At 64.0% G+C, this 446,936-nt stretch carries 438 protein-coding genes, 4 tRNA genes and 1 riboswitch (1 of these 443 cut by a window edge); of the genes, 248 read left to right on the top strand and 194 right to left on the bottom strand.

Going from position 1 to position 446,936, the window contains the following annotated elements:
* The 5 genes from XI06_RS37100 to XI06_RS37080 all read left to right on the top strand — a co-directional run.
* Window positions 1-89: the 3' end of an AMP-binding protein gene (locus XI06_RS37100; RefSeq protein ID WP_271607568.1), read on the top strand. 1,783 nt of this gene lie to the left of the window's left edge; 89 of the gene's 1,872 nt are visible here — the last part of the coding sequence; its start codon lies beyond the left edge, outside the window; its stop codon occupies window positions 87-89.
* Window positions 90-243: 154 nt separating this feature from the next.
* Window positions 244-1,371, top strand: coding sequence for an acyl-CoA dehydrogenase family protein (locus XI06_RS37095; protein ID WP_271607567.1), 1,128 nt, complete (start codon window positions 244-246; stop codon window positions 1,369-1,371).
* Window positions 1,372-1,386: 15 nt separating this feature from the next.
* Window positions 1,387-2,631 carry an acyl-CoA dehydrogenase gene (locus XI06_RS37090; protein WP_237866599.1) on the top strand — a complete coding sequence of 415 codons (1,245 nt, stop codon included), beginning with the start codon at window positions 1,387-1,389 and terminating at the stop codon, window positions 2,629-2,631.
* 9 nt (window positions 2,632-2,640) lie between these two features.
* The gene (locus XI06_RS37085; protein ID WP_237866601.1) at window positions 2,641-3,885 is read left to right on the top strand and encodes an acyl-CoA dehydrogenase; all 1,245 of its coding nucleotides are present in this window, start codon (window positions 2,641-2,643) and stop codon (window positions 3,883-3,885) included.
* Window positions 3,886-4,048: 163 nt separating this feature from the next.
* The gene (locus XI06_RS37080) at window positions 4,049-4,747 is read left to right on the top strand and encodes a nitroreductase (RefSeq protein WP_237866602.1); all 699 of its coding nucleotides are present in this window, start codon (window positions 4,049-4,051) and stop codon (window positions 4,745-4,747) included.
* An 86-nt stretch (window positions 4,748-4,833) separates the two neighbouring features.
* On the opposite strand, the gene XI06_RS37075 is transcribed toward XI06_RS37080, so the two are convergent.
* Both XI06_RS37075 and XI06_RS37070 read right to left on the bottom strand, forming a co-directional pair.
* Window positions 4,834-5,382 carry a sigma-70 family RNA polymerase sigma factor gene (locus XI06_RS37075; protein WP_128954138.1) on the bottom strand — a complete coding sequence of 183 codons (549 nt, stop codon included), beginning with the start codon at window positions 5,380-5,382 and terminating at the stop codon, window positions 4,834-4,836.
* Window positions 5,382-5,615 (bottom strand): NepR family anti-sigma factor, encoded by a 234-nt coding sequence (locus XI06_RS37070; protein WP_194478017.1) that lies wholly within the window; start codon window positions 5,613-5,615, stop codon window positions 5,382-5,384. The genes XI06_RS37075 and XI06_RS37070 overlap by 1 nt, the downstream gene beginning before the upstream one ends.
* A gap of 222 nt (window positions 5,616-5,837) precedes the next feature.
* Between XI06_RS37070 and XI06_RS37065 the strand changes: the two genes are divergently transcribed.
* From XI06_RS37065 to htpG, 4 genes are all read left to right on the top strand, one after another.
* Entirely contained in the window at window positions 5,838-6,644 is an 807-nt protein-coding gene (locus XI06_RS37065) for a response regulator (RefSeq protein ID WP_177243503.1), read from the top strand.
* A 131-nt stretch (window positions 6,645-6,775) separates the two neighbouring features.
* On the top strand, window positions 6,776-7,375 hold the full coding sequence (locus tag XI06_RS37060; protein WP_271607566.1) for a nuclear transport factor 2 family protein: 600 nt from the start codon (window positions 6,776-6,778) through the stop codon (window positions 7,373-7,375).
* Between the two features lie 278 nt (window positions 7,376-7,653).
* Entirely contained in the window at window positions 7,654-8,085 is a 432-nt protein-coding gene (locus XI06_RS37055; protein ID WP_237866604.1) for a hypothetical protein, read from the top strand.
* Between the two features lie 125 nt (window positions 8,086-8,210).
* Window positions 8,211-10,085: a molecular chaperone HtpG gene (gene htpG / locus XI06_RS37050; protein WP_271607565.1), complete on the top strand. Its 1,875-nt coding sequence runs from the start codon at window positions 8,211-8,213 to the stop codon at window positions 10,083-10,085.
* A 150-nt stretch (window positions 10,086-10,235) separates the two neighbouring features.
* On the opposite strand, the gene XI06_RS37045 is transcribed toward htpG, so the two are convergent.
* Window positions 10,236-13,370 carry an efflux RND transporter permease subunit gene (locus tag XI06_RS37045; protein ID WP_237866606.1) on the bottom strand — a complete coding sequence of 1,045 codons (3,135 nt, stop codon included), beginning with the start codon at window positions 13,368-13,370 and terminating at the stop codon, window positions 10,236-10,238.
* 389 nt (window positions 13,371-13,759) lie between these two features.
* On the opposite strand from XI06_RS37045, the gene XI06_RS37040 reads away from it, so the two are divergent.
* The gene (locus XI06_RS37040; protein WP_237866660.1) at window positions 13,760-14,032 is read left to right on the top strand and encodes a DUF3551 domain-containing protein; all 273 of its coding nucleotides are present in this window, start codon (window positions 13,760-13,762) and stop codon (window positions 14,030-14,032) included.
* Between the two features lie 53 nt (window positions 14,033-14,085).
* Here the strand turns inward: XI06_RS37040 and XI06_RS37035 are convergent, their stop codons facing one another.
* Window positions 14,086-15,066 carry a Bug family tripartite tricarboxylate transporter substrate binding protein gene (locus XI06_RS37035; protein WP_237866608.1) on the bottom strand — a complete coding sequence of 327 codons (981 nt, stop codon included), beginning with the start codon at window positions 15,064-15,066 and terminating at the stop codon, window positions 14,086-14,088.
* Window positions 15,067-15,275: 209 nt separating this feature from the next.
* On the opposite strand from XI06_RS37035, the gene XI06_RS37030 reads away from it, so the two are divergent.
* From XI06_RS37030 to XI06_RS37010, 5 genes are all read left to right on the top strand, one after another.
* The gene (locus tag XI06_RS37030; RefSeq protein WP_271607564.1) at window positions 15,276-17,090 is read left to right on the top strand and encodes a long-chain-acyl-CoA synthetase; all 1,815 of its coding nucleotides are present in this window, start codon (window positions 15,276-15,278) and stop codon (window positions 17,088-17,090) included.
* A 151-nt stretch (window positions 17,091-17,241) separates the two neighbouring features.
* Window positions 17,242-17,487 (top strand): acyl carrier protein, encoded by a 246-nt coding sequence (locus tag XI06_RS37025; RefSeq protein ID WP_237866610.1) that lies wholly within the window; start codon window positions 17,242-17,244, stop codon window positions 17,485-17,487.
* Complete coding sequence (locus XI06_RS37020) at window positions 17,474-18,856, top strand: class I adenylate-forming enzyme family protein (RefSeq protein WP_237866611.1); 1,383 nt, start codon at window positions 17,474-17,476, stop codon at window positions 18,854-18,856. The genes XI06_RS37025 and XI06_RS37020 overlap by 14 nt, the downstream gene beginning before the upstream one ends.
* Complete coding sequence (locus tag XI06_RS37015) at window positions 18,849-19,571, top strand: SDR family NAD(P)-dependent oxidoreductase (RefSeq protein ID WP_237866613.1); 723 nt, start codon at window positions 18,849-18,851, stop codon at window positions 19,569-19,571. The genes XI06_RS37020 and XI06_RS37015 overlap by 8 nt, the downstream gene beginning before the upstream one ends.
* A 127-nt stretch (window positions 19,572-19,698) precedes the next feature.
* Complete coding sequence (locus XI06_RS37010; protein ID WP_271607563.1) at window positions 19,699-19,914, top strand: hypothetical protein; 216 nt, start codon at window positions 19,699-19,701, stop codon at window positions 19,912-19,914.
* Between the two features lie 13 nt (window positions 19,915-19,927).
* On the opposite strand, the gene XI06_RS37005 is transcribed toward XI06_RS37010, so the two are convergent.
* Window positions 19,928-20,332, bottom strand: a complete 405-nt coding sequence (locus XI06_RS37005) for a hypothetical protein (protein WP_271607601.1) — start codon at window positions 20,330-20,332, stop codon at window positions 19,928-19,930.
* Window positions 20,333-20,522: 190 nt separating this feature from the next.
* Between XI06_RS37005 and XI06_RS37000 the strand changes: the two genes are divergently transcribed.
* The gene (locus XI06_RS37000) at window positions 20,523-21,677 is read left to right on the top strand and encodes a DUF3095 domain-containing protein (protein ID WP_271607562.1); all 1,155 of its coding nucleotides are present in this window, start codon (window positions 20,523-20,525) and stop codon (window positions 21,675-21,677) included.
* Here the strand turns inward: XI06_RS37000 and XI06_RS36995 are convergent.
* Together XI06_RS36995 and XI06_RS36990 are read right to left on the bottom strand one after the other, a co-directional pair.
* Entirely contained in the window at window positions 21,674-22,108 is a 435-nt protein-coding gene (locus tag XI06_RS36995; protein WP_271607561.1) for a DUF2147 domain-containing protein, read from the bottom strand. The two genes, XI06_RS37000 and XI06_RS36995, sit on opposite strands and share 4 nt — an antisense overlap.
* A gap of 103 nt (window positions 22,109-22,211) precedes the next feature.
* Window positions 22,212-22,739 carry a GNAT family N-acetyltransferase gene (locus XI06_RS36990; RefSeq protein WP_271607560.1) on the bottom strand — a complete coding sequence of 176 codons (528 nt, stop codon included), beginning with the start codon at window positions 22,737-22,739 and terminating at the stop codon, window positions 22,212-22,214.
* Window positions 22,740-22,856: 117 nt separating this feature from the next.
* On the opposite strand from XI06_RS36990, the gene XI06_RS36985 reads away from it, so the two are divergent.
* Window positions 22,857-24,305, top strand: a complete 1,449-nt coding sequence (locus tag XI06_RS36985; RefSeq protein ID WP_271607559.1) for a caspase family protein — start codon at window positions 22,857-22,859, stop codon at window positions 24,303-24,305.
* A gap of 7 nt (window positions 24,306-24,312) precedes the next feature.
* Here XI06_RS36985 and XI06_RS36980 read toward each other — a convergent pair whose 3' ends face one another.
* The gene (locus XI06_RS36980) at window positions 24,313-24,819 is read right to left on the bottom strand and encodes a hypothetical protein (RefSeq protein ID WP_271607558.1); all 507 of its coding nucleotides are present in this window, start codon (window positions 24,817-24,819) and stop codon (window positions 24,313-24,315) included.
* Between the two features lie 194 nt (window positions 24,820-25,013).
* Between XI06_RS36980 and XI06_RS36975 the strand changes: the two genes are divergently transcribed.
* The 10 genes from XI06_RS36975 to XI06_RS36930 all read left to right on the top strand — a co-directional run bounded on the left by XI06_RS36975 (window position 25,014) and on the right by XI06_RS36930 (window position 32,856).
* Window positions 25,014-25,610, top strand: coding sequence for a superoxide dismutase (locus XI06_RS36975; protein WP_084808431.1), 597 nt, complete (start codon window positions 25,014-25,016; stop codon window positions 25,608-25,610).
* A 224-nt stretch (window positions 25,611-25,834) separates the two neighbouring features.
* Window positions 25,835-26,092, top strand: a complete 258-nt coding sequence (locus XI06_RS36970; RefSeq protein WP_237866622.1) for a hypothetical protein — start codon at window positions 25,835-25,837, stop codon at window positions 26,090-26,092.
* 2 nt (window positions 26,093-26,094) lie between these two features.
* Entirely contained in the window at window positions 26,095-26,850 is a 756-nt protein-coding gene (locus XI06_RS36965) for a metal ABC transporter ATP-binding protein (protein WP_237866623.1), read from the top strand.
* Window positions 26,851-26,856: 6 nt separating this feature from the next.
* The gene (locus XI06_RS36960; protein WP_271607557.1) at window positions 26,857-27,726 is read left to right on the top strand and encodes a metal ABC transporter permease; all 870 of its coding nucleotides are present in this window, start codon (window positions 26,857-26,859) and stop codon (window positions 27,724-27,726) included.
* 2 nt (window positions 27,727-27,728) lie between these two features.
* Window positions 27,729-28,592, top strand: a complete 864-nt coding sequence (locus XI06_RS36955) for a metal ABC transporter substrate-binding protein (RefSeq protein ID WP_271607556.1) — start codon at window positions 27,729-27,731, stop codon at window positions 28,590-28,592.
* A gap of 57 nt (window positions 28,593-28,649) precedes the next feature.
* Window positions 28,650-29,702, top strand: coding sequence for a CobW family GTP-binding protein (locus tag XI06_RS36950; protein ID WP_271607555.1), 1,053 nt, complete (start codon window positions 28,650-28,652; stop codon window positions 29,700-29,702).
* Window positions 29,702-30,721, top strand: a complete 1,020-nt coding sequence (locus XI06_RS36945) for a WD40 repeat domain-containing protein (protein WP_237866663.1) — start codon at window positions 29,702-29,704, stop codon at window positions 30,719-30,721. Before XI06_RS36950 ends, XI06_RS36945 begins: the two co-directional genes overlap by 1 nt.
* A gap of 122 nt (window positions 30,722-30,843) precedes the next feature.
* Complete coding sequence (locus XI06_RS36940; RefSeq protein WP_237866630.1) at window positions 30,844-31,563, top strand: MgtC/SapB family protein; 720 nt, start codon at window positions 30,844-30,846, stop codon at window positions 31,561-31,563.
* Window positions 31,564-31,662: 99 nt separating this feature from the next.
* Window positions 31,663-32,001, top strand: coding sequence for a hypothetical protein (locus XI06_RS36935; protein ID WP_237866665.1), 339 nt, complete (start codon window positions 31,663-31,665; stop codon window positions 31,999-32,001).
* Between the two features lie 114 nt (window positions 32,002-32,115).
* Window positions 32,116-32,856, top strand: coding sequence for an acetoacetate decarboxylase (locus tag XI06_RS36930; RefSeq protein ID WP_237866632.1), 741 nt, complete (start codon window positions 32,116-32,118; stop codon window positions 32,854-32,856).
* 58 nt (window positions 32,857-32,914) lie between these two features.
* Here XI06_RS36930 and XI06_RS36925 read toward each other — a convergent pair whose 3' ends face one another.
* The 5 genes from XI06_RS36925 to XI06_RS36905 all read right to left on the bottom strand — a co-directional run bounded on the left by XI06_RS36925 (window position 32,915) and on the right by XI06_RS36905 (window position 38,715).
* A complete protein-coding gene (locus XI06_RS36925; protein ID WP_271607554.1) occupies window positions 32,915-34,522 on the bottom strand; it encodes a lyase family protein in 1,608 nt (535 codons plus the stop codon).
* Window positions 34,523-34,812: 290 nt separating this feature from the next.
* A complete protein-coding gene (locus tag XI06_RS36920; RefSeq protein ID WP_237866634.1) occupies window positions 34,813-36,255 on the bottom strand; it encodes a homospermidine synthase in 1,443 nt (480 codons plus the stop codon).
* 64 nt (window positions 36,256-36,319) lie between these two features.
* Window positions 36,320-36,709 (bottom strand): RidA family protein, encoded by a 390-nt coding sequence (locus XI06_RS36915; RefSeq protein ID WP_237866635.1) that lies wholly within the window; start codon window positions 36,707-36,709, stop codon window positions 36,320-36,322.
* Window positions 36,710-36,855: 146 nt separating this feature from the next.
* The gene (locus tag XI06_RS36910; protein WP_271607553.1) at window positions 36,856-37,443 is read right to left on the bottom strand and encodes a GNAT family N-acetyltransferase; all 588 of its coding nucleotides are present in this window, start codon (window positions 37,441-37,443) and stop codon (window positions 36,856-36,858) included.
* 129 nt (window positions 37,444-37,572) lie between these two features.
* Entirely contained in the window at window positions 37,573-38,715 is a 1,143-nt protein-coding gene (locus XI06_RS36905; protein ID WP_074117099.1) for a type III PLP-dependent enzyme, read from the bottom strand.
* On the opposite strand from XI06_RS36905, the gene XI06_RS36900 reads away from it, so the two are divergent.
* Window positions 38,702-38,902, top strand: a complete 201-nt coding sequence (locus XI06_RS36900) for a hypothetical protein (protein ID WP_237866637.1) — start codon at window positions 38,702-38,704, stop codon at window positions 38,900-38,902. The genes XI06_RS36905 and XI06_RS36900 overlap by 14 nt on opposite strands.
* Before the next feature lie 471 nt (window positions 38,903-39,373).
* On the opposite strand, the gene XI06_RS36895 is transcribed toward XI06_RS36900, so the two are convergent.
* Window positions 39,374-39,628, bottom strand: coding sequence for a hypothetical protein (locus tag XI06_RS36895; RefSeq protein WP_237866640.1), 255 nt, complete (start codon window positions 39,626-39,628; stop codon window positions 39,374-39,376).
* A 137-nt stretch (window positions 39,629-39,765) separates the two neighbouring features.
* Here XI06_RS36895 and XI06_RS36890 point away from each other — a divergent pair, with 137 nt between their 5' ends.
* The 3 genes from XI06_RS36890 to XI06_RS36880 are packed head-to-tail and all read left to right on the top strand — an operon-like array spanning window position 39,766 to window position 43,570.
* Complete coding sequence (locus tag XI06_RS36890) at window positions 39,766-41,844, top strand: M3 family metallopeptidase (protein WP_271607552.1); 2,079 nt, start codon at window positions 39,766-39,768, stop codon at window positions 41,842-41,844.
* Entirely contained in the window at window positions 41,844-42,482 is a 639-nt protein-coding gene (locus tag XI06_RS36885) for a DUF1007 family protein (RefSeq protein WP_271607600.1), read from the top strand. Before XI06_RS36890 ends, XI06_RS36885 begins: the two co-directional genes overlap by 1 nt.
* Window positions 42,479-43,570 (top strand): nickel/cobalt transporter, encoded by a 1,092-nt coding sequence (locus tag XI06_RS36880; RefSeq protein ID WP_237866642.1) that lies wholly within the window; start codon window positions 42,479-42,481, stop codon window positions 43,568-43,570. The genes XI06_RS36885 and XI06_RS36880 overlap by 4 nt, the downstream gene beginning before the upstream one ends.
* Before the next feature lie 42 nt (window positions 43,571-43,612).
* Here the strand turns inward: XI06_RS36880 and XI06_RS36875 are convergent, their stop codons facing one another.
* Window positions 43,613-44,011, bottom strand: a complete 399-nt coding sequence (locus XI06_RS36875; protein ID WP_271607551.1) for an MAPEG family protein — start codon at window positions 44,009-44,011, stop codon at window positions 43,613-43,615.
* An 82-nt stretch (window positions 44,012-44,093) separates the two neighbouring features.
* Here XI06_RS36875 and hemH point away from each other — a divergent pair, with 82 nt between their 5' ends.
* The 4 genes from hemH (at window position 44,094) to XI06_RS36855 (ending at window position 47,843) form a co-directional block, all read left to right on the top strand.
* Window positions 44,094-45,131, top strand: coding sequence for a ferrochelatase (hemH, locus tag XI06_RS36870; RefSeq protein WP_271607550.1), 1,038 nt, complete (start codon window positions 44,094-44,096; stop codon window positions 45,129-45,131).
* Window positions 45,132-45,156: 25 nt separating this feature from the next.
* A complete protein-coding gene (locus XI06_RS36865) occupies window positions 45,157-46,122 on the top strand; it encodes an ABC transporter substrate-binding protein (protein WP_271607549.1) in 966 nt (321 codons plus the stop codon).
* A 222-nt stretch (window positions 46,123-46,344) separates the two neighbouring features.
* Complete coding sequence (locus XI06_RS36860; protein WP_237866648.1) at window positions 46,345-47,349, top strand: SPFH domain-containing protein; 1,005 nt, start codon at window positions 46,345-46,347, stop codon at window positions 47,347-47,349.
* 50 nt (window positions 47,350-47,399) lie between these two features.
* Entirely contained in the window at window positions 47,400-47,843 is a 444-nt protein-coding gene (locus XI06_RS36855) for an NfeD family protein (RefSeq protein WP_237866649.1), read from the top strand.
* Window positions 47,844-47,957: 114 nt separating this feature from the next.
* On the opposite strand, the gene XI06_RS36850 is transcribed toward XI06_RS36855, so the two are convergent.
* Complete coding sequence (locus tag XI06_RS36850) at window positions 47,958-48,296, bottom strand: winged helix-turn-helix transcriptional regulator (RefSeq protein WP_237866650.1); 339 nt, start codon at window positions 48,294-48,296, stop codon at window positions 47,958-47,960.
* Between the two features lie 70 nt (window positions 48,297-48,366).
* Between XI06_RS36850 and XI06_RS36845 the strand changes: the two genes are divergently transcribed.
* Window positions 48,367-48,921, top strand: a complete 555-nt coding sequence (locus tag XI06_RS36845; RefSeq protein ID WP_271607548.1) for a carboxymuconolactone decarboxylase family protein — start codon at window positions 48,367-48,369, stop codon at window positions 48,919-48,921.
* Window positions 48,922-49,060: 139 nt separating this feature from the next.
* Here the strand turns inward: XI06_RS36845 and XI06_RS36840 are convergent, their stop codons facing one another.
* Window positions 49,061-50,068 carry a KpsF/GutQ family sugar-phosphate isomerase gene (locus tag XI06_RS36840; RefSeq protein WP_237866656.1) on the bottom strand — a complete coding sequence of 336 codons (1,008 nt, stop codon included), beginning with the start codon at window positions 50,066-50,068 and terminating at the stop codon, window positions 49,061-49,063.
* Between the two features lie 193 nt (window positions 50,069-50,261).
* Here XI06_RS36840 and XI06_RS36835 point away from each other — a divergent pair, with 193 nt between their 5' ends.
* Window positions 50,262-52,016: an outer membrane beta-barrel protein gene (locus XI06_RS36835; RefSeq protein ID WP_271607547.1), complete on the top strand. Its 1,755-nt coding sequence runs from the start codon at window positions 50,262-50,264 to the stop codon at window positions 52,014-52,016.
* A 194-nt stretch (window positions 52,017-52,210) separates the two neighbouring features.
* Here XI06_RS36835 and XI06_RS36830 read toward each other — a convergent pair whose 3' ends face one another.
* Complete coding sequence (locus XI06_RS36830; RefSeq protein ID WP_237866659.1) at window positions 52,211-53,662, bottom strand: glutamate synthase subunit beta; 1,452 nt, start codon at window positions 53,660-53,662, stop codon at window positions 52,211-52,213.
* A 142-nt stretch (window positions 53,663-53,804) separates the two neighbouring features.
* Entirely contained in the window at window positions 53,805-58,538 is a 4,734-nt protein-coding gene (gene gltB / locus XI06_RS36825) for a glutamate synthase large subunit (protein ID WP_271607546.1), read from the bottom strand.
* 490 nt (window positions 58,539-59,028) lie between these two features.
* On the opposite strand from gltB, the gene XI06_RS36820 reads away from it, so the two are divergent.
* Window positions 59,029-59,766 carry a hypothetical protein gene (locus XI06_RS36820; RefSeq protein WP_237864652.1) on the top strand — a complete coding sequence of 246 codons (738 nt, stop codon included), beginning with the start codon at window positions 59,029-59,031 and terminating at the stop codon, window positions 59,764-59,766.
* Between the two features lie 137 nt (window positions 59,767-59,903).
* On the opposite strand, the gene XI06_RS36815 is transcribed toward XI06_RS36820, so the two are convergent.
* Window positions 59,904-60,674, bottom strand: coding sequence for an alpha/beta fold hydrolase (locus tag XI06_RS36815; RefSeq protein ID WP_271607545.1), 771 nt, complete (start codon window positions 60,672-60,674; stop codon window positions 59,904-59,906).
* Between the two features lie 233 nt (window positions 60,675-60,907).
* A complete protein-coding gene (locus XI06_RS36810; protein ID WP_237864650.1) occupies window positions 60,908-61,369 on the bottom strand; it encodes an Hsp20 family protein in 462 nt (153 codons plus the stop codon).
* Window positions 61,370-61,588: 219 nt separating this feature from the next.
* On the opposite strand from XI06_RS36810, the gene XI06_RS36805 reads away from it, so the two are divergent.
* The gene (locus tag XI06_RS36805) at window positions 61,589-62,536 is read left to right on the top strand and encodes an alpha/beta fold hydrolase (protein WP_237864649.1); all 948 of its coding nucleotides are present in this window, start codon (window positions 61,589-61,591) and stop codon (window positions 62,534-62,536) included.
* Between the two features lie 51 nt (window positions 62,537-62,587).
* Here the strand turns inward: XI06_RS36805 and XI06_RS36800 are convergent, their stop codons facing one another.
* Window positions 62,588-65,392, bottom strand: a complete 2,805-nt coding sequence (locus XI06_RS36800; RefSeq protein ID WP_271607544.1) for a di-heme-cytochrome C peroxidase — start codon at window positions 65,390-65,392, stop codon at window positions 62,588-62,590.
* A 213-nt stretch (window positions 65,393-65,605) separates the two neighbouring features.
* Complete coding sequence (locus XI06_RS36795) at window positions 65,606-67,402, bottom strand: adenylate/guanylate cyclase domain-containing protein (RefSeq protein ID WP_237864647.1); 1,797 nt, start codon at window positions 67,400-67,402, stop codon at window positions 65,606-65,608.
* A 224-nt stretch (window positions 67,403-67,626) separates the two neighbouring features.
* Between XI06_RS36795 and XI06_RS36790 the strand changes: the two genes are divergently transcribed.
* The gene (locus tag XI06_RS36790; RefSeq protein WP_271607543.1) at window positions 67,627-68,259 is read left to right on the top strand and encodes a LysE family translocator; all 633 of its coding nucleotides are present in this window, start codon (window positions 67,627-67,629) and stop codon (window positions 68,257-68,259) included.
* Between the two features lie 6 nt (window positions 68,260-68,265).
* On the opposite strand, the gene XI06_RS36785 is transcribed toward XI06_RS36790, so the two are convergent.
* Window positions 68,266-69,018, bottom strand: coding sequence for a sulfite exporter TauE/SafE family protein (locus tag XI06_RS36785; protein ID WP_237864645.1), 753 nt, complete (start codon window positions 69,016-69,018; stop codon window positions 68,266-68,268).
* A 94-nt stretch (window positions 69,019-69,112) separates the two neighbouring features.
* On the opposite strand from XI06_RS36785, the gene XI06_RS36780 reads away from it, so the two are divergent.
* The gene (locus tag XI06_RS36780; protein ID WP_271607542.1) at window positions 69,113-70,003 is read left to right on the top strand and encodes a LysR substrate-binding domain-containing protein; all 891 of its coding nucleotides are present in this window, start codon (window positions 69,113-69,115) and stop codon (window positions 70,001-70,003) included.
* A 12-nt stretch (window positions 70,004-70,015) separates the two neighbouring features.
* On the opposite strand, the gene XI06_RS36775 is transcribed toward XI06_RS36780, so the two are convergent.
* From XI06_RS36775 to XI06_RS36765, 3 genes are all read right to left on the bottom strand, one after another.
* Window positions 70,016-70,981 (bottom strand): Bug family tripartite tricarboxylate transporter substrate binding protein, encoded by a 966-nt coding sequence (locus tag XI06_RS36775; protein WP_271607541.1) that lies wholly within the window; start codon window positions 70,979-70,981, stop codon window positions 70,016-70,018.
* A 17-nt stretch (window positions 70,982-70,998) separates the two neighbouring features.
* Complete coding sequence (gene hisN / locus XI06_RS36770; protein ID WP_237864642.1) at window positions 70,999-71,781, bottom strand: histidinol-phosphatase; 783 nt, start codon at window positions 71,779-71,781, stop codon at window positions 70,999-71,001.
* Between the two features lie 528 nt (window positions 71,782-72,309).
* On the bottom strand, window positions 72,310-73,200 hold the full coding sequence (locus XI06_RS36765; protein WP_271607540.1) for an N-formylglutamate amidohydrolase: 891 nt from the start codon (window positions 73,198-73,200) through the stop codon (window positions 72,310-72,312).
* A 328-nt stretch (window positions 73,201-73,528) separates the two neighbouring features.
* Here XI06_RS36765 and cpdR point away from each other — a divergent pair, with 328 nt between their 5' ends.
* From cpdR to XI06_RS36745, 4 genes are all read left to right on the top strand, one after another.
* The gene (gene cpdR / locus XI06_RS36760) at window positions 73,529-73,888 is read left to right on the top strand and encodes a cell cycle two-component system response regulator CpdR (protein WP_007597092.1); all 360 of its coding nucleotides are present in this window, start codon (window positions 73,529-73,531) and stop codon (window positions 73,886-73,888) included.
* 76 nt (window positions 73,889-73,964) lie between these two features.
* Window positions 73,965-74,039, top strand: a tRNA-Val gene (locus XI06_RS36755).
* A 200-nt stretch (window positions 74,040-74,239) separates the two neighbouring features.
* Window positions 74,240-74,455 (top strand): DUF2945 domain-containing protein, encoded by a 216-nt coding sequence (locus tag XI06_RS36750; RefSeq protein WP_237864640.1) that lies wholly within the window; start codon window positions 74,240-74,242, stop codon window positions 74,453-74,455.
* A 28-nt stretch (window positions 74,456-74,483) separates the two neighbouring features.
* Window positions 74,484-75,035, top strand: coding sequence for a DUF488 domain-containing protein (locus XI06_RS36745; RefSeq protein ID WP_237864639.1), 552 nt, complete (start codon window positions 74,484-74,486; stop codon window positions 75,033-75,035).
* A 139-nt stretch (window positions 75,036-75,174) separates the two neighbouring features.
* On the opposite strand, the gene XI06_RS36740 is transcribed toward XI06_RS36745, so the two are convergent.
* On the bottom strand, window positions 75,175-75,750 hold the full coding sequence (locus tag XI06_RS36740; protein ID WP_271607539.1) for a TetR/AcrR family transcriptional regulator: 576 nt from the start codon (window positions 75,748-75,750) through the stop codon (window positions 75,175-75,177).
* A gap of 132 nt (window positions 75,751-75,882) precedes the next feature.
* Between XI06_RS36740 and XI06_RS36735 the strand changes: the two genes are divergently transcribed.
* The 3 genes from XI06_RS36735 to XI06_RS36725 all read left to right on the top strand — a co-directional run bounded on the left by XI06_RS36735 (window position 75,883) and on the right by XI06_RS36725 (window position 77,834).
* Window positions 75,883-76,866: a zinc-dependent alcohol dehydrogenase family protein gene (locus XI06_RS36735; RefSeq protein ID WP_271607538.1), complete on the top strand. Its 984-nt coding sequence runs from the start codon at window positions 75,883-75,885 to the stop codon at window positions 76,864-76,866.
* 240 nt (window positions 76,867-77,106) lie between these two features.
* Window positions 77,107-77,595, top strand: coding sequence for an L-2-amino-thiazoline-4-carboxylic acid hydrolase (locus XI06_RS36730; RefSeq protein ID WP_237864635.1), 489 nt, complete (start codon window positions 77,107-77,109; stop codon window positions 77,593-77,595).
* Entirely contained in the window at window positions 77,592-77,834 is a 243-nt protein-coding gene (locus tag XI06_RS36725; protein ID WP_442869488.1) for a hypothetical protein, read from the top strand. Before XI06_RS36730 ends, XI06_RS36725 begins: the two co-directional genes overlap by 4 nt.
* Before the next feature lie 9 nt (window positions 77,835-77,843).
* On the opposite strand, the gene XI06_RS36720 is transcribed toward XI06_RS36725, so the two are convergent.
* A complete protein-coding gene (locus XI06_RS36720) occupies window positions 77,844-78,311 on the bottom strand; it encodes an NUDIX hydrolase (RefSeq protein WP_271607537.1) in 468 nt (155 codons plus the stop codon).
* A 257-nt stretch (window positions 78,312-78,568) separates the two neighbouring features.
* On the opposite strand from XI06_RS36720, the gene XI06_RS36715 reads away from it, so the two are divergent.
* Window positions 78,569-79,843, top strand: coding sequence for a lipase family protein (locus XI06_RS36715; RefSeq protein ID WP_271607536.1), 1,275 nt, complete (start codon window positions 78,569-78,571; stop codon window positions 79,841-79,843).
* On the opposite strand, the gene XI06_RS36710 is transcribed toward XI06_RS36715, so the two are convergent.
* Complete coding sequence (locus tag XI06_RS36710; protein ID WP_271607535.1) at window positions 79,840-80,931, bottom strand: enolase C-terminal domain-like protein; 1,092 nt, start codon at window positions 80,929-80,931, stop codon at window positions 79,840-79,842. The genes XI06_RS36715 and XI06_RS36710 overlap by 4 nt on opposite strands.
* Window positions 80,932-81,126: 195 nt before the next feature.
* Between XI06_RS36710 and XI06_RS36705 the strand changes: the two genes are divergently transcribed.
* Window positions 81,127-82,689, top strand: a complete 1,563-nt coding sequence (locus tag XI06_RS36705) for an adenylate/guanylate cyclase domain-containing protein (protein ID WP_237864631.1) — start codon at window positions 81,127-81,129, stop codon at window positions 82,687-82,689.
* Between the two features lie 41 nt (window positions 82,690-82,730).
* Here the strand turns inward: XI06_RS36705 and XI06_RS36700 are convergent, their stop codons facing one another.
* Together XI06_RS36700 and XI06_RS36695 are read right to left on the bottom strand one after the other, a co-directional pair.
* Window positions 82,731-83,966: an ABC transporter substrate-binding protein gene (locus XI06_RS36700; RefSeq protein ID WP_271607598.1), complete on the bottom strand. Its 1,236-nt coding sequence runs from the start codon at window positions 83,964-83,966 to the stop codon at window positions 82,731-82,733.
* 343 nt (window positions 83,967-84,309) lie between these two features.
* Window positions 84,310-85,242, bottom strand: a complete 933-nt coding sequence (locus XI06_RS36695) for an alpha/beta hydrolase (RefSeq protein WP_271607534.1) — start codon at window positions 85,240-85,242, stop codon at window positions 84,310-84,312.
* Between the two features lie 353 nt (window positions 85,243-85,595).
* Here XI06_RS36695 and XI06_RS36690 point away from each other — a divergent pair, with 353 nt between their 5' ends.
* Window positions 85,596-85,871: a hypothetical protein gene (locus XI06_RS36690; RefSeq protein ID WP_271607533.1), complete on the top strand. Its 276-nt coding sequence runs from the start codon at window positions 85,596-85,598 to the stop codon at window positions 85,869-85,871.
* 53 nt (window positions 85,872-85,924) lie between these two features.
* Window positions 85,925-88,075, top strand: coding sequence for a methyl-accepting chemotaxis protein (locus tag XI06_RS36685; RefSeq protein ID WP_271607532.1), 2,151 nt, complete (start codon window positions 85,925-85,927; stop codon window positions 88,073-88,075).
* Window positions 88,076-88,123: 48 nt separating this feature from the next.
* Here the strand turns inward: XI06_RS36685 and XI06_RS36680 are convergent, their stop codons facing one another.
* Both XI06_RS36680 and XI06_RS36675 read right to left on the bottom strand, forming a co-directional pair.
* Window positions 88,124-89,104 carry a helix-turn-helix domain-containing protein gene (locus XI06_RS36680; RefSeq protein WP_271607531.1) on the bottom strand — a complete coding sequence of 327 codons (981 nt, stop codon included), beginning with the start codon at window positions 89,102-89,104 and terminating at the stop codon, window positions 88,124-88,126.
* Between the two features lie 364 nt (window positions 89,105-89,468).
* Entirely contained in the window at window positions 89,469-89,951 is a 483-nt protein-coding gene (locus XI06_RS36675) for a hypothetical protein (RefSeq protein WP_442869490.1), read from the bottom strand.
* Window positions 89,952-90,362: 411 nt separating this feature from the next.
* Between XI06_RS36675 and XI06_RS36670 the strand changes: the two genes are divergently transcribed.
* Window positions 90,363-91,562, top strand: a complete 1,200-nt coding sequence (locus XI06_RS36670) for a sensor histidine kinase (protein ID WP_271607529.1) — start codon at window positions 90,363-90,365, stop codon at window positions 91,560-91,562.
* 101 nt (window positions 91,563-91,663) lie between these two features.
* Here XI06_RS36670 and XI06_RS36665 read toward each other — a convergent pair whose 3' ends face one another.
* Window positions 91,664-93,238 (bottom strand): S53 family peptidase, encoded by a 1,575-nt coding sequence (locus XI06_RS36665; RefSeq protein WP_271607528.1) that lies wholly within the window; start codon window positions 93,236-93,238, stop codon window positions 91,664-91,666.
* Window positions 93,239-93,671: 433 nt separating this feature from the next.
* Window positions 93,672-94,082 carry a DUF3606 domain-containing protein gene (locus XI06_RS36660; protein ID WP_237864621.1) on the bottom strand — a complete coding sequence of 137 codons (411 nt, stop codon included), beginning with the start codon at window positions 94,080-94,082 and terminating at the stop codon, window positions 93,672-93,674.
* A 276-nt stretch (window positions 94,083-94,358) separates the two neighbouring features.
* Between XI06_RS36660 and XI06_RS36655 the strand changes: the two genes are divergently transcribed.
* Window positions 94,359-94,499: a hypothetical protein gene (locus tag XI06_RS36655; RefSeq protein WP_237864620.1), complete on the top strand. Its 141-nt coding sequence runs from the start codon at window positions 94,359-94,361 to the stop codon at window positions 94,497-94,499.
* On the opposite strand, the gene XI06_RS36650 is transcribed toward XI06_RS36655, so the two are convergent.
* From XI06_RS36650 to XI06_RS36640, 3 genes are read right to left on the bottom strand one after another with little or no spacing between them, the layout of a single operon-like run.
* Complete coding sequence (locus XI06_RS36650) at window positions 94,496-96,082, bottom strand: ATP-binding protein (RefSeq protein WP_271607527.1); 1,587 nt, start codon at window positions 96,080-96,082, stop codon at window positions 94,496-94,498. The two genes, XI06_RS36655 and XI06_RS36650, sit on opposite strands and share 4 nt — an antisense overlap.
* Window positions 96,079-96,783 carry a response regulator transcription factor gene (locus XI06_RS36645; RefSeq protein ID WP_271607526.1) on the bottom strand — a complete coding sequence of 235 codons (705 nt, stop codon included), beginning with the start codon at window positions 96,781-96,783 and terminating at the stop codon, window positions 96,079-96,081. The genes XI06_RS36650 and XI06_RS36645 overlap by 4 nt, the downstream gene beginning before the upstream one ends.
* A gap of 13 nt (window positions 96,784-96,796) precedes the next feature.
* The gene (locus tag XI06_RS36640; protein ID WP_271607525.1) at window positions 96,797-98,305 is read right to left on the bottom strand and encodes a DUF4153 domain-containing protein; all 1,509 of its coding nucleotides are present in this window, start codon (window positions 98,303-98,305) and stop codon (window positions 96,797-96,799) included.
* Between the two features lie 189 nt (window positions 98,306-98,494).
* Between XI06_RS36640 and XI06_RS36635 the strand changes: the two genes are divergently transcribed.
* Window positions 98,495-99,793 (top strand): glycoside hydrolase family 3 N-terminal domain-containing protein, encoded by a 1,299-nt coding sequence (locus XI06_RS36635; protein WP_271607524.1) that lies wholly within the window; start codon window positions 98,495-98,497, stop codon window positions 99,791-99,793.
* 25 nt (window positions 99,794-99,818) lie between these two features.
* Here XI06_RS36635 and XI06_RS36630 read toward each other — a convergent pair whose 3' ends face one another.
* On the bottom strand, window positions 99,819-100,601 hold the full coding sequence (locus XI06_RS36630) for a LysR family transcriptional regulator (RefSeq protein WP_271607523.1): 783 nt from the start codon (window positions 100,599-100,601) through the stop codon (window positions 99,819-99,821).
* A 197-nt stretch (window positions 100,602-100,798) separates the two neighbouring features.
* Between XI06_RS36630 and XI06_RS36625 the strand changes: the two genes are divergently transcribed.
* Window positions 100,799-101,476, top strand: a complete 678-nt coding sequence (locus XI06_RS36625) for a peroxiredoxin-like family protein (RefSeq protein WP_271607522.1) — start codon at window positions 100,799-100,801, stop codon at window positions 101,474-101,476.
* 4 nt (window positions 101,477-101,480) lie between these two features.
* On the opposite strand, the gene hydA is transcribed toward XI06_RS36625, so the two are convergent.
* Together hydA and XI06_RS36615 are read right to left on the bottom strand one after the other, a co-directional pair.
* Window positions 101,481-102,935: a dihydropyrimidinase gene (hydA, locus tag XI06_RS36620; protein ID WP_271607521.1), complete on the bottom strand. Its 1,455-nt coding sequence runs from the start codon at window positions 102,933-102,935 to the stop codon at window positions 101,481-101,483.
* A 133-nt stretch (window positions 102,936-103,068) separates the two neighbouring features.
* Entirely contained in the window at window positions 103,069-103,677 is a 609-nt protein-coding gene (locus tag XI06_RS36615) for a TetR/AcrR family transcriptional regulator (protein WP_271607520.1), read from the bottom strand.
* Window positions 103,678-103,779: 102 nt separating this feature from the next.
* Between XI06_RS36615 and XI06_RS36610 the strand changes: the two genes are divergently transcribed.
* The 7 genes from XI06_RS36610 to XI06_RS36585 all read left to right on the top strand — a co-directional run bounded on the left by XI06_RS36610 (window position 103,780) and on the right by XI06_RS36585 (window position 108,119).
* Window positions 103,780-104,475 carry a PspA/IM30 family protein gene (locus tag XI06_RS36610; protein WP_271607519.1) on the top strand — a complete coding sequence of 232 codons (696 nt, stop codon included), beginning with the start codon at window positions 103,780-103,782 and terminating at the stop codon, window positions 104,473-104,475.
* A gap of 40 nt (window positions 104,476-104,515) precedes the next feature.
* Entirely contained in the window at window positions 104,516-104,791 is a 276-nt protein-coding gene (locus XI06_RS36605) for a YiaA/YiaB family inner membrane protein (RefSeq protein WP_237864612.1), read from the top strand.
* A gap of 261 nt (window positions 104,792-105,052) precedes the next feature.
* Complete coding sequence (locus XI06_RS44025; protein ID WP_442869487.1) at window positions 105,053-105,151, top strand: hypothetical protein; 99 nt, start codon at window positions 105,053-105,055, stop codon at window positions 105,149-105,151.
* A gap of 21 nt (window positions 105,152-105,172) precedes the next feature.
* Window positions 105,173-106,234, top strand: a complete 1,062-nt coding sequence (locus XI06_RS36600; protein ID WP_271607518.1) for an amidohydrolase family protein — start codon at window positions 105,173-105,175, stop codon at window positions 106,232-106,234.
* A 71-nt stretch (window positions 106,235-106,305) separates the two neighbouring features.
* Complete coding sequence (locus XI06_RS36595; protein ID WP_237864610.1) at window positions 106,306-107,418, top strand: amidohydrolase family protein; 1,113 nt, start codon at window positions 106,306-106,308, stop codon at window positions 107,416-107,418.
* Window positions 107,419-107,425: 7 nt separating this feature from the next.
* Window positions 107,426-107,839, top strand: coding sequence for a Rieske (2Fe-2S) protein (locus XI06_RS36590; protein WP_220002405.1), 414 nt, complete (start codon window positions 107,426-107,428; stop codon window positions 107,837-107,839).
* Window positions 107,840-107,912: 73 nt separating this feature from the next.
* The gene (locus XI06_RS36585; protein WP_271607517.1) at window positions 107,913-108,119 is read left to right on the top strand and encodes a hypothetical protein; all 207 of its coding nucleotides are present in this window, start codon (window positions 107,913-107,915) and stop codon (window positions 108,117-108,119) included.
* Window positions 108,120-108,128: 9 nt separating this feature from the next.
* Here XI06_RS36585 and XI06_RS36580 read toward each other — a convergent pair whose 3' ends face one another.
* Window positions 108,129-108,974, bottom strand: a complete 846-nt coding sequence (locus XI06_RS36580; protein WP_271607516.1) for an SDR family NAD(P)-dependent oxidoreductase — start codon at window positions 108,972-108,974, stop codon at window positions 108,129-108,131.
* Between the two features lie 185 nt (window positions 108,975-109,159).
* On the opposite strand from XI06_RS36580, the gene XI06_RS36575 reads away from it, so the two are divergent.
* From XI06_RS36575 to XI06_RS36565, 3 genes are all read left to right on the top strand, one after another.
* On the top strand, window positions 109,160-110,656 hold the full coding sequence (locus XI06_RS36575; protein WP_237871973.1) for an aldehyde dehydrogenase family protein: 1,497 nt from the start codon (window positions 109,160-109,162) through the stop codon (window positions 110,654-110,656).
* 119 nt (window positions 110,657-110,775) lie between these two features.
* Complete coding sequence (locus XI06_RS36570; protein ID WP_271607515.1) at window positions 110,776-111,903, top strand: alkene reductase; 1,128 nt, start codon at window positions 110,776-110,778, stop codon at window positions 111,901-111,903.
* A gap of 250 nt (window positions 111,904-112,153) precedes the next feature.
* Complete coding sequence (locus XI06_RS36565) at window positions 112,154-112,660, top strand: GFA family protein (RefSeq protein ID WP_271607514.1); 507 nt, start codon at window positions 112,154-112,156, stop codon at window positions 112,658-112,660.
* Here XI06_RS36565 and XI06_RS36560 read toward each other — a convergent pair.
* Complete coding sequence (locus XI06_RS36560; protein ID WP_271607513.1) at window positions 112,614-113,039, bottom strand: TfoX/Sxy family protein; 426 nt, start codon at window positions 113,037-113,039, stop codon at window positions 112,614-112,616. The two genes, XI06_RS36565 and XI06_RS36560, sit on opposite strands and share 47 nt — an antisense overlap.
* A gap of 142 nt (window positions 113,040-113,181) precedes the next feature.
* Between XI06_RS36560 and XI06_RS36555 the strand changes: the two genes are divergently transcribed.
* Window positions 113,182-114,843: a thiamine pyrophosphate-binding protein gene (locus tag XI06_RS36555; RefSeq protein WP_271607512.1), complete on the top strand. Its 1,662-nt coding sequence runs from the start codon at window positions 113,182-113,184 to the stop codon at window positions 114,841-114,843.
* A gap of 53 nt (window positions 114,844-114,896) precedes the next feature.
* Here the strand turns inward: XI06_RS36555 and XI06_RS36550 are convergent, their stop codons facing one another.
* The gene (locus tag XI06_RS36550; protein ID WP_271607511.1) at window positions 114,897-116,276 is read right to left on the bottom strand and encodes an LLM class flavin-dependent oxidoreductase; all 1,380 of its coding nucleotides are present in this window, start codon (window positions 116,274-116,276) and stop codon (window positions 114,897-114,899) included.
* A 263-nt stretch (window positions 116,277-116,539) separates the two neighbouring features.
* Here XI06_RS36550 and XI06_RS36545 point away from each other — a divergent pair, with 263 nt between their 5' ends.
* From XI06_RS36545 to XI06_RS36520, 6 genes are all read left to right on the top strand, one after another.
* Entirely contained in the window at window positions 116,540-117,934 is a 1,395-nt protein-coding gene (locus XI06_RS36545; RefSeq protein WP_271607510.1) for a M20 family metallopeptidase, read from the top strand.
* Between the two features lie 84 nt (window positions 117,935-118,018).
* Window positions 118,019-118,930 carry an amino acid ABC transporter substrate-binding protein gene (locus XI06_RS36540; RefSeq protein WP_237864600.1) on the top strand — a complete coding sequence of 304 codons (912 nt, stop codon included), beginning with the start codon at window positions 118,019-118,021 and terminating at the stop codon, window positions 118,928-118,930.
* A 131-nt stretch (window positions 118,931-119,061) separates the two neighbouring features.
* Complete coding sequence (locus XI06_RS36535; RefSeq protein WP_237864599.1) at window positions 119,062-119,793, top strand: amino acid ABC transporter permease; 732 nt, start codon at window positions 119,062-119,064, stop codon at window positions 119,791-119,793.
* 4 nt (window positions 119,794-119,797) lie between these two features.
* Window positions 119,798-120,490, top strand: coding sequence for an amino acid ABC transporter permease (locus XI06_RS36530; RefSeq protein WP_237864598.1), 693 nt, complete (start codon window positions 119,798-119,800; stop codon window positions 120,488-120,490).
* A 12-nt stretch (window positions 120,491-120,502) separates the two neighbouring features.
* Window positions 120,503-121,234 (top strand): amino acid ABC transporter ATP-binding protein, encoded by a 732-nt coding sequence (locus tag XI06_RS36525; RefSeq protein WP_271607509.1) that lies wholly within the window; start codon window positions 120,503-120,505, stop codon window positions 121,232-121,234.
* A 92-nt stretch (window positions 121,235-121,326) separates the two neighbouring features.
* The gene (locus XI06_RS36520; protein ID WP_271607508.1) at window positions 121,327-122,187 is read left to right on the top strand and encodes a D-amino-acid transaminase; all 861 of its coding nucleotides are present in this window, start codon (window positions 121,327-121,329) and stop codon (window positions 122,185-122,187) included.
* Window positions 122,188-122,322: 135 nt separating this feature from the next.
* Here XI06_RS36520 and XI06_RS36515 read toward each other — a convergent pair whose 3' ends face one another.
* From XI06_RS36515 to XI06_RS36505, 3 genes are all read right to left on the bottom strand, one after another.
* Complete coding sequence (locus XI06_RS36515) at window positions 122,323-122,784, bottom strand: carboxymuconolactone decarboxylase family protein (RefSeq protein ID WP_237864595.1); 462 nt, start codon at window positions 122,782-122,784, stop codon at window positions 122,323-122,325.
* 28 nt (window positions 122,785-122,812) lie between these two features.
* Window positions 122,813-124,432, bottom strand: coding sequence for an MDR family MFS transporter (locus XI06_RS36510; RefSeq protein WP_271607507.1), 1,620 nt, complete (start codon window positions 124,430-124,432; stop codon window positions 122,813-122,815).
* 119 nt (window positions 124,433-124,551) lie between these two features.
* Window positions 124,552-125,703 (bottom strand): HlyD family secretion protein, encoded by a 1,152-nt coding sequence (locus tag XI06_RS36505; protein WP_271607506.1) that lies wholly within the window; start codon window positions 125,701-125,703, stop codon window positions 124,552-124,554.
* Between the two features lie 140 nt (window positions 125,704-125,843).
* Between XI06_RS36505 and XI06_RS36500 the strand changes: the two genes are divergently transcribed.
* Window positions 125,844-126,755 carry a LysR family transcriptional regulator gene (locus XI06_RS36500; RefSeq protein ID WP_271607505.1) on the top strand — a complete coding sequence of 304 codons (912 nt, stop codon included), beginning with the start codon at window positions 125,844-125,846 and terminating at the stop codon, window positions 126,753-126,755.
* Window positions 126,756-126,770: 15 nt separating this feature from the next.
* Here the strand turns inward: XI06_RS36500 and XI06_RS36495 are convergent, their stop codons facing one another.
* On the bottom strand, window positions 126,771-130,220 hold the full coding sequence (locus XI06_RS36495) for an indolepyruvate ferredoxin oxidoreductase family protein (protein ID WP_271607504.1): 3,450 nt from the start codon (window positions 130,218-130,220) through the stop codon (window positions 126,771-126,773).
* A 151-nt stretch (window positions 130,221-130,371) separates the two neighbouring features.
* Here XI06_RS36495 and XI06_RS36490 point away from each other — a divergent pair, with 151 nt between their 5' ends.
* Window positions 130,372-130,827 (top strand): Lrp/AsnC family transcriptional regulator, encoded by a 456-nt coding sequence (locus XI06_RS36490; protein WP_271607503.1) that lies wholly within the window; start codon window positions 130,372-130,374, stop codon window positions 130,825-130,827.
* Window positions 130,828-130,943: 116 nt separating this feature from the next.
* Here XI06_RS36490 and XI06_RS36485 read toward each other — a convergent pair whose 3' ends face one another.
* Genes XI06_RS36485 through XI06_RS36475 form a run of 3 tightly spaced genes read right to left on the bottom strand, consistent with a single transcriptional unit; the run spans window position 130,944 to window position 134,186 of the window.
* On the bottom strand, window positions 130,944-131,729 hold the full coding sequence (locus XI06_RS36485) for a fumarylacetoacetate hydrolase family protein (RefSeq protein ID WP_271607502.1): 786 nt from the start codon (window positions 131,727-131,729) through the stop codon (window positions 130,944-130,946).
* A 15-nt stretch (window positions 131,730-131,744) separates the two neighbouring features.
* Window positions 131,745-133,112: an LLM class flavin-dependent oxidoreductase gene (locus tag XI06_RS36480; RefSeq protein WP_271607501.1), complete on the bottom strand. Its 1,368-nt coding sequence runs from the start codon at window positions 133,110-133,112 to the stop codon at window positions 131,745-131,747.
* A 21-nt stretch (window positions 133,113-133,133) separates the two neighbouring features.
* Window positions 133,134-134,186, bottom strand: a complete 1,053-nt coding sequence (locus tag XI06_RS36475) for an Ldh family oxidoreductase (RefSeq protein ID WP_237864587.1) — start codon at window positions 134,184-134,186, stop codon at window positions 133,134-133,136.
* Window positions 134,187-134,482: 296 nt separating this feature from the next.
* On the opposite strand from XI06_RS36475, the gene XI06_RS36470 reads away from it, so the two are divergent.
* Window positions 134,483-138,046, top strand: coding sequence for a bifunctional diguanylate cyclase/phosphodiesterase (locus tag XI06_RS36470; protein WP_237864586.1), 3,564 nt, complete (start codon window positions 134,483-134,485; stop codon window positions 138,044-138,046).
* 39 nt (window positions 138,047-138,085) lie between these two features.
* On the opposite strand, the gene XI06_RS36465 is transcribed toward XI06_RS36470, so the two are convergent.
* The 3 genes from XI06_RS36465 to XI06_RS36455 form a co-directional block, all read right to left on the bottom strand.
* Entirely contained in the window at window positions 138,086-138,892 is an 807-nt protein-coding gene (locus XI06_RS36465; protein WP_271607500.1) for a WecB/TagA/CpsF family glycosyltransferase, read from the bottom strand.
* Entirely contained in the window at window positions 138,885-141,176 is a 2,292-nt protein-coding gene (locus tag XI06_RS36460; protein ID WP_271607499.1) for an exopolysaccharide transport family protein, read from the bottom strand. Before XI06_RS36460 ends, XI06_RS36465 begins: the two co-directional genes overlap by 8 nt.
* A 295-nt stretch (window positions 141,177-141,471) precedes the next feature.
* Window positions 141,472-141,606 carry a hypothetical protein gene (locus tag XI06_RS36455; protein WP_271607498.1) on the bottom strand — a complete coding sequence of 45 codons (135 nt, stop codon included), beginning with the start codon at window positions 141,604-141,606 and terminating at the stop codon, window positions 141,472-141,474.
* A 392-nt stretch (window positions 141,607-141,998) separates the two neighbouring features.
* Here XI06_RS36455 and XI06_RS36450 point away from each other — a divergent pair, with 392 nt between their 5' ends.
* The gene (locus XI06_RS36450) at window positions 141,999-143,027 is read left to right on the top strand and encodes a glycosyltransferase family 2 protein (protein ID WP_271607497.1); all 1,029 of its coding nucleotides are present in this window, start codon (window positions 141,999-142,001) and stop codon (window positions 143,025-143,027) included.
* Window positions 143,028-143,045: 18 nt separating this feature from the next.
* Here XI06_RS36450 and XI06_RS36445 read toward each other — a convergent pair whose 3' ends face one another.
* Window positions 143,046-144,017, bottom strand: a complete 972-nt coding sequence (locus tag XI06_RS36445) for a glycosyltransferase (protein ID WP_442869486.1) — start codon at window positions 144,015-144,017, stop codon at window positions 143,046-143,048.
* A gap of 232 nt (window positions 144,018-144,249) precedes the next feature.
* Here XI06_RS36445 and XI06_RS36440 point away from each other — a divergent pair, with 232 nt between their 5' ends.
* The 4 genes from XI06_RS36440 to XI06_RS36425 all read left to right on the top strand — a co-directional run bounded on the left by XI06_RS36440 (window position 144,250) and on the right by XI06_RS36425 (window position 148,958).
* Window positions 144,250-145,317 (top strand): glycosyltransferase family 1 protein, encoded by a 1,068-nt coding sequence (locus tag XI06_RS36440; RefSeq protein WP_271607496.1) that lies wholly within the window; start codon window positions 144,250-144,252, stop codon window positions 145,315-145,317.
* 51 nt (window positions 145,318-145,368) lie between these two features.
* Window positions 145,369-146,721 (top strand): O-antigen ligase family protein, encoded by a 1,353-nt coding sequence (locus tag XI06_RS36435; RefSeq protein ID WP_237864581.1) that lies wholly within the window; start codon window positions 145,369-145,371, stop codon window positions 146,719-146,721.
* A 134-nt stretch (window positions 146,722-146,855) separates the two neighbouring features.
* Window positions 146,856-147,998, top strand: a complete 1,143-nt coding sequence (locus XI06_RS36430; protein WP_237864580.1) for a GNAT family N-acetyltransferase — start codon at window positions 146,856-146,858, stop codon at window positions 147,996-147,998.
* Between the two features lie 75 nt (window positions 147,999-148,073).
* Complete coding sequence (locus tag XI06_RS36425; RefSeq protein WP_271607495.1) at window positions 148,074-148,958, top strand: protein-L-isoaspartate O-methyltransferase family protein; 885 nt, start codon at window positions 148,074-148,076, stop codon at window positions 148,956-148,958.
* A gap of 262 nt (window positions 148,959-149,220) precedes the next feature.
* On the opposite strand, the gene wrbA is transcribed toward XI06_RS36425, so the two are convergent.
* From wrbA to XI06_RS36410, 3 genes are read right to left on the bottom strand one after another with little or no spacing between them, the layout of a single operon-like run.
* Window positions 149,221-149,820: an NAD(P)H:quinone oxidoreductase gene (gene wrbA / locus XI06_RS36420; RefSeq protein WP_237864578.1), complete on the bottom strand. Its 600-nt coding sequence runs from the start codon at window positions 149,818-149,820 to the stop codon at window positions 149,221-149,223.
* 44 nt (window positions 149,821-149,864) lie between these two features.
* On the bottom strand, window positions 149,865-150,563 hold the full coding sequence (locus XI06_RS36415; protein WP_237864577.1) for a pirin family protein: 699 nt from the start codon (window positions 150,561-150,563) through the stop codon (window positions 149,865-149,867).
* Window positions 150,564-150,599: 36 nt separating this feature from the next.
* Window positions 150,600-151,352 (bottom strand): SDR family NAD(P)-dependent oxidoreductase, encoded by a 753-nt coding sequence (locus XI06_RS36410; protein WP_237864576.1) that lies wholly within the window; start codon window positions 151,350-151,352, stop codon window positions 150,600-150,602.
* 116 nt (window positions 151,353-151,468) lie between these two features.
* On the opposite strand from XI06_RS36410, the gene XI06_RS36405 reads away from it, so the two are divergent.
* The gene (locus XI06_RS36405) at window positions 151,469-152,404 is read left to right on the top strand and encodes a LysR family transcriptional regulator (RefSeq protein WP_237864575.1); all 936 of its coding nucleotides are present in this window, start codon (window positions 151,469-151,471) and stop codon (window positions 152,402-152,404) included.
* Between the two features lie 79 nt (window positions 152,405-152,483).
* Window positions 152,484-153,005 (top strand): REP-associated tyrosine transposase, encoded by a 522-nt coding sequence (locus XI06_RS36400; protein ID WP_271607494.1) that lies wholly within the window; start codon window positions 152,484-152,486, stop codon window positions 153,003-153,005.
* A gap of 68 nt (window positions 153,006-153,073) precedes the next feature.
* On the opposite strand, the gene XI06_RS36395 is transcribed toward XI06_RS36400, so the two are convergent.
* The gene (locus XI06_RS36395; RefSeq protein ID WP_237864573.1) at window positions 153,074-153,331 is read right to left on the bottom strand and encodes a hypothetical protein; all 258 of its coding nucleotides are present in this window, start codon (window positions 153,329-153,331) and stop codon (window positions 153,074-153,076) included.
* Window positions 153,332-153,500: 169 nt separating this feature from the next.
* Here XI06_RS36395 and XI06_RS36390 point away from each other — a divergent pair, with 169 nt between their 5' ends.
* Together XI06_RS36390 and XI06_RS36385 are read left to right on the top strand one after the other, a co-directional pair.
* Window positions 153,501-154,487 (top strand): tripartite tricarboxylate transporter substrate binding protein, encoded by a 987-nt coding sequence (locus XI06_RS36390; RefSeq protein WP_271607596.1) that lies wholly within the window; start codon window positions 153,501-153,503, stop codon window positions 154,485-154,487.
* A 95-nt stretch (window positions 154,488-154,582) separates the two neighbouring features.
* Window positions 154,583-154,936 (top strand): hypothetical protein, encoded by a 354-nt coding sequence (locus tag XI06_RS36385; protein ID WP_237864572.1) that lies wholly within the window; start codon window positions 154,583-154,585, stop codon window positions 154,934-154,936.
* Window positions 154,937-154,942: 6 nt separating this feature from the next.
* Here the strand turns inward: XI06_RS36385 and XI06_RS36380 are convergent, their stop codons facing one another.
* A complete protein-coding gene (locus XI06_RS36380; RefSeq protein WP_271607493.1) occupies window positions 154,943-155,767 on the bottom strand; it encodes an adenylate/guanylate cyclase domain-containing protein in 825 nt (274 codons plus the stop codon).
* Window positions 155,768-155,931: 164 nt separating this feature from the next.
* Here XI06_RS36380 and XI06_RS36375 point away from each other — a divergent pair, with 164 nt between their 5' ends.
* Window positions 155,932-156,174 carry a hypothetical protein gene (locus XI06_RS36375; protein WP_271607492.1) on the top strand — a complete coding sequence of 81 codons (243 nt, stop codon included), beginning with the start codon at window positions 155,932-155,934 and terminating at the stop codon, window positions 156,172-156,174.
* Window positions 156,175-156,270: 96 nt separating this feature from the next.
* Here XI06_RS36375 and XI06_RS36370 read toward each other — a convergent pair whose 3' ends face one another.
* From XI06_RS36370 to XI06_RS36360, 3 genes are all read right to left on the bottom strand, one after another.
* Window positions 156,271-156,738 carry a YbaK/EbsC family protein gene (locus XI06_RS36370; RefSeq protein ID WP_237864569.1) on the bottom strand — a complete coding sequence of 156 codons (468 nt, stop codon included), beginning with the start codon at window positions 156,736-156,738 and terminating at the stop codon, window positions 156,271-156,273.
* 21 nt (window positions 156,739-156,759) lie between these two features.
* Window positions 156,760-157,500, bottom strand: a complete 741-nt coding sequence (locus XI06_RS36365) for a haloacid dehalogenase type II (protein WP_237864568.1) — start codon at window positions 157,498-157,500, stop codon at window positions 156,760-156,762.
* Window positions 157,501-157,709: 209 nt separating this feature from the next.
* Window positions 157,710-159,560, bottom strand: a complete 1,851-nt coding sequence (locus XI06_RS36360; RefSeq protein ID WP_271607491.1) for a caspase family protein — start codon at window positions 159,558-159,560, stop codon at window positions 157,710-157,712.
* 250 nt (window positions 159,561-159,810) lie between these two features.
* On the opposite strand from XI06_RS36360, the gene XI06_RS36355 reads away from it, so the two are divergent.
* Window positions 159,811-160,149 carry a hypothetical protein gene (locus tag XI06_RS36355; RefSeq protein WP_271607490.1) on the top strand — a complete coding sequence of 113 codons (339 nt, stop codon included), beginning with the start codon at window positions 159,811-159,813 and terminating at the stop codon, window positions 160,147-160,149.
* 46 nt (window positions 160,150-160,195) lie between these two features.
* Here the strand turns inward: XI06_RS36355 and XI06_RS36350 are convergent, their stop codons facing one another.
* On the bottom strand, window positions 160,196-161,206 hold the full coding sequence (locus XI06_RS36350; RefSeq protein ID WP_237864662.1) for a zinc-dependent alcohol dehydrogenase family protein: 1,011 nt from the start codon (window positions 161,204-161,206) through the stop codon (window positions 160,196-160,198).
* A gap of 85 nt (window positions 161,207-161,291) precedes the next feature.
* Here XI06_RS36350 and XI06_RS36345 point away from each other — a divergent pair, with 85 nt between their 5' ends.
* Complete coding sequence (locus tag XI06_RS36345) at window positions 161,292-161,639, top strand: MerR family transcriptional regulator (RefSeq protein ID WP_271607489.1); 348 nt, start codon at window positions 161,292-161,294, stop codon at window positions 161,637-161,639.
* 59 nt (window positions 161,640-161,698) lie between these two features.
* On the opposite strand, the gene XI06_RS36340 is transcribed toward XI06_RS36345, so the two are convergent.
* Window positions 161,699-162,583 carry an amidohydrolase family protein gene (locus tag XI06_RS36340; RefSeq protein ID WP_237864564.1) on the bottom strand — a complete coding sequence of 295 codons (885 nt, stop codon included), beginning with the start codon at window positions 162,581-162,583 and terminating at the stop codon, window positions 161,699-161,701.
* Between the two features lie 340 nt (window positions 162,584-162,923).
* Here XI06_RS36340 and ykgO point away from each other — a divergent pair, with 340 nt between their 5' ends.
* The 3 genes from ykgO to XI06_RS36325 all read left to right on the top strand — a co-directional run bounded on the left by ykgO (window position 162,924) and on the right by XI06_RS36325 (window position 164,181).
* On the top strand, window positions 162,924-163,049 hold the full coding sequence (gene ykgO / locus XI06_RS36335) for a type B 50S ribosomal protein L36 (RefSeq protein ID WP_006611362.1): 126 nt from the start codon (window positions 162,924-162,926) through the stop codon (window positions 163,047-163,049).
* Window positions 163,050-163,156: 107 nt separating this feature from the next.
* Window positions 163,157-163,795 (top strand): tetratricopeptide repeat protein, encoded by a 639-nt coding sequence (locus XI06_RS36330; RefSeq protein WP_237864563.1) that lies wholly within the window; start codon window positions 163,157-163,159, stop codon window positions 163,793-163,795.
* A 125-nt stretch (window positions 163,796-163,920) separates the two neighbouring features.
* Window positions 163,921-164,181 carry a hypothetical protein gene (locus XI06_RS36325; RefSeq protein ID WP_237864562.1) on the top strand — a complete coding sequence of 87 codons (261 nt, stop codon included), beginning with the start codon at window positions 163,921-163,923 and terminating at the stop codon, window positions 164,179-164,181.
* A 6-nt stretch (window positions 164,182-164,187) separates the two neighbouring features.
* Here XI06_RS36325 and XI06_RS36320 read toward each other — a convergent pair whose 3' ends face one another.
* Window positions 164,188-164,370, bottom strand: a complete 183-nt coding sequence (locus XI06_RS36320; RefSeq protein WP_237864561.1) for a hypothetical protein — start codon at window positions 164,368-164,370, stop codon at window positions 164,188-164,190.
* Window positions 164,371-164,700: 330 nt separating this feature from the next.
* Here XI06_RS36320 and XI06_RS36315 point away from each other — a divergent pair, with 330 nt between their 5' ends.
* On the top strand, window positions 164,701-165,657 hold the full coding sequence (locus XI06_RS36315) for an alpha/beta fold hydrolase (protein WP_271607488.1): 957 nt from the start codon (window positions 164,701-164,703) through the stop codon (window positions 165,655-165,657).
* Window positions 165,658-165,675: 18 nt separating this feature from the next.
* Here the strand turns inward: XI06_RS36315 and cycA are convergent, their stop codons facing one another.
* A complete protein-coding gene (gene cycA, locus XI06_RS36310; RefSeq protein WP_237864559.1) occupies window positions 165,676-166,086 on the bottom strand; it encodes a cytochrome c-550 CycA in 411 nt (136 codons plus the stop codon).
* A gap of 226 nt (window positions 166,087-166,312) precedes the next feature.
* On the opposite strand from cycA, the gene XI06_RS36305 reads away from it, so the two are divergent.
* Window positions 166,313-167,806: an FAD-linked oxidase C-terminal domain-containing protein gene (locus tag XI06_RS36305; RefSeq protein ID WP_237864558.1), complete on the top strand. Its 1,494-nt coding sequence runs from the start codon at window positions 166,313-166,315 to the stop codon at window positions 167,804-167,806.
* A gap of 49 nt (window positions 167,807-167,855) precedes the next feature.
* On the opposite strand, the gene XI06_RS36300 is transcribed toward XI06_RS36305, so the two are convergent.
* Window positions 167,856-168,191, bottom strand: coding sequence for a putative quinol monooxygenase (locus XI06_RS36300; RefSeq protein ID WP_237864557.1), 336 nt, complete (start codon window positions 168,189-168,191; stop codon window positions 167,856-167,858).
* Between the two features lie 235 nt (window positions 168,192-168,426).
* Between XI06_RS36300 and XI06_RS36295 the strand changes: the two genes are divergently transcribed.
* From XI06_RS36295 to XI06_RS36280, 4 genes are all read left to right on the top strand, one after another.
* Window positions 168,427-169,662 carry an FAD-binding protein gene (locus tag XI06_RS36295; RefSeq protein ID WP_237864556.1) on the top strand — a complete coding sequence of 412 codons (1,236 nt, stop codon included), beginning with the start codon at window positions 168,427-168,429 and terminating at the stop codon, window positions 169,660-169,662.
* A complete protein-coding gene (gene glcF / locus XI06_RS36290; protein WP_237864555.1) occupies window positions 169,659-170,981 on the top strand; it encodes a glycolate oxidase subunit GlcF in 1,323 nt (440 codons plus the stop codon). Before XI06_RS36295 ends, glcF begins: the two co-directional genes overlap by 4 nt.
* A gap of 69 nt (window positions 170,982-171,050) precedes the next feature.
* Window positions 171,051-171,407, top strand: a complete 357-nt coding sequence (locus tag XI06_RS36285; RefSeq protein ID WP_237864554.1) for a histone — start codon at window positions 171,051-171,053, stop codon at window positions 171,405-171,407.
* Between the two features lie 429 nt (window positions 171,408-171,836).
* The gene (locus XI06_RS36280) at window positions 171,837-172,841 is read left to right on the top strand and encodes a TorF family putative porin (protein WP_237864553.1); all 1,005 of its coding nucleotides are present in this window, start codon (window positions 171,837-171,839) and stop codon (window positions 172,839-172,841) included.
* Window positions 172,842-173,179: 338 nt separating this feature from the next.
* Here XI06_RS36280 and XI06_RS36275 read toward each other — a convergent pair whose 3' ends face one another.
* Entirely contained in the window at window positions 173,180-174,943 is a 1,764-nt protein-coding gene (locus XI06_RS36275) for an ABC transporter ATP-binding protein/permease (protein ID WP_237864552.1), read from the bottom strand.
* Window positions 174,944-175,256: 313 nt separating this feature from the next.
* Here XI06_RS36275 and XI06_RS36270 point away from each other — a divergent pair, with 313 nt between their 5' ends.
* On the top strand, window positions 175,257-176,921 hold the full coding sequence (locus tag XI06_RS36270; protein ID WP_271607487.1) for an L-lactate permease: 1,665 nt from the start codon (window positions 175,257-175,259) through the stop codon (window positions 176,919-176,921).
* Window positions 176,922-177,058: 137 nt separating this feature from the next.
* On the top strand, window positions 177,059-177,457 hold the full coding sequence (locus tag XI06_RS36265; RefSeq protein WP_237871978.1) for an META domain-containing protein: 399 nt from the start codon (window positions 177,059-177,061) through the stop codon (window positions 177,455-177,457).
* 54 nt (window positions 177,458-177,511) lie between these two features.
* Here XI06_RS36265 and XI06_RS36260 read toward each other — a convergent pair whose 3' ends face one another.
* The gene (locus tag XI06_RS36260; RefSeq protein WP_271607486.1) at window positions 177,512-178,723 is read right to left on the bottom strand and encodes a hypothetical protein; all 1,212 of its coding nucleotides are present in this window, start codon (window positions 178,721-178,723) and stop codon (window positions 177,512-177,514) included.
* A gap of 230 nt (window positions 178,724-178,953) precedes the next feature.
* Here XI06_RS36260 and XI06_RS36255 point away from each other — a divergent pair, with 230 nt between their 5' ends.
* The gene (locus XI06_RS36255; RefSeq protein ID WP_271607485.1) at window positions 178,954-180,699 is read left to right on the top strand and encodes a hypothetical protein; all 1,746 of its coding nucleotides are present in this window, start codon (window positions 178,954-178,956) and stop codon (window positions 180,697-180,699) included.
* A gap of 93 nt (window positions 180,700-180,792) precedes the next feature.
* On the opposite strand, the gene groL is transcribed toward XI06_RS36255, so the two are convergent.
* Together groL and XI06_RS36245 are read right to left on the bottom strand one after the other, a co-directional pair.
* The gene (groL, locus tag XI06_RS36250) at window positions 180,793-182,424 is read right to left on the bottom strand and encodes a chaperonin GroEL (protein ID WP_237864548.1); all 1,632 of its coding nucleotides are present in this window, start codon (window positions 182,422-182,424) and stop codon (window positions 180,793-180,795) included.
* Window positions 182,425-182,541: 117 nt separating this feature from the next.
* Window positions 182,542-182,838, bottom strand: coding sequence for a co-chaperone GroES (locus XI06_RS36245; protein ID WP_014491914.1), 297 nt, complete (start codon window positions 182,836-182,838; stop codon window positions 182,542-182,544).
* Between the two features lie 316 nt (window positions 182,839-183,154).
* On the opposite strand from XI06_RS36245, the gene XI06_RS36240 reads away from it, so the two are divergent.
* On the top strand, window positions 183,155-183,676 hold the full coding sequence (locus XI06_RS36240; RefSeq protein WP_237864547.1) for a hypothetical protein: 522 nt from the start codon (window positions 183,155-183,157) through the stop codon (window positions 183,674-183,676).
* Between the two features lie 192 nt (window positions 183,677-183,868).
* On the opposite strand, the gene XI06_RS36235 is transcribed toward XI06_RS36240, so the two are convergent.
* Window positions 183,869-184,633, bottom strand: a complete 765-nt coding sequence (locus XI06_RS36235; RefSeq protein ID WP_237864546.1) for a protein phosphatase CheZ — start codon at window positions 184,631-184,633, stop codon at window positions 183,869-183,871.
* A gap of 316 nt (window positions 184,634-184,949) precedes the next feature.
* Between XI06_RS36235 and XI06_RS36230 the strand changes: the two genes are divergently transcribed.
* Window positions 184,950-185,765 (top strand): L,D-transpeptidase, encoded by an 816-nt coding sequence (locus XI06_RS36230; protein ID WP_237864545.1) that lies wholly within the window; start codon window positions 184,950-184,952, stop codon window positions 185,763-185,765.
* 69 nt (window positions 185,766-185,834) lie between these two features.
* Here the strand turns inward: XI06_RS36230 and XI06_RS36225 are convergent, their stop codons facing one another.
* The 6 genes from XI06_RS36225 to XI06_RS36200 all read right to left on the bottom strand — a co-directional run bounded on the left by XI06_RS36225 (window position 185,835) and on the right by XI06_RS36200 (window position 191,468).
* The gene (locus XI06_RS36225; protein ID WP_237864544.1) at window positions 185,835-186,674 is read right to left on the bottom strand and encodes a DUF2076 domain-containing protein; all 840 of its coding nucleotides are present in this window, start codon (window positions 186,672-186,674) and stop codon (window positions 185,835-185,837) included.
* Window positions 186,675-186,813: 139 nt separating this feature from the next.
* Entirely contained in the window at window positions 186,814-187,659 is an 846-nt protein-coding gene (locus XI06_RS36220; RefSeq protein ID WP_271607484.1) for a ChbG/HpnK family deacetylase, read from the bottom strand.
* The gene (locus XI06_RS36215) at window positions 187,656-188,762 is read right to left on the bottom strand and encodes a glycosyltransferase family 2 protein (protein WP_271607483.1); all 1,107 of its coding nucleotides are present in this window, start codon (window positions 188,760-188,762) and stop codon (window positions 187,656-187,658) included. Before XI06_RS36215 ends, XI06_RS36220 begins: the two co-directional genes overlap by 4 nt.
* A 104-nt stretch (window positions 188,763-188,866) precedes the next feature.
* Window positions 188,867-189,841, bottom strand: coding sequence for an ATP phosphoribosyltransferase (hisG, locus tag XI06_RS36210; protein ID WP_237864541.1), 975 nt, complete (start codon window positions 189,839-189,841; stop codon window positions 188,867-188,869).
* A 3-nt stretch (window positions 189,842-189,844) separates the two neighbouring features.
* Window positions 189,845-190,996, bottom strand: a complete 1,152-nt coding sequence (locus XI06_RS36205) for an ATP phosphoribosyltransferase regulatory subunit (RefSeq protein ID WP_271607482.1) — start codon at window positions 190,994-190,996, stop codon at window positions 189,845-189,847.
* Between the two features lie 274 nt (window positions 190,997-191,270).
* Window positions 191,271-191,468 (bottom strand): hypothetical protein, encoded by a 198-nt coding sequence (locus tag XI06_RS36200; RefSeq protein ID WP_271607481.1) that lies wholly within the window; start codon window positions 191,466-191,468, stop codon window positions 191,271-191,273.
* Window positions 191,469-191,696: 228 nt separating this feature from the next.
* Here XI06_RS36200 and XI06_RS36195 point away from each other — a divergent pair, with 228 nt between their 5' ends.
* Together XI06_RS36195 and XI06_RS36190 are read left to right on the top strand one after the other, a co-directional pair.
* Complete coding sequence (locus tag XI06_RS36195; RefSeq protein WP_271607480.1) at window positions 191,697-192,263, top strand: hypothetical protein; 567 nt, start codon at window positions 191,697-191,699, stop codon at window positions 192,261-192,263.
* 10 nt (window positions 192,264-192,273) lie between these two features.
* On the top strand, window positions 192,274-193,281 hold the full coding sequence (locus tag XI06_RS36190; protein ID WP_271607479.1) for a helix-turn-helix domain-containing protein: 1,008 nt from the start codon (window positions 192,274-192,276) through the stop codon (window positions 193,279-193,281).
* A gap of 29 nt (window positions 193,282-193,310) precedes the next feature.
* On the opposite strand, the gene XI06_RS36185 is transcribed toward XI06_RS36190, so the two are convergent.
* Window positions 193,311-194,057, bottom strand: a complete 747-nt coding sequence (locus tag XI06_RS36185; protein ID WP_237890400.1) for a 16S rRNA (uracil(1498)-N(3))-methyltransferase — start codon at window positions 194,055-194,057, stop codon at window positions 193,311-193,313.
* 210 nt (window positions 194,058-194,267) lie between these two features.
* Between XI06_RS36185 and XI06_RS36180 the strand changes: the two genes are divergently transcribed.
* The gene (locus XI06_RS36180) at window positions 194,268-194,927 is read left to right on the top strand and encodes a hypothetical protein (RefSeq protein WP_237864535.1); all 660 of its coding nucleotides are present in this window, start codon (window positions 194,268-194,270) and stop codon (window positions 194,925-194,927) included.
* Complete coding sequence (gene ubiA / locus XI06_RS36175; protein WP_271607478.1) at window positions 194,924-195,856, top strand: 4-hydroxybenzoate octaprenyltransferase; 933 nt, start codon at window positions 194,924-194,926, stop codon at window positions 195,854-195,856. The genes XI06_RS36180 and ubiA overlap by 4 nt, the downstream gene beginning before the upstream one ends.
* Window positions 195,857-195,975: 119 nt before the next feature.
* Here ubiA and XI06_RS36170 read toward each other — a convergent pair whose 3' ends face one another.
* On the bottom strand, window positions 195,976-196,494 hold the full coding sequence (locus tag XI06_RS36170) for a DUF6101 family protein (protein WP_237890398.1): 519 nt from the start codon (window positions 196,492-196,494) through the stop codon (window positions 195,976-195,978).
* 279 nt (window positions 196,495-196,773) lie between these two features.
* Here XI06_RS36170 and XI06_RS36165 point away from each other — a divergent pair, with 279 nt between their 5' ends.
* From XI06_RS36165 to XI06_RS36135, 7 genes are all read left to right on the top strand, one after another.
* The gene (locus tag XI06_RS36165; RefSeq protein ID WP_237864532.1) at window positions 196,774-198,171 is read left to right on the top strand and encodes a TldD/PmbA family protein; all 1,398 of its coding nucleotides are present in this window, start codon (window positions 196,774-196,776) and stop codon (window positions 198,169-198,171) included.
* A complete protein-coding gene (locus XI06_RS36160) occupies window positions 198,158-198,970 on the top strand; it encodes a 3'(2'),5'-bisphosphate nucleotidase CysQ (protein WP_237864531.1) in 813 nt (270 codons plus the stop codon). The genes XI06_RS36165 and XI06_RS36160 overlap by 14 nt, the downstream gene beginning before the upstream one ends.
* 62 nt (window positions 198,971-199,032) lie before the next feature.
* Entirely contained in the window at window positions 199,033-199,278 is a 246-nt protein-coding gene (locus tag XI06_RS36155; protein WP_237864530.1) for a DUF4170 domain-containing protein, read from the top strand.
* Complete coding sequence (locus XI06_RS36150; protein WP_237890395.1) at window positions 199,275-199,988, top strand: lysophospholipid acyltransferase family protein; 714 nt, start codon at window positions 199,275-199,277, stop codon at window positions 199,986-199,988. The genes XI06_RS36155 and XI06_RS36150 overlap by 4 nt, the downstream gene beginning before the upstream one ends.
* Window positions 199,951-201,315, top strand: coding sequence for a 3-deoxy-D-manno-octulosonic acid transferase (locus XI06_RS36145; protein WP_271607477.1), 1,365 nt, complete (start codon window positions 199,951-199,953; stop codon window positions 201,313-201,315). Before XI06_RS36150 ends, XI06_RS36145 begins: the two co-directional genes overlap by 38 nt.
* Entirely contained in the window at window positions 201,308-202,324 is a 1,017-nt protein-coding gene (gene lpxK / locus XI06_RS36140; protein WP_271607476.1) for a tetraacyldisaccharide 4'-kinase, read from the top strand. Before XI06_RS36145 ends, lpxK begins: the two co-directional genes overlap by 8 nt.
* 137 nt (window positions 202,325-202,461) lie before the next feature.
* Entirely contained in the window at window positions 202,462-202,770 is a 309-nt protein-coding gene (locus XI06_RS36135) for a hypothetical protein (protein ID WP_271607475.1), read from the top strand.
* A 16-nt stretch (window positions 202,771-202,786) separates the two neighbouring features.
* Here XI06_RS36135 and XI06_RS36130 read toward each other — a convergent pair whose 3' ends face one another.
* Window positions 202,787-203,014, bottom strand: a complete 228-nt coding sequence (locus XI06_RS36130) for a DUF2093 domain-containing protein (RefSeq protein WP_237864525.1) — start codon at window positions 203,012-203,014, stop codon at window positions 202,787-202,789.
* Window positions 203,015-203,172: 158 nt separating this feature from the next.
* Between XI06_RS36130 and XI06_RS36125 the strand changes: the two genes are divergently transcribed.
* Together XI06_RS36125 and XI06_RS36120 are read left to right on the top strand one after the other, a co-directional pair.
* A complete protein-coding gene (locus XI06_RS36125; RefSeq protein ID WP_271607474.1) occupies window positions 203,173-204,003 on the top strand; it encodes a dienelactone hydrolase family protein in 831 nt (276 codons plus the stop codon).
* A gap of 143 nt (window positions 204,004-204,146) precedes the next feature.
* Window positions 204,147-204,296 carry a hypothetical protein gene (locus XI06_RS36120; RefSeq protein WP_271607473.1) on the top strand — a complete coding sequence of 50 codons (150 nt, stop codon included), beginning with the start codon at window positions 204,147-204,149 and terminating at the stop codon, window positions 204,294-204,296.
* Between the two features lie 144 nt (window positions 204,297-204,440).
* Here the strand turns inward: XI06_RS36120 and xseA are convergent, their stop codons facing one another.
* The gene (gene xseA / locus XI06_RS36115) at window positions 204,441-206,081 is read right to left on the bottom strand and encodes an exodeoxyribonuclease VII large subunit (protein ID WP_271607472.1); all 1,641 of its coding nucleotides are present in this window, start codon (window positions 206,079-206,081) and stop codon (window positions 204,441-204,443) included.
* A 350-nt stretch (window positions 206,082-206,431) separates the two neighbouring features.
* Here xseA and XI06_RS36110 point away from each other — a divergent pair, with 350 nt between their 5' ends.
* From XI06_RS36110 to XI06_RS36080, 7 genes are all read left to right on the top strand, one after another.
* On the top strand, window positions 206,432-207,442 hold the full coding sequence (locus tag XI06_RS36110) for an alpha/beta hydrolase (protein ID WP_271607471.1): 1,011 nt from the start codon (window positions 206,432-206,434) through the stop codon (window positions 207,440-207,442).
* The gene (locus XI06_RS36105; protein ID WP_271607470.1) at window positions 207,439-207,996 is read left to right on the top strand and encodes a hypothetical protein; all 558 of its coding nucleotides are present in this window, start codon (window positions 207,439-207,441) and stop codon (window positions 207,994-207,996) included. Before XI06_RS36110 ends, XI06_RS36105 begins: the two co-directional genes overlap by 4 nt.
* Window positions 207,996-208,295, top strand: coding sequence for a winged helix-turn-helix domain-containing protein (locus XI06_RS36100; RefSeq protein WP_254148179.1), 300 nt, complete (start codon window positions 207,996-207,998; stop codon window positions 208,293-208,295). The genes XI06_RS36105 and XI06_RS36100 overlap by 1 nt, the downstream gene beginning before the upstream one ends.
* Before the next feature lie 299 nt (window positions 208,296-208,594).
* Complete coding sequence (locus XI06_RS36095; protein WP_271607469.1) at window positions 208,595-208,969, top strand: hypothetical protein; 375 nt, start codon at window positions 208,595-208,597, stop codon at window positions 208,967-208,969.
* Window positions 208,970-209,195: 226 nt separating this feature from the next.
* Window positions 209,196-209,690, top strand: a complete 495-nt coding sequence (locus XI06_RS36090) for a hypothetical protein (protein WP_271607468.1) — start codon at window positions 209,196-209,198, stop codon at window positions 209,688-209,690.
* Between the two features lie 48 nt (window positions 209,691-209,738).
* Window positions 209,739-210,980, top strand: a complete 1,242-nt coding sequence (locus XI06_RS36085) for a hypothetical protein (RefSeq protein WP_271607467.1) — start codon at window positions 209,739-209,741, stop codon at window positions 210,978-210,980.
* Window positions 210,981-211,108: 128 nt separating this feature from the next.
* On the top strand, window positions 211,109-212,401 hold the full coding sequence (locus tag XI06_RS36080) for a hypothetical protein (protein ID WP_271607466.1): 1,293 nt from the start codon (window positions 211,109-211,111) through the stop codon (window positions 212,399-212,401).
* Here XI06_RS36080 and XI06_RS36075 read toward each other — a convergent pair.
* Window positions 212,398-213,144 carry a hypothetical protein gene (locus tag XI06_RS36075; RefSeq protein WP_271607465.1) on the bottom strand — a complete coding sequence of 249 codons (747 nt, stop codon included), beginning with the start codon at window positions 213,142-213,144 and terminating at the stop codon, window positions 212,398-212,400. The two genes, XI06_RS36080 and XI06_RS36075, sit on opposite strands and share 4 nt — an antisense overlap.
* Window positions 213,145-213,756: 612 nt before the next feature.
* Here XI06_RS36075 and purD point away from each other — a divergent pair.
* The gene (gene purD / locus XI06_RS36070; RefSeq protein WP_271607464.1) at window positions 213,757-215,040 is read left to right on the top strand and encodes a phosphoribosylamine--glycine ligase; all 1,284 of its coding nucleotides are present in this window, start codon (window positions 213,757-213,759) and stop codon (window positions 215,038-215,040) included.
* Between the two features lie 154 nt (window positions 215,041-215,194).
* On the top strand, window positions 215,195-216,100 hold the full coding sequence (locus XI06_RS36065; RefSeq protein ID WP_271607463.1) for an alpha/beta fold hydrolase: 906 nt from the start codon (window positions 215,195-215,197) through the stop codon (window positions 216,098-216,100).
* Here XI06_RS36065 and XI06_RS36060 read toward each other — a convergent pair.
* Window positions 216,097-216,555 (bottom strand): nucleoside deaminase, encoded by a 459-nt coding sequence (locus XI06_RS36060; RefSeq protein ID WP_092230031.1) that lies wholly within the window; start codon window positions 216,553-216,555, stop codon window positions 216,097-216,099. The genes XI06_RS36065 and XI06_RS36060 overlap by 4 nt on opposite strands.
* 119 nt (window positions 216,556-216,674) lie before the next feature.
* On the opposite strand from XI06_RS36060, the gene XI06_RS36055 reads away from it, so the two are divergent.
* The gene (locus XI06_RS36055; protein ID WP_271607462.1) at window positions 216,675-218,729 is read left to right on the top strand and encodes a pseudouridine synthase; all 2,055 of its coding nucleotides are present in this window, start codon (window positions 216,675-216,677) and stop codon (window positions 218,727-218,729) included.
* Between the two features lies 1 nt (window position 218,730).
* The gene (gene rsmD / locus XI06_RS36050; RefSeq protein ID WP_271607461.1) at window positions 218,731-219,288 is read left to right on the top strand and encodes a 16S rRNA (guanine(966)-N(2))-methyltransferase RsmD; all 558 of its coding nucleotides are present in this window, start codon (window positions 218,731-218,733) and stop codon (window positions 219,286-219,288) included.
* Window position 219,289: 1 nt separating this feature from the next.
* Here rsmD and mutL read toward each other — a convergent pair whose 3' ends face one another.
* Window positions 219,290-221,104 (bottom strand): DNA mismatch repair endonuclease MutL, encoded by a 1,815-nt coding sequence (gene mutL / locus XI06_RS36045; RefSeq protein WP_271607460.1) that lies wholly within the window; start codon window positions 221,102-221,104, stop codon window positions 219,290-219,292.
* Window positions 221,105-221,354: 250 nt separating this feature from the next.
* On the opposite strand from mutL, the gene XI06_RS36040 reads away from it, so the two are divergent.
* Window positions 221,355-221,705 carry a hypothetical protein gene (locus XI06_RS36040; RefSeq protein WP_271607459.1) on the top strand — a complete coding sequence of 117 codons (351 nt, stop codon included), beginning with the start codon at window positions 221,355-221,357 and terminating at the stop codon, window positions 221,703-221,705.
* A gap of 57 nt (window positions 221,706-221,762) precedes the next feature.
* On the opposite strand, the gene arfB is transcribed toward XI06_RS36040, so the two are convergent.
* The 7 genes from arfB to XI06_RS36005 form a co-directional block, all read right to left on the bottom strand.
* Window positions 221,763-222,179: an alternative ribosome rescue aminoacyl-tRNA hydrolase ArfB gene (gene arfB, locus XI06_RS36035; protein WP_237864506.1), complete on the bottom strand. Its 417-nt coding sequence runs from the start codon at window positions 222,177-222,179 to the stop codon at window positions 221,763-221,765.
* Between the two features lie 117 nt (window positions 222,180-222,296).
* Entirely contained in the window at window positions 222,297-223,670 is a 1,374-nt protein-coding gene (locus tag XI06_RS36030; protein WP_271607458.1) for a M16 family metallopeptidase, read from the bottom strand.
* Window positions 223,667-225,061, bottom strand: a complete 1,395-nt coding sequence (locus XI06_RS36025; RefSeq protein ID WP_271607457.1) for a M16 family metallopeptidase — start codon at window positions 225,059-225,061, stop codon at window positions 223,667-223,669. Before XI06_RS36025 ends, XI06_RS36030 begins: the two co-directional genes overlap by 4 nt.
* Window positions 225,062-225,254: 193 nt before the next feature.
* Window positions 225,255-225,980, bottom strand: coding sequence for a hypothetical protein (locus tag XI06_RS36020; RefSeq protein WP_271607456.1), 726 nt, complete (start codon window positions 225,978-225,980; stop codon window positions 225,255-225,257).
* A gap of 101 nt (window positions 225,981-226,081) precedes the next feature.
* The gene (gene lspA / locus XI06_RS36015; RefSeq protein ID WP_237864502.1) at window positions 226,082-226,576 is read right to left on the bottom strand and encodes a signal peptidase II; all 495 of its coding nucleotides are present in this window, start codon (window positions 226,574-226,576) and stop codon (window positions 226,082-226,084) included.
* A gap of 10 nt (window positions 226,577-226,586) precedes the next feature.
* Window positions 226,587-229,595, bottom strand: coding sequence for an isoleucine--tRNA ligase (gene ileS / locus XI06_RS36010; RefSeq protein ID WP_271607455.1), 3,009 nt, complete (start codon window positions 229,593-229,595; stop codon window positions 226,587-226,589).
* A gap of 205 nt (window positions 229,596-229,800) precedes the next feature.
* Window positions 229,801-230,772 carry a bifunctional riboflavin kinase/FAD synthetase gene (locus XI06_RS36005; protein WP_237864500.1) on the bottom strand — a complete coding sequence of 324 codons (972 nt, stop codon included), beginning with the start codon at window positions 230,770-230,772 and terminating at the stop codon, window positions 229,801-229,803.
* A 229-nt stretch (window positions 230,773-231,001) separates the two neighbouring features.
* Between XI06_RS36005 and XI06_RS36000 the strand changes: the two genes are divergently transcribed.
* Window positions 231,002-231,397 (top strand): response regulator, encoded by a 396-nt coding sequence (locus tag XI06_RS36000; RefSeq protein ID WP_027551917.1) that lies wholly within the window; start codon window positions 231,002-231,004, stop codon window positions 231,395-231,397.
* Window positions 231,398-231,465: 68 nt separating this feature from the next.
* On the opposite strand, the gene XI06_RS35995 is transcribed toward XI06_RS36000, so the two are convergent.
* The 9 genes from XI06_RS35995 to uvrC form a co-directional block, all read right to left on the bottom strand.
* On the bottom strand, window positions 231,466-232,320 hold the full coding sequence (locus tag XI06_RS35995) for a TIGR01459 family HAD-type hydrolase (protein WP_237890378.1): 855 nt from the start codon (window positions 232,318-232,320) through the stop codon (window positions 231,466-231,468).
* A 15-nt stretch (window positions 232,321-232,335) separates the two neighbouring features.
* Entirely contained in the window at window positions 232,336-233,823 is a 1,488-nt protein-coding gene (locus XI06_RS35990; protein WP_271607454.1) for an EAL domain-containing protein, read from the bottom strand.
* 154 nt (window positions 233,824-233,977) lie between these two features.
* Entirely contained in the window at window positions 233,978-235,108 is a 1,131-nt protein-coding gene (locus XI06_RS35985) for a YihY/virulence factor BrkB family protein (protein WP_271607595.1), read from the bottom strand.
* On the bottom strand, window positions 235,108-235,695 hold the full coding sequence (locus XI06_RS35980) for a phage holin family protein (RefSeq protein WP_237864496.1): 588 nt from the start codon (window positions 235,693-235,695) through the stop codon (window positions 235,108-235,110). Before XI06_RS35980 ends, XI06_RS35985 begins: the two co-directional genes overlap by 1 nt.
* A 78-nt stretch (window positions 235,696-235,773) precedes the next feature.
* Window positions 235,774-236,733 carry a 50S ribosomal protein L3 N(5)-glutamine methyltransferase gene (gene prmB, locus XI06_RS35975; RefSeq protein WP_271607453.1) on the bottom strand — a complete coding sequence of 320 codons (960 nt, stop codon included), beginning with the start codon at window positions 236,731-236,733 and terminating at the stop codon, window positions 235,774-235,776.
* The gene (locus XI06_RS35970; RefSeq protein ID WP_237864494.1) at window positions 236,733-237,215 is read right to left on the bottom strand and encodes a molybdenum cofactor biosynthesis protein MoaE; all 483 of its coding nucleotides are present in this window, start codon (window positions 237,213-237,215) and stop codon (window positions 236,733-236,735) included. Before XI06_RS35970 ends, prmB begins: the two co-directional genes overlap by 1 nt.
* Window positions 237,216-237,218: 3 nt before the next feature.
* Window positions 237,219-237,470 carry a molybdopterin converting factor subunit 1 gene (gene moaD, locus XI06_RS35965; protein WP_237864493.1) on the bottom strand — a complete coding sequence of 84 codons (252 nt, stop codon included), beginning with the start codon at window positions 237,468-237,470 and terminating at the stop codon, window positions 237,219-237,221.
* Complete coding sequence (gene pgsA, locus XI06_RS35960) at window positions 237,467-238,084, bottom strand: CDP-diacylglycerol--glycerol-3-phosphate 3-phosphatidyltransferase (RefSeq protein WP_212236107.1); 618 nt, start codon at window positions 238,082-238,084, stop codon at window positions 237,467-237,469. Before pgsA ends, moaD begins: the two co-directional genes overlap by 4 nt.
* Before the next feature lie 93 nt (window positions 238,085-238,177).
* Window positions 238,178-240,250, bottom strand: coding sequence for an excinuclease ABC subunit UvrC (gene uvrC / locus XI06_RS35955; protein WP_237864492.1), 2,073 nt, complete (start codon window positions 240,248-240,250; stop codon window positions 238,178-238,180).
* A gap of 251 nt (window positions 240,251-240,501) precedes the next feature.
* Between uvrC and XI06_RS35950 the strand changes: the two genes are divergently transcribed.
* Window positions 240,502-241,125 (top strand): outer membrane protein, encoded by a 624-nt coding sequence (locus tag XI06_RS35950; protein ID WP_237864491.1) that lies wholly within the window; start codon window positions 240,502-240,504, stop codon window positions 241,123-241,125.
* 87 nt (window positions 241,126-241,212) lie between these two features.
* Here the strand turns inward: XI06_RS35950 and XI06_RS35945 are convergent, their stop codons facing one another.
* From XI06_RS35945 to XI06_RS35930, 4 genes are all read right to left on the bottom strand, one after another.
* Window positions 241,213-241,428: a cold-shock protein gene (locus XI06_RS35945; protein ID WP_027534220.1), complete on the bottom strand. Its 216-nt coding sequence runs from the start codon at window positions 241,426-241,428 to the stop codon at window positions 241,213-241,215.
* 253 nt (window positions 241,429-241,681) lie between these two features.
* Window positions 241,682-242,542, bottom strand: a complete 861-nt coding sequence (locus XI06_RS35940) for a 23S rRNA (adenine(2030)-N(6))-methyltransferase RlmJ (protein WP_237864490.1) — start codon at window positions 242,540-242,542, stop codon at window positions 241,682-241,684.
* Between the two features lie 159 nt (window positions 242,543-242,701).
* A complete protein-coding gene (locus XI06_RS35935) occupies window positions 242,702-243,400 on the bottom strand; it encodes a ribonuclease T2 (protein ID WP_237864489.1) in 699 nt (232 codons plus the stop codon).
* Window positions 243,401-243,519: 119 nt separating this feature from the next.
* The gene (locus XI06_RS35930) at window positions 243,520-243,981 is read right to left on the bottom strand and encodes a hypothetical protein (protein WP_237890369.1); all 462 of its coding nucleotides are present in this window, start codon (window positions 243,979-243,981) and stop codon (window positions 243,520-243,522) included.
* Between the two features lie 182 nt (window positions 243,982-244,163).
* Between XI06_RS35930 and XI06_RS35925 the strand changes: the two genes are divergently transcribed.
* Both XI06_RS35925 and XI06_RS35920 read left to right on the top strand, forming a co-directional pair.
* Complete coding sequence (locus XI06_RS35925) at window positions 244,164-244,472, top strand: hypothetical protein (RefSeq protein WP_237864487.1); 309 nt, start codon at window positions 244,164-244,166, stop codon at window positions 244,470-244,472.
* A gap of 70 nt (window positions 244,473-244,542) precedes the next feature.
* Window positions 244,543-245,073 carry a DUF3617 domain-containing protein gene (locus XI06_RS35920; protein ID WP_237864486.1) on the top strand — a complete coding sequence of 177 codons (531 nt, stop codon included), beginning with the start codon at window positions 244,543-244,545 and terminating at the stop codon, window positions 245,071-245,073.
* Between the two features lie 45 nt (window positions 245,074-245,118).
* On the opposite strand, the gene XI06_RS35915 is transcribed toward XI06_RS35920, so the two are convergent.
* The 3 genes from XI06_RS35915 to XI06_RS35905 are packed head-to-tail and all read right to left on the bottom strand — an operon-like array spanning window position 245,119 to window position 247,790.
* Window positions 245,119-246,504, bottom strand: a complete 1,386-nt coding sequence (locus XI06_RS35915; RefSeq protein WP_271607452.1) for an ATP-binding protein — start codon at window positions 246,502-246,504, stop codon at window positions 245,119-245,121.
* An 18-nt stretch (window positions 246,505-246,522) separates the two neighbouring features.
* On the bottom strand, window positions 246,523-247,254 hold the full coding sequence (locus tag XI06_RS35910) for a response regulator transcription factor (RefSeq protein ID WP_237864484.1): 732 nt from the start codon (window positions 247,252-247,254) through the stop codon (window positions 246,523-246,525).
* Window positions 247,251-247,790, bottom strand: a complete 540-nt coding sequence (locus tag XI06_RS35905) for a MarR family winged helix-turn-helix transcriptional regulator (protein ID WP_237864483.1) — start codon at window positions 247,788-247,790, stop codon at window positions 247,251-247,253. The genes XI06_RS35910 and XI06_RS35905 overlap by 4 nt, the downstream gene beginning before the upstream one ends.
* Before the next feature lie 339 nt (window positions 247,791-248,129).
* Between XI06_RS35905 and XI06_RS35900 the strand changes: the two genes are divergently transcribed.
* From XI06_RS35900 to XI06_RS35885, 4 genes are all read left to right on the top strand, one after another.
* Complete coding sequence (locus tag XI06_RS35900; RefSeq protein WP_237864482.1) at window positions 248,130-249,212, top strand: branched-chain amino acid aminotransferase; 1,083 nt, start codon at window positions 248,130-248,132, stop codon at window positions 249,210-249,212.
* A gap of 198 nt (window positions 249,213-249,410) precedes the next feature.
* A complete protein-coding gene (hisS, locus tag XI06_RS35895) occupies window positions 249,411-250,931 on the top strand; it encodes a histidine--tRNA ligase (protein WP_237864481.1) in 1,521 nt (506 codons plus the stop codon).
* Between the two features lie 114 nt (window positions 250,932-251,045).
* Window positions 251,046-251,249 (top strand): tautomerase family protein, encoded by a 204-nt coding sequence (locus XI06_RS35890; protein ID WP_008144861.1) that lies wholly within the window; start codon window positions 251,046-251,048, stop codon window positions 251,247-251,249.
* Between the two features lie 172 nt (window positions 251,250-251,421).
* Window positions 251,422-251,814 carry a thioesterase family protein gene (locus XI06_RS35885; RefSeq protein ID WP_271607451.1) on the top strand — a complete coding sequence of 131 codons (393 nt, stop codon included), beginning with the start codon at window positions 251,422-251,424 and terminating at the stop codon, window positions 251,812-251,814.
* Window positions 251,815-251,936: 122 nt separating this feature from the next.
* Here the strand turns inward: XI06_RS35885 and proC are convergent, their stop codons facing one another.
* The gene (gene proC / locus XI06_RS35880; protein ID WP_271607450.1) at window positions 251,937-252,761 is read right to left on the bottom strand and encodes a pyrroline-5-carboxylate reductase; all 825 of its coding nucleotides are present in this window, start codon (window positions 252,759-252,761) and stop codon (window positions 251,937-251,939) included.
* Between the two features lie 199 nt (window positions 252,762-252,960).
* Entirely contained in the window at window positions 252,961-253,461 is a 501-nt protein-coding gene (locus XI06_RS35875) for a YbjN domain-containing protein (protein WP_220006469.1), read from the bottom strand.
* Window positions 253,462-253,854: 393 nt separating this feature from the next.
* Window positions 253,855-254,014, top strand: a riboswitch (FMN riboswitch).
* Between the two features lie 74 nt (window positions 254,015-254,088).
* On the opposite strand from XI06_RS35875, the gene XI06_RS35870 reads away from it, so the two are divergent.
* The 9 genes from XI06_RS35870 to XI06_RS35830 all read left to right on the top strand — a co-directional run bounded on the left by XI06_RS35870 (window position 254,089) and on the right by XI06_RS35830 (window position 263,384).
* Window positions 254,089-254,643: a 6,7-dimethyl-8-ribityllumazine synthase gene (locus XI06_RS35870; RefSeq protein WP_237864478.1), complete on the top strand. Its 555-nt coding sequence runs from the start codon at window positions 254,089-254,091 to the stop codon at window positions 254,641-254,643.
* Between the two features lie 100 nt (window positions 254,644-254,743).
* Window positions 254,744-255,931, top strand: coding sequence for an MHYT domain-containing protein (locus XI06_RS35865; protein WP_271607593.1), 1,188 nt, complete (start codon window positions 254,744-254,746; stop codon window positions 255,929-255,931).
* Window positions 255,932-256,096: 165 nt separating this feature from the next.
* Window positions 256,097-256,960, top strand: a complete 864-nt coding sequence (locus tag XI06_RS35860; RefSeq protein ID WP_271607592.1) for an FAD binding domain-containing protein — start codon at window positions 256,097-256,099, stop codon at window positions 256,958-256,960.
* Between the two features lie 12 nt (window positions 256,961-256,972).
* On the top strand, window positions 256,973-257,473 hold the full coding sequence (locus tag XI06_RS35855; RefSeq protein WP_237864476.1) for a (2Fe-2S)-binding protein: 501 nt from the start codon (window positions 256,973-256,975) through the stop codon (window positions 257,471-257,473).
* Entirely contained in the window at window positions 257,470-259,890 is a 2,421-nt protein-coding gene (locus XI06_RS35850) for an aerobic carbon-monoxide dehydrogenase large subunit (protein WP_271607449.1), read from the top strand. Before XI06_RS35855 ends, XI06_RS35850 begins: the two co-directional genes overlap by 4 nt.
* 102 nt (window positions 259,891-259,992) lie before the next feature.
* Window positions 259,993-260,859 (top strand): AAA family ATPase, encoded by an 867-nt coding sequence (locus XI06_RS35845; RefSeq protein ID WP_237864474.1) that lies wholly within the window; start codon window positions 259,993-259,995, stop codon window positions 260,857-260,859.
* The gene (locus XI06_RS35840; RefSeq protein WP_271607448.1) at window positions 260,856-262,064 is read left to right on the top strand and encodes a vWA domain-containing protein; all 1,209 of its coding nucleotides are present in this window, start codon (window positions 260,856-260,858) and stop codon (window positions 262,062-262,064) included. Before XI06_RS35845 ends, XI06_RS35840 begins: the two co-directional genes overlap by 4 nt.
* 11 nt (window positions 262,065-262,075) lie before the next feature.
* Window positions 262,076-262,915 carry an XdhC family protein gene (locus XI06_RS35835; protein WP_271607447.1) on the top strand — a complete coding sequence of 280 codons (840 nt, stop codon included), beginning with the start codon at window positions 262,076-262,078 and terminating at the stop codon, window positions 262,913-262,915.
* 10 nt (window positions 262,916-262,925) lie between these two features.
* Window positions 262,926-263,384: an SRPBCC family protein gene (locus tag XI06_RS35830; RefSeq protein ID WP_237864471.1), complete on the top strand. Its 459-nt coding sequence runs from the start codon at window positions 262,926-262,928 to the stop codon at window positions 263,382-263,384.
* A 119-nt stretch (window positions 263,385-263,503) separates the two neighbouring features.
* On the opposite strand, the gene XI06_RS35825 is transcribed toward XI06_RS35830, so the two are convergent.
* The 8 genes from XI06_RS35825 to XI06_RS35790 all read right to left on the bottom strand — a co-directional run bounded on the left by XI06_RS35825 (window position 263,504) and on the right by XI06_RS35790 (window position 271,213).
* Window positions 263,504-264,538 (bottom strand): D-alanine--D-alanine ligase family protein, encoded by a 1,035-nt coding sequence (locus XI06_RS35825; RefSeq protein ID WP_237864470.1) that lies wholly within the window; start codon window positions 264,536-264,538, stop codon window positions 263,504-263,506.
* A complete protein-coding gene (locus XI06_RS35820) occupies window positions 264,535-265,563 on the bottom strand; it encodes a putative zinc-binding metallopeptidase (protein WP_237864469.1) in 1,029 nt (342 codons plus the stop codon). Before XI06_RS35820 ends, XI06_RS35825 begins: the two co-directional genes overlap by 4 nt.
* 246 nt (window positions 265,564-265,809) lie before the next feature.
* On the bottom strand, window positions 265,810-266,763 hold the full coding sequence (locus XI06_RS35815; protein WP_164933654.1) for a ribose-phosphate pyrophosphokinase: 954 nt from the start codon (window positions 266,761-266,763) through the stop codon (window positions 265,810-265,812).
* Between the two features lie 216 nt (window positions 266,764-266,979).
* A complete protein-coding gene (locus XI06_RS35810; protein ID WP_271607446.1) occupies window positions 266,980-267,597 on the bottom strand; it encodes a hypothetical protein in 618 nt (205 codons plus the stop codon).
* Window positions 267,598-267,717: 120 nt separating this feature from the next.
* A complete protein-coding gene (gene pgeF / locus XI06_RS35805; protein WP_271607445.1) occupies window positions 267,718-268,485 on the bottom strand; it encodes a peptidoglycan editing factor PgeF in 768 nt (255 codons plus the stop codon).
* On the bottom strand, window positions 268,485-269,603 hold the full coding sequence (locus XI06_RS35800; RefSeq protein ID WP_237864466.1) for a class I SAM-dependent methyltransferase: 1,119 nt from the start codon (window positions 269,601-269,603) through the stop codon (window positions 268,485-268,487). Before XI06_RS35800 ends, pgeF begins: the two co-directional genes overlap by 1 nt.
* 21 nt (window positions 269,604-269,624) lie before the next feature.
* Entirely contained in the window at window positions 269,625-270,467 is an 843-nt protein-coding gene (gene lgt, locus XI06_RS35795) for a prolipoprotein diacylglyceryl transferase (protein WP_237864465.1), read from the bottom strand.
* Window positions 270,468-270,481: 14 nt separating this feature from the next.
* Window positions 270,482-271,213 carry a dienelactone hydrolase family protein gene (locus tag XI06_RS35790; RefSeq protein WP_237864464.1) on the bottom strand — a complete coding sequence of 244 codons (732 nt, stop codon included), beginning with the start codon at window positions 271,211-271,213 and terminating at the stop codon, window positions 270,482-270,484.
* 206 nt (window positions 271,214-271,419) lie between these two features.
* Here XI06_RS35790 and XI06_RS35785 point away from each other — a divergent pair, with 206 nt between their 5' ends.
* The 4 genes from XI06_RS35785 (at window position 271,420) to ychF (ending at window position 274,456) form a co-directional block, all read left to right on the top strand.
* The gene (locus XI06_RS35785; RefSeq protein ID WP_271607444.1) at window positions 271,420-271,671 is read left to right on the top strand and encodes an accessory factor UbiK family protein; all 252 of its coding nucleotides are present in this window, start codon (window positions 271,420-271,422) and stop codon (window positions 271,669-271,671) included.
* A gap of 289 nt (window positions 271,672-271,960) precedes the next feature.
* Window positions 271,961-272,686 (top strand): 50S ribosomal protein L25/general stress protein Ctc, encoded by a 726-nt coding sequence (locus XI06_RS35780; protein ID WP_237864463.1) that lies wholly within the window; start codon window positions 271,961-271,963, stop codon window positions 272,684-272,686.
* A gap of 61 nt (window positions 272,687-272,747) precedes the next feature.
* On the top strand, window positions 272,748-273,353 hold the full coding sequence (pth, locus tag XI06_RS35775) for an aminoacyl-tRNA hydrolase (RefSeq protein ID WP_271607443.1): 606 nt from the start codon (window positions 272,748-272,750) through the stop codon (window positions 273,351-273,353).
* A 5-nt stretch (window positions 273,354-273,358) separates the two neighbouring features.
* On the top strand, window positions 273,359-274,456 hold the full coding sequence (gene ychF, locus XI06_RS35770) for a redox-regulated ATPase YchF (protein ID WP_271607442.1): 1,098 nt from the start codon (window positions 273,359-273,361) through the stop codon (window positions 274,454-274,456).
* Window positions 274,457-274,479: 23 nt separating this feature from the next.
* Here ychF and XI06_RS35765 read toward each other — a convergent pair whose 3' ends face one another.
* Together XI06_RS35765 and XI06_RS35760 are read right to left on the bottom strand one after the other, a co-directional pair.
* Window positions 274,480-275,040: an acyltransferase gene (locus tag XI06_RS35765; protein ID WP_271607441.1), complete on the bottom strand. Its 561-nt coding sequence runs from the start codon at window positions 275,038-275,040 to the stop codon at window positions 274,480-274,482.
* A 190-nt stretch (window positions 275,041-275,230) separates the two neighbouring features.
* Window positions 275,231-275,527, bottom strand: a complete 297-nt coding sequence (locus XI06_RS35760) for a DUF4282 domain-containing protein (protein ID WP_027534247.1) — start codon at window positions 275,525-275,527, stop codon at window positions 275,231-275,233.
* A 153-nt stretch (window positions 275,528-275,680) separates the two neighbouring features.
* Between XI06_RS35760 and XI06_RS35755 the strand changes: the two genes are divergently transcribed.
* The 3 genes from XI06_RS35755 to XI06_RS35745 all read left to right on the top strand — a co-directional run bounded on the left by XI06_RS35755 (window position 275,681) and on the right by XI06_RS35745 (window position 276,959).
* Window positions 275,681-276,133 carry a MaoC family dehydratase gene (locus tag XI06_RS35755; RefSeq protein WP_271607440.1) on the top strand — a complete coding sequence of 151 codons (453 nt, stop codon included), beginning with the start codon at window positions 275,681-275,683 and terminating at the stop codon, window positions 276,131-276,133.
* Window positions 276,133-276,612, top strand: coding sequence for a MaoC family dehydratase (locus XI06_RS35750; protein ID WP_237864459.1), 480 nt, complete (start codon window positions 276,133-276,135; stop codon window positions 276,610-276,612). The genes XI06_RS35755 and XI06_RS35750 overlap by 1 nt, the downstream gene beginning before the upstream one ends.
* Before the next feature lie 200 nt (window positions 276,613-276,812).
* Window positions 276,813-276,959 carry a hypothetical protein gene (locus tag XI06_RS35745; protein WP_237864458.1) on the top strand — a complete coding sequence of 49 codons (147 nt, stop codon included), beginning with the start codon at window positions 276,813-276,815 and terminating at the stop codon, window positions 276,957-276,959.
* A gap of 42 nt (window positions 276,960-277,001) precedes the next feature.
* Here the strand turns inward: XI06_RS35745 and XI06_RS35740 are convergent, their stop codons facing one another.
* From XI06_RS35740 to XI06_RS35720, 5 genes are all read right to left on the bottom strand, one after another.
* Entirely contained in the window at window positions 277,002-277,139 is a 138-nt protein-coding gene (locus tag XI06_RS35740) for a hypothetical protein (protein ID WP_237864457.1), read from the bottom strand.
* Window positions 277,140-277,290: 151 nt separating this feature from the next.
* Window positions 277,291-277,716, bottom strand: coding sequence for a hypothetical protein (locus tag XI06_RS35735; RefSeq protein WP_271607439.1), 426 nt, complete (start codon window positions 277,714-277,716; stop codon window positions 277,291-277,293).
* 173 nt (window positions 277,717-277,889) lie between these two features.
* On the bottom strand, window positions 277,890-278,810 hold the full coding sequence (locus XI06_RS35730) for a hypothetical protein (protein WP_271607438.1): 921 nt from the start codon (window positions 278,808-278,810) through the stop codon (window positions 277,890-277,892).
* Between the two features lie 224 nt (window positions 278,811-279,034).
* Complete coding sequence (locus XI06_RS35725) at window positions 279,035-279,475, bottom strand: nuclear transport factor 2 family protein (protein ID WP_271607437.1); 441 nt, start codon at window positions 279,473-279,475, stop codon at window positions 279,035-279,037.
* Window positions 279,476-279,751: 276 nt separating this feature from the next.
* Window positions 279,752-280,201: a nuclear transport factor 2 family protein gene (locus XI06_RS35720; RefSeq protein WP_237864453.1), complete on the bottom strand. Its 450-nt coding sequence runs from the start codon at window positions 280,199-280,201 to the stop codon at window positions 279,752-279,754.
* Between the two features lie 277 nt (window positions 280,202-280,478).
* Here XI06_RS35720 and XI06_RS35715 point away from each other — a divergent pair, with 277 nt between their 5' ends.
* Together XI06_RS35715 and XI06_RS35710 are read left to right on the top strand one after the other, a co-directional pair.
* Window positions 280,479-280,712, top strand: a complete 234-nt coding sequence (locus XI06_RS35715; RefSeq protein WP_237864452.1) for a hypothetical protein — start codon at window positions 280,479-280,481, stop codon at window positions 280,710-280,712.
* Window positions 280,713-280,859: 147 nt separating this feature from the next.
* Window positions 280,860-281,246: a hypothetical protein gene (locus tag XI06_RS35710; RefSeq protein ID WP_271607436.1), complete on the top strand. Its 387-nt coding sequence runs from the start codon at window positions 280,860-280,862 to the stop codon at window positions 281,244-281,246.
* Window positions 281,247-281,280: 34 nt separating this feature from the next.
* Here XI06_RS35710 and uvrB read toward each other — a convergent pair whose 3' ends face one another.
* From uvrB to XI06_RS35690, 4 genes are all read right to left on the bottom strand, one after another.
* Window positions 281,281-284,238: an excinuclease ABC subunit UvrB gene (uvrB, locus tag XI06_RS35705; RefSeq protein ID WP_271607435.1), complete on the bottom strand. Its 2,958-nt coding sequence runs from the start codon at window positions 284,236-284,238 to the stop codon at window positions 281,281-281,283.
* A gap of 92 nt (window positions 284,239-284,330) precedes the next feature.
* Window positions 284,331-284,561 carry a hypothetical protein gene (locus XI06_RS35700; RefSeq protein WP_271607434.1) on the bottom strand — a complete coding sequence of 77 codons (231 nt, stop codon included), beginning with the start codon at window positions 284,559-284,561 and terminating at the stop codon, window positions 284,331-284,333.
* A 59-nt stretch (window positions 284,562-284,620) separates the two neighbouring features.
* On the bottom strand, window positions 284,621-284,848 hold the full coding sequence (locus XI06_RS35695; protein ID WP_194464357.1) for a hypothetical protein: 228 nt from the start codon (window positions 284,846-284,848) through the stop codon (window positions 284,621-284,623).
* A 174-nt stretch (window positions 284,849-285,022) separates the two neighbouring features.
* Complete coding sequence (locus XI06_RS35690) at window positions 285,023-285,934, bottom strand: LysR substrate-binding domain-containing protein (protein ID WP_237864445.1); 912 nt, start codon at window positions 285,932-285,934, stop codon at window positions 285,023-285,025.
* Window positions 285,935-286,116: 182 nt separating this feature from the next.
* On the opposite strand from XI06_RS35690, the gene XI06_RS35685 reads away from it, so the two are divergent.
* From XI06_RS35685 to XI06_RS35675, 3 genes are all read left to right on the top strand, one after another.
* A complete protein-coding gene (locus XI06_RS35685; protein ID WP_271607433.1) occupies window positions 286,117-286,896 on the top strand; it encodes a sulfite exporter TauE/SafE family protein in 780 nt (259 codons plus the stop codon).
* Window positions 286,893-287,123, top strand: coding sequence for a hypothetical protein (locus tag XI06_RS35680; protein WP_237890363.1), 231 nt, complete (start codon window positions 286,893-286,895; stop codon window positions 287,121-287,123). The genes XI06_RS35685 and XI06_RS35680 overlap by 4 nt, the downstream gene beginning before the upstream one ends.
* A gap of 137 nt (window positions 287,124-287,260) precedes the next feature.
* Window positions 287,261-287,959 (top strand): glutathione S-transferase family protein, encoded by a 699-nt coding sequence (locus XI06_RS35675; RefSeq protein WP_271607432.1) that lies wholly within the window; start codon window positions 287,261-287,263, stop codon window positions 287,957-287,959.
* A 78-nt stretch (window positions 287,960-288,037) separates the two neighbouring features.
* On the opposite strand, the gene XI06_RS35670 is transcribed toward XI06_RS35675, so the two are convergent.
* Window positions 288,038-288,238 (bottom strand): cysteine-rich CWC family protein, encoded by a 201-nt coding sequence (locus XI06_RS35670; RefSeq protein WP_237864441.1) that lies wholly within the window; start codon window positions 288,236-288,238, stop codon window positions 288,038-288,040.
* Window positions 288,239-288,352: 114 nt separating this feature from the next.
* On the opposite strand from XI06_RS35670, the gene XI06_RS35665 reads away from it, so the two are divergent.
* The 3 genes from XI06_RS35665 (at window position 288,353) to XI06_RS35655 (ending at window position 291,557) form a co-directional block, all read left to right on the top strand.
* Window positions 288,353-289,933: a DUF1800 domain-containing protein gene (locus tag XI06_RS35665; protein ID WP_237890360.1), complete on the top strand. Its 1,581-nt coding sequence runs from the start codon at window positions 288,353-288,355 to the stop codon at window positions 289,931-289,933.
* 2 nt (window positions 289,934-289,935) lie between these two features.
* Window positions 289,936-291,153, top strand: a complete 1,218-nt coding sequence (locus XI06_RS35660) for a DUF1501 domain-containing protein (RefSeq protein ID WP_271607591.1) — start codon at window positions 289,936-289,938, stop codon at window positions 291,151-291,153.
* Window positions 291,154-291,233: 80 nt separating this feature from the next.
* On the top strand, window positions 291,234-291,557 hold the full coding sequence (locus XI06_RS35655) for an antibiotic biosynthesis monooxygenase family protein (RefSeq protein ID WP_237864438.1): 324 nt from the start codon (window positions 291,234-291,236) through the stop codon (window positions 291,555-291,557).
* 18 nt (window positions 291,558-291,575) lie between these two features.
* Here XI06_RS35655 and XI06_RS35650 read toward each other — a convergent pair whose 3' ends face one another.
* From XI06_RS35650 to XI06_RS35625, 6 genes are all read right to left on the bottom strand, one after another.
* On the bottom strand, window positions 291,576-292,517 hold the full coding sequence (locus XI06_RS35650) for an aldo/keto reductase (RefSeq protein WP_271607431.1): 942 nt from the start codon (window positions 292,515-292,517) through the stop codon (window positions 291,576-291,578).
* Window positions 292,518-292,767: 250 nt separating this feature from the next.
* Window positions 292,768-293,223, bottom strand: coding sequence for a GNAT family N-acetyltransferase (locus XI06_RS35645; protein WP_237864436.1), 456 nt, complete (start codon window positions 293,221-293,223; stop codon window positions 292,768-292,770).
* A gap of 84 nt (window positions 293,224-293,307) precedes the next feature.
* Complete coding sequence (locus tag XI06_RS35640) at window positions 293,308-294,120, bottom strand: PAS domain-containing protein (RefSeq protein ID WP_237864435.1); 813 nt, start codon at window positions 294,118-294,120, stop codon at window positions 293,308-293,310.
* 130 nt (window positions 294,121-294,250) lie between these two features.
* A complete protein-coding gene (locus XI06_RS35635) occupies window positions 294,251-294,409 on the bottom strand; it encodes a hypothetical protein (RefSeq protein WP_237864434.1) in 159 nt (52 codons plus the stop codon).
* Between the two features lie 73 nt (window positions 294,410-294,482).
* The gene (locus XI06_RS35630) at window positions 294,483-294,659 is read right to left on the bottom strand and encodes a hypothetical protein (protein WP_164933646.1); all 177 of its coding nucleotides are present in this window, start codon (window positions 294,657-294,659) and stop codon (window positions 294,483-294,485) included.
* A gap of 156 nt (window positions 294,660-294,815) precedes the next feature.
* Window positions 294,816-295,466, bottom strand: a complete 651-nt coding sequence (locus XI06_RS35625; protein WP_237864433.1) for a glutathione S-transferase family protein — start codon at window positions 295,464-295,466, stop codon at window positions 294,816-294,818.
* Between the two features lie 545 nt (window positions 295,467-296,011).
* Here XI06_RS35625 and XI06_RS35620 point away from each other — a divergent pair.
* From XI06_RS35620 to XI06_RS35585, 8 genes are all read left to right on the top strand, one after another.
* Window positions 296,012-297,214, top strand: coding sequence for a pyridoxal phosphate-dependent aminotransferase (locus XI06_RS35620; protein ID WP_209960265.1), 1,203 nt, complete (start codon window positions 296,012-296,014; stop codon window positions 297,212-297,214).
* Between the two features lie 163 nt (window positions 297,215-297,377).
* Window positions 297,378-297,860, top strand: a complete 483-nt coding sequence (locus XI06_RS35615; RefSeq protein ID WP_237864432.1) for a DUF992 domain-containing protein — start codon at window positions 297,378-297,380, stop codon at window positions 297,858-297,860.
* A 188-nt stretch (window positions 297,861-298,048) separates the two neighbouring features.
* Entirely contained in the window at window positions 298,049-300,097 is a 2,049-nt protein-coding gene (locus XI06_RS35610) for an elongation factor G (RefSeq protein WP_271607430.1), read from the top strand.
* Between the two features lie 155 nt (window positions 300,098-300,252).
* Window positions 300,253-300,525: a helix-turn-helix domain-containing protein gene (locus tag XI06_RS35605; protein WP_237864430.1), complete on the top strand. Its 273-nt coding sequence runs from the start codon at window positions 300,253-300,255 to the stop codon at window positions 300,523-300,525.
* Between the two features lie 80 nt (window positions 300,526-300,605).
* Window positions 300,606-302,363, top strand: coding sequence for a SulP family inorganic anion transporter (locus tag XI06_RS35600; RefSeq protein WP_237864429.1), 1,758 nt, complete (start codon window positions 300,606-300,608; stop codon window positions 302,361-302,363).
* Between the two features lie 88 nt (window positions 302,364-302,451).
* Complete coding sequence (locus XI06_RS35595) at window positions 302,452-303,291, top strand: shikimate dehydrogenase (RefSeq protein WP_271607429.1); 840 nt, start codon at window positions 302,452-302,454, stop codon at window positions 303,289-303,291.
* A gap of 55 nt (window positions 303,292-303,346) precedes the next feature.
* Window positions 303,347-303,973, top strand: a complete 627-nt coding sequence (locus XI06_RS35590; RefSeq protein WP_271607428.1) for a hypothetical protein — start codon at window positions 303,347-303,349, stop codon at window positions 303,971-303,973.
* 160 nt (window positions 303,974-304,133) lie between these two features.
* Entirely contained in the window at window positions 304,134-304,754 is a 621-nt protein-coding gene (locus XI06_RS35585) for a hypothetical protein (protein ID WP_442869489.1), read from the top strand.
* A 121-nt stretch (window positions 304,755-304,875) separates the two neighbouring features.
* Here XI06_RS35585 and XI06_RS35580 read toward each other — a convergent pair whose 3' ends face one another.
* Window positions 304,876-306,012, bottom strand: a complete 1,137-nt coding sequence (locus XI06_RS35580; RefSeq protein ID WP_237864426.1) for an alpha-hydroxy acid oxidase — start codon at window positions 306,010-306,012, stop codon at window positions 304,876-304,878.
* A 104-nt stretch (window positions 306,013-306,116) separates the two neighbouring features.
* Here XI06_RS35580 and XI06_RS35575 point away from each other — a divergent pair, with 104 nt between their 5' ends.
* The 13 genes from XI06_RS35575 (at window position 306,117) to XI06_RS35515 (ending at window position 321,165) form a co-directional block, all read left to right on the top strand.
* On the top strand, window positions 306,117-306,284 hold the full coding sequence (locus tag XI06_RS35575) for a hypothetical protein (RefSeq protein ID WP_237864425.1): 168 nt from the start codon (window positions 306,117-306,119) through the stop codon (window positions 306,282-306,284).
* Window positions 306,285-306,506: 222 nt separating this feature from the next.
* A complete protein-coding gene (gene glmM, locus XI06_RS35570) occupies window positions 306,507-307,850 on the top strand; it encodes a phosphoglucosamine mutase (RefSeq protein WP_237864424.1) in 1,344 nt (447 codons plus the stop codon).
* Between the two features lie 164 nt (window positions 307,851-308,014).
* Window positions 308,015-309,265 carry an MFS transporter gene (locus tag XI06_RS35565; RefSeq protein ID WP_271607427.1) on the top strand — a complete coding sequence of 417 codons (1,251 nt, stop codon included), beginning with the start codon at window positions 308,015-308,017 and terminating at the stop codon, window positions 309,263-309,265.
* A gap of 227 nt (window positions 309,266-309,492) precedes the next feature.
* Window positions 309,493-310,335 (top strand): outer membrane protein, encoded by an 843-nt coding sequence (locus XI06_RS35560; protein WP_237864422.1) that lies wholly within the window; start codon window positions 309,493-309,495, stop codon window positions 310,333-310,335.
* A gap of 169 nt (window positions 310,336-310,504) precedes the next feature.
* A complete protein-coding gene (locus XI06_RS35555) occupies window positions 310,505-311,401 on the top strand; it encodes an outer membrane protein (RefSeq protein ID WP_271607426.1) in 897 nt (298 codons plus the stop codon).
* Window positions 311,402-311,475: 74 nt separating this feature from the next.
* Complete coding sequence (locus XI06_RS35550) at window positions 311,476-312,066, top strand: glutathione S-transferase family protein (RefSeq protein WP_271607425.1); 591 nt, start codon at window positions 311,476-311,478, stop codon at window positions 312,064-312,066.
* Window positions 312,067-312,083: 17 nt separating this feature from the next.
* Complete coding sequence (locus tag XI06_RS35545) at window positions 312,084-312,548, top strand: GNAT family N-acetyltransferase (protein WP_237864419.1); 465 nt, start codon at window positions 312,084-312,086, stop codon at window positions 312,546-312,548.
* Window positions 312,549-312,706: 158 nt separating this feature from the next.
* Complete coding sequence (locus XI06_RS35540; RefSeq protein ID WP_237864418.1) at window positions 312,707-312,913, top strand: hypothetical protein; 207 nt, start codon at window positions 312,707-312,709, stop codon at window positions 312,911-312,913.
* A 79-nt stretch (window positions 312,914-312,992) separates the two neighbouring features.
* Window positions 312,993-314,165: a phosphoserine transaminase gene (locus tag XI06_RS35535; protein ID WP_237864417.1), complete on the top strand. Its 1,173-nt coding sequence runs from the start codon at window positions 312,993-312,995 to the stop codon at window positions 314,163-314,165.
* Window positions 314,166-314,282: 117 nt separating this feature from the next.
* Window positions 314,283-315,872: a phosphoglycerate dehydrogenase gene (serA, locus tag XI06_RS35530; protein ID WP_237864416.1), complete on the top strand. Its 1,590-nt coding sequence runs from the start codon at window positions 314,283-314,285 to the stop codon at window positions 315,870-315,872.
* 194 nt (window positions 315,873-316,066) lie between these two features.
* Window positions 316,067-317,239 carry a thiolase family protein gene (locus tag XI06_RS35525; protein WP_237864415.1) on the top strand — a complete coding sequence of 391 codons (1,173 nt, stop codon included), beginning with the start codon at window positions 316,067-316,069 and terminating at the stop codon, window positions 317,237-317,239.
* Window positions 317,240-317,514: 275 nt separating this feature from the next.
* Window positions 317,515-319,065 carry an FAD-dependent monooxygenase gene (locus XI06_RS35520; RefSeq protein ID WP_271607424.1) on the top strand — a complete coding sequence of 517 codons (1,551 nt, stop codon included), beginning with the start codon at window positions 317,515-317,517 and terminating at the stop codon, window positions 319,063-319,065.
* Window positions 319,066-319,191: 126 nt separating this feature from the next.
* Entirely contained in the window at window positions 319,192-321,165 is a 1,974-nt protein-coding gene (locus tag XI06_RS35515) for a methyl-accepting chemotaxis protein (protein WP_271607423.1), read from the top strand.
* On the opposite strand, the gene XI06_RS35510 is transcribed toward XI06_RS35515, so the two are convergent.
* Window positions 321,162-324,689: a PAS domain-containing sensor histidine kinase gene (locus XI06_RS35510; RefSeq protein WP_271607422.1), complete on the bottom strand. Its 3,528-nt coding sequence runs from the start codon at window positions 324,687-324,689 to the stop codon at window positions 321,162-321,164. The two genes, XI06_RS35515 and XI06_RS35510, sit on opposite strands and share 4 nt — an antisense overlap.
* Before the next feature lie 304 nt (window positions 324,690-324,993).
* Here XI06_RS35510 and XI06_RS35505 point away from each other — a divergent pair, with 304 nt between their 5' ends.
* The 3 genes from XI06_RS35505 (at window position 324,994) to XI06_RS35495 (ending at window position 326,840) form a co-directional block, all read left to right on the top strand.
* Window positions 324,994-325,374, top strand: a complete 381-nt coding sequence (locus XI06_RS35505) for a phasin family protein (protein ID WP_271607421.1) — start codon at window positions 324,994-324,996, stop codon at window positions 325,372-325,374.
* A 580-nt stretch (window positions 325,375-325,954) separates the two neighbouring features.
* Entirely contained in the window at window positions 325,955-326,386 is a 432-nt protein-coding gene (locus tag XI06_RS35500; RefSeq protein WP_128953856.1) for a phasin, read from the top strand.
* 377 nt (window positions 326,387-326,763) lie between these two features.
* Window positions 326,764-326,840: transfer RNA gene (locus XI06_RS35495), tRNA-His, on the top strand.
* Window positions 326,841-326,927: 87 nt separating this feature from the next.
* Here the strand turns inward: XI06_RS35495 and XI06_RS35490 are convergent.
* From XI06_RS35490 to XI06_RS35470, 5 genes are all read right to left on the bottom strand, one after another.
* Complete coding sequence (locus XI06_RS35490) at window positions 326,928-327,311, bottom strand: helix-turn-helix domain-containing protein (RefSeq protein ID WP_237864409.1); 384 nt, start codon at window positions 327,309-327,311, stop codon at window positions 326,928-326,930.
* On the bottom strand, window positions 327,311-327,607 hold the full coding sequence (locus tag XI06_RS35485) for a type II toxin-antitoxin system HigB family toxin (RefSeq protein ID WP_271607589.1): 297 nt from the start codon (window positions 327,605-327,607) through the stop codon (window positions 327,311-327,313). The genes XI06_RS35490 and XI06_RS35485 overlap by 1 nt, the downstream gene beginning before the upstream one ends.
* Before the next feature lie 431 nt (window positions 327,608-328,038).
* Window positions 328,039-328,881, bottom strand: a complete 843-nt coding sequence (locus XI06_RS35480; protein ID WP_271607420.1) for a hypothetical protein — start codon at window positions 328,879-328,881, stop codon at window positions 328,039-328,041.
* Window positions 328,882-329,352: 471 nt separating this feature from the next.
* Window positions 329,353-330,258, bottom strand: a complete 906-nt coding sequence (locus tag XI06_RS35475) for a hypothetical protein (RefSeq protein WP_271607419.1) — start codon at window positions 330,256-330,258, stop codon at window positions 329,353-329,355.
* Window positions 330,259-330,441: 183 nt separating this feature from the next.
* Complete coding sequence (locus tag XI06_RS35470; RefSeq protein WP_271607418.1) at window positions 330,442-330,789, bottom strand: hypothetical protein; 348 nt, start codon at window positions 330,787-330,789, stop codon at window positions 330,442-330,444.
* A gap of 248 nt (window positions 330,790-331,037) precedes the next feature.
* Here XI06_RS35470 and tenA point away from each other — a divergent pair, with 248 nt between their 5' ends.
* Complete coding sequence (gene tenA / locus XI06_RS35465; protein ID WP_271607417.1) at window positions 331,038-331,712, top strand: thiaminase II; 675 nt, start codon at window positions 331,038-331,040, stop codon at window positions 331,710-331,712.
* 29 nt (window positions 331,713-331,741) lie between these two features.
* Here the strand turns inward: tenA and XI06_RS35460 are convergent, their stop codons facing one another.
* Window positions 331,742-332,695 (bottom strand): AEC family transporter, encoded by a 954-nt coding sequence (locus XI06_RS35460; RefSeq protein ID WP_271607416.1) that lies wholly within the window; start codon window positions 332,693-332,695, stop codon window positions 331,742-331,744.
* A gap of 454 nt (window positions 332,696-333,149) precedes the next feature.
* Between XI06_RS35460 and XI06_RS35455 the strand changes: the two genes are divergently transcribed.
* Window positions 333,150-333,506, top strand: coding sequence for a hypothetical protein (locus XI06_RS35455; protein ID WP_271607415.1), 357 nt, complete (start codon window positions 333,150-333,152; stop codon window positions 333,504-333,506).
* A 402-nt stretch (window positions 333,507-333,908) separates the two neighbouring features.
* Complete coding sequence (locus XI06_RS35450; protein WP_148751612.1) at window positions 333,909-334,586, top strand: ParA family protein; 678 nt, start codon at window positions 333,909-333,911, stop codon at window positions 334,584-334,586.
* 75 nt (window positions 334,587-334,661) lie between these two features.
* On the opposite strand, the gene XI06_RS35445 is transcribed toward XI06_RS35450, so the two are convergent.
* The 5 genes from XI06_RS35445 to trxB all read right to left on the bottom strand — a co-directional run bounded on the left by XI06_RS35445 (window position 334,662) and on the right by trxB (window position 338,512).
* A complete protein-coding gene (locus tag XI06_RS35445) occupies window positions 334,662-334,829 on the bottom strand; it encodes a hypothetical protein (protein ID WP_237864402.1) in 168 nt (55 codons plus the stop codon).
* A 132-nt stretch (window positions 334,830-334,961) separates the two neighbouring features.
* Window positions 334,962-335,108 carry a hypothetical protein gene (locus XI06_RS35440; RefSeq protein ID WP_237864401.1) on the bottom strand — a complete coding sequence of 49 codons (147 nt, stop codon included), beginning with the start codon at window positions 335,106-335,108 and terminating at the stop codon, window positions 334,962-334,964.
* Between the two features lie 154 nt (window positions 335,109-335,262).
* Complete coding sequence (locus XI06_RS35435) at window positions 335,263-336,171, bottom strand: 4-hydroxy-tetrahydrodipicolinate synthase family protein (protein WP_237872015.1); 909 nt, start codon at window positions 336,169-336,171, stop codon at window positions 335,263-335,265.
* A 446-nt stretch (window positions 336,172-336,617) separates the two neighbouring features.
* The gene (locus tag XI06_RS35430) at window positions 336,618-337,541 is read right to left on the bottom strand and encodes a LysR family transcriptional regulator (protein ID WP_177234815.1); all 924 of its coding nucleotides are present in this window, start codon (window positions 337,539-337,541) and stop codon (window positions 336,618-336,620) included.
* Window positions 337,542-337,546: 5 nt separating this feature from the next.
* The gene (trxB, locus tag XI06_RS35425) at window positions 337,547-338,512 is read right to left on the bottom strand and encodes a thioredoxin-disulfide reductase (protein WP_237864399.1); all 966 of its coding nucleotides are present in this window, start codon (window positions 338,510-338,512) and stop codon (window positions 337,547-337,549) included.
* Window positions 338,513-338,779: 267 nt separating this feature from the next.
* On the opposite strand from trxB, the gene XI06_RS35420 reads away from it, so the two are divergent.
* Window positions 338,780-339,259 carry an Lrp/AsnC family transcriptional regulator gene (locus tag XI06_RS35420; RefSeq protein ID WP_057741909.1) on the top strand — a complete coding sequence of 160 codons (480 nt, stop codon included), beginning with the start codon at window positions 338,780-338,782 and terminating at the stop codon, window positions 339,257-339,259.
* A 10-nt stretch (window positions 339,260-339,269) separates the two neighbouring features.
* On the opposite strand, the gene XI06_RS35415 is transcribed toward XI06_RS35420, so the two are convergent.
* From XI06_RS35415 to XI06_RS35400, 4 genes are all read right to left on the bottom strand, one after another.
* Complete coding sequence (locus tag XI06_RS35415) at window positions 339,270-339,665, bottom strand: DoxX family protein (RefSeq protein ID WP_249798351.1); 396 nt, start codon at window positions 339,663-339,665, stop codon at window positions 339,270-339,272.
* Between the two features lie 136 nt (window positions 339,666-339,801).
* Window positions 339,802-340,275, bottom strand: coding sequence for a transcription elongation factor GreA (gene greA / locus XI06_RS35410; RefSeq protein ID WP_018318257.1), 474 nt, complete (start codon window positions 340,273-340,275; stop codon window positions 339,802-339,804).
* Between the two features lie 224 nt (window positions 340,276-340,499).
* Complete coding sequence (carB, locus tag XI06_RS35405; RefSeq protein WP_271607414.1) at window positions 340,500-343,964, bottom strand: carbamoyl-phosphate synthase large subunit; 3,465 nt, start codon at window positions 343,962-343,964, stop codon at window positions 340,500-340,502.
* Window positions 343,965-344,106: 142 nt separating this feature from the next.
* On the bottom strand, window positions 344,107-345,276 hold the full coding sequence (locus XI06_RS35400; RefSeq protein ID WP_271607413.1) for an MFS transporter: 1,170 nt from the start codon (window positions 345,274-345,276) through the stop codon (window positions 344,107-344,109).
* Between the two features lie 114 nt (window positions 345,277-345,390).
* Between XI06_RS35400 and XI06_RS35395 the strand changes: the two genes are divergently transcribed.
* The gene (locus XI06_RS35395; RefSeq protein WP_237864396.1) at window positions 345,391-345,762 is read left to right on the top strand and encodes an ArsR/SmtB family transcription factor; all 372 of its coding nucleotides are present in this window, start codon (window positions 345,391-345,393) and stop codon (window positions 345,760-345,762) included.
* 98 nt (window positions 345,763-345,860) lie between these two features.
* Here the strand turns inward: XI06_RS35395 and XI06_RS35390 are convergent.
* Window positions 345,861-345,936, bottom strand: a tRNA-His gene (locus tag XI06_RS35390).
* A 54-nt stretch (window positions 345,937-345,990) separates the two neighbouring features.
* Window positions 345,991-346,692 carry a class I SAM-dependent methyltransferase gene (locus tag XI06_RS35385; RefSeq protein ID WP_271607412.1) on the bottom strand — a complete coding sequence of 234 codons (702 nt, stop codon included), beginning with the start codon at window positions 346,690-346,692 and terminating at the stop codon, window positions 345,991-345,993.
* 104 nt (window positions 346,693-346,796) lie between these two features.
* Here XI06_RS35385 and XI06_RS35380 point away from each other — a divergent pair, with 104 nt between their 5' ends.
* Complete coding sequence (locus XI06_RS35380; protein WP_237864394.1) at window positions 346,797-347,321, top strand: Dps family protein; 525 nt, start codon at window positions 346,797-346,799, stop codon at window positions 347,319-347,321.
* Window positions 347,322-347,437: 116 nt separating this feature from the next.
* Here the strand turns inward: XI06_RS35380 and XI06_RS35375 are convergent, their stop codons facing one another.
* Complete coding sequence (locus XI06_RS35375) at window positions 347,438-347,959, bottom strand: cupin domain-containing protein (RefSeq protein WP_237872019.1); 522 nt, start codon at window positions 347,957-347,959, stop codon at window positions 347,438-347,440.
* Window positions 347,960-348,109: 150 nt separating this feature from the next.
* On the opposite strand from XI06_RS35375, the gene XI06_RS35370 reads away from it, so the two are divergent.
* On the top strand, window positions 348,110-348,325 hold the full coding sequence (locus tag XI06_RS35370) for a hypothetical protein (protein WP_237864392.1): 216 nt from the start codon (window positions 348,110-348,112) through the stop codon (window positions 348,323-348,325).
* A 44-nt stretch (window positions 348,326-348,369) separates the two neighbouring features.
* On the opposite strand, the gene carA is transcribed toward XI06_RS35370, so the two are convergent.
* A complete protein-coding gene (gene carA / locus XI06_RS35365; protein WP_237872021.1) occupies window positions 348,370-349,560 on the bottom strand; it encodes a glutamine-hydrolyzing carbamoyl-phosphate synthase small subunit in 1,191 nt (396 codons plus the stop codon).
* A gap of 229 nt (window positions 349,561-349,789) precedes the next feature.
* On the opposite strand from carA, the gene XI06_RS35360 reads away from it, so the two are divergent.
* The 5 genes from XI06_RS35360 to XI06_RS35340 all read left to right on the top strand — a co-directional run bounded on the left by XI06_RS35360 (window position 349,790) and on the right by XI06_RS35340 (window position 354,091).
* Window positions 349,790-350,245: a GatB/YqeY domain-containing protein gene (locus tag XI06_RS35360; RefSeq protein WP_271607411.1), complete on the top strand. Its 456-nt coding sequence runs from the start codon at window positions 349,790-349,792 to the stop codon at window positions 350,243-350,245.
* A gap of 89 nt (window positions 350,246-350,334) precedes the next feature.
* A complete protein-coding gene (locus XI06_RS35355; protein WP_271607410.1) occupies window positions 350,335-351,471 on the top strand; it encodes an epoxide hydrolase family protein in 1,137 nt (378 codons plus the stop codon).
* 3 nt (window positions 351,472-351,474) lie between these two features.
* On the top strand, window positions 351,475-353,085 hold the full coding sequence (locus XI06_RS35350; RefSeq protein ID WP_271607409.1) for an acyl-CoA synthetase: 1,611 nt from the start codon (window positions 351,475-351,477) through the stop codon (window positions 353,083-353,085).
* Between the two features lie 9 nt (window positions 353,086-353,094).
* Window positions 353,095-353,562 carry a MarR family winged helix-turn-helix transcriptional regulator gene (locus XI06_RS35345; protein WP_271607408.1) on the top strand — a complete coding sequence of 156 codons (468 nt, stop codon included), beginning with the start codon at window positions 353,095-353,097 and terminating at the stop codon, window positions 353,560-353,562.
* A gap of 88 nt (window positions 353,563-353,650) precedes the next feature.
* The gene (locus tag XI06_RS35340; protein WP_237864386.1) at window positions 353,651-354,091 is read left to right on the top strand and encodes a hypothetical protein; all 441 of its coding nucleotides are present in this window, start codon (window positions 353,651-353,653) and stop codon (window positions 354,089-354,091) included.
* On the opposite strand, the gene XI06_RS35335 is transcribed toward XI06_RS35340, so the two are convergent.
* The gene (locus XI06_RS35335; RefSeq protein WP_271607407.1) at window positions 354,088-356,316 is read right to left on the bottom strand and encodes an ATP-binding protein; all 2,229 of its coding nucleotides are present in this window, start codon (window positions 356,314-356,316) and stop codon (window positions 354,088-354,090) included. The genes XI06_RS35340 and XI06_RS35335 overlap by 4 nt on opposite strands.
* 228 nt (window positions 356,317-356,544) lie before the next feature.
* Between XI06_RS35335 and XI06_RS35330 the strand changes: the two genes are divergently transcribed.
* Window positions 356,545-357,318 carry a DUF2189 domain-containing protein gene (locus XI06_RS35330; protein ID WP_271607406.1) on the top strand — a complete coding sequence of 258 codons (774 nt, stop codon included), beginning with the start codon at window positions 356,545-356,547 and terminating at the stop codon, window positions 357,316-357,318.
* Window positions 357,319-357,625: 307 nt separating this feature from the next.
* On the top strand, window positions 357,626-357,805 hold the full coding sequence (locus XI06_RS35325) for a hypothetical protein (RefSeq protein ID WP_237864383.1): 180 nt from the start codon (window positions 357,626-357,628) through the stop codon (window positions 357,803-357,805).
* Window positions 357,806-357,823: 18 nt separating this feature from the next.
* Here XI06_RS35325 and XI06_RS35320 read toward each other — a convergent pair whose 3' ends face one another.
* The 3 genes from XI06_RS35320 to XI06_RS35310 are packed head-to-tail and all read right to left on the bottom strand — an operon-like array spanning window position 357,824 to window position 359,110.
* Window positions 357,824-358,336 (bottom strand): SRPBCC family protein, encoded by a 513-nt coding sequence (locus XI06_RS35320; RefSeq protein WP_237864382.1) that lies wholly within the window; start codon window positions 358,334-358,336, stop codon window positions 357,824-357,826.
* The gene (locus XI06_RS35315; protein ID WP_271607405.1) at window positions 358,333-358,803 is read right to left on the bottom strand and encodes an SRPBCC family protein; all 471 of its coding nucleotides are present in this window, start codon (window positions 358,801-358,803) and stop codon (window positions 358,333-358,335) included. The genes XI06_RS35320 and XI06_RS35315 overlap by 4 nt, the downstream gene beginning before the upstream one ends.
* On the bottom strand, window positions 358,796-359,110 hold the full coding sequence (locus XI06_RS35310) for an ArsR/SmtB family transcription factor (RefSeq protein ID WP_237864380.1): 315 nt from the start codon (window positions 359,108-359,110) through the stop codon (window positions 358,796-358,798). Before XI06_RS35310 ends, XI06_RS35315 begins: the two co-directional genes overlap by 8 nt.
* Before the next feature lie 117 nt (window positions 359,111-359,227).
* On the opposite strand from XI06_RS35310, the gene XI06_RS35305 reads away from it, so the two are divergent.
* From XI06_RS35305 to XI06_RS35295, 3 genes are read left to right on the top strand one after another with little or no spacing between them, the layout of a single operon-like run.
* Window positions 359,228-360,673: an LVIVD repeat-containing protein gene (locus XI06_RS35305; protein ID WP_237864379.1), complete on the top strand. Its 1,446-nt coding sequence runs from the start codon at window positions 359,228-359,230 to the stop codon at window positions 360,671-360,673.
* Window positions 360,674-360,675: 2 nt separating this feature from the next.
* The gene (locus XI06_RS35300) at window positions 360,676-361,221 is read left to right on the top strand and encodes a hypothetical protein (protein ID WP_271607404.1); all 546 of its coding nucleotides are present in this window, start codon (window positions 360,676-360,678) and stop codon (window positions 361,219-361,221) included.
* A gap of 52 nt (window positions 361,222-361,273) precedes the next feature.
* A complete protein-coding gene (locus XI06_RS35295) occupies window positions 361,274-361,891 on the top strand; it encodes a LysE family translocator (RefSeq protein ID WP_237864655.1) in 618 nt (205 codons plus the stop codon).
* 47 nt (window positions 361,892-361,938) lie between these two features.
* Here the strand turns inward: XI06_RS35295 and XI06_RS35290 are convergent, their stop codons facing one another.
* Window positions 361,939-362,745: an N-formylglutamate amidohydrolase gene (locus tag XI06_RS35290; RefSeq protein ID WP_271607403.1), complete on the bottom strand. Its 807-nt coding sequence runs from the start codon at window positions 362,743-362,745 to the stop codon at window positions 361,939-361,941.
* Between the two features lie 91 nt (window positions 362,746-362,836).
* On the opposite strand from XI06_RS35290, the gene XI06_RS35285 reads away from it, so the two are divergent.
* Window positions 362,837-363,745, top strand: coding sequence for a transglutaminase family protein (locus tag XI06_RS35285; protein WP_237864376.1), 909 nt, complete (start codon window positions 362,837-362,839; stop codon window positions 363,743-363,745).
* A 76-nt stretch (window positions 363,746-363,821) separates the two neighbouring features.
* Window positions 363,822-364,220, top strand: coding sequence for a gamma-glutamylcyclotransferase family protein (locus XI06_RS35280; RefSeq protein ID WP_237864375.1), 399 nt, complete (start codon window positions 363,822-363,824; stop codon window positions 364,218-364,220).
* Here XI06_RS35280 and XI06_RS35275 read toward each other — a convergent pair.
* The gene (locus XI06_RS35275; protein ID WP_237864374.1) at window positions 364,217-364,780 is read right to left on the bottom strand and encodes a chlorite dismutase family protein; all 564 of its coding nucleotides are present in this window, start codon (window positions 364,778-364,780) and stop codon (window positions 364,217-364,219) included. The two genes, XI06_RS35280 and XI06_RS35275, sit on opposite strands and share 4 nt — an antisense overlap.
* A gap of 264 nt (window positions 364,781-365,044) precedes the next feature.
* Here XI06_RS35275 and dnaG point away from each other — a divergent pair, with 264 nt between their 5' ends.
* From dnaG to XI06_RS35260, 3 genes are all read left to right on the top strand, one after another.
* Window positions 365,045-367,066: a DNA primase gene (dnaG, locus tag XI06_RS35270; RefSeq protein WP_271607588.1), complete on the top strand. Its 2,022-nt coding sequence runs from the start codon at window positions 365,045-365,047 to the stop codon at window positions 367,064-367,066.
* Between the two features lie 370 nt (window positions 367,067-367,436).
* Window positions 367,437-369,578, top strand: a complete 2,142-nt coding sequence (gene rpoD / locus XI06_RS35265) for an RNA polymerase sigma factor RpoD (protein WP_271607402.1) — start codon at window positions 367,437-367,439, stop codon at window positions 369,576-369,578.
* A 383-nt stretch (window positions 369,579-369,961) separates the two neighbouring features.
* The gene (locus XI06_RS35260) at window positions 369,962-370,348 is read left to right on the top strand and encodes a hypothetical protein (RefSeq protein ID WP_237862590.1); all 387 of its coding nucleotides are present in this window, start codon (window positions 369,962-369,964) and stop codon (window positions 370,346-370,348) included.
* Window positions 370,349-370,512: 164 nt separating this feature from the next.
* Here the strand turns inward: XI06_RS35260 and XI06_RS35255 are convergent, their stop codons facing one another.
* Complete coding sequence (locus XI06_RS35255) at window positions 370,513-371,589, bottom strand: GGDEF domain-containing protein (protein ID WP_237862589.1); 1,077 nt, start codon at window positions 371,587-371,589, stop codon at window positions 370,513-370,515.
* A gap of 75 nt (window positions 371,590-371,664) precedes the next feature.
* Between XI06_RS35255 and XI06_RS35250 the strand changes: the two genes are divergently transcribed.
* From XI06_RS35250 to XI06_RS35240, 3 genes are all read left to right on the top strand, one after another.
* Entirely contained in the window at window positions 371,665-371,928 is a 264-nt protein-coding gene (locus tag XI06_RS35250; RefSeq protein ID WP_271607401.1) for a hypothetical protein, read from the top strand.
* A 43-nt stretch (window positions 371,929-371,971) separates the two neighbouring features.
* Entirely contained in the window at window positions 371,972-372,994 is a 1,023-nt protein-coding gene (locus XI06_RS35245) for a hypothetical protein (RefSeq protein ID WP_237865798.1), read from the top strand.
* Window positions 372,995-373,275: 281 nt separating this feature from the next.
* Window positions 373,276-373,653: a thiol-disulfide oxidoreductase DCC family protein gene (locus tag XI06_RS35240; protein WP_271607400.1), complete on the top strand. Its 378-nt coding sequence runs from the start codon at window positions 373,276-373,278 to the stop codon at window positions 373,651-373,653.
* A 276-nt stretch (window positions 373,654-373,929) separates the two neighbouring features.
* On the opposite strand, the gene XI06_RS35235 is transcribed toward XI06_RS35240, so the two are convergent.
* The 4 genes from XI06_RS35235 to XI06_RS35220 form a co-directional block, all read right to left on the bottom strand.
* A complete protein-coding gene (locus tag XI06_RS35235) occupies window positions 373,930-374,166 on the bottom strand; it encodes a hypothetical protein (RefSeq protein ID WP_237865945.1) in 237 nt (78 codons plus the stop codon).
* Between the two features lie 446 nt (window positions 374,167-374,612).
* Window positions 374,613-374,990 carry a hypothetical protein gene (locus XI06_RS35230; protein ID WP_271607399.1) on the bottom strand — a complete coding sequence of 126 codons (378 nt, stop codon included), beginning with the start codon at window positions 374,988-374,990 and terminating at the stop codon, window positions 374,613-374,615.
* A gap of 149 nt (window positions 374,991-375,139) precedes the next feature.
* Window positions 375,140-376,078: an OmpA family protein gene (locus XI06_RS35225; protein WP_271607398.1), complete on the bottom strand. Its 939-nt coding sequence runs from the start codon at window positions 376,076-376,078 to the stop codon at window positions 375,140-375,142.
* 110 nt (window positions 376,079-376,188) lie between these two features.
* Entirely contained in the window at window positions 376,189-376,728 is a 540-nt protein-coding gene (locus tag XI06_RS35220) for a hypothetical protein (protein ID WP_271607397.1), read from the bottom strand.
* A 384-nt stretch (window positions 376,729-377,112) separates the two neighbouring features.
* Between XI06_RS35220 and XI06_RS35215 the strand changes: the two genes are divergently transcribed.
* Window positions 377,113-377,919: a lytic murein transglycosylase gene (locus XI06_RS35215; RefSeq protein WP_237865949.1), complete on the top strand. Its 807-nt coding sequence runs from the start codon at window positions 377,113-377,115 to the stop codon at window positions 377,917-377,919.
* A 130-nt stretch (window positions 377,920-378,049) separates the two neighbouring features.
* On the opposite strand, the gene XI06_RS35210 is transcribed toward XI06_RS35215, so the two are convergent.
* Window positions 378,050-378,901, bottom strand: a complete 852-nt coding sequence (locus tag XI06_RS35210) for an SDR family NAD(P)-dependent oxidoreductase (RefSeq protein WP_237865950.1) — start codon at window positions 378,899-378,901, stop codon at window positions 378,050-378,052.
* Between the two features lie 125 nt (window positions 378,902-379,026).
* Between XI06_RS35210 and XI06_RS35205 the strand changes: the two genes are divergently transcribed.
* From XI06_RS35205 to XI06_RS35190, 4 genes are all read left to right on the top strand, one after another.
* A complete protein-coding gene (locus XI06_RS35205; protein WP_237865951.1) occupies window positions 379,027-379,401 on the top strand; it encodes a response regulator in 375 nt (124 codons plus the stop codon).
* A 57-nt stretch (window positions 379,402-379,458) separates the two neighbouring features.
* Window positions 379,459-380,070: a LysE family translocator gene (locus XI06_RS35200; RefSeq protein ID WP_237865952.1), complete on the top strand. Its 612-nt coding sequence runs from the start codon at window positions 379,459-379,461 to the stop codon at window positions 380,068-380,070.
* Between the two features lie 589 nt (window positions 380,071-380,659).
* Window positions 380,660-381,862, top strand: coding sequence for a GGDEF domain-containing protein (locus XI06_RS35195; protein ID WP_237865953.1), 1,203 nt, complete (start codon window positions 380,660-380,662; stop codon window positions 381,860-381,862).
* 36 nt (window positions 381,863-381,898) lie between these two features.
* On the top strand, window positions 381,899-382,519 hold the full coding sequence (locus tag XI06_RS35190) for a peptidoglycan recognition protein family protein (protein ID WP_271607396.1): 621 nt from the start codon (window positions 381,899-381,901) through the stop codon (window positions 382,517-382,519).
* 10 nt (window positions 382,520-382,529) lie between these two features.
* Here the strand turns inward: XI06_RS35190 and XI06_RS35185 are convergent, their stop codons facing one another.
* From XI06_RS35185 to XI06_RS35175, 3 genes are all read right to left on the bottom strand, one after another.
* On the bottom strand, window positions 382,530-382,871 hold the full coding sequence (locus XI06_RS35185) for a hypothetical protein (RefSeq protein WP_237865955.1): 342 nt from the start codon (window positions 382,869-382,871) through the stop codon (window positions 382,530-382,532).
* Between the two features lie 183 nt (window positions 382,872-383,054).
* Entirely contained in the window at window positions 383,055-383,954 is a 900-nt protein-coding gene (gene rpoH, locus XI06_RS35180) for an RNA polymerase sigma factor RpoH (RefSeq protein WP_100178250.1), read from the bottom strand.
* Between the two features lie 219 nt (window positions 383,955-384,173).
* On the bottom strand, window positions 384,174-385,181 hold the full coding sequence (locus XI06_RS35175; RefSeq protein ID WP_271607395.1) for an RluA family pseudouridine synthase: 1,008 nt from the start codon (window positions 385,179-385,181) through the stop codon (window positions 384,174-384,176).
* Between XI06_RS35175 and XI06_RS35170 the strand changes: the two genes are divergently transcribed.
* From XI06_RS35170 to XI06_RS35130, 9 genes are all read left to right on the top strand, one after another.
* On the top strand, window positions 385,180-385,524 hold the full coding sequence (locus tag XI06_RS35170) for a hypothetical protein (RefSeq protein ID WP_271607394.1): 345 nt from the start codon (window positions 385,180-385,182) through the stop codon (window positions 385,522-385,524). The two genes, XI06_RS35175 and XI06_RS35170, sit on opposite strands and share 2 nt — an antisense overlap.
* A gap of 208 nt (window positions 385,525-385,732) precedes the next feature.
* Window positions 385,733-385,807 (top strand) — tRNA-Glu (locus XI06_RS35165).
* A 159-nt stretch (window positions 385,808-385,966) separates the two neighbouring features.
* Window positions 385,967-388,360: an ATP-binding protein gene (locus XI06_RS35160; RefSeq protein ID WP_271607393.1), complete on the top strand. Its 2,394-nt coding sequence runs from the start codon at window positions 385,967-385,969 to the stop codon at window positions 388,358-388,360.
* A 69-nt stretch (window positions 388,361-388,429) separates the two neighbouring features.
* Window positions 388,430-389,215, top strand: coding sequence for a substrate-binding periplasmic protein (locus XI06_RS35155; protein ID WP_271607392.1), 786 nt, complete (start codon window positions 388,430-388,432; stop codon window positions 389,213-389,215).
* 160 nt (window positions 389,216-389,375) lie between these two features.
* On the top strand, window positions 389,376-390,377 hold the full coding sequence (locus XI06_RS35150; protein WP_271607391.1) for a 3-oxoacyl-ACP synthase III family protein: 1,002 nt from the start codon (window positions 389,376-389,378) through the stop codon (window positions 390,375-390,377).
* The gene (locus XI06_RS35145; protein ID WP_271607390.1) at window positions 390,378-391,352 is read left to right on the top strand and encodes an NAD-dependent epimerase/dehydratase family protein; all 975 of its coding nucleotides are present in this window, start codon (window positions 390,378-390,380) and stop codon (window positions 391,350-391,352) included.
* A 5-nt stretch (window positions 391,353-391,357) separates the two neighbouring features.
* A complete protein-coding gene (locus XI06_RS35140) occupies window positions 391,358-392,152 on the top strand; it encodes an MBL fold metallo-hydrolase (protein ID WP_271607389.1) in 795 nt (264 codons plus the stop codon).
* Window positions 392,152-393,432 carry a F390 synthetase-related protein gene (locus XI06_RS35135; protein WP_271607388.1) on the top strand — a complete coding sequence of 427 codons (1,281 nt, stop codon included), beginning with the start codon at window positions 392,152-392,154 and terminating at the stop codon, window positions 393,430-393,432. The genes XI06_RS35140 and XI06_RS35135 overlap by 1 nt, the downstream gene beginning before the upstream one ends.
* Complete coding sequence (locus tag XI06_RS35130; RefSeq protein ID WP_271607387.1) at window positions 393,429-394,577, top strand: hypothetical protein; 1,149 nt, start codon at window positions 393,429-393,431, stop codon at window positions 394,575-394,577. Before XI06_RS35135 ends, XI06_RS35130 begins: the two co-directional genes overlap by 4 nt.
* 3 nt (window positions 394,578-394,580) lie before the next feature.
* Here XI06_RS35130 and XI06_RS35125 read toward each other — a convergent pair whose 3' ends face one another.
* From XI06_RS35125 to XI06_RS35115, 3 genes are all read right to left on the bottom strand, one after another.
* Window positions 394,581-395,564, bottom strand: coding sequence for a Rieske 2Fe-2S domain-containing protein (locus tag XI06_RS35125; RefSeq protein ID WP_237865965.1), 984 nt, complete (start codon window positions 395,562-395,564; stop codon window positions 394,581-394,583).
* Complete coding sequence (locus XI06_RS35120; protein WP_271607386.1) at window positions 395,561-396,661, bottom strand: GNAT family N-acetyltransferase; 1,101 nt, start codon at window positions 396,659-396,661, stop codon at window positions 395,561-395,563. Before XI06_RS35120 ends, XI06_RS35125 begins: the two co-directional genes overlap by 4 nt.
* A gap of 98 nt (window positions 396,662-396,759) precedes the next feature.
* Window positions 396,760-397,671 carry a hypothetical protein gene (locus XI06_RS35115; protein ID WP_271607385.1) on the bottom strand — a complete coding sequence of 304 codons (912 nt, stop codon included), beginning with the start codon at window positions 397,669-397,671 and terminating at the stop codon, window positions 396,760-396,762.
* 622 nt (window positions 397,672-398,293) lie between these two features.
* Between XI06_RS35115 and XI06_RS35110 the strand changes: the two genes are divergently transcribed.
* The 3 genes from XI06_RS35110 (at window position 398,294) to XI06_RS35100 (ending at window position 401,655) form a co-directional block, all read left to right on the top strand.
* The gene (locus XI06_RS35110; RefSeq protein WP_237865968.1) at window positions 398,294-399,784 is read left to right on the top strand and encodes an amidohydrolase family protein; all 1,491 of its coding nucleotides are present in this window, start codon (window positions 398,294-398,296) and stop codon (window positions 399,782-399,784) included.
* A gap of 3 nt (window positions 399,785-399,787) precedes the next feature.
* On the top strand, window positions 399,788-400,714 hold the full coding sequence (locus XI06_RS35105; RefSeq protein ID WP_237865969.1) for a CobW family GTP-binding protein: 927 nt from the start codon (window positions 399,788-399,790) through the stop codon (window positions 400,712-400,714).
* Window positions 400,715-400,785: 71 nt separating this feature from the next.
* Window positions 400,786-401,655, top strand: coding sequence for an urea carboxylase-associated family protein (locus XI06_RS35100; RefSeq protein WP_237872035.1), 870 nt, complete (start codon window positions 400,786-400,788; stop codon window positions 401,653-401,655).
* Window positions 401,656-401,658: 3 nt separating this feature from the next.
* Here the strand turns inward: XI06_RS35100 and XI06_RS35095 are convergent, their stop codons facing one another.
* Both XI06_RS35095 and XI06_RS35090 read right to left on the bottom strand, forming a co-directional pair.
* Entirely contained in the window at window positions 401,659-402,054 is a 396-nt protein-coding gene (locus XI06_RS35095) for a GFA family protein (protein ID WP_271607384.1), read from the bottom strand.
* Between the two features lie 48 nt (window positions 402,055-402,102).
* Window positions 402,103-402,480 carry a tautomerase family protein gene (locus tag XI06_RS35090; RefSeq protein WP_237872039.1) on the bottom strand — a complete coding sequence of 126 codons (378 nt, stop codon included), beginning with the start codon at window positions 402,478-402,480 and terminating at the stop codon, window positions 402,103-402,105.
* 159 nt (window positions 402,481-402,639) lie between these two features.
* Between XI06_RS35090 and XI06_RS35085 the strand changes: the two genes are divergently transcribed.
* The 7 genes from XI06_RS35085 (at window position 402,640) to XI06_RS35055 (ending at window position 414,875) form a co-directional block, all read left to right on the top strand.
* A complete protein-coding gene (locus XI06_RS35085) occupies window positions 402,640-403,239 on the top strand; it encodes a TetR/AcrR family transcriptional regulator (RefSeq protein WP_271607383.1) in 600 nt (199 codons plus the stop codon).
* A 243-nt stretch (window positions 403,240-403,482) separates the two neighbouring features.
* Window positions 403,483-405,165 (top strand): methyl-accepting chemotaxis protein, encoded by a 1,683-nt coding sequence (locus tag XI06_RS35080; protein ID WP_237865974.1) that lies wholly within the window; start codon window positions 403,483-403,485, stop codon window positions 405,163-405,165.
* A 12-nt stretch (window positions 405,166-405,177) separates the two neighbouring features.
* The gene (locus XI06_RS35075; protein ID WP_237865975.1) at window positions 405,178-405,840 is read left to right on the top strand and encodes an aspartate/glutamate racemase family protein; all 663 of its coding nucleotides are present in this window, start codon (window positions 405,178-405,180) and stop codon (window positions 405,838-405,840) included.
* Window positions 405,841-405,979: 139 nt separating this feature from the next.
* Window positions 405,980-407,701: an AMP-binding protein gene (locus XI06_RS35070; RefSeq protein ID WP_271607382.1), complete on the top strand. Its 1,722-nt coding sequence runs from the start codon at window positions 405,980-405,982 to the stop codon at window positions 407,699-407,701.
* A 12-nt stretch (window positions 407,702-407,713) separates the two neighbouring features.
* On the top strand, window positions 407,714-411,019 hold the full coding sequence (locus tag XI06_RS35065) for an acetyl-CoA carboxylase family protein (protein WP_237865976.1): 3,306 nt from the start codon (window positions 407,714-407,716) through the stop codon (window positions 411,017-411,019).
* Window positions 411,020-411,115: 96 nt separating this feature from the next.
* Window positions 411,116-412,966: a sigma-54-dependent Fis family transcriptional regulator gene (locus XI06_RS35060; RefSeq protein WP_237865977.1), complete on the top strand. Its 1,851-nt coding sequence runs from the start codon at window positions 411,116-411,118 to the stop codon at window positions 412,964-412,966.
* Between the two features lie 457 nt (window positions 412,967-413,423).
* Entirely contained in the window at window positions 413,424-414,875 is a 1,452-nt protein-coding gene (locus XI06_RS35055) for a hypothetical protein (protein ID WP_271607381.1), read from the top strand.
* Between the two features lie 63 nt (window positions 414,876-414,938).
* Here the strand turns inward: XI06_RS35055 and XI06_RS35050 are convergent, their stop codons facing one another.
* On the bottom strand, window positions 414,939-415,508 hold the full coding sequence (locus tag XI06_RS35050) for a flavin reductase family protein (RefSeq protein WP_237865979.1): 570 nt from the start codon (window positions 415,506-415,508) through the stop codon (window positions 414,939-414,941).
* Between the two features lie 57 nt (window positions 415,509-415,565).
* Window positions 415,566-416,663: an LLM class flavin-dependent oxidoreductase gene (locus XI06_RS35045; RefSeq protein WP_237865980.1), complete on the bottom strand. Its 1,098-nt coding sequence runs from the start codon at window positions 416,661-416,663 to the stop codon at window positions 415,566-415,568.
* 218 nt (window positions 416,664-416,881) lie between these two features.
* Between XI06_RS35045 and XI06_RS35040 the strand changes: the two genes are divergently transcribed.
* The 3 genes from XI06_RS35040 to poxB all read left to right on the top strand — a co-directional run bounded on the left by XI06_RS35040 (window position 416,882) and on the right by poxB (window position 420,259).
* Window positions 416,882-417,796: a 2-dehydro-3-deoxygalactonokinase gene (locus tag XI06_RS35040; protein ID WP_237865981.1), complete on the top strand. Its 915-nt coding sequence runs from the start codon at window positions 416,882-416,884 to the stop codon at window positions 417,794-417,796.
* 13 nt (window positions 417,797-417,809) lie between these two features.
* Window positions 417,810-418,442 carry a 2-dehydro-3-deoxy-6-phosphogalactonate aldolase gene (locus XI06_RS35035; protein ID WP_237865982.1) on the top strand — a complete coding sequence of 211 codons (633 nt, stop codon included), beginning with the start codon at window positions 417,810-417,812 and terminating at the stop codon, window positions 418,440-418,442.
* Window positions 418,443-418,522: 80 nt separating this feature from the next.
* A complete protein-coding gene (poxB, locus tag XI06_RS35030; protein WP_237865983.1) occupies window positions 418,523-420,259 on the top strand; it encodes a ubiquinone-dependent pyruvate dehydrogenase in 1,737 nt (578 codons plus the stop codon).
* Here the strand turns inward: poxB and XI06_RS35025 are convergent.
* Together XI06_RS35025 and XI06_RS35020 are read right to left on the bottom strand one after the other, a co-directional pair.
* Entirely contained in the window at window positions 420,256-420,621 is a 366-nt protein-coding gene (locus tag XI06_RS35025; RefSeq protein WP_237865984.1) for a hypothetical protein, read from the bottom strand. The genes poxB and XI06_RS35025 overlap by 4 nt on opposite strands.
* Before the next feature lie 79 nt (window positions 420,622-420,700).
* Window positions 420,701-421,609, bottom strand: a complete 909-nt coding sequence (locus tag XI06_RS35020; protein WP_271607380.1) for a PaaI family thioesterase — start codon at window positions 421,607-421,609, stop codon at window positions 420,701-420,703.
* A 130-nt stretch (window positions 421,610-421,739) separates the two neighbouring features.
* Between XI06_RS35020 and XI06_RS35015 the strand changes: the two genes are divergently transcribed.
* Both XI06_RS35015 and XI06_RS35010 read left to right on the top strand, forming a co-directional pair.
* The gene (locus XI06_RS35015; protein ID WP_237865986.1) at window positions 421,740-422,057 is read left to right on the top strand and encodes a hypothetical protein; all 318 of its coding nucleotides are present in this window, start codon (window positions 421,740-421,742) and stop codon (window positions 422,055-422,057) included.
* Between the two features lie 187 nt (window positions 422,058-422,244).
* On the top strand, window positions 422,245-423,471 hold the full coding sequence (locus XI06_RS35010; protein ID WP_271607379.1) for an LON peptidase substrate-binding domain-containing protein: 1,227 nt from the start codon (window positions 422,245-422,247) through the stop codon (window positions 423,469-423,471).
* A 16-nt stretch (window positions 423,472-423,487) separates the two neighbouring features.
* Here XI06_RS35010 and XI06_RS35005 read toward each other — a convergent pair whose 3' ends face one another.
* Together XI06_RS35005 and XI06_RS35000 are read right to left on the bottom strand one after the other, a co-directional pair.
* Complete coding sequence (locus tag XI06_RS35005; RefSeq protein ID WP_237865987.1) at window positions 423,488-424,963, bottom strand: amidase; 1,476 nt, start codon at window positions 424,961-424,963, stop codon at window positions 423,488-423,490.
* A 108-nt stretch (window positions 424,964-425,071) separates the two neighbouring features.
* Window positions 425,072-426,187: a ring-opening amidohydrolase gene (locus XI06_RS35000; RefSeq protein ID WP_271607378.1), complete on the bottom strand. Its 1,116-nt coding sequence runs from the start codon at window positions 426,185-426,187 to the stop codon at window positions 425,072-425,074.
* Window positions 426,188-426,583: 396 nt separating this feature from the next.
* Between XI06_RS35000 and XI06_RS34995 the strand changes: the two genes are divergently transcribed.
* From XI06_RS34995 to XI06_RS34975, 5 genes are all read left to right on the top strand, one after another.
* Window positions 426,584-428,920, top strand: coding sequence for a Tex family protein (locus XI06_RS34995; protein ID WP_271607377.1), 2,337 nt, complete (start codon window positions 426,584-426,586; stop codon window positions 428,918-428,920).
* 159 nt (window positions 428,921-429,079) lie between these two features.
* Complete coding sequence (locus XI06_RS34990; protein ID WP_237891610.1) at window positions 429,080-429,583, top strand: hypothetical protein; 504 nt, start codon at window positions 429,080-429,082, stop codon at window positions 429,581-429,583.
* A 97-nt stretch (window positions 429,584-429,680) separates the two neighbouring features.
* Window positions 429,681-430,373, top strand: a complete 693-nt coding sequence (locus tag XI06_RS34985; protein ID WP_237865991.1) for a response regulator transcription factor — start codon at window positions 429,681-429,683, stop codon at window positions 430,371-430,373.
* Complete coding sequence (locus tag XI06_RS34980; RefSeq protein WP_237865992.1) at window positions 430,360-431,448, top strand: sensor histidine kinase; 1,089 nt, start codon at window positions 430,360-430,362, stop codon at window positions 431,446-431,448. Before XI06_RS34985 ends, XI06_RS34980 begins: the two co-directional genes overlap by 14 nt.
* Before the next feature lie 29 nt (window positions 431,449-431,477).
* Window positions 431,478-432,719, top strand: coding sequence for an amidohydrolase family protein (locus XI06_RS34975; RefSeq protein WP_237865993.1), 1,242 nt, complete (start codon window positions 431,478-431,480; stop codon window positions 432,717-432,719).
* A 10-nt stretch (window positions 432,720-432,729) separates the two neighbouring features.
* On the opposite strand, the gene XI06_RS34970 is transcribed toward XI06_RS34975, so the two are convergent.
* A complete protein-coding gene (locus XI06_RS34970; RefSeq protein WP_237865994.1) occupies window positions 432,730-433,101 on the bottom strand; it encodes a response regulator transcription factor in 372 nt (123 codons plus the stop codon).
* Window positions 433,098-433,964 carry a S1C family serine protease gene (locus XI06_RS34965; RefSeq protein ID WP_237865995.1) on the bottom strand — a complete coding sequence of 289 codons (867 nt, stop codon included), beginning with the start codon at window positions 433,962-433,964 and terminating at the stop codon, window positions 433,098-433,100. Before XI06_RS34965 ends, XI06_RS34970 begins: the two co-directional genes overlap by 4 nt.
* A gap of 181 nt (window positions 433,965-434,145) precedes the next feature.
* Here XI06_RS34965 and XI06_RS34960 point away from each other — a divergent pair, with 181 nt between their 5' ends.
* Window positions 434,146-435,111 carry a VOC family protein gene (locus XI06_RS34960; protein WP_237865996.1) on the top strand — a complete coding sequence of 322 codons (966 nt, stop codon included), beginning with the start codon at window positions 434,146-434,148 and terminating at the stop codon, window positions 435,109-435,111.
* 143 nt (window positions 435,112-435,254) lie between these two features.
* On the opposite strand, the gene XI06_RS34955 is transcribed toward XI06_RS34960, so the two are convergent.
* Window positions 435,255-435,530, bottom strand: coding sequence for a hypothetical protein (locus XI06_RS34955; protein WP_237865997.1), 276 nt, complete (start codon window positions 435,528-435,530; stop codon window positions 435,255-435,257).
* A 185-nt stretch (window positions 435,531-435,715) separates the two neighbouring features.
* Window positions 435,716-436,462, bottom strand: coding sequence for a transporter (locus XI06_RS34950; protein ID WP_271607376.1), 747 nt, complete (start codon window positions 436,460-436,462; stop codon window positions 435,716-435,718).
* 193 nt (window positions 436,463-436,655) lie between these two features.
* Between XI06_RS34950 and XI06_RS34945 the strand changes: the two genes are divergently transcribed.
* Both XI06_RS34945 and XI06_RS34940 read left to right on the top strand, forming a co-directional pair.
* Window positions 436,656-437,531, top strand: coding sequence for a dihydrodipicolinate synthase family protein (locus tag XI06_RS34945; protein WP_237865999.1), 876 nt, complete (start codon window positions 436,656-436,658; stop codon window positions 437,529-437,531).
* Window positions 437,532-437,646: 115 nt separating this feature from the next.
* Complete coding sequence (locus XI06_RS34940; protein WP_237866000.1) at window positions 437,647-439,968, top strand: xanthine dehydrogenase family protein molybdopterin-binding subunit; 2,322 nt, start codon at window positions 437,647-437,649, stop codon at window positions 439,966-439,968.
* 66 nt (window positions 439,969-440,034) lie between these two features.
* Here the strand turns inward: XI06_RS34940 and XI06_RS34935 are convergent, their stop codons facing one another.
* Genes XI06_RS34935 through XI06_RS34925 form a run of 3 tightly spaced genes read right to left on the bottom strand, consistent with a single transcriptional unit; the run spans window position 440,035 to window position 443,249 of the window.
* Window positions 440,035-441,231: an acyl-CoA dehydrogenase family protein gene (locus XI06_RS34935; RefSeq protein ID WP_237866001.1), complete on the bottom strand. Its 1,197-nt coding sequence runs from the start codon at window positions 441,229-441,231 to the stop codon at window positions 440,035-440,037.
* A gap of 12 nt (window positions 441,232-441,243) precedes the next feature.
* On the bottom strand, window positions 441,244-442,392 hold the full coding sequence (locus XI06_RS34930; RefSeq protein ID WP_271607375.1) for an acyl-CoA dehydrogenase family protein: 1,149 nt from the start codon (window positions 442,390-442,392) through the stop codon (window positions 441,244-441,246).
* A 5-nt stretch (window positions 442,393-442,397) separates the two neighbouring features.
* Window positions 442,398-443,249: an enoyl-CoA hydratase gene (locus XI06_RS34925; RefSeq protein WP_237872085.1), complete on the bottom strand. Its 852-nt coding sequence runs from the start codon at window positions 443,247-443,249 to the stop codon at window positions 442,398-442,400.
* A gap of 188 nt (window positions 443,250-443,437) precedes the next feature.
* Here XI06_RS34925 and XI06_RS34920 point away from each other — a divergent pair, with 188 nt between their 5' ends.
* From XI06_RS34920 to XI06_RS34910, 3 genes are all read left to right on the top strand, one after another.
* A complete protein-coding gene (locus XI06_RS34920) occupies window positions 443,438-444,043 on the top strand; it encodes a LemA family protein (RefSeq protein WP_271607374.1) in 606 nt (201 codons plus the stop codon).
* A gap of 132 nt (window positions 444,044-444,175) precedes the next feature.
* Window positions 444,176-445,063 (top strand): TPM domain-containing protein, encoded by an 888-nt coding sequence (locus XI06_RS34915; RefSeq protein ID WP_271607373.1) that lies wholly within the window; start codon window positions 444,176-444,178, stop codon window positions 445,061-445,063.
* A 2-nt stretch (window positions 445,064-445,065) separates the two neighbouring features.
* Window positions 445,066-445,563 (top strand): TPM domain-containing protein, encoded by a 498-nt coding sequence (locus XI06_RS34910; RefSeq protein ID WP_271607372.1) that lies wholly within the window; start codon window positions 445,066-445,068, stop codon window positions 445,561-445,563.
* 41 nt (window positions 445,564-445,604) lie between these two features.
* Here XI06_RS34910 and XI06_RS34905 read toward each other — a convergent pair whose 3' ends face one another.
* A complete protein-coding gene (locus XI06_RS34905) occupies window positions 445,605-446,417 on the bottom strand; it encodes an MBL fold metallo-hydrolase (RefSeq protein WP_237866007.1) in 813 nt (270 codons plus the stop codon).
* Window positions 446,414-446,785, bottom strand: a complete 372-nt coding sequence (locus tag XI06_RS34900) for a Crp/Fnr family transcriptional regulator (RefSeq protein WP_237866008.1) — start codon at window positions 446,783-446,785, stop codon at window positions 446,414-446,416. Before XI06_RS34900 ends, XI06_RS34905 begins: the two co-directional genes overlap by 4 nt.
* Window positions 446,786-446,936: the final 151 nt, after the last annotated feature.

Below are 446,936 nucleotides of genomic sequence, written 5' to 3'. Positions count from 1 at the left end.
ACCAGCGCGCCGGCCTCGAGCGCCGCGCGGCGCTGGTCGAGCGGCTCTATGCGGACAAACCGGATCAGGATGTGATCGTGCTGCGATGAAGCACTTCTCTCTCCACTCGTCATTCCGGGGCGCGCGCAGCACGAACCCGGAATCCATCGGGCCGCATAAAGGCGGTGAAATGGATTCCGGGCTCGCCGCTACGCGACGCCCCGGAATGACGGTCTCTAACAACAAATAAGAGGGCAGGCCGCCATGAACTTCGATTTCTCTGACGACCAGAAACAGCTCCGTGACCAGGCGCGCAAATTCCTCACAGAAAAATGCTCACCCAAAGCCGTGCGCGTCGTGCTCGACGGCAAGGCGCCTTACGACAAGGAACTCTGGAAGGGCCTTGCCGAGATGGGCTTCCTCGGCGTTGCAATCCCCGAGGAGCTCGGCGGTGCCGGCGCCGGCCATCTCGAGCTCTGCGTGATCGCGGAGGAGATGGGCCGCGCCAATGCACCGGTGCCGTTCTCCTCGACCGTTTATCTTGCCGCCGAAGCGTTGCTGATCGCCGGCAGTGACGTGCAAAAGAAGAAGTGGCTGCCAGCGATCGCTTCGGGCGAAGCGATCGGCACGCTGGCGCTGTTCGAGGGCAAGGGCAGTCCGGCGCCGAAGAACGTCAAGCTCACGGCTGCGAACGGCGTGCTCAACGGCGTCAAGAAGCCAGTGCCCGATGGCGCGATTGCTGACTTTGCTGTGGTTGCAGCGCGCACGGGATCGAGCGGGCGCGACGGTGACATCTCGCTGTTCCTCGTTGACCTCAAGGCAGGCGGCGTCGAGGTGAAAAGCCTCACCAATCTCGACCCGACCCGTGGTCAGGCCGAGATCACCTTCAAAGATGCCAAGGCTGAGCCGCTCGGTGTGGCCGGCGAGGGTTGGAGCATTTTAACCGAGGTGCTCGACCGCGCCGCGGTGCTGTGCGCCTTCGAGCAGGTCGGCGGCGCTGACCGCGCGTTGGAGATGGGCCGCGACTACGCGCTCGACCGTATCGCCTTCGGCCGCCAGATCGGCTCGTTCCAGGCGATCAAGCACATGCTCGCGGACATGTATGTCTCGGCGACGCTGGCGCGCTCCAACAGCTATTACGGCGCCTGGGCGCTCTCGACCAACGCGGCCGAACTGCCGGAAGCCGCTGCCGCCGCGCGCATCAGCGCGACGCAGGCGTTCCAGCACTGCGCCAAGAACAACATCCAGGTTCACGGCGGCATGGGTTTCACCTGGGAGTTCGACTGCCACATGTACTACCGTCGCGCCAACGCGATGGCACTCGGGCTCGGCAGCCTCACCTATTGGGAAGATCAACTGATCGATCGCATGCGCAAGAAGAACGCGGCTTAGGCGAAGGACACTGTCATGAACTTCGACGACACTCCGCAGGAAGCCGAATTCCGCGCCACCGCGCGGGCGTGGATCGGCGCCAACGCGCCGAAGCAATATGAGGAGGATCTGCGCAAATCCTCGCTCGGTCGTACCGTGCTCAGGAACGCTGACATTCTCGAGGTTGCAAAGGCCTGGCAGAAGAGGAAGGCCGATGCCGGCTGGGCCTGCCTGCACTGGCCAAAGGAATATGGCGGCCGCGGCTCATCGCCGATCGAGCGCGTGATCTGGCAGCAGGAGGAGGGGCCGTTCGGCCAGCTGTCCCGCATGTTCATCATCGGCCACGGCATGTGCGGGCCGACCATGATGGCGTTCGCACGCGAGGAGCATAAGCGCACCTACCTCCCGCCGCTCGCATCAGGCGAGAAGGTCTGGTGCCAGCTGTTCTCCGAACCGGCCGGCGGCTCCGATGTCGCTGGCCTGCGCACGCGCGCAGAGAAGGATGGCGACGACTGGGTCATCAACGGCCAGAAGATCTGGACGTCGGGCGCGCATTATTCCGACTACGGCATCTTGCTCACCCGCACCGATCCCACCGTGCCCAAGCACAAGGGTCTCACCATGTTCTTCCTGGACATGAAGAGCCCGGGCGTCGAAGTGCGGCCGATCAAGCAGGCGAGCGGTGCGTCCGACTTCAACGAAGTTTATTTCACCAATGTCCGCATCCCCGACCATCAGCGCCTCGGCGAGGTCGGTGACGGCTGGAACGTTTCGCTGACCACTCTGATGAACGAACGCAGTGCGATCGGTGCGGCCGTCTCGACCGGTTTCCCCGAACTGTTCGAATATTGCTCCAGCCTGATGCTCGATGACGGTCCGGCGATCGAGGATCGCGCGGTGCGCTCGAAGCTCGCCAACTGGGCGGTGAAGGCGAGCGGGCTGAAATACACCAGCATGCGCGCGATCTCCGCGCTGTCGAAGGGCGAGCGGCCTGGTCCGGAGAACTCGATCGGCAAGCTCGTGGCGGGCTCCATGATTCAGGACGTCGCGACCTACGCACTCGATCTGCAAGGTGCCGCCGGCGTCGTCAGCGGCGAGGATGCCGAGCTCGCCGGCCGCTTCCAGGCGATGCTGCTGCGTGCGCCGGGCACCCGCGTCGAAGGCGGCACCGACGAGATCATGCGGAACATCATCGCCGAGCGGGTGCTGGGCCTGCCCGGCGACATCAGGGTCGACAAGGACGTGCCGTTCAACAAGATCCCGACCAGGGGAAGAGGGTAGAGGTTCGCCATGAATTTCGACGATACCCCGCAGGAAGCCGCATTCCGCGAGACCGCGCGCAAATGGATCACCGCCAACGCGCCGAAGGAGTTCGAGCAGGAGCTGTCAAAATCCTCGCTCGGCCGCATCAGGCTTGCCAAGCACGACATGGTCGAGGTCGGCAAGGCCTGGCAGAAGAAGAAGGCCGAAGGCGGCTGGGCCTGCCTGCACTGGCCGAAGGAATATGGTGGTCGTGGCGCCACGCCGATCGAGCGCGTGATCTGGCAGCAGGAAGAGGGCGTCTACGGCAAGCTGACGCAGCCATTCCAGATCGGCGAGGGCATGTGCGGCCCGACCGTGATGGCTTGGGGCACCGAGGACGCCAAGCGCCGCTATTTGCCGAAGCTCGCCTCGGGCGAGGAGATCTGGTGTCAGCTGTTCTCCGAGCCGTCCGCCGGCTCTGATGTCGCGGGCCTGCGCACGCGCGCGGAGAAGAAGGGCGACGTCTGGGTTGTGGACGGCCAGAAGATCTGGACTTCCGGCGCGCATTACTCCGACTACGGTCTGTTGATCGCGCGCACCGATCCAAATGTGCCCAAGCACAAGGGCCTCACCATGTTCTTCCTGGACATGAAGAGCCCTGGTGTCGAGGTGCGGCCGATCAAGCAGGCCAACGGCATGCAGGAGTTCAACGAGGTCTATTTCACTGATGTCGTCATCCCGGACAGCCAGCGTCTCGGCGCGGTCGGCGAAGGCTGGAGCGTCTCGCTGACCACGCTGATGAACGAACGCATGTCGATCGGCGCGCGGCTCGCGACCGGCGTCCCTGAGATGTTCGAGTTTTGCTCGAACCTGACGCTGGAGGATGGTCTCGCCATCGACGATCCCGCTGTGCGCTCAAAGCTTGCGAGCTGGGCGGTGAAGTCGAGCGGGCTGAAATACACCAGCTACCGCGCGATCTCGGCGCTGTCGAAAGGCGAGCGGCCGGGACCGGAGAACTCCATCGGCAAACTGGTCTCGGGCATGATGCTCCAGGACATCGCGACCTACGCCATGGACCTCCAGGGCGCGGCCGGAGTGCTCACCGGCAGCGACGAGGAGACGGTGCACGGCCAGTTTCAGCAGATGCTGCTGTCCTCGCCCTCGATGCGGATTGCCGGCGGCACCGACGAGATCTTGCGCAACATCATCGCCGAGCGGGTACTGGGATTGCCGGGGGATATCCGCGTCGACAAGGATGTGCCTTACAACAAGATCCCGACCAAGGGGCGGTGACAACTTCAATCACGGAATCGTAGGGTGGGTTAGTTAGCGCAGCGTAACCCACCTCTTAGCTTCCGCAGAGGAGACAGAAGTGGTGGGTTACGCCGCGCGGTTTGCGCTTCGCGCAATCCGCGGGGTTAACCCACCCTACGAAGAAAGCGACGCGAGCTAGATCATGGACGCTAAAGTCAACCAAAACGACCGCATCGGCGTGCTCGAAGAGCTCCTCAACGAGCGTTACTCCGTGCGCGCCTTCCTGCCCAAGGAGGTCGATCGCGCCACTATCGAGCATGTGCTGACCACGGCGCAGCGGACCGCGTCCTGGTGCAACAGCCAGCCCTGGCAGGTCATCATCGCCAGCGGCGAGGCGAAAGAGCGCTTCCGCCAACTGATCTACAAGGAGGCCTCAGGCGGCCTTGGCGACGATTATGATTTCACGCCGCCGCGCGAATATGTCGGCGTCTATCTCGAGCGCCGCCGCGAGAGCGGCTTTCAGCTCTACAACACGCTCGGCATCCCGCGCGGCGACAAGATGGGTTACGCCAAGCAGGCGCTGGAGAATTACAATTTCTTTGGCGCGCCGCATGTCGCGATCATTCACACCAATGAGCCACTCGGCATCTATGGCGCGATCGACTGCGGTGCCTATGTTTCAAATTTCATGCTCGCCGCGCAAGCGCTCGGGCTCGGCACGATTCCGCAGGCCGCGCTGGCGCGCCATTCCGGCCTGATCCGCCGCCACTTCAACTTGCCCGACGACCGCCGTGTCGTCTGCGGCATCTCGTTCGGCTATGCCGATCATGCGCACAAGGTCAACAGTTACCGCACCTCGCGCGCATCAGTCGCTGACACAGTGACGTTCGTCGAGACATGACTCGAGCCGAGTTGGCTTGTTCACACGCGCGCAAAGACGGCCGCACAAACGGCCGCCTTCGCGAGCTGCCTTGATCAAATGACGCGCTATCCGCCGCTGCCGCCGATCACGGCGCGCACGGTCTCGTCGGGCCCGAAGTCCTCGGCGCCGTCGACATAGAGCAGCGCGGCGAGCTTCGAGCGCGCGCGGTTGACGCGGCTCTTGATGGTGCCGACGGCACAGCCGCAGATCGAGGCCGCATCCTCATAGGAGAAGCCAGAGGCTCCGACCAGGATCAGCGCCTCACGCTGATCTTGGGGAAGCTTCTCGAGCGCGGTGCGAAACTCTTCGAACTCGAGATGAGCGTTCTGCGAAGGCTGCGTCTTCAGCGTCTTGGCATAGTTGCCCTCGGCGTCCTCGACCTCACGCCGCCGCTTGCGATAGTCGGAGCGAAACAGATTGCGCAGGATCGTGAACAGCCACGCCGGCAGATTGGAGCCGGGCTGGAACGAGTCGATGTTGGCGAGCGCGCGGAGCAGCGTCTCCTGCACCAGATCGTCGGCGCGGTCGGCATTGCCGCTAAGCGATATGGCGAACGCGCGCAGGCTTGGCACGGCCGCCAGAATGTCGTCACGCAGGGAGTTTGTGAGAGGCATTAGTCCCTCCCATTGTTGTCGTTGGAGCCCCCAGCCCCATTCTCGTTTGGAGACCCACCTCCCGGCGCATCAAGCTTTTTGATGAGCTCCGCGAACCGGTCCGGAACCCCCTGCCGCACGACATCATCATACATCGCGCGCAGTTGATGCCCTATCCGGGATTGGATCTCCGGAGTGAGGCCTCCCTTGCCGGGGGTCGTGCTTTTGCTGGCTTGAGACTTGAGATCTTTCATGACCTGTTCCACGTTTCCCCGGGTTAAGTGACTGCAAAATAGAGAAGTTTTCTCAACCGGGAGCCGTTCCCTGGACGAGTTCAATTCAGGGTTCGACAAAAAGTTCCCAGCCAAAGGGAACTTTTCTTATCCTGAGGCGTAATCAGCCCCAGCAGGGGAACCCGGGCCTCCCCTCATGTTGCCTGGTTCCTCAAGGTTGGCCCGATGATGAATGGAGTGGGGATGTCCCGTTCACAGCTCGTTGCTGAACACTTGCCGTTGTTGCGCCGGTATGCGCGCGCCCTGACAGGCAGCCAGGCCTCCGGCGACGCCTATGTCGCAGCCATGTTGGAAGCCATGCTGGGAGATCCGTCGGTGCTCGACGAAAGCCATGGGCCGCGGGCCGGCCTGTTCCGGCTGTTTACCCAGATCTGGAATTCGGTTTCGGTCAATGACGATTCCGAGGTGGCGACACTGCCGATGCCGCCGGAACGCCGGCTGTCCAATATCACGCCGCTGCCGCGCCAAGCCTTCCTGCTACTCTCGCTCGAGGGCTTTTCGGAAGAGGAAGTCGCTTTCGTCCTCGGCACCGACGTTGCCGAGACGCGCCGGCTGGCTGACGCCGCCGGCCGCGAGATGGCGGCGGAGATCGCAACCGACGTGCTGATCATCGAGGACGAGACCTTCATCGCCATGGACCTCGAGAGCCTGGTGAAGAATCTCGGCCACAATGTCGTCGGCGTCGCGCGCACCCATGCCGATGCCGTGGCGCTGGCCAAGAACAAGCGGCCGGGCCTCATCCTCGCCGATATCCAGCTCGCCGACGGCTCCTCGGGCCTCGATGCGGTAAACGAGCTGCTGCGCACCTTCGAGGTGCCTGTCGTGTTCATCACCGCCTATCCCGAGCGCTTCCTCACCGGCGAACGCCCCGAGCCGGCCTTCCTGATCTCAAAACCGTTCCAGCCCGCGATGGTGTCGGCGGTGGCGAGCCAGGCGCTGTTCTTCCAGCGCAACTCGCGCAACCGGGCGCCGAAGGCCCCGGCGGCGTAGCGCGACCAGCCATCTGGCGATGACGATTCGATCCGGCGTGCCGCGAGGCACGCCGGATTTTTCGTGCCCGCTTGACTGGTATTGAATTCGCCGCCCATACCTCGTGCATCTCGACAATCGGAGACGTATCCATGGACCAGCAACTGCTCGACCGCCTCGCCATCCGCGACCTCGTCGAGAACTGGGCGGTGTGGCGCGATGCCGGCGACTGGGAGCGCTTTGCCACCGTCTGGCACGAGGAAGGCTGGATGTCCGCCACCTGGTTTCAGGGGCCGGCGCGGGAGTTCATGCGGGTCAGCCAGGAAGGCTTTGCCAAGGGCGTGCGCATTCTGCATTTCCTTGGCGGCAGCAGCATCGACCTTTCGCGCGAGCGTGCCATTGCGCAAACCAAGATGACGATTTCGCAGCGGGCCCTGGTGCACGACGTGCTCTGCGACGTCGTCTGCACCGGCCGCTTCTACGATTTCCTGGAGAAGCGAAAGGATCAGTGGGGCATCGTCCGCCGCCAGCCGATCTACGAGAAGGACCGGATCGATCCGGTCGATCCGGCAGCAGAGCTTCGCCTCGACCAGCAAGCGCTCGCCGCGCTGCCCGAAGGCTACCGCCACCTCGCCTACATGCAGGAGCTGATCGGCTACAAGGTCAAGCGCGACATGCCGGGCCTGATCGGCCCCGAGGTCGAGAAGCTCTATGGCGAGGGACGGGACTGGCTGGCGGGGAAGGCCAAATAGTCTGCAAGCAAGGTGAGCCCCAGACAAAAGTAAGGCGCGACTGGCATCACCACAGTCGCGCCCTACGTCGCCGGCTTATGGGGCAGGGGGGAATAGCCGGCTGTTGAGACGACTCCCAGCCAAGAGAGTCGTTCCCAGTGGTCGCAAAATTTTTTAAGCGGCTTTTGTGCGCTCTGGCGTGAATTTGGCACACGGTTAAGTGATCTTAACTTCTGGGAAACTCCGGTCCTCCCCTCGCGTTGTTCCCGCGATCGCCATGGGGCGAGGGACCGATAGTCATGCCACAGATTCAAAAGGTAATTTTTGGTGCCGTCGCGCTTATAGCGACGCTGGGCGCCGTTCAGGTCGGCGCCGTGCAACTGGCTTCCGGCCAGGATCTGGCCGAGCGCTGGGAAGCGCTGGCCGACCAGCCGGGCCAAACCTCAGGTCGCAACCTCGCAACTCATAACGTCAACCGCGCCGGTAAGTCCGACCGCCTCGCCGACCTGAAGCCGGCGGCGGTTCCGACTCGTACCGTCTCGATGCGGTTGAACGACCTTGCCGATACGTCCGTGCTGCTGCGGGTCCCCGCGGTCACCGAGACCGGCAACGCCAAGCCGGCGTCGTTGCTTCTGACGCCGGGCCGCAAGCCCACGATCGCCTGCGAGCCGATGGTCAGCTCCCTGACCGAGGTCGCCAAGCTGCTGCAGCCTGGCCGCTGCGTGACCTGATCCGCATCGGCCCTCCGCGCAAAAACGTCCTCCCGTCGGGAGGGCGGCTTTGCACGCGCACTTGATCCGCCGTCCCATCGCGTTATATCCCGGCTTTCTCCATTTCTGATTGACCGGGTAAACGCATGACGACGTCCGATACGGCCACGCATACGCAGCCTTTCCAGGCTGAGGTTTCCGAGCTCCTGCACCTGATGGTGCATTCCGTCTATTCGGAGACCGACATTTTCCTGCGCGAGCTGGTCTCCAACGCCTCGGATGCCTGCGACAAGCTGCGCTATGAGGCGATTGCTAGTCCCGCCCTGCTGGGCGAGGGCGACGCGCTCAAGATCCGCATTATCCCGAGCAAGGCGTCCGCAACGCTGACCATTGCCGATAACGGCATCGGCATGGAGCGGCAGGAGCTGATCGACCATCTCGGCACCATCGCCCGCTCCGGCACCAAGGCCTTCGTGTCGAAGCTGAAGGAGGCCAAGGACGGGCTTGGCCTGATCGGCCAGTTCGGCGTCGGCTTCTATTCCGCCTTCATGGTCGCCGAGAAGATCGTGGTGATAAGCCGCCGCGCCGGCGAAAGCGACGTCTGGAGCTGGACATCGTCAGGCGGCTCCGGCTTCGAGATCGCGCGCGCCAGTGACGAGGAGGCGGCCCGCGTGGCGCGCGGCACCGAGATCGTCCTGCACCTGAAGGATGACGCCAAGAAATATCTCGAAACATACGAGATCGAGCGCATCGTCAGCGCCTACTCCGACAATATCCTGTTCCCGATCGAGCTCGTGCCGGAAGAGGGCGAGCCGCGCCAGATCAATTCGGCAAGCGCGCTGTGGCAGCGCTCGAAATCCGAGCTTTCGCCTGAGGACTACAAGAAGGCCTATCAGCAGATCGCGTCCGCCTTTGACGACCCCGCGATGACGCTGCACTACCGTGCGGAGGGGCGATACTCCTACGCCGTGCTGCTGTTTGCGCCCTCGACCAAGCCGTTCGACCTGTTCGAGCCGAACCGCAAAGGCCGCGTCAAGCTCTATGTCCGGCGCGTCTTCATCACCGATGATGCCGACCTGTTGCCCGGCTATCTCCGCTTCATCCGCGGCGTCGTCGACAGCGAGGATCTTCCGCTCAACATCTCGCGCGAGATGCTGCAGAACAATCCGCAGCTGGCGCAGATCCGCAAAGCGGTGGCGACCCGCGTCGTCAATGAGCTCGAAAGCCTCGCCGAAAAGGACGCGGAGAATTTCGCAAAGATCTGGGATGCCTTCGGCGCGGTGCTGAAAGAGGGCGTCTACGAGGATTTCGAGCGCCGCGAGAAGCTGCTGGCGCTGTCGCGCTTCACCACCACGACCGGTGAGAAGCGCGCGCTCAAGGACGTCGTGGCCGATTTCAAGCCGAACCAGACCGAGATCTATTATCTCGTCGGCGACAGCATCGAGCGGCTGAAGTCCAGCCCGCGGCTGGAAGCCGCGACCGCGCGCGGCATCGAGGTGCTGCTGTTGTCTGATCCGGTCGACGCCTTCTGGACCTCGATGCCGACGGAGTTCGAGGGCAAGCCGCTGAAGTCGCTGAGCCAGGGCGAGCTCAATCTCGACCTGATCCCGCGCGTCGACGACAAGGACGAGGCAAAGAAGGAGGAGCCTGCCGCGGACGAGGCCGCCACCATCGCAGTGATCAAGGCGGCGCTCGGCGAGCGCGTCAGCGACGTCAAGGCCTCGACCCGCCTCACCAGCTCCGCCTCCTGCCTCGTCGCCGACAGCCAGGGTCCGAGCCGCGAGCTCGAGCGCATCCTGGCGCAGCAGAACCGCGGCATGCGGACCAAGCCGATCCTGGAGATCAATCTGCGTCACCCCATGGTGACGGCGATCACCAGGGCCCAGGCCGGCTCGACGACGGTCGACGATCTCAGCCTGCTCCTGCTCGAACAAGCGCAGATCCTGGATGGCGAACTGCCGGAAGATCCGGCCGCGTTTGCTGCAAGGCTGAACCGGCTGGTGTTGCAGGGGCTGGGCTGAGGCCCATCTCCCCCCGCCGTCATTGCGAGGAGCTTGCGACAAATTGCGTGGCAAGTTTGCGTTGATGCGACGAAGCCATCCAGAGATGTTTCCACGGAGGCAGTCCTGGATCCCTTCGCTCGCAATCACGGGGGCCGAGGGGTGCGTTAGTTACTCTGCCGCGTCCTCCTGCTCTTCCAGCTCGACCTCCGCCTCCGGTTTCTTCTCCATCCAGCGTGACAGGGTGTTGGAGAAGCGGTCGAGGTAGAGATAGACGACGGGCGTCGTGAACAAGGTCAGTGCCTGGCTGACGATGAGGCCCCCGACCATGGCGTAGCCGAGCGGCTGGCGGATTTCCGCGCCCGTCCCGGTGCCGAGCATCAGGGGCACGCCGCCGAGCAAGGCCGCCATCGTGGTCATCATGATCGGCCGGAAGCGCAGCAGCGCGGCCTGGCGGATCGATTGCTCCGGCGTCAGGTGCTGCTCGCGCTCGGCAGCGATGGCGAAGTCAACCATCATGATGCCGTTCTTCTTGACGATGCCGATCAGGAGGATGACGCCTATCAAGGCGATCAGGCTGAAGTCGAAGCCTGCGATCATCAGAATCGCGATTGCGCCGACGCCGGCCGACGGGAGTGTGGACAGGATGGTCAGCGGATGGATGTAGCTCTCGTAGAGGACGCCGAGCACCAGGTAGACGACGACGAGCGCGGCGAGGATCAGCATCGGTACGGTGCCGAGCGACTGCTGGAACGCCTGCGCAGTCCCCTGGAAGCTCATTGACAGCGTTGGCGGCGCGCCCATCTCGCTGACCGCGCGCATCACGGCCGCGGTCGCCTGTCCGAGCGCAACGTCCTCGGCCAGGTTGAAGCTGATCGTCACTGCCGGAAACTGGCTCTGATGCGCGATCGCGAGCGGACGCACCGGGTCGTTGTTCCAGCGGCAGATGACCGAGAGCGGGACTTCGTCGCCTGTCAACGGCGACTTGATGTAGAGCTTGTCGAGCGTGTCGAGCTTGCCTTGCAGCGCGGGGGTGATCTCGAGCACCACGTGATAGCTATTGGTCTGCGTGAAATATTGGGCCACCTGGCGTTGGCCGAACGCGTCGTAGAGCGTGTCGTCGATCAGCTGCGGCTGGATGCCATAGCGTGCGGCGGTGTCCCGGTTGATCGTCAGCTGCAGCGTCGTGCCTTCGGTCTGCTGGTCAGTGGCGACGTCACGAAGTTCCGGCAGGCTTCTCATCTCCCCTAGGATTTTTGGCGCCCACGTATTCAGCTCGGTAAGATTGGCGTCCTGGAGCGTGAATTCGAACTGGGTGCGGGTGGCGCGGCCGCCGAGCCGGACGTCCTGCGAGGCCTGCATATAGAGGCGGGCGCCCTCGACCTTGGCGAGCTTTGGCCGCAGCCGCGCAATGATTTGCTGCGCATTGGCGTCGCGCTCCCCGATCGGCTTCAGCGTGACGTACATGCGTCCCGAATTCAGCGCCGTGCCGCCTCCGCCGATGAACATCGCGATGGAATCGACGGCTGGGTCTGCCTGCACGATGGCATTGAGTTCCTCCTGACGCCGCTTCATCTCGGTGAAGGAGACATCCTGGGACATTTCCGACACCGCAGTGAGGAAGCCATTGTCCTGCTGCGGGAAGAAGCCCTTCGGGATCAGGATGAACAGCAGGGCCGACAGCGCGACGGTGCCGAAGAAAACACAGAGCGTGATGAGGCTGTGCCGCAGCGCGAGGTCGAGCCCGCGCTCATAGGCGCCGAGCAGGCGCTCGAACAGCCGCTCGCTCCATTGGTAGAAGCGGCCGGCGCGGGCCTCGTGATCGGAGCGCAGAAAGCGCGAAGCCATCATTGGTGTCAGCGTCAACGAAACCATGAGCGAGACGAAGATCGCCATCGACAGCGTCACCGCAAATTCGCGGAACAGCCGGCCGATGATGCCGCCCATCAGCAGCAGGGGGATCAGTACGGCGACCAGCGAGATGCTGATGGAGACGATGGTGAAGCCGATCTCGGCCGCGCCCTTGTAAGCGGCGGTCACCGGGTTCTCGCCCCGCTCGACATAGCGCGTGATGTTCTCCAGCATCACGATGGCGTCGTCGACCACGAAGCCGACCGCGATGGTCAGCGCCATCAGCGACAGATTGTCCAGCGAGTAGCCGAACACCCAAATCAAGGAGCAGGCACCGAGCAGGGCCAATGGCACGGTGATGCTCGGGATGATCGTAGCCCAGAAGCTTCGCAGGAACACGAAGATCACCATCACCACCAGCATGATGGTGATCATCAGCGTGATCTGTACGTCGTCGACCGCGGCGCGGATGGTGATGGTGCGGTCGCTGATGATTTTGATCTTGATCGCCGGCGGGATCGCCGCGATCAGCCGCGGCAACTTCTCCTTGATGCGGTTCACCGTGTCGATGACGTTGGCCCCCGGCTGCTTGAAGATCACCAGGAAGACGCCGCGCTTGCCGTCGGCCCAGGCCGCGGTCTTCATGTCCTCGGGCCCCGATACCGCTTCGCCGATATCGCGAATCCGCAAAGGCGCGCCGTTGCGATAGGCGACGATGACGTCCTGCCACTGGCTGGCTTCGAGCAGTTGGTCGTTGGCATAGACGGTATAGGCGCGCCGCGTGCCGTCGATGTTGCCCTTCGGGCTGTCCGTGGTGGCGATCGCGATCTGGTTGCGCACGTCCTCCAGCGACAGTCCCTTGGCGACCAGCTTGGCCGGATCGACCTGGATGCGCACGGAAGGCTTCTGCTGCCCGCCGACGAACACCTGGGCGACGCCGGGAATCTGGCTGATCTGCTGTGCGAGCTGAGCGTCAGTGCGATCGCTGACGGTGGTGAGCGGAAGTGTCTCTGATGTCGCCGACAGGATCATGATCGGCGAGTCCGCCGGATTGACCTTGCGATAGGTCGGAGGTGAGGGCAGGTTCTTCGGCAATTGGCCGCTCGCCGCGTTGATCGCAGCCTGCACGTCGTTGGCCGCGGCATCGATCAGGCGATTGAGATCGAACTGGATGGTGATCGATGCCGAGCCGAGCGAACTCGTCGAGGTCATCTGCGTGATGCCGGGGATTTGCGCGAGCTGCCGCTCAAGCGGCTGCGCCACGGACGAGGCCATGGTTTCGGGACTGCCGCCGGGAAGCGAGGCGGAGACCTGAATGGTCGGAAAGTCGACCTGCGGCAGTGGTGCAACCGGCAGCAGAGGGTAGGCCACGAGGCCCACGAACAGGATGCCCGCCATCAGTAGCGAGGTGCCGATCGGATAGCGGATGAACGGAGACGAGAAGCTCTCTTGCATGCCCTGACACCATCGACTGGTCAGCGCATCTTCTCGCGCAAAGCGGAGCCGCGCCCGAGAGAGCTCATGCGCGAATGTGCGTTTCCTTCAGCCCATATGTTTGTTGATTGCCCTGGAACATCATCGGTCCGGGGCCGGCGTTGTCAGGCACGAGACTAGTCCCTTCGAGGGAGCTTGCGAACGGAATCCTGCGCAGGGCGCTTGCGACCTTTGTCGAACAGGCTCCCTTAGATATGCACTTTCTGCAGGCCAATGGGTAACTTGCCTGCCCTTTCGCAATTGCGTCAAAAGCGGAAGAGGTATGTTGCGAAACGGTCGCTACCGTCGTCGGATTGTGGGATATGAACCGGCACGACGCCCGCCGTTGCCGCCGATTCGAGGAATTTCCGATGCGCACCCTGCTCCTCACCATCATCGCGATCGCCACGTTGCAAGTTGCGACGCCTGCCAGCGCCCAGCGCTACGACCCCCGCTATCCGGTATGTATGCACGTTTACACTGGAGGCCCTACCGGCGGCGGCTCTGACTGGTTCGATTGCTCTTTCACATCGCTGGAGCAGTGCCGCGCCACGGCGTCCGGTCTTGCCGCATCCTGCGACGTCAATCCGTATTATACGACGATCACGCCGCCATCGCGCCCGTACCACAGGCGGCACGGTTAGAATCGAGCGGTCACCCGTCCGGGTGATCGATCCGCCTTGCGCGCGGAGCCGCGCTATTCCTTCTTGATCCCCGACAGCGACACCACCTTGCGCCATCGCTCGGTCTCGGCGACGAGCATGCCGCCGAACTCGCCGGCATTGCCATGCAGCGGGATCGCGCCGAGTTCGGCGATGCGGCCCTTGATTCCGGTGTCCGATAACGCCGTGTCGATCTCGCGATTGAGCAGATCGACGATCTCGCGGGGCGTGTCATAGGGCGCGCCGACGCCGTAGAACGAGGATGTCTCATAGCCGGGCAGCGTGTCCGCGATCGGCGCCACGTCGGGCAGGATGTCCGAACGCTCGCGCGTGGTGACGCCGAGCGCGCGCAGCTTGCCCGCACGTACCAGCTCGAAGGACGAGGTGACGTTGTCGAACATGCCCTGGATCTGGCCACTCATCACATCGGTCAGGCCCGGCGCGGAGCCACGGTACGGAACGTGCGCGAACTGCACGCCGGCGATCGACTTGAACAGCTCGCCGGAGAGATGCAGCGAGGTGCCGATGCCGGAGGATGCAATCGACATCTTGCCGGGATTGGCCTTGGCGTAGGCGATGAAGTCGGCGACGCTCTTCACCGGCAAGTCATTGTTGACGACCAGCACCAGCGGAATGCGCGCGACGCCGGCAACCGGTGCGATGCCCTTGGCGAAGTCATAGGGCAGGGTCGGGTCGAACGAGGCGTTGATCGCGTTCGCCGTCGAGGTCAGCAGCAGCGTGTATCCGTCCGGTGCGGAGGTGATCACGGCCTGCGTTCCGATATTGCTGCCGGCGCCGGGCTTGTTCTCGACGATGAATGTCTGGCCGAGCCGGTCGGACAGCCGCTGACAGATCAGCCGGGAGAGCATGTCGGTGGCCCCGCCGGGTGCGTAAGGCACCACCCATTTCACGCTGCGTGAAGGATAGGAGGGGTTGCCGACGGCAAAGGCGCGCGGCGCCGCGAGCGCAGCTGCGGCGCAGGTCGTGCCCTGTAGCAAATGTCGCCTGGTGATCATCGTGGCCTCCAGCTCATCGCGCGCGCAGCGCGTCCGAATGACTGGACTTGCTATCGCAAGAATTGCGCCAGGCCGCACGCCGATCCCGTCGGCTTGGTAAAGGATGATCGCAGTTAATCGAGAGCTAACCGAGTTTTACCTTGTCTCTTAACACCTGCGCAGGGCGTGCGGGCTAAGCTTGAGGGAACAAGCGGATACCGCCCGAAAGAATGAACAGCATGACCACTGGCGTCATCGAACAAGCCAAGGCCGCACGCGCGCCTTCGGCCTCAAAGATCTGGCTGAAGGCGATCGAGCTGACCGCGCGGATCGAGACGTTGCCCGGCCGCCTGTTCGCCGATGTCGTCGACGACTGGGCGCGGCGCCAGCCTGACCACGTTGCACTGGTGACGGACGATGCCGAGCTCGACTATGACGGTCTGTCGAAACGCATCAATCGCTATGCGCGCTGGGCGCGCTCGGTTGGCGTCGTCAAGGGCGACACAATCGGCCTGATCATGCCAAATGGCATCGACTACGTCGCAGCCTGGCTCGGCATCAGCCGCGTTGGCGGCGTGGTGGCGCTGCTGAACACCAAGCTTGTCGGTCAGTCACTCGCGCATTGCATCGATGTGGCCAAGCCCTCGCATCTCATCGTCGCGCACGAACTGACGGAGACGCTGGCCAGCGCAATTCCGCATCTGAAGACCGAGGCGAAAATCTGGAGCCATGGCGATGCCCGCAGCGAGCGCGCGATCGATGTCGCGCTGGCCGCGCTCGATGACGGGGTGCTGTCGCCTGACGAGCACGGCGACGTCACCATCGATGACCGCGCGCTGCTGATCTACACGTCGGGCACGACAGGCCTGCCGAAGGCTGCCAGCATCAGCCACCGCCGCATCCTGAACTGGGGATTCTGGTTCGCCGGCCTCACGGGCGCAACGCCGCAGGATCGGCTGTATGACTGCCTGCCGCTGTTCCATTCGGTCGGTGGCATCGTCGCGCCGTGCAGCATGCTGGCCGCCGGCGGCTCGGTGGCGATCGCGGAGAAGTTTTCGGCATCGAATTTCTGGCCCGACATCGCCAGGCACGATTGCACGCTGTTTCAATATATCGGCGAACTCTGCCGCTATCTGCTCAAGGCGCCCCCGTCGGAATACGAGAACCGCCATCGGCTGCGGCTGATCTGCGGCAACGGCCTGCGCGGCGATATCTGGGAGGATTTCCAGAGCCGCTTCGCGATTCCGCGAATCCTCGAATTTTATGCCGCGACCGAAGGCAATTTCTCGCTGTTCAACGTCGAGGGACAGCCGGGCGCAATCGGCCGCATCCCGCCGCTGCTTGCGCATCGCTTTCCGGCAAGTCTCGTCAAGCTCGACCCCGACAGCGGCGTGCCGTTGCGCAACAACGAGGGATTCTGCGTCGCCTGCGCCCGCGGCGAGGCCGGCGAGGCGATTGGCCGCATTGGCAAGGCCGAGGAGGGGGGCGGCCGTTTCGAGGGCTACACTGACGCGGGCGAAACCGAGAAGAAGATTTTGCGCGACGTCTTCACCAAGGGCGATGCCTGGTTCCGCACCGGCGATCTGATGCGGCTCGACGACAAGGGCTTTTTCCATTTCGTCGATCGAATCGGCGACACCTTCCGCTGGAAGGGCGAGAACGTCGCGACCTCGGAGGTCAATGACGCCGTGCGCGATTTCACCGGCGTGATCGATGCCATGACCTATGGCGTCAATATTCCCGGCGCCGATGGTCGTGCCGGCATGAGCGCGATCGTGGTTAACGAGGGTTTTGACATCGAAGCGCTGCCGGCTTATCTCGCCCGGCGCCTGCCGGCCTATGCCCGCCCGGTCTTTATCCGCATCTCGCGCGAGCTCGATGCGACCGAGACCTTCAAGCAGAAGAAGGGCGACCTCGCGCGCGAGGGGTTTGACCCAGCCGCGATCGCCGAACCGCTGTTCATGCTGGAGCCGAAATCCGGCGCATATATCGCGCTCGATTCATGTGCTTTTGCGCAGATCGTGGACGGGACGATCAGGCTCTAGCCGCAGCAAAATCGGCAGATAGGTCCAATTTTATCTGAATTGTCCAAGAGGCCATTTACTTCTGTCGGGTAAACAGACGGCCATGGGAGGCGGTCATCAAGAGCCGCCGCAAGACATACTATCGATTAACGAAGGAAGAGGCGAGCCAGCCATGTCGGTAAGGTCCAAGGTCATCGAGGCGATCCAGCAGATCGCAAAGGAACAGCAGGTCAAGCTTCCCGCGCTCACGGATGATCTGTCCCTGCACGAGACGGGCTTCGACTCGCTCGCCTTCGCGATCCTGGTCGCTCGTCTCGAGGACGAGACCGGCGTCGATCCCTTTACCATTTCCGAGGACGCTGCGTTCCCCGCCACCGTGGGTGATTTCGTGCGGGCCTACGAAAATGTCCCCGCGTGAGGTCTTTGCGCTCCGCGACCATCTCGGCGCGGAGCTGAAGGGACGTACGCTGTCGGATGCACATGATGTCGTGTCGCTGACCGACGTCCTGTCGCAGACCGTGCTGGGCGGCCGCTTGCGCGAGCTGTCCGGCCGCGCCGTCCTGCTCAAGCTGTCGGACCAGCTCCGCTCGGGCCTTGCCATGATCGAGCTCGACGGCATCGCCCGTCGCATGCTGCTGTGCCCGCCCGACCTCAATCCGGCGCATCTTGACGCGGTGATCGCGGATGCCGGGATCGATGCCGTCGTCTCCGACGAGCCCGATCGCTGGGCCGACGCCGGCGTGTCGCTGGTCGTCACGGCACAATTGCCGCTTCAAGCCACCACGCCCGCGAAGACCGAACGCGCGACCGAGTGGCTGATGCTGACCTCGGGCACCTCAGGCGTGCCGAAGATCGTCGGTCACACGCTGGAAGCGCTCACCGGCGCGATCGTTGCGGAAGGCCCTGCCAAGGGGCCCGCGCCTGTCTGGGCCACGTTCTATGACATCCGCCGCTATGGCGGCTTGCAGATCTTCCTCCGCGCCATCCTTTCCGGCGGCTCGATGGTGCTGTCGGACCCGCATGAAGCGCTCGCCGATCACGTTGCCCGGCTGAACGCGCGCGGGGTCTCCCACATTTCCGGCACGCCCTCGCACTGGCGCAAGCTCCTGATGAGCGGTTCGGCGGCGCAGTTCGCGCCAGGTTACGTTCGCCTCTCCGGCGAAATCGCCGACCAGGCGGTGCTGGACGGCCTGAAGGCGGCATTCCCCAGCTCCTCCGTCGGTCACGCCTATGCCTCGACCGAGGCCGGTGTCGGCTTCGCCGTCAATGACGGGCTCGAAGGTTTCCCGGCCGACTATCTCGGCAACCGCAACGGCGTCGAGATGAAGGTCGTCGATGGCTCCCTGCGCATTCGCTCGACGCGCACGGCGCACGCCTATATCGGCCGCAACGCCGCGGCGCTAACAGATGGCGACGGCTTCGTCGACAGCGGCGATATCGTCGAGTTGCGCGGCGACCGCTATTATTTCGTCGGCCGTCGCGGCGGCATCATCAATATCGGTGGGCTGAAGGTCCATCCGGAAGAGATCGAGGCGGCGATCAACCGGCATCCCGATGTGCGGATGTCGCGGGCCAAGTCTCGCCGCAGCCCGATCACCGGCGGTATCGTCGTCGCCGACGTGATCCTCGCTGAAGGCACCGATCCGGCACGAGCCAAAGAGATCCGAGACCAGATCCTGGATCAGTGTCGCGCGCAGCTTGCCTCGCACAAGGTGCCTGCGGTGATCCGCTTCGTCGAGGCGCTCGACGTCACCCCGGCCGGCAAACTGGCGCGCACCGATGCATAATGTTCTCGTTACCGGCGGCAGCCGCGGCATTGGGCTTGCGATCGGCCGGCGTCTCGTCGGCGCAGGCTACAACGTGATCGCGGCCGCGCGGCGCGAGAGTGACGAGCTCAGATCCGAGATCGCTGCCTCCGAGGGACGACTGCATTTTCGTGCGTGCGATCTGGCGGTGATCGATGCGATCCCGGCCTTCGCAAAGCTCGTGCGCGACGAATTCGGCCCGATCTACGGCCTCGTCAACAATGCCGGCCTTGGCACCGAGGGCCTACTCGCCACCATGCACAATTCGGAGATCGAGGCGCTGGTGCAGCTCAACGTGCTGTCCCCGATCATCCTCACCAAATATGTGGCGCGCCAGATGATGGCCGATGGCGCCGGCCGCATCATCAACATCTCCTCGATCATCGCGACGACAGGCTATAACGGCCTCTCGGTCTATGGTGCCACCAAGGCGGCGGCGACCGGCTTCACCCGCTCGCTCGCGCGTGAGGTCGGCAAGCTCGGCATCACAGTGAACGCGATTGCGCCCGGCTTCATCGATACCGAGCTCACGCACAATCTCTCCGACGAGAGTCGCAAGCGCATCGCTGGCCGCAGTGCGCTGCGCCGCCTGCCAGAAACCGACGACGTCGCGCGCATGGTTGAATATTTGCTCGGCGACGGCGGTCGCAACGTGACCGGCACCGTGTTCACGATCGACGCAGGGAATACGGCCTGAGACGGAACCCGACCGACAAAATGACGTTGATCCGGCACAATGACAACGAGCCGGATTTGGTCGTAAGATACCGCGTCATCGATTGGGTTATGTCAATCGAACTGCCCTAAACGAAAGGGAGCAGTCCATGGCAACGCCAAACGTCAACGTTGCGATTGAGGGCCGGGCATCCGCGGAGCGGTCGCCCGCGAAACTGGGCGATGCGCGCTGCCCGCCGATGTCGCATCAAAATTCCGGTAGCCACGGCTACGAGATGTATCCGCAGCAATTCGTGCGCCTGATCGGCTGTCATGACGCGCCGTCGCCGAGCTTGCGCAAGCGCCAGGATGAGAAACTGCACTAGCGCGCGTCCGCGCTTACGTCTCGGGTTTCGGAAGGTCAATCCGTGCGTGCGAGAATTCCGGCGGCCCTTCGGTCAGCCGGCGAATACGGCGTTCGCGCTCGTCCGCGGGCAAGGCGGGATCGAGCAGTCCTTCGATCTCGTGCACGGCGATCTCTTCGATCTTGGCGGCGTCGGATGCGACCGTGATGTGTGGTGACGTCGGCGCTGCCGGAGCGACCTTGAGACCCAGCTCGACCAGTTTGCAGATCGCAGCTGCGCGCGACAATTGCCGGGTCTCAGCCCAGGCGTCCACGGCCGCAGTCAGCCCCTCCGGCATCTTGACGGCACTGATGATGTCGAGGCCGGTACGCCGACGTACCGGACGGTCGGAATCCTTGTTGTCGTAGTCAGACACCCCTGATGGTCCCGTGTGACACATAGACAACCCGAGCGTAAGCATGATCTCCGGTCGGCTGTTTGATGCTGATCAATGACGGGATGCGGCATTGCGGCGCGGCGCGACCTTGTCGTCCGGCGCCATTTCGGCCAAAGATCGCCCTCGGGGTGAACCCCGATCGATCCTGCCACGTATCTCGTTCGGACGCGTCCCAACCATCCGGCTTCATCCGATGATCCCAGGCGAATCCTTTTACGGCAGCATCCCCGTCTTCCGTGGCTTCACCAGCCTGATGGATCCTGCGCTGTACCTGCCGCTGCCTGACGACTGGTGCATCGGCGTCGCCGACATCGTCGATTCCACCAAGGCCATCGCGGCGCAGCGCTACAAGGCGGTCAACATGGCCGGGGCCGCCGTCATCGCGGCGGTGACGAATGCGCTGGAGGGCCGCGAATTTCCCTTCGTGTTCGGCGGCGACGGCGCGAGTTTTGCCGTTGCGCCCGATGATCTCGAACTGGCGCGCGAAGCGCTGGCCGCGACCGCGACCTGGGTACGGGAAGACCTCGATCTGAAGATGCGCGTCGCGCTGGTGCCCGTCAGTGCCATCCGCGCCAAGGGCCTCGACGTGCGCGTTGCGCGTTTCGGCCCGTCGGCCAATTTGTCCTATGCCATGTTCTCCGGCGGCGGCCTCGCCTGGGCTGACGCGGCGATGAAGCGTGGGGAGTTCGCGGTGACCGAGGCGCCTCCCGGCACGCAGCCTGATCTCTCTGGCCTGTCCTGCCGCTTCGAGGTGATGCCCGCCTCGCGCGGGCTGATCCTGTCGGTGCTGGTGATGCCGGCTGCTGGCGCCGACCCGCTCGCGTTCCGCAAGGTGATCGAGGACATCATTCATCTCGTCGAGCGCAGCCCGGATGCAGGCCGTCCCGTGCCGCCGCAGGGGCCGCCGCTGAATTGGCCGCCGCAGGGGCTGGACTACGAGGCGCGGGCAATCCGCGGAGGGTCGTTGTTCAGACGCCGCGCCGGCCTGCTCGCCTTTACGTTTTTCGCCTATATCCTGATGCGCTTCGACATCAAGGCCGGGGGCTTCCTGCCAAAGGTCTACAAGCGCCAGGTGGTCGAGAATTCCGACTTCCGCAAATATGACGATGGCCTGCGCATGATCCTTGACTGCACGGTAGAGCTCGAGCGGGCGTTGAGCGATCGTCTCGCGGCGGCTGCACGCGACGGTGTCGTGCGCTACGGCCTCTATCAGCAGGACGCCGCAATGATGACTTGCTTCACGCCTTCGACGCTGCGCAGCGATCACGTGCACTTCATCGACGGCGCGCGCGGCGGCTACGCCTCGGCGGCGACGGCGCTGAAGGCGATGGCGGCGGCCGCAACCTAACGCCCCACGCGGCTCCAGGTCTCGCCGCCGCAGAGCGCGCCGACGCAGCCTTCGACCCGCAGACTTTCAGCTGATGTCACCGTGACGCTGCTCGCATAGGTGTTGCCGTCGTCGGCATTGTAAATCTGGCCCGACCATCTGTTCGGTCCTGCGGGCTGCATGCCGGAGAACAGCGGCAGTCCGATCATTGACCGCTTGGCAAGCGCTGGATTGGGATTCTTGCTGTCAGTCGCGGGCTGGCCGGTCGCGGTGTCCATGGGCTCGCGCAGCCAGACGATGTGGCCGCAGATGCCGCCGCCGCATTTGCTGATTTTGACGCGGGCATCGCCCGCCTGGGTGAGCCAGGTCCCATTCGCCTCGGCGCTCTGGGCGGTCGTCGCGCCCGACAGGGCAGCCAGAAGGACGGTGAGAACGGCAAATCTGCGGAACATGGGGGAGGGACCTCGGAATGGAGGCGTCTCAATAGCAGCAAACTAGGATCGTGCAACGCCTGATGGAATCACATTCCCGCGCTCATTTGCCACGGCGAATCTCTCACCAGGGCAGGCCGCACAGGTCGATGGTGCCGAGCGTCGGCGCGCGCACGATGTTGAAGACATAGGGCGCCATGTAGTCGAAGCGGATTCGCCCCTCCGGCTGCTCGCAATAGACCTCGCCCTTGAAGGGCAGCCAGCTGCGGGCCTGGTAGAACGCGACATTGTGCGGCTCGCAGAACAGCAGTGCAAAGCGAACCGCCTCGTTGGCGCGCATGGTATGCACCGCTGCGTCGATCGCCATGGTCGCATAGCCTCTGTTACGGCGATCCTCGCGCGTGCAGACGCCGCCGATCCCGCCGACATGCACCTTCTGTCCATTCCAGGTGACGGTGCGGAAGTAGATGCCGACATGACAGACGAGGCCGTCCTCGGGCGTCTCGATCAGTACGCGCAAATCGGCATTGGCCCATTTGACGTGCCCCCAGGGCTGCTTCTCGACGATATGAGGTCCCCAGACGGCTTGATGTAGCGGCTTTGCGATTGGCCACGAGGCGTCGCCGTTCAAAATGTCGATTTCGATGCTCATGACGATGTTGGATTTGTTGCAGGGCGGCAGAAGGTTGGTGATTTCTATCACAGACGGCGCTCGGTTGCCGGGATAGAGTTGAATGATATGCTCGCCCGTTGGAACGCGGGAGTTTCGATGCGCCGGCTGGTCGCCTCTCTGCTCACGGTCTTGCTGGTTGGCTGCGCTAGCGGCCCCGCAATGGCTGACAAGCGCGTGGCTTTCGTGGTCGGCAACTCCAACTACCAGAATGTCGTGGCGCTTGCCAATCCGGCCAATGATGCCAGTGCCATTGCCGACTTGTTCAGGAAGGCTGCTTTCGATGTCGTGGAGAGCCGCCGCGACCTGAAGAACACGGATATGCGGCGCGCGCTGCGCGACTTCACCGAGAAGGCGCGCGATGCCGACATCGCCGTGATTTACTATGCTGGTCATGGCATGGAGGTCGACGGGACCAACTACCTGATTCCTGTCGATGCCGTCCTGGAGCGCGACACCGACGCCTATGACGAGGCGATTGCGCTCGATCGGATCCTGCAGGCCATCGAGCCGGCCAAGCAATTGCGCCTCGTCATCCTCGATGCCTGCAGGGACAATCCCTTCGTCAAGAGCATGAAGCGGACGGTGGCGTCGCGTTCGCTTGGCCGGGGTCTTGCCGGCGTCGAGCCGTCGCGGCCGAATACCCTCGTCGCCTTCGCTGCAAAGGGCGGATCGACCGCCATGGATGGCGATACCAAAAACAGTCCCTTCACGACCGCGCTGCTGAAATATCTGGGAACGCCGGGCCTCGAGCTCGGCAAGGCGTTCAGGCTGGTTCGCGATGATGTGATGAATGCGACCGCCAACAGGCAGGAGCCGTTCGTCTATGGCTCGCTCGGCGGCAACGATGTCGTGCTGGTGCCGGCCGCGGCGCCCGCCTCGGCCGCCAACGCGGACACCCGCGCCGATTACGAGCTGGCCGAGCGCGTCGGCACGCGGGAGGCGTGGAACTCCTTCATCGCAGCGCATCCGAATGGCTTTTACGCCGATCTCGCCAAGGCCCAGCGCAACAAGCTGGAGCAGGGCAAGCCGCCGGCGCCGGTGGCGGAAGCCGAGGCAAAACCGGCGCCCCCGGCGGCAGAGCCGGTCAAGCCCGCCGAGATGGTGGTCGCCTCGCGCGCCCCGGCCGATACGAAGTCGCAGCCCTCATTGCCGCCGGACCTTCCGCGTCTGCTCCAGACTGAGCTGAAGCGGGTCGGCTGCAAGACAGGCGAGGTCGGCGGCGACTGGGACGCGGCCGCGCGGCGGGCGCTCGCCGCGTTCAACGACAATGCCGGCACCAAATTCGACATCAAGCTCGCAAGTCTCGATGCGCTGGACAGCGTCCGCGCCAGGACGGGGCGTGTGTGCCCGCTCGAATGCGACCGCGGCTTCCGCGCGGCAGGGGAGGCTTGCGTCAAGATCGTTTGCGACGACGGCTATGTGCTGGGTCCGAAGAACACCTGCGAGAAACGCCCCGAACGCAAGGCGACGTCGGCCCCGCGGCGCGCCACGGGAGGCGGCGGCCGCCACTGCTTCGTTTATGGCGGCAACTCTTTCTGCGAATAGAGGCCGCTCAATACGGCGTGCACTCGCTGCGCACGATCCGTGGTCTTGAGCAGAGCGCGGTCCCGATATTGCCCTGGAAGGCGTATTGCCGCTGGCCCGGCTTCAGCTTGTTCTCGATCTTGAGCGAGCAGGCGTTACCGATCACGGTCATGTAGACGATGATGTAGTTGTTCGGATATTCGCGCACGGCTTTGAGGGTGTGCCGGCCCGCTACGCGCAGCGAGGCGGAGCCACCGACGGCTTCCGTCGGCTTGGCGCCGAGCTTTGCCGTGTACTGCATATGGCCCTCGACATTGGATTGCATGTCGAGCGTCGCGGTGCGGTCGGTCGAGAGCGTGCCGGTGCCCTCGGCATGGACAGGAAAATCCTTCACGGAAGGCTGCTGGCAATCGGCCAGGGCGTCGAACGAGAATTTGGCGCGCACGGTGACGCCGGCGGCATCGCTTTCCGGAGAGGTCAGCAAGAAGATGGCGGCAAGCGTGCTGAAAATGCAGGCGGACTTGAGCTTGGACATTTCAACCACCCCCAAGTTAAACATTTCATTCGCAATAATAATTTGGGGATTAAATTCCATCCGCGGGCGGGACGCAAATGGGCCATGCCGTCACATCACGCCTTTTCGCAAATTGGCGGTATTTAACGGCGCAGGAACCTTCTATAAGGGGTGACCGTTAGAACACGTTCCCCACCAGTTGCGGACAAGAACCCATGACATTCACGCTGCCCCCACTCCCTTACGCCTATGACGCCCTCGGCCAGTTCATGTCGAAGGAGACGCTGGAATTCCACCACGACAAGCATCATCAGGCCTACGTCACCAACGGCAACAACGCGCTCAAGGGCACCGAATGGGAAGGCAAGTCCCTTGAGGAGATCGTCAAGGGCTCGTTCGGCAAGAACCCCGCGGTGTTCAACAATGCCGGCCAGCACTACAACCACATCCACTTCTGGAGCTGGATGAAGCCCAATGGCGGCGGCACCAAGCTGCCGGGCAAGCTCGAGAAGAAGATCAACGAGGACCTCGGCGGCTTCGAGAAGTTCAAGACCGACTTCCAGGCGGCCGGCGTCGGACAGTTCGGCTCGGGCTGGTGCTGGCTCCAGGTCAAGAACGGCAAGCTTGAAATCTCCAAGACCCCGAACGGCGAGAATCCGCTGGTGCACGGCGCCACCCCGATCCTCGGCTGCGACGTCTGGGAGCACTCCTACTACATCGACTATCGCAACCGCCGTCCGGATTATCTCAAGGCATTCGTCGAGAACCTCGTGAACTGGGAATACGTCGAGTCCCTGTTCGAGAAGGCCTGAGATCTCACCTCGTCATTCCGGGGCGGCGCGTCAGCGCCGAGCCCGGAATCCATCGGGCGCCAGTCTGCGTGGACAAATGGATTCCGGGCTCGCGCTTCGCGCGCCCCGGAATGACAAAAAGGCGGTCGTTCGCGCGGCCGCCTTTTTGCTGCGCGGAATTGCCCCGCGCGGCGCCCCTGAGTCGGTCGTGGACATCTGTAATGTTATAATATAACATCGAGCGCATGGTTCCCGCCGCGTCCCACACCCACCGCCACGATCACGCCCATGGTCATTCTGGCCGCTCCTATGGCCATTCCCACGACCATGGGCATTCGCACGGGCACGACCACACCCACGCCCATGTCCACGACGCCGCCTCGCCGCATCCGGCCCAGGATGCGCCCTGGTCGATCCTGCGCATGACCATGGCCGGCCGTCTGTCGGCCGCCATTGCCGTTTGCGCGGTGCTCTGGGGCATCGTTTGGCTGGCGATGAGGTGACCATGGCCCAGCTCGCGTTCCGCAACGTCACGCTTGGCTATGATCGCCATCCGGCCGTGCACCATCTCAATGGCGAGGTCGCATCGGGCGCGCTGGTCGCCGTGATCGGCCCCAACGGCGCCGGCAAGTCGACGCTGCTGCGCGGCATCGTCGGCATCCTCAAGCCGCTCGACGGCAGTATCCATCTCGGCGGGTTGGACGCCCGCGACATCGCCTATCTGCCGCAGAGCGCAGACATCGACCGCACCTTCCCGATCTCGGTGTTCGATTTCGTCGGCACCGGGCTGTGGCGCGGGACGGGCCTGTTCGGCGGCATCGGCAAGGCCGCACGCGAAAAGATTCTTCGCGCGATGGCGTCCGTGGGCCTCAATGGTTTCGAGAACCGTCCCATCGGCACGCTCTCCGGCGGGCAGATGCAGCGCGTGCTGTTCGCGCGCGTGCTGCTCCAGGACGCGCGCTTGATCGTGCTCGACGAGCCCTTCAATGCCATCGACAGCAAGACGACGGCCGATCTGCTTGCGCTGGTGAAGCACTGGCATCACGAGGGCCGCACCGTGCTCGCCGCCCTCCACGATATGGAGATGGTGCGCACCCATTTCAGCGAGACCCTGGTGCTGGCGCGCGGCCCCGTGGCCTGGGGGCCGACGGCGGAGGTGCTGACGCCCGAGAATTTGATGATCGCGATGCGGATGTGCGAGGCCTTCGACGATAGCGCCACGGCTTGCGCGGCTGACGATGTCAGCTCACGGGCGGCGTGATCGCAGATGGTCCATGACGCGCTGATCGGTCCGTTCACCGAATTCGAGTTCATGCGGCGGGCGCTCGCCGCCGTCATCGCCCTGTCGCTGGCGGGCGCGCCGATCGGCGTGTTCCTGATGCTGCGGCGGATGAGCCTCGTCGGCGATGCCATGGCGCATGCGATCCTGCCCGGCGCCGCGGTCGGCTTCCTGCTCTCCGGCCTCAATCTGTTCGCGATGACGGCCGGCGGCCTGATCGCGGGCTTTGCCGTCGCGATCCTTGCCGGCGTGGTGGCGCGCTCGACCGGGCTGAAGGAGGACGCTTCGCTCGCGACCTTCTATCTGGCCTCGCTGGCGCTTGGAGTCACCATCGTCTCGATCAAGGGCACCAATATCGACCTGCTTCATGTCTTGTTTGGCAACATCCTGGCGATGGACGACCAGACGCTGCTGGTGGTCGCCTTCAACGCCACGGTGACGTTGCTGGTGCTTGCTGTGATCTACCGCCCGCTGGTGATCGAGAGTGTCGATCCATTATTTTTGCGCACAGTCAGCCGGGCCGGCGGCCCCGCGCATCTCGCCTTCCTCGCGCTCGTTGTGATCAACCTCGTCAACGGCTTTCAGGCGCTCGGCACCTTGCTCGCGGTCGGCCTGATGATCCTGCCGGCCGGCATCGCACGGTTCTGGTCGCGCGATCTCACCGTCATGATCTGCATCGCGGTCGTCGCGGCCGTGGTCTCAGGCTATGCCGGCCTCGTGCTGTCATTCCAGACCCGCGTACCCTCGGGCCCTGCGATCATTCTGGTGGCAACGGTGTTCTACATCGTCTCCGTCCTGTTCGGCCGCGTCGGCGGCGTCGTCAGGCAGATGTTTCCCGGCCGGCATCTGGAGGCGTGACGATGCGCGTCCTTCTCGTCTTGGCCTCGCTGCTGATCGCCTCGCCGCTGCAAGCGGCCGAGCGGATCAATGTCGTCGCGAGCTTCTCGATCCTGGCGGATTTCGTCCACACGATCGGCGGCGACAAGGTCAATCTGACGACGCTGGTTGGCCCCGACAGCGATGTGCATGTCTACACCCCGGCGCCCGGCGATGCGAAGCGCGTGGCGGAGGCGAAGCTCGTCATCGTCAACGGGCTCGGGCTGGAAGGATGGCTGCCGCGCCTCGTGCAGTCGGCGGGAAGCAAGGCGCAGGTCGTCACCGCAAGCGCTGGCATCGCCCCCTTGAAGCTGGGCTCGGCCGCCGATCCGCATGCCTGGCAGTCCGTACCCAATGCCAAGATCTACGTGGCCGACATCACCGACGCGCTGGCCGCCGCCGACCCTGATAATGCGGATTTCTTCCGCGCCCAGGCCAAGGCCTATCTGGAAAAACTCGAAGCGCTCGACCGCGAGGTCCGCGACGCCGTGGCCAATATCCCGCCCGAGCGGCGCAAGGTGATCTCGACCCATGATGCCTTCGGCTATTTCGCCGCCGAATACGGCATCCAGTTCATTGCGCCCCTGGGGGTCTCCACCGAGACCGAGCCCAGCGCGCGGGACATCGCCGCCATCATCGGCCAGATCAAGGCCCAAAAAATCCCTGCCGTTTTCCTGGAGAATATCAGTGATGACCGCCTGATCCGGCGGATCGCGGCCGAGACCGGCGCCAAGGTTGGCGGGACCCTGATTTCGGACGGTTTGACCGGCGAAAAGGGGCTTGCACCCACTTACATTGACATGGTCAGGCACAATATAAAGGCCCTGACCAGCGCGCTTGACCATTAGGGCAGGGGGCTACCCCGCCGCCTCGCGTCGCGCGGAAAAGCCCGATCCGGAGTTGTTATGTCTGAAGCGACCGCCCAGAAAATTCCCGTGACTGTCCTGACCGGCTATCTCGGTGCCGGCAAGACCACGCTGCTCAACCGCATCCTGTCGGAGAACCACGGCAAGAAATACGCCGTCATCGTCAACGAGTTTGGCGAGATCGGCATCGACAACGACCTCATCATCGGCGCCGATGAGGAAGTGTTCGAGATGAACAATGGCTGCATCTGCTGCACCGTGCGCGGCGACCTCGTCCGCATCATGGACGGGTTGATGAAGCGCAAGGGCAAGTTCGACGCCATCATCGTCGAGACCACCGGTCTTGCCGATCCGGCGCCTGTGGCCCAGACCTTCTTCGTCGATGAGGACGTGCAGAAGAATGCCCGCCTCGATGCGGTCGTTACGGTCGCGGATGCCAAATGGCTGTCCGACCGGCTCAAGGACGCGCCCGAGGCCAAGAACCAGATCGCCTTTGCCGACGTCATCGTGCTGAACAAGACCGATCTCGTCACCAAGGCGGAGCTCGCCGAAGTCGAGGCCCGTATCCGCGCCATCAACCCCTATGCGAAGCTGCATCGCACCGAGCGCTGCTCGGTGGCGCTCGCCGACGTGCTCGACCGCGGCGCGTTCGACCTCGACCGCATCCTCGACATCGAGCCCTCCTTTTTGGAGGCCGATGATCACGACCACGACCATGATCATCACCACCATCATGGCCACGATCATGATCACCACCATGATCATGGCCACGGCCTGAAGCACTATCACGACGAGGACATGCAGTCGCTTTCGCTCAAGACCGACAAGCCGCTCGATCCGAACTTGTTCATGCCCTGGCTCCAGAACCTGGTGCAGGTCGAGGGCGGCAAGATCCTGCGCTCCAAGGGCATCCTCGCCTTCCACGACGACGACGACCGCTACGTCTTCCAGGGCGTCCACATGATGCTGGAGGGCAACCACCAGCGGAAATGGAAGGACGGCGAGAAACGCGAAAGCCGCCTCGTCTTCATCGGCCGCGAATTGCCTGAGAAGGCCATTCGCGAAGGTTTCGAGAGCTGCATCGTCTCGTGATGAAAGAGTTTACGCCGGCCCCCGATTCCGCCTCGATCGTCTCCGTCACCGACCGCGTCAAGCCTGTTGCGCTCGGCATGGGGGTGACCTCCGTGCATTTCCTCGGCCCCCGCGCCGCCTTCGTCGGCGGCGAGGAGAACGTGGCGTTCGTCGACGACAAGGGCGAGGTCACCACAGTTGCCGTACACAGCGGCGGCATTCTTTCGACCGCCTCCGACGGCAAGCGCCTCATCATGGGCGGCGACGACGGCAAGGTCGTCTCGCTCGACGCCAAGGGCGAGGTGACGCTGCTTGCCACCGATCCGAAGCGGCGCTGGATCGATGCGGTCGCGCTGCATCCCGACGGCGCCTACGCCTGGTCGGCCGGCAAGACGGCGACCGTCAAGAGCGGCAAGAGTGAAGAGAAGTCGCTCGACGTTCCCTCGACCGTCGGCGGTCTCGCCTTCGCGCCGAAGGGGCTGCGGCTCGCGATCGCGCATTACAACGGAGCGACGTTGTGGTTTCCGAACATGGAGGGCTCGGCCGAATTCCTGCCCTGGGCCGGCTCCCATCTCGGCGTCACCTTCAGCCCTGACAACAAGTTCCTGGTCACCTCGATGCACGAGGCGGCCCTGCATGGCTGGCGGCTCGCCGACAACAGGCACATGCGCATGACCGGCTATCCCGGCCGAGTCCGTTCGATGTCCTGGAGCGCCGGAGGCAAGGGCCTGGCGACCTCGGGCGCCGACACCGTGATCATCTGGCCGTTCGCCAGCAAGGACGGCCCGATGGGCAAGGAGCCCGCGATGCTCGCGCCGTTGCAGGCGCGCGTCGCGGCGGTGGCCTGCCATCCGAAGAACGACATCCTGGCCTGCGGCTACAGCGACGGCACCGTGCTGATGGTACGGATGGAGGACGGCGCCGAGATCCTGGTCCGCCGCAACGGCACGCCGCCGGTGGCCGGGCTCGCCTGGAATGCCAAGGGCACGCTGCTGGCCTTCGCCGACGAAAATGGGGATGGCGGGCTTCTCGAGCTTTAAACTGTCATCCTTCAGGCCGTAGGGTGGGGCAAAGGCGCCCTTGCGCCATGCCCACGATCTTTTTCCTTTGATGAGAGCCGCGGGCGCGCTTCGCTTTGCCCACCCTATCGCAGCTGACATTCATGCGCTTTCTGACGACCTTCCAGCTTGCCGACTTCGCCGACACGCTGATCAGCCTGTTCACGGCCTTCGTGCTCGGCACGCTGATCGGTGCCGAGCGGCAATATCGCCAGCGCACCGCCGGCCTGCGCACCAACGTGCTGGTTGCCGTTGGTGCTGCGGCCTTCGTCGATCTCGCCATGCATCTGGACGGCGCCGACGGCGCGGTGCGCGTGATCGCCTATGTCGTCTCCGGCATCGGCTTCCTGGGGGCCGGTGTCATCATGAAGCAGGGCATGGACGTGCGCGGCCTCAACACCGCGGCGACGTTGTGGGCCTCGGCCGCCGTCGGCTCCTGCGCCGGTGCCGACATGGTTGCGCAGGCCGCGGCGCTCACTGTGTTCGTCATTGCCGGCAACACGATGCTGCGCCCGCTGGTCAATGCCATCAACCGCATTCCGCTGAATGAAAAAGCGCTGGAAGCGACCTATTACTTCAAGCTCGCGGTCACGACCGACGCCTTGCCCGACATGCGCGATCGTCTCATCGACAAGCTCGAGGCCGCCAAATATCCGGTGGCCGATGTCGATGTGGTCGAGATCGGAGATGACGACCTTTTGGAGATCGTCGCCAAGCTGGTAGCGAGCGCGGTCGATCCGAACGAGCTGAACGCGGTGGCGACCGATCTCCAGCACCTGCCCGGCGTCCGCCACGCCACCTGGGAAGTCAGCACCACGGAATAAACGCGGCCTTTTGGCGCGGAACAGCGGCTCCCGATTTGCCGGGTTCGGAACCGCAGCCGTTGAAATTCGTTGATCCCGTGGACAAAGGCGGTGATCGACATGACCGGCCAGAACAACAAGCGAAACCTGAAGCTCGATCTCACCATTGCCTGCTCACTGTTCGCAGCGGGGGTCGTGGTGTCCGTGGTGTCGCTGGCCCAGATCCGCGCGGAGAGCCGGACGGAGCTGGCGCAGGCAACCCAGCCGCTTCAGGGCACACCGTCCGATGATCAAACCAAGACGCCCGCGGAGGCCAAGCCCGGCGGCGACCGGCCGACCACGCCGGCACCCGAGCCGGCGCGCCCCGACCCGCAGACGCAGGGTGCCGCGGGTGCAGCCAAGCCGGCATTGCCGCCGGCCCCGGCCGAGAAAATCGCGCCGCCGCTTGAAAAGAAATAGCTGCGGCTGCCGCGCATCCTGACGCGTATGTGACGACTATTGCCGATTTAACGATCTCGCCTCGGCGCCCGGCTCGCTCCATAATCTGTCAAACCAACGACAGATGGGGCCCCCATGAAGATCGAGGACGTTCGCCGTAACGCTTATTCGATGCCGCTCACCAACCCGTCATTCCCGCCGGGGCCATATCGCTTTTTCAACCGCGAATATTTCATCATCACCTACAGGACCGATCCCGAAGCCCTTGCCGCCATCGTGCCCGAGCCGCTCGAGGTGGCAGAGCCGGTGGTGAAATATGAATTCATCCGCATGCCCGACTCGACCGGGTTCGGCGATTACACCGAGACCGGCCAGGTGATCCCGGTCCGCTTCAAGGGCGAGCTCGGCGCCTACACCCACGCGATGTATCTCGACGACGAAGGCCCGATCGCCGGCGGCCGCGAGTTGTGGGGCTTTCCGAAGAAGCTGGCGCGGCCGAAGATCGAGGTCGAGAGCGACGTGCTGGTCGGCTCGCTGCATTATGGTTCGGTGCTCTGTGCCTCCGCGACCATGGGCTACAAGCACCGCAAGGTCGACCTTGACGCGGTGCTGCAGCCGATGAAGGCACCGAACTTCATCCTGAAGATCATCCCGCATGTCGACGGTAGCCCGCGGATCTGCGAGCTGGTGCGCTTCCATCTCGAGGACATCACGCTGAAGGAAGCCTGGACCGGCCCCGCCGCGCTCGGCCTGTTTCCTCACGCGCTCTGCGATGTCGCCCGATTGCCGGTGCGTGAGGTGGTCTCGGCGCTGCACTTCAAGGCTGACCTGACGCTCGGGCTCGGCAGCGTTGCGTTCGACTACATGGCCAAGTAATTTGGCGAAGTGATTTGAGTGGGCGGGGCGCGGCATGACGCGCCCCGGTCCGCGGTTGTTAGTGCGCCGCGTCGTTCGGCAAAAGCGCCGCAAACGCCTGATCGAGCGCGGCATCGGCCTTTGCGAGCTTGTCGCGCTGGGCGGCAAGCCAGAGCTTGTCGGCATCGAGGCGTTGCTGGGCCACCTTGAGCATGCGTGCAGTCTCCTCCGGCTGCGGCCCGCCGACGCCCTTGGTGTGCGCCACGATCCATTCCGGGGACATCACCTCCCTGAATTCGGCCTCGCTCATCGGGAAGGGCCTCGCCGGCATGTTGAATTTGGCAAGCGTCTTGTCGAAGAGGTCGGTCACTTGGCTGAAGGGTATGGTCTTGGGCGTGAGATCCAGCGGCCGCGCGTAGCTGACCATTTGTGATGCAAAGCCGTGTCCGACACGGAACGGGATCTGGTGTGCCTGCAACAGCAGCTCGGCGAGGTTCATGGTCGAGGTCCAGTCGCTCTCCAGCTCTTCCCTGGCGCGCGCCTTGTTGACCACGATCGCATCGAACACCCGGTTGGTGGCAGTGACCATGTTGACGGCACGCGGGAACAGTCCGATGTCCTCGGACTCGGACTTGTAATCGACCATGCCCGACACGACGTTGTGAGCGCGGATCGACACCGCCGCCGACAGCCCCACTACATCTGAAGCGGCGATCCTCGCCTGCATGATCAAACCCGGATTGCGCTTTTGCGGCATCGAGCTGCTGGTGTAGGTCGAGCCCTCCTGCAGCAACAGCCACGGTCGCACCTCGGCGTATTGCGTGTGCAGGTCCTGCATCATCGCGCCGATGCGGATGGCGGCCGAATTGGCGATCGCGGTGGCCTCGAGCTGGTTGTCGAATGGAATCACCTGATTGGCATCCATGGAATTCTCGACGATGCCGTCAAAACCGAGCAGCTGGGCGAGGCGCGCGCGGTTCAGCGGCCAGATCGAGTCGGACATGACGCCGACACCCATCGGGCTGAGGTTGAGCCGGCGATAGGCCTCGCTGACGCGCTGCTGGTCGCGCTCGAATGATTCCTCATAGGCCAGCAGGTAATGACCATAGGTGATCGGCACCGCCTGCACGCCGTTGGTGTAGCCGGGCATCAGCGCATCGAGATTGTCGGCCGCCTTGGCGAGCATCTTGGCGCGCAAGCCGAGCAGCGCCTCGGCGAAATCCAGCGTCTGGTTGCGCAGCTTGGCAGCGCGAAAGGTCGCGTACATGTCCTGACGGCTGCGCCCGGCGTGGATGACGGAGGCCTCCTCGCCGACCTTGTCGGTCATGATCTTTTCGATTTGAAGGACGTCGCTCGGGCGCTTGCCACCGGGCTCACGCGCCTGGCGGATCGTGTAGTCCACGCCCCCGGCGATCAGCTGGCCGGTGTCTTTCGGGAAGATTCCTTCCTCCACCAGCATCACGGTGGAGGCCTTGTTGATCTTGTTGAGCCAGTAGAACTGGTCCTCTGCGGCGTCCGATTTGCTGGTCGAGGGCTGCGCGTCCCTGGGGGCGTTGGCGCCGATCTTGGCGGCGTTCTCGTTGCATTCCTGCGTGGTCTTGCAGGGCAATTGACCGGTGTCCGCGGCTAACGCGTGGGACGCGATCAGGAAGCTGACGCCTCCCGCGATGCAGGCGATAAGTTTCATGCGGACCTCCCGGTTGCCGTGCGACCGGGCGGTTGGTTAGCACCCGGGCCGACGGAAGGCTATTAGCCTCCCGTTCATCGGAGCTCGAACCGGTGCGCCCGTCGGCGCACCAGAAGATTCCTAAACTGCCAGGGATCGCTGGTGTCGATGTCGGATTTCACACGATGCCATAATGCCACTGTTTTGCCCGACGCCGCAAGTAGGTTTCGAAAAAACAGAATAGCGTCATGCCGGCCGATGCCGGCTACTGTGCATGGGGTTGTTTTCGCTGTTTGTGTCAGCGAGCTCGCTCAGCGCACCAGGATGTTCTTGAACTGCCAGGGATCGCTGGTGTCGATGTCCTCAGGGAACAGGCCCGGACGGTCCGTCAGCGGCGTCCAATCGGTGTAGAAGCCTTTCACCGGGCCGAGATACGGCAGCTGGATTTCCAGCAGGCGATCGAAATCCATCTCGTCGGCTTCGACGATGCCTTCCCTGGGGTTCTCCAGCGCCCACACCATGCCGCCGAGGACGGCGGAGGTCACCTGCAGGGCGGTGGCGTTCTGATAGGGGGCGAGCGCGCGGGTCTCTTCGATCGAGAGCTGCGAGCCAAACCAGTAGGCATTGTTGTCGTGGCCGAACAAGAGCACGCCGAGCTCGTCGATGCCGTCGACGATTTCGTCCTCTTCGAGGATGTGGTGCTTCTCCTGCATCTTGCCGGCGCGGCCGAACAATTCATGCAGCGACAGCACTGCGTCGTCAGCCGGATGATAGGCGTAGTGGCAGGTCGGCCGGTAGATCGCCTTGCCCGATGCGTCGCGCACCGTGAAGTAATCGGAGATCGAGATCGACTCGTTGTGGGTGACGAGGAAGCCGTACTGCGCGCCGCGCGTCGGGCACCAGGTGCGCACGCGCGTGTTGGCGCCGGGCTGCATCAGATAGATGGCCGCGCCGCAGCCGGCTTCATGGGAATGCGCATTTTCTGGCATCCATTTCTCATGGGTTCCCCAGCCGAGCTCGGACGGCTGCATGCCTTCCGACAGGAAACCTTCCACCGACCAGGTATTGACGAAGACGTCGGGCTCTTTCGGCTTCTTCGCGCGCTGGGTGTCGCGCTCGGCGATATGGATGCCCTTGATGCCGGCCTGCCGCATCAGGTCGGCCCATTCGGCCTTGGTCTTCGGCTTCGGCGCATTGAGCTTCAGATCGGCGGCGACGTTGAGAAGCGCCTGCTTGACGAAGAAGGAGACCATGCCGGGATTGGCGCCGCAGCAGGAGACGGCCGTGGTTGAGCCCGCCGGGCGCGCCCGCTTGGCAGCCAGCGTCGCCTCGCGCAGCGCGTAGTTGGAGCGCGCCTCCGGCCCCTTCGAGGAATCGAAATAGAAGCCGAGCCAGGGCTCGTTGACGGTGTCGATATAGAGCGCGCCGATCTCGTTGCAGAGCTCCATGATGTCGGTCGAGCCGGTGTCGACAGAGAGATTGACGCAAAAGCCCTGGCCGCCGCCTTCGGTGAGCAGCGGGGTCAGCAATTCGCGATAATTGTCCTTGGTGACGGCCTTCTGGATGAAGCGCACATTATGCTTCTCGCAATGCGCCTTGCGGCCCTCATCCTTGGGATCGATCACGGTGACGCGCGACTTGTCGTAATCGAGGTGCCGCTCGATCATCGGCAAGGTGCCTTTGCCGATGGAGCCGAAGCCGACCATGACGATCGGACCGGTGATCTTCGCGTAGATCTGCGAGGGGGCGCTCATGGGATGCTTCTCCGGAACGTGCTGGCGGACAATTGGTGGGTGGATTTAAGCGCTGCGGCGCTTGTCAGATGCTGCGGCGCTTGGCGGTGACTTCGATCTCGACCTTCATCTCGGGCTTGGCGAGCGCGCTGACGACCAGCAAGGTCGCCGCCGGCCTGATGTCGCCGAGAACCTCGCCGCAGACGGCGAAGTGGGCGTCGATGGTGCTGGCGTCGGTGACGTAATAGGTCGCACGGACGATATCGGCCATCTCGAAACCGCCCTCCTTCAGGGCCGCTTCGATGGTCTTGAAGCAGTTGCGTGACTGGCTCGTGACATCCGAGGGCATCGTCATCGTCGTGTAGTCATAGCCGGTGGTTCCCGCGACGAAGGCGAAGTCGCCGTCGATCACGGCGCGGCTGTAGCCGACGCTCTTCTCGAGGGGGGAGCCGGTGGAAATCAGGCGACGGGGCATGGGTTCGGCCTCGATTGAAAGGGGGATTTCGTGGGGTTTAAAGGGCGTTTCCAGGGCTCACGCAACCCCAAAGGAAAGGCCTGGTGCAGGCGCGGCCGGGCGCTGCCGCTGAATGCGGCTTCGGTCGTCACCATGAAGGCTATCCCTTACGCCGCGTGCGCCTGGAGGGGACGAACCACCCTCCGTTTGGCCAAGGACGCCCCAGTCGGGACGATCATCCCCTCGGCGCCGTCAAGTGCGCCGTCGGTGAATTCGATCGCCAGCAGGCGGTCGCGCTCGAACGGGCCGGGCAGCACCAGCGCGCCGGTCTTCTCGGCCGAGAAGCCGAAGCGGGCGTAGTAGGGCGCATCGCCGAGCAGGATCACGGCGTCATGCCCGCGCGCCCGGGCGGCGGCCAGCGCTTGTTGCATCAGCGCGGCGCCGATCCCGAGTTCGCGGCAGGCAGGGTCCACTGCCAGTGGTCCGAGGACCAGAGCGGGCCTGCCTCCGGCGCTGACGTGCCACAACCGCACGGTTCCCACGAGTGTCCCCTCACGCACGGCCGACAGGGCAAGCCCTGCGGCTGGTGTACGTCCGTCGCGCAGGCGCTGGCAGGTGCGGTCATGGCGGTTCTCGCCAAAGCAGGCATCCAGCAGCGTTTCACGCATCGCGACGTCGACGGCACGCTCGTTGCGGATCGCGAACGGAGCGGCTTTCGAGGTGAGGGCGACTTGTGGCTTCCGAAAAGCAGTCATGGCGCGTCAGTCCCCGCTTGAACCGGCGTGCGTGCAGCACGCCCGTCCAAGGCGTCGTCAGATTGAAATGTCGGATGAGGAGCCGGCAAGCCGGCTCCCGGGTTCGTCAGGCCTCGGACAGAGAGGCGCTTAGATGTGGTAGGTCTTCAGCGGCGGGATGCCGTTGAACGCCACCGCCGAATAGGTCGACGTATAGGCCCCGGTGCCTTCGATCAGCAGCTTGTCGCCGATCTCGAGCGTGACGGGGAGCGGATACGGGTTCTTCTCGTACAGCACGTCGGCGCTGTCGCAGGTGGGACCTGCGAGCACGCACGGGGTCATGTCCGCGCCGTCATGCGGCGTGCGGATGGCGTAGCGGATCGACTCGTCCATGGTCTCGGCGAGACCGCCGAACTTGCCGATGTCCAGGTACACCCAGCGCACCTCGTCCTCGTCGCTCTTCTTGGAGATGAGCACGACCTCGGATTCGATGATGCCGGCGTTGCCCACCATGCCGCGGCCCGGCTCGATGATGGTCTCCGGAATCTGGTTGCCGAAGTGCTTGCGCAGGGCGCGGAAGATCGAGCGACCGTAGGTGACGACCGGCGGCACGTCCTTCAGGTACTTGGTCGGGAAGCCGCCGCCCATGTTGACCATGGTCAGGTTGATGCCGCGCTCGGCGCAGTCGCGGAACACTTGCGAGGCCATCGCCAGCGCCCGATCCCACGCCTTCACCTTGCGTTGCTGCGAGCCGACATGGAAGGAGATGCCGCACGGCTCCAGGCCCAGGCGCTTGGCGACGTCGAGCACCTCGACCGCCATTTCCGGGTCGCAGCCGAACTTGCGCGACAACGGCCATTCGGCACCGGCGCAGTCATAGAGGATGCGGCAGAACACCTTGGCGCCGGGAGCGGCGCGGGCGACCTTCTCGACTTCGGCGACGCAGTCCACCGCGAAAAGGCGGATGCCGAGCGCGAAGGCGCGCGCGATGTCGCGCTCCTTCTTGATCGTGTTGCCGAAAGAGATGCGGTCGGGGGTCGCACCGGCGGCCAGCGCCATCTCGATCTCGGCGACGGTCGCGGTGTCGAAGCAGGAGCCCATGGAGGCCAGCAAGGCCAGCACTTCCGGCGCCGGGTTCGCCTTGACGGCGTAGAACACGCGGCTGTCGGGCAGCGCCTTGGCGAAGCTCTGGTAATTGTCGCGCACGACCTCGAGGTCGACGACGAGGCACGGCTCGGTGTCGAGACCTTCCTTGCGGCGGTTGCGCAGGAATTCCTGGATGCGTTCGGTCATCGCACTCTCCAACGGTCCCAGCGACGGGATCCGCATCAACGTGACGTCGGATAAGAGTGCTTCGGCCACATCGCGCGATGGAGGCGCGCTGAAGCCAAAAGACTCAAACCAGACTGTGCTGCCGTGGATTGGTTGGGAGAGTTTCCCGCCCGCTCACCTGGCAATGAAGGACAAGCCTTTTCAGTAGCCCGCGCCGGCGGTGGAATGCCGGTAGAGACCAAAAAAGCCCGATCCGTCGTTGCTTTAAGTCGCGTCCCCCGTTGAGAGCGGGGTGCGCCGGTTCGCCTCCGGCTGCCAGTCACGGTTGCAAAGAGCGAAGTCACCTTCGACAAGGCATCTCTTTGAGAGAGATGCTGGACGCTTCGGAGTCTGCTTCAACCTTCCGGCTTCTGCACTTCCGAAGAGCCCCTCGGCTTCTTCACCCCTTGGCGGCTGTCCGGCCTCTTGTCCGGATACCTACCGACTGACACACGACCACAGGCACGTGCGAAATTGGGCAAAAACGCACATAAGGGTTTTGACTCGGCTTCGCAAGAATTTTTTTAGGCTGAGAACAGAATTGCCTAACATCTGCTTGCGCAGTGTTGCGCGAGCGACGCGGAAGATGAACGCGCGTTAAGTTTTCTGTGTCGTGCGTGACTCTGTCGCGCGAGGCGCCTCAGCGGCGCTTGAAGAACGGCTCGACGCGCTGAGCTGCGCGGACGAACGCCGTCATGACCAGCACGCCGAGTGCGAACAGCACGGCCTGAAGGATGTGCGCGCCCTGGTCACCGAGGCCAGCCAGAATCGCGAGCGCCCAGCCGCCGGCAAACGCCGCGCCGAACACCTCGGCGCCGATCAGGATGGCGGCGCTGATGACGGTGATGACGCTCGGCCAGACGATCTGACGGGAAGACGAAGAGGGCGCGTTCATGGGCGTTTACGGTCCGGTGTTTCGAGGGCCGCAATCTCCCCGAAAAGGCGGGCGGGAGCAAGGCCAAATGGCCCAAAAAAGCCCCATCGCGTGCTATAGCTGGCCCCAACAAATTGCCTCAAAAAACGAGACTTGCGATGTCAGACCCCCGCCAAACTACGGACTCCGAGACCAATCCGCTGCTGAAGGCCTGGGTGACGCCGTTTGCGACCCCGCCCTTCAACGAGATCGTGCCGGAGCATTTCCTGCCGGCCTTCGAGCAGGCCTTCGCCGATCACTCCGCCGAGATCGCGGCGATCACCAATGATCCGGCTGCGCCCGACTTCGCCAACACCATCACGGCGCTGGAGCGCTCCGGCAAGCTGCTGAACAAGGTCGCCTCCGTCTTCTACGACCTGGTCTCGGCGCATTCCAACCCGGCCATCCTCGACATCGACAAGGAGGTCTCCTTGCGGATGGCGCGGCACTGGAATCCGATCATGATGAATGCCGTGCTGTTTGGCCGCATCGCCCAGCTGCACGAGAACCGCGCCAGTCTCGGCCTCAATCCGGAGCAGCTCCGCCTGCTGGAGCGCACCTACACCCGCTTCCACCGTTCCGGCGCCGGCCTGTCCGACGAGGCCAAGACGCGGATGGCCGAGATCAACGAGAAGCTGGCTCAGCTCGCGACCGGCTTCAGCCATCACCTGCTCGGCGACGAGCAGGACTGGTTCATGGAGCTCGGTGAGGCCGACCGCCAGGGCCTGCCGGAGAGCTTTGTCGCCGGCGCCAAGGCTGCGGCAGAAGATCGCGGCATGGCAGGCAAGGCCATCGTCACGCTGTCGCGCTCGTCGGTCGAATCGTTCCTGAAGAGCTCAGGCCGCCGCGACCTGCGCGAGAAGGTCTACAAGGCCTTCATCGCGCGCGGCGACAACGGCAATTCCAACGACAACAACGCGACCATCGGCGAGATCCTGAAGCTGCGCGAGGAGACCGCCAAGCTCCTGGGCTACCCGACCTTCGCCGCCTACCGGCTCGAGGATTCCATGGCCAAGACGCCGGACGCGGTGCGCGGCCTCTTGGAGCGGGTCTGGAAGCCGGCCCGGGCGCGAGCGCTCGCCGATCGCGACGAGATGCAGGCGCTGATCACGGAAGAGGGCGGCAATTTCAAGCTCGCACCCTGGGACTGGCGTTTCTATGCCGAGAAGCTCCGCCTCCAGCGCGCCAACTTCGACGACGCCGCGATCAAGCCCTATCTGACGCTCGATCACATGATCGCGGCCGCCTTCGACTGCGCCACGCGCCTGTTCGGCGTCACCTTCGAGGAGCGCAAGGATGTGCCGGTCTGGCACCCCGACGTGCGGGTCTGGGAGGTCAAGGGCCCCGACGGCAAGCACAAGGCGCTGTTCTACGGCGACTACTTCGCCCGGCCGTCCAAGCGCTCCGGCGCCTGGATGACCTCGCTGCGCGACCAGCAGAAGCTCGATGGCGAGATCGCGCCGCTCGTCATCAATGTCTGCAATTTTGCCAAGGGCGCCGGAGCTGAGCCCTCGCTGCTGTCGCCGGACGATGCCCGCACCCTGTTCCACGAGTTCGGCCACGGCCTCCACGGCATGCTCTCCAACGTGACCTATCCATCGCTGTCGGGCACCTCTGTGTTCACCGACTTTGTCGAGCTGCCGTCGCAGCTCTACGAGCACTGGCAGGAGCGGCCCGAGGTGCTGCAGCAGTTCGCCCGCCACTACCAGACCGGTGAGCCGCTGCCGGACGACCTGCTCAAGCGCTTCCTCGCCGCGCGAAAATTCAACCAGGGCTTTGCCACGGTCGAGTTCGTTTCCTCGGCGCTGGTCGATCTCGAGTTCCACTCCCAGCCGGCCGCCGCCGCACAGGACGTCGGTGCCTTCGAGAAACGCGAGCTGGAGAAGATCGGCATGCCCGAGGAAATCTCGATGCGGCACCGGCCGACGCAGTTCGGCCACATCTTCACGGGCGACCACTACGCCGCCGGCTATTACAGCTACATGTGGTCGGAGGTGATGGACGCCGATGCCTTCGGCGCGTTCGAGGAAGCCGGCAACATCTTCGATCCCGACGTCGCCAAGCGCCTGCACGACGACATCTATTCGAGCGGTGGATCGGTCGACCCGGAAGCGGCCTATGAGGCCTTCCGCGGTCGTCCGCCCGAGCCCGACGCGCTGCTCCGCCGCCGCGGCCTGCTCGGCGACAAGGCGGCCTGATCGGCATGCGCGCCATTTTGGGATGGCTGTTCGCCGCCGGCCTGCTGCTTGTAGCGGGTCCGGCGATCGCGCATCCGCATGTCTGGATCACCGCTTCAAGCGAATTGCTCTACGCAGAGGACGGCAGCATCACCGGCGTGCGCCACGCCTGGACCTTTGACGACATGTTCTCGGCCTATGCGGTGCAGGGGCTCGAGGCCAAGAAGAAGGGCGCCTATACCCGCGAGGAGCTCGGGCCGCTGGCGCAGACCAATGTCGAGTCGCTGAAGGAATATGCCTACTTCACCTTCGCGAAGGCCGACGGCAAGAAGGAGCGTTTTGGCGAGCCGGTCGACTATTTCCTCGACTACAAGGACACGGTGCTGACCCTGCACTTTACACTGCCGCTGAAGACCCCGCTCAAGCCCAAGCAGCTGGTGTTGGAAGTGTTCGACCGCTCGTTCTTCATCGACTTCCAGATGGCCAAGGATAATCCCGTCAAGCTGGTCGGCGCGCCATCAGGCTGCCAGATGAAGCTCGATCGTCCGAGCGACGGCACCGCGACCGCGCAGAAGCTCAACGAGCAGACCTTCATGGACGGCCCGAATGCCAATTTCGGCATGATGTTCGCCAACAAGATCACGGTGGATTGCCCTTGAAGCCGCATCTCTCGCCGCTTGGGCGCGGGTTCCTCACCTGCGCCGCCATTCTCCTCGCCGCCAGCCTGGCGGATGCGGCGCTTCACCATGTCTTGGCACAAAATCCGTTCGGCGCGCCGAAGCAGGCACCAGCGGCCGAGCCGGAGGCCAGCGGCCTCATCGGCTGGCTGTTGGCAAAGCAGTCCGAATTCTATCGCCAGATGTCGTCGACCATCCGCGCTGCCAAATCCGACGGCTCGGCCGTGTGGACGCTGCTCTTCATCTCCTTTGCCTACGGGATCTTCCATGCGGCCGGCCCCGGCCACGGCAAGGCGGTGATCGCCTCCTATCTCGTCGCCAACCGCGAGACCGCGCGGCGTGGCATCACGCTGTCGTTGGCCTCGGCGCTGATGCAGTCCTTGGTGGCGATCCTGATCGTCGGCATCTCGGCCTGGATCCTGAATGCGACCGCCAGGACCATGTGCAAGGCGGAAGGGGCCATCGAGATCGCAAGCTACGCCCTGATCGCGTTGTTCGGCCTGCGCCTGACCTGGACCAAGGGCCGCACCTTCATCCGCGCGCTCCAGGTGACGCAGCCCGTGCCTGCCATAGCGGGCGTGCCGCATGACCATCATGATCACGGCCATCACCATCATGATGCGCACGATCATCATGACCACGACCACCATGATCATCACGGGCATGATCATGTCCATGACGAGCATTGCGGCCATTCCCATGGACCCACCCCGAGCGAGCTGGCCGGCCCCGGCGGCTGGCGGCGCGGCTTTGCCGCGATCCTGACCGTCGGCATCCGCCCCTGTTCGGGTGCCATCCTGGTGCTGGTATTCGCGCTCGCCCAGGGCCTGTTCTGGGCCGGCATTGCCGCAACCTTCCTGATGGGGCTGGGCACCGCGATCACGGTCGCGACCATCGCCCTGGTCGCAGTCTCGGCCAAGGACATCGCCGGCCGCCTCAGCGCGGGCCGCGACGGCGGCGGCGCGCTGTTCATGCGCGGCATCGAATTCGGCGCCGCGGCCCTGGTGCTGCTGTTCGGAGCGGGGCTGTTGTTCGGCTACATCGCGGCCGAACGGACGACGTGTTTTTGAGTGCTCTTCCCCTCTCCCACAAGGGGAGAAGGAAGAAGCAACTCACACCGGCAAAAACTTCTTCAACATCGGCATGAAGAAGATCGCCAGATTGAGCGCAAAGCCGATGCTCCAGAGGATGGAACGCAGCGTCGGGCGGTTGCCGAGATAGGTCAGCACATAGGCCACCCGCACGATCAGGAACAGCACCGCGAGCTCGTCGATCAGGCGCTGTGGTGAATCCCGGAATTCGGCGAGCAGGACGGCGAAGGCGAAGAACGGCAAGGTCTCGATGCCGTTCTGGTGCGCGCCAAGCGCGCGCTGCGAGATGGCGTCCTCATAGAAGGCGGGATCGCGCGGCCGGGAATTGTCGAAGCCGCGAAACCTGATCCATTTGATCGAGACGATCGTTACGAGATAGAGCAACAGTGCCCCGAGAACGCACCATTCCGCGAGCGTCATCTTCCCTCCCCCGCTTGGACGGGACCCTAGCGAAACCGGCCTCATCTTGACAAGTTCGGAGCAACGCGCGACCCAACTGGCCATGGAGACCCTGGCCCCCATCGTTTCAGCGAAGCCGACCGTTCAGCCCGGCCAGCCGCGCGTCGGCGTGCTGCTGGTCAATCTCGGCACGCCCGATACGGCCGACGCCGCCGGCGTGAGGGTCTATCTGAAGGAATTTCTGTCGGACGCTCGCGTCATCGAGGACCAGGGCCTGATCTGGCAGCTGGTGCTGAACGGCATCATCCTGCGCAGCCGCCCCCGCACCAAGGCGCTCGACTACCAGAAGATCTGGAACGTCGAGAAGAACGAGTCGCCGCTGAAGACCATCACGCGGTCGCAAGCCGACAAGCTCGCCGCCGCGCTGTCTGATCGCGCGCATGTCGTGGTGGATTGGGCGATGCGCTACGGCAATCCCTCGATCAAGGCGGGGATCGATGCGCTGATCGCGAAGGGATGCGAGCGCATCCTTGCGGTGCCGCTCTATCCGCAATATTCCGCCTCGACCTCGGCGACCGTCTGCGACGAGGTGTTCCGTGTGCTCGCCGGCCTGCGCAATCAGCCGACGCTGCGGGTGACGCCGCCATACTACGAGGACGAGGCCTATATCGAGGCGCTCGCCGTCTCGATCGAGTTGCATCTGGCGAATTTATCCTTCAAGCCCGAGCTGATCGTCGCGTCTTTTCACGGCATGCCGAAATCCTATGTCGACAAGGGTGATCCCTATCGGAGCCATTGCGTCGCGACGACGCAGGCGCTGCGTCGCCGGCTCGGCATGGACGACACCAAGCTGCTGCTGACCTTCCAGTCGCGCTTCGGCAATGATGAATGGCTGCAGCCCTATACCGACAAGACGATGGAACGCCTGGCGAAAGAAGGCGTGCGCCGCATCGCGGTGGTGACGCCGGGCTTTTCCGCCGACTGTCTCGAGACGCTGGAGGAGATCGCGCAGGAGAATGCCGAGATCTTCAAGCACAATGGCGGCGAGCAGTTTTCCGCGATCCCCTGCCTGAACGATAGCGATCCGGGCATGGACGTGATCCGCACGCTGGTGCTGCGGGAGCTGCAAGGCTGGATCTAATGTGCCTGGATCTAGGGAGCGTTCCATGAACCGCCGCGACTGCCTGGCGCTTCTGGGAACGATCACGGTGCTGCCGCTCTCAGCCCTGGCGCAGCAGACCGGCGAGCTGCGCCGACTGGGCGTGCTTTCGGTCACGGCCGATGACGTGATCGGGCAGGCCCGCCTGGTCGAGGCGCTGGCCACCCATGGTTGGAAGGAGCAAGACAATCTCGGGGTCGACTGGCGCAACGGAGGTGGTGATCGCGCTCCGATCGCCCGGCTCGCCGACGAGTTGATCGCGCTCAAGCCGGACGTTCTGCTCGCGATCGGCACCCCCTCGGTGGAGGAGCTGCGGCAGCGCACCGCGACGATTCCAATCGTGTTCGCGGTGGTCACCGATCCCGTCAGCCAGGGTTTTGTGCAAAATCTGGCCCATCCCGGCGGCAACATCACCGGCTTCACCGATTATGACGGCCCGCTTGCCGGCAAATGGCTGGAGATGCTGACGCAGGTCACGCCAAAGGTCTCTCGCGCCTTCGTCGTCTACAATCCCGCCACCGCGCCGTTCGCAGCCCTGATGCTGCGCACGCTCGAGGAGGCTGCGCGGACGCTGGATGTCGTGGTCGAGCCCGCGGCGGTGCATGATGCAGCCTCGATCGCCGCGCTGGCCTCGCGAAAGGATGGCGGATTCCTGGTGCTGCCCGACTTTTTCACCATGGCCAATCGCGCGCCTCTGCTGGCAGCGATCGCGGAATCGCATCTGCCGTCGGTGTTCTGGAGCCGCGCCTTCGTCGATGAAGGCGGGCTGATGTCCTACAGCACCGACAGTGCCGAGCAGCTGCGACGTGCCGCGGGCTATATCGATCGCATCCTAAAGGGCGCGCAAGCCGCCGACCTTCCGGTCCAGAATCCGACGAAGTTCGAGCTTGCGATCAACGTGAAGGCGGCCAAGGCGATCGGCGTTACGCTTCCCGCCGGGCTGCTCGCAATCGCGAACGACGTCATCGAGTAGCGTCGCAGTTTGTTAATCTTTGCCGCTAGGTCTGCCGCCGTACGCTTTCAAGAGCCCTTCGAAAAATACATAATCGTGACCGTTCCCGCTCCGTGCGCCTTGTTCAGAATCGCGCGCATGCCGACGTGAAAAGCGACCGCTGAACCGGTAGGGTGCTGATCCCGACCAATGACAGCGCGGGAAGGGCCTGTTTCCCGGCTTCTTTCCTGCCTTGGAGGAGATATGAGCGGTTTTGATATTTTCGCGATTGTTCTGGTGTTGCTCGTCATCATCACGCTGATTGCCGGCGTGAAAACGGTGCCGCAGGGCTATGACTGGACCATCGAGCGGTTCGGCAAATACACCCATACGCTAACGCCCGGCCTCAATCTCATCGTGCCCTATTTCGATCGCGTCGGGCGCAAGATCAACATGATGGAGCAGGTGATCTCGATCCCCGAGCAGGAGGTGATCACCAAGGACAACGCGACGGTGACGGTCGACGGCGTTGCCTTCTTCCAGGTGTTCGATGCAGCGAAGGCGAGCTATGAGGTCGCCAATCTCGAGCAGGCGATCATCGTGCTGACCATGACCAACATCCGTTCGGTCATGGGCGCGATGGACCTCGACCAGGTGCTGTCGCACCGCGACGAGATCAACGAGCGCCTCTTGCGCGTCGTCGATGCCGCGGTCTCGCCGTGGGGCCTGAAAGTCAACCGCATCGAGATCAAGGACATCGTGCCGCCGGCCGATCTCGTCGAGGCGATGGGGCGGCAGATGAAGGCCGAGCGCGTCAAGCGCGCCGACATCCTTCAGGCCGAAGGCGCGCGCCAGTCCGAGATCCTGCGCGCTGAGGGCGCCAAGCAGGGCCAGATCCTCCAGGCCGAAGGCCGCAAGGAAGCTGCGTTTCGCGACGCCGAGGCGCGTGAGCGGTCTGCAGAGGCCGAGGCCAAGGCGACGCAAATGGTGAGTGAGGCCATCGCCAAGGGTGACGTGGCTGCGCTGAATTATTTTATTGCCGACAAATACATCAAGGCGTTCGGCCAACTGGCCGACTCGCCGAACCAGAAGATCATCATGCTGCCGATCGAGGCCACCAGCATTCTGGGTTCGCTCGCCGGCATCGGCGAGATCGCCAAGGCAACGTTCGGCGAAAGTGCTGCGTCTGCAGCCGCCGCCGCGCGCCGCACCGGCTCAGTGCCGCCGGCTGGCGGCACGCCGCCGGCGGTTCCGCCGCGGCAGGGTTGAGGAACGGCGCATGACCTTAGGGGCGTGCGCCAACATAAAGAGGTCGTGTCATGACCGACATGTTCGTATCGCTCGGCACCTGGAACTGGCTGATCTTCGGCTTCCTCCTGATGGCGCTGGAGGTGATCGCGCCGGGCGTGTTCCTGTTCTGGCTGGGGCTCGCCGCGCTCCTGGTCGGCCTGATCTCGTTCGCCACCGTCATCTCCTGGCAGATCCAGCTCGTGATGTTCGCGGTGTTCGCAGCCGCGGCCGTGCCGGTGTGGCGTCGTCTTGCGCGACCGAAGTTCGATGCAAGCGCCAGCCCGTTCCTCAACAAGCGCACCGAGGCGTTGCTGGGCCGCGAGTTCACGCTGGAGAAGCCGATCATCGACGGCAACGGCACCATGCGCATCGGCGACACGGTGTGGCGCGTGGCGGGCCCGGACACTCCGGCAGGGACGCGTGTGAAGGTGGTGCAGGTGGATGGCGTGAATCTAACGGTGGCCGCGGCGTAGGTGCGGTCATTGCGAGCGTAGCGAAGCAACCCAGACTGTTGCCGCAGAAAGATTCTGGATTGCTTCGCTGCGCTCGCAATGACGAGCTTGTTGAGGCTGGATTGCCAGACCTAGCTAGGCGCCACTCTTGCTGCGCCACCTCTCCGCAAACCTGTGCAGTGGCATGAACGTCTCGCACAGCTCCCGGCCCACCGGTGTCAGGCCATAGCCTCCGCCGTCGCCCAGCTCCACAAACCCCGCCTCGCGCAACTCCGTCAGCCGCACTTGCAACACCGTCGGCGAAGCCTCATCGCAGGCCGTGCGCAATGCGCGCGAGGTGAGAGGCTCCGCGCGCAATTCCCACAATATCCGCAAGGCCCAGCGCCGCCCGAGCAGGTCGAGCAGCGCCATGATCGGCCGCCCGGTACGCGAGCCGCGCACGCGACGTTCCCCTGAGCCCGTCTGTTTCGCCATCACACCCTCTTGCGTCGTGCTACGGATAATGTAGCGTGTTGCTACAATAATTGTAGCAAGGAAGATGCCCATGTCATCCCCGGCTCCTCGTATCGCCGCGCTCGATCAGCCTTATCCCCCGGAGATCCAGGCGCAGTTCGACCGCATCATGCGCGGCGCGCCGCCGCTAATGCTTTTCCGGGTGATGGCCGGCCACAGCCGCGCCTGGGACAAGTTTCGTGCCGGCGGCCTGCTCGATCCCGGGCCGTTATCGTTGCGGGAGCGCGAGATCGTCATCGATCGGACCTGCGCGCTGAACAGATGCGAATATGAATGGGGCGTCCATGTCGCGATCTTCGCCGGCCCGGCGAAGCTTAGCGAGGATGAGGTTCGTGCGACGGTGGGGGGCGATGCGAATTCGGCCTGCTGGTCCGCGGCCGAGCAGGCCCTGATCGCAGCGGTGGACGCGTTGCACACCCGCGGGACGTTCACCGACGCCGAGTTCGCCGCGCTGTCCGCGCATTACGACGAGGCGCAGATCCTGGAGATCATGCTGCTGTGCGGCTTCTATCGCACGGTGTCGTATCTGGCCAACGGGCTGAGGCTGCCGCTGGAGGAGAACGCGGCGCGGTTTCCAACAGTCTAACCATGCGTCATTGCGAGGAGCTCGCGACAAAATTGCGAAGCAATTTTGCGCTGATGCGACGAAGCAATCCAGACCGTCCCGCAGAAAGATTCTGGATTGCTTCGCTACGCTCGCAATGACGTGGAGAGAGCCGTAGGACCTACGCCACACCCGCCCGCAGCAGATCGTGCAGATGCACGATGCCGACCACCTTGTCCGCCTCGGTCACAACAAGCGTTGTGATCTTGCGCGTGTTCAGCACCTCGATCATCTCGCTGGCGAGCATCGAGGGCGGCACGGTCTTGGGCTGCCTGGTCATGATCTCATCGACCGTCACAGTCAAAAGATCCGGCCGCATGTGGCGGCGCAGATCGCCGTCGGTGATGATGCCGACCGCCTCGTTCGCGTCATTGACGATGCAGACGCAGCCCAAGCCCTTGGCCGACATCTCCACCACCGCGTCCGACATCTTGGTGCCTTCAGGCTTGACCGGGATTTCCGCGCCGGTGCGCATATAGTCGCGGACGAATTTCAGCATCGCGCCCAGCTTGCCGCCGGGATGGAAGTGGGCGAATTCCAGCGCGGTGAAGCCGCGGCCTTCGAGCAGCGCGATCGCGATGGCATCGCCGATCGCGACCTGCATCATAGTCGAGGTGGTCGGCGCCAGATTGTGCGGGCAGGCCTCGCGCGCCTTCGGCAATTCGATGACGATGTCGGCGGCCTGGGCGAGCGAGGACGCCGCATTCGACGTCACCGCGATCATCGGGATCGCAAAGCGCGCCGAATAGTTCACCAGCGTCTTCATCTCCGGCTGCTCGCCGGACCAGGACAGCGCCATGATGACATCGTCGGTCGTGATCATGCCGAGGTCGCCATGGGCGGCTTCAGCCGTATGAACGAAGAAGGCCGGCGTGCCTGTCGAGGCCAGGGTCGCCGCGATCTTTCGCGCCATGTGGCCGGACTTGCCGAGCCCGGTGACGATGACGCGGCCCTTGGCGTTGCGGATCAGGTCGACCGCCCTGGCGAACGCCTCGCCCAGCGGGCCGCGCAGGGCGGCGGCGAGCGCGTTGATGCCGCCGCTCTCCGTCTCCAGCGTGCGGAGTGCGGATTCGACTGATGTGGGGGTGAGGCCGGATGAGGAGGTCATCAGCGGTTTCGAACTCGGCATGCTCAGGTCCAGGGAGGAGGGGCGTTAGCCCGTTGGCCGCCTCCTTAGCACGCCGTCGAGCGCGAGGCGACGCAGGCCCCAAAGCCTTCAACGGGTCATTAACCATAATTGTTTTAACTCCATTAACGATGGTTTCCGCGCGTTCGCGGAAGGCCATCAGTGAAGTATCTGATTTCGTTGGAGTTATTCCATCGTGGGGTCGCCTCCAGGTAGGGGCCGGAGCAGTCGCGCGTACGTCTTTCGCGCCGCTTTGCCATGCCTGCTGCTGACCGCGCTGGAAAGCTCACCAGTGGCCGCCCAGAGCCTCACGCCCGACCTGTTCAATCCCAGCCGCGGCGGCTTCGTTTCGCCTGAGACGCTGCCGACGCGCCGCACGGCGGGCGTCCTGCCGGCGCCGTCGGACGCGGTTCCGCAGCCCCCGCAGCCGCAGGATCCCAACGAGGATCCGCGCAAGAAGAGCGACGCGCCCGCGACAACGCGAATTGGCCAGGTCCCGACATATGGCCTTCCCGCCGCGAACGGTGCGAGCAGCTCGGGCTACGACTCGCTTAATCGCAAGCGCCAGCAGCCAAAACTCTATCCGGGTCAGCCGAAGCCGAAGAAGCCTGCAGGTCCGGGCTCGCCGGTGCCAACTGCAACGCCACCGGTCTCCACGCTCGGTCCTCCCCGTATTGCGCCGCCGCCGTCGGAGACCGCGAACAAGACGCCATTGCCGCCTGCGATGGCCGGCACCGTGCCCGGCCAGCCGCAGCGCCGTCGCCTCAAGGTCGACGACGATGCGTTCGGCGCGGTCGGCGACTACGCCGGCAGCTTTCTGATCAAGGGCGGGCTCGAGCTTTCCACCGGCTACGACACCAATCCTGCACGTCTCAGCAAGCCGGTCGGCTCGCCTGTCTATGTCGTCGCGCCGGATCTGCTTGTCATGTCCGACTGGGAGCGCCACGCGCTGGTCGCAGACTTGCGCGGCTCGTTCTCCGGCTACACCAACAACATGCCGGCGACGATCGACGGACTTCCCTCGCCGTCGCCTGTCGAGATCAACCGCCCCGACTTCACCGGCCATGTCGACGGCCGCTACGACGTCGACCGCGACCTCAAGCTGACCTCGCAATTCCGGTTGCGGCTCGCCACCGACAATCCCGGCAGCCCCAACGTGCAGGCCGGCCTGCAGAAATATCCTGTTTACACCACCTATGGCGGCACCTTCGGATTCGACCAGACCTTCAACCGTTTCCAGGTCGCCGCCGGCGCCACGATCGATCGCACCGCCTACACGGATTCAAAACTCACCGACGGGTCGACCTTCAGCAATGACGACCGCGACTTCAACCAGTATGGCGGCGTCGGACGCTTCTCCTACGAGCTGAAGCCGGGCTTAAAACCGTTCGTCGAGATCGAGGGCGACAACCGCGTCCACGACCAGGCTGCGGATCGCAACGGCTATTTGCGCGATTCAAACGGCGGCTATGCCAAGGTCGGCTCGTCCTTCGAGTTCTCGCGCATCCTCACCGGCGAAGTCTCGGTCGGCTATTCCGCGCGCAACTATGTCGACCCTCGCCTGAGCCAGCTCTCGGGCTTCCTCACCTCGGGATCGCTGATCTGGAACGCCAGCGGGCTGACGACGGTGAAATTCAACACCGACACCCAAATCGCGGAAACCACCATCCCCGGCTCCTCCGGCGTGCTGGTGCACACCTATGCCGCCGAAGTCGACCACGACTTCCGCCGCTGGCTGACGGCGGTCGGCAAGTTCACCTACGGCACCTACGACTATCAGGGCCAGAATCGCAACGACAAGACCTACTCGCTCGAAGGCAATCTGATCTACAAGCTCAACCGCAACATCTGGATCAAGGGCACGTTGCGCCACGACATCCTGGATTCGAACCAGCCGGGCTCGAGTTCGCAGGGCACGGTGGTGATGCTGGGCGTGCGGTTGCAGAATTAGCGGCGCGTAGGGATTTGAACTGATGCGTCTTAGTAAGCGGCAAGCTTTCAACTCACTCCGCTGTCATGCCCCGGCTTGACTGGGACATCGAGTACGCCGCGGCTTCTCGGTTCAATAAAAACGTCTCTGGAATACTGGATCGCCCGGTCAAGCCGGGCGATGACACCGTTGCCTAGTTTGGCCGCGAGTAACACTCACCGCGGCAGATCCGTCTTCCCCATCAGGAACGTGTCGATCGAGCGGGCGCACAGCCGGCCTTCGCGGATGGCCCAGACCACCAGCGACTGGCCACGGCGCATGTCGCCGGCGGAGAACACGTTCGGACGCGAGGTCTGGTAATCAAGCGTGTTGGCCTTGACGTTGCCGCGCGGGTCGAGGTCGACCGCGAGCTGCTTGAGCAGACCCTCGTGCACGGGATGCACAAAACCCATCGCGAGCAGGACGAGCTCGGCATCGAGCTCGAACTCGGTGCCTGCGATCGGCTTGAACTTGTCGTCGACGCGCACGCAGTGCAGCTTCTTGACCTTGCCGTTCTCGCCGGTGAACTTCTGCGTCAGCACGGCGAACTCGCGGATTGCGCCTTCGGCCTGGCTCGACGACGTGCGCATCTTCAGCGGCCAGTTCGGCCAGGTCAGGCCCTTGTTCTCGCGCTCGGGCGGAGCGGGCATGATCTCGAGCTGCGTCACCGACAGCGCGCCCTGGCGCAGCGAGGTGCCGATGCAGTCGGATCCGGTGTCGCCGCCGCCGATGACGACGACATGCTTGCCGCCGGCGAGGATCTCCTTGACGCCACCCAGCGGCTCCTCGGAGACGCGGCGGTTCTGCTGCGGCAGGAAGTCCATCGCATAATGGATGCCGTCGAATTCGCGGCCGGGGATCGGCAGATCGCGCGGGGCTTCGGCGCCGCCGGTCAGCGCGATCGCGTCGTACTGGTTGAGCATCTCGCGCGGATCGACATTGCCGTCCACGCCGACATGGCTGTTGTAGTGGAAGGTGACGCCTTCGCCTTCCATCTGCTTGACGCGGCGGTCGATGACGCCCTTCTCCATCTTGAAGTCCGGGATGCCATAACGGAGCAGTCCGCCGGCCTTGGCGTACTTCTCGAACAGATGCACGTCGTGCCCGGCGCGGGCCAGCTGCTGCGCGCAGGCCATGCCGGCCGGACCCGAGCCGATCACCGCGACCTTCTTGCCGGTCTTGACCGCGGCGATCTCAGGCTTCAGCCAGCCATTGTCCCAAGCGCGGTCGACGATCGCGCATTCGATGGTCTTGATGGTGACGGGGTTGTCGTCGATGTTGAGCGTGCAGGACGCCTCGCACGGCGCCGGACAGATGCGGCCGGTGAATTCAGGAAAGTTGTTGGTCGAGTGCAGATTGCGCGAGGCCTCTTCCCAATTGCCCTGATAGACGAGGTCGTTGAAGTCGGGGATCTGGTTGTTGACCGGGCAACCGGGCGTGCCCGGCGCGACCGAGCCGGTGCCGTGGCAATAGGGAATGCCGCAGTTCATGCAGCGCGCGGCCTGGTCGCGCGTTTCCTTCTCGCTCAAGGGAACGACGAACTCGTTGTAATGCTTCACGCGCTCGGCGACGGGGGTGTACTTGCGATCGTGCCGTTCGATTTCGAGAAAACCCGTGATCTTGCCCATTAAACCCGAAGTCCCTGCCGCTTAGTCGTTTTGTTGTTTCCTCACCGTCATTGCGAGGAGCGAAGCGACGAAGCAATCCAGTCTGCATCAAGGAAGAAAGTCTGGATTGCTTCGCTACGCTCGCAATGACGGGTGTGATGCCTTACGCCCCGATCGCGATCTTCGGCTCGGCGTCCGCGTTGGCGGCCATTTCGCGCAGCGCGCGCCGGTACTCGACCGGCATCACCTTGCGGAATTTGGGCAGCCATTCCTTCCAATTGGCAAGGATGTCCGCGGCGCGCTTGGAGCCGGTCGCCTTGGCATGGCGCGTGATCAGGACGTGCAGACGCTCGACGTCGGATGCGAGCAGGTTCTGGAACACGTCGACCCGGCCGTGCGCCTCGAGATCACCGGAGTGGTGATACGTGCCGGCGTTGATCAGCTCTTCCGACAGCACCGGCTCGAGCTCGACCATGCTGAGATTGCACAGCTTGTTGAAGTCGCCGGTTTCGTCGAGCACGTAGGCGATGCCGCCGGACATGCCGGCCGCGAAATTGCGTCCGGTCTTGCCGAGCACGACCACGATGCCGCCGGTCATGTATTCGCAGCAATGATCGCCGGCGCCTTCGACCACGGCGACCGCGCCCGAGTTGCGCACGGCAAAGCGTTCGCCGGCGACGCCGCGGAAGTAGCACTCGCCCTGGATGGCGCCGTACATCACGGTGTTGCCGACGATGATGCTCTCCTCCGGCACGATGCCGCTATTCGCCGGCGGCTTGACGATGATCTTGCCGCCCGAGAGGCCCTTGCCGACATAGTCGTTGGCTTCACCCTCGAGCTCGAAGGTAACGCCGTTGGCGAGCCACGCGCCGAACGCCTGGCCGGCCGTGCCCTTGAGGCTGACATGGATGGTGTCCTGCGGCAGGCCGGCATGGCCGTAGATCTTGGCGACCGCGCCCGACAGCATCGCACCCGCAGAGCGGTTGGTGCTGTTGATCGCAGCCTCGATCTTCACCGGCGCACCGCGGTCGAGCGAGGGCTTCGCCTTCTCGATCAGCGAGCGGTCGAGCACGGCCTCCAGATGATGGTTCTGGCGCTCGGAGTGATAGATCTTCTGGCCCTTGTCTTCCTTCTGCTTGACGAACAGCTTCGAGAAATCGAGGCCCTTCGCCTTCCAGTGCGCCACCAGCTTGGTCTGGTCGAGCAGCTGAACCTGGCCGACCATCTCGTTGAAGGTGCGGAAGCCGAGCGAGGCCATGATCTCGCGCACTTCCTCTGCGACGAAGAAGAAGTAGTTGATCACGTGTTCGGGCTGGCCGGTGAAGCGCTTGCGCAGGACGGGGTCCTGGGTAGCGACGCCGACCGGGCAGGTGTTGAGATGGCACTTGCGCATCATGATGCAGCCGGCCGCAATCAAGGGCGCGGTGGCGAAGCCGAACTCGTCGGCGCCCAAGAGCGCGCCGATCACGACGTCACGCCCCGTGCGGAAGCCGCCGTCGACCTGGACCACGATGCGGCTGCGCAGCCGCTCGCGCACCAGCGTCTGGTGGGTTTCGGCAAGGCCGATCTCCCACGGCGAGCCGGCGTGCTTGATCGAGGTCAGCGGCGAAGCGCCGGTGCCGCCCTCGAAGCCCGCGATGGTGACATGGTCGGCGCGCGCCTTGGCAACGCCCGCGGCCACCGTGCCGACGCCGATTTCGGAGACCAGCTTGACCGAGACGTCGCCCGTCGGGTTGACGTTCTTGAGGTCGTAGATCAGCTGCGCCAGATCCTCGATCGAGTAGATGTCGTGATGCGGCGGCGGCGAGATCAGGCCAACGCCGGGGGTCGAGTGACGCACCTTGGCGATGGTCGCGTCGACCTTGTGGCCGGGCAGCTGGCCGCCTTCGCCGGGCTTGGCGCCCTGCGCCATCTTGATCTGCATCATGTCGGAGTTGACGAGATACTCCGTGGTGACGCCGAAGCGGCCCGAGGCGACCTGCTTGATCGCCGAACGCATGGAATCGCCGTTCGGCATCGGCTTGAAGCGGTCGGCTTCCTCGCCGCCTTCACCGGTGTTCGACTTGCCGCCAATCCGGTTCATGGCGATCGCGAGTGTCGTGTGCGCCTCGCGCGAGATCGAGCCGAAGCTCATCGCGCCAGTGGCGAAACGCCTGACGATGTCCTTGGCCGGCTCGACCTGGTCGATCGGGATCGGCTTGCGCTTCTCTTCCTCCGCGTTCTTGATCCGGAACAGGCCGCGCAGCGTCAGCAGGCGCTCCGACTGCTCGTTCAGGATCTTGGCGAAGGCGCGATAGCGCTCCAGCGAATTGCCGCGGGCGGCGTGCTGAAGCAAGCCGACGGACTCGGCGGTCCAGGCATGGTCCTCGCCGCGGCTGCGATAGGCATATTCGCCGCCGACATCGAGCGCGGTCTTGTAGACCAGAGCCTCGCCGAACGCGTCGGCATGACGCCGTACAGCCTCTTCGGCGATCTCGGCAAGACCGACGCCCTCGACGCGGGTGTGCGTGCCGGCGAAGAACTTTGCGACGAAATCAGCCTTGAGGCCGACCGCGTCAAAAATCTGCGCGCCGCAATAGGACTGATAGGTCGAGATGCCCATCTTGGACATCACCTTGAGCAGGCCCTTGCCGATCGACTTGATGTAGCGCTTGACGATCTCGTAGTCGTCGAGCGAGCCGGGCAGGCGGTCCTTCATCGCGATGATGGTTTCGAACGCGAGGTAGGGATTGATCGCCTCGGCGCCGTAGCCGGCAAGGCAGGCGAAGTGGTGCACTTCGCGCGGCTCGCCGGATTCGACGACCAGGCCGACCGAGGTGCGCAGGCCGGTGCGGATCAAATGATGATGCACCGAGGCGCAGGCCAGCAGCGACGGGATCGGCACGCGGTCGGTGCCGACCATGCGGTCGGACAGGATGATGATGTTGACGCCCTCGCGCACCGCGGCTTCCGCGCGCGCGCAAAGCTCGTCCAGCACCTGGTCCATGCCCGCCGCGCCGAGACCGGCGTGGAAGGTGGTGTCCAGCGTGCGCGACTTGAAGTGGGTGTCGGCGACATCCGAGATCGAGCGGATCTTCTCGAGATCCGCGTCGGTGAGGATCGGCTGGCGCGCTTCCAGGCGCTTGGTGGTCGCAAGGCCCTGAAGGTCGAACAGGTTCGGCCGCGGTCCGATGATGGAGACGAGGCTCATCACCAGCTCCTCGCGGATCGGATCGATCGGCGGGTTGGTGACCTGGGCGAAGTTCTGCTTGAAGTAAGTGAACAGCGGCTTGGCCTTGTCCGACAGCGCCGAGATCGGCGTGTCGTTGCCCATCGAGCCCGCGGCTTCTTCACCCGTGGCCGCCATCGGCGTCATCAGGATCGTGATGTCTTCCTGGCTGTAGCCGAATGCCTGCTGGCGGTCCAAAAGCGACAGGTTCGAGCGCACGCCCGTGGTCGGCACCTTCGGCAGCTCTTCGAGCACGATCTGGGTCCGCTCCAGCCACTCCTTGTAGGGATGGCTCTTGGCGAGCTCGGCCTTGATCTCGTCGTCCGGAATCAGGCGGCCCTGTTCGAGGTCGACCAGCAGCATCTTGCCGGGCTGCAAGCGCCATTTGGTGATGATCTGGTCCTCGGGGATCGTCAGCACGCCCATTTCGGACGCCATCACGATGCGGTCGTCCTTGGTCACGAGATAGCGCGCCGGCCGCAGCCCGTTGCGGTCGAGCGTGGCGCCGATCTGGCGGCCGTCGGTGAAGGCGATCGCGGCAGGGCCGTCCCACGGCTCCATCAGCGCGGCGTGATATTCGTAGAAGGCGCGGCGCTTCTCATCCATCAGGGGATTGCCGGCCCACGCCTCCGGAATCATCATCATGACGGCATGCGGCAGCGAGTAGCCGCCCTGTACCAGGAATTCGAGCGCGTTGTCGAAGCAGGCGGTGTCCGACTGGCCCTCATAGGAGATCGGCCAGAGCCGGCTGATGTCCTTGCCGTACAGCTCGGAGCTGACCGACGCCTGGCGCGCTGCCATCCAGTTGGTGTTGCCGCGCAGCGTGTTGATCTCGCCGTTATGCGCGATCATGCGATAGGGATGCGCCAGCGACCACGCCGGGAAGGTGTTGGTCGAGAAGCGCTGGTGAACGAGCGCGAGCGCGCTCTCGAAATCCTTCTCGTGCAAATCGGGATAGTACTTGCCGAGCTGGTCGGCGAGGAACATGCCCTTGTAGATCACGGTGCGGCAGGACATCGAGCAGGGGTAATAGCCCGCGAGGCCGCGGTCGCGGCGCTGGTAGATCGCCTGCGAGATCGACTTGCGCAGGATGTAGAGCCGGCGCTCGAACTCGTCCTCGGTCTTGGCGGTGCCGTTGCGGCCGATGAACACCTGCATGCAGGCGGGCTCGGTCGGCTTCACGGTGACGCCGAGCGAGGAATTGTCGGTCGGCACGTCGCGCCAGCCGAGCAGGGTCAGGCCTTCCGCCTTGATCTGGTCGGCGATGATGCTCTTGATGACGTTGCGCCAGGCGGTATCACGCGGCATGAACAGCGCGCCGATGGCGTATTCACCCGGCGCCGGCAGCTCGAACTTGTTCTCCTTGGCCTTGCGGCTGAAGAAGGCGTGCGGGATCTGCACCAGGATGCCGGCGCCGTCACCGGCGCGCGGATCGGCGCCGACAGCGCCGCGATGCTCGAGGTTGCAGAGGATGCTCAGCGCGTCCGAGACGATCTCGTGCGACTTCTTGCCCTTGATGTTGGCGATGAAGCCGACGCCGCAGCTATCCTTCTCCAGGCTCGGGTCGTACAGGCCTTCGGCTTTGGGGCGCGAATTATGTTCCTGAATCGGGTCGGTCGTTTTCGAGGCGACCGTCGCCGACAGCTCTTCTGCCACGATGTTTCCGCTCTCGAATTGCGACCCGTTCATTGTTCCAATCCTCTCCATGCGGCAAGCTGCCTCACCGCCATCTTCGGCGCACCTTGGGCGTTCCGCGGCACCCGCCTCTGGGTCACCGCTCGTCCGCTGCGAGCCGCATTTTCTTAAATTCAGGCCAAGGCGTTCTTCGTCCCCGAGAACGGCTTTTCCTGTTGCCTTATGGTGCTCGGAAGCACCGACTTTCGTTGCAATCCGTATGCCGGAACCGCAAGCAAAATTGAGACAGTCTTCCTGTCCTAAACGTCACCTTGCCAAATTTTTGTCTATCACACAAGCGCGCGGAAGTCCCGATTCCTCATATGTCAATCGATCGCTTTCCAAAAGTTGCGCGCCCCGGTTTTGAAGCAAACGCGCCCTGATCCGGCCCAAGCGGCGCCGAAATCCCCAATAAAGCTTCGGATCGCCCCTTCGGAACGTGCGCCACGCCGTCAAAAGCGAAAGAGCGCCAGGCCATGAGGGGCCTGACAGGAGCGTGTCGACCATGAAGTTTTTCACAGGATGTGTGGCCGCCGCCGCGCTGGCGCTGGTAGCAAATGCCGCGGAGGCCCAGGTGCCGGCGAAAGGAACCGCGCGCGGGGCCTATATCGCCGTCTCGGATTTCGACGGCCCCTACGCGCCGCCGGAGGCCGCGCCTCCGCCGCCGCGCTACGGCTACCGCTATGGCTATGAGGAACGCGGCGTGGGGCCGGCGCTACTGCCGGCCATCGAGGTCTACGCGGTCCTGCGCGACAACGGCTTCTCGCCGCTCGGCATCCCGCGCCTGCGTGGCGCGGTCTACACCATTGCGGTGATCGACCGTCGTGGTGATGACGGCCGGCTTGTGATCGACGCTCGCGACGGCCGGATCATCCGTTTCATGCCGGCCGCCGACGCCTATGGCATGGCCCCCGCTTATGAGGAGCCGACGGTTGCACCTTACCGGCCGCAAAGCGCGCTGCCGCCGCCGACCATGGTTCGCGGCGGCCCGCCGCGCCCGCCTGCCTCGATCCCGCATGTCGCCAGCCGCACTGTGCCGCTGCCCAAGGCGGCTCCGCAGCGCGCCGAGACGCCGGTGGTGGCCGCCAAGCCCGCCGAGCAGGCTCCTCAGGCTCAACCCGCACAGCAGACGGCGGCCGTGCAAGCCAAGCCCGCGGAGGCTGCGCCGACCGTCGGCCAGGCCAAGCCGGCCGTCACGATCCTGCCGACGCAGGAGATGCCGGCGGCGCAAGGATTGGATTAGCGCGAGTTGGAGGCGCAGGCGCCAGCCAAACCATCGGTGTCGTCCCGGCCTTCGCCGGGACGACAATGAGGAGAGAGCTGGGCAACACAAAAGGCGCCTGAGATCTCAGGCGCCTTTTGTGTTTCCGCAATCGCGGCTCAGCTCCGCGGATACCCCGCCGCCTCCAGGATCAAATTCGCAACTTCCTTCGGATGCGACACCAGCGAGAGGTGGCCGGCGTCGAGCTCGATCGTGGTGGCGTTCATGCGTTTGGCGAGGAAGCGTTCGAAATCGGGATTGATGGTGCCGTCCTTCTTCGACACCGCGTACCAGCTCGGCTTGGAGTGCCAGGCGGCTTCCGTGGTGCGACCGGCGAATATCGAGGCGGCCGTCGGCCATTGCACGGCGTAGAGCTCCTTCGCCTGCACCGGCTTCACGCCGTTGGCGAAATATTTAAGGAACGCGTCTTCGGACAGCTTGGTGTAGCCGTCGTGCTCGACGATGCCGGCACGCGCAGGGCCCGTCGGAAACTGCTTCGACAGCGCGACAAAGTCCTCGTTGGCATCGGGGGCGCGTGCGGCGATGTAGACGAGGCCGGTAACCTTCGGGTCGGTGCCGACCTGGCTGATCACGGTGCCGCCCCAGGAATGCGCCACCAGCACGGTCGGACCATCCTGCTCGGCCAGCACACGCTTGGTCGCTTCGACCGACTCGGCGAGCGAGCCCAGCGGATTCTGCACGGCAGTGACGTTGAGGCCGGCAGCCTGGAGGATCGGGATCACCTCCGACCAACTTGAACCGTCGGCCCAGGCGCCATGCACCAGCACGACGTTCTTGGCTTTCACCGCGGTTGGGGTCTGCGCATGGGCAAGGCTGATGGGGGCCGCCAGCAGGCTCGCGGCGACGAAAAGGCTGCGCCAGAAAGTCATGATCGTTCTCCGTCTTGTTTTGGGCTCGGCATACAAAATACGGAGTGTCAGGCGGCAGCGTTACGTCGGCTCACCGGCCCGTGATGCGCTGCAACCATCCAATCGGGCAATTCAGCAAAGTGGTGTCGCCTTTGCGCAAGCCCGAACGGCGGCAGGGCGAGCGGCGATGTAAGAACGAAAAAACGCCCCGGGGGCACCGAGGCGTTTTCGTAACCTGGAAGTTGATACGCGCTTTACGCGGCGACCGAGCTCTCGATCACCTGCGCCTTGGCAGCGCCGGCGTTGATCGCGATCTGGCGCGGCTTCTTGGCTTCGGGAATCTCGCGTACAAGGTCGACATGAAGCAGGCCGTTCTCGAGCGAAGCGTCCTTCACCTGCACGAAGTCGGCAAGCTGGAAGGCGCGCTCGAAGGCGCGGGCGGCGATGCCGCGATAGAGCACTTCGGATTTCGAGTTCTCGTTGGCGACTTTCTCGCCCTTGATCGTCAGCGTGTTTTCCTTCGCGACGATGGAGAGCTCATCCTTGGCAAAGCCCGAGACCGCAACTGTGATGCGGTAGGCGTTCTCGCCGGTGCGCTCGATGTTGTAGGGGGGGTAGCCGGGGCTGCCGTCAGTGCCTGCCTGGTCGAGCAGGTTGAAGAGGCGGTCGAAGCCGACGGTGGAACGATAGAACGGGGTGAGATCGTAGGTACGCATGGTCAAGTCCTCCATTGAGCGACTGTTTTGGTAACCCGCCCGCCAATCGGGCCGGGCTTTAGTCTGTGTGCAGCCTGATGTTCCGGTTTCGAAACACTGGTAGCGGCCTGCACTGAGATGATATGGGTGGGTCCAGACGGCGTTCAAGAGGGCGGAAACAAGCGCCTTTTCGGCGCTCCCCGCCCCTTGATTTGCTGCACTTGGCGCCTACGCACTCTCATGACGCTGGTCTCGATTCCGTCCAACCCCGTTCCCGAAGACGTCGTCAGCGGCACCATCAAGACCTCGGATGGCGTCGAGCTACGCTTTGCGCGCTGGGCGCCGCCGGCAAACCGCAAGGGCACGGTCTGCGTCTTCACCGGCCGCAGCGAACAGATCGAGAAATATTTCGAGACCGTGCGCGATTTGCGCGACCGTGGCTTTGCGGTGGCAATGATCGACTGGCGCGGGCAGGGGCACTCCGCGCGGCGGCTGCGCGATCCGCGCAAGGGCTATGTGCGCAACTTCTCGGACTACGAGATCGACGTCGAGGCTTTCGTGCAGCAGGTGGTGCTGCCGGATTGTCCGCCGCCGTTCTTCGCGCTGGCCCATTCCATGGGCGGCGCGGTGCTGTTGCGGCTCGCACATGCGGGCAAGCGGTGGTTCGATCGCATGGTGCTGTCGGCGCCGATGATCGACCTGCCCGGTCGCTCCACCTCGTTTCCGGTGCGGGCACTGTTGAAGACGATGCGCATGCTGGGACGGGGCGGCGCATACATTCCTGGCGGCAGCGATGACCTCACTGGGTTGTCACCTTTCATCAACAATCCGCTGACCAGCGATCCGGTGCGCTATGCGCGCAACGCCGCGATCCTGGAGGAGGACCCGACGCTGGGCCTGGCATCCCCCACGGTGGCCTGGGCCGATACCGCCTTCCGCGCCATGCACACCTTCAAGGGCATCCATTACCCCTCCGAGATCCGCCAGCCGATCCTGATGCTGGCGGCCTCCAACGACGCCGTGGTCTCGACCGCGGCGATCGAGGAGTTCGCCTACCATTTGCGCGCGGGCTCGCATCTGGTGATCGCCGGCTCCAAGCACGAGATCCTCCAGGAGCAGGACCGCTACCGCTCCCAGTTCTGGGCGGCGTTCGACGCCTTCGTGCCGGGCACGCCATTGTTCAAGTGAAGTGGCGGTCTTCTCCCTCGCCCCGCTTGCGGGGAGAGGTGAAGAAGCAACTCACAGCGTCTTCAGATACTCGATCAGATCGTAGCGCTCTTGCTCCTTGAGCACGCGGCCGATGGTGCCGTCCTTGCCGGGGCCCGGCGTGCCATCGAACGAATGGCCGGCATTGCTGTTGCCGAACAAGTCGGTGCCATCAGCGGCTCGCGTCGAGAAGCGTGACTGACCGGTCTTGCAGCTCTCGCCGTCGGTGACCGCAAAGCCGACCTGCTTCGGATCGTAGTCGCGGCCACCGCCCATGCAGAACGATTTGGGGCGTTCGGCCGCGGGGCTCAGCATCCAGTAGAGCGAGGGCACCGATCCGTTGTGCAGATAGGGCGCGGTGGCCCAGGCGCCGTTGAGCGGTCGCGCGCGATACCAGGGCCCCGGCTCATTCTTCTCGGGCGGTTGCGGACCAGAATTCGGGCAGTTCTTGCGCTTGCCCCACCAGATATCCTGAACTTTCGGGTCGATCTTGGCATCGTCCATTGCCTTGCGACTGACGATGTCGACGAGCACCATCAGGCCAAGAGCATACGGCATGTCGGTGGACGACACCTCAGGCAGATTGCAATTCCACCAGGCATTGAGCTTCTGCGTGGGATCGAGCTTGAGAAAGCCCGGCACCTGAACAATGCGCGTTGCCAGCACACTGGCCTGAGAGGGGTCGGTCCCCATGCCTTTGGCGCTCTTCTGCACCTCGTTCAGGAATTTGTCGTCGCCGATGGTTTGCCAGCGGTCCGAGGACCAGATGCTCTTGTCAGGAAATTCGGTGTCGAAGACGGGATCGTTGACCGGACCGAGATGGCATTCGACGCAGATCTCCGCATAGAGCTTGCGGCCGCGTTTGACGCGGTCGCCATCGATCTTCCAGGCATCGTCGCCGAAGATGTCAGAGGGCCATTTCGGCGATGTCAGTCCGGAGAGCTGCTTCTTCGGATAGGGCGCCGACCCTTTCAGCAGATCCTCGATCCAGTTCAGATTTTTGATGTCCATCGAGGAGCGGAACAGCGCGTCCTTGGGCGTGGTGTCGGACAAATTGAGCAGCGCGGTTACGCCCAGTGCTTCGCCGGCGTTGCGGATCAGCGGTTGCTCGATCGAGGCGTCATACTGCGCATATTTGAGCCAGGGCACGGTCCAGATCGGCGGGAAGCTGACCGGCGCGTCCTTGGCATGCAGATTCTTCTCGAAGCCGCTGAGGCCGCTGAGCGCCATATCCTGGGAGAAGACTTGATTGCCGATGCGGTTGAGCGCGTCGAGGCGGCCATATCCTTCCTCGGTGTCCTGCTGTGGTTCGTCCCGCTTGGTCTTCTCGTTGAACCGCGTCTTGCCCTCGATGGTTTTCGCGTAGGTCTTCTCCCAGTCGACCAGGAATGTGCCAATCGCGCTGAGTTTCTGCTTCAGCGCATCGCGGTCCGCATCGCTGGCGGAAGGGCCGAGCACACGATCGGCAAAGCGCTTGAAGCGACCCGGCACATAGAGCGTGTAGGCGATCGAGAGGCCGGTCGTGACCTCGAGCTTCCTGAGGTCGGTCATCGCCGGGCCGCCGTCGAAGCGGATGTCGATGCCCTTGTAGTGGATCTGTCCGGTGTGGCAGGCGGCGCAGGTGAGGCCAATCCGGTCCTCGCCGATCTTACCGGTCGCGGGATCGGACACGCCGGTCATGCGCGCAAAGCCGACGGGCAGGCCGTCGACGTTTTCGGCCTGCTTGCCCCAGTTGACCGGCGGATCCCACAGCCGCGCCGGCACCGGCTTGGTCTTGTCATAGACGTTGGCGTAGCCGAAGCGGCGGAGCGTGGCCTCATCGGTGTTGATCGTCTGCGGGCTCGGGATGAAACCGAAGCGCTGCAGATGGTCGCTGTCGTGCAGCATCCCGGGCTTTGCGAAGAAATGCAGCCGCGGCTGCTCCAGCGCCATGAACCAGCTATAGGGCACCGGGAAGGTCGCGGTGCCCTGGCTGGCGTGATGAAACCAGTGCCGGTCCTCCAGCGCCCAGTTCTGCTCGAGCCAGTACGCGGCGCGGGGTTCGACGAGCTTAGGTAATGGCGGCGCCACCAGATTCCCGAGGATGCCGGGCAGTATCGGCTGGAATTGATCGGGAAAGCGCAGCGCCACGATGCCAAAAACGAGGAGCGCTGCGACGAGGCCGCCGGCTGCGCGCAAGATGAGTGAAGGCGGGCGGACCGGCTGGCTGACCATCCGCTGGGTGATCCTCTCAGGGAATTTGCGCTCGTTGAACAACGTCCTCACCTCCGCCACGCTGAGATAGCGGTCATCACCCTGACCCTTGCCCATGATCCTGAGCAGGATCGGCCATTCGAACTTCATCAGGATCGGGTAGTACCAGCGCGCCTGATTGCCGGCGCGCTTGAGATTGTCGTTCATGAAGGTCTGGATCTGCGAGGCGTTGAGCCCGACCTCGCTGCCGCCCTCGGGGTCGGCATAGGTGCTACCGAAACCGGCGAGCCGCGCGATCTGGTCCTCGTTGACCTTGCCGTCGACGCCGAGGATGCGCGAGCCCGCACCGAGCTTGTCGAGCGGTCCGCCGCGCAAGCGATTGAGCTGTGCGCCCCAGAAGATGCTCTGCAGGATATGACAGGCGCCGTTGGCGATCAGCGCGACGCCGCGGACCTGGATGCGGGCCGAGGTCTTTTTCAGCCCGGTCTCGCCGCTTGCATTTGCGATGGTCTGCGAAATCGTCCGCAGCGGGACGGTGCCGCCGTCGACAAAGCCTTCGCCGACGAGGCCGCGCAGGAAAGGGCAGGGATTATCAGGAGAGACTTCGATTGAAGGATCAAAGGGCTTCTTGCGGGAGTCATCCATCGGCAAAGTCCTGAAAACATACGAATCGTGAAAAGCGGCCGCGCCGATCAAGCGCAGAAAGTCCTAACAAACAGACAGCGGACGGGCCGTAGCTATGCTACTTCAGGGTGTGACGAAGTGTGGCTGAATTCGCTCTGCTGTCAATAACGCTGCGGTGAGACCGCAGCGCACCCGCGAGTCTGCTCGCGGGACCTCGCCCAGAGGATGCTGCCGTCAGGATTCCGCAGCGCGTCTGACGTCGCTCTGGACCAAGGTGAGCTTGCTGGCCGGTACGCCTGCCTTCAGCAGCCCGTCGCGGTAATGCGCGATATCCTCGGACCGCTTCCAGTGAAAATTCCGCAAATGGCGATCGACGTTCAGGGTTGGGTAATTGCGCATCAGCACGCCTGTCGCCTCGCTCGCATCAGTGGTCCGGCCCATCTGCGCCAGCGCCGCGGCGCTGATCGCCAGTGCCTGCATATGGTTCGGGTTGATGTAGAGCTGCTCGCGGGCCCAGGACAGGGTCGCGTCATACTGGCGGAGGAGATAGTGGCTAAAGGCGTTCAGCGCCGCCCATTGATAGCGTGGGTCGCTGTTATCGCGTTGGGCCGCCATCGAGAACAGCTCGATCGCCTGACGGTGCTCGCCGATCACGAAGTGGCAGATGCCGAGCACGCCGCGCGCGCCCATGTCGTAGGGGTTGAGGGCGACGGCACGCTTGGCGGCGTCCATCGCCGCTTCGTCATGCCCTTCCATCGCATGCGCCCAGGACAGGATCGAGAACGCAAAGGAGGAGCGCGGATCGAGCCGCACGCTGGTTTCGGCGAGGCTCATCGCCTCAGCCCACATCTCGCGCGTGCCCTTGACCCAGCCGAACTGGATGCTTTGGATCTGGATCGTGGCGAGATAGGCATGCGCGATCGACAGCTTGGGATCGAGCGCGATCGCCTCCCGGAACAGGGCGACGGCCGTGCCTAGGTCTTCCTTGGTCTGCCGGTAATAATGCGACAGGCCTTTCAGGAAGCGGTCCCAGGCCGTGACGTCGTTGGTCGGGCGCGCCGGCGCGGAGGCCTCGGCGCGGACGATCTCGGTGGCGATGGCCGCGGACAGGCTGGTCGTGATCTCGTCCTGCATGGCGAAGAGGTCGCCGATGTCCCGGTCGTAACGGCCGGTCCAGAGCTGCTCGCCGGTCTCCGGCGCGATCAGCTCGGCGGTGACGCGGATCTTGGCGCCGGCGCGCCGCACCGAGCCCTGGATCAGATAGGTGGCGTCGATCTCGCGCGCGATCACGCGGGTGCTCGCGTTCTTGCCTTTGAAGGCGAAGGTCGAGTTGCGGCTCAGCACGCGATAGAAGGATTGCAGCGACAGCGCGTGGATCAGATCCTCGGTCAGGCCGTCGGAGAAATATTCGTCCTGGGCGTCGCTGAGATTGGCAAAGGGCAGCACGCCCACGATCGCCGTGCGGTTCGGCTGCGACAGCGCCGACCCTTCTTTCACTTCGCGCGCGAGCGCGGTGGCGCCGTCGGGCGTCCAGGTCCAGACCCCGACCGGATCCTTGATGTTCTTGAAGCGGTGGTTGCCGCCATCGACCAGCGGCACGGTGAGATGCTTGCTCGCCTCGCTGTAGGCCTTGGCCGAGATCGCGAACCCGCCAGGGTTCGCCACCGATTCGAGGCGGACGGCGATGTTGACGTCGTCACCGAACACCTCGTCCTCGTCGGCGATGACGTCGCCCATGTGGATGCCGAGCCGGAACTGCATGGCGCGGTCGGCAGGCAGATGATGGTTGCGCTCCGCCATCAACACCTGCATCGCGATCGCGGCCTCTGCGGCGCCGACGATGGAGGGAAACTCCAGCAGGAAGCCATCGCCGGTGTTTTTGACGACACGGCCGCCATGGTTGAGGATGATCGGATGAATCGCGCTGCGATGGGCCTTGAAGACGGCATGGGTGCCGGCTTCGTCACTGCCCATCATCCGGGAATAGCCGGCGACATCGGCGCAGACGATGGCGGCCAGACGTCTTTCCATATCCTCGGAGCTCCAAGGGAGCGGGACGCCACCAGCGGGCCGTCGCCGCGAATCCAGCATTTCAAGAACTTGCGTCCTTATAGAGCACATCGAGCCGAACGAAAGTATGATCCGCATTGCAAATTCGACGCAAATCCTAACCATTTCCGGTGGTGGACGGCGGGGTGCGAACCAACTAAGGCCAGTCCCTTGAGGCCGCCCGGCCGGGCGGCGAGGACCTCACCATGCTGGGCATTCACGAAATCTGGCTCTTTGTCCTGTCGGGGGTGCTGCTCAACATCACGCCGGGGCCCGACACGGTCTACGTGATCGGCCGCAGCATGCAGATGGGCTGGCGCGGCGGGGCGGCCGCAGCCTTCGGCATCAGTTGCGGCTGCTTTTTCCATGTCGCGGGCGCGGCGATCGGCCTTTCGGCGCTCTTGATGGCCTCATCCACCGCGTTCGGGGTGCTGAAGCTGGTCGGCGCGGCCTATCTGGTCCTGACCGGGCTTCAGATGCTGTGGTCGCGGCCGCAGCTTCTGGCGGTCAAGGACGAGGCGGAGCGCAGCTCGCTGCGACGGGTTTTCCTCCAGGGCGTCTTCACCAACGCGCTCAATCCCAAGGTCGCGCTGTTCTTCCTGGCCTTCCTGCCTCAATTCGTCGCAGCCGATGCGCCGCACAAGCCGCTGGCCTTTCTGACGCTGGGCCTGATCTTCATCTGCACGGGGACCCTGTGGTGCCTGGTGCTGGCGGCGTTCGCGGCCAACGCCGCTCATCGCCTGCGGCGGTCCGAGGGCGTGATCGCCTGGGTCAATCGGACGCTCGGCGGCCTCTTTATCTATCTCGGCATCCGCGTCGCCATGCTGGAGGCGCGGTAACCTCGGTTACCCAAATTCCTTGAGCAGCGCGCTGCCGGCGAGATAAACGCCGAGCAGGATCATCGCGACCAGGAACCAGCGGCGGAACGCCTCCGCCGGCATCCGCTGCCGCACTGACTGGCCGAGATACATCCCGGCAAAGGCCATCGCCATGGCGACGGTGCCCGGGACGGCATTGGCCGGCGTCAGCAATCCGCCCGCGGTGAGATTGAAGGCCAGCGCCAGCGTCGCCGTAGTGAAGAACACGCCGAGCGCCTGCACCAGCTCGTCCTTCTCCATCCCGATCGCCTGCATGAACGGCATCGAGGGGATTACCTGCACGCCTGTCGAGGCCGAAATCACGCCGGTGACGACACCGACCACGCCGCCGACCCATTTCTCGTTTTGCGGCGCGACGTGGAATTTGAACTTGCTGAGGCCGATCATCGCGTAGATCACCAGCAGCACGCCGAGCACCACGGTGCCGTAGCGCGCATAGGGACCAGTCAGCGCGCCGGCATTGAGCCAGCATCCGATCACGGTGCCGATCATCAGCGGCCACAAGCGCCTGAGGATGTCGCGCAGGTGAGGGCCGACAAAGGTCTGCCAGATGTTGGTGACGATGGCGGGCACGATCACGATGGCGATGGCGCGGCTCGGCGCCATGTTCACCGCGAGCAGGCCCATGGACACGGTCGGCAGGCCGAGCCCGACGACGCCCTTGACGAAGCCGGCGACCAGGAAGACGGCGGCGATGAGGATGAGAAGCGGGTCGATCATGCAGCCACATTGACCGAAGCGGCGCGGGGGCACAATCTGGAGGTTACGGAGATAGCCTTCGTCCATCACGAAGGCTGATTATGGAGGAAAAGCTGTGCGTTTCGACCTCGTCGATCTCCAGCTCTTCATCGCGGTCGCCGACCAGCGCAGCATCACCCGCGGTGCCGAGCGATCGAATCTCGCCTTGGCTTCGGCCAGCGCACGGATCAAGGGTCTCGAGGACGCGCTTGGCGTCGCCCTGCTCAAGCGAGGGCGGCGCGGTGTCGAGCTGACCGCGGCCGGCGAGAGCCTGCTGGATCACGCGCGGGTCGTGATTCACCAGGTCGACGCCATGCGCGGCGATCTCGCCGGCTTTGCCAGCGGCGTGCGCGCCAGCGTTCATTTCCTGGCCAACACGTCGGGCCTGTCGGAGCACCTGCCGAAGGCGCTCGCCGGCTTCCTGCGCGAGCATCGCGACGTCGCCATCGACATCGAGGAGCGCGAGAGCACCGACATTGCTGCCGCGATCACGGCCGGAGCCGCCGATCTCGGCTTTGCCGCCGAGCACGCGCTGCCCGATCATATCGAGCGCTTCGTGTTCAGCGAGGACCGCCTGACGCTGGTGACGTCGAGGCGGGGCCCGTTTGCCGGCCGCCGCCAGATCGATTTCCAGGAGGCGGGCGCCTGCGAGTTCGTCGGCCTCACCAGCGCCACCGCGCTTCAGATGCACATTTCAAAGCATGCCGCGCGGCTCGGCATGCGCCCGCATTTTCGGGCGCGCCTGCGCGACTTCGATGCGATCTGCCAGCTGGTCTCGGCCGATGTCGGTGTCGCCTTGGTGCCCGAAGCCGCCGCCCGCCGCTGCGCAAAACTGATGCCGCTCGCCATCGTCCGCCTGCGCGACACCTTCGCCAACCGGAAGCTCGTGATCTGCGCGCGCAGTTTCAAGGCGCTGCCACGGCCGGCCAAGATGCTGGCGGAGCATTTGCGGGCAGAGGCGGTGTGAGGCGCAAGAGCACTACTTCGCCGTCTCGACGCCGGCGTCCTTGATCACCTTCGCCCACTTCTTGGTCTCGTCCGCGATGAAGCTGCGAAAATGCTCGGGCTCGTCGCCGACAAGCGTCGCGCCTTGTGCGGCCAGCTTCTCCTTCACCGCCGGATCCGCCATCGCCTTGGTCGCGAGGTCATGCAGCGCGGTGACGATTTCCTTGGGCGTGCCCTTGGGCGCCACCATGCCGTACCAGTTCTCGATGCGCAGGTCGGGGAAGCCGGCTTCCTTCGTGGTCGGCACGTCGGGGGCGGTTGGCGCGCGCTCCACCGAGCCGATCGCGATCGGCTTCAGGGCGCCGGCCTTGACTTGCGGCAGCAGCACCGGGAGATCGAGGAAGGTCATCTGCACTTGCTGGCCCAGCAGATCGTTCACGGCCGGAGCCGCGCCACGATAGGGCACGTGGACGATGTCGATCTTGGCCGTCAGCTTGAAGAGTTCGCCGGCGAGATGCGGCAGGCTTCCGGGGCCGGAGGAGGCGAAGTTGAGTTTTCCGGGCTGCGCCTTGGCGAGTGCGATCAACTCGCCGATGTCCTTGGCCGGCACATTGGCGGCGACAACCAGCATTTCCGGCACGGTCGCCACCAGCGTCACCGGCGTCAGGTCGTTGAGCGTGTCGTAGGCGACCTTCTCCATGCTCGGGCTGATCGCAAGCGCGCCGGCCGAGGAGATGGCGATGGTGTAGCCGTCGGGCTGGCTCTTTGCGACCGCGTCGGTGCCGAGCACGCCGCCCTGGCCGCCGCGATTGTCGATCAGCACCGGCTCCCCAGATAGTTCCGACATGCGCTGGCCGACGACACGGGCGATAATGTCATTGGGGCCGCCGGCCGGGAACGGCACGATCAGCTTGATCGGCTTTGCCGGAAAATTCTGGGCGGAGGCCAGCGTTGGAAACTGAAGCAGGATGGCGAGAAGGAGCGCGCGGCGTTTTTTCATGCAAGCTCCAGCATCGCCTATCCGTTGAGCAGCTTCAGTGCTTCTTCGTGGACACGTGGATCGCCCGCAGCGACAATGCGGCCGCCGCCCTGGGCCGGCTTGCCTTCCCAGGTGGTGACGACGCCGCCGGCGCCGGTCACGATCGGGATTAGCGCTGCGATATCGTAAGGCTTCAGCTCGGTTTCGACCACGAGATCGACATGGCCGGCCGCGAGCATGCAATAGGAATAGCAATCGCCGCCGTAGCGCGACAGCCGTGCCCCCTGCTCGATGCGGCCGAAAATGGCGCGGTCGCGCTCGTTCATCAGCAAGGGAGAGGTGGTGTAGGTCGTGGCCTCCGACAGCGAGGCGCAGCGGCGGACCTGCAGCCGGCGCTCGCCGGAGGGGCCCTTATAATTGGCCGAGCCATTGTCGCCGGAAAAGCGCTCGCCGATGAAGGGCTGGTGCATCATGCCGTAGACGGGGGAGCCCTTGTGCAGCAGCGCGATCAGCGTGCCCCAGATTGGAAAGCCGCCGATAAAGGACTTCGTGCCGTCGATGGGGTCGAGCACCCAGACATAGTCGGCATCCTCGCGCTCATTGCCAAATTCCTCGCCGACGATGCCGTGCTGGGGGAAGCTCGCCTTGATCAGCCGCCGCATCACCGCCTCCGCGGCGCGGTCGGCTTCCGTGACGGGATCGAAATCCTTGGTCTTGCTCTTGTCGTCGATCGACAGCGAGGTGCGGAAGAACGGGAGGATGGTCTCGCCGGAGGCAGTGGCAAGTCGTCCGATGAAGGCTGAGAAGTCGATCACCGTCACGGCGCATCCTCAAAAACGAAAGTTGGGTGAAGCTCGCAATCTGCCTAGCTCAATTCGCTCCTCACGTGCAGCGCTGTCTTGATTTGCACCCTGGTATTTTGGATCCGGTTACCGGCAACCCCCAGTGAGCCAAATGCCGAGCCATATGCTGGCCAAATATCGATCACCGACTTGAAAACTTAGTTCCGAGCATGCCTTGTTCGTATGCAAATGACTATCAACCCATTGAATTTCCTTATCAAAGAAACTGAATCTGGGTTTCTTTTGGAGCAACCGAGCCATGTGTTTTTGCATGGGAAACGGCTCAAAAGCCCTTGCACTTTGTGCGGCGCGGCCGCATATTGTTGCGGTGCGGTAGCGCTTCTCGCGTTATCGCTGCCCTCCTTGGGCGTTTCCTCCCTAGACTTGGGCCGCTTGCGTCATTCGCGAGCGGCCCTTTTTTCTTGTCGGTCTGTTTTCAGTTTGGTGCGCGATCCCTCGCGAAGCGAAAACGCAATCGCAGGCAAGACGATCGTCCGAGACGCGCGTCTATTCCGCGGCGGCCTGGAACGGACCGAGATCGCCGAACGGAATCGTGGTCGCCAGCACGTCGGCGAGAACGCCAAAGTCGCTTGCCACTTGCGCAAAGCGCGGGATGCGCTCACGGCGGCGCTCATCCATATAGATCGCGCGGTTGAACTCGAGCTGCACGGCATGGAGGCCGCTCGCCGGGTTGCCGTAGTGCTCGGTGATGAAACCGCCGGCATAGGGCTTGTTGCGGCCGATCGAATAGCCGAGGCCAGTCATGGTTTCCTCGACGCGGTCGGGCAGCAGCGGCGTGCAGCTCGTGCCGTAGCGGTCGCCGATCACGACGTCGGGCCGGCGCGGCTCGTCCCTGCTGACGCCGACCGAGGGCATCGAGTGGCAGTCGACCAGCACCACCGTGCCGAACATCTGGTGCACCTTGTTGATCAGCCGGCGCAGCGCGCGATGGTACGGCTTGTACAGCGTTTCGATCCGCGCCAGCGCATCATCGACCGCGATGCGGTCGCGATAGATCTCCTGGCCGTCGCCGACCACGCGCGGAATCGTGCCTAATCCGCCGGCGACCCGCATCGAGCGGGTGTTGGCAAAGCTCGGCAGGCGGCCGGTGAACATGCGGGGGTCGAGCTCATAGGGCTCTCTGTTGACGTCGACATAGGAGCGGGGAAAGTTGACCCGCACGGTCGGAAAGCCGCGTGCGCTCAGATGGCCGGTCAGCTCGTCCATGAAGGAGTCTTCGGAGCGCCGCAGCGTCGGCAGGTCGATCCGCGATGCGTTCAGGAATTCGTCCGGGTAGGTCGAGCCGGAATGGGGCGAGTTGAAGATAACAGGCGCACGCCACTCGGCGGGCTCCACGATCTCGAAGGCTGGCGACACCTCGCCGTCAAACCGGGTCATCTTCTCAGGCTTCGTCCCTTCACGCCGCACGATCCAGCATGGGTCCAGATCGGGTGATTCGGCCGGTCGAGCGGCTCTTAAGTGTCGTCATTGTCCGGAATCGCAACCATTCTGCCAAGCGAAAAAGCGTGATCCGCGCTGGAACATGTCTTAACCGTGTGGGCAGGCAGGCGGGGATGCGTGGGCGCACCGGAATTGATTCATCCCGCATTCCGGTTCACAACACCCCTCGCAGCACGAGCCCAGAGGGTTAAGATTTTCACCCCAAATTTACCCTCTGTCGGGCTTAGTGACCTCTGCATATCCTCTGGGGATCGACGTTCCGCTCATGCCAAAAATCCTGCTCGCCGAAGACGACAACGACATGCGCCGTTTCCTGGTCAAGGCGCTGGAAAACGCCGGTTTTCAGGTCTCGTCCCATGACAACGGCATGGCGGCCTATCAGCGCTTGCGGGAAGAGCCGTTCGAGATGCTGCTGACCGACATCGTGATGCCGGAGATGGACGGCATCGAGCTCGCCCGCCGGGCCTCGGAACTCGACCCCGACATCAAGATCATGTTCATCACCGGCTTTGCCGCGGTCGCCCTGAACTCGGATTCGGATGCGCCCAAGAACGCCAAGGTGCTGTCGAAGCCGGTTCACCTGCGCGAATTGGTGAGCGAAGTGAACAAGATGCTGGCGGCCTAAATTGGCCCTGTTCCGTCCTTGCGCGCGCTCCCCTGAGCCGTTATAGGGACCCCGACCCGACACAAGTGGACTATTAGGGCACGTAGCTCAGCGGGAGAGCACTACCTTGACATGGTAGGGGTCACAGGTTCGATCCCTGTCGTGCCCACCATCCTTCGCTCGCGAGCGAGAGAAGGATGCCACGCCGAAGCCCAACGGGCGCAGGCGGGCTGCCGCCGCGAGCTACGGCTAGGCAAGCCACGATCCAATCTCAATGCGAAGCGTGTCCGGCGTAGCTCGTAGAGCGAAGACGGACTGTCACCTCACCTTCCGCCCCTTGGAACGCGCCACACGCTCCGGCATTGTTCCTCCATGCCCAAATCCTTCCACCGCGGCGATCACGTCAGCTGGAATTCCGAGGCCGGCCGCGTGCGCGGCCATATCCTGCGCGTCCACACTGAGGACGTCGACTACAAGGGGCACACACACCACGCGAGCCCGGATGATCCGCAATACGAGATCAAGAGCGACAAGACCGACCACGTCGCCCTGCACAAGGGTCGTGCGTTGCGGCTGCTGCGCAGCTGAGCGGCACAAGGTGAGCTGACGGGCTGCCATGGCTCATCCCTTCTTCACCATCGGCCATGCCACTCGTTCGATCGAGGAGTTCGTCGACCTGTTGCAGGGCAGCTCGGTTGGCTTCGTCGCCGACGTTCGCACCGTGCCCCGATCCCGCACCAATCCGCAGTACAATCGCGAGACGCTGCCGCAATCGCTGGCGATCGATGCGATCGGCTACGAGCACATCGCCTCGCTCGGCGGTCTGCGCAGCCGCAAGCACGAAGTACCGCGGCAGACCAATGCCTTCTGGCAGAACGCCAGCTTTCACAATTATGCCGACCACGCCATGGGGCCGGCGTTTCACGAAGGCCTCGCGCATTTGCGCGACCTCGGGCAGGCGCGACGTTGCGCCATCATGTGCGCGGAGACATTGTGGTGGCGGTGCCATCGCCGGATCATCACAGATTATCTGCTCGCCGCCGGCGAGACGGTGTTTCACATTCTCGGGCCAGGACAGGTCAAAGAGGCCCAAATGAATCCGGCCGCGCACATCCTGCCCGACGGCCGGCTCGATTACCCCGCGCAGGAGCAATCTCGCGCGCCTTGATGTGATACCTGCCGTCCCCGGGAGGCCACCAGCCGTCCCTAGAGCATGATCCGGAAAAGTGTGAAGCGGTTTTCCGAAACGATCATGCTCAAACAAAGAGCTAAAGCGCGACGACGATTCAACCCAATTTCATCGCGCTTTAGGCCAGCAGGGTCATCACCTGGTCGATCACGGCCTGAACCTGCTTCGCATCGGACCCCTGATGCGCAAGCGACATCAATCCCGTGTGCACCACCATGATCGTGTGTGCCGTGAGATCGGGATCAAAGCCCTTCCTGAACTGCGCCCGGTCGGCGTGCAGGCGTGCGCGCAACAACTGCTCGAGGCGTCTGTTGTAGCGCTCGATGCTTTTGCGGATCTCTGCCTGATCGAGCGAGCCGTCGGTCGACGAGTTGATCGACAGGCAGCCTCGCGCGCCCTTTGTGCCCGAGCAATACGGTACGAATCCCGTGAGCCATTGCCTGATAGCGTCGCGGGCCTGGCCGGGCTGGGCCAGGACACGCTCTGCCCAGCCGAGGATACCGTCGTGGTAGCGATCGAGCACGCGCAGGAACAGCGCGCTCTTGTCGCCGAACGCCGCATAGAGGCTCGGTTTGGCGATGCCGCTCGCCGCCGTGATCTCGTCGAGCGAGGCCGCCCGGTAGCCCTTGCGCAAGAAAACCTCGCGCGCGACTTCGAGCACGTCATCAGGGTCGAAACTGCGTGGTCTTGCCATGCAACTTGTTTATGCGCTCCTGCTGCGGATGTTAAGTCCTCAAGCAGTCGTGACCGGTGCACCCGGTGCCGTCATTGACCTTCTGTTCGTTCTGTACTATCAAGTACAGAACAGAAAAACAGGAGATGACACATGAAGGCGGTTCAGGTCGTGACGTTTGGAAAGCCTGCGGACGCGGTGAGGCTGAACGATGTGCCCGATGTAGGCGCTCCTGGCCCCGGCGAAGTCGTTGTCGCCGTCGAGGCCGCTCCGATCAACGCCACCGACCTCATGATCGCCGCAGGACGCTACGGATTTCTGCCGCCGCTGCCGGCCACCCTCGGAATCGAAGGCGTGGGCCGCGTCGTCGCGGCGGGTGCAAACGTCAAGAGCCTGAAGGAAGGCGACCGAACCCTGATCCCGATCATGGTGCCGACCTGGACCGAGCGGGTGAAGTTTGCCGCGACGTGGCAGCGGCCCTTGTCGCTGCAAGCGGATGTCCAGCAACTCGCGATGGTCGGCGTCAATCCCGCGACGGCCTACCTGCTGTTGACCGACATGGTCAAGGTTCCCAGCGGTGGCTGGGTGATTCAGAATGGCGCCAATTCGGCGACGGGGCGTTCGGTCATCGCGGTGGCGAAATCGCTGGGACTCAAGCTCGTGAACGTCGTCCGACGCGAGGAATTGGTGCCTGAGTTGCGCGCGCTGGGAGCGGATGTCGTGCTCGTCGACGGTCCTGATCTGCCCAAGCGCGTCGCCAGCGAGACGGGCGGAGCGCCCATCCATCTGGCACTCGACATGGTCGGCGGTCCATCTACCATGAACCTCATGAACTGCGTTGCACCGAAAGGCGTGGTCGTCATCTACAGCGCGATGAGCGGGCAGCCCTTCTCCGGTTCGAGCCAAAGAGCGATTTTTGCCGAGGTGTCGGTACGCGGCTTCTGGCTCGTACACTGGCTCAAGACCGCCACCGCCGAGACCATGGGCAAAATGTACGATCATTTGACCCCGTTGGTCACATCAGGAGCGCTCACTGCGCCGGTCGCTGCGACCTACGGTCTGGAGCAGTTTGCCGACGCGATCGCCCAGGCTGCGAGCTTCAAGGGCAAGGTCATCTTTACGCCAAACCGCGCCTGACCGAAGATTCCCGCGCGTCCCGCGCTTTGAAATCATGTTTCTATACCGTTTGGTATAGAAACAGCGCGAGACCGCTGGGATTCCCCAGCACCGGAGAGGAAATTCACGCCGTCCGCCTTGATCGCGTCTTGGCGAAGATGCAATCTAACCGGTGCCTCAAAGTGTGCTCCGCTTCGCGCGCGATTCAGTCACAGTGGGAGCCACGTTGACACCGAGGCGCCGAAGTCGAGAACGCCGCCCATGAGCATATCCGTCATCGAACAGGCCAAAATCCAGGCGCAAGTGCTGGTGCCGCTGGTCAAGGCGCTTCAGGCCGAACTCGGCGAGGTCCGTGCGAACGCGATTGTGCGCAAGGCGCTCGGTGACCTCTACCGCGGCTTCGGGGAGGAGTTCTGGAAGGCCAAGAACGAGAGCGATCTCGGCAAAGCGGTCGGCTCCGCCTTCAGGACTTACGCGCGCGACGATGCTCTCAGCTACGAGGTGATCGAGCAGACGCGGGATGCGTTCGCCTTCGACGTGAAGCGATGTGCCTATGCCGAGTTCTACAAGGCGCTGGGCGAGCCGGAGCTCGGCTTCCTCATGGTTTGCACCGCCGACTTTGCGACCGCGGACGGCTTCGGTCCGGACATCAAGCTGGCGCGCACGCAGACCATCATGCAAGGTGCCGATCATTGCGACTTCCGCTACCGGCGCATTGCGGATGTATCAAAGGGAAGGGCGGGTGAATGATGCGGACCATTTTCCTTGCCGTGGCGGCGACGCTGACGGCATCGAGCGCGAATGCCGCCGTCATCGACTGGCAGGCCGAGCTCGAGCGCTGCCGCGAGTTGCGCGCGAGCGTGGCGCCGCTGCTTCAGGCCGGCGAGGGCATTTCTGCTGTCGGCCGCTCCAACAGATCCGTCCGTCGCTGCATCTGGATCCAGCGCATCGCGGTGCGCAAAAAGATCCCTGGCGCAGAGACGTGGTAGCCGGGATTGTCAGTCGCACCTGCTTTTCGGCGCGAGTAGCAACTCCTTCAGTCCAGTCGGATAGAGGCTCGGGCCATCAGGCACGTCGAGATCGGCGAGGTCGAACCAGCGGGCGGTGATCTCTTCTCCGTTGTCCTCGCGGAAGTCGATACGGTCCTGACGGCTGAAGGCGTCATCCGGGAACCCGACCTCGGCGATGAACATCACCTCGTGCCCGGTCGCGCCCTCGTGGACAAAAATGTTCTCCATCATCAGCGGCTCGCCGGTGATGGTGACGTCGATGCCGAGCTCCTCGTTGAATTCGCGCAAGAGGGCCGCGCGCCAGCTCTCGCCGAATTCGATCTCGCCACCGAGCGGGCGGACGCCCTTGATCCGACCGGCATCGTCGCGCACCTCAGCCGCGAGCAGACGCCCGCCCCGCCAGTGCAGGCCGATCGCGACGACGCGAATGTGGGGATGCGGGCGCCATGTGGTCATGGGGCATGGGATAGTGGGCTTTGGCCGATCTCGCAATGAGGAGCGGGCGGTAAAGACCCGTCACCCCGCGCGGATGGAGGGCCGCTGAACAAGCGGCCACCTCCAGCGACGACGGTGCCTCCAACTTCATGTGCGATCGGCATCGGTCCATGTCTGAAAAGACATGGACCTTGGCGCGACGGCGTCCATAATCGGCGCAGAAACAGGATTGCTGCGATCGCCAGCCAATCTAAAAGCGCAAGGGATGGAGAAGCCTGATGCCTGGAAGCCTGACGACAAGGTCGTTGGCGGCGCTCGCCGTTGTCGTCGGCCTTGCGGCCTCGACGGCCAGTGCGGATTCATTGTTGCCGGTCGGGCCGAAGGTGGGCGACCAGAATCTCTCGCCATTCTATCGCTGGTCCGAAACCCTGCCCGAGAGCCCCGGCATGCTGCTGCGCAAGGAGCCGATGCTCGCGCAGCCCGAAATCACCAGCGCAGCCCTCGCCGAACGCATTCTCTACACATCGAGCGATTTCCGTTGGCACGCCGGCATCGTTCCCGTCAGCGGCACGCTCTATCTGCCCAAGGGCGAGCCGCCGGCCGGAGGTTGGCCCGTGGTTGCCTGGGCGCACGGCACGCTGGGCATTTCCGATGCATGTGCGCCGTCCTGGACCGGTCACAAGCCGCGCGATGCCACCTACATCCAGCGCTGGCTCGAGAACGGTTTTGCGGTCGTGGCGACCGACTATCAAGGACTCGGCGGGCCCGGCCCGCATCCATATCTGATCTGGCAGGCGGAAGGGCGCTCCGTACTGGATGGCGTGCGCGCGGCGCTCGCCACATATCGTGACAAGCTGGCTCCAAAAGTCTTCGTCACCGGACAATCGCAAGGCTCGGGCGCCGCCCTGGGCGCGACCGTGATCGCAGAAAGCTACGCGCCCGACGTGCCGCTGATTGCCACTGTGGCGACGGGCCTGGTTTCGACCTTCCCGGATGGTCCCTACAAGCCGCCGCAGACGACTGCGATCGGTTCGCCGATCTACACGTCGCTGATGCTGCTTGGCGGCTCGTTGCCGGATGGCGCACCTTCCGCCGACGATCTCGTCTCCGACAAGGGCAAGCCGATCCTGAAGGCGGCGCGCGAGAACTGCTCCACCGAGATGCGCGAGGTCGCGGGCCGGGATGGCGTCACCGCCGAGAACGTCTATGTCGAGCCGATGGCCCAAATCATCGCGCGGTTGACGCCGATCACGGACATGAAGGCCGTGCGCCTCAAGGTGCCGCTCCTGCTCGGCACCGGCCTTGCCGATTCCACGCTGGTGCCGACGCGGCAATATGCCGAAGTCGCGGCGCTGTGCGCGGCCGGCAACGAGGTGGTCTGGAAGACCTATCCCGGCAGGACGCATAATGGCGGCCTGATTGCGGCTTTTCCCGATGCGCTCGCGTTTTTCCGCGGCATGCTCGCCGGACAGAAGCCGTCGAGCAATTGCGCGGGGATCGCCGAGCCCGGTGCTCCGGGTGAGGCCGCGAAGGGCGTCGCTTTCAACGATTAGCCCACTGCATACTTCCTCACCGCCGCCTCGTCCCATTCAATCCCATTCCCCGGCTCCTCGCCGGGCATCGCAAAGCCGTCCTTGATCTTCAGCCGCGTCGCCAGTACCGCGTCGGCCCAGTCGACATATTCCAGCCAGTGCGCCGTCGGCGTGACGCAGAGCAGGTGCGCGCTGACCTCCGAGAACAGATGCGTCGACATCTCGATGCCGGCGGCGTGCGCCAGTGAGGCGGCGCGCAGCCAGCCGGTGACGCCGCCGATGCGCTGCACGTCGGGCATCACATAGTCGCAGGCCTCGGCGGACAGCGCGCTCTGCATCGCAAACGCGCTGTCAAAATTCTCGCCGATCTGGACCGGCGTACGCAGCGCATCGGCGATGCGGGCGCAGCCCTCGTAATCGTCGTGCCGGATCGGCTCCTCGATCCAGCTCAAGCCTTCGTCGTCGAGCATCTCGCCGCGGCGAATGGCTTCGGTCACCGTCAGCGCCTGATTGTAGTCGCACATCAGCGTCACATCGTCGCCGACGGCCTTGCGTACCGCGCGCACCACGGCGAGATCGTCCCGCGCCTCGGGCCGCCCGACGCGGATCTTGGCGGCATGAAAGCCCTCGGCCAGCAGCTTGTGGGCTTCCTCCACCGCGGCGCCCGCTGGCATGATGCCGAGCCCTTTCGAATTGTAGGCCTTCACCGGTTTGGGCGCGCCGCCGAGCAGGCGGGCGAGCGGCAGGCCTCGGCTGCGCGCCAGCGCGTCCCATGCCGCCATGTCGATGCCGGATTGCGCCAGCCGTTGCAGGCCGGCGAGGCCGAGCAGCGTGAAGCGTTGGGTCAGCTTGCGCTCGATCTCGAATGGCAGCAGCTCGTCGCCTGCGAGCAGCTCCGACATCTCCGTGACCATCGCGGTCAGCGGCCTCAAGGCCGACGGCGTGATAGAGAACAGATAGGCATGCCCGACCGCGCCCTGGTCGGTCTCGCAGTCGATCAGCACCAGCGGCGCCTTCGCGACCGCGCCGGTCGAGGTCAGAAGCGGCAAGTTCATCGGCGCGATCACGGGGCGCGCAATGAAGCGCCTGATGCGGATTGTCTCGGTCATGGGCGGTGATTCCGGATTGATCGATGCAGGTTGATCCCGATCTTAAACATTCGTCATGAAACGAAAAGGTGCCTGCTGCGACCCACCATAAAATGGGGTTGCGCGGGCGCGCATTTATTGGCTCTGTGCAAGCCGGCATGTCGTGCCGCAAATCCCCCGGTCTTGCGGCAAAAACGCACATCACGGAGCCACAGAGTGAAACAAGAGATCGCCGAAGAGCAGCGCAAGAGCGGCCTCCTGATCGGGGCCGTGATTGCCTTTCTCCTGCTGGCGCTGCCGCTGGCGGTTTGGCTGGACCTGACTGAGCTGAACAAGACCGCGCTCCGCCGGCAGACCGCCGACCTCAACTCGGTCATCACAAGCGTGCGCAGCTACTATGCGTCCAACGTGGTCGGGCGCATCCTGGCCAACCCCAACGGCACGACGAAGGTGGTTCACAACTACGAATCCGTCCCCGGTGCGATCCCGATCCCGGCGACGCTGTCGCTGGAGCTCGGCCGCGTCATCGGCGCGCAGCAGGAGAACATCACCTACCGCTTCGTCTCCGATTTCCCGTTCCAGAACCGCGCCCCGCACCAGCTCGACAAGTTCGAGCGGGATGCGCTGGCCGCGCTCCGCGCCGATCCCGAGCAGAAGATCGTCGACACCGAGACATCGCTGTTCTCCGACAAGGTCCGCCTGGTCGCGCCCGTCACCATGGGCCCGGCCTGCGTCAGCTGCCACAACAGCCACCCCGAGAGCCCCAAGAAGGACTGGAAGGTCGGCGATGTCAGAGGCCTCCAGGAGGTGATCATCGCCCAGCCGATCGCCGCCAACATCTTCTCGTTCAAGTTCCTGCTGGCCTATTTCCTGATCGCCGCAGGCTGCGGGCTGTCCTTCCTCTCGCTCCAGCGCCGTCAGGCCAGCCGCATCAAGGGCATGAACAGGGAGCTCGAATCCGCCAACGATTTCCTGGCCTCGCTGTCGATGAAGATCTCTCGCTACATCCCGCCGCAGGTCTACAAGAGCATCTTCTCCGGCCAGAAGGACGTCACCATTCACACCGAGCGCAAGAAGCTTACGATCTTCTTCTCCGACATCCAGAACTTCACCGCGACCACCGAGCGGCTGCAGCCCGAATTGTTGACCCAGCTCCTCAACGAATATTTCACCGAGATGTCTGACATCGCGCACGAACATGGCGGCACCGTCGACAAGTTCATCGGCGATGCCATGCTGATCTTCTTCGGCGATCCCGAGACCAAGGGCGACCGCGCCGACGCGCAGGCCTGTCTGCAGATGGCCTGGCGCATGCAGCAGCGTCTCACCGAGCTCAATGCGAAATGGCGCGCCTCCGGCATCGAGCAGCCGTTCCGCTCGCGCATGGGCATCAATTCCGGCTACTGCAATGTCGGAAATTTCGGCAGCAGCGATCGCATGGACTACACCATCATCGGTGCCGAGGCGAACCTCGCCGCGCGCCTGCAGTCAATTGCCGAGCCCGGGGGCATCGTGCTGAGCTACGAGACCTTTGCGCTGGTCAGCGACATCGTTCGCGCCCACGCGCTGCCCGCGATCACGATGAAGGGCATCAGCCGCGAGATCATTCCCTATGCGGTCGATGCGCTGAGCGATGCGGCAGCCGAGAAGAGCGGCGTCATCACCGAACGCGCGCCGGGGCTGGAGCTGTACCTCGATCCGGCCGTGGTGAAGTCGGGCGATGCCGCAAGGGTCCGCTCGCTGCTGGAAAACGCGCTGGCGTCGCTCAAGCCGGCGTGAGGCCTCTCACCCTCCCCTGGAGGGGGAGGGGAATCGCTACCTCACTTCGCCATGCCTTCCGTAAACGCCGTCTCGATCACCGCCCCAAACGGTTGCCACGACCGTCCGTCGAATTGCACCAGCCGCATCTGCTTGATCGGCAGGTAGTTCTCCGGCGACGTATTCATCCTGATATTGGGCAGCGCAACGGAGGGATGATAGTCCCGCAGCGACGCCGCCTGGCGCATGATATTCTCGCGCGAGACATCGTCGCCGCATTGCTTCAGTACCTGCGTCAACGCCTCGGCCGCGGCATAGCCGTAGAGTGCCGCACTGTTGTTGGTGCTTTCGACCTTGTGATACCGGTCCATGAAGGTGAACCAGTCCTTCATGGCCGGATCGTCCTTCCAGGCGGGATCGCTCGGATCCTTCAGGAAGGCCGCCGAGATCACGCCGGCTGAATTCTCCAGCCCCGCCGGCGCCATCGCGTTGGCGATCGAGGCGGAGGCATCGTTGACGATGAAGACCGGATGCCAGTTCAGCGACGCCGCGAGGCCGATCACCTTGGCCGCCGTCGACGGCACGCCGAGAAACACGAAGATGTCGGCGTCGGCGCGCTTGAGAATCGCGACGTGCCCTTCGAGATGCTCGTCATTGATGTCGAAGGCGACGTCGACAAGGACATGACGGTTCAGATCGCCGAGACCTTCCTGGATGCCCTTGTAGAGCATCCGGCCGAACTGGTCGTTCTGCCACAGCACCACGATCTTCTTCCGGGGATAATAGGCCTGGATGTAGTTGGCGTAGATACGTCCCTCCGAGCGGAAGGGCGGCTGCCAGCCCATGGTCCAGGGAAACGCCCTGGCCTGGCTCAGTTCCTCGTCGCCGGAGGCGACGAACAGCTGCGGGATCTTCTTCTCGTTCAGGTACCAGCGCGTGGCAAGATTGCCCGGTGTGCCGAACGACCCGAACATCAGCTGCACCCCGTCTTTCTCGACGAGATCGCGGGTCAGCTGCAGCGCGGTCGCGGGATCGGAATTGTCGTCGCGGCTGATGAAGCGGACCTTGCGGCCGTTGATGCCGCCGCGATCGTTGATCATGTCGAAATAGGCCGCTTCCGCCTTGCCGATCGCGCCGAATTCCGAGAGCGGCCCCGAATAGGGCACGATGTTGCCGATGCGGATTTCCTTGCCGGAGCTGGGGTCGGAGGTGGGCTGATCCGCACGCTGTTGCGACATCGCCCCGAGCGAGGCGAGCGCGGCGATCAGAACGAACAGCAGTCTGCCGGTGACGCGCATGCTCGACACCTTGTCGTTGGCCCCCCAACGAACTCGGCTCAACCCGCTCCCGGGCGAGTTGATCTACATCAAGCGTTTGGCAATCGTGTGGCTGGGCTTTGAAGCCGCCCGCGGCTGTCTGACCGAAAACGACAGGCGGGCTGACGCGCCGGTTGCGCTCAAAAACGCTCCGCTAACCTCGTCATCCTGAGGTGCGAAGCCCGCGATGCACCGCATCGCGGGTAGAGCCTCGAAGGATGAACGGCCACCGCGGCAGCCGAGCGGAGAGCGCCGGGCCGTCGCCCTTCGAGGGCCGCTGAAGAAGCGGCCACCTCAGGGCGACGGTGACCGACTGATCGTCCGGCTACGGCAACCCCCGCGCCTCCAGTTGATGCACCAGCAGCAGCGTCGGCTCGGCAAGGCTGTCGCCGGAACCATCCAGCCCGAAGGCGCTGGCGATGCCGTCGTGGCTGCGCAGCAGCGTCGCGCGTGGGCAATGGCCGGCGCCGCAGAGCGTCTTCTTCAGGGTCTCGCCTTGCGCGACCAGGTTCGCGGGATCGTTGGCGGCCCAGGCCAGCACGATCGGCTCATCGACATTGAGGATGCCGGGATACACCGAGCGCCTGTCATATTGAGCGACGTCGTTGCCGAAATAGGCCTTCTCGCCGTCACTGGCGTCCTTGCCGACGCGATAGATGCCCGAGACCAGCACCACGGCGGCGACGTCGGCGCGGTCGGTTTGGAGTTCGGGATGCGCCAACAGGCTCGCGACATGGAAGGCGCCGGCGCCATAGCCGACCGCGACGATCTCGCGGGCATCGCCGTTGAACAGGTCGATATTGCCGTGGACCCAGGACAGCGCCGCCGCGACGTCGGTCGCGCCCATCGGCCAGGTTGCGGCGGGCGCGAGGCGATAGTTCACGCGCACCCCGATCATGCCGTTGCGCGCTGCAAAGCACATCGCTTCGTCCTGGATATCGCGGGACAGCTCCGGCGCTCCGCGATCGCCGGTGAACGTGTCACCGGCGACGAACAGCAGCACCGGCCGTGGCGTGTCCGCCTTGGTGGTCTCGCTGGTCGCGACGTCGAGCACATTGGCCTCGCTGTCGCCATAGCGCAGGCCGCGCGAAAAAGCGACCTGCTCGCACAGCCGCGCGACGCCGCCTGCGGTGGTGTCGTTATCGGTGAGGCCTGTCAGGACCAGATCGGAGGGAGCGGCGGGTCGCGCCGGCGTCACGCCCTGCGCCGACGCTGCCGTCGCGGCGAGAAGGAGGAACAATGCGAGGAAATTCTTCATGTCGCTGCCGGCCTTGCGTTCCCATCATGGCTCGCGTGTGGGGCCTGTCTTTTCAATTCGCCTTATTAGTTAGTGCCCTTTGGGCAATTTCACGGCACGTCCGCACCGCTGCGGTGGGTATGCGAGGAGACAGCGGGCCAGGACAGGTTCTCGACGCGCTCTCGGTTGCCGATTTTCGACAGGCATATTAGCTCCGCTTTATGAAAGCGATCCCGTTACCGTCAAACGTCATGGACGGCTTAACGCGCGTGTCAGAATCCGGCCAGAGTGTCGTAGATCGGTCAAATACCCTGATAACTCGACTTGTATATTAGCGATCTCGCCGGCCGGATCTTCCGCCGCGGGAGAATAGCATGTCGAACATCATACAGTTTCGTTCGCAGCGGCATGACGTCGATGCGTCGATCGAACGTTGCGATCGCTCCATCGGGGTCGAGCCCAGCGCGCTGCGCGTCAGCGCCCGGAATGCGCTCAGTCGGTTGGCCGGCCAGTTCGAGCTCGCGATCGAGCACGCCCATCAAATCGAACATCGGATTTGCGATCCGAAATCGCGCCGGGAGTTCTCGGCGCAGATCGAGAGGACGCGACGTCTTCTCGACATCGTCCATCTGAAGATCCTGCAGATCTAGCTGCGCCGCCCGCCAAATTCGATCCAAGCGCCAATTTTTCGGAGAGACAATCGATGCGTACCAATTTGCCTGTTACCGCCACCGAGTATCCCCTGACGGACGAGACGTTGATCGTCTCGAAGACTGACCTCAAGGGCAAGCTGACTTATTTCAACGATCAGTTTGTCGAGGCGTCCGGCTTCACCGAGCAGGAGCTGGCCGGCCAACCGCATAACGTCGTCCGGCACCCCGATATGCCGCCGGAAGCCTTCGCCAATCTCTGGGAAACGCTGAAGGCCGGCAAACCGTGGGCCGGCGCGGTCAAGAACCGCCGCAAGAACGGCGATTTCTATTGGGTGCTGGCGAGCGCGACGCCGATCTGGGAAGAAGGACACGTCGTCGGCTACATGTCGATCCGCACCAAGCTGCCCGCGGACCAGCGCGAGCAGGCCGAACGCGTTTACGCCGCCATTCGCGACAAGAAAGCGGGCGCGTTCAAGATCGAAGCCGGCATGATCCGCAAGCGCTCGCCGTTCGAGCTCTTCTCTCCATTTACGCGATCGCTGAAGGCGCGACTGGTCTCGCTGGTCGGCGTCCTGTCGCTGTTCATGGTCATCGTCGGCTCAGCCGGATTGATCGGCATGAGCCAGGTCAACCGGCACGCCCAATCGATCTACGAGGACCGGTCGGTGCCGCTTGCCCAATTGTTCGAGATCAATGACCGCATGAAGGAGAACTCGCTCGCCGTCCTGCGATCGGCGATCGAAGCGCGCACCGGCCGGGTCTCCTCGGACGCGCAGGGCGTCGTTGCGGCCAACGCCGGCCGGATCGACAAGCTGTGGTCGGATTACATGGCGACCTATCTCACGCCCGAGGAGAAGTCGGTCGCGGAGTCGTTCATGCCGAAACGGGTCGAGTATGTCGAGCGTGGCCTCAAGCCGGCGCTCGCCATGCTGGCCGAAGGCAAGCTCGATGAGCTGAACGCACATATGACCGGCAAGGCTGCCGAGCTCTTCGGCACCGCCAAGGCCGACATGGACCGGCTGGTCGCGATCCAGGTCAAGGAAGCAAAGGCGGAATACGATGCCGCCGAAGGCGCGTTCGCCTTGGCTAACGCGATCGCGATTGTTGCTCTGTGCCTGGGCCTGCTCGCCGGCACCCTGCTGTCATGGGCGGCAATTCGCGCAATCACGCGTCCCCTGGCGCATCTGAACGACATCATGTCGAAAATTGCCCAGGGTGTTTTCAACAGCCGGGTCAATGTCGAGCGTGACGACGAAGCGGGGCTGGCATTGCGCGCCCTCCAGGCGCTTCAGGCCAAGCTTGGCTTTGATCGGGAGTCGCAGCGGGATCTGGAGAAGCGGGCTGCGGACCAACGGCGGATGGACATGCACAGAATGGCCGGAGAGTTCGAGGCCGCCGTTGGCAACATCATCGAGACCGTTGCTTCAGCCGCCACCGAGCTCGAGGCCGCTGCGGGCACGCTGACCGGTACGGCGGAATCGACGCAACAGCTGTCGATCGCCGTCGCGGCAGCGTCGGAAGAGGCCTCCACCAATGTGCAGTCCGTCGCGTCGGCGACCGAGCAGATGTCCTCCTCGGTCACCGAGATCAGCCATCGCGTCCAGGATTCCGCCAGGATGGCGGCTGAGGCCGTCAATCAGGCTCGGCAAACCAACGACCGTGTCAGCGAATTGTCGCGCGCCGCGGCGCGGATCGGCGATGTCGTCGAGCTGATCAACAGCATCGCGGGACAGACTAACCTCCTGGCGCTGAACGCGACCATCGAAGCCGCGCGTGCCGGCGACGCCGGCCGGGGCTTTGCGGTCGTGGCCTCCGAAGTCAAGGCGCTGGCCGAGCAGACCGCGAAGGCCACCGGAGAGATCAGCCAGCAGATATCGGGTATTCAGGTTGCGACCCAGGAGTCCGTCGCGGCGATCGGGACGATCGGAGCGACGATCGGAAGCCTCTCGGAGATATCGGCGGCGGTCGCCGCAGCCGTGGAGGAGCAGGGCGCCGCGACCCAGGAGATCTCCCGCAATGTGCAGCAGGCTGCGAAGGGCACGCAGGACGTCTCGTCGAACATCAGCGACGTGCAGCGCGGCGCGTCGGAGACAGGATCGGCGTCGTCCCAGGTGCTGTCCTCGGCGCAGTCGCTGTCGATCGAGAGCAATCGGCTCAAGACGGAGGTCGACAAATTCCTGGCGACCATTCGCGCGGCCTGAGCGGCGTCCAGTCAGGACGGCGGGCGCGGCGGGAAATCGCCGCGGCCGCTATATTTCTGTAGCGGCGCGCCTCAGGGTTTCGGACGGCAGCTCGCCGTGGAGCCGCAGGTAATCGGCTGCAAAGCGGCCAACATTGTGAAAGCCGCAGCGGAAGGCAACGCCTGTTACCGTGGTCGTCTCCATCGGAGAGCGCAGAAATTCCGCGGCCCGTTGCAACCGCACCCGCTTGGCGAATTGGGCCGGAGAGCCCTTGCCGGCGCGCGCGAACTCGCGAAATACGGTGCGCACGCCGACATTGGCGACGCCGGCGATTTCGTCGAGATCGATCGGCCGGTTCCAATTCGCCTCGATGAAGGCCTCGATCCTGGCGACGACGCTGCGCCCCGCGCTGCGCGGTTCACGCCGGAGCAGATCCGAGAAATTATGTTCATGGCCCAGAAGAAACCTGACGATGAGGTCGCGTTCGAGCTCGGCCTTGGCAAGCGGCGAATATTGATCCGCAAACGTCTCCAGTTCCTCGGCGAGATGGAATACCTGCCGCCTGAAAAGCGACATGCTGGATGAATTCGGATCGGATTCGGACAGCTCGAGCCGTCGGTCACTTGCGTCGCCGGCGAGAGCCTTCATGGCGCGTTCAAGCGCCAGCGTGTCGATGCGCAGGACCAGCTGCCGATAGTCCTCGCCAAAATCGAGTTGCAGTCGTGAATTTCCGGAGACGAGGGGTGTCCAGGCACCGATCGAGCTGCTTCCACGCGACGTCGTGAAACTGGCGCGGCCCTGGATAGAGAACAATTGCCTGACGAAGTTCGCCTCGGGAAAACTCACCGAGACTGGAGCGTCGTAACAGCAAAAACCCAGACCGACAGCCGTCAGCCTGGCGTAGTTGGCGCGGATGCCGAAAGTTCCACTCCGCTTGTCGAAACCATCCGCGCCGTAGACGCTGAACAGGCGGTCGCGTGCAAGCTCGCTGTCGCGCGAATGCACGGCCTCATACTTGTCCAGATAAGTGACGTCCTTTGAACCCGGCAAACGAAGCACCCGAAACTGCGCGCGCAAATCTACGCATTCTCTCCGGCCGTGCTACCAATCTCGAATTGCATTGTTCGCGGGGACTCGCATCGCTCAACGCCAGAGCCTGTCGACGGTATTCCGATCGCGTTGCGCGCTTTTGGCGCATGTCGAAAATCGGCAAATCGGCGCTGTGTGGATTTGATGTGGCGGAATCCGGATGATGGTGAACGCCTGCTGATGATCTCATGGATCGCATTCAAATGAGATTCGTCTAGAAAGAGTCAGGCCGGATATTTCAGAGCCCGGCTGGAACGAACGGTGCCGCCTGGCGATCATATTATGCCAGCGCGGCACTGTTCCCGGCGGTTCGGCCGTTATGGAATCAATTCCCCGGCTGAAACGTGCAATCCGCCCCGCTGCCGTCCTTCTGCCTGATAGCGTTGGGGTCGATCGTGCAGCTCAGCTTGCTCAGGCTCTCGAAATTCGATCCCGCCGCACCATCGGGCGGAATGCCTGCCAGTGCCTCGGTCGCGAAGATCTCGTTGGCGGTGGGACCGTTTACGGTCCTGACCTTCTTGCCGAATGTCACCTCGCAATTGCGCAACGTGATGTCGACATTACCGGCGCGGCAAACGATCTTGTCTGCGGTCACGACCACAGGCTTCTTATAGGGAATGTCGGCATTGGCGGCGAACAACATCGCCACCGCCTTCTTCTCGGCGCCGGACAGCGTCGGCGACAGCGGCGCGATCACGCCCGCCAGCGCCAGCGCCGTGGAGCCGGAGATTTTGGAGGGCGTAGCGCCAGCGCCGTTGGCGACGGCGACATGGGTGGCGCCAAGGACAAGGACGGCACAGGCCGGCATCGTGATCTTCATTGGCGTTTCTCCACTTCTGTCACGGTTCTGCTGCCAGACGCGCTTAGCCTACGACAGATTTCCCATCCGGGGGAGGGCTATGGTCACAGGTTGGGGCGAGGGAGCTTAGCGAAATCAGTCGATGTGCACTCGTAAAGGGCCGCACGGAAGTCCGTTTCCGAGAGCTCAGCGAGCCAGTTGTGCCAAAGTGAATTCTTTGACTTTTGGCCCAGTGGCTGATCCTAGCCGAAGGCGCCGCGAGGTCTGCTTCCTGACGAAGGTCCGAACAAGGCATGCCTGGGTGGCCAAGGCAGCCTTTACCCAACTCCGACATTGACGGTACGTGTTGCCGGTGGCGCTGTCCGCTTCAAATACCTTGGCTAGAGCTACCTGAAAGTGTGGAAGGTACGCGGGCAATGATTGGCCGACTTCCCAAATGCCGTTCTTGCCCCAGCGGGCATTGCGCTGTGCGGAAATTTGGCTTTAGGCTTGGCGGGCAAGCGTCCGAGCGAGGTTGAGGTTATGGAGGGGGAGATCGTCAGCGGCTTCTTGGCGGGAGGCGGCGAGATGGGCGCTTTGACGAGAGAGTTTGACTGGTCAAAGACGTCGCTCGGCTCTCCGGAAACATGGCCGCAAAGTCTTCGGGTTACCGTGCGGCTCGTCCTCACTTCGCGTCACCCGATGTTCATTTGGTGGGGTCCGGAACTCATCCAGTTCTACAACGATGCTTACCGCGAGACGATGGGGCCCGAGCGGCATCCAAGCGCTTTGGGCGCGCGGGGCCGCGAGTGTTGGGATGAGATATGGGACGTCATTGGTCCTCAGATCGAGTACGTCATGGCAGGTAAGGGGGCGACCTGGCATGAGGACCAACTGGTGCCGGTAACGCGTCACGGTCGTCGTGAAGATGTCTGGTGGACTTATAGCTTCGGTCCAATCGATCTCGAAGGCAAAATCGGCGGTGTGCTTGTCGTCTGCAGGGACGTCACATCCGAGCACATGGCAAGGGAAGCGCTGAACCTCATCAACGAAGAGTTAAAGCATCGCGTCAAGAACACTCTTGCGGTACTCAGTGCCGTGGCCAGCCAGACATTTCGCGACGCGTCGAGCAAAGCCGATCTTGAAAAGTATCAAGGACGACTTGGCGCGTTCGGACGTGCGCACGACCTGCTTACAGCAGCAAATTGGGCTGCCGCGCCCCTTCAAGATGTGATCAGCGCCGCGTTGAGCCCTTATAGAACAGGCGAAGGACGGATTGCCGTTTCGGGTCCTCCGCTTGTTGTCAAATCGAGGCAGGCTCTCGCTCTGTCCTTGGCAATCCACGAGCTTGCGACCAATGCCTTGAAGTACGGCGCGCTGAGTGTGACGAGCGGCCGCGTGTCGGTCACATGGACATCAAAAGATGATTCGGGTGTGCCAAAGTTCGTTTTCGTCTGGCAGGAGTTTGGGGGCCCACCTGTGTCGGAGCCGGCCGGTGTGGGCTTCGGTTCGCGCCTCATTTCTAGGGTGTTAAAAGACGATTTCAGAGGCTCGGTTGAAGTGTCGTATGGATCAACCGGACTGATTTGCTGCCTGACCGCTCCCCTCGAAAATCTAGGAAGTTCTTCGGAAGAGCGGTGAAGGCTCTTTGCCACAGCATAGACGAACACGGCTGCGTCGGAACGACGCGGCCGTGTTCTACGCAGGCGGACTGATCATCCGCCTGCGCCAAACGCGATCGGCTAGCTGCTCGGGCCGCCCTGGAGCGCGGTCAGCAGCTTGTTGCCGTCAGGCGCGCCCCAGCCGGTGCAGGCGTCCCATCCGGGACCTGCCTTGTATTGTCCGCCGAGCAGACCGTCGGTGTCGTTGTTGCCGACGGTGATGTCGCGCAGCACGCCTGATGGCCCGAACTTGGAATAGAGCAAGGCATTGAAATTGCCGGACCGTGCGCCGAGCGCGGCGTTGATCCGGGCGATCAGGCTGGCCCAGAGCGGTGCGGACGCGCTGGTGCCGCCGACAATGCCGAGCTTGCCGCCCGACATCGTCAGATAGCCCGTGGCCGGATCGGCATTGGCCGCGACATCGGGGATTGCGCGTCCGGCAAAGTGCTTGGGATTGATCGACTTCGGCACGATGCCTTGCTGCCAGGCCGGGACCGGTGTGGTGTCACTGACGCCGCCGCCGGTGCCGCTGCCGGGTCCGTCGTTCCAGACGGTCTCGGTGATCTGCACCTGCTTCTTGGCGTTGGCGCGCGCATGCAGGGTGGTGCCGCCCACCGCCAGCACGTAGGGACTGATTGCAGGGTAGTTCACATGCGCCCGTCCGTCCTGCATCTGTGCTTCCGAGCCGTCGTCGCCGGTGGAGACGCAGAATGTGATGCCGAGATGGGCCGCCGCGAGGAAGCTGTGGTTGCAATGGTCGATCGCAGCCGGTGACCAGATCACTCCGCTGTTGTTGAAGGCCTGGTTCTCGTCCCAGCCCCAGCTGATCGACACGACGGAGGGATCGTTGACGGAATCGCTGACGACCTTCGCGAGACAATCGACCAGACCCTTCTCGTCGAAGGTGGAAAAATAGGTGGCGATCTTGGCACCGCCGCCGAGCGCGCCGGCGACGTTGACGTCCAGCATCACCTCACCGGTCGATTCCGGATCGCCGGCCGGATCGGTCGAGACGCCGTCGACCGCGATGACCGCGACCTCCGGTGCCGGAACGCCGATCTTGCTGAAATAGGCCGCGACGTCGGGCGTCTCCACGCCGCCGCCGAACTCGAGCAGGCCGATGCATTGCTTGCTCGCATCGACCTTGGGGAAGTCGTAGATGGCGCCGAGCTCGGTCGGAATGAACCAGTGCCGCACGGAGCTTGCGAAATCCGGCTTTGCGCTGCTCGCCGAATGACGTGAGCGGTGGAGCACACGATGGTTGTTGAGGCCGAATACGCCGGTGATGGCATCGCCGACTTCGGGGGGGACGTGCACCGGGCCGGTGCGGGCGTGGAAGTCGCCCAGCTTCGGATGGGAATAGTCGAACAGCGTGACGCCGAAGGCGTCGCTGACGTCGTCGACTGTTCCGGCGATGCCGAGCCGCGCGGCGGCGGGCTCGTTGCGGGTAACGACGAGCTTGTGCGCCTTGGCAAAATCCTCGATCGACTTGATGGCCTTGGGATCGGAGCCGTAGCTGCTCGCGAGCTGGTCGCGCGTCATATACTTGCGCTCCTTGGGGAGCTTTTTGTCGAGATCGGACAGATCAGGCAGATCGGCGGATCGCTTGACGCCGACCGTCAGCTCGATCCAGCGCTGGCCGTTGGTTCGGCGCATCGCTTTCGAGCCTGTCGGCAGTTGATGGACAGAGTTGGGAAGTTCGACCATGTGGGGTGTTGCACTAGGGGACATAGTATTTCCTCCTTGTACGGGGTGGTGCGCTGGAAAACTGTTGCGGACGCGGGTCCTGTTCGTTCGAAAGTGTTCAGGTGTTCGAAAATGGATCGCGGCGTGCCGGCGAAAAAGCCGGTATGAAATAGATCAAACCTAAAATAGCAAAGCGACGCGATGCATCCTAGCAGGGGGATGCTGATGCGGCAAAGCCGATCGCGCAGTGCGCGTCTCACAAATGCGTCAGTCTATCGGAAGTCACGCCTCAGCGATGAGCCAATCGATCTGACGTAGTTGGCTCATGGCAATCGTTGCGCGTGCACGGAGGCGCGATGCACGCCGGCGGATGTATCGTGCTGATGGAGAGGTGTCCGAGGTATCAGGCGGCCTTCTTCCGCGAAGCGGATGTCTTTTTCTTTGCAGTCTTCTTCGCAGTCTTCTTCTTCGCAGCCTTCTGGGCGACCAGGTACGCCTCGACCTTCCTGGACGAATGGCCGGCGGCGGCGACGGCAGCCTTCAGCCTGGCCGGCGTGATCTTGAACTTCTTCGACCAGTAGCGGACTTCGTAGGCTTCGCCGAGCGCGATCCGCGTCTTGTCGGCGGCGCGGTGCTTCTGGAGCTTGATGTATGCTTCGACCTTGCTGGCGGAGTGGCCGACCTTCTTGACGGCGTATTTGAGCTTGGCCGGGGTGACCTTGAATTTCTTCGACCAGTAGGCGACTTCGTATCTCTCGGTGAGCGCAATCAGCTTGCGGTCCGCTCCACCCCGCTTGGTCTTGTCGTCGGCCATGCTTCTCTCCTGCCCTGAATCGCGTGCGCATCCAGTCTAGCATGCCATCGGATTTTTGCGGTGCAAGATGCCGCGTGCGTGGCGGTTGTGCGAGGCGGCGGTTTTGCCGCGTCAGCTCAAATGGTTGGGAAGCGCGACGCCTGCTCATCCCGGCAGGGTCGTTCTACTTTGCATGGGGTTGTTTTCGACTTTTTTGCCATTCGCGCGTCCGTGATGGAACCTAATCGCGGCTGGCGCGACTTATCAATGACACGGGGAAACACGTGCGAGGCTGTCATGGCAGAGAAGCATACCGCCGATCGGGCAGAGATCATGCGGGCGACCGGTCATCCTGAGCTGGAATATGCCGCCGGCTGGACCATCGCTGGTCTCGTCACCATCGGCACCATCGTCGCCGCCTGGGTGTTCGCGATCTAGGCCACCGGGAATTGCAGCTCGAAGGCCACGCCGTCATCGGTCGGCTTGAGCCTGATCGAGCCGCCATGGCTCGCCATCACCGCGCGTGCGATCGCAAGGCCCATGCCGGTGCCGCCCTGGTCGCGGCGGGTCGTGAAGAAAGCGTCAAAGATCCTGTCGCGGTTTGGCGCCGAGATCGCCTCGCCATCATTGCTGACTGTCAGCCGCAACGTCGTCCGCTCGTCCACCGCCTCCAGCCTGATTGCCCCCGCCTTGTGCCGCACCGCGTTGTCGGCGAGATGCGACAGCACGATCAGTGCCTTTTCGCCGGACATGCCGACCGGCCGGTCCAGACTGCCGCTGGCCTCGATGCGGCTCGCCGGAAACCGGCTTTTCAGGTCGGCGATCACGGGCGCAAGTTCGGTGCGCTCGTTCTGCGGCAGGCTCTCGGCGCGCGCCAGCTCTCGCAGCCGCTGCGCCATCGCCTCCAGCCGCTGGGTATCGGCGAGGATGTTGGCAATGAAGGTCCGCTGCTCTGATGGCGTCAGGCCCTCGGCCTTGCCTTGATAGGAATCCTGCAACAATTCGGCCGCGCCCTTGATCGAGGTCAGCGGCGATTTCAGCTCGTGGGTGAGATGAGCCGAGAACGTTGCGATATGGTCGGAGCGCCTCGCGAGCTGCTCGGCCATCCCGAGAAAACTATGCGAGAGTTGCGCGAATTCGCGCGTGCCGTAGTGCCGCAGCGGCTGGAACGCCTCGCGATCGCCGCTTCGGATCCGTGCCGCGCGGTCGATCAATTCGCGCATCGGCAGCGTGATGGTGCGCGAGAACACGAGGCCGATCGCGATTGTGCCGAGGATCACCGCAAGCCCCGCCAGCACGAATTTTGCGCGCTCCTGGTAAAGATGGTCAAAGATGTTGCTCGGCGTCCGCGTGGTGTAGATTACCCCCGCGACGCGGTTGTTGACGATGACGGGCATCGCCGAGAACACATGCACGCCAAGCCCGCGACTGAAGGAATAGATCGGCGGCGGCGGCTTGTCGGGCACGCGGTTGCGTAACGTCGCGCGGTACTGCCCGTGCAGCGCGTCCGCCACTTCCTCGATATGCGCAAGCGACTGTCCGACCTCCTGCCGCCCCGCGATCACCACGCCTTGTGGATCGAGGATGCGAAACCCCGCCAGCGTCACCTTCTGCGTCTCGCGGATGATCGGCGTCAGCTTGGCGCCGATCTCGACGTAAGCCTGCTGCGCCGGCCGGGACGCGGGCAGTGCGTCCGGCCGTCGACGCAACAAATCATTGGCGGTGAGATCGAGCGCGGGGCGGATCGGCGTGAACTCGTCGCCGAGATCGGGCAGCACGCTCGGCGCAACCTCGGCGCCGAGCGTCAGGCCGCTGTCGAGCCGTGCCGCGACCTCCTGGGCATAGATCGTCGCCAGCACGCGGCTCTGGGCGATCAGCTCGGCCTGGGTCTGGCGGATCAGCTGGTTGTCGTAGAGGCGGAAGAAGAACAGGCCCACCAGCGGCAGCACGGCAACGGTCGCCAGCACCGCGAAGATCACGAGCGCGAGCGATGGCCGCCATTTGTCAGGCGGAGCGCTCACGCCTCTTTCTCGCAGCGGCCGAGCTTGAAGCCGACGCCGTGGATGGTCTCGATCACGTTGTCGCAAGCCAGCGCCGCGAGCTTGGCGCGGATATTGCGGATGTGGCTGTCGATGGTGCGGTCGGAGACCTGGATGTTGAGCTGGTAGGCCGCGCGCATCAGCTGCTCGCGGTTGAACACCGACGTCGGCCGGGTCAGGAATGCACGCAAGATGCCGAACTCGATCGCAGTCAGTTTCAGCGCCGTGCCGGCGAACGTCGCGACGTGCTGCTCGGGATCGATCAGCAGTCCGCCTTGCGACAGCGCGGCGGGACCGGCCTTGGCCTCGCCATTGCGCGGGCTGAGCCTGCGCAGGATCACGTTGACCCGCGCCACCAGCTCGCGCGGGCTGAATGGTTTTGTGACGTAGTCGTCGCCGCCGATCTCGAGGCCGAGGATGCGGTCGATCTCCTCGTCGCGCGCCGACAGGAACAGGATCGGCACGTCGGAGATTTTGCGGATCTCGCGGCAGACATCAAGGCCGTCGAACTCGGGCATACCGATGTCGAGCACGATCAGATCGGGCCTGTCGGAGGCAAATCGCGCCAGCGCCTCCTTGCCGTCGCGGGCCTCGATTACGTCCATGCCGGCCTTCTTCAGCGCAACGCGGATGACCTCGCGGATGTGGCCCTCGTCGTCGACGATGAGAATGCGATGCGCCAAAGAAATTCTCCGCTCACCCTGCCGGCTGGCTGCCGGACCGGCTGGTCGCCTCGGCGTCCAGCCTGCGCTGCAGCCTCCAGCTTCGAAAGCCCCAGGCCCGCCAAGCCATGTCCTGACGCTGCCTTTCTATAAGCAGATCGCGCCATCCGACAAGATTGACGAACTTTGCGTCGGAGCGAAACGGCAGCACCTTGGCGATTGCCGGCAGAGCCTGTGGCCCAAGCAGCCAAAGATAGTACTCATCGATCGATTGGCCCTTTCCTGAAACTTCCCTGCTGTGGGCGACATTATAGTCGGCGATGAAGGCGTCGAAGTTCATCAGAGCACAGCTATACAGCACGATCGTTAACGCGATCAGATTGGTGCCGACAAGCCAGCGGTTCGACCGGTTGAGCACGATACGGGCGACGATCAGGATCAGCCCCAGCGCCACCAGCCCCATCCAGACGAAGGCTGCGATGCGCCAATAGGTCAGCATGTAGATGTCCACGTAGAGATCGAGGCGGAGGATGGAAGAGGCCACCAGCAGCACGTTCTGCGCCACCCAGAGATAGACCAGCGGGCGGATCACGGCGGATTTCTCTGCTGGCCCGCCCGGACGCATCGCGACCAGCACGAAAGCGGCGGCGAGCAGCGCGGTCGCGATCAGCGGATAGGCGCCGCGATGGGCGTAGGCCGCATAAGTCATGTCGGCCGGCAATACGACATGGCTCCAGAGATAGAGCCCGTCAAGGACGGACTGCGCCGCGAACAGTAGATTGAACAGGATCAGCGAGCGCAGGATGGTGGAGGGGCCGAGGAATTCCGCCGAGACGGCGGGCGGCAGTGGAGGTGGCACGGAGGCATCGGCGACTTCCGTCATGACAAGCTTCCTGCGTCGCCAGCGCAGATGGATGAACGGCCAGACCAGCGCCACCATCATGGTCCAGAACAGTACACGGGCGATGCTGACATATTCGAAAATGACATTTGGATTGAGCAGGGAGACCCATTGCTCGATCACCGGATTGGCTGCAGCGAAGAGGGCGACAAAGACAGTGCCGAGCGCCATCGGCAGCAACCAGAGTGCGATGCCACGGGTGAATGCGGACATGTTGAACACCTGAAGCGCTTCGACGAAGACTCTGAGGGGGCCGAACAGAAAGAAGTTGCGTAGTGCACGCGCGCGCTCGGCGAGCCCGGTCGTCTCCGGATTGGTCGCAAACAGCAGCGCAATGGCGAGCGCCGTCACGAGAATCAGGAAGGACAGCGGGTTGAGCTCTTCGATCGCCGGCATCAGGCCGGCGACGAGGATGGCGGCGCCGATCATGGTGCGGCGCCGATCCAGCGCGGCGTAATTGAAAAGCATCGATAAGCAGATCGTCGCGATTGCAAACAGCGTCAGCGACAGGCCGATCCGATGGCCATAGAACAGCCAGTCGGCGAGCGCAGCCAGCGCCAGCGCGCAGCCCAGCTTGGCTGGAATGGAGGAATGCCTGATCGGCCGGAGGTCCGCCGCGATCGTCGAAGCCAGGCTCGTCATGTCCGGAACACCTTTCGTGATGGGTGGCATCACGAAATCTGCACGCCGGATGTGCAGAAGGCGGGATCAACGTCTGCATGGTTTCAGGAGTCTTCTGCAGATTTCGTGCAGACGCGTTTTTGCATCTCGCGCCGCGAAATTCGCTTTGATAGGTGCGAAGCATTCGGCACCGCTCGGATGTGACGCATCATGCAATTCCTCCGTCGTATCGGCCTCGTACTGCTCTGGTCTGCCGCGCCTCTCGTTGCATTCGCGGCCGCGAACAAGAATGATCCTTATCTGGTCCCGCTGCGCGGCGTTGGAAACATCGGGCTTGTCGCCGCAAGCCTCCTGATTGTTGTCGCCCTGCTCCGCAGGGGGCGTTGGCGCAGCCTGTCCGGCAAGCTGCTCGTCACGCTCTGGTGCCTGCCGCCGGTCCTGATGGCAGTGGCGCATTTCAGTTTCGAGCTGCGCAAGCACGACGTGCTCAGCGCTGACGCGGCCGAGGCGCGTCAGCTCGGGCCTCACTTCATGGTCGGCTATTCATCTTTTCCAGAGGTCGCGCGCCTTGCCGAGCAGGGCTTGATCGGCGGCGTCTACGTCACCCGGCACAACATCCGCGGCCGATCGATCGATGGGCTGCGTGCCGAGATCGCGGCGCTTCAGGATAAGCGCCGGGCCGCCGGCCTGCCGCCGCTGATCGTCGCCGCGGACCAGGAGGGCGGAATCGTCGGACACCTTGCGCCACCGCTGACCAAAGTGCCGGCATTGGCGACGCTCGCGGGGCTTGCTCCTGAAGACCAGCAGGCCAAAGCGGAAGAGTTCGGCCGTATCCACGGCCGCGAGCTCGCCAGCCTTGGCGTCAACCTCAATCTTGCGCCGGTGCTCGATCTCAAGCCCCCACAGCGGCGTAACCGCCTCGACTTTCATACGCTGATCGGACAGCGCGCGATTGCGACCGATCCTGCGGCCGTCAGCACCATCGCAAGTGCATATGTGCGCGGGCTCGAAGAGCAAGGCGTGGGCGCCACGCTCAAGCATTTCCCGGGCATTGGCCGCGTGCGCACGGACACACACCATTTCAGCGCCAACCTCAACACGCCGGTCAGGGAGCTGGAAGCGACCGACTGGCTGCCGTTCCGCGAAGTGTTGTCGCAGTCGCACAGCGCGCTGATGGTCGGCCATGTCACACTGACTGCAGTCGATCCCGATCACGCCGCCTCGCATTCGAAACGCGTCGTCGACGGCATTATCCGCGAGACCTGGAAGTACCAGGGCCTGGTCATGACCGACGATCTGGTGATGGGGGCGATCTATCAGCACGATGTCTGCAAGGCCGTGGTCGAGGCCATCAACGCCGGCGTCGACCTGCTGCTGGTCGCCTACGACGGCGCGCAATTCTATCGGATTTTCGGCTGCGCCCTCGACGGATCGCGGCAGGGCAAGCTTGATGCGGCCATGCTGCGCGCAAGCGCGGCGCGGCTCGTCCGTGCCTTTCCGGCGGACTGAGCCAAGTACGACCTACAAGTGCGGCCTATCTCAACTCCTCGGCGAGGAAATCGACCAGAGCACGCACCTTGGTCGAGGGACGCGGACCCGCGGGAAACACGGCATACACGTCAACCGGCGCGAGCTTGTAGCTCTTCAGCACCGGCACCAGCGCGCCCGCCTCGATCTCGGGGCCGGCCATCACCGGCGAGGTCATCGCGATGCCGAGCCCCGCAAGCACGCTTGCGAATACGCCCGGACCGGAATCGGTGGTGATGCGGCCGCGGACATCGACCGAAGTCTCTGCACCGTTGCGGGTGAACGACCAGGTGGTGCGGCCGAACAGGCCGGGACCGAAGATGCAGTCATGCGAGGCCAGATCGGCCGGCGTTTTCGGGGTGCCGCGTTCGGCAAGATAGGACGGCGCCGCGGCGAGAAAGCGCGGCAGGGATGCAAGCTTCCGTGCGCCGAATCCGGAGTCGTCGAGCGGGCCCAGGCGAATGGCGACGTCGGTGCCTTCCGCAACGAGGTTCTGCCGCTCGTCGGCGACAGACAGCTCGATGCGCAACAGGGGATGCAGCGTCAGGAATTTCGGCAGGCGCGGGATCATGTGCCTGGTGCCGTACATGATGGGCATCGTGATGCGCAGCGTTCCGCGCAAGGAGTCGACGCCGCGCGCGGCGTCCTCGGCGTCCTCGATGTCGGCCAGGACTTCGCGCGCGCGGCTGAGAAACAATGCGCCGGCATCAGTCACGGCGATGCTGCGCGTGGTGCGCAGCAGCAGCTTGACGCCAAGCCGGCTCTCCAATTCGCCGATGATACGCGACACCGAAGGTTGCGACAGGCCAAGCTCGCGCGCGGTCTTTGAAAAGGCTGCCGCTCTCCGCCGCGCGGACGAACACGGCCAATTCCTGAAGCCGGTCACTCATTTGAGATCCAGATAAATGTTGTCCGCCTGTGCCGTATACCCCTTCATTTCCAAATGATCCAGATAGAGCGGGCCAACACCAACCGACGGAGTTTCCCATGGCCCTGCAAGACAAACTCGATGCTTTCAAAGCCGATTTCGAAGGCGGCCGCTTCCCGCTCAAGCCGACCAGGGAGGCGTTGGACACGATGCACCGCGCCACCGCCGACCTGATTGCAAGCGGCCAGGCGCAACGCGCCAGAAAGGCCGGCGATGTTGCGCCGGAATTCACCCTGAAGGATCCCGATGGCAAGCCGGTCGCCTCGCGTGACCTGCTGGCGAAGGGACCGCTGGTCGTGTCGTTCTATCGCGGCGTCTGGTGCCCGTACTGTAACCTCGAGCTCCAGGCGCTCCAGGAGGCGTTGCCGGACATCGCTGCGCGCGGTGCCAGCCTCGTTGCGATCTCGCCACAGACTGCGCCGAACAGCCGCAAATCCGAGCGCGACAACAAGCTCTCGTTCCCGATCCTGAGCGACGTCAGGAGCGAGATCGCCGATGCCTTCGGCATCCGCTTCGCGCTACCCACCGATCTCGTCTCGCTCTACAAATCCTTCAAGAACGACTTGCCGACGTTCAACGACAATCCCGCGTGGGTGTTGCCGATGCCCGCGCGCTATATCATCGGCCGTGACGGGATTATTGCCTACGCGGAAGTGAACCCGGACTACACACACCGCCCCGATCCGTCCGAACTGCTACCGGTGCTCGACCGGTTGCGGGCCGGCAAGGCGGCGTGAGTTGCTACGGCGTGACCGCTCCGCGTGCGACCGCGCGCGGGGCGGTCAGCTCCTTCCAGGTGGAGTTTGCAACGTGCACCGGCGAGAAGGCGGGCCGTTCGACATAGTGTCCGTCGCCAGCTTCTGCTCGCAGGTCGCCATCCTTCCACACGATGCGACCGCGCGAGAGTGTCGCCGCTGGCCCGCCGGTGCAGGCAAAGCCTTCGAACACGTTGTAATCGATCCGGCTCATCTGCCGCTTCGCGCTGATGGTTTTCGTCGCCTTCGGATCCCACACCACGATGTCGGCATCCGAGCCGACCGCGACGGCGCCCTTGCGCGGATAGATGTTGAGGATGCGGGCGATGTTGGCCGAGGTCACCGCGACGAACTCTTCCTTGGTCAGACGGCCCGTGGTAACGCCGGCGGTCCATAGCAGTGCCAGGCGATCTTCGAGGCCACCGGTGCCGTTCGGGATCTTCCTGAAGTCGCCGAGGCCGAACCGCTTCTGCTCGGTGGTGAAGGCGCAATGGTCGGTCGCGACCACTTGCAAGGAACCGGACTGCAAGCCCGCCCACAGACTGTCCTGGTGCGACTTGTCGCGGAACGGCGGCGACATCACGCGCTGCGCGGAATGATCCCAATTTTTGTTCTGATATTCGCCTTCATCGAGCAGCAGATGCTGGATCAGCGGCTCGCCATAGACGCGCTTGCCGGCGGCCCGCGCGCGCGCGATCGCCTCATGCGCCTCGCGGCAGCTCGTATGCACGATATAGACTGGTGTGCCCGTCATGTCGGCGATCATGATGGCGCGGTTGGCGGCTTCGCCTTCGACTTCCGGCGGCCGTGAATAGGCATGGCCTTCCGGGCCCGTGACGCCGCGCGCGATCAGCGCCTCCTGCATCAAGGCGACGACATCGCCATTCTCCGCGTGGACAACAGGCATTGCGCCGAGATGGGCGCAGCGCGCGAACGAGTTGTAGAGCTCGTCGTCGTTCACCATCAGCGCGCCTTTGTAGGCCATGAAGTGCTTGAAGGTGTTGATGCCGTAGGTTTTGACCACGGTCTCCATCTCGTCATAGATCTGCTTCGACCACGACGTCACCGCCATATGGAAGCCGTAGTCGCTCGCCGCCTTCTCGGATTTGTGACGCCATTCCTGATAGGCCGCGAGCATCGACTGGCCGGGATCGGGCAGGCAGAAATCCACCACCATGGTGGTGCCGCCGGTCAGCGCCGCTTTCGTGCCGGATTCGAAGTCGTCGGCGGTGACGGTGCCCATGAACGGCATTTCGAGATGCGTGTGCGGATCGATGCCGCCCGGAATGATGTAGGCGCCGCCGGCGTCGAGGATCTCCGCGCCCGTCGGCGCCGCGATCGATGCGCCGACCGCGACGATGCTGCCGCCCTCGATCAGCACGTCCGCACGGCGCGAATGATCATGATTGACGACGGTGCCGCCGCGGATGAGGAGGGACATGGGAACTCCGAAAGGAAAGGGAGAGGACGGAACGCGGCAAAACTAAGCACACCGGCCATGATGTGACAGGCGAAATTTTAGTCAACCGTCGCCCTTGGATCTTCGCTTCTGGCCTCGCTGCGCCTCTCGGCCGCTACGCGGCCCGCGCGATCAATCCGTCGATCATCGCACGCACGAGGCCCGCGATTTCCTTACGCAGCGCCGGTAGCGGCACGGCGACCAGCTTCTGCTCGAGTCCGAGGGCCACCATGCCGTGCACCGCCGAGAACAGGCTGCGCGCGGTGATGCCGAGCTCCTCCGGACTGCGTTTGGGAAGCAGCGCGGCGAGCGGCACATAGATGTGCCTGAACAGCCGCATCTGGTCGTCAATGGACCAGTCGGGAACGATCTTGTCGGCCTCCATACGGTGCTCGAACAGCGCGCGCCAAAGCTGGAGATTTTCCGCAGCGAAATCGCAATAGGCGATCGCGATGCGGACCAGCCTCTCCTGCGGCGAGGGCTCGCCGGCAACTTCCGCGGCGCTGAGTGCGTCGTCCAGTCGATGCAGCGTGCGCGAGCCGACCCGCAGGATCAGCTCGTCCATGTCGGCGACGAGATTGTAAACCGCCCCGTTGGCACAGCCGATCTCGCTGGCAAGATCGCGGGTCTTTAGGCCCGCCAATCCCCGGCTAGCGATCATCCGCTCCGCTGCCAGGATCAGGTCGCCCCGCAATTTCTCTCGACGTTCCAACGCTTTAGTCATTCTTCAGCCAATATCGTGAGCGCTGCTCAAAATTATTCTTGAGCAATGCTCAAGTTGTGCTACAAAGCATCCGTGAGCAATGCTCATAACAGGGAGCAAGCAATGTTCAAGACCGTCGTCACACTTTTCCGCGGCAGCGTGGCCGCCGCCGGCGAGGAGCTGGAGGACCGCACGGCCCTGCTGATCCTCGATCAACAGATGCGCGATGCGGCCGCGGCCGTCGAGCGCAGCAGGCGGACGCTGGCGCTGGCGATCGCGCAGGATCAGCAGGAAGGCCGCAAGCTCGAAGCCACTGTCGCCCGGATCGCCGACCTCGAGACCCGCGCGGTCGCCGCGCTCGATGGGGGCCGCGAGGATCTCGCCAAGGAGGCGGCTGAAGCCATCGCTGGCCTCGAGGCCGATCGTGACGCGGCGCTGACCGCGCGCGCACTGTTCGCGACCGAGATCACCCGGTTGAAGCGCCATGTGGCAAGCGCCCAGGCGCGCATCACCGAGCTCGATCGCGGCCGCCGGGTCGCCCGTGCCTCGGAGGCAGTGCGTTCGCTCCGACGCAGCGGCATCGAGGCGGCGCGCCCGTACGAATCGACGCTGCCGGAAGCGGAGAGCACCTTGAAGCGCCTGCGAGACCGGCAGATCGAGGCCCAGGCTGCCGACGATGCGCTGTTCGAGCTCGATGCGGCCACCGGTCCGCTCGCCACGGCCGAGAAACTCGCCGAGCAAGGTTTTGGGCCTCGGATCAAGACCACCGCGGACGACGTGCTGGCGCGGCTGAAGTCCAAGCGCCCAGCGACTGCCTGAACTCAAGCCCAATCATCATCAGAACCAACAGGAGACGACCATGAACCAGAACGGCCAACCCCACAGCGGTGCCTGGGTGACCTTCACTTACGCATCCTTCGCAGCCTCCGCCTTCCTCGTCGCGCTCGGCGTCTTCTTCCTGCCGATCGATTTCTGGATGAAGGGCTATCTCACCATGGGCATCGTGATGCTGATCCAGACCTGCGTCACTTTGACCAAGACCGTGCGTGACAACCACGAGAGCAGCCGCCTCGTGAACCGCATCGAGGATGCCAAGGCTGAGCGGCTGCTGATGGAGGTCTCCAAGGCCGCTTGAGCGGAGAACATGGAAGCGGGGCGGCGGATGCTGAAGCATCCGCCGCTTTCGCGCATTTCCAGTCATTTGCAGGAGCGGAGGTCGCGCGCTTCTGCGCCATCGCAGCCCATCGCGTGCTGCGGCGCGCGGATGCGCCGTGGGGATATGCGCCCGACGACCCGGCGGTAGAGCGGCTTGCGTCGCCGATGGTCGCGGCCAACGCATCGCGCTAGTGCAGCGCATCTTGATCATGACGGCCTGACGCCATATCGCGCGTGCGAAATGCAACCGAGCCATGACGGATCGCGCAGGTCTGTGGCCTTGCGCCTCGGCATCGGCCGGAGCACTCTGCACCGGTGGTGCAGAGAACGCCGCCAATAAAGATTGCCCGAGGGAGCATCCATGGCGGTGACGCGGATCGACTGCGATATCCACCCGGCGGTTGGTGGCACGCGCACGACGCTGCTGCCCTATCTCAGCGATCACTGGAAAGAGCAGGTGGTGAGCCGCGCTATCGACGGCCTCGATCTCACGAGCTATCCGCCGAGCATGCCGCTCACGGGCCGCGCCGACTGGCGGCCGGCCAATGGCACCAAGCCGGGCTCCGACCTTGCCATGGTGCAGAAGGGCGCCTTCGACCAACTCGGCGCCAGCCACGCCATCCTCAACGTGCTCTATGGCGCGCAGGCCGTGTTCGATTCCTACATGGCAGCCGACTTCTGCAAGGCCATCAATGACTGGATCGCCGCCGAATGGTTGTCGCGCGACCCGCGCCTGCGTGCGTCCATCGTCGTGCCGTTGCAGGCGCCCGATCTCGCGATCGAGGAGATCGAGCGCCGCGCCGGCGATAACAGGTTTGTCTCCATTCTGGTGCTGGCGCAGGGCGAGACGCTGCTGGGCCGCCGGCATTTCTGGCCGGTCTATCAGCTCGCAGAGAAATACGAGCTGCCGCTCGCAATCCACGCCGGCACGCAATATCGCCAGGCGCCAAGCTCGGCCGGTTGGCCGTCGCATCGCTACGAATATTATTTCGTGGAGGCGCAGGCGTTTCAGGCGCAGATCCTGAGCCTGATCTATGAGGGCGTGTTCGGCAAATACCCGAACCTAAAAGTCGTGCTGATGGAATCTGGCGTGAGCTGGCTGCCGGCCTTCATGTGGCGCGCCAACAAGACATGGCGCGGCGTGCGCGTCGAGGTACCCTGGGTCGAGCGTGAGCCGGCCGCGATCATCCGCGACAATTTCCGCGTCACAATGCAACCGTTCGACGCGCCCGGCGACGCCAGAAGCGTCGAGGAGATCATCGACCAGATCGGCTCCGAAAAAATGTTCCTGTTCGCGTCCGACTATCCGCACTGGCAGTTCGACGGCGACGATCCGATCCCGCCGCATCTGCCGAAGAGCATCATCGACAAGATGTGCGTCGACAATCCGCTGGAGACGTTTCCGCGGTTGTCGTTGAACTAGCGCATGATCCGGAAAAGTGGGGCCCGGTTTTCCGATAAGATCATGCGCAAACAAAAAGCTTGGAGGATCGCATGAGTGACGTCATCGACCGCCCTTTGCGTGACGACGAGAGACCGGCCGCATCAAGGCTGCGAATCGTCGATTGCGACGTGCATCCGAGCCTGCATTCTCATGATGATCTCAACGAGTTCCTGCCAAAACGCTGGCAGCAGCATCTGAAGGAATATGGCAGCCATTTGCGTACGCCCTATCTCTTCACGACGCCCTATCCCCGCTCCTCGCCGTTGATCGCGCGGCGCGATGCCTGGCCGCCGACGGGTGGGCCGCCCGGCTCCGACTTGGCCTTCATGCAGAAGCAGCACCTCGATCCGCTCGATGTCGAGTTCGGCATCTTGCAGGTGCTCGATCTCTTCATCTTCTCGCAGCAGAATCTCGAATTCGGCGCGGCGATCCAGCGCGCCATCAACGATTGGCAGCTGGCGTTCTGGTCGCATCGCGATCCGCGCCTGAAGGCCTCGATCCTGGTCGGGCAGGACGGCGTGGACCTTGCGATCGCCGAGATCGAGCGCTGCGCCAAAACAGGCGAATACATCCAGATCAATGTCTCGCCGCGCGCCAACGAGCCGCTCGGCCGTCGCCGCTATTGGCCGATCTACGAGCGCGCGCAGGCGCTCGACCTGCCGCTCGGCATCCATGTCGGCGGCTATGGCGGTCACGCGCCGACCGGCGGCGGCTGGCCGTCTTATTATGTCGAGGAACATCAATCCAACGCCCACACCATCGCGGCGCAGCTCGCCAGCCTCGTCATCGAGGGCGTGCCGGAGCGGTTTCCAAAACTGAAGATCGTCTTCATCGAGGGCGGCTTCGGCTGGATCCCGTCGGCGGTCTGGCGCATGGATCAACACTTCGAACGCTTCCGCAGCGAGGTACCCCATCTCAAGCGCAAGCCCTCGGAATATGTCCGCGAACATTTCTGGTTCACGACTCAGCCGATCGACGAGCCAGACGAGGCGCGGCATCTGCGCGCGCTGATCGAATGGGTCGGCATCGATCGTCTCCTGTTCTCGTCGGACTATCCGCACTGGGACTTCGACGATCCGCGCTTCGCCTTCAAGACGCCGCTCACCGAGGCCGAGCGTAAGAAGATCTTCAGCACGAATGCGCGTGCGGTCTACAAGTTCTGAGACGAGCATGGCCCGTCACATCGTCGCGTCGACTTCAGAAATCCCGCCCGGCGGCAACAAGGTTGTCGACGTCGCGGGCCGCGACATCGTCGTGTTCCATGTCAACGGCGAGTTCTTTGCGCTGCTCAACCGCTGCCCGCATGAAGGCGCGCCGCTGGAGAAAGCGGCCTGCGTAGCGCGGCTGACCTCGCCAGAGCCCGGCGTCTATGAGCGCTCTCGCGTTGGCGAGATGCTGCGCTGTCCCTGGCATGGTTGGGAGTTCGACATGCGCAACGGCCAGTCCTGGTTCGACCCCAAACGGTTCAAGATCCGATCATATCCGGTTGCGGTGGAGCGGGGCGAGGAATTGCAGAAGGGACCGTATGTCGCTGAGACATTTCCGGTACATGTCGAGGACAGTTATGTGATTGTCGAGGTCTGAGCGGGCTTTGCCGATTGTGATTTGAGCGCAGGTGCGATATGGCTCTCGCGCTTTCTTAAGGCGGAGACGAGCTTTGTCGAAACAATCCCTGCGTGAAGAGGCCGAGCGCCTGATCCGCGAATCGATGGAAAAGAAGACCGTCGTCGTGAAGCAGGGCTCGACCCGCATCGAGGCGGTCTGCGGCAAGTGCGGCGCGCCAAACCGGGTTCAGGCGGAAAAAGGCCAGAGCCGCGTCAAATTTGCTTGCAAGAACTGCGGGCACAAGCAAGAGACGCTGTAGGATTCTCGCCTACTCCCCCTTCACGAACCGTGCGAACGCATCCGCGTAGTCCGGATGCCAGCGCGACAGCGGCGGGCGGTTCTCGACGATGTCGCCGGCAGCCCACAGCATGCGTTTCTCGTCGAGTGCGCGCGGCACGTCATTGTCAGGGCAGAGGATGTAGAAATCGCCGGCCTCGAGCCGCGCGATCATGAATTCCACGGTCTGCTCGGGCGTCCAGGCGCTGGCCGGCTTTTCGGTGCGGCCCTTGGCGGTGAGCCCGGTGAACACGAAGCCGGGGATCAGGAGATGCGCGGTGATGTGGCAATCCCTGGTGCTGCGCAGCTCGTGCTGGAGCGCCTCCGTAAACGCCTTCACGCCGGCCTTGGAGACATTGTAGGCGGGATCGCCGGGCGGGGTGGTGATGCCTTGCTTGGAGCCGGTGTTGATGATCAGGCCTGCCTTGCCGCGCGCCATCATGTTCGGCGCGAAGATGCGCGTGCCGTTGATGATGCCCCACATATTGACGCCGATGATCCGGTGCCAATTGTCCGGCTCGCCGAACAGCGTGCTGCCCGGCTGGATGCCGGCATTGTTCATCAGCAGGTCGGTACCGCCGAAATGCGCGCCCACGGCGCGTTCCAGTTCCGTCACGCTCTCGATCCGGCTGACGTCGGCCACTGACGCCATCACGTTCGCTGCGCCTGCGATCGATGACAGTTTTGTTGCAGCCTCCGCCAGCCCGCTCTCGTCGACATCGGCGATGCACACTTTCATCCCGGCGCGTGCGAATGCCATAGCCGCGGCGAAACCGATGCCGGATGCGCCGCCGGTGATCACGGCAACATTGCCCTTGGCGATGACAGGATGCGGCATGGCAGTTCTCCGGGAGTGACTCTTGGTCGAGCTATAACATGCGTTCGCGGGACCCTGCACAAGTCGGCATGGCAGGCCTTCGTTCCGCGCCGACTTTACGCCTTTCCGGCGCCGCTGTATTCTCTTTGACTTAACGATCCCGCCCAGATCGAACCCAATCAATCACCTATAAGGGGAGTGCAGCCATGGCTGTGTCGCAGGCGATTCCGATCACGCGCCATCCGTTCGCCAACGGGTCCTACAAGCAGATGCTGATCGACGGGAAGTGGGTTGATGCCGCCTCCGGCAAGCGCTTCGAGACCCACAACCCCGCCACCGGCGAGCTGCTCGCAACCGTTGCCGAAGGCGACAAGGAAGACATCGATCGTGCGGTCGCGGCCGCCCGCCGAGCCTTCGAAGGCCCCTGGAGCAAGGTCAAGCCGTTCGAGCGCCAGAACCTGCTGCTCAGGCTGGCCGATCTCGTCGAGAAGAATTTCGACGAATTGTCGCAGCTCGATACGCTCGACATGGGCGCGCCGCTCAGCCGCACCCGCGCCTATCGCCTGCGCGCCGTCGGCATGCTGCGCTATTACGCCGGCCAGACCACGGCGATCCATGGCGAGACCATCGAGAACTCGCTGCCCGGCGAGATCTTCTCCTACACGCTGAAGGAGCCGATCGGCGTCGTCGGCGCCATCATTCCCTGGAATGGTCCGCTCACCGCGACGATCTGGAAGATCGGCCCTGCGATCGCGACCGGCTGCACTGTGGTGCTGAAGCCGGCCGAAGAGGCGCCGCTGACCTCGCTGCGCATCGCCGAGCTCGCGATGGAAGCTGGCATTCCGCCCGGCGTCGTCAACGTCGTGCCCGGCTATGGCGAGACCGCAGGCGCCGCGCTTGCCTCGCACCATGACGTCGACAAGGTCGCCTTCACCGGCTCGCATGTCACGGGACAGTCAATCATTCGGGCGTCGGCGGGTAACCTCAAGCGCGTCTCGCTCGAGCTCGGCGGCAAGTCGCCTGATATCGTGTTTGCGGATGCCGATCTCGATGCCGCCGTTCCGGGCGCCGCGATGGCGGTGTTCGCCAATTCGGGGCAAATCTGCAGCGCCGGCACGCGCCTGTTCGTCGAGCAGGCCATCTACGAAGAGTTCGTCGGCCGCGTCGCCGAGTTCGGCAAGAAGCTGCAGGTCGGCAACGGCCTCGATCCCAACGTGCAGATCGGCCCGCTGGTCTCCGAGCAGCAGCTCGAGCGCGTCACCGGTTATCTCGACATCGGCCAAAAGGAAGGCGCGCGAGCACTCGCCGGCGGCGGCCGCGTCACCGAAGGCGCGTTGTCAAAAGGCTTCTTCGTCTCGCCGACCGTGTTCGCCGGCGTCCAGGACAACATGCGCATCGCGCAGGAGGAGATCTTCGGTCCCGTCATCTCCGCGATCGCGTTCAAGGACATGGACGAACTGGTCAAGCGCGCCAACAACACCACCTTCGGCCTCGGCTCCGGCCTGTGGACGCGCGACGTCACCAAGGCGCATGCGGTCGCAAAGCGCCTGCGTGCAGGCTCGGTGTGGGTGAATTGCTACCAGGCGATGGACCCGGCCGTGCCGTTCGGCGGCTACAAGATGAGCGGCTATGGCCGCGAGTCCGGCAAGCAGCATGTCGAGGAATATCTCAACGTGAAGGCCGTCTGGATCAAGACGGCGTAAGGCCTGTTTCTCCCGCGTTCCGCGCGAGGGAATATCCGTTTTTTGGTGGGGCGGCGCCTTTTCCGGTGGCCGCCCCTCGCTATATGATCCGCATCCTTCCATAGCCACCTGGGGCCAGCATGAAATATCCGGCGTTGTTTAGACCATTGCAGGTCGGTCCGTACAAGCTTGCGCATCGCGTCGCGATGGCGCCGCTGACACGCATGCGTGCCGAGCGCGACAGCTTTTCGCCGCGGCCTCTCAACGCCGAATATTACGGTCAGCGCGCGACGAAGGGCGGCCTGATCATCGCCGAAGCCTCGCCGGTGCTCTCGCATGGCCGCGGCAATCCCGCGACGCCGGGCATCTATACGGACGCGCAGATCGCCGGCTGGCGCAAAGTGGTCGATGCCGTGCACGCCAAGGGCGGCATCATCTTCCTCCAGCTCTGGCATGTCGGCCGCGTCTCACATTCCTCCTTCCACGGCGGTGACCTGCCGGTCTCGGCTTCGGCGATCCCGATCAGGGCCGAAGGCATGAAGGCGATGACCGCCGATGGCAAGATCGCCGATTACGAGACGCCGCGCGCGCTGGAGACCGACGAGGTCAAGGGCATCGTCGAGGCCTTCCGGCAGGGCGCGAAGAACGCGCTCGCGGCCGGCTTTGACGGCGTCGAGATCCATGGCGCCAATGGCTATCTGCTCGAGCAGTTCCTGCAATCACGCAGCAACCAGCGCACCGATCAATATGGCGGCTCGATCGAGAACCGCACGCGCCTGCTGCTTGAAGTCACCCAGGCCGCGATCGACGTCTGGGGCGCGAACCGCGTCGGCGTGCGGCTGTCCCCACATGGCATCGCCAACGATTCCGCCGAGCCCGATCCGATGCCGCTCTATACTCACGTGGTGAAGGAGCTCGACAAGCTCGGCCTTGCCTATCTGCACCTCATCGAGCCGCGCTCCAGCGGTGCCGGCCGCGCCGACGTCCATTGGGAGAACGTGCCCTCGGCCATGGTGCTGTTCCGTCCGCACTACAGCGGCGTGCTGATGACCGCCGGCGGTTTCACCGGCGAAACCGCGAACGCCGCGATCGCCGAGGGCCATGCCGACATCATCGCCTTCGGCCGCATCTTCATCTCCAACCCCGATCTGCCACGACGGTTCGAGCATGGCTATCCGATCACGCCGTACAATCGCGCGACGTTCTATGGCGGCGAGGAAAAGGGATATACGGATTACCCTGTCTATGACGAGCTGACGCTGGCGTGATCTCTTCCTTTCATTCCGGGGCGATGCGCAGCATCGAACCCGGAATCCATTTGCCGTCTTGACTTGCTGCCCAATGGATTCCGGGCTCGCGACTTCGTCGCGCCCCGGAATGACGAGCTTGATTTGTGGCCCGGCCGTCAACACAATCTCCGTCATTGCGAGCGCAGCGAAGCAATCCAGAGTCTTTCCGCAGAGGCAGTTTGGATTGCTTCGTCGCTGACGCTCCTCGCAATGACGATGAGGAAATATCATGGCCAAAGCCGCCGCTGCCGCAGGAACCGCCACCGGCCAATGCCTCTGCGGCAAGGTCACTTTCGAGATCGACGTCCCCGCGCGATGGGCCTGGCATGATCACTCCGCCGCGAGCCGCCGCGCTCATGGCGCGGCCTACGCGACTTATGTCGGCAGCTGGAAGAAGCGCTTTCGCATTACATCAGGCAAGACCGCGCTCACCCGTTACGAGGACAAGGCGACCAAGACCGTGCGCAGCTTCTGCTCGCATTGCGGCACGCCGATCGCCTATGAGCGCCCGCGCGGCCCGCACATGGTCAATATTCCCCGCGCGCTCTTCAAAGAGCGCACGGGGCGCCAGCCCCTCTATCACATTGCCATCGAGGAGCTGCAGGAATGGGCCTATACCGGCGAGCCGCTGGTGCCGCTGAAGGGCTTTCCGGGCGTGGTCTGGCAGCGCTCGAAAAAGAAGAAGCGTGCTAGCGGCGAGAATCCGTTCGAGCTCGGGCGCGAGGAGGCGCTTTAATCCTCGTCTTGGTTGCTGCCTTGCGCGGCGCAGCCCGCTTTGCCGGCGGCTTGGCCGGCATCGTCGCCACGTAATCGAGCGCGCGCTTCACCCAGGACTTGAGCCCGGCATCGGTTCGCGTGCCTTCATCCGAGACCCGCACGAATCCGGTCATGATGCGCCCGCGCATTTCCATCGGACTTGTGTGCGGTTCCTTCAGCATTCGCGCGTGCGCCTCAGGGCCGACGCGAAACAGCATGCCGCCGCGGCCGCTGATGGTGCAGCACATCACGTTGTCCACCATGAAGCAAAGCCCGCTCATCATCTTCTTTTCCGCAACGTGACGCTGGCCCGCCAGCAACTTGCGAACCCGTGATGCGGTGGCTTCGTCGTAGGCCATGACGGTCCTCCCGGCTTGGTCGATCTTTCCAGCTTCTCCTCGTGTGCGCAAGGCAGCCATGACCGCGCTTCCTTGCGCGTGCCCCGAAAGTTCGGCCATCATGTCTCCCGTCCTTGCGGCAACGTCCGCTCCTGGAGGAAACATGAAGAACAAGATCACCGGCCGCTCCGCCTTTCTCGCGCTGCTCAAGGACGAGGGTATCACGCATCTGTTCGGCAACCCCGGGACCACCGAGCTGCCGATCATGCACGCGCTGAAGGACCACCCTGACCTCACCTATGTGATGGCGATGCAGGAAAGTCTGGTGGTCGCGATCGCCGACGGCTACAGCCGCGCTTCCGGCAAGCTCGTCGCCTGCAACGTCCATGTCGCGCCCGGCCTCGGCAATGCGATGGGCTCGCTCTACAACGCCCAGTTCACGGGCACGCCGATGATCCTCACCGCCGGCCAGCAGGAGCAGGGCCACGGCCTGATGGAGCCGGTGCTCTATGGCCCGCTGGTACGCATGGCCGAGCCGTTAGTGAAATGGGCGGTCGAGGTGACGCGGCTGGAGGACCTGCCGCGCATCGTGCGCCGCGCCGCCAAGGTGGCGATGACGCCGCCGACTGGGCCGGTGTTCATCTCGCTGCCGGGCGACATCCTCAACAGCGAGGCCGGCATCGATCTCGGCCGCTCCACCCGCATCGACGCGCGGGTGAAGCCCTCGGACGACGCGCTCAGAGCATTTGCCGCGCGGCTGCTGAAAGCGGAGCGCCCTGTGATCGTCACCATGGACGAGGTGGTCAAGAGCGATGCGCTGAAGGAAGCTGCCGAACTCGCCGAGTTGCTCGGCGCCGCGGCTTACCAGTCGTCTACGCCCTATGGCGCGCACTTCCTCTCGGAGAGTCCAAGTTTCGTCGGCACGCTGGCCCGCGTGCAGAAGGTCGCACGCGACACGCTCGCGCCTTACGACCTCCTGATCGCCCTCGGCGGCGATCCCCTGCGCATGTCGGTCTATAGCGAGGTCGACGCGCTGCCTGATGGTCTCGGCATCGTGCAGATCGGTCTCGTCGACTGGGAGATCGCCAAGAACTACGGTGCCGAGATCGCACTGAAGGCGGACGTGAAGGAAACGCTGCGCGCGCTGATCCCGGTGCTGAAGGAGATGGGTGGTGCGACGCTGGCGAGCCGCGCAATACAGCGCCTCACCGAGCTTGCGCCGAAGAACTGGACCGCGCGGCGCGCCGCTTTGGTCGAGCAGATCGGCAAGAACGCCGCCCGCACGCCGATTGATCCCGATTATCTCGTGCTGCAAATGGTCGAGGCGATGCCGGAGAATGCCATCCTCGTTGACGAAGGCCTCACCTCCAGCCGTCAGGTCGCGGCGCTGCGTCCGCATCGCGACCGCTACGGGTATCACGGGCTTGCCTCCGGCGGCATCGGCTGGGGCCTGCCGGCCTCGGTCGGCGCCAGCATCGCCAATCCGGATCGCCCTGTCGTGTGTTTCTCAGGCGACGGCAGCGCGATGTACTCGATCCAGGCGCTGTGGACAGCCGCGCATCACAAGCTGCCGCTCAATGTAGTCATCGCCAACAATGGCGGCTACCGCATCATCAAGCAGCGCCTGCTTTCCTTCCATGGCGACAACAATTATGTCGGCATGGATTTTGTCGATCCGCCCGTGGATTTCGCAGGCGTTGCCATGGCGCTCGGCTGCGAAGCGATCAAGATCAGCGATCCCAGTCAGCTTAAGGCGACGCTGGCGTCGGCGTTCAATCGGCCGGGTACAAAGCTGATCGAGGTGATGGTGGACGGGAAGGTGTAGCCCCGGTGTCGTCCTGGCTTTCGCCAGGACGACACCGAAGATGAGGCGAGAGCCTATCCCCTCTTCCCCACCCGATACCCCGCCGCCGGATGCGGCGCATCCAGCCGCGCGCGGCCGTCGCCGAACAGTTTATCCCGCAGCGTACCCTTCGCATATTCCTTCTTGTACCGTCCGCGCCTGGTCAACTCCGGCACCAGCATGTCCGAGATATCCTCGAAATCGCCGGGCGAGATCGCAAACGCAACGTTGAGGCCGTCGACGTCGGTCTTCTCGAACCAATCCTCGATCTTGTCGGCGACGCTTTCGGGCGTGCCGACCACGACCGGCCCGGCGCCGCCGATGCCGACATGCTCGATGACATCACGCACGGTCCAGACCCGATCGGGGTCGCCGCGGGTGACGTTGTCGAGCGCGCTGCGGCCGGCATCGTTCTGGACATGACGGACCTGCTGATCGAGCTCGTAGCCTGAGAAGTCGATGCCGGTCCAGCCCGACATCAAAGCGAGCGCGCCTTCAGGATTGATGTGCGAGCGATAGTCGGCATATTTCGCCGCAGCTTCAGCTTCGGTGTTGCCGAGGATGATCGTCATCATGTTGAACATCAGGATCTCGGCCGGGTTGCGGCCGAGCGCGGCGGCCTCCTGCCGGATCGCGGCGACGCGCGGCGCAATGATCTTGGCCGACGGCCCCGACATGAACACGCATTCGGCGTGTTTGGCCGCGAATTGCCGCCCGCGCGGCGAGGTGCCGGCCTGGTACAGCACCGGCGTGCGCTGGGGCGACGGCTCGCTGAGATGGATCGTGTTGTTGATGCGATAGTTCGCACTCTCATGATTGATGCGATGAACTTTGCTGGGATCGGTGAAGATGCCGCGCTTGCGATCGCGCAGCACCGCGTCTTCCTCCCAACTGCCCTCCCAGAGCTTGTAGACAACCTCCATATATTCGTCGGCGATGTCGTAGCGGTCGTCGTGCCCGGTCTGCTTGTCCTTGCCGGCGCCGCGCGCGGCGCTGTCGAGATAGCCGGTGACGACATTCCAGCCGATCCGTCCCTCGGTGAGATGGTCGAGCGTCGACATCCGCCGCGCGAACGGGTAGGGCGGCTCGAACGAAAGATTGCTGGTGACGCCGAAGCCCAAATTCTTCGTTACTGCCGCCATGGCCGAAAGCAGCAGCAGCGGCTCGTTCGACGGCGTCTGTGCTGCATTGCGCAAGGCTGCGTCAGGGCTGTTGCCATAGACGTCGTAGACGCCGAGCACGTCGGCCAGGAACAACCCGTCGAAACGGCCGCGTTCCAGCGTCTTCGCAAGATCGATCCAGTAGGGCAGGCGGTTATATTCGGCGGTGCGGTCGCGCGGATGGGTCCACAGCCCTGGCGACTGATGCGCGACGCAATTCATCGCAAATGCGTTGAGCCTGATTTGCTTGGCCATGCTGGTCCCCCGGCGCCCTGTACTGAGCGCTCTTTGAATGATAGACGTGCGCCCCAATCTGGCGAAGTTCTTGCATATCATTGGCCCTTGGCAAGGGCCAAGAATAGGAAGGCTTGCGCTTGGCAAGGCCAAAATCAGCGGCACTTCCGCTCTTGGCAAGCCAAGCTCAAGAGAGCAAGAACGAAATCGCAAGGCCCCGCCACTTTCGAGCGTCCGCGTAGTCCGCTACGCTGCCTCGTTCCAGGACGTTGAAGACGATACTGATGACCAGAGCCGACGCCATCACCCGCGCCCGTGACGACTTCCAATCCGGTGCGTTTCTCTCCGAACTCGACCGCCGCGTCGCCTATAAGACCGAGAGCCAGAACGCCTCGCGCGGCCCTGAGCTGCGGGCCTATCTGGAACAGGAGATGGTGCCGGCCTTTGCCGCGCTCGATTTCACCAGCCGCATCGTCGAATCCCCGAGCGGCAAGTCGCCGTTCCTGTTTGCCGAACATCATGAGAGCGCGTCCGCGCCGACCGTGCTGGTTTACGGCCATGGTGATGTCGTCGATGGCATGGAAGGCGAGTGGCGCGACGGCCGCGATCCCTGGCGCACGACGAAGGCGGGCATTCGCCTCTATGGCCGCGGCACGGCCGACAACAAGGGCCAGCACAGCATCAACATGGCGGCGCTGCGCGCGGTGCGCGAGGCCCGCGGCGGCAAGCTCGGCTTCAATGCAAAGTTCATCGTCGAGATGGGCGAGGAGATCGGCTCGCCCGATCTCGGCAAGGTCTGCGATCTCAACCGCGATGCGCTCAAGGCCGATCTGTTCATGGCCTCGGACGGACCGCGGCTTTCGGCGGATCGGCCGACGCTGTTCCTGGGCTGCCGCGGCGGCATCCGCATCCATCTCGACGTCGTCTTGCGCGACGGCGGCCACCATTCCGGCAATTGGGGCGGCGTGCTCGCCAACCCCGCGACCATTCTGGTCAACGCGATCTCGACGCTGGTCGATGGCCATGGCCGTCTCCAGCTTGAAGCCTTGAAGCCGCCGCGCCTGACCAACCAGATCCGCAGCTATCTTGCCGACGTGCAGGTGGTGCCGACCGAGGACGAGCCACAGCTTGCGGAGAACTGGGGTGAGGAGGGGTTGTCCGCGGCGGAGCGGCTCTATGCCTGGAACACGCTGGAAGTGCTGGCGATGTCGTCGGGCAATATCGAGAAGCCGGCCAACGCCATTCCCGGCCATGCCAATGCCGTGCTGCAACTGCGTTTCGTGGTGGGCACCAAGGTCGATGGCCTGATCGACGCCGTCAGGGCGCATCTGGTGGAAAAGGGTTTTCCGATGGTCGAGGTGCGGGCGGCCCAGAGCTTTGCCGCCTCGCGCACCGATTTCGACAGCCCCTGGATCAAATGGGCGGCTGACTCAGTCCAGAACACCACCGGTAAGGCGCCGGCGGTGCTGCCGAACTTCGGCGGCTCGCTGCCGAACGACGTGTTTTCGGAAGTTCTGGGCCTGCCGACGATCTGGGTGCCGCACTCCTATCCCGGCTGCTCTCAGCATGCGCCCAATGAGCACATCCTGCTGCCATTGACCGAAGAAGCCTTGACGGTCATGGCCGGCCTGTTCTGGGATCTCGGTGAATTGCCCAAGCCGCTAAGTCCATTAACCTGAGCGGGCATCCAGCCGAAAGTCACATTCTAATCCGGGCCGAGATGTGCTTGCATCTGGCCGCATCATCCTGAAAGGGGAGAAAAAGTGAAACATTTCCGTCACATCGGCCTCGCGCTCGTCGCGACCTTTGCTGTGAGCCAGGCTGGGGCCGAGGAACTCACCGGCACGCTGAAGAACATCAAGGACACCGGCGCCATCACGCTCGGCTTCCGCGACTCCTCGATCCCGTTCTCCTATCTCGACGACAACCAGAAGCCCGTCGGATTCGCGATGGACATCTGCTACAAGATCGTCGACGCCGTGAAGAAGGAGCTCAAGCTCGACAAGCTCGAGGTGAAGCTCAACCCGGTGACCTCCGCGACGCGTATTCCGCTGATGGCGAACGGCACCATCGATCTCGAATGCGGCTCGACCACCAACAATGCCGAGCGCCAGAAGCAGGTCGCCTTCACCAACACCCACTTCCTCACCGCCAGCCGCTACGTCTTCAAGAAGTCGAGCGGCCTGAAGTCGATCGACGACCTCAAGGGCAAGACGGTGGTCTCGACCGCCGGCACCACCAACATCAAGCAGCTGACCGAAGCCAACGTCGAGAAGAAGCTTGGCGCCAACATCATCCCGGCCAAGGACCACGCCGAAGCCTTCCTGATGGTCGAGACCGACCGCGCGGTTGCCTTCGTGATGGACGACATCCTGCTTGCGAGCCTCGTCGCCGGCGCGAAGACGCCGTCCGACTATGTGATCTCCAAGGATGCGTTCTCCAAGCCCGAGCCCTACGGCATCATGCTCCGCAAGGACGACGCGCCGTTCAAGAAGGTGGTCGATGCGGCAACTGCTGCGCTTTATACCTCGGGTGAAGGCCAGAAGATCTACGACAAGTGGTTCATGTCCAAGATTCCGCCGAAGGGTCTGAACCTCAACACCCCGATCTCCGATCAGCTGAAGAACGAGTTCGCAAAGCCGTCGGACTCGCCGATCCCGGACGACTATAAGTAAGATATAACCCCGACCTTCCTGGGTCGGGATCATGTCCGGCCACTCTTGACACCAGAGTGGCCGGACATTTGCATAAGCGCCCAGACCTTCTTTCGAGCCAATCTTGATTGGCGCGTTCGCGCGGGGGACACGTGAACTATCATTGGAACTGGGGAATTTTCTTCGAGCCGAACCCGATGGGGACTGGCACCTATCTCGACATGCTGTTGTCGGGCCTGGTGCTGACTTTGAAGACGGCGGTGCTCGCCTGGATCATCGCACTGGTCTTCGGCTCCTTAGTCGGCGTGATGCGGACGCTGCCGTCGAAGGCTGCCGGCTGGTTCGGCTTTTGCTGGGTCGAGTTCTTCCGCAACATGCCGCTGCTGGTGCAGCTGTTCCTGTGGTTCTTCGTGCTGCCCGAACTGCTGCCGAAGGCCGCCGGCCTGTGGCTGAAGCAATTGCCGAACGCGCCGTTCTGGACCGCGGCGATCGGTATCGGATTTTTCATGTCGGCGCGCGTCGCGATCCAATTGCAGGCCGGCATTTCCTCGCTGCCGCGCGGGCAGAAGATGGCTGCGACCGCGCTCGGGCTGACTACGATGCAGGGCTATCGCTATATCCTGCTGCCGATGGCGTTCCGCATCATCCTGCCGCCGCTGACCTCCGAGTTTCTGAACACCATCAAGAACACGGCGGTCGCCATCACCATCGGCCTGATCGAGCTGACCGGACAGGCGCGCTCGATGCAGGAATTCTCGTTCCAGGTGTTCGAGGCCTTCACGGCGGCGACCATCCTCTACCTCCTCGTCAACGCCGTGGTCGTGACCGCGATGCGCTTCCTCGAGCGCTGGGTTGCGATCCCCGGCTACATCACGGGGAAATAGCGCCATGTTCAGCAATTTCGATTTCGGTGTCATCATCCGCGCGCTGCCCTATCTGTTCTACGAGGGCATGACGTTCACGCTGCTGCTGACGGGGCTCGCAGCCCTCGGCGGCCTCGTGTTCGGCACGGCGATCGCCTTGATGCGGCTGTCGGGCTACAAGATTCTTGGCCGCATCGCCGGTGTCTATGTCGACTTCATGCGCTCGCTGCCGCTGGTGCTGGTGATCTTCTGGTTCTACTTCCTGGTGCCCTATATTGGACAGTGGGTGACCGGAGCCTCGCGCCCGATCAGCGTCGGCGCGTTCGCGTCCTCACTCATCACCTTCATCATGTTCGAGGCGGCTTATTTCTCCGAGATCATGCGCGCCGGCATCCAGTCGATCTCGCGGGGGCAGCCGGCTGCGGCCAACGCGCTCGGCCTCACTTACGCGCAGACCATGCGCTACGTCGTGCTGCCACAGGCGTTCCGCAACATGCTGCCGGTGCTGATCACACAGACCATCGTGCTGTTCCAGGACACTTCGCTGGTCTACGTGCTGTCAATCACCGATTTCCTCGGTGCGGCCAGCAAGGTCGCACAGCGTGATGGCCGTCTGGTCGAGATGTATCTGTTTGCCGCAATCGTCTACTTCACCATTTCCTGTATCGCGTCCTTCGGCGTTCGCCGCCTGCAGGCGCGCATCGCCATCATCCGCTAGAGCAAGTCGGTCATGATCGAAATCAGCCACGTCAACAAATGGTACACCCCGACCTTCCAGGTGCTGACCGACTGCACCACCAGCGTCACCAAGGGAGAGGTCGTGGTGGTCTGCGGCCCCTCGGGCTCGGGCAAGTCGACCCTGATCAAATGCGTCAACGCGCTGGAGCCGTTCCAGAGCGGCGACATCAGCGTCGATGGCACCAAGGTCAACGATCCCAAGACCAATCTGCCGAAACTGCGCTCGCGCGTCGGCATGGTGTTCCAGCACTTCGAGCTGTTCCCGCATCTGAAAATCATCGACAATCTCTGCCTTGCGCAGGAGAAGGTGCTGGGCCGGGCCCACGACAAGGCGGTCGCCAAGGGCATGCAGCTCTTGGAGCGCGTCGGCCTGAAGGAGCAGGCGCAGAAATTTCCGGCGCAGCTCTCCGGCGGCCAGCAGCAGCGCGTCGCCATTGCGCGCGCGCTCGCGATGGATCCGATCGTGATGCTGTTCGACGAGCCGACCTCGGCGCTCGATCCTGAAATGGTCAGCGAGGTGCTAGACGTCATGGTCGATCTCGCCCGTGAAGGCATGACCATGATGGTCGTCACCCACGAAATGGGCTTTGCCCGCAAGGTCGCCAACCGCGTCATCTTCATGGACCGCGGCGAGATCGTCGAGGACGCGCCGAAGGACGACTTCTTCGGCAAGCCCCGCAGCGACCGCGCGCAGAAGTTCTTGTCGAAGATTCTCTCCCACTAACCACCGCCGCCCCGGAATGACGAAACGAGGGTGCTCGATCCCCTCAACTGGCGTATAACGCGCCAAATCCCCATCCTCCCAGGAGACCCGCCTTGGACTCGATCGCCTACGTCAACGGCTCATTCCTTCCGCTTTCGGAAGCCAAGATCTCGGTGCTCGATCGCGGCTTCCTGTTTGCCGACGGCATCTACGAGGTCTCGGCTGTGCTTGACGGCAAGCTGGTCGACAACGCCTCGCATCTGGCACGGCTGGAGCGTTCGGTCGGCGAGATCAAGCTGAAATTGCCGGAGACCGTTGAGCGCATCACCGAGATCCAGAAGGAGCTGATCGCCCGCAACAAGCTGATGAGCGGTCTCGTCTATCTCCAGGTCACGCGCGGCGCCGACAAGGGCCGCGACTTTCTGTTTCCCAAGGCCGACGTCAAATCGAGCCTGGTGATGTTCACTTCGGAGAAGGACATCATCAACGCCGCCTCGGCCAAGACCGGGATCAACGTCATCACCGTGCCCGACATCCGCTGGGAACGGCGCGACATCAAGAGCGTGGCGCTGCTGGCGCAGGTGTTGGCGAAGCAGGCCGCGGCCGAAGCCGGCGCCGGCGAGGCTTGGATGCTGCAAGACGGCTACGTCACCGAGGGCGGCTCGTCCACGGCGTTCATTCTCACCAAGGACGACGTCATCGTCACCCGACAGAATTCGAACGCGATCCTGCCCGGTTGCACCCGCAAGGCGGTGATCGCGCTTGCGGAGGAACGTCAGCTCCGCGTCGAGGAGCGCCCCTTCACGGTCGCCGAGGCGCTCGCCGCCAAGGAGGCGTTCGTCACGTCGGCCTCGGCGTTCGTGCAGCCGGTGGTCGCGCTCGACGGCAAGACGATCGGCGACGGCAAACCCGGCCCGATGGCAACGCGCCTGCGCGAGATCTACGTGGAGTTCGCGAAAGCGACGGCGGTCTAAGCCGCGCGCTCCGCTGCCGTAGGGTGGGCAAAGGCGCACTTGCGCCGTGCCCACGTCTTTTCCCTCGTTGGCTGAAGGTGGGCACGCTACGCTTTGCCCACCCCACGAGACCTGCTTCGAGGGACGCGCCGCGCCCTACGCCACCGACGCCTTCACCTTCACCGGATGTACCGCGCGGAACGCGATCGCCAGCCTGTTCCAGGCGTTGATGGCGCCGATCAGGGCGGTCAGGTTCACCGTCTCCGCGTCAGAGAACTGCGCGCGGACCTCTGCATAGACATCATCCGGCGCATGCGTCTCGGAGATCAGAGTCACCGACTCGGTCCAGGCAAGCGCGGCGCGCTCCCGGTCGGTATAGAGCGGCGACTCGCGCCAGGCATTGAGCAGATAGATGCGCTGCTCGGTCTCGCCGCGCTTGCGCGCGTCCTCGGTGTGCATGTTGATGCAGAAGGCGCAGCCGTTGATCTGCGAGGCCCGGATCTTGACGAGTTCGATCAGCGATTTCTCGAGTCCAGTCGACTGGATCTGCTCTTCCAGCGCCATCAGCGCCTTCATCGTGTCGGGGGCGGCCTGGTAGAAATTCATGCGGGGTTTCATGGTCGTTCTCCTTTTGCGAGGTGAGGGGTCAGTGGGCTCCCCCGGCCGAGACATGGCCAGGCTTCTTCAGGAAGAGGGACGCGATGAAGGCGACGATCAGCGCGAGGCCGAGCAGATAGAAGGTGTCGCTGAAGGCGAAGATGTAAGCCTGCTTCTGCACGACGTGGCCAATCGCTACATAGGCGCGATGCGCGGCATCGGCACGGTCGAGCACGCCGTGATTGATGAAATATTGCGTGAGCTGCTCCAGCCGCGTGCGGGTGGCCTGCTCGAACACCGAGACCGACTGCGTCAGCACGTTGGAGTGATACTGCTCACGCTTGGTCAGCACGGTTTGCAACAGGGCGATGCCGACGGCGCCGCCGAGGTTGCGCATCATGTTGAACAGGCCGGACGCCGAGCCCGCATTCTCCGCCTCGATGCCCGATGTAGCCACCGCCGACAGCGGCGCCATCACAAGCGCCTGGCCGATAGCGCGGACAACGTTCGGCCACAACAGCTGGTCGGCGGCGTAATCGCTGGTCATGAAGATATTCATGAAGTTCGAGGCGGCGAACAGGATGAAGCCGATTCCAATGATCATCCGTGCATCGAAGCGCTGCATCAGGCGCGGCACCAGCGGGATCAGCACCAGCTGCGGCAGACCGGTCCAAGCCAGCACCATGCCGATCTGCTCGGAATTGTAGCCCTGAATCCGCGACAGATATTGCGGCAGGATGAACACCGAACCATACAACGCGACGCCGAGCAGAAAGTTCGCGAGCATCCCGAAGCCGAAATTGCGGCGGACCAGCAGGCGCAGGTTGAGCAGCGGCTTCTTCACGGTCAGCTCGATGATCAGGAAGGCGGTCAATGCCACGGCCGCGATCACGCTGAGCTTGACGATGAAGGGTGAGCCGAACCAGTCGTCCTTGTTGCCTTCTTCCAGCACGGTCTGAAGCGCGGAGAGGCCGATCGCCATGGTGATGATGCCGGCCCAGTCGCCGTCGCGCAGGAGCGACAACTTCATCGGCTTGGGCTCGAGCGCGTACCAGAGCATGCCGACCATGATCGCGCCGGGCGCGAGGTTGACGTAGAAGATGTATTGCCAGCCCAAATTCTCGGTGAGATAGCCGCCAATGGTCGGGCCGATCGCCGGCGCAAACGTCGCCGACAGCGCGAACAGCGCAAGCCCGACCGGCTGTTTTCCACGCGGCAGCAATGTGATGATGAGAGTGAACGCCATCGGGATCAGAACGCCGCCGGTGAAACCTTGGACGGCACGCAGCACGATCATCTGCGGCAGGTCCTGCGCCAGCGCACAGGCCGCGGACAGGCCTAAGAACAGGATCGCATTGGTGAGCAAATAGATCCGGATCGAGAACACCTGCGCGAGCCAGCCGGACAGCGGGATCACCACGATCTCGGCGATCAGGTAGGAGGTCGAGATCCAGCCGCCGTCGTCGATGCCGGCGCCGATCGCGCCCTGGATGTCGGCGAGCGAGGCGTTGACGATCTGGATGTTGAGCACTGCCATGAAAGCGCCGAGCGTGGCGCCAACCACCGCGATCCAGGTCTTGGCGGAAACGGCCGGCGTGGCGGCAGCAGCTTGCGTCGCGGGGATGTCGGCGGCGGAGGCGGCGTTGACGGCAGGTTGGAGCGTGCTCATGGAAGCCTCGTCTCTGTTGCGGAGACAGGATGCGTCAAGTGGACCGTTTCGATAATCGGGGAAGTCCGGGAAGGATCGTCAGGCAGGACTTGATAATCCTGCCGCGATCCTCCGCGACATCAGCTTCCGTTCGGACGCGGCGCGTTGTCGGCGACGCGCTTGGTCGTCTCGTGCTCGGCCACCACCGTCGCCTTGGTATCGACCGTCGGCACTGCCGACATGCCGGGGCGCAGCAGGCCCGTGAGACTGTGATCGTCGAGCACGATCTTCACCGGCACGCGCTGCACGATCTTGGTGAAATTGCCTGTCGCATTGTCGGGAGGCAGCAGCGCGAATTCAAGTCCGCTGGCCGGCGAAAGGCTGTCGACATGGCCGTGCAGCGTGCGATTGCGAAAACTGTCGACGATCAGTTCGACCGGCTGCCCGGCGCGGACATGAGTGAGCTGAGTCTCCTTGAAGTTCGCGACGACATAGACCGCATCGAGCGGCACCACCGCCATCAACTGCGTGCCGGCCTGCACGTACTGGCCGACCCGCAAGGATCGGGCGCCAACGGTGCCGTCAACAGGCGCGGTGATCTCGGTATAGGACAGGTTCAGCTCGGCCTGGTCCGCGACCGCGCGGGCGCGGTCGAGCTGTGCCGTAGCCTGCGCACGCTGCGTCGTGAGCACGTCGACCTTGCGCTGTGCGGCAACCAGGCCCGACTGCGCATGCTGCAATTGCGCGTTGCTGGCGCGGAGCGCTGCGTCGGTCTGCTGCGCGCGCTGGATCGTGCCGGAGCCAGACTTCATGAGGTCGTCGTAGCGGGCGCGCTCCTCCTGCGCGAATTTCAGATTGGCGTCGGCTGCGACGACGTCGGCCGTGCTCTGCGCGATAACAGGCTGTTGCAGCTCGAGCTGGGCATCGAGGTTGCGCACTGAGGCTTCGGCGGCCGCAACGTCGGCGCGGGCTTGCCCCAGCGCGGCCTTGAAGTCGCGGTCGTCGATCCTGGCCAGCACCTGGCCGGCCTTGACCTTCTCGTTGTCGCCGACCAGCACCTTCGCGATGTAGCCGGAGACCTTGGGGGCGATGATGGTGGAATCCGCCTTCACATAGGCGTCATCGGTGGTCTCAAGGTAGCGGCCAGTAGTCAGGTAATTGTAGCCAAAGTCGCCGGCGCCGGCGACGCCGAGGATCAGTACCAGCGCAAGGGCCGCTCGCTTGATTGCCTGCCGAGATGGTTTCAGGCTGATTTTATCAGTTGTTTCAGTGGTATAAGTCGCGTTCGACATGACATCCTCCGGATTTGGCAGGCGTCCCGTTCCGAAGGGGGCGCTGTTGTCTGGGTGGAAGATGCGCTGTCCCGGCTCTTGTGATAATCCGCCAAAAAGCAAAATGATTGTCCACCCACGCTGCATAATCCGAGGCGCTCATGGACCGGCTGACCAGCCTGACCGCTTTTGTCCGGGTCGTTGATACCGGCGGCTTCTCCGCCGCCGCCCGCAAGCTCGAGATGTCCACGACCATGGTGAGCAATCACATCCAGGCGCTGGAGGAGCGGCTGGGCGCGCGGTTGCTGAACCGCACCACCCGCAAGGTCAGCGTCACCGAAATCGGCAAGGCCTATTACGACCGCTGCATCCAGATCCTCGCCGATATCGAGCAGGCCGACGACATCGCCGGCGCCCTGCAGTCGGTGCCGCGAGGGACGTTGCGGATTCATTCCGCTACTCACATGGTGCCTTTTGTCGCGAGCGTCGTTGCAAAACTGCTGTCGACCTATCCGGAGGTGAAGGTCGACCTGCGCATGGGCGAAGCCAATGTCGACCTGATCGAGGAGGGCTACGACGTTGCTCTCCGCATGACCCCGCCGCCGGACTCCAGCCTGATCGTCCGCAGTCTCGCCACCTGGCGCCACGTGCTGTGCTGCTCGCACGACTATCTCGAAAAGCACGGAAGGGTGCAGCAGCTTGCCGAGCTCACCGAGCACAATTGCGGCCGCCACCTCAACTATCCCTTCGGCGACGAATGGCGCTTCTTCGACCGCAAGGGCGCGCCTGCCTCGGTCCGCATTTCGGGCAGCCTCGTTACCAACAGCGGCGAGGCGCTGCGGCGGATGGTGATCGAGGGCGCCGGCATCGGCCTGCTCGCGGGATTTCTGGTGAGCGACGATCTCGACGCGGGGCGGCTGGTGCGCCTCTTGCCGGAATATCGGCCGGTCGAGATGTCGATGAACGCGGTCTATCCGCATCGCCATCATCTGTCGGCCAAGGTGCGCACCTTCATCGACATGCTGGTGCATCATAGCGCCGAGCAGCAGAAGCAGATCAATCCGTATTCGTGACGCTCAGGCGTCGCGTCAACCGGTGGCGCGCATCTTTGCCGGCGAAGATGCCGCGAGATTGGCGAGCAACTGCTCGACCTGGGGTTTCACCTTCGCGATGGCGATGTCCTTCACCGGCCCGTAACCGCGGATCTCCATCGGCGCTTTGGCGATGGCGACGAGGTCAGGCAGATGGGCCGCGTCGAGCTTGTCAAGCATTTGCGCGATGACGCCCTCGTACCAGACAATCAGCTCTCGCTCTGCGCGCCGCTCCGCGGCATAGCCGAACGGATCAAGCGGTGTCCCGCGCAGCACCTTGAGCCGCGCCAGCACTGCGAGCGGCATCTGGATCCACTCGCCAAAGGCGCGCTTGCGCGGGCGGCCGCGGGCGTCATGACCGGACGGCAGGAACGGCGGCGCGAGATGATACTGCACGCTGAAGCCGTCCTCGAACTCGCGCTTCAACTCGTCGAGGAAGCCGCTTCTCATGTGCAGACGCGCAACCTCATATTCGTCCTTGTAGGCCATCAGCTTGAACAGGGCGCGCGCGACGGCCTCGGTCAGCGCCTCGCTCTTGAGTCCGGCTTCGGCACGGCGGACCTTGGCGACGAGCGCCCGATAACGCGCAGCGTAGGCGTCGTTCTGGTAAGCCCTCAGGAAGTCGGATCGCCTGGTGATGAGCTGGTCGAGCGTCTCGGCTTTTGTTGCCTCATTCGCTTTCGGCAGAAAGTCGGGATCGGCGGCGGCGATCCGGCCCCACGCGAAAGCCTGCTTGTTGCGCTCGACCGCGACACCATTGAGCTCGATGGCGCGCAGCAGCGCCGATAGCGAGACCGGCACAAGTCCGCGCTGCCAGGCAAAGCCGAACATGATGATGTTGGCATAGACGGCATCGCCGAGCAGGCGCTCGGCCAGCGCATTGGCGTCGATGCTGTCGAGATTGTCGTTGCCGATGACCTGCCGGATCGCACGCAGGCGAGCAGGCGAGGCGAGATCGGCGTCGCGGAAGCGGACGACGTCGCCTGTCGGCATCTCCGCGGTATTGATCGCCGCGCGCGTGCCGTGGCGGTAGGTGCCGGATGCCTTTGGTGAGGAGCTGACCACGAGGTCGCAGCCGATCAGTGCGTCGGCAGCGCCCTGGTCGATACGGACCTGATGCAGTGCGTCGGGCGATGCGGCCAGGCGGATATAGCTCAGCACCGGCCCGAATTTCTGCGCAAAGCCGGTGAAGTCGAGCACCGAGACACCGCGACGCTCCAGATGCGCCGCCATGCCGATCAGCGCGCCGACCGTGATCACGCCGGTGCCGCCGACGCCGGTGACGAGCAGATCGTAGGGACGATCGAGCGCTGCGGGGACGGGCAGGGGGAGCGTCGCTGCGTGGCCGATCGCATCAATCTGGCTGGCGCTCTTCTTCCGTCGCGTCGCGCCTTCGACGGTGACGAAGCTCGGACAAAAACCGTTGAGGCAGGAAAAGTCCTTGTTGCAGGCGGACAGATTGATCTGCCGCTTGCGGCCGAACGGCGTCTCCTTCGGCTCGACGCTGAGACAGTTGGACTCGACCGAGCAGTCGCCGCAGCCTTCGCAGACGAGGTCGTTGATGTAGGCAAAGCGCTTGGGATCGGCCATCTGTCCGCGCTTGCGGCGACGCCGTTTCTCCGTGGCGCAGGTCTGCTGGTAGATCAGAACCGAGACGCCGGAGAGGTCACGCAGCTCGCGCTGCACGGCGTCCATCTCCTCGCGCGGATGGATGGTGACGCCACCAGGCAAATCCGCCGGCGAGAATTGTGCGGGATCGTCCGATACCAGAGCGATGCGGGCCACGCCCTCGGCGCGAACGCTGTGCGCAATGGCCTGCACGCTGACGGGCCCGTCGACCGGTTGGCCGCCCGTCATGGCGACGGCGTCGTTGAACAGGATCTTGTAGGTGATGTTGGCTTTGGCCGCGATCGCCTGACGGATCGCCATCGATCCGGAGTGGTAGTAGGTGCCCTCGCCAAGGTTCTGGAAGATGTGCTTGTGGCCGGTAAACCGCGACGAAGCCGCCCAGTTCACGCCCTCGCCGCCCATCTGGATCAGCGATGAGGTCTCGCGATCCATCCAGCTCGCCATGAAGTGGCAGCCGATTCCCGCCAGCGCCTTCGATCCCTCCGGCACTTTCGTCGAGGTGTTGTGCGGGCAGCCAGAGCAGAAGTAAGGGGTGCGCGTTGCGCCGGATACGTTGATCGTGCGCACAGCTTCCGGAAGCAAGGCGGCCGCACGGGCCGCGAGACTGAGGCCCGGAAACATCGGATCGAGCCGTCGCGCCAGCACCGACGCCAGCGCGCGCGGTGACATCTCGCCGATCCAGGAGATCAGCCGAGCGCCGGTTTCGTCATGCTTGCCGACCATGCGCTCCGGCTTGGCCCCGGGATAGTCGTAAAAATATTCCTTGAACTGGCTCTCGATGATGCCGCGCTTCTCCTCGACCACGAGGATCTCGCGCTTGCCTTTCACGAAGTCCATGGCGTCGTGCAGCGCCAGCGGCCAGACCATGCCGACCTTGTAGATGTCGATGCCGATGCTGCGGCAGGCGGCTTCATCAAGCCCCATCAACCGCAGCGCTTCCATCAGGTCCAGATGCGCCTTGCCTGTCGTGACGACGCCGTAGGTGGCATCAGGGATGTCGTAGATGTGGCGATCGATCGGATTGGCCTTGGCGAAGGCGTACACCGCGTGCTTCTTCGCCTCCAGCCGCTCCTCGATCTGCGGGCCCGGCAGGTCCGGCCAGCGATAGTGCAGTCCATCAGGCGGCGGCGTGAAATCGGGCGCGCGGAAGATGCGCGGTGGGCGCAGTGCGACGGATGCGCCCGACTCCACGATCTCCGAGATCGCCTTGAAGCCGACCCACATGCCGGAGAAGCGGCTGAGCGCATAGCCGTATTCGCCGAATTCAAGATATTCGTCGACGCTTGCGGGATGCAGCGTCGGCATGAACCAGCTCATGAAGGCGACGTCGGACTGGTGCGGCATCGAGGAGGACACGCAGCCATGATCGTCGCCGGCGACGACCAGCACGCCGCCGTGCGGCGAGGAGCCGTAGGCGTTGCCGTGCTTGAGCGCATCGCCGGAGCGATCGACGCCGGGACCCTTGCCGTACCAGAGCCCGAACACGCCATCGACTTCACGGTCGGCTTGTGTCTCGACCTGCTGGGAGCCGAGCACTGCGGTGGCCGCAAGGTCCTCGTTGACAGCGGGAAGGAATTCGATGCGGTCTTTCTTAAGCCGCTGTTGGATGCGCCAGAGCTCGAGATCGATGCCGCCGAGCGGCGAGCCGCGATAGCCGGAGATGAAGCCCGCCGTGTTGAGGCCGGCCGCCCGATCGCGTCGCACCTGGTCGAGCGCGATGCGGACAATGGCCTGTGTGCCCGTGAGGAAGACGCGGCCCTCCTCGCGCTCATAGCGGTCGGAGAGTTCGTAGGCGTCGAGTGACGGAATGGCGTCCATGGTGGACCTCGCGCGGCATCCTGCCGATAGCAAAGGTTAGGCCCGGGGCGCTGGTAGGTCTTACCTATTTATCCCGATATGGTCGCAGAATCGGTAGATTTTTGCCTATTACGCACAAATTTGGTAAAACTTATCGATTGGAGGCCTCTCGATGATCGAAGACCATGACATGCGGATTCTCGCCCACCTCCAGAAGGACGGTCGCGCCACCAACCAGCAGCTGGCCGATGAGGTCGGCATGTCGACCTCCGCCTGCTGGCGCCGGGTGCGCGCGCTCGAGGACAGCGGCGTCATCCGGGGCTATGCGGCCCTCATCGCGCGCGAGCAGGCAGGCTTTGCGATGTCGGCCATCCTCCATGTCTCATTGGAGCGGCACGACGCCAAATTCGTCGACGAGTTCGTCTCGCGCGTCACCACGCGCCGCGAGGTGCTGGAGTGCTTTGCGACCACCGGCGATGCTGACTATCATTTGCGCGTCGTTGTGCAGGACATGGCGGCCTACAACCGCTTCCTCGATGAGTTCATGTTCCGCATTCCCGGCATTCGCTACGTCCGCAGCAATGTGGTGCTGAAGGAGATCAAGACCAGCGTCGCGCTGCCGTTCTGACATACGGGAGGTACCGTAGGGTGGGCAAAGGCGCTCTTGCGCCGTGCCCACGATCTTTCCATGATCGAAAAAGGTGGTGGGCACGCTTCGCGTTGCCCACTCTACAGCACCGGCGCTTACTGCCCCTCCCGTACAAACCTGTTCCGCAAGCTGCCGACACCAATAATCTCGATCTCCACGATATCGCCGTGCTTGATGTCGGGCGAGGCGCCATCCGTGCCCATCCAGATCACGTCGCCCGGCCACAGCGTAAAATACTTCGTCAGCTCGACCAGGAACGGCACCACGCCAAAGATCATGTCGTTCGTGTGGAAGCGGTTCGTTTCCTTGCCGTGGACGCGGACGATGGTCTCCATCGTCGCAAGATCGGCCTCGGTTTCGATCCATGGGCCCATCGGCTTGAACGTGTCGGCATTCTTCGAGCGCCACAGGCTGCGATCGGCCTTCTGCCAGGTGCGCTCGCTGACGTCGTTGCCGATGGTGTAGCCGAATACGCAATCCATCGCGTTCGCTTCGGTGAGATGTTTTACCTTCTTGCCGATGACGACGACGAGCTCGCCCTCGTAGTGGATCTTCTCCGTGGCAAAGGACGGGATCACGACATCCTCGTCATGCGCGATCAGCGCGTTCTGGGCGCGGTAGCCGATCTCGGGCCTCTCAGGCACAGCCGGCACCGTGCCGGCCTTGTCGGCGGCTTCCTTCAGGTGCTTCAGATAATTCAGGCCGACGCAGTAGAAGGTGCGTGGAATCAGCGGCAACTCGATCTTCACCTGCGACAGCGGATGCGTGCGCGACGTACGCTGCCACTCACCGAAGGGATCGCCGTCGACCGCGATCACCTGATCGCCGTCCATGATTCCCCAGGAGGTCTTGCCGGAGGCGGTGAATTTCAGCCAGCGCATAGTCTGTCCTCGCTGTTATTCTGCAGCATTGCGCGGCTGCACCTTCCACGCGCCGGCGGCCGGTCGCCTCAAGCCGAGATTCTCCCGCAGCGTCTTGCCACGGTAGTCCTTCTGGAACAGGCCGCGTCGCTGCAACTCCGGCACCACATGCTGGACGAAATCGGCATAGGAGCCGGGCACGTAGGTGGCCGCGATGACAAAGCCGTCGCAGCCGCGCTCGACGAACATCTCTTCAAGCTTGTCCGCGATCTCCCTGGGGCCGCCGACCATGGCGTCGTGCACCTGGCCGCGGCCGGAGAAGGTGACGAAGTCGCGCGCGCTCGGATTGCTCTTGCCCGAGGTTTTCAGCACGCCGTCGCGGATGCCCAGGATGCCCTGCATGCTCTTGAGGTCGTCCGTCGTCAGCGGTTCGTCGAGATCCTTGGAGGCGAAGTCGTAATTGAGCGCTTCTGATAGCAGCGACAGCGCGTCGATCTCCAGCGGCAGCTTGTTGATCAGCGCCATCTTGTCCTCGGCCTCGGCCCTGGTCGCGGCGCAGACGGGCGTCGTCAGATTGCAGAGGAACATCTGGTCCGGATCGCGTCCAGCCTTGGCGGCCTCGTTGCGCACGGACGCATAACCTTCCTTCGCGGCGCCGAGATTGCGCGCGGCGGTGAAGATCACTTCGCCCCATCGTCCGGCAAAGCGCTGGCCGCGGCCGGATGCGCCGGCCTGGATGATGACGGGGTGGCCCTGCTGCGAGCGTGGCACGGTGAACGGGCCGCGTGACTTGAAGGCCGCGCCCTTGTGATCGAGCCGCTTCACTTTGGTCGGATCGGCAAAACGTCCGCTTGTCTTGTCCATGATCAACGCGCCGTCTTCCCATGTGTCCCAATGGCCGAGCACGACCTCCATGAACTCGTCGGCCTTGTCGTAACGGGAATCATGTTCGGGATGGGAGTCCCGCCCCATGTTGAGCGCCTCGCCGTCGTTGAGCGAAGTCACGACGTTCCAGCCCGCGCGCCCGCCCGACATCAGATCGAGCGTGGCAAAGCGGCGGGCGACGTCGAACGGCTCGTAATAGGTGGTCGAGCATGTTGCCCCTAAGCCGAGCTTGTCGGTCACCATGCCCATCGTGGTCAGCACGATCAGCGGATCCATCTTCACGCAGCGGATGCCGTATTCGACGGTGTGGGCGTGGTCGTTGCCATAGCGGTCCGGCATCGCGAGACGATCGTCGAAGAACGCCATCTGGAACTTGCCGGCCTCGAGAATCTTCGCGATCTCCTGATAGTAGTCCGCCGACATGGAGTCGCTGCGCGAGTCCGGATGCCGCCACGAACTCGGCAAGTTCGTGCAGTTCTGCGCCTGCAGGAAGCCGACCAGAACCATCTGCCTGTTCATGTTGCTGTTCTCCGGATTGGCTCAGGACAGATCGAGGACGGTGTCGAGACGGTAGTCACGCGCGAGCGCACGCAGCTTTTCCCACGTCGCATCCTCGACCGCGATGCCGTCCCGCAGGCGCTGCTGCTCGCGCACGCCCTCGAGCTCGCCGGGATAATAGACGCCCTTGCTGCCCTCGGACGGCGGCGTCGACTTCAAATAGCGCGCGAACTCCGCAACCTCGCGCTTGAACTCCTGCAGCGGGCGGAAGGCGGCGACGTTGAACACCGCCATGAAGCACCCGTCATTGTGCCGTCCTGTCGGCTCGACGCCGAAGCCGAGCCCCGTGAGCAGGCCGCAGAGCACCTCGACCATCGCGGCAAGCCCACTGCCCTTGTAGCCCTCGGTACCGCCGAGCGGCAGCAGCGCGCCGCCCTTGCGATATTGCGTTGGATCGGTGGTGTGCCGGCCCTCGGCATCGATGATCCACCCCGTGGGAATCTCTTCGCCGCGGGCGACCGCGAGCTGGACCTTGCCGGCGGCGACAGCCGACGTCGCCATGTCCAGGTAGAATGGCGCCTCGAGGTCGGACGGCACCGCGATCGAGATCGGGTTGGTGCCGAGCCGCGCCTCCTTGCCGCCGAACGGCGCGACATGCTTTGGCGAGCGTCCGGAATCGGCGGTGGCAATCCCGATCATGCCCTCGTGCATCGCCATCAGCGGATAGGCCGCGAGGCGGCCGACATGGCTTTGCCGGAACACGGTGCAGGCGGCGACGTTCGCCGTCTTCGCCTTCTCGATGGTAAGTGCCATCGCCTTGGCGTTGACGTGAAACCCAAAACCCCAGTGCCCGTCGATTACGGTCGTGGTCGGCGATTCCTGGACGATGGTCCAATTCGCACCGGGGACGATGTGCCCGGCTTTGATGCGGTCGATGTAGGTGGGAACCGCGATCACGCCGTGGGAGTCATGGCCGGCGAGATTGGCGTTGACGCAGCCGACGGCAACGGCGTCGGCTTCTTCCTCGGTGGCGCCGGCGGCCCGGAGCAGCGCAGCGCTGACGCGCGTGAGGCGGTCGGCCTTGACGATCGGCATGGCGTTCCCTCGGCTTTCGTGCCCTTTACGGGCTGCTCGTTGGGTGCCATCGTCTCAAAGCCGGAGTGCGATATCAATCTTCCGTAAACCAATACAGGGCTGCAAATTCGTAAACAGTGCGCGCCTTTCGTCGAAGATTCCTCCCGCGCGGCGGTATTCCCGGGAATTCTTCAGCTGTCATTCGCTGCTCGTTCACTCTGATTGGCGGTTTCCCTGCCGCAATAACGACCACTTAGGCGATCCCCATTCATAAAGCACCCGGGAAAAATCGGCAGAAATGCCCGGGAGCTGAGATCGTGTCGACGTCACTCGCGCGCACCTTTGCGGCGCTGAGCGCCATAAATGAAGCGATCCTCTACGCGAAATCGCCGGACGCGCTGTACCAGATGGTCTGCGACGCCGGGTTTTCGAGCGGAGACTTCATGGCCGTCGCCGTGTTCCTGGTGGAGCCGGAGGGCCAGCACTTGCATTTCGCTGCCGGGCGCGGCGACGACGTCGCGCGCCTGCGCTCGCTCAAGATCACCACCGAAGCTGGCGCGCCCGAGGGCTCGGGCGTCGGGGGTGAAGCGTTTCGCAGCCAAAAGCTCTGCATCAGCAACGACTATCTGAACGATCCGCGCTCGCTGGCATGGCGTGAAGGCGCGACCAAGGCGAATATCGGCGCCGCGGCGGCGCTGCCGCTTCTGTGCAACGGCAAAAGTGTCGGCGTGCTGTTCGTGACCCGCAGCGAGGCCGGCTCGTTGACCGAGCAGATGGTGTCGCTGTTCGAGCGCATGTCGGCCAACATCTCCTATGCGCTGGAGAACTTTGCGCGAGAGACCGCGCGGCAGGCCAGCGAGCGGACGACGCGGCGGCTCAACCGCATGTTCGGCGCGCTCAGCGCGACCAATGAAGCCATCCTGCGGGCAAAAAACGAGCAGGAGCTGTATCAGCTCGTGTGCGACGCTTCCGTGCACGGCGGCAAGTCGTTGGCGACCTTCATCCTGCTGAAGGAGCCGGATTCGCATTGGCTGAAGCCCGTCGCCGGCACCGGCGAGAATCTGGAGCTCGTGGCGCGGACCCATTACTCCACCGATCCCGAGAATCCCTACGGCCGCGGCATTTCCGGCGAAGTGTTTCGAACGCAGAAGCCCATCATTGAGCGCGATCTCGCACGTCGCACCAAGGGAACGCCATGGGAGCAGCCGAACGTCAACACCGGCGTTGCAGCCCTCATCGCGGCGCCCCTGGTCAAGCATGGCCAAAGCATCGGCGTCATCCTGGCCTTCCTCAGCCAGTCCTGGGCCAAGGACGACGAAGTCGTCAGCTTGATGCTGCGCATCGCCGAGAATGTCTGCTTCGCGATCGACAATTTCGACCGTGAGGCCGAGAAAGCGCAGATCGCCGAGGAGGAGGAACGCCTGGCGCGCATGTATGCGGCGCTGAGCGCGACCAACGAGGCGATCCTGCGCGCGCACTCCCGTGCCGAGCTGTTCGATCTCGTCTGCGAGGCAACCGCCAAGGGCGCAAAATTCACCTCGGCGGCCATCGCGCTGGTCGATCACGACGCCGAGCTGCTCCGCGTCGCCGCCTGCTACGGTCCGAACGCGGATTCAGTTCGCAACTTCAAGCTTTCGACCTCCGACCAGGTGCCCGAAGGCCGCGGTTTGACCGGAACGGCTTTCCGTACGCGCCAGCCCTGCATCAGCAACGACGTGCTGTCCGACGACCGGATCAAGCCCTGGGCGGCCAATGCCCGTCGCAACGGCATCGGGTCCGCCGCGGCGTTGCCGCTGTTCAACGGCGACCGTATCGAGGGCGTATTCGTTTTCAACTCGCCGGAGCGCGGCACGTTCACGCCGGAGTTTGTCGAGCTGTTGCAGCGGCTGCAGGCCAATGTCGCCTTTGCGCTCAACAATTTCGATCGGGCCGACGAACGCGCGCGGGCCGAGGCGCAGAAGGAGCGCCTGACGCGCATGTTCGCGGCGCTGAGCGCCACCAATGAAGCGATCGTGCGCGCCAAGTCCCGCACCGAGCTGTTCGAGCTCGTGTGCCGGGCCGCGTCCACCGGCGGCAAGTTTACTTCGACGACCATTGCGCTCGCCAGTGCCGACAGCGATCGGCTCGCGATCGTCGCATCCGCGGGACCTTCCGCCGAGACCACCCGCAACGTCCGTCTCTCCGTCGACGCCGACCGGCCCGAGGGGCAGGGCATGAGCGGAACGGCGTTCCGCACGCGCCAGCCTTGCATCTGCAACGACTATGTCAACGACAGCCGTGTGAGCGCCTTCCATGCCGTCGTCCGAGCCGACGGCGCGCGCTCCGGCGCGGCATTTCCGCTGATCGCGCACGACAAGGCCGTCGGCGTCATGATCTACATGTCGACGGAACAGGACACCTTCACATCCGAGTTCGTCGAGCTGCTGCATCGCCTCGCCGACAACGTCTCCTTCGCGATGGAGAATTTCGATCGCGCCGACGAGAAGAACGAGGCCGACGAGCGGATCGAATACCTCGCCTCGCATGACAGCCTGACCGATTTGCCGAACCGCGAGACCTTCAACGGGCTGCTGCGCGGAGCGATCGACGACGCTCAGCGCCACGATCACCGCTTCGCATTGCTGTTCATCGATCTCGACCGTTTCAAGGTCATCAACGATTCGCTCGGGCACGAGGCCGGCGATTTGCTCCTGCTCGAAGTGGCAAATCGTTTGCGCGGCGCGCTGCGGGCCAGCGACGTCGTGGCACGTCTCGGCGGTGACGAGTTCGTGGTGATCCTCGATCAGTGCGGCGAGATCGACGACGTCCAGCGCATCGCCACCGGGCTGCTAGCCGCGCTCGCCGAGCCGATGGAGCTCGCCGGCCACGAGTGCCACACCACGGCGTCGATCGGCATCGCGATGTATCCGGCCAACGGCGCCGATGCACAGACGTTGACCAAGAACGCCGACATGGCGATGTATCTCGCCAAGGAAGACGGCAAGAACGGCTACCGCTTCTTCTCCAACGAAGTGAAGACGCAATCGATCGAACGTTTGTCGCTCGAAAGCGCACTGCGCCGGGCGCTCGAACGAGAGCAGTTCTCGCTGAACTACCAGCCCAAGGTCGACATGGAGACGGGGCAGATCACCGGCGTGGAAGCGCTGCTCCGCTGGAATCATCCCGATCTCGGCAGCGTCTCGCCGGCGCAGTTCATCCCGCTTGCGGAAGAGACCGGCCTGATCGTGCCGATTGGCCGCTGGGTGCTGAACGAAGCCTGCGCGCAGGCGATGACCTGGCAGCGCTGCGGCCTGCTGCCGCTGTCGATGGCGGTGAACTTGTCGCCGCGCCAGTTCGCCGACGAGCATCTGTTGCAGGACGTCGACGAGGCTCTGGCGGCCTCCGGCATGTCGCCGGTGCTGCTCCAGCTCGAGGTCACCGAGAGCATGATGATGCGCAATGTCGGTCGGGCGCTGAAGGTGCTCGATGCCATTCAGAGCCGCGGCATCCGCCTGGCGATCGACGATTTCGGCACCGGCTATTCGTCGATGTCGCTGATGAAGCATTTCCCGATCGACACGATCAAGATCGACCGCTCCTTCGTGCGCGACCTGCCGCAGGATTCGGAGGACCAGGCGATCGCACAGGCCATCATTAGCATGGGCAAGGCGCTCGGCATGACCGTGGTCGCCGAGGGCGTCGAGAATGCCGAGCAGGAGGCCTTCCTGCGCACCCATGGCTGCGACGAGATGCAGGGCTTCCTGATCGCCAAGCCGTTGCCGGCGAAGCAGATGGCCGAGCTGCTGCGGCCGATGGAGTTGGCGATCGCGCCGCCGCTCCAGCCGGAGACGGATCTGCCCGTGGACGACGCGGGACCGGTGTTGAAACGCGCCGTCGTGTGACGGCTGCTCAACGCGATCTGGGTGGATGCGCTACGCGTCCTAGCGATTGAATGGCCGTCTGCGGCTGAACAGAAGATAGATCGCGCGGGGGTTGGTGGTCATATAGCGCCAGAACAGACGGCGCGGCTCGAGCCAGGTCCGCCAGGCCCATTCAAGCCCGACCCTCTGCATCCATCGCGGCGCGCGGGAGCGGCTGCCCGACAGGAAGTTGAACAGGCCGCCCGACGTCTTGATGACGCCGACATTGGTGAGCAGCGGCGTGTATTCCTCGACGAAGGCCTGCTCGTTGGGTACGCCGAGCGCGACCCACAGGAAGTCGGGCGCGAGCGCGTTGATCTCGTCGACCTTGGCCCGCAGCGCTTCGCCATCGAGATAGCCATGACTGTGTCCGACGATCTTGAGCCTCGGATACATGTTCTGGACACGCCGGACGGCCGCGGCGTTCTCCTCCTCGTTGGCGCCGAACATGTAGAAGGTGCGACCGGTCACCTCCGCCTTGCGCGCGACGACATGGAACAGGTCGGTCGTGGCCACGCGCTCGGGCAATGGAAACCAGGACTGCAGCTTCGAGGCCGCCACCAGCGGCTGCCCGTCGGCATTGATCAGATCGGCGGCGCGGAACAGACGCTCGGTCTGCGGCTCGGTCGAACAGCGCGCCAGCACCTCGCCATTGGCAGAGGTCAGATACAGCGGGCGGCTGATGCGATGACGTTGATCGGTCGCCTCGATCATGAAGTCGGCGGTTGCTTCCAGGTCGAGTGCGGCCATGCGCAGGCCGCCGATCGTGATCCGGGGCACGTCGGCGGTCGCGGCCCGACCTTCAAGATTGACGCGGCGCTCAAGCATATTGTTTGCCTCGCTGGCGCGTTTGGATCGCCGGGGGGAGCTCGTCGAGCACGACGCCGACGAGCTTGCGCTGGGCGGTGCCGAGCGCGGTCAGGATTTCTTCCATGCTGTCGTTGATGTCGAGGCTGGTCGGCAGCACCGCTACCAGCGCGTCAGTGCCATCGAGCAGCTTGCGGCCGGCAGCCGAGAGCGGCATCGCGGGGCCGTCGAGAACGACGAGGTCATAGCCGCCGGCCGCACGCGCCTGCGCGATTGCCTTGCGGATGGCGTCGGCTGCCTTGCCGGCATCGCTCTCGGTCGCCGGCAGCACCGAGATGCCGTTCACGGTCTTGATCTCGCGCGCGGCCTTGCTGCCGATCGAGAGCCAGCCCGCCTTGCCGGCTTCGGTCTTGCCTGGGCGCTTGACCTTGCTCGAGAGCGCGTGCGCTTGATGATCCGCATCGATCATCAGCACGCGGCTGCCGTCGCGCGCGGCGGCAAGCGCAAAATTCAGCGCGGACACACTGCGCCCCGTGGTCTGGCCGGCCCCCACGAGCGCGATCACCGGCATCGTCTTGCCGCCGGTGCGGCGCGCCATCGCCGCTCGCATGTCGCGCAGGGCGTTGAGGAGGGTCGTCAACGGAAATCCGGGGCGAAGCGTCGGCCAGCCGATTCGGGTTAGATCGACGCCGCTGCCGGTTGCAAGAATGGCGCCGAGCGTGCGGATCACGTCGGCCTCCTGGAGCCGGGCGATCGTTGGCTTCTCGACCAGCGCAAGCGCGGGCGGAGGCGCGGCGGCCTCGATCTGGGGCTTGGCATCGTCAGGCGCTGGGTTACGCTCGCGGCGGTTCGGCTCGGGGGCGGTCGCGCCATTGAACAGATGCTCGGCCGCGACGAACCAGAAGGCGGCGGCAAGCCCACCGAACATGAAGCCGATCATCGCGAACAGGCTCATGCCAGGCGGGAACGAGCGGCGCTGCGGTATGGTGGCCTCGCCAATGACGCGTGCCGCCGAGGTATTCAGGGTTTCCTGTTCCTCGGTCTCGCGCGAGCGCTTGAGGAAGGACTGATAGACGTCGCGGCTGGCGTCGGCCTCGCGCTCGAGCTCGCGCAGGCGCACGGCCGCCTGGCTGAGCTGCACGCTCTGCCGCTTCTGCACATCCAGCGCCCGGTTGAGCGAGGCTTCGTAGTCGCGGGCGCGGGTCAGATCGTTCTTGGCGGACAGTGCGAAGCGATCGATCTCTTCGTTGATGGTGCGCTTGAGATCCTCGACCTGCTTCTCGGTCTGCCGCAGCGCCGGGTGGCGCGGGCCGAGCTCGGCGGTCTGCTCCGCATATTTCTTGCGGGCATCGGCATATTGCGCGCGCAAATTGGCGATAGTCGGCGATTGCAGCGCTTCGGGAATCGCGCCTGCATCCGCGGCGGTCCGCTTGTTTGCCTCGATCTGGTCCAGCCGCGCTTGTGCGTCCATCGTCGCCGCTCGGGCCGCTGACAGCCGCTGGTTGCTGGAGGAGAGTTGCTGATCGGAGATCAACGAATCCTGGGTGCCGACGAAATTGTTCTGCGCCTTGTAGGTGGCAAGCGCGGTCTCGGCATTGCGCAGCCGCTCGCGCAGCTCCTTCAGCCGGCCGGACAATTCGCTGGTGGCGCGCCGCGCCGCCAGGGCCTGGGAGTTGCGGGACTCCGTGAGGTAGGTGTTGGTCAGGGTGTTGGCGAGCATCGCCGCCTTCGCCGGATCGGTCGACCAGACCTCGATGTCGACGATGAAGCTCTTTTCGGTCTTGCGGATGGTGATGTGCTTGTTCAGCGCGTCGAGTGCGGCGAGCTGCACCTCCTTGGTTTCCGCAGCGGAGGGCGCGCGGAGCTGGAAGCCGATCAGGCCGAGCAGGGACGAAGCCAGCGTCTTGCCGTCGCTGCCGCCGAATTCTGGATCCTTGTCGAGACCTGCCTGCTGGATCACCTGCAGCAACACGCTGTTGGAGGTGATGAGGCGCGCCTGGCTCTCCACCAGCATGGACATGCCGGAGACGTCCTGCGCGCGCGGCGTCAGCTCGCGATCGACCAGCTGAAGCTCGCGCGGGTCGACATAGAGCTGGGAGGTCGCGGTGTAGCGGGGTGTCAGGCTCTTGCCGGCAGCAACGGCGAGGCACGCGCCGATCAGTGCCGCGGAGGCAATCGCGATCTTGCGCCGCCACAGCAGGTTGGCGAGCTCCAGCACGTTGAAGCTGGACTCGGATCTCCGCTGCGGGACTTCCGACCCGGTCGGATTTTTGGCCCGATCAATCGGCTGGTTGTAGTCAAGCATAGTCCCCAGCTTTCATTCCAACGGTCGCGGGCTGAGGGGTTACTCTTCGCTTTACGCCTCGCACCGGGGATATAGGCGCGCAATCAACGCAACAGGGAAAATTAACCATACTCATTGAGGGACTATTCACCGAAATGGCAAACAAAGCGTTTAAGCGCAGGCCGCCATTAGCCGCGACGTTGTGCCGCCTCAGTGCCGGCAGCCCCCCAGTGATTAACGGTTCGTTACCATGCGTGCCCAGCGGCGCGCACGCGTCCGGCATCTTGACTTGGCGGCCGGTCAACGCGCTCATGGCTCAGCGCCTCCGCAGATTGACGTAATGGTCGCCGCGCCGGAGATCGGTACCACGCGTCAGCACGGCGGCGCCATCGAACGCTTCGAGCTTCGGTTGCGTCGCTGTCGCGAAATCGATCGTGGCGGACTCGTTCATTGTTTTCCAACCGCGCTTGTTCGACTCAAATTTACAGGAAAAGTGTCGCGATCTCGAAGAGCAAATCTGATGCCGCGGGACGTCACCGATCACGGTGCTTACAGGCGGGTTAATCGGCCCCCACGTTAACTACGGTATTGTCCATGTTGATCCGCTGGCGCCTGATGGACTGTGAATTGCAGTATCACACACAAGGGAATTTGCAGGGCAAAACACGCGAAAGCGGTTAAACCTATGACGAAGCGTCTCATCGTCGACAGATCTGCGTCGCGGTGTAGTCTGAGTGCTCTTGCGGTCCGCTCGTTCTGGGACGCTTCTGTCCCGCGCGGCCGTGCCGTCGCGGGACAGTGGACGCAGGGCTTTTTCAACATATCTCAGGCATTGAGAATGCAATGACGCTGATCCCGACAGATTTGTCCGCCAGCCGGATCTCGGAAACGTTGCGCGATCCCTTCAGGGAGATCGTGGCGAGTTCGCGCGTCATCGACCTCTCGGTCGGCATCGTCGTCTGCATTCCCTGTTTCCGGCGCCCCGACCATCTGCGGCTGACGCTGGACTCGCTGGTCGATCAGCGCACGCCGCGCTCCTTCGCGGTGGTGATGGTCGAGAACGATGCGGCAGGGCGCGCGAGCGCGCCGGTGGCTGCGGAATACCTCGCCGAGGGCAAACTCCAGGGCATCTGTCTGGTCGAGAAGCGGCAGGGCAATTGCCAGGCGATCAACGCGGCGTTCGAGACGGCGCAGGCGGTGTTTCCCGCCGCGACCCGCTTCCTGATGATCGACGACGACGAGATCGCTTCGCCCGATTGGCTCGAGCTGATGGTTCGCACGGCGGAGGCGACCGGCGCCGACATTGTCGGCGGACCGGTGCTGCCGGTGTTTGACGATGACAGCCGGCCCTGGCTCGCGCGTCATCCCGCTTTCTGTCCTGCCTACGATTACACCGGGGCCGTGCCGATGATCTATGGCTGCGGCAATTGCCTGATCACGCGCGGCGCGTTCGACCGGCTCGGCAGCCCCGCCTTCGACCTGCAATTCAATTTTCTCGGCGGCGGCGATTGCGACTTCTTCTATCGCGGCCGCAATGCCGGCATGATCTTCCACTGGACCGCGGAAGCCATCATCACCGAGACCGTGCCGCAAAGCCGCACCAGCTTCGGCTGGATCGCCAGGCGGGGCCTGCGCATCGGGGTGATCAACTACCGTGCGCGATCCAAGGCCGCACACGGTGCGGCGGCACGGGCGCGCCTGTTTGCGCAGACGCTCGGACGGCTGCCGCTGTCTCTGGGGCGCTCGGTCCGACTGCTGACGTCATCGAGGGCCGTCGTGGCGATGCATCCCTTGCTGGTGGCCGTCGGGTCCGCGCTTGCGGCATTCGGCTTCGATCCGAAGCCTTATGAGGCCTCGAAGATCGTCTCCTGACGCGTTCGCGCCGAGACGCTAGATCCCAAAATAGGAAAGCGCGATCTTGATCGCGGACCGCGGCATTGCCTTGAGCGATCGCTGCCCGACCATGCCGAGATAGGCAAGCGCCTCGCGATATCGTCCGAAGCGGACTGCCTGCGTCGCAGCATAGGTGACGAGATGGATCTCGGCCGCCTGCCGTAGCCGCGCGGCGGCCCCTGATGGCAGCTTGCCAAGGATGAGTTCGTCATCGAATACGCGCGCCACCGCCGGAAAGAAATCCTGCGGCGTCCGTACTGCCGCATTCATCGTATTGGCTGTGTGCAGCCGATAGTCGAGCAGTAGCTCTGGCACATAGGCGAACTCGCCTGCTGCGGCGAGCCGGCACCAGCAGTGCCAGTCCTCGCAATAGCGCAGCGAAACGTCGAAGCCGCCGGTAGCGCTGAAGGCATCAAGGCGGACGAGCATGATGCCGCCGTTGACGATGAAATTGCCGCTGGCGAGCCGCTCCAGCACGTGGCCCGAAGGCTTTTGGCGTCCTTTCAGCAGGTCGCGGTGGCCGATCGTCCGCCCGGCGCTGTCGATGGTGTTGTAGTCGCCATAGACCAGCACCGCCTGCGGCGCGGTCCTGGCCGTTGCCAGCAATGTCGTCACCGCGTCAGGCCGCAGGCGATCATCCGCATCGAGGAAGAGCAGCCAGTCCCCGCGTGCGTTGCGGGCGCCGAGGTTGCGCGCTGCCGACACGCCGCCGGCGTCGTTCCGCATCAGGCGCAGCCGCGGATCGCGGATGGCGCCGACGATTGCGTCCGTGCCGTCGGTCGAGCCATCGTCGACGACGATGATCTCGCTGACGCCGCCCTGCATGAGCGCGCTCTCGATGGCTTCGCCGATATAGGCCGCGGCATTCTTCGCGGGGATGACAACCGACACCACCGGCGACGTCGCGCGCGCATCCGCCGCCACTGGTGCTGCGGTCGGTGCATCGAGCATGGCGTCGGCGAGAGGCAAGCGAGGGCTCGTCGTGTTTAAGGATCTGTTAACCAGGCGACCTGCGGCCGCAGTCCTGGCGTGCGCAGATGATACGCGGATAAGAGCGAAATCGTTGTTGCGAAGGCGGCCCAAGTCATCGGTTTCGTAGATTAGCGTTAAGCCTGTGGCGTTAAGTCTGTCGCTGGTTTCGAGAGGTGCGATGGCCGGTCTCGTGCGAAACTACAGGCCCAGATGCCGCGGATGGATGAAAGTGCCCGCAAAGACGTTCGACTACGATCCCGACGACATGATCCTCAACCTGTTCTATGAGGACAAGGACGATCGCTGGTTTCCGGGCGACCGCCATCTGCGTCGCATGGCGCGCAAGATGCTGTTCGGTGAGCCGCGCATGAGCGGGCAGCTGCGCGTCTTCCTTAATCTCTGTGCCGGACTTGACCGGCTCGGCATCCGCTATCGTGTCAACGACTACGGCTACATCGCGCAGCACGAGGAAGAAGTCGCCTGCATCATCGGCCGCGCCTTCCTGCTCGACAAGTTTGCGTGGAAGAACCCGATCCTGCTTGGCGTTTGCGCCTATAACCATCCGTTCGACGATCCTGACCTGTTCAAGCGGCTTCCAGTCCGGAAATTTCTGGTGCCCGGTCCGTGGTATGCCGAGATGTACAGGCCCCATTGGCCTGAGACGGAAGCCTGGCCCGTCGGCGTCGACACGGATCAATGGGCGCCGTCGCGCCCGCACGACAAGACCGTCGACGTCCTGCTCTACGACAAGATCAGCTTGGATCGCGAGCGCTACGTTCCGGAGCTGGTCGAGGCAGTGCGCGCCCGGTTGACGAAGGAAGGCCGCTCCTTCACCGAGCTGCGTTACGGCAGCTACCAGGAGGAGGATTACAGGTCCGCGCTGGCACGCTCGCGCGCGATGATCTTCCTGTGCCAGAACGAGAGCCAGGGCATCGCCTATCAGCAGGCGCTGTCCTGCGGCGTGCCGGTGTTCGCCTGGGATCCCGGCGGCCCGTGGCGTGACCCCGACTATTATCCACATCGGGTCGAGTTCGGGCCCGTCTCGTCGGTGCCCTATTGGGATGATCGCTGCGGGCTCAAGTTCACTGACCGCGCCGGCTTCGAGGAGCGCTGGACCGATTTCTGGGCCGGCTGCACCGCCGGCAAATTCGATCCGCGCGGCTACATCCTGGACAATCTGACGCTGGAGCAGCGCGCGCTGCAATATTACGAGATCGCGCGAAGCGTCGCGCGGCAAAGCCGGGTTCCTGCCGCTGCCGATGTGCTGGTTGACGGATGGTTAACGGGGATGGGCTAGACCCGGGTTGACCTTTTGGGGTCCCCCATCGTCCCGTCAGGCCTTTGAGGCATGGATCGCAGCGCCGCAGACATGACTGACGTCGAGGCCCGCTCGCTGGGCCAGGCGCTGCGCGATGCGCTGGCGAAGTTCAACGTCGTGAACGCGGCACGTTGCCTTGTCGCTGTCGCGGCCCTGCTGCTGGTCCTGATCACGCTCGATCCGTTTCCCGATCTGCGCAATCCCGACGTTGCCACCGTGGTCAGCGGAAGATTGGCAACAACCTACATCTCGTTCGGATTGCTGGCCGCGATCGCGGTGCTGCTGACCTTCACGGCCGACGCGCCCTCGCTCGGAAGCCTGGTCACGCCGCTGCATCTTTGCCTGATCGGCTGGATGATGATCAATCTCGCATTCTCCGAGAGTCGCGAGATTTCGATTCAGCGCTTCGTGCTCGCGGCCAGCGCAACCACGCTTGCCGTCCTGCTGCCGCTGCTGCCGCCGACGCAGCGAAGCTTCAATCTGTGCCTCGGCGGCGCCGCGCTGGCGCTGCTGGTGGTGTGCTATCTCGGTGTCGTCCTGGCCCCGCAATATTCGATGCACACCGCGCTCGACATCACCGAGCCGCAGCTTGCCGGCGATTGGCGTGGCAGCTTTGGCCACAAGAACATCGCTTCGCCCGTGATGTCCATCCTGGTCTATGTCGGCATTTACCTGTCGGCCATGGGCTCTTTCGTGATGGGGCCGGCGATCGCGCTGCTTTCCGGCATCTTCCTGATCTTCACCGGCGGCAAGACGTCGTCGGTGCTGTGCCTTGTGATCTATGCCCTGGCATCGCTGGTCTACGCTATCAGGAGCCTGTGGCTGAAGCGGATCATCTGCTTCGCGCCGCTGATCGTGATGAACCTGCTGACGGTCGGCAGCGTCGTGAGCCCGGTGCTCGGCAGCATCACGCGGGCGCTTCCGATCGACCCCACCTTCACGGGCCGGTCCGAGATCTGGGAGTTTGCGCTCGGAGCCGTTGCGGAAAGGCCGATCACCGGTCATGGCTATGCGGCGTTCTGGGACGGCGCGGCGGAGGGGAAGACCATCCAGGGCTCGGAATGGGCGGTGACTGCGGCGCACAGCCACAACAGCTATCTCGACCTTGCCGTCACGATCGGCCTGCCGGGCCTTCTACTCGTCATCCTCATCTTCGTGCTCGCACCACTGCGCAATTTCCAGGAGGTCCAGGCCCACAATCGCAGCAATGCGCTGGGTAAGCTGTTCCTGACCATCTGGCTGTTCGGGCTCTACTTCGGAACGACCGAAACCTTCCTGGTCGAGCGCCAGAATCCGGTCTGGTTCATGTTCGCGCTTGCGGTCGCAGGGCTGCACTTCCTGGCCAGGTTCCAATGCGTCGCGCAAAGGGAACCCGATCGCTGACAATTTGTCGCAGCCGCGAGAAACACGCGCGCGCAGGCTGACGGTAACCGCTTAACGATAAGCAGCGACGTAACTTGTAGTCCGCGGCAAAACATAATCTATCTGGACGTGTTCAGTAACCGTATGCCCCGCAAATGGCGTTTCTCAGCGTCGAGCAACTAAACGGTCAGGTATCCAGCACGTCGGGAATCTCAGTCGATTTCCTGCGCGACTGGCGGCAGGCCGCATTGCGTCTGAACGCGGGACATCGCACCGCATTTCAACATGGTTACTGGCTGGGCGCGTGGTACGCCGCGTTTCACGGCGTCGCGCCGCTGATCGCTGTCATCACCGACGCGGCGACAGCTAAGGACATCGCCATCGTGCCGATGTTCAACCACACCAGGCGCGGCATCCGTATCGTTGAGTTTGCCGATCTCGGCGTCTCCGACAACAACGCTCCGATCGTTGCTGGCGATGCGAGTTTCGATGCGGCCGGCGCAGAGGCGATCAGCGCGGCGCTGGTTGACGGCCTGCGCGCCTTGCCCGATCGTTTCGACCTGCTTCGCTTCAAGAAGATGCCGGCCTATGTCGGCGGCAAGCCGAACCCGCTGGTGTCGCTCGGCCGCTCCGGCTCCTGCTCTCTCAACGGCAATCTCGTGCTGACCGGTGACGACTATGCGGACTATCAGGCCTCGATCAAGCGCATGCAGATGCCGCGCTGCTGGCGCGTGTTCAGCCGCCATGCCGGCGCCCGGTTCGAGATCGCCACCGACATTGCCCGCGCACACGAGCTTCTGGACGTGATCGACATCCAGCAGCAGGAGCGCATGCAGCAGCTCGGCTTGCGGTTCGTCCTCAACGACGCGGTCCATGGCCGCTTCTATCGCGATGTCGCCCGGCAGGGCGTTGCGGAGGGCTATGCGGTGATTTCGGCTCTGGTCTGCGACGAGGGCATCGTCGCGACCACGTTCGGTGTCAGATACGGCGCGACCTATTACTTGCTGCGGATCGGCCATGCCGGCAAGCCGTGGGCGAATTGCTCGCCGGGGCTGCTCGTGACCGAGCGCACCATGGCGGCGCTGCATGCGCAAGGCGTGCGGCGCTTCGATCTCAGCATCGGCAATCACGACTACAAGCGCCGCTTCGGCGCCGAGCCGGTGCCGCTGACCGATGTCAGCGTCGCGCTGTCATGGCGCGGGCTGCCCTTTGTCTTGCGCGACCATGCCGCGCAGGGACTGCGCCGTCATCCAAGGCTTGCAGCACTGGCCGCGCGGGCCATGGGCAAGGCGCGCTGAACCGTCGCCGGTTGCAGCGGTCACTCGAATATCGCGTTAATTGTGCTATCGTGATCGCCTCAGCCAGGAGGCGACATGCACGATCGTTCGGACAAGTATCGCGCGTTCTTTGCGCAACTGATCTGCGCCGCGGCCAGAGTCACGGACCCTCGTCTCGAACAGGCCTTTCGCAATGTGAGGCGCGAACCCTTCGCCGGACCCGGGCCATGGTCGATCACATTGGGCGGGCATCCCTATGTCGTGACGCCGGATGACGATCCCGCCTTCCTCTATCAGAATACGCTGCTGGCGCTGGATCCGGCGCGGGGCATCAACATTGGCATGCCCGGTGCGCACGCCTATTGGCTCAGCGGCTGCGGTGTCAAAGAAGGCGAGACCGTGCTCCAGATCGGCGCGGGCACGGGCTACTACACCGCGGTCCTCGCCGAGCTTGCCGGGCCCAGCGGCCGCGTCTACGCCTACGAGATCGACGCGCACCTTGCGGGGCTTGCGCGCGAGAATTTGAAGGACATCGCCAATGTCGAGCTGCGTGACCGCTCGGGCGTTGCCTCCGATCTGCCTGATGTCGACGTGATCTATGTTTGCGCAGGCGCGGCGCAGCCGGCGACCGAATGGCTGGAGGCGTTGCGGCCCGGCGGCCGGCTGGTGTTTCCGCTGGCCCCGACGGGCGTGCTCGGCGGCATGTTGATGATCACGCGCCCGCAGCAGGGCGCGGCCTGGCCGGCGAAATTCCTGAGCCGGGCCCAGTTCATCGGCTGCGCGGGACTTCAGGATGCGGAGGCAGGCCGGCGGCTCGCCGAGGCGTTTGCAAAGGGCTGGGAGAGTGTGCGGTCGCTGCGGCGAGGGGATGCGCCGGACGAGACTTGCTGGTTCGCCGGCGACGGCTGGTGGCTTTCAACGGCGCCCGCATCTGCGCCTGATATCAGCATGCCACCGCACGCGGACATCACGCGGGCGTGAGGGATTACGATTCCGTGCACTCCGCGCAGTGAAAACGTCCACGCGAGGCTCGGAACAGGCTGCGGCAATACCAGCGTCGCGCGAGAGCCTGGGCCGGCCTGCGGATCATCTGCGCAATCAAGAGAAGTTCGAAAGCCATTCGTCTAATAAGTCCTGCGTGTCGTGAGCCGTGTCGTTGCTGCTCACATAGATGGGGCGGCATTCCCGTCAGAGAATGCCGCCCGTGTCGCATCTGCCATGCGGCAGATCGTGAGGCTTAAGCTTAACCGTGCAGCTTCTTCGCGGTCTCCGCGATCTGGCGGCCCTGATAGCGCGCGCCAGCCAGCTCATTGGCGCTGGGCTGGCGGCTGCCGTCGCCGCCGGTGATCGTGGTGGCGCCATAGGGCGCACCGCCGGTGACCTCGTCGAGCTTCATCTGGCCGGCAAAGCCATAGTTCATGCCGACGATCACCATGCCGAAATGCAGGAGGTTGGTGATGATAGAGAACAGCGTCGTCTCCTGGCCGCCATGCTGGGTCGCGGTCGACGTGAAGGCACCGCCGACCTTGCCGTGCAGCGCGCCCTTGGCCCAGAGCCCGCCGGCCTGGTCCAAAAAGTTCGCCATCTGCGAGGCCATGCGGCCGAAGCGGGTGCCGGTGCCGACGATGATCGCGTCGTAATTGGCGAGGTCTTCGATCTTGGCGACAGGAGCGGCCTGGTCGACCTTGTAATACGAGGCCTTCGCGACTTCGGCCGGCACCAGCTCAGGCACGCGCTTGATGTCGACGGTGGCGCCGGTTTCGCGCGCACCTTCCGCGACGGCATTCGCCATCGCTTCGATATGGCCATAGGCGGAATAATAGAGGACGAGAACTTTGGTCATGGTGGTCTCCGTTGGGATTGGATGCGATGGCTCGTTGTTGGGTGTTACGCGGCGTCGACGAGCACGAGCTCGGAGTCTTCCAGCGCCGTGATTGTCAGCTTGCTCTCGTCGCGGATCGCGGCACCGTCGCGGGCATTGACGCGCACGCCGTTGATCTCGACCGCGCCTGCCGCCGGCACCAGATACAGGTGCCGCGCCTTCTGCGGTTCGTACTCCGCACTCTCGCCGGCTTTCAGCGTGGTGGCAAGCACCCGCGCATCGGCGCGGATCGGCAGCGCGTCGGTGTCTTCAGCGATGCCGCTCGCGATGGTGACGAGCTTGCCTGAGCGATCAGCCTTGGGGAACGGCTTTGAGCCCCAGGTCGGCTGTCCGCCGCGCGCCACAGGCTCGATCCAGATCTGGAAGATCCGCGTCCTGGTCGGCTCGAGATTGTACTCGGAATGGCGGATGCCGCTGCCGGCACTCATCACCTGCACGTCGCCCGCCTCGGTGCGGCCCTCGTTGCCGAGGCTGTCCTGATGGGTGATCGCGCCCTCACGTACATAGGTGATGATCTCCATGTTGGCGTGGGGATGGGCGGGAAAGCCGGTGTTCGGCGCGATCTCGTCGTCGTTCCACACCCGCAAGGCGCCGTGGCCCATGTTGTTCGGGTCATAGTGACTTGCGAAGGAGAAATGATGTTTTGCTTTCAGCCAGCCGTGATCGGCGCCGCCGAGTTTTGCGAAAGGTCTGAGTTCGATCATTTGCATAGTCCTTGTGTGAGTAGGTTGGCGCCTTGATCAGGCGCCGAACCCGCCGTCGACATTGAGCACGGTGCCGGTGACGAAGGAGGCTTCCGGGCTTGCGAGGAAGACGACGCCGGCGGCGACTTCCTCGGGGCGGCCGAAGCGCTGCAACGCGTGCTGCTTGCGTTGCGCTTCGGCGAAATCGCGGTCGTCATCCGGATTCATGTCGGTGTTGATCGAGCCGGGCTGCACCACGTTGACGGTGATGCCGCGCGGGCCGAGGTCGCGTGCCGCGCCCTTGGTGTAGCCGACGACGGCCGCCTTGGTGGCAACGTAGTCGGCAAGGCCCGGGAACGTGGCACGGTCGGCGAGCATGGAGCCGACGGTGACGATGCGGCCGCCTTCACCCATCAACCGCGAGGCGGCGCGGATCGCCGCGATCACGCCGTGAACGTTGACCTGGTCCTGCCGTTCCAGCGCGCCGGTATCCGCATTGGCATCGTCGGTCGCGCCGCCGGCGGCGACGCCGGCATTGTTGACGAGGATGTCGAGATGGCCGAATTCCCTGGCGACGTCGTTGACGAGCTTCGTCACGTCCTTGGCCGAGGCTTGATCGGCCTTGAAGGCGCGAGCCTTGACGCCGCGGGCCTTCAATTCGGTGACGACAGCTTCGGCCTTGTCCGGCGAAGCCAGGTAGCTGATGGCGACGTCAGCGCCTTCATCGGCGAGCGCGCGGGCCGAGGCCGCGCCGATGCCGCGCGAGCCGCCGGTGACGAGGGCAACCTTGCCTGAGAGCTTCTTGGTCATTGGATTTCTCCAGTCCGTCAATTTCTGATGGGCCTTGGATAAGCCTCCGCCTGTGGTATAGAAATAGAAACTGTTGAAACATATTGTTTCCTAATATAACCCTGCGGACCCTCGCCATGGCCAAACTCCCCGATTTCGAGGCGCTCGCGATTTTCGCAAAAGTTGTGGAGTTGCGGTCGTTTGCCGGGGCCGCGAGCGAGCTCACGATGTCCAAGGCCACGGTGTCCAAGGCGGTCACCCGCCTGGAGGAGCGGCTTGGCGCCCGTCTGTTCAACCGCACCTCGCGCCGCCTTGCGCTGACCGACGCCGGCCACAAGCTCGCCGATCGCGCCACGCGCCTGCTCGCTGATGGTGAGGCCGCAGAGAACGAGGCGCTGGCGCAATCGGTGGCGCCGCGCGGCCTAGTACGGCTTGCGGTGCCCATGACGTTCGGCATCAAGGCGGTGGCGCCGCTGTTGCCGGAGTTTTTCGAGACCTATCCGGAGGTCTCGGTCGATCTGCATTTGAGCGATGCCACCGTCGATCTGATCGGCGAAGGTTTCGACATGGCGGTGCGGATCGCGCGGCTGCCGGATTCCTCGCTGATCGCGCGGCGGCTCTTCACCATGCCGCGCTTCACGGTCGCGGCGCCGTCCTATCTGAAGAAGCACGGCCGCCCGACGCATCCGATGCATCTCGCCCAGCACAAATGCTTCAGCTACGCCTATCTCTCGACGCCCAATATCTGGCACTACACCAATTCCGCCGGCGAGCAGGCCAGCGTCCGCCCCGGCGGCCTGCTTCGCGTCAACAACGGCGAAGCGCTGATGCCGTCGCTCCTATCAGGCCTCGGCATCGCGGAGCTACCTGAGTTCATCGTCGGCGATGCCATCTCTTCCGGCGCCGTCGAAGTGATCCTGAAAGACTGGAAGCAGGCCGAAGGCGCGGTGCACCTCGTCACCCCACCCGGCGGCCCGAGGCCCGCGCGCGTCGAGGCGCTCGGCGAATTTCTTGCCGCGAAGCTGCCGGGGACGTGCAAGCGGAAGCCGAAGAAGGGTGGCAAAACCGGTTAGCTACTACTGTATCCTCAAAGCAGCTATCGTAGGGTGGGCAAAGCGAAGCGTGCCCACGTCTTTGCTCGGGGGATCGCGAGTGTCTCGATATCGGCGCGTACGAGGGAGGACGTTCTTCTTCACCGTTGTGCTCGAAGACCGGTCGAGCACGCTGCTCGTAGATCAAGCTGATCGCCTGAGACGAATGTACCGAACCGTCTTTGAGCGCCAGCCATTCGAGACGATCGCAATCTGTATTCTGCCGGACCACCTCCATGCAATCTGGACGCTGCCGGAGGGCGACGTCGACTTTTCATCGCGTTTGAATCTGATCAAGGGCGGATTCTCGCGGGGCTTACAGGCTGTCGCGCCTTCGATGAGCAAATTGAAGAAGCGCGAGAAGGGCATTTGGCAGCGCCGCTATTGGGAGCATGCAATTCGCGATGACGCGGATCTGGAACGACACGTTGATTACATTCATTTCAACCCAGTGAAGCATGGCCTCGTGACGCGGGTGCGCGATTGGTCTCTCAGCAGTTTCCATCGCTACGTCAAGCAGGGAGCACTTCCCGTGGATTGGGGCGGTGATATGCGGGATATTGCGGGGCAATTCGGCGAGTGACGTGGGCACGGCGCGCGAAGAGCGCGCCTTTGCCCACCCTACGGAATCTCGCAATGACGGTCTTCCAGCTACGACACCTTCACGCCGTCGATCGCGACGATCCGCAGGCTCGGCTTCAGCGTCTTCTCCAGCTCCGACTTCAGCTCATGCACCCGCGGGTCGGTCGAGCGCGCGGCGCACACCGCGTATTGATGCACGGATTGCGTCAGGGCGCGGCGCGCCTCCGGCGTGCGCGTCAGTTCGGGCTTCGAAAGCCGCAGGACGATCGCCGCCAAATTCACCAGCATTTCGTCCAGGGCGACGTCGATGGTCGCAAGTTTTCCCATAACACTCCCTCCGCACTCGCCCTCGCAGGGCAACGGAGGGTGGAGGGATGCGTTCCGGACGAGGCCGAACATGGCTAACACTTCGTAAACGGCTTGTTCTTGCGGACCGTGACGCTAGGCTGGGAGGGAAACAAGAAAACAAGGGGAGGGGGCTGCCATGAATCGACGTATGGATCGACGTGACGTCTTGCGCGCGGTTGCCGCGTTGCCATTGTTGCGGGCCGCGTTGCCGGCGCAGGCCTTCGCGCAAGCCTACCCCGTTCGCAACATCACCATGATCGTGCCATTCCCCGCCGGCGGCCAGGCCGATCTCGCGGCGCGCCCGGTGGCGCAGGCGCTGGAGCGGATTCTCGGCAAGTCCGTCATCGTCGACAACCGCGCCGGCGGCGCCGGCGGATCGGTCGGCAACGCTGCGGCGGCGCGCGCCGAGCCCGATGGCTACACCCTGCTGATGGCCTTGTCCTCGCTCGCGGTGCTGCCCGAGGCCGACCGGCTGTTCGACCGCCCCGTCGCCTACGAGATGTCGCAGTTCATGCCGATCGCGCGCGTGCTGGCCGATCCGACGCTGCTCGCGGTGCCGACCTCGGCACCATGGAAGACGGCGCAGGAGTTCGTAGCGGATGCGAAGAAGCGTCCCGGCCAGATCACCTATGGCTCGTCCGGTCCCTACGGCACGCTGCATGTGGCGATGGAGATGTTCGCAAACAGCGCCGATATCAAATTGCTGCACGTGCCGTTCCGCGGTGCGGGGCCAGCGCTGACCGCGCTGCTCAGCGGCACCGTGCAGGCGATCGCGGCCGCACCGGGCACGCTGAAGCCGCAGGTCGACGACGGCAAGCTGCGCGTGCTCGGCAATTGCGGCGCGCAGCGCATCGCGAGCTTCCCCCACGTGCCGACCTTCCAGGAGCTCGGCTACAAGGATGTCGAGATGTACATCTGGGCCGGGCTGTTTGCACAGAGCGCGCTTCCCGCACCGATCGCGAGCCGCTTGCGCGAAGCGATGGCGCAAGTGATGACGAGCCCGGACGTGCTCAAGACCTTCGACGCGTCGGGTAGCCTCGTCGCGTATCAGGATGCGCCCGATTTCGCCAAGTTCGTCGCGACCGACAGCGCAAGGCTGATCGCGGCGGTGAAGAAGATTGGCAGGGTGGAATAGGTTCCAGCCGCTTCCTCACATTTTGTTGTTGGTCCAGAACCTGTCCGCGCCTCATTGATTGAAGACAAGTCGAGCGAGTTGGAAGGATCGGAACCATGCGAACAGAGCGGATTGCGCTGGGTGTGGCGCTCGCGATTGGCGGCATCGTCGCGCAGAGCGCAGCATTCGCCGAGGAATATCGCGGAACCATGGAGCAGCAGATGGCCTGCACGCCTGATGTCTGGCGCCTGTGCAGCGACCAGATTCCAGACGTGAGCCGCATCACCGCTTGCTTGCGGCAGAACACGCCGCAACTCTCCAGCGGCTGCCGCGCCGTGTTCGAGTCCAACAACCAGATGCCGCCGCAACAGCAGGTCCCGCGCAATCGCGCCGCACCGCCGCCGACGCGCTACAATAATGCGCCGTCGCCGCAGGTGCAGCCACGGCCTTATGATGATGACGACGATTAGCGCTGCCTAGCGCCTGTCCTGTTCAGGTCGACGTCCGAGCACCATCCGCAAGGCGGCGCCGAACAGAATGACCGCGACTGGCCAATGGAACCAGATTTTGTGCCCGCCAGAGAACAGATTGATCATGATCAGGAAGGCGGACACCGTGAGCGCCACCGCAACCGGCCGGGGCAGCTTTCCCAGCCAATCCGAAACGGCATTGGTGGGCGATGATGGCTCGCGCCTGTCGCCCATCCGCGGAGCGCCCGCTCTCTCCGACGGTGTTCGGTTTTCCTCCATCGGGATGCTGGCATGCCCGGCCGCTTGGCCGCCCAGGGTCACCCGATAGCTGGTCAGGGGCGCGATGTTCTTCATCGGGCGCTGGCCGAGACAGTCGAAGCCAACGGACAGTTTGTTGTGCACCTGATCGTAGACGGAGCTCGAGATCACGACCCCGCCGGGGTCAGCGAGCTCCTGCAGCCGTGATGCGATATTGACGCCGTCACCATAGATGTTGGTGCCGTCCACCATCACGTCGCCGAGGTTGATGCCGATGCGAAACCGCATCGCGTTCGCTTGAGGCGCGGCCGATTCCTGATCGGATATTTCCTGCTGAATCTCGATCGCGGATTGGACGGCCTCGACCACGCTGGCGAATTCGGCGATCACGGCATCGCCCCAGGTGTTCACGATGCGGCCGTCATGGCGCTCGACCAGTCGGGCAATGGCCGCGCGGGAGCGGCGGAGCGCTTCCAGCGTTCCGGCCTCGTCCGCTTCCATGAGACGGGAATAGCCGTACACGTCAGCGCACAGCACGGTGGTCAGTCGTCGTTTCACCTTGTCATCGGGCATGGTCCTCATCCTAGCCTCCCTGACCGGCAAATGCATCAGGCATCGCATCTGGCGCCGTCGCGGTTCAGCGACCGGTCGTCCCGTCCCGAAACCGTCACGTCTGTGCAACGAATTGCCGTCGGCCAAGTTGATTGCGGTCGGAAGCTGTCGATTGGAGGAATGTCATGTCCAAGACCGAATCCAAGACCAAATCCATGACCAGAATTCCTGCTGCACTTTGCGTGTTTGGCGCGATATTGCTCGGAGCACCTGCAATGGCAGCTCCAGTCACTCCTTTGTCCGGAGCCGCCAAGCCGATGGCGCAGGAGAACGACCTGGTGCAAGCGCGATTCGGCTGGCACTGGGGCTGGGGCCATTCGCACCGCGCGAACTATCGCTGCCGGCCCTACTGCGGCTGGGGCGGCTAGAGCGAAATGCGTTTCGGTTGAATCGGTGCAATCCGCGAGCCCCGACACCTCTCCTCGCTGGGGAGAGGTGTCGCAGGCCGACCGATCGAACCCGCGTTATGGCCTGTGCTCGCAGACATCGACCCATTCCGCTGCGGTCAGCTCGGCCATCCGATCGGGCGTGATGCGCACGGCGCTGTGGGTCGAGCCCGCGGCCGGCACCACCACGTCGTACGCCTTCAGCGAAATGTCACAATAGACCGGCAGTGGCGATTTCAGGCCGAACGGGCAGACGCCGCCGACCTCGTGGCCGGTGATGTCGGCGACCTCTTCCAGTCCCAGCATCTTCGGCTTGCCGCCGAACTGCGCCTTTACCTTCTTGTTGTCCATGCGCGAGGTGCCGGCCGCGACGATCAGGATCACGCGCTCGCCGACGCGCAAGGACAGCGTCTTGGCAATCATGCCGGGCTCGACGCCATAGGCTTCGGCGGCCAGCGTCACGGTCGCCGAGCTGATCGGGGATTCCATGACTGATATGTCGGGGGCTTTCTCGGCGAAGAAGGCGCGAACGGATTCCAGGCTCATTCCAGTTGGCTCATCGAGGACTTACGGGCGGGCGGCAATCGCGGGCAGGTCCGAAAGCGAACGAACACGATAATCCGGCGCAAAGCCGAGCTCGTCCATCTGGGTGCGGATCGCCTTGAACATGGTCAGCGGTGCCACGAGTTCGGTCTCGACGCAAGCCAGCGCCATCGCCTCCGGCGTCACCCGCTCGATCCAGGCGACGTTCAGCCCGAACGCCTTGGCACCGGCGACGTCCCAGGGATTGGAGGAGACGAACAGCACCTCGCCAGGCGCGGTGCCGAGCACCTCGCCGATCAGCTCATAGGCCTGTGGGCTCGGCTTGAAGATCTTCTTGGCATCGACGCTGATGGTGGCGTCGAGCAGGCGGTCGAGCCCGGAATTGCGCACCAGCGCGTTCAGCATATCCGGGCTGCCATTGGAGAGGATGGCCAGCTTTCGCGGTCTCAAGGCCTCGAGCGCGGCGGTCGCGTCCGGATAGAGATCGAGATGCAGATATTTTTCGATGATCCGCTCGAAGGCCTCGTTCTCGTACGCCAGCCCAAGCACGCGCAGCGTATAAGCCAGCGAGTCGCGCGTGACGGCAGAAAAATCCTGGTAGCGCCGCATCAGCGAGCGCAGCCAGGTGTATTCGAGCTGCTTGATCCGCCAGACCTGCGTGATGATCTCGCCATAGCCCGGAAACGCATCCTCGGTGATCTCAGCGACCGACTGGATGTCGTAGAGCGTTCCGTAGGCGTCGAAGACGACGGCTTTGAGATTCATCGGCTGTCCTTCCGGGCGGTGTAGTCACAAGAACCCCGCTTGGGGGCGTGCGCGTATCGTCAGCTTACCAGAGCACAGCAGACGCCGGCCACCGCAAGCGTGATCGCGGCTTGTGGACCCAGTGCAGACGTTGGCTGTTTCGCTGACCGCTCTTCCGGGCTTGGTTCAAGTTCCGAAATGCGGCCGTCGCCACAGTGGAATGCGTCACGCTAGTCGCACACTTCGGTAGCGAAGTTGGTAGCAGATGTGCTGAAATATTTTCGCTGCTCGATGCGACATCCGGGCTTGACGGGCCGGCAACCGGCACTCGAGCAGATCATCTGGCCGCTCGATCTCGCCTGCGGTTTCGAAGGCGTTGACTCGACCTGCTTTCGCTCGTCGTCCGCTCCTTTCGGCGATTCACGAGTCGCCACTGGCTTCTTGTCTTGGCCCCTCTCGCATTCGTTGTCACCATTGAGGTGATAATTTGCCCGGCAGGTGATCTTGACGCAGGTGTCGCCATCAGCCCTGAAGCCGTGCTCGCAGACAAGCGGACAAACCCGACCAGGCCTGGCCTTGATCGCATCGAGCGCTTCGAAGCTCGCCAGCTTGGTGTCGAATTTTGTTCCGGCAAACTTGTTAAACAGCGTCAGGGAGCGCTGGGAGGCATTGCTCCAGTCGCCGTCAGTTGCGCCCGTCATACAACCGACACGGCGCAGCTCAGACTGCACCAGCTTGATCGTCTCTTGAGGCGAGAGGGATGGCTGCGATGGCGTGGGCGGAAGGTCCGCAACCTTCATGGCGTTGTCGTTCTTGTCCTTGGTTTCCGTCGCCGCCTGCTTCTGCGCTGCAAGTTCGGCAGCAGCCTTCTCTCGGGCAATGCTGTCGGCTAGCGCGGTCTCGGCCGCCTGCTTTTCGGCAAGTGCCTTGGCGACTGCAGCTTCCGCCTCCTTGCGCCGCTGCTCGGCCTCTGCTGCCTTCGCTTCTTCAACCCGTTTGGCCTTTTCTGCCGCAAGCCGGTTGTCCTCGGCAGCCTTCGCGGCCGCCGCGGCCTTCTCCTGTTCGACCTTGTTGGCGCGATCGGCGGCCAGACGTGCCTTCTCCTGCTCCGCCTGTCGGGCCTTGTCTACCGCCTCAGCGCGGGCTTCCTCGGCCGCGATCTTGTTGAGCTGGCCCTTGGCGAGACCGGCGTAGAATCCATCGGGATATTGGGTCAGGAACACGGTCCAGCCATCGCGGGTACCGAGTTGAAGCGCGAACTCGTAGTCGCGGCGAACGGCCTCCTGCGGATCGGCTTGCGCTCCCACTGCCGGTGCGGCCGGGACCAGAGACAGATCTTCGCCGCCGAGCGAACCGTAGACGTAAGGCTCTTGATGATAGGCCGTGCTCCTGAGAACGTCGTCGCGGACGAAGCCAAAGGCTTTGCGGAGATCGAGCCCTGGTTTTGGCAGGCGTTCGACCACGGCAATTGCAAATGGGCTGTTCTTCGAGTCTCCGTCCGACGCCGTCGAGCCCGCCTTGGCGGCAAAAGCGATCATCGTATTCGGACTCGACGGCTCGACCTTGGCAAGACCGCGACCGATAGAACGGCTGGCCACGGTGCGTTTCATCGTTCCGGCGAACGGGTTGTCCCGGCAGGCATCGAGAATGACGAGGCGAAGCTGCTTGGCTGGTTCGATCGTCGCCAGGATACGGTCGAGCGGAAGTGCCTCGTCGTAGACGTCCGTATCGACTTCCAGCGCGGCATCGGTCGGGACCAAATAGTTGATGCCATCGACCTCAATCCCGTGGCCTGCGTAATAAACAACGGCGATGTCGGCATCCCGGCTCCGGAGGCCAAATTCCCTCAGCGCTTTCCGCGTCTCGGCAATGTTGAGGTCAGTCTTGATCTCGACGAGATCGAATCCAGCGTTCCTGAACATGCCGCCAACCAAGGCGGCGTCATTCACGGGGTTCGCCAGCTTCGGCACGCTCTTGTAGGCGGAATTGCCGATCACCAGCGCGACCCGGCGTTCGGCATGGGCCGAACCGAACGTCAAGCAAAGCAAAAAGATTAAGAAAAACCAGCGAGGTGTGCGCATGGAAGCCCCGATTATGTGCACAGGGTATTTGCAGCTTGCCATAATGCAAGTGGGACTTTGTGATGTCGATCACAGTAAAGGTCGCCCGCCTTTGAAGCGCGTCACGAATCTGATTTTCGGCATTGGCACCAAGCCGACATGCGACTGGCGCCTGCTTGCGAAGGGAAAGGGCCTGTGTCCTCCCGGAACTTTGCCAACGCCTCTCCGTTCCCGTTAGCGGGCATGAATGTAGGCAGGCGTGATGAAATGGATGTTGGTCGTCTTGGTCGGCGGCGTCTCACCCGTCAACACCGATCTGGTGTTCGACAAGTTCAGTGACTGCCTCGCCGCCGAGGAGCAGATGCGGCAGCACTATGCTGACGCGTTCGAGGCGTGGGATCGCACGGCTGCGGCAAGGATCGAACGCCGCAGCGACTACAGGAAAGCCCGTGATATCGAGGCCAAACGGCTGCTCAGCAACGTAGGGACGTGCGTGCCGCACGGTGGCGGCGATGCGCAGCCGGTCACAGCACCGCAGCAGCAACCTTCTGCTCCAGCGCCGTCGCAACCTGCCGCGACACCGTCGCCGCAGCCAACGCCGCGACCTTAGTGAGTGCGCTGGTTGCGCGCGCCGGAATGATTCCGCCGCCCGCGAACTAAAGCGTCACGACGACCTTGCCGAAATGCGAGCCGCTCCGCAGGTGAGCATAGGCTTCGGGGACGTCCTCGAAATCGTAGATGCGGTCCACGATCGGGTGGATCGCATGTTCGGTCAGGAAGCGATTCATCGCAGAGAAATGTTCAACCGATCCGACGGTGACACCGATGATATCGGCATTTTCCCATTGCAGGCGAGCGAGATCTGGCTTCGGACCGAACCCCGTCAAGACGCCGATCTGAATGATCTTGCCGCCCGACGCGACGGATCGCAGCGACCGGTCATAGGTGCCAGGACCGCCGAGTTCGAGAATGTGGCTGGCACCTTCGCCACTGGTGGCCTTCATCACGGCGATATCCCAGTCCGGGGTGTTGCGATAGTTGATGAGGATCGAGCCGCCCAGTGTCCTCGCGCGGGCAAGCTTTTCATCCGAGGACGAGATCACGATCGCGCGCGCCCCGAGCGCCGCAGCGAATTGAAGTCCGAACAGTGCGACGCCACCCGTTCCCTGGACGAGCAGCGTGCCGCGCTTGCTCAACCCACCGCGTGTGACGAGGCCGTGCCAGGCCGTGACGCCAGCACAGGGCAAAGTGGCCGCTTCGACCGAGGACAAATGCGGCGGTACGGGGACGAGCGCTGACGCCGGCAGCACGACATACTCTGTCAGCATTCCGTCCGTCGCGTTGCCACCGAGGGACGACGCAACGTAGCTGGATTTGAACGGCCCGGAGATCCAATCGCGAAAGAACGACGCGGCGACGCGGTCGCCGATCTTCCATTGCGCGACCTCGGCGCCGATGGCGTCAACGATGCCCGCACCGTCGGAGAGCGGCACGCGGCCGTTGACTTCGTTCTGGCCCGCGCGGTCGAGGATCAGAAGGTCCCGGTAGTTGAGACTGACCGCTTCGACCCGGACGCGGACTTCACCATTGGCGGGTTCGGGCTTGCTGACGTCGGCTCGCACGAGGTGGCCGGCCCCCGCATGGCTGTTCAAATGATAGGCTTTCATCATTGCTCCCTTCACAAGTGGCATTCACTTGGATGAGCACCATCTGTACGGTCTGACAACACTGTCAGGGTCAAGAGGTCTTCAGATGAAAATTGGCGAGCTTTCCCGCAGGACGGGGGTCAGCGTCCGGATGCTGCGCTATTACGAAGGCGAAGGCTTGCTCGCGCCGCAGCGGACCAATGCCGGTTATCGCGACTATGGCCCGGAGGCAGAGGAGACCGTGCGGCGGATCAAAATGCTTGGTTCGGCGGGGATGAAGCTCGAGACGATCCAGCAATTGCTCCCGTGCGTCCGGAACAACGATCCGGCTTTCACGCCGTGCAATGAGCTACGAAGAATCCTCGCTCAGCAGGTCGGCCTGATCGACAAACGCATCGAGACGCTCAGCCAGAGCCGCACCATTCTGGCGGGCTATCTGGCAAGTGTGAACTGATCGCGCATTGCGCGTCGACGTCCGCCCTCGGGCCGTGAGCGGACGTCGTGAGGACGCGGCTAGATCCCCAAGATCTTCCGCGCGTTGGCCTTCAGCACCTTCGGCCGGATCTCGTCGCGGATGTCGATCTTGGCAAAGTCCGACAGCCAGCGGTCCGGCGTGATGACGGGCCAGTCCGAGCCGAACAGCATCTTGTCCTGCAGGATCGAGTTGATGTAGCGCACCAGGATCGGCGGGAAATATTTCGGCGACCAGCCGGAGAGGTCGATATAGACGTTCGGCTTGTGGGTCGCGACCGACAGCGCCTCTTCCTGCCAGGGGAAGGAGGGATGTGCGAGGATGATCTTGAGGTCGGGGAAATCGGCCGCGACGTCGTCCATGTACATCGGGTTGGAATATTTCAGCCGCATGCCCATGCCGCCGGGCATGCCCGAGCCGACGCCGGTCTGGCCGGTGTGGAACAGCGCGATCGCGCCGCCATTGTTGATCTCTTCGTAGAGCGGATAGGCCATGCGATCGTTGGCGTAGAAGCCCTGCATGGTCGGATGGAATTTGAAGCCGCGCACGCCGTATTCCTCGATCAGCCTGCGCGCCTCGCGCACCCCGAGCTTGCCCTTGTGCGGGTCGATCGAAACGAAGGGGATGAGGACGTCGAGATGGTCAGAGGCGATCTCCAGCATCTCTTCATTCTTGTAGCGGCGGAAGCCGGTCTCGCGCTCGGCATCGACGGGGAAGATCACGGCGGCGATGTTCTTGGAGCGGTAATAGGCCGCGGTCTCCGGCACGGTCGGCGGATGCTTGTGCGGCGACTTGAAATAGTCGGCCATCTGCGCCTGGAAATCGTCATAGCCGTCGTCGGGATGGGTGCCGCAAGGCTCCTCGGCATGGGTGTGGATGTCGATGGCGACGACCTTGTCGATATCAGGCAGCTTCAGCTTGGGCATTGGTGTCCTCCCGACGGGTTGCCGAATTGATTATATGATATAACGAATTTGGCAAGGCGTTGCTGGCGGAGAAACCGCAACCCGCTAAAGTCTTTGCGGGGCCTGGCCGGGGCCTGACAGAATCGGGCCGAACCGGCCGCTTCTACTGTGCATGGGGTTGTTTCGCGTTTTGCCTGCGAGGAACCAGCCAGACAACATTGACATGACCTCCCGCCATGCCTTAAGAACCGCCCCGTCCCGGGCGGTCGGTCCGCCAGCGGGAAATATCTCATTTTGCCACATTCGCGCGTGCCGAAACGGTAGTGCCGAACACGGCCTTTCGAACGTTCAGGATTCTGCCATGAAGGTCCGTAACTCGCTGAAGTCGCTGCGCGGTCGCCATCGCGCCAACCGCCTGGTCCGCCGCAAGGGCCGGGTCTATGTGATCAACAAGGTGCAGCGCCGTTTCAAGGCTCGCCAGGGCTGATATTGCCCTCGCGGTCGCCTTCGCGCGCCCCGCAAGACCACGGTCTCACACGAGTTTGACGCCGCCTTTGCTTTGCAAGGGCGGCTTTGCGCGTTTAGACTTTCACCATGACCGTGAGATTCCTTTTCCCGCGCACGCTGTGCCTGGCCCTGGTTCTTGGAACTGCCGGCCTCGCGCCGGCGCTGGCGCAGAATGATCCGGCCCCGCCGACGAAGCAGCAGAAGAAGCTGCCGGAGGCACCGGCCAAGCTGCCCAAGGCCGACCGCACCAAGAACCTCGATTTCCTGTTCGGCGCGCTAAAGGCCGCTCCCGACGACGTCAGCGCCAAACATGTCGAGGCGCGGATCTGGGCGATCTGGCTGCAGACCCCGAGCGACACCGCTGCCCTCCTGATGGCGCGAGCCAAGGCGGCGGTCGATGCGCAGAAGATCGACGTCGCGATCAAGCTGCTCGATTCCGTCATCAAGCTCCGGCCCGATTATATCGAAGCCTGGAATCGGCGCGCCACGCTCTATTACATGCAGAACGACTATGCCCGCTCGCTCGCCGACATCCGCGAGGTGCTGATCCGCGAGCCCCGTCACTTCGGCGCGCTCGCGGGGCTCGGCATGATCATGCAGGACGTCGGCGACGAGAAGCGCGCGCTCGAGGCCTATCGCAAGGCGCTCGCCGTCAATCCGCACCTCGAGAAGATCCCCGAGCAGGTGAAGGCTTTGACCGAGAAGGTCGAAGGCCGCGACATCTAGCCGATATTTCGATCATTTCTTGAGCGGTTGCGGCGCGCCGCGATTAACCACGATCGGAAGCGCAATGCGGCAAGGACTATTGCCGGTGCTGCCGCAGGTCTACCTGCATGGCAGGGAGCACAGCCATGATGCGTTTGATCTTTGCTTGTAGCTTGCTGTTGGCGTCGGGAACGATCAGCCTCGCCAATGGGCTGTTCTGGGTGGTTGGCAATCGCGCCACCGGCAAATGCAATATCGTGACCAGCAATCCGGTCATCATTGGCGACATCTGGTTCGGCGACGGTCCCTACAAATCCAAGGACGACGCCAAGCTTGCGCGCTCGACCATCCGCGCCTGTCCCGTGCTCACGCCCGACGAGCAAAAGGCCGAGGACGACGCCGGCTAATCCGGCTTAGTGCAGCACGTTGGTGCCGCGCTCGGCGAGACCATGATCGGCGGCCGCGGCATAGGCCTTGGCGAGCTCGGTCTCGAGATGTTCGTTGATCAGCAGCAGCGCCCGCACCGCACCGCGCAAATCGCCGTTGCAGCTTGCCACAATCTCGTCGATTGCGGTGTCATTCGATCTGAAGCTCATCGAAAAATCCTCCGGTTCAAACCAGGACAATCCTGCCGGTCTTTCCTGCATCCCCTGAGGTTGCGAGGAGGGATCGGCGCCCATCCGCTTCCAAATGGCGGAACCGACCGTGGCGATTATAAGGACGGCGCGATGACGACTGCATGAAGCTGGTGGGAGGCTTGTAGGTCGTCGGGTCGGATCATTGATTCCATTGAATTTTTTAGTTCGGCAATTCTGCACATATCCACAGGGCGGCATTTCCGGTGGAAGCGCTGGGCCTCCCCGCGCGAAACTGCCGTCTGCGTCATTCGTAACTGCCATGTGCCCTGGATCGTCCGGACTGTCTCCATGATCGTTTTATCAGTCGTGACCGCGCTGGCCCTGCTTGCGCTGGTCACGCAGGCCGGAATCGTCCTCGTGCAGCGTTCCTTTCCGCCGCAGGGCCGCATGATCGAGGTCGAGGGCGCAACGCTGCACGTCGTCGACATCGGCCCGCCCGACGCGGGCTTGCCGATCGTCATGCTGCATGGCGCGAGCTCCAATCTCGAAGTCATGCGGCGTCCGCTCGGCGACATGCTCGCCGGGAATCATCGCGTCATCCTGATCGACCGCCCCGGCCATGGCTGGAGCACGCGCGCGCGACGGCAGGATTCGACGCCTCAGATTCAGGCGCGGATGATCGATGAGGCGCTCGGCAAGCTCGGGATCGATCGCGCGATTTTCGTCGCGCATTCCTGGAGCGGTGCGCTGGGCGCGCGCCTGGCGCTCGATCACCCAAGCCGCGTTGCTGGCCTCGTCATGCTGGCACCGGTGACCCATCCCTGGCGCGGCGGCGTCGGTCGCTACAACGAGATCATCGCAACGCCTGTCATCGGCCCGCTGCTCGCATTCACCATCACGCTGCCGCTGGGCTTTTTCGTCACCGAATCGGGCGCACGCAACGTCTTCCTGCCCCAGACGATGCCGGATGGATTCGTGAAGGAGTCCGCGACGCCGCTCTTGCTGCGGCCGCGCGAATTCATCGCCAATGCCTACGATCTCGTGACGCTCAAGGAAGCGGTGGCCGCGCAGGCGCCGCGCTACGGCGAGATCAAGGTGCCTGTGACGATCATCGCCGGCGCGCCCGACAAGACGGTGCGGACCGACATCCACGCGCGCCCGTTCGCCGCGACGGTGCCGGATGCAAAGCTGATCGTTCTGCCCGACCTCGGCCACATGGTGCAGAATGCGGTGCCGGATCTGGTGAAGACGGAGATCGAGACGATGATCGGTCAGATCGCCCCGGCGCAGGCGGCCGCAGATTAGCGGCCGCCATCAACCGGCTTACTGCTTGATCTTGCCGTCCTTGTCGAACTGCGAGACGTAGGTCCAGAGATTGTTGATCTCGGTCTCGTTCTTGATGCCGGCGAACGCCATCTTGGTGCCGGGGATCTTGGCCTTCGGGTCCTTGATGTATTCCTTGAACTGCGCCTCATTCCAGGTGATGCCGGAATTCTTGTTCGCATCTGAATAATTGTAGTCTGGCGCGGTGCCGGAATGACGGCCGTCGAGGCCGTTCAGCTCGGGGCCGACCTTGTTCTTGGCGCCTTCGCCGATCGCGTGGCAGGCCAGGCACTTATTGAACGATGTCTTGCCGGCTGCGGCGTCCTGCGCCATCGCTTTTGACGACATCGCGGTGGAGGCTGCGGCAGTCATGGCGAGGGCAACCAACGCGCCGAAAGTCAATTTTTTCATAGCTCTTCGTCTCTTCCCGGGGTCAGAGGGTGGATCGTGGTTTTGGCAGGTCCGGTGCACGGGGACAAGCTGCCAAACCCTGACAGGTTTCCTGATAGCAGACTTGCCTCAGAGAGAACTTGCGCTGCAACAAAGCAATGCGACCTTCGGAGGACCCTACCCAAACGTGGGCAGACATGATTGATTTGCCGGAACAAATTCCAATGCCCGACGAAGGTTTTGTAACATGGCCATCATGATGCCCGCGAGCGATCAGGCGGTGCTGGCGCGCCGCAGCGAGATCGTCGCCGCCTTGCGCGCAATCGTGCCCGGCGAGGGCGTGATCGACAGCGCCGCCGAGATGCGGGCCTATGAATCCGACGGGCTGACCGCCTATCGGCAGCCGCCGATGGTCGTGGTGCTGCCCGATACGACCGAGCAGGTCTCGCTCGTCCTGAAATATTGTGCCGCCCAGGGCATCAAGGTGGTGCCGCGCGGTTCGGGCACGTCGCTGTCAGGCGGCGCGCTGCCGCTCGAGGACGGCGTGCTGCTGGGCCTCGGCAAATTCAAGCGTATCCGCGAGATCGATTTCGACAACCGCGTCGTCGTCACCGAGCCCGGCGTCACCAATCTCGCGATCAGCCAGGCGGTCGCGCATGCCGGCTTCTATTACGCGCCAGATCCGTCCTCGCAGATCGCCTGCTCGATCGGTGGCAATGTCGCGGAAAATTCCGGCGGCGTGCATTGCTTGAAATACGGCATGACCACCAACAACGTGCTCGGCTGCGAGATTGTCCTGATGAGCGGCGAGATCCTGCGCATCGGCGGCAAATCGGCGGAGAATCCGGGTTACGACCTCATGGGCGTCATCACCGGCTCGGAAGGCCTGCTCGGCGTCATCACCGAGGTCACCGTGCGCATCCTGCAAAAGCCGGAGACGGCGCGCGCACTGATGGTCGGATTCGCGCAAGTCGAGGCGGCCGGTGAATGCGTGGCGCGCATCATCGGCGCCGGCATCATCCCGGGCGGCATGGAGATGATGGACAAGCCGGCGATCCACGCCGCGGAGGCCTTCGTCCATGCCGGCTATCCGCTGGATGTGGAAGCGCTGCTGATCATCGAGCTCGACGGTCCCAAGATCGAGGTCGATGAGCTGATCACGCGCGTCGAGACCATCGCCAGAGGCTGCGGCTCGGTGACGCTGCAGATCTCCAATTCGGAGGCCGAGCGCAATCTGTTCTGGGCGGGCCGCAAGGCCGCGTTCCCCGCGGTGGGCCGCATCTCGCCCGACTATCTCTGCATGGACGGCACCATTCCGCGCGGCGCGCTGCCGAAGGCGCTGGCGCGCATCCGCGAGCTCGGCGAAAAGTACCAGCTCGGCTGCGCCAACGTGTTCCACGCCGGCGACGGCAATCTGCATCCGCTGATCCTCTACGATGCCAACAAGCCGGGCGAGATCGAGCGCGCCGAAGCCTTCGGCGCCGACATCCTGCGCGCCTGTGTCGAGTTCGGCGGCGTGCTCACCGGCGAGCACGGCGTCGGCATCGAGAAGCGCGATCTCATGCCCGACATGTTCACCGAGATCGACCTCAACCAGCAGCAACGGTTGAAATGCGCCTTCGACGCGCAGGGCCTGCTCAACCCCGGAAAGGTGTTTCCGACCCTGCACCGCTGTGCCGAGCTCGGCCGCATGCATGTCCACGCAGGCAAGCTGGCGTTCCCGGATATTCCAAGGTTCTAGACGCTCGCGAAAGGAAGGGCCCGCGGGTGCGGGCCCTTCTCCGCGAGCCTCACAGCATCCCGTACTGCGCCCGCTCGCGCTTCGCGAGTAGCGGCAACGCCTGGTCGGCGATCCAGGTCTTGAAGTGCGCGCTCTCCTGGTGTGCTTTGAAGGCGGCCTCGTCGCGGAACAGTTCGTAGAACAGGAACTGGGCCGGATTGTCCTTCGCCCGCGAGATCAGGAACAGCTTGACGCCGTCCTCGCGCTGCGCGTCCGGCAGGAAACGGTCGAGGATCCCAGCGACCTTGTCGGCCTCGCCGGGCTTTGCCTCCCATTGTGCGACGACGAGCAGGCCGCCGCCGTCGACGGCCTCGCTGAGGGATTTTTGCGTTGCATAGTGGTTCATGGTCCTTCCTCCTTGTCTGTCTTCACCGGTTGGCCTCGATCGCGATCGACGCAGATTTGTAGCGACGGCCTGCTGGCTTTGGTTCGCCGGTGATCGAAGTATCGATGTCGTGAACGCTTCGGCCACGATCGAAGCGTCGATGTGGCCCTGCGACGGGTCGCGAACGCGCCGGCGAGGGGCGCTTGCGTCACGCCGCATTTGATTTTGGCGACGAATTTCGCTACCGCCTTCTCCCGTGGATACGCTCAAGGTCAGAGACGCCAAAGACGTCGAAGAGGTGGTGCGCGCGGCGATTGCCAACGAGCAGCCGCTCGAGATCATCGGTCATGGCAGCAAGCGCAGCATCGGCCACGCGATGGCGACCAATGCCGTGCTCGATATCTCCGCTTTGAACGCCGTCACCTCCTACGAGCCGAACGAATTGATCGTCACGCTCCAGGCCGGCGCGCCTGTTGCCGACGTGCTGTCGCTGATCGACGCCAAGAACCAGCAATTCGCTTTCGAGCCCATCAACACCGCGCCGCTGCTCGGCACGCCTGCCTCGGGAACCATCGGCGGCATGATCGCGGCCGGTCTCGCCGGCCCACGCCGGATCAAGGCAGGCGGGGCGCGCGATCATCTCCTCGGGGCGCATGCCGTCTCCGGCTTCGGCGACAGTTTTAAAACCGGCGGCAAGGTGGTGAAGAACGTCACCGGCTATGATCTCTGCAAGCTGCTGGCGGGCTCCTGGGGCACGCTGTCGGTGATGACCGAAGTGACGCTGAAGGTGATGCCGAAGCCGGAAGCGGAGCGGACGCTGCTGCTGCGCGGCCTCGACGATGCCACCGCCAACAAGGCGATGACGGCGGCCCTCGGCTCCCCCTACGACGTCTCCGGCGCCGCGCATCTGCCGAAATCGGTGCTCCGAACCAGGACTGACGGGCTCGGCGATATCGCCGGCCAGGGCGAGGCGGTGACCGCGCTGCGGCTCGAGGGCATCACGGCCTCGGCCAGCCATCGCGCCGGTTCCTTGCGCGAGCTGCTGGCGCCGTTCGGCGCCGCGACCCTGATTGAGGATGCCGTGTCGTCAGTGCTATGGGCCACCATCCGTGATGTGTTGCCGTTTGCGGCCGGCAGCGCGCTCGGTGCTTGTCCGGTGTGGCGGATCGTCTGCCCGCCGGCCTCGGGGGCGGCACTCGGCACGCAATTGGCGCGCGAGACCGGTGGCGATGTGATCTATGACTGGGGCGGCGGACTGATCTGGGCGGCGCTGCCGCCGAAGGCCGATGCGCATGCCCCTTCCGTACGCCAGCGTGCCGATGCAGTCGGAGGGCACGCCATGCTGATCCGCGCAGCCGAGGACGTCAGGCGCGGCGTCGACATATTCCACCCGCAAGCGCCGGGCGTTGCCGCCCTGAGCGAACGGGTCCGCGCCAGCTTCGATCCGAAGTCGATCCTGAACCGGGGACGCCTGAGGCGGGCTACGGCATGAAGACCGAATTCTCACTCGCGCAGCTTGCTAACCCCGACATCGCGGAGGCCGACAAGATCCTGCGCGCCTGCGTCCATTGCGGCTTCTGCACGGCGACTTGCCCGACTTATGTCCTGCTCGGCGACGAGCTCGATAGCCCGCGCGGTCGCATCTATCTGATCAAGGAAATGCTGGAGAAGGACCAGGCGCCGACATCGGAGGTGGTCAAGCATGTCGATCGCTGTCTGTCGTGCCTGGCTTGCATGACCACCTGCCCCTCCGGCGTGAACTACATGCACCTCGTCGATCAGGCCCGTGTCAGGATCGAGCAGCGCTATCAGCGCCCGCTCGCCGAGCGGCTGCTGCGCCGGGTACTCGCCTTCGTCCTGCCGGACCCGCAATGGTTTCGCATCAGCATGCGGCTGGCTCAGCTGGCCCGACCCCTCGCGGTCTTCCTGCCGACACCGCGGCCCTCGGCCACGCCAGGCCTGATCCAGCGCCTCAAGGCGATGCTGGCTCTGGCTCCCGGCCGGCTGCCGGCGCCGGGCGCGCTTCCGGGCAGCGTGTTCGCGGCGCTCGGCAAGAAGCGTGGCCGGGTCGCGCTGCTGCAGGGCTGCGCCCAGCAGGTGCTGGCGCCGCGCATCAACCAGGCCGCCATCAGCCTGCTCACCCGCCACGGCATCGAGGTCGTCCTGGTCAAGGACGAGCAATGCTGCGGCGCGCTGACCCATCACCTCGGTGATGACGAGGATGCGCTGGCGCGCGCTCGCGCCAATGTCGCAGCGTGGCACAAGGAGGCCGCCGGCGAGGGGCTCGACGCCATCCTGGTGACGACGTCCGGCTGCGGCACCGTGATCAAGGACTACGGTTATCTGCTGCGCGAGGACGCCGTGTTCGCAGCCGATGCGGCAAAGGTGTCAGCGCTTGCCAAGGACATCACCGAATATGTCGCCGGTCTCGGCCTCGCACCGAGCACGCAACAGGACAACATCGTCGTCGCCTATCACTCCGCGTGTTCGTTGCAGCACGGACAGAAAATCACAGGCCTTCCGAAAGAATTGCTTTCCAAGAATGGATTCGTGGTGAAAGATGTGCCGGAGAGCCATTTGTGTTGCGGTTCGGCGGGGACCTACAACATTCTCCAGCCCGAGCTTGCGGGCAGGTTGCGTGATCGCAAGGTCGCCAACATCGCCAGCGTCAAGCCGGACATGATTGCCGCAGGCAATATCGGCTGCATGGTGCAGATTGCCAGTGGCACGTCAGTTCCGGTCGTACACACGATTGAGCTTCTCGATTGGGCTACGGGCGGGTCGCGGCCGGCATTGAATGCGTCGAGCTGAGCCCTCGTCCCGAGGTGACAGCTGAAGGCGCCCGATCGACCATTGTTCGGCGGCAACAGGAGGACCACGATGGCGAAAGCGAGCAAGAAGAAAAGCAAGAAGGCTAAAAAGGCCAAGAAGGTTGTAGCGGCGAAGAAGGCGACGAAGAAGAAGGCGGCCAAGAAGTCTGCCAAGAAGGCAGCGAAGAAATCGGCCAAGAAAGCCGCACCGAAGAAGACAGCGAAGAAGGCCGCTGCCAAGAAGGCGGCGCCGAAAAAGGCCGCCAAGAAGACTGCGAAGAAGGCGGCACCGAAGAAGGCGAAGGCAGCTCCCGCTCCGAAGCCGGCGGCCCCAGTAGCCGCACCAGCTCCCGAGCCCGCCGCCGAGACCAGCTGGGCGATGCCTTCGTCTTCTGCGGAACCGACGCCGGCCGAAGGGCAGGGTTAGGCCCAGAGTTCGGCCAAGGCCAGGTTCACCGGACCAGGCTTCCCCCTCGGGCGACCGATCGACAACAGGAAGGCCGCAGCGGCGATGCTGCGGCCTTTTTGCATCTACGTCAGGGATTACCGGAGGCTGCCCGTTTTTGAGTCAGCTGATTCGTAGCGCGCGGGCCACGGAGCAACGGGCCTCCGTAGTATCCCGGCCGCCTCTGTGCACTTCGGCGTGAAAATAATGTGATCGAGAAGCAACACCGGCTGACAACCTTTCGCGGAATCGTCAGAACGCCCAAAAAGTCGGCAAATGCTCGTGTTTTTTGCTTCTCGCTTTGCGTCTGTCCATCCAAATTGCCTCAGTTACGAAATTTGCAAACAGGTCGGGTGCTCTGGGGGGCTTCCGGAGCTCGGCCGGGGTCAGAACTTGGTGATGGGGATCGAAATGAAGAAAGTGGCTTTGTTGGCAACGGCGCTGGCAATGGTGACGGGTTCGGCTTTCGCGGCGGACATGCCCTTGAAGGCTGTGAAGGCTCCTCCCGTGCCCGCGTTCGATCCCTGGGATGTCGCCTTCGGCGGCGCGATCATGAACGACTACATCTTCCGCGGCGTGACCCAGTCGAACCACAAACCGTCGGTCGCGGCCTATTTCGAGCCGCGCTACAACGTCACCAAGGACCTCCAATTGTACGCCGGCGTGTCCGCGGAGAGCATCTCCTTCGCCAACCGCGCCGCGGCTGAAGTCGACATCTACGGCGGTATCCGCCCGACCTTCGGCGCCTGGGCCTTCGATATCGGCGTGTGGGGCTATCTGTATCCGGGCGGAAGCTGCGCCGACAACGTGCTCACCGGCGGCGTCCCCGGCGGCGGCGTCTGCCCCGTCAGCACCACGACCATCTTCCTCGCCGACGGCAACGTCATGAAGAAGGACGTCAGCTTCTTCGAAGTCTACGGCAAGGTGAACTACACCATCAACGACAGCTTCACGGTTGGCGCGACCGAGTTCTACTCGCCGAACTTCCTGAACTCCGGAGCCTGGGGCAACTACGCGTCGTTGACCGCCAAGTACACGGCGCCCAGCACGATGTTCGGTGCTTCCGGCGTTGGCATGTACGTGTCGGGTGAATTCGGCCGGCAGTGGTTCGGCACCTCGGATGCCTTCTACGGCACCGGTGCTGGCACCGTGTTCGCCAACGGCATTCCCTACAAGGATTACAACACCTGGAATATCGGCGTCGGCTTCACCTACAAGGTGTTCACGCTCGATCTGCGTTACTCCGACACCGATCTGAACAAGGGTGATTGCAACGCCTTCACCAGCGCCTTCAACGCCACCGGCACCACCAACGTCACCCCGATCAACCCGGGCGGCGCCGGCTCCAACTGGTGCGGCGCGGCGGGTATTGCCAAGCTGTCCTTCGACCTGACGGCGATGACCAATCTGAAGTAAGTTTTGTCCCGAGACGACTAACAAGGGCGGCAGAGCGATCTGCCGCCCTTTTGTTTTGGGGGACTGTGCGAGCGGGAGAACGGAGCCGGAGCGTCACACTCCGTTCATTGCGAGCGCAGCGAAGCAATCCAGAGTCTTTCCGCCGAGACAGTCTGGATTGCTTCGCTGCGCTCGCAATGACGAGGTCTGAGCTGGGACCTCGCCCTCAGCGCGCGTAGCCCGGATGGAGTGCAGCGAAATCCGGGTCTATCGGCGCAGTGAGATATTCCCCGGATTGCGGGGAGCCTGTCATCGGGCGGCGCTTCGCGCCGACCCGTTGGCTCCCTCCGGGCTACCCCTCAGCGCGCTGCGCTCGGCTCCGGTTCGACTGGGGTACTGTCCTTGCCCAGCACATGGATCGCTCCGTCCTTCATCATCGCCACCTTGCGGGTGTGGAAGGCATCGAGCGTCGAGCGATGGCCGATCGAGACGATGGTGGCCTGCGGCAGCTTCTCGGCCAGCAGCCGGTAGAGGCGGGCCTCCGATGGTTCGTCGAGCGAGGCGGTGGCCTCGTCCAGGAACAGATAGTCCGGCGCATGCAGCAGCGCGCGGGCCAGCCCCAGGCGCTGCTGCTCGCCGAGCGACAGCATCCGGTTCCAGTGCCCGTCTTCGCCGAGCCGATCGGCGAGGTCGGGCAGGCCGACCGATATCACCGCGTCCCGGATCTGGCTTGCCTGGAATGCGCCGGGCGCTGCTGGATAGATCACGGCATCACCCAGCGCGCCGACCGGGAAATAGGGACGTTGCGGCAGCATCATCAGCTTCGCCTGGGCGGGGACGACGATGGTGCCGGTACCGAACGGCCAGATGCCGGCAATTGCCCGGAACAGCGTCGACTTGCCGGAGCCCGACGGCCCGGTCACGAGCACGCGCTCCGACGTCTGGATGGCAAAGCCGTCGGCTGCCACCAGCGGCTTGCCGTTGGGCAGATACACGCAAAGCTTCTCAAGCCCGATATTGCGGCTGCCGCCGGCCGCCTTGAGCTCGATCGTCGCCTGATGCGCCGGCAGGTTTACCGCGCTGTCGACCGACATCTCGAAGCCGTCGAGACGCGCGACGATCGCACGCCATTCGGCGATCGAACGATAGGCCGTGACGAAGAAGGACAGAGCATCCTGCACGCTGCCGAAAGCCGAGCCGGTCTGCATCATGTCGCCGAGCTGGATGCTCTTGGCGAAGTAAGCTGGCGCCACCACCACATAGGGAAAGATCACCGCTGCCTGACTGTAGCTCGCTGTGAAAGCGGTCAGGCGCTTGGTGCGCCCCATGATCGCATACCAATTGCCGATCACGAAGCCGAAGCGGTCCAGCAGGCGGCTGCGCTCGGCGCCTTCGCCCTTCAGCAGCGCGATCTGCTCGGAGTTTTCGCGGACGCGAACCAGATTGAAGCGGAAATCGGCCTCAAAGCGCTGCTGCTCGAAATTGAGGTTGATGAGCGGCGCGCCGATCCAGTGCGTCAGCGCCGTACCCAGCACCGCGTAAAGCAGCGCACACCAAAACAGAAAACCGGGGATGACGATATCGGTGCCGTAAAGGTGCAGTGGTGCCTTGTTGGACAGACCCCACAGGATCACGACGAACGAGGCCAGCGTCACGATGGACGACAGCAGGCCCAACCCGATCACCAGCGTTTGCTCGACGAAATTCTTGACGTCCTCGGTGATGCGCTGATCCGGGTTGTCGGCGGCGTCACCCGTGAGCTGCATGCGATAGTGCGTGGCCTCGTCGAGCCATTCGCCGAGGTAGTGCCTGGTCAGCCATTGCCGCCAGCGGATCTGCAGCCACTGGTTCAGATAGAGTTTGTAGACGGCGAGCGCGATGAAGACGGACGCGAGGCCGAGGAATATCCAGATCTCCGTGACGAACCGGGCCAGATCGTATTCCTGGATGGCCGTGAAAAACCGGTTCTGCCACTGGCTGACGAGGACATTGATCGCGACCAGCGCCAACTCCATCGCGATCACCGCGGCGAGCAGGCCGCGACCGGCCCATCTGTCCTCCGATCGGAAATAGGGGATGGCGATTCGCCAGACGATCGCGAGCGTGGCGCGGATGTTGTTCACAGAGGGATATCTCCTGAGGGATATTCACAGCGGCCCTGACGCCAGGCGGCTGAGGCCATGGCAGAAAGCGGCGCACTTAGACTAAAGTCGCAAGTTCTGCAATTTGCGTTGGCTAGCCGCAGCTTGCAACCCTAGCATGGGCATAACGGCGTGGGGTGGGGACCTCCAGATTTTCGCGAGCTTGTGAGCAGGGGGGAACCGCTGCTTTCGCGAGGAATTCGCGTCCAACTCGGGGGTTATCGCTTGCAACGTCAAGCAGGTCTGGCCGTCCACGCGGGCCACCTGCCGCACACATGCGTGGGGGAGGAAGACCATGTGGAATCAAATCTATGATCCGTTGCACAGCCCCGTGCTGTCGACGATCGCGGCGGCGATACCTGTCGTCACGCTGCTGGTGCTGATCGCGAGCGGGCGCGTTCAGGCTCACATTGCGGCCATCGTCGCCGTGATCGTGACCAACCTGATCACGATCTTCGTGTTCACGATGCCGGTGAACATGTCGGTCCGCGCCTCGATCCTCGGCATCGTGACCGGCTTCTTCCCGATCGGCTGGATCGTTCTCAACGTCATCTTCCTCTACCAGGTGACGGTGACCACCGGTCGCTTCGAGCTGCTCAAGCGCGCGGTCGGCGGCGTCACCGAGGACCGGCGATTGCAATTGCTGCTGATCGCATTTTCGTTCGGTGCGTTCTTCGAGGGCGCCTCGGGCTTCGGTACGCCGGTGGCCATCACAGGTGCCGTGCTGATCGGTCTCGGCTTCTCGCCGCTTGCGGCCTCCGGCCTCTCGCTGATCGCCAACACCGCGCCGGTCGCCTTCGGCGCGCTGGGCACGCCGATCCAGGGCCTCGCCTCGGTCACCGGGCTTGATCCCTACATTCTCGGCGCGATGGTTGGACGGCAATTGCCGCTGTTCTCGCTGATCGTGCCGTTCTGGGTGGTGTGGGCGTTCGCGGGCTGGAGAGGCATGAAGGATGTCTGGCCGGCGATCCTCGTCACCGGCGTGTCGTTCGCGGTCCCGCAATTCGTGATCTCGAACTTCGTCAATCCCTGGATCGTCGACATCGGTGCGTCGCTGATCTCGATGGGCGCGCTGATCCTGTTCCTGAAGGTCTGGCAGCCGAAGCAACTCTGGCTGTCGCCGGCGCTGCGCGGGCACGATGAATCGGCGGCAACGATGGCGACGGCAAAACCGATCGACAAGACGCCGCTGACGCAAAGCGAGCTGTTCAGCGCGCTTCTGCCGTGGATCATCGTCTGCGTCGTGATGCTGGTCTGGGGCAATGGCGCCTTCAAGACCTGGGCGAACAACATCTTCGTCTGGAACTATCCCGTTCCCGAACTGCACCAGATGATCAACAAGATGCCGCCGGTCGCGCCGGCGCCGACCAAGGAAGCGGCGGTGTTCGGCTTCACCTACCTGTCCTTCACGGGCACCGGCATGTTGATCGCGGCGATCATCTCCGGCTTCCTGATGGGTGTCGGTCCGGGCCGGCTCTTGGTCGAATACGGCCGCACCATCCGGCTCTGCGCGATCTCGCTGATCACGATCTCGGCGATGCTCGCGATCGGTACGTTGACGCGGCTCTCCGGCGTCGACGCGACGCTGGGTCTCGCCTTTGCCGCAACCGGCGTGCTCTATCCCTTCTTCGGCACGCTGCTCGGCTGGTTGGGCGTGGCGCTGACGGGATCGGATACGTCGTCGAACATCCTGTTCGGCAACCTCCAGAAGATCACGTCGCAGCAGCTCGGCCTCTCGCCGATCCTGATGGCGGCGGCGAACTCATCCGGCGGCGTGATGGGCAAGATGATCGACGCGCAATCGATCGTCGTCGCCTCCACCGCGACCAACTGGTACGGCCACGAAGGCACCATCCTGCGCTTCGTGTTCTGGCATTCGATCGTGCTGGCCTGCCTCGTCGGTGTGTTCGTGACGTTGCAAGCCTATGTCTATCCGTTCACGGCCCTCGTCCTGAAGTAACAGGCGCCTCCGGCCCCGACACAAATCCCCGCGGGCTTGTCCCGCGGGGATTTTTGTATCTTGAACCGACGAACCTTCTCAAAGGCCTTGCCGTCTTATAGAAGACCCCCGGCAAATCGGGTCGGTTGAGAGGTCTCATGGTGTTGTTGAAGCGGATGGTGTGCACGGTCGCTGCAGTGCTTGCGATGTCCGCCGTTGCGCGTGCGCAAGAGGGCTTTCCCTTCGGCACCGAGATGACGCTGGAGGCCGTCCCTCAGCCCGGCTCGAAGCGGATTCCGAACCTCGAGATCGGCGACAATGGCGAGGTCGTGCTCGAGCTATGGTGCAAGGGCGGAAAGGGCCAGTTCTCGGTGGCCGGCAATACCGTGATCTTCGTCCCCGGCCAGATTCAGGATCGTTCCTGTCCGCCGGCCAGGGCGCAAGCCGACGACGAACTCGTCGCCGCGCTTGCCGCCGTCGAGACCTGGAAGCGCCAGGGTGAGGTGCTCACGCTGATCGGCCCCAAGACGCTGCGCTTCCGCCAGAACGGAAATTAGCCCTTTCCGTCATGTCCCGCGAAGCGGGCGATGACAGCGAGTTTGTCGTTTCGCCTACTTCCACACCGACTTGTCGGCGTCCCAGCGCTGGCCTTTCAGCTCCTTGGCGAGCGCTTCGATCGAGCCGTTGTCGTCGGGCTGGTCGCCTTCCTCATCGGCCGTCGCCTCGTCAGAGACATTGAGCTTGGCGCCGGTGCTTTCGTCGGCGGTCGTGGTCGAGGGGCTGCCGATCCAGAGGATCAGCTTGTCTGATGTCCCCGGCTTGTCGGCGGAAACGAGGCCCGCGACCTCGATCGTGTCGGTGAGCTCGAGCGCCGGGAAATCCTGGTTCGGCCGCTTGAACACCAGCTTGAGCTTGCCGGTGGCGGCGTTGAAGCTCTGCGAGACCGGCTTGGCCGCGAGCGTCCTGGTGAGCACGCCGGCGATCGCGCCTGCGAGCTTGTCGCGGTTGATCTTGTCGCCGTCGCGCCAGTCGGCAGCGCCAACGCGGATGGTGCGATCCATTTCCACCAGTCCGGCGGTCCAGCCTGCGGCCGTGACGCCTGGCATCGCCTTGAATTTTGCGAGCAGCGCGGCCGCGCGCTCCGGATCGACCGACATGTTGATGGTCTGCTCGCCGGCGCGCAGCGCGTCACAGCCGACGGTCAGGCTTGCCAGCGTCACCTCGACGTCCTGGCCCTTGAGGCCTTTCAGGAAGTCGGTCGCGGCATCGAGCTTGACCTTGACCGCGATCGCCTCCGGCGAGACTTCAGTGAAATCCTTCGGCTGGGGCGTGATGCCGTCGTCGGTGGTCTGGTTGTCCAGAAACTCCTTCTCGCTGAGATCGGCATTATCAGGCGAGGTCACTTCGGTCACGGCCTGGCCGATGCCGATCTGGCCGCGGAATTCAAAGGTGTCGCCGGTGGGCTTGCGCGTAAGCTTGACCGTGACAGGCGCCTTCGCGCCGAGGCTCGTGGTCGTGCCGGTCAAGGTCTGGCCGGAGACCTGGAGATTGACGACGAAGCGATCCTTGCGATCGGAATTCTTCGCCACGGGATAGCAAACGTCGAGCACGGCGGCGGTGACCGTCTTGCCCTGCCGCGTCTCCTTCAGGATGACGTCGGCGTTGCCGTCCATCAGCCCGTCGATCGAGGTGAAATAGCGCGTCTCGGTGCCGCCGGGCGCCGCGGCCTTAGGCGACAGCTTCATCTGGGCGGATACGAGCCCCGGAGACATGACGAGCAGGGCCATCACAAGAGCCGTCGGGCAAACCAGAAGCGCGCGCATTGACGAAATCCTCAAATCAGAATCGGCGCGCCACCGTAGTGGGTTTTGGCCGCCGGTTGAATCGGAAAGCACGGCTCATGGTCGGCAAAAAGAAGGCACCCCTGATCCGCCCGACTGCGCCGCGACGCCTCGGTCGTAGTCCGCAATGTTACCTGTCACGCTTGATTTATTTCATCCAAAAGTAGTACAGTTCATCTTTTATCGCATTAGATGTTGGGGAGGCTTATTTCATGCCATTTCGCCAGCAGGACACTGCAAACCTCGTTTTTGTGGTCGCATCGTTTGTTCTTTTTTTGGTGCTTGCCGTCAACTTGTACAGGTTTCTTCGATTTGTTTGGGCGCGCATTCCGACCAGGGCAATCTCACTTCAGGGACCCGACATAGACAAGTTGATCTCTATTACTTTCGCGCTCATCGTCGTACCCGGTGTTGCAATCTTTGCGTGGACGACGGTTGGATCGTTTTTCACTTTTCTCGCGGATCAAATCCACCGTCTTGCCAACCTCAGTATGAGTTCTAGCGCCGCTTGCGCCGGCGATTCAATTTCTTGCCTTACCGCGAGCATCAACGGCTTTTTGGCCCAGATGGCGGACAGTCTCGTAAAATCGTTGAACTTTTCAGACTTCCCCGTTGCTGATTTTGTTGTGTTCTTACTTGTTGTTGTATTGAGCTCACAAATCGTCAGTTTGCTGCGGAAGGGTCTCGAAGCTGGTCAGGCCCAGCAATGGCTAGACATTGCTGGTAGATGGTTTCCCAAGCAAACACGTGAGCGCGTTGTGTTTGCCGGATTGGTCCTTTTGGCTTTTTACCTCGGATTGTCGGCCCTACTTGCGATCCCGCTTTTTCAAGACAAGTCGCAATCTCAAAGTCTAACAGTCGATGCGCTTGATAAGGCAATGGATCCAAACACGATTAAAGTCGCCGAATTTGACAAAATTTTCAATGAGGCGCTGCCTACCCTCCGTGAGGTTGCCGAACCGAAACTCGTCGACAGTCCAGCCGCTGCTCAACTCGCTAGTCGAGTTTCAGAGCTTTTCTTGCAACAGAAGACGACATTGCAGCGCGCCGGCGGAGATTTGCAAGATAGTTGGACGTCACTTCGTCAGTCCGCCTTGAACGATCAAACAGGCCTGCGCGAGCAGGCCAAGAGCGCATTTGCCTCCGGACTTGAGGTCGGCATCGGCCGCAAGCAGACCGCGCAGCACTACTACGACCTGTTTCTCTGGCATCAATCAGTGATGCAGCGATTAAAGATCAGCCTGCGCGAGTGTCAAACGCGCGCCTCTTCGTTCAATAACATTGCTGGTCAAACATTGGAGGCGATCAGAACCGATCTTCAAACCGTGAGCAGCGATGATGACTTGACGCGAAAATCCGATGACGTTCAACAAAAGCTGAACGGCATTTATCAAACGTTCGATACCGCACAAAAGGCATGCCATTCTGCAAATGACGATGAGCGAAGCAATATACCGCGTCGGCCCTCGTTTATGGAGGATCTCGGAGCTGTCGGAACTTGGAGCAAATGGCTCCTACGTACCGGACAGATGCCTGTGGTTATCATCGTTGGATTGGTTGGTTTTAGCCTGCTAGGCGCCACGGTCTCTCGCGCTGTACGAGCGCGTCAAACAGATCCGGATGCAGCGTCGGCACGTTTGTCCCTGGACGATTTACTTACCGTGATAGCTGTGGGGACGACTTCGGCTGTTGTTGTTTTCCTTGCAGCTTATGGGGGGCTCGCAGTTATTGGCGGCAGCGCAGGAGATCCAAATCCGTACGTCCTCTTCGCGACCTGTCTTATTGGCGCAGTCTACAGTGAAGATGTTTGGACCTGGGCGCGAACAAAAGGAATATCGAGCCGAGAGGAATCGGGGGCAAAGGCGAGGCCCCGTCCCAATGATGCGTCAACCACTCAGGTTTCCCCTGCCGCAGCTGCAGTCACAGGTCCGGCTCCAAAAGTCGAACCAAAGCAGTAGCATTGGGTCCAAGCAGCAACGCGAAGCTCCCAAACGCAAGGAGCCGCCCCAAGGCGGCTCCCGATCGCGTCAGCCTGATTCAGTTCGATCGACTCAGAAGCCACCCATGCCGCCGCCGGCCGGCATGGCGGGCGGGGCATCCTTCTTCGGCGCCTCGGCGACCATGGCTTCGGTGGTCACCAGCAGGCCGGCCACGGAGGAGGCGTCCTGCAGCGCGGTGCGCACCACCTTGGCGGGATCGATGATGCCCTTCTCGATCATGTCGACATAGTCCTCGGTCTGGGCGTCGAAGCCGAAGGTCTCGGACTTGTTCTCCAGGATCTTGCCGACCACGATCGACCCCTCGACGCCGGCATTCTCCGAGATCTGGCGGATCGGAGCTTCGAGCGCCTTCAGCACGATGTTGATGCCGGCCTGCACGTCGGCGTTGGCGTTGGTGAGACGGCCGACCGCCTTCTTGGCGCGCAGCAGCGTCACGCCGCCGCCGGGGACGATGCCTTCCTGCACCGCGGCGCGGGTGGCGTTGAGCGCGTCCTCGACGCGGTCCTTCTTCTCCTTGACCTCGATCTCGGTCGCGCCGCCGACGCGGATCACCGCGACACCGCCGGCAAGCTTGGCCAGACGCTCCTGCAGCTTCTCACGGTCGTAGTCCGAGGTGGTCTCCTCGATCTGGGCCTTGATCTGCCCGACGCGGGCCTCGATCTCCGGCTTCTTGCCGGCGCCCTTGACGATCGTGGTGTTCTCCTTGTCGATCACGACCTTGCCGGCGCGGCCGAGCATCTTCACCGTGACGTTCTCGAGCTTCATGCCGAGATCGTCGGAGATCAGCTGGCCACCGGTGAGGATCGCGAGGTCTTCCAGCATGGCCTTGCGGCGATCGCCGAAGCCCGGCGCCTTGACGGCGGCGACCTTGAGGCCGCCACGCAGGCGGTTGACGACCAGGGTCGCCAGCGCCTCGCCCTCGACGTCCTCGGCGATGATGACGAGCGGCTTGCCCGACTGCACGACGGCTTCGAGCACCGGCAGCATGGCCTGCAGGCCGGAGAGCTTCTTCTCGTGCAGGAGGATGTAGGCGTCCTCGAGCTCGGCGGTCATCTTCTCGGGGTTGGTGACAAAGTACGGGCTGAGATAGCCGCGGTCGAACTTCATGCCCTCGACGATGTCGACTTCGGTGTCGAGCGACTTGTTTTCCTCGACGGTGATGACGCCTTCGTTGCCGACCTTCTGCATCGCCTGCGCGATCATCTTGCCGATGGCGGCATCGCCGTTGGCCGAGATGGTGCCGACCTGGGCGACCTCGGAAGACGACGCGACCGGCTTGGCGCGCTTCTCGATGTCCTTGACGACGGCATGGACCGCGATGTCGATGCCGCGCTTGAGGTCCATCGGGTTCATGCCGGCGGCAACCGATTTGGCGCCTTCGCGCACGATCGCCTGGGCCAGCACGGTCGCGGTGGTGGTGCCGTCGCCGGCGAGGTCGTTGGTCTTGGAGGCGACCTCACGCACCATCTGGGCACCCATGTTCTCGAACTTGTCCTCGAGCTCGATCTCCTTGGCGACGGTGACGCCGTCCTTGGTGATGCGGGGGGCGCCGAACGACTTCTCGATGACGACGTTGCGGCCCTTCGGACCGAGCGTCACCTTGACCGCGTTGGCGAGAATGTCGACGCCGCGCAGCATGCGATCGCGCGCGTCTCCGGAAAACTTGACGTCCTTGGCAGCCATTGTCTGCAATCCCTGTTGTGTCGTGATGTGTCGTGCGTGGTGATGTGCGGCGGAACGATGGATGCCCGGACCTGATGATCCGGGCATGGCATTCAGCGGCCGTTCAGGCTGATGGCCCTAGGCCATCACGCCCATGATGTCCGACTCCTTCATGATCAGGAGCTCTTCGTTGTCGATCTTGACCTCGGTGCCCGACCACTTGCCGAACAGGACGCGGTCGCCGACCTTGAGGTCGATCGGGATCAGCTTGCCAGCCTCGTCACGGCCGCCGGGGCCGACCGCGACGACTTCGCCCTGGGACGGCTTTTCCTTGGCTGTGTCGGGGATGATGATGCCGCCCTTGGTCTTTTCCTCGGCGTCGATACGTTTGACCACGACACGGTCATGCAGCGGACGAAATTTGGACTTAGCCATGACGTTTCCCTTTGGAGGCTCGCTTTTTTCGAAAGCAGCGGAAGTGGGTGGCGGCGCCGCCGTCCTTCCTCTTCCCGAGGGGCGAACGGCGCGCTTAGCAATCGGTCTTTCCGAGTGCTAATAGTGCGCAGGGGATATGGCTTGGCTGCGATCCTGTCAAGCAAAGGTGGTTAAGCGATTGGTGAGGCGGATATAGGATGGTGGCATTGGAAACTTGTTCGGGGCTCGGGCGTATCAAAGGACGTCATTGCTCCGGCAGCGGTTTTGCGCTTGGCTGCGGGAGGGATGCGGCCATGGTCTTGTTCGGGGGAATGCCATGATCAGTTCAGCTCACGCGCGCACGGTTGCCAATCTGGCGGCGGCCTCTTGCCTGGCGCTGCTGTTGGGGGCCTGCGGCGGCGGCATGAGCCTGCCGTCCTTCTCTTCGTCCCAGCCTGCGCCTGAGGCCGAGCCCGGCGTCGCGCCGGAAATGCCGGCCTCGATCCGCGCCGACGAGATCGTCGGCCGCTGGGGCCTCGCCTCGTTCCAGAACCCGGCCGACCGCGCCCGCACCGAGGCAGCGGCGAGGGCCCAGTGCAAGAATCCCTACGTGATCGGCGCCGGGTCCTCCGGCGGGGTGGTCATGCATCTGGCCGACCAGGCAACGCCCCAGGAGCTGCGGCTGAAGGGCTCGCCGAGCGGCAAGAACTATATCGGCCCGTCCGGTCCGACGCCCGGCGAGCAGGACCGCGAGATCGTCTCTTTCGACGGCCGCGTCATGATCACCCGCTTCGTCGACAAGGACGCCGCCACCCGCTACGGCAACATGGTCTATGTCCGCTGCGCGCCGCGGGCGTGACCGGGGTTTCGGCCTAACCACTCGTCATTGCGAGCGAAGCAATCCAGTCTGTCTCCGCGGAGGCAGCTTGGATTGCTTCGTCGCTTCAGCGCAAAATTGCTGCGCAATTTTGTCGCGAGCTCCTCGCAATGACGAGAAACAAAAAATGCCGGCCCGAGGGCCGGCATTTTGTTTGTCTGTTTGCGCGTCCGCTTAGTCGAACAGCGCGTCGATGTCGTCCTGCGAGGCATGGCCGACGTCGCCGGCGAGCTTCGGGCCGTTGAGGAGCTTGTCGTCCTCGCTGCGAGTGTCGACCGGCGCCGGCACGTGAGCCTTGATGGCGTCGACGCCGCCCCAGATCTCCATCATCGCGTTGATGTGCTGCTCGATGAACTTCATCGTGCTCATGACCTTGCTGATGCGCTGGCCGGTCAGGTCCTGGAAGTTGCAGGCTTCGAAGATCGAGATGACCCGCTCCTGGATGTCGTCGGCAAGCCGCTTCTGCTGGTCGGCCGATTGCACCTTGGACATCGCGCTGGCCGCCTGGTCGATCGACTCGGCGGCTTCGAGGATCTGCTGGGTCGCCTGTTCGGTGCCGCCGACCACTGCACCGAGCTCGCCATTGACCTTGGCCATCTCGCCGCCGTCGAAGCTCTTGCCGTGCAGGGTCGCGATCTCGCGCTTGGTGCGGTCGATGGCGTCGTGGATGAGGTCGAGCTCGACCTTCAGCTTCTCGCACTGTTCGATCTGGGCGCGGTAGGTTTCCAGCAGCGCGCGCGTATCGGCAACTTCCTGCGCCACGACGGCATCGCTCGGCGGCAGCGCGGCTTGGCTGCTTCGTGCCATCTGGGCGCGGATCGCGCGCAGCTCCGCCATGATTTCGCTATGCATCGGGCCGGCCTCTTCAGTCACGTCTAAAACTGGCATCTCGCCACCGGCGATATCCTCGACACGAAAACGCTTGCGGTGAACAGCCATCAGGATACTCCCCCCACCTCACTCACGCGTCTTTGTAGACAGAAGCAATTTAACACGAGGTTCACGTCAGGAACTGTTGTGCAGCCGCGCGCGACGGCGCGCAAACGCACGATTAACCATGAGGCTTTGCCTTTCATCGAAAATAAACGCTGATCGGGAAATTGCAGCGTTGCTCGCGACGTGGTGAATCGAAACGCCTGATCTGTTTACCAAACGCAACGGAGTTTGCTCTTTATTGACCACGTCGGGGACGCGAAAAATCAGCCAGCGCGTTCGGCGGCGAATGCAACTAGACGAAACAGTACAGAGTACGTCGATGTTCAAGAAAATGTCTGTTGCGCTGCTCGGCAGCGCATGCGCCTTCATTGTCGGCGCGACCAGCGCCAGCGCCTTCGACAATAGCGTGCCGAACGATCCGCCCGCGGTGCTCTACCAGCCGCGTGTAACCCCCGCGCCGGTGCGCGTCGCCTCCAATGCCAGTATGGGCGGCGGTTTCATCGAGTTCCTGTTCGGCGACGGACCCGGCCGCGGCCCGGCCTATGCGCCGGAGCAGCCGATCTATCAGCAGCAGCCCGCTTACGCCGATCCGCGTCGCATGCCGCCGATGGGCGAGCCGCAGATGCAGGGCGGCTATCAGCAAGGCGCAAGCTACCAGCAGGAAGCGATCGATCCGCGGCAGCGTCCGTTCGATCCGAAATTCGAGAAACAGCTGGTCGACTATAGCGGCAAGGAAGGCGCCGGCACCATCGTCGTCGATTCCAACAACAAGTTCCTCTACCTCGTCGAGGGCAACGGGCGGGCGCTGCGCTATGGCATCGGCGTCGGACGCGAGGGCTTCACCTGGACCGGCGTGAAGTCGATCACCGCCAAGCGCGAATGGCCCGATTGGACGCCGCCGGCGGAGATGATCGCCCGCCGCCCTGACTTGCCGAGGCACATGGAAGGCGGCCCGGAAAATCCGCTCGGCGCGCGTGCAATGTATCTCGGTTCCACGCTCTATCGCATCCACGGCTCCAACGAGCCCTGGACCATCGGCACCAACGTTTCCTCCGGTTGCATCCGCATGCGCAACGAGGACGTCATCGACCTCTATGGCCGCGTCAATGTCGGCACCAAGGTCGTGGTGATGTGAGACTCTGACGTTTGATGTGAAAACGGCCGCCTCATCGGCGGCCGTTTTTGTTTGGCGCGTCGCGCGGCTTTACGCGTAATCGCTGCCGCCATCGTCACCGCCGCCGAAATCGCTGTCGTCGGCCGTGTCCATATTGTCGTTGTTGTCGTAGTTCTGGTCGTCGTTGTCGCGATCGTTCGAGGCCTGGTCGAAGAAGCCCTGACGGGAATCCCGGTTCGACCCGATGTCATCGAGGCCTGCGTCGCGCGCGAGCGAGCCGCCGGACTGGTCGCCGCCCCAAGGACTGCCACCCGTGGAGCCGCCACCGCGCTCCTCGATGATGGTGGTGTCGCCGAAAGCCTGGTGCGATCCGCCGCCCATCATGCCGCGAATGCTGGAGAGCAGCAGCGAGCCGCCGACCACGCCGGCCGCGGCCGCCGCCGCCGTGCCGAGGAACGAGCCGCCGCCACCGCCGACCGGCGGCGCGCCATAGCCCTGTCCGTATCCTTGTCCATATCCCTGGCCTTGTCCGTAAGCCTGACCGTAAGGCGGCTGTCCGTAGCCGGGCTGGGCCTGCTGCATCGCCTGACCGCTGTTCCAGACCGGCCGCTGCTCGCGTGGCGGCACATTCGGAACCGAGCCGCGCGATTGGCTCGTGCCAAACAGCGTGTCGCGCATGGTGTCGAGAAAACCGCCGGACTGCGGCTGCTCGGGCGCATGGGCCGCTTCCAGCTCCTGGATGCGGTTATGGGCGCGCTTGAGCGCTTCGTCCTGCAACAGCGTGGTCTGCACCAGCGCATAGACCGCGCCGGGTGCCTTGCGCAAGCCGTCCGAAATCGCGGCAATCGCGTCGGGATCGCGCGGTGCATTTTCCAGTTTCGAAAGCCGGTCGAAAAGCTCGTCGACGAGTTGGCGTTCCTGCGGCGTCATGGTCAGTCTCCCTCGCGCGAAACAAGCGCAAGCGGGATGTAGGGTTCCATTGTGGCCCCAACAGTGGCGGCAGGATTAAATTTCGGTATGCGACAGACTGCCCCAAAGCTTAACCTTTCAGGGTCGGCTTTCGCCGATTTCATCCCAATGTCACATGGCTCGTCGCGAGGAGCTGTGCGAAGGCGTCGCTTGCAAGATAGGCATGCTCGCGTTCCCTGACATCGGTCATCGGGTCGAGACCGGCGAGAACCTCGTCGACAAAGCCGGGATGGCACATGACGAGGCCGCCTTCGGGCAGGCCTGCGAGGAATTGCCGCATCAGCTCGCCGAACTCGGCCGCGCGGGTGAAATCATAGGCGCCGGCAAAGGCGGGATTGAATGCAAGGCCGGCGCGGCCCGCACGGCGGCGGAACTGTGCGCTGAGCAGATCGAGCACCAGGCCTTTCGGAGAGGCCAGCCGCTGCGCCAGCGGCAAATCGCGTCCGCCCTGGCGCACCCAGGCCTTTGGCGCGATCTCGCTGACGGCCTCGACAAAGCCGTCGCGCACTTGCGGAAACAGCTGCACGTGCTGATGGCCGTCGACGAAGTCGGGCGCCCGGCCGAAGGCTTCCGCGAACGCCAGCAGCTGCGCCCTCACTTCGTTGCGAAAGAACTCGCTGTCGAGCCGCCGCAAAAATCCTGCACGCAGCAGTTTTGGAAAGGCCATGAACATGTCGCCGTCCAAGGGGCGGAAATGCATGGTGAGGGGGCGGAACGGCGCAGACAGCGTCACATGCAATCCGATCGCGCAGCGCGGGCTCGCCTTCGCGGCGGCAGAAAGCGCGTCGACCTCGCGCTGCTCGATCGCGGGGCCGACCATCATCACAGACGTCGCGTTGAGGCGGCCGCGTTCGATCAGGTCGCGAATGGCGCGGTTGACGCCGGGACTGATGCCGTAATCGTCGGCGCAGAGCCAGATCTGCCGCAAGCGCGCGGCCGTGCTCATTCGGCCGCGGTCCTGTTGGATGCGTCCTGGCTCGAAGCGTCCTGGCTCGAAGCGTCCTGGCTTGAAGCGTCCTGACTTGAAGCGTCCTGGGCCTTGTCGGCACCAAAATGCTTTTCGCTGTGCTCGGCGACGAAGTAGATCGGACGCGCCTTCAGCTCGGAGAGGATCTTGCCGATATATTCGCCGACGATGCCGATCATGATCAGCTGCACGCCGCCGATCGTCATCAGGCCGACCACGAGCGAGGGATAGCCCGGCACCTGCTTGCCCGTCGTGAACACCTCCCACAGGATCGAGAGGCCGAACAGGAAGGCGACGCCGGCAAGCGCGACTCCGAGCAGGCTGGCGAAGCGCAGCGGCGCCACCGAGAACGAGGTCAGGCCCTCGATCGACAGGCCGAGCAGGCGGGCAGCGTTGAAAGTGGTGACGCCATGGGCGCGCGCCGCAGGCTCGTAATCGACGCGAATCTGGCGGAAGCCGATCCAGCTGGCCAACCCCTTGAAGAAGCGGTTGCGCTCCGGCAGTTGCCGAAGCGCGGTGACCGCGCGCGGCGAGAGCAAGCGGAAGTCGCCGGCGTCCTCCGGAATCTTCTGGCGCGCGCCCCAATTGATCAGCGCGTAGAAGCCGTGCACGGCGAGGCGGCGCAGGAAGGTCTCGTTGTCGCGATGCGCCTTGGCGGTGTAGACGACGTCATAGCCGTCATCGATCCAGTGCCGCACCAGCTGCTCGATCAGGGCGGGCGGATGCTGACCGTCGCCGTCCATGAACATGACAGCGCCGAGCCGGGCATGGTCGAGGCCGGCCATCAAAGCCGCCTCCTTGCCGAAATTGCGCGACAGCGAGACGACCTGGACGTCGATCGCGTCGGCTGGCAGCGAGCGTGCGATCGACAACGTGCTGTCCGTGCTGCCGTCGTCGACATAGACGACCTCGCAAGAGAGGCGGTAGCGTTGCCGCAAGGTCTTGGCGAGATCGCAGATGCGCTGGTGCAGGGCGGCCAGGCCCGCCGCCTCATTATAGACGGGGACGACAATCGACAGCCCCTTCGCAGCGGCATTCGCTGCGGTGGTCGTCAGGGCGGAAACATCAGAGCCCAGCGTCATCGATCAAGGTTCCAGAGCGCGTTCAGGATCATCGGGGCAGCATATGATAGCTGCAGCTTGCTGTCGCTACGCTGAACGGAGCTGCTCAACGAGCTTTGGGCTCACTACCGCAGGAAAGTCTCAAGCTTGGCGAACAGCGGGTTTTCCCGATCGAACACGTAGTCGAGCGAGACCACCGAGACGGTCTCGGCCCCGTGTTCGCGCAGGAAGCTCGCCAGCGCATAGATCTGCCCAGGTGGGCAGTGCAGCGTGAGCATGCCCGACGAGGTCGGCCCGCCGAACGGAGCCTCGACGCCGAAGCGGCTGTGAGCTTCGCCGAGCAGGGTGGCGTCGCATTGCCGGAAGCGGGTCCGGACCTCGCGGTATTTGTTGGCGCGCGCCCGGGCCGCGATGTGGTCGAGGATGATGCGCGCGGTCTCGCGGGCTTGCGGCGACCAGTCGGCATCTTTCGAGGCGACCAGATTGGCCTGGCTGCGCAGGATCACGCCGTCGTCGAGCACCCGCAGGCCGTTGGCGGCAAGCGTCGCACCCGTCGTGGTGATGTCGACGATCAGCTCGGCGCTGCCGGCCGCCGGCGCGCCCTCGGTCGCGCCCGCGCTTTCAACGATGCGGTAATCGCTGATGCCGCGCTGCGAGAAGAACGCGCGGGTGAGATTGATGAACTTGGTCGCGACCCGCATCCGCATGTGATGCTGCTCGCGGAAGCCGGTGGCGACGTCGTCGAGATCGGCCATGGTGCGGACGTCGATCCAGGCCTGCGGCACCGCGACCACGACGTCGGCATAGCCGAACCCCAGTCCGTCGATCAGCGACACGCGCTTCTCCGCGTCCGCGATGTTGTCGCGCACCAGGTCTTCTCCGGTGACGCCGAAATGCGCGTAGCCGCGCGACAATTGCGCGGCGATCTCGCTCGCCGAGAGATAGGCGACCTCGACATTGTCGAGGCCCGCGATCGTGCCGCGATAGTCGCGGGCGCCGCCGGCCTTCGACAGCTTGAGCCCGGCGCGGGCGAAGAAGGCTTCGGTATTTTCCTGAAGACGGCCCTTGGAGGGAACGGCCAGGACGAACGGCGCGCTCATGGCTTAAGCTCCCACCTTGCGGCCGATGCTGGTCAGCGCATCCACCCAGACCGAGAAGCCGACCGCCGGTATAGGAGCGGCCGCTCCGAGCTGGGTCATCAGTCCATCATAGCGACCACCGGCAACCAGCGGCTCGGTGCCGTTACCCCTGTGATGCACTTCGAATTCAAACCCTGTGTAGTAGTCGAGGCCGCGCCCGAACGCGGTCGAGAAGCGCGTGCTCTTCACGTCGATACCGCGCGCGGCCATGAAGCCGACCCGGCTCTCGAGCTGGTCGATCGCGCCATTCAGATCGAGCCTTGCCTCAGCGGTGAGCGCGCGTAGCGCGGCGACCGCCTCGTCCGGATTGCCCGATATCGACAGAAAGCGCTTCAGCACGGCGATCGCCTCGCGCGGCAGCGCGCCACTCTTCAAGGTCGATTGCTCGAGGAAGCGGTCGGCGATCTCGGCCGTGGTGCGGCCGCCGACATTGGTGGTGCCGGCAATCGACATCAGGTCGGTGACGAAGGCCAGCGCCGCCTTGCGGTCGGAGCCGGCGAGCGCCGCCAGCACGCCCTCATATTCGCTGCGGGTCGCGGTAGTCTCGGCTGCCAGCCGCTCCAGATCCTGCTCGAGGCTGATCTTGCGATTGAAGTCCTTGACCAGGCGGCGGCGCCAGACCGGATAAAGATTGAGCGCGTCGAGCAGCGCGTTGAACAGCGCGACGTCGCCGGTGCGGACCTCGACGTCGCGCACGCCGAAAGCGGCGGTCGCCTCCAGCGCCAGCGCCAGCGTCTCGGCATCGGCGGCAGCGCGATCCTGGCGGCCGAACGATTCGATTCCGGCCTGAAGGAATTCGCTGGCCTGTCCGCTGCGGTAGCGGAACACGGGACCCAGATAGCTGAACCCGGCCGGCTGGCCGGCGCGGCTGGATGCGAGGTAGTCGCGCGCCACGGGGATCGTCAGGTCGGGGCGCAGGCAGAGCTCTTCGCCGGACAGGTCCGTCGTCAGATAGAGGCTCTTGCGGATGTCCTCGCCCGACAGGTCCAGGAATGGCTCGGCCGGCTGCAGAATGGCGGGCTCGGCCCTGACATAGCCGGCCTGCGCGAACGACAGCAGCAGCGTGTCCGCCCAGGCGGCGGAGCCGGCAGCATTTGAGGTGGCAGTCGCGGTCATAACAGGGGTCCATCATCCCGGGAGAACCGGGCAGGCAAGGGGAGGCCAAAGAGAGGCCAAGGAAAGGCAGAGGAATTGGCGCAGCCCTTAGCATGGTCGGAAAACGGTTTCGACCTCCAAAGGATCAATCGCTTAACGACTTTGAGACTGCCCAGGCGGCCTAGGCTGGATCCCCTGCTCGGCTCACGGAGCCGGAGGGCGATTCGCGGTAAAGGTATTTTTATACCTATATTGGCTTTTGCCGCCTCGTCAGAGTGGCCGGAGAAGCCTTGCTTCACTCACAGCCAGGGCAGTCTCCGCGCTCTTCCACGATCGATGCTTCGTGCACGCCAGCTTCTGGGGTGTCGGAGGTCGCGCCATCGGCGAGTTGCTCTGCCAGATCGAGAATTCTCTGCCTCTTGCGCGCGTCCGTGATGCCGCGAAAAGCTTTGATCAGACCTAGTGCCTGGCGCTCCCAAACATCGTCGTCCATGGCCATTCATTCCTGTCGGGCCGCCGGCTGAACGGAGCAGGCATCATCGAAAGAGTTGGATGCTGTCGTGCATCGAAGTCACAGCAGCCATCGACCTGACCGTCGTCTCGCAGCCGCGATGTCGATCGGAACATCGTCCGAAGCGCGTCTCATCCATCCGCAACGTTACTGCCCGTTACAATGAGAGATTGAGAATACTTGGCAAGTTGTCACATACTCAATTTGGGTATGCCTGATCGTACGTTCCCTGCTGCCTTCGTCTACAAGATGAATGATGGTTTCCGATTCATGCGCAATGCTTCTGATGTCATCCGGACGGTCTCGCGGCACACGCTGGCCTACATGCTGTTTTCGATCAGCGAGATGTTCCGGAACTACGAAGAATTCGATCCGATGGACCTTCTGATCGTTCATGCGATTCTCAATGCGAACGTCATCAGTGTGATGAACGATCCGTCGCTGGACGAGAAGTTTTCGAGCATTCACACGGTCGAGCCGGACGCGATCAAGCAGGGCGTGTCGCGAGCGGCGCTCTCCCGGTTCCTGAGCCTGCCGCTGGAGACGGTTCGCCGTCGCGTGGCGGGCCTGAAGCGGCGGAAGATTCTCGCCGAGACCAAGGCCGGACTGATCGTGACCGAGCAGAACGCATTCAAGTTCGGCAACAACCACGAACTGCAGAAGACCAATATGCTGCTGCTCACAAAATTGCTTCGCGATCTCAAACGCGCCGGCATCAACGGACCGGATGATCTGAGTGCAGCCAAATTCGCGGTCGCGGCGAAGGAAGCGAAGTAAGCGACGGGATATGGATCAAAGCCTTCTCAACATCACCCGCGACGGCGCGAACAAGAGTGCGGCGGAACGCTTGTTGTCGTTCCAGGGACTCAAGCCGTCCTCGGCGCTCGAGCTGCAGACGTACGACATCGATCATTTCGGCGACAGTGAGAAACATGCCGGCGCGTCGAGCATGCCGTTATCATCAGGCTCGACTGCGATCATGCGTGCGCGGCTCAGCCTGCCGAATCTGAGCCTGTCGCTGGTGAAGACCTTCCCGCGGATCATTCGCGGGTATCAATTGGCACACGCCGCGGCCGTGGTGGTGCCGATGGACCAGGTGACCTCGACGCGCATCAATGGGCAGTCAATCGGCAGCTCCATCGTCGTTCTGAAGGGCGCCTCCGACTGCCTGGTCCATGAGCCGGTCGGCCGTCTGATCGGTGTCATCTACTTCACGCCGCCCGCGTGCGAGCCCTGGTCTAGCCTGGATGGTTATCATTTGCTGAGCCCGGCATCGGACATGCTAGCGTCCCTGCGCGGCCAGATTTCCGCGACGCTTGAAACTGCGGCCAACGATCCGGACTTGCTGAACGAGCCGGCGTCGCGAGCGGCCGTCGAACAATCGCTGCTCAGCGTGATGAACGCTGCCATCGCAACCAGCGTGGACAGCCGTTCGGGCCACGCCACGACGTCGACCTATCTGCGGATCGTCGCCGAGATGGAAAGCTTGATCCGGCACGATCTGACGATCTGGCACAAGACCACCGAAATGGCGGAGCGGGTGGGCGTGTCGGTCCGGACTCTCCAGAGTGCGACGCAGGCCATCTGCGGCGTGAGCCCGCATCGCTATTCCAGGGTCTTGCGCCTCTGGTCGGTGCGCCGGCAGCTGCGCACCGGCCCGGCACGGCGCAGCGTGAAGGCCTGCGCCATTGCGCACGGCTTCTGGCATTTGAGCGAGTTCGCCGCGAGCTACAGGGCGGCGTTCGGAGAGTTGCCATCCGAAACTCTGCATCGATCGCTGCGCGAGCATGGCTAGGGCCATGATCGTTCGCCCGGCGTGACGACCTAGCTGCCCCAATCGCCCAGCACGGCTTGGACCAGTGCCAGCGCCGCCACTGCGGCCGTATCGGCCCGCATGATTCGCGGGCCCAGGGCCAGCCGCAGGATTTTCGGCTGCCTCAGCAGCAGGGCACGCTCTTCCTCGGCAAAGCCGCCCTCCGGGCCGATCAGCACGTCGATACCTTGGCCCGCCTCGCTTGCGCCTTGCAGGCTTTGGATAGGGCTTTGGACCTCCGCCGCCTCGTCGCAGAAGATGAGCAGGCGGTCGGCAGGGCGCTGACCGAGATACCGCTCCAGCGGCACCGGTTCGGCAACCGCGGCGATGCTCAAAATACCGCATTGCTCCGCGGCCTCGACGACGTTGGCGCGCATCCGCTCGGTGTTGACCCGGGAGGCCTGGGTGAACCGGGTCAGGACCGGTTGAAGCCTGGCGGCGCCCATTTCGATGGCCTTCTGCACCATGTAGTCGAGCCTGGCGTGCTTGAGCGGGGCGAAGACATAGGCGAGGTCGGGCAGCCGGTCCTGGGGGCGGACCTGCTGGAGGATGATGAGGCTATCGGGTCGCTTGCGGCCCTCGATCGCGGCCTGCCATTCGCCATCGCGGCCGTTGAAGGCCAAAACCTCGGCTCCAGCTGCAAGCCGCAGCACATTGCCGAGATAATTGCTCTGGTCGCGGTCGAGCGGAACCCTGGCGTCCTGGGCCAGGGCGGCGTCAACGAACAGGCGGGGGCCGCGAAAATCGTGGGAGGGCATTCGTTCAGGTCCGGTTTGTGGCCGTTCTTAACCGAAAGCCGTAGATTGGGGGGTAAATATCGCCGGATTGGTGCGTCGGCGCGCCGCGCTATTGCCCTATTCGACGGGTTGTTAAGCGCTGGCGGGAATCGTAAAAACGCCAGCACGCTGGTCGCGCTTCAATTGGGAAGACGCCTGAACCCCGTAGCTCCTGCCGGAGAGACACTCTTGATGATCCGTCGTTTGATGGTTCCGATCACTGCCGCCATGGTCGTCATGGGCGCCGCGGGCGCTTATGCCCAGGGGTTCCCGGCCCCGCTGCCCAATCAATCCGCGGCCGATCCCGCATTTCCACCCGTGAACGGCCGGGCGCCGGTCGCCTCCGTCGGCGCCGCGCCACAGGCCTCGTTCCCGGTCAATGGTGCAGCTCCTATTGGCGGCGCAGGCGCCTTCAGCGCCGCTCCGCCGACCCAGGCCGGTCCTGGCGAGGAGTGCATGAAGGCCTTCGTGCCGCTGCGCGAGGACGCCGAGAAGCGCGGCAAGATGATCAAGGCCGCGAGCGATCGCCATGCCCCGCCTGACGAGGCCTGCAAGCTGATCAGGGGCTTCGGCCAGGCCGAGCTCAAAATGATCAAATACATCGAGACTCATGCCGCCAAATGCGGAATCCCGCCGACCGTCGCCGCGCAGATGAAGGAAGGTCACAAGAACACCGAGTCCATGCAGACCAAGGTCTGCAACGTCGCGCAGCAGATGGCGAACGGGCCGCGCGGTCCGGCCGGTCCGTCGCTGAGCGAGGTGGTGGGCACGGGCGCGGCGCCGGAAGCCAATGCCAGCAAGAAGGGCGGCAGCACCTTCGACACGCTCAACGGCAACGTCCTCACCCGATGAGCGACACATCCGCCCGCGTTGCCGATTCCACCGGCAACTGGGTCGATACGCTCGCGCCACAATGGGCGCGGCCTTACTTGCGCGTCTCCCGCTTCGATCGCCCGATCGGGTCCTGGCTTTTGCTGATGCCGTGCTGGTGGTCGGTCGCGCTCGCGAGTGGCATGGCGCATGACACGAGCCGCCTGCCGCTCACCATCGTCCTGTTCTTCATCGGCGCCTTCGTGATGCGCGGGGCGGGCTGTACCTGGAACGACATCACCGACCGCGACCTGGATGCCAAGGTCGAGCGCACCCGCTCGCGGCCGCTGCCCGCGGGGCAGATCAGCGTGAAGCAAGCGCTGGCCTTCATGATCGCGCAAGCGCTGATCGGCCTCGTTGTGCTGCTCCAGTTCAACCGCTTTGCGGTGGCGACCGGCATCGCCTCGCTCGTGGTCGTCGCCATCTATCCTTTCATGAAGCGTGTCACCTGGTGGCCGCAGGTCTTCCTCGGTCTTGCCTTCTCCTGGGGCGCGTTGATGGGCTTTGCCGTCATCTTCGGACGCATCGACCTCACTGCGCTGGTGCTCTATGCAGGGTCGATCGCCTGGGTGATCGGCTATGACACCATCTATGCGCATCAAGACTCCGAGGACGACGCCCTGATCGGGGTCAAATCCACTGCGCGCCTGTTCGGCGCGCATACACACCAGGCGCTGATCCTGTTCTATGGACTTGCCGTAGTGCTGATCGGCGTTGCGCTGGCGTCAGGCGATGTGCGCTGGCCAGCCTGGCTTGGCCTTGCGGCCTTCGCCGGGCACCTGGCCTCGCAGATCATGCGTTTGAGGATCGAAGACCCGGAACTGTGCAAGCGCCTGTTCAAGTCGAACCGCGATGCAGGGCTTTTACTGTTTGCGGGATTGCTGGTCGACGCGGTGATGCGGGCGGCGTAGGTGGTGTCGTAGGGTGGGCAAACGCGCCCTTGCGCCGTGCCCATGATCTCTCAATGATTTAGATGGAAAAGGTGGGCACGCTTTCGCTTTGCCCACCCTACTGCACCTGTGATTGCCGCTCAGTTCCGCGCGATGATCTCGCGTTCCTCGCGGTGGACCGGCAGTTCGCGCGCCATGGCGGTGCGGCGGCGCATCAGGAATTTCGGACGGCGGGCGCGGATCGCGTTGGCGCGGCGGCGGCGCGGTGCCGGCTTGCGGGCGCCTTCGTCGAGCTGCGGCAGCGCGAAGATCTCGCTCCAGATCGCCCAGGCTTCTGTGAGTTCGTCGCCGTCGGCACTGACCAGCAGCGGAACGGAGAGCGAGGGATCGCGGTGCACGAGGACGAGGGTCTGTGCCTCGTCATTGCCGCGCAGTGCGAGCCCGGTGAAGTCGCTGACGCGGACGTTGATCGCCATCTGCATGCCGCGCACGGCACGGCGCAGCACGACACGCTCGCGATGAAGCTCGATCTGCCTGGTGTAGCCGTCGGCGCGCGGATCATGCGCATCGAAGCGGACCGGAAGGGAAAGAGGGTCGAGCCGCAGAGAGCGGCTCGACCCGGCGGGGTTGGCCCCGCATGTTGCTGTTTGACGCCTCACGGCTTTCGTTCTCCCCGCCAGGATTATGTTCCCGGTCGATGCGAGGACGTTAGCGCAGGCCGTTCCGAAACCGCTTAAAAAGGCTGGTTAATCCAACCTCACCGCCCGCCATGATTGACAAGACCTTGGCGCGCATGATTGACGAGACGTTGCGTAAGAGCAGCGAATCTGAGCCTTCTGCGGGCTGAAAGTGCTTGAAGTCCGCACCATTTGGGCACATCTGGTGTTCAGGGCCTAAGATCGCCCCGAAACCTCCCGCGCCCCAACAGGATTTCGTTCGTGAACTCTTCACCATCCGCAAGCTCGACGTTGTCCTCCAAAGCCAATCGCGACCTGTTTGACCAATCCGCGCTGTCGGATCTGGCGCAACGCCTGGTCGAGGCGGCGAAGCGCGCCGGCGCCGATGCGGCCGATGCGGTCGCGGTGCGCGGCATCTCGCAAGGCGTCGAGGTGCGCGACGGCCGCGTCGAGGAATCCGAGCGGTCCGAGGGCGACGATGTCGGCCTGCGCGTGCTCGTCGGCCAGCGTCAGGCCGTTGTCTCGACCAATGACGCCAGCGGCGATGCCGTCACCAAGCTTGCGGAACGCGCGGTGGCGATGGCGCGGGTCGCGCCCGACGACAAATTCGTCGGCCTCGCTGATCCGGCACTGCTGGCGCGCGACTTCCCCGATCTCGATCTGCTCGATCCCGATGTGCCCGCGACTTCAGAGCTGGAGCGCCGCGCGCTCGAAGCGGAGGCGGCTGCGCTTGCGGTGAAGGGCGTGTCGAAATCCGGCGGCGCTTCGGCGTCATCAGGTATGGGCGGCATGGTGCTGGTCACCTCGACCGGCTTCCACGGCTCTTACTTGCGTTCGAGCCAGGGCATCTCGGCGACCGCGATCGTCGGCGAAGGCACCGGCATGGAGCGCGACTACGATTTCACTTCGGCGCCGCACGCTGCCGATCTGTTGTCGCCGGAAGCCGTCGGCCGCTCCGCCGGCGAGCGCACCGTGGCACGCTACAATCCGCGCAAGGTCGAAACCTGCAAGGTGCCCGTGGTGTTCGACCCGCGCGTTGCCGGCTCGCTGGTCGGCCATGTCGTTGGAGCCATCAACGGCGCCTCGATCGCGCGCAAGACCAGCTTCCTGAAGGACAAGCTCGGCCAACAGCTGTTTTCGAACAACATCCGCATCATCGACGATCCCCTGCGCAAGCGCGGCCTCCGCTCGCAGACCTTCGATGCCGAAGGCGTCGCGGTGAAGCGGATCGCGCTGGTCGACGAAGGCGTGCTGACGACCTGGCTGCTCGATTGCGCAACCGCGCGCGAGCTCGGCCTCACCACCACAGGCCACGCCCATCGCGGCGTCTCGTCCTCGCCGTCGCCCGGGCCGTATAATCTGCATCTCGAAGCCGGCACGCCGACGCCGGCCGAGCTCATCTCCGACATCAGCCAAGGCTTTTACGTCACTGATCTGATCGGCTCCGGCGTCAACGGCGTCACCGGCGATTACAGCCGCGGCGCCTCCGGCTTCTGGATCGAGAACGGCGAGCTCACCTATCCCGTCAGCGAGGTGACGATCGCCGGCCATCTGTTCGAGATCTTCAAGTCGATGCAGCCGGCCAACAATCTCGAGTTCCGCTACGGCATCAATGCGCCGACGGTGCGCATCGAAGGACTGACGCTTGGCGGACGCTGACTTTCCCGACGCAACCATTCTGACGCGTGACGCAGCGCTGCTGCAAGACACGGTGCGCGAGGCGGGGAGCCTCGCGCGGTCGATGTTCCGCACCGAGCTGAAGAAGTGGATCAAGGGCGCATCCTCGCCGGTCTCGGAAGCCGACATCGCCGTCAACGATCTGCTCGAAGCGCGCCTGCGCGGTGCCACGCCCGACTATGGCTGGCTGTCGGAGGAGAGCGCTGATGATCAGGCGCGGCTGTCACGGCGGCTGACCTGGGTGGTCGATCCCATCGACGGCACCCGCAACTACCTCAATGGCCATGACGAATGGTGCGTCAGCGTCGCGCTGGTCGAGGTTTCAGCGCCGGTGCTGGCCGCGGTCTACGCGCCGACCACGAACGAATTCTTTTTCGCGGTTCGCGGCCAGGGCACCACGCTGAATGGCCATCAGGTCCGGGCGACGCCCGGGTCCTTGCTCGACTTCGCCCGCATGGCCGGCCCCAAGCCGATGGTCGAGCGACTCAATATGAAAGACGGCGACATCAAGCTGCACCCGCGAATCGGCTCGCTCGCGCTGCGGCTGTGCCGGGTCGCCAATGGCTCCCTGGATGCGGCTTTTGCGGGCGGCAATAGCCATGATTGGGATCTTGCGGCCGCCGATTTGATCGTGCAGGAAGCGGATGGTAGGATGAGCGACCTCTCTGGAGATCCCATCCTCTATAATCGCCGGGAAGTGACGCACGGGGTGCTGGTGGCAGCGGGACGCGATCGTCATGCGAGCATTGTCGCGCATTTTCGCAATCGTCCCTTGCCCTGAAGCGCCCGTCGGCGTGCTTGTCGACCACTGCTTTGCCGGGCAGCCTGTTAGGAACCGAACTCATGTCAGATAGTGCCCCGCAACAACTGCTTCACCTCGTCATCGGCGGCGAGCTGCTCGACCTCGAGCACAACACCTTCAAGAACCTGGACGACGTCGAGATCGTCGGCCTCTACCCGAACTATGCGTCCGCACATGTCGCCTGGCGCGCCAAGGCGCAGAGCACGGTCGACAACGCGCAGATGCGCTATTTCATCGTCCATCTGCACCGGTTGCTCGACCCGAACGAAGAAACGAAGGCGCGTTGAAAAAACTGCTTCGCAATACGCTGCGAAGCAGCTGGTTTCAGCGTGCCGTCGGGGTCCTGGCGGCCGAATATCTGCGTCTGGTCTGGCGGACCAACAGGTTCACGTTCGATCCGCCTGACGTCTATGAGCTCGTCGAGCCGCAGATGCCGGCGATCTTCGCGTTCTGGCACGGCCAGCATTTCCTCACTCCCTTCATCAAGAACAAGGACTCTTACAGGGCCAAGGTGCTGATCTCCCGCCACCGCGACGGCGAGTTCAACGCGGTTGCCGCCGAGCGGCTCGGCATCGGCACCATCAGGGGGTCCGGGGATCACGGCGGCGCGTTCCACCGCAAGGGTGGAGTCGGTGCCTTCAGGGAAATGGTGTACACGCTTCAAGACGGTTGTAATGTCGCGTTGACCGCCGATGTGCCCAAGCGTTCGCGCGTGGCCGGCCTCGGCATCATCATGCTCGCGCGGGAATCGGGGCGGCCGATCATGCCTTTTGCGATGGCGACCAGCCGCTTTATCAGGCTCAAGAACTGGGACCGCACCACCATCAACCTGCCGTTCGGCCGGGGCGCTCTGGTCGGCATCAAGGAAATCCACGTTCCCGCAGACGCCGACGCAGCGAAGATGGAAGAGCTGCGGCAGGAGCTGGAAGACACGTTGAACGAAGCCACACGCCGCGCCTATGCGCAGCTCGGGCGCAAGGGGCCTGCAGATGGCTAGCTCGCTGCCCCATCCCCATGCGGTCCCGAAGTCCCTGCCGATGACGCTGCGGATGTATCGGCGCCTGGCGACGAGCCTCGTGCCGCTCGCGCCTGCACTGATCAAGCGGCGGCTGAAGCAGGGCAAGGAGGATCCCGCGCGCGTCGGCGAGCGGCGGGGGCTCAGCCGGGATGTGCGGCCGCACGGCCCGCTGGTGTGGATCCACGGCGCCAGCGTCGGCGAGGTCCTGGCCGCGGCGGCGCTGATCGAGCGCCTGCGCGATCTCAATTTGCGCATCCTGCTCACCTCAGGCACGGTCACCTCGGCCGCGGTCGTCGCAAAACGCTTTCCGCCCGACGTCATCCATCAATACGTGCCGTATGATTCCCCGCGCTACGTCGCGCGCTTCCTCGACCATTGGAAGCCGTCGCTGGCGCTGTTCATCGAATCCGATCTGTGGCCGAACCTGATCCTGGCGGGCGCGGCGCGCCGGGTGCCGATGGTGCTGATCAACGGGCGGATGTCGCCGCGCTCCTTCCCGCGCTGGCGGCGGATGTTCGGCACCATCTCGGCGCTGCTGTCGCGCTTCGATATCTGCCTCGCGCAGTCGAGGACCGATGCCGAACGCTTCTCCGCGCTCGGCGGCCGCGACGTGGTCACCACGGGCAATCTCAAGCTCGACGTGCCGGCGCCGCCGGCCGATCCCGTCAAGCTCGAACGGCTGATGACGATGACGCGCGGCCGGCCGATCATCGTCGCGGCCTCGACCCACCCGGGCGAGGACGAGATGCTGGTCGCGGCGCATCGCAGCCTCGTCGGCATCTTCCCGCAACTGCTGACCGTGATCGTGCCGCGGCATCCGGATCGCGGCTCGTCGATCTCTGGCATGATCACGGCGTCGGGTCTGAAGCCGGCGTTGCGCTCGCGCGACGAGCAGCTGGCGGCCGCCACCGATGTCTATGTCGCCGACACCATGGGCGAGCTCGGCCTGTTCTATCGCCTCTCGCCTGTTGTTTTCATGGGCGGATCGTTGATCCGCCACGGCGGGCAGAATCCGATCGAGGCGATCAAGCTGGGGGCGGCCATCGTCCATGGCCCGCATGTGTTCAATTTCGCCGATGTCTACGCGGCGCTCGATCAAAGCGGCGGCGCGCGCCAGGCCGACACGCAGGAGGCGCTGACGAAGCAGCTCGGCCTGTTGCTGGCCGAGCCCAGCGTGCGCGACAAGATGCAGCGCGCGGGTGCTGGCGTGGTCGAGGAGCTCGGCGGCGCGCTCGATCGCACCATGACGGCACTCGAGCCGTATCTGATGCAGTTGCGGATCGAGATGGGAGCCGCCAATGCGTGAGCCGGCCTTCTGGTACCGGCCGCGTTCCCCGAAGTCGCATCTCCTCGGCCCATTGGGCGCACTCTATGGCGCCATCACCGCGCGCCGCATGGCGCGCCAGGGCTTTGACGCCGGCATCCCCGTGCTCTGCGTCGGCAATTACCATGTCGGCGGCGCCGGCAAGACGCCGACCGTGCTGGCGCTGACGAAGTTGCTGCGCGAGCTCGGCGAAACCCCTGTGGTGCTCAGCCGCGGCTATGGCGGGCGCCTGAAGGGGCCTGTCATGGTCGACCGCGAACGTCACACCGCCACTGACGTCGGCGACGAGCCCTTGATGATGGTCCGCGACGTACCCGTCGCGGTCGCACGCGATCGTCTCGAAGGCGTCGTGCTGGCGAAATCGCAAGGCGCCACCGTGATCCTGATGGACGACGGCTTCCAGAATCCGAAGCTGCTGAAGGATGCCTCGCTGATCGTGATCGACAGCGAGCGCGGCCTCGGCAACGGCAAGGTGTTTCCCGCAGGTCCGCTGCGCGCGCCGCTCAGGCCACAGCTCGCGCGCACCGATGCGCTGGTGATGATCGGCGACGGCCGCGCCGCCAACGATGTCGCGGCCGAGCTCGCCAAGCGCAACAAGCCCGAGCTGCGCGCTCGCCTGAAGCCGGATGCGGCCTCGGTCGCGCAACTCTTCGGCAAAAAGGTTCTCGCCTTCGCCGGCATCGGCGATCCCGAGCGTTTCTTCCGCACCCTGCGTGCCAGCGGCATCGAGGTCGCGCGCACGCGCCCCTTTGCCGATCATCACATGTTCTCGCAGCTCGAACTCGCCGCGCTCGCAACTGAGGCGCAGCGCGAGCAGCTCACCCTGGTGACGACGGAAAAGGATCTCGCGCGCCTGCGTGGCACCGAGGGCGTGCCCGATGGCATCGTGCCGTTCAAGGTAGCGCTCGAATTCGACGATCCGGCCAAGTTGAAGCAATTGATCAGCGACCATCTCTACAAGGCTCGCGAGCGCCGCTTCAGCCAGCGATAAGATGCTGTCTCTCGTAGAGTGGGCAAAGGCGCTCTTGCGCCGTGCCCACGATCTGTCGCGATCGGAAACAGGTGGTGCTATTCAGCCGACATTCATCGCCAACTCTCTATCGATCTCATTCGATCCTGGAGACACCGATGAAACTGCCCTTTGCCGCCGTTGCCGCCAGCCTTGTGTGCCTGTCTGTCGCGTCGGCGTCGGCGCAAACGACGACGGCTCCCGCGGCTCCAGGCGCCGCGGTGCCGGTTCCTGCGACCAAGCGCGTCGGTTGCCTCGGCTCGACGCAGAATTTGCAGGGCCAGGACAAGCGCGACCAGATGCAGCTCTGCATGGCGCAGGCGCGGCTCGATTGCCTGAAGCAGGCGATCGATCAGAAGCTGGTCGGCGAGGCGCGCAAGAGCGCGATCAAGACCTGCGTGGGCACGGATGGCGCGGAGCAGCAATAGACGCGCGCCGGAGGCCTCAATTCTGCGGCTTCGGCGCGTTCGGAAAGTGCCGCTGCAGCACGGCGGCTGGCGTGGCGTAGGCTTCCTGCAAATCCACGCTCCAGTACTTCAATTCGTCGAGCGGGATCCGCGTGTCGGTGATGGCGCAGCGCACGAACGTCCCCGGCGAGATCACGCGGAAATCGCCGTCGAGATATTGCACCTGGGCTTCGCCATGGCCCGAGGGGCCGAACTTGTTCAGCACGGTCGAAAGTCTCCGTGGAAGGGCACGATGTGTTGGACCAGATGTAGCATAGATAGGGTGGCTTGTCCGCCCGTTAAACCCACCGGTTTGTGATGTTTTGCAACCGTTTGCGCGTGATAGTGCTTGAGGCTGTGCGGCACCTCCTGCGACAGAATCCGATGCGCCCCGTAACTTCCGCCCTGTTCCTGGCACTGCTGATGTCGGCCGCGCACGCCGCGCCGGCGCCTGCGCCGCAGGCCGTCGAAATTCCGCTGTCGTCAGGCGTCCTGCATGCGCAGCTGTTCAAGCCGGAGGGGGCGGGCCCATTCCCGACCGTGATCGCGCTGCACGGCTGCGGCGGCCTCGGCAGTCATTCCGATTCCGTCCAGCCGCGCTATCGCGACTGGGCCGAGCGCCTGCTCAAGACAGGCAATGCCGTGCTGCTGCCGGATAGTTACGGTTCACGCGAGCTCGGCCCGCAATGTCGCGTCAAGGACATCCACGTCAAGGCGCGGCGCGAGCGCGTCACCGACATCGCGGCGTCGCGCGCCTGGCTGATGAAGCAGAACTGGGTGGCGCGCGATCGCGTCAGCCTGATCGGCTGGGCCAATGGCGCCAGCGCGCTGCTCTGGGCGGTGCGTCCGCAGAGCGCGGCGCGCGATGCAGGCCCGGATTTCCGCGCCGCGATCGCGTTCTATCCGGATTGCCGGATCTCCGCCGGTCTCGGCTGGAGCACGCGGGTGCCGACGCTGGTGCTGATCGGCGCCAATGACGACGTCTCCTCGCCGCCGGCCTGTCGCCAGATGGTGGACGGCGCCCACGGCCGCAGCGCGCTCGCGCGCATCGTGGTCTATCCCGGCGCCTATCACGATTTCGACCGCGCCAACACGCCGCTGCACGCAACAAGCGGCAGCTCTGACGCCGCCGTTCCCGAGCACGGCCATCTCGGCACCGATTCCGACGCGCGCAACGAGTCGCAGAAGGAAGTCGCGGCGTGGCTGTCGCGATAGCGCGAATGAGCCGGCTCGCCGCGCCTTAGCTCGGTAGAGGCGGATGGGCGGGCTTGCCACGCCGTAGCTCGACAGAGCGAAGGCGGGTTTCATTTTGCAGCGGCGCCTTAGTTCGACCACGATGTCGGCTAAACGCATCTGTCATGCGCAACCGCATCGTCATCTTCTCATCCGCACTGGCCATCTTCACCGTCGCGGTCTTCCTGTTCGAAGCCCAGGCCGGCTCGCCCCAACTCGCGCCGGATCATTGCGGCTTCTGGACCACGATGGACGCGGGACTGTCCTGCCGGTAGGGCAGGGACGACGGACTGTCTCCACACCATGGCTGTCATCGCCCGGCTTGACCGGGCGATCCAGTACTCCGAGACGTCAGTGAGTCACCGAGAAGCCGCGGCGTACTGGATTCCCCGCTTTCGCGGGGAATGACAGAAGACGCCTCAGAACAAACTGCCCTGATCCACCGGCTTGGCCACGCGCTTCGGTGCAGCCTTTGTCTCCGGCGCGGCCGGCTTCGGCTGCGCCGGCGCACGCTTGACCGTCGGCGCCGGCCGGTCGGCATCCGCCGTGGCTCCCACACGTCCATCCGCGAACTCGATCGCGATCCGCGCATTCGGTCCGACGCTGTCGGCCGAATGCAGGGGATGCCCCGCTTCATCGCGCACCAGCGCGAAGCCGCGGGCGAGCACGCCGCGATAGGAGAGGGCGGAGAGCAGCTTGCCGCTGTTCTCGACGCGGGCATCGAGCCGCTGCAGCAACGTCACCAGCGCGCGGCCCGCGCGCTCGGAAAGCCGCTGCGTGCGCTCGCGCTGGCGGAGGATCGCGTTGCGCTGCGCCTGCGCGTTGGAGAGTTTTGAGGCGCGCAGGCGCACCTCGAGCCCGGCGAAGCGGTCGCGCCGCCGTCGCAGCAGCGAGCGCGCGGACAGGCCGAGCCGCTCGCCGCACACGGTGAGCCGGTGACTGGCCTGCGCGATCTGGCCGTGCAGCACCCGCAGCGTCAGCTTCGAGCTCGCCGCCGTGAACCTGCGGAAATGCGCATGCGTATTGGCCTTCAGCCCGCGGGGCAGGGCGCTGCCTGCCGAATCCAGCCGCTGCCGCGGAATCGCCAGCAGATCGCCAGCCGACGGCAGCGCGCGTGCGGCCGCGCGCAATTCGTTGCGGCGGCTCTCATGGGCGCGCATCCAATAGGCGTGGGTCCGGCGTCCGAGATCGGCGACCTCGACGAACAATTCGCTGCGCACCGGCACCGCCATTTCGGCGGCCGCCGTCGGCGTCGGCGCGCGCTTGTCGGCAACGAAGTCGATCAGCGTGATGTCGGTCTCGTGTCCCACCGCCGAGATCAGCGGAATCATGCTCTCGGCCGCCGCGCGGACCACGATCTCCTCGTTGAACGACCAGAGATCCTCCAGCGAGCCGCCGCCGCGCGCGACGATCAGCACGTCGGGCCGCGGAATCTTGCCGCCCTCAGGCAGCGCGTTGAAGCCGCGGATCGCGGCCGCGACCTGCTCGGCCGAGCCTTCGCCCTGCACCTTCACCGGCCACACCAGCACGTGGCGGGGGAAGCGGTCCTCCAGCCGATGCAGGATGTCGCGGATCACCGCGCCGGTCGGCGAGGTCACGACGCCGATCACCTCGGGCAGCCAGGGCAAGAGCTGCTTGCGCGCCTCCTCGAACAGGCCTTCGGCGGCGAGCTTCTTCTTGCGCTCCTCCATCAGCGCCATCAGCGCGCCGATGCCGGCCGGCTCCAGCGCCTCGATCACGATCTGGTATTTCGACGAGCCCGGATAGGTCGTGAGCTTGCCTGTGGCGATCACCTCCAGCCCCTCCTGGGGCTTGAAGCGCATGCGGCCGTGCACGCCCTTCCAGATCACCGCCTCGATCTTGGCGCTCTCGTCCTTGAGCGCGAAATAGCAATGGCCGGAGGAATGGGCGCCGCGGAACCCGGAGATCTCGCCGCGGACCCGGACATGGCCATAGGTGTCCTCGACCGTCCGCTTCAGGGACTGGGACAGCTCGGAGACGGTGAATTCGGGCGCGTTGTGAAGTTGTTCCGCAGGCGGCATCGGCAAACGATTCGGCATTTTGGGATCAGTCTCGACGTTAAGGATTTTCGCCGGCTAGCGCCATCCAAAGCGCGACGAAATGAGATTCGGTCGGCTGTCCGTGGTTCACCTCTCCCCAGCGGGGAGAGGTCGGATTGCTCCTGGCGATGCGAAGCATCGTCCAGTGCAATCCGGGTGAGGGGGCGCGGCGCCCAGTGAGACCAGATCCCCTCACCCGGATCGCATCTTGCTATGCGATCCGACCTCTCCCTGCGGGAGAGGTGATCCGAGCTCTGGGTGCGCTTCGAAATCCCGATTTGGGGGGTTGTATAGAAGAGTACTCTGTATTATAGAGTTCTCTAACGATGATCTGGTCAGGGAGTTCGACCATGGCAACGCGTCTGCTGCGAGGGGTGCTGGGCTTGCTCAAATGGGGTCTGTGCGCAGTCGGCGCCGTGGCGCTGATCCTGACCGCCATGATCGCGACGCCGCTGCAGCGGCCACCGGAGATGCGCTCGGTCTCGGACTCGGTCAAAGGCATCGACTGGTCCACGCTGCCGCCGCTGGAGCGTTTCCAGGCCCGCGACGGCACCTGGCTCGGCTACCGCCACTATCAGGCGAGGGGCGCGGACACCGGTCGCGGTGCCATCTTCATCCATGGCTCGTCTGGCTCCTCCGGCACGGTCAATCACGCGCTGACCGCGGCCATGGCCGCGCACGGCGTCGAGACCTGGGCGCTGGATACGCGCGGCCATGGTGCTTCGGGCACCCGCGGCGACATCGGTTATGTCGGCCAGCTCGAGGACGACCTCGTCGATTTCGTCGCCCATGTCCGCAAAAGTGCGCCGGATCTGCCGCTGACGCTGATCGGCCATTCCGCCGGCGCCGGCTTCTCGCTGCGCATCGCCGCGACGCCGATCATCCAGGATCTGTTCGTCCGCACCGTGCTGGTCGCGCCCTATCTCGGCTATGACGCGCCGACCAATGTCGCGCATTCCGGCGGCTGGGCCAATGCCGATATCCCGCGCTTCCTCGCCCTCACCGCGCTGCGCAAGCTCGGCATCGATTGCTGCTCGCAGCTTCCGGTGCTCGCCTTCGCGGTGCCTGCGAATTCCGAGCGCATTCTCACCGCGACCTATTCCGACCGCCTGATGCGCAATTTCGCGACGCACGGTTATCGCCTCGATCTGCCCGCGGTGACGCATCCGATGACGATCTTCGGCGGCGGCGAGGACGAGATGATGATATCAGGCAAATATGCGGAAGTCGTGCAGGCGATCAGGCCTGATATCGACGTCAAGATCATCGATGGCGTCAACCACATGGGCATGGTCACGAACCCGAAGGTCGTCAATGCGATCGCCGAGGACGTGGCGACGCGTGGGATTGGCCAGTCATGATCGATAGCAAGGAGGCGTCCGCCGCGCTGGCCGAGATCGACGACATCGTCCAGCGCGTGAAGCAGTCGCAGCTCTACGAGCTGGCCAGCCTTGCGGCGCTGTGGTGGGGCGTTCTGGTCTTCGCCGGCAATCTGGTGACCTGGGCGTGGCCGTTCTACGCGCGTTACGCCTGGCCCGCCGTCGATGTCCTCGGTGTCGGCGGCCTGATCGCCATCCGATTGCTGACGCCGTCGCAAGTCCAGGGCCAAACCCAGGCCTTCGACGTCAGGATCGTGCTGGTCTTCGCGCTGTTCTTCGCCTTCGGCAATATCTGCACCGACGTGCTCGGCCATTTCGGCCCGCGCGAGCTCGGCGCCTTCTGGCCGATCTACTTCATGCTGTTCTACACCCTCGCCGGCCTCTGGTTCGGCACCGCCTTCGTCGCCATCGGTCTCGGCATCATCGCGCTGACGCTGATCGGCTTCTTCTACATCGGCGCGGCCTTCCCGCTCTGGATGGCCTTCGTCAACGGCGGCGGCCTCATCCTCGGCGGCCTCTGGATGCGGCGAATCTGATGGCCGAGCTCGACGACATCATCCATCAGCCGCTGCGGCTGAAGATCATGGCGGCCCTGAACGCACTGCCTGTGGCGTCAGGTCTGGAATTCGCACGGCTGAAAAAACTCACCGGCGCCACCGACGGCAATCTCGGCGCGCATATCGAAACGCTCGCCAAGGCCGGCTACGTCTCGGTGGAGAAGGCTTTTGTGGGCAAGAAGCCGCAGACGACGGTGACGGCCACAGCGGCGGGCCGCGGCGCGTTTGCGCGGCATGTGGCGACGTTGCAGGAGATTATTGCGGGGAAGCAGGTGTAAGCTCCACCCGTCATTCGGGGGCTCTCTCCTTCGTCATTCCGGGGCGCGCCCTCTTGGGCGCGAGCCCGGAATCCATACTCACGATGGTGGTTATGGATTCTCAGGTGCGAAATCGCGCACCGTAGCTCGCGCTACGCGCGCCCCGGAATGACGGGGGGTGAACCGATTACGGTGACAGCGCACTAAACGATGTCAGCCGGATGCCTGGGCTTTGGAATTTGGTGCACTGTAACCATTTGGTTGATGGAGGGAGCGGACCCGTGAGATTCTTGCCGAGAATTTTGCTAGTAACCGCTCTCGTGAACCTTGCTCCAGCCGCAGCCGGGGCGCCGAAGCAAGCCGTCGCGTCTCCTGCCTTGCAGAAGGAGTTCGATGGCTTCATCGAGAAGTTTCGCGCGGCGCTGAAGGCAAACGATTCCGCCGCCGTCGCCAGCATGACGCGATTGCCGTTCATGAACGACAGCGCAATTCGCGACGCCGCGCAATTTCGCGCCAAGACCTATCCGACCTCGTTCACGGCGAAAAATCGCGCGTGCATCCAGCGCGGCAAGGCCGTCTACGATCGCGATCAGGAAAACAACGACAATTACTTCGTCTTCTGCGGCGACCTCATCTTCGTCTTCACCAAGACGCCGGCGGGGTTCCTTTTCACGGATGTCGGCGCGAATGACTGATCCGGGGATTGTGGTGACAGCGCACTAAACCATGCCCAACTGATGTGTTGGCCTTGGAATTTTAGTGCACTCTGGATTGCACCGTCACCGTAATTGATTTGGGAGCCCCGCCAGTTCTGGACGTCCTTCTCGCGGTGGAGGCGCGTGCGCACAGCCACAGCCTGCTTGGCAACAGGAGCTTCAACCTTATATTGAGCCCTCAGATTCCCCGACACATGAGGCGTCTATGCAGTTCGAAAGCGCTTTCAAAAATGCTGATTTCTCAGCTCTAAAGCCCGGGGCGTTATTTTTCCATCCACTGGCTGGCGGTCATTCGCCTGCGCTAAAAGTTATCACGGCCCAGGGAAATACGATGGTCGTGGACTTGAACTTGGAGCAACAGAACAACACTCGCGCGCCGACGCTGATGGCGGCGGATGATTTTCACGGCACTTCTGTCGTTTTTGTACCTGAAGCGATAATCCGCCCGACAGGAGGACTATCCAACCTCACAAATGGTTCAGGAGGTACGTCAACTATCGATCGGGGCGCTTTGATATTGCTCCCGTCTTCCAGTCTGTTGAAGGTAAAGGGACCACAGATGCAGACGTTTGTGTTCGACGTCGATAGTGGGCAGCAATCAACCAACCCTGACTCTGCGAAATGTATTTGGTCTGACAAGTGGGAGGTCGTCATTCGACAAGGCGACAGGGAAGAGATCATCTTTACCAGAAAGCCCTAATCTCTATTCGTCGAGATGCAGGAAAGCTTCAATATTTCCGGATGACCTATGCCATTTTTCTCCGATCAAGATCCCGTCAGCGAGACGCTTTTCAGCGACCGATCGCTGTCAACGCTCATCGACATGCAGAATGGTCGCGCGGAGAACCTCGTCGCGGAGTACGGCAGTGATGCACTGCTGTCGACGCCGACCGAGGATATCGTCGAGTTGGCCTACGACGTTTGCCATCTCGAAGTCCCTGTTCTGCTGGAGGACAAGGCCTTTCAGGCCGACCCGCGTGAGGTGACTCGGGAGGTGCGCGATTACGGTCGCATGATTAGCGTGCAGGGCTTCCAGTATGGGATTACGATCCCATTTGAGGGCTACCTCGGGCTGTTCCGCCACTCCTCCGCGTTGTCGGTCGGCGACTCGCCGCGGGCGAAAGCCAACGAGGACGGCATCATCCTCACCGCCTCGGGGTACAACCTCACCAAGGAGGAACTGCAGACCCACTTCAAGAAGGTCATCGACGCCATCAAGCTGCGGCTCAGCGGCCAGGAGAAGGTCGTGAAGCCTTTCAACGAAGCCTTGAGGCCTATGGTCCGCAAGCTTGTGGAGGAGCGGAAGAAGGGCATTTTGGCAGCCCGGAATATCGCTGAGTCTCTAGGCTATCCGATGGTGCGCGCCGGTCACGTCCCGATGACCCATGTCCCCGCCCAGATGCGACGTCGGATCAGGCCCTCACTGCCTCCTCAGACCTCGAAAGCCTATTCCCCCGAGCCCGCCCTTGAAGAGGCGGAGTATCAGCACATCCTCAAAATCATCGACGACATGTCCGTGATGATGGAGCGTAGCCCTACGGCCTTTGAGCGCCTGGAGGAAGAGCATCTCAGAGATTTTTACCTCGTCGTCCTCAACGGCCATTACGAGGGCCGCGCAACAGGCGAGACCTTTAATGCCAGCGGCAAGACGGACATCTTGATCCGGGAAAACAACCGCAACGTATTCATCGCTGAATGCAAGTACTGGCACGGCCCACAGACGCTGACGGACGCCCTCGATCAGCTCCTCGGTTACCTGACGTGGCGCGACACCAAAGCCGCGCTGATCATGTTCAATCGCAACAAGAACTTCACCGCCATGGTCAAGAAGATGGTGGAGACCGCGAGCGAGCACCCGAACTGTAAATGCGATCCAGTGCAGGAATCGGAGACCCGATATCGCTATGTGTTCGCCAGCAAGGACGACCCGGCGCGACAGATCATCTTGACCGTCATGGCGGTGGACGTCCCGAACCCGAGCGACGAATGACCTGGTTTCCCATTTCTTGGGATTACAGTGACAGTGCACTGACCATGCCAGCTGATGCTTTGGCTGTGACACTTAGTGTACCGTCACCGTAGTTCAATGCCCGTTAAACTGAGGAAGCGAGCCCTGATGTGAATATCAACATCACCGTTGAATGCGAGACGTGCGAGGAGAAGACAAACTGCCGGATCGGCATGTCGAATCGCGAGGAGCAGCCATTCCGTTTCTGTTGCCATAGCTGCGGCTCACCTATCGATATGATCCTGCGCAACTCGACGGGCGGTGAATTTCACGGCGCAAAGCAAATCCAACCCGATCTCTATCCGTTCGACGACAAGACGAATTTCGTTGATCTCAGCCTCGATTTTCCAGTCGCTTTCGGAAAATACGTCATGGGGAAGACCCCCTTCATGGAGGCTTACCGACGCATCGGTTACGAAGCGATACGACTTCACGGATCGCGCCTCGCCTATCTGACTGAAGAATCCGCACCGAAGCATAGAGTGTTTGCGCTTCTTCTTAAGCTTTTCCGGAATGAAAAGTGGGCGCCATTCAAAACAAGCTGCAAGAGAAATTTCGATGTAGAGGTCAAATCTGACAAGCCTCAAGATCGGGCGGCCGCGCTCTATCGCATTATCGCCAACGTAATGATGCCCTTTGCATTCCCCTACCAGGACGAAGAAGCGTCCGACTACAACGCTCGAATTATGAAGGAGCTGTCCGACAACCATCCCGGCCCGCTTCGTGCCTTCATGGCAGAGATAATGGGAAACGGCTTTCTGAAAAACCTTCAGAACGCCTGCCTGGAGATCTACCCGAAGATCCTTGAGGCAGAACTCCCGCTACGCCCCGTCCTGTTCTTGGACTTCGACCAGGAATTCGCGAACAATCCGATCCCGCTGAGAATTTCGAACGAGGCATTCGAGTCTTATAAAGACCTCTACAAGGACATCTCGGAGATCGTGTCTCGGCAACTCGTGCTCGTCGCTGGCATCAATAACCTGCTCAAACGGTACGACCATAATGCCTTCAAACCTAGCATTGGCATGACCAAAGGCGGCAAGGACTACACTCCAAAGTCGTTGCACGACTTTGCCGACGTGGCCTTCGGCAAGAAGCTCGATTTTATCGACGGTTCTTGGTTCGAAATGCTCGAAGACGGCGCTGACAATCAGCTTCGCAACGCAATCGCGCACGTCAAGACCGACTATGACGAGGTCAACCAGGTCATCACTTATTATCCCCGCCTAGAGGGCATGAACCAGGCGAAGGCAGAGCAGATCACCTTTATCCAATTTATGAAGCGCTTGCTACAAACGTATCGAGAGATGCGGCGACTCAACCACCTGATCAAGGGCCTGTTCTATCTGCAATACCTTGTCATCGACCGAGACAAAGCATGCGCTGCGGCGGGTAAGCCCTAGACCGACGGTGGCCCAGCCTTCACTCGCTCGACCATTTCTGCGATGGCGTCTCGATCAAAGATCAGCCCGGCGCTTATGTCTCGCCAGCGAAACGACTCAAAGTGTGGGTTCGTGACAGGATTCTCGCGATCTAGTAGCCATTGTTGACCAAACTGGGACGTTTCCGTCGCGATCATGTCGCCTGCTTGCAGGGCTATCACCTTCGATACCGGTGCGAAGCCGACGCTAGCGATCTCCGGTCGGTCCTTGTTATTCTGCAAATAGGCATATGCGAACATCTCGACGCGGTCGCGGATACCCTCATCGAAGAAAACCCAGGTTTTCTCTCCTGGCTTACGCCACCTGACGATGTCCGATACTGAGTTAAGGCACTGATAGAGCAGAAATTCGAGAGGATGACCGAGCTCCTCGGCTGCGTCGCCGGTCACCAACTCGTCCCACGCCGCGTTATCAACTGCTGCGGCTACGGTCACCAAGCCAGTATCAAGAATAACCCGCCGAAATAGATAGGTCAGATGGTCTCGCTCGGCGAGAGTGTAGTTCTCAAATTCATCACGACCTGCCCGACACGGCGACAGATGGAACTGCTTAAGTGGCCTTTTGCCCGGCAGAGGCTCTTCCAGCAGCGCTGCCCAAGCTGCGGCAAAGACATCCCACTGAGCTTCGGTCCCTAACACGCCTCCAATGGTCATCACCGGCGACCCAGCATGCGTTCCACTATCGTCGAAAAATGCTCCCAGCATGTCACTTCCGCCATCAGCTAGAACCGAGTTTTATCGCCAACCCTTCCAAGCCAACCAAGAAGCCGCCGCAACCACTAACGGAGTCCATAGCGACATGACGAACAGGTATACGTAGCTTGGCCATTTCCCGTAGGCTTTGACCAGCATGGGGATATGGTCGAGTAGCTCGCCCAAACCCGGTCTTATGAGGGGTAGTTTCCGCATAACCTTCAATCCCACGTCCCGCTTTGAATGGGTGCAAATTCCCTTTGCCAAATGCTCAACCGCGACCGTATCGAGATTGCGCTCCATAATTTGGAGAAATCTTCCAGCGACGCTGGGGATTCTGCCAGATCCTTTTGCCGCTCCGGCATCAAACTTTGTGCCGGATTCACCAAACCCCCTCACGCATCAGACACGGTACGGCCCATGGCGAGCTGTCAACCGCAGCAGCGCTGTTGTATGTGCGGATAAAAATCCCTCGTCCGGTGCTTCGCCACCTTCTCCGACAGGGGGAAAGGAAGAAGGCTTCGCCCCGCCCCGAATGACGGGGAGTTCGGGCCATCCCCCTTGAGCCCCGCCCCGATTCGTGCGACCTCCGCCCCCAGCAAAACCCCTCATTTCGAGCCTTCGATGCACATTCTCCTGCTTGGTTCCGGCGGCCGCGAACATGCCCTGGCGTGGAAGATCGCGGCCTCTCCCCTGGTGACCAAATTCTGGTGCGCGCCCGGCAATGCCGGCATCGCGCGCGAGGCGGAATGCGTGGCGCTCGATGTCGCCGACCATGCCGCCGTGATCGACTTCTGCAAGCAGAACAAGGTCGAGCTGGTGGTGGTCGGCCCGGAGACGCCGCTGGCGGCCGGCATCGTCGATGATCTCACAGCTAGCGGCATCAAGGCGTTCGGGCCGAACAAGATCCCGGCCCAGCTCGAAAGCTCCAAGGGCTTTACCAAGGCGCTCTGCACCGAGTTCGGCATTCCGACCGGCGCCTACAAGCGCTTCACCAACGCCGATGACGCGCGCGCTTACGTGCACAGCCAGGGCGCGCCGATCGTGGTGAAGGCCGACGGCCTCGCCGCCGGCAAGGGCGTCGTCGTCGCGAAGTCAGTGCGCGAGGCCGAGGACGCCATCGCCATGATGTTCGAGGGCGCGTTTGGCGAGGCCGGCGCCGAGGTCGTGATCGAGGAATTTTTGCCGGGCCGCGAGATCAGCTTCTTCGCGCTGTGCGACGGCGAGACCGCCATTCCGCTCGCCTCCGCGCAGGACCACAAGCGCGTGTTCGACCACGACGTCGGGCCGAACACCGGCGGCATGGGCGCCTATTCGCCGACGCCTTTGGTCACGCCCGCGATCCACGACGCGATCATGGCCAAGATCATCCTGCCGACGGTCGCGGGCATGAAGCAGCGCGGCACGCCGTTTCGCGGCATTCTCTATGCCGGCATCATGCTGACGACACAGGGCCCAAAGCTGTTCGAGTTCAACGTCCGCTTCGGCGATCCTGAATGCCAGGTGCTGATGCTGCGCATGATGTCGGACATCGTGCCGGCGTTCCTCGCCGCCTGCGACGGCCAGCTGAAGAATTTTGATCTGCGCTGGTATCCGGAGTCTGCACTGACGGTGGTGATGGCAGCAAAAGGCTATCCCGGCGACTATCAGAAGGGCACGCGGATCGAGGGGCTCGATGACGCGGCCAAGGTCGACACCGTCGAGATCTTCCACGCCGGCACCGTCGCGAAGGAGGGCGCCATCCTCGCCAATGGCGGCCGCGTGCTCAATGTCTGCGCGCTGGGCGCGACCGTGGCGGAAGCGCAGGCGCGCGCCTATCAGGCCGTCGACCTGATCCGCTGGCCGGAAGGTTTTTGCCGCCGCGACATCGGCTGGCAGGCGGTGGAAGCCGAGAAGGCGAAGGGTTAGCTCCCGTCATCGCGCCGCCACATCGTCCCCTCAAGAATGCGCAATCGGCAGACGGGGTTAGCCACCCCGCTGATAATACCGCTACTGTGCATGGGGTTGTTTTCGACTTTTGGTCGAGGTGCCCCCTGGGACTGACCAGATAAGGATGCAGAAGATGTCCGATCTCGCCGACCTCTATCCCGGCTTCGCCTCCGAATGGACCGACACCTCGTTCGGCCGCATCTTCGCCCGCGTCGGCGGCAAGGGGCCGCCGCTGCTGTTGCTGCACGGCTTCTCCGAGACGCATGTGATGTGGCACCGCGTCGCGCCTGGCTTGGCCTCCCAGTTCACGCTGATCATCGCCGACCTGCCGGGCTATGGCTGGTCCGACATGCCCGAGAGCGACGCGCTGCACATGCCCTACAGCAAGCGCGCGATGGCCAAAGCGATGGTCGAGATGATGGAGCGCCTCGGCCACGTCCACTTCGCGCTCGCCGGCCACGACCGCGGCGGCCGCGTGTCGTATCGGTTGGCGCTCGACCATCCCGGCCGGCTGTCGAAGCTCGCCGTGCTCGATATCCTGCCGACCTATAATTACTGGGAGCGGATGAACCGCGCCTATGCGCTGAAGATCTATCACTGGACGTTCCTCGCCCAGCCCGCGCCGCTGCCGGAGACGCTGATCGCAGGGCAAGGCGAATTCTTCCTGCGCTTCAAGATGGCGAGCCAGACCAAGTCGAAGAATCTGGATGCGATCGACAGGCGCGCGCTCGAGCACTACATCGCCCCGTTCCGCGATCCCGCCCGGATCCATGCGATGTGCGAGGATTACCGCGCCGGCGCCTATATCGACTACGATTTGGACAAGGCCGATTTCGAGGCGGGCAAGAAGATCACCGTGCCCATGCTGGCGCTGTGGGGCAACGCCGGCATCGCCCAGGCCGCCGCGACCCCGCTCGATGTCTGGAAGCAGTGGGCGACCAACGTCGAGGGCCAGCCGGTGGACTCCGGCCACTTCCTCACCGAGGAGAACCCCGACGTCACCGCGCGGGCCCTGCGTGCGTTCTTCGCAGGGACCTAGCGCCGCTCGCGAAAGAACTCCTTGAGCAGCCGCGCCGCCTCGCTCTCGCCGACGCCGGAATAGACGTCGGGGGCGTGGTGGCAGGTTGGGGATGCAAAGAACCGCACGCCAGACTCGACCGCGCCGCCCTTGGGGTCGGCCGCGCCGTAATAGAGCCGGCGTACCCTTGCAAAGGAGATCGCGCCCGCACACATGGTGCAGGGCTCCAGCGTCACGTAGAGGTCGCAGTCGACCAGCCGCTCGCTGCCGATCTTCTTCGCCGCCTCGCGCAGCGCAATGATCTCGGCGTGGCCGGTGGGGTCGTAATCGGTCAGCGTCCGGTTGGCGGCGGTGGCGATGACCTCGTAATTCCGGACCACCACGCACCCGATCGGAACTTCGCCCGCCTTTCCGGCATTTTCGGCCGTTTTGAGCGCCAAATCCATGAAAGAGGGGGCTTTCAAGCCTCGTATCATCCGAAGAAACCTGCTAGTAGCTGCGCCTTCAGCAGAAGTGCTTATCGAATTTGCCTGAGCATGCGGCTCGCAATGAGCGCGCGCAATGCTTTCCGGCCACCCCCTGAGTGAGATTATTCATGCCTCGCGACAGCGACAAAGACAACGATTCCCGCGGCCGGCGAGGCCCCCCCAAAGGTGGCCGCAGCGGCAAGCCGCGCGGCCCCGAGAAGAAGTTCGCCAAGCGCGGCTTCGAGGGCAAGAGCGAGGGCAGGGGCGATCGCGACAGCCGCCCGCCCCGTGGTGACCGTGACAGCCGTCCGCCTCGTGAGGGTAAACCGTTCCGCCGCCGCGAGGAGGGCGATGCCCCGCGCCGCGATTTTTCCGACCGTCCCCGCTTCAAGCGCGACGATCGCAGCGGCGAGGGCCGCGGCGAGCGCAGCTTCAAGCCGCGCGGCGACCGCCCGTTCTCCGATCGCGGAGCGCGCGATGGCGAGAAGCGCTCCTTCAAGCCGCGTGGGGATCGTCCGTCCTATGGCCGCGACGACCGTCCGCCGCGCAGGGATCGCGATGACTCTCGTCCGGCGGGCCGCTCCAGTGACAGGAAGTTCGGCGACAAGAAGCCCTATGCGCCGCGCGGCGACCGTCCCGAGCGCAAGTTCGACGGCGAGCGGAAATTTTCGCGGGGCGCCGGGCCGGATCGCGAACGCGACCGTGGGGATCGCGGGCCGCGCGAGGATCGTGGCGAGCGCAGCTTCAAGCCGCGTGGCGACCGCCCGAATTTCGATCGCGGTGATCGCGCGCCCCGTGGAGAGCGCCCCGAACGCAAATTCGAGGACCGGAAGTTTTCCCGGGGCGGACCGGATCGCGGGCCGCGCAAGGATTTCGGCGGCCGCGATCGCGGCGAGGACAAGCCCTGGCAGAAGCGCGACGACCGTCGCGAAGGCGGTCGCGGCGATGACCGTCCGCGCTTCTCGCGCTCGCGCGAGGACCGTCCATCGGGCGATCGTCCGTTCCGTGACCGTCCCAAATTCGATCGTCCGCGTGAGCGGCCCGAAGGCCGCTCCGATTGGCACGAGCATCCGCGCAGCGAAGGCCGTTTCGGTGATCGTCCGCGCCGTGAAAACGAGGATGAGAGCAGGATCTTCGAGAAGCGTCCGGCCTTCGGTGGCCGCGGTGCCTATCGCCAGCGCGATCGGGATTTCGAGGGACGCCCACGTCGCGAAGAAGCACCTAAGCCGAAGAAGGAAGGCGAACGCATCGCCAAGGCGCTGGCGCGCGCCGGTCTCGCCTCGCGCAGGGATGCCGAGGAGATGGTCACGCAGGGCCGCGTCACCGTCAACGGCCGTGTCATCAACTCGCCGGCGCTCGACATCACCAAGAACGACGTCGTTCTGGTCGACGGCAAGCCGTTGCCGGAGCGCGAGCGCACGCGCCTGTTCCTCTATCACAAGCCGCGCGGGCTGATGACGACGCATGACGACCCCGAGGGCCGTCCGACCGTGTTCGACAATCTGCCCGAAGGCCTGCCGCGGTTGATCTCGATCGGCCGACTCGACTTCAACACCGAGGGCCTGTTGCTGCTCACCAATGACGGCGGCCTCGCGCGCACGCTTGAGCTGCCCGACACCGGCTGGCTGCGCCGCTACCGCGTTCGCGCCCATGGCGAGATCACCCAGGCGCAGCTCGACCAGCTCAAGGACGGCATCGAGGTTGAAGGCGTGAAGTACGGTCCGATCGAAGCGACGCTCGAACGCGACCAGGGCGCGAATGTCTGGCTGGTGTTCGCGATCCGCGAAGGCAAGAATCGCGAGGTGCGTAACGTCTGCGCCCATCTCGGGCTCGAGGTGAACCGGCTGATCCGCGTCTCCTACGGCCCGTTCCAACTCGGAGAAGTGCCCGAGGGCCAGGTCGAGGAGGTCCGCGCGCGTGTGCTGCGCGATCAGCTCGGCGACAAGATCATCGAGAAGTCTGGCGCGCAGTTCGACGTCGCGAAGAAATCCCCAGGCGAGGGCGAAAAGACCTCCACGCGCGCCGTGATCGCCGACCGCAAGGGCCGCCGCGTGCTGGTGCAGCGCACCGGCAGCGACGAGGCGCGCGAGCGCAACGAGGAAGAGGCGAGCGGCTACGGCCCGCCCCGCCGCCCCAAGCGCGGCTATCACGGCAAGCGCGACCTGACGCCGCGGGAGGACTAGCTTGCGCGTCGTCGGCGGTCGTTTGAAGGGGCGCAATCTGGCCTCACCGTCTTCGCGTGACATCCGTCCGACGGCGGATCGCCTGCGCGAGTCCGTGTTCAACATCCTCGTGCACGCCTATGACGATCCGATCCAGGACGCGCGCGTGCTCGATCTCTTCGCCGGCACCGGGGCGCTCGGCATCGAGGCGTCCTCGCGTGGCGCGAAATTCACGCTGTTCGTGGATAACGGCGCGGAGGCGCGGGCGCTGCTGCGTAACAACGTCGAGTCGCTCGGCCTTGGCGGCGTCACCAAAGTCTATCGCCGCGATGCGACCGATCTCGGCCCCGCGCATCCCGTCGAGCCGTTCTCGCTGGTATTTCTCGATCCGCCCTATGGCAAGGGATTTGCGGAGAAGGCGTTGGCGAGCTTGCGCGATGGTGGCTGGCTCACGCCTGGCGCGCTGCTGGTGGTCGAGGAGGCAAAGGCCGCGCAGTTCGTGACGCCGGAAGGTTTCGAGGAGCTGGAGCGGCGGGCGTATGACGACACGGAGTTCGTGTTTTTGAAACGCAACGCGTAATTCATCGCCGCCCGAACAGCTTCTCCACATCGGCGAGCTTCAGCTCGACATAGGTCGGCCTGCCGTGATTGCACTGGCCGGAGTTCGGCGTCTCCTCCATCTCGCGGAGCAGTGCGTTCATCTCCTCGGGCCGTAGTCTGCGGCCGGCGCGCACCGAGCCGTGGCAGGCCATGGTGGCGGCGACATGCATCAAGCGGCGTTCCAAAGGCAGCGCCTCGTCCCACTCGGCCATGTGTTCGGAGAGATCGCGGAGCAGCCCGCCTGCATTGGTCTTCCCAAGCAGCGACGGCGTCTCGCGTACCGCGACCGCGCCGGGGCCGAAGGATTCGATTGCAAGGCCAAAGGATGTGAGCTCTTCGCTGCGCTCCAACAGGCGCTCGACCGTGGCCTCGTCCATTTCGACGATCTCGGGGATCAGCAGGATCTGCCGCTGCACGCCGTTTGCGGCGAGTGACGCCTTGAGCCGCTCATAGACGATGCGCTCATGCGCGGCGTGCTGGTCGACGATGATCAGACCGTCGCGGGTCTGCGACACGATATAGGTCTCGTGCAGCTGCGTGCGCGCCGCGCCGAGCGGACGATCGACGAGATCAGTCACCGGCTGCGTCTCAAACCGCACATCCGCGCTGGGCGCGCCGACATCGAAGGCGGCCTGCGCGCGCTCGGCGAAAGCGGGCGCGGCTGGGCCCTCGAATGACGGCATCGAAGCGACCGGCGCGGACGGTGAGGCCCGCCAGTCCCAGCTTGCAGGACGCGGCGGCGTGAAGGCCGGCCGGAACGAGGACAAGGCGCTCTCGCCACTATTGGCGGCGGTGCGGCGGCCCTCGCGTGCGAGACCTTCCTTCAGCCCGTGCACGATCAGCGCGCGCACGAGGCCGGCGTTGCGGAAGCGCACCTCTGTCTTGGCCGGATGAACATTGGCGTCGACCTCGCGCGGGTCGAGCGTCACGAACAGCGCCAGCACCGGATGGCGGTCGCGCGGCAGATAGTCGGCATAGGCGCCGCGCACCGCGCCGAGGATCAGCTTGTCGCGCACCGGCCGGCCGTTGACGAAAAGATATTGCCCGAGTGCGTTGGCTTTGGTCAGCGCGGGGGCGGCGGCATAGCCGGCGACGACGACGCCGTCGCGCTCGGCATGGACCTCGAAGGCATGGCTGCGGAACTCCGCGCCCAGAATATCGCCAAGCCGGGTCAGCCGTCCGGCCGCGCCGGGTAGCGCGGCGGCCCAGGTCACCGGCGCGCGCTCTTCGCCCGCGAGCGTGAAGGCAATGTCAGGCCTTGCCATCGCAAGCCGTCGCACCACCTCGCGGATCGCTTCGGCCTCGGTGCGATCGGTCTTCAGAAATTTCAGCCGCGCGGGTGTCGCGTAGAAGAGGTCGTTGACCTCGACGCGAGTGCCGTGCGCGAGCGCGGCCGGCATGATCTCGGACTTTTCGCCACCCTCGACAGTGAGCGCCCAGGCATGCGGCTCGCTGGCATGCCGCGTGGTGATCGAGAGCCGTGCCACCGAGCCGATCGACGGCAACGCCTCGCCGCGGAAGCCGAGGGTGCGGATCTGCAGCAGATCTTCGTCATCAAGCTTGGACGTCGCGTGGCGCTCGACGGCGAGCGCAAGGTCCTTCGCGGTCATGCCGCTACCGTCGTCGGTAATGCCGATCCGCCTCCGCCCGCCGCCATCGGTGAAGACGTCGATGCGGCTCGCGCCGGCATCGATGGCATTCTCGACAAGCTCCTTGACCACGCTCGCCGGGCGCTCGACCACCTCGCCGGCGGCGATGCGGTTGACGACCTGTTCTGGAAGCTGACGGACGGGCATGGATTCGCTCAATGACGGCGCAGTTTATCTCCGTCGGAACTCAAATGCATGGGATAAGTCCTGCTACCCACATATCAGATCTGGATTTTCAGCACGCACGTGTTCCTTGCCGCCGCATATGAGGAGTACAATTCCGCGAAAGCGCCGCGAAATCCCTAAACGATGACCACACGGCCCGGCTTGCATCGCGATCGCGCCGTTCAGCTCTTTGCGCGACGGGGCGGTCCGGTCCAGACGAACGGCGTGGGGAATGGCCGAACCGCTCATCGCGAATAAAATCCAGGAGACATGGATGAAGTTGGTGAAGACCTCAGTGATCGCTTGCGCGCTTTCCGCTCTGCTTGCGGGCCCCGTTCTCGCGCAAGGAATGTCGTCCGACAGCAAGTTGCATGGCGGCGCGCAGGGCAAGACGACGCAAGGTGGCGTCGCAGGCAATAGCGAGGAGGAGTTGGAAGCACAGTCGGGCGGTGCGGGCCAAACGGGCATGAAGCCGGCCAAGAGCACGAAAGGCGCGGTCGGCACCACGGGCAGTGCCACGCATAAGAGCGCCACCGACGGGTCGGCTCCCGGCGGGGCGACCACCAACGGCAAGCGCTACTGAGCGTGAGGTCTGAGTAAACCAACCTCCGGTCGCGTGGCGGCCGGAGGTTTTTTCCAATCAATCGTCGAAGCGACCGCCGCGGCCGGCCTTGACGTCGCTGCGGCGCTTCTTGCCGTCGAGTCGGCGCTGCTTGGAGCCAAACGTCGGCTTGGTCGCGCGGCGTGGTGTCGGCCGGATCATCGCCTCGGTCAGGATCTCGACGAGTCGGTCGATAGCGTCCTGGCGGTTGCGTTCCTGGGTGCGGAAGCGCTGGGCATGGATTACGATCACGCCATCCTTGGTCATCCGCTGGCCAGCGATGCGGGCGAGCCGGATCGTCGCATCCTCCGGGATGGTCAACTTGCGTGTGTCGAAGCGCAGCTGGGCCGCGGTCGACAATTTGTTGACGTTCTGCCCGCCCGGGCCAGAGGCGCGGACAAAGCCGATCTCGATGTCGTCCTCGTCGATGACGAGATCGCGGGATATCCGCAGCATGATGGCACCATTCGTGACATCAGGACATATCTCGGAACATCCATCTTCGGCAATGGCGGGATGGCGGAAACGCAAATGGCCGGGCGAGCCCGGCCATTTCAGGTAACGTCGGAGGCGTCAGTTCGACTTCGTCGCCGGTGCCGCCGCCGGTTGCGCGGCAGCCTGCGGTGCGCGGCCGACGATGACCGTCAGGAGCCCCTGGCTCCACAGCCGCTTGGCCGCGGCCTTGGCATCGTCCAGGGTCACAGCATCGACGATGGCGTTGCGCTTCTCGATATAATCGATCGGCAGCTTGTCCTGCTGATATTGCAGCAGCGCCTGTGCGAGCTTGGAGGAGGTGTCGAGCACCAGCATCTGCGAGCCCTTGAGGTAGGACTTGGCCTCATCAAGCTCCTTCTGGGTCGGACCCTCGTCGGCGATGCGGCGGACTTCTTTCTCGATGGCATCCATGGTGTCGCCGGCACGGTCGGCGCGGGTGCCGGTGTTGCCGATGAAGATTCCCGAATGTTCCATCCAGAGCAGCGATTCGAACACCGAATAAGCGAGCCCGCGCTTCTCGCGGACTTCGCGGTAAAGCCGCGAGGACAGGCCGCCGCCACCGAGGATATGGTTGACGACATAGGCCGCCATGAAGTTCGGATCGCTGCGCATCACGCCGGGACCGCCGAAGGTGATCACGGTCTGCGGCACGTCAAGTGGCACGAAGGCACGCTGCGGCGGCTTTGCAGCCTCGACGTCGGGGACCGGTGCCAAGGTGGCTTTGGCAGGCAAGCTGCCAAACGTGTGGTCGAGCAGTTTGCCTAGGGTCGCCGGATCGACGTCGCCGACCACGGCGATCTTCAGCGTGTCCCGGGCAAGGATACGGCCGACATAATCCTTCATGTCCGCAACCGTGATGGTCGGCACGCTCTCCAGCGTGCCGGTGGTCTGCCGTCCATAGGGATGATCGCCGAAGGTCATCTCCAGGAATTTCCGGCTTGCGAGCGAGGTCGGGTTGGTGGTGTCGCGGCGCAGGCCCGAGATGACCTGCGAGCGAATGCGCTCGACATCGACCGTGTCGAAATGCGGCGAGGTCAGCGCGGACCGCAACAGATCGAAGGCCTCGTCCTTGTTGTCGCGCAGCATGCGCAGGCTGCCGCGGAAGGTATCGCGGGTAGCGCTGAAGGAGAGCTCGATGGCGCGGCGGTCGAGCCGCTCATGGAACGTCTTGGAATCGAGATCGCCCGAGCCCTCGTCGAGCAGGTCGCCGACGAGATTGGCAACGCCGGGCTTGTCCTTGGGGTCCTGCGCCGAGCCGCCGGCAAAGGAATATTCCATGGCGATCAGCGGCACGGTCGCGTCCTGGACGAACCATGCTTCGATGCCGCCCGGCGACACCAGGTGCTGGATCTTTGCTGCCGCCTGCGACGGCGAGACCGAGGCGAGCGCGAGCGCAGCGCCGGTGACGAAGGAGAGCGCAACGTGGCGCGCGCGAAGGAAAGGATAGGTCACGAACGCTTCTCCTCACGCTTGGCAGCTGTGCTGGTGTCTTTGATCAGATAGCCGGTCACTGAGCGGTTCTTCTCGAACCATTTTTGCGCAGCTTCACGGACCTGCTCGGCGGTGACGGCACGGATGCGGTCGGGCCAGCTCCTGATATCCTCGATCGACAGGCCCGTGGTCAGTGCGCCGCCGTACCAGCGTGCCAACACCGCCTGATTGTCCTGGGCGTAGATCGCCTCCGCGATGAGCTGGGTCTTGACCCGCTCGAGATCCTCGGCACGGATCGGGTTCTGCGCAACGTCGGCGATCACGCGGTCGATGGCCTGCTCGACTTCAGCAAAGCTGACACCTGATTTCGGCGAAGCCGAGATCGCGAATTGGGTCGGATCCAGCGAGATGCTGGAATAGCTGGCGCTGGCGGAGACTGCGAGCGGCTTGTCGACGACGAGCGCGCGGTAGAGATAGGAGTTGCTGCCGCTGCCTATCAACTGCGCGAGCACGTCGAGCGCAGCGCTCTCGCCAGCCGCAGCGGTCGTCGCCGAGGGCACTAGATAGTAGCGGCGCAGGCTCGGCTGCTCGACGCGCGGGTCGGACAGTGTGACGGTGCGCGGCGCTGCCGGCTCCGGCTCCTGCGGGCGGATGCGCCGCGCCGGGATCGCCGGCTGGGCCGGGATCGGGCTGAAATTGCGTTCGACCAGCGGACGCACATCGGCGGCCTCCACGTCGCCGGCGATGACGAGGATCGCATTGTTCGGTGCGTAGAACCGGCGATAGAAGGCCAGCGCGTCCTCGCGATTGAGCTTCTCGATCTCCTGGTGCCAGCCGATCACCGGCCGGCCGTAGGGATGATTGAGATAGAGCGCGGCCATGATCTGTTCGTTGAGGCGCGCGTCGGGGCTGTTGGCAACGCGCATGTTGTACTCTTCGAGCACGACATCGCGCTCGGGCAGCACGTTCTCGTCTTTGAGGACCAGGCCGGTCATGCGATCGGCCTCGAACTCCATCATGGTCGGCAGCTGCTCTTTCGGCACGCGCTGGTAGTAGTTGGTGTAATCGACCGAGGTCGAAGCGTTCTCGTTGCCGCCGACGCGGAGCACGGTCTGGGAGAATTCGCCGACGGGGTGCTTCTCGGTGCCCTTGAACATCAAATGCTCGAGGAAGTGGGCGAGGCCGGATTTGCCTGGCGTCTCGTCGGCCGAGCCGACCTTGTACCAGATCATTTCGGTGACCACGGGCGTGCGGTGATCCGGGATCACCACGACCTGGAGGCCGTTGGGAAGCGTGAAGCTCGCGGGCGGCGCCGAGGTGACCGTCGTCTGGGCGAATGCGCTGCCGACGTTGAGGGCAGATGTCGAGAGCAGCGCGACGAAGAGGCAGGCAATCGATCGGTGTGAGGACATCACGATCCTTGTGAAAGCCCGGACGCTGATGTCCAGGCGTGAAAGCACGGCATGCTACACCGCGCGGCTTTGGGCTTCGGGTCACGAAGCAGAGAACGCCGTCGAATTGTACTTAAAAATAGGTCATCTGCCGCATCCGGCCTATACCGGACGATTGCGGCGTGCGCGCGCCTACGGGCGGCGGCCGAGGAGCTTATTGCTCCTTTTCCTTACCCGACCGGACGTCGAAATAGGTCCTGCGCGTCGTGTCCTCTCCGGAGCCATAGGCGTAGCTCGGCGAGGGCGTCTGATATCCCGGCGGCGGCTCGACCAGCGATTGGCGCGGCGGCTCGCTCGTAAACTGCTTGGATTCGGGCGCGCCGCCCTTGAACAATTTCAACAGACCGCCGGTGTAACCCATCTCGGCCGGGCTCATCGTCGGGTTGTTGGGGTTGCTGCCCGGCGGGGGCGGATCATTGTTGGCCTGCTGCGGGCCCGACTTGTGGGCGTTCAACTCGGCGGGCGACAGCGGCTGGCCAATTTTCCAGAACTCGTTTGCCTTGGTGCCGGGCACCTTCTTCCGCTGGGCAATGGCCTCCTGGCGACGCTTCTCGTCGGGATCCTTCGGCCAGTTCGGCGCGTTCTTGGCTTCAGAGCTGGGCGGCGGCAGGTCGAGCTTCGGCGGGACCACCAGCGGTGACCGCTCGCGGTACTCGATGCCCTTCTTCTCCATGCTCTTGGCGCCGATGCCGGACATCAGATTGTCGATGAGCTTCTCTTCGAAGGTCATGTCGTCGTCGTCATCGTCGTCGCCGGCGCGGACCGGGCCTGCCGACATCACGAGACCGATGCCGAGTGCGACAGCTGACAATTTCAGCGCCAGCCAAAGACCCCGCCGGCCGTCTCGACCGATCGAACCGCTGGTTTCGAAGCTGCGCATACCTGTACCTGTTCCATATTGTGGCAGTAGCAATCTCGCCGCGTCTCGCGCGATCACGCCTCGCCAAGCAAGGTTCCGCCTCCGGCCCGTATCGGCCGGGATCAGGGCGCTTTTGCGGCGGGTACCCCCAGGAAGGAATCATACAATAGGGCCGCCACCCCAGCAACGATGGCCACGTCCGCGAGGTTGAAAACGTACCAATTATAGGTATTTCCGCCGATTTCGATGTGAAACAGAGCGAAATCGACCACCGCGCCATAGACGAAGCGGTCGATGCCATTGCCGATGGCGCCGCCGATGATCAGCCCCAGCGCGACGGTGGCGAGGTAGGTCTGCGACCGCGCCATCCAGATTCCCAGCGCAATCACCGCAACGACCTTCACCGCCATCAGCGCGATCTGTGCTGACTGGCTGTCGTTCTGCAGCCAGCCGAAGCTGATGCCGATATTCCAGGCCAGCACCAGGTCGAAGAACGGCGTCACCTTGACCACGCCCCGGCGGGCAAGGTCGAAGCCGTTCAGCAGCCAGAGCTTTGAGGCCTGGTCGGCCACGAGTGTCACCACGGCCGCGATGATGCCGGCACGGAGCGGGGTCATGGCAGGCCGATCAGACGCTCACCCCCAACGCCTTCCATTCGCGCAGCGCCTTGGCGTCGCGCGGGGTGACGTCGGGATATTCAGCGTCCTCGCCGACAGCAGGCGAGATCTTCCAGGAGCGGGCGCATTTGGTGCCGACGGCCTTCTCGACCACGACCGCGACGCCGGGCACCGCATCGAGGCGGAATGCAGAGGCGGGCGCTTCGCCCTCGCGCACCTCGTAATTCGAGGTGATGCAGATCTCGGCAAGATCGGTGTCGAACAATGTCGCCAGCATGCCGCGGTCGGCGACATAGATCACCGGCGAGGCCTCGAGTGAGGAGCCGATGTTCTTGGCAGCACGTTCGAGCTCGAGCGCCCCGGTGACGACACGGCGGACGTTGCGGATGGTCTCCCACTTCGCGGCGAGCTTGTCGTCGCGGAGCTTTTCGAGGCCTTCCGGGAACAGCGTCAGATGCACCGACGGTTCGGCATCCGGCCTGTACATGCGCCAGCCCTCTTCCGCGGTGAAGCTCAGGACCGGCGCCAGCCATTTCAGGATCGAATTGCACAGCAGGTCGATCGTGGTCAGCGCCGCCTTGCGCGTCAGCGAGGACGGCGGATCGCAATAGAGCGTGTCCTTGCGGATGTCGAAATAGAACGCCGAGAGCTCGCTGTTCATGAAGGCGGACAGGGTCGCGACCACGCTCTTGTAGTCGAACGTCTCATAGGCCTTGCGGACCAATTCTGCGCGGAGCGCGAGCTCGTGCAGCATCAGCCGTTCGAGCTCGGGCATCTCGGCGTCCGCGACGGCGTCGGCGGGCTTGTAATGATGCAGCGTGCCGAGCATCCAGCGCACGGTGTTGCGCAGCTTGCGGTAGGTCTCGACCGTGTTCTTCAGGATCTCGGGCCCGATGCGCTGGTCGTCGGTGTAGTCGCAGGATGCGACCCAGAGCCGCAGAATGTCGGCGCCGGATTCCTTGATGACGGCCTGCGGCTCGATGGTGTTGCCGAGCGACTTCGACATCTTGCGGCCGTCTTCGGCCTGGGTGAAGCCGTGGGTCAGCACGATGTCGTAGGGCGCGCGACCGCGCGTGCCGCAGCTCTCCAGCAGCGAGGAGTGGAACCAGCCGCGATGCTGGTCCGAGCCTTCGAGATACATCACGGTGTCGGCGCCTCCGTCGACCTTGCGCTTGATGCCGGCGAGACCGGGGAATTGCACGGGGTCTTCCAGCACGAAGGCGTGCGTCGAGCCGGAATCGAACCAGACGTCGAGAATGTCGTCGACCTTCTGCCAGCCTTCGTTCGCGCGCGATCCAAGGAAGCGCTCGCGCGCGCCCGTCGCGTACCAGGCGTCAGCGCCTTCCTTTTCGAAGGCATCGCCAATGCGGGTGTTGACGGCCTCGTCCTGGAGGATCTCGGCGGAGCCGTCGCCCTTCTCGCGCACGAACACGGCGATCGGCACGCCCCAGGCGCGCTGACGCGAGATCACCCAGTCGGGGCGTGCCTCGATCATGCCGTTGATGCGGTTCTCGCCCGACGGCGGCACCCATTGCGTCACCGAGATCGCCTGCAGCGCGCGGGCGCGCAGCGTGTCGCCGGATTTGGCCTTGCCGCCCTCCGCAATGTCCTTGTCCATCGCGATGAACCATTGCGGCGTGTTGCGGAAGATCACCGGCTTCTTCGAGCGCCAGGAATGGGGATATTGGTGCTTGAGCCGGCCGCGCGCGAGCAGCTTGCCGCCCTCGATCAGCGCCTTGATCACGGCCTCGTTGGCGTCACCCTTCTCGCCCTTGTCGTTGATGACGCGCTTGCCGGTGAAGCCCGGTGCCTGGTCGGTATAGGCACCGTTCTCGTCGACAGTGTAGGGGATCGCGCTGTTGATGCCGCGCGCGTCGAGCTCGCGGGTGTTCGCCATCCAGACGTCGAAATCCTCGCGGCCGTGGCTCGGCGCGGTGTGCACGAAGCCGGTGCCGGTGTCGTCGGTGACGTGGTCGCCGGACAAGAGCGGCACGGTGAATTCATAGCCGCCGGCGAGGCCCTTGAGCGGATGGGCGCATTCGATCGCGTCCATGGTATCGCCGGGGATGTCGCGAACCTTCTCATAAGCGGTCACGCGCGCCTGCTTGAACACTTCTTCGGCGAGCCCGTCGGCCAGGATCAGGAGATCGCCGGTCTTGGCCCAATTGTCCGCGGGCGCGTCCGTGACCTTGTAGAGGCCATAGGCGATCTTCGGCGAGAACGAGATGGCGCGGTTGCCGGGCAGCGTCCAGGGCGTGGTGGTCCAGATCACGACGCTCGCCGAGGCGAGCGCGCCATGCGCCGGCGAGGTCACCGGGAATTTCACCCAGACCATGTCGGAGGTGTAGTCCTCGTACTCGACCTCGGCCTCGGCGAGCGCGGTCTTCTCGACCACGCTCCACATCACCGGCTTGGAGCCGCGATAGAGCGTGCCGTTGGCGGCGAATTTCATCAGCTCGCGCGCGATCTGGGCTTCGGCCGGATAGTTCATGGTGGCGTAGGGATGAGCCCAGTCGCCGATCACACCAAGCCGCTTGAACTCCTCGCGCTGCACGTTGAGCCAGTGCGTGGCATAGGCGCGGCACTCTTTCCGGAAATCGATCATCGCGGCACTGTCGCGGAAATCGGGCTTCTGCTTGCCCTTCTTGCGATAGTTCTCCTCCTCGACCTTCCACTCGATCGGCAGGCCGTGGCAATCCCAGCCGGGCACGTAATTCGAATCGAAGCCGAGCATCTGCTGGCTCTTGGTGACGAGATCCTTGAGGATCTTGTTCAGCGCCGTGCCGATATGGATGTTGCCGTTGGCATAGGGCGGGCCGTCATGCAGCACGAACTTGTCGCGGCCCTTCGCGGTCTCGCGCAGCTTCTCGTAGAGGCCGATCTCGTACCAGCGCTTGAGGATCTCCGGCTCGCGCTGCGGCAGGCCGGCGCGCATCGGGAATTCGGTCTGCGGCAGGAACAGGGTCTTGGAATAGTCTTTGGCTTCAGACTTTGGGGACTTTTGCGGCTTTTCGGACATGAGGCTGACTGGCTCGGAATGGCGCGGGAACGGATGGCGATGCGGAATCGCGGGGTGAAACGACCAAATCCCGGTCTTGCGCCGAGCCTTGAGGCTCAGGCGGAAGCCGGGCTGCTAATCCCTATGATGCGCCGCGCAAACATGGGCTCTCCATAGCAGCCGGACGGGGGAAGCGCAAAGGTCCGGCGGGCGAGGCTTTGGGCCCTTAATCGACTATCCCGAGCCGCGGAAACGCGTCGGGGGCGGCCGCCAGCATGGCGCGGGCCCGGGCGGAATCCTCGTCCATCTGGTGGATCAGGGCGTCGATATCGCCAAATTTCAGCTCCTCGCGGATGAAGCCGACAAAGGCGCAGTCCAGCGCCTGCCCGTAAAGATCGCCCTTGAAGTCGAACAGGAAGATTTCCAGCAGCGGCGCGCCATTATCGAAGGTCGGGCGGCGACCGAAGCTCGCCACCCCGTTCAGCCGCTCGGTGCCGCGACCGACCCGCACGGCGTAGATTCCGTGCTTCAAGCCGCAATTCGCATCGAGCCGGATATTGGCGGTGGGATAGCCGAGGTCGCGGCCGCGCTTTTCGCCGTGGATGACCTCGCCGGTGACGAACCAGGGCGCGCCCAGCATGGTCGTGGCCTCGTCGATGAGTCCCTCCGCGAGCGCGATCCGGATGGCGCTGGAGGAGACAGGCCGCTCGTCGATATCAACATGGGGCTGCACGTCGACCTCGATGCCGAGCCGAGGGGCCTCGTTCACCAGCAGGCCTGGCGAGCCGACCCGGCCCTTGCCGAAATGAAAGTCGTAACCGACCGCAATGCCGCTGACGCCAAGGCGCCCGATCAGCTCATGGTGAATGAAATCTTGCGCTGTGGTGCCGGCTCTCGCCTTGTCGAAGGTCATGACCACGGCGCCGGCGAGCCCGGTCCCGGCCAGCAGCCGCAGCTTGGCGCGCTCGTCCGTCAGGCGGAATTGCGGGGTGTTGGGGCTGAAAAACCGGCGTGGATGCGGCTCGAAGGTCAGTGCCAGCGCAGGCCGGCCATGCGCCCGGCCCATTTCCAGGGCTGCTGCAATGACGGCCCGGTGCCCGAGATGGACCCCGTCGAAATTGCCCATGGCGACCACCGCGCCCTTCAGGATGGCAGAATCCGGCGTGGTATCGCGGATAACGGTAAATTGCGGGGCCATCAGGGGAATTCTCGAGCCGGCGGGGATCGGCCGGGACCGTGGCGTGACCCGGCGAATGAAGTCAAGCGGGAGAGCCGACGCAAGGAACCTGATTTCGGTCCGTCGCGGCCTGCCCCAGTTAACGCGCTGTTTAACGCCTTGGTGCTAGTGCTTGGGAGATGGAACTGAGGGGCCGCGGTCCGTCAGGTCCGATTTTAGATATTCCTGGGTATGCGTTGGGGGAGTCGAGATGGCGGTTGATTTGTCGATGCCGGTTCTGGTGGTGGATGATTATAGCACCATGATCCGTATCATCCGGAATCTGCTGAAGCAGCTTGGCTTCGATAATATCGATGATGCCAGCGACGGTTCGGCGGCACTGAACAAGATGCGCGGCAAGAAGTACGGCCTCGTGATCTCCGACTGGAACATGGAGCCGATGACGGGTTACGACCTGCTCCGCGAAGTGCGCGCAGATCCCAACCTCGCCACCACGCCCTTCATCATGATCACGGCGGAATCGAAGACCGAGAACGTGATCGCGGCCAAGAAGGCCGGCGTGAACAACTACATCGTCAAGCCGTTCAACGCGGCGACGCTGAAGACCAAGATCGAGGCGGTCTTCCCGGACATGGCGAGCGCGTAAGCGTCAAAGCCATCAGCTGAATTTGGAAAGCCCGGGACGATCGTCCCGGGCTTTTTGCATTTCGGAGGTCACCACTTCAATTCGCGCATCAGAGCCTTCGGCGGGTGGCCGAACAATTCCATCACCGACTTGGGATCGAGCTGGTCGAGGCCCTCGAACTCCTCGGCATGGATGCCGCGGGTGACGAACAGGCAATCGATGCCGAATTCGCGCGCGCCGGTGAGGTCGGTGCGGACGGAATCGCCGATCGCCAGCACCTTCTTCCGGTCGATCGTGTGGCCCTGGCGCTCGCCGGCGAGCGCCATCGCGCGCTCATAGATCGGCCGGTGCGGCTTGCCGTAAAAGATCACCTCGCCGCCGAGCTCGCGGTACAGCTCCGCGATCGCCCCGGCGCAATAGATCAGCCGGTCGCCGCGCTCGACCACGATGTCGGGGTTGGCGCAGACCAGCGTCAGCTTGCGCTCGCGCGCTTTCAGCATCATGCCGCGATAGTCTTCCGCGGTCTCGGTCTCGTCGTCATAGAGGCCGGTGCAGACGATGTAGTCGGCCTCTTCGAGCGGCGCAGTTGTCGCATCGAGGCCGCGATAGATCGAATTGTCGCGCTCGGGGCCGAGCCAGAACATCTTGCGGCCGGGATGCTCGGCGACATAGAGCCGCGTCAAATCGCCGGAGGAAACGATGGCGTCGTAGGTTTCGTCGGCGACGCCGAGCTTGCGCAACTGCCGCTGCACGGAGTCGGCCGGGCGCGGCGCGTTGGTGATCAGGATCACCGTACCGCCGTGGCTGCGATAGGTGTGCAGCGCCTCGCAGGCCTCGGGGAAGGCTTCCAGGCCGTTATGGACCACGCCCCAGATGTCGCTGAGCACGACATCGACGCCGCCGACGAGCTCGCGCAGGCTTTGGGCAAAATGCAGCGTGGTCATGACGCGCGCGGCCGATCAGACGCGGCGCGCGAGCGCTGCGTTGCCGGTGATGCGCTGTGACGGGGCAGCAGGCGTCGCGGCTGACGTTGCGCTTGGGCTGGGCGTACCGGAACCATTGGATCCCTGAATATCTTGCGCCTGGTTTGGCGACGCCCCGCCGGTAGCAGATGGGCCCTCGGGCCGCAATGGCCGGGGCGGCGCGAACAGAAAGCCCTGGCCGAACCGCACGTCATAGTCGAGCAGGTCGACCACTGCGCGCTCGCCCTCGATCCGCTCCGCGATCAAATCGATGCCGAAGCGGCCGAGCAGGTCGGACAGGTCGGAGGGGTGAATGTCCGAGGTTGAAGCCTGCTTCGGGTCGAGCAGGAGTGACGCCGGAACCTTGATGAAGCGGACGCCGCGGTCCGCGAGCTCGCGCGGCTCGATCCTGAGGTCCGTGACATGGTCAATCGAGAAGCGGAAGCCGCGCTGCGCCAGCGCCGCCAGATTCTCGGTCTCGGCCGGACCGAGCGCGCGGAAGGTCGATTGCTTGAACTCAAGCACCAGCGACGGTGCCAGCGCGCGATTGGCCTCGAGGAAATCGAGGCATTGCGCAAAGGTGGTGGAATTGCCGAGCGTCGAAGCCGCGACGTTGCAGAACACGCCGACTTCCTTGTTGCGCACCATCAGCCGGCGCAGCACCTGGACGCAGCGCAGCAACACCATGTTGTCGATCCGCCCGATCAACCCGGAGGCTTCGGCGAGGCTGATGAACTCCTCGGCGGCGATGAGCTGATCGCGCTCGTCGCGCACCCGGATGACGGCTTCGTAGAACCGGACCTTGCGCTGCGGCAGCGTCACCATCGGCTGGAGGAATATGTCGATGCGGTTCTCGTCGATGGCGCTGCGCAGCGTCGCCAGCATCTGGGTCTGGTTGCGGCCGTTGACGGTCTGGACGGCGCTGGCGGTCTGGGGCGGGGCTGCCGGCGGCGTCGGCCGCGGCGGCGCTGCAGGAAGCGGAGGAGGAGCGGCCGGCCGCTCGTCGAAGGGGGCAATCAGGTCGATTGGCGCTTCCACCGCCGGCCTTGCGACCGGAGCAGCGGCCGGCGCCGGCGCATGACCGGCCAGCAGGTCCTCATGGGTCGACACCGTAGCAGCAAGCTGCCTGACCAGCCCGCCGAGCTCGTTGATCTCGCTGACCACCGACTGGACCCGATCGGAATTGGTCGAGTTGGACGAGGCGATCCGGCCCTCGATCGCAGCGAGCCGCCGTCCGAACTCGGCCACCTGGCGGGCGAGGTCGGCGGTGCCGCGCGAGAGGTCGGCGATCTGGCCGCCGACGTCGCTGCGGTCGCGCAGCCGCATCGAGACCGCGTTGTAGAGGATCAGGAAGGTCAGCGCAGTCAGCGCCACGATCGCGGATTCGGTTCCGTTGATGCCGGCGACCGAGTAGAGCACGAGCCCGAGCGATGCCGCGACCAGAACCATGCAGATGGCGATGAAGATCGTCGAAATGCGAATCATGCCGCGCGTTATGCCTCAAGAGCTGACTGCCTCACCCGGGAAAACACGGGCTGCCATTCGCACCCGTCGCGCCTCATGCTCCCCTAGGCATGCATGACCTTAACATCATTGTTGATTCGAGGGGATAGCGGGGCGCAGGCGCGCGTGGTGACAGTCAGGACGGCGCGGCGGCACCGACCGTGTCGGCCGAGACCGCCTCGCGGCTGCCGAGCGGCTTGGGCCGTCCGGTCGTCGTATCGCGCAGCGTTTGCCGTTCGATCTCCGAGTTCAGCTCGGCGCCGAACATGATGACGATCGCGGACATCCACATCCACGTCATCAGGCCGATCGCCGCCCCGAGCGAGCCGTAGGTCGCGTTGTAATTGGCAAAGGCCGACAGATACCAGGACAGCAGCGCGGAGCCTGCGATCCAGAGCAGGGCGGCGGTCACCGCGCCGATGCTCAGCCATTGCCAGCGCGGCGCGTCACGGCTCGGCGCGAAGCGGTAGAGGATGGCGAGCGCCGCCAGGAGGATGACGAGCAGCAGCGGCCAGCGCGCCAGCGCCACGATCAGCTTGCTGTCCGGCGGAATGCCGAGGTGATCGAGCGCGAGCGGGAAGGCGACGACGGCGGCCACCATCAGCAGGAGTGCGAGGATGCCGCCGACCGTGAACGACAGGGAGATCAGGTTCAGCTTGATGAAGCCGCGCTTCTCGCGCTCCTCATAGGCGACGTTGAGAGCGTCGAAGATCGATTTGACCCCGGCATTGGCGCTCCAGATCGCCAGCACGAAGCCGAACAGGAAGGTGGCGCCGAGTGCCGTGTTTCCCTTGGAGACCACCCGCGCGACCTGGTCCGCGACGATCTGGAACGAACCTTCCGGCAGCATCGTCGCGAGCGTCTGGAGATTGCCACTGATGGTCGAGGGATCGGCGAACAGTCCGTAAAACGAGACCAGCGCGGTCACTGCGGGAAAGATCGCGAGCAGTCCGAAGAACACCACGCCGCCGGCGGTGGCGAGCAGACGATCGTCGTCGATGCGCTGATAGGTACGCCAGAAAATATCCTTCCAGCCCGCCCAGGGAATTGCGAATGGGCTTTTCGAGCCACGGCCATGGCCCGGCTGCATAGCCGCCCTTGCCGGGTTCGTTTCCGGTGAGTTCGCTTCCTTGTTGCGATGGTCTTGAGGTGGTCCCGGGCGGATGAACCCGGACTCCTGGAAATAGCGCTCTGCGGTCAGCACGAACACGGCTGTGGCGGCGACCAGCAGCCAGCTGTCGAATTGCTCGGTCTGCCGCGCCGGCATCATGCATCCTGTCTGCGGGCTGGGCGCCGCCGGCGCGCCGCCGTGAAGCCGACCAGGGTGAGAGCCGCAAGCATCAGGCCAAGCTGCACGGGCCTGATGGTGCGAGCCGAAGAGCCGCTGCCTTCACGGCCGCGTTCGCCCGGTGCGAGCGGCACCAGCGGAATCGTCGTCGCCACTTCTCTCACCGCCTGCTTGACCGTTCCGCGCGGGATCCGCGGCGTCGCGATCGCCACGCGCATCCGGCTGGCGAGCGGCACGATCGGCTTGGTCCGGCGGTTCATTTGCGCCATCGCCACCCCGGCGCAGATTGCGGCCAGCACCAGCAGTACCGCTGCGACGGCACCAAAGCCCCAGAATTGCCCGTAGGTGATAGCCACCCAGCGATACAGCGCGACCAGGCCGACGAAGAAGGCCGCGATCACGAACAGCCCGGCCACAGCGAACAATCCCGCAGCGACTGCATAGGATGTCACGCGCCCGGTCGTCTGGCTGGTGCGGTCGCGCAGATAAGACTGCGCGGCGCGCTTGAGATGGTTGAGTTTCAGCGCCATGCCGGCGCGCAGCAATTCGCCCGATGGCGCGAGCATGCGGACATCCTCCGAGAACGAGAACTTCGTCGGGAGATGAACGTTGCGGAATTTGACTTGTTCCGCGCGTGCGCGCGATCAGCCGAGATCGGCGGCCGAGATCCAGAACACCTCGCCCTCGGAGTCCTCAGTGTCGAGCCAGAGCAGGGGCAGTTCCGAAAAGGCCTCGTCGACCAGTTCGCGGCCGCGGCCGATTTCGCAGATCAGGCCGCCATGCGGCGTCAAATGATCCGGTGCATCGCGCAGGATGCGGCGGACCACATCAAGACCGTCGGCGCCGCCGTCGAAGGCAAGTTTCGGCTCGGCCCGGCATTCCGGCGGCAACGCCGCCATGCCTTCCGCGTCGACATAGGGCGGGTTGGTGATGATCAGATCGTATTTGTTATCCCCGAGCGGCGCGAACAGATCGCCGCGATGGAGCGTGATGCGCTCATCGAGGCCATGATCGGCAACATTGCGCGCGGCGACTTCGAGCGCGCCCTTGGAGATATCGACCGCATCGACCACAGCATTCGGGAAATGATACGCAGCGAGGATCGCAAGGCATCCCGAGCCGGTGCAGAGATCGAGCACGCGCTCGACGGCGGTGGGATCGTCGATCAGCGAGCCCACCTCGCCGTCGCCGCCGAAATGCGAATCCAGGAGCTCGCCGATGAAGGAGCGCGGAACGATGACGCGCTCGTCGACATAGAAGGGCAGGCCGCGCATGTAGATCTTGTTGACGAGATAGGCGGCCGGTTTGCGCGTCGTGACGCGTCGATGGATGAGATCAAGCAGGGTCTTGCCCTCCGCCGCGGTGACGCGCGCATGGGCAAAGCTCTCGAACTGGTCGGGATGCAGATGCAGGGCCTCGCAGACCAGGAAGGCAGCTTCGGCGACCGGATCGGTCGTGCCGTGGGCGAAGGCCAGTTTCGCCTCATTGAAGCGGCTCACCCCATAGCGGACGAAATCGATCAGCGTGAGCAACTCGCCGCGGCCGACCTTCGCGAGTTTCGGCGCGGCGCGGCCGCGCGCGGGCGTCTTGGATGCTTTTGCCATCAGGATTTGGCCCAGCGTGCAGCGGCCTCGTCGTCACGGGCGTGGGCCTCGACCCAGCCGGTGCCGGTGGCGCTCTCTTCCTTCTTCCAGAACGGGGCGCTGGTCTTGAGATAATCCATCAAGAACTCGGCTGCCTCGAATGCCGCGCGGCGGTGCTGCGAGGCGGCGAGCACCAGCACGATGTTCTGGCCGGGCTCGAATCGCCCGACGCGATGAATGACCGTGACGCCGTTCAGCGGCCAACGCGAGATGGCCTCGTCGACGTGGCGCTTGATCTCTTCTTCCGCCATGCCGGGATAATGCTCGAGCGTGAGCGCTGCTATCTTCGAACTATCCTCATCGGCGCGGCAGATGCCGGAGAAGCTGACGACGGCGCCGATGTCGGTGCGGCTTTTGGTCAGGACCGCGATCTCGCGCGCAATGTCGAAATCGTCCTCCTGGATGCGGATCGCGATGGGGCAGGTGGCGACAGGGGAGCTCATGGCCTAGCCGCCGGTCATCGGCGGGAAGAACGCGATCTCGCGGGCGCCGGCGATGGCAGCGTCCGCCTTGACGTGGGCGTGGTCGATCGCGGTGCGGATCACCTTCGGCTTCTCGAAGGCATACGCATAGGCCTCGCTTCTCGCGGAGAGCCAGGCGATCAGCTCCTCGACGGTGCGCACGGTCGCGGGCGGCTCGATGATTTCCTCGGCCTTTCCGACGCGCTCGCGCACCCAGGCAAAATACTTCACCTTCATCCCTCATCCTCCTTGATGAGGTGGTGGATGCCGGCGCGGAAATAATCGTAGCCCGTGTACATCGTCAGGATCGCCGAGGCCCATAGCAGGACGAGGCCGATCAGCGAGACCACGGAGACGACCTCGTCACCCGCGGGACCGGCGAGCAGGAAACCGATGGCGACGAGCTGAACGGTGGTCTTCCACTTGGCGAGCTTGGTCACGGGCACGCTGACGCGCAGCGCCGCCAGATATTCGCGCAGGCCCGAGACCAGGATCTCGCGGCACAGGATCACGATGGCGGCCCACAGCGACCAGCCATGGATGATGCCGTCGGCGGCCAGCATGAGGAGGCAGGAGGCGACCAGCAGCTTGTCGGCGATCGGGTCGAGCATCCGGCCAAATGCCGATTGCTGATTCCAGATCCGGGCATAATAGCCGTCGAGATAATCCGTGACCGCGGCGCCGATGAAGATCGCGACCGCGACCCAGCGCAGCCACAACGGATAGTCCATGATCGATTGCGCATAGATGCATCCGACCACGACCGGGATCGCAGCGATCCGGCCATAGGTCAGGATGTTCGGGAGGGACATCGCGCGGCTGGTCGTCCCTCGTGTCGTGGCGATGTTCATCCGTCCTACCAATACCGCTCAAGCCTGAAGGTCAACCGTCCGTCCCCATTGGGGTACAGGATGCGACGACCATATGACTACAGCCCCTTTAGTTCACCCCGGCTGGGGATGGAAATAGTCGAATATCCTGCGGGCGCTCTCGGCGCTCACCCCAGGAACCTTGCCGAGATCGGCGATCGAGGCCCGTTCGATCTCCTTCAGGGTTCCGAAATGGTGCAGCAAGGCCCGTTTGCGTGACGGGCCGATGCCCGGAATCTCCTGCAAACCGGCCTCGCGGATGTCCTTCTTGCGCAGCTTGCGGTGCGAGCCGATGACGAAACGGTGGGCCTCGTCCCGCAGGCGCTGGATGAAATAGAGCACCGGGTCGCGCGGCTCCAGCTTGATCGCCTCGCGCTCCGGCATGAACAGGGTCTCGCGGCCGGCGTCACGGTCCGGACCCTTGGCGACCGACATCAGCGAGACCTGGGTCAGGCCGAGATTGGCAAATATCTCCCTGACGGCATTGAGCTGGCCACGGCCGCCGTCGATGATCACGAGATCGGGCCATTGCGGGAAATCATCGTCCTTGGCCTTGTTGCTGTCCTTGGTCGCACCCTCTTCGGGCGGGTTGATCAGGCGCTTGAAGCGGCGCTCCAGCACCTCGCGCATCATGGCGAAGTCGTCGCCCGGGGTGATCCCTTCCGACTTGATGTTGAACTTGCGGTACTGGTTCTTCACGAAACCATCCGGGCCGGCGACGATCATCGCGCCGACCGCGTTGGTACCCTGGATGTGGCTGTTGTCGTAGACCTCGATGCGCTTGGGCGCATGCGGCAGGTTCAGCGTCGCAGCCATGGCGTCGAGCAGGCGGCTCTGGGTTGCAGTATCGGCGAGCTTGCGGCCGAGCGCCTCGCGCGCATTGGTCAGCGCGTGGGTGACGAGCTCCTTCTTCTCGCCGCGCTTGGGCGCGATGACCTCGACCTTGTGGCCGGCCTTGATCGATAGCGCGTTGGCGAGCAGGTCGCTCTCTTCGATCTCGTGCGAGAGCAGGATGGTCTTCGGCGGCGGCTTGTCGTCGTAGAACTGGGCGAGGAAGGACCCGAGCACCTCCTCAGGCGTATAGGTCTTCTCGGCGCGCGGAAAATAAGCGCGGTTGCCCCAGTTCTGGCCGGTGCGGAAGAAGAACACTTCGACGCAGGAGAAGCCGCCCTCCTGGTGGATGGCGAACACGTCGGCTTCCTCGACCGTGCGCGGATTGATGCCCTGCTGCGACTGGATCGCCGATAACGCAGCGAGGCGGTCGCGGTAGAGCGCCGCGCTCTCGAACTCGAGCTCGCCTGAGGCTTTCTCCATCTCGGCGGCAAGCTCCTGCTTCACGGCATGGCTCTTGCCGGAGAGGAAGTCGGTGGCTTCGCGCACCAGCGTCGCATAGCCGCCGAAATCGATCTCGCGGGTGCAGGGGCCGGCACAGCGGCGGATCTGGTAGAGCAGGCAGGGCCGGGTGCGGCTCTCGAAGAACGAGTCCGTGCAGGAGCGGATCAGGAACGCGCGCTGAAGTGCGGTGATGGTGCGGTTGACTGCACCGGCGGAGGCGAACGGGCCGAAATAGCGCCCGGGGCGGGTCTGCGCGCCGCGATGCTTGAGAATTTGCGGAGCCCAATGGTCGCCGGTGATCAGGATATAGGGAAACGATTTGTCGTCGCGCAGCTGCACGTTGAAGCGCGGCCGCAGTTGCTTGATCAGATTGGCTTCCAGCAGCAGCGCCTCGGTCTCGGTCGTGGTCGAGACGATCTCCACGGTCACCGTGGCCGCGATCATGCGCAGGATGCGCGCCGGCAGCGGCGCGCTCTGGCGCGCATAGTTTGAGAGGCGCTTTTTGACGTTCTTGGCCTTGCCGACATAGAGCACGTCGGCGTTCGCACTGAGCATGCGATAGACGCCGGGCGAGGTGGGTGCCAGCCGGACGGCGCGCTCGATCGCCTCGTGACCTGACGCCAGCGGCTCTTCGCCGATCGCGCCGCTTTCCTCGAGAATATCGGGCAGCCGCGCATCGTCCTCATCGTCGCCACCGCTGGTGGCGGGATCGAGGTCCGGCGGCGCCGTCTCCTGGGGTGGGGCGTCGGTCGCGGCTTGCCGCGATTTGCGCGCGCGTGCGTCGCCCGGCTTGTCGGAGGAATCGTGAACCATGGTGCGAATTTAGGCGCTGGGAGGGCCGATTTGAAGTTCCGGCCGTGCCGCACGCACAGGATGGCGCGTGCAGTCCCCGGTAACGCTTCCTTAAGTCTGTTAACAGCGCGGTAACGGGTCTTAACAGCCCTTTAACTTAAAACTCTCGATAAATCTTACGCGAAAAAGTGGTGGTTCCGTAACCAAGCGGTTTGGCCTGGCGCGGCGGTGCGGGCATCGCACCGGTTACGGCAGTTGCGTTGGAGTGTGGAATGAAGAGGCTCGTTGTAGGCGCAGCCGCGTTGGTTGCAGCCGCCTGGACGGCTTCGGCAGGGGCCGCCGATCTCAATTACGGGCAGCGTGCGCCCTATACGGTCAATCAGCCGCTCAATGCCTATAGCTGGGCCGGCCCGTATATCGGCGCCAATCTCGGCTACGAATGGGGCTCGGTGAGCAACAATCCCGCAAAGCCCTCCGGCTTCGTCGGCGGCGCGCAGGCGGGCTACAATTTCCAGAACGGCCCGTGGGTGTTCGGCGTCGAGGGCGACATCCAGGCCGCGGGTGCCGATGACACCTTTGCGCCGTGGAAGTTTTCCAATCCCTGGTTCGGCACGCTGCGCGGCCGCGCCGGCTATGCCTTCAGCAACGTTCTGGTCTACGGCACCGCCGGCCTCTCCTTCGGTGAGCTGCGCGCGCAGACTTTCGGCTGGACGGAGTCGCACACGACGGCGGGCTGGACCGCCGGCGTCGGCGCGGAAGTCGGCCTTGCGCCGAACTGGAGCGCGAAGCTCGAATATCTCTACATCGACCTATCGTCGAGTCAGTTCGCGATTACAGGCGTCTCAAATGGCTATAGCGCCAGCGTTGTGCGCGCAGGCGTGAATTATCACTTCTGATAGCGAAATAAGAAAATACCGGACTGAAGCCTCCCGGCCGCTCGCGGCCGGGACTTTTTTTGCGTCAGTTTTTTTGGGGCAGGTCCGCTACGATAGGATCACGAGATTGACCGCCTTCGGCCCCTTCCCCTTCTTGTCCGGTTCGACTTCGAACGTGATACGCTGTCCTTCGGCAAGGTCCTTCAGTCCCGCCCGCTCCACTGCTGTGATGTGAACGAAGACATCGCGACCGCCATCGTCCGGCTTGATGAAGCCATAGCCGCGCTCGCCGTTGAAGAACTTGACCGTTCCCGTATTGGCCATCGGGAAACTCCCCCTCATTGCTCCTCCGTCGCAACGCAGACGCGCGCCGCGACATGACCGGGCGTTACGAAGCCCGGGAGAGCTGGCCATCCTTAGGCGGACCCATCGGTCCGACCGGGATCTTTCTTAGGCCTTCACTCCGCCGCAACCATTCGCGGAAGCGGAACGTAAAGCCAGTCACGGAAACAGCATAATACGGTTCTTTGCAGATTGACTACCGCTCCTGCATATTTTTCCCAAGAATGCCGGAGTGTTACGGGCGCGGTATCTCCAATCGGAATCTGGCAGCCCCACCTTGGCCGAGCGGCATTTCCAGCTCGGGCAGGATCGTCTTGAGCTCGCCTTGCAGCGTGTAGGGCGGATTGACGATCAGAAGTCCGGCCGAGGTGAGGGCCGCACCATCAAGCTGCGGCGCGACGCTGAATTCGAGGCGAAGACATTTTCCCGGAGTCTTTGCTGCCGCTGCGGTGCGTGCCACGAGCTGCGCCAGCGCGTCGGTGGCGCGCCTGGATTTGGCAGGGTACCAGATTACATAGATACCGGTCGGCCATTTCGCGAAGGCGGTGGAGAAGGCCTCGCCCAGACTTTCGAACTCGTCTTTCGCCTCGAAGGGCGGGTCGATCAGCACGAGTCCGCGCCGCTCCTTCGGCGGCACGAAAGCCGGCAGCGCCATCCAGCCGTCGAGATCGACCACGCGCGCCTGTTCGTCGCGCCGCAGCACATCGATCAGCGCCTTGCGCGCCTTCGGCTCCAGCTCGCAGGCCACGAGCCGGTCCTGCGGCCGCATCAGGCCACGGGCGATCAGGGGCGAGCCCGGATAAGCCTTGAGCTCGCCCTTCGGATTGAAGGCGCGCACGATGTCCAGATAGGGCTTGGTCAGCGCCACTGTCTCGTTTGAGAGGCGCGCCTGCAGCAGTCGCGCGATCCCGGTCAGCCACTCGCCGCTGCGGCGCGCCTCGTCGCTGTCGAGATCATAGAGGCCAGCACCCGCATGGGTGTCGATGACCCGGAAGGCGGCCGGCTTGTCCTGCAAATAAGTGAGGATGCGCGCCAGCACGATGTGCTTGATGACATCGGCGAAGTTGCCGGCGTGAAAGGCGTGGCGGTAGTTCATGAGATTAGGACTACGTTGTTCTGGCGCGATCCTAACCCCTTGTCATTGCGAGCGCAGCGAAGCAATCCAGAATCCAACCGCGGCGGCAGTCTGGATTGCTTCGCGGAGCCTGTCATCGGACCGCGCTACACGCGGACCCGGTGGCTCGCGATGACGGAACTAACCGCCCCTGATTGGCGGCATGGTCACCTGGTCGCGGCGACAGCTGTGGCGTTCGAGCTCCTCGCAGGCGCGGAATTGCAGGTCCTTGCTGAGGCAGATGCGAACCTCGGAGAGCCTCGTCCGGTTGCAGGTGACCGAGACGGCTGCGTTGCTCAGGCCCGGATTGGCCTTGATGAAGGCTTCTTCGACCTCGCCAGGCGCGACGGTCTTGGCCTGCGACAGGTCAAGATATTCGACCGGAATCTTGATCACGGCGCGGGCTTTGCGGATCGTCTCGAAATAGTTGCGGCCGTCGAGCCCGGAGCAGGTGCCATGCTTGTCCCACTCGTTGAAGATCAGGCCTGGCGCCGGCATCAAATCCAGCATCGAGGAGACGATGTTACGGTTCAGCCGCGGTGACGGCCGCTGGCAATATTCTGGAAAGCCGCTCTCATATTGCGGCCACAGCCCGTGCACCACAAAGGAATAGGGCCGTCCCTCGCACTGGATGTTCGAACGCCCGCCACTGCGACCGCGCTCGGCCGCTTCCTCGCAGAACGACGGCGACCACGACAATGATAGCACATAGAAGTCGAATTCGCCGGGCGCGTTCTGCCGCTTGTCCTGCGCGTTGGCGCCGCCGCCCAGCGAGATCAGCCCGGCAAAGGTCAGCGAGATCACGAGACGGGAGATCGATTGCAATCTAAAATGAAACATGGAGACGCCTCTCAACTAGACTGTGCAATCAGCCTAGCAGCCATCAAGAACATTTCAAGAACAAATTTCGAGCGACCGACGCGCAGGTCGCTGGATCGGCCCGAATCAGGCGCTTCGACTCAGGGCTTTGCGGCGCGGCAGGACGGATTGTAGGCCCAGTTGCGGTCGAGCCCGACCACACACCATTCGACGCCCTGGCCGTAGCCGGCAAAGCCGCCATCCTCGATGATCGAGAAGTGCACCCGGCGCATCTTGCCGTCAGTGAGCATGGCCTCGCCGGTGCAGTAGCGGCGCGGAATGTTGTCCGATGCCCAGGGGCGGAAGGCGGTCTCGTGAACGTTTGCGAAGCCCGTGATCTGCAGCGGCGAATTCCAGAACGAGCTTTCCTTCTCCCAGAACTGGGTCGAGATCGTCGGCAGTGCCTTGTCGCATTCGGCGACATTGCCGTCGTAACGCGGCCCGCTCAGCCAGAAGTTCAGCTCCAGCGGATTGGCCGCCTTGGCCTCACCGAGCGACAGCGCCCCGAACACGAGGCCGAGAACGGCGGCAAAGCGGAGCGATTTCGGGGAGGGGGCGCGCATGGGCAATCCAGACAGCATGATCTGTGAGGACCGGACGGTGCCGCGAAGGGCGGGGGAGGTCAAGTGCAGCGCGGCAACACTTGGCCAGGAGTTGATCACAACGTCGCTGCCGACAGGCCTTCCGTTCTTTTCACCGCTGCGCGGGCACCGTAAACTGGTGCCAACCAATCGGAGTGACGGGAATGCGAATCATTGCGGCCGCGGGCCTTCTTGCCAGCCTGGTTTTTGTCTCGGGTATGATGGCGAGCCAGTCGGCGCGCGCCGACCTCCTGCCGGTGCCGCCGTTCAAGGGCAACGACACCGGCGGCATCATCGCCTATTCGATGGCGACGCAGGTCGATGCGCGCCAGGTCGCGGTCGATCACTGCGCGCGCTACGGCAAGGTGGTGAAATTCCTCGCGGTGCAGGCCTATGAGGGCGGCTACATCTCGTTCTCCTGCCGCTGGGTGCCCTATGGCGCCGCCGACCGGCCGATCCGCACGCTCTATTGAGGCATTTCGGAACGCCGACAAGGTCACGCCAAAGAAAAAGCTAGGCCATTTCAGCCCGGGAGTCTCTCGCATGACGCGCAAGCTCGCTTTGCTCGGATCAGCCGTTTGCCTCGCGGTGTCGGCGAGTGGTGCCTTTGCCGACGATCTGCCGGTGCGCAAGGCCGGTCTCTGGGAAATGAAGATGGTCAGATCAGGCTCTGCGATGCCGGAGATGACCATGCAGCATTGCACCGATGAGGCCGTCGACAAGGAGATGAACAACAACGTCTCGCCGATGGCCAAGCAGGTCTGCTCCAAGCAGGACATCAAGAAGACGGCCACCGGCTATGTCAGCGATTCCGAATGCAGCGTCGCCGGCATGTCCACGACCTCGCATGCCGAGATCACCGGGGATTTCAATTCGGCCTACACCGTGAAGACTTCGTCGCATGCCCAGGGCGGCGTCGCCGGTACTGCCGGGCGCGACACCACCATGACGCTGGAAGCGAAATGGCTCGGCGCCTGCAAGCCCGACCAGAAGCCCGGCGACATCGTGATGCCCGGCGGCTTCAAGATGAACGTGCGCGACGTCGACAAGTTGAAGGCGCTGCTGCCGAAGTGAGTTCGCTTCACCCTCTCCCACAAGGGGGGAAGGAAAGGAACCCTCCTACACCGGTATTCTCACGCTCGCGCGTAACCCACCCATCGGACTGTCACCCAGCGTGATGTCGCCACCATGGGAGCGGGCAATGTCGCGGGCGATCGCGAGCCCGAGGCCCGTGCCGCCTTCGTCCTGGTTGCGGGCGTTGTCCAGGCGGAGGAATGGCTTGAACACTTCTTCGCGCAAATGGGTGGGAATGCCGGGGCCGTCGTCGTCGACCGTGACGGTCAGATAGCGATGATCGCGCTGGCCGGAAATGGCGATGGCCTTGCCGTAGCGCGCGGCATTGGTGACGAGGTTGGCGAGGCATCGCTTGAACGAGGCCGGCTTCACCGTCACCACGGGCAGCCCAGTGAATGTCACGGTCGCAGTGTGACCGTGGCGTTCGGCGTCGCTGCGCAATTCCTCGAGCGCCTGCGCCATGTCGGTCGGTTGCGACTGCTCGCCGGAATCGCCGCGGGCAAAGGCGAGGTAATCCTCCAGCATCATCGACATCTCGTCGACGTCCCTGCGCATGCCCTCGAGTTCGGGACTGTCGCCGATCAGCTCCAGTTCGAGCTTGAAGCGGGTCAGGATCGTGCGCAGATCGTGGCTGACGCCGGCGAGCATCGCTGTGCGCTGCTCCATCGCGCGTTCGATGCGCGACTTCATCTCGAGGAAGGCGCCCGCCGCGCGTCGCACCTCGCGCGCACCGCGCGGCCTGAAGTTCGGCGCGTCGCGGCCCTTGCCGAAACTTTCCGCGGCGTCCGCAAGCCGCAGGATCGGCTTGATCTGGTTGCGCAGGAACAGCACTGACACGATCAGCAGGATCGAGGACGTGCCGACCATCCAGAACAGGAAGATCTCCGAGTTCGAGGCATAGGCCGCGCTGCGCTGTGCGAACACGCGCATCACGGCATCGTCGAGCTGGATGCGGATCTCGACGAGGTTGGAACGGCCGACCGTGTCGATCCAGAACGAGCGTCCGATCTTTTGGCCGAGTTGCACCGACAACGTTTGGTCGAGCAGCGAGAAGAACGGCTTGGGTCCCGGTGGCGGCATGTCGCCGGGGGGCAGGAAATCGACCACCAATTGCAACCGCTGCCCGATGCTCTTGAGCTGCGCGCGGTCCTTGTCCTGCGGATAGCTCTTGTAGACGTCGATCAGCGCGGCGATGTCCTGCACCACTGCGGCCGACAGCCGCCGTGTCACCGTGTTCCAGTGCCGCTCCATGAACACGAAGGCGACCACGGTCTGCAGGATCACCATCGGTACGATCATGATCAGCAATGCGCGCGCATAGAGGCCGGTCGGCATCCAGCCCTTGAACGCGTTGCCCATCCAGCCATTGGCGGCAGAGACGCGCCCGGCGGCGCTTCGGAGTAGCGTCAGGCCGGTGTCGATCGTGCTCATCTCGCGCGCTTCACTTGACTATGGCGAGGCGACCAGCCGGTAGCCGATGCCGCGCACCGCTTGCAGGAACAGTGGATTGGCGGGATCGGTCTCGATCTTGCGCCTGAGGCGGTTGATCTGCACGTCAACGGCGCGCTCGTTGACGCTGCCATTGCCCGTGAGCGCGCTGCGCGGCACGGTCTCGCCTGGCGTCTCCGAGAGAATGCGCAGCATCTCGCGCTCGCGGTCGGTAAGATGGATGACCTCCTCGCCCTGGCGCAACTCGCCGCGATCCAGGTGATAGACGTACGTGCCGAACGCGATCTTCTCCACCGCCGCGGCCTGGACCGGCGGCGCGGCGCGCTTGAGGATGTTGTTGATGCGCAGCGCCAGCTCGCGCGGCTCGAACGGCTTTGCGACATAATCGTCAGCGCCGATCTGCAAGCCCTCGATGCGGGCCTCGGCTTCGTGCCGCGCCGTCAGCATCAAAATCGGCACCGAGGACGATGTGCGGATGAACCGGGCGAGATCGAAGCCGGTCTCGCCGGGCATCATCACGTCCAGGATCAGCAGGTCGAAATGCAGTCCGAGCAGTTTGGCGCGGGCATCGCCCGCGCTGGCGGCGGTGGTGACGCGATAACCCTCGGCCGCGAGAAAGCGCGAGAGGAGATCGCGGATGCGGCGATCGTCGTCGACCAGCAGCAGGTGCGGGGCATCGTCGGCCGGTTGCGCCGGCGGGCGGGCGAGCGTAGCAGCAAGCGGCACGGTCACTCCTTTGACTCTTGATTGGCGGCGAAGATCGTCTCCAGCACCTTGTCCGGATCGTCGCGGTCGATCATCGCGCGCAGGAAGCGCTTGACGGTCTCGGCATCATCAGGCGCCATCTCGGCGAGCGCCTTGGTGATCCGCGTGGTCTGGAGGCCGGCGAGTTTCTGCACCAGCGCCTCGCCCTTGGGCGTGGCGTAGAGCAGGCGCTGGCGGCGGTCGTTGTCGCCGGTCTTCTGCACGATGTAGCCCTCGTCCAGCAGCTGCTTGAGCACCCGGCCGAGCGACTGTTTTGTGATGCGCAGGACGTCGAGCAGGTCGGCGACCTTCAGTCCTGGATAGCGATAGACGAAGTGCATGACCCGGTGATGAGCCCGGCCGAAGCCGAAAGCCTCCAGCTCCTGGTCGGGATCGCCGACGAAATCGCGATAGGCGAAGAACAGCAGCTCGATGATATCCCAGCGCAAATTGCCTCCTTCACCTGCCGCCGGCCGTGGCTCGGCAACGTCTTGAGAGGGAGTCGCGAAATTTATGTCAGGCATATTGACGTATCTTGGGTTCAATGTTACAAAACCATCAGCCCGCACGAAATTTTAAATCGTTTCGCATCGGGTGGCATTCCTAACAGCGGCCGGAGAGAAGCCGGACAGGCGACGACGGCCGGAACAGATCTACCGTGCGATTGTCGAGCGGCATTTCGGCAAAACATACTGGACTTCCGCCTTCCGCAAAAGCATGTCCTCGAAGGACATGCTGGCCACGGAAACCGGCCGTAACAAGGCTGGCGGTGGTTCGGCCAGAAACCACATCAAGCCAGCCGGGCCCGAACAGGGGCGGCCGGCGCCAGAACAGCGCCGCCACCGGCAGCGGGAGGCAAGGACATGAGCATGAAATTCGACATCCAGCCCGCATCCAATCCGACACCCGAGAAGGACCGGGTCGCCAAGCTGGTGGACCCCGGCTTCGGACGTGTCTTCACCGATCACATGGCTGTGGTCCGCTACAACCAGGCCAAGGGTGGCTGGTACGAGGCGAAGGTCGAGGCGCGCGCGAACTTCCAGATCGATCCGGCGGGCGCGGTGCTGCACTACGCCCAGGAAATTTTCGAAGGTCTGAAGGCCTACAAGCGCGACGACGGCGGCGTGAACCTGTTCCGCCCCGACGCCAATGCGCGCCGCTTCAAGGATTCGGCCGACCGCATGGCGATGGCGCAATTGCCGGAAGACGTCTTCATCGAGGCGGTCGAGCAGGTCGTGCGCATCGATCGCGCCTGGATGCCGGGCGGCGAGGGCAGCCTTTATCTGCGGCCCTTCATGATCGCGAGCGAGACCTTCCTCGGCGTCAAGCCATCCTCCGAATACATCTTTGCGGTGATCGCTTCGCCCGTCGGCTCCTATTTCAAGGGCGGGCCCGCGCCGGTTTCGATCTGGGTCTCGGAGAATTACACGCGCGCCGCGGTCGGCGGCACCGGCGCCGTCAAGTGCGGCGGTAATTATGCGGCGAGCCTGCGCGCGCAGGCCGAGGCGATCCAGCATGGCTGTGATCAGGTCGTGTTCCTCGATGCGGTCGAGCGCCGCTACATCGAGGAGCTCGGCGGCATGAATGTGTTCTTCGTGTTCGACGACGGCTCGCTCTCGACGCCGCCGCTCGGCACCATCCTGCCCGGCATCACCCGCGACTCCATCATCGCGCTCGCCCGTGATGCCGGAAAGACGGTCCGCGAGGAGCCGTATTCGCTGGAGCAATGGCGCAAGGATGCGGCTAGCGGAAAGCTGAAGGAAGCGTTCGCCTGCGGCACCGCGGCCGTGATCTCGCCGATCGGCAAGGTGCGCTCGGTCAGCGGCGATTTCGAGATCTCGGGCGGCGCCGCCGGTCCCGTCGCGATGGGCCTGCGCAAGCAGCTCGTCGATATCCAGTACGGTCGCACCAACGATCCGCACAACTGGATCCGCAAGGTGTTTTGAGCCTTCATCTCTCACTCCCTCGCCCCGCTCTTGCAGGGAGAGGGTGGGGTGAGGGGCTCTCACCACGAGTTCGAGAGATCTGAGTCCGCGGAGACTCCCCCCTCACCCGGTCGCTTCGCGACCGACCTCTCCCCGCAAGCGGGGCGAGGTGAAGAACACTCCGGTTGCCGCATCGCGCGTCGGCTGGTAAACGCCCGCATGGCCGAAAAACCCAAAAAACCCCAGAAACTGAAGGCGCGGCTGCCGCGCGGGCTCGAGGATCGCGACCCTGCCGCGATCCGGGCGACGCGCGAGATGGTCGAGAAGATCCGCGCCGTCTACGAGCTCTACGGCTTCGAGCCGGTGGAGACGCCGGCGATGGAGTACACCGACGCGCTCGGCAAGTTCCTGCCCGATCAGGATCGCCCGAATGAAGGCGTGTTCTCGTTCCAGGACGATGACGAGCAGTGGATTTCGCTCCGCTACGACCTGACCGCGCCGCTGGCGCGCTATGTCGGCGAGCGCTACGGCACCGACGGTCTGGTCCTGCCGTACCGCAGCTACCGCGTCGGCTATGTCTTCCGCAACGAGAAGCCCGGCCCGGGCCGCTTCCGTCAGTTCATGCAGTTTGACGCCGATACGGTCGGCTCGGCAACGCCCGCGGCGGATGCCGAGATCTGCATGATGGCAGCGGACACGATGGAAGCGCTCGGCGTTGCGCGCGGCCAGTATGTGGTGAAGGTCAACAACCGCAAGGTCCTCGACGGCGTTCTCGAAGCCATCGGGCTGGCGGGTGAGGAGAATGCGGCGCGCCGCCTGACCGTGCTGCGCGCGATCGACAAGCTCGACAAATTTTCCGCTGACGAAGTGCGCAAGCTGCTCGGTCCCGGACGATGGGATGGTGGCGAAGAAGGCAAGGGCGACTTCACTAAGGGCGCCAATCTCAGCGCGGCGGAGGCTGACGTCGTTCTCGCTATCACCAAGCCGCGTGAGGATTGGAAAGAAGCCATCGCTGCGGCGGAAACCTACCTGGCCAAGAGCGAGACCGGTCAAGCCGGCGTCAGCGAGCTGGAAGAGATTGCCAAGCTTGTCACAGCGTCCGGCTACGGCGCGGATCGGATCAAGATCGATCCGTCCGTCGTGCGCGGCCTCGAATATTACACCGGCCCCGTATACGAAGTCGAACTTCTGCTCGATACCAAGGACGAGAAGGGTCGGCCCGTGCGCTTCGGCTCCGTCGGTGGCGGTGGTCGCTATGACGGTCTCGTCTCCCGCTTCCGCGGCGAGCCGGTGCCGGCGACCGGTTTCTCGATTGGCGTGTCGCGGCTGCAGGCCGCGCTGACGTTGCTCGGCAAGCTCGACACGCGGCCCGAAGTCGGGCCCGTCGTCGTCACCGTGTTCGACCGAGATCGCGTCGCCGACTACCAGAAGATGGTCGCAAGCTTGCGCTCCGCCGGCATCCGCGCCGAGCTCTATCTCGGCAATCCCAAGAACATGGGCAACCAGCTCAAATATGCCGATCGCCGCAACTCACCTTGCGTGATCATCCAGGGCTCGGATGAAAAGGCGCGCGGCGAGCTCCAGATCAAGGATCTCGTCGAGGGCGCGAAAGCGGCCGCCGCGATCGCCTCCAACCAGGAATGGCGCGAGACGCGGCCAGCGCAGTTCTCCTGTAGCGAGGCCGATCTCGTTTCAAGAGTGCGCGAGGTCCTCGCGCGCCATGACGTGAGCTGGGGCTAGCCATTCGCGAACGCCGACATGCCCGGGCTTGTCCCGGGCATGTCAGTCCTGTTTGATGCGCACCTTCAGAACGACCGGGGTGTGCCTGGTCATCGCGACAGCAGGGAGAAGATAATGCCTGAGATTACCGTCAGCATGGCCGAAGGCCGCACCGACGAGCAGAAGGCCGGCATGATGCGCGACATCACGCAGGCACTGGTGAAGAATCTCGGCGTCGACGCCGATGCCGTCGTCATCCAGATCAACGAAGCCCCGCTCCGCCACAAGATGAAGGGCGGCAAGACGTTCGTGGAACGCGCAGCCGCGGCGAAGAAGTAAGCTGGCGCTAGCACGGCATTCACCGCCGTCGTCCCGGCGAAAGCCGGGACCCATAGCCGCAGGGAGTGGTTGTGGGGGCGCTGGTAACTCCGAGCCTTAGCAAAACTAATGCTGCGGCGTATGGGTGCCGGATCGGCGCTTCGCTTGTCCGGGACGACACTGAGCAAGAACCATGGACGCACGCGATTTCATCCAGATCGGCATGAGCGCCGAGCGTACGCTGGTGGTGCCGGCCGAGCGCACGGTCGGGCATTTCGTGCCCGGCATGCCGATGGTCTATGCGACCCCGATGATGATCCTGGAAATGGAGATGACGTCGGGCGATGCGATCCGCGCAGCGCTCCAGCCGGGCTGGGTCACTGTCGGTACCGAGGTCGACATCCGCCATCTCGCGGCCGCCCTCGTCGGCGCGACGGTGCGGACGACGGCGAAAGTGATCGCAGTCGAGCGCCGCGTGATCCGCTTCGAGGTCGAAGCGTTCGAAGGCGCGCGCAAGCTCGGCGAAGGCCGCCATGCGCGCGGGCTCGTCAACGTCGAGATGTTCAACAAGCGGCTCGGGGCTTAGCCAAGGGCGAGATGCTGTAGTGCCGTAGGGTGGGCAAAGCGAAGCGTGCCCACGATCTTTATCCACAACAAAGGAATGGTGGGCATGGCGCTTTGCGCCTTTGCCCACCCTACCGCACCTGCTTACTTCGCGAGCTCCTTCGATCGCTTCGTCGCCGCGGCGATGGCGCGGATCATCAGATCGCGCAAGCCCGGCTCGCCCATCAGCACGCCGAGGGCGGCAGCCGTGGTGCCGCCGGGCGAGGTGACGTTCTGGCGCAGCGTGGCGGAGGGAAGATCCGACTGGTGCAGTAGCTCGCCGGAGCCGGCGACCGTCTCGCGCGCGAGCTTGGTCGCCAGCGCTTCCGGCAATCCCGCCTCCACGCCGGCCCGCGCAAGCTCTTCGGCGAGCAGGAATACATAAGCGGGCCCGGAGCCGGAGACGGCGGTCACCGCATCCATCAGGCTTTCATCTTCGACCCACTCGACCGAGCCGGTGGCGCGCAGCAATGCATCGGCGACCGCGCGCTGTGCGGCGCTGACGTTCTTTGCAGCGACCGCGACCGTGATGCCGCGGCCGATCGCGGCCGGTGTGTTCGGCATCGCGCGCACCACGGCGCCGCCGCAAACCTCTTCGAGCGCGGCGATCGTGGTTCCCGCCATGATCGAGACCACCGACGTCTTGTCCGAGACGAATGATTTCAGCTTCGCGCCGGCCTCGCGAAACATCTGCGGCTTCACGGCGACGACCATCGTCTCGACAAAGCCTGCTGCCTTCACATCTGGATTGAGCGCAACGCCCTTGGCGGCGAGCGCGGTGATCTCGGGCGAGATGTGCGGATCGACCACGGCGATGCGGCCCGGATCGAGCCCGCCCGCAAGCCATCCGGTCAGCATCGCGCCGCCCATCTTGCCGGCGCCGGCGAGCAGGATGGTGCCGGTGATGTCTTGGAGAGTGCTGTTTGCCACTGTAGTCACCCAAACAAAAGGTGTCGTCCCGGCCTGGTGCGCGATTGCGCACGGGGGGGCCGGGACCCATAACCACAGGGGGTTCTAGTGGATGAAGGCGGTGGCAACAAGCCGCGTGCCACAAGATGAATCACGCAGTATGGATCCCGGCCTTCGCCGGGACGATGCGAGGGAGCTGCGGCCCCCCACTTCTTGAGACCTACGCCTCGCCCACCGTATCGAACATCGCCGCGTCCATCGCCTGCGCTGTGGTCTTGCCCGCCCACACCACGAACTGGAACGCCGGGAAGTAGCGCTCGCAGGCGTGGATCGCGCCGGCGAGCATGGCTTCGCATTGCGCGGTCGAGGCGGTGAGGCCACCCGGCAGCACCAGGGCCTGACGGTGCATGATCATGCCGGTGTTGGTCCAGAGATCGAAATGGCCGATCCACAATTGCTCGTTGACCGCAGCAACGAGCTTCTGCACCTCGCCCCGTCGCGCGGCAGGAATCTTCATGTCGAAAGCGCAGGCCAGATGCAGTGCCTCGATTTCACCCATCCAGGTGAAGGAGATCTGGTAGTCAGTCCATTGCCCCTTCGAGACAATGGTCAGCTCGTCCTCGCCGGAGCGTTCGAACGGCCAGTTGTTGCTGGCAGCGATATCCTCGACCACCGCAAGCGGGTGATTTCGGGAATCGATGGTACCTTCGAGCAGGGACATGCCGTCTCGACCTCTTGCCTTCTTGTTGTCTTTGATACGCACGCGGTTGGTCCGGCGCGCGCTTCCTCAATTTCGCTTAAGGCGATCCCCGGGAGTCGCTGTTGCGATCCCGGGACCAGCGCGGGCTTGTCGCGGATCAACTGATGTGATTTGCGGAATCTGCGCAACTGGGTCGCGAGTCCGTCCACAAGCCATGACTCGTTCGTCCACAGCTCATCTCGGCCACAATTGTTAACGATTGAGAACAAACCGGAATCCAATCGTTAATTCCACTGCGCGAGGGCCGCACCGCCCTGGCGGCATGGGACCATGCGGTTTTTGCTGCGGAACTCGCTTGCTTGCGGCCCCGGACTGGCGGCATATTTCCGCTCAGGTCGCTCAATCCCGGGCGGCCGATGTTCTCAGGGCGGGGTGAAAGTCCCCACCGGCGGTAAGGGCCGAAAGGCCTGAGCCCGCGAGCGCCTTCCCCAAGGTCTTTGACTGACGGGAAGGGTCAGCAGATTCGGTGCAACTCCGAAGCCGACGGTTAAAGTCCGGATGAAAGAGAACGGTCGGTGGCAGACGCATCGCAAGGTGCGGCTGTTTGTCGTTCCGTGTGCCCTGATTCTGGTCCCTTGAAGGAAAGCCATGAATCAGATGTTGCAAGATCCCCAGACCGATACTTCCCAGACACAGCCGCCGGTTCCGCAAGGCCCCGCGACCGAGCATCCGCGTTTTGCAAAACCGCAGCGGGTGGCCTTCGTGCAGGCTTGCTGGCACCGCGACGTCGTCGCGGAAGCCCGCATCGCCTTCATGAAAGAAGCCGAGGCACGCCATCTCACCCATGTCGACGTGTTCGAGGTGCCGGGCTCGTTCGAGATCCCGTTGCATGCGCAGGTCCTCGCCAAGACGCGGCGCTACACCGCGATCGTTGCGGCAGGCCTGGTCGTTGACGGTGGCATCTATCGCCACGAATTCGTCGCCGACACCGTGATCAAGGCGCTGATGGACGTGCAGCTCCGCACCGAGGTCCCAGTGTTCTCGGCCGTGCTGACGCCCCAGCAATTCCACGAGACCGAAGTGCACTACGATTTCTTCCGCAGGCACTTTGCGATCAAGGGCGTCGAGGTCGCGGCCGCCTGTGCGGAGACGCTGCTCGGCCTCGAGCGCCTGCGCGGCCAGGTCGCGGCGGGAATTGTGTAAAGGTCCGCTCACACGCCGCTGATTGTCAATCCCGTCGCCGTCCCTATAAAGTCGGCGGCGGGAGGAGGCCGTGCCGTGGAGACGGGCGGCCGGCAAGATCATGTTCGAAGGACACGATCCCTTTCTCGTCGCGCTGTCAGTGGCGATCGCGAGTCTGGGTGGCTATACCGGCTTTGCGCTTGCTGCTCGCATCCGCAACACGCCCGGCGTCAGCAACCGCGTCCTGCTCGCGGGGGCGGCCGCGTTTCTGGCGGTCGGTATCTGGACCATGCATTTCGTCGGCATGCTGGCCGCACCACTGCCGCCAGATACGGTCTATCTCGTCCTTCCCACCATCATCTCGTTCCTGATCTGCGCGCTGGTGGTCGGCATCTCGCTCTTCTTTGTTTCGATCGGCGAGCCCACGCTGAAACGCGTGGCGTCGTCTGCCGTGCTGCTCGGCGTCGGCATCGCCAGCATGCATTACGTCGGCATTCATGGGTTGGCTGGCTCGTTCGGCATCGTGCATGACCCCTCGATGGTGCTGCTCTCGGTCGTGGTTGCCATCGTCACCGCCTATGGCGGCCTGCGCGCCTTCCTGGCGCAGCAGGAAGGCGTTCGGCTGATCGTTAGCTCCATTGTTTTCGGCATTGCCGTCTCCGGCATGCATTACACTGCGATGCTGGGCATGCATTTCGAGCCGCTGACCGATGCGGCGCATCACCATGGCGGCGGTCTTGCCGCGTCGCAGCAAATCCTGTCGATCGTCGTTGCGGTGCTGTGCTTCGTCATCGCAGCAGGCTTCCTGCTATCGCTCGTTCCGGACTCGCGGCGGCAGGCGCCCGTCGCTGCGGAGCCGTCCGCTGTCGCGCCTGTTAGCGCCGAGCCGCTTCTGGCCGCAAGCGCATCGCCACGCCCGATGGCGCCGCTCGGCGGTCTCGGTCAGCCGCCGCGCGCGCCGGTTCCCCGACTGCCGGTCGAGAGTGCCGACGGCACGCACTTCATCGACACCGCGAGCGTCCGCAGCGTCCGGGCGGATGCGCATTACACACGCGTCCATGACGGCACGCGGGAGCGGATGTGCCCGTGGTCGATCTCGGAGGCCGAGGCGCAGCTTGATCCCTCGCTGTTCCTGCGGGTGCACCGCAGCCATATCGTCGCCATTCCCCATGTCGCCCTGGTCCGGAAAGAGGGCGATGGCGCCGTGCTCGAGCTCGACGGCCCGTCGCCGCATCGGGTGCCCGTGAGCCGGGCCAAGATCGCCGAGGTGAAGGCCCGGCTCGGGCTGGCGAGCCGGCGGCAGGTGTAGCGCCGTCATACGTCGCCCAAGCTGACGCAATTCGTGCGTTGCCACCCGCAATTCGTGCAAAAAGCCCGCGCTTGTGCCCGAACGATTGCGGGCAGTTCGGTCCGGAGAGACCGTTTCCTCCAACGTCGGCGCCGTCACGCGCAGAGACGATCAGGGGAGGAGATGATGATCCCGGGCTCATTCAGCTATCACCGGCCGGCGAGCGTCGCCGATGCCGTCAAACTCTTGTCAGACCTCGGCGAGGAGGCGCGGCCGCTGGCCGGCGGGCACAGCCTGGTGCCGATGATGAAGCTTCGGCTCGCCACCCCCGCCCATTTGGTCGATCTGCACGGCATCGCCGCCCTCAAGGGCATCAGCCGTAACGGCAACAATCTGATCATCGGCGCGATGACCACCCAGCATGAGCTGCTGGCCTCCGACGAGGTCGCGAAGGCGATGCCGATCCTGCACGAGGCCGCGCTGCTGATCGCCGACCCGCAGGTGCGCTACCGCGGCACGATCGGCGGCAATGTCGCCAATGGCGATCCCGGCAACGACATGCCGGCGCTGATGATGACGCTGGAGGCGACCTATCGCCTCGAAGGTCCCGGCGGCACCCGGGACGTTGCGGCCGCTGACTTCTACCAGGGCGCCTACTTCACCGCGCTCGAGCCTGGTGAAATCCTTACCTCCGTCTCGGTACCCGTGCCGGCGGCCGGGCACGGCTACGCCTACGAAAAGCTCAAGCGCAAGGTCGGCGACTACGCGACGGCCGCTGCCGCAGTCGTCCTCACTATGTCCGGCGGCAAGGTCGCGACCTGCGCGATCGGTCTCACCAATGTTCACGAGACGCCGCTGCTCGCCATCGATGCCGCCAAGGCAGTGATCGGAACGAGCCTCGATGCGGCCACGCTGAAAAAAGCCGCTGCTGCGGCCTCGGCAATTATGGCGCCGGCTGCCGATGCGCGCGGTCCGGTCGAATACCGAAAGCATGTCGGCGGCATCATGGTGACGCGGGCGCTCCAGCGCGCCGCCGCCATCGCGAAATAGAGGAGGGGACCAATGGCCAAAACACACGTCACCATGAAGGTGAACGGCGCCGAGGTCGAAGGCCTCGTCGAGCCGCGCACGCTGCTGGTGCACTTCATCCGCGAGAACCTGCAGATGACCGGCACCCATATCGGCTGCGAGACCACGCATTGCGGCGCCTGCACCGTCGACATCGACGGCATGTCGGTGAAGTCCTGCACGATGTTCGCGGTGCAGGCCGACGGCTCCGACATCATCACGATCGAAGGCATCGCGAACGCCGACGGCACGCTGTCGGCGCTGCAGGAAGGTTTCCGCATGATGCACGGGCTGCAATGCGGCTTCTGCACGCCCGGCATGATCGTGCGCGCGCATCGGCTGCTGAAGGAGAATCCTTCGCCGAGCGAGGCGGAAATCCGCATGGGCATATCAGGCAATATCTGCCGCTGCACCGGCTACCAGAACATCGTCAAGGCAATCCAGTACGCGAGCGCCAAGATCAACGGCGTGGAATTCCAGGAGGCGGCAGAATGAATGACCTCACTCCCACGCGGGAACAACGCACCGCCGCACTTGAAGGCATGGGCTGCAAGCGCAAGCGCGTCGAGGATATCCGCTTCACGCAGGGCAAGGGCAACTACGTCGACGACGTCAAGCTCCCGGGCATGCTGCATGGCGACTTCGTCCGCTCGCCGCATCCGCATGCGCGCGTCAAGAAGATCGACGATAGCGAGGCACTGAAGGTGCCTGGTGTGCTCGCGGTGATCACTGCCGAGACGCTGAAGACCGTCAACCTCGCCTGGATGCCGACCCTCGCGGGCGACGTGCAGATGGTTCTGGCCGACGGTAAGGTGCTGTTCCAGAACCAGGAGGTCGCCTTCGTCGTTGCCACCGACCGCTACGCTGCCGATGACGGCATCAACAAGGTGATCGTCGAATACGAGCCGCTGCCGCCGCTGGTCGATCCCTTCAAGTCGATGGACAAGGATGCGCCGGTGCTGCGCGAAGATCTTGCCGGCAAGACATCAGGCGCGCACGGCCCGCGCAAGCACCACAACCACATCTTCGAGTGGAGCGTCGGCGACAAGGAACTGACGGATGCCGCCTTCAAGAAGGCCGAGGTGACGATCAAGGAGATGATCTCCTATCACCGCACCCATCCGTCGCCGCTGGAGACCTGCCAGTGCGTCTGCTCTTTCGACAAGATCAAGGGCGAGCTGACAATCTATGGCACCTTCCAAGCCCCGCATGTGATTCGTACCGTGGTGTCGCTGATCGCAAAACTGCCGGAGCAGAAGATCCATGTGATTGCGCCCGATATCGGCGGCGGTTTCGGCAACAAGGTCGGTGCCTATCCCGGCTACATCTGCGCGGCCGTGGCCTCCATCGTCACTGGCAAGCCGGTGAAATGGGTCGAGGACCGCATCGAGAACCTGACCGCGACCTCGTTCGCGCGCGATTATCACATGACGACCGAGATCGCCGCGAGCAAGGACGGCAAAGTCACGGGCCTTCGCGTGCACGTGCTTGCCGATCACGGCGCGTTCGACGCCTGCGCAGACCCGTCGAAATGGCCGGCCGGTTTCTTCAACATCGTCACCGGCTCCTACGACTTCCCGACCGCGCATCTGGCGGTGGACGGCGTCTACACCAACAAGGCGCCCGGTGGCGTCGCCTACCGTTGCTCGTTCCGCGTCACGGAGGCGGCCTATTGCATCGAGCGGGCCATGGATATTCTGGCGCAAAAGCTCAACATGGATCCGGCTGAGCTGCGGCTGAAGAACTTCATCAAGCCGGAGCAGTTTCCGTATCACTCGGCATTGGGCTGGGAATACGATTCCGGCGACTACCACACCGCCATGCGCAAGATGATGGAGACCACCGGCTACGCCGCGCTCCGGAAGGAGCAGGCGGAGAAGCGGGCCGCGTTCAAGCGCGGCGAGACCCGCGAGATCATGGGGCTCGGCGTCTCATTCTTCACCGAGATCGTCGGTGCCGGTCCGTCGAAGAACTGCGACATCCTGGGCATCGCGATGTTCGACTCCTGCGAGATCCGCATGCATCCGACCGGTGCGGGCATCGCGCGGATGGGTACCAAGAGCCAGGGTCAGGGCCACGAGACCACCTGGGCCCAGATCATCGCGACCGAGATCGGCATACCCGCTGACAACATCATGGTCGAGGAGGGTAACACGGACACAGCGCCTTACGGGCTCGGCACCTACGGGTCGCGCTCGACGCCGGTGGCGGGCGCTGCGATCGCCATGGCTGCACGAAAAATCAAGGCCAAGGCGCAGATGATCGCGGCCTACAAGCTCGAGGTCCACGAGGATGACCTCGAATTCGACATCGACGGCTTCCGGGTGAAGGGCCTGCCGGAAAAATTCATGTCGATGAAGGATATCTGCTGGGCGGCCTATAACTCAGTGCCGCCGGGCATGGAGCCCGGGCTGGAGGCGGTCAGTTATTACGATCCGCCCAACATGACCTATCCGTTCGGCGCGTATCTCTGCGTGATGGACATCGACGTCGATACCGGCGTGTACAAGGTCAGGCGCTTCTATGCGCTCGATGATTGCGGCACCCGCATCAATCCGATGATCATCGAGGGGCAGGTGCACGGCGGCCTCACCGAGGCCTTCGCGATCGCGATGGGCCAGGAGATCCGCTACGACGACACCGGCAACGTGGTCACCGGCTCGTTCATGGACTTCTTCATGCCGACCGCGGTGGAGACGCCGCATTGGGAGACCGACTTCACCGTCACTCCGTCGCCGCATCACCCGATCGGCGCCAAGGGCGTTGGCGAAAGCCCGAATGTCGGCGGCGTGCCGGCCTTCTCCAATGCCGTCAACGACGCGTTCTCGTTCCTGGGGAGCACGCACATCCAGATGCCGCATGATTTCTGGCGCAACTGGAGGGCGGCGAAGGATCTGGGGGCGGTGGCTTAGTGGGTCGGTTCGTCATTCCGGGGCGCCTCGAAGAGGCGAACCCGGAATCTCGAGGTTCCGGGTTCGGTCCTACGGACCGTCCCGGAACGACGGAGAGGTTACATGAAGAACCGTGACGAGATCGCGCAAGCGCTGGCCGCATCGGGCTACATCGCCGATGCGGACCTCGCGACTGCGATCTCGCTGATGCAGCTGTTGCGGCGGCCGCTGCTGCTCGAGGGCGAGGCCGGCGTCGGCAAGACCGAGGTGGCGAAGGCGCTGGCGAAGGTACACGCGACCGAGCTGATCCGGCTGCAATGCTACGAGGGCCTCGACCAGTCATCCGCGCTCTATGAGTGGAACTACCAGCGCCAGCTATTGGCGATCCAGGCCCATCGCGGCACTGACAGCATCGAGGACCAGGTGTTCTCCGAAAAATATCTGCTGGAGCGTCCCTTGCTCGCGGCGATCCGTCGGCGGAAGGCGCCGGTGCTGTTGATTGACGAGATCGACCGCGCTGATGACGAGTTCGAAGCATTCCTGCTCGAGCTGCTGTCCGACTTCCAGGTCTCGATCCCCGAGCTCGGCACCATTCCAGCAGTCACGATCCCGCATGTGGTGCTGACCTCGAACGGCACGCGCGAACTCTCCGACGCGCTGCGCCGCCGTTGCCTCTATCACTACGTCGACTATCCCGATGTCGACCGCGAGACCCGCATCATCCTGGCGCGGGTCGCAGGTGCCAGCCCGTCGCTGTCGCTCCAGATCGCGCGCATGGTCGAAGGCGTGCGCAAGGAAGAGCTGCGAAAGGTCCCCGGTGTCGCCGAGACGCTGGACTGGGTGGCCGCCCTCGTCGGGCTTGATGTTCGCGATCTCCATGATGCTCCGGAGATCGTTCATGAGACACTGGTTTGTCTCTTGAAGACCCACGAGGACCGCGCCCGCGTCACGCCCGAGGTGACGCAGCGCCTGCTGGGGAAGGTTGCATGAGCTGCTGCGGCTCCAGCCCTGGATACGATGATCTCAACGAGGTCTCCAAGCTCGTGTCCGCACGGCTTGCCGCGTTCCTGCGCACGCTCCGCGACGCTGGCTTTCGCGTCGGGCTCGCCGAAGGGCAGGATGCGGCGACGCTGATGTCGGCCGGTTATGCAACGAAGCCGGGGCTGCTGCGCGCGGCGTTCAAGCATCTCTTCTCGGCGCGGAAGTCCGATTGGGACAAGTTCGACGGGCTGTTTGATGCGTTCTGGCTCGGCAAGCGCGTGCGCTCGCGGTCTCGCACCATGGGATCAACGCCGGGCGCCAGCAATCCGTCGCTGAAGAGCCTGCAAGACAAATCGGCCGAGCAGGGCGGCAACCAGTCCGTCACCGACCAGCTTCCGTCATCCGACGATGCGCCCGAAGGCCGCTCCGGCGAAGGTCGCATGGAGGGCGCCTCGCGTGCGGAGAATTTGGCGGAGGTCGATTTTCGAAAGCTCAGCGATTCTGATCAGGTCGCGCAGGCGCACGAAGCCGCCGCGCAGCTCGCGAAGGCGATGCGCACGCGCCTGACCCGACGCGATCTGGCGCGCCGGCGCGGCTACCGACTCGATCTCCGGCGCACCATTCATCGCAACATCAGCCATGGCGGCGTGCCGATCAGCCTGGTCAAGCGGCAGCGCAAGCACAAGCCGCTGCGACTGATCGTGCTGCTCGACGCCTCGGGCTCGATGAGCATGTACACCAGCGTGTTCCTGCGCTTCATTCACGGCGTGCTCGACCAATTCCGCGAGGCGGAGGCGTTCTTGTTTCACACGCGCCTCGCCTATGTCTCCGATGCTATGAAGGAGCGAGACGCGAGCCGCGCGCTGGACCGTCTCTCGATCATGGCGCAGGGCGCGGGCGGCGGCACGAAAATCGGTGAGAGCCTGCAGACCTTCAACCGCTGGCACGCTTCGCGCGTCATCCATTCGCGCAGCTGCGTCATGATCGTGTCCGACGGGTACGAAACTGGCGATGCCGCGCTGCTCGGTCGCGAGATGGCGGCGTTGCACCGGCGCTGCCGCCGCATCGTCTGGCTCAATCCGATGATGGCCTGGGAGGGCTATGCGCCCGAGGCGCGCGGTATCAAAGCGGCGCTGCCGCATCTCGATCTCTACGCGCCCGCGAATTCGCTGCAAGGCCTGCGCGCGCTCGAGCCCTATCTGGCAAAACTCTGAGGGACATGTCGATGACCGCTCATGCCGAGGTGCTGGATATCGTCGCCCAGATGAAGGCTGCGGAGTGCGCCTTCGTGCTCGCGACGGTGGTGCGGACGGTGTCGGTGACCGCGGCGAAGGCTGGCGCCAAGGCGATCATCGCGGCCGACGGCACCATCGTCGCGGGTTGGATCGGCGGCGGCTGCGCCAAGGGCGCGGTGCTGAAGGCGGCGCGCGAGGCGCTGGCCGACGGCGAGCCGCGCATGGTGTCGGTGCAACCGGAAAACCTGCTGGCCGAGCTCGGTGTCAGCGCGGGCGAGAGCCGCGACGGCATCCGCTTCGCCAGCAACATGTGCCCCAGCAAGGGCACCATGGATATTTTCGTCGAGCCGGTGCTGCCGCATCCCTCGCTTGTCATCCTTGGTGCAAGTCCGGTGGCGCTGTCGCTCGCAGCCCAGGCGCGCGTGCTCGGCTATCACGTCACGCTGGCCGCGCCCGCTGCCGAGCTCACGGCGCAACCCGACGCCGATGCGATCATCGATGGCTACCAGCTCGGTGAACTCAATGACGCCAAGCGCTTCGTGGTGGTCTCGACGCAGGGTAAGGGCGACGAAGCTGCCTTACGCGCCGCGATCGCAACCAAGGCCTGTTATCACGCCTTCGTCGGCAGCCGCCGCAAGATGGCATCGCTGCGCGCCAAGCTGATGTCGGAAGGCGCCAGCGCTGCGGCGATCGACGATTTCAAGGCGCCGGCCGGGCTCGATCTCGGCGCCATCACGCCGGAAGAGATCGCGATGTCGATCCTCGCCGAGATCACCGTGGAGCGGCGACGCGGTCAGCGCGCGGCCAATCAGTCAGCAAGCAGAAAGTGAGATACCGATCATGCAGATGAACGACAGCCAGCGCATTCCCGCGTCACGCGAAGAGGTGTGGGCGGCGCTGAACGATCCCGCCGTGCTGAAGCAGTGTATCCCCGGCTGCCAGTCGCTCGAGGTGACCGCGCCGAACGAGATGACCGCCACCGTGATCTTCAAGGTCGGCCCGGTGAAGGCGACGTTCAGCGGCAAGGTGATCTTGTCCGATCTCGATCCGCCCAACTCCTATCGCATCTCCGGCGAAGGCTCGGGCGGAGTCGCCGGCTTTGCCAAGGGCGGCGCACTGGTGCGGCTGGAGTCCGAGAGCGCCGACGTCACCGTGCTGCACTACGACGTCGACGCGCAGATCGGCGGTAAGCTCGCCCAGTTGGGAGCGCGACTGATCAACTCGACCGCGACGAAGCTTGCGGGAGAATTCTTCAAGTCGTTTGCCGGCGTGGTGAGCGCAAAGGCTGAAGCGGGTTAGGTGCCGTAGGGTGGGCAAAGCGCAGCGTGCCCGCAATTCTTCATCGCAGACAAAGACCGTAGGCACGACGCTTTGCGCCTTTGCCCGCCTTACGATAGCTGCGCAAGCATCTCCAGCGTTTACCCCAGCGACACGCCCGCCTTCGCCCGGCTGATCCCGAGCGTCAGGATGCGATGGAGCAGATCCTTGTACTTCAGCCCGTCGTGCTGGGCCGCCGTGGCGAACTCCTGGCTCTTGGCGATCTCGGGGTTGGGATTGGCTTCGATGAAGTACGGTGTGCCATCGGCGGCGAGACGAAAATCGATGCGCGCGTAGCCATCGAGGCCTAGCGCCCGGTAGATGCGTTTGGCGGCGCGCTGGATGCGTGCGGTGACTTCGGGTGCAAGGTCCTTCGCCGGCCCGTCGACGATGCCAACGCGCTCCTGATAGTCGGTGTCGTGCTTGGCTTTTTCGGTGGCGATGTGCCGTGAGCTGCGCCCGCCCATGCTGCCGAATTTCAATTCCCAGACCGGCAGCACGCGCAGCCGGTTGTTGCCGAGCACGCCGACATAGAGCTCGCGTCCCTCGATGAACTGCTCGGCGATCGCGGCGGTCTCGACCCGCTCGTGGATGAAGGCGACGCGTTCTGCGAGCTTCTCGTCGGTATCGACGATGGAGGCCTGCGAGATGCCGAAGGAGCCATCCATGTTGAGAGCCTTGACGATCAGCGGCAGCGCAAGATGTTTCGGCCGTTTCACCTTGCGGCGCATCGGGAAGACGGCGAAGGCAGGTGCGGCGATGCGGCGGTGATGCACCAGCGTCTTGGACAGGTCCTTGCCGCGCGCCAGAATCAGGCCGCGCGGATTGCACCCGGTATAGGGCACCTTCATCAGCTCGAGATAGCTGGCGATGTGCTGGTCGTAGGCGACGTTGTAGTGGAACTCCTCCAGCAGCGTGAAGACCACGTGCGGCTTGAACTCCTCGATCGCTTCGCGGATCGGCCTGATCTCCTCCTGCGCGCCGAGCGGACGGACCTCATGTCCGGCTGCGCGCAAGGTGCTGACGACGTCGTATTCCGTTTTCCAGTTGTTGATTTCCTGCGGCGTGTAGCCGTCGGAAGAGTCCGGCGGCACGAAGTCCGGATGCATCAGCACGAGAATACGGAGTCGTCTCATAGCGCGATCCATTTGCGCCGAGACGGGCCGAACAGCGCGTGCATCGTCTTGGCGGTCACGAGGACGGTGAAATCGAGAACGAGCTTCTGTTCGGATCCCACCGCGCGCAGGTCGAGCTCGCGGCAGCGGGAGATCATGTCGTCGAGCACGGCATCGAGCGTGAGCTGGTTCTCGCCGGTCCATCGCGCCACCAGCTGCCTGATCTGGGCGCGGTGCCGCCTGATCAGGCTCGAAGCGGGCTTCGAGCGATGATGCCGTGGATCGGCGGAAAACAGCCGCGAGAGGTCGCGGTCGTAGGTCTTCGGTGGCGTGAAAGCGTAGAACGCCTGCTTCTTCTTGTAGTGGTCTTCGAGCGTCTGGCTCAGCTTGCTGAGGGGATCGATGCGCTCGCGCGTCGTGATCAGCGGACGTTTTCCCGCGATCTCGCCCATCAGTTCGTCGACATATTCGAGCTTCTTCAGCGCCGGCCAGCCGGCATATCGCGTTCGCCAGTTCGAGCGCGGTCGCAGCCACACCGCAAAGGTCTCGGCGAAATCCTCGTCCGGGTGGCTCTGCGCGTACCACAGCCGCAGATGCTGGACGTAGCGTCGGCTCGCCGGATTGGGTCGGTAGTAGCGCGGATAGTGCTTTGAGGACGGGCCGAACAGCTGCTGCCAGCGCCGGCGCCGCTGTAATTGGAAGCCGTGCTGCAGCGCATGGCCGGCCTCGTGGCGGAGGATGGCCATGCACTCGCGCCAGGTGCCGCCCTCGACGTCGAACATCATCTTCTTCTCGAGCTTCATCAGGCGTGGATGAGCGAGATAGAACGGGATCGCGATCCCGGGCACATCTCCCGGACTGAACCACTCGCTCGAGATCCATGTGTGCGGCCGCAGCCGGATGCCGCGCTCTTCGAGCTCTTCGTGGAGCGTGGCGACACAATCCTCGAGCCAGGTGCCTTCGACCGTAACCCTCAGGCTGGAGAGGCGCTGCTGGAGCAACTCGTCATCCGACAGTTTTTCCCAAGCAAATTTCCGGCGGGGCATCAGGCATCCAGAGGGCAGAGATGACTCAGATCACGATGATGTCATGGGCGGCAGCCGGCAACAACCCGTGGGGCGGGGCGTGCTGCGGCGCGTCAGAGCGCTGAGGTCGTAGCGTGAGATCGTAGGGTGGTTAGCGAAGGCGTAACCCACCACTGTGCGCTTCCGCGCAGACAAAAGAGGTGGGTTACGCCTTGCGGTCCGCGCTTCGCGCAGTCCGCATGGCTAACCCACCCTACAAGATCGAGTTCAGTCGAACAGGCTCGACACGGACTCTTCCGCCGCGGTGCGCGCGATCGCATCCGAGATCAGGCTGGCGATCGGCAGCGTGCGGATGTTCGGCGCCTTAGTCACCGCGTCCGTCGCCAGAATCGAGTCGGTGATGACGAGCTCTTTCAGCTTCGAGCCGGCGATGCGGGCGGCCGCGCCGCCGGAGAGCACGCCGTGGGTGATGTAGGCGTAGACCTCCTTGGCGCCCTTGGCGATCAGCGCATCGGCTGCGTTCACCAGCGTGCCGCCGGAATCGACGATGTCGTCGACCAGGATGCAGCTATAACCGGAGACGTCGCCGATCACGTTCATGACTTCGGACTCACCCGGACGTTCGCGGCGTTTGTCGACGATCGCGAGCGGGGTGTTGATGCGCTTGGCGAGGCCGCGGGCGCGGGCCACGCCGCCGACGTCGGGCGAGACCACCATCACCTTGCCGAGGTCGAAACGTTCGCGGATGTCGCGCACCATCACCGGCGCAGCGAACAAATTGTCGGTCGGGATATCGAAGAAGCCCTGGATCTGGCCGGCATGCAGATCGAGCGTCATGACGCGGTCGACGCCGGCATGGGTGATCAGGTTGGCAACGAGCTTGGCCGAGATCGGCGTGCGCGAGCCGGAACGGCGGTCCTGCCTGGCATAGCCGAAATAGGGGATCACCGCGGTGATGCGGCGCGCCGATGAGCGGCGCAGCGCGTCGGTGATGATCAGCAGCTCCATCAGATTGTCGTTCGCCGGAAACGAGGTCGACTGGATGATGAAGGCATCCGAGCCGCGGATGTTCTCCTGGACCTCGACGAAGATCTCCATGTCGGCGAAGCGCCGGACCACCGCTTTGGTCAGCGGCACGTTGAGGCCCTGCGCGATGGCCTGGGCGAGAGCCGGATTGGAGTTGCCGGCGACAAGCTTGATGGAGCCGTTCTTGGCCGACATGGACGCTTCCTCCCGCGCTTTGCTGGATACGACGTTCAACATCAGAGAATACCCACTGGCAGCACGGTTACGACGGGCGAGGAAATATCAGGCGAGAGGCCGCACTGGCAACCCGGGATGCTACGTTTTCCCTCTGAAAATCCTGAGTCGGGCCAACGGCTTGGCCAGGACTTGGTTAGGACTTGGTCGGGACTTGAACCCGTGGTCTCGCGGAGGTTATCGCTGGGCGTAGCCAAGTGCCGTCACCGGCATGTCCGGCGCCGGAGCCTCAGGCGTCACGCTTGCGACCGCGGGGCCGCGCAGGCCCGGAACCGAGCCCGGCGCGTCAGGCGTCCCGTTGATCATATTGGAAAGTCCGCTGAATCCGGCCTGGGCGATCCTGCGCAGCACGAGGTCATCAGCGGCAGCCCACGGATCCTTACCGCCCTTGGCCGCCGTTGGTTCCTCACCGGAGAGGCGCAGCGCCCGCTGCTGGTTGGCGTCGTAGACGTCCCAGACCCAGGCGATCACGGTCTTGCCGCGCACGATTTGGGCGGAGAGGTAGCTGCGCACGCGGTAGGCAGCCGTCCCCTCGCGAGAAACGATCGAGAGGCTGCGCAGCTTGGATTCGGTGTCGAGCACGCCGACCATGCGGTCGAACACCTGCGGCGGCGGTCCGTCGATCGATTCGAAAGCGACCGTCGCCCCGGAGCCGGCGCTCGGCGCCGCCATCGCATAGGAATTGGCGGGCGCGTTGCCGCCGGCGCAGCCGGCCAGCGCCGTCGCTGCTGCCAGCAGCATAACCGCCAGCACGCGCGAGCTCGCACGGCGCAAGTTGGATGACGCTTCCCTCATTGAGGGCAGCGATATCGTTAAAATCGATTAAGGTCTAGGGCAGGGGAGACACAGATGACGCCGTCATTCCGGGTTCGATGCTTCGCATCGCCCCGGAATGACACGGGGTTTCTGTTGTGTTCACCCCTCCAGCGCGATCGCGTGAATGTGCCGGCCGTAGTCCGGCTCCTTGCGATGCACCGAGCGGCGATAGCTGAAGAAGCGTTCGTCGGCGTAGGTGTCGAGACCAAGGTCGTCGATCATCAGAATGCCGGCAGCTTCCAGGCGCTTGCGAATGAGGCCGGCGAGGTCGAACATCGCGTGGCCTTCGCGCACCGATGGAATGAAAAAGACGGCGTTCTCGGCATCTGACTCGATAAAGCGCGCCACGAACTCGTTGCCGACCTCGTAGCTGTCCTGGCGGATCAAGGGCCCGATCGCGGCGATGATGCCGCTGCGTGTGGCACCGAGCTTCTCCATCGCCGCAATGGTGGATTCCAGCACGCCCGTCAGCGCACCTTTCCAGCCGGCATGGGCGCCGCCGATGACCCGCGCATTGGGATCGACGAACAGCACCGGACCGCAATCGGCGGTGGAGACGCCGAGCGCGATGCCCGGCGTTCTGGTCACCATCGCATCGCCCTTCGGCCGCGGCCCGCTCGGCCACGGCGCATCGGCGACGAGCACGTCTGGCGAGTGGATCTGGTGCAGGCTGACGAAGCGATCGGCCGCGACGCCGACATGCTCGGCCATGCGGCGGCGGTTCTCGGCGACGAGGGCCTGATCGTCGTTGGAGCCGAGCCCGCCGTTCAGCGCGGAATAGATGCCGGTCGAGACGCCGCCCTCGCGCGTGAAGAAAGCGTGGCGCAGGCCGGGCACTGCCGACAGCAGTGACGAAGTCAGCGTCATCAATTGCCTCCGGCCTGTTCGAGATCGCTGAGGCCGGCAAGGCCCGTCAATCTTGGTTCGGAGATGCCGAGCACCTTGAACATCGAACCCATGCCGCTGCGTCCGGTATCGGTCAGCCGCTTCAGCGCCACGGAAATGTCGGTGGCAACTTCGGGCGTCGCCTTCTGCATCAGCGCGGCCGCGCGGGTGTCGATGCCGACGCGCTTGAGGAAATCGCCTTGCGTCACCGGCCCGTGCGCACGCGCGCCGACGTCCTCGGCTGCCCGCGCCAGCGCCTGAAAGTCGACATGGGCGGTGACGTCGGCCTGGCCCGGCGCCTTCAAGGGATCGGTGAAGGTGTGGCGCGCGATGGCCTGGAAGGTGTCGCCGGCATCGCTGCGCAAATGGCCGTAATCGATGATCAGGGCGGCACCGTCCTGGTCGCGCACGCGGGTGGCAAGCTTCATGATTTCGGTGTCGGGCCGCCATTCGAACACGGCACCCACAGGCGCGGCCCGCACCAAAGGCGGCAGCAGCACGTCGAAGCGCGGCGTCGGCTCGGCTGCCGCGCCGAACTGGAGCTTGCCGTTGGGATCGATCTCGATCACGCGCTCGTGCCAGCCGCCCTCGCGCTTCACCATCTGGTGGATCGGTAGCACGTCGAAATATTCGTTGGCGAGGATGACGCTAGGACCCTCCGGCACGTCGTCGATGCTGTCGTGCCAGGTGATGCTGTTGCGTACGCCCGACAATGTCGCCTGCTGCCGCTCGCGCAGCACTGGATTGACCTCGACCAGATGAATGCTGAGCCCCTGATAGAGCGGCGGCAACACGCGAAGCGCGCGCAGCGCGTCCGCCATCATGGTGCCGCGGCCGGGGCCAAGCTCGATCAGCCGCAGGGATTGCGGCGAGCCTATCTGCTTCCAGACCGAGGCGGTCCACAATCCCAGGAGCTCGCCGAACATCTGGCTGACTTCGGGCGAGGTGGTGAAGTCGCCCTCACGCCCGAGCGGATCGCGCGAAACATAATAGCCGTAGCGCGGATGCATCAGGCACGTCTCCATGTACCGCCAGACCGGCATGGGGCCTGAGGATTTGATCAGCGCCTTGATCTCGTTGAGCAATGACTGTTCGGTCACGACCTGTTGTCTCGAAATGATTTAATGAATTGCGGTTGCCGGCTTCGGCGCACCGCGCCTGATTGCCAATACAATAAGTACGCCGCCGACAATAAGCATCGGGATCGACAGCAGCATCCCCATGGTTAATCCGCCCCAGAGGTAGCCGAGCTGGACGTCCGGCTCGCGGAAATGTTCGCCGACGATGCGGGTCAGGCCATAGATCAGGATGAAGCTGCCGAGGATAAGACCCGGCCGCTTCAAGGCGCCAAGGCGGATCATCACCGCGAGCACGGTAAAGAGCAGGAGGCCCTCCATGCCCGCTTCGTAAAGCTGGCTCGGATGGCGCGGCACGTCGCCGCCGGTCGGGAAGATCATGGCCCAGGGCAGGCTCGGGTCGGCTGCGCGGCCCCATAGCTCCCCGTTGATGAAGTTCGTCAGCCGCACCAGGAATATGCCGATCGGCGCGACGCCGCAGGTGATGTCGCCCAGCGACAGGATCGAGATGCCATTCTTCCGGGCGAACCACATCACCGCCACGACACAGCCGAGGAAGCCGCCGTGGAATGACATGCCGCCCTCCCACAATTTGAAGATGGCGGCCGGATGCTCGACGAAGAAGGGCAGATTGTAGAACAGCACGTAACCCGTGCGTCCGCCGACGATGATGCCGAGTGTCACCCACAGGATGAAGTCGTCGATCTGCACCAGCGAGATCGGCGCCGGCCCGCCCCACAGGCGCTGCTTCTTCAACAGCGAGCGCGCATAGAACCAGCCGAATGTGATCCCACAGATGTAGCCGAGCGCGTACCAGCGGATCGCGAACGGACCGATCTCGAGGGCGATGGGCTTGAACTTGGGGAAGTCGATCAGCAGGAAAAGCATCAGGCCTTCTATGTCTAGACGAGATTGCGGCGATAGAGCGCCAGAAGGCGCTCCCAGTGCCGTTCGGCGGCGTCGCGGTCATAGACCGGGCGCTTGGGGAAGGCGAAGCCGTGATGGGTGCCGGGATAGATTTCGACCTCGGCCTTGGCGCCGCTCATGCCCTGCTTGACCTTCTCGATGATCTCGGTCGGCGCGTAGATGTCGGTCTCGGCGCAGGCGAAATAGAGCTCGGCCTTGGTCTTGCCGGCCGCGAGATGCGGGCTGTCGGCCTGATCGGTCGCAAGCTGCGTGCCGTAGACCGAGGCGGCGGCCTTGACGCTTTCAGGGAAGTGCGTTGCGGCGTTCACGGCGTAGCGGCCGCTCATGCAATAGCCGACCGTGCCGATGATCTTGGTGTTCGCGGCCGTCTGGCCTTCGGCATAGGTGAGCAGCGCGCGGGTGTCGTCCATGATCATGGGAATGGTGAGCGAGCCCATCAGCGCGAACATGCGCTTGCGCTCCGGTGCGTTCGGATCGGCCGGCAGCGCGCCGAGCTCCATCACGCCCGAGCGGTAATAGAGGTTCGGCAGCATGACGTAATAGCCCGAGGTCGCAAGGCGCCGCGCCATGTCGCGCAGCTCTTCGCGGATCGCCGGCGCGTCCATGTAGAACAGGATGACCGGAAACGGTCCGCCGCGCTCGGGATGAACGATGAAGGTCGCGGTGTGGCCGTCCTTGGTGGGAATTGCGATCTGCTGCTCGATCATGTCTTGCGTTCCGCCTTGTGATTCTTGTTATGCAGGGACGTTGAATACGATTGCAAGGAAACCGGGGCATGACAAGGATACCGCCGCTCGGCCCTTGAACCTGCCACCGCGGATTGCCATTGTCCTCTCACGCGTTCGCGCAAAGTTTATCGGGCCGCCAAAAGACCTAATAAGACACCTAAGAAGAGACCGATCAGGAGACCGACATGACCCAGACCACCAACCGGTTTTTCGACGAGATCGGCCGCTTGATGAACGACGCCGCCGGAGCTGCCCAGGGCGCCAAGCGGGAGTTCGATACGGTGCTGCGCAACCAGGCCGAAAAATTCCTGCGCGACATGGATCTGGTCAAGCGCGAGGAGTTCGAGGCCGTCAAGGACATGGCCCGTCTGGCGCGCGAGGAGAACGAGGCCCTGAAAGCGCGTATCGCGGCGCTGGAGGGCAAGCTCGGCGGGTAGGGCGCCTCGGCGTCATTTCGGGGCGCGACGAGTCGCGAACCTCAGGTGCGCAGTTGCGCACCGGGGAATCTAGAGGTTCCGGGTTCGATGCTCCGCATCGCCCCGGAACGACAGATGGGGGGCGGTGACATCGGCCCGCAAAAAATCCCCGCATTTCCTTGTCATTTCCGCATCTTCCGGGTAAAAGCCCGCCACGTTCACGGCCCCCGCACCCCTGGAGGCTTGCTGTGGACCATGCCATGGGCCGCGCTGCGGCCCATTAACTTTTGCAAAAACAAGGACTTAGACTATGGCGACGACCGTCAAGGAATTGAAGGCGACCGCACGTCCGAAGAGCGGCAAGGGGGCCGCCCGGGCTGAGCGTCGCGCCGGGCGCGTACCCGGAGTGATCTATGGTAACAACCAGCCCCCGCTCCCGATCTCGGTTGACGATCGTGAACTGCGCCAGCGCATCCTCGCGGGTCGGTTCCTGACCACGCTGGTGGACGTCGAGCTCGACGGCAAGAAGCACCGCGTCATTCCGCGCGACTATCATCTTGATCCGGTCAAGGACTTCCCGATCCATGTCGACTTCATGCGGCTCGGCGAAGGCGCCACCATCCGCATCAGCGTTCCCCTCCATGTCGTGAAGGCGGAAGGTTCGCCCGGCGTGAAGCGCGGCGGCACCGTCAACATCGTCGCCCACGCGATCGAGCTCGAATGCGGTGTCGAGAATATCCCGCAATACATCGAGGCCGACGTCGGCGCGCTGGAAATCGGTCACTCGCTGCATCTGTCTGATGTCAAGCTGCCGGCCGGCGTGAAGGCGCTGACCCGCGAGGACGCGACCCTCGTCACCATCGTGCCGCCGTCCGGCTACGCCGAAGAGCAGAAGGCCGCAGCTGCGGCTGCTGCTGGTGGTGCGGCTCCGGCGGCAGGTGCTGCTGCTCCGGCGGCAGGTGCGGCTCCGGCCGCGGGTGCTGCTGCTCCGGCTGCTGCTGCCAAGGCTCCGGCTGGCGGCGACAAGAAGAAGTAATCCTTCAGAAGAGCTGGCGCGCGGTCCCTGATCGCGTGCTGGCTGAGGGGCGCGCCGCGTCATGCGACTCTTTGTTGGGCTCGGCAATCCTGGCGCGAAATACGCACGTAACCGGCACAATATCGGCTTCATGGCCGTCGACGAGATTGCGCGGCGTCATGGTTTTTCACCATGGCGCCGTCGCTTTCAGGGCGAGACCTCGGAAGGCACGCTCGGCACGGAGCGCGTGATCCTGCTCAAGCCCACGACCTACATGAACGACTCCGGCCGCGCTGTTCAGGAAGCGGCGAGCTTCTTCAAGATCGCGCCTAGCGATACCACGGTGTTTCACGACGAGCTCGAACTGCCGCCGGGCAAGGTGCGGGTGAAGATCGGCGGCGGTATCGCCGGCCACAACGGCCTGCGCTCGATCTCGGCGCATATCGGCAACGAGTACCGCCGTGTCAGGCTCGGCATCGGTCATCCCGGCGTCAAGGAGATGGTGCACGGCCACGTGCTGTCGGACTTCGCCAAGGCCGACAACGACTGGGTGACGACGCTCTGCGACGCGGTGGCTGAGCACGCCGCCCTGGTCGCCAAAGGTACTGACGCGACCTTCGCCAACAGGGTGCATCTGGCGATGCAGGCGAAGGGATTTTTGACCAAGGACGAGAACGGCAAGGAATAACGCTCGTGGGATTCAAATGTGGAATCGTCGGATTGCCCAATGTCGGCAAGTCGACCTTGTTCAACGCGCTGACCGAGACGGCCGCGGCGCAGGCTGCGAACTATCCGTTCTGCACCATCGAGCCCAACGTCGGCGAGGTCGCCGTACCCGATCCGCGGCTCGACAAGCTGGCGGCCATCGCCAAATCTGCGCAGATCATCCCGACCCGGCTGACCTTCGTCGACATCGCTGGCCTCGTGCGCGGCGCTTCCAAGGGCGAAGGCCTCGGCAACCAGTTCCTCGCCAACATTCGCGAGGTCGATGCCATCGTGCATGTCGTGCGCTGCTTCGAGGATTCCGACATCACCCATGTGGAGGGCAAGATCGCGCCGCTTGCCGACATCGAGACCATCGAGACCGAGCTGATGCTCGCCGACCTCGACAGCCTCGAGAAGCGCGTCGACAACCTCTCCAAGAAGGCCAAGGGCAACGACAAGGACGCCAAGGAGCAGCTCGACCTGGTCAATCGCACGCTGGTGCTGCTGCGTGACGGCAAGCCCGCGCGTCTGGTCGAGCGCAAGGCGGAGGAAGAGCGTGCCTTCGGCATGCTTGGCCTGCTGTCGTCAAAGCCGGTTCTCTACGTCTGCAACGTCGAGGAAGGCTCGGCGGCCACCGGCAACGCCTTCTCCAAGGCGGTCGAAGAGCAGGCGGCCAAGGAGGGCGCGGTCGCCGTCGTCATCTCTGCAAAAATCGAATCCGAGATCGCGACGATCTCGCGTGAGGAGCGTGCCGACTTCCTGGAGACGCTGGGTCTCGAAGAAGCGGGTCTCGATCGTCTGATCCGCGCCGGCTACAAGCTGCTCGAACTCATCACCTATTTCACGGTGGGCCCGAAGGAAGCACGCGCCTGGACCATTCATCGCGGCACCAAGGCGCCTGGCGCGGCCGGCGTGATCCACACCGATTTCGAAAAGGGCTTCATCCGCGCCGAGACGATTGCGTATGACGACTACGTCACGCTCGGCGGCGAGGCCGGCGCCCGCGATGCCGGCAAGCTGCGCCTCGAAGGCAAGGAATACGTCGTCGCCGACGGCGACGTGATGCATTTCAGGTTCAATACGTAACGCAACACGGCGTCCGTGCCTGCCTATTCGTCGTCGCGGAACTGCTTGACGACAACAGCCGGATTCCCGGCGACGACCACGCGCGAGGCGACGTCCTCACGCACCACCGCTCCGGCGCCCACGACCGAGTGGTCGCCGATCGTCACGCCCTTGAGCACGATCGAGCGCGCACCCACCCACACGTTGTCCCCGATGTGCACCGGGGCGACGGCCCGGGCAACCGCAGGCTCGTGCCGGAGCCGTGGGGGCAGGTTGTGAAAGTCCGTGTCGACGATGTCGCAGTCGCTGATCAAGCAAGACGACCCGATGTCGACCTTCTGCGCGCAGCCGATCCAGCAGCCGTTGAGCAGGGTGCCATCGCCGATTGTCACCTGGCCACGCCCGGTGATGAGCACGCGCTTGCCGATCCGGCAGTTCGCACCGATCGACACCCGGACCCCGCGACCGAGCACCAGCCAGCCCTTGAACACGATCCCGGGTCCGAGCTGGAGCCGGCTCCCGTACCGCACCGTCAGCCATGCGCGCGAACAGGCGAAGAACAGGAGGGCACCGGCCCGCAGCACCGGGTTCTCGATCTTGCCCACTACATTCGCTCCTGACCCTTGCGGCGGCCCGCACCTCTCGTGCCGAGCCTCGCATCCGCACGTAAATACGCGGTGAAGAACGACGTCGCACCCGGCGCGCCCGTCTGGGTGGCGGCCTATGTCGCGGGGGCGGCGACGTGATGCATTTTAGGTCTAATGCGCAGAGCGCCCTACGGCACCTGTGCCCGCCTCAACGCACTCCGCCGCCCTGATCCCTGATCGCGCCGAGATGCTCGTTGATGCGGAATACGATCAGGATCAATTCCGCGGCGATGCGCGAGAACACCACGCCAACGACCACGCCTGCGATCGATTCCAGCACGACCAGGAAGCCGGCAAACGGGCTGATCGCCATCGCGGTGAGGCCGGCGAAGATTCCGGAGAGTCCGAACAGGCAGATCACGCCGATCACCAGCCAGTAGAAGGTCTTGATGATCGTCGGCGTGATGAAGCGGTCCCACTGAAACAGATCGCTGAATGAAAACATCTCTCTCCCCCGGGCGGATGGTGCCCCCGGCCGCGCCAATCCGACAATGAGGCAGGCCGACTCGCCGAATGTAGCACGAGCCATGCGGGCCGGCGGGTTGAGATTGCCGCAAAGTGCGGCCACAATCTGTCCTTCCCGCAAAGCTTTTCCAAGATGACCCTGACCTTCGAAGATTTTCCGCCCGGCCGCTATGGAACGTTCGGCCCGCGCCATGTCACCCGCGACGAGATTCTGGCGTTTGCCGCCGAGTTCGATCCGCAGCCGATGCATCTGGATGAGGAGGCCGCCGGCAGGAGCATGCTGCGCGGCCTTTCGGGCTCCGGCTGGCATCTCTGCTCGCTGATGATGCGGATGATGGCCGACGGTTTCATCACCTGCGCCGCCTCGCTGGGATCTCCGGGGGTCGACGAGGTGCGTTGGCTCTCGCCGCTCAGGCCGGGTGATGATCTCATGCTCGACGTCGACGTCGTGGAGGCGCGCACCTCGAAGAGCAGGCCGAACCTCGGCATCGTCAAGTTCAAATGCACGGTGCGCAACGCCAAAGGCGAAGCGCTGTGCGAGATGACCTCGCCGATCCTGATCGAACGGCGCACGGGAGCGGCGTGATGCGGTTCTTCGAAGAGATCGAGATCGGACAGCGCCGCGACATCGGCACCTACAATTTCACCGCGGAGTCCATCAAGACGTTTGCCGCGAAGTTCGATCCGCAGCGTTTTCACCTCGACGAGGAGGAGGGCAAGAACTCGCTGTTCGGCGGGCTGGCTGCCTCCGGCTGGCACGTCGGCTCGGCCTGCATGAGCCTGCTTGTCGCCGACGGACAGCGCCTGGCGCGCGAAGCCGCGAGCCGCGGCGAGGAGATCGCGGTGTGGGGGCCGTCACCGGGCTTTCGCGACCTGCGTTGGATCAGGCCGGTGCTGGCCGGCGACACGATCAGTTATTCCAATGTCGTCATCGACAAGCGCAGCTCCGCCTCGCGTCCGGGCTGGGGCATTTTGACGGCCCGCACCACTGGCACCAACCAGCGCGGCGAGGAGGTCTATTCCATCACCGCCAGTGCCTTCGTGCCGATGCGGAAAAGCGCTTAGACCAGTTCCAAGATGAACAGCTAAAACAGCGCGCGAGTGTTGCCCGCGCGCTATGGACGCGATTCAGGGTGGCTGCCATAAGCCTCCCCGAGATGGCCGGTCGCCGTGAAGCAGTTGCCGGAACCATCGAGTTGCTAACCAATTATGAACCTGTCGCTGTCTATTTGAACGAACTGGGCAGAGGACAGGGGACGAGAACGATGGCAGACCGCGGCGCACTGAAATTGGTCGGATTTATCTTCGCTACCGCGACGCTGGCGGTGATGCTGGTCGCCGGTATCGTGGTGAAGAGCTACGCCGACGGCGCCTACACCCTGGAAGCCTCGACCGTCGAAGCGAGCCGTTAAGGGCTCGTTAACTTTCGCGGGGCCGCGAGGCGGCCTCCGCCCTCAGCGGCTATAGACGAGCGCCAAAACCGCGATCGCAACCGCCAGCAGCCCGACAAAGCGCAGCATGATGGTCCCGAACTGGCTCGGCGCGGGCCGCAGCGGTATCGGGTCCGTAGTATCGGGCCGAATGCTTTCCATGTGAGATGTCCCCGAGGCCCGGCCGTCAGCGGCACGGGCGCCTGGCATTGGTCGCCGGGGACGGGCGGTGGGTTCAAGACCTCCCAGAATCAAAAAACCGCCGCGCTCCTTTGCGGAACGCGGCGGCTGGTGATGCTTGGCTAGCTTGCGATCAGCTGTTGCGCAGACCGTCGGCGGCGCGCTTCCACTGGGCGACGTTGTCCGCGATCATGCGGGTCGACTTCATCGCGGCCTGGCTGAGCTGGGCGTAGCCCGAGATCTCGCGCTGAACGCGCTGGCCTTCGGCATGGAGCAGGTCGCGCAGGCTCTCAAGCTCGGAGATCAGGTTCTCGATCTCGGCAAGCGAGGTGCCGGCGACGCGTTGGATCAGCGAGTTGACGTTGGTGACGGTGGCTTCCGCGCTCGGATCGAGCGGCGGCGAATCCGCGGTCGTGGTGGCGGCCGGCCGGCGCAGATAGGCGATATCGTTGCGCACGAAATCGCGGATGCCGGCTTCGACTTCCGTCACGGCGGCGAGATTGCTGTCGACGGTTTCGGTCTCGGTTGCTTCAACCTTTTCCGGACGGATGGCGTTCATCGTTATTCCCCTGTTCGCGTTGAGCGCAGCGCGAGTGTCCCCCGCACGACGATGTGTGTCAGGCCGGCGCATCTTGGGCGTCGGATTTTGACCGCAACAGGGCCGAGATGCGGCAAGGGCGGACCATTCGGGGGCCTTGCCGTGGCGTATGGTTAGGGAAGTCTAAAGAAGGCTCACCAGCTCTTCTTGAAGCCGGCGGTGACGCTCTTGTTGATCGCGCCTTGCGAGGTTTCGCCGACCGAGCCGGAGACGGTGACGTTGTCGAACAGTTTCTGCTCGGCACCGACCTTGCGCAGCCATTTGTCGTCGGTGGTCGATAGGGTCTGGCCCGCGGTGACGCTGGTGCCGGTGTCGGTAACCGTGACCTTGGCCGACTGGTCGGTCTCGTAATTGCGGGTGACGTGGCCGCCGACGCCGGGCAGCGCCGTGGTGCCCTGCTGGTTGACGCTGTAGCCGTTCTGCAGCGTCAGCGAGGTGTCGCTCGAGAGCGGCATTGATTTGGTCAGCGACGCCCCGAGCTTGCTCTGCTCACTGCCGGGATCGACGCGGGCTTCGACCGCAGTCTTGTCCCAGATCGCGCCCGCGCCCGGCGCGGTCGCGGCGGCCCAGGCGCTGCCGGAGGATTGCGGCAGGTTGCCGCCATTTTCGGCCTTCTGCGCCAGCAGCTCCGACATCGTGGTCGGCTCTTTGGTCACCGTCATGTCGGCGCCGATGCGGGTGTCCCAGAACGAGGACACCGACTGCTTGACCTTCACCCCCGAGGAGCCGTCGGCATTGGCGTTGGACGACCAGTCCATCCCGTCCTTGGCCGCGGCCTTTGCGCGCTTCTTGGCGGCGATGAGGTCGTTGAGCGTGCCCGCGTCGATCGCGAGCTGGCTCCAGTCGAGCTTGTCGACGTCGATGCCTTTGAGCACGCCGGGGTCGTTGACGTCAGGGGCCTCGGCGACCTCGGCCTCGTCGTCGTCAGGCGTGGTCGCGGCGGGGGGCGGGGAGAAGGGCGGAATGATCTGCGCTGTGGCCGTCAGCACCGAACCCAAAATGAACGCGGCCGCCAGCGGCAGCCTGATCCAGCCGAAACTTGTCGAGAATTCCATTGCCCTTGCCCACGAGCCCAGTTCGCGCGGAAAATGCGGAACTATCGTTGCGAAATTGTGGCGTTCGCCTCGCCGATAATGACGAACCAACGGGCCGCGCGCAAATGGCGTGCGCCCGGTGACGAGCATCTCCATGACGGCGTCCGGCGGGGCTGGAGGCCAGCACGTGTCATGGGAGCATCAATCGACCGGTCCCGAACTCTCGGAGCCCGTTGGTGTCCCCCTCAGCCGACGCTGGCCATCTTTGGCAGATGAATGGCGCGGCCGAGTGCCTGTTCGACCAGGTCGAACGTGTCGACCAGCACGCGCAAGCTGATCAGCCTATCAGCCCTGAACTGGGCGAACTGCGCGACGCGCAGGCTGATCGGCCTGTCGGAATCCAGCGCCGTGAGTGAATAGCGCAGCATCGACGAGGCGGAATCGACGCCCAGCATGATGCTCTCGCGCTCGAAACGGCGGACGCGGAAATTGTCGGCGAGCTGGCGGATGACCTGGAGCACGGCGGCCTTGCCCTGGCGCGCGCCCAGGAACGGAAACATGTCGATCGGGCCATAGATCGCCCATTCGACGTCCTCGTCGATCAGGGCCTCGATATCCTCGAAATGCCGGTCGTTGATCGCACGGTGCAACGCGCGCGAGAAACGCCAGAGGCTGTGCTCTGTCATTTTGGGCCGTCCCGAAACTGAAGCGTAAAAACGGAAAACAACCCCATGCACAGTAAGGTGCCCCAGGGCTGCTCAATTCATTTGTGTACGAACAAATACGGGATTTCTGGAAAAACTCAAATCACGTTTTTGCAAGGCACAAGTGAGCGCAAAGTGTGAGATTTACAATAGAACCCCGTAATCCTACCGGGTCCGGAAGCGGGGGAGGGAGGTTCAAGCCCCCGATCGTGCCAAATCCTCAGTGTCGTCCTGGCTTTCGCCCAGGACGACACTGCGTCACCCCCCGTCTCCCGCCCCCACGATCAGCGGCCCGATCTCCCGCTCCAGCACCTGCTGCACCAGATCGTAGGAATCGATGATCTCGCGGATCTGTGCGATCTGCCCGTTCCGGAACGTATAGAACACCGCCATGTCGAACTGCACGATGCGGCCGTTGTCGCGCTTGGTGAAATAGCTGTGCAGATAGGTCGCGACCTCGTCGCCGTCGGCGACGATGTGCGGCGCCTTGTAGCGGATCTCGGAGTAGCGCGACCAGACCGTCTGCCAGAGCTGGCGCAGCTCGGCCTTGCCGTGGCGCGGGCCCATATGCGGCAGCACGTCGATCGGCGCGTGGGTGAGGAAGTCGACGTCGTCGGTGCAGCACGACAGCGCGGCCTCGAGATCGCCACGTGCAAAAGCATCGAGCAGATGCAGCGCGCGTTGCTTGTTCAACGACTCGACGCTCATGCCGCTCCCGCCCTCATTGGCCACGGATCATAAACGCTATCGCGCCGCGCGCGGGTTCATCAATCCGCAAAAACACAGGTATTCGCCAAAATGGTCGCGCCGCATTGTCTGGCGGTTCATGTCCTGCAAGGCCGGGTTGCGCTGACATGGGCATGCCCGAAATCGGGCGGGCGCTCTGACGCCGCACGCATGAGGGCTGACGTCTCTCACCATGTGGCGAGCGCGGGAACCCGGCCGGCTCGTAGTCGTTGAGACGCTGACACCGCAGGAGACATCCATGAAATCCCCGCTTCTAGCCGTCACTGCCGCGCTTCTCATGCTCGGCGCGACCTCCGCCGCCAACGCCAAGGGCTGCATCAAGGGCGCCATCGTCGGCGGCGTCGCCGGCCATTATGCCGGCCATCACGGCATGCTCGGCGCAGCCGCTGGCTGCCTCTACGGCCGTCATCACGCCAAGGAGCAGGAGAAGCAGCAGCAACAGAGCCAGGTGAACGGGCAGGGCAAGCTGTAGCCCATTGTCATTCAGGGGCGCGCGAAAGCGCGAGCCCGGAATCCATCACGTCTCTGATTCCGGGCGCGAAATGGGGCGTGAGCCAGCTCACATCGCGTGTCTTCCCTCTTCGGCTAACGTCACCCGCATGTATCAGGGAGACGTGCCATGGCCGTCACCGCCACCGCGAGAAAGTCCCGCCAGCGCAACGCGCTCGAAGGCTTTGCGCTGACGGCGATCCTCCAGAGCTTTCCGACCTTCGCCGCAGCCGCGCTGCTGCTCAAGCTGTGCGGCAACCACAACCTCGTCGGCGACCCCGGCATCGCCATCTTCGTCGCCTTCGCCTCGCTGGTTCACGCAACCATTGCCGTCACGCTCGGGCCGAGCGTCCCGGCGCTGTCCAAGACGCTCTACGAGCCGGCATTCTTCGACGGCACCCTGTCACTCTCTGACAAGATTGCCGAATGGCGCACCCACCCGATCGCCTCGCTGCAACTGGTCGCGATCGTGCTGTTGCTGTCGGTGATGGCTGTGGTGACCGCGAGTGTGGGGTGAGGGGCTTTGACCGGTCGTCCTCACATCCGACAACCTACCTCTTCTTCCACCCACCCCGTCGTCCCGGCATCCCGCCCGTCGACTTCGGCGCGGGCCCGAACTCCGGGCCTGACTGCCGTGAGTCCGTCGGCTGAATGATCCGGCTCGTGCTGCCGAACGGCTTTGCCGGCAGGTTCGGGCTCTCACGATACGGCAGCGATTCCGGGCCGTGCATCTCGTCGAGATGCGGCTTGTGCACTTTCGAGCCGCTGCCGCCGCCGCTCGCCTTCAGCGCGGAGCCCACGGTCTTTTTCTTCATCGCGCTGACCGGCAAATTGGCGGCATCGCCGTATTTCCTGGTGCCGGCATAGGCGCCGGCCTTGCCCGCCACAGTGCGCTGCTTGGCGGTGGGGTCGTCGACCACCGCGAGCTCGGTGGCGCGCAGGCGCTTGACCTCGTCGCGCAGGCGGGCGGCTTCCTCGAAGTTCAGATCGGCAGCGGCTTCGCGCATCCTTGTTTCGAGATCGGCGAGCACGGCTTCGAAATTGTGGCCGATCGAGATGACGTCGTCGGTCATGTCGTGGCCGCCGACCTCGACCAGCACGTGGTCGCGCTCGTAGACGGAGTTGAGGATGTCGCCGATGTGCTTCTTCACGCTCTCCGGCGTGATGCCATGCTCCGTGTTGTACTCGACCTGTTTTTCGCGGCGGCGGTTGGTCTCGGCGATGGCGCGCTCCATCGATCCCGTCATCTGGTCGGCATAGAGGATCACCTTGCCGTCGACGTTGCGCGCGGCGCGGCCGATGGTCTGGATCAGCGAGGTCTCGCTGCGCAGAAAGCCTTCCTTGTCGGCATCGAGGATCGCGACCAGGGCGCATTCGGGGATGTCGAGGCCTTCGCGCAACAAATTGATGCCGACCAGCGCGTCGAACGCGCCGAGACGAAGATCCCTGATGATCTCGATGCGCTCGATGGTGTCGATATCGCTGTGCATGTAGCGGACGCGAATGCCCTGCTCATGCAGATATTCGGTGAGGTCCTCCGCCATGCGTTTTGTCAGCACTGTTATCAGCGAGCGATAGCCGGCCTGGGCTGTGGCGCGCACTTCGCCCACGAGATCGTCGACCTGGGTGCGGGCTGGGCGGATATTGACCGGAGGATCAATAAGTCCGGTCGGGCGAATGACCTGCTCGACGAACACGCCGCCGCTCTCGTTCAATTCCCAGGCGCTCGGCGTGGCCGACACCGCGACCGTCTGCGGCCGCATCATGTCCCACTCCTCGAAGCGCAGCGGGCGGTTGTCCATACAGGAGGGAAGACGGAAGCCGTATTCGGCCAGTGTCGCCTTGCGGCGGAAGTCGCCGCGGAACATGCCGCCGATCTGCGGCACCGTGACGTGGCTTTCGTCGGCGAACACCAGCGCGTTGTCGGGCACGTATTCGAACAGCGTCGGCGGCGGCTCGCCGGGCAGGCGCCCCGTGAGGTAGCGGGAATAGTTCTCGATGCCGGCGCAGCTTCCCGTCGCCTCCATCATCTCGAGATCGAACGTGGTGCGCTGCTCCAGCCGCTGCGCCTCCAGCAGACGGCCCTGGTTGTTCAGCTGGTCGAGCCGCATCTTCAACTCGGACTTGATCGACTTGATCGCCTGCACCAGCGTCGGGCGCGGCGTCACATAGTGCGAATTGGCGTACATCTTGATGAATTCGAGCTCGTCCTGCTTGTGGCCGGTGAGCGGATCGAATTCCTCGATGTTCTCGATGGTGTCGCCGAACAAATTGACGCGCCAGGCGCGGTCTTCATAGTGCGCCGGGAAGATGTCGATGACGTCGCCGCGGACACGGAACGTGCCGCGGGTGAAATCGGCTTGCGTCCGCTTGTACTGGAGCGCGACGAGATCGGCGATCAGCTGGCGCTGGTCGATGCGCTCGCCCTTCTTCAGCGCGAAGGTCATCGCGGTGTAGGTCTCGACCGAGCCGATACCGTAGATGCAGGACACCGAGGCGACGATGATGACGTCGTCGCGTTCGAGCAGCGCGCGCGTCGCCGAGTGGCGCATGCGGTCGATCTGCTCGTTGATCGAGGAGTCCTTTTCGATGTAGGTGTCCGTGCGCGGGACGTAGGCTTCCGGCTGGTAGTAGTCGTAGTAGCTGACGAAATACTCGACCGCATTGTCCGGGAAGAAGCTCTTGAACTCGCCGTAGAGCTGGGCGGCAAGCGTCTTGTTCGGCGCCAGGATAATGGCGGGGCGCTGCGTCGCCTCAATCACCTTGGCCATGGTATAGGTCTTGCCCGAGCCGGTGACGCCGAGCAGCACCTGCGAACGGTCGTTGCGCTCGATGCCCTCGACGAGCTCCTTGATCGCGGTCGGCTGGTCGCCGCGCGGCTCGTAGGCCGACTTGATCTCGAAGCGCACGCCGCCTTCGGACTTCTCCGGGCGCGGCGGCCGGTGTGGGGTCCACACTTTCGTGGAGCCGTCGTCTTTGCGGAACTCGGGGCGGCCCTCGCGGATCAGCGATTCCAGTGCGTCGGCCGTGGCCTTGACGCCGAGCGCCTCCATCTTGCTACGCGGCGGCCGCGCCAGCGCCTCGGCATCGTCCTCCTCGGTGGGAAGGCCGAGCTGCCGCGCCAGTTCCGGATCGAGCGTCGGAATCGTCGCCGCAGTTCCGTAATTGGCCTGCGGCGCCTCCTCAAAACCCTCGGCCGAGCTGCGCGCCCCCACGGGCTGTGGATTGGGCCGCAGCGGCATCGGCTTGGTGCTGTCCTGCGGAAACTCTTTTGGGGTCGAGGCGCGCGCCCGATGCGCGGCGGCCTCGCCACCGGCACGGCGGTCGCGCGAATTGTCCGGCGGCGGCTGCAGCCCCGTGCCTGATCCAAGCCCGGCATCGCCGCGATTGATCGCGGGATTCAGCAGTTCGGCCAGCGCCGGCCCAATCGGCTGCACATCAGGCCGATGCGCCTTCGAATTCGGAGCCTTGGTTTTCGGGGATTTTGGGGGAGCAGGTTTCTTCGCCATGAGGCGAATATGGGACGAGTCCGCCCTTCAGAAAAGGGCGAAGGCACGTCCTTGAGCAGGCTGCTGACAGCAGGTTGGCAGCAGCGCAGGCGTCACGCCGCCGGCAGCGGCCCGTCGCCGTCCACGACCGTCAGGCGCGGTTCGAGGATGTCGAGATGGATCCCGCCGCAATCGGTGCAGCGCATGGTCCAGTACTCACAGCCGGCGCGGCCGCCGATCACGCGGAGCACCGTGAGATCGCCATCGCATTCCGGGCAAATGGTCAGCACCTTGCGCGAATAAATCCGCGGACGCCCACCGTCGTCGAATTCGATCACTGACATGAACCGGCGTTCCCCTGCTGTGCTGCGATGTCCTTCAGTCCTGTTGCCGTGTCGCCGGCCTATTCGTCGTCGCTGTCGTCGGCATGCCGGCGGAAGCGGTCGATGTGATGCTTGGCGTCTGCGATCGCAGCGTCGGGATCGGGCCAGGCGAAGCCGACCTCCATGGTCGGAAACAGCACGCCGTCGATGGCAAGCGGGCTCAAATCGGCGCGCCGGATCCGGGCGTGCCACAGTCCCTTGCCAGCTTCGAAAGATTCGATGTCAAAGCCGTCGTAAAGGGTCGTCATTGGTAGTCCCCAAATGCTCAGATGTCGGAGGGTTAGAGGACCACGTTTGCGGATTTCGATATGTGAAGCGGTTCACAAGCGGCCGGCTTTTTCAGCCGAACGGCTGATACGCCAAGGGATTTTCAAGCGACGCGGATACCCGCTCGCGTCAAGAAAACGCATCAAAACAAGAATTTAGTTCCGTGCTGCGCGCCCCGACCGCCGCGGCCGGGCCGCGGGTTCCGCCGCCGCCCGCATGATCCAGCGGCGGAACGCGGCAAAATCGCGCTGCTCGGTCTGAAAGCTGCGGTAGAGCAGGTACCAGCGCATGCCCTTGGGCACCGAGAGGTCGAACGGCGCCACCAGGCGTCCGGCGGCGATGTCGTCGTCGATATAGGGCCGGATGCCCATGGCAATGCCGAGCCCGTCGGCGGCGGCCTGCAACGCCTGGCCGTAGAACTGGAACTCCGGTCCGCGTGCATTGATGCGGGTGAGGCCGGCCGCCTTCAGCCAGATCGGCCAGTCCTCCGGCGAATGGGTGACGCGGATCAGGCCGGGCCCCTTGAGGTCCGCCGGCCGCTTCAGGCCGCTGGCGAGGCGGGGCACGCACACCGGTGTCAAATCGCCTGCGAACAGCGGCTCGGCGACGAGGCCCGGCCAGTCGCCGGTGCCCAGCTTGATGCCGCAGCTCCAGTCCTCTCCGAACGGCACCTCGGCGCCGCCGGTGGTGAAGCGCACCTCGATGTCGGGCTCTTCGCTGCGAAACTCCGACAGCCGCGGGATCAGCCAGCGCATCGCAAAGGTGTGGCCGACACCGATGGTGAGCACGCGCACGCTTGCAGGCGCCGTCACCTGCGCGGTGAGGCTGGCGAGCGCATCGAAGATCGGCGTCAGGCCGCTTTGGTAGGCGCGGCCCGCCTGCGTCAGCACGAGCTTGTTGGCCTTGCGTTCGAACAGCGCGACGCCGAGCCGCTCTTCCAAGAGATGCACCATGCGGCTGACGGCGGCCGCCGACACGTTGAGCTCGATCCCGGCGGAAGCAAAGCTGCCGGTCCGGGCCGCCGCCTCGAATGCCTTGATGCCGTTGAGAAAAAGCAGCCGTCGCAAACGATGGACCCTCAGGAAAGCTGATGCCAGGCCAAGATAACTCAGTTTGCGCGAATGGGGCAAGCGAGGCAGAAATATCAGCGTAATTCATGCTGATTTGTTTCTTTCGCCTCTCCCCACAAGCCGGGCGAGGGGGAATGTGCAGCTTGCGTCCCTCACCGTCCTAGCAGGAGCCTGCCCACGTGACGCCCATCATGATCGCTGCCCTTGGATTGCTGATGGTCGGCACCGCGTTCCTGTCGGGGCTGTTCGGCATGGCGGGCGGGCTGATCCTGATCGGCGTGCTGCTGGCCTTGATGCCGCTGCCGACGGCGATGGTGCTGCATGCGATCACGCAGATGGCCTCGAATGGCTGGCGCGCGTTGCTGTGGCGCGCGCATATCCGCTGGCGGCCGGTCGCGAATTACATGGTCGGCGCTGCCATCGCGCTCGGTGCGTGGTCGCTCACGCGCTACGTGCCTGACAAGCCGACGGCGCTTTTGATGCTGGGCGCCACGCCGTTCATGGCGCGGCTGCTGCCGAGGGATATCAAGCCAGACCCTGATCGTCTGTGGCAGGGCACCGTCTATGGCACGATCTGCATGGGCCTGATGCTGATGACGGGCGTTTCCGGGCCGCTGCTCGACACCTTCTTCCTCGGCGGCGATTTCGGCCGGCGCGAGAAGGTGGCGACCAAGGCGATGTGCCAGCTCGTCAGCCATTTCACCAAGCTGATCTATTTCGGCGGCATCATCGACCAGGCCGCCTCGCTCGATCCGGTGCTTGCCAGTGTCGCAATTCTCGCCTCGATGCTCGGCACCACGCTGGCGCGGCGCATTCTCGAAGCCATGACCGACCAGCAGTTCATCGCCTGGTCGAACAAGCTGATCACCACCATCGCCTGCTATTACATCGCCTATGGCGGCTGGCTGCTGGTTCGCACGCCGGTGCTGGCCGCCTTCGACAAGGGAGGTTTGCAATGAGCGAGACGGCCGACCCGCTGGTGCTAGATTTCGTCGAATGGATCGCGCGCGAGCCGCGCGCCTATGCCGAGGTGATCTCGACCTGGAAGACCTCGTGCCCGCGCCTCACTATCTGGGAGGACGCCGCCGATCGCGGCTTCGTCGCGCGTGAGACGCTGCCCGGCCTCGGCCTGGTCATCGCGGTGACGGAAGACGGCGAGAAGCTGCTGCGAACCAACGGGCGGTAGCGCCACATCGTCATTGCGAGCGCAAGCGAAGCAATCCAGAATGCTTCCGCGGCGGCAGTCTGGATCGCTTCGTCGCACCTGTGCAAAATTGCTTCGCAATTTTGTCACGGGCTCCTCGCAATGACGGAACACCATTCATGTCGCTCAAGCTCTATGAACTCGTCGGCACTGATGCCTCACGTCCCTTCAGCCCGTATTGCTGGCGCACGCGGATGGCGCTGGCGCATAAGGGGCTGACGGCGGAATCGCTGCCCTGGCGTTTCACCGAGAAGAGCGCGATCGCGCCGCACGGCTCGGAGAAAGTCCCGGTGCTGCTGCATCACGACCGGCCCGTGGTCGATTCCTGGGCGATCGCGAACTACCTCGAAGACAATTTTCCTGATCGTCCGTCGCTGTTCGGCGGCGAGGGCGGCCGCGCCATGGCGCGCATGATCAATGCGTGGGGCGACATCGCCATCGTCGGCGGCATCTTTCCGCTCATCATCGCCGACATCCCGAACAATCTGGCCGAGGTCGATGCCGCCTATTTCCGCCAATCGCGCGAAGCACGCTTCGGCGGCAAGAAGCTGGAAGAGATCATGGCGAGCCGCGACAGCGGCGTCGTCGCATTCCGCAAATCGCTGGAGATCATGCGGCAGACGTTCAAGACGCAAGCTTATCTCGGCGGAGCCGCGCCGAACTATGCCGATTACATCGTGTTTGGCGGTTTCCAATGGGCGCGCGTGGTGAGCCCGTTCAAGCTGATCGAGGCCGACGATCCCGTCTATGCCTGGCGCGAAAGGATGCTCGATGCATTCGACGGCATGGCGCGGAAGTCGCCGGGATTTGCGGTGTAGACTTCGTAGGGTGGGCACAGGCGCAAAGCGCCGTGCCCACGCAATGGAATTGGTGGGCACGCTTTCGCTTTGCTCACCCTACGATACTGCCGTAGCCGCCTTCCGCAAGCACTCCCGGCACAAGCAATCCTCGCCCTTCACCGGCATCGGCAGCTTGGCCGTTTCCTCCGCGCACCAGCAATTGCCCGAGAGATCGCAGCCGAACTCGGCGCCGCATCGGGAACAGGCAAGGCGGCGCGGGGCCGGTTGCGGAATCGTGATTTCTTTCGGATTTGTCATGATTTACGTCGAAGCTTTGCCGTCATTTTCATGTCGGGTTCATCTGTCGCCGCAGTATATTAGGCGCCGCGCAGAGACCATGGAAGCGGTTGGCAAGGCGCGGAGGACAAATCGATGGCCCGCGATTCGCAAGCCGCTCTCGTCGCGCTGAACCGCTTCGGCTTCGGGCCGCGCGGCGGCGCATCCGGCGATCTCATCAATGCGGCCTCCGATCCCCGCGGCTTCGTGAAGGCGGAACTGGCGCGTCCCCTTGGCGCTCTGCTGGAGGCGCCCGGCCTGCAATCGACGCCGCAACTCGGCCAGGCCGTGTTCGCCTATCAGGACCAGGTCAAGCAGGCGCGCGAGGCCGCCAAGGCCGCAACGCCGACCGAAGCGCCGGCGCCGCCGCCTGCGAACCAGAAGCCCGACAATCAATTACGGCGCAATCTCTCGCTCAACACGGTGGCGAGCGAGATATCAGGTCAGCAGGTGGCTGAGGCCAAATCTGCCGACAACAAGCCCGCCGACGGTGCGATGAAGCCCGACGCCATGCAGCCCAACGCTGCAGCACCACCGGCTGCAAAGCAGCCGCAGCAGCCCCTCAACGTGATCCAGAAGACGTTTCGCACCGAAGCGCTGGCGCGGTTGCAGCGCGCGATGCTGGTCGATTGCGGCTTCACCGAGCGCCTGGTGGTGTTCTGGTCAAATCATTTCTGCATCTCCGCGAGCAAGGGCGAGCTGGCGCGGATGTGGGCCGGCGCGTTCGAGCGCGAGGCGATCCGCCCGCACGTGCTCGGCCGCTTCGCCGACATGCTGAAGGCGGTCGAGCAGCATCCGGCGATGCTGTTCTTCCTCGACAACCAGCAATCGCTCGGACCGGATTCGCGCGCGGGCCAGAACCGCAAGCGCGGGCTGAACGAAAATCTCGCGCGCGAGATCATGGAGCTGCATACGCTCGGCGTCGGCGGCGGCTATACGCAGGAGGACGTCACCTCGCTTGCGCGCATCATCACCGGCTGGACCTTTGCCGGCCGCAAGGGGCAGCTCGGCGCGCCCGGCTCTTTCGCCTTCAATGCCAATGCGCATCAGCCCGGGCCGCAGGTGCTGCTTGGCAAGACCTACGAGGCCAATGGTCTGGCGCAGGGCGAGGCCGCGCTTGCCGACATCGCGCGCCATCCCTCGACCGCGAATTTCATCGCCACCAAATTCGTCAGGCATTTCGTTGCCGACGATCCGCCGCCGGCGCTGGTGGCGCGGCTGCGCGATGTCTTCGTCAGGACCGACGGCGACCTCAAGGCGCTGGCGACGGCTCTGGTCGATTCCGACGAAGCCTGGAAGGCGCCGCTTACCAAGATGCGCTCGCCTTACGACTTCCTGGTCGCGAGCGGGCGGCTGCTTGCGCGGGTGCCGGAGGATCCCGGTCTCTATCTGGGCAGTCTGAACCTGCTCGGCCAGCCGCTGTGGACGCCGGCCGGACCCAACGGCTTCCCCGACACGGCTGCGGCGTGGGCCGCGCCCGAGGGCATGAAGCTCCGGCTCGACATCGCCTCGCAGATGGGTGCACGGCTCGGGCCCAACATCGATCCGCTCGACCTTCTGGAATTCGCGGCCGCCGACGCGGCATCCGTCGAAACGCGCAAAACCATCGAGCGCGCGGAATCGCGCCAGCAGGCCCTGGCGCTGCTGTTGATGTCGCCGGAAATCCAGAGGAGATGATGATGATCGACTGCGTCGAAAACCGGCTCCTCACCTCGCGCCGCGGTCTTCTGCTCGGCGGCGCCGCTTTCGCGGCCTGGGCTTACCTGCCGAAATTCGCGCGCGCCGCCGACGGGCGCGACCCGCGCCTGGTCGTGGTGATCCTGCGCGGTGCGCTCGACGGGCTCGCAACCGTCGCGCCGCTCGGCGACCCCGACTATGCCGCCCTGCACGGCTCGATCGCGCTTACGGCGGACGGTGCGCATCCTGCGACCAGGCTGGACGGCTTCTTCGCGCTGCATCCGGCGATGCCGGAATTTGCGCGCATGTACCGCGACCAGCATGCCGCGGTGATCCACGCGGTCTCGACGCCTTATCGTGACCGCTCGCATTTCGACGGACAGGACGTGCTCGAGAGCGGCTATGCCGGACCGGGCCGCGTGCAGTCGGGCTGGCTCAATCGCGCGCTCGAAGCGCTGCCGCGCGGCGAGCGCGTGTCGAGCGGGCTAGCTGTCGGCCCCACCACGCCGCTGGTGCTGCGCGGCGCGGCACCGACCGTCGGCTGGGCGCCGGTCGCGCTGCCGCAGGCCGATGACGACACCGCGATGCGGCTGGTCGATCTCTACCGTCATCGCGATCCCGCGCTCGCCTCGGCGCTGACGCAAGGCCTGCAACTCGAGAAGGCGGCAAGCGGCGACGACATGAAGCCGAAGCCCGGCAACCAGGTCGCGCAGATGCGGCAGGTCGCGCGTGGCGCGGCCAAGCTGATGGCCGCCGATGACGGTCCGCGCATCGCAGCGCTCGCCTTCGACGGCTGGGATACGCACGCGAACGAAGGCGGCCCAGTGGGGCGCCTCGCCTTCCTGCTCGGCGGTCTCGATAGTGCGCTGGCCGAATTCGAAAGCGGCCTCGGCGATCGCTGGCGCGACACCGTCGTTGTCGTCGCCACTGAATTCGGCCGCACCGCGCGCATCAACGGCACCGACGGCACCGATCACGGCACCGGCACCATCGCGCTGCTCGCCGGCGGCGCGGTGAAAGGTGGACGCGTCATCTCCGACTGGCCCGGCCTCAAGCCCGCCAATCTCTACGAAGGCCGCGACCTCAAGCCGACCACCGATTTGCGCTCCGTCATCAAGGGCGTGCTGCAAGGCCAGTTCGGCCTGTCGGATCAGGTGCTGGCCCAGACCGTGTTCCCGGATAGCGCCAGCGCAAGGCCGATGAAGGGATTGGTGGCTTGACAGCCGCCGCCGTCATGCTGCGCCTTGCGGCGCGTCGCGGAATGACGACATGATTGCCTGAGCATCAGGAGACCTCGCCCATGTACATCGCCATGAACCGCTTCCGCGTCACCAAGGGATCGGAAGCCGCCTTCGAGCAGGTCTGGCTGTCGCGCGACACGCACCTGGACAAGGTGCCCGGCTTCGTCGAATTCCATCTGCTGCGCGGGCCCGAGCTCGAGGACCACACGCTGTATGCGTCGCACACCGTGTGGGCGAACCACGCGGCGTTCGACGCCTGGACCAAGTCGGAAGCGTTTCGCGCGGCGCATGCCCGCGCCGGCGACAACAAGCCGCTCTACCTCGGTCATCCCCAGTTCGAGGGTTTTGAGGTGATGCAGACGGTCGGACGCGGCGCCAAATAGCGCGCCGTACCCGGAACGTCAGCCCTTCGTAATCTTGTCGATCTCGGCGAGATCCTCGGCCGTGAGCTGCCAGGCGATCGCCTTGACGTTCTGCTCGACCTGCTCGACGCGGGTGGCGCCGGCGATCACGCTCGACACTTGCGGACGCCCGGCAAGCCAGGAGAAGGCGAGCTCGAGCATCGAATGGCCGCGCGCCCCGGCAAAGGCCTGAAGCTTTTGGACGACGTCCTCGTTGCGCGGCGTGACATAGCGGTCGCGCAGCGCCGGCACCTTGCCGAAGCGCGTGTCGGCGGGCGCTGTTGCGCCGCGCTGATACTTGCCGGTGAGCAGGCCGCTCGCCAGCGGGAAGAACGGCAACAGGCCGAGCTTGTACTCCTGCGCGGCGGGCAGCAGATCCTTCTCGATGTCGCGGACCACGAGACTGTATTCGTCCTGCGCCGAGACGAAGCGGCTGACATTCATCGCGCGCGCGGTGAACTCGGCTTCCGCGATCCGCCACGCCGGAAAGTTGGAATGGCCGATGTAGCGGACCTTGCCCTGGCGGACGAGATCGTCGAGCGCGCGCAGCGTCTCGTCCAGCGGCGTCAGCGGATCGTAATCATGCTGCTGGTAGAGATCGATGTAGTCGGTCTTGAGCCGTGTCAGGCTGGCCTCGACCGCGCTCATGATGTAGCGGCGCGAAGCGCCCTGCTTGGTGCCGTCGGTCGCCATGGGCTTGGAATATTTGGTGGCGAGCACGATGTCCTTGCGGCGGTCGCCGAGCACCGTGCCCAGCACCGTCTCCGAGCCGCCCATGCCGGCATAGATGTCGGCGGTATCGAACAGCGTGATGCCGAGGTCGATCGCCCGATGGATCACCTTGCGCGAGGTTTCCAGATCGGTGCGCTGGCCGAAATTGTTGCAGCCGAGCCCGACCGCGGACACGCGCAGGCCGGAGCCGCCGAGATTACGAATTTCCATGGGAGATCCTGTCAGACGAGAGCAGGCGGCCATTGTGACCGCGGTGCACTGCAGCGGCAAGCGCCTGCCTGCGTTGCAGCCATGCGACACGGAACTGCGGACAAAAAATGCGGCCCCTGTCAGACGCGGCGACTGACGGGGACCGCTTGGGCGCTTGATCGGTGACGGGGGCCTGATCAGACGCAGCTACACCCTAATTCCGGTGTGTTACGCGCCGGTGACAGCTGGAGTTATCCACAGGCCCGAAAAATCAGAAGATCTTGCGATAGACGATGAAGCCGGAGCGTTCCGCGACCTTGTCGTACAGGCTCTGCGCGGTGGTGTTGGTCTCGTGTGTCTGCCAGTAGACGCGCGGCGAGCCCGCGAGTTTTGCGCGCTCGTAGACGCCGTAGATCAACGCCGAGGCGACGCCCTTGCCGCGCGCGGCCTCCAGCGTGAACAGGTCCTGCAGATAGCACGATGGCTCGATCGCGGTGGTGCTGCGGTGGAACAGATAGTTGGTTATGCCCAGCAGCTTGCCGTCGCTCTCGGCGACCAATCCATGCACCGGCTCATAGGCATCGAAGAAGCGCTGCCAGGTCATTGCAGTAATTGCCGGCGCAAGCGCGGTCGGACCGGAGCGGCCGTAGAAGGCGTTGTAGCCGTCCCACAGCGGCAGCCATTGATCGTAGTCCTGCCGGGTGACGAAGCGAATGGTGAGCGACATCTGGGAAATCCGCGGGTCGATGATGCGATGAGGCATCCTTCATACGGGATGATGGCGGTGCGGATCAATCGTGCTGCCAGGCGATCACTCCGCGACGCGCAAATAGCGGATCAGCTTGCGTCCGGTGGGATCGCGCAGCGAGCGATAGTAATCGGCGCGGGCGGGCGCGTCGGTGTGGCGCACGAGGTCGGTGACCGGCGTGTAGCTCAGCATGCGGCCGCCATCGGGCAGCGCGGCGCAGACGAAGCGCAGCACCTCGCCGTTGCGCAAGGCGATATTGATCGGCGTGGCGTCGCCGGTCCGCACCATCTCCATGCGCTGCGCGATGAAGACGCCGAGCTCGTCCTCCGGCAATTCGAACGCGCCGGTGTCGCGGCCGTGATACATCAGCGCGATGAAGGGCGGCTTGTCGTCGGCCATCTCGTCCGGCAGCGCGAAATAGTCGCGGAATGCGCGGTTGATGAATTCGGCACGGGTCTCGGCGTCGAGCAGCACGATGCCGATATCGACCTGGTCGAGCGCGGCCGATAGCCGCCCTGCGGTGGCGTGGTTGCGTCGCTCGGCCGCGAAGGCATCGAGTAGCCGCTCGCGCATCAATCCGGTGATGGCCGCGGTGCCGGTGGTCGTCAGCGCGAGCAGGCAAAGCTCCACAAGATCGCTTGCGGCAAAGCCTGGCGCGGTGCGATGGCTGAGCGCGAGCAGCACGGCGCCGATCACGGCGATGATGGCGCTGCCGAGTGCGGATGCAAAGCCGGAGAGCGAACCGGCCAACGCCACGATGCCAACGAACAGCGGCGCAAGCGAGAGAGCGGCAGCATGGCGATCGAGCAGGATCGCCAGCAATGCGATCGCTGCCGTCAGCACGGGACCGGACATGGCACGCCATCCGAACCGCATGGGGCCTCGCTCATTCCTCCCTGAACGAGATAAGGCCGTCAGACTGTCCCATGGTTGCACAAGCGCAATCCGGTTTCGCGCAATGCGCTTAAGCGGCGCTTGCGGGCGTGCGCAAAGCTTTCGGATGATTTTAGACCAAATGCGCGTGCTCGATGCGCTGCTGCAGCGCGGGCGCGTTCAGGGTCGATGTCCCCGGACTCCTGCGGGTGCCGACGAAAATCAACAGTGACGCTGCGACCAGGATGGCCGCCGTCAGGGTGATTGCAACGATGACCACAGGCGATTTCATCGGCGTCCCGTCACGATGCCGTCAGGCGCGGGGCCGCGCGGCACCTTGAAGACATTCCGCGATGAAACGGGGATCAGACCGGTAGACCCATCGCCATGGTTGCCTTGGTCGACAGCACTGTCAGGGTGACGATCAGGCAAAGCGAGACGGCGGCGACGGCGAGCGAGGCCGCAACCGCGTTGGTCAGCCGGGAAGACGAGACGGTATCGGTTTGGCCCTGAAAGCCGACCGTGCCGGACGCCCGCATCATGGGTCTAAATCCTTCAACGTGCGAGCGAATCACCCGCGACGCCGAACAATCTCACAATTTCAACCGGCAATATTGGGGCGGCAATTGCTATGAACATGGCGGGATTTGGGCAAAGGTTAACGCCATGCCCGCTATTTCTTAACGCTCCCCTGGTTTTCAGGCCCCGGCGGCGATGCTGGCGGGGTCGTCGATGTCGGCGGGACGCCAATCCATAGCGACGAAGCCGGGCGCGGCCTCGACGCGCTTCAGCCAGTCCCGGATCGCCGGGAAGGGTTGAAGGTCGAAGTCGCAGCGGTCGGCGAGATGGGTGTAGCCGTACAGCGCGATGTCGGCGACCGTGAGCTGGCGGGCGGCGAAATAGTCGCTGGTCTTGAGGTGGTTCTCCATCACCTGGAGCGCGCCATAGCCGCGCTCCATCCAGTCCTCCAGCGCGTGGGTCTGCAGGTCGCGGCCGCCCTTGACCAGCGACAGCCAGAAATAGGCGGCGCCGATGTTCGGCTCGAGCGCGTGCTGCTCGAAGAACATCCATTGCAGCGCCTCGGCGCGATCGATCCGGTTCTCCGGCGCGAGCGGCGTGCCGACGGCGACATACCAGAGGATGGCGTTGGACTCGGCGAGATAGCGGCTGTCGCCGACCTCGAGCAGCGGCACTTGTCCGGACGGATTCTTTGCCAGGAAGTCCGGCGTCTTGCTCTCGCCGCGCAGAATGTCCACCTCGATCGCTTCGTAAGGTACGTTCAGCAGCGCCAGCGCAAGGCGGACCTTGTAGCTGTTGCCCGAACGTTGCATCGAATAGAGTTTGTACATTCTGGGAGGTCGATTCCGAAGGATGGGCAAAGGACGGAAAGGCGCAGCGCTTGTTGCCCCGCACCGCGGCTAAACAATGATGCCGATGCGAATCCGCCGCAAGGGCTCGGCAATAGAAAAACTCGAAAACCCTACCGCACTGCAACGGCAGGAAAGATCATGTTCGCGCGGCGCTGCAAATCAGGTCACGCTTGCGTCAACATGCACGACTCATCGCATCGCGCAATCGTGTGCAAAGCGGGTGATGGGGCACGACCTCGCTCCGCGCTAACCGCGGGTCTCGCGCGTCAGGACGCTATCAGTCTTGTGGCGCCTGCGCGGCTCCAAAATTGCTCCGAGGACAAGCCTTTTCGGATATGAGGGGTTTGCCCGGCAAAGTTGCGGAAAATTGCGAAAATCGAGGCCTCGGCCGCGCGAAATTCGTAAACTTTCCGGAGATCGGACCGAAGTTTCTTGCGGTGCAGCGGCACACGTTTTAGGGTGTCTCCATTCCCACAATCAGAGTCGTGAGCCAAAGGGTTCACGACGCTTGTCAGGAGATGACGATGTCCTTCCTTGCCGCTGCGCTCGACCGTGTGAAGCCGTCCGCGACCATCGCGGTCACGGATAAAGCACGCGCGCTGAAAGCGGCGGGCCGCAACGTCATCGGCCTCGGCGCCGGCGAGCCCGACTTCGACACGCCCGCCAACATCAAGCTGGCGGCGATCCGCGCCATCGAAGCCGGCAAGACCAAGTACACCGCGGTCGACGGCATCCCCGAGCTGAAGGACGCGATCATCGCGAAGTTTCAGCGCGAGAACGGCGTCGCCTACAAGCCGAACCAGATCATCGTCGGCACCGGCGGCAAGCAGGTGCTCTACAACGCGCTGATGGCGACCATCAATCCGGGCGACGAGGTGATCATCCCCGCGCCGTACTGGGTCAGCTATCCTGAAATGGTGGCGCTCGCCGGCGGTGAGCCGGTGCCGGTTGTCTGCACCGCGGCGACCGGTTTCAAGCTCGGCGCCGAGGCGCTCGAGCGTGCGATCACGCCGAAGACCAAATGGGTGATCCTGTGCTCGCCGTCGAACCCGACTGGCGCGGCCTATACGCGTGCCGAGCTGAAGGCGCTCACCGATGTCCTCGTCAAGCATCCGCATGTCTGGGTGATGACCGACGACATGTACGAGCATCTCGTCTATGACGACTTCCAGTTCACCACCGTCGCGCAGGTCGAGCCCAGCCTCTACGACCGCACGCTCACCGTGAACGGCGTGTCGAAAGCCTATTGCATGACCGGCTGGCGCATCGGCTATGCCGGCGGCCCGGCCCAGCTCATCAAGGCGATGTCGACCATCCAGTCGCAATCGACCTCGAACCCGTGTTCGATCGCGCAATGGGCTTCGGTGGAAGCGCTGAACGGTCCACAGGATTTCATCCCCGCCAACAACAAGGTGTTCAAGGAGCGCCGCGACCTCGTCGTCTCCATGCTCAACCAGGCCAACGGCATCGAGTGCCCGCGCCCCGAGGGTGCGTTCTACGTCTATCCGTCCTGCGCCGGTACGATCGGCAAGAAAGCGCCGTCGGGCAATGTGATTGGAAACGACGAGCAGTTCGTCACCGAGCTGCTGGAGACCGAAGGCGTTGCCGTCGTGCAAGGTTCCGCCTTTGGCCTCGGTCCGGCATTCCGCATCTCCTACGCCACCAAGACCTCGGACCTCGAGGATGCCTGCAAACGCATCCAGCGCTTTTGCGGCAATCTCCGCTAAGCTTGCAGGTACGATCCGGTATGAAAGGGCCCGCGCAAAGCGGGCCCTTTTTCTTTCACATCCGCGCGATCTGGCACGCCTACAACTATTGTGGCATAGAACGCCGAGCGGTTTCCTGCCGCTCCCTCCCTGCTCGCATCACATTCATCGCCGGAGACATTTCATGCGCCGCTCACTCCTTCTCGCCGGGCTCACCGCAGCGAGCCTCGTTGCCTCCGTCGTGGGCGCCAGCGCACAGTCGTCACGGCTGGTGCAGGTCGGCGTGCTCGAATGCCGCGGCGGCGCCAGCATCGGCTTCGTAGTGGGATCGGTCACCAATCTCGGCTGCGTGTTGCGCGTCGATGGCATGCCCGAGGATCGCTACGTCGCGACGATCCGCAAAGTGGGAATCGATCTCGGCATCACCCAGGAGACGGCGCTCGCCTGGGGCGTATTCGCGCCGGTCAACCGGCTCGGCCCCGGCGATCTCTCCGGCAATTACGCGGGCGCGCAGGGCAGCGCCTCGGTCGGCGTCGGCCTCGGCGGCAACGTGCTGGTCGGCGGCTCCAACAATTCGATCGCGCTTCAGCCGCTCAGCGTGCAGGGCCAGGTCGGCCTCAACGTCGCGGCCGGACTCGAAAGCCTGGAACTCCGTCCGGGCCGTTAAGTCGCGCCAGCGGAGGTGTTGCGTTCACCTCTCCCGCTGGGGAGAGGTGGAACACCAACCGTTAAGCCTTGATCGAACTAACGACGCACCGCAGCGACGTTTGACGCTTGCCAAATCTCGGGGACGGGCAGAGCATCTGCGTTTGCCGACCCAATCATGGGCCGAGCTCCAACCAAGGAGGCGGCGAAATGGGACAAGACGTCAGAAGTCCCCGAGGTCCACGGTGCATTGCGCTGGTGGGCCCTTTCCAATCAGGTAAAACCACACTGCTCGAAGCGATCCTGGCGCGGACGGGCGCAATCCCGCGCGCCGGCAGCGTCGACGCCGGTACGTCGGTGGGCGACGCCACACCTGAGGCCCGTCATCACAAGATGACCGTCGGGCTCACTGCTGCCACCACGAGTTTCATGGGCGACAGCTATACCTTCCTGGATTGTCCCGGTTCCGTCGAGTTCGCCCATGACATGCGCGCCGCGCTTCCCGCGGTCGACGCCGCCATCGTGGTCTGCGAGGCCGACGAGAAGAAGCTGCCGCAGCTTCAGATCATCCTGCGCGAGCTGGAGGAGCTGAAGATCCCGCGTTTCCTGTTCCTCAACAAGATCGACCGCGCCAACAAGCGCATCCGCGAGTCGCTCGCAATGCTCCAGCCCGCCTCGCGCGTGCCGCTGGTGCTGCGCCAGATTCCGATCTGGAAGGGCGAGCTGATCGAGGGCTTTGTCGATCTCGCGCTGGAACGTGCGTTCATCTATCGCGAGCACAAGGCCTCCGAAGTCATTGCGCTCGACGGCGGCAATCTCGATCGCGAGAAGGAGGCCCGCTTCTCGATGCTGGAGAAGCTCGCCGATCATGACGACGCGCTGATGGAGCAATTGCTGGAGGACATCCAGCCGCCGCGCGATGCGGTGTTCGATGACCTCGCCCGCGAATTGCGGGATGGGCTGATCTGTCCTGTGCTGCTGGGTGCGGCCGCGCGAGAAAACGGCGTGTTGCGTCTGATGAAGGCGTTGCGTCACGAGGCGCCTGATATCACCGAGACCGCAAAACGTCTTGGTGCGCCGGCAAGCAAGGACGCGCTCGGCTTTGTGTTCAAGACGTTGCATTCGCAGCACGGTGGCAAGCTGTCGCTGACGCGGTTGCTCGCCGGCCATCTCGACGACGGCGCGACGCTGCAATCCTCCTCCGGCGGTGCGAGCCGCATCTCCGGCATTCTCGCCGTCAGCGGCGCTTACGACAGCAAGCGTGCATCGGCCGAAGCCGGCGACACCGTTGCGCTCGCCAAGCTCGACGCAGTCAAGACCGGCGACACCGTCTCGAGCGGCAAGACCGCGCCGGCTGCGCTGAAAGCCTCGGAGCCGACGCCGCCGGTGCTTGCCATCTCGGTTGCGGCCACCGACCGCAAGGACGATGTCAAGCTCGGCCAGGCCTTGATGCGATTGCACGAGGAGGATCCGTCCCTCGTCATCGTGCAGAATGCCCAGACCCACGACACCGTGCTGTGGGGACAGGGCGAGATGCACCTGCGTGTCGCCAGCGAGCGGTTGAGCGACCGCTTCGGCGTCAAGATCACCTCGCATCCGCCCGCGATCGGTTACCAGGAGACCATCCGCAAACCGATCACCCAGCGCGGCCGCCACAAGAAGCAGTCCGGCGGTCACGGCCAGTTCGGCGATGTCGTGCTCGACATCAGGCCGCTGCCGCGCGGCGAGGGCTTCAAGTTCGCCGAGAAGGTCGTCGGCGGCGCGGTGCCGCGCAATTATATTGGCGCGGTGGAAGAGGGCGTCGTCGACGGGCTCGCCCGCGGCCCGCTCGGCTTCCCCGTCACCGATTTGCAGGTGACGCTGACGGACGGCTCCTATCACAGCGTCGATTCCTCCGACCTTGCCTTCCGCACGGCAGCGCGCGTCGGGCTCAACGAGGGTCTGCCGCAGTGCCAGTCGGTCTTGCTGGAGCCGATTCACGTGGTCGAGATCGTCTGTCCGACCGACGCCACCGCCAAGATCAACGCGATCCTGTCGGCGCGGCGCGGCCAGATTCTCGGCTTCGACACCCGCGACGGCTGGAGCGGCTGGGACTGCGTCCGCGCTATGATGCCGGAAGCCGAGATCGGCGAACTGATCGTCGAACTCCGTTCCGCCACCGCCGGCGCCGGCAGCTTCACGCGCCAGTTCGACCACATGGCAGAAGTCACCGGCCGCGCCGCCGACCAGATCATCGCCGCGCATCAGCACGCGGCGTGACACCCCTACCGAAGTAAGGATCATCCCTCTCTCACGTCCCTCTCCCCGCAAAAAAGCGCGGAGAGGGAGTGTTTTTGCTTGACTATATTTGATGTATTTTACATCATTGTATATGTTCAGGATATCACTTATAAGCGTTGATACGTGAGGCCAAGGTGATCACGTCATTTCAGATGCGGGCAGCCCGGGCGCTGCTCGGCATTGACCAGAAAACCTTGGCGGAACTCGCGGGCGTTTCGCTGCCGACCATCCAGCGGATGGAGGCGAGCACCGGCAACGTTCGCGGCGTCGTTGAGACCTTGATGAAGGTCGTCGAGGCGTTCGACCGGGCCGGCGTCGAGCTGATCGGCGAGCAGGCGCGCAGCGAAAGCGGCGGACGTGGCGTTCGGCTCAAGGAACCTGGGCCGCCGCGTCTGGTGGGAGCGTGATCCCGCGATGATCATGCTCGAGAGCAGGTTGAACTAGCGCATCGTTGCGGCCCGCACGATGCATCGGAGCGTTGTGGGGCATGAGCATCACAGGCGAACACGCAGGCAAGCTGCAACAGCTTCGTCGACCGACCTTTACCGAACTCTATCTGCCGAAGCTCGTGACCGTGTGGCGCGAGGGCTATGGCTTGGCGGATCTCCGCGCCGATGTGTTCGCAGGCCTTACCGTCGCGATCGTCGCGCTGCCGCTGTCGATGGCAATCGCGATCGCCTCGGGCGTCACGCCGGACCGCGGCCTCTACACCGCGGTGGTTGGCGGCTTCATCGCGTCGCTGCTCGGCGGCAGCCGGTTCCAGATCGGTGGACCGGCCGGCGCCTTCATTGTGCTGGTTGCAGCGACCGCCGATCGACACGGCGTCGACGGCGTCATCCTCGCCACCCTGATGGCGGGGCTTTTCCTGATCGCCGCCGGCTTCCTGCGCATCGGCACCTATATCAAGTTCATTCCCTATCCCGTGACGGTCGGCTTCACGGCCGGCATCGCCGTGATCATCTTCGCAAGCCAGCTCCGCGATCTCTCAGGGATCACGCTGGCAGGCAAGGAGCCCAGCGAATTCGTTTCGAAACTCGCGGCGCTGGCCGGAGGCCTGCACACCGTCAATCCGTCGGCGCTTGTAGTCGCACTCGTCAGCATTGGCATCATCGCTTTCTTGCGGCGCTGGCGGCCGTCCTGGCCCGGCATCCTGATCGCAGTCGTGCTCGCGGCGATCGCGAGCGCCGTGCTGTCGCTGCCGGTCGAGACCGTCGGATCGCGCTTTGGCGGCATTCCGCGCGAATTGCCGTTCCCGGCACTGCCGGCATTTTCGCTTGCGAAGGCACAGGCGGTGCTGCCGGATGCGATCGCGTTCGCGCTGCTGGCCGCGATTGAATCGCTGCTTTCCGCGGTGGTCGCCGACGGCATGACCGGACGCCGACACCGCTCCAATTGCGAGCTCGTCGCGCAAGGCGCGGCCAATATCGGCTCGGCGCTGTTCGGCGGCATCTGCGTCACCGGCCTGATCGCGCGCACCGCGACCAACATCCGCGCCGGCGCACGGGGGCCGCTGGCGGGCATGCTGCATTCCGTCTTCCTGCTGCTGTTCATGCTGATCGCGGCTCCGCTCGCAAGCTACATCCCGCTGGCCGCGCTCGCCGCCGTGCTGGTGGTGGTGGCCTGGACCATGGCGGAGAAGCACGAATTCGCCACGCTCCTGCGCTCGTCCTGGGGCGACGCCGTCGTGCTGCTCGCAACCTTCCTGCTCACGATCTTCCGCGACCTGACCGAAGGCATTCTGGTCGGATTCGCGCTCGGCGCGGTGTTGTTCATTCATCGCATGTCGGAGATGACTGATATCGAGGAGCGCGCGCCGCTGGTGGCCGCCGACCGTCCCGATGACGGCAATGGCGAGCGCGTTCCTTACGATCCCGCGCTTGCGGTCGATCGCGACGTGCTGGTCTATCGCATCACCGGCGCGTTCTTCTTCGGCGCGGCCGCGGCAATCGGCAACGTGCTCGACGGCGTCGCCGACACGCGCAAGGGCATCGTGGTCGATTTCGCCGCGGTGCCGTTCCTGGATTCGACCGCGGCAAACGTGCTCGGCCGCGTCGCCGCCAAGGCGCACCGCCAGGGCATCAGGCTGTTCATCACCGGCGCCTCACCCGCCGTCCGACGTGCGCTGCTCACCCACGGCGTCACGCCGCCTCGCGCGCGCTATCGCGCAACCATCGAGCGCGCGGTCGCCGATATCAAGGGCGTGCGAGGTGCAGTTGCCCCCGTCGCCGACGAGACCGTGAGCTAGCAGCCTGATCATCACTGTGGCGCCGGCGCGCTTGACAGGACCGGCCGGACGCGAAATGGATCGCCCTCGAACACGACCCGAGGGAAGGATGACCACGCCCAAGGCTCCCGCAGCCTGTTTGATCGGATGGCCGGCCGCGCATTCGCGCTCGCCGCTGATCCATCATTATTGGCTGCGCACGCTCGGCATCGAAGGCGGCTATGTCATCGAGGCCGTGCCGCCGGATGATTTGCGCGATTTCGTGCTTCGGCTGTCGCTGCGCGGCTTTGTCGGCGCCAATGTCACCATTCCGCACAAGGTCGGCGTGCTCGAACTGTCGACCCCCGATGCGCGCGCCAAGGCCGTGGGCGCCGCCAACACGCTGTGGTTCGAAGACGGCGAACTGCGTTCGACCAATACCGATGTCGAGGGCTTTCTCGGCAATCTCGACGCCAGCGCGCCTGGCTGGGACAAGGCCGGGGAGGCGCTGGTGCTGGGGGCGGGCGGCTCCTCGCGCGCGGTCGTGTTCGGCCTGCTCGAACGCGGCTTCACCAATGTCCATCTTGCCAACCGCACCCTGGCGCACGCCGAGGCCCTTGCGACGCAGTTCGGACCGAACGTGCTTCCGCTGGCCTGGGATGGGATCAGCGACGTCCTGCCGCGGGCCAAGCTTCTCGTGAACACGACCTCGCTCGGCATGCATGGCCAGCCTGCGCTCGCGGTCGATGTGGCGCGGCTGCCGGAAGCCGCCGTCGTCGCCGACCTCGTCTATGTTCCCCTGGTGACGCCGTTGCTCGCGGCCGCCAGGGCCCGCGGGCTGAGGACCGCCGATGGGCTCGGCATGCTCCTGCACCAGGCGGTGCGCGGCTTCGAACTCTGGTTCGGCCAGCGGCCTGAAGTGACCGCCGAGCTCCGCGCGCTGGTCCAGGCCGATCTCACAAAGACTTGAGAGAATAGTGCGTCGTCTCCGGCGTTCTATCCCGCGGGGACAATCGGAGACATCAATGACGATCCAACGTGCCAATTTCACGCGCCCGCTCATCGCCGTCGCGATGGTGGCTGCTTCAACCTTTGCCGCCGTGGCGCAAAAGGCGCCGGTGCCGACCCGCGTTCGCGGCACGATCGAGAGCGTCGACGGCGACATGCTGCAGGTCAAGTCGCGCAGCGGCGAGGACGTCAAGCTGCATATCGCCTCCGACGCGCGCGTCGTCGGCGTCACCAAGATCTCGCTGGCCGACATCAAGGTCGGCTCCTTCGTCGGCGCCACCACCGTGCCGGGGCCGGATGGCGGCAACAATGCCGTCGAGGTGCATGTGTTTCCGGAGAGCATGCGCGGCACCGGCGAGGGCTCGCGGCCCTATGATCTCAAGCCTAATTCCAGCATGACCAACGCCACGGTGTCGGAGAGCGTGGTCGGCAATGACGGCCATACGCTGCTGGTGAAGTACAAGGACGGCGAGAAGAAGGTGTTCGTCTCCGATATGACACCGGTCGTGACCTTCGTTCCCGGCGACAAATCGGAACTCAAAGCCGGCGCCCAGGTCATCGCCTTCATGAAGCAATTGCCCGACGGCTCGTTCGAAACCAACCGCGTCAGCGTCGGCCGTGACGGCCTGACCCCGCCGATGTGATCGGGCGAGCATGATCCGGAAAAGTTGCAGCGGTTTTCCCTCGCGACAAACGCGGAACGCGTTTGCGCGGAGATCATGCTCAAAAAATTGAGGGAATAGCGACGGTCAGACGGGGTTTGCCGTGTGATCGTCGCAAACCCTGAAGGGGACAATCATGGAAATGCTGAACAACTGGATGCCGCGCACCGTCGCGGCTGCGTTCGTCGCCTGTATTCTGACATCAGCGGTCTCGGCGCAGCAGGCGCCGACCGTCCGCATCCGCGGCACCATCGAGAGCGTCGATGGCAACAATTTCGGCATCAAGACGCGCGAGGGCAGCGACGTGAAGGTGAAGATGACCGACAACGTCGCCGTCTTCGCAGTGGTGAAGACGCAGCTCTCCGAGATCAAGGAAGGCTCCTATATCGGCGTCACCGCCATGCCCGAGCCCGACGGCACGCAGAAGGCCATTGCCGTCCACATCTTTCCGGAGAACCAGCGCGGCGCCGCCGAGGGCTTCCGTCCCTGGGACGCCCGCGCCAATTCCACCATGACCAACGCCACCGTGGCGCAGACGGTGAAGGGCACCGACGGCCAGAACATCACGGTGAAATACAAGGACGGCGAAAAGAAAGTCGTGGTGCCGCCTGACACTCCGATCGTCACCTTCGTCGCCAGCGACAAGTCGGAAGTGAAGCCGGGCGCCAAGCTGATCATTTTCGGCGCCGCGAAGAAGGACGACGGCACGCTGGAAGCCAACCGAGTGAATGTCGGCCGCGACGGCGTGACGCCGCCGATGTGAGCGAGCACTGAACTTGTAGGGTGGGCAAAGGCGCACTTGCGCCGTGCCCACCATCTTTATCTATTACGCGGAGTTGGTGGGCACGCTTCGCTTTGCCCACCCTACGGCAGCGCCGTTGCGGCTACACCGCAATCACGTGATCGTCGATCTCGTCGATCCGGTTGACGCCGCACAGGCCCATCGTGGTCAGCAGCTCTTTCTGGATGATGTCGATCGCCTTGGCGACGCCGGCCTGGCCGCCGGCGCCCAGGCCATAGGCATAAGCGCGGCCGATCATGCACGACTTGGCACCGAGCGCGAGCGCGCGCATCACGTCCTGGCCGGAGCGGATGCCGCCGTCGAACATGATCTCCATCTTGTCGCCGACCGCGTCCGCGATCTCGGGCAGCACCTCGATCGACGACGGCGCGCCGTCGAGTTGGCGACCGCCATGGTTCGACACCACCAGCGCCTGCGCGCCGGTCTTGGCGGCTTCCTCGGCGTCCTCGACGTCGAGAATGCCCTTGATGATGAGCTTGCCCGGCCAGATGCTGCGGACCCACTCGACGTCCTTCCAGTTCAACGACGTGTCGAACTGCGAAGCGGTCCACTCGGCGAGGCGGTTGAGATCCTCGGTGTTCTTCACGTGACCGGCGATGTTGCCGAAGGTGCGGCGCTTGCCCTGCAGCACACCCGAGACCCAGGCCGGCTTGCTGGCGAAATCCAGGAGCTTCGACAGCGACCATTCGGGAGGCACCGTCATGCCGTTCTTGATGTCGGCGTGGCGCTGGCCGATCACCTGCAGATCGACGGTCAGCACCAGCGCGCTGCATTTGGCCGCCATCGCGCGCTGGATCAGGTCCTTGATGAAGCCGCGGTCTCTCATCACGTAGAGCTGGAACCAGAACGGCTTGTCGACGGCGCCCGCGATGTCCTCGATCGAGCAGATCGACATCGTCGATTGGGTGAACGGGATGCCGGCGGCCTGTGCCGCGCGACAAGCGTGAATCTCGCCGTCGCCATGTTGCATGCCGAGCAGGCCGACAGGGGCGAGCATCAGCGGCATGGTCGAGGGCTCGCCGAGGATCGTGGTCGAGGTGTCGCGCCTGGAGACGTCGACCAGGATGCGCTGGCGGAACTTGATCTGCTGCATGTCCTCGCGATTGGCGCGCAGCGTTTCCTCGGCATAGGAGCCGCGGTCGCAATAGTCGAAGAATGCCTTCGGCACGCGGCGCTTATGCAGCGCGCGTAGATCGTCGATACAGGTAATATGCTTCATGAACGTTCCCCGGCCCGTCTTGTCTTGGGAGTCTTGCGTCGGAAGATTTAGAGGTCATCTAGCATGGTTGGATGCACAGCCAAATCGTTTGCGAGGAGGGCGCCATGACCAAGCCGCACCCGGGGCCTTCGCCTGATAAGATCAAGGAGAAGCAGGCCCTCGACGACGCGCTCGAAGAGGGCCTCGAGGAGACCTTCCCAGCCTCCGATCCCGTCAACGTCACCCAGCCGGCGCCGAGCCGCGAGGACGGTCATGTGAAGCGGAAGGGGTGAGGAGGGTTCCGCCCCATTCCGGCGCCAAAACCGGAAATATAATGTTAACAGTCAGTTACCGGGAACAGGAGTTCCCGGTTCCGTAATGATTCATCATATTTTTTGAAGCCAATTTAGCCGTCCAGGCATTATAAGACCCCCAGCAAATCAGGGATGCGGGGCCTGTTCGGGCACCCGGAGGTTGTCGTGGGGATCCCTGGTTGTTGCGCGTGGGGGACGATGATGAGCCGCAAATATTTCGGGACGGACGGGATCCGGGGCCGCGCGAACGGACTGATCACGCCGGAGCTCGCGCTCAAGGTCGGCCAGGCCGCCGGCCTTGCGTTTCAGCGCGGTGACCACCGCCACCGGGTCGTGATCGGCAAGGACACGCGGCTGTCAGGCTACATGATCGAATACGCGATGGTCGCGGGCTTCACCTCGGTCGGCATGGACGTGCTGCTGGTCGGCCCGATGCCGACGCCGGCGGTGGCGATGCTGACCAAGTCGATGCGCGCCGATCTCGGCGTCATGATCTCGGCCTCGCACAATCTGTTCGAGGACAACGGCATCAAGCTGTTCGGCCCGCAGGGTTTTAAACTTTCCGACGACGTCGAGAAGCAGATCGAACAGCTGCTCGACGAGCCGATCGAGAAGCGGCTGGCGCAGAGCGCGAGCCTCGGCCGTGCCCGCCGTATCGACGGCGTGCATGATCGCTACATCGAATTCGCCAAGCGCACGCTGCCGCGCGATCTCTCGCTCGAGGGCCTTCGTGTCGTGATCGATTGCGCCAACGGCGCCGCCTACAAGGTGGTGCCGGAAGCGCTGTGGGAATTGGGCGCCGACGTGGTGCCGATCGGCGTCGAGCCAGACGGTTTCAACATCAACAAGGATTGCGGCTCGACCTCGCCGGAGGCGCTGTCGAAGAAGGTGCGCGAGATGCGCGCCGACATCGGCATTGCGCTCGATGGCGACGCCGATCGCGTCATCCTGGTCGACGAGCGCGGCCATGTCGTCGACGGCGACCAGCTGCTGGCGGTGATCGCGCAGAGCTGGAAGGAAGACGGCCGCCTCTCGCGTCCGGGGATCGTCGCCACCGTGATGTCCAATCTTGGCCTCGAGCGCTTCCTGAAAGGGCACGGGCTCGATCTCGTGCGCACGCCGGTCGGCGACCGCTACGTGCTCGAGCAGATGCTGAGCGGCGGCTACAATCTCGGCGGCGAGCAGTCCGGCCACATCATCCTGTCCGACTACGCCACCACAGGCGACGGCTTTGTCGCCGCGCTGCAGGTGCTCGCGGTGGTGCAGAAGCTGCGCCGCCCGGTCTCCGAGGTCTGCCACCGCTTCGATCCGCTGCCGCAGATCCTCAAGAACGTCCGCCACAAGGGCGGCAAGCCGCTCGACGATTCCGACGTCAAGTCGGCGATCTCCGACGGCGAGAAGCGCCTCAACGGCCATGGCCGTTTGCTGATCCGCTCCTCCGGCACCGAGCCCGTGATCCGCGTCATGGGTGAAGGCGAGGACCGCATCCTGGTCGAGGACGTCGTCGACACCATCGTCTCGGCGCTGGGCCAGGCCGCGGCGTAGCGGCCTTTCAAACGCGACTGGGGTGGGGTGATCTCACCCTACGATTCCGGACCGGTGGAGAGGGGCCGCGCATCCCAGCCATTTGCGATTGGCAGTGGCCTGTCCGCCGCCATCATCGTACCTAGCAATTCGCGGCAGTCTGCCGCGCCTGCCGGGATGCTGAATTGAACAAGCCTGTCGTCGTCTCAGAGGAAACGCTGACCGAGCCCGTCGTCGTCAGCGACGTCGCTCCCGCTGCCGCCAAAGCCGCGGGGCCGGCTTATATCGTGCTCGCCGGCATCAGCTTCTCGCACTTCCTCAACGACACCATGCAGTCGCTGATCGCCTCGGTGTATCCGATCCTGAAGGACACCTACGCGCTCGACTTCGCGCAGATCGGCATGATCACGCTGGCGTTCCAGTTCACGGCCTCGCTGCTGCAGCCGGTGGTCGGCCACTACACCGACAAGAAAGCGCAGCCTTACTCGCTCTCGGTCGGGATGGCCTCGACCTTCTTTGGCCTGCTTCTGCTGAGTGCCGCGCACCAATATCTCGTCATCCTCGTCGCCGCCGCGCTGGTCGGTCTCGGCTCGGCGGTGTTTCACCCGGAATCGGCGCGCATCGCGCGGCTCGCCTCCGGCGGGCGCTATGGCTTTGCGCAATCGGTGTTTCAACTCGGCGGCAGTTTCGGCACCTCGATGGGGCCGGTGCTCGCCGCCCTCATCGTGGTGCCGTTCGGGCAGGGCAGCATCGCCTGGTTCTCCTCGATCGCGTTTCTTGCGATCGTCATCCTCTGGCGCATCGGCCGCTGGTACGCGCCGCAGATCACGACCAAGAAGGCCGCGCCGCTTCAGGCTCATCCCGATGCGCCGAGCTCACGCCGCGTCGCCGTTGCGCTCATCGTGCTCGTCGCGCTGCTGTTCTCGAAGCAGCTCTACGTCTCGAGCCTGTCGAGCTATTACATCTTCTATCTGATCGACCGTTTCGGCGTGTCGACGCAGACAGCGCAGATCTATCTCTTCATCTTTCTCGCCGCCAACGCGGTCGGCGCGTTCTTCGGCGGTCCCTTAGGCGATCGCTTTGGCCGCAAGATCGTGATCTGGATCTCGATCCTGGGCGCGCTGCCGTTCACGCTGGCGCTGCCCTATGCCGGGCTTTACGCGAGCGCGGTGCTGTCTGTGATCATCGGCCTGATCATCTCCTCGACGACGTCGTCGATTATCGTGTTCGCGCAGGAGCTGGTGCCGCACCGCTTCGGCATGATCTCGGGCGTGTTCTTCGGCGTCGCCTTCGGCATTGGCGGCCTGGGCGCCGCCGTGCTCGGCAAGCTCGCCGATCACACCTCCATCGCCTTCGTCTACCAGGTCTGCGCCTATCTGCCGGCGATCGGGCTGCTTGCGGTATTCCTGCCCAAACTGCCGCAGCACAGGCGTTAACAAACCTTCTTTCGCTGCGCTGCGGCTTCATACATCGTTAGCAATTGCGGCGAGCACCTGCCGCATTTTTGCAACGCTTGCGCCGCATCCGCGTGTGCGCTCAGAAAAAATCAACCTTAAAAATTAGGGTTAAGTGGCGCTTAAGCATTTGCTGCCATCGTCCGCCTGTGAGTTTCCAGAACGTGAGGCATCTGCATTTTGTCTCACCGGCCATAAGGACGAAGCCAATGCGTAGCGTTAAGTCTCTCCTTGCCGCGGGTGCGGCGTCACTGATCTCGTCGATGGCGTTTGCCGCCGATATGCCGATCGCGGCTCCGCCCCCCATGTACGCGCCGCCCGCCCCGCCCGCCGATTTCGGCGGCTGGTATCTGCGCGGCGACGTCGGCATGACCAACCAGAGCGCCAAGAGCATCGACGGCAACGTCGCGCCCGGGTTTACGAAGACCACGCAGGGTCTCGGCTTCGACTCGTCCCCGCTGTTCGACGTCGGTGTCGGCTATCGCTTCAACAACTGGTTCCGCACGGACGTGATCGGCCAGTACCGCGGCAAGGCCAATCTGCATGGTGCAGACCAGGTCATTGGGCCCGGCTTCGTCGGTTCCGACAACTACAGCGGCAGCAAGTCCGAGTGGGTCGTCATGGCCAACGCCTATGTCGATCTCGGCACCTGGTGGTGCATCACCCCGTTCATCGGTGCCGGTGTCGGCGGCTCCTACAACAAGATCAGCGGCTTCCGTGACGACGGGATTGCGTATCTCGCCGCGCTCACCCCGACCCCGAGCGCCAGCGTCGCTTACTTCGCCGACAACGGAAAATGGAACCTCGCCTGGGCCGCTCACGCCGGTCTTGCCTACAAGGTCAACCCCGGCTTCACCGTCGAACTGGCCTACAGCTACATGAACCTCGGCGACGCGGCGCCCGGCAACTTCCGCCTGTTCGACAACAGCGCGTCCGGCCCGACCTCGATCAAGCTCAGGGATCTGACCTCGCACGACGTGAAGCTCGGCGTGCGTTGGGATCTCAGCAGCCCGCCGGCTTACGTGCCGCCGCCGCTCGTCACCAAGGGCTGATCGCAAGCCTCAATCGCTTAACGTCTCTTAACGGCGCGGGATCATCCCGCGCCGTTTTGCTTTGCATTTTTTTCATGGCGCGCGGCGGCGAAAACGTCAGACGCAACCATTGGTTAAGGTTAACGAGCCATGATCACGCTGAAAAGTTCGAGTTCGATGGAGCGTTGCAATGCGTAGGCTTTGGTTGGTGGCGGCGGTGTTCGGATCTGTGTCCGCCGCACACGCGGCCGACATGCCGGATCTGCCCGTCCTGCGCGGCGGCTTCACCGACGGTCTGTCCAAGACGACCCACAATTGGGACGGCGCCTATTTCGGTGTCAACGGCGGCTACACGACCGACGCGACCGATTTCAGCCAAAGCGTGGTCGGCCTGACCAACTTCATCTTCCGCGACAGCGTGCTGCAGCAGCCGACTGCAAGTTGGTCGCTCATGAACAAGACCAACACGCAGAGCACCAATTTTGGCGCCTTCGTCGGCCGCAATTGGCAATGGTACGATGCCATCATGGGTCTCGAGGGCACCTACAGTTACTTCAACAATCTCTTGACGCTCACGACGGGCTCCAACTCGCTCACGATCGTCAACCCGCCCGGCGATCAGCATGCCGCAAACGTCACCGACAATTACGATGTGACATTGACCGGTACCGCCACGGCGAAAGTCAAGGACATGATCTCGCTGCGCGGCCGCGTCGGCTGGGACGGCGGCGATTTCATGCCCTATGCTTTCATGGGCGCCGCGGTGGGCCGAATGGACGTGTCCCGCTCGGTGACGAGCACGGTGGATTTGCGTCAGGACGTGACGAACTCGGTGGTCGTCAACAACGTCACGGTAACGAACACCACATTCGGATCGCCGCAACCGGTTCCGGCGCAGTCGCAATCGCAGATTCAGCACCGGACCAACGCCTTCGCGGTGGGCTGGACCGCGGGTCTCGGCGTCGAGTATTGCATCTGGGACGGTCTGTTTGCCCGCGTCGAATACGAATACGTGAAATTCTCGCCGGTCATGAACACCTCGGTGACGCTGAACAATGCGCGCGTCGGGCTCGGCTACAAGTTCTGACACGGCTTCGCTGCGTCGCGGTTGACAGGTTCATTGCGGCCTGATGCTCTGTCGCCTCAGATGGGGCGGCGGCGATGCAGATTTACGGCGACAGCAATTCCGGCAATTGCCTGAAGGTGAAATGGGTGTGCGATCGTCTCGCATTGCCCTATCGCTGGATCGAGATCGACACGCGCAAGGGCGAGACGCGCACGCGGCAATTTTTGGCGATGAACGGCGCCGGCCAGGTGCCGACTGTCGCCTTCGACGACGGCCGCACGCTCGCGCAGTCCAACGCCATCATCCGCTATCTCGCCCGCGATAGCGCACTCATTCCGCGCGACGCCTTTGCCGCCGCCAAGATGGACGAATGGCTGTTCTGGGAGCAGTACAGCCACGAGCCCTATATCGCGGTGTGCCGTTTCCAGATGGTCTATCTCGGCAAGTCAGTCTCCGAGCTCGATCCTGACAAGGTCAAGCGCGGCTATGTGGCGCTTGACCGCATGGAGGCGCATCTTGCCGCTGTCAGCTTCTTTGCCGGTGAGGAGGTTTCGCTCGCGGACGTCTCGCTGCTCGCCTATACGCGTGTCGCGCATGAAGGCGGCTTCGATCTCGACCGTTATGCGGCCATCCGCCGCTGGGTCGGCGAGGCCGAGGCGTTTCTCGGCCTTCCGTCTGCGCGCTGAGCCCGGAGCGTTCGTCGATGAATGACAAGTCAGTTTCCATCCGCCCCGCACGCCGCGAGGACGTCGCGGCGATGATCGCCATGCTCGCCGATGACCATCTCGGCCGCGCCCGCGAGCGGTTGGCGAATCCGTTGCCCGAGATCTATTACGAAGCGTTCGAACGGGTCGAACGCAACCCCAATCTCCAGCTTGTGGTCGCCGAGAGCGAGGGCAGGGTGGTCGGCTGCCTGCAACTCGCACTTCTGCCTGGCATCAGCTCGCAAGGTGGCATCCGCGGATTGCTCGAAGATGTCCGCGTCGCCTCTGATTGCCGCAGCCGCGGCATCGGCGAAAAGCTGGTGCAATGGGCGGTCGCCGAAGCCAAGGCACGCGGCTGTGTTCTGGTCGAATTGCTGACGCATTCGAGCCGCGTCGATGCGCAGCGCTTCTACAAGCGGCTCGGATTTTCGGCCAGTCATGTCGGCATGACTGTGCGGTTTTGATGCAGCTCGCAATGACCATTGTGCGATCAACGAAATCCGATCGCGCGTTCGTTCATCTTAACAGCTGATAAACTAACCCTTGGTCGTTCACGTGGATCGAGGAACGAACGGTGCTACGCCCGCGTCGGACACCGGGCTCGGTCGGTTCGGGGATTTCAATGACAAGCTATTCCATGATCAAGGTCGGCAACGATTACGTTGTGCAGGCCAATGACAAATGCATTTTGAAAGTCGGCAGCCGCCGCCGCGCTGCGCAATTGATCAGCGAGGCCACGGACTTGCTGAACGCGCTGGCGCCTGTCGTATCCCCAGATATTGCCCCGGACGAACCATCACTCCCCCGTGAGGCTCCTGAACTTTCTTGACTGACCTTCCCGATTCCCGTATCAGCCGCGGCGGGACACCTCCCCCCAACGGGAGGCTTACTATCTGGAAGGGTAGATCATGACTGTAGCGAAGCCCGCTTCGCGGCCGACCGTGCCGCATTTCTCCTCCGGCCCCTGCGCCAAGCGCCCCGGCTGGAACGCCCAAAATCTCAAAGACGCAGCGCTCGGCCGTTCGCATCGCGCGAAGGTCGGCAAGACCAAGCTCAAGCTCGCGATCGATCTGACGCGCGAAGTGCTTGAAGTCCCGGCCGATTATCGCATCGGCATCGTGCCGGCGTCCGATACCGGCGCGGTCGAGATGGCGCTGTGGTCGCTGCTCGGGGCGCGGCCCGTCACCACGCTCGCCTGGGAATCCTTCGGCGAGGGCTGGGTCAGCGATATCGTCAAGGAATTGAAGCTCAAGGACGTCACCAAGCTCAACGCTGCTTATGGTGAGATTCCCGACCTTTCCAAGGTCGATCCCAAGAGCGACGTCGTCTTCACCTGGAATGGCACCACCTCAGGCGTCCGCGTGCCGAACGCCGATTGGATCAGCGCGACCCGCGAAGGCCTGACCATTTGCGACGCCACCTCGGCGGCGTTCGCGCAGCCGCTCGACTGGGCCAAGCTCGATGTCGTCACCTTCTCCTGGCAGAAGGCGCTCGGCGGTGAAGCCGCGCATGGCATGCTGATCCTGTCGCCCCGCGCGGTGGAGCGGCTTGAGACCTACAAGCCGGCCTGGCCGCTGCCGAAGATCTTCCGCATGACCAAGGGCGGCAAGATCAATGAAGGCATCTTCGTCGGCGAGACCATCAACACGCCGTCGATGCTGTGCGTCGAGGATTATCTCGATGCGCTGAACTGGGCCAAGTCGATCGGCGGCCTCAAGGCGCTGATCGCGCGCGCCGATGCCAACACCAAGGTGCTGGCCGACTGGAAGGCTAAGACGCCCTGGATCGACTTCCTGGCCAAGGACGCGGCGATCCGCTCCAACACCTCGGTGTGCCTGAAGTTCACCGACCCCGCGATCACCTCGCTCTCCGACGACGCACAGGCCGAGTTCTCCAAGAAGCTCGTCGCCCTTGTCGAGAAGGAAGGTGCCGGCTACGACTTCGCGTATTATCGCGACGCGCCGGCGGGGCTGCGGATCTGGTGCGGGGCCACCGTCGAGGCCAGGGACGTCGAGCTGCTGACGCAGTGGATCGACTGGGCCTTCGCCGAGACCAAGGCGCAACTCGCCAAGGCAGCGTAAGCTTTCTTTCTTCGCCTCTTCCCGTTCTTGCGGGGAGAGGCAGAATTCGCTCCCAGACATCACCCTATTCCGGTCGAACGCCGTCCCTTCCATCAGGGAAGGTAGAGGATCATTCCCATGACCAAGCCCAAAGTTCTCATTTCCGACGCGCTCTCGCCCGCCGCCGTGCAGATCTTCAAAGACCGCGGCGTCGAGGTCGACTTCCAGCCCAATCTCGGCAAGGACAAGGACAAGCTCGCCGAGATCATCGGCAATTATGACGGCCTTGCCATCCGCTCCGCGACCAAGGCGACCGCCAAGATCCTGGAGAAGGCGACCAATCTCAAGGTGATCGGCCGCGCCGGCATCGGCGTCGACAATGTCGAGATTCCCGCCGCCACGGCCAAGGGCATCATCGTGATGAACACGCCGTTCGGCAATTCGATCACGACCGCCGAGCACGCGATTACGCTCATGCTGGCGCTGGCCCGCGAAATCCCGCAGGCCGACGCCTCGACCCAGGCCGGCAAGTGGGAGAAGAACCGCTTCATGGGCGTCGAGATCACCGGCAAGGTGCTTGGCGTCGTCGGCTGCGGCAATATCGGCTCGATCGTTGCTGACCGCGCCCTCGGCCTGCGCATGAAGGTGGTCGCGTTCGATCCGTTCCTGTCGCCCGAGCGCGCCAAGGACATCGGCGTCGAGAAGGTCGAGCTCGATGACCTCTTGAAGCGCGCCGACTTCATCACGCTGCATACGCCGCTGACCGAGAAGACCAAGAACATCATCGACGCGGCCGCGATCGCCAAGATGAAGAAGGGCGTGCGCCTGATCAACTGTGCCCGCGGCGGTCTTGTCGACGAGCAGGCCGTGGTCGATGCGCTCAATTCCAAGCACATCGCCGGTGCCGCCTTCGACGTCTTCGTCGAGGAGCCTGCGAACACCAACGTACTGTTCGGCCATCCCAACGTGATCTGCACGCCGCATCTCGGCGCCTCTACCACGGAAGCGCAGGAGAACGTCGCGCTGCAGGTCGCCGAGCAGATGTCGGATTACCTGCTGACCGGTGCGATCTCGAACGCGGTGAACTTCCCCTCGATCACCGCGGAAGAAGCGCCGAAGCTGAAGCCGTTCATTGCGCTTGCCGAAAAGCTCGGCTCGTTCGCCGGTCAGCTCACCGAGTCAGGCATCCTCAAGGTGGAGATCACCTATGAGGGCCACGTCGCCGAGATGAAGATCAAGGCGATCACCTCCGCGGTGCTGTCGGGCCTGCTTCGCCCGATGCTGGGCGAGGTCAACGTGGTGTCCGCGCCTGTTGTCGCCAAGGAGCGCGGCATGGTCGTGGACGAGATCGTCCGCGCCGCCCAGAGCGACTATGAGAGCCTGATCACCGTGACGGTCGCGACCGAACGCCAGGAACGCTCGGTCTCCGGCACCGTCTATCATGACGGCAAGCCGCGCCTGGTCGACATCAAGGGCATCCGCGTCGACGCCGAGTTCGGCAAGTCGATGATCTACGTCACCAACGAGGACAAGCCGGGCTTCATCGGCAGCTTCGCCGGCCTCCTGGGCGACGCCAAGCTCAACATCGCGACCTTCCATCTCGGCCGCGTCGAGCAGGGCGGCGACGCCATTGCGCTGGTCGAGGTCGATGGCGCGGTGCCGGCGGACGTCCTCGCCAAGGTGCAGGCGCTGCCGCAGGTCAAGCAGGTCAAGGCGCTGAGGTTCTGAGGCCTCCGCTGCGCGCGCGCCCCACGGAATGACGATCATCATATATTCCGACGTGCGGAACAACGCCGCCCTTCTCGCGAGGGGCGGCGTTTTTGTTGATGCAACGCGGTGCTTTATTTCTCCCGCGATCCCCAAACTTTGTGTACCAATGGCGGTCACGACGCTCCGTACAATCGTTCGAAAGGGAGAAAACAATGCGTGAAGCCGTCATCGTTTCCTATGCGCGCACGGGCCTCGCGAAATCCGGCCGCGGCGGGTTCAACATCACGCCGCCGATGTCGCTCGCGGCTCATGCCATCCACCACGCGGTCGACCGCGCCGGCGTCGACAAGGATTACGTCGAGGATTGCTATCTCGGCAATTGCGCCCATGGCGCGCCGAACATCGGCCGTCAGGCCGCGCTGCTCGCCGGCTTGCCGAAGAGCACCGGCGGCGTCTCGGTGAACCGCTTCTGCTCCTCGGGCCTGCAGACCATCGCGATGGCCGCGAACTCGATCCGCTCCGACGGCGCCGACTGCATCGTCGCCGGCGGCGTCGAGAGCATCTCGATCCCCGGCGGCGGCACGCCGAAGGAATCGATCGATCCTGAATTGCTCAAGACCGCGCCCGACATTTTCATGGCGATGATCGACACCGCCGACATCGTTGCCGAGCGCTACAAGCTCAGCCGCGAATACCAGGACGAATATTCGCTGGAATCGCAGCGCCGCATGGCGGCCGCGCAGCAGGCCGGCAAGTTCAGGGACGAAATCGTCCCGATGAAGACCAGGATGAAAGTCGTCGACAAGGCCACCAAGGCTGAGAGCATCGTCGACTACGTCGTCGACCGCGACGAGTGCAATCGCCCGGAGACCACGCTCGAGGGTCTCGCCAAGCTCGAGCCGGTGAAGGGCCCCGGCAAGTACGTCACCGCCGGCAATGCCAGCCAGCTCTCCGACGGCGCCGCCGCCGTGGTGCTGATGGAAGCCAAGGATGCCGAGAAGCGCGGTCTCAAGCCGCTCGGCCGCTTCGTCGCATGGGCCGCCGCGGGCTGCGAGCCCGACGAGATGGGTATCGGCCCGATCTTCGCCGTGCCGAAGCTGTTGAAGCGTCACGGCCTGAAGATCGACGACATCGATCTCTGGGAGCTCAACGAGGCCTTTGCCAGCCAGTGCCTCTATTCGCGCGACAAGCTCGGTATCGATCCCGAGAAGTACAACGTCAACGGCGGCTCGATCGCGATCGGCCATCCTTTCGGCATGACCGGCGCCCGTCTCACCGGTCATCTGCTGCAGGAAGGCGCCCGCCGCAAGGCCAAGTGGGGCGTCGTCACCATGTGCATCGGCGGCGGCCAGGGCGGCGCCGGCCTGTTCGAGATCTACAGCTGATCCGACGCGCAAGAATATGAAAGGCACGGCGCCGCAAGCGCCGTGCCTTTTTCGTTGCGCATCCATCCTCACGAAACTATATACGCCCCGTCGGAAAAGGCAGATTTGGTCTGGTCAGCCCAAATCCTTTCGGTGACGAAAGCTCTGGTCTTTGGCCTTGTGCACGAGATCCCCACGACGAACAGCGGGCGCCATTTGGGCGCTCAATCGTTCGTCCGTGTGATCCTCGAAGCTCTGGGAACGCTCCGGTCGAACATCGACTCCAGGAGCGTCTCATGCAAACCCAATCCACTGATATCTATGACGTCATCATTGCCGGTGCCGGCCCTGTCGGCCTGTTTCTCGCCTGCGAATTGCGGCTCGCAGGTCGCTCGGTGCTCGTCCTCGAGCAAGCGCAAGATCCGCATTCGGCGCTGAAGCAGCTCCCGTTCGGCCTGCGTGGCCTGTCGATCACGACGACCGAGGCCTTTCACCGGCGCGGCTTGCTTGACGAGATCGTCGCCGCGCAGCGCGCAAAGTCAGGCGCGATCAAGAGTGTCGCGCACTGGATGCAGCAGACGCGACGGCCCGCCGGTCACTTCGCCGGCATCCAGTTCTTCGAGGACGATGTCGATGCCACGAGATGGCGCTGGCGCCTGCCGACGCCGGCCGAAGCCGGCGTCGCGGTCGATATGGAAACGCTCGAAACCGTATTGGCCGTGCGCGCATGCAGCCTGGGCGTCGACATCCTCAGGGGATTTGGCGTCGCCGCCATTGCCGCCTCGGACGACGACGTCACCGTGCAGGCGGCCGGCGCGACGTTTCGCGGACGTTGGCTGGTCGGCTGCGATGGCGGCCGCAGCATAGTGCGCAAGGCCTGCGGATTCGATTTCGTCGGCACCGACCCTGAATTCACCGGCTATTCCATCGACGTCGAGCTCGCCGATCCGGAGAAACTCAAGCCAGGCCGCAATTACACGTCGACGGGCATGTACACTTATGCGGTATCAGGCACGATCGCGATGGTCGATTTCGACGGCGGCCTGTTCCACCGGAGCGCGCCTGTTACGCGCGAGCATGTGCAAGACGTGCTGCGCCGCGTCTCCTGCACGGACGTCACCATTACAAGCCTTCGCTTTGCCGCGACCTGGACCGACCGCGCCCGCCAGGTGACGGCCTATCGCAAGAGACGCGTGCTGCTCGCGGGCGATGCCGCGCACATCCATTCGCCGCTGGGCGGGCAGGGGCTCAATCTCGGTCTCGGCGATGCCATGAACCTCGGCTGGAAGCTGGCCGCGACGATCTCCGGCCACGCGCCGAGCAATCTCCTCGATAGCTATTCGCGGGAGCGACATCCCGTCGGCGCACAAATCCTCGATTGGTCGCGCGCGCAGGTCGCGATCATGCGGCCGACGCCTGCGACCCGCGCGCTCCAGGCGGTCATCCGCGATCTGATCGCAACCGGCGATGGCGCGACCTATTTCGCCGAACGCATCCGCGGCGCTGCGCTCCGCTACGATCTCGACGGCCGCCATCCGCTCGTCGGGCGCAGTGTTCCCGATTTCGAACTCTCTGACAGCACGACGGTCGGAGAAAATCTCAGAGAGGCGAAAGGGCTCTTGCTGGACTTCGACATGCGCCAATCGCTTCAAGCGCTCGCGAGCGGCTGGAGCGACCGGATTGCGTATCTTGCGGGCGCGCCGCGGGATCGGCTGGGCCTGAGCGCGGTGCTGGTGCGTCCCGATGGCTTTGTCGCCTGGGCCAGCGACGGCGCGCCCGGTGATGACGACGCCGCCCAAGCCGCGTCGCGCTGGTTCGGCCAACCGACGACGCGCGGATGTCCTTGAGTCTATGCACTCCGGCGTGCATTTTGTCATAATACACGTAGTCCTACGTGCCCGCAAATTAACGGAAGTTTTTATGCATTAGCGCCTCATAAACCGCATCTGTCACCAACCGGCTTTGCGATCACGATGCGGCTTTTCTCTCTGCGACTCACTCACAAGATTATTGCGATCGGCGTCATTGGCGTCGTCGGCGTCGTCCTGATCGGCGGCATTCATCTCTACGGCGAGCGCGCGATGGGAATCTCGCGCGACGCCGCCGAGAAAGCGCGCACCGTCTTCGAGCTGAACAGCAGGATCGCGGTCGAGCTGCTGGAGGCGCGCCGCGCCGAGAAGGATTTCCTGCTGCGCAGCGACCCCGCCCGCGCGCAGCGCCAGGTCGAGATCTCGCGGCAGGTCGCGCTGGACATCGAGACGCTGCGCGGCAAGATCGCAGCGCTCGGCAAGCCCGAGTTGGCGCAGAAGATCGACGCGATGAACGCATCGCTGAAGACCTATCAGGCGCACTTCGCCGCAGTGGTCGAGGAGCGGCAGCGCCTCGGGCTGGACGAGAATTCAGGCCTCGAAGGCCGCCTGCGCGGTTCCGTCCACGAGATCGAAAGCAAGGTCGATCAGTTGCACGATGCCCCGCTCAAGGTGATCATGCTGATGATGCGCCGGCATGAGAAGGATTTCATGCTGCGTCGCGACGCCAAATATGGCGGCGAGATGAAGAAGCGCGCATCCGAATTTCTCGCCGGTATCGATGCCGGCGCGATTCCCGAAGCCGCGAAGGCCGAGCTGCGGCAGAAGCTCTCCGACTATCAGCGCGACTTTTCCGCCTGGATGGAGACCGCGCTCAAGCTCGCGAGCGAGTTGAAGGCGATGTCGGAGGCGTTCTCGACCGTCGAGCCCGTCATCGAGCAGGTCTCGAAATCGGTCGACAGCATCCGCCTCGAAGCCGACAAGCAGAACGACGCCGAGCGCGAGGGCATCCAGTTCTGGATCGCCATTGCCATCGCGCTGATCGCGGCGGGCGTGCTCGGCCTCGGTGCCTTCATCGGCCGTTCGGTCGCAAAGCCGCTGTCGGCGATGCGGGCGGCGATGATCGAGCTCGCCAACGGCAATTTCGCCGTCGTGCTGCCCGGCCTCGGCCGTCCCGACGAGATCGGCGAGATCGCGCAGGCCGTCGAGACCTTCAAGATCAACGCCGAGCAGAAGGCGCGCGAGGAGGCGGAGGAGAAGGCGCGGCAGGACAAGCTCGCCGCCGAGCGGCGCCGCGCCGACATGATCAGGATGGCCGACGATTTCGAGGGCGCGATCGGCGAGATCGTCGAGACGGTGTCCTCGGCCGCAACCGAGCTCGAGGCATCGGCAACATCGCTGACGACCACCGCGGGCCGGTCGACCGAGCTCGCCGCGCTGGTCGAGGCCGCCTCGGAAGAGGCCGCCACCAACGTGCAGTCGGTGGCCTCAGCCGCAGAAGAGCTGACCGCCTCCGTCAACGAGATCAGCCGCCAGGTGCAGGCCTCCGCGCGCATTGCCGGCGAGGCGGTCAGCCAGGCCGGCCACACCAACGATCGCGTCGGCGAATTGTCGAAGGCGGCGGCCCGCATCGGCGATGTCGTCGAGCTCATCAATGCGATCGCAGGCCAGACCAATCTCCTGGCGCTGAACGCCACCATCGAGGCCGCGCGTGCAGGCGAGGCCGGGCGCGGCTTTGCGGTGGTCGCTTCGGAAGTGAAGGCGCTCGCCGAGCAGACCGCGAAGGCGACAGGCGAGATCGGTCAGCAGATCGCGAGCATCCAGGGCGCGACCAACGAGTCCGTCGGTGCGATCAGGACCATCGGCGGCACCATCGAGCGGCTGTCCGAGATCTCTTCCACCATCGCGGCCGCGGTCGAGCAGCAGGGCGCCGCAACCGGCGAGATCTCGCGCAACGTGCAGAGTGCGGCTGAAGGCACCACGCAGGTCAGCGCCAATATCAGCAATGTCCGGCAGGGCGCGACCGAGACCGGCTCGGCCTCCGCGCAAGTCCTCTCCGCAGCGCAATCGCTCTCGAGCGACAGCAACCGCCTCAAATTCGAGGTCGGCAAGTTCCTCGATACGGTGCGCGCGGCTTAGGCCCGCGCCGTCGCCGGCGCGAAGGTCACCTCGATCAGCGTGCCCTGGCCGGCGCTCTTGATGTTGAACTGGGCGCGGTTGGCTTCGACGAGCGCTTTCGTCAGCGACAGGCTCAGCGCGGAATTGTCCGCGGCATCGCCGGGCGGCGGCGTGCGGAACGGCTCCATCGCGGCGGCGACTTCCTGGTCGCTGAGGCCGTGGCCGGTATCCCTGATGCGAAGCGCCACCTCGCCGCGATCGTTGAGCGCGGTGGAGACGATCACCTGGCCGCCGGCGCTGGCAAGCCGGATCGAGTTCGAGATCAGGTTCATCGTCACCTGCCGCAGCGCGCGCGCATCCGCCGCCACCTGCGGCAGCGCATGCGCGAGCGAGGTGCGGATGATGATGCGCTCGCGATTGGCCTGCGGCTGCATCACGGTGACACAGGCCTCGACCATGTCGTTGAGGTTGAGATTGGCAAAGCTGAGATCGAGCTTGCCGGTCTCGATCCGCGACAGCTCCAGGAGATCGTCGATGATGGTGATCACCCGCTCGCCGGAGGCGCGGATGTCCTTCATGTATTCGCCGTAGCGCTCGTTGCCCAGCGAACCAAATCGTTCGGAGATCATCACCTCGGCAAAGCCGATGATGGCGTTGAGCGGCGTGCGGATCTCGTGGCTGATCCGCGCCAGCATGTCGGCCTTGGCATTGGCTGCGCCGTCGACCAGGCGCCGCGCCTTCGTCAGCTCGCTCTCGCCCTTCTTGGCCTGCGACAGGTCGCGGAACACGGCGAAGAAGTTCGGGCCGTCGGGCCGGGTGCGGCCCATGATCATCGCCAGCGGCAGCACGCCGCCCTTCTTCTCGCGGCCCAGCACTTCGCGGCCGTGATCGAGCAGGCTTGCGATATCCTGGCTCTTCAGGCTCTCGAGATAGTCGAGCACGATCTGCTGGCTCTCCGGCGCGAACAGCGTCAGCAAATTCAGCTGCATCAGCGCCTCGCCGTCATAGCCGAACAGCGCCTCGGCGCTGCGGTTGCAGGCGTGGATATTGCCTTCGGCATCGAACATCACGATGCCCTCGGCGGTGGTGTCGAGGATCGCGGCGAGATCTTCCGCGTCGGCATCGCCGACATCAGGCTCGGGCGCGAACAGCACGGGCTCGTCGACGTCGGTCTCGGTGGCAACGGGTGGCGCGGCCACCGGTGCCACGACGACCGGCGCGGCGACGACAGCATGCGGCAGCGCGCAGATCAGCGCATGCGCGCTGGCGCCGTCCCAGTCGATCGTGTGCAGATGCGCTTCGGTCGTCGCCAGTGGCTGCTCGCCATTGGGAAGTGCAGCGCTGATCGTCACCGGCGTGCCGGATTGCGATGTGCTGCTCGCGGCGGAAACGCCCGGCTCGACATAGAGCGCATCGAGCCCGCCGGCATCTTCCAGCGCACCAAGGCTGGCATAGCCCATGCGGTTGAGGAACGCGGCATTGGCGTAGAGCAGGCGATCGAGCCGGTAGATCAGTATCCCTGAGGGAATGAGATCCAGCAGCGCGCGGTCGCGCGAGCTGTGGCCATAGGCGGGCGGTGCGGGCTCGCTCAGCCATTCGGCCGCGGCCGGCGGCGCCTCGAGCTCCGAGATCAACGGCTCCGAGATCAGCGGCTCCGATATCTCAGGTTCTTGCGGCATCGCCGCGTCAGGCGCGATCTCGTCCGCCGGCGGCTCGGCGCTATCAGAGGCGATCTGCTCACGCTCGCGTTCGAGCCGCTCGGACAATTGCCGCGCCAGCTCGTTGAACGCGCTGTTCTCGACCGGCGTCAGCGTCGGCGATCTCTGGTCGGCTGATGACCTGAGGTCATTAGCTGACCTGGGATCACCCGGTGCGCGGAATGGCACGACATTCGGAGGCGTTTCCACTGGCGTTTCCGGCTCGGTTGGGTGTGAATTCGCTTCGGTGAAAAGTGCGGGCGGTTCGGATTCGATTGCGGCGGGCGGCTCAGGCTCAGGCGGCGGCTCGACCGGCGGAGGCGGCGCCTCCGTCTCCACCTTGGCCTCCGGTTCAGGCTCAGGCTCAGGCTCGACCACATCGGCCGACAGGCCCTGTGCAGCGACCGGCTCGCTGAACAATTCATATCGCCTGAGCGCATCGAGCCGGTTCAGCCCGTCGAGATCGCGGCAGACGCCAAAACCCTTGAAGCCGGCAAAGTTGCGCGCGCGGTCATAGACCGGCAGGCCGGCCAGCTCGACCGGCAGATGCTCGCCGCCATCGGCCGGCCAGTTCACGGTGATGCCGGCCCAGGTGTCGTGGCTTTCAAGCGCCTGCGCGACGCGGCCGTCAGGATCCAGCGCAAATTCCTCTGATATCTCGCGCCAGGGCCGGCCGAAGCCGGCCGCGGTGTGCGCGCCCATCAGGCGGATGATTTCGTCCGAGCCCAGCACAAAGCGGCCCTGCGCATCCATCTGCCACAGGAAGCGCAGCGGATGCTGGCGCGGTGTCTCAGCAGGGGCAGACCGCGTCTCCGCGTGTCCGGGCGGCTCGACCATGGCGCTCGTGATCGGCGCCGGTTGCGGCGGCACGATGGCTGCGGGCGGGTTTTCAACGATAGTTTCCGGCGCGGCTTCGATCGGTTGCGCGATGGTTTCGGGCGCGGGCGCCTCAGCGTCCTTCACGGCGTCCTGGATCGAGACGATCTCCGTCGCCGCGTGTGCTTCCGGCTCGGGCGTCGCGGCGAGCGGCGGTGCCGGCGTCTCGTCCGGCTCAGTAAACGGATCGAACATCGCGATCCCGGCATCGGGCTCGTGCGCCGGCGCTGTTGCGACGGGCGGCGCAGGCTCAGCCGCTGGCTCGGTCTCCATCTCAGGCGCCGCGACCGGTGCGCTCTCCGCCGCGGGCTCAGCTTGCGCCACCGCCGGCTCGATCAGCGCAACCAGCCCGACATCGGCGCCAACGCCGACCCGCTGCAGCACCATCTTGCCGATGCCGATTGGCAACTCGGCGCGGCCCTTCGCCAGCGCCTCGTTGCGCGCCTGGTCGAGGCCGGCCTCGCCGAGATCGCGAAAGCCGAGCAGGGAGCGCGCCGCTTCGCTGGCGCCGGCGAACATGCCGTCAGGTGCGAATGCCGCCATCGGCGTCGTCGCGCCGTCGACGAGACGATGCAGCCGCTCGACCAGCGGCATGCTGCGCGAAGCGCCGTTCATCGCGCTGACGAGTACGCCGGAAGAGCCATCGGAAAAATCGAGCCGCGCGCAGGCGCAGGTCATCAGCGTGCCGAGCCCGGCGCCGAAGCCGCGCATCCGCTCCAGCCTCACGCTGCCGCCGCCCGGCAGCCGGTGTGCGAGCCGGACGATCTGGCGGCGATGGCTGTCGGCGGGGCCGAAGGTTTTTTGCGCCAGCGCAACCGCATTCATCGCGCCAAAAAATTTCGCGCCGACCGCATTGGCCCACAGCACGCGCGAACCATCGAGCGACCACAGCCACGCCGGCAGGGGGGACGTCGCGTGCACGGACAGCCTGGGATCGCCGACGCCCCGCAACTGGAAATCCGAATTCGTCATCCGACCGGCTTTGACTCTCGCGCCACGCTTCACATCAGGTCCGCCGGGAATGGCAGCCTTAAGAAAGGGTTACTATCGCCCGCGGGCGCGGGCAGGTCCACGCCCGGACCTTAACGGGGGCGTCCTAAAGCCGCGATAACCTTAATGTGGCCGAACCCGCAAGACGCCCGATCGTTGCATCCGCAGGATTCGTGGAGGGGCCGGCGTCATACCGGCAATACCGTCCAGGGTTACGCTTCACGCCGGGCGCGGGGACTGGCCGAAACGGCCGGCAAACCAGCAAGCAGGACCAGGAGCAGCAGGCATGACCGATCAGTCCAATGGGCATTTCGAGATTCCGCCGGAGATGCGGAACATGGCGGAATCCAGCTTCAAGCAGGCCCGCGACGCCTTCGAGAAACTGCTCGCCAATGCGGAGGCCGCCGCCGGTACGATGGAAGAGCGCGGCGCCTCCATGCGCGCCGGCGCCAAGGACATCGGCGCCCGCGCCCTCGCCTTCGCCGAGACCAATGTGCAGGCCTCGCTGAACTACGCCCAGTCGCTGGCCCACGCGAGGGACCTCACCGAGGTGATGCGGCTGCACGGCGACTACGTCCAGGCCCAGATGAAGACCTTGGCCGAGCAAGCCGGCGAAATCGGCCAGCTCGTCAGCCGCACCGCCATGGATGCGACGAAGAGGCATTGAGTGGGTGAGGCACTCTGCGCACCCCAACGAAGGTCTGTTCCCTCCCCCCTTGTGGGGGAGGGCTAGGGAGAGGGGTAGCCCAGCAAAGACTGCCCGTTGCTGGCGACGGCCGGCGGGTGCCCCACCGACAGAATCCCCGTGTGGCACCCCCCTCCCTGACCCTCCCCCACAAGGGGGGAGGGAACGGAGAGACCGCCGTTTTTCTCCGTCATTCCGGGGCGCGCGTAGCGCGAGCCCGGAATCCATCCGGCAGCGAGGGCGGCAGAGGAATGGATTCTCAGATGCGCAATTGCGCACCATAGGTCGCGCGCCCCGGAATGACTTGCGTACCTCAACCCACGGTTCCCCAACCTCGGGAACTTCACCCCTAGGATTAAATTTTCGCAGCGCACCTCCGGATCACATTGCGCCGCACAATGTTGACATGTTAGTGAGCCACAGTACTGGCGCTGGACGAGCCGTCTTGTAGTTCTGCGTATCCAGTCTTCGTACCCGCCATTCAAAGAAGAAACGGCCCCGGTTGGCCCGGCGGGCGCGCCAGAAGGCTCACTCCATTTTTTCTTTAGCGTGAGGGACCAACATGACAGGTGCGACTGATCCGTTTTCTGCCTCGATCATCCCGTTCGAGGTTCCCGAGCAGGTGCGCGCATTCGCCGAAAAGGGCGTTTCGCAGGCCCGCGAAAACTACGCCAAGTTCAAGGACGCGGCTGAGACCCACAACGGCACCATCGAAGCCGTGTTCGCCTCCGTCCAAAAGGGTGCGAACGAGTACACCGCCAAGCTGATGGAATTCGCCAAGGCCAACACCACGGCCCATATGGATTTCACCCAGGAGCTGCTCGGCATGAAGTCGCCGACCGATGCGTTCCAGCTCTGGACCGGCCACGCCAAGACCCAGCTCGAGACCTTGCAGGCTCAGGCCAAGGAGCTGTTCGAGATCGCCCAGCGTTCCGCCAGCGCGACCGCCGAGCCGATCAAGGCCTCCGCCTCGAAGTTCTACCCCGCCGCCTGATCTCAACGGCGGATCGAGCAAGTTAGGAAACCCGGGCCCAACGGCCCGGGTTTTTCTTCACCTCTCCCGCAGGGAGAGGTCGGATTGCATCGAAGATGCAATCCGGGTGAGGGGTTCTGCTCTCATTGGGTGCCGCGGCCCCTCACCCGGATCGCTCCGGCGCGCAATTGCGCGCCAAGCAATCCGACCTCTCCCCTCCGGGGAGAGGTGAACCACGACTGCGGGACCGGAATCCTGCGGATTTATCGCGCCAAAGAGCGCCAAATAACGGCTTCTGCGGCCTTGCCAAAAACCCCCGTTGCACCTAGTTTCCGCCCCGTCCAGCCCCCTTAGGCAGCAGGCCTTTCAGGCAGCCCCAAGGCGCGGCTCGCAAGGATGCAGTTGTAGCTCAGTTGGTTAGAGCGCCTGTCTGTGGAACAGGAGGTCGGTGGTTCGAGCCCACCCAACTGTACCAGCGCTGTATCTACGAAGCGATCGAGCTGAAACCTACGTCGATAGTCGCGGGCGCGCGCACAAACCCCTGCTGGCCGGGCAGAAGGGACTACGCCTGAGCCTTGGCCAATTCATACGGGGAGGCGAGTAGCTCAATGGGTATATGCCATTCAGCGCTGATTGTGCGGATCATATCGAGCGTCAACGGGCGCACGCGATTCAGGATCTCGGACGCGCGATTCCGTCCGATGAGTTCGCTGAGGCCAGCCTGGGTTTTTCCCATGGATTGAATCGCGAACTCCAGGACCTCCACTGGATCGACATGCGGAATTTCGAAGTGCGCGTCCTCGTACTGTCGGACGAGAGTTGCGAGCACCTCGAACCTGTCGCTCTCAGGCGTGCCGATTGCTGGCTGAGCCTCGAAATAACGAGTCACCTCGCCAATCGCCCAGTTGTAGTCATCTTCGTTATGGAGAGGCCGAACATCCATCATCACACCGTCTCCGCATCTATCTTGTCGTAGTCGTCGTGCGTACCGACGAACTTGATGAGCGCAGTTTTGTGCAGGTACGCAAAGTGGGCGATGAGGCGGTACTTATTTCCACCAATGTCGAAGATAGCTCTGTTGTCTCCGACAAAATCCACATTCGCACCGAACGCCCTCTTCAAATCCGCGGGCGAGCCCCAAGTCCCCCTGGAAACGATTTGATACCAGGTGCTGAGAGGCTTCTCGGCGTCTGGATGTCGCTCCCAAAAGTCCCTTAGCGCCTTCCTGGCTATTACGTTCATCGCCATAGCATGTTCCCAAAATGGGATCAAATCAATATTCCCAGAACGGGAACAAACTCTGGCCCATACCGCCTGAATTTGACGGGCCCTGACGAGTTTCGGGCCCACGAGCGGGCGGTCTTTGCAATTTTAGGAAGCTCGTAGGATGGGTTGAGCCCTTGCGAAACCCATCTCTTCTTAGCCGCCGTTCTTCGTAAGCGCGATATGATGCCTCAGCGACGGCAGCTTCCGCCCCGCCAGATTTACCCTGGGAGCATCCACCCGGAACGAAGTTACGACAGCACGCTTTCAAGATCTGACGTTACGACGAAACAGGTTAGATGGGTTTCGCAAGGGCTCAACCCATCCTACGCGCTCAACCCATCCTATCGGCTGAGTGACTACTGAATGAATGGTCGTCAGGGAAAGTTAGCGGAAGAACTTGAAGGGGACTAAGAGCGTCTCCCCAAGCGTGTTGGAGCTTGCCCCGTCTCTTCCAAGAAGCGGAACGGATGCGGTATCGATTTCTCCGGCTCTTTCATTGCATTGCGGAGATAGTCCGAAATGCTCTTGCGAAGGCGGGGAGCCCACTCAGGCTCACGGATGTCATAAATAATAACTCTGAGATGCCTTAGGTCGAAGGGAACGTCGTCGACTAGGCCTGATGTAAACACAACGGGTTTCTTTGCGGCATGAGCGAGGCCGAGTTCGTAGAACACGTTGGCGTTCTTTCCTGAAAGATCGGCCAACAGTACTTTTGCTTTTTGGATCTGTTCCCAAATCTGCTCAACTACGCTGCCGGTCGTAAATAGCTCGTCCGCCCGGACGGGCTCAAATCCTGCTTCTTTGATGGCAGGCGTGTAGATCTCTTGGTAGTAGCGATCGAACCAAGATCCAAACGGCATCATCACAAAACAGGTATCGAGAAATTCGCGAATGCGTGGTTCGCGGGGAGGCGCCGACGAAGGAATTTTGTCAGCCGGTGTAATCCCCGGTATTGCCTCGTCCGGGAGCGGTTGCGGATCCGTGGCATTCGAAGGATTGAACGCGCGCAGAAACCTCAAATTGTCTAGGAAAATCTTGGCGAATGTATCCACGCGGTCACGCGGAATACTGAACTCTCGGGTCAAAGTGTTTAAGAAAAATTCGTCTTCGGGAATGCGTTTGCCGCCGTAGAATTGTTCAACGGCTTGGAAATCTTTAACGCTCCGGAATGCGGAAAGCAGCCCGTAGGATGGGTTGAGCCCTTGCGAAACCCATCTCTTCTTAGCTACCGCTCTCCGTAAGTGCGGCATGATGCGTCAGCAATGGCAGCTTACGTTCCGCCAGATTGACGATGAAGAAGCATCCACCCGGAAGGAAGTCATGACGTTGCGACGAAAGAGGTTAGATGGGTTTCGCAGGAGCTCAACCCATCCTACGGGCTGGCGCGTTTTTCAAAGTCGTCATCAATCACGATGGTGAGGAGTCCTGTTCTTCGACCCTGTGAGTGACGAAGAGGCAGGCGAGCTCGTTGCGGAGCATGCACCAAGCCTCCTCGAGAAATATTTCGACGGTATGTTCCCAGAGGGCGGCAGTGCGGAGAAACAAATAACGGTGCGACTCCCAATTAACCTGGCGAAGCGCATTGAAGCAGCCGCCGATTACGGTGACAGTGCACTCAATTCCCTGTCGTGCCGGTCACGGTATGTGCGGTGCCGGTCACCTAAAGTTTAGTGCACTATCGCGGTTATCAGCCATGCACCCCCGAACACCGGCCGATCTCATCACTCGCTTACGACCGACATCTCTCCCGTATCCAAACCGATCCGCACCGGCGTGCCGGCCGGTCGCATGTCTCCACCGACGGCGAATGGTTCGGCGAGCTGTGAGACGACGGTGCCGCCCACTACCTCGAAGCTCTTGCTGTTCAAGGGCACACCGCGAAGGACGATCGTCTGGCCGTGTCCCGAGCGGATGCGCACCAGCCGGCCGTCACCCGCAACCTCCAGCGTGACTCCGACTGGGGCCATCGTGTCCAGCATCGGGATGTAGGCTTCGCTCGCCGAGAGAAGAAAGCTCCAGGGCTCCATGTCGTTGCCGCGCCGGATCGTCGTCTGGTCTGGCAGCTTCAGCCCGAGCAGCTCGTGCGGCGCACCGAGCGTGAAGCGGTGGAGTGTACCGGCCTTATCGAACAGAACGCCGCCGAAGCGGTCGTTCGCGTAGGGTCCACCCTTGCATGGCAATCCGTCGATGATCTGATAGCCGTGGAGATCGCCTCCCCAATGCGTGACGTCATTGCCCTGTCTCTTCCACGGCTTGAGCGTTCCCGTGAGCCGCATGCCGAGAATCTCGGTCACCTGCGGCAGCTCGATCAAGACGACGATGGAATGCGCCTTGTCGGCGAACTGGATCTTGCTGCCAGCCGGTAAAGGCAAATCAGCGATGGTCTCGCCGGTCTCGAGAGTGCGCCAGTATTTGGTTGCGTCGTAGCTCTGGTAAAGATAGAGGGCGCCGGCCGCGGGAAACGGCAATGCCAGAAAGGCGGCGCAGGCGATCAATACAAAGCGCAGTCCGCCGATCCAGGGCGAGCCATACCAGGCCGAAAATGCCAACGCGAGCGCCAGCGGTATGGTCACGAACCAATTGTTGACGACGGCATATCCGAACAGAAGCGGCCATGGCAGGCGCAAAATCGGTCTCCTTCGGTTCAGTCATCGACCGAGCGCAAGATAGCGGGCGTTGTGTCATCAGCAACGCGCGTATGCAGCCAATTCGTCGACGGCAGATCAGTCCCAGTTCAAGCGCGATTGCCGGATCGAGAACCCTAAACTCCCGATCCTCCCGAGCACGCGCAAACGCTGGCCGAGTCCGATCTACGCACCTTCGCCGCGATCGCCAACAATCCGCACCAACTCCACTTCGAGCTTCAGCCCGGGCGATTGTCTTGCAAATCCGGTGCACACCGTCGACGAGCCATCCACCGATCGCCCCGACACCACGATGTCGATCTCATCCAAGCCAAACACGCCGGGCGGCCCCGGCGCCACGCGTCGGGCGGAAAGGCTGGCTTTGAAGTGCTCGCCATGCTGCGTCCAGTGTCCTGCGTAGGCAAAGGTGGAGTCGCCGCCGGCGAGTGTCCCGTCAGGGCCGAACTCGACCACGCCAGCACCTTCGCCGACCGGCGTCTTGAACCAAACGGAATATCTGCCCGGGGTGATCACGCGAGCCACCACAGATGCGGTCTTCCGGCCGAAATGAGCCAGACCAAAATGGCTATCGCGTGGCGCGCGCAGGTCCTGCTGCCCTGCAGGGACTCCGGTGACAGTGCACCAAACGCTCGACGCGGGGAGTGCCCAATCTGCGACGCGTCTCAATGCCAGTTTCGTGCGCGGCGCCGTAGCTCCTCGGGTAGCAATGCGATATCGGTAGCGAGCCAAAGACGTTGATGGCCAGCCAGGCGGGAAAGATCGTGAGTTTCTTCGAGCGTCTCAAGACGGAAGCATCCGCTGAGTGGCGGGCCTACACCGAGCATCCCTTCACGAACGGGTTGGCAGACGGCTCGCTCCCCGAAGCGGCGTTCCGTCACTACCTCGTTCAGGATTATCTGTTCCTCATCGAGTTTGCCCGCGCCTACGCGCTCGCGGTCTACAAGTCGCCCAGACTTGCCGACATGCGTGAAGCCGCGGCCGGCCTGTCGGCCATCCTCGATGTCGAGATGGACCTGCATGTGAAGCTCTGCGCCGGCTGGGGTCTATCCCCTGATGACCTTGAACAGGCCCCGCCGGCGGCCGAGATGCTGGCCTATACACGCTACGTGTTAGATGCGGGCATGCGCGGCGATCTGCTGGCGCTCAAGGTGGCGCTTGCTCCTTGCGTGATCGGCTACGCGGAAATCGCAACGCGGCTCGCCTCGCGCCCCGATGCGGCGGCTTCGACGAACGCCTATCGCGTCTGGATCGCCGAATACGCCGGCGCGCCGTACCAGGAGGTCGCTGCCAAAGCGCGGGCGCATATGGAGCATCTTGCCGATCTCTACGCCACGCCGGCCCGCGAGGCCGAGCTGATTGCGATCTTCAAGGAAGCCACCCGGCTCGAGGCAGACTTCTGGGAGATGGCCTGGCGCGTGGGCCCAAGGGTTGAATAACAAGTGCTGAATAGCGGTTTCGGTAGTCGTCAGCCACCTAACCTCACCCCCGCCACCACCATCACCACCACCGGCAGCGTCACCGCCGCCAGCAGCGTGCACAGCGCCACCGCGCCCGAGACCGGGTTCACCATCCGCTGATACTGAACCGCGAAGATGTACGCATTCGCGCCTGTCGGCATCGCCGCGAACAGCACGACGACGCCCGTTACGATTGGCGGCAGGTTCAAGAGCTTGGCCAGTGCGAACGCCACCGCCGGCATCGCCAGCAGTTTGAGTGCGCTGATCGCGGCGACGCTTCCCATCTCGCCCTTCACCTCGAAGCGGAACAGGGTGATGCCGAGCGCGATCAGGGCGGCCGGCGATCCCGCCTGCGCGAGCAGCTCGATCGTCTTGTCGACGACGGGGTTGAGGCCGAGGCCGGTGAAGCGCCAGATCACGCCGAAGCCGATCCCCAGCATCAGCGGATTTTTTGCAAGATCCGCAAGGATCGGCCAGATCACCGAGAGCACGGAGCCCGTGCGCTTGCGGCTGACCAGCTCCATCTGCAGGATGCCGCACAGCCAGAGCAGCGGCGTGTTCACCGACAGGATCAGCGACATCGGGCCCGCGGCCTCGTTGCCGAGCGCGGAGAGCACCAGCGGAATTCCTAACATCACGATGTTGCCGTAGACCGAGCCGATCGCGAACACGACGCCGTCCTCGCGGTCCTCGCGCCGCTCGCGGATCAGCGCGGAGATCAGAAGCGCCGCGATCCAGGTGATGGCGAGCGCGCCGTAATAGGCGCCCCACATCCTGTAAGGGCTGACCTCGGGGAATTCCGACACGACGATGGTGCGGAACAGCAGCGCGGGGATCGCGATGCTGAAGGCGAATTCGGAGATGCCCTTGTGCGCGCCCTCGGAGACGAAGCGAAACAGCACCGACGCATAGCCGGCCGCGATCAGCGCAAACACCGGCGCGACGATCAACACGGTGGCCATGCGGTCCTCCCCCTCACGGGGATTTCGGCCGACCACCCCACGCGCCTCTCGATGCTGCCATCATGCCGGTGTTTTGCCCGACAAGTCAAAGGAAAATTCGTAAAATCCGCAAATTGCGGGAATTGGCGAGGCGGCCCAGGGGCCTGGCTACTGTGCATGGGGTTGTTTTGGAGTTTGGGGGAGAGGCCGCCCCACCCACCGCTGTCATCCCCCGCGAAAGCGGGGGATCCAGTACGCCGCGGCCCTTCGGCTCCATCACAACCGCCTCGGAGTACTGGATCGCCCGGTCCAGTGCGCAATTGCGCACAAGGCCGGGCGATGACAGCGGAGAAGCCAGCAAGCCCTCGCCCCTGTTGCCGAGACCGCACAGGTCCGAGCTTTCGCCTCGGCCCTCGTTGCCAACCAACGCCCGTTCACCCACACTCCCGGCCTGTTCGACATTTTGGGGGGACCGATGCCGGTATCTCGCGTCACGACGTCCAAGGCTACCAAGTCGATGGCTGCTGCGAGCCTCTCGCTGGCTCTCGCCGTTCTGGTCCAGCCGGGCATTGGCCTTGCCTACACGCCCGAGCAGCAGCAGGCCTGCTCGCCGGACGCGATGCGGCTGTGCGGCGAGTTCGTGCCGAACGTCGACGCCATCACCGCCTGCATGGTCCAGAAGAAGGCGCAGCTGTCGCCGCAATGCGCGGTGTTCTTCCGCCGCGGACCGGAGCCGGGCGAGGTCCGCGCCGGCGCGCCCGTCAACATCAAGCCGGTCGCCGCCAAGAAGGCCAAGCCGAAGGCGAAGAAGAAAAAGACCGACGACGGCTAGGCGCCTTCCCTCCGCGAAACCCCGTCATGCCCCGCGCGTCATAGTGACGCGAGGGCGACACCAGCCACGCGACAGCCACCGGACTCGTTTTGTTCGCGCAAAGCCGGCGCGCCGGCTTGCAGCAATTCCCATCGCCTCTGCTGAAAAAAGCGCCGCAATGCTTTGCGCGGCGAGGTTGTGGCGCTGTTTTTCCCGCGGGAGTGCTTGAAAAGCCTCGGGATTGCCGGCGTGGTCAGCTGATCATGTCTGTTCATGTCATCAGTCGCGCAAGGCAGTGTGACTCAAAAGCCAACACGTCTTGTTATTCCGTTGCGTCTCGTCGACTGCCGATAAATTTTTCTTTCACGAATCAGCGCGGTGATTCATTTTCGCGACCTGGGGTCAATCTGGGAGGCCAGAGGTATGAACGTTATTGTTTTTGCATCGCGTAAAGGCGGCTCGGGCAAGAGTACCCTGGCTGCACATCTCGCTGCGCAGATCAAGCAGAGCAAGCAGGTGATGCTGGTGGATGCGGATCCGCAAGGTTCGCTGACGCTGTGGCACAAGCTGCGGGGCACCAACGAGCCGCCGATCAAGGCGGCCGTGAACTCGGTCAGCGGCATCGTCTCCGCGGCCAAGCGTGACGGTTACGAGTGGGTGCTGATCGACACGCCGCCGAATCTCTCGGCCGTGGTCGACGACGCCATCAAGAACGCGACGATGGTGGTCATCCCGGCACGCCCCGGCGTCTTCGACGTCAACGCGGTGCAGGAAACCATCCAGATGTGCCGCGCGGCGCGCAAGCCCTACGCGGTCGTGCTCAACGGCGCTCCGGCACGTCGCGACGAATCCGAAAGCCCGATCGTCACCATCGCCCGCGAGGCGCTGGCCAAGTTCCGCGCTCCGGTATGGGGCGGTCAGATCACCAATCGTTCGGATTTGTTGATGGCACTCAGCCACGGCGAAGGCGCGCGTGAGTATCAGGCCGAGAGCCGTGCGGCCCAGGAAATTGCAAGACTGTGGGCGGCGATCGAGCGTTCAGTGAAAGCTATTCGCGGCACGGCGTCGGCGTCAGGCGCAATGCACAAGCAGGCGGCATAATTTCATTCAATCATTCCCCGGACGACAAACGCGCAGGGTCCTGCGCGTTTTGCGTTTTCAGTGATGATGACGACGTTACGCGACCATCAGCATGTAGAACACGATCACCGGCGACAGCGTCAGGATCACCGACCAGACGCCGACGGCCCAGAGAATGTCTCCGGTGGAAAAGCCCTGCTGTTCAGAGTCGTCGAAGCTTTGCGCGGCGCCGTAATGCGGCACCATATCGTTCTGATTGTTCAAGATCGCCCCCGCGATTTCTTCGCTTATGGGGACAACGATACGCGGGATGTTTTAAAATTCCGGCTCAGCGCCACGCTCGCATTTTGAGCGCATTTGCCACCACGCATTAACCATCGCCGCGGTCTTGGCTCGTCAGGCGAGCCAGACCCGGAACAGCAGCACCGGCATCAGGCCGAGCATCACCGCCCAGAAGCCGAACGACGATACCACCAGGATTCCCTGCAAGAGATCGGCAGGCGCGAACATTTCCGCCGCGGTCGGGCGAACGCGTTGGCCCATGGTCATTCCCCCTTGTGAAAGACGTCGATGGGGGAACGATAGGCGCCATTGCGTAAACGAGACGTGGATGCGCCATGCGGCAGCTGCGAAGAGCGTTGGTGTGCGGTTAACCACGGGCGCCTCTCCCCACGCGCGGGGAGAGGCGAACGAGGAGCTACGCTGCGACCTTGACCCGCCGCTCGATCTCGCGATCGAGCGCGGCGGCGAGCTCGCTGCTGACTTCTACCATCGGCAGGCGCACCTCGGGGCTGTCGATCAGGCCCGTCCGCCACAGCCAGTACTTCGCCGGCGCCGGGCTCGGTTCGGTGAACAACAGCCGCGTCAGCTCCGCGACCTCCTGCCAGTGCGCCTCTGCCGCACCTTGGTTGCCTTGCTTCAGCTCGCTGTAAACGGCAGCGAAGGTCGCGGTCTCGATATGGGCAGACAGCAGGATGCCGCCGTCGGCGCCGTCGCCGAGCGCCTCGAAGTAATTCGCGTCCTCGCCGGTCAGCACGCGAAAGCTCTTCGGCCGGTCGCGCAGCAGCGCGATCGACTGCTCGCGGCTCGCGCCACAATCCTTCAAGCCCACGATGTTGGGATGCTCGGCGAGCCGCAGCATGGTCTGGTTGGTGATGCCGACGGCGCAGCGATAGGGAATGTTGTAGAGCGCAAGCGGCCAGGCGGCGTGATCGGCCAGCGCCTCGAAATGCGCAACGATCCCGCGCTGTGACGGCCGCACGTAATAGGGGCTCGCGATCAGATAGAAGTCGATCGGCCAGTCCGCGGTCTCGTCCAGCCGCTCCTTCATCCGCGAGGTGTCCACGCCTGAGAGCCCGAGGCCGATCGGAACGTTGCGGCGGCCGGTCGCCATCTCGTCGCGGACGATGGCAACGAGGTGTTCGAGCTCGGCCTCGCGCAGCGTCATGCCTTCGCCTGAGGTCGCCCCCAGGATGAAGCCGTCGATGCTTTGCGCGGCGTAGTGTCGCGTCAGCCGCCGCAGCGAGATCTCGTCGAGACGACCGCTCCGAAACGGCGTCACCAGCGGCAGCCACAGCCCATGCATATGGGTTCGCAAATCAGTCATGTTCTTATCTCCTTCTCGAGGATGAGCCTGAGACGGAGGGCACATGAAAAAACCCCGTCCAGGTGGCGGGGTTTTCGGGATTGGCTCGCGATGACGAAGTCAGCTAGCGCGCGCAAAAATCCGAGGTCCCCGGATGGGGGCCTTTTTTCGAGACGATTGCGCACGACTTCGTGATCATTTGGAAATGATGCGGGGAACGCCCAAAACTGTCAATACACGCGGAGGGCGAAGGTCTGATTGGGCAGAAAAAAAGCCGGACCCGAAGGCCCGGCTTAGGTATTGGCCACGTGAGGCCGACACAATCACCTTCCAAGAGGGATTACTGAACTCCCGCGCCACTGGAGGAGGGGGACAAATGCGCAACGCGAAGGCTCAGCGTAAAAACATTATGGGCTTGACCCGCGCCATGCAGCAACCGTCGAGGTCGCATGTCAGACATGCGGAAATCAGGACGGCCAGCGCTGCGCCTTGCTCACCACGAAGTCGCGGAACACCTGCACGCGGGCGACCGTCTTCAGCTCTTCCGGATAGACAAAATAAGTGTCGAGCTGGATCGAATCCGATTCGCCAAACAGTTGTACGAGGCGGCTCTGTTCTTCGATCAGATAATCCGGCAGCGCGGCGATACCGAGACCCTGCTGACAGGCGCGCACCAGGCCGAGGATGTTGTTGACCCTGAAATAGGCTTCGCGCGGACCCGAGCCATTGCGGCCGGCTTCGACCAGCCAGTTGCGGTTCTGCAGATGCGGCGCGAAGTTGCCGTCGGCCAGCGTGATGATGCGGTGGGAGTCGAGCTCCTCCAGGGTGCGCGGCGTGCCGAAGCGCTTGATGTAGTCGGGCGAGCAATAGGCGTGGAAGCCCATCGCGAAAAGCTTGCGCTGGATGAGATCCGGCTGTGTCGGCTTGCGGGTGCGGATCGCAACGTCCGCCTCGCGCATCGACAGATCCAGTTCCTCGTCGGTGACGATCAGCGAGATCCGGATCTCCGGGTAGAGTGCGGTGAACTCGCCGAGCCGCGGGATCAGCCAGTTGATGCCGACGCCGGGCGTGGTGGTGATCTTGAGATCGCCGCTCGGCCGCTCACGGCTGTCGGTCAGTTTCGCGCGCGCCGCCTGCAGCTGCATGAACACGTCATGCGCGGTGCGGAACAACAGGTCGCCCTGCTCGGTGAGGATCAGGCCGCGCGCATGACGGTGAAACAGCGAGACCGAGAGCTCCTGTTCCAGCGCCGAGACCTGGCGTGACACCGCCGATTGCGACAGGCCGAGCTGTTCTCCCGCATGCGTGAAGCTGCCCGCTTCCGCCGCCGCGTGAAACACCTTCAGCTTGTCCCAGTCCATATCCGTAAATCCGTCGCGTGTTCGGGGCATGATCGTTATTCCGCTGCCGCGCGCTCGCTGGCGCGCAGGGCCAAGAAACGTTCGGCCTCGAGCGCTGCCATGCAGCCGAGGCCTGCGGCCGTCACGGCCTGGCGATAGGTTTCGTCGGCGACGTCGCCGGCCGCGAACAGGCCGGGCACGGAGGTCGCTGTCGAGTTCGGGGCGACCTCGACATAGCCCGACGGTTTCAGCTTGACCGCGTCTTTCACCAGCTCCGTTGCCGGCGCGTGGCCGATGGCCACGAACACGCCGTCGGTCTTCACATCCGTCAGCGCGCCGGTCTTGACGTTCTTGAGCCTGATATGGGTGACCTTGTTGGGGTTCTCGGTGCCGCAGATCTCGTCGACGGCGGAGTCCCAGATCACCCTGATCTTCGGATGCTTGAACAGGCGCTCCTGCAGGATGCGCTCGGCGCGGAAGTGGTCGCGGCGATGCACGATGGTGACCTGTGAGGCATGGTTGGTCAGGTACAGCGCTTCCTCGACCGCGGTATTGCCGCCGCCGACCACCACAACCTCCTTGTTGCGGTAGAAGAAGCCGTCGCAGGTGGCGCAAGCCGAAACGCCGCCGCCCTGGAATTTTTGTTCCGAGGGCAGCCCGAGCCAGCGCGCCTGGGCACCGGTGGCGAGGATCACGGTGTCGGCGAGATAGACATCGCCGGAGTCGCAGGTGAGGCGGAACGGTCGCTGCGAGGTGTCGAGCTTGATCACCAAATCGGTGACAATCCTGGTGCCGACATGCACTGCCTGCTTTTCCATCTGTTCCATCAGCCAGGGACCCTGGATCACGTCGGCGAAGCCCGGATAGTTCTCGACGTCGGTGGTGATGGTGAGCTGGCCGCCGGCCTGCATGCCCTGGATCAGGATCGGCTCGAGCATCGCGCGCGCGGCGTAGATCGCGGCGGTGTAGCCGGCGGGGCCGGAGCCAATGATGACGACCTTTGCATGAACAGGAGCGGACATATTTGCGGACGCCTTTCACGGGGGATTTGCAGCGCGGGCGCGGAACGTGCCGGGAGGCCTCGCGGAGGCGCTGAAATATCAGAGCTAATCTAAGCGTTCTGGTGAGCTATGCAAGAATTGCATTCCCTGTCGGCGGATTTTTCCAACAAGGAACAAAAGTCGATTGCGCTGCACGCGCAATAAAATTGCTCATTTGGCACAGACTGGGCTATGAGGATTGCGACAGACCCACCCAATACCGCCGATAAAGCCAGGAGTTCCAATCACGTGTCGCGGAACCTAGACGAGATCGACCTCAAGATTCTGTCCGAAATCCAGGCCGACGGTCGAATCACCAATGTCGAGCTCGCCAAACGGGTCGGTATTTCGCCCCCGCCCTGTCTGCGCCGGGTCCGGGCGCTGGAGGAGGAGGGTTACATCCACGGCTACCGCGGGCTGCTGGATGCGCGAAAGCTCGGTTTCGACGTCACCGTGTTCGCCGCCGTGCACCTCTCCAGCCAGGCGGAAGCGGATTTGCGCGCCTTCGAGGAGTTCGTCCGCGCCGAGCCGCTGGTGCGGGAATGCTGGATGCTGTCCGGAGAGGTCGATTTCATCCTGAAATGCGTCGCCCCCGATATGGCGACCTTCCAGGACTTTGTGACGCACCTGACCGCGGCGCCGCACGTTCGCAACGTGCGCACGTCATTGGTGCTGCATAATTCGAAATACGAGGCGGCGGTGCCACTCGACGTGAAGGGGCGGCGGTAAAAACGAAAAGTTACCGCCGCAGCGCATCCACGCTGATCGGACCGCTTCCGGCGGCCGCGAGGAAGAGGCACGCGAAGCACAGCACGATCGCCAGCGCGCCGTCGTTGACGACGGGAAAGAAGCTGTGCGGCATGTGCTCGATGAAATAGGCGAAAGCCATCTCACCGGACAGGATGAAGGCCGCCGGTCGCGTGAAGAGGCCGATCATCAAGAGGCCGCCAGCTACGAATTCGAACATGCCGGCAATACCCCAGAGCGACAACGGCGTGACGTCGGCAAACATCTCCACCGGCGGAAACTTGAACAGCTTGGCGACGCCATAGTGAAAGAACATTAGCCCAGCGACGAAGCGGAAGAGGCTAAGCAGATAAGGCTGGCTTCGCGCAGCGATGCGATCGATGTCCATCATGTCCTCCCGTGCTCGAACGGCAGCGCCGAGCATGACGGAGGACGGTGCAGTTCACAATCGCGCCCTGGACACGTTGCGAAACAGAAAAGCCGCGCAATTCGCGCGGCTTTTCAGGCAGTCTTTGCGAAGTGGATTACCGCCACTCCACCTTGGTGATCTCGTAGGCCTTGGCGCCTCCGGGGGCGTTGACCTCGACGGTCGAGCCCTTCTTCTTGCCGATCAGCGCGCGTGCCAGCGGCGAGGTGATGGAGATGCGGCCCTTCTTGGCGTCGGCCTCGACCTCGCCGACGATCTGCCACACCGTCTTCTTCTCGGTGTCCTCGTCGACCAGCGTCACGGTGGCGCCGAACTTGATGGTGTCGCCGGAGAGCTTGGAAATGTCGATGATGTCGGCCCGCGCAAGCTTGTCCTCGAGCTCGGCGATGCGGCCTTCATTATGGGACTGCTCTTCCTTCGCGGCATGGTATTCCGCATTTTCGGAGAGGTCGCCGTGGGAGCGCGCTTCCGCAATATGCTCGATGATGCGCGGACGGTCCTCGGACTGGCGCTTCTTCAATTCTTCCCCGAGCGCGGCAAAGCCGCTCGCAGTCATCGGAACCTTTTCCATCTCTTCTCTCGTCTTCCAGTCGCGCGCCCGCCAAAAACGGAGGGCGCTGCAACCCTGATTCGTCAGTGCTTTCCGGACCTGAACACACCGCCACCGGAACGTTAAGTGGGCTGGCGCCGGAACAAAACAACCACATGGCCGGACAGTTCCTCCGGCCATTGTGGCTTGATGGCCAATCACTTAGCCCAAGGCTTACCCCTCAGGGCCGTGCCTTCCGCGCGCGATCAGGTTTCCGAAAAGTAGCTCTGCAGGGTCCGAACCTCAAGGTCCCCGCCCAGATAGGCGCGGATGCCCTGCGCGGCCGCCACGGCCCCGGAAAGAGTGGTGTAATACGGCACTTTATGCAAGAGGGCCGCGCGCCGCAGCGAACGGCTGTCGGCGAGCGCCTGCGGGCCTTCGGTGGTGTTGAGGACGAGCTGGACGTCGCCATTGGTGATGGCATCGACGATGTGTGGCCGCCCCTCCAGCACCTTGTTCACCTTCTCCGCCGGGATGCCCTGATCGGTCAGGAAGCGCGCCGTCCCTGAGGTCGCCAGCACCTTGAAGCCAAGCGAATGCAGCTGGCGCACGGCCTCGGCGATACGAACCTTGTCGCTCTCGCGTACCGAGACGAACACCGTGCCCTTGCGCGGCACCCGCGTGCCGCCGCCAAGCTGGCTCTTCGCGAATGCCACCGCGAAGGAGCGGTCGATGCCCATGACCTCGCCGGTCGAGCGCATCTCCGGACCCAGCACCGTGTCGACGCCGGGGAAGCGGGCGAATGGGAAGACCGATTCCTTCACGCCGACATGCTTGAAGTCCGCCTTCTTCAGCTTGAAGTCGGCAAGCTTCTCGCCGGCCATGATGCGCGCGGCGATCTTGGCGACCGGCGTGCCGACCACCTTGGCCACGAACGGCACCGTGCGCGAGGCGCGCGGATTGACCTCGAGCACGTAGATATCGCCGTCCTTGATGGCGTATTGCACGTTCATCAGGCCGACGACGTCGAGGCCGAGCGCGAGCTCGCGGGTCTGCCGCTCCAGCTCCGCGATCATCTTGCTGTCGAGCGAGTGCGGCGGCAGCGAGCAGGCGCTATCGCCGGAGTGAATGCCGGCTTCCTCGATGTGCTCCATGATACCGACGATGAAGGTGTCCTTGCCGTCGCAGAGGCAGTCGACGTCGATCTCGGTGGCATCGGACAGATAGCGATCGAACAGCAGCGGGTTCTTGCCGAGCACGGTGTTGATCTGTCCGGTCTTGTCGTTCGGGTAGCGCGCCTTGACGTCAGCAGGCACCAGCTCCGGCAGCGTGCCGAGCAGATAGTCGTTGAGCTGGTTCTCCTCGCGGATGATCTGCATCGCGCGGCCGCCGAGCACGTAGGACGGGCGCACCACCAGCGGCAGACCGAGATCGGCGGAGACGAGGCGAGCCTGCTCGACCGAATAAGCGATGCCGTTCTTCGGCTGCTTCAGGCGGAGCTTGTCGAGCACGCGCTTGAAACGGTCGCGGTCCTCGGCGAGGTCGATGGCGTCGGGCGAGGTGCCGAGGATCGGTACTTCGGCTGCTTCCAGCGCACGAGCAAGCTTCAGCGGGGTCTGGCCGCCGAACTGCACGATCACGCCATGCAGCGTGCCGTTGCTGCGCTCCTTGGCGATGATCTCGAGCACATCCTCGGCGGTGAGCGGTTCGAAATAGAGCCGGTCGGCGGTGTCGTAGTCGGTCGACACCGTTTCCGGATTGCAGTTGACCATGATGGATTCGTAGCCGGCGTCATGCAGCGCGAAGCAGGCGTGACAGCAGCAATAATCGAACTCGATGCCCTGGCCGATACGGTTCGGGCCGCCGCCGAGGATGATGACCTTCTTTTTGTCCGAGGGCGTGCTTTCGTCGGCGGCACTGCCCGCGAACGGCGACTCGTAGGTCGAGTACATGTAGGCCGTGGGGGACGCGAATTCGGCGGCGCAGGTGTCGATACGCTTGTAGACCGGACGGACGCCGAGCGCCTGGCGCTTGGCGGTGACTTCGGCCTCGGTCATTTGGGCGAGCACCGCGAGGCGCGCGTCCGAGAAGCCCAGGGCCTTGAGGGTGCGCATGCCGAAGGCATTGCCGGGCAGGCCGTGCTTCCTGACCTTCTCTTCCATGTCGACGATGCCGCGCATCTCGCCGAGGAACCACGGATCGATCTTGCAGGAGTTGAAGATATCCTCGTTCGACCAGCCGAGCCGCATGGCCTGCGCGACCTGCAGCAGGCGGTTCGGCGTCGGCGTGCCGAGGGCTGCGCGGATCGCGTTCTTGTCGTCGTCCTGGCCGAGGCCTTCGATCTCGATCTCGTCGAGCCCGGTGAGTCCGGTCTCGAGCCCGCGCAGCGCCTTCTGCAGGCTCTCCTGGAAGGTGCGGCCGATCGCCATGACTTCGCCGACCGACTTCATTGAGGTCGTCAGCGTGGAGGAGGCGCCGGGGAATTTCTCGAAGGCGAAACGCGGGATCTTGGTCACCACGTAGTCAATCGTCGGCTCGAACGAGGCCGGCGTCGCACCGCCGGTGATGTCGTTGGCGATCTCATCGAGCGTGTAGCCGACGGCGAGCTTGGCTGCGACCTTGGCGATCGGGAAGCCGGTGGCCTTCGAGGCCAGCGCCGACGAGCGCGACACGCGCGGATTCATCTCGATCACGACCATGCGGCCGTCTTCGGGATTGACGCCGAACTGCACGTTGGAGCCGCCAGTCTCGACGCCGATCTCGCGCAGCACCGCCAGCGAGGCGTCGCGCATGATCTGGTATTCCTTGTCCGTCAGCGTCAGCGCCGGCGCCACCGTGATGGAGTCGCCGGTGTGCACGCCCATCGGATCGAAATTCTCGATCGAGCAGACGATGATGCAATTGTCCTTTTTGTCGCGCACCACCTCCATCTCGAATTCTTTCCAGCCGAGGACGGATTCCTCGATCAGGACTTCGTTGGTGGGGGACGCATCAAGACCGCGCTCGATGATGTCGAGGAACTCTTCCTTGTTGTAGGCGATGCCGCCGCCGGTGCCGCCCATGGTGAAGGAGGGCCGGATGATCGCGGGCAGGCCGATCTCGGACAGCGCCATCATGGCCTGGCCGAAAGCGTATTCCTGGTAGCGCTTGCGGCGATCGCTCTCGCCGAGCGTCCATTGCCGATCGAGCTCCTCGAGCGCAGCGCCGGACAGCTTCTCGCGTTCAGCGTGGTACTTGTCGCGGAACGACTTCTTCAACTCGGAGGCGTTGGCGAGACGCGACTTCGGCGTCTCGAGCCCGATCTTGGTCATGGCCTCGCGGAACAGCTGGCGATCCTCGGCCTTGTCGATGGCGTCGGCGGTGGCGCCGATCATCTCGACGTCGAACTTCTCCAGCGTGCCCTGCCGGCGCAGCGACAGCGCGCAGTTCAGCGCGGTCTGGCCGCCCATGGTCGGCAGCAGCGCGAAGCCGCCGGGAATAGCGTGACGTTCCTTCTCGATGATCTTGGCGACGATCTCGGGCGTGATCGGCTCGATATAGGTCGCATCGGCCAATTCCGGGTCGGTCATGATCGTGGCCGGATTGGAATTGACGAGGACGATACGGTAGCCCTCTTCCTTCAGCGTCTTCACCGCTTGCGTGCCCGAATAGTCGAACTCGCAGGCCTGGCCGATCACGATGGGACCGGCGCCGATGATCAGGATGGTCGAGATGTCGGTTCGTTTAGGCATCACCGCTCGCGGGCTGGAAACTGGGCACAAAAAAAGGGCGCGCTTGCCGCGCGTCCCCTTGTGCGAGAGCGCGGGGTCTTCCCTCGCGCGCGGGTGGGTCTTAGACCAGTTTTCGGGGCGGCGAAACCCCGAAAAACGCCCATCAACCGGCAATTTTGACCGGTTTTGGCCGCGCCTGCCAGCCACGGGCGATATGCACCAGAAGCGAGGCCGCGACGCTCGATCCGCCGATCCAGCCGAGGTCATCAGGCGAGAGGGTGGCCAGCACCGCGCCACCCAGCGCCCCGCCGATGGCAAAGCCGAGATACATCGCCGATGCGTTCAGCGAGAGCGCGATCATCGAGGCCTGGGGTTCAATTCGGATGATGCTGGCGATCTGGGCCGGATAGAACGCCCAGCCGGACAGGCCCCAGAGAAAGATCGCGCCCAGCACCGCGTAATGTGCCTGTTCGGGCAAGAGCTTCAGGACCAGCGAATGCAGGATCAGCGCGCTCGCCATGCTGGCGAGCCCGAGCGCGGCGGTGGTCATCGTTCCAAGCCGGTCGGCCAGGACGCCGCCGAGCATGTTCCCGATTGCGGCAGCGCCGCCAAACACCAGCAGGGCAAGGCTGATTTGCGAGGCATCGAAGCCGAGGCCGCGCAGCGGGACCGCGAAATAGGTGAACACTGTGAAGCCGCCGAGCGCCCATAGAATCGTGATGGCGAGCGCAATCACGACATTGCTGTGACGCGCCACCGCCAGCCGTTCGCTGAGCGAAGCCGTGTTCCGCGGCAGGCCGCGGGGCAGGCCGAGCAACAGGCCGGCAAGCGCGACCGCGCTGATGACGGCGACCATGGCAAAAGTTGCGCGCCAGCCGAGCAGGCTGCCGACGAGGTTGCCCAGGGGAACGCCGATGACGGTCGCGACCGTGAGGCCCGAGGTGACCAAGGCGACCGCGCGGCCGCGCCGTTCCGGCGAGGCGACCGCCACGGACACAGCCAGCGCTGTCGGCATGCACAGCCCGGAGCCCAGGGCCATCAGCATGCGCGAGGCGAGCAGCAGGGCGTAGTTGGAGGCCACCATCGCCGCGAGGTTTCCGGCGATGAAGGTCGTCAGCGCGAGTGCCAGCACTGTGCGGCGGTCAACGTTGTTCAGGGTCACCGCGAGGATCGGCGAACCCACGGCGTAGGTGAGAGCGTACGCGGTGACCAATTGGCCGGCAGCCGAGACCGAAATCGAGAGGTCGTTGGCAATCACGGGCAAAAGTCCAGCAATTACAAAACCTTCTGTACCGATCGCAAAGGCCCCCAAGGCCAGCCAGAACACGCTCATGGTTCGAATTCCCTATGTTCAATGTTTATTGAACTATCGAATAAGCTGATTTGAGAGTCAATTGGTTCAAGAACTATTGAACATTGGGCCAGCATCGCTATGATTCCCCGCATCATGAGCCGCACGCCGCCCCATCCCACGCGAGAGCAGATCGAGCTGCCGCTGGTTCTGGATTGCCTGAGCGATCCGATCCGGCTCGCCATCGTTTATCAGCTCGCCCAGCAGGAACGTGTCAGCAGCGAGCTCTGCTGCGGCGACTTCAACGGCCTCGCCGGCAAGTCGAACCTCACCTATCACTTTGCGAAGCTGCGCGATTGCGGGCTGATGCAGACGCGCGTCGCAGGCACGAACCGCTTCATGCGGCTGCGTCGCGAGGATCTCGATGCGCGCTTTCCGGGCCTGCTCGATGCCGTGCTCAAGTCAGCGGCGAAGGATGCGGACCGGCTTCAGCTTGTTGCGGAGTGTGATGTGGTTGAGGCGGACTAATCTGTCTGCGCCACGCCCGGCTTCGCCCTTCGGGCTTCGCCGCGGCAGCCTTCGCTACGATGGGCTTGCCGAGCCGAAGCGGCGTCAGCCGCGAAGGCTGGAGACCCGGCCTGGATTTGAACCAGGATGAAGAGCAATGCACCGCTCTCGCGTAGACGCTTCCGCCACCGGGCCGCGGCGATCATTGCCGATCGAGGTGCGACAAGCCACCTCAGGTGGCGGTTATGCTTAACGCACCAGCGGCGGCCGCGCGATGAAGGTCATGCGCCAGCGATTGTGGCCGATATTGGTGGCGGCGCGCTGGCCGGCGAGTCCGGCCGACTTCAGCTTGGCCGTGATCTCGTCCTCACTGTAGCGCTGCAATCCGATGCGCGACCGCAAATGACGGTAATCCGACAGCGCGGTGCTGACGAGCCCGATCAGCGCATCCTTCAGGAAGCCGTGACGAAGTCCGAACGACAGCAGTGCCGCCACGTCCCTGAACATGCCGACGTGCGGCTGGAGAATATCGCCGAGCACCAGCTTGCCTGATGGCTTCAGGATCCGCCTCACATTGCGGAGCGCGGCATCGAGCTCCTCGGATGTCATGTATTGCGCGACCGAGTTCATCACGACGAGGTCGATTGACTGGTCCTGCATCTTGCTGACGTCGTCGAGCGAGCGGACGCGGATCCTGGTGTCGGGCGCAAACCGTGCGATCAGCCGGCCGCGCACACCCGGCGCGGGCTCGGCCAGAATCAGCTGGCCACAGGCTGACGCCACCTGGCTGGCCGAGAGCGCCTCGCCGCAGGCATAGTCGAGCACCGTCGCATCGGGCGAGGTGATGTAGCCGATGATGTCCCGCGCGATGATCTGGAAGTGCAAATCGCGATGCAACTTGCTGACATAGATCGTGTGCGTCGAGTCGTAATAATCGATCCAATCGTCCATGATATCCCGCCCGGGGGTTCCTGTCCGGGAACCGCGCTGCCTGCCTTGCGTTAGGGGTGCGACGGCGCGCCGTCAATGTCCGCGTCCTAACAGGAAGGTTTCCCGTGAGCAAAGCCCCCAACAAGGTCTCGCCCGATCTCGACACCCCCACTGATCTGCAGCCCCAGGCGGTCAACAAGGTTTCCGAGGCGCTCAACGTGCTTCTGGCCGATGCGTTCGCGCTGTACCTCAAGACCAAGAATTTCCACTGGCACATCAGCGGCCGGCATTTCCGGGACTATCATCTCTTGCTGGACGAGCAGTCCGACCAGATCTTCGCCACCACCGACCAGCTCGCCGAGCGCGTCCGCAAGATCGGCGGCACCACGCTGAAGTCGATCGGCCAGGTCGCAAAGCTCCAGACCATCAAGGACAATAACGAGGACTATGTCCCGCCGCGCGAGATGCTGCGCGAGCTGATGCAGGACAACAAGCACGTCGCCGCTAGCATGCGCAAGGCGCATGAGGTCTGCGACGACGCCGGTGATGTCGCCAGCGCCAGCATCCTCGAAGTCTTCATCGACGAGACCGAGCGGCGGACGTGGTTCTTGTTCGAAGCCACGCGGCAGGAGGGCGGCAACGAGGCGTAAGGGCACAAGTGCCGTAGGGTGGATTAGCCGAAGGCGTAATCCACCACGTCTGTTTCAACGGGAAAGGAAGAGGTGGATTACGCTTCGCTAATCCACCCTGCGTACCTTCGTTGCCGCTACCGCCACAACCGCATCAAGGCGCCGTGCCTTCCCGTCACCGGATCGGCCGGCGGCCGCGCAACGTTTGGAATCGTCTTCAGCGCCTTGGCATGGTTCTCGGGCGTTGCCCGCGTGATCTCCATCTTCGATCCCGGCGGATAGGCGCCGATCACGCAGAAATCATCGCTCGCTGTGATGCACTGATGCCCTGTGCCGGCCGGCAGGATCGCGATGTCGCCCGCTTTGATCTCCAGCTCCTGGCCATAGTCCCCACCGAATCGAACGCGGGCACGGCCGCGCGCGACGCCGAGCACCTCATGCACCGTCGCGTGGTAATGCAGATAATCGTAGACGCCGTTGCGCCATGTGCCGCCCCAATTGTTCGTCTCGAACAGGTTTTCGATGGCCTGTTCAGGCTGCTTTGGATCGAGCGTCACCGCGCCCTGGTAGATGAGGAAGGGAAGAATGTTGTTCGGCACGAGCCCGTCGTCCTCGAAGACGATGGCGAGCGGCTCGGCATAGTCGCGGACGACCGACATGGATGGGCTCCCGGGAGCATTGGACGAGGAGTCAAGACAGCGCGAGCGCCCTTTGTTCCTGTCGTCAGTCCATACGCTGGCTTGACGGAGATCAAGGCGCCAGTCGCCGTTCGAAGGCACGCAATTCCGGGAGAAATGGGATGGAACGCCATGTACGCATCCGACGTTGCGCAGCGTCATTTTTCGGCGGCCCTCGATGAGGCCGAGACCTCAGGTCTCGGTCACGAAGCCGTCTGTCGCGCCTTGCTCAATCTCGTGATCTCGAAATATCTGGAGACGAGGTCCGTCACCGATATCAAGGCCGAGCTGCGCTTCATCGCCGAGAATTGCGATCCTGACACGGACTTCATGTTCATGCGTCCGTGACGGCGCCATAGCCGGCGGTTTCGTCCGCCGGCGTCCTTGGGTCTTTACGCGCTCTTCTTCTGCCGCATCAGATCGGCAAAGCGCTGGAACAGATAGTGCGAGTCGCGCGGGCCCGGTGAGGCCTCCGGGTGATACTGCACCGAGAACACCGGCTTGCCGTCGAGCTGGATGCCGCAATTGGATCCATCGAACAGCGAGATGTGGGTCTGGGTCGCGCCCTTTGGCAACGTCGTCTCGTCCACGGCAAAGCCGTGGTTCATCGAGGTGATCTCGACCTTGCCGGTGGTCTCGTCCTTGACGGGATGATTGGCGCCGTGATGGCCCTGATGCATCTTCTTCGTCTTGGCGCCGACGGCGAGGCCGAGCATCTGGTGACCCAGGCAAATGCCGAAGGTCGGCGTGCCCGACTTGATGACGTCCCGGATCACAGGCACCGCGTATTTGCCGGTGGCGGCCGGATCGCCCGGACCGTTGGACAGGAACACGCCGTCCGGCTTCATCGCCAGAATGTCTTCAGATGACGTCGTCGCCGGCACCACCGTCACCTTGCAGCCGACGCCGGCGAGCAGGCGCAGAATGTTGCGCTTGATGCCGTAATCGATCGCGACGACGTTGAACTCGGCCTTGTCCTGACGGCCAAAACCCTTGTCCCAGAGCCAGGGCGTTTCGTCCCAGGTGAAGCGCTGGGCGGAGGTGACCATCGGCACGAGGTCCATGCCCTCGAGGCCGGGCCATTCGCGCGCTTCTTCCTTCAGGCCGTGCAGATCGAACTCGCCGTTCTTGGCGTGCGCGATCACGGCATTGGGCATGCCCTTGCTGCGGATCAGCGCGGTCAGCGCCCGCGTGTCGATGCCGGAAAGGCCGATGATGCCGCGTGCCTTCAGCCAGGCGTCGAGATGCTTGGTGGCGCGGTAGTTCGAGGGGGCGGTGATCGCGGTGCGCAGGATCACGCCGCGCGCGCCTGGCGTCGCGGCCATGTTCACCGTCTCGATGTCTTCCTCGTTGGTACCGACATTGCCGATATGCGGGAAAGTGAAGGTGATGAGCTGGCCGGCATAGGAGGGATCGGTGAGGATTTCCTCATAGCCGGTCATCGCGGTGTTGAAGCAGACTTCACCGACGGCGTGGCCTTCGGCGCCGAGACCAAAGCCTTCGAGCACCGTGCCATCGGCGAGCACGAGGAGCGCGGTCGGTTTATGGTCCGGCCAAGCGGGATCGTTGTCATGTTGTGTCATGAGCCCGCTTCATAAGCCCCCAACTCGCGCCCGTCAAAGCGGGAAACGCCGGATTCACATGCGTTTTTGCATATTTGACAGGTCTCTTCAGGGACTTAGGGTGAGTCCTGAAATTTTGCGCCGTTTTGGCCATCAGGCGGGAAACAATGAACCCCCCGTGACAGGTCCGCTATGGCCTCTTTCCCGCGAACGGCTTAGATCAGGGCCGAAGATTGAGAGGACGACGATCATGCTGCGCGACGACATCAACAATGCGGTCAAGGAGGCCATGAAGGCCAAGGAGGAGCGCAAGCTCTCCACGCTGCGCATGGTCAACTCGACCATCAAGAACGCCGACATCGATGCCCGCGGCCAGGGCAAGCCGCCGCTGTCCGACGCCGATCTGCTGGCCGTGCTGCAGAAGATGATCAAGCAGCGCCAGGAGGCCGTCGAGCTCTACGACAAGGGCGGCCGCGCCGAGCTGGCCGCGCAGGAGCGCGAGGAGATCGCGGTGATCTCGGCCTATCTGCCGAAGCAGATGTCGGACGACGAGGTCAAGAAGGCGATCTCGGATGCCATCGCTGAGACCGGCGCGGCCGGCATGAAGGACATGGGCAAGGTGATCGCGGTGCTGCGCGCGAAGTACGCAGGACAGATGGATTTCGGCAAGGCCAGCGGCCTCGTGAAGGCCGCGCTGTCGGGCTAGCTGCTCCCCCTCGAGGGGAGGATGGGCACCTTTGTCGCGGTTGAGATCCGGTCTACTCTCTCCTGATAGACAAAATCGGGAGCCAACCGATGACCGCCATCAAACCCTTCCGCATCGCCATCAGCGACGACATTCTCGCCGATCTCAAATCGCGCCTCGCCCGCACGCGCTGGCCCGAGGCCGAGCTGGTCGATGACTGGAGCCAGGGCGCGCCGCTGAAATGGATCCAGGAGATATGCGCCTACTGGGCGAACGGTTACGACTGGCGCGCACGTGAGGCAAAGCTCAACCGCTTCGACCAGTTCAGCACCGGGATCGACGGGCTCGACATCCACTTCCTGCATGTCCGTTCGAAGGAAGCGGGCGCGCTGCCGCTGATCATCACCCACGGCTGGCCCGGCTCGATCGTGGAATTCCAGAAGGTGATCGCGCCGCTCACCGATCCGGCTGCGCATGGCGGCAATCCCGCCGACGCCTTCCATGTGATCTGTCCTTCCTTGCCGGGCTTCGGCTTCTCTGCAAAACCCAAGACCACTGGCTGGGGCGTCGACCGCATCGCCGCAACCTGGGCCAAGCTGATGGATCGGCTGGGTTATACGCGCTACGGCGCGCAAGGCGGCGACTGGGGCTCGGCGGTGACGACCTCGCTCGGCGCGCAGGATGCGGAGCATTGCGCCGGCATCCACGTCACGCTCGCCTTCAACGCCGCGTCGAAGGTCGATGGCGAGCCGACGCCGGAGGAGAAGCGCGCGCTGGCCGGTCTCAAGCATTACGTCGATCTGGACTCCGGCTATTCAAAACAGCAATCGACGCGGCCGCAGACGCTTGGCTATGGCCTCACGGATTCGCCGAGCGGGCAGGCCGCCTGGATCCTGGAAAAATTCTGGGCCTGGACCGATTGCAACGGCCACCCCGAGAACATTTTCGACAAGGACGAGCTGCTCGACAACGTCATGCTCTACTGGACGACGGAGACGGCGACCTCGTCGGCGCGGCTCTACTGGGAGAGTTTTGGCAAGCGCCGCACGACGCCCAAGGTGACCGTGCCGACCGGCGTCGCCGTGTTTCCCAAGGAGATCATCACGCCGGTGCGACGCTGGATGGAGCCGAACTTTCTGGATATCACGCATTGGAGCGAGATGGAGAAGGGCGGGCACTTTGCGGCTTTCGAGCAGCCCGAGCTGTTCGTGCGCGATATCAGAAAATTCTTCGCGACGGTGCGCTGAGTCATGCTGACCGAAGCCGCAACCTACGACGAGCTCTATCGTAACTTCCGCTGGAACATCCCGGCGCGCTTCAACATCGCGGAGGCGTGCTGCGATCGCCATGCCGACGGCACCGGCCGGCTGGCGCTCGTTTATGTCGACGAGGTTGGTGCCACCACGCGCACCTCTTTCGACGAGGTCGCGGAGATGTCGCGCCGCTTCGCCAATGTGCTGAAGGCGGACGGGCTTTCGCGTGGCGATCGCGTCGCGGTGTTCCTGTCGCAGTCGCTGGAGCTGCCGATCGCGCATTTGGCGGCGTTCCGCTCCGGGCTGATCTCGATCCCGCTGTTCACGCTGTTCGGCGAGGATGCGCTGGAATTCCGACTGTCGAATTCGCAAGCGAAGGCGATCATCACGGACGAGGCAGGCTGGGAGAAGCTCACAAAGATCCGCGAACGGCTGCCTTATCTGCAGGACATCTACGTCACGAGCGGCGCCGTGCACGCCGGCGCGAAACCGTTCTGGTCGGCAATCGAAACCGCGTCCGAGGATTTTGCCAATGTCGACACCTCCGCCGACGATCCCGCGCTGATCATCTACACCTCGGGTACCACGGGCAATCCGAAGGGCGCGCTGCATGCGCATCGCGTCGTGCTCGGCCATCTGCCGAACGTCGAGATGTGTCACAACTTCCTGCCGCGTCCCGGCGACCTGATGTGGACGCCGGCAGACTGGGCCTGGATCGGCGGCCTCATCAACGGCCTGTTCGCCTTCTGGTATCACGGCATTCCGCTGGTCGGACATCGCGCGCGCAAATTCGAGCCGCAGGCGGCGATGCAGATGATGGCCGATCTCGGCGTCCGCAACGTCTTCCTGCCGCCGACCGCGCTGAAGCTGATGCGGCAGGCGGGCGTCAAACATCCCGGCGTCAAGCTGCGCAGTATTTTCACCGGCGGTGAATCGCTCGGCGGCGAGCTGCTCGGCTGGGTGCGGGACACCTTTGGCATCGATGCGCACGAAGTGTTCGGCCAGACCGAGTGCAATCTCGTGATCGGCAGCAACGCCCATCTGTTTCCGATCCGGCCCGGTTCGATGGGCAAGGCGACGCCGGGGTTCGACGTCCGTATCGTCAACGACAAGGGCGAGGAGCAGCCGCGCGGCCAGCGCGGCATTATCGGCGTTCGCCAGCCATGCCCCGTGACCATGCTCGAATACTGGCGTAACCCGGAGGCGACGGCGAAGAAGTACGCCGGGGAATTCCTGCTGACCGGCGATCTCGGCGTGCAGGATGACGACGGCTATTTCTGGTATGTCAGCCGCGAGGACGACGTCATCACCACGGCCGGCTATCGCGTCGGCCCGTCCGAGATCGAGCATACGTTGATGAAGCATCCTTCGGTGGCGATGGCTGCGGTGGTCGGCATTCCCGATCCGATCCGCACCGAATCGATCAAGGCCTGGATCGTGCTGCGCCCGGGCTTTGCGGCTGATGATGCGCTCGCGCGCGAGATCCAGGAGTTCGTCAAGGTGCAGCTCGCGGCCCACGAATATCCGCGTTACGTGGAATTCGCGGAGACCCTGCCAATGACGGCGACGGGAAAGGTGCTGCGGCGCGAACTGCGGGCAAGAGGTTAGCTTCCGACAATGCCGAAGACGTCTCACGCCGCGGGGCTGCACCGCGCCTCACTTGCGAAGCTCGATGATCTCGATGCGGCGCTGGAGCTCATGTATTATGGCTGGCGCGGGATGACGCTGGAGGCCGACGACTATCTGGCAAAGCAGGGCCTGTCGCGCTCGCACCATCGCATTCTCTACGTGGTGGCGCGCCGGCCGGATATCGCCATCGGGTCGCTGATCGAGGTCCTCGGCATTTCCAAGCAGGCGCTGAACCGGCCGCTCACTCTGTTGCTGGAACGCAAGCTGCTGACGTCGCAGCGGTCGCCCGAGCAGCATCGCTCGAAACTGTTGCGTCTGACGGCTGCGGGGCAGCGCATCGAGCAAACGGCCTCGGGGCATGAGCGCGAGGTCATGCGCAAGGCATTTGATCGCGTCGGCGCCCGCGGCGCGGCGGCCTGGATGGCCGTCATGAAGACGATCGCCGACAATAACTGATCGGCTTTCAAGTCAATAGTGTTGACATGAAAGGTAAGCTTTGCCAATTTCCTCATGAGCCGGAAGAGGCTTGTGTTGGAAAATGATCATGCACCTTTCGGATTTCGTCCTGCTGCTCAACACGCTGTGGTTCGGTGGCGCTTTCATCCAGTTCAGTATCGCGCAAACGAACACGTTGAAGATCCTGCTGCCGCGGGAAGAGCGCAGCAATCCGATCGCGCCGACGCTGGCGGCCAGCGTAGCTTTCCTCGGCGGGATGAATCTGCCGATCGGTCTACTCTCGTTCTATTTGCTGGCGGCGCGTCCGTCGTTCTTCCAGCCGGTCGAAGCGCAGCTTGCGCTGTTTCTGTTCTTCGCCGCCTGCCATTTCAGCCAATTCGCCTATAATCTTCCCGTGCTGATGCGCGGCGGACGCGTCGGGGTGGCTTACTGGCCGGTGCTGAAAGGCCCGATGCTCAGGATCTTCGTCATCGACGCAACGCTGTTTGCGGCCAATCTCGGCGTCGCGCTGCTGCTCATATCTCGTTAGCGCGATGGCGCCGACAACGCGGACCGCAGCATCGCGGCGAGGTCCTGCCGCTTGAACGGTTTTGTCAGAATGCGGGCGTCGATCCCGTCGGGAGTCTTGACCGGAGTCTGGCTGTAGCCGGAGGTGAACAGCACTTTGAGGTCAGGCCGCAGCGCTGTAGCTTGCCGCGCCAGTTCCGGTCCGAACATGCCGCCGGGCATCACGACATCCGTGAACAGCAGATGGATGTCGCCGGGCTCGCGCAGGACATCCAGCGCCGTGGGCCCGTTCGACGTCGCGATGACACGGTAGCCGAGCGTCCGCAGCTCGCTCTCGACATAGGCGCGCACCATATCGTCGTCTTCGACCACGAGAATGGTCCCGCTTGCCTCGGGTGGGAGGATCGGTTCCGCGGGAGCCGGCTCCTCGTTCGGCGCCGAAGCGATACGTGGGAAGAACAGCCTGACGACGCTGCCTTCCCTGGGCTCGGACTGGAGCTGCACGAGTCCGCCGGACTGTTGCGCAAACCCGTAGACCATGCTCAGGCCGAGGCCTGTGCCCTTGCCGACCTCCTTGGTGGTGAAGAACGGCTCGAACGCGCGGTTCGCGACATCAGCTGCCATGCCGCAGCCGGTGTCGGTTACGGCCACCATGACGTAATCGCCGGGCCGCGGCTCGCCGTCGACGTCGAGTTCGGACGGACCGAGCGAAATATTGCGCACCTCGACCGTCAGTCTGCCGCCGTCAGGCATGGCATCGCGCGCGTTGAGCACGAGGTTGAGCAAGGCGGTTGCGAGCTGGCCTGGATCGACGCTGGCCGGCCACAGATCGGCGCCGAAGGCGAAGCTGCATTCGATGTGCTCGCCGAGCGACCGGCGCAGCAACTGCTCCATGCCGACGACCTTCTCGGCGATGTCGATCTCGCGCGGTCTTAAGGGCTGCTTGCGCGCGAAGGCGAGCAGGCTTCGCGTCAGGTCGGAGCCGCGTTCGGCCGCCGTCGCGATATCGCTCGCGATCCGGTGCAGTTCCTTGTTGTCCGCCAGCCTGTCGGCGAGATGCTCGGAGTTGCCGAGGATGACGGTCAAGAGATTGTTGAAGTCATGCGCCACACCGCCGGTGAGCTGGCCCATGGCCTCCATCTTCTGGGACTGGCTGAGCTTGTGGCTGAGGTCGGCGATGGCGGCGCGCTGCTGCTCGAGCGACTCCGCGGTGTCGTTGAGCAGCATCATCAATCCGCCGAGCTCCCCGCGCGGATGCGGCGGCGGAATGCGTGCGCTGAGATCGCCGAGCCCCAGCCGCTTCGCCATCGTGGCGAGCCGGCCGACCTGGCGTCCGACGCTGACGGTTGCGAGGATCCAGACGCCGGCGAGCAGCAGCAGCGAGGCCACTGCGAGGATCGCCAGATCCTCGTAGAGCCGGCGGTTCGCCGCCGCGACCAGTCCGTCCTTGGAGCGTCCAACGATAATATAAAGGCCGGCCTTGCGGATCGACGGCGAGCGGGCGACAGCCCAGACCTGCGTGTGGCCCGTGCGATCGGTGACCTCGCGAGATGCCGCACCATCGGGCGACGACGCAAAGCGAAACAGATCGGAGCCGGCGATCGACGCGCCGACCGGATCGCTCCAGCCGCCGCCCTTGGGGGCGACCAGCACCGTACCCTTGCTGTCGACGAACAGGATCTCCTTCTCGGCGAGCAACCGCCTGTCGTGAAACTCCGCGAACTTGTTCAGGTTGAACGAGGCGAGCAGGACGAATTTCAGCGCGCCGGCGTCAGAGCGCGCCGGATAGGCAATCTGGAGGACCGACAGTCCGGTCAGGCGGCCGAACACCGGCTCCAGCGCGACGGTACCTTGCGAGACCTTGGCCTGCCTGAAATAGGCACGATCATTCAGATCGAGCGTGCGGTTGCTGCGGAGCGAGTCGCAGAACAGGCTGCCGTCCGGATTAATCGTCAAGATTCCCGTGAACTGCGGATACTCCTCGCGCACATCGGACAGAAACGCAGAGCACGCCGCCTTGTCGCTTGTGTCGAGATCGCGGGCGCGGGCAAGGCCATAGTCAAGCTGGGCAGTGCCTTGGATCTTCTCGTCGAGATCGCTGGCAATGTCGTCGGCTGAAGCGACGAGATTGGCCAGCGCAGCGTTGATCTCGCTGGTCCGGTTCTGCACGAAGCGCAAGCCGACGAGGCTCGCCGGCACCAGCATGGCCGCGATGACGAGGATCAGTAACCGGGTACGCAGGCTCATCGATCTGCCGGTCCGCTGTTGGAGGTACAATTTGCGGCACGATCGTCTGCCCCGTCCATAGGCGTCGGTGCGAAATATAGTACCGAAGGCTAAAGATTTTGCCACCGGCGCATTGCGGTGTCGCTGGCAACCTCCCGCTATCAGGCATCAAGTTGCGCCCACGCGCAGTGGCGCTAATATTGCGCTCTGCGCGCGACAAAAGATCGCGCCGATGAGCGGAGGAAGCTGATGTCCATCTCGGGCAAGGTCGATCCGGTGGTGCGTCCTGTTGCGGCGACCGACATCGCCGAGTCGCTGGTCGAGGGCCTGCGCGATTTCCAGGCGCTGCCGATTTACGGGCTCTGCTTCGGCGCGCTCTACGCCGCCGGCGGCATCACCATCATGCTCTGCCTCACCGCCTTCGGCATGGTCTATCTCGTCTATCCGCTGGCGGCCGGTTTTGCGCTGATCGGACCCTTCGTCGCGATCGGCCTTTATGAGGTGAGCCGCCGCCGCGAGCGCGGCGAGCCCGTCTCTTTCGGTGCGCTCTGGTCGGCGATCCGCTCGCGCAGCGAAATAGGCTGGATGGCCTTCGTCACGCTGTTCGTGTTCGTGATCTGGATGTACCAGGTGCGGCTGTTGATCGCATTGTTGCTGGGCCTGCACGCCTCGTTCTCGAGCTTGCAGGAATTCATGACCGTGGTGCTGACCACCAACGAGGGCTTGCTGTTCCTCGCGATCGGCAATGCGGTCGGCGCGGCGTTGTCGTTGATCCTGTTTTCACTGACCGTGGTGTCGTTTCCGCTGCTGCTCGATCGCGAGGTCGATTTCGTCACCGCGATGGTGACGAGCGTGCGCGCGGTGGTGACGAGCCCGCTGCCGATGATCGGCTGGGCCGCTGTCATCGTGATCCTGCTGATCGTGTCGGCGCTGCCGTATTTCCTCGGCCTGGTGGTGACGCTGCCGGTGCTCGGGCATGCGACATGGCATCTCTATCGGCGGCTGGTGGTGCCGGTGGCATAAAAGAGGCGCCGGACGCAACGGAAACGGGCTATTCGTCCGTTTCGCCGGCGTTATTCGACCGACAGAGCATTCGGCGCTGCAAAAGCCCGGGGCGGGGCGAGAAAACGATAGCTAATTGCTGTGATTGCGCGCACGGTGCGCCAATGTCGGAAAGAACAGCCGTCTTTGCGCGCACGCGACGCGACGAATATGCGCGGGCAATGTGAACAAACTCATCCTTCACACCCGTGGATGCTGCTGATCACGACGGATGCCTGAAAGATTTCACTGCAGTTCGATGTGAACGAACGCCAACCGAAAGCACCTGATGCAAACTCTCTCCCCACGGCACGTCAAGACAGAAGAAGCGCTCCGGCTCGGCGTGGAGTCGGGCTGGTACGCAATCAAGGTCAGCGGGACCTTCGTCTCGGGACCGCACGACTCCGAAGCGGATTGCCATCGCAAGATCGACGAGATTCATCCACCGCCGGTGAAGAAGAAGCGATGAGGCCGCAGATTCTGGCCACTACGGCGTCTTGATCCCCATCGCCTTCAGCGCCGCCAGCATCCGTGCCGGCGGTGCTGTCTTGATCTGCGGCGCCTTTCCTGTCTCCAGCAGGCTCTTCAGCCCCGACAGGATCGCCGGCCAGCCGGCGCGGCCGCCGGAGAGGATGTCGTCGCTGAGATCGCGATCGTGGCGTTCGCTCATGATGAGACGGACGGCTTCTCCGGCTTGCTCGATCTCGTAGGTCACGAGCGTGGTGCCGAGCTTGGCGACGAGGTCGGGCCAGTTGACGTTCCATGTCACCGTCAGCTTCCTCGGCGGATCGTATTCGAAGACTTCACCAGAAATGTGCTCCGAGCCGTCAGGCGCGCGCACGACAAACGTGCCGCCAAGCTTCGGCTGCATCTCCACGGCGAAGCCCGAAAAATACTTTCTGCTGAATTCGGCCGAGGTGAGGGCCTCCCACACCTTCTCCGGCGTCGAGGCGATGTAGATGGTGTAGACCGTGAGGGGCTTGAACTGGTCGAGATTCATTTTGCGTCGAATCCCTTGTTGAGGGCTGCGCGCGTGATGTTGAGCAGCTTGCCGGTCTCGAGCAGGCTCTTGAGCTGCGACAGAATGGCCGGCCAGCCGTTGGAGACGGCGCCGAGATATTTGCCGCCCTCGATGAAGCCATCATGCAGCACGGTCAAACGCACGACCGGTCCGAAGGGTTCGATGGTGAAGACGACGCGCGAGATCGGCTCGCCGCGCAGTTCTTCATATTTCAGATGCTTGAAGCTGTAGGACAGCCGTCGCGGCGGATCGGCCTCGAGGATTTCGCCGGCATCGGTGACCTCGCCGTCCAGCGAAAGCGCAAAGGGCGAGCCGACCTTCCAGTCGGAGCGGACCTCGGCGCCGAACCAATATTGCCTGGTGAACTCGCTTGACGTCAGCGCCTGCCACAGCTTTTCCGGCGTGGTCTCGATGTAGGTGACATAGACGAATTGTGGCTTACTCATCACGCTTCTCCAACTGGCGTTTCAATTCGCCGAGTGCGGCGAGCTTGCCGCGCTCGAATTTCCTGATCCAGCGCTCGCCGATCTGGTGGATCGGCACCGGGTTGAGATAGTGCAGCTTCTCGCGGCCATGCTTGATGGTCGTGACCAGATTGGCCTCTTCCAGAATGACCAGGTGTTTCGTCACGGCTTGGCGCGTCATCGCGAGGCCTTCGCAAAGCTCGTTTAGCGTCTGGCCGTTCCTGGCGTGAAGCCGGTCCAGCAGCGACCGTCGCGATGTGTCGGCGAGCGCTTTGAAGACTTCATCCATGGCGGCGATATTAAGCAACCAAATGGTTGCCTGTCAAGATGGTGTCTTTGGCGCGTGCGATCGGCTGTGCTAACCTTGACGCTCAGCCAACGCAGATTGGTTCCGGGGAGGACCTTGATGTTCCGTTGCGTCTTGACTGCTGCCGCCCTCGTCTTTTTCGCCGGCAGCACTTTTGTTCACGCCCAGAAGCAGACGATCGGCGCGCCGCCTGAGGCGTCGAACATGAAGCTCGTCGGCAGCAACGATCTTCAGGGGCGCAGCGCCTATCAGCCGACCATCCATCATCAGGGCGACCGCTGGATCGCCTATATCGGTCATCATGGCGGCACCGATGACGTGCTGGCGCCTGTCAATCCGATGACCGGCAAGGCGGAGCCGAACGGGACCTCGATCATCGACGTCACCGATCCCGCGCATCCCAAATATCTCAGGCACCTGCCGGGGCAGGAGGGCAAATATGAATCCGGCGGCGCGCAGATGGTGCGCGTGTGCGACGGCAAGACCTTGCCGAAGGGCGATCCCAACGCGGTCTACATGTTGCGCACCTTCGGCAGCCAGGCGCATGAGATCTGGAACGTCGCCGATCCCGCCAACCCCGCGCTGATCACGCGTCTCGGCGGCTTGAAGGACACGCACAAGAGCTGGTGGGAATGCGACACCGGCATTGCCTATCTCGTCTCGGGCGCGCCGGACTGGCGCACGCGGCGCATGACGCAGATCTACGATCTCTCGGATCCGGCGCATCCGCAAAAGATCCGCGACTTTGGCCTGCCCGGCCAGGAGCCCGGGTCGACCGGCGCGGTGCCGACCGAATTGCACGGACCGATCTCGACCGGGCCGAACGGCAACCGCGTCTATTTCGGCTATGGCACCAACAAGGGCGGCATCCTGCAGATCGTCGATCGCGAGAAGCTGCTGACGGGGCCGAAGGAGCCGACGCCCGACAATCTGCGCTTTCCCGAGATATCGCGGCTGCCGATGTCCGCCTTCAACGGCGCGCACACGACGTTTCCGATGCTCGATATGCCCGTCGCTGAGTTTGCCGAGGACAAGGACGGCAAGACGCGCGACATCGTCATGATCGTGGATGAAGCGATCCTCAACGAATGCGGCGAGGCCAGGCAGATGGTGTGGTTCGCCGACGTCACCACCGAGACGCGGCCGATGATGATCTCGAGCTACACCGTGCCGGAGGCCAGCGGACAGTTCTGCCAGCGCGGCGGCCGTTTCGGCTCGCATTCGTCGAATGAGAGCATGGCGCCGGTCTATTACAAGAAGATGGCTTTCATCGCCTTCTTCAACGCCGGCGTTCGCGCGCTCGACATCCGCGATCCCTATCATCCCAAGGAAGTCGGCTATTTCATCCCGGCGATCACGCAGGCGACCGACAAGCGCTGCATTCCCGTGGAGGGCGGCGAGCGCTGCAAGGTCGCGATCCAGACCAACAATGTCGAGACCGACGATCGCGGCTACATCTACATCGTCGATCGTGCCAACACCGGCCTGCACATCCTCGAACTGGCCGGAGCGGCGCGCGCCGTCGCCGGCTTGCCGAAGAATTGACGATGCGGCGCGCGGCGACGATTGCGGCCACCCTGATGGCGCTCGGCGCGTCAGGTGTCGGCGCCTATCAGCTTGCGCCGTCGTCTGCGCCGCTATCTGCCGGATGGCGCGAGATCGCCTGGCCGTTCCCGCGCGACGGCTGGCCCGCTGGGCGTGCGTTCCACTGCGAGGGAGGGGCTTGCGACGGCGCCGAGCTCTACGTTCGCGCCAAACGCGGCTTTTGCAATTGCGACAGCGGTGTCGCCGATGACGACGAGGTCGATCGCGTCGCCGATATCGATCTGATCACCCCGCGCTTTAGCGCGACTGCGCCGGGTGAAGTCGTGCATGTCGGCGAGATGCACGGCCGTGCGCGGCGCTATGATCTTGCGATCCTTGACGGCACTAGCCGCGCCGCGGTCGGTGTTGCGCTCTCGCGGCGCTGCGATCTCTTCGTTGCGGCGGCGCAGGGGCGGGGTGATGCCAACGCGATGCAGCGTGCGGCGCTCGCTTTTCTCGAGACCCAGGAGATGAAAGCGTGGGTCGTTGCGGCGCTGGACGGAAACTAGTTGTCATGCATTAATACCCGCAAACACCGCCATCAGCAGAGTTCTCCCCATGATGTCCATGCAAGCCTATCTCGCTTTCATCGCCGCCTGCATTGCGCTCGCGCTGCTGCCGGGGCCGATCGTGACCCTCGTTATCGCCAACGGCCTGCGCCATGGCACGCGAGCCGCGCTGACCAACATTCTCGGCGTGCAGATGGGGCTGTTGATCGTGATAGGCATCCTTGCGGTCGGCCTCACAACGCTGATGGCGACGATGGGCTATTGGTTCAACTGGGTGCGCTTTGCGGGCGCGGCCTATCTGGTCTGGCTCGGCATCAAGCTGATCCGCTCTCCGGTGCAGGGCGTCGACGCGGACGCGCCGCCTCCTCCCCCTCGCGGAGGCTTTCTTTTGCAGGGCTTTGTCGTGGCGTTGTCGAACCCGAAGCTGCTGGTGTTCTTCGGTGCGTTCATTCCGCAATTCATGGACATGAGCAAGGATCATTTGTCGCAGGTCCTGGTGCTCGGCATCACCTTCATGGTGCTGGCCGGCCTGACCGACGGAATCTACGCGCTGCTTGCCGGCCAGGTCCGCGGCTTCTTCTCGGCGCGCCGCACCCGCCTGGTGTCGCGCGTCTCTGGCGGCTTCATGATCGGCGGCGGCATCTGGCTGGCGCTGATTCGGGCCAAGTAAGCTTGAACCTTCGCCGCGCTCGCGCTGTTCGTGGCGACGCGCGGCGGCTAGCCGACCAGCAGCGCCGGCTTCAACTCCACCTCGATCTCCGCGAAGATCCGCGCCAGCCGCTCGGCCCATTGCTGCTGGCCGGATTGATCCGCGATCAGGTCCTGGCGGATCTCGATGCCGGTGTTGACGAGACCGCGCGCCTCGCCATGGATGGGGATGGTGTAGTCGCTGAGATCGCTCACCGCATAGGGCTCGTTGTCGCCGACGACGAGATCGCCCTCGGAGCGCAAGTGCTTCAGCAGCAGCTGCGGCAGCACCTTGTCGCGATTGTACAGCGCGCCGATGTGCCAGGGCCGCGCGACGCCGGCATAGACGGGCGTGAAGCTGTGCAGCGACACCAGCACCGTCGGCTGCTTCGCGTGGATCCGGCTGTCGATCACCGCGTCGATGCGCTGATGATAGGGCTCGAAGATCTCGCGCCGCCGTGCCGCGCGTTCACCGTCCGAGAGGCCTTCGTTGCGCGGGATCGCGGTCGCTTCGGAAATGACGGGGATCGAGCTCGCCACGCCGGGCGAGCGGTTGCAGTCGATCACGAGCCGCGAATAGCGCTGCGCGATCAGATGCGCGTTAAGCATGTTTGCGAGCCGCTCCGCGACGCCGGCGATGCCGATGTCCCAGGCGATGTGCCTGACAAGCTCGTCTTCCGATACACCGAGATCGCCGAGCGCACGCGGCAGAATGCGGCCGTAATGGTCCGATGTGAGCAGAAAGGGCGATGTCCCCTCTGCATTCACCTCATGCACTGGCGGAATATCGTCGTTGCCAAGGAGTTGATCCGTCGCCCCGACTGTGTTGAAAGCCATCCTGATTGCCTATCGAAAAAGCAGTCGCCCCGGACATTGGGCAACAAGCGTTAATATTAGGTCTGCCCAACATCACCATGATCTCCCGACGATGCCGCTGCTGACGATTCATCACAAGACCGAATATCGCTACGTCAGTCCCGTGGCCTTCGGCGAACACAGATTCATGCTGCGTCCGAGCGATGGCCATGATCTGCGCGTGCTCGCCTCCAGGCTCGATATCTCGCCGCAGCCGATGTCGCTGCGCTGGATCCACGACGTGTTTGGCAATTCGGTCGCGATCGCCGATTTCGACGCGCGCGCCGATCGCCTGATCTTCGACTGGCGCGTCACCGTCGAGCACAATCCGGTCGACGAGTTCGCGCTGACGCCCGACGATCCCGCCTACTTCTATCCCTTCGTCTATGACGACGCGGAATTGCCCGATCTCGTCCAGTACATCACGCCGCAATACCCAGATGCCGAGGGCAAGGTCGCGGCCTGGGTGCGCGGTTTTCTCGACGAGAATGCACTTTCGCCAACCTTCGATATCCTCAGCCGCATCACGCATGCGATCCGCGAGCAGTTCAAATACCAAAGGCGTCACGAGCCCGGCACGCAGGCGCCGTCCGATACCTTGCGGCGAGGCACCGGCACCTGCCGCGACTATGCGCTGTTCATGATCGAGGCGCTGCGCCGGCTAGGCATCGCCGCTCGCTTCGTCTCCGGCTATGTCTTCGTCCCCGAGGACATCGCCCAGCACCATGTCGGCGGCGGCTCGACCCATGCCTGGGTGCAGGTGTACTTGCCGAGCGCGGGCTGGATCGAGTTCGATCCGACCAACGGCATCGTCGGCACCCGCGACCTCATCCGCGTTGCGGTCGCGCGCGATCCGCGCCAGGCCATTCCGCTGCACGGCATCTATATCGGCACCCAGGATGCGTTCGACGTCATGGACGTCAGCGTCAGGGTGGTTTCGGCCGAGGAGCGCGGCGAGGAGTTGGAAGCGGAGGTCGTGTAGACACCCACGGCCTTCGCCGCGACGACAGCGAATGTACAGCTCTGTCACTCCACAACATTGCCAGCTATAGAGCCTCATGACCTCCGATCGTCTCTTCGTCTACGGCACCCTGATGCGCGGCTTCGACCATCCGATGGCGCGGCTGTTGGCGCAGCATGCGGATTTTCTGGGCGAGGCGACGTGCCGGGGCCGGCTGGTGCTGGTGAAGCATTATCCGGGATTGCTGCTGTCCGAGGTATCCTCGGACGTCGTGCATGGCGAGCTCTTCCGCTTGCGCGCCGGCGATGAGCTCCTGCGCGAGCTCGACATGTATGAGGCCTGTGGCGAGGGTTTTCCGGAGCCGACGGAGTATCTGCGCCGGCTGGTCGACGTAACAGGCGCGGATGGCGCGACCGCGCCGGCCTGGACCTATGTCTACAACTGGCCGGTGACGAACCTGCCGCACATCGAATCCGGCCGCTTCCTGGACCACTAGGCCGACAGCACTTCCTTCACCACGCGCACGTCCACCTCGCGCTCGACATAGCTCCATTCTTCGGTCTGCCTGAGCATCCCCACCAGCTCCTCGAACAGCGAGGCGTGCGCGGGCGCGAATTCGAACCAGGCCAGGAAATCGAAGGGCTCGCCGAGGTCGCGGCAGTGATAGAGCTGGCGCGCGATGGCGGGCAGGAAGCGCATGCTGCTCGCAATGTGGTGCGACTTGTCTTCAAAAATCCTGCGCCGCTCTTCCTGCGTCAGATCCCACCAGGCCTGCGATTTGCGGATCGGGATCAGCGCTGCGGAAGTCGCCTCCAGCCGGCCGAGACCGGCCTGCACCGCGGCGAGCTGCTGCTGCTCGGGCCGTTCGGTGTAGCGCAAATTGCTCGGCACGCCGACCAGGCGCCAGGCATTGCGCGAGGGCACCAGCGGCAGCGCGACGGCGTCGCCGTCGGTTACCGACAGCGCCGGCATGAAGGGCAGGGGCTCGCCCGTCACAGGCGATATCGAGGTCACGCGCCAACCCCCGCTCTGGCCGCCCCGAAAGGTCCTGAACATGGCCTATGGAAGCGTGGAACCGGGCGGGGTTCAAGCTTTTCCCGTCATTCCGGGGCGCGCCACTTGGCGCGAGCCCGGAATCCATTGTGCCGCGGAAATGCTGGGAGGAATGGATTTCGGGCTCGCGCCAAGTGGCGCGCCCCGGAATGACCGAGGGGGCTGTGAACAGCGCGCATAATCCCGACAAACCTGACTTTTACGTCCCCCGCACCTATATCCCTGATCCCTTCGCCCGACTCACCCGGTTCGCGCTACACCATGGCCATGCGCTTCACGCCCCAATTCCTCGACGAGCTTCGTGCCCGGCTTTCGGTCTCCGAAGTCGTGGGCAAGCGCGTCAAGTTGAAGAAGGCGGGGCGGGAGTGGAAGGGGCTGTCGCCGTTCCAGCAGGAGAAGACGCCGTCCTTCTACGTCAACGACCAGAAGGGTTTTTACCACGACTTCTCCTCCGGCAAGCACGGCGACATCATCACCTTCGTGATGGAGACCGACGGTCTGCCGTTTGCCGAAGCCGTCGAGCGGCTCGCCAGCATGGCGGGCCTGCCGCTGCCGGCCGTGACGCCCAACGCGGCGCGCGAGGAGCAGCGGCGCCGCTCGCTCCATGACGTCATGGAGCTCGCCGCAAAGTATTTTTCGGAGACTCTGGCCTCGCGCCTCGGCGCCAAGGCGCGCGGCTATCTCGCCGACCGCGCCATCTCGCCGGCGACGCAATTGCAGTTCCGCCTCGGCTATGCCTCGTCCGAGCGCTTCGCGCTGAAGGAGCATCTCGGCAAGCTCGGCATCTCCGTCGAGGACATGGTCGAGACCGGCCTGCTCGTCGGCGGCGACGACAATCCCGTGCCCTATGATCGCTTCCGCGATCGCGTGATGTTTCCGATCACGGATCTGCGCGGCCGCGTCATCGCCTTCGGCGGACGCGCGCTGGAGAAGGACGTTCCGGCAAAGTACCTGAACTCGCCGGAGACGCCGCTCTTCCACAAGGGCGACAATCTCTACAATCACCAGACCGCGCGCAAAGCCACCCATGACGGCGCATCGCTGGTCGTGGTCGAAGGCTATGTCGACGTCATCGCCATGGTCACCGCGGGCTTTGCAGGCGCGGTCGCGCCGCTCGGCACCGCGCTCACCGAGAGCCAGCTGGCGCTGCTCTGGAAGATGGCGGACGAGCCGATCCTCTGCTTCGACGGCGACCGCGCCGGCCAGAAGGCGGCTTATCGTGCTGCGGACCTTGCCTTGCCATTTCTCGCGCCCGGCAAGAGCCTGCGTTTCGCGCTGCTGCCGGAAGGGCAGGATCCCGACGATCTCGTGCGCTCCGGCGGACGCGGCGCGATGGAAGAGGTGATCGCGGCGGCCCGTCCGCTCGCCGACATGCTCTGGTCGCGCGAGCTCGAAGGCGGCAATTTTGCCACGCCCGAGCGCCGCGCCGCGCTGGAAGCGCGCATCAAGGAATTGTCCAACGGCATCCGCGACGAGGTGGTGCGGCGCTATTATCGCGACGAATTCATCGAGCGGCTGCAGCGCACCTTTTCGCCTGACGGCGGCCGCGGCGGCTTTGCCGGCAGGGGCAATTTCCGCCAGGGAGGCGGCGGCCGCTCCTTCCAGCCCCGCGGCGGGCAGGCGAATCGATTCGGTGGGCAAGGATTCGGGCAAGGATTTGGGGGAGGCCGCCGCGGCCCGCCGGGTCCGGCCCCGCTGCCATCAGGCCCCTACCAGGCGGCGAGCCCCCAGCTGGCGGCGAGCCCGATCATGCGCGGACAGCGCAGCGCCATCTCCCGCCGGGAGGCCCTGATCCTGCAATGCCTGATCAATCACCCCTGGCTGCTGGATGATCACCTTGAGGAAGTGGCCGCACTCGAGCTGGCCCACCCCGAGGCCCACAAGCTCAGGGCCGGCATCATCGCCGCTTTCGCCAACGACCATCACCACTCGCCGGACCCCGGCGAGCAGGCCGAGAAGATGCGGTCCGATATCGTAAAAGGCGGATTTTCACAGCTTCTTCAAAGGGTTGAGGGCGGCATCACCACCGCGGCGGTGTGGGGCGCCCGCGAGGGCGCCGCGAGGGACGACGTTCTTGCCACCTGGCATCAACTCGTTGCCTTGCATCGGCAGTACCATTCACTACTTAGAGAGCTGAAGGACGCCGAGCTGGCCTTGGGGGAGGACCCCAGCGAGGCCAATTTAGCGTGGCTGCGTGACGTCAAGGCTCGGATAGGAGAGGTCGACGGTACCGAGGCCCTGATCGAGGGTTTTGGCGAGCTGTCGGGCCGGTTCCAGAAGAGCGTGTGATGAAAGAATCATGCGGACGGACGTCGCTGGCACCGCTAAAAGACTCGCCAAATCCGAGGTTTGGCGGCAAAAACAGGGTTAATCGAGGCTTAACGGTCTTGTAGCACTTTGGCCTCGCGGCCGCAGGCAGAACAGACGCGTCAGGAATGAATCCGCGCAACAGCTGTTGGCACTTCACCTGCATCCGCCGCGACAAAGAGGCTCACGAAGCGTTAGGCAAATCCGGCGAGAGAAAGGTCGGGGTGGCGAGATCTGTGCGCGCCGCCCTTTCCGTGTCGAGATCTGGCGAAGCGAGAGCGTCGAGCAACAGGTTCAAGTGATTTCACGCGGGCGCGCGCACGTCTGCATGAAACGCGTTTAGGAGCAATGGATGGCCACCAAGGCAAAGACGCTGCAGGCGAAGGACAAGGAAAAGGACGACAAGGCAGCGGACGCGCCGGAGAAGGACTCCCAGGACGCGCCGTCGCCGTTGCTCGATCTGTCCGATGCGGCAGTGAAGAAGATGATCAAGCAGGCCAAGAAGCGCGGCTTCGTGACCTTCGATCAGCTCAACGAAGTTTTGCCGTCCGACCAGACCTCGCCGGAGCAGATCGAGGACATCATGTCCATGCTCTCCGATATGGGCATCAACGTCACCGAAGCCGACGATAGCGAAGGCGAAGAGGACAAGGACGAGGGCGGCGAGGACGAGACCGACAACGAGCTCGTCGAGGTCACGCAAAAGGCCGTCACCGAGGTCAAGAAGAGCGAACCCGGCGAACGCACCGACGATCCCGTGCGCATGTATCTGCGCGAGATGGGCACCGTCGAGCTGCTCTCCCGCGAGGGCGAAATCGCCATCGCCAAGCGCATCGAGGCCGGCCGCGAAGCGATGATCGCGGGCCTCTGCGAAAGCCCGCTGACCTTCCAGGCCATCATCATCTGGCGCGACGAACTCAACGAAGGCAAGATCTTCCTTCGCGACATCATCGATCTCGAGGCGACCTATGCCGGTCCCGACGCCAAGGCCGGCATGAACAATGCGATGATCGCAGGTCCCAATGGCGAGAACGGCGAAGCGCCGGCCGAGGGCCAGGCTGCCGCTGTCGTCGGTGCGCCCGCGCATGTCGCGCCGCCCGCGGCGCCGCCGGCGCCGACCCCGTTCCGTGCCGCGCCTGCCGGCGGCAATGTCGGCGAGGCCGAGAAGGATCCTGCGGAGTCTGCCGCCGAAGCCGACATGGACGAGGACGACGAGTTCGAGAACCAGATGTCGCTTGCGGCCATCGAGGCCGAGCTCAAGCCGAAGGTCGTCGAGATCTTCGACAAGATCGCCGACAGCTACAAGAAGCTGCGCAAGCTTCAGGAGCAGGACATCCAGAACCAGCTCCAGAACGAGTCGCTCTCGCCGCATCAGGAGCGCAAGTACAAGAAGCTGAAGGACGAGATCATCGTCGAGGTGAAGTCGCTGCGCCTCAACCAGGCCCGTATCGATTCGCTCGTCGAGCAGCTCTACGACATCAACAAGCGCCTCGTCTCGCATGAGGGCCGCCTGATGCGCCTCGCCGACAGCCACGGCGTCGCGCGCGAAGATTTCCTGCGCAACTACACCGGCTCCGAGCTCGATCCGCGCTGGCTCAACCGCGTCTCGAAACTCTCGGCCAAGGGCTGGAAGAATTTCGTCCATCACGAGAAGGACCGGATCAAGGACCTCCGCCACGAGGTGCATCAGCTCGCCGCGCTGACGGGCCTCGAGATCGTCGAGTTCCGCAAGATCGTGCACTCCGTGCAGAAGGGCGAGCGCGAAGCCCGCCAGGCCAAGAAGGAGATGGTGGAAGCCAACCTCCGTCTCGTGATCTCGATCGCCAAGAAATACACCAACCGCGGCCTGCAATTCCTCGACCTGATCCAGGAAGGCAATATCGGCCTGATGAAGGCGGTCGATAAGTTCGAATACCGCCGCGGCTACAAGTTCTCGACCTACGCCACGTGGTGGATCCGACAGGCGATCACCCGTTCGATCGCCGACCAGGCGCGCACCATCCGCATCCCCGTGCACATGATCGAGACGATCAACAAGATCGTGCGTACGAGCCGTCAGATGCTGAACGAGATCGGCCGCGAGCCGACCCCGGAAGAGCTCGCCGAAAAGCTCGGCATGCCGCTGGAGAAAGTGCGAAAAGTCCTCAAGATCGCGAAAGAGCCGCTCTCGCTGGAGACGCCCGTCGGCGACGAAGAGGATTCACACCTCGGCGATTTCATCGAGGACAAGAACGCGATCCTGCCGATCGACGCTGCGATCCAGTCGAACCTGCGCGAGACCACCACGCGCGTGCTCGCTTCCCTCACCCCGCGCGAAGAGCGCGTGCTGCGCATGCGCTTCGGCATCGGCATGAACACCGACCACACGCTGGAAGAAGTGGGGCAGCAGTTCTCGGTGACGAGAGAGCGTATCAGGCAGATCGAGGCGAAGGCGCTGCGCAAGCTGAAGCATCCGTCCCGGTCGCGGAAGCTGCGGAGCTTCTTGGATAATTGATCCGGATTATTATGCCGGGGCTTAACCTCGGTTTTATGTAGACGAAACGGCGGGCCCAAAGCCCGCCGTTTTCTTTTTCTGGATAGGGAATTTGCGTGGCTCGAACTAGGGCGTGTACTCATGAACCCGTGCCGCAGTTGGGGTGCGGATGAGGTCCGCTGTACTCCTGATAGCGGCGCAAAACCGGACCTCACCGGAGGTCCGAGTTGGGCCATAACCGGAAGCTGGTTTGCAAAGTCACCTCAGCAATGCTCTGTTAATTCTAACCAACCGCATAGGGTGCATTTTGTCTGGCTGTCGCTTAGGTTGCGATGGAGGATTTGTGACTGATGGTGCTCGCCCACGATAAAGGTCGGTCTCCATGTGAACTGCGGAACGGGACAATGCGTTCGTTGCTGGTCATATCGACCACCGCCTTAGGCATCGTGATCACGTTCGCCTGCGCGACATCGATCTTCTGCTATTTGACCGGTCAGAGTGCTGCGAGCGCAGGTTGTTCAGGACGAGAAATGTTGGAGGGCTACCGCAGCAATCTTTCTGACTTTCTTGCGCTGCCGTTCTTTAGTTTTTTCATTGTGGCGATGATAGTGGTTTTCATACGAAGGCTGCACAAGGGTGGCATTGCTGCTCTCGACGGCGTTCCGCTCTCCTACTACTTGCCGCCAGCTTACTTCTCCCTCTTCTTGCTCATTGCCATGAGCGGTTGGACACTGTTTTGGGTCGTAACGCGGTACAACGTCATCTGGAGTTATTGTCAGGTGGCTCATTGAAGCCCGCTATGGGTCAATCGCGACGGTTTAGCCCGGTTAAGTTAGGTCCGGTCTACACCTGACAGCCGAAAACTCCTCGGCCGTGGGAAGCGGCAGCGATGGGCTAACGGCGGTCATTGCTAGCGGCTCACGCGCGATCCATACCTGCTGGGGCCTCGAACCGGTCAAGCGGCGGCGACAGTAGCACTCTCGTGGGCGACGTATCCGCGCCCTCCGCGCTTTACATCGTAGAGGCGGTCGTCGGCGCGTCGCTTGAGTGACCGTGCGCTATCTCCGTGAACCGATGCCGCTAGGCCGATGCTCGCACCTATCGTGACGCTATTGGTAGCGATCATGAACGGCCTTTCAAGCGCGAGCACAATCCGTTCTGCCACCCGCGTGGCGTCGGCTACACCAAACCCCGCGTCAAACAAGATAGCAAATTCGTCGCCGCCGAGACGAGCAACGAGGTGGCGATCCTCAAGCTCGGCGAGGATTCGCGCAGTCACCGACCTTAACAATACGTCGCCTGCGTCGTGACCGTATGTATCGTTGACCGCCTTAAATCGATCAAGATCGATCATGGCGACAACAGCGATACCGGATGCTATTCGTTGTTCGAGCGCGCCGTCGAGTGCTGGACGATTTGCAAGGCCGGTCAATGCGTCCGTCAGAGCCGCTTGCGACATATGATATTCTGCGAGCAACTTACCACGGATGTGGCCATGCAACATGGCTATGAGCTGTAGCGTCCCAACCCAATGAAATGCCAATAGAACCGCTACTGCCCAGCAATCGGAGCCAATCGCAGACACAATGAGCAGCCCGAACAACGTGGAGGCGTTGGAAATTGCAAGCTTCGGCACGGCAGCGCCCCTGATCGTCGCGGCTGAGAGGTGCCCCGATGCGGCGAGCACGGCGATAGCGATAGCAACGTCGTCGCCTAGCGAGAACGCCCGTACAACGAGAGCGGCGATACCCGCCGCCCCGATGACGCCAATCGCCAGCAGCGTCGGCAGATAAGCGGAGGTCGAGCTGCATAGCTTCACGACCCCGATACGCAACGCGACCAGCGCGGCGCTAGCCGCCGCCAGCGAAGTTATTACAACGTCTCCTGTTTTCAGCCATACCGCAACCGCCACTAAGACAAGAGCAAGCAGGAATGTACTCGTACCTCTGCTCGTAACAGCGATCGCTGACTCAAAATCACGGGCTACCGATGTTGGCAGGGCCGGATCAATGAAGTGTATTTTGGGAAACATCTGTGGCCCCACGGCAATGGAGCCACCATTGCACGCGGCGATTGCTCTCAAGTTTACAAGCGTGGTGCTCGCCTCGTGACCTTAATCCATAAAATTGTGCCTATGGGTGTAGGTGCGCGTGCCGATGTGGCCGCGAGAAGTGGCGGGTTGATCCGTCTGGGTTATGACAAATCTGCGATAGGTCAATCGCGTCAGTTTGACCCGGTCTATGCCGGGTCCGGTTTAGCCCTCATCGCCGACATCGACGCGCGGACCGAGTTTGTCGCGATGGGCCAGAAGGCGACATTCGAAATCGAACTGCTATCGTCGCTCGCGTCTGGATTGATGTCTGGATGTTAGTAGGTTAGTTAGGCGCTCAACCGAAATCTATTCTAGGTTGAATATGAAGGCAGGAATTCGATATTTTCTTTTCGCGATGCTCACAAGCATACCTTTTGCGGCAAGCGGCGGCGAAAGACCACTCGAGTCAACCACGGCCAGCACCTTGAGCGGACCGGAGGCGCTGCAGTTCCTGATAGGCAAGACGCTTCGGTCGACTGGAAACAGCCAGTCTGGTCCTACCTACCGCTATTTCATGAACGATCATCTGGAATATCGCTGTTTGGGGGTAAGCCCCACTGGTCTAAGCCGACGCGATCTGAGGTTTCGTAACGAAGCGAACGGTTGCGCCCTGCTGGTCATTTCGATGAAGGGGCAGCGGCTTTGCGAAGCGGTCGGGTACGAGAACTGCGGACAGCACGATTTCGCGCTTACCATCAGAAAGGCAGCAAAATCGACACTGAGTTCAGGCAATCATCAGCTACTTGGAAAAGTGAAGCTATCGTATGCCGATCCAACCCCGGTGGGCACCAACTTCAATAATCCAGCCGAGTATGATCTTTTTCAAGGGAACGCCAGCCTATTTCCCGACTTTGATCCGAGTCCGCGACCGAATCTTCTGGAATCGATTGGGCGCGAAGAGATGGATCAGGAAGAGCGACGTTGTGTTGAGTCGGGGGAAACTGCATCGGATACTAGAATTGTAGGGAATACCCTCGTATGGCGGAATCGCGATGGAAAATTCGACGGTCGGAACGCTGAATATTTCGACCCGGATGGACGCATCATATCAATTGCGATTCCAGAGAGCCCGCCTGCCGACGCCAGTCCTTCTCACCCATCGCAGGATAGCGAAGGCGACATAGGCATTAACCACTGGAAAATCGAAAAAGGTTGGCTACTGCGAACCGAAAACGACGAACCAACAAAGTTCTGCTGTGGGTTGTCCGTGCGATTGCAAAAGCCAAAGAATGCGAGCGCTGCCTCGCAGGCGAGGAGCTGTGTTACCGCCTCGCAAACGCCAACAAAATACATTGTTGAAGGCAACCCATACCAGATCGGCGTGAAACTGCCCGCAACAAAATGAACATCTAGGCTCTTCGAGCTTGAGGTCTCCTTCGGGTCACAAGCGGTAATGTTCTGACTGATCAGAGGATTTGCGCTTGGCCCTCAGAAGCTGACATCTTCGCCTTTATGATACAGGCCGTAAGCGAAAAGACCGCTAATCGTTTCGTCGAAATCGATATGACTCAACCGAGCCGGCCGTATCGTGATCTAAGCGTTTCTTCTTCGCCCCAACCGGCTCGATACGCTCAATCTCCATCCGGCTTTCTCTCGGACTATACTTCCGGCGCGAAAGGCGCATCGATGCCGGCCCACCTCACCGTCTACTACGACACCCGCAGCCCCGTCTGCGACGCCGGCATCGACTGGCAGCGCAACAAGTTGTTGGCGCTGGTGCGCAGCGGTGCCGTCGACTTCAAGGACATCAACGAGCAGCCCGATGCGCTGGCGCACCTCGGCGCCTCGCTCGACGATATCAGGCGGCGCCTGCACGCGACCGATGAGGCCGGCCGGCTGATCGTCGGTGCTGACGTCGCGATTGCGCTGTGGAGGCTGACGCCAGGCGAGGGGTGGCTTGCGGCGCTGTCAGGCAATCGCGTGGCGCTGCCGGTCACGCGGTTTATCTACGACCGTTTTGCCGACCTGCTGTTTGCCTGGAATAAATGGTGCGGGCGCTGGTGAGCGTTTGGCTGGAGCATTGTGGCTTTGGATTGAATTGATTGGCCGCGGACTCTGACACCTCTCCCCAGCGGGGAGAGGTCGATTTGCGCCTCGCGATGCGAAGCATCGTAGAGTGCAAATCGGGTGAGGGGGTGCAGCACACGGTGAGACCGTAAACCCTCACCCGGCGCGCGGGACGATGCTTCGCATCGCCCGGGACGCGCCGACCTCTCCCAAGGGAGAGGTGAACTCCCGATGCCGCACCAGTTCAGCCCAATCTCGTCGAGCCGCGGCTACCTACTTCTTCTTCGCCCCAACGCGATCGAGGCTCTTGATCTCCATCGGCGGTCGCCCGCTCTTTTCCGCGATCTCGCGGTCCTGCTCCATGATGAAGCTGCGCGCGGGCTCGTCGCCGTCGAGGCCGCCGAGCAGCTCTGCGGGCACGCGCCGGTTGGAGCGTTGGGAGCCGTCTTCGTAGACGACGTTGAAGAAGGCGAACTCGCCTTTCGGATTGGTTCCGGGTTTCTTGGCCATGGCGGCTTGTCGTCGATCAGGGTGCCGCAGTCAAATGACTTCGCGCAGATGTCGACATCCTTCGCGACCAGAATACCGGCCGTATCCGCTGGTGGTGCCTGTTTTCGGGATGCAGCTAGCCGATGCCCGCGTGCGGCCCATCACCTCAATAAACGGCGGGCCGATAAGCCCGCCGTTTATTGGTCTTCAGCGTCGCCCGGGGCTGGCAGGGCGACAACTTGAGATAGAAGGCTATCCCTCGCGCTCCACGATGGCAAGGCAAATCGTGATAGCGATGATGTCGCAGCCAGCGCATCAGATATGCAGACGGTGTCATCAGCGGGTTCCCGCGATCGCGAAAAGCAGATGCTTGGATTATCGAAATAGTTTGTTCATCTTGCAGGCTCTCGCAACGCAACGAGAGCTGGCACCGATGCAAGGGAATGCGCTCATGAAAATAACATGAGTTAGTTGCTCCGACCTTGCGATGCGCCATTCATGTTCGGCCCTGCGCGCCGCGGCAGCTTCTGCATGGCCAATTGCGATGTGGCTCCGCCATTGCCACCGCCTCCGTCATCGTCCGGCTTGCGGCCCTGCGCCATGATCGCGCTGCCCATCGCGGCGGAACCGAAGGTGATGACGAACGAGGCGAGCAGCAACACCAGTCCGATGCCGGGCGCGCGATCAGCGAAGATCAGCTCGCGCAGATGTCCGGGGTTGAGCCACAGCAATCCGCCGACGAGGAGAACGGCCGCGCAGGCGCCGATCGCGAGGTTGATGGCGAGCAGGCGGAACAGCGGGATGCGGAGCAGGGAGGCGCGGGTTGATGTGCTGTCGTTGGGCATTGATGGCTGCCTCATGCTGGCCGCAACCGGACGGGGCAATGGCATGATTATCATACGCACGCGCTAAGCGCCCGGGAATCGACGGGAGGCGCGCGTAAATTAATGTCCCACATCGCTTGCACCACGATGCTGATGCGGATCAAACGCCCTTAAGGCGCCACCAGCTCCACGCGCCGGTTCAGCGCGCGGCCGGCCTCCGTCGCATTGGAGCCGACCGGTGCCAGCAAGCCGACGCCGGCGGTGCGTAGCCGTGTCTGCGCGATGCGAAAGCTCTTCACCAGCTCGGCGGCGACCGCCTCGGCGCGGCGCTTCGAAAGGTCGAGATTGTAGTCATAGGCGCCCTGACTGTCGGTGTGGCCGACGATGAAGACGCTCAGCTGCGGCTGGCTGGTCAGCAGCTTTGCGATCTGCTCCAGCGTCGGGCGGCTCTCCGGCTTCAGCACCGCCTTGTCGGTGTCGAAATAAATGCCGTAGAGCGCGATGTGGCCGGTCTCGCCAAGACCCTTCGCCATTGCGGCGGCATCGACCATCTTGTTCGCGATCGCCCCGAGCTCGGCGATGGTGACCTGCGCGGTGATATCCTGGTTGTTCTGGCTGACGATGACGCTGGCCCAGGTCTCGCGCCCGCCCTCGGTCTTGCGGCCGGCGTAATAGCGGTAGTTGAAGCCGTCGACCCACATCTGCGGGACCGGCAGCGTGTCGATGCTTTCGGTGAAGGGAATGGCGCCGCAGGCGTCGGTGTCGCAGGCGAGCAGCGTCTCGAAGCCGGCCTTCGCCAGCTGGGTCTCGAAATTCCTGGAGACTTCGAGGATCGACGGGCCCGGATTGGTGCGATAGGCGATACGGACGATGCGGCCCTCCAGCCGCCGTGCATCGGTCGGCTGGCCGTCCTTGAAGGCGGCCGCCTGCATCCGCGTTGCGTCAAAGTCCTTCACCACGTAAGCCGTGGCGACACTGCCGGCGAAGCGGCCGATGCCGGGATAGTCGCGTGCGCCCGGCACATCGCGGGTCTGGGCGGAGGCCGGGGCTTGAAGGCAGAGCAGGGCGGCAAGGACAAGCGATCCGAGGATGTGTTTCGGCGCGGGCATCGGCACTCTCTATGGGTTCAAGGGAAGGGGGCGCAGAGGTTAGTCGCGCGCACCGCGCCGCCGGTTCTCCCCGGCGGCCATCCGCTTGCCGATGGCCGAAAAAAACGCCCTCACGCCGCCGGCGCGATCCGGTCGTCCGGCTTGGTCTGCTGCATCTGCTGACGCGCCATCATGTCCTGCCAAAGCGTGGCGATGCTGGCCTGCGTCTGCGGCGCGATCAGGCAATGGCCCTCATTGTCGAAGCCGCAGAACCGCGCGGACGGGTCTTTCCGGACCACGGTCAGCGCCTGGTTGATCATTTCGAGGCAGGTCATGACCTGTTCGATCTGCTGCAGCCGCGTGTGGTGCAGGATGTCCATGAGGCGGAACGTCATCACCGCAGGCTGACCGTAATTGATGCCCGGCCGGCCGAACTCGAACAGCACGTTCACCGCCGGGAAGGTGCCGCGGATGTGCTCGAGCACGCCGGCGACATCGTCCACGCTGCAGGCGACGAGATGGGCGGTTTGAGCTGGTGCGGCGACAGGCGGTCGAGGCGCAAGTCCTGCCGAATTAAGTCCGAGCGAATTGATCACCTCCTGCTCGATCCATTGCCGCACCGGTGCGGGTGCGTTGCGGATCTGATCTGCGGTCAGGGTAATTCCGGTCATGGGCTGGTCTCCTGGGCTGCTCTTCTGAGCAGGACGCTGCTGTTTGTTCCAGTCTATGAACGAGGGCATGAGGCATGTTGATGCGGATCAAACGGACAGCCTTGGCGCTGTTCGCTTTCGACAGGCGCTTCGCGGGCGGCCGCCAACGCCCGAAGTCTGCGATGCTGGCACTATACCCCTGTTTTGCCCGACGGGTCAATTGGAATTCGGAAAAACAAAAGACGCGGTTGGCGCTTCTACTGTGCATGGGGTTGTTTTCGGTTTTTGTTCGGCGTTGTCAGGCGCGGACTTCAGGCATGATCGGTTCCGCGGTCGCTTTGACGCGAATCCAGTTCCCGGGCATGATCGCCTTCCGTTTCGCGCCACTGCAGAGGACCCCTTCGTATGTTGAGACCGCTTCTCGCCGCCGCCTTCCTTGTCACGCTGGCCGGCGGGTCGGCTGAGGCCGCGCGCTGCGGCGGCGACTTCAACAGCTTTGTCGCCAGCATGAGCGCCGAAGCGCAAGCAGCCGGCGTCTCGGCGGGCGTGACCAGCGCGGCGTTCGGCGGCATCACCCAGGATGGCGCCGTGCTCGCCTTCGACCGGCGCCAGCGCTACACCTTCAACAAGAGCTTCGAGCAGTATGTCTCGACCCGCGTCGGCCCCGGCCGCATCAATGGCGGCCGCGCATTGCTGCAGCGCCATGCCGCGCTGCTGTCGCGCATCGAGCAGCAGTTCGGCGTGCCCCGACAGATATTGGTCGCGATCTGGGGGCTGGAGAGCGATTTCGGCAAGGGCGACATGGGCAAGCTGCCTGTCATCCGCACGCTGGCGACGCTCGCGCATGATTGCCGCCGCACCGAGCTGTTCCAGGGCGAGCTGCTCGCCGCCCTGAAGATCGTGCAGCGCGGCGACCTGCCCTTGCGCGACCTCATCGGCGCCTATGCCGGCGAGATCGGCCAGACCCAGTTCCTGCCGTCGTCCTACATCAAATACGGTGTCGATTTCGACGGCGACGGCCATGTCGACCTCCGCCACAGCGTCGCCGACGTGCTCGCCTCGACCGCGAACCTCCTGCACTCGAACGGCTTCAAGATGGGCCAGCCCTATGACGAAGGCTCGGCCAATTTCGAGGCGATGCGCGAGTGGAACAGGGCCGTGATCTATCGCAAGACGATCGGGTATTTTGCCGATCAGCTGGTGGGGCGGTGACCGCATACTCGGTGTCATCGCCCGGCTTGACCGGGCGATCCAGTACGCCGAGGCGGATGTGGTTGAATCGATAGGCCGCGGCGTACTGGATGCCCCGGTCAAGCCGGGGCATGACAGCGTGTGAGGGACGCTACTGCGGCCCCGACGACTTCGCCGCTCCCTTTGCCATCTTCTCCAGCCGCCGCTGCAACGGCGCCCAATAGGTGCCCGGGCGAAAGCGCTGCAGGATGTCCATGAACCTGGCGTCGTTGCCGATCAGGATGCGCGGCTCGTTTTTCTCGATGCCCCTGATGATGCGCAGCGCCGCATCCTTCGGCGTCGTTCGCGCCGCGCTCTCGAACCGGTCGATCATCTGCGCGCGGCGTGCATTGTCGGTGACGCCAACCCCGGTGCGCGATGAGCGCGCGATCGAGGTGGCGACACCGCCGGGATGAACCACCGAGAGCCGCACCGGGCTGCCCGCGACCGCGAGCTCGTGCCGCACGCTCTCGGAAAAGCCGCGCACCGCGAACTTGGCCGCCGCATAGGCCGATTGTCCCGGCGGCGCGATGATGCCGAAGATCGAGGAGATGTTGACGATATGCGCCTCCGGCCTTGCCTTCAGATGCGGCAGAAAGGCGCGGGTGCCGTGCACCACGCCCCAGAAATTGATGTCGAACAGCCAGTCCATCTGCGCCTGGTCGATCTCCTCGAACGTCCCCATCAGCGCCACGCCGGCATTGTTGATGACGATGTTGAGCGCGGGATGCGCAGCGATCGCCTCGCGCGCGAATTGCGCGATGTCGTCGGGTTCGCCGACATCGACGCGATGCACGCTGATCTTGCGCTGTGCGCCGATCTCGGCAGCAAGCGCTTTCAGCCCGGCCTCGTCGCGATCGGCGAGCGCGAGGTCGCAACCGCGGCTGGCGAGTTCAATTGCAAGTGCGCGGCCGATGCCGCTTGCCGCTCCGGTGATGGCGGCGGCGCCGCGAATCGCAGTCATGGGTGGCTCCCTCGATCCAATCTGGAACTTCAATGTACATATTTTCAGTATGGAACCGAACCATATCGCCTCTCGCTTCCTTAACTCACCTGACACGAAGCGGATGCGAGCATTGGAGCAGCCAGATGGTACAGGCCCAGCCATATCGAGCGACCGCGTTGATCGTTGAGGACGATGCCTTGCAGCGGGAGATGCTCTGTCTCCTGCTCGAGGAGAGTGGCTACCAGGTCATCCAGTGCGAGAGTGCGGAAGCCGCCGAGCGTGTGCTGGACAAGAACGCCAGCGCGCTCTGCCTGATGCTGACCGACGTGCAGCTGGCCGGTCGCATGAACGGCGTCGAGCTGGCGCACGTCGCCAAGGATCGCAATCCGAAGCTCGACGTCGTCGTCACCTCCGGCCGCCCCCTGGCGCAGGCCTTGCCCGACGGCGCAAAATTCTGGGCCAAGCCCTGGGCGCCGCTGGACGTGTTGCGCGAAGCCGAGATCGCCCAGCTGAACTGAGGCGCGCTGACCGTGTCGTGACTTCTCGGCAAGCGGGCGGGATGGTAGGGACAGGACATGTCCTGGTCCTTCCTGCTCACCTCGCTCATCGTCGTCGCCTCGCCCGGCACCGGCGTCCTCTACACCCTGGCTGCGGCACTCACCCGCGGCTCGCGCGCCAGTGTGGCGGCGGCCTTCGGCTGCACGCTCGGGATCGTGCCGCACATGGTCGCGGCGATGCTCGGGCTTGCCGCCGTGCTCCATACCAGCGCGCTCGCCTTTGCCGCGCTGAAATGGTGTGGCGTCGCCTATCTGCTCTATATGTCCTGGCAGGCGCTGCGGGAGACGGGGGCGCTTGCGGTCGACGGCGAGATCAAGGAGCGCTCGAGCGGCCGGGTCATCGTCACCGGCTTCCTGATCAACATCCTCAACCCAAAGCTCTCGATCTTCTTCCTCGCCTTCCTGCCGCAGTTCATCGCGGTGGACGAGGCGCATGTGCTGGGGCGGATGCTGGAATTGAGCGGCGCCTTCATGGCGATGACCTTTGTGGTGTTCGTCATCTACGGCCTCTGCGCCGCCTCCGTGCGCGAGCGCGTCATCTCCCGTCCCGGCGTGATGGCCTGGCTGCGCCGCTCCTTTGCGGCGGGCTTCGCCCTGCTGGGTGCCAAGCTGGCCTTCGCCGAGCGTTAGGCAATAAAAAAGCGGGCCTCGCGCCCGCCATCTTCAAACTCTCTTAGCCTTACCGACGCCCGGGCGGAGCGTGCTCCACCCGGGCAAAGAACATCCGCGCTACTTCTTCTTCGCGGCCTTCTTGGCCTTTTTCTTCGTCGCCTTCTTCGCCTTCTTCGCTTTCTTAGCCATAGGATCCTCTTAAGGGTTAATGGTGAAACGCGACACGAGGATCGCTCGGCGGAGGGCCAGCCTCGCAACATCCTCGATGACAAACTCAGCAGATTCGCGCGTCCATGCCCCGCGCTGTCACATCTGTGTCATTACGTTATCCACAGCTCAGATGCATTTTCAGGTGATTTTGGCCCGCGAATCCGCCTCGCGGTCGGCTCCGACGCGATCGCGCATCGACGTCGGCGGCGTGCCTAACGATCCGATAACCGAGACGCGGCGTTCATGAATCCAAAACCAAGGGCGCGCTTTCGAAGATCGCAGTGAGGTTCCGTTAAGTGCAACCCGCGCATGATCTTCCGCAAGAACACGGGGACGGGGTCATGGACGAACTTCTGCAGGGGACAGGGGGCGGGACGCTGCGCGTATCGCGGACGCCATGCTGAACGTACCGACGCTTTGGACGGTCTTCGTCGTCAACTTCCTGGCGTTGGGCCTGATCTGGGCCTACGTGACGCGTTCGTATCCGAAATTCGAAGCCGCGCGCTACTGGATGGCGTCAGCTTTCCTGGGGGCTTTCGGCGCGATGACGGCCCTGATCCACCTGTTTGTCGATTCTCCAATTCCACTTCTGTTCGCGGGCGCCGGCATCATTGCGGCGAGTTGCTTCTCGGCGATGGGCATTCAGCGCTTCTATGATCGCCCGGTCCATCTGCGCCTCATGGTCGGGACGGCAGTTGTCAGCGTCGCCGGTGTCGTGCTGTTCAAGATCGGCTTCAACCAGCTGCAGCTGCGTATGCTGAGCTACACGATCGGCCAGGGCCTGCCGCTGGTGTTGTCGCTGCGTCTGTTGCTGTCGCCGCCGGAAGGCCGCGTCAGCCCTGGCGCGCGGCTGTCCGGCATCGTCATCCTCATCATCATCGCGGTCTTCGTGGCACGCGCGGTCGGCAATTCGCTCGGCGGCGACTTTTCGGCGATAGCCGGCACTCAGGCCCATGGGGTCATGTTGCTCGGGCTTCTATTTCTGTCGATGACACTCAATTTCGGCTTCCTGCTGATGGCGATGGATCGCCTCCGCAACGAGGTCGCCGACCTTGCGCTGCTTGACGATCTCACCGGCGTCGCCAACCGCCGCCATTTGTTGCAGCGGCTGTCCGAGGAATGCGCCCGTTCGGAGCGCAGCGGCGAGCCGTTCTCGCTGCTGGTGATCGATCTCGACGGCTTCAAGACCATCAACGACACCTATGGCCACGCCGCAGGTGACGCCTGCCTCCAGCACTTCACCCTGATGGCGCAGACGCGCTTGCGGCCGGGCGATATGCTTGCCCGGACCGGTGGTGACGAGTTCTGTGTCGTGTTGCCGTCCTCGTCCTTGCGCGAGGGCGCACTGATTGCTCGCCGCATCCTCGAGGTCTGCCGCCAGGATGCCGCCGGTTGTTCCGGCAACGACATCCCGATCGCGATCTCGATCGGCGTTGCGGAATGGGATCGCGGCGTCGGCCAATTCCCCGACAGGCTGATCGCCCACGCCGACCATGCCCTCTATGCCGCCAAGAAGAACGGCAAGAACGATTTTGCGATCTATGATCAGGCCCCGCCGCTCTCGCCCGAGCCGATCGAACCCGCGCGCAAATTCGCGTAGATCCTGCTACGCTGGGGTCCGTTGTTGGATCCTGTGATGATATCTCGCCTCGTTGCGGCGGTTCTCGCCGCACTCCTGATCGTCCCCGCCGCCGCCATGGATGCCGAGCTCGCAAGGCTCGCGCGCAGCACTGGCACGCCCGATATTCCCGGCCTGAAGATCGTCTGGCTGGCACCGTGGGGCGATGTCGCGAGCGCCCATGCCTGGCGCAACATCATCGTGCACCAGACCGAAGGGCCGACGGGCTCGGCGCGCGGTGGCGCGCAGGAGCAGTTCAAGAATCCCACCCGGCGCGGCGTGATGGTCTGGGTCGAGACCGACGGTACGGTTTACTGGTCGGTCGCGGACAATCTGGTGCCGACCCATACCGACGGCGCCAACCGCAACGACAACAAATACGTCGACAACAGCACGACCTATCATCAGGTCGTGCGCGACAATTCGATCGGCGTCGAATTCGCCGGCAACTATCCCGATGTCACGATCGGTCCGACCGAACCGCAGGTCGCGGCCTGGAAGATCCTGGTCCAGGTCCTGCGCGCGCGCTACGGCATCCCGCTCGATCACGTCTATGCCCATAACTGGATCGACTTCAAGGATGCCCGCTATTGCGAAGGCTGCTGGCTCGCGACGCTGGCAAGGATTTGGGGGGAGTGACGAGCGCGGCCTACACCGGTTGCGACATCCAGCCGAACAGTCGCCGGATCAATCCCGGCCGCTCGGGCAATTCGGGCGGGCCGTCCGCGGCCAGCACGCGGTTGAGGAAGAAATCCAGAAACACCATGTCGTTCGGCTCGGTGACGGTGAATTCCTCCTCGCCGAAGTAGACGCTGTAATTGAAGAAGAACGGACCCATGATCGGGATCGTCGCGGTCGAGGCATAGTCCTTGGAGATGACGAACTCGCTGGGATCGAGCCCGTGGTCGCGCATGGCCTGCTCGACCTGCGGCAGCTTGCGCATGAACTGGGCCGAGAAGCCGCCGACGGTGGATTGCAGGATGATTGACACGGTGCGTGTCCGTTTTCTGATTGTCCAATCATCTTTGGTCGCTTGACCCGTCACAGGCGTTCAAGATGTCGCGCCGGCATCTCTCGCAACCATGCTGCGGCTCACACAACAAAAAAGCCGGCGTTGCCGCCGGCTTTTGGTGTCTTGTCGATCCGCCAATTCGCGGACCGCGAAAAGCCGCGCTTAGTGCGCGGCTTCCAGCGCGGCCTGTTCGGCCCTTGCGATCGTGCCCTTGACCGCGGACTGCACCTTCTCGAAGGCGCGGACCTCGATCTGGCGGACGCGCTCGCGCGACACGCCGAACTCGGCGGCAAGGTCTTCCAGCGTCATCGGCTCATCGGCGAGGCGGCGCGCCTCGAAGATGCGGCGTTCGCGCGGGTTGAGCACGCCCATGGCGCCATTCAGCGCGTCACGGCGGTGATCATATTCCTCGTGCTCCGCCATCATGGCTTCCTGGTTGGGCGTATTGTCGACCAGCCAGTCCTGCCATTCGCCGGCCTCGCCGTCGTCCCGGATCGGCGCGTTGAGCGACGCATCGCCACCGAGGCGGCGGTTCATGTCGATCACGTCCTGATCGGTGACGCCGAGGCGCTTGGCAATGATCTTCACCTGATCGGGGCGGAGATCGCCCTCGTCCAGCGCGTTGATCTTGCTCTTCGCCTTGCGCAGGTTGAAGAACAGCTTCTTCTGGTTCGCGGTGGTGCCCATCTTCACGAGCGACCAGGAACGCAGGATGTACTCTTGAATCGACGCCTTGATCCACCACATCGCGTAGGTGGCGAGACGGAAGCCCTTCTCGGGCTCGAAACGCTTCACCGCCTGCATCAGGCCGACGTTGCCTTCCGAGACGACCTCGGAGATCGGCAAGCCGTAGCCGCGATAGCCCATGGCGATCTTGGCGACGAGCCGGAGATGGCTGGTGACGAGTTGATGCGCCGCGTCGCGATCGTCATGCTCGCGCCAACGCTTGGCGAGCATGTATTCCTGCTGGGGTTCCAGCATCGGGAACTTGCGGATCTCGGCGAGGTAGCGAGATAGGCCGGATTCTCCATTGAGGACCGGCAGAGCAGCGGTACGGGCCATGGTTAGCCCCTCCAAAGGTTCAGGCCCCCGATAGCGGCGGGCCAGGCAGACGACCGCTTGGTTAAAGCCGGCCGTAGCTGCGATGTTCCACGTTGGTCACTTCCAACGCAGGCGCAATATACCCCATCGGGGGTCAAAAAGGGAAGGATTGCTGACGTCACGTCCCCGTGTGGCAGCTATAACTTTTTGTAAGGTAAGGCCTTTCTCAAAGCCCCTGCGTCATAGCGCCGCTTTCAGAGCGCTCTCAAGGAGAAGCAAATCCTCCGGCAGACCCGCCTCCCAGTGAAGAAGTTCTCCGGTCCTAGGGTGCTCCAATACCAGCAAATAGGCATGCAGAGCCTGCCGCCCAAGGGCCGTCAAAGCGGCCTGCGAGTCGGGCCCGAGCTGGTTGGCTTTGGTCTTGAAATGGGGGCCATAGACCGCATCCCCCATCAGGGGGTGGCCGATATGGGCGAGGTGGACGCGGATCTGGTGGGTGCGCCCGGTCTCGAGCTCGCAGGCGAGCAGGGAGGCCACCGGCTTGCCGTCGCGCCCGTTAAAGCTCTCCAGCAGCTCCCAATGCGTGACCGCCTCGCGGCCGCCCTGGCGCACGGCCATCTTTTCCCGCGCATGCGGATGGCGGTCGATCGGCGCATCGACTGTGCCGCGATGCCGGCCCGGCAGCCCCCAGGCGAAGGCCATATAACCGCGCCGCATCGGTCCGGTGCGGCCGTGATCGGCGAATTGGGCGGTAAGCGAGGCGTGCGCGAGGTCGTTCTTGGCGACCACCATCAGCCCGGTCGTGTCCTTGTCGAGCCGGTGCACGATGCCGGGCCGGCGCACTCCGCCGATGCCCGACAGCGAGTTGCCGCAATGGGCGATCAGCGCGTTGACCAGCGTCCCGGTCTCGTGCCCGGCCGCGGGGTGCACAACCAGGCCCTTGGGCTTGTTGATGACGATGATGTCGTCGTCCTCGAACACGATATCCAGCGCGATATCCTCGCCCTTGGGCTCGGGCGGGGCCGCCTCCGGCACGTCGATTCTGATCGTATCGCCTGAGGCGACGTGATAAGCGGGGTCGCGGATCTCGGCGTCCTTGAGGCTCACCGCGCCCGCCAGAATCAGGGCTTTCAGCCTTGACCGCGACAGCTCCGGCAGGCGCGACGCCAGCACGCGGTCGAGCCGGGCCGAGCCCTCGTCGCCTTCGACCACGACTTCCAACCTCTGCGCTAAACCTGAGCTTTCCATGACGACGTCTGATACCGCTGTTCCCGAACCGACCCCCGAGCAGACCGCGCTGTTCGCGCGGGTGCGACGGATGATGCTGATCGCGGGGTTGACCACGGCGCTGGCTGTCTGCGCCGTCCTGATCGCGGTGGGCTACCGCCTTTTCAAGTCGGAGGGAAGAGCGCCCGAGCCCACGGGCGACGTCATCGCGACCTTGCCGAAAGGCGCCAAGATCGTCTCCACGGGCGTTGCCGGCGATCGCCTCTTGGTGACCCTGGATATCGGCGGGGTCACCGAGATCCGCACCTTCGACGCCCACACCCTTAGGCCGGCCGGAAAGCTGAAATTTGCCAATGAGCCGTAGGGTCGGCCTCCACGGTCGTCCTGGCGAAAGCCAGGACCAATAACCACAGGCGGGCATAGTTACGGGGACTGGGAGTTAACCCTGCGCGTCACAATTGTCCTCCGGGGTGATGGGCTTGGCTTTCGCCATGACGACGTTGCGGAGACATTTGAAACCCGCAATCTCACCTTGCCGTAGGCAAAATTCGCGGCTATGTCCTCTCCCTCACGCTCCCTTCGTCTAGCGGTTAGGACGCGGCCCTCTCAAGGCTGAAACAGGGGTTCGATTCCCCTAGGGAGCGCCATTCGCACCATATTGCACGGTCAAATTGCCGTTCGGGTGCGCGGGTTTCCGATGAGACCTGGTTGATTTCACACTCCGCTGATCGTTGACTTGCCACACCGAATCCCGAGGCGCAGATTGCGCTCCGCGGTTTCCGTCCATGTTTCGGGGGGAATGGTACTTGGACAAGGGCGAAAATGATCTCAATGGTCGCTACGTCATTGAGCCCGTTGCCGCGAAGGGGGATTTGCAGGCCATCGGATCGTCGCTCGCATCTGACTCGCTTGGCTTCCGCGCAGCCGAGATCCTCGACAGACTCCGCAGCGGTATCGGTTTCCGCCTGCTGGCCGCCGTGCTGCTGTTCAGCTCGCTCGTCACGCTGACGCTGACCGCGCTTCAACTTTACCTCGACTACGATCACGAGGTCGGTGTCATCGAGACGCGTCTCGACGAGATCGGCCGAAGCTACCTTGCGAGCCTGGGCGAGAGCCTTTGGGCGCTTGACCAGCACCAGCTCCAGCTTCAGCTCAACGGCATCCAGCGCCTGCCCGGTATCCGCGCGGTCGAGATCCGCGAGGTCATCGATCGTCCGGATCCGATCCACATCTCCGTCGGCGACCGCAGCGCGCGCGCCAGCATCGCCCGCGATTATCCGCTCGATTACATGGTTCGCGGCACCAAGCGTCCGATCGGGATCCTTTATGTCGAAGCGACGCTCACCGAGGTCTACCAGCATCTGCTGAACCGGACGCTCGTCATCCTCGCGAGCCAGGCGGCCAAGACGTTTCTTGTCTCGCTCTTCATCCTCTACATCTTTCACGTCCTCGTCACCCGTCACCTCGTCACCATTGCCGACTTTGTCGGAAGCTACAATCTTGCACGGCCGCCGCCGCCGTTGCAGCTGAGCAGGAGGGGTCGCGACAAGCCCGACGAGCTCGACAAGGTCGCTGATGCCTTCAATGAGCTGTGCGCCAATTTGCAGCGCGCTTATGGCGATCTGCAGCAAGTGAACACGCAGCTTCAGCAGGACCTCTTTGTGCGCCAGAAGGCCGAGCAGGATGCCCAGTTGAGCGAGCAGCGCTTTCGCGATTACGCGGAGACGGCATCGGACTGGTTCTGGGAAACCGGACCGGATCATCATTTCACCTATATTTCGGAAAGACTGGATGCCTTCGGGATCGATCGAGCCGCGTTGATCGGCACGAGCCGCATCGACACCGCGATCAACAGCGGCGCCGAGCCGGAGAAATGGCGCGAGCATGAGGCGGTGCTGGAACGCCACGAGCCGTTCCGCAATTTCGAGTACACAAGGCGCGATCTGGCTGGTCGGCTGCGCCATGTCAGCATCAGCGGGCGACCCGTATTCGCACCCGACGGTCGCTTCCTCGGATATCGCGGCACCGGCACCGACCTCACCGAGCAGCACGAGACCACCGAGAGGTTGCGCCAGTCCCAGAAGATGGACGCGATCGGCCAGCTCACCGGCGGTGTCGCTCATGACTTCAACAATGTCCTGACGGTCATCACCGGTACCATCGAGATCATCCAGGAAGGCGTGGCCGACCGGCCTGAACTCGCCGCGATCGCCCACCTCATCGACGAGGCGGCCGTGCGCGGCGCCGAGATCACATCGCAGCTTCTGACCTTCGCGCGCCGCCAGCCGTTGCAGCCGCGCGAGGTCGACATCAATGAACTGGTGCTCGACGTCTGCAAGCTGCTCAAGCCGATGCTCGGTGAGCACATCGAGATCGACACGTTGCTCGCGAGCGATGCGTGGTCTGCGCTGGCCGACCCGTCGCAGCTTTCGGCGGCGATCGTCAATCTCGCGATCAATGCAAGGGATGCCATGCCCGGCGGCGGCAAGCTGGTGCTCGAAAGCGCCAATGTGGTCATCGACGACGCCGCTGCGTTCGATGACGGGGTGCGCGCCGGAGATTTCGTGATGATCGCGATCACCGACACCGGCCAGGGAATTCCACCCGATATCATCGATCGGGTGTTCGAGCCTTTCTTCACGACCAAAGGGGTCGGCCGCGGCACCGGGCTGGGGCTCGCGATGGTCTACGGGTTTGCCAGGCAGACCGGCGGCGCCGTGAAGATCGAAAGCGAACAGGGGCGGGGCACCGTGGTCAGGCTTTATCTGCCACGCTCGGAGATCCGGGCCCCGGTGAAATCGGCATCCGCTCCGGCCATCGCTGCGATCGGCGGCCAGGAAACCATCCTGGTGGTCGAGGATGATCCGCTGGTGCAAGGCTATGTGATCGCCCAGCTCGGCGGCCTCGGCTACAAGACCCTGATCGCCAGCGACGCGGAGGCGGCGTTGGCGCTGGTCGACCAGGGCGCCGAGTTCGATCTTCTGTTCACCGACGTGGTCATGCCGGGCGGAATGAACGGGCGCGAACTGGCCGAAGCCGTGCTCGAGCGTCGCCCGGGGATGAAAGTGCTCTACACATCGGGTTACACCGATGAGTTCGTCCATGACGGACGCCTCGACACCGGCGTCGCCCTGCTGCGCAAGCCATACCGAAGGGCGGACCTCGCGCAGATGATCCGTGAGGTCCTCTCGGCAAAATGATGCGCAAGATCTTGAGCAAGATCCTTTGAATGCCTGCGAGGCCAAGTACCGAATTTGCGAGAGCGCTTCATGTCATCCTCTCATTCCTATGCATCCGACGGCTGCTTGCGGAACTGCGGATCGTGTTTCCTGTTCGCGGCTCTCCTGCTGCTGGCGGTGTTGCCTCATCCTCTCCGCGCGGAGCCATTGCGTCCGTTCGTGATGGTGACGGACCAGCCGGAAACCACATACGAAGGCAAATGGCAGCGGCTTGCCTACCAGGAGGCGTTCAGGCGGCTCGGCGTTCCGCTCGAGGTCGAGCTGATGCCGACGCAGCGGGTGAGCGCGATGGTCGATTCCGGCGCCGTTGACGGGCAGTTCATGCGCGTTCCCGCCTACGGGGAGACGCACCCCGACCAGGTGCGGGTCGACGAGTCGATCTACGAGGTGAGGTTTGCAATCTGGGCCAGCAATCCGGGGCTGACCTTGCCGCGTTTGGAGGATCTGACCGCGACGAACTGGATCGGCGTCTATCGACGCGGCGTCGAGCTGTGCCAGCGCTCGCTCTCGTCCCTGGTGCCGGAGACGCGCCTGACCAGCATCGCGACCGAATATGACGGGTTGCGCATGCTGCTAAGCGGCCGCGTCGATTTTTTTTGCGAGATCGATGCCGCGCTCCAGAGCGCCCTGTATTCGCCCGAATTCAAGGGCGTCACCTCGGTGCGGCCGCTGCTGACGATCGGCGACCGGGTCGTGCTCTATCCATATCTGTACAAGACCAATGCCGACCTCGCGCCCCGCCTGGCTGCCGTTCTGCAGGAGATGAAGGCGGAGGGCCTGCTGGAACGGTACAAGCAGGAAGCGCGCGAGAAGTGATGGCGGTGAGTCATTTGATCGCTTGGATGGTCGTCGCTTCAGAATGATAACGGCTGCGTGGCTGCGATCATGCGCAAACCCGCGCGGTCGGCCTTTCTCGCGTGGCAACCACCGGGCGCATCCGGTAGTTTGAGGCGCTTTCCAGGGAATCAGAGGGGCCATGACGCCGATTGCGTTCAGCTTGCGCGGAACGGGGACGAGCCTTCCCAGCCACAAAGTCAGCTCGGCCGCCCTCGATCGCGAGCTGGGAAAGCCGGACGGATGGCTCGAGGCGAATTGCGGCGTCAGGGAGCGGTTCGTTTGCGAGGCCGAGACGCAGGACGAGCTTGCGGCCAGCGCTGCCCGGGTCGCGCTCACTGAAGCCGGTATCGCGCCGTCTGCGGTCGACCTCCTGATCTTCGCCAGCGCCGTTCCCAAATATTCCATTCCCATCACCGCACCGCTGATCGCGCGGCATCTCGGCATTCCTGCCGGAGCCTGTTCGACTCTCGACGTGAACTCGACCTGCCTCAGCTTCCTGTCCGGCTTCGACATGGCGACGCTGATGATCGCAACCGGGCGCCATCGCTGTGCCCTGGTCGTCTCCTCCGAGATGGCCTCGCGGGCGCTGCCCTGGCAGACCGATCCGGCCACGGCCGGATTGTTTGGCGACGGCGCCGCGGCCGCAGTGCTGGTCCGGCCCGATCAGGGCGAAGCAAGCCATGTCAGGGCCGTCAGGTTCGAGGTTCATCATGAAGGCTACGAGGCCTGCTCGCTCGCGTCAGGCGGGACGGGGATCGACTTTGCGCGCGAGCCGGAGCGCTTTGCGTCGGGGCGCTTCTTCCAGATGAACGGCCGCGACTTGTTCAAGCTGACCGCGGCCAAGTTTCCCGGCTTTGTCGACGAGCTGCTCGAGAGTGCGGGCTGGACGCGAGAGAGCGTCGATCTCGTCGTGCCGCACCAGGCCAGCCCCTTCGCGTTGACCCACCTCGTCAAGCGCTGCGGCTTTCCGCGCGACAAGGTCATCGATATCGTCGCCACCCATGGCAATCAGGTGGCCGCGTCGATCCCGACCGCGCTGCATATTGCGCGGCAGCGGCAACGCATCATCAGGGGATCGCGCGTCATCATGCTCGGCACCTCCGCCGGCGTGTCGTTCGGCGGCATGGCGATCGAGATCTAGATGCCGCGAATATTGGTGACCGGAGCGGGTGGGTTCCTCGGCCGTCGCGTGGCTCGCCAACTGGCTGCGCGCGGCCACGAGGTGATCGCGCTCGGCCGGTCCGCCTCGCTACGGGACGTCCTGCGCGGCGAGCGGATCACCGTAGAGATCTGCGATCTCGCCGACGCTGCATCATTGTCCGCGCTCGAGCTCGAGGATGTCGACGCAATCGTTCATTGCGCCGGTCTGTCGTCGAATTGGGGACCGCGGCGTGATTTCGAGCGCAACAATGTCACGGCAACGGCCAATCTGCTGGCGCAGGCGCAAAGATGGCACGCGCCGCATGTCGTTTACGTCTCATCGTCCAGCGTCTACTTCCGTTTCCGTGACGGGCTTGGTGTCAGCGAGGGATCTGCCCTGCCTGCACCCATCAATCATTATGCCTGGAGCAAGGCTGCCGCTGAGCAGCTGGTTCGCTCCACGTCCGATCTGTCCTGGACTATCGTCCGTCCGCGCGGGATCTACGGGGCGGGCGACAAGGCGTTGCTGCCCCGCCTTCTGCGCGCAGCAAAGCGCGGGCCGTTGCCGTCCTTCAACGGTGGGCGCGCGGTAATCGATCTCACTTATGTCGACGATGTCGTGGCTGCGATCGCCTGCATTCTCGGTGTCAAGGACAAGGCGTCAGGCGCGATCTACAATGTTTCCGGCGGTGAGGCGGTTTCGATCCGCGAGATCATCACCCGCAGCGCTGCGCTCGCAGGCGTCGATGTGCGCTGGCGCGAGCTGTCCTGGCCGGTCGCGCTCACCGCCATCCGTGCGATCGAGGGCTTCCACAAGCTGTTCCGACCGCAGGTCGAACCTGTCGTGACGGCCTATTCGGCGGGACTGCTTGCCTTCAGTCAGACGCTCGATCTGTCGGCCATCCGCAAGGATCTCGGCTGGACACCGACCGTCGATTTCGCCGAGGGTCTGCGCCGGACGTTCGGAGGAGAGTAGGCGGCATGAAGCTGTTCAACAGCGCGCATATCGATGTCTTCGCCGGTCTCGTCAAGCGCGGCGCCGGCTTAAGGCGCGCGCGGCTGACCGTGCGCTACGGCGTGATCGATCTCGGCGGGCGCGGGCTCTGCCTGGTCGATACCGGCGTTGGACCCGAGGTGACGCAGGGGTCGCGCAGTGCCGCGTTGCGGCTCTATAACGCGGTGCTCCGCCCGCAACTGAATGCCGACGAGGCGGTGGAGACGACGCTGCGCAATCTTGGCGTCGCGCCGGCCGATATCCGCCATGTCATCGTCACGCATTTTCATGCCGATCACGTGTCGAGCCTTCGGTTGTTCGCGAACGCCGCGTTCACGGCCTGGGGCGCGGCGGCGCGCGCCGTCATGGGCATGAGTACGGCCGCCGCCTTGCACAACGGGATCTTCAAGGAGTTGATCCCGCCCGACATCACGCGGCGGTTGACCTCAGTCGAAGAGTTGGCGCGCGTGCCGACCGGCACCGTGCTCGGCGACGGCCATGATCTGTTCGGCGATGGCTCTTATCTCGCAGTGCCGCTTCCGGGGCATGCCTTCGGCCATTTCGGCGTTTTTTGGCGTGAGGCTACCGGCCCCGTGATCTACGCCACCGATGCGGCATGGACGCGCGAGGCGCTGATGCAGGACAAGACACCGTGGATATCCAGTGCCATCGTGTTCGACGATCGCGATGCCGGCCGCGACAGTCAGCGCCTGCTCAGGGCGTTCGCCGGGCAGGGCGGCAAAATTCATCTCTGCCACGACGTCGACGAGCCGATATCGTGATGTCGCGGCTGGCTCTCGCTTCGGCCTATCTGCGCACGTGGTTGTTGCGGCGCTGGCTCACGAGCCGCAACAGGATCGAACGATGGCAGCAACCGCGCCTTGCGCGGCTCATGCACGATGCGACGCGGCAGGTCGCCTTCTATCGCGGCTTTCGCGACAAGGACTTGTCAGCTCTTCCCCTCGTCGACAAGCGCGAGGTAATGGCGCGCTTTCAGGATTTTAACCGTCTCGGTCTGATGGCAGCGCAGATCTGGAGCATGATCGATCGGGGCGAGGCGCCCAAAGGCTACGATGTCGGTTGCAGCACGGGTACCAGCGGGAATCAGGGCCTCTACCTGGTTTCTGACCAAGAGCGTTTCGTCTGGCTCGGCACCATTGTCGCCAAGGCGATTCCTCTCTCTTTGCTGCGACAGCACCGCGTCGCCGTCGTGCTCCCGCGCTCGTCGCGGCTTTACGACGCCGCGAACGAATCGAAATTGCTGAAACTACGCTTCGTCGATCTCAGGCTCGGCCTGCAATCGGCCGCCGAGACGCTCGCCGCGTTCAAGCCTGATGTCGTCGTTGCTCCGCCGAAAGCGTTGCGCTGGTTTGCGGAGAATGACGTCGCGATTGCGCCGCGCACGATGTTTTCGAGCGCGGAAGTGCTCGACCCGCCGGATAGGGAGGTGATCGAGCGCCGCTTCGGCCTGAACTTGCGGCAAATCTACATGGCGACGGAAGGCCTGTTCGGCGTCTCCTGCGAGTGCGGCACGTTGCATCTGGCGGAAGACGTCGTGCATTTCGAGTTCGAACCGGTAGCTGGCAGCCCCGATCTCGTTGTGCCTGTTGTGACCGATTTCACGCGGCGCACGCAGATCATGGCGCGCTATCGTATGAACGATATCTTGCGGCTCGATTCCAGGCGCTGCCCTTGTGGTTCGGCCCTGCAAGCCGTCGCGGAAGTGATCGGCCGTCGCGACGATGTCTTTGTTCTGCCGAACCGCGATGCGGCTAGGCCTGACGTCATGGTGACCCCGGATGTCCTGCGCAACGCGGTGCTGGCGGCGGACCGTAGCATCGACGATTTCCGTATCCGGCAGACGGGCGAAAACCGGATCGACATCGTCCTGCCGCTTCACGTCGGCGTTTCCGCCACTGAGGGCGTGCGCACGGCGGTGCTGGTGGCATGCACGCAGCTCGAGGCGCGGCCCGTCGTCGAAATGCAGCACGAGGCCCTGCAGCCGCGCAACGACGCAAAGCTTCGGCGCGTCGAAAATTGCTGGAAGCCGAGCACCGCATGAGAAAGACCATCCTCATCACCGGAGCCCGGGCGCCGGCCGCCTTGCATCTGGCGCGTATCTTTTATCACGCCGGCCATCGTGTCGTCCTTGCCGATACGTTCCGCTATCCGATGTCGCGGGCGACGCGGATGAAGCATGCCTATGAGCAATTGCCGTCGCCACGGCAGGGCTTTTCGGACTATTGCGCGGCTGTGGCCGCGCTGGTTGCGCGCGAAGCGCCTGACGTCATCGTGCCGACTTGCGAAGAGGTGTTTTATCTCGCAGCGGTCCGCGACATCAGAGGCATCGACATCAAGTTGTTTGCGCCGCATTTCGACCTGCTTGCAAAAGTCCACAACAAGGCGGATTTCGCCGAGGTCGCCATGGGGCTCGGTGCCGATCCGCCGCCGACCGTGCGGCTCTGCTCGCGCGACGACCTGTCTGTTATGCCGCAGCCGGAAGGCCTGGTCCTGAAGCCTGCCTGGTCGCGGTTCGGATCACGCGTGCTGATCCGCCCCTCGCGCGCGGCGCTCGATGCGCTTTGCCCGACCGCGGCCGATCCCTGGGTCGCGCAAGCCTATCTGCCGGGCGAGGAGATCAGCGCCTATGCCGTCGCGGTCAATGGTCGGCTGGCGGCGTTTCAGAGCTACAAGCCGACCTATCGCGTCGGCCAAGGCGCAGGCGTCGCCTTTGCAGCAGTCGCCGATCCCGTTGCGCGACAATTCGTCGACGGTCTGGTCGCGCGACTGAACTGGACCGGACAGATCTCGTTCGATTTTCGCCGCGACGCGCAAGGCGAACTGTACGTCATCGAATGCAATCCGCGCACGACGAGCGGCGTGCATTATTTCGGGCCGGCAGATGGTCTCGACAAAGCCATTCTCGAAGGACGCGACGCACGCGCATCGTCGACGGCGCCGATGATGCTTCCCTTGGCCATGCTGGCCTATGGCTTGCCAGACGCCATCCGCAATCGCGGCTTTGCACAGTGGCGACGCGATTTCGCCGGCATGCAGGACATCTCAGTCTGGCCCGGCGACCGCGGCCTGTTGTTGTCCCAATTGCGCGCGCTCGGCGAGATCGCCGTCCGCGCGCTGCGAAATGGCACGGGGCTGCTCGAGGCCTCGGTGCGCGACATCGAATGGGATGGCGAGCCGCTGGCGTGAGGCTCACAACTCCATGATGATGTCGAAAGGCGCATCCGCAACGGCGGGGCGCTCGCCACGCAAGATGGACTCGATACTTGGCCTGAGCACGTCGAGCCGGCAGATCACGGGCCGCGCGCCCGGCGGCTTGTTGTCTCGCGCAGCCGTGAGAATGCGTTGATCCTGACGCAGCGCGATCATGAACAGCGGCTTGAACAGCATTGCTTTGATATATCCGAGCCCGCCTTGCATTGGTCCCGCCAGCACGCCGAAGCCGCGAACATGATCGTCGTCCTCCTGGCGCAGATGAAACGTCGTCGACAGGTTGATGCGGTCGCGTCCCCAGAACTCGAGCTCGGCGATCCCAGGCGCGACGAAGCGGCCGACGCTGATCGACCGTTCGCCTTCGAGCAGCCGGCTGATCAGGCCTTCCTGCCGCGGCTCTCCCTCGTAGCGCGCTTCGACCCAGCCATCGCCGCCCGTCACCGATACCTTGACCTTCCAGCGTCGGCTGCTTAGTCCGCGCAGCAGACCGCTGTGGGTGAAATGGGTGTGGGTGGCGTCGAGAATGTTTTCGGCGACGTCGAGCAGCGTCGAGCGAACGCGATTCTCGACAACACTGCTCACAGTGCCCGGCCCTGACAGCACGCCTGCATAGGGTTCGCCGCGCTGGTCTCCCGGCGAAATGTAGATCAGGCCGTTCTGCTCGCGCACAGCATGCGCGGGCACCGCGATGGTCGGCGTCTGCTCCAGGAGCCCCGGCATGCTACGGCAGCGCCCGCCGCCGTCGAACCGCCAGCCGTGATAGGGGCACTCGATGGCGTCGTCGATCACCCGTCCCTGCGACAACGGCGCGAAGCGGTGCGGGCAGCGGTCAGTCAGGCAGTGCAGCGCCTTGCCGGACCGGAACAGGACGAAGGGCTGTCCGTCGAGCATGACGCGATGTGGTCTGGTGCCGACCTTGCGGCTCAGCGCAACCGCATGCCAGGTCGATGCCCTATCGGTCATAGCTCGAAGCTCCGCAGCACGGGAATGCCGGCCCGTTGCAATATGATCCGGACCGCAGATGCGGCCAATCGCGCCGTCGGCGCATGATGGGCGTTGTAGATGGCGGTATATTCCAGCGCCGCGACGCCGCCCCTGTTGCGCTTGAACGCGGCTGCGCCGGCGCTCATGTTGAACAGCATTTTTCGCTCGCGCGCCCGCTTCAAGGCCAGCGCCATCAGCATGCGATAGAGACCAGCCTCCTGCGGAAGGGTGGCGTCATAGCCGACGATTGGTGCTGTCATGGTTCGGCCGGAGTCGAAGAACGCGATCACACCGGCAAGCTGTCCGTCCGCGGCACGCAATCCCTGGAATTCGAGGATGCCACCCCCATGTGCCGCTTTCATGAACGCAGCCGTGTATTGCGGGTTCAGCCAAGTGTACTTCTCGAGATAGAGATACTGGTAGAGCGTCTGCGCGCGAACGAAATCGTCGTCGCGCAATTCCGCTGGCGCCACGCTCGCGAGACCGGAATCGTCGAGCAGCGCTCGGTCGCGTTTTTCGTCACGACCGGGTTTCGGCTCAGCGTTTCTGCAATCGAACATGTAGATCTGCCGGGCCGGATATAACCGGTAGCCGGCCTCGCGAAAGATCTGCATCGCCGCGCGGTCGCAAAAATCGTTCAAGGAGCGCCAGGCCACCACGTGAGCGGGATGCTGCTGCACGATCGCCTGCGTCGCCGCCAGCAGGGCTTCGAACGTGACGTCGGGGATCGGGTTGGTCGCGAGCAGCCAGTTGTTGATCTGTACCTGCCGGTCGAGCCCGGCTGCCCGGATCAGCGGATAGCCGAGCTTGAGCAGGCCATCCAACACGGTCGACAGAAGCCGGTGTTCCGAAAAGTGACGCAGCTCGTCGCGCGCATAATCGATATAGGCGACCGACGGGCAGCACAGATAGCAGGTCGGCTTGAGACCGCTGTTGATCGTGACGGGAAGCAAATGGGGACCGATCTGGCGCTGGCCGACCTGGGTGCTGAGATTGCTGATTGCGTTTTCGCTCGGCGCCGATCTGAACAGCTCGCATAGTGATAGTGTCTTCGCGGTAATTTCGATCTCGGTCACCGCGAAGCGCGCTCCTGTTCCGCGCCGGAGAATCCGGCGCAGCCGATCGTTTCAGCTGTTCGGATGGCGGTCAACGCATTGCCAGCGGCTTTGGTGGGTCACAGCGCCTCCAGCGCCGCGCGCGACGGGGCCAAGGGCAGCCAGTCGGGGATGCGACGCTTGGCAAGCCAGTAAGGCCGCCACAGCGACACCCAGCTTTCGCGATCGAGCGGCGCTGTTCCCCAGCTTCGCCGCTTGATCACGACCTGCGACAGATCGTGCTTGTGCAGCCATTGACGCGCCGCCCACCATAACTCGCGCGAGGCCTCGCTATTGCCGGGCCCCTTGAGCTGGACAATGTTTGGCAGCGGGTCGCGATAGCGACTGGCGATCTGCAACGTCGCGACGCGTTCGCCGTCCTTCCGTACACTCCAAACCCGGGTTTGATCATGCGCGAGGCCGTCGCCATAGGTCCGGAGGCAGTTCCGCATGGCCTTTGCCTCTTCAGTGATTGCGAACATCGAATCCAGCGGCAGGAATTCGTAACCCGCCATCCGGCCCGCCCGCAGCCACATATCGGCGATGGGCTGGCGCCCGAGATTTGCATGCAGGGCCACCGCGGTTTGCCAATCACCCGCGGCCGAACCCGCGGCATCGATCCGCATGTCCGGCGTCCACCGTCGTTCGATCAGGTCATGCCCAGATGTCGCGGGCTCCGCGGAGAACCAGGCCCAAAGAGCGATGCGCCGCAACCGTGCGAGCGGTACCTGCCGTGGATCGCGGACGTATTCGCGGGCGATCCATGCCGCCAGCGGCTCATGCGCGAGCTCGGCGGCCTCGGCGACGAGCTGAAGCCATGTCGGCGCGAGCTTGGGAGAACGCGGAAGATGGTTCGCGATCTGTCGGCGGAAGAGCTCGCCGTCAGGCAGGTGCGGGATGGGGCGCACGAATGATTCCGGCGGTAACTTGCGCAGCCACATCGGCAGATTGGCCAATGCCGCGACTTGCGCGAGTGCGGCGCCGTCGATCACGGCTGCAACAGCGCAAACGGGATCGAGCCGGTTCCGCTGAACTGCCAGCGTGAACAGAAGCGCGGGAAAGCTCGCCGCGAGGTCGGCAAGGCGCGCGTGACGCAGGGCGAACGCGCGCACCGCTCCCTGGACGTGCGGATGATATCGCCGAAGCCTGCGTTCGAGCAGGTCGGAGCGCCCGGCCACCTGACAGGGGGCCGGCAGAAGATGGGATGTCATGCCAATAGGTTCTCAATCGCGGCGCCGATGGCCACGGCAGATGAGAGTTGATATGGGACTTTATGGTTCACCCGGGACATGGGTCCCGGGGAAGCGCGTCAAATATCGCGCCGCGAACCCGGGAAGCGTGCTGTCGTCGACATGGTCGCCTCCAAAAATGAAAATACGTGCATCCAATAGCTTGGCCTTGGCCAGGATGCAACCCGGGACTGCATCCTGCCTGCGCGATCTCCGCAACGGCGTGCAGCAATCTGCATACTGTCTCGGCTTCAGTGGTGGTGGTGGTTCATCAAAAAATCTGCCTTGATGCGCATCGGGACGGTGCGCGATGCGGCCGGTCGCCGCCTCCGAAGCTGCTGCTGGGCCTTTGGGGGCTTTGGAAATAGCTTGGCGGAGTGGCGATATGAGCGGTTTGGTGATCTCGGGCGGCCGGGTGGTGGATCCTGCGAGCGGGATGGATGCCATCGGCGACGTGGCCGTGGTGGACGGCAAGATCGCTGCAGTCGGCGCCTCGCTTGGCAGTGCCGAGCGGGTGATCGATGCGACCGGCCTCGTGGTCGCGCCCGGCTTCATCGATCTGCATGCGCATGGCCAGTCGATCCCGGCCGACCGCATGCAGGCGTTCGACGGCGTGACGACGACGCTCGATCTCGAGGCCGGCGTGCTGCCGGTCGGCTCCTGGTACGAGCGCCAGGCGAGGAAGGGCCGCGTGCTGAATTATGGTGCCGCCACCAACTGGGCCTTTGCGCGCATCGGTGCGATGACCGGCTCCAACGCAGAGAGCTCGCTGGAGGCGTTCGGCAATGCCATGCGCGACCGCCGCTGGATGGATAATGTCGCGAGCGATGCCGAGGTTTCAGGCATCCTCGATCGCCTCGCGCGCGGCCTCAACGAGGGCGGCATCGGCATCGGAATCTTGAACGCCTATGCTCCGGGCGCCGGCGTGCAGGAGTTGACTGCGGTGTGCCAGCTTGCCGCCAAGCAGAACGTGCCGACCTTCACCCACGTCGCCTACATGTCGCGCATCGACCCCGAGAGCGCGGCGGAGGCCTATATCCGCCTGATCGGCTATGCCGGCGCGACGGGCGCGCACATGCACATCTGCCATTTCAATTCATCGAGCAAGACCGACATCGAGCGCTGCCGCGTGCTGATCGAGAAGGCGCAAGCGCAAGGGCTCCCCATCACGGTCGAGGCTTATCCTTACGGCACCGGATCGACTGTGCTGGCGGCCGCCTTCTTCAGCGATCCGCAATTCGTCGAGCGCAACGGCACCGGCTATGACTCGGTGCAGCGCGTGACCGACGGCTACCGCTTCCACGACCGTGAGGAGCTCTTGAAGGCGCAAGCCGAAGAACCATCCTCATTGGTGCTCTGGCATATCCTCGACACCGAGCACAATGCGCATCATCGCGACCTCCTCGACATGTCGGTGCTCTATCCCGGCGGCGCGATCGCCTCCGATGCGATGCCGTGGACGACGTCGGACGGCAAGACCTACACCGGTGATGCCTGGCCGCTGCCTGATGACGCCACCTCGCATCCGCGCTCGGCCGGCTGCTTCACGAAATTCATCCGCGAATGGGTGCGCGAGCGCAAGACCGTGTCGCTGCTCGAAGGCGTGCGCAAATGCGCGCTGATCCCCGCAGAAATCCTGTCGCAGAGCACGCCCGCCATGCGCGCCAAGGGCCGCCTCGCCAAGGATGCCGACGCCGACATCGTCGTGTTCGACTACGAGAAGCTGTCGGACCGCGCGACTTTCACGGCGATGAACCGTCCGTCGGAAGGCGTGCGGCATCTCGTCGTCAGCGGTCAGCCGTTGATCACCGACGGCGTGCTGGATGGGGCGGCGCGGCCCGGAAAGCCCGTCCGCCGACCCGTCGTCGCGAGCTGATCCATGCCGGTCCCCATTCTCCTGGTGACGGGTTTTTTGGGGGCGGGCAAGACCACGGTCGTCAATCATCTGCTGGCTCACGCGGACGGACGGCGCATTGCCGCTGTCGTCAACGATTTCGGAGCGATCAACATCGATGCGGAGTTGATCGCAGGCGCAAGCGACGGCGTGGTCAGCCTTGCCAACGGCTGCATCTGCTGCTCGCTCGAAGGCGATCTGATCCGCACGCTCTCGACCTTGCTGCGGCGTGATCCCAAGCCGGAGTACATCGTCATCGAGACCAGCGGCGTCGCCGACCCCGGCGACATCGTCCGCAATTTGATGGATCCCGTGATCCTGCGCGAGGCGCCGCTCGAAACTGTGCTGTGTGTGATGGACGCGGCAACGCCGACGGCGGCGCTGGATGACGCGCTTCAGCGCTCGCAGCTGCGCGTCGCCGATATCGTGGCGTTGAGCAAGCTGGATCTGGCGGGCGAAGGCGCCGGCGTGCGGATGCGCGAGGCTATCCGCGCGCAGCGCGTGCCCGCATTGGTGGTCGATGCAAAGCACGGCGAGATTCCGTCCGCCTTGCTGTTTCCCGCCAGCGATCGTGCAGCCGTATCGCGCGAGCCAGGGCCGAAACGTCCGGCCGAAGAGCGCTTCGAGACGCTGAGCTGGACCTCCGACCGGCCACTCTCGCTGCCGCGCCTGCAGCAGGCGATCGGCAAGCTGGCGCCGAAGCTGGCGCGCGCCAAAGGCCTGTTCGAGACGGTCGAGCAGCCCGGCCGCCAGATGGTGTTCCAGTTCGCAGGCGGCCGCGCGACGCTCGCGCCAGGCGATGCGCCCGCGCCAGGCGTGCCCCGCGCGCGGATCGTCTTCATCGCCGAACTCGGTGTGCTCTCCAAGACCGAGCTCGACGCGCTCATGGACGGCTGTGTTGCTTCGCCTTGACGCAAGGCGATAGAGTCGATCGTGTCCATTGTCAGCCGCCGCCTGTCTTGCGGTGCCGATCCGAGGCCATCATGCTCCCGAAGAACTCATCCTCCCCCGCCGACACCGCTTTACGTCGCGCTGCCAAGCCGGTCATCGTCTATCCGGCAGGGTCAATGCCCGGGCCTGACATGGCCACGCTCGAATCCGCGCGGCAGACGATGGTCAAGACACACGAGCTGATCGTGCCGCCACGCGATGCCCGAGCCTTTCGCGCGGCGCGCGGGCAGTTTGTCCGCATCGTCAGCATCGACGGCCCTCAGGTCGGCGATCTCAATCTCTGGAACGCGCACGATCTCGCCGAGCGTTTCTTCAGCGGCAAGACGCGGGCGCTCCATGGCACGCATGTCGGCCTCGGTAACAGGCTCTGGAGCACGATGCCTTACCTGCGGCCGATCGCGACCATCAGTCATGATACGCTTGGTTGGTACGGTTTCGACGCTGACGGCGCCGGCATTCACGATGTCATCGGCACACGCTGCGATCCCTACACCAATCTCCTGCTCAACGGCACGGCTTACGATTTCTGCTGCCACTCCAACCTGTCGCGCGCGCTTGCCGCCGAATTGAAGGTCGATCCCGCCGCGGTCGAGCATCATGTCCACGATGTGCTCAACGTCTTCATGTGCACGGGCTTCACGCGGGACACGCATCAATATTTCATGAAGGCAAGTCCGGTCCGCCCCGGCGACTTCATCGAGTTCTTCGCGGAGATCGACCTGCTCGGAGCGTTGTCGGCCTGTCCCGGCGGGGACTGCAGCGCAAGCCATTCCAGCGATGCCGCGGCGTGCTATCCGCTCAAGATCGAGATCTTCGAGCCGGACCGGGCGACACTGAAGGACCGGTTCTGGCCGACGCCGAGCGCGTATCACCGTCACCACGGCGTGCCCGCAGGAGGCTGAGTCCTAATCCTCCACCGGTAATCCATCCCCGTGCGCATACCATTCCGCACGCGAGGCCCACTGCACATGCCGGTCGGGTGTCACGCCCAGCGGCTCGTCGAACGCGCCGGCATGAATGATTGCCTCGCGCCCGCTGCGCGTCAGATGCGGCATCGGGCTGCCGCAGGTCTTGCAGAACGCGGTGGCAAAGCTGCGCGCGTTAGGCAAATCGAAGCGCGCGACGGATGCTTCACCGCGCAGCCAGCGTAGCGCGGTCGCCTCGACGATCACCTCGCATGAATGCGCTGTACCGGTTGCCTTGCGGCAGCGCGAGCAATGGCAATTGAGGAAGCGATCGAACGGACCTTCGACCTCGAACGCAACCGCGCCGCACAAGCAGCTTCCCCGGAATGCCGTCATGTCACGCCTCCTTCCGCTATTCTCAAGAAGGTGACAGGTCCTCAGCGGTCACGCAAACTGAGTGATGCCGTGTCCGACCGACCAGTTCTCTGCGGGCGCGTCGAGCACATTGACGAACACATCTGCGGGGCGGATGCCGGGATTGTCGCCGAGCAGGTCCACGATCCGGCGGTAGAGCGCCTTCTTCTGCTCAGCGGTGCGCGAGGCGAACACGGTGATCTGGACCAGCACGGCGTCGTCGCTACGCTCGACGCCGTAGGCGTTGCCGCAGCGGAAATTTGCGGGCGATAGCTCGCTGATGGTCATGAACTCGTCGCCTTCGGGCACGTTCAGCGCCTCGCGCATGGCGCGATAGAGGCCGTCGAGGATTGCCTGCCGGTAAGCATCCGGCTTTCCGGCGCGCATCGAGATGTGGAGCAGAGGCATCGGCTGGTCCCTTTGCATGCGGAGCCGACCGGCCGGGCGCATGCAAGCGCCGGTCGTTCGGACCCATTGGCGAAAACGGGCTATCAATCCCGACTGGTTTTTGACACGATGTCCAGAAATCACATTCTTGACGTCGTGTCAAATATTGAGGAGTGTCAATTGAGGCCGCGCGAATTCGATCATGACGACGTCCTGCGCATCGCGTTCGACCAGTTCTGGCGCAAGGGCGTGCGCGGCGCCTCGTTGTCGGACATCGCGCGCGATGCCGGCGTTCAGCGCGGCAGTCTCTATAACGCTTTCGGAAGCAAGGAGGCGCTATTCCTTCAGGCCTATGCGCGTTACGCCGGCGATTACCTGCTCGGCCTGCAAAAGGCGCTTGGCACCGGCTCGTTGCGCAAGCGCCTGACGGCGTTCTTCGACCTCACCATCACCAATTTCCGCTCCGGCTCGCCGCCGCGCGGCTGTCCGACCACGCGGGGGCTGATGGAGCTTGGCGCGGCTGAAGGCGAAGGTCTCGACGAAGACGCGCGGAAGGCCTTTGCGAACCTGATATCGCGCATCACCGCGCTGGTTCAGGACGCAATGTCGGCGGGCGCCGGGCGCGGCGAGTTCAGCGGCGACCCCGCCGCCGCCGCGCTGCACATCATCACGGTGACGCGCGGCCTCGCCGTGCTCGAGCGCGCCTTCGATGACGAGCCCCAGCTGCGCAAGATCGCCGCCCATACGATCGACCTCGTGCTCGGCAAGGGCGGCCGCTAGGCAGTCAACGGTCTGCAAGCGCGTCGACCGCTCGCCTGGCCGCACTTTCCTGCCCGATCGCAGGGACGCTCGCTGCGCATTGGCCTGGCCCAAGGTGCGCTTATACCGAAATCAGGTCGGTCCCGTTGTCCGACTCGCAGGCGATGCCGAAGATCCCATGTCGGGAACCCGAATGCTTAAAGCTTTGCTAAGGGAGAGCAGGATAATCTGGCATATCTGCCCCGCCAAATCTTGCGAGCACCGATGATTTTCTCCCGCATCAGTTTCAAGCTGGTCCTCATTGTTGGCATCAGTCTTGTCGGCATGATCGCGCTGGCGCCGATCGCGCTGTCGACCTTGCGCAGCCAGATGATCGCCGACCGCCAGGCCAAGACGCAGCACATGGTCGATGTCGGCTACGGCATCCTGGCGCACTACCAGAAGCTCGAGAGCGACGGAAAACTCACGCGCGAACAGGCCCAGGCCGGCGCCATGGCGGAGATCAAGAGCCTCCGCTACGACAAGGTCGAGTATTTCTGGATCAACGACATGACCCCGAAGATGATCATGCATCCGATCAAGCCCGAGCTTGACGGCAAGGATCTCGCGGCAATGAAGGATCCGTCCGGCAACGCGCTGTTCCTCGGCTTCGTTGACGTCGTCAAGAAACAGGGCGCGGGCTTCTACAGCTATCTTTGGCCCAAGCCGGGCTTCGAGCAGCCGGTCGCGAAGATCTCCTATGTGAAGGGCTTTACGCCGTGGGGCTGGATCATCGGGACCGGGATCTATCTCGACGACGTCGACGCCGTGTTCCGCCAGGATGCGATGACCTTCGGCCTGGTGTGTCTTGCAGTGTTCGTGCTCGTGCTCGGCGCCTCCTTCGTGATCGGCCGCAGCGTGACGCGGCCGCTGGCCAAAATCACTGATCTCACTGAGCGCCTCGCTGCCGGTGACAGCGCTTTCGAGGTGCCCTACACCAACCGCGCTGACGAGGTCGGCGGACTCGCCAAAGCGCTGGCCGTGTTCAAGGACAATGCGTCGGCTGTGGGCCGGATGCACGCCGAGCAGCAGGAGACGAAGCAGCGCGTCGACGACGAGAAGCGCAGGACCATGGCCGATCTCGCCGGCAAGTTCGAGGCGAGCGTCCAGGCCGTCGTCCGCGACGTCTTCAACGAGGCGCGCGCGATGCAGCAGGCCGCGCAAGGCATGTCGGAGACCGCCGATAAGGCGACCGACCGCGCCAGCTTCGTCGCCACCGCCTGCCAGCAGGCCTCGAACAATGTGCAGACGGTGGCGTCCGCCGCCGGACAGCTGTCGGCCTCGATCACCGAGATCAGCCAGCGCGTTGCACAGGCTGCGACGGTCGCCGACAAGGCGGCCGCCGACGGCCAGCGCACCAACGACACCGTGCAGGGGCTCGCTCAGGCCGCCCACAAGATCGGCGAGGTCATCGACCTCATCAACCAGATCGCCTCGCAGACCAATCTGCTTGCGCTCAATGCGACCATTGAAGCCGCGCGCGCCGGCGAGGCCGGCAAGGGCTTTGCGGTGGTCGCGAGCGAAGTGAAGTCGCTGGCGAGCCAGACCGCAAAGGCGACCGACGAGATCGGCGCGCAGATCACCGCGATCCAGGCCGAGACCAACCAGGTCGTCGGCAATATCGAGAGCATCCGGGCCACCATCATGGAGGTCAACGAGATCTCCTCGTCGATCGCAGCCGCGGTCGAGGAGCAGGGTGCCGCGACGCAGGCCATTGCGCACAGCGTGCAGGAAGCGGCCTCCGGCACCGACCAGGTCTCGCAAAACATCTCCGGCGTCACCGATGCGACCGCCGAGACCGGCCAGGCCGCGGGCCGCGTGCTGCAATCGAGCGGCCGGCTGACCGAGAAGCTGCAATCGCTGGAGAACGAGGTCAGTGCCTTCGTTGCCGGCGTGCGGGCGGCCTAGTATGGTTGGGGGATGGCTTCGTCCCCCCACCGCATCCTCCTGATCAATCCGAACAGCAACGCGGCGACCACCGCGATGATGGTCGCGATCGCGAAGTCCGCCGCGGCCGAAGCTTTCGACATCATCGGCGCCACGGCAACGCGCGCGCCGATGATGATCGTCTCCGCGGACGCATTGGAGGCCGCCGCGTCTGAGGTCGAAGAGATCGCGCTCGCCCATCAAGGTTCCTGTGACGGCATCATCGTCTCGGCGTTCGGCGATCCCGGCCTCGCGGCAATCAAGGCGGAGATGAAATTGCCGGCGGTCGGCATCGGCGAGTCCTCGATGCTGGTAGCGGCCGAAGGTGGCCGCCGCTTCGGCGTCGCCACCACGACGCCGCTGCTGAAGGCGAAGATCGACGCGCTGGCCGACGCGCTGGGATTGCGCTCGCATTACACCGGCTGCCGCTTTGCCGGCCGTGATCCGCAAGAGTTGATGCGCGATCCCCCACGATTGCGCACGGCGCTGGCGGGCGCGGTCGATGCCTGCATCGAGCATGATCGCGCCGAGGCGGTTATCATCGGCGGCGGCCCGCTGGGTGAAGCTGCGCGCGACCTGCAGCCGATGTTTGCCGTGCCTGTCATTGCGCCGGTCCCGTCTGCCGTGGCGCGGATGATGCGGCTGATCAATACGTAGTTTTTCCGCGTCGCGGCATCGGCCGTGACGTGGAGAACTGTTTTCCTTGACATGACCTCTGCCGTGCTCGACCTGTAACGATGTCGATGGGCGGCCCGCGCATGCCCGGCGAACAAGAAAAGCAACACGGGACAACGTCATGAGTGCAGGCCTCAACGAAAAGGATTACCTCGCCACCTTGCACGGGCTGTGGGAGAAGGCGTGGCCCAAGGGCCTGCCGCGCTCGCCCAACTATCTGCACGGCGAAGTCCCCTTGACGGAATATCTGCGCGCCTGGGCCAAGCAAAGCCCCGATCGTCCCGCGGTGATCTTCTACGGTCACGTCACCACCTACGCTGATCTCGACCGGCAGAGCGACCGCTTTGCGGCGCTGCTGCAGGCGAAGGGCGTGCGTAAGGGCGATCGCGTCGCCGTCTTCCTGCCGAACTGTCCGCAATTCCACATCGTGTTCTTCGGCATCCTGAAGCTCGGTGCGGTCCATGTTCCCGTGAGCCCGCTGTCGCGTGCGTTCGAGCTCTCCTATGAGCTGAACGACACCAAGGCCGAAGTGATCGTGGCGCTCGACCAGCTCATTCCTGTCGTCGAGCAGGTGAGGGGCGAGGTGAGCCTGCGCGAGATCATCGTCACCAGCTTTGCCGATGTCGTGCCCGTCACGCCCACCTTTCCGACGCCGGATTCGATCCGCACGCCGCGCATTGCGGTTGCAGGCGCGACCGATCTTCTGCCTGCGCTTGCCGCGCTTCCCGCACCCCTGCCGCTGCCGCCGCCCGGCCTCGATGAGGTCGCCGCGCTCAACTACACCGGCGGCACCACCGGCATGCCCAAGGGCTGCGTCCATACCCACCGCGACATGGTCTATACGGCCGCCGCCAATTACGGCATCTCGCTGCTGTCGGACGAGAGCAGCACCTTCCTGTCGTTCTTTCCGGAGTTCTGGATTGCCGGCGAAAATCTCGGTTTGATCTTCCCGCTGTTTTCAGGCGCGACGCTGGTGCTGCTGGCGCGCTGGGATGCCGTCGGCGCGATGGCCGCGATCGACAAGTACAAGGTGACGATCACGGCGATGCCTGTCGACGGCGCGGTCGAGTTGATGGACCATCCGCGCTGGAGCGAGTTCGATCTGTCGTCGCTGCAACAGGTCCGCGTGGTCTCCTTCGTCAAGAAGCTCAACGCCGACTATCGCAAACGCTGGAAGGACCTCACGGGCACCATCCTCATGGAGGCGGCCTGGGGCATGACGGAGACCCACACCTCCAACACGTTCACATCAGGTTTCCAGGACGACGATTTCGATCTCAACAATCAGCCGATCTTCGTCGGGCTGCCGGTTCCCGGCGCCGAGTTCAAGATCACCGATTTCGAGACCGGCGCGCTGCTGCCGCTCGGTGCGGAAGGCGAGATCCGCGTGCGCACGCCCTCGCTGCTCAAGAGCTACTGGAACAAGCGGGAGGCGACTGCGGAGTCGCTGATCGACGGCTGGCTGCGCACCGGCGACATCGGCGTCATCGACAAGGACGGCTTTCTGCACTTCCTCGGCCGCCGCAAGGAGATGCTGAAGGTCAAGGGCATGAGCGTGTTTCCGCCGGAGATCGAGGCACTGCTCGGCCAGCATCCGAAGGTGCTGGGCTCCGGCGTGGTCGGTCGCGACGATCCCGACAAGGGTCAGGTGCCGGTGGCCTATATCCAGCTCAAGCCCGAGGCCGTCGGCACCGTCTCCGGCGAAGATATTCGCGCCTGGTGCGCCGAGCGAATGGCCGTCTACAAGGTGCCGGAGGTGCGCATCATCGACGCGCTGCCGTTGACCGCAACGGGCAAGGTGAAGAAGCAGGACCTCAACCCGAACCAGCCTGCTGCAGCCTGAGTGAGAGAGACGATGTCGTTCAAGAAACTCCTGATCGCCAATCGCGGTGAGATCGCCATCCGCATCGCGCGCGCCGCGGCCGACGCCGGCATCGCCACGGTCGCGATCCATCCCCCTGAAGATGCGCTCTCCCTGCATGTGCGCGTCGCCGACGAGGCGATCGAAATCCCCGGTCGCGGCGCACGGGCCTATCTCGATATCGAGGCCGTGGTGAAGGCGGCGAAAGGCGCGGGTTGCGATGCGGTCCATCCCGGCTACGGCTTCCTCAGCGAGAACGCGGCGTTCGCGAAAGCCTGCGCCGATGCGGGCATTGTCTTCGTCGGGCCGAAGCCGGCCGCGCTGGAACTGTTCGGCGACAAGGTGGCTGCACGGCAATTGGCAAAGCGTTGCGGCGTGCCCATCATCGCCGGCACCAGCGGGCCGTCGTCGCTGGAGGAGATCACCGCGTTCTTCACCTCGCTCGGCAGCAATGCGGCGATCGTCATCAAGGCGATGGCGGGCGGCGGTGGCCGCGGCATGCGCGTTGTGGAGAATGCTTCCGATCTTGCGGAGGCCTATGCGCGCTGCCAGTCCGAAGCCAAGGCGGCGTTCGGCTTCGATGGCGTCTATGCCGAGCGGCTGATCCGTCAGGCGCGCCATATCGAGGTGCAGATCATCGGCGACCGTCATGCTGCGATCTCGCATCTCTGGGAGCGGGAATGCACCATCCAGCGCCGGCATCAGAAGCTGATCGAGGTGGCGCCGAGCCCGTCGCTCAGCGACGGCTTGCGCGGCCGTATCATCGAGGCGGCGAAGCAGTTGGCGGCGGCCGCGTCGTACGACAATCTCGGCACCTTCGAATTCCTCATCGACGGCACCGCCGAAGACAGTTTTGCCTTCATCGAGGCCAATCCGCGGCTTCAGGTCGAGCACACCGTGACGGAAGAGGTGCTCGGCCTCGACCTCGTCCGTGCCCAGCTTGCGATTGCCGCTGGCAGCTCATTGGCTTCGCTGGGCCTCTTGCAAAGCGGGATTCCCAAGCCGCGCGGCTACGCCATGCAGCTCCGTGTCAACATGGAGACGCTGGACGAAACGGGGGCGACGCATCCGACCGGCGGCGTGCTCGCCGTGTTCGAGCCCCCGTCGGGCCCCGGCGTCCGCGTCGACAGTTTTGGCTATGCCGGCTACAAGACCAGCGCGGCCTTTGACTCGCTGCTCGCAAAAGTCATCGTGCATACGCCGGGCGAGGCCTGGCACGACGTGGTCGCAAAAGCCTCGCGCGCCCTGCGCGAGTTCCGGATCGACGGCGTCGTCACCAACATCGCCTTTCTGCAGGCGGTGCTGGCACATCCCGACTTCAAAACCAACCGCATCGCGACCGATTTCATCGATCGCAATATCGCCAAGCTGGTCGAGGCGGCGGACGGCGCGGCCAAGCCACTCTATTTTGCGGCGGCCGAGCGTGGCGGCGCGCAAGCCGCCGAGGCGCAGGTCGCGCAAGCGGTTCCTGAAGGTGCCGTGATGGTCGCGGCGCCCTTGCAGGGCACCATCGTCACCATTCAGGTCAAAGAGGGCGAGATCGTGCGCCCTGGCCAACAGCTCGCCGTGATCGAGTCCATGAAGATGGAGCATCTTGTCATGGCCGAGCAGGGCGGCCGGGTCATGAAGCTCGCCGCGGACGACGGCGTCACGCTGCTTCATGGCGAGCCGATCATGTATCTCGAGCCGCTCGATGTCGCGGCCGATCATTCGGCGGCGGAAGCCGATATCGATCTCGATCATATCCGCCCTGATCTTGCCGAGTTGATCGCCCGCCAGGCGAATACGCTCGACGAAAACCGCCCGGCTTCGGTCGAGCGCCGCCGCAACACCAACCAGCGCACCGCGCGCGAGAACGTCGCACAGCTCGTCGACGACGGCTCGTTCATGGAATACGGCAGCCTCGCCATCGCGGCGCAGCGGCGCAGGCGCAAGCTCGACGATCTCATCAAGAACACGCCGGCCGACGGCCTCGTCATGGGCGTTGCCACCGTGAACGCCGAAAAATTCAGCCCCGAGGCCGCGCGCTGCATCGTCGTGGCCTACGACTACACCGTGCTCGCGGGCACGCAGGGGCACATGAACCACAAGAAGATCGATCGCATGCTGACCCTTGCGGAAGACTGGCGCGTGCCGCTGGTGTTTTACGCCGAAGGCGGCGGCGGCCGGCCCGGTGACACCGACCGGCTCGGCATGACCGGGCTCGACGGCCCGTCCTTCGTGCAGTTCGCAAGGCTCTCCGGCCTCGTGCCAGTCATCGGCGTCGTCTCCGGCTATTGCTTCGCCGGCAACGCCGCGATGCTCGGCTGCTGCGACGTCATCATCGCCACCAGGAATGCCTCGATCGGCATGGGCGGCCCCGCCATGATCGAGGGCGGCGGCCTTGGCGTCTATCATCCGGCCGAGGTCGGCCCAGTCTCGTTCCAGTCGCCGAACGGCGTGATCGATATCCTGGTCGAGGACGAGGAGGAGGCGACCTCGGTTGCGCAGAAATACCTCTCTTACTTCCAGGGCGCAGTGAAGGATTGGGAGGCTGCCGATCAACGCCTGCTCCGGCGCGCCATCCCCGAGAATCGCCTGCGCGTCTACGACATCCGCAACGTAATCGATCTTGTCGCCGACAAGGACAGCGTGCTGGAGCTGCGCCGCGACTACGGCGTCGGCATGATCACCGCGCTGATCCGCATCGAGGGCAAGCCGTTCGGCCTGATCGCCAACAATCCGCGCCATCTCGGCGGCGCCATCGATGCCGATGCGGGCGACAAGGCCGCGCGGTTCCTCCAGCTCTGCGATGCCTTCGATCTGCCTGTTGTCTCGCTCTGCGACACGCCCGGCTTCATGGTTGGGCCGGAAGCGGAGAAGACCGCGATCGTCCGCCACGTCTCGCGCATGTTCGTCACAGGCGCAAGCCTCACCGTGCCGCTGTTCGGCATCGTGCTGCGCAAGGGCTACGGACTTGGCGCGCAGTCGATGATCGGCGGCGGCTTCCATGCCTCGTTCTTCACCGCGGCCTGGCCGACCGGCGAGTTCGGCGGCATGGGCCTGGAAGGCTATGTCCGCCTCGGCTTCCGCAAGGAGATGGAGGCGATCGCCGACCCCGAGGAGCGTGAGACTTATTACCGCAACAAGGTCGCCGAGCTCTACGCCAACGGCAAGGCGGTCTCGATCGCCTCGGTGTTCGAGATCGACAACGTCATCGATCCCGCCGAGACGCGGCGATGGATCATGGCGGGGCTTCGGTCGGTGCCGAAGCCGCCCGTGCGGACGGAGAAGAAACGGCCATGCATCGATACGTGGTGAGGGCAGTGCAGCAATAGCCTGCGTCCCGGTTCCCGATTGACATCCCCGCCTGTGGTGCCAGACTTTGCATCATAATACAGGGTGGAGACGTCTGCGATGGCCAGCCTTTCGGCCTCGAACCATGTCGCCCGTGTCTTGTCCGTGGCCAATCATGCGGCCGACGTCGACGCATCGTCGCGCATCGAGAACTCCTGGCGGCGCTGCCTGATCAGCCACAGGCTCGATCCCGCCCGTCAGGGCCCGCCGCAGACGCTCACCGAAGCCGAGATCCGCCACGTCGCCGAGCCGATGGAAGAGACCATCCGGCAGCTAACGCCCGAGCTCGACGATCTCGCCCGCGTACTGCGCGACGCCGGCTATTGCGTCAATCTGGCCGACGCCAACGCGACCATGCTGTTCAGCCGCCTGCCTGGAGAGGCCGACGCGCGGATGTTCATGGACTGGAAGATCTACACCGGTTCGAACTTTGCCGAGACCTTCGAGGGCACCAATGGTCTCGGGACCTGCCTTGCCGAGCAGAAGCCGATCCTGGTGCATCGCGACGAGCATTTTCGTGCGCAGTGGCACATGTTCTCCTGCGCGGTGGCGCCGTTGTTCGACCAGGCCGGGCGTCTCGCCGGCGCTGTGAACATTACCTCGTGCCGCGAGGATCTCGAACGCGCCGCGCATCAGCTCGCGCTCGCGGTGACCATGGAGGCGACGCGGCGGATGGAGGGGGCGATCTTCCGCGATCACTTCCGCAACGCCTGGATCGCGACCGTGCCCGGCGATGGCGGCAGCGGCCTGCTCGCCTATGACGAGGATCGTCGCATCGTCGGCGCCTGCCGCTCCGCCCGCGCACTGCTCGGCCTCACCGACGGCTTGATCGCCTCGGGCATCGACCTGTCGCGCTACATCAAGCTCGATCATGCGCGTAACGTCGACGAGGTCGTCGAGCTGCGCCGCGCCGACGGCCGTCCGCTGGGTCAGAGCCATGTCTCCCCGCCGCTGCGCGCAAAACCCTCTCCGCTCGGGCAAGATGCGTCCGTCGATCGCTTCGACGCGCTGCATCGGCTCGCCGGTCGCGATCCCGGCCTCATCAGAAGCGTGAAGCGCCTCCGGAGCATCGGCGATCACAATCTGCCGGTGCTGCTGCACGGCGAGACCGGCGTCGGCAAGGATGTGTTCGCGCGCGCCATCCACGCGGCCAGCAACCGCGCGCGCAACAATTACGTCGCGCTGAATTGCGCGGCGATGCCGGAGAGCCTGATCGACGCCGAGCTGTTCGGCTACGAGGCCGGGGCGTTCACCGGCGCGCGGCGCGATGGCTCGAAGGGCCTGATCGTGCAGGCGGATGGCGGAACGCTGTTCCTGGATGAGATCGGCGACATGCCGATCGCGCTGCAGACGCGCCTCTTGCGCGTGCTGGAAAATCGCGAGGTCTGGCCGCTCGGAGCGCTGAAGCCGGTGCCGGTGGATATCCGCCTGATCAGCGCAACCCATCGCGATCTCGGCCGCATGGCGGAGGAGGGGGCCTTCCGCGCCGATCTCTATTTCCGCCTGCGCGGCATGGAGGTGCGGCTGCCGGCGCTGCGCGAGCGCGCTGACAGGGATGACATCATCGCCCAGATCGCGCGCGAGGAGGCGCCGAACTGCCGCCTCTCGAGCGAAGCCTGGGCGCTGCTCTCGGCCTATCCCTATCCCGGCAACATGCGCCAGCTCCGCCATGTGCTGCGGCTCGCCGGCTGCACGGCGGAGGATGGCGTCATCACCGACGCCGATCTCGATCTGCCACCGTTCGGCGGGAGGGCTGCGGAGACCGATCTCGCAGCTGCCGAGCGCGCGACGATCGTGGAAGCGCTCCGCCAGCACGGTGGCCGCGTGACGGAAGCAGCGCGTGCCCTGAAACTCAGCCGCGCGACGTTGTATCGCAAGATCAAGCAGCTGAAGATCGAGACCGCGCGGTAGCGTTCGATCGCGTACGGCGGACGTTCTTCTCCTCTCCCCCTGTGGGCCTGTCGCGCAATCCATCAATTGTGTGTTTGAGAATGCCGGTGTTGTCCTCTAGCGTGGCACGGCGCTGACGCGGCCTTAATCGAGGCAGTATCGGAATCCCTCGAGCTCCAGCACGATCATGCGCAGATGCCTGCGCTTGGCCTCGATATTGGGCGCGTCACAGTCGACTGTCAGTACTTACGTCTCTTCGTGGCGAGCCTGACACCGGCCGACGATCGATCTTCAGCCCCACTCGCTCCACTCCGCTCCCACGGTGCGGGCGACTGTATTTCCGAAGGGATCGAAGTCTGACAGGATTACAATCCGCGGTTGAAGAGTCGAATAGCAGTCGCGCTGCCCTAACGCATCTGTGACCAGCGGCAGTGAGCCGGTTCACACACAAAAAGCCCAGCGTCGCCTAAATCAACGAATGCATTCTTCGGTCCACGCACCACTGTCGTCGACCGCGAATGATTTTCTGACAGAATATTTGGGTGTGCTGATGAGTATTGATCACGCGGCCGGCTGCAGCGGCCTTTCTACCCTGTTCAATTCCAGACGCGTCAGGTCAAGATGCACAAAAGCGGTAATGTTTTCCGGATGTTTGGTTGTCAACCTCATCTCAATGACCGGCACGGCGTCCGCTCACGTGAAGTGGTTCGTGCCATGCATCGTGTCCGACGATCCGCTGCCGGTTCAGGCAGTATTCACCACCATTTTTTTTCTGTTCTTGGCGCTGTTTCTCGCGATGTTTTATCTCGCCTGCGCGGCAGAGCAGACCACGTTCGGGCTCATGCTCTCAAGATTTCTGAATCACGTGACCGAGCCTCTGCGCCGTCGCGTCGATGACCTCTTGCGAGGGGCCGCGGCGGTGTTCTTCGCTTTGTTGTGGGCTCACGGCGGGCTCATTCTCACCCCGGAACTCGAAGCAAACAGTATCTGGCTCTCGGCCATTCAGTTGCTCATCCCGTTGTTTTTGGCCGCGCGGCCCACACTCCCGGCGGCGGGGGCAGCCATACTGCTGCTCTATGGCTATGGTGCCGCCTGCTATGGTCTGTTTCACATGCTGGACTACCCGGTCTTTCTGGGGCTCGGGGTGTGGTTCGCGCTTTCTGTATCGCACGACGCCAAACTGCTTGCTTTTCGTTCTGATTTCCTGCGGTGGACTGTCGCCCTGTCCTTGTTATGGCCGTCGATGGAGAAATTTGTGTACCCGGCCTGGGTCGCGGCGATCGCGGTAAATCATCCAGAGTTGACCTTGGGTTTCGATGTCTCGACTGTCGTTACCGCCGCCGGGATTGTGGAATTCGGCCTGGCTTTCGCGCTGTTCTGGACACCGTTGGTCCGACGTCTTTCCGCGCTTGCCTTGGTGCTGCTGCTTACCGCCGCAACTCTCGATTTTGGCAAGGTGGACGGCATAGGTCATTTGATGATCGTCGCCATACTTTTCGTGGTGTTCGCGGATCGAGAAGATCGGCCTGTCCAGTATCGTCCCGCGCTCGCTCCGCTAGTTAGCAGTATGGCTTTGCCGGCCACGCTCCTTCTCTACACCGGGGCTCACACGCTCTCTTACGCATCTTTGAGCGCCCCGATCGAGCCGCTCGCGGGCGGCGCGGCATTGCTGCTCCTCATCTTCCTTTGCCTGCGCCGGTTCACGGGACATCCGACCAACCGACGCGATAAGAGCGAACAGGACCCTGTCCGCCAAGTACCGCTCCGCGCAAGCATCCTGGTGGTTTCGCCCGATGCTGCGCCCGAAGTGGCGTTTGGCGGTGTCGCCCTGGCGGCTGTCGTGTTGATTGCGTTGGGCCTGCACGGCCATGAGTTGAAAGTTCCGCCCTCGGGCGCAAGCGTAGCACCTCGGCAGCAGCACTCGACATGAGCACCAGTGGCTAGCCTTTGCCTCTCCCCGCAAGCGGGGAGGGCGCGCACTGCCGATGCCTGCTCACGAAAAATCCGTCCAGCTCAAATGCCTCGAGTCGAGGTCGCCGACCGAAACGGTCTCACGTGTCTCCTGCGGCGTGTGGAAGCTGCTGCGCAGATATACCAGCGGCGTCGCCGTAGCCGAATGCGCGGCGCCCCGCACCTCGCCGACGAAGATCGAATGCGTCTTGGTCTCGAACTCCTGCGCCAGCACACAGTCGAACGCGGCGACGGCGTCCGTTAAAACCGGCGCACCGGTTGCACCCCGCGTCCATTGCCCGAACGCAAAACGGTCGTCGCCGTTGACGCCCTTCTGGCCGCTGAAGGTCAGCGCCAGCAGGGCGTGATCTTCGTGCAGGAAATTGACGGCAAACGCGCCTTCCTCGCGGATGCGGGCATGGGCACTGGCGTTGCGGTTGACGCACACGATCAGCGACGGCGGATTGTCCGACAGTGAGGTCGCCGACGTCACGGTCAGCCCGGTGCGCTTGCCGTGTTCGGCACCAACAGTGACGAGAGCAACTGCGCCTGCGCATTGGCGCATCGCCTGCTTGAAATCCTTTGCGTCGAGAGGTTTGGCGTCGGCCGTCACGCGGAAATCTCCGAAACAGTAGCGGGTGCGACACGTTCGCGCCGCACCCGCCATGCGTCAAGCCGCCTTCTTCGCGGAGCCGAGATGCTTCAAACGCGGCATCACCTCGTTCTTCAGCAGCGCGAGCGAGTGGTGCCAGGCTTCCGGCTTGTGCTTGTAGTCGAAGCCGAACACGCAGAGCACGCCGAAGCCGCCGACCTCGTCGTAGATCTTCTCGATCTTCTCGGCCACGGTCGTGGGCGAGCCGACGATCCAGTTCCGCTTGGCGCAATATTCGACCGTGACGTCGCTATCGGGCACATCAGGTGCGTGCTTCAGATAATCCTTGAAGCCGAAATGGCCGAGCAGGGGCAGGAAGTACTCGCTCATCATCCGGCCCATCATGTCGCCGGTCGAGAGCTTCCAGGCCTCCTCGTCGGTGTCGGCCACGAACACCTCGCGCACCAGGCGCCAGTCCTGCCGGTTCGGTTTGCGCCCAGTCTTGGCCGCACCGATCTCGACCGAGTCCCAATGGCTGCCGACATAGGCCGGGTTGAGATTGAGGCTCATCGGAATGAAGCCGCGCTCGCCTGCAAGCTTGAGCGTGTCAGAGTTCTTCGACAGCCCGGCAACGCCGATCGGCGGATGCGGCGCCTGCAGCGGCTTGATGTGCGGCTTGAGGAAGTCGAACATCGTGTCCGGCTTGGTCACCGTCCAGAACTTGCCCTTGTAGGTCCAGGGCGCCGGATCGCTCCACATCTTCAAGATGATCTCCAGCGCCTCGCGGGTCATGTCGCGGTTCTGGCCGCTCATGCCGTCGACGTTGAACATCGCCCAGTCGCTCGGCAGGCCCGAAGCCGCCACGCCGAAATTGAGCCGGCCCTCGGAGAGATGATCCAGCATCGCGACGCGGTTGGCGAGCTCGGCCGGATGGTGATAGGGCAGCAGGAAGCCGCCCGGTCCGATGCGCAGGCGCTTGGTCTGCATCAGGGCCTGCGCGATCAAGAGGTCCGGCGTGGGATTGGGTTCCCAGGGCGCGGTGTGGTGCTCGCCGATCCAGGCTTCCTGATAGCCGAGCTCGTCGAGCCAGCGCAGGACCTGCAGGTCCCAGTCATGTCCTTCCTTCAGGCCGCACTCCGGCGGATGCGAAGGCATCGTGAAATAGCCGATCTCCATGGGTTTCCTCATCTGATGTTGACGCGTCTTGCTGCGCGTTCGCTGGCTTGAACAGGAACAGCTTCAGCAAGCGGTGTGCCAGCGTGGGATGCGCCCGACCCACGCGAGAAAACGCTGGTTTAGGGCGGCAATTGTCGATATTCCCGGGGCAGATTTGCAAGACCCGTCTCATCGTCGCGAGACGGCGTCTCAGCGGTGAGACGAGGATACGATTCGAAATGACCGAACCCGCTTATGTCGCGGTGGACTGGGGCACCAGCAGTTTCCGGCTCTGGCTGGTCGATCGCACCGGTAAAGTGCTGGCCGAGCGCCGCAGCGATGAAGGCATGCTGGCGGCGGCCAAGGCCGGCTTCCCCGGCGTGCTGCAAGCCCATCTTGCTGCCGTCAGCGCGCCCGATCATCCGCCGGTCCTGGTCTGCGGCATGGCGGGCGCCAAGACTGGCTGGGTCGAGGCCGGCTATGTCGACACGCCGGCGCCGCTCTCGGCGATCCTGAAGCAGGCCGCCCGCGTGCCAGGCGAGGCGCGCGACATCCGCATCCTGCCCGGCATCGCGCAGCGCGACACCAAGGCGCCCGACGTGATGCGCGGCGAGGAGACGCAATTGCTCGGCGCGCTCGGTCTCGATGCCGCTGGCGAGGCGAAGGTCTGCATGCCCGGCACCCATTCCAAATGGGTGCGGGTCAAGGACGGCACTGTTGCGCATTTCTCGACCTTCATGACCGGCGAACTCTTCAGCGTCGTCTCGCGCGAGACGATTTTGTCGCTCGCGGTCGCCGGCGCAAACGAGGCCGAGGATGCCGCGAGCTTCAAGTCGGCGGTGAAAGCCGCATTCGAGGCGCCAGCTTTCGCCGCCAATCTTCTGTTCACTGCGCGATCGCGGCAGCTGCTGTTCGGCGGCACGCCGGCTGCGGCGCGCGAGACATTGTCGGGCACACTGATCGGCGTAGAGCTCGCGGCGGGCCTCTCCGGTAGCGTGCCGAAAACCGGCATCACGTTGATTGCATCGGGGCGGCTCGCGGCGCTGTACCGGCAGGCATTCGATGCGCTGGCGGTTACCGTGAACCCGATCGATGCCGATGAAGCGGTGCGCCGCGGCCTGTCGATGGCGGCAGCTGCGATCTGGACGCAGTAGAAGGATCCTTGAGATGAGCGTTCCCTTTCCGCCGATGAAGCGCCCCCTGGTCGCGATCCTGCGCGGCGTCAAGCCGGAGGAGACCGAAGCGATCGTCAGTGTGCTGATCGAGGGCGGCATGACCGCGATCGAGATTCCCCTGAACTCGCCGGATCCGTTCCGCTCGATCGGCCTTGCAGCAAAGCTCGCGCCTTCAGGCGTGCTGATCGGCGCCGGCACGGTGCTGACCACTGCAGAAGTCGATCGTCTCAATGACGTCGGCGGCAAGCTGATGGTCTCGCCGAATGTGGATACGCAGGTGCTCGCGCGTGCACATCAGTATGCGATGGTGACGCTGCCGGGCGTGTTCTCGCCGACCGAGGCGCTGCTCGCCGCGCGCTCCGGCGCATCGGGCCTGAAGTTCTTTCCGGCAAGCGTGCTCGGTGCCTCCGGCATCGCCGCAATCCGCGCCATCCTGCCGGCCGGTGTAATGATCGCTGCCGTCGGCGGCGTCTCCGACCAGAATTTTGCGGAGTACATCAAGGGCGGCGTGACGGCGTTCGGGCTCGGCTCCAGCCTCTACAAGCCTGGCATGTCGGCCGCCGATGTCGCCGCGCGCGCAAAGGCGACGATCGAGGCCTACGATCGGGCGATTGCGAAAGACTGACGCGGCAATAAACAAGCCGTGATGCCGTCACGCTCGTGCGTTGTCCTATCTTGCTGCTATAGCGAGATCAGGAGTCCGACATGGCGATCAACAACATAGCCGATCTGTTCGTGGCAACGCTCGAACAGGCCGGCGTCAAGCGCATCTATGGCATTGTCGGCGACAGTCTGAACGGTTTCACCGAGGCGCTGCGCCGCCGCGGCACCATCGAATGGATCCACGTCCGCCACGAAGAGGTCGCGGCGTTCGCGGCCGCCGGCGAAGCCGAGATGACCGGCAGCCTTGCGGTCTGCGCGGGCTCCTGCGGCCCGGGCAATCTGCATCTGATCAACGGCCTGTTCGACGCGCATCGCAGCCGCGTGCCGGTGTTGGCGATCGCCGCGCAAATCCCCTCGGCCGAGATCGGCGGCGGCTATTTTCAGGAAACCCATCCGCAGAACCTGTTTCGCGAATGCAGCCATTATTGCGAGCTGATCTCCGATGCGAGTCAGCTGCCTTTCGTGCTGGAAAATGCGATCCGCGCGGCCGTGGGCTTGCGCGGCGTTGCCGTCGTCGCGATGCCCGGCGATGTCGCGTTCCGCTCGCCGCCGAAGCGCGCACTGTCGACCAATCGCGGGTTGTCGCTCGCGGCACCCAAGGTCGTTCCTCAAGCCGATGAGCTGAAGGCGCTCGCCGACCTGTTGAATAGCTCGGAGCGCATTACCCTGTTCTGCGGCCGCGGCTGTGCCGGCGCGCATGCGCCCTTGATGCAACTCGCAGAGATCTTGAAGAGCCCGATCGTGCACGCACTCGGCGGCAAGGAGCATGTCGAATACGACAATCCCTATGACGTCGGCATGACCGGCTTCATCGGCTTCTCCTCGGGCTACGCCGCCATGCACGCCTGCGACGCGCTGGTGATGCTGGGCACCGACTTTCCCTACAAGCAGTTCTTCCCCATTGATGCGAAGATCGTGCAGATCGACATCCGTCCGGAAAATCTGGGCCGGCGTGCCAAGATCGATCTTGGCCTCGTCGGCGACGTCAAGCTCACCATCGAGGCGCTGTTGCCGCTGCTCGAGGCCAAGACGCAGCGCAGGCATCTCGACGACGCCGTCGCGCATTACAAGAAGGCCCGCGAAGGCCTCGACTCCCTCGCCAAGGGCACGCCCGGAGCCAAGCCGATCCATCCGCAATATCTGGCAAGGGTCATCAGCGACCACGCCTCCGAGGATGCCGTCTTCACGGCCGATGTCGGCACGCCGACGGTGTGGGCGGCGCGCTATCTCGCCATGAACGGTCGCCGCCGGCTGATCGGCTCCTTCGTGCACGGCTCGATGGCCAATGCCATGCCGCAGGCGATCGGCGCGCAGGCCGCGCAACCCGGCCGTCAGGTGATCTCGCTGTCGGGCGACGGCGGCTTCACCATGCTGATGGGCGACCTGATCACGCTGACGCAGATGAAGCTGCCGGTGAAGATCGTCGTCTTCAACAACGGCGTGCTCGGATTCGTCGCGCTGGAGATGAAGGCCGCCGGCTTCGTCGACACCAATGTCGATCTGGAGAATCCAGACTTCGCCGCGATGGCGCGCGCGATGGGCATCTTTGCGAGGCGCGTCGAGGACCCCGGCGAGCTCCCGGGCGCGATGAAGGAGATGCTGGCCCACGACGGCCCGGCGCTGCTCGACGTCGTCACCGCCAAGCAGGAGCTGTCGATGCCGCCGACCATTACGGCCGAACAGGTCAAGGGCTTTAGCCTCTGGGTGCTGCGCGCGGTGATGAGTGGCCGTGGCGACGAGGTGATCGACCTCGCGAAGACGAACTTGCTGTCGCGCTAACTCCGCTTCACCGACGGCGCGGGCAGCTGCTCATGGCGGCGCTGGAAGCGCTGCCAGTGCAGCACGAGGCCGATGATGGCAGCCGGCACGAAGCCGAGCAGCAGAAGCCAGAGCGGCAATTCCTTCGGCGAGATGAAGGCGATGGCGATGTCAGAGATCAGCCAGAGCGCAGCGAACATCACCGCAAAATCCGTGCGCGGGCAGCGCAGGTAGTAGAACACGGCGGTGATGACAATTGCGGGCGCGATCGCAACCGCGATCATGACTGCCGTCAGTTCCTTCGGCGTCACCGCGTCGAGCACCATCGAGGCCAGCAGCCAGATGGCGGCGAACATGGCGATGATGTCGATCGGATGCCGCAAGCGAATACCTCTCGATGGAACGCGCTATGGTGGGGCCCCAACCTTCGACGTCGAGCCCGGTCCGTCAAGTAAAATACGCCTATTCCTCGTCGCTTCCCGGCGTCGGACGCAGCATGAAATGACCGAAGGCGGACGCGATCGGCTTGGCGGGATCGTCCTGCCAGGCCCGCGCCTCGAAGGCAACGATACGCCTTCCCTGTTTTACGATCGAGACATTGGCGATCGTGTCCAGCGCCCGACCGGAGCGTAAGTAGTTGATAGTGAGTCCGATTGGCTTGGGCAGCGTCGCGATCCCGAGCTCGCGCCGAACGCCAAAAATCGCCGTGGTCTCGAGGAACGCGCCAGTCATGCCGCCGTGGATCGCGGGTAGGATCGGGTTGCCGATGATTTGCGGCGAGAACGGCATTATCAGCGTGACGTCATCGTTGACACGAATGCCGAGGGCGCGTGCGAACGGACTGCGCGCGAACGGACCCTCCGGATCATCAGGCGCTTCCAGCGTCGGGATGCTGCGTGTGTCCATCCGGCGATCAGCCAGCATGTTGGTGCGGTTGGCACCGATCATGAAGCAGCCGGTCGCGGTCGCCACCGGATCGTCCTCTGACTCCTGGTATGCGGTGGAGCGCACGAAGGCGATCGAGCGCGTGGTGCGGTAGCAGACTGAATGCGCCTTGATGGCAAGCCCGGGCGTCGCCGGCTTCTGGTAGTCGATGCGCAAATCGAGCGTTGCGATCGCGCTGCTGCCGTCAAGCGCAAGCTGCACGGCCATGCCGCAGCTCTCGTCCAGCATCGCGGTGACGACGCCGCCATGCAGCACACCGGTTTCGGTGTCGCCGACGAAGACAGGGCGGTAGGGCAGGCTTGACCAGGCCTCAGCAGGCGCGAACCGGTCGAGCTGGAGCCCGCTGATATGGCCGTAATCGGAACGGCGGCCCTTGATGGCCTCGGCGAGTTCCTCGAACGGAAGCGTAGCGGCTGATGTAGACATGGAGATGTTCTAGACCAGTCGGGCGCCGCGCAAAACCCCGCTTGCGCCGCTGCGCGGCAGGTTTGGCCTCGACAGGGCCCGCTGAAGCAACGATGGTGGGCATCCGTTCCCTGCCCGCGAGGAGTACCCCATGGCCGATCCCGAAACACCCGCCGCCAACCAGGGGCCCGTCACCATTTCCACTTCGAGCTCGGAACGGGCGCCGATCATCTATTTCGACGGCGCATCCTGCTTCGGCCATCACAACGGCGCGATCCAGATCGAGCTGGCCGCAAATCTCCTGATGCCCATCGGTGCCGCCGTCAGGGTCGACGTGGTCCAGACCGCGCACCTACGCTGCAGCCCGGCCGCGGCACTCGCCTTGCGCGAAGCGCTCGACAAGGCGCTTGCGATGCTCAAGCTCGGCCAGCAGCAACCGGACGAGGCGATCCCGACGGTGAAGAACTGAGCAGGAACTGAGATTGACAGTCATCCGGCTTTGAGTCACTTTTCGTGCAGGTTGATACGACCTGCCGGTTGCACCCTCCGTGGTACGGTGAATGTATCGAGCCATCATCGGCCCCCTTTGCCCGAGCGACCGGGTCAGCAACGCAACCACCTGACACACCTGGATCGCTCATGCAGAGGAAGAACCGATGCGCGATTTTCGCGATGCCAAGGCTATGGCGCAGACCTTGCGCGAATCCCTGACCACCAAGGCCGTCACCATCAGTCACAGCGAAAGCCTCGAACTGGTGTCGCGGATGCTCGGCATTGCCGACTGGAATACGTTGTCGGCGCTGCTCCACGCGGAGCGGGGTGATCTGTCGGCGCCGCCTGCGAAGCTCAAGACGACAACGGCGTACTATCCAGCCGTTCCGCTCCGCGATCTCGTTCCGTTTCCGAACGCGACTTATCCCATGTTTGTGGGTCGCGAGAGCACCATCCAGGCTCTGAACCAGGCGTTTGAGGGCGGACGTGAGGTCGTGCTGGCGATCCAACGCGAGGCGGGTGTCGATGATCCCCGATTTGCCGATGTCTACGAGATCGGTGTTCTGGCCCAGCTGCTCGAACTCGAACCGCTTGGCGATGGTACGTTCAGAGTGCTGACTCGGGGACTTCGGCGTGTTGCGATAGGCAGCTTTGCCGTTGAAGCGGCTGCCTATCGGGCTGAGGCGGCGGACGTCAGCGAGGCAGCGGTTCGCGATGCCCGGGATCTGATCCGAAGCATCTATCAGCGTTTTCAGGACTACACGGCGGCGCACGGAATATTGGTGCCGGATATCTGGCTGTTCTTTGACCAAACCCGTGATCCCGGGCAGATCGCGGATATCGTCGCGACGCGAATGAAGTTGCCCATCAAGGACAAATACCAGCTTCTGGCGACGCTCGATCCCATGAAGCGGCTCGAGCGGATCGAGGCGTTACTCGACCTGCCGCAGCGCCCGGTTTCGGCAAGTTACATGGCCACGAAACGAAAGGCGCTCGAGTACGCTGATCGGCGTCGCCATCAATACGCGACGCTCGAGCATCTGCTGCTCGCCCTGACCGATGATGCGGACGCCTCCGCCGTGATGCGCGCCTGCGAGGCCGATCTTGGCAAGCTGAGACAAAGCCTGACGCAGTATCTCGACAACGAGCTCAAGCACATCGTGACCGAGGGCGGAAGCGCCGTGCCTACGCCGGCGTTCGAGCGCGTCGAGCAGCGCGCCGCGCTTCACGCCCAGGAAGTCGGCGATCCCGCAGTGACCGGCGTCAATGCCCTCGTCGCTCTCTTTCCGGAGACGCGAAGCCCTGCGGCTCGCATGCTCGCCGAACAGGGCGTGTCGCGCTTTCGCGTAGACAAAGCCATTGTACGAAATGCCGCCAAGGACAAAGGCTAGCGCGCGCGGCGGCGGCTTACGCCTTGGTCACATGCACCGACGGCGTCTTGCCGCCGTTCCACTTGCCGTCCAGCGCGCGCTCGATCTGGGCGGCGAGTTGCAGCAGCAGGCCGTCATTGGCCTGCTTGGCGATGGCCTGGATGCCGAGCGGCAGGCCGTGGTCCTGGGCGGCCATCGGCAGCGAGATCGCCGGCATGCCGCAGAGATTGCCGAGCGGCGTGAAGGCGAAGAAGCGCCAGAGATTGTCGAACCAGTCGAGCACGTCAGGATTGTCGGAGAGGGTGAGATATTGCTTCGTGCCCACTTTCGGCGTCGGCAGCGCCGTGATCGGCGTCAGGATCACGTCCCACTGCTCGAAGAAGCTGCCGAAGCCGCGCGAGGTCGTGTTGAACACGGCCTGCATCTTCGCACGGTCGGCGAAGCTGGTATGAAGCCCGGCTTCCCAGATCCGGATGTTCATGGGCTCGATCAGATCTTCCGGCGGGCGCTCCAGCCCGCGCGCGGCGAGCATGTTGGAGATCACGACCGAGAAATTCGAGATGTAGCAGGTGGTCTGCGCGGCGAAGGCGGCGCGGAAATCGAGTTCGGGCAGCGCGTAATCGACGTGATGGCCGAGGCCTTCCAGGAAGCGACCAGTCTTCTCCAGCTCGGCGGCGATCTCCGGCGTCGCGGTGTAATCGCCCCAGGTGTGCGACAGCGCGATCCGCAGCTTCGATGGATCGCGCTTGATCATCTCGCTGTAAGGCTGCGCTGTGGTCCAGAACGGCATGAACTCGCCCGGCGCAGGCCCGCGGGCATGATCGACGAAAGCCGCTGTATCGCGCACCGAGCGCGACTGGCAGCCCTGGATCGAAACGAGACCGGTGAGATCGGACATGTGCGGCGCCAGCGAGAACACGCCGCGCGAGACTTTCAGACCGATATTGCCGTTGACGCCGGCGGGAATGCGGATCGAGCCGCCGCCGTCGGTTGCGTGCGCGATCGGCACCACGCCGGCCGCCACCATCGCGGCGCTGCCCGCCGACGAACCGCAGGTGGTGTAATCGGTATTCCAGGGATTGCGCGTGACGTAGACAGCCGGATTGTCGGCCGAAGAGCACACCCCGAACTCCGGCGTCGTCGTGCGCCCGATCAGATTGAGTCCTGCCTGGCGGAATTTGCCGGTCAGGAATGTGTCGGCCGCGGCGCGATTGCCGCGCATCAACAGCGAGCCCATCTCCTGCAGCCGGCCCTTCATGGTCGGCCCGAGATCCTTCATCAGGAAGGGCAGGCCGGCGAAGGGCCCCGCGAGATTGGCGCCGTCCTTGGCGGGGTCGGCGATCGCGTCATCGAACAGCTCGACCACGCCCGACAGCGTCGGATTGACCTTGGCGACGGCGGCCGCGGCCTGCCGTGCCAATTCCTTTGCCGTCAGCTCACCCTTGCGGACGCGTGCCGCAAGGCCGACGCCATCGTGCTGCGCCCATTCGTTCCAGCTCATCGGCAAAGTCATGAAGTCAAAATCCCCTTGGATAGCGGCGCCACCTTTTTCGCAAGGACCCGCGTGAATCAACTGAGCCGGCGCGAGGGGCAGGGTTGCGCCGGGCGGAGGGGTTGCCTCTCAATCGGAGAGCCGCGCGATCACCGCAACCGGGCCGCCGCCGGCGGGGCCCTGGTGCTCGGCGCCGCCGGAGACGTAGACCGCGCCGGTAGCCGCAAGGCCGGCGATCAGTCCGCCGACCGCCGCGCGGGCGTGGCGTGTCGAGCTGATGTCGGTGTCCTCGAGCATTGTGTGGCGGAGGCCGCGCACGGTGCCGTCAGGCGAAGCCTCGGCCTTGGCGAGCACGTTGACGAGCTCGCGGCCGGCTTTTGCCGGCGCGCCAAGTCCGACACTAAGTCCGACGCTATTCAGCGCTTCTGTCACGGCAGCAGCATCGATCGCATCGCTCATCACGGCATGGCCGATCTCGAATTCGCTCGCTGATGCCCCCGAATTGCCGAGCACGATGACGACGTTGTGCATCAGCTCGATCCCTGACGAGGTCGAGGCCACCTTCGAGAACAGATCGTAGCGCCGCAGCACGTCCTCGTCGCGGACGTCCGCGGCGATCTCGCCGAGCGCGACTGCAACGCCGAGCGCGGAAGCGCCGCGCGAATAGGCCATCGAGCTGTAGGCGCTGATCGTCGCCGTCTTGTGGCCGCGCGCGGCGGCCGCCTCGACACGCTCACTGGTGAGCAGCGGGCACTTGATCTGGACGAAATGGACATCCGAAGCATCGCTGATGCCGGCATCTTCCATCGCGGCCTTCACCGCTTTGGCGGTCTCGGTGATCTGGGCGGAGCGGCCGAGCTCTTCGGGCAGGAAATCCCGGGTTTGCGCCATGCCGATGCTCAGGCGCTTGCCTGACATGTTTGCCGGGCGCTTCGCCTCGCGGCGCGTGAATACCGTGATGTGCGGGCTGAGCACGCCCTCGGTCCCGCCGGACATCACGAAGGCGATGCGTTGCTCGACCGCGTGCGGCGTCAGACCCAGCTTCGGCGCCAGCGCCGCGCAAAGCGCGGCGACGGCATATTCCCGGGTGAAATCGTTGACGCCGCCATTGCCCTCGGTCTTGCCGAGGATGGCGAGAATGGAGGCGGGATCAATCGCGCCTGAGCCGATCAGGCTCATGAGGCCGGAGACGTCGCCGGGACCCTTGGTGGCGATCTTGAAAACGCCGACCGACGTGGTGCGCATGGATGGTCCTCGTGGGCAGTTCGGTGGTCCGGCGCGCCCAACAGCCGTGGAAGCGGGGTGGATGTCAATCCCTGATGTTGTCCTGGCGAAAGCCATGTCCAATGCATAGAGGTCGAACACATAGATCATGTTGTTTTGGTCTCGTGCCCCGGACGCAGTGCAGCGCCCCTTCGGCGGTGCGCAGCAACGCAAGAGCGTTGCAGCGTGTCCGGGACACGAGCGCCAATACCCGCGACACCCCCATGATTGTGGCGAGATCGCATCGGTCTGGCAAAAAATCCTCTGTCGACGGTTGCGCGCCGCACCTTGATGAATCAACCTTGGTTGGTCCATAAGCGGCGTCCCGCGGCCCGATTTCGGTTTGCGTCGCGTGCATGGATGGAGAGGAAATCTCGCGTGGCAAATATCAACCAGAAAATTGCGCAGGAGCTTGGGGTACGGGCGGAGCAGGTCGAGGCGGCGGTGACGCTGCTCGACGGCGGCGCCACGGTTCCCTTCATCGCGCGCTACCGCAAGGAAGCGACCGGTGCGCTCGACGACGCGCAATTGCGCACCCTGGAGGAGCGCCTGGTTTACCTGCGCGAGCTCGAAGACCGCCGCAAGGCCATCCTCGAATCGGTCCGCGAGCAGGGCAAGCTCGATGCCGCGCTGGAAGCCTCGATCATGGCCGCCGACAGCAAGGCGCGCCTCGAAGACATTTATCTGCCGTTCAAGCCGAAGCGCCGCACCAAGGCGGAGATCGCTAAGGAAGCCGGCCTCGAGCCGCTCGCCAACCAGCTGATGGCGGAGCCCGCCAATGATCCCAGGATCGTCGCCGAAGCCTTCATCAATGCCGAGAAGGGCGTTGCCGATGCCGTGGCTGCGCTCGATGGCGCCCGCGCCATCCTGGTCGAACGCTTCGATGAAGACGCCGATTTGATCGGTGCCTTGCGTGAGGAGATGTGGACCAATGCGCGCATGGCCTCCAAGGTGCGCGACGGCAAGAAGACCGAGGGCGAAAAATTCGCCGACTATTTCGACTTCTCCGAGCCGCTGACGAAACTGCCGTCGCATCGCATCCTCGCGATGTTCCGCGGCGAGAAGGAAGAGATCCTCGATCTCCAGATCCAGGCCGAGGAAGCGCCGCCCGCCGGCGTTCCGGGCGCCTACGAGCTGAAGATCATGAAGCGGTTCGGCATCGCCGACCTCAAGCGCGCTGGCGACCGCTGGTTGATCGACACGGTGCGCTGGGCTTGGCGCACCAAGATCCAGGTGCACCTCAATATCGACCTGCGTATGCGGCTGTGGAACGCGGCCGAGACTGAAGCCGTGCGCGTGTTCGCCTCGAACCTGCGCGACCTGCTGCTGGCCGCGCCCGCCGGCACCCGCGCCACCATGGGCCTCGATCCCGGGTACCGCACCGGCGTCAAGGTCGCCGTGACAGATGCGACCGGCAAGGTGGTCGATACCGCCGTGATCTATCCACACGAGCCGCAGCGGCAGTGGAACGAGTCGCTCGCGATCCTGGGCAAGCTTGCGATCAAGCATCGCGTCGAGTTGATCGCGATCGGCAACGGCACCGCCTCGCGCGAGACCGACAAGCTCGCGGGCGAGCTGGTCAAGGGCCTCGCCGAGCTGAAGATGTCGAAGATCGTGGTGTCGGAAGCCGGCGCCTCGGTCTATTCCGCCTCGGCCTTCGCCTCGGAGGAGTTGCCCGGCCTCGACGTCACCCTGCGCGGTGCGGTCTCGATCGCCCGCCGGCTGCAGGATCCGCTCGCCGAGCTCGTCAAGATCGAACCCAAGGCGATCGGCGTCGGCCAGTATCAGCACGATCTCGGTCAGGCCAAGCTGGCCAAATCACTCGATGCCGTGGTCGAAGACTGCGTGAACGCGGTTGGCGTCGACGTCAACACGGCCTCCGCGCCGCTGCTCGCGCGCGTGTCGGGCGTCGGCTCGGGCCTCGCGCAAAGCATCGTGGCCCATCGCGATGCCAACGGACCGTTCAAGTCGCGCAAAGCTTTGAAGGAAGTGCCGCGGCTTGGGCCGAAGGCGTTCGAGCAGTGCGCAGGCTTTTTGCGCATCCTCGGCGGCGAAGACCCGCTCGATGCCTCCGGCGTCCATCCGGAAGCCTATCCGGTGGTGCGTCGCATCCTTGCAGCGACCAAGAGCGACATCAAGGCGCTGATCGGCTCGAGCGAGATCGTGCGTACGCTGAAGCCGAAGGATTTCGTCGACGAGACCTTTGGTCTGCCGACCGTCACCGACATCTTGAAGGAATTGGAAAAGCCCGGCCGCGATCCGCGTCCGGCATTCAAGGCCGCGGTGTTCAAGGAGGGCGTCGAGGAGATCAAGCATCTCCAGAAGGGCATGATCCTGGAGGGTACCGTGACCAATGTCGCGGCCTTCGGCGCCTTCGTCGACATCGGCGTGCACCAGGACGGCCTCGTTCACATCTCGGCGATGTCGAAGAACTTCATCAAGGATCCGCGCGAGGTGGTGAAGCCCGGCGACATCGTCAAGGTCAAGGTGTTGGACTTCGAGGTCGCCCGCAAGCGCATCTCGCTGACCCTGCGCCTTGACGACGAGGTCGGCGCCAAGAAGGACGCCCCCGGCATGCAGCGCGACAACGGCGCGCGCAATCCGGCGCGTATGACCTCCTCGGCCCCGCGCAAGCAAGAATCCTCCGACGGTGGCGGCGCGCTCGCCGAGGCGATGCGCCGCGCCGCGGAGAAGAATAACGGCAAGCGGGCGTAACTCCTTAACCTCTCCCCGCTCTTTGCGGGGAGAGGGCATGCATCCTGACTTCGGCGTCAGAATCTGGCGCCTTTGTAAGTTGAAGGAGCCTGTCGCTTCCTTTCATCTGAGCATCCTTGTGCGGCGCGGTCACCGCCGCACTGCAAGGAGGATGCTTCGATGAACAACAGGATTCTCAAAGGCCTCACTGCGGCGGCGATCGCCGCAGCGATGGCACTGGCTTCACCGGTGCTGGCCCGAGGCGGCGGCGGAGGCGGCGGTCACGGCGGCTTCGGTGGTGGTGGTGGCCACTTCACTGGCGGCGGCATGCACGCCGGCGGCTTCGGCGGCATGCATGTCGGCGGCATGGGCGGTGCGCACTTCGCCCATGTTGGTGGACCGGGCTTCGGCGGGGCTCGCTTTGCCCATGTCGGCGGACCTGGCTTCGGTGGCGTGCGCTTTGCGCATGCGGCGATCGGGCCGCGCTTCGTCGGCGGCGGCTGGCATGGGCGGCCCTTCATCGGCCGTCACGCCTTCTTCTTCCACCATCACCATTTCCGCCGTTTCGCCGTGTTCGGCGCGCCCTATTACTATTCAAATTATTACGACGACGGCTGTTGGCGCAGGAATTGGACGCCCTATGGGTGGCAATGGGTCAATGTGTGCGGGGACAATTGGTACTAGCATCGCCGGACCGCACCATTGTCGCGATCGCCACCGGGTGGTTCCGCTCAGCCCCGGAACGGGATAATCTGGTGGCGATCGTTGCGCGGAGTTCGTCATGACCGGAGGCCATCGCCGTATCCTCGTCGTCGAGGACGATCCGGAAACCGCAGGCCAGCTCGTCGAGGAGTTGACGACATCAGGTTATGAGGTCGATCTCGCCGCTACGGGACGTGAAGCCCTCAACCACGGCGCTGCGCGCGACTATGCCGTGATCACCATCGACCGTATGCTGCCCGACATCGACGGCATCGCCGTGATGCGGCAGATGCGCGACGACGGCGTTGCCTCGCCGTTCCTCATCATCTCCGCGCTCGGCGAGGTCGACGACCGCGTGCGCGGCTTGCGCGCCGGCGGCGACGATTACCTCGTCAAGCCGTTTTCCTTCGTCGAGCTGCTCGCGCGCCTCGAGGCGCTCGGGCGCCGCAGCGAGACCATCGCCAAGGAGACTATCCTGCGCGTCGGCGATCTCGCCGTCGACCTGATCGCGCGCAATGCCAGCCGCCGCGGCCGCAAGATCCCGCTGTTGCCGCGCGAATTTCAATTGCTCGAATATCTCGTGCGCAATGAGGGGCGCGTCGTCTCCCGCGCGATGCTGCTCCAGCACGTCTGGGACCTGCATTTCGATCCCTCCACCAACATCATCGACGTCTATGTCGGACGCGTCCGCCGCAAGGTCGACGATGCCCAGGCCTATCCATTGATCCACACCATCCGCGGCATCGGATATTGCCTCCGTGCTCCTGGTTAATACGCTCCGTTCCTCGACCTTCCGCCTGGCGCTGATCGCGATCGCGATCTTCGGCCTGATCGTCGCGGCGATCATGGCCTATGTCTATTTCGGCACGCTTGCTTATGTGCGCAGTCGCGTCGGCGATATTGGCGACCACTCTGGCTTCGTCGCGATGCTCGAGTTGGCGATGATCGCGGTCGCCGTGCTGCTGGTCGTGCTGTCGGGCGTCGCGGCAGTGCTGGTGACCCGGCGCACGGTCGGGCGGATCGAGGAGATCAATGCCACCAGCCGCGCCATCATGCTCTCGGGCCTCGACCGGCGCATTCCCCTGCGCGGCAGCCATGACGAATGGGACCGCGTCGCCGAAAACCTCAACCAGATGCTCGATCGCATCGAGACGCTGATGGGCGAGGTCAAGCAGGTCAGCGACAATGTCGCCCACGATCTGCGCACGCCGCTGACGCGGATGCGCGGCCGGCTGGAAAAGGCCTATCATGCCCCGCGCAACGATGAGGCCGATGCCGCCCTGATCGGCGACACCATCGCAGACCTTGATGCCGTGCTCGGCATGTTCGCCTCGATCACGCGGATCTCGGAGATCGAAACCCGCGCCCGCCGCAGCGCGTTTCGCCCACTCAATCTGGCCGAGATCGCCGGCGAGGTCGTCGAGCTCTACGATGCTGCCGCCGAGCAGGTCGCAACGCGCCTGAGCCTTACTGGTGATCGCGAGGTCGCCGTGACAGGCGACCGCGACCTGCTGTTCGATGCCATCGCCAATCTCGTCGACAACGCCATCAAGCACGGCCGCCCTGGCGGAAAGGTGACGGTGATCTGCCATGGCGCCGACAGCGGCGCCTCGATTACGATCGCGGACGATGGCGAGGGCATTCCGGCCGACCAGCGCGATCATGTGTTCAAGCGCTTCTACCGCCTCGAGCAGAGCCGCTACACCCCGGGCAACGGCCTGGGTCTGAGCCTGGTCGCGGCCGTGGCCCGCCTCCATGGTGCCGAGATCGTATTGCATGACAATGATCCGGGCTTGAAGGTCCGGCTCGACTTTCCTCCGCATCGGTCCGGCACCCAACTTGCATGATCGCAAATGGATCGAGTGAAAGTTTTGCCATGTCCCGCCCGCCAGATCTCGTCATTGCCAACGCCCGCCTGCGCAGCCGCGAGGTCGTCGACATCGCGATCACCGACGGCGTGATCACGGCGATCGGCGACCGGCTCGATCAGGCCGCGCAATCCGTCATCGATGCCAGAGGCGGCCTGGTGACGCCGGCATTCGTCAATCCGCATTTGCACCTCTGCAAAGTTTGGACCTTGCCGATGATGTCGGAGGCGGCGCTCGAGGCCTATCAGGGTGGCGGCATGAGCGAGGCGGCGAAGGCAATCGAGCTCGCGGCAGCGGTCAAGAGCAAGTACGACGCGTCCTGGATCATTCCGAACGCACGGCGCGCGGTGGCGCTTGCGGCCCTCCACGGCAATCTCCACATACGTGCCTTCGCCGATGTCGATGCCAAGGCAAGGCTCGAGGGCGTCAAGGCGCTGCTCGCCATCCGGGAGGAGTTTCGTGACATCGTCGAGATCCAGGTGGTCGCGTTTCCACAGGATGGCCTGTTGCGCGAGCCCGGTGCCGACAGCCTGATGCGCGAGGCGATGGCATCAGGGGCCGATGTCGTCGGCGGCATCCCCTGGATCGAAGCGAATGAAACGGACATGCGTCGCCATATCGATTTCTGCTTCGACCTTGCCGCCGAGCATGGCGCCGGCATCTCGATGCTGCTCGACGACGTCGGCGATGCCGATATGCGCACGCTCGACATGATGGCGCGTGCCATGATCGCGCGTGGCATGGAGGGCCGGGCGCTCGCCCATCATTGCCGCGCCATGGCGCTCTATCCCGAGAGCTATCTTCGCGAACTGATACCCCTGCTTGAGAAGGCGCGCGTCAGCGTCATCAGTGATCCCCACACCGCGCCGCTGCATGCGCGGGTCAAGGAGCTGCTGGGCGCCGGGATCAATGTGGGCCTCGGCCAGGATGATATTTCCGACGCCTATTATCCGCTCGGCCGCAACAACATGCTGGAGGTGGCGTTCCTGGCCTCGCACCTGCTGTGGATGACGAAGAAGAGCGAGTTCGAGACGCTCTACGACATGATCACGACGCGCGCCGCTATGGCGATTGGCCTCGAGCGTTACGGCCTCGGCCTCGGTTGCGCCGCCAATCTCGTCGTTCTCGACCAGGGCGACGTCACTGAGGCATTGCGCTTTCATGCGCCGCCGCGCGTCGTCATCAGCCACGGCCGCGTTGTCGATACCGACCGCATGCGCGCGCTGGCGGAGGCGGCCGTTGTCCCCTGAGGCGCGCTGCTCACAGCTCGATCACGCCGCGGCGCGCCGCATGCGCCACCGCATCGGTACGGCCGGTCGCATCCAGCTTGTCGAGCAGCGAGCCGACGTGGAATTTCACGGTATGCACGGAAATATTGAGTTGACGTGCGATCATCTTGTTGGAGGCGCCTTCGGCCATCAGCGCCAGCACGTCGAGCTCGCGCTGCGTCAGCGCGATGTCCTCGGGCATGACGCGCGGATCGCGGGCGACGATCGTCGCAATGGCGGTCTCGCCGGGCGCAGCAAGACGAAGCCCCGCGACACTGCCGAGCAGCGTCGCGAGGCGGTCGGCCAGGGCTGGATCGTCGATCTCGAGCGACAGCACGATGTCAGGCGTGGTGTCCGCGCTCACGCCTCGGGCCTCTCGCCGATCGTGACCCTGAAGCTCGCCGGTTCGCCGCCACGGCGGACCGCGACGTCGACCACCCGGCCGACGCTGGCAGGTCCCAGTGTCCGCAACAGCGCGCGCACGCCGGAAAGCTTCTGGTCGTTGACCGCCACGATCACGTCGCCCTGGCGGATGCCGGCCGTGGCGGCGGGACCTGTCTTGTCGACATTCATCACCATCGCACCGATGCCGTCATCGAGCCGCAGCGGCTGCAGGCCAAGCCCGAGATATCCCCGCGCGATGCGGCCACGCGTCTCGAGCTGGGCTGCGACGCGCTCGATCGTCACGGTCGGGATCACCAGCACGCGCCGCGGTCCGAGCACGGCCATGCCGAAAGGCTCGCCCGAAGCATCGACAGCAAGGCCGCCCTCCTGGCTGGGCCGCAGGCGAACATCGAGCTCGATCCGCGCATCGATCTCGCCACCGCGCAAGGAGCGCCAGGCCTGGCCTGAGACGGACACCATGCCCAGCGCCGCACTCGGCGCATCCCTGTTGGTGGCGACCACGACGGACAGCGCACCGGAAGCAGGCACGGTCGTGGCCAGCTTGACCGGAGCGACGCTGGTATCAGCGCGCAGCAGGGCGATATCGGTCGTATGGTCGCGGCCGACGATCGAGGCGGAAACAGTGCTGCCGTCGGGAAGGCCGATCTGGACGTCGCCCTCGTCCGCCAGCGCCTCGTCGGCGGTGACGATCAAACCGGGCTTCCAGACGAAGCCGGTCGATCGGGAGCGATGCGAATGGACTGACACGACGGACGGCGCGATGCGGGCCACGACATCGGCGAGCGCTGATGACAGCGAGGTGAGAGGGGTGAGGTCGGTCATGGAAGGCTCCTTAAGCTGTCCTCAATCTGGTACCTCGCGAGCAATTGCGAAACTGGCCGGGTGGCCAGTCCTTATCTCGCCACGGCCGACGAACATGTGATTGGGAGCCCCTCACGGGAACGTGTAGCAATCTCCCAATTGCGCCTGACGGCCCCAAACGATTTTCAGCGAGCTCCGACCGATGACCATCGACCTCACCCGCCGCACCCTGCTTCGACTCGCCGGCGCCAGCTCGCTCGCGATGGCTGCGGCCGGCGCGGCGCGCGCCGAGGGCAATCCGCAAGGCGGTGGGCCGACCTATGCCAGCCGCACGCCGATGCGGATCGGCATGGTGACGCTGCGGGTGAAGAATCTCGACAAGGTGGCCGATTACTACCGCGACGTGATCGGGCTCACCGTGATGGAGCGCTCCGGCAGCGCCGCGAAGCTCGGTACGGCCGGTATCACGCTGCTGATGCTGGAAGCCCGTCCCGACGCCGCGATCGAGCCGCGCAATGCCGCCGGCCTCTATCACACCGCCTTCCTGATGCCGACGCGAAAAGACCTCGCGCGCTGGTTGGTCCACGCCGCCTCGCATCGCGTGAAACTGTCGGGCTTTGCCGATCATCTCGTCAGCGAGTCCGTTTACCTCGACGACCCCGAAGGCAACGGCATTGAGGTCTATGCCGACCGCGATCCCTCGCAATGGCAGTGGAGCGAGGGCAGTGTGAAGATGGCGACCGACGAGCTCAATATTCCGGACCTGCTGTCGCTGACCAACACGCGCGTCAGTGATTATGCCAAGGCGCCGGACGGCCTGCGCGTCGGCCATATGCATTTGCGCGTCGGCGATCTCGCGCAGGCGCAGGGCTTTTACCACGGCGCTGTCGGCCTCGACCCGACCCGCAGCCGTGGCGGCGCCGCGTTCCTGTCGTCGGGCCGCTATCATCACCATCTCGGCATGAATGTCTGGCAGAGCGAGGGCGCCGGCCAACGCGACGACGCCATGACGGGGCTCGACTGGTTCTCGCTGGTGACGGAGAAGCAGGACATCCTCGCCGCGCAGGAAGAGCGCCTGCGCAAGGGTGGTGCGCGCGTCGCGCAGCTGCCCGACGGCGTCGAGGCGATCGATCCCTGGGGCACACGGGTGCGGCTGCTGAAGGTGTAAGCGGCCTGCTCAGAGCTCGCGATAGGCTCGCTCGCCGGTTTTTGGGCGCATGAACACGGCGATGAGCAGTTTCGGTTCATGGTCGCTGCGAAGAGGTGGACGGCGCGGGGGCGAACGACCCCCGCATCGTTAGTGATGCACGTTCAGCCGCGTGCCACCGGGTTGATCGAGACGTCGGCGCCGGCGTGCTTCTGTGCGGCCTGGAAACCGGCTGTGATGCCTTGCTCGACGGATTTGCGCACGTTTTCGTCGGTGATCTGTTTCGCCACGTTCGACACCGCCGCCAGGATCATCGCATCCTGGAACAGGGCCGGGTAGTTGTGGGGATCGGGGCCTGGCTTGCCCCAGTTGATCGGGATCTGATAGATCGGCAGGAAGAAGCAATGCCGGTGGCCACCGAAGTTGATGCAAATTTCCATGGCTTGACTCCTCGCTAAGGGATCGCTGCGCTCTCTGTCCGCAGCGTCCGCGACGCTAGACCCGCCTGCCGGAGTCCGATGTGAAGTCGTTCACACCGAAAGGATGCATAAGATCGCGTCAAGTATTTTTGATTGTGAGCGCCGAGACGTCAGTCTGACTGACGTACGCAGTCGTCAATGATTGATCAATGCCAAAGCCGCGGTCGCGCCGCCGTGCCAATGATGTTGTCCCAGCGGTAGGAATAGCCGATGCCGACGATGTAATCCGGCGAGTTTCGGTTGAGACCGAAGGCGAGATGAAAATCGATTTGCTCGGTCCGGTCTAGGAGATAGCCACCGCCGACATTGAGCAGCGCCGTGCTTGCGCCGCGCGTCGGGCTGTCGCTGACATATTCGGCGAACAGCGCCAGCTTCTCGCTAACCTTCCGCTCGACCACGAAGGTCGCTTCGGTGGTCTGGCGGTTGGTCAGATCCGATGGCCGGAAGAAGCTGGTGAACATGCCGCTGATGCCCCAGCCGCTGCCGAACTCGTAGGACCAGGGGACTTGCAGATAGGGCTGAAAGCCTGCGCCTGTGATCGCGGGTGTGCCGGTCGGCAGGCCGACGCCTGCTACCATCGAAAGGTTCGCCGGCAATCCGCTGACCTGCCATTTCACAGCGGGGGTGACATTGGTAAAGCCGGTGTCGACCGAGCCGGTCAGCCGTCCGACATGGCTCGGAATATCAACCAGCACTTCGAGGCAGGGCGCGATACCAAAACGGAGACGGCTGTTGCTGCCGTCAAAGCCTTTGCCGGCGCTCTGGCCTGATGTGTTGAGGCCATTCTCGATCTGGATACTGCCATCAGGCACGACCAGGCTGGAATTGGTCACATCAGGACGGTCAGTCGCGATCTCGGATTGCGGCGAGGGGCATTCACCGGCTTCGGCCATGCACGGGCCCAGCGCGACGACGAGGAGGCCGACGCAGCACAACGAAAACCGCCAACGCTGCAGGACAAATCCCAAAACCACAAATACGCTCTTCGAACGCCGATCGCTTGCTGGCAATAAGACCCCATGCTAGCACGCGATGGACCGCGCGCCTGCCAGACTGGACTGAGCTTCCCCCGGATTTATTCCCGACATGACCGATTTTCGCGGCGTCTTCCCCTATCTCGTCTCGCCCGTTAGCGCTGACGGCACGGTGAGGACTGCTGTGCTCGCAAGGCTCTGCGACGACCTGATCGGCGCCGGGGTGCACGGGCTGACGCCGCTGGGCTCGACCGGCGAGTTCGCCTATCTCAATGCCGCGCAGCGGATGGCAGTGGTGCAGACCACGATCGAGGCTGCAAAGGGCCGCGTGCCCGTAGTGGCAGGCGTCGCTTCCACTTCGACAGCCGATGCTGTGGCGCAGGCGCAGGCCTATCAAAAGCTTGGTGTCGACGGCATCCTGGCGATCCTCGAGGCGTATTTCCCGCTCAATGATGCCCAGGTCGAATCCTATTTCCGCAGCATCGCTGATGCCGTGGACATTCCCGTCGTCATCTACACCAATCCGCAATTCCAGCGCTCGGACCTGACCCTGGACGTCATCGCGCGCCTCGCCGAGCATCCGCGCATCGGCTACATCAAGGACGCCTCGACCAACACCGGACGGCTGCTCTCGATCATGAATCGCTGCGGCGATTCCCTGCGCGTGTTCTCGGCCTCCGCCCATATTCCGGCCGCGGTGATGCTGATCGGCGGGCTCGGCTGGATGGCGGGACCTGCCTGCATCATCCCGCGCCAGAGCGTTGCGCTCTACGATCTCTGCCAGGCGGGCCGCTGGGACGAGGCCATGGCACTGCAGCGCCGGCTGTGGCGCATCAACGAGGCCTTCGCCCGCTTCAATCTTGCGGCCTGCATCAAGGCTGGCCTTGCGATCCAGGGCTACGATGTCGGCGATCCCGTTCCGCCGCAGGCCTCGCTCACGGCCGATGCGCGCAAGGTGGTGGAGGCGGCGTTGCGAGAGCTGACCTGATCGTCATTCCGGGCATGACGAAATCGAAGACACCCAGGACGAAACCGCCGCTGGTCTGACCTCAATTGGTCCGCTAAAAGGCAGCCCGCATTTAAGATCTCGAGGACCCTACGGAATGAACATTCTTCCCGGCAATTTGCGTTTCGGAGCGGGCCAGCCCGTCAAGCGTTTGGAAGACCAGCGATTGCTCACCGGGAAGGGGCAATTCATCGACGACAAGCCGGAAGACGGCGCGCTGTGGTTGCACGTGCTGCGATCGCCGCATGCGCATGCGAAGATCGTCGCGATCGACACCAGCGCAGCCGCATCGATGCCCGGCGTCACCGCGATCTACACCGGCGCCGATCTGATCAAGGACGACGTCGGCACTATTCCGACGCTGAGCATCTTCAAGCGCCCGGACGGCAAGCCGATGACCGTGCCGCCGCGGCGACTGCTCGCTCATGACGTCGTGCGTTACACCGGCGAGGCGGTAGCGGCAGTGGTGGCTTCGTCGCGTGCGGAAGCCCAGAGCGCGGCCGAGGCGATCGTGGTCGAATACGATGTGCAGCCGGCCGTGGTCGATCCGGTCGAAGCCGTCAAACCCGGCGCGCCCGTGGTGTGGCCGGAGGCGCCCGACAACATCGTCGGCGCGATGAGCTATGGCGATGCCGCCAAGGTCGACGAAGCCTTCGCCAAGGCCGCTCACACGGTCGAGCTCGATCTCGTCAGCCAGCGTCTGGTGCCGTCGGCAATGGAGCCGCGCTCGACCATTGCCGAGATCGACAAGAAGTCCGGCCGCCTGCTGCTGCATGTGCAGTCGCAGACCCCGGCCTCGACCCGCGACGTGCTCGCCGAAGCCGTGCTGAAGCGTCCCAAGGACAGCGTGCGCGTGCTGGTCGGCGATATCGGCGGCGGCTTTGGCCAGAAGACAAACGTCTATCCCGAGGACGGCATCGTCGCCTATGTCGCGACCAAACTGAACAAGAAGATCCGCTGGCGCGGCGACCGCACCGACGAATTCGTCGGCGGTACCCACGGTCGCGATCTCACCTCGACCGCCTCCTTTGCACTGGACGATAAGGGTAAGGTGCTAGCGTATCGTGTCACCTCGATCGGCTGCACCGGCGCCTATTCTTCCGGCGCGGCCAATATCATTCCGCTGGTGCTCGGGCCGTTCGTGCAGACCGGCGTCTATGATTTGCCGCTGGTGCATTTCGAGGTCAAGTCGGTGATGACCCACACCGCGCCGGTCGGCGCCTATCGTGGCGCGGGTCGACCTGAAGCCGTTTTCATCGTCGAGCGCCTGTTTGACGCTGCCGCGCGAAAAATCGGCATGGATCCGCGTGCGATCCGGAAAGTGAACTACATCAAGCCGGCGCAGCTGCCCTACACCAATGCCGCCGGTCAGGTTTACGATTCCGGCGCCTTCGCACACATGCTCGATCGCGCCGTGAAGCTTGCGGACTGGGACGGATTTGCCGCGCGCAAGAAGGCCGCGAAGAAGAAGGGCCTGCTCTACGGCCGTGGCCTCACCTCGTACATCGAATGGACCGGGGGCCGCGCTCACACCGAGAAGGTCACGCTGCAAGCGACCTCGCAGGGCCGCGTCGTGCTGCATTCCGGCACCATGGCGATGGGGCAGGGCTTGCAGACCACCTACACCCAGATGATCTCCGACACGCTCGGCATCGCCATGGACAAGATCGACGTCGTGCAGGGCGACACGGATCTCGCGATGGGTTTTGGCAGCGTTGGTTCGCGCTCGCTGTTCGTCGGCGGCACGGCCGTGGCGGTCTCCTCCAACGATCTGATCCAGAAGGCGCGCGAGAAGGCGGCCAACGTGCTGGAGACCTCGGTCGAGGACATCGAATACCAGGGCGGCATGCTCACCGTGGTCGGCACCGACCGCCGCATCAGCCTGTTCGATCTCGCCGAAAAGGAAACCGGCGCGAAGCTCAGCGTCGATTCCGAGGGTGAGGTCGACGGGCCGAGCTGGCCGAACGGCACCCATATCTGCGAGGTCGAGATCGATCCTGAGACCGGCGTCTCCAAGGTCGTGCGCTACACCACCGTCGACGATGTTGGCGTTGCCGTGAATCCGATGCTGGTGACGGGGCAGATCCATGGCGGCGTCGCGCAAGGCATCGGCCAGGCCTTGTACGAAGGCGTGTCGTACGATGCCGATGGTCAGCTGCTCACCGCGAGCTATCAGGACTATTGCATTCCGCGCGCCGACGACGTTCCGCCGATCGTGGTGACGCTGGATGATTCCGCGCCCTGCCGCACCAATCCGCTCGGTGCCAAGGGCTGCGGCGAATCCGGCGCCATCGGCGGCCCGCCCTGCGTCACCAACGGCGTGATGGACGCGCTCGCTGAACTCGGCATCACTCAGCTGAATACTCCGCTGACGCCGCAGAAGATCTGGAAGGCGATCAAGGACGCGAAGACGAGTTAGTCGCGTCCGGCCGCTGCCGCATACTCAGTGTCGTCCCGGCGAAGGAGATTGCAGCGATAGTTCGGGCTAAATCCCCAGCATCATCTTCGCGATGATATCGCGCTGGATCTCCGAGGTGCCGCCGAAGATCGTATAGGCGCGGCCATTGAGATATTCGGGCACCGCCGTCAGCATGTCCTCGGGCAGCGCAGGCTCGTGGTTGAGCTTGTAGAGCGGGCGCATCGGCTCGACGGCGAGTGCGTCATGGCCGATCACGTCGACCCCTAACCGCGTTACGGCCTGCCGGATCTCGCTGTTGCGCAGCTTCAGGATGGATGACACCGCGCCGGGATTCTGCCCGGTCTGTAGCGCCGAAAGCACGCGCAGCTCCGTCATTTCAAGCGCGTCAATATCGACCTCGACCTCGGAGATGCGCGTCGCGATGTCGGGGCTGTCGATGGCGCGTCCTGTGAGATCGGACTCCGCAAGCTCGGTGATCGCACGCAGCCCTTCACGCAGTTTGGCCGAGGCAATGCCCGAGCCGCGCTCGAACTCGAGCAGATATTTGCCGTAGGTCCAGCCCTTGCCTTCCTCGCCGACGCGGTTGGCGACGGGCACGCGCACGTCGTCGAAGAACACCTGGTTGACCTCGTGGTCGCCGCCGATGGTGAGAATGGGGCGCGTCGTGATGCCAGGCGTCTTCATGTCGATCAGAACAAAACTGATGCCGTCCTGCTGCCGCGGGCCATCGCTGGTACGCACCAGCGCGAACATGCGGTTGGCATGGTGGGCGTGCGTGGTCCAGATCTTGGTGCCGTTGATGATGTAGTCGTCACCGTCGCGCACCGCCCGTGTCTTCAGCGAGGAGAGGTCGGAGCCGGAGCCCGGCTCCGAATAGCCCTGGCACCAATAATCCTCGCCGGAGAGAATCCGCGGCAGATAGAAATTCTTCTGCTCAGGGCTGCCGAATCCGATGATGACGGGGCCGACCATCTTCACTCCCATCACATTCACATTCGGCACGCCGGCCCGCGCGCATTCGCTCTCGAAGATCCAGCGCTGCGCCGGCGTCCAGTCGGGGCCGCCGTGGTCGACCGGCCAGCCCGGGGCGCCCCAGCCGCGGCTGTGCAGCGCGCGCTGCCAGGCCATGCCGATGTCGGGGTCGGAGAACACCGACGGCGTCAGCGCGGTGGCGCGCTTCATCTCCTCGGTGAGATTCTTCGCGATGAAGCTGCGCACCTCGCTCTGGAAGGCGCGCTCTTCGGCATTGAACGACAGGTCCATGATGCCCTCCTCTCAAGCTGAAACGGTGCCGCGTCCAAGCTGGGCGTGGCGGGCATAGTGGTGCGCGCTGCCGCCGAACAGCGTGTCGAATGCGACAAGCCGCTTGAAATAGGCGCCGACCTCAAGCTCGTCTGTGACGCCCATGCCCCCGTGGAGCTGGATCGACTGCTCGCCGACGAAGCGGCCGCATTTGCCGATCTTCGCCTTCGCGGCTGAAGCTGCGCGGGCCCGCTCGACTGGTGCGCTATCGGCCTTCAACGCGGCCCGCAGCGCCATCGAGCGGGCTTCGTCGACCTGGATCGCCATGTCGGCGAGGCGATGGCGGATCACCTGATTGGCGGACAGCGGCCGGCCGAATTGCTTCCTGATCCTGGTGTACTCGAGCGTGGTGTCGAGCAGCGTCTGCATGATGCCGACGGCTTCCGCACCAAGCGCAGCCATGGCGCGATCTACGGCCCATTCGATCGCGGGCAGCGCGTCCTTGCCGTCACCGAGCAACGTGTCCTCCGGCAAATGCAGGTCGGACAGCTCGATGTTGCAGGCGCGCCCGCCGCCGAGGCGCGGATAGTCGGAGATCGCAAGGCCCTGCGCCGTTGCCGGCACCAGAAACAGGCCGATGCGCCCCGACGGTCCGTGATGATCGTGCAGATGCGCGGAGACGATGATCTCGTCGGCGGCATGGCCGTCGAGCACGGCGATCTTGCTGCCGGCGAGGCGCCAGCCCTGCGCCGTCTTGGTGGCTGATGTCGCGACGTTGGCGAGATCGAACCGCGCGGCGCGCTCGGAATGCGCGAAGGCGAGCTTCATCGAGCCGTCCGCGATCTTGGGCAGGCTCGCCTGCTTCTGCGCCGTGCTGCCGCATCGCTCGATCAGCGCGGCCCCAAGCACGACCGTCGCGATATAGGGCTCGGACACCAGCCCGCGACCAAACGCTTCCATCAAGATGCCGATCTCGACCGGCCCGCCGCCGAGCCCGTCAAACTCTTCCGGGATCGGCAGCGCCAGCCAGCCCAGCTCGGCGAACTGCTTCCACACCGCAGGGCTGAAGCCGAGCGGATCGCTCGCCATCTTGCGACGATGGTCGGCATCGTAGCTTTCGGTCACGAAACGATCGGCGCTCTCGCGCAGCAGCCGTTGCTCGTCACTGAGATTGAGATCCATGGCGTCTACTCCGCGGCTGCCGGCTTGCGCACGGAGGGATGCAGTCCGGATGGATCGACCACCATGCCGAACTCCTGTAGATTGTGGGCGTGACAGAGCTGATGCAGCGCAAAGGCCTGGTCGATCGCAGCCGGCTGGCCCATCACATCGACGGAGCGGTTCACGGCTTCCTTGGTCAGCTTCAGCGCGAAGGACGGCTTTGACGCGATCCGCCGCGCCAGCTCCAGCACGCGCGTAGACAGTTCCGCGCGCGGCACGACCTGATTGACCATGCCGAGCTGATGCGCCTCCTGCGCGCTCCAGCTGTCGGCTGTGAACAGGAATTCCTTGGCCTTGCGCGGGCCGAGCTCCCAGGGATGCACGAACCATTCGACGCCGCAGACGCCCATCGTCACGACGGGGTCGCAAAACTGCGCATCGTCGCTGGCAACGATGAGGTCGCAAGCCCAGGCCAGCATGAGGCCGCCGGCGATGCATTTGCCGTGTACTTCCGCGATGGTCGGCTTGGCGAGATTGCGCCAGCGCCGCGTGATCTGGAGATATATTTCCTGCTCGCGCGCAAAACGGCCGTGAGCGTTTGGTTCGGCAAAGCCGCCCCAATTTCCTATCGGCGGAAAATCGATGCCGGCGGCATTCTTGGCCCCGGAGCGCAGATCGTGGCCGGACGAGAAATGCGGCCCATTGCCGGCAAGGATGATCACCTTGACCGCATCGTCCTGTACCGCGGCGTCGAAGGCGGCGTTGAGGTCGTAGGTCATTTGCAGGTTCTGCGCATTGCGCGCGTCCGGCCGGTTCATCACGATCCGGGCGATCGCCGGCTCCGGCCGCTCCACCAGGATGGTCTCGAACGAGGACATGGCGCGCCTCCCTGTATTCTTCGTCTTGTTGGCCAAGACGTCTTGCTTGCCAAGAGTTGACTATGTCGCGTGGTGATAGGCAAGGGGCTTGCGTCAGCCGGCTGCTTGTCGCGCCGTCCGCTGGGACATCTGGCGTTGTATGCGCTCGATCTGATAGTTTGCAGGCCGATTCCACCAGGAGAAATTTGATGCGCAAGATCCTGACCGTGCTGGCGGCGCTGGCCTCGCTCAGCCTCACCAATTGCGGCTACAACGCAATCCAGAGCCAGGATGAGCAGATCAAGGCCAACTGGTCCGAGGTGGTGAACCAGTATCAGCGCCGCGCCGATCTCGTGCCCAACCTCGTCAACTCGGTGAAGGGCTTCGCGCAGCAGGAGAAGGACGTGCTGCTTGGCGTCACCAACGCCCGCGCCAAGGTCGGCAGCATCCAGGCCACGCCCGAGGTCCTGAACGATCCCGCCGCCTTGCAGAAATTCCAGGCAGCACAAGGCGAGCTCTCCAGCGCGTTGTCGCGCCTCCTCGTGGTGACGGAGAATTACCCGCAGCTGAAGTCGGATGCGCTGTTCAAGGATCTGATGTCGCAGCTCGAGGGCACCGAAAACCGTATCACGGTCGCGCGCAACCGCTACATCAAGTCGGTGCAGGACTATAATGTCACCATTCGCTCCTTCCCGAGCAATCTCACGGCGGTGATGTTCGGCTACAAGGAGAAGGCCAACTTCACGGTCGAGAACGAAAAGGAGATCTCGACCGCGCCGAAGGTCGATTTCAACGCGCCCGCGCCGTCGAAGTAAGTGCGTCCGCCCCCGATGCGCGCCCCACCCACCACTGTCATTCCCCGCGAAGGCGGGGAATCCAGTACGCCGCGGCTTCTCGATGATCCACTGGCGTCTCTGGAATACTGGATCGCCCGGTCGAGCCGGGCGATGACAGCGAGGGGGTGGCGGGCGGTCATTGTATTCGTTTTGCTGCTCGGCTGGACGTTTGCCGCCTTCGCCAACGTCGCTGTCCCCCAGCTCACCGGCCGCGTGGTCGACCGGACCGGCACGCTGTCGGGCAGCGATATCGCCGCACTGTCGCAAAAGCTCGGCGATTTCGAAAAGCGCAAGGGCAGCCAGATCGCGGTGCTGATCGTGCCGACGACGGACCCGGAGACGATCGAGCAGTTCTCGATCCGTGTCGCGGAAGCGTGGAAGATCGGCCGCAAGAAGGTCGACGACGGCGCGATCCTGGTGGTCGCCAAGAACGACCGGCACTTGCGCATCGAGGTCGGTTACGGCCTGGAAGGTGCGCTCACCGACGTCACGTCGCGTCGGATCATCGACGAGGTCATCACGCCGAAATTCCGCGAGGGCGATTTCGCCGGCGGCATCTCCGCGGGTGCCGAGCGGATGATGCGCGTCGTCGATGGCGAACCGCTGCCGGCTCCCTCGCGCAGCGTGAACTTTGCCAATCTGGACGACATCGGGCCGGCGGTCCCGTTCGTCCTGTTTGCCTCGCTCGTCGTCGGCGGATTTTTGCGCACGCTGCTGGGACGATTGCTGGGCTCGGTCGCGACCGGGAGCGCGATCGGAATCCTGGCGCTGCTCATTCTCGGATCCGGGGCGTTGGCCTTGCTCGCCGGGATCATCGGCTTCGTCTTGTCCTTCATTGCCGATCTGTTTCCGGCATCCACAGGGCCCTCGCGCGGCGGGTCGTGGTCGAGCGGCTCCTCGTCCGGAGGCTGGAGCAGCGGTTCATCATCCAGTGACAGCGGCAGCTTCAGCGGAGGCGGCGGCAGCTTTGGTGGCGGCGGCGCCTCGGGGAGCTGGTAGTCATGGGCATCGGGCGTATCACCAGGCATCTCCTTCAGCACCATTGGCGCGCGAAGCAAGTGTTTCCGTACGATGTGCTCGACCGCATCGAGCATGCAATCAAGCAAAGCGAAACGACGCATTCCGGTCAGGTCCGCTTCGTCGTCGAAGGCGCGCTCGACGGCCGGCCGCTGTTCCGCAATCAGCACGCCCGCGAGCGCGCGCTCGATGTGTTCTCGCATTTGCGCATCTGGGACACCGCGCATAACAACGGCATTCTGATCTACCTGCTGCTTGCCGACCGCGACGTCGAGATCATCGCCGACCGCGGCATCGACGCAAAGGTGGGCGCCGCGGGCTGGGAGGCGATCTGCCGTGCGATGGAGGCGGAGTTCAGGTCGGGCCGGTTCGAGCAGGGCGTGATCCATGGCGTTGCGGCGGTGTCGCGGGAGCTGGCGAAGTATTTTCCGCCGCGAGGGCCGCATCCGAACGAGTTGCCGGATAAGCCGGTGGTGATGTAGCCCCGATGTCGTCCTGGCGTTCGCCAGGACGACATCGTGTATCAATCATCCAGCTTATTCAAATCCCTTACCGACTGCATAATCGGCTCGAAATTCGAGCGCGCGTCCAGTGCGTCGAATAATTGCGCGGTATCTTCCAATAACCCGTGCGAGCGTGCGATGGCAATGCGCACGTCGTCCTGCGGCGTGTCCGACAGCCGTCCGTGCCCCGATAGCAGGATCTTGGTGTTCAGCCCCTTGATGCGTTCCAGCGACTGGATGTAGTCGGCGATGCTGCCCGAGCCAAACACGCCGCCCATCACGCCGCCAGGCATCAAGGTGTCGGCGGCGAACAAGAGGCCCTTGTCCTGCTCGAACAGGGTGATGCAGGCCGATGTATGGCCCGGCGTGTACATCACGTTGAGCCGGAAATTACCGAGGTCGATCAGATTGCCTTCCTCGAGCCAGATGTCGATATTAACAGGCACGTCCGGCTCGTTGAACATCTTGCGCAGCATCGAGAAGTCGTCGCGCAGCATGATCTTGTTGGCGGCGAGCCTGTGAGCCGCGACATAGGTGCGGCGCTCGTTGAAGTGCCAGGCCGCACCGATATGGTCGAGATGCTCGTGGCTCAGCACCACCATATCGATTTTTTCAGGTGGGCATCCGGCAAAGGTCAGGCACTCCACCATCGCCGGATAGTTCGAGGACAGGCCGACATCGATCAGGATGGTGCGCGCCGAACCGCGTATGAGATAGGCGTTGGCCGCGCGGTTGGAGAAGCGGATCTGATAGACGTCATCGGCGGCCTGGATCAGCGAGCAGATGTCGTTCTTCATCAGGATCGGGAATGCGGTCGGCTTGCGTTCGCTCATGATTGCGCCGCCCGGTAGGTGACTGCGTTGGAGGCGCGCAGGCGTTTCGACAGCGCATCCATCACCATCAGTGCGAATGCCGGCTGCTGGCTGACAAGATAGACGAAGCGTGCGTGGTTGATCCGCATCACGCGCGTGTTGGGCGCCGACGCGATCGCGGTCGCCGAGCGCGCCGAACCATCGATCACGGCCATCTCGCCGAAGAACTCGCCCTTGCCGAGCTTGATGATGCTGGTCTTGCTGGCGCCGTTCATCTTGGCGATCTCGACCTCGCCGTCGAGCACCACGAACAGCTCGCGACCGGTCGAGCCCTCCTCGAAGATGACGTCATCCACATCAAACGCGTTGATGCACTTTTCGATCGTCATGGCACCCCCAAACGCCCTTCTGGCTGACGGGATGCGCCATGTTAGCCGCGGAACCGCGACGGGCAAACAACGCCTTCGGCTAAGCAGGCAGCCTGCCGCAGGGCAGCATCGGTTGACGATTTGTTGCACGCCGCCACGCCGGTTCCACTTT

It is taken from the genome of Bradyrhizobium sp. CCBAU 11434 (assembly GCF_028128895.1).
GTDB classification, from domain to species: Bacteria; Pseudomonadota; Alphaproteobacteria; order Rhizobiales; family Xanthobacteraceae; genus Bradyrhizobium; species Bradyrhizobium zhengyangense.
This window is presented reverse-complemented; position numbering and strand designations above follow the sequence as displayed.

Excerpts from the sequence above, each read along its gene's own strand:
- XI06_RS36685 (WP_271607532.1), top strand. The coding sequence starts at position 85,925 with ATGCGTACCAATTTGCCTGTTACCGCCACCGAGTATCCCCTGACGGAC.
- XI06_RS35320 (WP_237864382.1), bottom strand. The coding sequence starts at position 358,336 with ATGAATCTCGACCAGTTCAAGCCCCTCACGGTCTACACCATCTACATC.
- XI06_RS36815 (WP_271607545.1), bottom strand. The coding sequence starts at position 60,674 with ATGACTTTCTGGCGCAGCCTTTTCGTCGCCGCGAGCCTGCTGGCGGCC.
- XI06_RS34965 (WP_237865995.1), bottom strand. The coding sequence starts at position 433,964 with ATGACCGACCTCACCCCTCTCACCTCGCTGTCATCAGCGCTCGCCGAT.
- XI06_RS35650 (WP_271607431.1), bottom strand. The coding sequence starts at position 292,517 with ATGGAAATTCGTAATCTCGGCGGCTCCGGCCTGCGCGTGTCCGCGGTC.
- XI06_RS36370 (WP_237864569.1), bottom strand. The coding sequence starts at position 156,738 with ATGAGCCTGGAATCCGTTCGCGCCTTCTTCGCCGAGAAAGCCCCCGAC.
- XI06_RS36465 (WP_271607500.1), bottom strand. The coding sequence starts at position 138,892 with ATGCTTGAGCGCCGCGTCAATCTTGAAGGTCGGGCCGCGACCGCCGAC.
- XI06_RS35640 (WP_237864435.1), bottom strand. The coding sequence starts at position 294,120 with ATGCGGTTCGGATGGCGTGCCATGTCCGGTCCCGTGCTGACGGCAGCG.
- XI06_RS35925 (WP_237864487.1), top strand. The coding sequence starts at position 244,164 with ATGCGAATCATTGCGGCCGCGGGCCTTCTTGCCAGCCTGGTTTTTGTC.
- XI06_RS36090 (WP_271607468.1), top strand. The coding sequence starts at position 209,196 with ATGCAGTTCGAAAGCGCTTTCAAAAATGCTGATTTCTCAGCTCTAAAG.
- XI06_RS36615 (WP_271607520.1), bottom strand. The coding sequence starts at position 103,677 with ATGACTAAAGCGTTGGAACGTCGAGAGAAATTGCGGGGCGACCTGATC.
- XI06_RS35550 (WP_271607425.1), top strand. The coding sequence starts at position 311,476 with ATGCAGATTTACGGCGACAGCAATTCCGGCAATTGCCTGAAGGTGAAA.
- XI06_RS36985 (WP_271607559.1), top strand. The coding sequence starts at position 22,857 with ATGCGCCGGCTGGTCGCCTCTCTGCTCACGGTCTTGCTGGTTGGCTGC.
- XI06_RS36425 (WP_271607495.1), top strand. The coding sequence starts at position 148,074 with ATGCACGATCGTTCGGACAAGTATCGCGCGTTCTTTGCGCAACTGATC.
- XI06_RS36075 (WP_271607465.1), bottom strand. The coding sequence starts at position 213,144 with ATGCTGGGAGCATTTTTCGACGATAGTGGAACGCATGCTGGGTCGCCG.
- XI06_RS35330 (WP_271607406.1), top strand. The coding sequence starts at position 356,545 with ATGTCCATCTCGGGCAAGGTCGATCCGGTGGTGCGTCCTGTTGCGGCG.
- XI06_RS44025 (WP_442869487.1), top strand. The coding sequence starts at position 105,053 with ATGCAACCGAGCCATGACGGATCGCGCAGGTCTGTGGCCTTGCGCCTC.
- XI06_RS36970 (WP_237866622.1), top strand. The coding sequence starts at position 25,835 with ATGGTTCCCGCCGCGTCCCACACCCACCGCCACGATCACGCCCATGGT.
- XI06_RS37035 (WP_237866608.1), bottom strand. The coding sequence starts at position 15,066 with ATGATCACCAGGCGACATTTGCTACAGGGCACGACCTGCGCCGCAGCT.
- XI06_RS35715 (WP_237864452.1), top strand. The coding sequence starts at position 280,479 with ATGAAATCCCCGCTTCTAGCCGTCACTGCCGCGCTTCTCATGCTCGGC.
- XI06_RS35210 (WP_237865950.1), bottom strand. The coding sequence starts at position 378,901 with ATGACTGCGATTCGCGGCGCCGCCGCCATCACCGGAGCGGCAAGCGGC.
- XI06_RS35275 (WP_237864374.1), bottom strand. The coding sequence starts at position 364,780 with ATGTTCAGGACCTTTCGGGGCGGCCAGAGCGGGGGTTGGCGCGTGACC.
- XI06_RS35785 (WP_271607444.1), top strand. The coding sequence starts at position 271,420 with ATGACCCAGACCACCAACCGGTTTTTCGACGAGATCGGCCGCTTGATG.
- XI06_RS36405 (WP_237864575.1), top strand. The coding sequence starts at position 151,469 with ATGGCCAAACTCCCCGATTTCGAGGCGCTCGCGATTTTCGCAAAAGTT.
- XI06_RS36560 (WP_271607513.1), bottom strand. The coding sequence starts at position 113,039 with ATGGCCTACGACGAAGCCACCGCATCACGGGTTCGCAAGTTGCTGGCG.
- XI06_RS36710 (WP_271607535.1), bottom strand. The coding sequence starts at position 80,931 with ATGACCGAGACAATCCGCATCAGGCGCTTCATTGCGCGCCCCGTGATC.
- XI06_RS36430 (WP_237864580.1), top strand. The coding sequence starts at position 146,856 with ATGGCGTTTCTCAGCGTCGAGCAACTAAACGGTCAGGTATCCAGCACG.
- XI06_RS35810 (WP_271607446.1), bottom strand. The coding sequence starts at position 267,597 with ATGAGGGAAGCGTCATCCAACTTGCGCCGTGCGAGCTCGCGCGTGCTG.
- moaD (WP_237864493.1), bottom strand. The coding sequence starts at position 237,470 with ATGAAGGTGAAGTATTTTGCCTGGGTGCGCGAGCGCGTCGGAAAGGCC.
- XI06_RS36120 (WP_271607473.1), top strand. The coding sequence starts at position 204,147 with ATGCGCAACCGCATCGTCATCTTCTCATCCGCACTGGCCATCTTCACC.
- XI06_RS36225 (WP_237864544.1), bottom strand. The coding sequence starts at position 186,674 with ATGACGCCGCAGGAACGCCAACTCGTCGACGAGCTTTTCGACCGGCTT.
- XI06_RS35720 (WP_237864453.1), bottom strand. The coding sequence starts at position 280,201 with ATGAGCGTCGAGTCGTTGAACAAGCAACGCGCGCTGCATCTGCTCGAT.
- XI06_RS36220 (WP_271607484.1), bottom strand. The coding sequence starts at position 187,659 with ATGAGCACGGCCGCGCGCTTGCGGCAGATCTGGCTCTGCGCCGACGAT.
- XI06_RS36320 (WP_237864561.1), bottom strand. The coding sequence starts at position 164,370 with ATGAGCTTCAGATCGAATGACACCGCAATCGACGAGATTGTGGCAAGC.
- XI06_RS35900 (WP_237864482.1), top strand. The coding sequence starts at position 248,130 with ATGAGCATGAAATTCGACATCCAGCCCGCATCCAATCCGACACCCGAG.
- XI06_RS37045 (WP_237866606.1), bottom strand. The coding sequence starts at position 13,370 with ATGCAAGAGAGCTTCTCGTCTCCGTTCATCCGCTATCCGATCGGCACC.
- XI06_RS35310 (WP_237864380.1), bottom strand. The coding sequence starts at position 359,110 with ATGGATGAAGTCTTCAAAGCGCTCGCCGACACATCGCGACGGTCGCTG.
- XI06_RS35580 (WP_237864426.1), bottom strand. The coding sequence starts at position 306,012 with ATGAAGCATATTACCTGTATCGACGATCTACGCGCGCTGCATAAGCGC.
- XI06_RS36110 (WP_271607471.1), top strand. The coding sequence starts at position 206,432 with ATGGCAACGCGTCTGCTGCGAGGGGTGCTGGGCTTGCTCAAATGGGGT.
- XI06_RS35230 (WP_271607399.1), bottom strand. The coding sequence starts at position 374,990 with ATGCCCAACGACAGCACATCAACCCGCGCCTCCCTGCTCCGCATCCCG.
- XI06_RS35460 (WP_271607416.1), bottom strand. The coding sequence starts at position 332,695 with ATGGCCACCGTGTTGATCGTCGCGCCGGTGTTTGCGCTGATCGCGGCC.
- XI06_RS36525 (WP_271607509.1), top strand. The coding sequence starts at position 120,503 with ATGATCGAAATCAGCCACGTCAACAAATGGTACACCCCGACCTTCCAG.
- XI06_RS36795 (WP_237864647.1), bottom strand. The coding sequence starts at position 67,402 with ATGGAAAGACGTCTGGCCGCCATCGTCTGCGCCGATGTCGCCGGCTAT.
- XI06_RS36895 (WP_237866640.1), bottom strand. The coding sequence starts at position 39,628 with ATGAACGCGCCCTCTTCGTCTTCCCGTCAGATCGTCTGGCCGAGCGTC.
- XI06_RS36450 (WP_271607497.1), top strand. The coding sequence starts at position 141,999 with ATGACGCTGATCCCGACAGATTTGTCCGCCAGCCGGATCTCGGAAACG.
- XI06_RS35835 (WP_271607447.1), top strand. The coding sequence starts at position 262,076 with ATGACCGCTCATGCCGAGGTGCTGGATATCGTCGCCCAGATGAAGGCT.
- XI06_RS35125 (WP_237865965.1), bottom strand. The coding sequence starts at position 395,564 with ATGACCGATAGGGCATCGACCTGGCATGCGGTTGCGCTGAGCCGCAAG.
- XI06_RS36500 (WP_271607505.1), top strand. The coding sequence starts at position 125,844 with ATGGACCGGCTGACCAGCCTGACCGCTTTTGTCCGGGTCGTTGATACC.
- XI06_RS35400 (WP_271607413.1), bottom strand. The coding sequence starts at position 345,276 with ATGAGCGTGTTCTGGCTGGCCTTGGGGGCCTTTGCGATCGGTACAGAA.
- XI06_RS35010 (WP_271607379.1), top strand. The coding sequence starts at position 422,245 with ATGCGCGATTTTCGCGATGCCAAGGCTATGGCGCAGACCTTGCGCGAA.
- XI06_RS35625 (WP_237864433.1), bottom strand. The coding sequence starts at position 295,466 with ATGTACAAACTCTATTCGATGCAACGTTCGGGCAACAGCTACAAGGTC.
- XI06_RS36545 (WP_271607510.1), top strand. The coding sequence starts at position 116,540 with ATGACCAGAGCCGACGCCATCACCCGCGCCCGTGACGACTTCCAATCC.
- XI06_RS36975 (WP_084808431.1), top strand. The coding sequence starts at position 25,014 with ATGACATTCACGCTGCCCCCACTCCCTTACGCCTATGACGCCCTCGGC.
- XI06_RS36300 (WP_237864557.1), bottom strand. The coding sequence starts at position 168,191 with ATGAACCACTATGCAACGCAAAAATCCCTCAGCGAGGCCGTCGACGGC.
- XI06_RS36495 (WP_271607504.1), bottom strand. The coding sequence starts at position 130,220 with ATGGACGCCATTCCGTCACTCGACGCCTACGAACTCTCCGACCGCTAT.
- XI06_RS35670 (WP_237864441.1), bottom strand. The coding sequence starts at position 288,238 with ATGACAAATCCGAAAGAAATCACGATTCCGCAACCGGCCCCGCGCCGC.
- XI06_RS35500 (WP_128953856.1), top strand. The coding sequence starts at position 325,955 with ATGACAGGTGCGACTGATCCGTTTTCTGCCTCGATCATCCCGTTCGAG.
- XI06_RS36180 (WP_237864535.1), top strand. The coding sequence starts at position 194,268 with ATGATCCGTCGTTTGATGGTTCCGATCACTGCCGCCATGGTCGTCATG.
- XI06_RS35790 (WP_237864464.1), bottom strand. The coding sequence starts at position 271,213 with ATGATCGAGCAGCAGATCGCAATTCCCACCAAGGACGGCCACACCGCG.
- XI06_RS36875 (WP_271607551.1), bottom strand. The coding sequence starts at position 44,011 with ATGACGCTCGCGGAATGGTGCGTTCTCGGGGCACTGTTGCTCTATCTC.
- XI06_RS35510 (WP_271607422.1), bottom strand. The coding sequence starts at position 324,689 with ATGACGAATTCGGATTTCCAGTTGCGGGGCGTCGGCGATCCCAGGCTG.
- XI06_RS36360 (WP_271607491.1), bottom strand. The coding sequence starts at position 159,560 with ATGCGCACACCTCGCTGGTTTTTCTTAATCTTTTTGCTTTGCTTGACG.
- XI06_RS37070 (WP_194478017.1), bottom strand. The coding sequence starts at position 5,615 with ATGAAAGATCTCAAGTCTCAAGCCAGCAAAAGCACGACCCCCGGCAAG.
- XI06_RS36810 (WP_237864650.1), bottom strand. The coding sequence starts at position 61,369 with ATGCGTACCTACGATCTCACCCCGTTCTATCGTTCCACCGTCGGCTTC.
- XI06_RS36990 (WP_271607560.1), bottom strand. The coding sequence starts at position 22,739 with ATGAGCATCGAAATCGACATTTTGAACGGCGACGCCTCGTGGCCAATC.
- XI06_RS35440 (WP_237864401.1), bottom strand. The coding sequence starts at position 335,108 with ATGGGCCAACGCGTTCGCCCGACCGCGGCGGAAATGTTCGCGCCTGCC.
- XI06_RS35045 (WP_237865980.1), bottom strand. The coding sequence starts at position 416,663 with ATGGAGATCGGCTATTTCACGATGCCTTCGCATCCGCCGGAGTGCGGC.
- XI06_RS36340 (WP_237864564.1), bottom strand. The coding sequence starts at position 162,583 with ATGCCCAAGCTGAAGCTGCCTGATATCGACAAGGTCGTCGCCATCGAC.
- XI06_RS35845 (WP_237864474.1), top strand. The coding sequence starts at position 259,993 with ATGAAGAACCGTGACGAGATCGCGCAAGCGCTGGCCGCATCGGGCTAC.
- XI06_RS35545 (WP_237864419.1), top strand. The coding sequence starts at position 312,084 with ATGAATGACAAGTCAGTTTCCATCCGCCCCGCACGCCGCGAGGACGTC.
- XI06_RS35555 (WP_271607426.1), top strand. The coding sequence starts at position 310,505 with ATGCGTAGGCTTTGGTTGGTGGCGGCGGTGTTCGGATCTGTGTCCGCC.
- XI06_RS35240 (WP_271607400.1), top strand. The coding sequence starts at position 373,276 with ATGCCGGCCCACCTCACCGTCTACTACGACACCCGCAGCCCCGTCTGC.
- XI06_RS35150 (WP_271607391.1), top strand. The coding sequence starts at position 389,376 with ATGACGCCGATTGCGTTCAGCTTGCGCGGAACGGGGACGAGCCTTCCC.
- XI06_RS35930 (WP_237890369.1), bottom strand. The coding sequence starts at position 243,981 with ATGCGCGCCCCCTCCCCGAAATCGCTCCGCTTTGCCGCCGTTCTCGGC.
- XI06_RS34955 (WP_237865997.1), bottom strand. The coding sequence starts at position 435,530 with ATGGAAATTTGCATCAACTTCGGTGGCCACCGGCATTGCTTCTTCCTG.
- XI06_RS35665 (WP_237890360.1), top strand. The coding sequence starts at position 288,353 with ATGGCCCGCGATTCGCAAGCCGCTCTCGTCGCGCTGAACCGCTTCGGC.
- XI06_RS35730 (WP_271607438.1), bottom strand. The coding sequence starts at position 278,810 with ATGGAATTCTCGACAAGTTTCGGCTGGATCAGGCTGCCGCTGGCGGCC.
- XI06_RS36230 (WP_237864545.1), top strand. The coding sequence starts at position 184,950 with ATGTTCAAGAAAATGTCTGTTGCGCTGCTCGGCAGCGCATGCGCCTTC.
- XI06_RS36905 (WP_074117099.1), bottom strand. The coding sequence starts at position 38,715 with ATGACCGAACGCATCCAGGAATTCCTGCGCAACCGCCGCAAGGAAGGT.
- XI06_RS35385 (WP_271607412.1), bottom strand. The coding sequence starts at position 346,692 with ATGGACGATTGGATCGATTATTACGACTCGACGCACACGATCTATGTC.
- XI06_RS35755 (WP_271607440.1), top strand. The coding sequence starts at position 275,681 with ATGACCCTGACCTTCGAAGATTTTCCGCCCGGCCGCTATGGAACGTTC.
- purD (WP_271607464.1), top strand. The coding sequence starts at position 213,757 with ATGCACATTCTCCTGCTTGGTTCCGGCGGCCGCGAACATGCCCTGGCG.
- XI06_RS36600 (WP_271607518.1), top strand. The coding sequence starts at position 105,173 with ATGGCGGTGACGCGGATCGACTGCGATATCCACCCGGCGGTTGGTGGC.
- XI06_RS35035 (WP_237865982.1), top strand. The coding sequence starts at position 417,810 with ATGAGCGTTCCCTTTCCGCCGATGAAGCGCCCCCTGGTCGCGATCCTG.
- XI06_RS35990 (WP_271607454.1), bottom strand. The coding sequence starts at position 233,823 with ATGATTCGCATTTCGACGATCTTCATCGCCATCTGCATGGTTCTGGTC.
- XI06_RS36285 (WP_237864554.1), top strand. The coding sequence starts at position 171,051 with ATGGCGAAAGCGAGCAAGAAGAAAAGCAAGAAGGCTAAAAAGGCCAAG.
- XI06_RS36475 (WP_237864587.1), bottom strand. The coding sequence starts at position 134,186 with ATGCCGATCGTCAAGGCCGACCGCCTCACGCGCGTCAGCGCTGCGCTG.
- XI06_RS35660 (WP_271607591.1), top strand. The coding sequence starts at position 289,936 with ATGATCGACTGCGTCGAAAACCGGCTCCTCACCTCGCGCCGCGGTCTT.
- XI06_RS36490 (WP_271607503.1), top strand. The coding sequence starts at position 130,372 with ATGATCGAAGACCATGACATGCGGATTCTCGCCCACCTCCAGAAGGAC.
- XI06_RS36105 (WP_271607470.1), top strand. The coding sequence starts at position 207,439 with ATGATCGATAGCAAGGAGGCGTCCGCCGCGCTGGCCGAGATCGACGAC.
- XI06_RS35075 (WP_237865975.1), top strand. The coding sequence starts at position 405,178 with ATGGCTTCGTCCCCCCACCGCATCCTCCTGATCAATCCGAACAGCAAC.
- uvrB (WP_271607435.1), bottom strand. The coding sequence starts at position 284,238 with ATGGCGAAGAAACCTGCTCCCCCAAAATCCCCGAAAACCAAGGCTCCG.
- uvrC (WP_237864492.1), bottom strand. The coding sequence starts at position 240,250 with ATGGTTCACGATTCCTCCGACAAGCCGGGCGACGCACGCGCGCGCAAA.
- XI06_RS34960 (WP_237865996.1), top strand. The coding sequence starts at position 434,146 with ATGACCATCGACCTCACCCGCCGCACCCTGCTTCGACTCGCCGGCGCC.
- XI06_RS36065 (WP_271607463.1), top strand. The coding sequence starts at position 215,195 with ATGTCCGATCTCGCCGACCTCTATCCCGGCTTCGCCTCCGAATGGACC.
- XI06_RS36625 (WP_271607522.1), top strand. The coding sequence starts at position 100,799 with ATGGCCCTGCAAGACAAACTCGATGCTTTCAAAGCCGATTTCGAAGGC.
- XI06_RS36860 (WP_237866648.1), top strand. The coding sequence starts at position 46,345 with ATGAGCGGTTTTGATATTTTCGCGATTGTTCTGGTGTTGCTCGTCATC.
- XI06_RS37015 (WP_237866613.1), top strand. The coding sequence starts at position 18,849 with ATGCATAATGTTCTCGTTACCGGCGGCAGCCGCGGCATTGGGCTTGCG.
- XI06_RS35695 (WP_194464357.1), bottom strand. The coding sequence starts at position 284,848 with ATGACGACCCTTTACGACGGCTTTGACATCGAATCTTTCGAAGCTGGC.
- XI06_RS35005 (WP_237865987.1), bottom strand. The coding sequence starts at position 424,963 with ATGACTTTGCCGATGAGCTGGAACGAATGGGCGCAGCACGATGGCGTC.
- XI06_RS35745 (WP_237864458.1), top strand. The coding sequence starts at position 276,813 with ATGGCAGACCGCGGCGCACTGAAATTGGTCGGATTTATCTTCGCTACC.
- XI06_RS36980 (WP_271607558.1), bottom strand. The coding sequence starts at position 24,819 with ATGTCCAAGCTCAAGTCCGCCTGCATTTTCAGCACGCTTGCCGCCATC.
- XI06_RS35255 (WP_237862589.1), bottom strand. The coding sequence starts at position 371,589 with ATGTTTCCCAAAATACACTTCATTGATCCGGCCCTGCCAACATCGGTA.
- XI06_RS37005 (WP_271607601.1), bottom strand. The coding sequence starts at position 20,332 with ATGTGTCACACGGGACCATCAGGGGTGTCTGACTACGACAACAAGGAT.
- XI06_RS35700 (WP_271607434.1), bottom strand. The coding sequence starts at position 284,561 with ATGTCAGTGATCGAATTCGACGACGGTGGGCGTCCGCGGATTTATTCG.
- XI06_RS35220 (WP_271607397.1), bottom strand. The coding sequence starts at position 376,728 with ATGACCGGAATTACCCTGACCGCAGATCAGATCCGCAACGCACCCGCA.
- XI06_RS36315 (WP_271607488.1), top strand. The coding sequence starts at position 164,701 with ATGATCGTTTTATCAGTCGTGACCGCGCTGGCCCTGCTTGCGCTGGTC.
- XI06_RS36850 (WP_237866650.1), bottom strand. The coding sequence starts at position 48,296 with ATGGCGAAACAGACGGGCTCAGGGGAACGTCGCGTGCGCGGCTCGCGT.
- XI06_RS35970 (WP_237864494.1), bottom strand. The coding sequence starts at position 237,215 with ATGAGCTCCCCTGTCGCCACCTGCCCCATCGCGATCCGCATCCAGGAG.
- XI06_RS36000 (WP_027551917.1), top strand. The coding sequence starts at position 231,002 with ATGGCGGTTGATTTGTCGATGCCGGTTCTGGTGGTGGATGATTATAGC.
- XI06_RS36935 (WP_237866665.1), top strand. The coding sequence starts at position 31,663 with ATGACCGGCCAGAACAACAAGCGAAACCTGAAGCTCGATCTCACCATT.
- XI06_RS36730 (WP_237864635.1), top strand. The coding sequence starts at position 77,107 with ATGAGCATATCCGTCATCGAACAGGCCAAAATCCAGGCGCAAGTGCTG.
- XI06_RS36900 (WP_237866637.1), top strand. The coding sequence starts at position 38,702 with ATGCGTTCGGTCATCGCACTCTCCAACGGTCCCAGCGACGGGATCCGC.
- XI06_RS36830 (WP_237866659.1), bottom strand. The coding sequence starts at position 53,662 with ATGGGCAAGATCACGGGTTTTCTCGAAATCGAACGGCACGATCGCAAG.
- XI06_RS36965 (WP_237866623.1), top strand. The coding sequence starts at position 26,095 with ATGGCCCAGCTCGCGTTCCGCAACGTCACGCTTGGCTATGATCGCCAT.
- XI06_RS35575 (WP_237864425.1), top strand. The coding sequence starts at position 306,117 with ATGACCAAGCCGCACCCGGGGCCTTCGCCTGATAAGATCAAGGAGAAG.
- XI06_RS35740 (WP_237864457.1), bottom strand. The coding sequence starts at position 277,139 with ATGGAAAGCATTCGGCCCGATACTACGGACCCGATACCGCTGCGGCCC.
- XI06_RS37060 (WP_271607566.1), top strand. The coding sequence starts at position 6,776 with ATGGACCAGCAACTGCTCGACCGCCTCGCCATCCGCGACCTCGTCGAG.
- XI06_RS36185 (WP_237890400.1), bottom strand. The coding sequence starts at position 194,057 with ATGCCCTCCCACGATTTTCGCGGCCCCCGCCTGTTCGTTGACGCCGCC.
- htpG (WP_271607565.1), top strand. The coding sequence starts at position 8,211 with ATGACGACGTCCGATACGGCCACGCATACGCAGCCTTTCCAGGCTGAG.
- XI06_RS35175 (WP_271607395.1), bottom strand. The coding sequence starts at position 385,181 with ATGGAAAGCTCAGGTTTAGCGCAGAGGTTGGAAGTCGTGGTCGAAGGC.
- XI06_RS36505 (WP_271607506.1), bottom strand. The coding sequence starts at position 125,703 with ATGTCGAACGCGACTTATACCACTGAAACAACTGATAAAATCAGCCTG.
- serA (WP_237864416.1), top strand. The coding sequence starts at position 314,283 with ATGACCAAGCCCAAAGTTCTCATTTCCGACGCGCTCTCGCCCGCCGCC.
- XI06_RS35985 (WP_271607595.1), bottom strand. The coding sequence starts at position 235,108 with ATGCCGGCGCGGCAGACCGAGCAATTCGACAGCTGGCTGCTGGTCGCC.
- XI06_RS35060 (WP_237865977.1), top strand. The coding sequence starts at position 411,116 with ATGGCCAGCCTTTCGGCCTCGAACCATGTCGCCCGTGTCTTGTCCGTG.
- XI06_RS35620 (WP_209960265.1), top strand. The coding sequence starts at position 296,012 with ATGTCCTTCCTTGCCGCTGCGCTCGACCGTGTGAAGCCGTCCGCGACC.
- greA (WP_018318257.1), bottom strand. The coding sequence starts at position 340,275 with ATGGAAAAGGTTCCGATGACTGCGAGCGGCTTTGCCGCGCTCGGGGAA.
- XI06_RS35750 (WP_237864459.1), top strand. The coding sequence starts at position 276,133 with ATGCGGTTCTTCGAAGAGATCGAGATCGGACAGCGCCGCGACATCGGC.
- XI06_RS36350 (WP_237864662.1), bottom strand. The coding sequence starts at position 161,206 with ATGAAAGCCTATCATTTGAACAGCCATGCGGGGGCCGGCCACCTCGTG.
- XI06_RS35245 (WP_237865798.1), top strand. The coding sequence starts at position 371,972 with ATGAAGGCAGGAATTCGATATTTTCTTTTCGCGATGCTCACAAGCATA.
- XI06_RS36345 (WP_271607489.1), top strand. The coding sequence starts at position 161,292 with ATGAAAATTGGCGAGCTTTCCCGCAGGACGGGGGTCAGCGTCCGGATG.
- XI06_RS36555 (WP_271607512.1), top strand. The coding sequence starts at position 113,182 with ATGAAGAACAAGATCACCGGCCGCTCCGCCTTTCTCGCGCTGCTCAAG.
- XI06_RS35870 (WP_237864478.1), top strand. The coding sequence starts at position 254,089 with ATGAATCAGATGTTGCAAGATCCCCAGACCGATACTTCCCAGACACAG.
- XI06_RS36740 (WP_271607539.1), bottom strand. The coding sequence starts at position 75,750 with ATGGCAAGACCACGCAGTTTCGACCCTGATGACGTGCTCGAAGTCGCG.
- XI06_RS35300 (WP_271607404.1), top strand. The coding sequence starts at position 360,676 with ATGCGGCGCGCGGCGACGATTGCGGCCACCCTGATGGCGCTCGGCGCG.
- XI06_RS36575 (WP_237871973.1), top strand. The coding sequence starts at position 109,160 with ATGGCTGTGTCGCAGGCGATTCCGATCACGCGCCATCCGTTCGCCAAC.
- XI06_RS35205 (WP_237865951.1), top strand. The coding sequence starts at position 379,027 with ATGGTACAGGCCCAGCCATATCGAGCGACCGCGTTGATCGTTGAGGAC.
- XI06_RS35090 (WP_237872039.1), bottom strand. The coding sequence starts at position 402,480 with ATGCCTCTGCTCCACATCTCGATGCGCGCCGGAAAGCCGGATGCTTAC.
- XI06_RS36055 (WP_271607462.1), top strand. The coding sequence starts at position 216,675 with ATGCCTCGCGACAGCGACAAAGACAACGATTCCCGCGGCCGGCGAGGC.
- XI06_RS36375 (WP_271607492.1), top strand. The coding sequence starts at position 155,932 with ATGTCCAAGACCGAATCCAAGACCAAATCCATGACCAGAATTCCTGCT.
- XI06_RS36590 (WP_220002405.1), top strand. The coding sequence starts at position 107,426 with ATGGCCCGTCACATCGTCGCGTCGACTTCAGAAATCCCGCCCGGCGGC.
- mutL (WP_271607460.1), bottom strand. The coding sequence starts at position 221,104 with ATGCCCGTCCGTCAGCTTCCAGAACAGGTCGTCAACCGCATCGCCGCC.
- trxB (WP_237864399.1), bottom strand. The coding sequence starts at position 338,512 with ATGTCCGCTCCTGTTCATGCAAAGGTCGTCATCATTGGCTCCGGCCCC.
- XI06_RS36395 (WP_237864573.1), bottom strand. The coding sequence starts at position 153,331 with ATGGGAAAACTTGCGACCATCGACGTCGCCCTGGACGAAATGCTGGTG.
- XI06_RS35015 (WP_237865986.1), top strand. The coding sequence starts at position 421,740 with ATGGCCGATCCCGAAACACCCGCCGCCAACCAGGGGCCCGTCACCATT.
- XI06_RS34910 (WP_271607372.1), top strand. The coding sequence starts at position 445,066 with ATGGGCATCGGGCGTATCACCAGGCATCTCCTTCAGCACCATTGGCGC.
- XI06_RS35735 (WP_271607439.1), bottom strand. The coding sequence starts at position 277,716 with ATGAACGCCATCCGTCCGGAAAAGGTTGAAGCAACCGAGACCGAAACC.
- groL (WP_237864548.1), bottom strand. The coding sequence starts at position 182,424 with ATGGCTGCCAAGGACGTCAAGTTTTCCGGAGACGCGCGCGATCGCATG.
- XI06_RS35305 (WP_237864379.1), top strand. The coding sequence starts at position 359,228 with ATGTTCCGTTGCGTCTTGACTGCTGCCGCCCTCGTCTTTTTCGCCGGC.
- XI06_RS35360 (WP_271607411.1), top strand. The coding sequence starts at position 349,790 with ATGCTGCGCGACGACATCAACAATGCGGTCAAGGAGGCCATGAAGGCC.
- XI06_RS35980 (WP_237864496.1), bottom strand. The coding sequence starts at position 235,695 with ATGCTCGCGCCATCGGGCGAATTGCTGCGCGCCGGCATGGCGCTGAAA.
- XI06_RS36820 (WP_237864652.1), top strand. The coding sequence starts at position 59,029 with ATGAAGTTTTTCACAGGATGTGTGGCCGCCGCCGCGCTGGCGCTGGTA.
- XI06_RS36265 (WP_237871978.1), top strand. The coding sequence starts at position 177,059 with ATGGTGTTGTTGAAGCGGATGGTGTGCACGGTCGCTGCAGTGCTTGCG.
- XI06_RS35945 (WP_027534220.1), bottom strand. The coding sequence starts at position 241,428 with ATGGCCAATACGGGAACGGTCAAGTTCTTCAACGGCGAGCGCGGCTAT.
- XI06_RS35375 (WP_237872019.1), bottom strand. The coding sequence starts at position 347,959 with ATGTCGGTCGTCCGCGACTATGCCGAGCCGCTCGCCATCGTCTTCGAG.
- XI06_RS36890 (WP_271607552.1), top strand. The coding sequence starts at position 39,766 with ATGTCAGACCCCCGCCAAACTACGGACTCCGAGACCAATCCGCTGCTG.
- XI06_RS35850 (WP_271607449.1), top strand. The coding sequence starts at position 257,470 with ATGAATGACCTCACTCCCACGCGGGAACAACGCACCGCCGCACTTGAA.
- XI06_RS37080 (WP_237866602.1), top strand. The coding sequence starts at position 4,049 with ATGGACGCTAAAGTCAACCAAAACGACCGCATCGGCGTGCTCGAAGAG.
- XI06_RS34975 (WP_237865993.1), top strand. The coding sequence starts at position 431,478 with ATGTCCCGCCCGCCAGATCTCGTCATTGCCAACGCCCGCCTGCGCAGC.
- XI06_RS35595 (WP_271607429.1), top strand. The coding sequence starts at position 302,452 with ATGACCACGCCCAAGGCTCCCGCAGCCTGTTTGATCGGATGGCCGGCC.
- XI06_RS36005 (WP_237864500.1), bottom strand. The coding sequence starts at position 230,772 with ATGGCCCCGCAATTTACCGTTATCCGCGATACCACGCCGGATTCTGCC.
- hisG (WP_237864541.1), bottom strand. The coding sequence starts at position 189,841 with ATGAGCGCGCCGTTCGTCCTGGCCGTTCCCTCCAAGGGCCGTCTTCAG.
- XI06_RS35520 (WP_271607424.1), top strand. The coding sequence starts at position 317,515 with ATGCAAACCCAATCCACTGATATCTATGACGTCATCATTGCCGGTGCC.
- XI06_RS36570 (WP_271607515.1), top strand. The coding sequence starts at position 110,776 with ATGAAATATCCGGCGTTGTTTAGACCATTGCAGGTCGGTCCGTACAAG.
- XI06_RS36735 (WP_271607538.1), top strand. The coding sequence starts at position 75,883 with ATGAAGGCGGTTCAGGTCGTGACGTTTGGAAAGCCTGCGGACGCGGTG.
- XI06_RS35315 (WP_271607405.1), bottom strand. The coding sequence starts at position 358,803 with ATGAGTAAGCCACAATTCGTCTATGTCACCTACATCGAGACCACGCCG.
- XI06_RS35355 (WP_271607410.1), top strand. The coding sequence starts at position 350,335 with ATGACCGCCATCAAACCCTTCCGCATCGCCATCAGCGACGACATTCTC.
- XI06_RS37025 (WP_237866610.1), top strand. The coding sequence starts at position 17,242 with ATGTCGGTAAGGTCCAAGGTCATCGAGGCGATCCAGCAGATCGCAAAG.
- XI06_RS35815 (WP_164933654.1), bottom strand. The coding sequence starts at position 266,763 with ATGTCGGCCAAGAACGGCTCCATCAAGCTTGTCGCCGGCAACTCCAAT.
- XI06_RS36690 (WP_271607533.1), top strand. The coding sequence starts at position 85,596 with ATGTCGAACATCATACAGTTTCGTTCGCAGCGGCATGACGTCGATGCG.
- hisS (WP_237864481.1), top strand. The coding sequence starts at position 249,411 with ATGGCCGAAAAACCCAAAAAACCCCAGAAACTGAAGGCGCGGCTGCCG.
- XI06_RS36480 (WP_271607501.1), bottom strand. The coding sequence starts at position 133,112 with ATGAACAGGCAGATGGTTCTGGTCGGCTTCCTGCAGGCGCAGAACTGC.
- XI06_RS35525 (WP_237864415.1), top strand. The coding sequence starts at position 316,067 with ATGCGTGAAGCCGTCATCGTTTCCTATGCGCGCACGGGCCTCGCGAAA.
- XI06_RS35135 (WP_271607388.1), top strand. The coding sequence starts at position 392,152 with ATGTCGCGGCTGGCTCTCGCTTCGGCCTATCTGCGCACGTGGTTGTTG.
- XI06_RS37020 (WP_237866611.1), top strand. The coding sequence starts at position 17,474 with ATGTCCCCGCGTGAGGTCTTTGCGCTCCGCGACCATCTCGGCGCGGAG.
- XI06_RS35905 (WP_237864483.1), bottom strand. The coding sequence starts at position 247,790 with ATGCCTGACATAAATTTCGCGACTCCCTCTCAAGACGTTGCCGAGCCA.
- XI06_RS37085 (WP_237866601.1), top strand. The coding sequence starts at position 2,641 with ATGAATTTCGACGATACCCCGCAGGAAGCCGCATTCCGCGAGACCGCG.
- XI06_RS36725 (WP_442869488.1), top strand. The coding sequence starts at position 77,592 with ATGATGCGGACCATTTTCCTTGCCGTGGCGGCGACGCTGACGGCATCG.
- XI06_RS34935 (WP_237866001.1), bottom strand. The coding sequence starts at position 441,231 with ATGGACCTGTCGTTCAATGCCGAAGAGCGCGCCTTCCAGAGCGAGGTG.
- XI06_RS35540 (WP_237864418.1), top strand. The coding sequence starts at position 312,707 with ATGACAAGCTATTCCATGATCAAGGTCGGCAACGATTACGTTGTGCAG.
- XI06_RS36995 (WP_271607561.1), bottom strand. The coding sequence starts at position 22,108 with ATGTTCCGCAGATTTGCCGTTCTCACCGTCCTTCTGGCTGCCCTGTCG.
- XI06_RS36355 (WP_271607490.1), top strand. The coding sequence starts at position 159,811 with ATGTTGGTCGTCTTGGTCGGCGGCGTCTCACCCGTCAACACCGATCTG.
- XI06_RS36580 (WP_271607516.1), bottom strand. The coding sequence starts at position 108,974 with ATGCCGCATCCTGTCATCGCCAAGGGCAATGTTGCCGTGATCACCGGC.
- XI06_RS36510 (WP_271607507.1), bottom strand. The coding sequence starts at position 124,432 with ATGAGCACGCTCCAACCTGCCGTCAACGCCGCCTCCGCCGCCGACATC.
- XI06_RS36845 (WP_271607548.1), top strand. The coding sequence starts at position 48,367 with ATGTCATCCCCGGCTCCTCGTATCGCCGCGCTCGATCAGCCTTATCCC.
- XI06_RS36695 (WP_271607534.1), bottom strand. The coding sequence starts at position 85,242 with ATGAAGAATTTCCTCGCATTGTTCCTCCTTCTCGCCGCGACGGCAGCG.
- XI06_RS35200 (WP_237865952.1), top strand. The coding sequence starts at position 379,459 with ATGTCCTGGTCCTTCCTGCTCACCTCGCTCATCGTCGTCGCCTCGCCC.
- lgt (WP_237864465.1), bottom strand. The coding sequence starts at position 270,467 with ATGCTTTTCCTGCTGATCGACTTCCCCAAGTTCAAGCCCATCGCCCTC.
- XI06_RS36060 (WP_092230031.1), bottom strand. The coding sequence starts at position 216,555 with ATGATACGAGGCTTGAAAGCCCCCTCTTTCATGGATTTGGCGCTCAAA.
- XI06_RS35055 (WP_271607381.1), top strand. The coding sequence starts at position 413,424 with ATGCATTCTTCGGTCCACGCACCACTGTCGTCGACCGCGAATGATTTT.
- XI06_RS36785 (WP_237864645.1), bottom strand. The coding sequence starts at position 69,018 with ATGATCGACCCGCTTCTCATCCTCATCGCCGCCGTCTTCCTGGTCGCC.
- XI06_RS34940 (WP_237866000.1), top strand. The coding sequence starts at position 437,647 with ATGAACATTCTTCCCGGCAATTTGCGTTTCGGAGCGGGCCAGCCCGTC.
- XI06_RS35065 (WP_237865976.1), top strand. The coding sequence starts at position 407,714 with ATGTCGTTCAAGAAACTCCTGATCGCCAATCGCGGTGAGATCGCCATC.
- XI06_RS36675 (WP_442869490.1), bottom strand. The coding sequence starts at position 89,951 with ATGCCGGCCTGTGCCGTCCTTGTCCTTGGCGCCACCCATGTCGCCGTC.
- XI06_RS35485 (WP_271607589.1), bottom strand. The coding sequence starts at position 327,607 with ATGAACGTAATAGCCAGGAAGGCGCTAAGGGACTTTTGGGAGCGACAT.
- XI06_RS35820 (WP_237864469.1), bottom strand. The coding sequence starts at position 265,563 with ATGCCCCGCCGGAAATTTGCTTGGGAAAAACTGTCGGATGACGAGTTG.
- XI06_RS36745 (WP_237864639.1), top strand. The coding sequence starts at position 74,484 with ATGGCTCATCCCTTCTTCACCATCGGCCATGCCACTCGTTCGATCGAG.
- XI06_RS37040 (WP_237866660.1), top strand. The coding sequence starts at position 13,760 with ATGCGCACCCTGCTCCTCACCATCATCGCGATCGCCACGTTGCAAGTT.
- XI06_RS35610 (WP_271607430.1), top strand. The coding sequence starts at position 298,049 with ATGGGACAAGACGTCAGAAGTCCCCGAGGTCCACGGTGCATTGCGCTG.
- XI06_RS36805 (WP_237864649.1), top strand. The coding sequence starts at position 61,589 with ATGACGCTGGTCTCGATTCCGTCCAACCCCGTTCCCGAAGACGTCGTC.
- XI06_RS36515 (WP_237864595.1), bottom strand. The coding sequence starts at position 122,784 with ATGAAACCCCGCATGAATTTCTACCAGGCCGCCCCCGACACGATGAAG.
- XI06_RS36390 (WP_271607596.1), top strand. The coding sequence starts at position 153,501 with ATGGATCGACGTGACGTCTTGCGCGCGGTTGCCGCGTTGCCATTGTTG.
- XI06_RS35080 (WP_237865974.1), top strand. The coding sequence starts at position 403,483 with ATGATTTTCTCCCGCATCAGTTTCAAGCTGGTCCTCATTGTTGGCATC.
- XI06_RS36660 (WP_237864621.1), bottom strand. The coding sequence starts at position 94,082 with ATGGCCGACGACAAGACCAAGCGGGGTGGAGCGGACCGCAAGCTGATT.
- XI06_RS36135 (WP_271607475.1), top strand. The coding sequence starts at position 202,462 with ATGAAACTGCCCTTTGCCGCCGTTGCCGCCAGCCTTGTGTGCCTGTCT.
- XI06_RS35430 (WP_177234815.1), bottom strand. The coding sequence starts at position 337,541 with ATGCCCCGAACACGCGACGGATTTACGGATATGGACTGGGACAAGCTG.
- XI06_RS35350 (WP_271607409.1), top strand. The coding sequence starts at position 351,475 with ATGCTGACCGAAGCCGCAACCTACGACGAGCTCTATCGTAACTTCCGC.
- XI06_RS35450 (WP_148751612.1), top strand. The coding sequence starts at position 333,909 with ATGAACGTTATTGTTTTTGCATCGCGTAAAGGCGGCTCGGGCAAGAGT.
- XI06_RS35285 (WP_237864376.1), top strand. The coding sequence starts at position 362,837 with ATGCCGCTGCTGACGATTCATCACAAGACCGAATATCGCTACGTCAGT.
- XI06_RS36945 (WP_237866663.1), top strand. The coding sequence starts at position 29,702 with ATGAAAGAGTTTACGCCGGCCCCCGATTCCGCCTCGATCGTCTCCGTC.
- XI06_RS36765 (WP_271607540.1), bottom strand. The coding sequence starts at position 73,200 with ATGACCCGGTTTGACGGCGAGGTGTCGCCAGCCTTCGAGATCGTGGAG.
- XI06_RS36915 (WP_237866635.1), bottom strand. The coding sequence starts at position 36,709 with ATGCCCCGTCGCCTGATTTCCACCGGCTCCCCCCTCGAGAAGAGCGTC.
- XI06_RS37030 (WP_271607564.1), top strand. The coding sequence starts at position 15,276 with ATGAACAGCATGACCACTGGCGTCATCGAACAAGCCAAGGCCGCACGC.
- XI06_RS35655 (WP_237864438.1), top strand. The coding sequence starts at position 291,234 with ATGTACATCGCCATGAACCGCTTCCGCGTCACCAAGGGATCGGAAGCC.
- XI06_RS36595 (WP_237864610.1), top strand. The coding sequence starts at position 106,306 with ATGAGTGACGTCATCGACCGCCCTTTGCGTGACGACGAGAGACCGGCC.
- XI06_RS36145 (WP_271607477.1), top strand. The coding sequence starts at position 199,951 with ATGCGCAGCTCGGGCGCAAGGGGCCTGCAGATGGCTAGCTCGCTGCCC.
- dnaG (WP_271607588.1), top strand. The coding sequence starts at position 365,045 with ATGCGCTTCACGCCCCAATTCCTCGACGAGCTTCGTGCCCGGCTTTCG.
- XI06_RS36940 (WP_237866630.1), top strand. The coding sequence starts at position 30,844 with ATGCGCTTTCTGACGACCTTCCAGCTTGCCGACTTCGCCGACACGCTG.
- XI06_RS35455 (WP_271607415.1), top strand. The coding sequence starts at position 333,150 with ATGCCGGTATCTCGCGTCACGACGTCCAAGGCTACCAAGTCGATGGCT.
- XI06_RS36855 (WP_237866649.1), top strand. The coding sequence starts at position 47,400 with ATGACCGACATGTTCGTATCGCTCGGCACCTGGAACTGGCTGATCTTC.
- XI06_RS37095 (WP_271607567.1), top strand. The coding sequence starts at position 244 with ATGAACTTCGATTTCTCTGACGACCAGAAACAGCTCCGTGACCAGGCG.
- XI06_RS36550 (WP_271607511.1), bottom strand. The coding sequence starts at position 116,276 with ATGGCCAAGCAAATCAGGCTCAACGCATTTGCGATGAATTGCGTCGCG.
- XI06_RS36750 (WP_237864640.1), top strand. The coding sequence starts at position 74,240 with ATGCCCAAATCCTTCCACCGCGGCGATCACGTCAGCTGGAATTCCGAG.
- XI06_RS35490 (WP_237864409.1), bottom strand. The coding sequence starts at position 327,311 with ATGATGGATGTTCGGCCTCTCCATAACGAAGATGACTACAACTGGGCG.
- ykgO (WP_006611362.1), top strand. The coding sequence starts at position 162,924 with ATGAAGGTCCGTAACTCGCTGAAGTCGCTGCGCGGTCGCCATCGCGCC.
- XI06_RS35195 (WP_237865953.1), top strand. The coding sequence starts at position 380,660 with ATGCTGAACGTACCGACGCTTTGGACGGTCTTCGTCGTCAACTTCCTG.
- XI06_RS36910 (WP_271607553.1), bottom strand. The coding sequence starts at position 37,443 with ATGACTGCTTTTCGGAAGCCACAAGTCGCCCTCACCTCGAAAGCCGCT.
- XI06_RS36700 (WP_271607598.1), bottom strand. The coding sequence starts at position 83,966 with ATGCGCGTCACCGGCAGACTGCTGTTCGTTCTGATCGCCGCGCTCGCC.
- XI06_RS36565 (WP_271607514.1), top strand. The coding sequence starts at position 112,154 with ATGGCCAAAGCCGCCGCTGCCGCAGGAACCGCCACCGGCCAATGCCTC.
- ubiA (WP_271607478.1), top strand. The coding sequence starts at position 194,924 with ATGAGCGACACATCCGCCCGCGTTGCCGATTCCACCGGCAACTGGGTC.
- XI06_RS36435 (WP_237864581.1), top strand. The coding sequence starts at position 145,369 with ATGGATCGCAGCGCCGCAGACATGACTGACGTCGAGGCCCGCTCGCTG.
- XI06_RS35760 (WP_027534247.1), bottom strand. The coding sequence starts at position 275,527 with ATGTTTTCATTCAGCGATCTGTTTCAGTGGGACCGCTTCATCACGCCG.
- XI06_RS35345 (WP_271607408.1), top strand. The coding sequence starts at position 353,095 with ATGCCGAAGACGTCTCACGCCGCGGGGCTGCACCGCGCCTCACTTGCG.
- XI06_RS35890 (WP_008144861.1), top strand. The coding sequence starts at position 251,046 with ATGCCTGAGATTACCGTCAGCATGGCCGAAGGCCGCACCGACGAGCAG.
- XI06_RS35590 (WP_271607428.1), top strand. The coding sequence starts at position 303,347 with ATGACGATCCAACGTGCCAATTTCACGCGCCCGCTCATCGCCGTCGCG.
- XI06_RS35105 (WP_237865969.1), top strand. The coding sequence starts at position 399,788 with ATGCCGGTCCCCATTCTCCTGGTGACGGGTTTTTTGGGGGCGGGCAAG.
- XI06_RS36235 (WP_237864546.1), bottom strand. The coding sequence starts at position 184,633 with ATGGCTGTTCACCGCAAGCGTTTTCGTGTCGAGGATATCGCCGGTGGC.
- lpxK (WP_271607476.1), top strand. The coding sequence starts at position 201,308 with ATGCGTGAGCCGGCCTTCTGGTACCGGCCGCGTTCCCCGAAGTCGCAT.
- XI06_RS36330 (WP_237864563.1), top strand. The coding sequence starts at position 163,157 with ATGACCGTGAGATTCCTTTTCCCGCGCACGCTGTGCCTGGCCCTGGTT.
- XI06_RS35325 (WP_237864383.1), top strand. The coding sequence starts at position 357,626 with ATGCAAACTCTCTCCCCACGGCACGTCAAGACAGAAGAAGCGCTCCGG.
- XI06_RS36715 (WP_271607536.1), top strand. The coding sequence starts at position 78,569 with ATGCCTGGAAGCCTGACGACAAGGTCGTTGGCGGCGCTCGCCGTTGTC.
- glcF (WP_237864555.1), top strand. The coding sequence starts at position 169,659 with ATGAAGACCGAATTCTCACTCGCGCAGCTTGCTAACCCCGACATCGCG.
- XI06_RS35635 (WP_237864434.1), bottom strand. The coding sequence starts at position 294,409 with ATGAAATCGCCTGTGGTCATCGTTGCAATCACCCTGACGGCGGCCATC.
- XI06_RS35000 (WP_271607378.1), bottom strand. The coding sequence starts at position 426,187 with ATGCGCACCACGTCGGTCGGCGTTTTCAAGATCGCCACCAAGGGTCCC.
- XI06_RS37065 (WP_177243503.1), top strand. The coding sequence starts at position 5,838 with ATGTCCCGTTCACAGCTCGTTGCTGAACACTTGCCGTTGTTGCGCCGG.
- XI06_RS36155 (WP_237864530.1), top strand. The coding sequence starts at position 199,033 with ATGTCAGATAGTGCCCCGCAACAACTGCTTCACCTCGTCATCGGCGGC.
- XI06_RS35630 (WP_164933646.1), bottom strand. The coding sequence starts at position 294,659 with ATGATGCGGGCGTCCGGCACGGTCGGCTTTCAGGGCCAAACCGATACC.
- XI06_RS36085 (WP_271607467.1), top strand. The coding sequence starts at position 209,739 with ATGCCATTTTTCTCCGATCAAGATCCCGTCAGCGAGACGCTTTTCAGC.
- XI06_RS34900 (WP_237866008.1), bottom strand. The coding sequence starts at position 446,785 with ATGACGATCGAAAAGTGCATCAACGCGTTTGATGTGGATGACGTCATC.
- XI06_RS35675 (WP_271607432.1), top strand. The coding sequence starts at position 287,261 with ATGTCGCTCAAGCTCTATGAACTCGTCGGCACTGATGCCTCACGTCCC.
- XI06_RS35395 (WP_237864396.1), top strand. The coding sequence starts at position 345,391 with ATGAGCCGCACGCCGCCCCATCCCACGCGAGAGCAGATCGAGCTGCCG.
- XI06_RS36205 (WP_271607482.1), bottom strand. The coding sequence starts at position 190,996 with ATGACCGCGACTGCCACCTCAAATGCTGCCGGCTCCGCCGCCTGGGCG.
- XI06_RS36460 (WP_271607499.1), bottom strand. The coding sequence starts at position 141,176 with ATGCTTGACTACAACCAGCCGATTGATCGGGCCAAAAATCCGACCGGG.
- XI06_RS36280 (WP_237864553.1), top strand. The coding sequence starts at position 171,837 with ATGAAGAAAGTGGCTTTGTTGGCAACGGCGCTGGCAATGGTGACGGGT.
- XI06_RS36260 (WP_271607486.1), bottom strand. The coding sequence starts at position 178,723 with ATGCGCGCGCTTCTGGTTTGCCCGACGGCTCTTGTGATGGCCCTGCTC.
- XI06_RS36240 (WP_237864547.1), top strand. The coding sequence starts at position 183,155 with ATGATCAGTTCAGCTCACGCGCGCACGGTTGCCAATCTGGCGGCGGCC.
- cpdR (WP_007597092.1), top strand. The coding sequence starts at position 73,529 with ATGCCAAAAATCCTGCTCGCCGAAGACGACAACGACATGCGCCGTTTC.
- XI06_RS35295 (WP_237864655.1), top strand. The coding sequence starts at position 361,274 with ATGTCCATGCAAGCCTATCTCGCTTTCATCGCCGCCTGCATTGCGCTC.
- carB (WP_271607414.1), bottom strand. The coding sequence starts at position 343,964 with ATGCCTAAACGAACCGACATCTCGACCATCCTGATCATCGGCGCCGGT.
- XI06_RS35100 (WP_237872035.1), top strand. The coding sequence starts at position 400,786 with ATGCTCCCGAAGAACTCATCCTCCCCCGCCGACACCGCTTTACGTCGC.
- XI06_RS34915 (WP_271607373.1), top strand. The coding sequence starts at position 444,176 with ATGACAGCGAGGGGGTGGCGGGCGGTCATTGTATTCGTTTTGCTGCTC.
- XI06_RS36025 (WP_271607457.1), bottom strand. The coding sequence starts at position 225,061 with ATGTCCTCACACCGATCGATTGCCTGCCTCTTCGTCGCGCTGCTCTCG.
- XI06_RS35280 (WP_237864375.1), top strand. The coding sequence starts at position 363,822 with ATGACCTCCGATCGTCTCTTCGTCTACGGCACCCTGATGCGCGGCTTC.
- lspA (WP_237864502.1), bottom strand. The coding sequence starts at position 226,576 with ATGACCCCGCTCCGTGCCGGCATCATCGCGGCCGTGGTGACACTCGTG.
- XI06_RS35920 (WP_237864486.1), top strand. The coding sequence starts at position 244,543 with ATGACGCGCAAGCTCGCTTTGCTCGGATCAGCCGTTTGCCTCGCGGTG.
- XI06_RS35940 (WP_237864490.1), bottom strand. The coding sequence starts at position 242,542 with ATGAACTACCGCCACGCCTTTCACGCCGGCAACTTCGCCGATGTCATC.
- XI06_RS36950 (WP_271607555.1), top strand. The coding sequence starts at position 28,650 with ATGTCTGAAGCGACCGCCCAGAAAATTCCCGTGACTGTCCTGACCGGC.
- XI06_RS35830 (WP_237864471.1), top strand. The coding sequence starts at position 262,926 with ATGCAGATGAACGACAGCCAGCGCATTCCCGCGTCACGCGAAGAGGTG.
- XI06_RS35935 (WP_237864489.1), bottom strand. The coding sequence starts at position 243,400 with ATGTTTCATTTTAGATTGCAATCGATCTCCCGTCTCGTGATCTCGCTG.
- XI06_RS35095 (WP_271607384.1), bottom strand. The coding sequence starts at position 402,054 with ATGACGGCATTCCGGGGAAGCTGCTTGTGCGGCGCGGTTGCGTTCGAG.
- XI06_RS35600 (WP_237864429.1), top strand. The coding sequence starts at position 300,606 with ATGAGCATCACAGGCGAACACGCAGGCAAGCTGCAACAGCTTCGTCGA.
- XI06_RS35680 (WP_237890363.1), top strand. The coding sequence starts at position 286,893 with ATGAGCGAGACGGCCGACCCGCTGGTGCTAGATTTCGTCGAATGGATC.
- XI06_RS35235 (WP_237865945.1), bottom strand. The coding sequence starts at position 374,166 with ATGGCCAAGAAACCCGGAACCAATCCGAAAGGCGAGTTCGCCTTCTTC.
- XI06_RS36200 (WP_271607481.1), bottom strand. The coding sequence starts at position 191,468 with ATGGACGACGATGTTTGGGAGCGCCAGGCACTAGGTCTGATCAAAGCT.
- XI06_RS35505 (WP_271607421.1), top strand. The coding sequence starts at position 324,994 with ATGACCGATCAGTCCAATGGGCATTTCGAGATTCCGCCGGAGATGCGG.
- XI06_RS36100 (WP_254148179.1), top strand. The coding sequence starts at position 207,996 with ATGGCCGAGCTCGACGACATCATCCATCAGCCGCTGCGGCTGAAGATC.
- XI06_RS34990 (WP_237891610.1), top strand. The coding sequence starts at position 429,080 with ATGAACAACAGGATTCTCAAAGGCCTCACTGCGGCGGCGATCGCCGCA.
- XI06_RS35515 (WP_271607423.1), top strand. The coding sequence starts at position 319,192 with ATGCGGCTTTTCTCTCTGCGACTCACTCACAAGATTATTGCGATCGGC.
- XI06_RS37075 (WP_128954138.1), bottom strand. The coding sequence starts at position 5,382 with ATGCCTCTCACAAACTCCCTGCGTGACGACATTCTGGCGGCCGTGCCA.
- XI06_RS36530 (WP_237864598.1), top strand. The coding sequence starts at position 119,798 with ATGTTCAGCAATTTCGATTTCGGTGTCATCATCCGCGCGCTGCCCTAT.
- XI06_RS35260 (WP_237862590.1), top strand. The coding sequence starts at position 369,962 with ATGCGTTCGTTGCTGGTCATATCGACCACCGCCTTAGGCATCGTGATC.
- XI06_RS36865 (WP_271607549.1), top strand. The coding sequence starts at position 45,157 with ATGAACCGCCGCGACTGCCTGGCGCTTCTGGGAACGATCACGGTGCTG.
- XI06_RS36720 (WP_271607537.1), bottom strand. The coding sequence starts at position 78,311 with ATGACCACATGGCGCCCGCATCCCCACATTCGCGTCGTCGCGATCGGC.
- XI06_RS35435 (WP_237872015.1), bottom strand. The coding sequence starts at position 336,171 with ATGACTGATTTGCGAACCCATATGCATGGGCTGTGGCTGCCGCTGGTG.
- cycA (WP_237864559.1), bottom strand. The coding sequence starts at position 166,086 with ATGAAAAAATTGACTTTCGGCGCGTTGGTTGCCCTCGCCATGACTGCC.
- XI06_RS36635 (WP_271607524.1), top strand. The coding sequence starts at position 98,495 with ATGCAATTCCTCCGTCGTATCGGCCTCGTACTGCTCTGGTCTGCCGCG.
- rpoD (WP_271607402.1), top strand. The coding sequence starts at position 367,437 with ATGGCCACCAAGGCAAAGACGCTGCAGGCGAAGGACAAGGAAAAGGAC.
- XI06_RS36955 (WP_271607556.1), top strand. The coding sequence starts at position 27,729 with ATGCGCGTCCTTCTCGTCTTGGCCTCGCTGCTGATCGCCTCGCCGCTG.
- XI06_RS35615 (WP_237864432.1), top strand. The coding sequence starts at position 297,378 with ATGCGCCGCTCACTCCTTCTCGCCGGGCTCACCGCAGCGAGCCTCGTT.
- XI06_RS35020 (WP_271607380.1), bottom strand. The coding sequence starts at position 421,609 with ATGTCTACATCAGCCGCTACGCTTCCGTTCGAGGAACTCGCCGAGGCC.
- XI06_RS35860 (WP_271607592.1), top strand. The coding sequence starts at position 256,097 with ATGATCCCGGGCTCATTCAGCTATCACCGGCCGGCGAGCGTCGCCGAT.
- rpoH (WP_100178250.1), bottom strand. The coding sequence starts at position 383,954 with ATGGCCCGTACCGCTGCTCTGCCGGTCCTCAATGGAGAATCCGGCCTA.
- XI06_RS36215 (WP_271607483.1), bottom strand. The coding sequence starts at position 188,762 with ATGACGCTGGGCTCTGATGTTTCCGCCCTGACGACCACCGCAGCGAAT.
- XI06_RS35865 (WP_271607593.1), top strand. The coding sequence starts at position 254,744 with ATGTTCGAAGGACACGATCCCTTTCTCGTCGCGCTGTCAGTGGCGATC.
- XI06_RS35070 (WP_271607382.1), top strand. The coding sequence starts at position 405,980 with ATGAGTGCAGGCCTCAACGAAAAGGATTACCTCGCCACCTTGCACGGG.
- XI06_RS34985 (WP_237865991.1), top strand. The coding sequence starts at position 429,681 with ATGACCGGAGGCCATCGCCGTATCCTCGTCGTCGAGGACGATCCGGAA.
- XI06_RS35190 (WP_271607396.1), top strand. The coding sequence starts at position 381,899 with ATGATATCTCGCCTCGTTGCGGCGGTTCTCGCCGCACTCCTGATCGTC.
- XI06_RS36610 (WP_271607519.1), top strand. The coding sequence starts at position 103,780 with ATGTTCAAGACCGTCGTCACACTTTTCCGCGGCAGCGTGGCCGCCGCC.
- XI06_RS36365 (WP_237864568.1), bottom strand. The coding sequence starts at position 157,500 with ATGAATCTCAAAGCCGTCGTCTTCGACGCCTACGGAACGCTCTACGAC.
- XI06_RS36410 (WP_237864576.1), bottom strand. The coding sequence starts at position 151,352 with ATGACCAAGAAGCTCTCAGGCAAGGTTGCCCTCGTCACCGGCGGCTCG.
- XI06_RS36255 (WP_271607485.1), top strand. The coding sequence starts at position 178,954 with ATGCCATTTCGCCAGCAGGACACTGCAAACCTCGTTTTTGTGGTCGCA.
- xseA (WP_271607472.1), bottom strand. The coding sequence starts at position 206,081 with ATGCCGAATCGTTTGCCGATGCCGCCTGCGGAACAACTTCACAACGCG.
- XI06_RS36455 (WP_271607498.1), bottom strand. The coding sequence starts at position 141,606 with ATGAACGAGTCCGCCACGATCGATTTCGCGACAGCGACGCAACCGAAG.
- XI06_RS35780 (WP_237864463.1), top strand. The coding sequence starts at position 271,961 with ATGGCGACGACCGTCAAGGAATTGAAGGCGACCGCACGTCCGAAGAGC.
- ileS (WP_271607455.1), bottom strand. The coding sequence starts at position 229,595 with ATGTCCGAAAAGCCGCAAAAGTCCCCAAAGTCTGAAGCCAAAGACTAT.
- XI06_RS35840 (WP_271607448.1), top strand. The coding sequence starts at position 260,856 with ATGAGCTGCTGCGGCTCCAGCCCTGGATACGATGATCTCAACGAGGTC.
- XI06_RS35645 (WP_237864436.1), bottom strand. The coding sequence starts at position 293,223 with ATGTCGCTCACCATTCGCTTCGTCACCCGGCAGGACTACGATCAATGG.
- XI06_RS35170 (WP_271607394.1), top strand. The coding sequence starts at position 385,180 with ATGACGACGTCTGATACCGCTGTTCCCGAACCGACCCCCGAGCAGACC.
- hydA (WP_271607521.1), bottom strand. The coding sequence starts at position 102,935 with ATGTCCCTCCTCATCCGCGGCGGCACCGTCGTCAATCATGATCATTCG.
- XI06_RS36485 (WP_271607502.1), bottom strand. The coding sequence starts at position 131,729 with ATGCGCTGGCTGAAATTCACCGCCTCCGGCAAGACCTCCTGGGGAATC.
- XI06_RS35225 (WP_271607398.1), bottom strand. The coding sequence starts at position 376,078 with ATGCCCGCGCCGAAACACATCCTCGGATCGCTTGTCCTTGCCGCCCTG.
- XI06_RS35950 (WP_237864491.1), top strand. The coding sequence starts at position 240,502 with ATGAAGAGGCTCGTTGTAGGCGCAGCCGCGTTGGTTGCAGCCGCCTGG.
- XI06_RS35535 (WP_237864417.1), top strand. The coding sequence starts at position 312,993 with ATGACTGTAGCGAAGCCCGCTTCGCGGCCGACCGTGCCGCATTTCTCC.
- XI06_RS36305 (WP_237864558.1), top strand. The coding sequence starts at position 166,313 with ATGGCCATCATGATGCCCGCGAGCGATCAGGCGGTGCTGGCGCGCCGC.
- XI06_RS36930 (WP_237866632.1), top strand. The coding sequence starts at position 32,116 with ATGAAGATCGAGGACGTTCGCCGTAACGCTTATTCGATGCCGCTCACC.
- XI06_RS36640 (WP_271607525.1), bottom strand. The coding sequence starts at position 98,305 with ATGACGAGCCTGGCTTCGACGATCGCGGCGGACCTCCGGCCGATCAGG.
- prmB (WP_271607453.1), bottom strand. The coding sequence starts at position 236,733 with ATGGCAAAAGCATCCAAGACGCCCGCGCGCGGCCGCGCCGCGCCGAAA.
- XI06_RS35415 (WP_249798351.1), bottom strand. The coding sequence starts at position 339,665 with ATGGACATCGATCGCATCGCTGCGCGAAGCCAGCCTTATCTGCTTAGC.
- poxB (WP_237865983.1), top strand. The coding sequence starts at position 418,523 with ATGGCGATCAACAACATAGCCGATCTGTTCGTGGCAACGCTCGAACAG.
- XI06_RS34920 (WP_271607374.1), top strand. The coding sequence starts at position 443,438 with ATGCGCAAGATCCTGACCGTGCTGGCGGCGCTGGCCTCGCTCAGCCTC.
- XI06_RS36380 (WP_271607493.1), bottom strand. The coding sequence starts at position 155,767 with ATGCCCGATGACAAGGTGAAACGACGACTGACCACCGTGCTGTGCGCT.
- arfB (WP_237864506.1), bottom strand. The coding sequence starts at position 222,179 with ATGCTGCGGATATCCCGCGATCTCGTCATCGACGAGGACGACATCGAG.
- pgsA (WP_212236107.1), bottom strand. The coding sequence starts at position 238,084 with ATGAACATCGCCACGACACGAGGGACGACCAGCCGCGCGATGTCCCTC.
- hemH (WP_271607550.1), top strand. The coding sequence starts at position 44,094 with ATGGAGACCCTGGCCCCCATCGTTTCAGCGAAGCCGACCGTTCAGCCC.
- XI06_RS37000 (WP_271607562.1), top strand. The coding sequence starts at position 20,523 with ATGATCCCAGGCGAATCCTTTTACGGCAGCATCCCCGTCTTCCGTGGC.
- XI06_RS35710 (WP_271607436.1), top strand. The coding sequence starts at position 280,860 with ATGGCCGTCACCGCCACCGCGAGAAAGTCCCGCCAGCGCAACGCGCTC.
- XI06_RS36415 (WP_237864577.1), bottom strand. The coding sequence starts at position 150,563 with ATGATCGAACTCAGACCTTTCGCAAAACTCGGCGGCGCCGATCACGGC.
- XI06_RS35725 (WP_271607437.1), bottom strand. The coding sequence starts at position 279,475 with ATGACAGAGCACAGCCTCTGGCGTTTCTCGCGCGCGTTGCACCGTGCG.
- XI06_RS35335 (WP_271607407.1), bottom strand. The coding sequence starts at position 356,316 with ATGAGCCTGCGTACCCGGTTACTGATCCTCGTCATCGCGGCCATGCTG.
- XI06_RS35480 (WP_271607420.1), bottom strand. The coding sequence starts at position 328,881 with ATGCCGCACTTACGGAGAGCGGTAGCTAAGAAGAGATGGGTTTCGCAA.
- XI06_RS34905 (WP_237866007.1), bottom strand. The coding sequence starts at position 446,417 with ATGAGCGAACGCAAGCCGACCGCATTCCCGATCCTGATGAAGAACGAC.
- pgeF (WP_271607445.1), bottom strand. The coding sequence starts at position 268,485 with ATGACGCTGACTTCGTCACTGCTGTCGGCAGTGCCCGGCCTGCGCCAC.
- gltB (WP_271607546.1), bottom strand. The coding sequence starts at position 58,538 with ATGAACGGGTCGCAATTCGAGAGCGGAAACATCGTGGCAGAAGAGCTG.
- XI06_RS36605 (WP_237864612.1), top strand. The coding sequence starts at position 104,516 with ATGAACCAGAACGGCCAACCCCACAGCGGTGCCTGGGTGACCTTCACT.
- XI06_RS35825 (WP_237864470.1), bottom strand. The coding sequence starts at position 264,538 with ATGAGACGACTCCGTATTCTCGTGCTGATGCATCCGGACTTCGTGCCG.
- XI06_RS36245 (WP_014491914.1), bottom strand. The coding sequence starts at position 182,838 with ATGGCTAAGTCCAAATTTCGTCCGCTGCATGACCGTGTCGTGGTCAAA.
- XI06_RS35155 (WP_271607392.1), top strand. The coding sequence starts at position 388,430 with ATGTCATCCTCTCATTCCTATGCATCCGACGGCTGCTTGCGGAACTGC.
- XI06_RS35915 (WP_271607452.1), bottom strand. The coding sequence starts at position 246,504 with ATGAGCACGATCGACACCGGCCTGACGCTACTCCGAAGCGCCGCCGGG.
- XI06_RS36385 (WP_237864572.1), top strand. The coding sequence starts at position 154,583 with ATGCGAACAGAGCGGATTGCGCTGGGTGTGGCGCTCGCGATTGGCGGC.
- XI06_RS35140 (WP_271607389.1), top strand. The coding sequence starts at position 391,358 with ATGAAGCTGTTCAACAGCGCGCATATCGATGTCTTCGCCGGTCTCGTC.
- glmM (WP_237864424.1), top strand. The coding sequence starts at position 306,507 with ATGAGCCGCAAATATTTCGGGACGGACGGGATCCGGGGCCGCGCGAAC.
- XI06_RS35290 (WP_271607403.1), bottom strand. The coding sequence starts at position 362,745 with ATGGCTTTCAACACAGTCGGGGCGACGGATCAACTCCTTGGCAACGAC.
- XI06_RS34945 (WP_237865999.1), top strand. The coding sequence starts at position 436,656 with ATGACCGATTTTCGCGGCGTCTTCCCCTATCTCGTCTCGCCCGTTAGC.
- XI06_RS36655 (WP_237864620.1), top strand. The coding sequence starts at position 94,359 with ATGGCAGAGAAGCATACCGCCGATCGGGCAGAGATCATGCGGGCGACC.
- XI06_RS36195 (WP_271607480.1), top strand. The coding sequence starts at position 191,697 with ATGCCTGATCGTACGTTCCCTGCTGCCTTCGTCTACAAGATGAATGAT.
- XI06_RS36920 (WP_237866634.1), bottom strand. The coding sequence starts at position 36,255 with ATGAGCGCCCCCTCGCAGATCTACGCGAAGATCACCGGTCCGATCGTC.
- XI06_RS36960 (WP_271607557.1), top strand. The coding sequence starts at position 26,857 with ATGGTCCATGACGCGCTGATCGGTCCGTTCACCGAATTCGAGTTCATG.
- XI06_RS36270 (WP_271607487.1), top strand. The coding sequence starts at position 175,257 with ATGTGGAATCAAATCTATGATCCGTTGCACAGCCCCGTGCTGTCGACG.
- XI06_RS37055 (WP_237866604.1), top strand. The coding sequence starts at position 7,654 with ATGCCACAGATTCAAAAGGTAATTTTTGGTGCCGTCGCGCTTATAGCG.
- pth (WP_271607443.1), top strand. The coding sequence starts at position 272,748 with ATGCGACTCTTTGTTGGGCTCGGCAATCCTGGCGCGAAATACGCACGT.
- XI06_RS35855 (WP_237864476.1), top strand. The coding sequence starts at position 256,973 with ATGGCCAAAACACACGTCACCATGAAGGTGAACGGCGCCGAGGTCGAA.
- XI06_RS36800 (WP_271607544.1), bottom strand. The coding sequence starts at position 65,392 with ATGGATGACTCCCGCAAGAAGCCCTTTGATCCTTCAATCGAAGTCTCT.
- XI06_RS35560 (WP_237864422.1), top strand. The coding sequence starts at position 309,493 with ATGCGTAGCGTTAAGTCTCTCCTTGCCGCGGGTGCGGCGTCACTGATC.
- XI06_RS35585 (WP_442869489.1), top strand. The coding sequence starts at position 304,134 with ATGCTGAACAACTGGATGCCGCGCACCGTCGCGGCTGCGTTCGTCGCC.
- XI06_RS37090 (WP_237866599.1), top strand. The coding sequence starts at position 1,387 with ATGAACTTCGACGACACTCCGCAGGAAGCCGAATTCCGCGCCACCGCG.
- XI06_RS35885 (WP_271607451.1), top strand. The coding sequence starts at position 251,422 with ATGGACGCACGCGATTTCATCCAGATCGGCATGAGCGCCGAGCGTACG.
- XI06_RS34925 (WP_237872085.1), bottom strand. The coding sequence starts at position 443,249 with ATGTCCTCGTTCGAGACCATCCTGGTGGAGCGGCCGGAGCCGGCGATC.
- XI06_RS34950 (WP_271607376.1), bottom strand. The coding sequence starts at position 436,462 with ATGGCCGAAGCCGGTGAATGCCCCTCGCCGCAATCCGAGATCGCGACT.
- XI06_RS35040 (WP_237865981.1), top strand. The coding sequence starts at position 416,882 with ATGACCGAACCCGCTTATGTCGCGGTGGACTGGGGCACCAGCAGTTTC.
- XI06_RS35145 (WP_271607390.1), top strand. The coding sequence starts at position 390,378 with ATGCCGCGAATATTGGTGACCGGAGCGGGTGGGTTCCTCGGCCGTCGC.
- carA (WP_237872021.1), bottom strand. The coding sequence starts at position 349,560 with ATGACACAACATGACAACGATCCCGCTTGGCCGGACCATAAACCGACC.
- XI06_RS37010 (WP_271607563.1), top strand. The coding sequence starts at position 19,699 with ATGGCAACGCCAAACGTCAACGTTGCGATTGAGGGCCGGGCATCCGCG.
- XI06_RS36040 (WP_271607459.1), top strand. The coding sequence starts at position 221,355 with ATGGCCGAACCGCTCATCGCGAATAAAATCCAGGAGACATGGATGAAG.
- XI06_RS35370 (WP_237864392.1), top strand. The coding sequence starts at position 348,110 with ATGTACGCATCCGACGTTGCGCAGCGTCATTTTTCGGCGGCCCTCGAT.
- XI06_RS36325 (WP_237864562.1), top strand. The coding sequence starts at position 163,921 with ATGATGCGTTTGATCTTTGCTTGTAGCTTGCTGTTGGCGTCGGGAACG.
- XI06_RS36775 (WP_271607541.1), bottom strand. The coding sequence starts at position 70,981 with ATGAAAAAACGCCGCGCGCTCCTTCTCGCCATCCTGCTTCAGTTTCCA.
- XI06_RS35995 (WP_237890378.1), bottom strand. The coding sequence starts at position 232,320 with ATGACCACGCTGCATTTTGCCCAAAGCCTGCGCGAGCTCGTCGGCGGC.
- XI06_RS35130 (WP_271607387.1), top strand. The coding sequence starts at position 393,429 with ATGAGAAAGACCATCCTCATCACCGGAGCCCGGGCGCCGGCCGCCTTG.
- XI06_RS36665 (WP_271607528.1), bottom strand. The coding sequence starts at position 93,238 with ATGCGCCGAACCAACGGCCAGCGCTGGATCGAGCTGACGGTCGGCGTC.
- XI06_RS36840 (WP_237866656.1), bottom strand. The coding sequence starts at position 50,068 with ATGCCGAGTTCGAAACCGCTGATGACCTCCTCATCCGGCCTCACCCCC.
- XI06_RS36190 (WP_271607479.1), top strand. The coding sequence starts at position 192,274 with ATGGATCAAAGCCTTCTCAACATCACCCGCGACGGCGCGAACAAGAGT.
- XI06_RS35110 (WP_237865968.1), top strand. The coding sequence starts at position 398,294 with ATGAGCGGTTTGGTGATCTCGGGCGGCCGGGTGGTGGATCCTGCGAGC.
- XI06_RS36020 (WP_271607456.1), bottom strand. The coding sequence starts at position 225,980 with ATGCGCAGCTTCGAAACCAGCGGTTCGATCGGTCGAGACGGCCGGCGG.
- XI06_RS35875 (WP_220006469.1), bottom strand. The coding sequence starts at position 253,461 with ATGTCCCTGCTCGAAGGTACCATCGATTCCCGAAATCACCCGCTTGCG.
- XI06_RS36790 (WP_271607543.1), top strand. The coding sequence starts at position 67,627 with ATGCTGGGCATTCACGAAATCTGGCTCTTTGTCCTGTCGGGGGTGCTG.
- XI06_RS36925 (WP_271607554.1), bottom strand. The coding sequence starts at position 34,522 with ATGAAACTTATCGCCTGCATCGCGGGAGGCGTCAGCTTCCTGATCGCG.
- XI06_RS35215 (WP_237865949.1), top strand. The coding sequence starts at position 377,113 with ATGTTGAGACCGCTTCTCGCCGCCGCCTTCCTTGTCACGCTGGCCGGC.
- XI06_RS34930 (WP_271607375.1), bottom strand. The coding sequence starts at position 442,392 with ATGGATCTCAATCTCAGTGACGAGCAACGGCTGCTGCGCGAGAGCGCC.
- XI06_RS35340 (WP_237864386.1), top strand. The coding sequence starts at position 353,651 with ATGCACCTTTCGGATTTCGTCCTGCTGCTCAACACGCTGTGGTTCGGT.
- XI06_RS36125 (WP_271607474.1), top strand. The coding sequence starts at position 203,173 with ATGCGCCCCGTAACTTCCGCCCTGTTCCTGGCACTGCTGATGTCGGCC.
- wrbA (WP_237864578.1), bottom strand. The coding sequence starts at position 149,820 with ATGACCAAAGTTCTCGTCCTCTATTATTCCGCCTATGGCCATATCGAA.